The organism is Pseudoduganella albidiflava (assembly GCF_004322755.1).
In the GTDB taxonomy this organism is placed as follows: Bacteria; Pseudomonadota; Gammaproteobacteria; order Burkholderiales; family Burkholderiaceae_D; genus Rugamonas; species Rugamonas albidiflava.
This window is the reverse complement of sequence record NZ_CP036401.1, coordinates 4,302,674-4,760,830: the sequence shown is the minus strand read 5'-3', so window position 1 is coordinate 4,760,830 and position 458,157 is coordinate 4,302,674. Positions and strand designations below refer to the sequence as shown.

Annotated in this window: 402 protein-coding genes, 3 tRNA genes, 1 pseudogene and 2 riboswitches (1 of these 408 running past the window's edge); of the genes and pseudogenes, 240 read left to right on the top strand and 166 right to left on the bottom strand. The window is 66.0% G+C overall.

Going from position 1 to position 458,157, the window contains the following annotated elements; all coding sequences use genetic code 11:
- Window positions 1-202 precede the first annotated feature (202 nt).
- The 3 genes from EYF70_RS19700 to EYF70_RS19690 form a co-directional block, all read right to left on the bottom strand.
- The gene (locus EYF70_RS19700; RefSeq protein ID WP_229420466.1) at window positions 203-1,156 is read right to left on the bottom strand and encodes an IS1595 family transposase; all 954 of its coding nucleotides are present in this window, start codon (window positions 1,154-1,156) and stop codon (window positions 203-205) included.
- A gap of 136 nt (window positions 1,157-1,292) precedes the next feature.
- Window positions 1,293-1,517 carry a YMGG-like glycine zipper-containing protein gene (locus EYF70_RS19695; protein ID WP_174800456.1) on the bottom strand — a complete coding sequence of 75 codons (225 nt, stop codon included), beginning with the start codon at window positions 1,515-1,517 and terminating at the stop codon, window positions 1,293-1,295.
- A 61-nt stretch (window positions 1,518-1,578) separates the two neighbouring features.
- The gene (locus EYF70_RS19690; RefSeq protein WP_131146930.1) at window positions 1,579-1,890 is read right to left on the bottom strand and encodes a BON domain-containing protein; all 312 of its coding nucleotides are present in this window, start codon (window positions 1,888-1,890) and stop codon (window positions 1,579-1,581) included.
- Between the two features lie 347 nt (window positions 1,891-2,237).
- Between EYF70_RS19690 and EYF70_RS19685 the strand changes: the two genes are divergently transcribed.
- The 7 genes from EYF70_RS19685 to EYF70_RS19655 all read left to right on the top strand — a co-directional run bounded on the left by EYF70_RS19685 (window position 2,238) and on the right by EYF70_RS19655 (window position 6,781).
- Window positions 2,238-2,615, top strand: a complete 378-nt coding sequence (locus tag EYF70_RS19685; RefSeq protein ID WP_131146929.1) for a DUF4398 domain-containing protein — start codon at window positions 2,238-2,240, stop codon at window positions 2,613-2,615.
- Between the two features lie 12 nt (window positions 2,616-2,627).
- Complete coding sequence (locus EYF70_RS19680; protein ID WP_229420465.1) at window positions 2,628-3,533, top strand: OmpA family protein; 906 nt, start codon at window positions 2,628-2,630, stop codon at window positions 3,531-3,533.
- 19 nt (window positions 3,534-3,552) lie between these two features.
- A complete protein-coding gene (locus EYF70_RS19675) occupies window positions 3,553-4,089 on the top strand; it encodes a ferritin-like domain-containing protein (RefSeq protein ID WP_131146928.1) in 537 nt (178 codons plus the stop codon).
- A gap of 76 nt (window positions 4,090-4,165) precedes the next feature.
- Window positions 4,166-4,468: an ElaB/YgaM/YqjD family protein gene (locus EYF70_RS19670; RefSeq protein WP_131146927.1), complete on the top strand. Its 303-nt coding sequence runs from the start codon at window positions 4,166-4,168 to the stop codon at window positions 4,466-4,468.
- 22 nt (window positions 4,469-4,490) lie between these two features.
- Window positions 4,491-4,880 (top strand): phage holin family protein, encoded by a 390-nt coding sequence (locus tag EYF70_RS19665; protein WP_131146926.1) that lies wholly within the window; start codon window positions 4,491-4,493, stop codon window positions 4,878-4,880.
- A gap of 10 nt (window positions 4,881-4,890) precedes the next feature.
- Window positions 4,891-5,274, top strand: a complete 384-nt coding sequence (locus tag EYF70_RS19660) for a hypothetical protein (protein WP_131146925.1) — start codon at window positions 4,891-4,893, stop codon at window positions 5,272-5,274.
- A 346-nt stretch (window positions 5,275-5,620) separates the two neighbouring features.
- Entirely contained in the window at window positions 5,621-6,781 is a 1,161-nt protein-coding gene (locus tag EYF70_RS19655; RefSeq protein ID WP_131149211.1) for a patatin-like phospholipase family protein, read from the top strand.
- Window positions 6,782-6,913: 132 nt separating this feature from the next.
- Here the strand turns inward: EYF70_RS19655 and EYF70_RS19650 are convergent, their stop codons facing one another.
- From EYF70_RS19650 to EYF70_RS19640, 3 genes are all read right to left on the bottom strand, one after another.
- Window positions 6,914-7,282, bottom strand: coding sequence for a hypothetical protein (locus EYF70_RS19650; RefSeq protein WP_131146924.1), 369 nt, complete (start codon window positions 7,280-7,282; stop codon window positions 6,914-6,916).
- Window positions 7,283-7,332: 50 nt separating this feature from the next.
- Window positions 7,333-7,485 (bottom strand): DUF3309 domain-containing protein, encoded by a 153-nt coding sequence (locus EYF70_RS19645; protein ID WP_130185456.1) that lies wholly within the window; start codon window positions 7,483-7,485, stop codon window positions 7,333-7,335.
- Between the two features lie 142 nt (window positions 7,486-7,627).
- Window positions 7,628-8,071, bottom strand: a complete 444-nt coding sequence (locus EYF70_RS19640) for an outer membrane lipoprotein (RefSeq protein WP_131146923.1) — start codon at window positions 8,069-8,071, stop codon at window positions 7,628-7,630.
- A 297-nt stretch (window positions 8,072-8,368) separates the two neighbouring features.
- Here EYF70_RS19640 and EYF70_RS19635 point away from each other — a divergent pair, with 297 nt between their 5' ends.
- The 3 genes from EYF70_RS19635 to EYF70_RS19625 all read left to right on the top strand — a co-directional run bounded on the left by EYF70_RS19635 (window position 8,369) and on the right by EYF70_RS19625 (window position 10,587).
- Window positions 8,369-8,932: a hypothetical protein gene (locus EYF70_RS19635; protein WP_229420464.1), complete on the top strand. Its 564-nt coding sequence runs from the start codon at window positions 8,369-8,371 to the stop codon at window positions 8,930-8,932.
- A gap of 63 nt (window positions 8,933-8,995) precedes the next feature.
- Window positions 8,996-9,322 carry a BON domain-containing protein gene (locus EYF70_RS19630; RefSeq protein WP_131146922.1) on the top strand — a complete coding sequence of 109 codons (327 nt, stop codon included), beginning with the start codon at window positions 8,996-8,998 and terminating at the stop codon, window positions 9,320-9,322.
- Window positions 9,323-9,393: 71 nt separating this feature from the next.
- Complete coding sequence (locus tag EYF70_RS19625; protein ID WP_131146921.1) at window positions 9,394-10,587, top strand: AI-2E family transporter; 1,194 nt, start codon at window positions 9,394-9,396, stop codon at window positions 10,585-10,587.
- A gap of 438 nt (window positions 10,588-11,025) precedes the next feature.
- On the opposite strand, the gene EYF70_RS19620 is transcribed toward EYF70_RS19625, so the two are convergent.
- The 3 genes from EYF70_RS19620 to EYF70_RS19610 form a co-directional block, all read right to left on the bottom strand.
- Window positions 11,026-11,937, bottom strand: a complete 912-nt coding sequence (locus EYF70_RS19620) for a YihY/virulence factor BrkB family protein (RefSeq protein ID WP_131146920.1) — start codon at window positions 11,935-11,937, stop codon at window positions 11,026-11,028.
- 143 nt (window positions 11,938-12,080) lie between these two features.
- The gene (locus EYF70_RS19615) at window positions 12,081-13,115 is read right to left on the bottom strand and encodes an OmpA family protein (RefSeq protein ID WP_131146919.1); all 1,035 of its coding nucleotides are present in this window, start codon (window positions 13,113-13,115) and stop codon (window positions 12,081-12,083) included.
- 510 nt (window positions 13,116-13,625) lie between these two features.
- Entirely contained in the window at window positions 13,626-13,898 is a 273-nt protein-coding gene (locus EYF70_RS19610; RefSeq protein WP_131146918.1) for a hypothetical protein, read from the bottom strand.
- 355 nt (window positions 13,899-14,253) lie between these two features.
- Here EYF70_RS19610 and EYF70_RS19605 point away from each other — a divergent pair, with 355 nt between their 5' ends.
- The 5 genes from EYF70_RS19605 to EYF70_RS19585 all read left to right on the top strand — a co-directional run bounded on the left by EYF70_RS19605 (window position 14,254) and on the right by EYF70_RS19585 (window position 18,407).
- Window positions 14,254-14,826, top strand: coding sequence for a winged helix-turn-helix domain-containing protein (locus tag EYF70_RS19605; protein ID WP_165497856.1), 573 nt, complete (start codon window positions 14,254-14,256; stop codon window positions 14,824-14,826).
- 183 nt (window positions 14,827-15,009) lie between these two features.
- Entirely contained in the window at window positions 15,010-15,924 is a 915-nt protein-coding gene (locus tag EYF70_RS19600) for a M90 family metallopeptidase (protein WP_131146917.1), read from the top strand.
- Entirely contained in the window at window positions 15,924-17,297 is a 1,374-nt protein-coding gene (locus EYF70_RS19595; RefSeq protein ID WP_131146916.1) for an ATP-binding protein, read from the top strand. Before EYF70_RS19600 ends, EYF70_RS19595 begins: the two co-directional genes overlap by 1 nt.
- Before the next feature lie 140 nt (window positions 17,298-17,437).
- Window positions 17,438-17,989, top strand: a complete 552-nt coding sequence (locus EYF70_RS19590; RefSeq protein ID WP_131146915.1) for a glycine zipper domain-containing protein — start codon at window positions 17,438-17,440, stop codon at window positions 17,987-17,989.
- Between the two features lie 52 nt (window positions 17,990-18,041).
- Window positions 18,042-18,407 (top strand): hypothetical protein, encoded by a 366-nt coding sequence (locus tag EYF70_RS19585; RefSeq protein ID WP_131146914.1) that lies wholly within the window; start codon window positions 18,042-18,044, stop codon window positions 18,405-18,407.
- A gap of 88 nt (window positions 18,408-18,495) precedes the next feature.
- Here the strand turns inward: EYF70_RS19585 and EYF70_RS19580 are convergent, their stop codons facing one another.
- The 7 genes from EYF70_RS19580 to EYF70_RS19550 all read right to left on the bottom strand — a co-directional run bounded on the left by EYF70_RS19580 (window position 18,496) and on the right by EYF70_RS19550 (window position 24,832).
- Window positions 18,496-19,404, bottom strand: coding sequence for a universal stress protein (locus EYF70_RS19580; RefSeq protein ID WP_131146913.1), 909 nt, complete (start codon window positions 19,402-19,404; stop codon window positions 18,496-18,498).
- Window positions 19,405-19,469: 65 nt separating this feature from the next.
- On the bottom strand, window positions 19,470-19,895 hold the full coding sequence (locus tag EYF70_RS19575; protein WP_131146912.1) for a TraR/DksA family transcriptional regulator: 426 nt from the start codon (window positions 19,893-19,895) through the stop codon (window positions 19,470-19,472).
- Window positions 19,892-20,464 (bottom strand): hypothetical protein, encoded by a 573-nt coding sequence (locus EYF70_RS19570; RefSeq protein ID WP_229420463.1) that lies wholly within the window; start codon window positions 20,462-20,464, stop codon window positions 19,892-19,894. Before EYF70_RS19570 ends, EYF70_RS19575 begins: the two co-directional genes overlap by 4 nt.
- On the bottom strand, window positions 20,461-21,369 hold the full coding sequence (locus tag EYF70_RS19565; protein WP_174800416.1) for a hypothetical protein: 909 nt from the start codon (window positions 21,367-21,369) through the stop codon (window positions 20,461-20,463). The genes EYF70_RS19570 and EYF70_RS19565 overlap by 4 nt, the downstream gene beginning before the upstream one ends.
- 93 nt (window positions 21,370-21,462) lie before the next feature.
- Window positions 21,463-22,281, bottom strand: coding sequence for a hydroxypyruvate isomerase (gene hyi, locus EYF70_RS19560; protein ID WP_131146911.1), 819 nt, complete (start codon window positions 22,279-22,281; stop codon window positions 21,463-21,465).
- A gap of 141 nt (window positions 22,282-22,422) precedes the next feature.
- Complete coding sequence (locus EYF70_RS19555; RefSeq protein WP_131146910.1) at window positions 22,423-23,865, bottom strand: DEAD/DEAH box helicase; 1,443 nt, start codon at window positions 23,863-23,865, stop codon at window positions 22,423-22,425.
- 184 nt (window positions 23,866-24,049) lie between these two features.
- Window positions 24,050-24,832, bottom strand: a complete 783-nt coding sequence (locus tag EYF70_RS19550) for an inositol monophosphatase family protein (protein WP_131149207.1) — start codon at window positions 24,830-24,832, stop codon at window positions 24,050-24,052.
- A 235-nt stretch (window positions 24,833-25,067) separates the two neighbouring features.
- Here EYF70_RS19550 and EYF70_RS19545 point away from each other — a divergent pair, with 235 nt between their 5' ends.
- The 7 genes from EYF70_RS19545 (at window position 25,068) to EYF70_RS31395 (ending at window position 32,903) form a co-directional block, all read left to right on the top strand.
- Window positions 25,068-25,871: an RNA methyltransferase gene (locus tag EYF70_RS19545; RefSeq protein ID WP_131149206.1), complete on the top strand. Its 804-nt coding sequence runs from the start codon at window positions 25,068-25,070 to the stop codon at window positions 25,869-25,871.
- Window positions 25,872-26,114: 243 nt separating this feature from the next.
- Window positions 26,115-27,047 carry an esterase/lipase family protein gene (locus EYF70_RS19540; RefSeq protein WP_131146909.1) on the top strand — a complete coding sequence of 311 codons (933 nt, stop codon included), beginning with the start codon at window positions 26,115-26,117 and terminating at the stop codon, window positions 27,045-27,047.
- A 153-nt stretch (window positions 27,048-27,200) separates the two neighbouring features.
- A complete protein-coding gene (locus tag EYF70_RS19535; RefSeq protein WP_131146908.1) occupies window positions 27,201-30,854 on the top strand; it encodes an EAL domain-containing protein in 3,654 nt (1,217 codons plus the stop codon).
- Window positions 30,855-30,865: 11 nt separating this feature from the next.
- Window positions 30,866-31,132 (top strand): hypothetical protein, encoded by a 267-nt coding sequence (locus EYF70_RS19530; protein WP_131146907.1) that lies wholly within the window; start codon window positions 30,866-30,868, stop codon window positions 31,130-31,132.
- A gap of 98 nt (window positions 31,133-31,230) precedes the next feature.
- The gene (locus EYF70_RS19525) at window positions 31,231-31,899 is read left to right on the top strand and encodes a TetR/AcrR family transcriptional regulator (protein ID WP_131146906.1); all 669 of its coding nucleotides are present in this window, start codon (window positions 31,231-31,233) and stop codon (window positions 31,897-31,899) included.
- Entirely contained in the window at window positions 31,896-32,444 is a 549-nt protein-coding gene (locus EYF70_RS19520; protein WP_131146905.1) for an LOG family protein, read from the top strand. Before EYF70_RS19525 ends, EYF70_RS19520 begins: the two co-directional genes overlap by 4 nt.
- 15 nt (window positions 32,445-32,459) lie before the next feature.
- On the top strand, window positions 32,460-32,903 hold the full coding sequence (locus tag EYF70_RS31395; RefSeq protein ID WP_218943701.1) for a hypothetical protein: 444 nt from the start codon (window positions 32,460-32,462) through the stop codon (window positions 32,901-32,903).
- 110 nt (window positions 32,904-33,013) lie between these two features.
- Here the strand turns inward: EYF70_RS31395 and phaP are convergent, their stop codons facing one another.
- Window positions 33,014-33,580, bottom strand: a complete 567-nt coding sequence (phaP, locus tag EYF70_RS19510) for a phasin family protein (protein ID WP_131146904.1) — start codon at window positions 33,578-33,580, stop codon at window positions 33,014-33,016.
- Window positions 33,581-33,940: 360 nt separating this feature from the next.
- Between phaP and EYF70_RS19505 the strand changes: the two genes are divergently transcribed.
- Together EYF70_RS19505 and EYF70_RS19500 are read left to right on the top strand one after the other, a co-directional pair.
- Window positions 33,941-34,339 carry a VOC family protein gene (locus EYF70_RS19505; protein ID WP_131146903.1) on the top strand — a complete coding sequence of 133 codons (399 nt, stop codon included), beginning with the start codon at window positions 33,941-33,943 and terminating at the stop codon, window positions 34,337-34,339.
- Window positions 34,340-34,680: 341 nt separating this feature from the next.
- Entirely contained in the window at window positions 34,681-36,057 is a 1,377-nt protein-coding gene (locus EYF70_RS19500; protein ID WP_131146902.1) for a glycoside hydrolase family 27 protein, read from the top strand.
- A gap of 30 nt (window positions 36,058-36,087) precedes the next feature.
- Here EYF70_RS19500 and EYF70_RS19495 read toward each other — a convergent pair whose 3' ends face one another.
- Window positions 36,088-37,074, bottom strand: a complete 987-nt coding sequence (locus tag EYF70_RS19495; protein ID WP_131146901.1) for a tripartite tricarboxylate transporter substrate binding protein — start codon at window positions 37,072-37,074, stop codon at window positions 36,088-36,090.
- Between the two features lie 97 nt (window positions 37,075-37,171).
- Entirely contained in the window at window positions 37,172-38,233 is a 1,062-nt protein-coding gene (locus EYF70_RS19490; protein ID WP_131146900.1) for a porin, read from the bottom strand.
- A gap of 223 nt (window positions 38,234-38,456) precedes the next feature.
- Between EYF70_RS19490 and EYF70_RS19485 the strand changes: the two genes are divergently transcribed.
- From EYF70_RS19485 to EYF70_RS19455, 7 genes are all read left to right on the top strand, one after another.
- Window positions 38,457-39,146, top strand: coding sequence for a response regulator (locus EYF70_RS19485; protein ID WP_131146899.1), 690 nt, complete (start codon window positions 38,457-38,459; stop codon window positions 39,144-39,146).
- A 13-nt stretch (window positions 39,147-39,159) separates the two neighbouring features.
- Entirely contained in the window at window positions 39,160-40,614 is a 1,455-nt protein-coding gene (locus EYF70_RS19480) for a sensor histidine kinase (RefSeq protein ID WP_131146898.1), read from the top strand.
- Window positions 40,615-40,873: 259 nt separating this feature from the next.
- Window positions 40,874-42,349 (top strand): CitMHS family transporter, encoded by a 1,476-nt coding sequence (locus EYF70_RS19475; protein WP_131146897.1) that lies wholly within the window; start codon window positions 40,874-40,876, stop codon window positions 42,347-42,349.
- Window positions 42,350-42,593: 244 nt separating this feature from the next.
- Complete coding sequence (locus tag EYF70_RS19470; RefSeq protein ID WP_131146896.1) at window positions 42,594-43,604, top strand: zinc-binding alcohol dehydrogenase family protein; 1,011 nt, start codon at window positions 42,594-42,596, stop codon at window positions 43,602-43,604.
- 162 nt (window positions 43,605-43,766) lie between these two features.
- Window positions 43,767-44,681, top strand: a complete 915-nt coding sequence (locus EYF70_RS19465; protein WP_131146895.1) for a GntR family transcriptional regulator — start codon at window positions 43,767-43,769, stop codon at window positions 44,679-44,681.
- A 64-nt stretch (window positions 44,682-44,745) separates the two neighbouring features.
- Window positions 44,746-47,253 (top strand): glycoside hydrolase family 95 protein, encoded by a 2,508-nt coding sequence (locus EYF70_RS19460; RefSeq protein WP_229420462.1) that lies wholly within the window; start codon window positions 44,746-44,748, stop codon window positions 47,251-47,253.
- A 106-nt stretch (window positions 47,254-47,359) separates the two neighbouring features.
- Entirely contained in the window at window positions 47,360-49,471 is a 2,112-nt protein-coding gene (locus EYF70_RS19455) for a TonB-dependent siderophore receptor (RefSeq protein ID WP_131146894.1), read from the top strand.
- A gap of 60 nt (window positions 49,472-49,531) precedes the next feature.
- Here EYF70_RS19455 and EYF70_RS19450 read toward each other — a convergent pair whose 3' ends face one another.
- The 3 genes from EYF70_RS19450 to EYF70_RS19440 all read right to left on the bottom strand — a co-directional run bounded on the left by EYF70_RS19450 (window position 49,532) and on the right by EYF70_RS19440 (window position 52,078).
- Window positions 49,532-50,476, bottom strand: coding sequence for an alpha/beta hydrolase (locus tag EYF70_RS19450; RefSeq protein WP_131146893.1), 945 nt, complete (start codon window positions 50,474-50,476; stop codon window positions 49,532-49,534).
- Between the two features lie 157 nt (window positions 50,477-50,633).
- Window positions 50,634-51,572, bottom strand: a complete 939-nt coding sequence (locus EYF70_RS19445; protein ID WP_371861641.1) for a cupin-like domain-containing protein — start codon at window positions 51,570-51,572, stop codon at window positions 50,634-50,636.
- Window positions 51,569-52,078 carry a YgjP-like metallopeptidase domain-containing protein gene (locus EYF70_RS19440; RefSeq protein ID WP_131146891.1) on the bottom strand — a complete coding sequence of 170 codons (510 nt, stop codon included), beginning with the start codon at window positions 52,076-52,078 and terminating at the stop codon, window positions 51,569-51,571. The genes EYF70_RS19445 and EYF70_RS19440 overlap by 4 nt, the downstream gene beginning before the upstream one ends.
- A gap of 119 nt (window positions 52,079-52,197) precedes the next feature.
- On the opposite strand from EYF70_RS19440, the gene EYF70_RS19435 reads away from it, so the two are divergent.
- The 4 genes from EYF70_RS19435 to EYF70_RS19420 all read left to right on the top strand — a co-directional run bounded on the left by EYF70_RS19435 (window position 52,198) and on the right by EYF70_RS19420 (window position 55,426).
- Window positions 52,198-53,028: an endonuclease gene (locus tag EYF70_RS19435; RefSeq protein WP_229420461.1), complete on the top strand. Its 831-nt coding sequence runs from the start codon at window positions 52,198-52,200 to the stop codon at window positions 53,026-53,028.
- A gap of 216 nt (window positions 53,029-53,244) precedes the next feature.
- Window positions 53,245-53,916: a molybdate ABC transporter permease subunit gene (gene modB, locus EYF70_RS19430; protein ID WP_131146889.1), complete on the top strand. Its 672-nt coding sequence runs from the start codon at window positions 53,245-53,247 to the stop codon at window positions 53,914-53,916.
- Entirely contained in the window at window positions 53,913-54,611 is a 699-nt protein-coding gene (locus EYF70_RS19425) for an ATP-binding cassette domain-containing protein (RefSeq protein ID WP_131146888.1), read from the top strand. The genes modB and EYF70_RS19425 overlap by 4 nt, the downstream gene beginning before the upstream one ends.
- Window positions 54,608-55,426, top strand: coding sequence for a TOBE domain-containing protein (locus EYF70_RS19420; protein WP_131146887.1), 819 nt, complete (start codon window positions 54,608-54,610; stop codon window positions 55,424-55,426). The genes EYF70_RS19425 and EYF70_RS19420 overlap by 4 nt, the downstream gene beginning before the upstream one ends.
- A gap of 87 nt (window positions 55,427-55,513) precedes the next feature.
- Here EYF70_RS19420 and EYF70_RS19415 read toward each other — a convergent pair whose 3' ends face one another.
- The 3 genes from EYF70_RS19415 to EYF70_RS19405 all read right to left on the bottom strand — a co-directional run bounded on the left by EYF70_RS19415 (window position 55,514) and on the right by EYF70_RS19405 (window position 57,907).
- Window positions 55,514-56,017 carry a Dps family protein gene (locus tag EYF70_RS19415; RefSeq protein WP_131146886.1) on the bottom strand — a complete coding sequence of 168 codons (504 nt, stop codon included), beginning with the start codon at window positions 56,015-56,017 and terminating at the stop codon, window positions 55,514-55,516.
- A gap of 505 nt (window positions 56,018-56,522) precedes the next feature.
- A complete protein-coding gene (locus EYF70_RS19410; protein WP_229420460.1) occupies window positions 56,523-56,876 on the bottom strand; it encodes a KGG domain-containing protein in 354 nt (117 codons plus the stop codon).
- A 422-nt stretch (window positions 56,877-57,298) separates the two neighbouring features.
- Window positions 57,299-57,907, bottom strand: a complete 609-nt coding sequence (locus EYF70_RS19405) for a hemerythrin domain-containing protein (protein WP_229420459.1) — start codon at window positions 57,905-57,907, stop codon at window positions 57,299-57,301.
- Between the two features lie 260 nt (window positions 57,908-58,167).
- Here EYF70_RS19405 and purU point away from each other — a divergent pair, with 260 nt between their 5' ends.
- Window positions 58,168-59,034, top strand: coding sequence for a formyltetrahydrofolate deformylase (purU, locus tag EYF70_RS19400; protein ID WP_131146885.1), 867 nt, complete (start codon window positions 58,168-58,170; stop codon window positions 59,032-59,034).
- Between the two features lie 10 nt (window positions 59,035-59,044).
- Entirely contained in the window at window positions 59,045-59,587 is a 543-nt protein-coding gene (locus tag EYF70_RS19395) for a YaeQ family protein (RefSeq protein ID WP_131146884.1), read from the top strand.
- 6 nt (window positions 59,588-59,593) lie between these two features.
- Here EYF70_RS19395 and EYF70_RS19390 read toward each other — a convergent pair whose 3' ends face one another.
- The gene (locus tag EYF70_RS19390) at window positions 59,594-60,712 is read right to left on the bottom strand and encodes a serine hydrolase domain-containing protein (protein ID WP_131146883.1); all 1,119 of its coding nucleotides are present in this window, start codon (window positions 60,710-60,712) and stop codon (window positions 59,594-59,596) included.
- Window positions 60,713-60,802: 90 nt separating this feature from the next.
- On the opposite strand from EYF70_RS19390, the gene EYF70_RS19385 reads away from it, so the two are divergent.
- Genes EYF70_RS19385 through EYF70_RS19375 form a run of 3 tightly spaced genes read left to right on the top strand, consistent with a single transcriptional unit; the run spans window position 60,803 to window position 64,024 of the window.
- Window positions 60,803-61,249 carry a DUF2946 domain-containing protein gene (locus EYF70_RS19385; protein WP_131146882.1) on the top strand — a complete coding sequence of 149 codons (447 nt, stop codon included), beginning with the start codon at window positions 60,803-60,805 and terminating at the stop codon, window positions 61,247-61,249.
- Window positions 61,250-61,289: 40 nt separating this feature from the next.
- A complete protein-coding gene (locus EYF70_RS19380; protein WP_131146881.1) occupies window positions 61,290-61,754 on the top strand; it encodes a copper chaperone PCu(A)C in 465 nt (154 codons plus the stop codon).
- Window positions 61,755-61,762: 8 nt separating this feature from the next.
- Window positions 61,763-64,024, top strand: a complete 2,262-nt coding sequence (locus EYF70_RS19375) for a TonB-dependent receptor (protein ID WP_229420458.1) — start codon at window positions 61,763-61,765, stop codon at window positions 64,022-64,024.
- Window positions 64,025-64,124: 100 nt separating this feature from the next.
- On the opposite strand, the gene EYF70_RS19370 is transcribed toward EYF70_RS19375, so the two are convergent.
- The 5 genes from EYF70_RS19370 to EYF70_RS31690 form a co-directional block, all read right to left on the bottom strand.
- Window positions 64,125-64,898 (bottom strand): head GIN domain-containing protein, encoded by a 774-nt coding sequence (locus EYF70_RS19370; RefSeq protein ID WP_165497744.1) that lies wholly within the window; start codon window positions 64,896-64,898, stop codon window positions 64,125-64,127.
- A gap of 381 nt (window positions 64,899-65,279) precedes the next feature.
- Window positions 65,280-66,563, bottom strand: a complete 1,284-nt coding sequence (locus tag EYF70_RS19365) for a cytochrome c (RefSeq protein WP_131146879.1) — start codon at window positions 66,561-66,563, stop codon at window positions 65,280-65,282.
- Entirely contained in the window at window positions 66,560-67,303 is a 744-nt protein-coding gene (locus EYF70_RS19360; RefSeq protein ID WP_131146878.1) for a c-type cytochrome, read from the bottom strand. Before EYF70_RS19360 ends, EYF70_RS19365 begins: the two co-directional genes overlap by 4 nt.
- Before the next feature lie 70 nt (window positions 67,304-67,373).
- Complete coding sequence (locus EYF70_RS19355; protein WP_131146877.1) at window positions 67,374-68,039, bottom strand: 3'-5' exonuclease; 666 nt, start codon at window positions 68,037-68,039, stop codon at window positions 67,374-67,376.
- Complete coding sequence (locus EYF70_RS31690) at window positions 68,039-68,419, bottom strand: ProQ/FINO family protein (protein ID WP_229420933.1); 381 nt, start codon at window positions 68,417-68,419, stop codon at window positions 68,039-68,041. The genes EYF70_RS19355 and EYF70_RS31690 overlap by 1 nt, the downstream gene beginning before the upstream one ends.
- 840 nt (window positions 68,420-69,259) lie before the next feature.
- Here EYF70_RS31690 and rpoD point away from each other — a divergent pair.
- The 4 genes from rpoD (at window position 69,260) to EYF70_RS19330 (ending at window position 75,390) form a co-directional block, all read left to right on the top strand.
- Complete coding sequence (gene rpoD / locus EYF70_RS19345; protein WP_131146875.1) at window positions 69,260-71,728, top strand: RNA polymerase sigma factor RpoD; 2,469 nt, start codon at window positions 69,260-69,262, stop codon at window positions 71,726-71,728.
- Window positions 71,729-71,864: 136 nt separating this feature from the next.
- Window positions 71,865-74,000: a TonB-dependent siderophore receptor gene (locus tag EYF70_RS19340; protein WP_229420457.1), complete on the top strand. Its 2,136-nt coding sequence runs from the start codon at window positions 71,865-71,867 to the stop codon at window positions 73,998-74,000.
- A gap of 238 nt (window positions 74,001-74,238) precedes the next feature.
- Window positions 74,239-74,550, top strand: a complete 312-nt coding sequence (locus tag EYF70_RS19335; protein WP_131146873.1) for a hypothetical protein — start codon at window positions 74,239-74,241, stop codon at window positions 74,548-74,550.
- 144 nt (window positions 74,551-74,694) lie between these two features.
- On the top strand, window positions 74,695-75,390 hold the full coding sequence (locus EYF70_RS19330) for a YjjG family noncanonical pyrimidine nucleotidase (protein ID WP_131146872.1): 696 nt from the start codon (window positions 74,695-74,697) through the stop codon (window positions 75,388-75,390).
- Here EYF70_RS19330 and EYF70_RS19325 read toward each other — a convergent pair.
- From EYF70_RS19325 to EYF70_RS19310, 4 genes are all read right to left on the bottom strand, one after another.
- A complete protein-coding gene (locus tag EYF70_RS19325) occupies window positions 75,383-76,303 on the bottom strand; it encodes a prolipoprotein diacylglyceryl transferase (RefSeq protein WP_131146871.1) in 921 nt (306 codons plus the stop codon). The two genes, EYF70_RS19330 and EYF70_RS19325, sit on opposite strands and share 8 nt — an antisense overlap.
- Window positions 76,304-76,311: 8 nt before the next feature.
- A complete protein-coding gene (locus tag EYF70_RS19320) occupies window positions 76,312-77,421 on the bottom strand; it encodes a DUF3466 family protein (protein ID WP_165497743.1) in 1,110 nt (369 codons plus the stop codon).
- Window positions 77,422-77,482: 61 nt separating this feature from the next.
- Complete coding sequence (locus EYF70_RS19315) at window positions 77,483-78,487, bottom strand: SMP-30/gluconolactonase/LRE family protein (protein WP_131146869.1); 1,005 nt, start codon at window positions 78,485-78,487, stop codon at window positions 77,483-77,485.
- Window positions 78,488-78,692: 205 nt separating this feature from the next.
- Window positions 78,693-79,031 (bottom strand): zinc ribbon domain-containing protein YjdM, encoded by a 339-nt coding sequence (locus tag EYF70_RS19310; protein WP_131146868.1) that lies wholly within the window; start codon window positions 79,029-79,031, stop codon window positions 78,693-78,695.
- A 69-nt stretch (window positions 79,032-79,100) separates the two neighbouring features.
- On the opposite strand from EYF70_RS19310, the gene EYF70_RS19305 reads away from it, so the two are divergent.
- Together EYF70_RS19305 and EYF70_RS19300 are read left to right on the top strand one after the other, a co-directional pair.
- Window positions 79,101-79,796, top strand: a complete 696-nt coding sequence (locus EYF70_RS19305; RefSeq protein WP_165497742.1) for a GNAT family N-acetyltransferase — start codon at window positions 79,101-79,103, stop codon at window positions 79,794-79,796.
- Between the two features lie 65 nt (window positions 79,797-79,861).
- Entirely contained in the window at window positions 79,862-80,815 is a 954-nt protein-coding gene (locus EYF70_RS19300; RefSeq protein WP_131146866.1) for a hypothetical protein, read from the top strand.
- 2 nt (window positions 80,816-80,817) lie between these two features.
- On the opposite strand, the gene EYF70_RS19295 is transcribed toward EYF70_RS19300, so the two are convergent.
- Window positions 80,818-81,459 carry a GIN domain-containing protein gene (locus tag EYF70_RS19295; RefSeq protein ID WP_165497741.1) on the bottom strand — a complete coding sequence of 214 codons (642 nt, stop codon included), beginning with the start codon at window positions 81,457-81,459 and terminating at the stop codon, window positions 80,818-80,820.
- Between the two features lie 199 nt (window positions 81,460-81,658).
- On the opposite strand from EYF70_RS19295, the gene EYF70_RS19290 reads away from it, so the two are divergent.
- The 3 genes from EYF70_RS19290 (at window position 81,659) to EYF70_RS19280 (ending at window position 84,104) form a co-directional block, all read left to right on the top strand.
- Window positions 81,659-83,029 (top strand): S41 family peptidase, encoded by a 1,371-nt coding sequence (locus EYF70_RS19290; RefSeq protein WP_131146864.1) that lies wholly within the window; start codon window positions 81,659-81,661, stop codon window positions 83,027-83,029.
- A 100-nt stretch (window positions 83,030-83,129) separates the two neighbouring features.
- Window positions 83,130-83,594, top strand: a complete 465-nt coding sequence (locus EYF70_RS19285) for a hypothetical protein (protein WP_131146863.1) — start codon at window positions 83,130-83,132, stop codon at window positions 83,592-83,594.
- A gap of 150 nt (window positions 83,595-83,744) precedes the next feature.
- On the top strand, window positions 83,745-84,104 hold the full coding sequence (locus EYF70_RS19280) for a VOC family protein (protein ID WP_131146862.1): 360 nt from the start codon (window positions 83,745-83,747) through the stop codon (window positions 84,102-84,104).
- Window positions 84,105-84,472: 368 nt separating this feature from the next.
- Here the strand turns inward: EYF70_RS19280 and ppc are convergent, their stop codons facing one another.
- Window positions 84,473-87,379, bottom strand: a complete 2,907-nt coding sequence (gene ppc / locus EYF70_RS19275) for a phosphoenolpyruvate carboxylase (RefSeq protein WP_371861639.1) — start codon at window positions 87,377-87,379, stop codon at window positions 84,473-84,475.
- A gap of 332 nt (window positions 87,380-87,711) precedes the next feature.
- On the opposite strand from ppc, the gene hemC reads away from it, so the two are divergent.
- The 5 genes from hemC to ppa all read left to right on the top strand — a co-directional run bounded on the left by hemC (window position 87,712) and on the right by ppa (window position 92,574).
- Window positions 87,712-88,617 (top strand): hydroxymethylbilane synthase, encoded by a 906-nt coding sequence (gene hemC, locus EYF70_RS19270; protein WP_371861741.1) that lies wholly within the window; start codon window positions 87,712-87,714, stop codon window positions 88,615-88,617.
- A gap of 3 nt (window positions 88,618-88,620) precedes the next feature.
- On the top strand, window positions 88,621-89,403 hold the full coding sequence (locus tag EYF70_RS19265; protein ID WP_131146859.1) for a uroporphyrinogen-III synthase: 783 nt from the start codon (window positions 88,621-88,623) through the stop codon (window positions 89,401-89,403).
- Window positions 89,400-90,566, top strand: a complete 1,167-nt coding sequence (locus tag EYF70_RS19260; protein WP_131146858.1) for a uroporphyrinogen-III C-methyltransferase — start codon at window positions 89,400-89,402, stop codon at window positions 90,564-90,566. Before EYF70_RS19265 ends, EYF70_RS19260 begins: the two co-directional genes overlap by 4 nt.
- A gap of 31 nt (window positions 90,567-90,597) precedes the next feature.
- A complete protein-coding gene (locus EYF70_RS19255; protein WP_229420932.1) occupies window positions 90,598-91,764 on the top strand; it encodes a heme biosynthesis protein HemY in 1,167 nt (388 codons plus the stop codon).
- 270 nt (window positions 91,765-92,034) lie between these two features.
- Window positions 92,035-92,574 carry an inorganic diphosphatase gene (gene ppa / locus EYF70_RS19250; RefSeq protein WP_131146856.1) on the top strand — a complete coding sequence of 180 codons (540 nt, stop codon included), beginning with the start codon at window positions 92,035-92,037 and terminating at the stop codon, window positions 92,572-92,574.
- Between the two features lie 99 nt (window positions 92,575-92,673).
- Here the strand turns inward: ppa and EYF70_RS19245 are convergent, their stop codons facing one another.
- Complete coding sequence (locus tag EYF70_RS19245) at window positions 92,674-93,150, bottom strand: MerR family transcriptional regulator (protein ID WP_229420455.1); 477 nt, start codon at window positions 93,148-93,150, stop codon at window positions 92,674-92,676.
- A 93-nt stretch (window positions 93,151-93,243) separates the two neighbouring features.
- On the opposite strand from EYF70_RS19245, the gene EYF70_RS19240 reads away from it, so the two are divergent.
- The 3 genes from EYF70_RS19240 (at window position 93,244) to EYF70_RS19230 (ending at window position 96,264) form a co-directional block, all read left to right on the top strand.
- On the top strand, window positions 93,244-94,476 hold the full coding sequence (locus tag EYF70_RS19240) for an NADH:flavin oxidoreductase/NADH oxidase family protein (RefSeq protein ID WP_218943700.1): 1,233 nt from the start codon (window positions 93,244-93,246) through the stop codon (window positions 94,474-94,476).
- 124 nt (window positions 94,477-94,600) lie between these two features.
- On the top strand, window positions 94,601-94,828 hold the full coding sequence (locus tag EYF70_RS19235) for a hypothetical protein (protein WP_131146855.1): 228 nt from the start codon (window positions 94,601-94,603) through the stop codon (window positions 94,826-94,828).
- 74 nt (window positions 94,829-94,902) lie between these two features.
- The gene (locus EYF70_RS19230) at window positions 94,903-96,264 is read left to right on the top strand and encodes a sulfatase family protein (RefSeq protein WP_131149198.1); all 1,362 of its coding nucleotides are present in this window, start codon (window positions 94,903-94,905) and stop codon (window positions 96,262-96,264) included.
- A 150-nt stretch (window positions 96,265-96,414) separates the two neighbouring features.
- On the opposite strand, the gene EYF70_RS19225 is transcribed toward EYF70_RS19230, so the two are convergent.
- The 21 genes from EYF70_RS19225 to tssK all read right to left on the bottom strand — a co-directional run bounded on the left by EYF70_RS19225 (window position 96,415) and on the right by tssK (window position 120,137).
- Window positions 96,415-96,876 carry a hypothetical protein gene (locus tag EYF70_RS19225; protein ID WP_131146854.1) on the bottom strand — a complete coding sequence of 154 codons (462 nt, stop codon included), beginning with the start codon at window positions 96,874-96,876 and terminating at the stop codon, window positions 96,415-96,417.
- A gap of 187 nt (window positions 96,877-97,063) precedes the next feature.
- On the bottom strand, window positions 97,064-97,582 hold the full coding sequence (locus tag EYF70_RS19220; protein WP_131146853.1) for a hypothetical protein: 519 nt from the start codon (window positions 97,580-97,582) through the stop codon (window positions 97,064-97,066).
- 53 nt (window positions 97,583-97,635) lie between these two features.
- Complete coding sequence (locus EYF70_RS19215; protein WP_131146852.1) at window positions 97,636-98,175, bottom strand: hypothetical protein; 540 nt, start codon at window positions 98,173-98,175, stop codon at window positions 97,636-97,638.
- 78 nt (window positions 98,176-98,253) lie between these two features.
- Complete coding sequence (locus EYF70_RS19210) at window positions 98,254-98,469, bottom strand: hypothetical protein (RefSeq protein WP_131146851.1); 216 nt, start codon at window positions 98,467-98,469, stop codon at window positions 98,254-98,256.
- Window positions 98,462-100,825: a type VI secretion system Vgr family protein gene (locus tag EYF70_RS19205; protein WP_229420931.1), complete on the bottom strand. Its 2,364-nt coding sequence runs from the start codon at window positions 100,823-100,825 to the stop codon at window positions 98,462-98,464. Before EYF70_RS19205 ends, EYF70_RS19210 begins: the two co-directional genes overlap by 8 nt.
- A 309-nt stretch (window positions 100,826-101,134) precedes the next feature.
- A complete protein-coding gene (locus EYF70_RS19200; protein ID WP_131146849.1) occupies window positions 101,135-101,587 on the bottom strand; it encodes a hypothetical protein in 453 nt (150 codons plus the stop codon).
- The gene (locus EYF70_RS19195) at window positions 101,574-102,629 is read right to left on the bottom strand and encodes a hypothetical protein (protein ID WP_131146848.1); all 1,056 of its coding nucleotides are present in this window, start codon (window positions 102,627-102,629) and stop codon (window positions 101,574-101,576) included. The genes EYF70_RS19200 and EYF70_RS19195 overlap by 14 nt, the downstream gene beginning before the upstream one ends.
- Before the next feature lie 14 nt (window positions 102,630-102,643).
- Window positions 102,644-103,561, bottom strand: a complete 918-nt coding sequence (locus tag EYF70_RS19190) for a DUF4123 domain-containing protein (RefSeq protein WP_131146847.1) — start codon at window positions 103,559-103,561, stop codon at window positions 102,644-102,646.
- 21 nt (window positions 103,562-103,582) lie between these two features.
- A complete protein-coding gene (locus EYF70_RS19185) occupies window positions 103,583-106,096 on the bottom strand; it encodes a type VI secretion system Vgr family protein (RefSeq protein WP_131146846.1) in 2,514 nt (837 codons plus the stop codon).
- A gap of 114 nt (window positions 106,097-106,210) precedes the next feature.
- Complete coding sequence (locus tag EYF70_RS19180) at window positions 106,211-106,396, bottom strand: hypothetical protein (protein ID WP_174800415.1); 186 nt, start codon at window positions 106,394-106,396, stop codon at window positions 106,211-106,213.
- Between the two features lie 277 nt (window positions 106,397-106,673).
- Complete coding sequence (locus tag EYF70_RS19175) at window positions 106,674-107,312, bottom strand: GAD-like domain-containing protein (RefSeq protein ID WP_131146845.1); 639 nt, start codon at window positions 107,310-107,312, stop codon at window positions 106,674-106,676.
- 3 nt (window positions 107,313-107,315) lie between these two features.
- Window positions 107,316-108,323, bottom strand: a complete 1,008-nt coding sequence (locus tag EYF70_RS19170; protein WP_131146844.1) for a polymorphic toxin type 15 domain-containing protein — start codon at window positions 108,321-108,323, stop codon at window positions 107,316-107,318.
- 25 nt (window positions 108,324-108,348) lie between these two features.
- A complete protein-coding gene (locus EYF70_RS19165) occupies window positions 108,349-109,281 on the bottom strand; it encodes a DUF4123 domain-containing protein (protein ID WP_131146843.1) in 933 nt (310 codons plus the stop codon).
- 30 nt (window positions 109,282-109,311) lie between these two features.
- Entirely contained in the window at window positions 109,312-111,939 is a 2,628-nt protein-coding gene (locus EYF70_RS19160) for a type VI secretion system Vgr family protein (RefSeq protein WP_131146842.1), read from the bottom strand.
- Window positions 111,939-112,178 carry a hypothetical protein gene (locus EYF70_RS19155; protein WP_174800414.1) on the bottom strand — a complete coding sequence of 80 codons (240 nt, stop codon included), beginning with the start codon at window positions 112,176-112,178 and terminating at the stop codon, window positions 111,939-111,941. Before EYF70_RS19155 ends, EYF70_RS19160 begins: the two co-directional genes overlap by 1 nt.
- Window positions 112,179-112,656: 478 nt before the next feature.
- Entirely contained in the window at window positions 112,657-113,301 is a 645-nt protein-coding gene (locus tag EYF70_RS19150) for a GAD-like domain-containing protein (protein WP_131146841.1), read from the bottom strand.
- Window positions 113,298-114,404 (bottom strand): polymorphic toxin type 15 domain-containing protein, encoded by a 1,107-nt coding sequence (locus tag EYF70_RS19145; RefSeq protein WP_131146840.1) that lies wholly within the window; start codon window positions 114,402-114,404, stop codon window positions 113,298-113,300. Before EYF70_RS19145 ends, EYF70_RS19150 begins: the two co-directional genes overlap by 4 nt.
- A gap of 14 nt (window positions 114,405-114,418) precedes the next feature.
- Window positions 114,419-115,336: a DUF4123 domain-containing protein gene (locus tag EYF70_RS19140; RefSeq protein WP_131146839.1), complete on the bottom strand. Its 918-nt coding sequence runs from the start codon at window positions 115,334-115,336 to the stop codon at window positions 114,419-114,421.
- A 21-nt stretch (window positions 115,337-115,357) separates the two neighbouring features.
- Window positions 115,358-117,985 (bottom strand): type VI secretion system Vgr family protein, encoded by a 2,628-nt coding sequence (locus EYF70_RS19135; protein ID WP_131146838.1) that lies wholly within the window; start codon window positions 117,983-117,985, stop codon window positions 115,358-115,360.
- Window positions 117,985-118,752: a type IVB secretion system protein IcmH/DotU gene (icmH, locus tag EYF70_RS19130; RefSeq protein ID WP_131146837.1), complete on the bottom strand. Its 768-nt coding sequence runs from the start codon at window positions 118,750-118,752 to the stop codon at window positions 117,985-117,987. Before icmH ends, EYF70_RS19135 begins: the two co-directional genes overlap by 1 nt.
- Window positions 118,753-118,796: 44 nt before the next feature.
- Window positions 118,797-120,137, bottom strand: coding sequence for a type VI secretion system baseplate subunit TssK (gene tssK, locus EYF70_RS19125; protein WP_131146836.1), 1,341 nt, complete (start codon window positions 120,135-120,137; stop codon window positions 118,797-118,799).
- A gap of 236 nt (window positions 120,138-120,373) precedes the next feature.
- Here tssK and EYF70_RS19120 point away from each other — a divergent pair, with 236 nt between their 5' ends.
- The 8 genes from EYF70_RS19120 to tssH all read left to right on the top strand — a co-directional run bounded on the left by EYF70_RS19120 (window position 120,374) and on the right by tssH (window position 129,663).
- Window positions 120,374-120,964 carry a tetratricopeptide repeat protein gene (locus EYF70_RS19120; RefSeq protein WP_131146835.1) on the top strand — a complete coding sequence of 197 codons (591 nt, stop codon included), beginning with the start codon at window positions 120,374-120,376 and terminating at the stop codon, window positions 120,962-120,964.
- 33 nt (window positions 120,965-120,997) lie between these two features.
- Window positions 120,998-121,507: a type VI secretion system contractile sheath small subunit gene (gene tssB, locus EYF70_RS19115; protein WP_131146834.1), complete on the top strand. Its 510-nt coding sequence runs from the start codon at window positions 120,998-121,000 to the stop codon at window positions 121,505-121,507.
- Between the two features lie 2 nt (window positions 121,508-121,509).
- Window positions 121,510-122,991, top strand: coding sequence for a type VI secretion system contractile sheath large subunit (gene tssC, locus EYF70_RS19110; protein ID WP_131146833.1), 1,482 nt, complete (start codon window positions 121,510-121,512; stop codon window positions 122,989-122,991).
- A 30-nt stretch (window positions 122,992-123,021) separates the two neighbouring features.
- The gene (locus EYF70_RS19105; protein WP_131146832.1) at window positions 123,022-123,513 is read left to right on the top strand and encodes an Hcp family type VI secretion system effector; all 492 of its coding nucleotides are present in this window, start codon (window positions 123,022-123,024) and stop codon (window positions 123,511-123,513) included.
- A gap of 21 nt (window positions 123,514-123,534) precedes the next feature.
- Window positions 123,535-124,026 carry a type VI secretion system baseplate subunit TssE gene (tssE, locus tag EYF70_RS19100; protein WP_131146831.1) on the top strand — a complete coding sequence of 164 codons (492 nt, stop codon included), beginning with the start codon at window positions 123,535-123,537 and terminating at the stop codon, window positions 124,024-124,026.
- Between the two features lies 1 nt (window position 124,027).
- Window positions 124,028-125,872 (top strand): type VI secretion system baseplate subunit TssF, encoded by a 1,845-nt coding sequence (gene tssF, locus EYF70_RS19095; RefSeq protein ID WP_131146830.1) that lies wholly within the window; start codon window positions 124,028-124,030, stop codon window positions 125,870-125,872.
- The gene (gene tssG / locus EYF70_RS19090) at window positions 125,836-126,921 is read left to right on the top strand and encodes a type VI secretion system baseplate subunit TssG (RefSeq protein ID WP_131146829.1); all 1,086 of its coding nucleotides are present in this window, start codon (window positions 125,836-125,838) and stop codon (window positions 126,919-126,921) included. Before tssF ends, tssG begins: the two co-directional genes overlap by 37 nt.
- 81 nt (window positions 126,922-127,002) lie before the next feature.
- Complete coding sequence (gene tssH, locus EYF70_RS19085) at window positions 127,003-129,663, top strand: type VI secretion system ATPase TssH (protein WP_131146828.1); 2,661 nt, start codon at window positions 127,003-127,005, stop codon at window positions 129,661-129,663.
- A gap of 111 nt (window positions 129,664-129,774) precedes the next feature.
- On the opposite strand, the gene EYF70_RS19080 is transcribed toward tssH, so the two are convergent.
- The 11 genes from EYF70_RS19080 to EYF70_RS19030 all read right to left on the bottom strand — a co-directional run bounded on the left by EYF70_RS19080 (window position 129,775) and on the right by EYF70_RS19030 (window position 146,326).
- Window positions 129,775-131,211, bottom strand: a complete 1,437-nt coding sequence (locus tag EYF70_RS19080; protein WP_131146827.1) for a hypothetical protein — start codon at window positions 131,209-131,211, stop codon at window positions 129,775-129,777.
- 45 nt (window positions 131,212-131,256) lie between these two features.
- Window positions 131,257-132,213, bottom strand: coding sequence for a PoNe immunity protein domain-containing protein (locus EYF70_RS19075; protein ID WP_165497740.1), 957 nt, complete (start codon window positions 132,211-132,213; stop codon window positions 131,257-131,259).
- Window positions 132,214-132,262: 49 nt separating this feature from the next.
- Entirely contained in the window at window positions 132,263-133,771 is a 1,509-nt protein-coding gene (locus tag EYF70_RS19070) for a hypothetical protein (protein WP_131146825.1), read from the bottom strand.
- Entirely contained in the window at window positions 133,768-137,019 is a 3,252-nt protein-coding gene (locus EYF70_RS19065; protein ID WP_131146824.1) for a type VI secretion system Vgr family protein, read from the bottom strand. Before EYF70_RS19065 ends, EYF70_RS19070 begins: the two co-directional genes overlap by 4 nt.
- Window positions 137,020-137,136: 117 nt before the next feature.
- Window positions 137,137-138,147: a type VI secretion system protein TssA gene (tssA, locus tag EYF70_RS19060; protein ID WP_131146823.1), complete on the bottom strand. Its 1,011-nt coding sequence runs from the start codon at window positions 138,145-138,147 to the stop codon at window positions 137,137-137,139.
- 30 nt (window positions 138,148-138,177) lie between these two features.
- A complete protein-coding gene (locus EYF70_RS19055; protein ID WP_131146822.1) occupies window positions 138,178-138,957 on the bottom strand; it encodes an OmpA family protein in 780 nt (259 codons plus the stop codon).
- Window positions 138,957-139,946 carry a type VI secretion system-associated protein TagF gene (gene tagF / locus EYF70_RS19050; RefSeq protein WP_131146821.1) on the bottom strand — a complete coding sequence of 330 codons (990 nt, stop codon included), beginning with the start codon at window positions 139,944-139,946 and terminating at the stop codon, window positions 138,957-138,959. The genes EYF70_RS19055 and tagF overlap by 1 nt, the downstream gene beginning before the upstream one ends.
- Window positions 139,943-143,728: a type VI secretion system membrane subunit TssM gene (gene tssM / locus EYF70_RS19045; protein ID WP_131146820.1), complete on the bottom strand. Its 3,786-nt coding sequence runs from the start codon at window positions 143,726-143,728 to the stop codon at window positions 139,943-139,945. The genes tagF and tssM overlap by 4 nt, the downstream gene beginning before the upstream one ends.
- Before the next feature lie 71 nt (window positions 143,729-143,799).
- Window positions 143,800-145,179, bottom strand: coding sequence for a hypothetical protein (locus tag EYF70_RS19040; RefSeq protein ID WP_131146819.1), 1,380 nt, complete (start codon window positions 145,177-145,179; stop codon window positions 143,800-143,802).
- A 2-nt stretch (window positions 145,180-145,181) separates the two neighbouring features.
- On the bottom strand, window positions 145,182-145,451 hold the full coding sequence (locus EYF70_RS19035; protein ID WP_131146818.1) for a PAAR domain-containing protein: 270 nt from the start codon (window positions 145,449-145,451) through the stop codon (window positions 145,182-145,184).
- 35 nt (window positions 145,452-145,486) lie between these two features.
- Entirely contained in the window at window positions 145,487-146,326 is an 840-nt protein-coding gene (locus tag EYF70_RS19030; protein WP_131146817.1) for a M15 family metallopeptidase, read from the bottom strand.
- A 203-nt stretch (window positions 146,327-146,529) separates the two neighbouring features.
- Here EYF70_RS19030 and EYF70_RS19025 point away from each other — a divergent pair, with 203 nt between their 5' ends.
- From EYF70_RS19025 to EYF70_RS18930, 20 genes are all read left to right on the top strand, one after another.
- Window positions 146,530-147,498 (top strand): hypothetical protein, encoded by a 969-nt coding sequence (locus EYF70_RS19025; RefSeq protein WP_131146816.1) that lies wholly within the window; start codon window positions 146,530-146,532, stop codon window positions 147,496-147,498.
- A 2-nt stretch (window positions 147,499-147,500) separates the two neighbouring features.
- On the top strand, window positions 147,501-150,368 hold the full coding sequence (locus EYF70_RS19020; protein WP_131146815.1) for a type VI secretion system Vgr family protein: 2,868 nt from the start codon (window positions 147,501-147,503) through the stop codon (window positions 150,366-150,368).
- 2 nt (window positions 150,369-150,370) lie between these two features.
- Window positions 150,371-151,243 carry a DUF4123 domain-containing protein gene (locus EYF70_RS19015; RefSeq protein WP_131146814.1) on the top strand — a complete coding sequence of 291 codons (873 nt, stop codon included), beginning with the start codon at window positions 150,371-150,373 and terminating at the stop codon, window positions 151,241-151,243.
- 14 nt (window positions 151,244-151,257) lie between these two features.
- Window positions 151,258-151,719, top strand: coding sequence for a hypothetical protein (locus EYF70_RS19010; protein ID WP_131146813.1), 462 nt, complete (start codon window positions 151,258-151,260; stop codon window positions 151,717-151,719).
- On the top strand, window positions 151,719-153,734 hold the full coding sequence (locus tag EYF70_RS19005) for a T6SS phospholipase effector Tle1-like catalytic domain-containing protein (protein ID WP_131146812.1): 2,016 nt from the start codon (window positions 151,719-151,721) through the stop codon (window positions 153,732-153,734). The genes EYF70_RS19010 and EYF70_RS19005 overlap by 1 nt, the downstream gene beginning before the upstream one ends.
- A gap of 176 nt (window positions 153,735-153,910) precedes the next feature.
- Complete coding sequence (locus EYF70_RS19000; protein WP_131146811.1) at window positions 153,911-154,108, top strand: hypothetical protein; 198 nt, start codon at window positions 153,911-153,913, stop codon at window positions 154,106-154,108.
- Window positions 154,087-154,347: a contractile injection system protein, VgrG/Pvc8 family gene (locus EYF70_RS18995; RefSeq protein WP_165497739.1), complete on the top strand. Its 261-nt coding sequence runs from the start codon at window positions 154,087-154,089 to the stop codon at window positions 154,345-154,347. The genes EYF70_RS19000 and EYF70_RS18995 overlap by 22 nt, the downstream gene beginning before the upstream one ends.
- A gap of 57 nt (window positions 154,348-154,404) precedes the next feature.
- Window positions 154,405-154,854: an XAC2610-related protein gene (locus tag EYF70_RS18990; protein WP_131146809.1), complete on the top strand. Its 450-nt coding sequence runs from the start codon at window positions 154,405-154,407 to the stop codon at window positions 154,852-154,854.
- A 198-nt stretch (window positions 154,855-155,052) separates the two neighbouring features.
- The gene (locus tag EYF70_RS18985; protein ID WP_131146808.1) at window positions 155,053-155,742 is read left to right on the top strand and encodes a phage late control D family protein; all 690 of its coding nucleotides are present in this window, start codon (window positions 155,053-155,055) and stop codon (window positions 155,740-155,742) included.
- Window positions 155,743-155,865: 123 nt separating this feature from the next.
- Window positions 155,866-156,276 (top strand): DUF3304 domain-containing protein, encoded by a 411-nt coding sequence (locus EYF70_RS32010; RefSeq protein WP_371861740.1) that lies wholly within the window; start codon window positions 155,866-155,868, stop codon window positions 156,274-156,276.
- A gap of 209 nt (window positions 156,277-156,485) precedes the next feature.
- On the top strand, window positions 156,486-156,920 hold the full coding sequence (locus EYF70_RS18975; protein WP_165497738.1) for a DUF3304 domain-containing protein: 435 nt from the start codon (window positions 156,486-156,488) through the stop codon (window positions 156,918-156,920).
- Between the two features lie 54 nt (window positions 156,921-156,974).
- Window positions 156,975-157,670: a hypothetical protein gene (locus tag EYF70_RS18970; protein WP_131146805.1), complete on the top strand. Its 696-nt coding sequence runs from the start codon at window positions 156,975-156,977 to the stop codon at window positions 157,668-157,670.
- Window positions 157,671-157,805: 135 nt separating this feature from the next.
- A complete protein-coding gene (locus tag EYF70_RS18965) occupies window positions 157,806-159,359 on the top strand; it encodes a type VI secretion system Vgr family protein (protein WP_307722059.1) in 1,554 nt (517 codons plus the stop codon).
- 179 nt (window positions 159,360-159,538) lie between these two features.
- On the top strand, window positions 159,539-160,093 hold the full coding sequence (locus EYF70_RS18960) for a hypothetical protein (protein ID WP_131146804.1): 555 nt from the start codon (window positions 159,539-159,541) through the stop codon (window positions 160,091-160,093).
- 346 nt (window positions 160,094-160,439) lie between these two features.
- Window positions 160,440-160,895: a DUF3304 domain-containing protein gene (locus tag EYF70_RS18955; RefSeq protein WP_131146803.1), complete on the top strand. Its 456-nt coding sequence runs from the start codon at window positions 160,440-160,442 to the stop codon at window positions 160,893-160,895.
- A gap of 366 nt (window positions 160,896-161,261) precedes the next feature.
- The gene (locus tag EYF70_RS18950) at window positions 161,262-161,714 is read left to right on the top strand and encodes a hypothetical protein (protein ID WP_131146802.1); all 453 of its coding nucleotides are present in this window, start codon (window positions 161,262-161,264) and stop codon (window positions 161,712-161,714) included.
- 127 nt (window positions 161,715-161,841) lie between these two features.
- The gene (locus EYF70_RS18945) at window positions 161,842-162,264 is read left to right on the top strand and encodes an HD domain-containing protein (RefSeq protein ID WP_131146801.1); all 423 of its coding nucleotides are present in this window, start codon (window positions 161,842-161,844) and stop codon (window positions 162,262-162,264) included.
- Window positions 162,265-162,518: 254 nt separating this feature from the next.
- Entirely contained in the window at window positions 162,519-162,980 is a 462-nt protein-coding gene (locus tag EYF70_RS18940) for a hypothetical protein (protein WP_131146800.1), read from the top strand.
- 420 nt (window positions 162,981-163,400) lie between these two features.
- Entirely contained in the window at window positions 163,401-164,105 is a 705-nt protein-coding gene (locus EYF70_RS18935; RefSeq protein WP_131146799.1) for a hypothetical protein, read from the top strand.
- Window positions 164,102-164,710: a hypothetical protein gene (locus EYF70_RS18930; protein ID WP_131146798.1), complete on the top strand. Its 609-nt coding sequence runs from the start codon at window positions 164,102-164,104 to the stop codon at window positions 164,708-164,710. Before EYF70_RS18935 ends, EYF70_RS18930 begins: the two co-directional genes overlap by 4 nt.
- A gap of 58 nt (window positions 164,711-164,768) precedes the next feature.
- Here the strand turns inward: EYF70_RS18930 and EYF70_RS18925 are convergent, their stop codons facing one another.
- Complete coding sequence (locus EYF70_RS18925; RefSeq protein WP_131146797.1) at window positions 164,769-165,251, bottom strand: GNAT family N-acetyltransferase; 483 nt, start codon at window positions 165,249-165,251, stop codon at window positions 164,769-164,771.
- A gap of 182 nt (window positions 165,252-165,433) precedes the next feature.
- Here EYF70_RS18925 and EYF70_RS31390 point away from each other — a divergent pair, with 182 nt between their 5' ends.
- The 4 genes from EYF70_RS31390 (at window position 165,434) to EYF70_RS18905 (ending at window position 171,023) form a co-directional block, all read left to right on the top strand.
- Entirely contained in the window at window positions 165,434-165,892 is a 459-nt protein-coding gene (locus EYF70_RS31390; RefSeq protein WP_218943699.1) for a hypothetical protein, read from the top strand.
- Between the two features lie 9 nt (window positions 165,893-165,901).
- Window positions 165,902-167,038 (top strand): serine hydrolase domain-containing protein, encoded by a 1,137-nt coding sequence (locus EYF70_RS18915; protein ID WP_131146796.1) that lies wholly within the window; start codon window positions 165,902-165,904, stop codon window positions 167,036-167,038.
- 265 nt (window positions 167,039-167,303) lie between these two features.
- On the top strand, window positions 167,304-170,423 hold the full coding sequence (locus EYF70_RS18910; RefSeq protein WP_131146795.1) for a TonB-dependent receptor: 3,120 nt from the start codon (window positions 167,304-167,306) through the stop codon (window positions 170,421-170,423).
- Window positions 170,424-170,723: 300 nt separating this feature from the next.
- Window positions 170,724-171,023, top strand: a complete 300-nt coding sequence (locus EYF70_RS18905) for a hypothetical protein (RefSeq protein ID WP_131146794.1) — start codon at window positions 170,724-170,726, stop codon at window positions 171,021-171,023.
- Between the two features lie 79 nt (window positions 171,024-171,102).
- Here the strand turns inward: EYF70_RS18905 and EYF70_RS18900 are convergent, their stop codons facing one another.
- Entirely contained in the window at window positions 171,103-172,245 is a 1,143-nt protein-coding gene (locus EYF70_RS18900) for a GNAT family N-acetyltransferase (RefSeq protein WP_131146793.1), read from the bottom strand.
- Between the two features lie 180 nt (window positions 172,246-172,425).
- On the opposite strand from EYF70_RS18900, the gene EYF70_RS18895 reads away from it, so the two are divergent.
- On the top strand, window positions 172,426-174,477 hold the full coding sequence (locus EYF70_RS18895) for an NAD(+) synthase (RefSeq protein ID WP_131146792.1): 2,052 nt from the start codon (window positions 172,426-172,428) through the stop codon (window positions 174,475-174,477).
- 73 nt (window positions 174,478-174,550) lie between these two features.
- On the top strand, window positions 174,551-174,889 hold the full coding sequence (locus EYF70_RS18890) for a P-II family nitrogen regulator (protein WP_131146791.1): 339 nt from the start codon (window positions 174,551-174,553) through the stop codon (window positions 174,887-174,889).
- Between the two features lie 180 nt (window positions 174,890-175,069).
- On the opposite strand, the gene EYF70_RS18885 is transcribed toward EYF70_RS18890, so the two are convergent.
- From EYF70_RS18885 to trxB, 3 genes are all read right to left on the bottom strand, one after another.
- Window positions 175,070-175,696, bottom strand: a complete 627-nt coding sequence (locus EYF70_RS18885; protein ID WP_131146790.1) for a trimeric intracellular cation channel family protein — start codon at window positions 175,694-175,696, stop codon at window positions 175,070-175,072.
- Between the two features lie 129 nt (window positions 175,697-175,825).
- Window positions 175,826-176,533 carry a Smr/MutS family protein gene (locus tag EYF70_RS18880; RefSeq protein ID WP_131146789.1) on the bottom strand — a complete coding sequence of 236 codons (708 nt, stop codon included), beginning with the start codon at window positions 176,531-176,533 and terminating at the stop codon, window positions 175,826-175,828.
- Between the two features lie 14 nt (window positions 176,534-176,547).
- On the bottom strand, window positions 176,548-177,498 hold the full coding sequence (gene trxB, locus EYF70_RS18875) for a thioredoxin-disulfide reductase (protein ID WP_131146788.1): 951 nt from the start codon (window positions 177,496-177,498) through the stop codon (window positions 176,548-176,550).
- 364 nt (window positions 177,499-177,862) lie between these two features.
- Between trxB and EYF70_RS18870 the strand changes: the two genes are divergently transcribed.
- Genes EYF70_RS18870 through EYF70_RS18855 form a run of 4 tightly spaced genes read left to right on the top strand, consistent with a single transcriptional unit; the run spans window position 177,863 to window position 183,091 of the window.
- Window positions 177,863-180,274, top strand: a complete 2,412-nt coding sequence (locus EYF70_RS18870; protein WP_131146787.1) for a DNA translocase FtsK — start codon at window positions 177,863-177,865, stop codon at window positions 180,272-180,274.
- A gap of 9 nt (window positions 180,275-180,283) precedes the next feature.
- Window positions 180,284-180,919, top strand: coding sequence for an outer membrane lipoprotein chaperone LolA (gene lolA, locus EYF70_RS18865; protein WP_131146786.1), 636 nt, complete (start codon window positions 180,284-180,286; stop codon window positions 180,917-180,919).
- Between the two features lie 35 nt (window positions 180,920-180,954).
- Window positions 180,955-182,262 carry a replication-associated recombination protein A gene (locus EYF70_RS18860; protein WP_131146785.1) on the top strand — a complete coding sequence of 436 codons (1,308 nt, stop codon included), beginning with the start codon at window positions 180,955-180,957 and terminating at the stop codon, window positions 182,260-182,262.
- 16 nt (window positions 182,263-182,278) lie between these two features.
- Entirely contained in the window at window positions 182,279-183,091 is an 813-nt protein-coding gene (locus EYF70_RS18855; protein ID WP_229420454.1) for an alpha/beta fold hydrolase, read from the top strand.
- 30 nt (window positions 183,092-183,121) lie between these two features.
- Here EYF70_RS18855 and EYF70_RS18850 read toward each other — a convergent pair whose 3' ends face one another.
- Window positions 183,122-184,165: a PEP-CTERM sorting domain-containing protein gene (locus EYF70_RS18850; protein WP_165497737.1), complete on the bottom strand. Its 1,044-nt coding sequence runs from the start codon at window positions 184,163-184,165 to the stop codon at window positions 183,122-183,124.
- Window positions 184,166-184,429: 264 nt separating this feature from the next.
- On the opposite strand from EYF70_RS18850, the gene EYF70_RS18845 reads away from it, so the two are divergent.
- The 5 genes from EYF70_RS18845 to EYF70_RS18825 all read left to right on the top strand — a co-directional run bounded on the left by EYF70_RS18845 (window position 184,430) and on the right by EYF70_RS18825 (window position 189,887).
- Window positions 184,430-184,726 (top strand): YciI-like protein, encoded by a 297-nt coding sequence (locus tag EYF70_RS18845; RefSeq protein ID WP_131146783.1) that lies wholly within the window; start codon window positions 184,430-184,432, stop codon window positions 184,724-184,726.
- A 301-nt stretch (window positions 184,727-185,027) separates the two neighbouring features.
- Window positions 185,028-185,228, top strand: a complete 201-nt coding sequence (locus tag EYF70_RS18840; protein ID WP_131146782.1) for a hypothetical protein — start codon at window positions 185,028-185,030, stop codon at window positions 185,226-185,228.
- 101 nt (window positions 185,229-185,329) lie between these two features.
- Complete coding sequence (serS, locus tag EYF70_RS18835; protein WP_131146781.1) at window positions 185,330-186,625, top strand: serine--tRNA ligase; 1,296 nt, start codon at window positions 185,330-185,332, stop codon at window positions 186,623-186,625.
- Window positions 186,626-186,710: 85 nt separating this feature from the next.
- A tRNA-Ser gene (locus EYF70_RS18830) sits at window positions 186,711-186,800 on the top strand.
- 948 nt (window positions 186,801-187,748) lie between these two features.
- Entirely contained in the window at window positions 187,749-189,887 is a 2,139-nt protein-coding gene (locus tag EYF70_RS18825; RefSeq protein ID WP_165497736.1) for a TonB-dependent siderophore receptor, read from the top strand.
- Window positions 189,888-189,911: 24 nt separating this feature from the next.
- Here EYF70_RS18825 and EYF70_RS18820 read toward each other — a convergent pair whose 3' ends face one another.
- Window positions 189,912-190,421: a sigma-70 family RNA polymerase sigma factor gene (locus EYF70_RS18820; RefSeq protein ID WP_218943698.1), complete on the bottom strand. Its 510-nt coding sequence runs from the start codon at window positions 190,419-190,421 to the stop codon at window positions 189,912-189,914.
- Between the two features lie 312 nt (window positions 190,422-190,733).
- On the opposite strand from EYF70_RS18820, the gene EYF70_RS18815 reads away from it, so the two are divergent.
- A tRNA-Ser gene (locus tag EYF70_RS18815) sits at window positions 190,734-190,823 on the top strand.
- Window positions 190,824-191,850: 1,027 nt separating this feature from the next.
- On the opposite strand, the gene EYF70_RS18810 is transcribed toward EYF70_RS18815, so the two are convergent.
- Window positions 191,851-192,597, bottom strand: a complete 747-nt coding sequence (locus EYF70_RS18810; RefSeq protein ID WP_131146778.1) for a FadR/GntR family transcriptional regulator — start codon at window positions 192,595-192,597, stop codon at window positions 191,851-191,853.
- Window positions 192,598-192,757: 160 nt separating this feature from the next.
- On the opposite strand from EYF70_RS18810, the gene EYF70_RS18805 reads away from it, so the two are divergent.
- From EYF70_RS18805 to EYF70_RS18775, 7 genes are all read left to right on the top strand, one after another.
- Complete coding sequence (locus EYF70_RS18805; protein ID WP_165497735.1) at window positions 192,758-195,544, top strand: TonB-dependent receptor plug domain-containing protein; 2,787 nt, start codon at window positions 192,758-192,760, stop codon at window positions 195,542-195,544.
- 189 nt (window positions 195,545-195,733) lie between these two features.
- Window positions 195,734-196,888: a mandelate racemase family protein gene (locus tag EYF70_RS18800; protein WP_131146776.1), complete on the top strand. Its 1,155-nt coding sequence runs from the start codon at window positions 195,734-195,736 to the stop codon at window positions 196,886-196,888.
- Window positions 196,889-196,897: 9 nt separating this feature from the next.
- Window positions 196,898-198,532 (top strand): ABC transporter substrate-binding protein, encoded by a 1,635-nt coding sequence (locus EYF70_RS18795; protein WP_218943697.1) that lies wholly within the window; start codon window positions 196,898-196,900, stop codon window positions 198,530-198,532.
- A gap of 22 nt (window positions 198,533-198,554) precedes the next feature.
- Window positions 198,555-199,625 carry an ABC transporter permease gene (locus EYF70_RS18790; RefSeq protein ID WP_131146775.1) on the top strand — a complete coding sequence of 357 codons (1,071 nt, stop codon included), beginning with the start codon at window positions 198,555-198,557 and terminating at the stop codon, window positions 199,623-199,625.
- On the top strand, window positions 199,625-200,518 hold the full coding sequence (locus EYF70_RS18785) for an ABC transporter permease (protein WP_131146774.1): 894 nt from the start codon (window positions 199,625-199,627) through the stop codon (window positions 200,516-200,518). Before EYF70_RS18790 ends, EYF70_RS18785 begins: the two co-directional genes overlap by 1 nt.
- A gap of 11 nt (window positions 200,519-200,529) precedes the next feature.
- Window positions 200,530-201,369 (top strand): ABC transporter ATP-binding protein, encoded by an 840-nt coding sequence (locus tag EYF70_RS18780; protein WP_131146773.1) that lies wholly within the window; start codon window positions 200,530-200,532, stop codon window positions 201,367-201,369.
- Between the two features lie 21 nt (window positions 201,370-201,390).
- A complete protein-coding gene (locus EYF70_RS18775) occupies window positions 201,391-202,179 on the top strand; it encodes an ABC transporter ATP-binding protein (RefSeq protein WP_131146772.1) in 789 nt (262 codons plus the stop codon).
- A gap of 138 nt (window positions 202,180-202,317) precedes the next feature.
- Here the strand turns inward: EYF70_RS18775 and EYF70_RS18770 are convergent, their stop codons facing one another.
- The 13 genes from EYF70_RS18770 to EYF70_RS18715 all read right to left on the bottom strand — a co-directional run bounded on the left by EYF70_RS18770 (window position 202,318) and on the right by EYF70_RS18715 (window position 214,346).
- On the bottom strand, window positions 202,318-203,256 hold the full coding sequence (locus EYF70_RS18770; RefSeq protein ID WP_131146771.1) for a type II secretion system F family protein: 939 nt from the start codon (window positions 203,254-203,256) through the stop codon (window positions 202,318-202,320).
- Between the two features lie 16 nt (window positions 203,257-203,272).
- A complete protein-coding gene (locus tag EYF70_RS18765) occupies window positions 203,273-204,247 on the bottom strand; it encodes a type II secretion system F family protein (protein ID WP_131146770.1) in 975 nt (324 codons plus the stop codon).
- Window positions 204,244-205,602 carry a TadA family conjugal transfer-associated ATPase gene (locus EYF70_RS18760; RefSeq protein WP_131146769.1) on the bottom strand — a complete coding sequence of 453 codons (1,359 nt, stop codon included), beginning with the start codon at window positions 205,600-205,602 and terminating at the stop codon, window positions 204,244-204,246. Before EYF70_RS18760 ends, EYF70_RS18765 begins: the two co-directional genes overlap by 4 nt.
- 79 nt (window positions 205,603-205,681) lie before the next feature.
- Window positions 205,682-206,854 carry a CpaE/TadZ family protein gene (locus EYF70_RS18755; protein WP_131146768.1) on the bottom strand — a complete coding sequence of 391 codons (1,173 nt, stop codon included), beginning with the start codon at window positions 206,852-206,854 and terminating at the stop codon, window positions 205,682-205,684.
- A gap of 9 nt (window positions 206,855-206,863) precedes the next feature.
- Window positions 206,864-207,136: a hypothetical protein gene (locus tag EYF70_RS18750; protein WP_131146767.1), complete on the bottom strand. Its 273-nt coding sequence runs from the start codon at window positions 207,134-207,136 to the stop codon at window positions 206,864-206,866.
- Window positions 207,133-208,584: a type II and III secretion system protein family protein gene (locus EYF70_RS18745; protein WP_131146766.1), complete on the bottom strand. Its 1,452-nt coding sequence runs from the start codon at window positions 208,582-208,584 to the stop codon at window positions 207,133-207,135. The genes EYF70_RS18750 and EYF70_RS18745 overlap by 4 nt, the downstream gene beginning before the upstream one ends.
- 10 nt (window positions 208,585-208,594) lie before the next feature.
- Window positions 208,595-209,449, bottom strand: a complete 855-nt coding sequence (gene cpaB, locus EYF70_RS18740; RefSeq protein ID WP_131146765.1) for a Flp pilus assembly protein CpaB — start codon at window positions 209,447-209,449, stop codon at window positions 208,595-208,597.
- A complete protein-coding gene (locus tag EYF70_RS18735; RefSeq protein ID WP_131146764.1) occupies window positions 209,449-210,825 on the bottom strand; it encodes a DUF8689 domain-containing protein in 1,377 nt (458 codons plus the stop codon). The genes cpaB and EYF70_RS18735 overlap by 1 nt, the downstream gene beginning before the upstream one ends.
- Entirely contained in the window at window positions 210,822-211,388 is a 567-nt protein-coding gene (locus tag EYF70_RS18730) for an A24 family peptidase (RefSeq protein ID WP_131146763.1), read from the bottom strand. The genes EYF70_RS18735 and EYF70_RS18730 overlap by 4 nt, the downstream gene beginning before the upstream one ends.
- Window positions 211,389-211,476: 88 nt before the next feature.
- Entirely contained in the window at window positions 211,477-211,650 is a 174-nt protein-coding gene (locus EYF70_RS18725; RefSeq protein ID WP_131146762.1) for a Flp family type IVb pilin, read from the bottom strand.
- Between the two features lie 32 nt (window positions 211,651-211,682).
- Entirely contained in the window at window positions 211,683-211,817 is a 135-nt protein-coding gene (locus tag EYF70_RS31860; RefSeq protein WP_259772402.1) for a hypothetical protein, read from the bottom strand.
- Window positions 211,818-211,987: 170 nt separating this feature from the next.
- Window positions 211,988-212,641 (bottom strand): response regulator, encoded by a 654-nt coding sequence (locus EYF70_RS18720; RefSeq protein ID WP_131146761.1) that lies wholly within the window; start codon window positions 212,639-212,641, stop codon window positions 211,988-211,990.
- A gap of 31 nt (window positions 212,642-212,672) precedes the next feature.
- On the bottom strand, window positions 212,673-214,346 hold the full coding sequence (locus EYF70_RS18715) for a sensor histidine kinase (RefSeq protein ID WP_131146760.1): 1,674 nt from the start codon (window positions 214,344-214,346) through the stop codon (window positions 212,673-212,675).
- Window positions 214,347-214,535: 189 nt separating this feature from the next.
- Here EYF70_RS18715 and EYF70_RS18710 point away from each other — a divergent pair, with 189 nt between their 5' ends.
- From EYF70_RS18710 to EYF70_RS18625, 18 genes are all read left to right on the top strand, one after another.
- The gene (locus EYF70_RS18710) at window positions 214,536-214,946 is read left to right on the top strand and encodes a TadE/TadG family type IV pilus assembly protein (RefSeq protein WP_229420452.1); all 411 of its coding nucleotides are present in this window, start codon (window positions 214,536-214,538) and stop codon (window positions 214,944-214,946) included.
- Between the two features lie 8 nt (window positions 214,947-214,954).
- Window positions 214,955-215,548 carry a TadE/TadG family type IV pilus assembly protein gene (locus EYF70_RS18705; RefSeq protein ID WP_165497734.1) on the top strand — a complete coding sequence of 198 codons (594 nt, stop codon included), beginning with the start codon at window positions 214,955-214,957 and terminating at the stop codon, window positions 215,546-215,548.
- The gene (locus EYF70_RS18700; protein ID WP_131146757.1) at window positions 215,548-216,873 is read left to right on the top strand and encodes a VWA domain-containing protein; all 1,326 of its coding nucleotides are present in this window, start codon (window positions 215,548-215,550) and stop codon (window positions 216,871-216,873) included. Before EYF70_RS18705 ends, EYF70_RS18700 begins: the two co-directional genes overlap by 1 nt.
- Window positions 216,874-216,960: 87 nt before the next feature.
- A complete protein-coding gene (locus EYF70_RS18695; protein WP_131146756.1) occupies window positions 216,961-217,671 on the top strand; it encodes a hypothetical protein in 711 nt (236 codons plus the stop codon).
- 76 nt (window positions 217,672-217,747) lie between these two features.
- A riboswitch (cobalamin riboswitch) is annotated at window positions 217,748-217,958 on the top strand.
- A gap of 115 nt (window positions 217,959-218,073) precedes the next feature.
- Window positions 218,074-218,754, top strand: coding sequence for an energy-coupling factor ABC transporter permease (locus EYF70_RS18690; protein ID WP_131146755.1), 681 nt, complete (start codon window positions 218,074-218,076; stop codon window positions 218,752-218,754).
- Window positions 218,755-218,762: 8 nt separating this feature from the next.
- Window positions 218,763-219,077 (top strand): energy-coupling factor ABC transporter substrate-binding protein, encoded by a 315-nt coding sequence (locus EYF70_RS18685; protein ID WP_131146754.1) that lies wholly within the window; start codon window positions 218,763-218,765, stop codon window positions 219,075-219,077.
- On the top strand, window positions 219,067-219,813 hold the full coding sequence (locus EYF70_RS31680) for a CbiQ family ECF transporter T component (protein ID WP_131146753.1): 747 nt from the start codon (window positions 219,067-219,069) through the stop codon (window positions 219,811-219,813). Before EYF70_RS18685 ends, EYF70_RS31680 begins: the two co-directional genes overlap by 11 nt.
- Entirely contained in the window at window positions 219,810-220,679 is an 870-nt protein-coding gene (locus EYF70_RS18675) for an energy-coupling factor ABC transporter ATP-binding protein (RefSeq protein WP_165497733.1), read from the top strand. Before EYF70_RS31680 ends, EYF70_RS18675 begins: the two co-directional genes overlap by 4 nt.
- On the top strand, window positions 220,676-221,467 hold the full coding sequence (gene cobM, locus EYF70_RS18670; protein WP_131146752.1) for a precorrin-4 C(11)-methyltransferase: 792 nt from the start codon (window positions 220,676-220,678) through the stop codon (window positions 221,465-221,467). The genes EYF70_RS18675 and cobM overlap by 4 nt, the downstream gene beginning before the upstream one ends.
- 14 nt (window positions 221,468-221,481) lie before the next feature.
- The gene (locus EYF70_RS18665; protein ID WP_131149194.1) at window positions 221,482-222,558 is read left to right on the top strand and encodes a sirohydrochlorin chelatase; all 1,077 of its coding nucleotides are present in this window, start codon (window positions 221,482-221,484) and stop codon (window positions 222,556-222,558) included.
- Window positions 222,555-223,244, top strand: coding sequence for a precorrin-8X methylmutase (locus tag EYF70_RS18660; RefSeq protein ID WP_131146751.1), 690 nt, complete (start codon window positions 222,555-222,557; stop codon window positions 223,242-223,244). The genes EYF70_RS18665 and EYF70_RS18660 overlap by 4 nt, the downstream gene beginning before the upstream one ends.
- Window positions 223,241-224,437 (top strand): cobalt-precorrin-5B (C(1))-methyltransferase, encoded by a 1,197-nt coding sequence (locus tag EYF70_RS18655; RefSeq protein WP_131146750.1) that lies wholly within the window; start codon window positions 223,241-223,243, stop codon window positions 224,435-224,437. Before EYF70_RS18660 ends, EYF70_RS18655 begins: the two co-directional genes overlap by 4 nt.
- A gap of 17 nt (window positions 224,438-224,454) precedes the next feature.
- Window positions 224,455-225,795: a precorrin-6y C5,15-methyltransferase (decarboxylating) subunit CbiE gene (gene cbiE / locus EYF70_RS18650; RefSeq protein ID WP_131146749.1), complete on the top strand. Its 1,341-nt coding sequence runs from the start codon at window positions 224,455-224,457 to the stop codon at window positions 225,793-225,795.
- Complete coding sequence (cobI, locus tag EYF70_RS18645) at window positions 225,756-226,583, top strand: precorrin-2 C(20)-methyltransferase (RefSeq protein WP_131146748.1); 828 nt, start codon at window positions 225,756-225,758, stop codon at window positions 226,581-226,583. The genes cbiE and cobI overlap by 40 nt, the downstream gene beginning before the upstream one ends.
- Window positions 226,580-227,359, top strand: a complete 780-nt coding sequence (locus EYF70_RS31255; protein WP_131146747.1) for a cobalamin biosynthesis central domain-containing protein — start codon at window positions 226,580-226,582, stop codon at window positions 227,357-227,359. Before cobI ends, EYF70_RS31255 begins: the two co-directional genes overlap by 4 nt.
- Complete coding sequence (locus EYF70_RS31250; RefSeq protein ID WP_131146746.1) at window positions 227,356-227,772, top strand: cobalamin biosynthesis protein; 417 nt, start codon at window positions 227,356-227,358, stop codon at window positions 227,770-227,772. The genes EYF70_RS31255 and EYF70_RS31250 overlap by 4 nt, the downstream gene beginning before the upstream one ends.
- A 116-nt stretch (window positions 227,773-227,888) precedes the next feature.
- Complete coding sequence (gene cobJ / locus EYF70_RS18630; protein WP_131149193.1) at window positions 227,889-228,845, top strand: precorrin-3B C(17)-methyltransferase; 957 nt, start codon at window positions 227,889-227,891, stop codon at window positions 228,843-228,845.
- Window positions 228,842-229,189, top strand: coding sequence for a (2Fe-2S) ferredoxin domain-containing protein (locus EYF70_RS18625; protein WP_131146745.1), 348 nt, complete (start codon window positions 228,842-228,844; stop codon window positions 229,187-229,189). The genes cobJ and EYF70_RS18625 overlap by 4 nt, the downstream gene beginning before the upstream one ends.
- Window position 229,190: 1 nt before the next feature.
- Here the strand turns inward: EYF70_RS18625 and bluB are convergent, their stop codons facing one another.
- The gene (bluB, locus tag EYF70_RS18620; RefSeq protein ID WP_131146744.1) at window positions 229,191-229,859 is read right to left on the bottom strand and encodes a 5,6-dimethylbenzimidazole synthase; all 669 of its coding nucleotides are present in this window, start codon (window positions 229,857-229,859) and stop codon (window positions 229,191-229,193) included.
- A gap of 197 nt (window positions 229,860-230,056) precedes the next feature.
- Complete coding sequence (locus tag EYF70_RS18615) at window positions 230,057-232,081, bottom strand: AsmA family protein (protein WP_131146743.1); 2,025 nt, start codon at window positions 232,079-232,081, stop codon at window positions 230,057-230,059.
- 262 nt (window positions 232,082-232,343) lie between these two features.
- Here EYF70_RS18615 and EYF70_RS31935 point away from each other — a divergent pair, with 262 nt between their 5' ends.
- Window positions 232,344-234,062: a methyl-accepting chemotaxis protein gene (locus tag EYF70_RS31935; RefSeq protein ID WP_131146742.1), complete on the top strand. Its 1,719-nt coding sequence runs from the start codon at window positions 232,344-232,346 to the stop codon at window positions 234,060-234,062.
- 19 nt (window positions 234,063-234,081) lie between these two features.
- On the opposite strand, the gene EYF70_RS18605 is transcribed toward EYF70_RS31935, so the two are convergent.
- The gene (locus tag EYF70_RS18605; protein ID WP_131146741.1) at window positions 234,082-234,984 is read right to left on the bottom strand and encodes an alpha/beta fold hydrolase; all 903 of its coding nucleotides are present in this window, start codon (window positions 234,982-234,984) and stop codon (window positions 234,082-234,084) included.
- 126 nt (window positions 234,985-235,110) lie between these two features.
- Between EYF70_RS18605 and EYF70_RS18600 the strand changes: the two genes are divergently transcribed.
- From EYF70_RS18600 to EYF70_RS18580, 5 genes are all read left to right on the top strand, one after another.
- Window positions 235,111-235,716: a CGNR zinc finger domain-containing protein gene (locus tag EYF70_RS18600; RefSeq protein ID WP_131146740.1), complete on the top strand. Its 606-nt coding sequence runs from the start codon at window positions 235,111-235,113 to the stop codon at window positions 235,714-235,716.
- Window positions 235,713-236,552, top strand: coding sequence for a TlpA disulfide reductase family protein (locus EYF70_RS18595; RefSeq protein ID WP_131146739.1), 840 nt, complete (start codon window positions 235,713-235,715; stop codon window positions 236,550-236,552). Before EYF70_RS18600 ends, EYF70_RS18595 begins: the two co-directional genes overlap by 4 nt.
- A gap of 254 nt (window positions 236,553-236,806) precedes the next feature.
- Window positions 236,807-239,503 carry a bifunctional diguanylate cyclase/phosphodiesterase gene (locus EYF70_RS18590; protein WP_131146738.1) on the top strand — a complete coding sequence of 899 codons (2,697 nt, stop codon included), beginning with the start codon at window positions 236,807-236,809 and terminating at the stop codon, window positions 239,501-239,503.
- A 243-nt stretch (window positions 239,504-239,746) separates the two neighbouring features.
- Window positions 239,747-240,226, top strand: coding sequence for a carboxymuconolactone decarboxylase family protein (locus EYF70_RS18585; protein WP_131149192.1), 480 nt, complete (start codon window positions 239,747-239,749; stop codon window positions 240,224-240,226).
- A gap of 155 nt (window positions 240,227-240,381) precedes the next feature.
- Window positions 240,382-240,846 carry a MerR family transcriptional regulator gene (locus tag EYF70_RS18580; RefSeq protein WP_131146737.1) on the top strand — a complete coding sequence of 155 codons (465 nt, stop codon included), beginning with the start codon at window positions 240,382-240,384 and terminating at the stop codon, window positions 240,844-240,846.
- Window positions 240,847-241,082: 236 nt separating this feature from the next.
- Here EYF70_RS18580 and EYF70_RS18575 read toward each other — a convergent pair whose 3' ends face one another.
- Window positions 241,083-241,868 (bottom strand): nuclear transport factor 2 family protein, encoded by a 786-nt coding sequence (locus tag EYF70_RS18575; RefSeq protein WP_165497731.1) that lies wholly within the window; start codon window positions 241,866-241,868, stop codon window positions 241,083-241,085.
- Between the two features lie 424 nt (window positions 241,869-242,292).
- On the opposite strand from EYF70_RS18575, the gene EYF70_RS18570 reads away from it, so the two are divergent.
- The 3 genes from EYF70_RS18570 (at window position 242,293) to EYF70_RS18560 (ending at window position 248,325) form a co-directional block, all read left to right on the top strand.
- On the top strand, window positions 242,293-246,558 hold the full coding sequence (locus EYF70_RS18570; protein WP_131146735.1) for a beta strand repeat-containing protein: 4,266 nt from the start codon (window positions 242,293-242,295) through the stop codon (window positions 246,556-246,558).
- A gap of 155 nt (window positions 246,559-246,713) precedes the next feature.
- A complete protein-coding gene (locus EYF70_RS18565; RefSeq protein ID WP_131146734.1) occupies window positions 246,714-247,289 on the top strand; it encodes a TetR/AcrR family transcriptional regulator in 576 nt (191 codons plus the stop codon).
- Window positions 247,290-247,473: 184 nt separating this feature from the next.
- Window positions 247,474-248,325 carry an alpha/beta hydrolase gene (locus EYF70_RS18560; RefSeq protein WP_131146733.1) on the top strand — a complete coding sequence of 284 codons (852 nt, stop codon included), beginning with the start codon at window positions 247,474-247,476 and terminating at the stop codon, window positions 248,323-248,325.
- Window positions 248,326-248,360: 35 nt separating this feature from the next.
- On the opposite strand, the gene EYF70_RS18555 is transcribed toward EYF70_RS18560, so the two are convergent.
- Entirely contained in the window at window positions 248,361-249,518 is a 1,158-nt protein-coding gene (locus EYF70_RS18555; RefSeq protein WP_131149191.1) for an MFS transporter, read from the bottom strand.
- 417 nt (window positions 249,519-249,935) lie between these two features.
- Here EYF70_RS18555 and EYF70_RS18550 point away from each other — a divergent pair, with 417 nt between their 5' ends.
- Window positions 249,936-250,829 carry a LysR family transcriptional regulator gene (locus EYF70_RS18550; RefSeq protein WP_131146732.1) on the top strand — a complete coding sequence of 298 codons (894 nt, stop codon included), beginning with the start codon at window positions 249,936-249,938 and terminating at the stop codon, window positions 250,827-250,829.
- Window positions 250,830-250,911: 82 nt separating this feature from the next.
- On the opposite strand, the gene EYF70_RS18545 is transcribed toward EYF70_RS18550, so the two are convergent.
- Window positions 250,912-252,843 (bottom strand): TOL_0244 family TonB-dependent receptor, encoded by a 1,932-nt coding sequence (locus tag EYF70_RS18545; RefSeq protein WP_165497730.1) that lies wholly within the window; start codon window positions 252,841-252,843, stop codon window positions 250,912-250,914.
- Window positions 252,844-253,118: 275 nt separating this feature from the next.
- On the opposite strand from EYF70_RS18545, the gene EYF70_RS18540 reads away from it, so the two are divergent.
- From EYF70_RS18540 to EYF70_RS18515, 6 genes and pseudogenes are all read left to right on the top strand, one after another.
- Window positions 253,119-253,193: transfer RNA gene (locus EYF70_RS18540), tRNA-Val, on the top strand.
- Between the two features lie 371 nt (window positions 253,194-253,564).
- Entirely contained in the window at window positions 253,565-254,680 is a 1,116-nt protein-coding gene (locus EYF70_RS18535; RefSeq protein ID WP_131146730.1) for a PQQ-dependent sugar dehydrogenase, read from the top strand.
- 1,914 nt (window positions 254,681-256,594) lie between these two features.
- Window positions 256,595-256,714, top strand: a pseudogene (locus EYF70_RS31665) (transposase domain-containing protein); the annotation flags it as partial.
- Window positions 256,715-257,398: 684 nt separating this feature from the next.
- Entirely contained in the window at window positions 257,399-257,677 is a 279-nt protein-coding gene (locus tag EYF70_RS18525; RefSeq protein ID WP_131146729.1) for a hypothetical protein, read from the top strand.
- A 285-nt stretch (window positions 257,678-257,962) separates the two neighbouring features.
- Window positions 257,963-258,442, top strand: a complete 480-nt coding sequence (locus EYF70_RS18520; RefSeq protein WP_131146728.1) for a hypothetical protein — start codon at window positions 257,963-257,965, stop codon at window positions 258,440-258,442.
- Between the two features lie 437 nt (window positions 258,443-258,879).
- Entirely contained in the window at window positions 258,880-260,877 is a 1,998-nt protein-coding gene (locus EYF70_RS18515; RefSeq protein WP_229420928.1) for a metallophosphoesterase family protein, read from the top strand.
- A 237-nt stretch (window positions 260,878-261,114) separates the two neighbouring features.
- On the opposite strand, the gene EYF70_RS18510 is transcribed toward EYF70_RS18515, so the two are convergent.
- From EYF70_RS18510 to EYF70_RS18465, 11 genes are all read right to left on the bottom strand, one after another.
- Window positions 261,115-261,444 (bottom strand): ArsR/SmtB family transcription factor, encoded by a 330-nt coding sequence (locus EYF70_RS18510; RefSeq protein ID WP_131146726.1) that lies wholly within the window; start codon window positions 261,442-261,444, stop codon window positions 261,115-261,117.
- A 26-nt stretch (window positions 261,445-261,470) separates the two neighbouring features.
- Entirely contained in the window at window positions 261,471-261,950 is a 480-nt protein-coding gene (locus EYF70_RS18505; protein WP_131146725.1) for an SRPBCC domain-containing protein, read from the bottom strand.
- Window positions 261,951-262,385: 435 nt separating this feature from the next.
- Window positions 262,386-262,526 (bottom strand): hypothetical protein, encoded by a 141-nt coding sequence (locus EYF70_RS31140; protein WP_165497729.1) that lies wholly within the window; start codon window positions 262,524-262,526, stop codon window positions 262,386-262,388.
- A 134-nt stretch (window positions 262,527-262,660) separates the two neighbouring features.
- Window positions 262,661-263,590, bottom strand: a complete 930-nt coding sequence (locus EYF70_RS18500; RefSeq protein ID WP_131146724.1) for an ACP S-malonyltransferase — start codon at window positions 263,588-263,590, stop codon at window positions 262,661-262,663.
- 1 nt (window position 263,591) lies between these two features.
- On the bottom strand, window positions 263,592-264,560 hold the full coding sequence (gene mdcB / locus EYF70_RS18495; RefSeq protein WP_131146723.1) for a triphosphoribosyl-dephospho-CoA synthase MdcB: 969 nt from the start codon (window positions 264,558-264,560) through the stop codon (window positions 263,592-263,594).
- Window positions 264,548-265,228, bottom strand: a complete 681-nt coding sequence (gene mdcG / locus EYF70_RS18490) for a malonate decarboxylase holo-[acyl-carrier-protein] synthase (protein WP_131146722.1) — start codon at window positions 265,226-265,228, stop codon at window positions 264,548-264,550. The genes mdcB and mdcG overlap by 13 nt, the downstream gene beginning before the upstream one ends.
- Window positions 265,212-265,928 (bottom strand): biotin-independent malonate decarboxylase subunit gamma, encoded by a 717-nt coding sequence (gene mdcE, locus EYF70_RS18485; protein WP_131146721.1) that lies wholly within the window; start codon window positions 265,926-265,928, stop codon window positions 265,212-265,214. Before mdcE ends, mdcG begins: the two co-directional genes overlap by 17 nt.
- Window positions 265,925-266,824 (bottom strand): biotin-independent malonate decarboxylase subunit beta, encoded by a 900-nt coding sequence (locus EYF70_RS18480; protein ID WP_131146720.1) that lies wholly within the window; start codon window positions 266,822-266,824, stop codon window positions 265,925-265,927. The genes mdcE and EYF70_RS18480 overlap by 4 nt, the downstream gene beginning before the upstream one ends.
- A complete protein-coding gene (gene mdcC / locus EYF70_RS18475; protein ID WP_131146719.1) occupies window positions 266,821-267,135 on the bottom strand; it encodes a malonate decarboxylase acyl carrier protein in 315 nt (104 codons plus the stop codon). Before mdcC ends, EYF70_RS18480 begins: the two co-directional genes overlap by 4 nt.
- Window positions 267,136-267,145: 10 nt before the next feature.
- On the bottom strand, window positions 267,146-268,813 hold the full coding sequence (gene mdcA, locus EYF70_RS18470; RefSeq protein ID WP_131146718.1) for a malonate decarboxylase subunit alpha: 1,668 nt from the start codon (window positions 268,811-268,813) through the stop codon (window positions 267,146-267,148).
- Window positions 268,814-268,851: 38 nt separating this feature from the next.
- Window positions 268,852-270,279, bottom strand: coding sequence for an SLC13 family permease (locus EYF70_RS18465; protein ID WP_131146717.1), 1,428 nt, complete (start codon window positions 270,277-270,279; stop codon window positions 268,852-268,854).
- A gap of 294 nt (window positions 270,280-270,573) precedes the next feature.
- Between EYF70_RS18465 and EYF70_RS18460 the strand changes: the two genes are divergently transcribed.
- Window positions 270,574-273,051, top strand: coding sequence for an ATP-binding protein (locus tag EYF70_RS18460; RefSeq protein WP_131146716.1), 2,478 nt, complete (start codon window positions 270,574-270,576; stop codon window positions 273,049-273,051).
- Window positions 273,052-273,096: 45 nt separating this feature from the next.
- Here EYF70_RS18460 and EYF70_RS18455 read toward each other — a convergent pair whose 3' ends face one another.
- The 5 genes from EYF70_RS18455 to EYF70_RS18435 are packed head-to-tail and all read right to left on the bottom strand — an operon-like array spanning window position 273,097 to window position 279,594.
- Window positions 273,097-273,897 carry a rhamnogalacturonan acetylesterase gene (locus tag EYF70_RS18455; protein ID WP_131146715.1) on the bottom strand — a complete coding sequence of 267 codons (801 nt, stop codon included), beginning with the start codon at window positions 273,895-273,897 and terminating at the stop codon, window positions 273,097-273,099.
- Between the two features lies 1 nt (window position 273,898).
- A complete protein-coding gene (locus EYF70_RS18450) occupies window positions 273,899-275,752 on the bottom strand; it encodes a glycoside hydrolase family 28 protein (protein ID WP_131146714.1) in 1,854 nt (617 codons plus the stop codon).
- 36 nt (window positions 275,753-275,788) lie between these two features.
- Window positions 275,789-277,939, bottom strand: coding sequence for a glycoside hydrolase family 65 protein (locus tag EYF70_RS18445; protein ID WP_131146713.1), 2,151 nt, complete (start codon window positions 277,937-277,939; stop codon window positions 275,789-275,791).
- 6 nt (window positions 277,940-277,945) lie between these two features.
- Entirely contained in the window at window positions 277,946-279,340 is a 1,395-nt protein-coding gene (locus EYF70_RS18440; RefSeq protein WP_131146712.1) for a glycoside hydrolase family 28 protein, read from the bottom strand.
- The gene (locus tag EYF70_RS18435) at window positions 279,331-279,594 is read right to left on the bottom strand and encodes a hypothetical protein (protein WP_131146711.1); all 264 of its coding nucleotides are present in this window, start codon (window positions 279,592-279,594) and stop codon (window positions 279,331-279,333) included. The genes EYF70_RS18440 and EYF70_RS18435 overlap by 10 nt, the downstream gene beginning before the upstream one ends.
- 121 nt (window positions 279,595-279,715) lie before the next feature.
- On the opposite strand from EYF70_RS18435, the gene EYF70_RS18430 reads away from it, so the two are divergent.
- Both EYF70_RS18430 and EYF70_RS18425 read left to right on the top strand, forming a co-directional pair.
- A complete protein-coding gene (locus tag EYF70_RS18430; RefSeq protein ID WP_131146710.1) occupies window positions 279,716-280,645 on the top strand; it encodes a GntR family transcriptional regulator in 930 nt (309 codons plus the stop codon).
- A gap of 15 nt (window positions 280,646-280,660) precedes the next feature.
- On the top strand, window positions 280,661-282,880 hold the full coding sequence (locus EYF70_RS18425; RefSeq protein WP_131146709.1) for an alpha-galactosidase: 2,220 nt from the start codon (window positions 280,661-280,663) through the stop codon (window positions 282,878-282,880).
- Between the two features lie 22 nt (window positions 282,881-282,902).
- Here EYF70_RS18425 and fos read toward each other — a convergent pair whose 3' ends face one another.
- Window positions 282,903-283,313, bottom strand: coding sequence for a fosfomycin resistance glutathione transferase (fos, locus tag EYF70_RS18420; RefSeq protein ID WP_131146708.1), 411 nt, complete (start codon window positions 283,311-283,313; stop codon window positions 282,903-282,905).
- A 13-nt stretch (window positions 283,314-283,326) separates the two neighbouring features.
- Window positions 283,327-283,803 (bottom strand): YfbM family protein, encoded by a 477-nt coding sequence (locus EYF70_RS18415; RefSeq protein ID WP_131146707.1) that lies wholly within the window; start codon window positions 283,801-283,803, stop codon window positions 283,327-283,329.
- A gap of 357 nt (window positions 283,804-284,160) precedes the next feature.
- On the opposite strand from EYF70_RS18415, the gene EYF70_RS18410 reads away from it, so the two are divergent.
- On the top strand, window positions 284,161-284,646 hold the full coding sequence (locus EYF70_RS18410) for a hypothetical protein (RefSeq protein WP_131146706.1): 486 nt from the start codon (window positions 284,161-284,163) through the stop codon (window positions 284,644-284,646).
- 22 nt (window positions 284,647-284,668) lie between these two features.
- On the opposite strand, the gene EYF70_RS18405 is transcribed toward EYF70_RS18410, so the two are convergent.
- The 3 genes from EYF70_RS18405 to EYF70_RS18395 form a co-directional block, all read right to left on the bottom strand.
- The gene (locus EYF70_RS18405; RefSeq protein WP_131146705.1) at window positions 284,669-285,148 is read right to left on the bottom strand and encodes a VOC family protein; all 480 of its coding nucleotides are present in this window, start codon (window positions 285,146-285,148) and stop codon (window positions 284,669-284,671) included.
- 158 nt (window positions 285,149-285,306) lie between these two features.
- Window positions 285,307-285,717: a GFA family protein gene (locus EYF70_RS18400; protein WP_229420450.1), complete on the bottom strand. Its 411-nt coding sequence runs from the start codon at window positions 285,715-285,717 to the stop codon at window positions 285,307-285,309.
- Window positions 285,714-286,172, bottom strand: a complete 459-nt coding sequence (locus EYF70_RS18395; RefSeq protein WP_165497728.1) for a GNAT family N-acetyltransferase — start codon at window positions 286,170-286,172, stop codon at window positions 285,714-285,716. The genes EYF70_RS18400 and EYF70_RS18395 overlap by 4 nt, the downstream gene beginning before the upstream one ends.
- A 276-nt stretch (window positions 286,173-286,448) precedes the next feature.
- Here EYF70_RS18395 and EYF70_RS18390 point away from each other — a divergent pair, with 276 nt between their 5' ends.
- From EYF70_RS18390 to EYF70_RS18350, 10 genes are all read left to right on the top strand, one after another.
- Window positions 286,449-287,348: a universal stress protein gene (locus EYF70_RS18390; protein ID WP_131146703.1), complete on the top strand. Its 900-nt coding sequence runs from the start codon at window positions 286,449-286,451 to the stop codon at window positions 287,346-287,348.
- 45 nt (window positions 287,349-287,393) lie between these two features.
- Window positions 287,394-290,321, top strand: coding sequence for a monovalent cation/H+ antiporter subunit A (locus EYF70_RS18385; RefSeq protein WP_131146702.1), 2,928 nt, complete (start codon window positions 287,394-287,396; stop codon window positions 290,319-290,321).
- The gene (locus EYF70_RS18380) at window positions 290,321-290,665 is read left to right on the top strand and encodes a Na+/H+ antiporter subunit C (protein WP_131146701.1); all 345 of its coding nucleotides are present in this window, start codon (window positions 290,321-290,323) and stop codon (window positions 290,663-290,665) included. The genes EYF70_RS18385 and EYF70_RS18380 overlap by 1 nt, the downstream gene beginning before the upstream one ends.
- Window positions 290,662-292,323 (top strand): monovalent cation/H+ antiporter subunit D, encoded by a 1,662-nt coding sequence (locus EYF70_RS18375; protein ID WP_131146700.1) that lies wholly within the window; start codon window positions 290,662-290,664, stop codon window positions 292,321-292,323. The genes EYF70_RS18380 and EYF70_RS18375 overlap by 4 nt, the downstream gene beginning before the upstream one ends.
- The gene (locus tag EYF70_RS18370; protein ID WP_131146699.1) at window positions 292,320-292,838 is read left to right on the top strand and encodes a Na+/H+ antiporter subunit E; all 519 of its coding nucleotides are present in this window, start codon (window positions 292,320-292,322) and stop codon (window positions 292,836-292,838) included. Before EYF70_RS18375 ends, EYF70_RS18370 begins: the two co-directional genes overlap by 4 nt.
- Complete coding sequence (locus EYF70_RS18365; RefSeq protein ID WP_131146698.1) at window positions 292,822-293,100, top strand: K+/H+ antiporter subunit F; 279 nt, start codon at window positions 292,822-292,824, stop codon at window positions 293,098-293,100. Before EYF70_RS18370 ends, EYF70_RS18365 begins: the two co-directional genes overlap by 17 nt.
- Window positions 293,097-293,495: a monovalent cation/H(+) antiporter subunit G gene (gene mnhG, locus EYF70_RS18360; protein WP_131146697.1), complete on the top strand. Its 399-nt coding sequence runs from the start codon at window positions 293,097-293,099 to the stop codon at window positions 293,493-293,495. The genes EYF70_RS18365 and mnhG overlap by 4 nt, the downstream gene beginning before the upstream one ends.
- A gap of 273 nt (window positions 293,496-293,768) precedes the next feature.
- A complete protein-coding gene (locus EYF70_RS18355) occupies window positions 293,769-296,474 on the top strand; it encodes a TonB-dependent receptor (RefSeq protein ID WP_131146696.1) in 2,706 nt (901 codons plus the stop codon).
- Between the two features lie 54 nt (window positions 296,475-296,528).
- The gene (locus EYF70_RS31135; RefSeq protein WP_165497727.1) at window positions 296,529-296,669 is read left to right on the top strand and encodes a hypothetical protein; all 141 of its coding nucleotides are present in this window, start codon (window positions 296,529-296,531) and stop codon (window positions 296,667-296,669) included.
- A gap of 178 nt (window positions 296,670-296,847) precedes the next feature.
- Window positions 296,848-297,828, top strand: a complete 981-nt coding sequence (locus tag EYF70_RS18350) for an extracellular catalytic domain type 1 short-chain-length polyhydroxyalkanoate depolymerase (protein ID WP_229420449.1) — start codon at window positions 296,848-296,850, stop codon at window positions 297,826-297,828.
- Between the two features lie 11 nt (window positions 297,829-297,839).
- On the opposite strand, the gene EYF70_RS18345 is transcribed toward EYF70_RS18350, so the two are convergent.
- The 3 genes from EYF70_RS18345 to EYF70_RS18335 all read right to left on the bottom strand — a co-directional run bounded on the left by EYF70_RS18345 (window position 297,840) and on the right by EYF70_RS18335 (window position 301,513).
- A complete protein-coding gene (locus EYF70_RS18345) occupies window positions 297,840-299,294 on the bottom strand; it encodes a sensor histidine kinase (RefSeq protein WP_131146694.1) in 1,455 nt (484 codons plus the stop codon).
- Window positions 299,295-299,408: 114 nt separating this feature from the next.
- Window positions 299,409-300,851: a heavy metal sensor histidine kinase gene (locus EYF70_RS18340; RefSeq protein WP_229420448.1), complete on the bottom strand. Its 1,443-nt coding sequence runs from the start codon at window positions 300,849-300,851 to the stop codon at window positions 299,409-299,411.
- The gene (locus EYF70_RS18335) at window positions 300,821-301,513 is read right to left on the bottom strand and encodes a heavy metal response regulator transcription factor (protein WP_131146693.1); all 693 of its coding nucleotides are present in this window, start codon (window positions 301,511-301,513) and stop codon (window positions 300,821-300,823) included. Before EYF70_RS18335 ends, EYF70_RS18340 begins: the two co-directional genes overlap by 31 nt.
- A gap of 160 nt (window positions 301,514-301,673) precedes the next feature.
- On the opposite strand from EYF70_RS18335, the gene EYF70_RS18330 reads away from it, so the two are divergent.
- The 4 genes from EYF70_RS18330 to EYF70_RS18315 all read left to right on the top strand — a co-directional run bounded on the left by EYF70_RS18330 (window position 301,674) and on the right by EYF70_RS18315 (window position 304,039).
- Complete coding sequence (locus tag EYF70_RS18330) at window positions 301,674-302,177, top strand: GlcG/HbpS family heme-binding protein (protein ID WP_131146692.1); 504 nt, start codon at window positions 301,674-301,676, stop codon at window positions 302,175-302,177.
- A gap of 25 nt (window positions 302,178-302,202) precedes the next feature.
- Complete coding sequence (gene uraH / locus EYF70_RS18325; protein WP_131146691.1) at window positions 302,203-302,625, top strand: hydroxyisourate hydrolase; 423 nt, start codon at window positions 302,203-302,205, stop codon at window positions 302,623-302,625.
- Between the two features lie 79 nt (window positions 302,626-302,704).
- Complete coding sequence (locus tag EYF70_RS18320; protein WP_131146690.1) at window positions 302,705-303,457, top strand: DUF2243 domain-containing protein; 753 nt, start codon at window positions 302,705-302,707, stop codon at window positions 303,455-303,457.
- A 372-nt stretch (window positions 303,458-303,829) separates the two neighbouring features.
- On the top strand, window positions 303,830-304,039 hold the full coding sequence (locus EYF70_RS18315) for a cold-shock protein (RefSeq protein ID WP_130185255.1): 210 nt from the start codon (window positions 303,830-303,832) through the stop codon (window positions 304,037-304,039).
- A 173-nt stretch (window positions 304,040-304,212) separates the two neighbouring features.
- Here the strand turns inward: EYF70_RS18315 and EYF70_RS18310 are convergent, their stop codons facing one another.
- On the bottom strand, window positions 304,213-305,154 hold the full coding sequence (locus tag EYF70_RS18310) for an AraC family transcriptional regulator (protein ID WP_229420447.1): 942 nt from the start codon (window positions 305,152-305,154) through the stop codon (window positions 304,213-304,215).
- A gap of 121 nt (window positions 305,155-305,275) precedes the next feature.
- Between EYF70_RS18310 and EYF70_RS18305 the strand changes: the two genes are divergently transcribed.
- Window positions 305,276-306,013 carry an SDR family oxidoreductase gene (locus tag EYF70_RS18305; protein WP_131146689.1) on the top strand — a complete coding sequence of 246 codons (738 nt, stop codon included), beginning with the start codon at window positions 305,276-305,278 and terminating at the stop codon, window positions 306,011-306,013.
- Window positions 306,014-306,110: 97 nt separating this feature from the next.
- Window positions 306,111-307,829 (top strand): FAD-dependent oxidoreductase, encoded by a 1,719-nt coding sequence (locus tag EYF70_RS18300; protein ID WP_131146688.1) that lies wholly within the window; start codon window positions 306,111-306,113, stop codon window positions 307,827-307,829.
- Between the two features lie 148 nt (window positions 307,830-307,977).
- Here the strand turns inward: EYF70_RS18300 and EYF70_RS18295 are convergent, their stop codons facing one another.
- Window positions 307,978-310,383: a cellulase family glycosylhydrolase gene (locus EYF70_RS18295; RefSeq protein ID WP_131146687.1), complete on the bottom strand. Its 2,406-nt coding sequence runs from the start codon at window positions 310,381-310,383 to the stop codon at window positions 307,978-307,980.
- Window positions 310,384-311,117: 734 nt separating this feature from the next.
- On the bottom strand, window positions 311,118-313,439 hold the full coding sequence (locus tag EYF70_RS18290; RefSeq protein WP_131146686.1) for a TonB-dependent receptor: 2,322 nt from the start codon (window positions 313,437-313,439) through the stop codon (window positions 311,118-311,120).
- 279 nt (window positions 313,440-313,718) lie between these two features.
- On the opposite strand from EYF70_RS18290, the gene EYF70_RS18285 reads away from it, so the two are divergent.
- The 14 genes from EYF70_RS18285 to EYF70_RS18220 all read left to right on the top strand — a co-directional run bounded on the left by EYF70_RS18285 (window position 313,719) and on the right by EYF70_RS18220 (window position 333,839).
- Window positions 313,719-314,879 carry an MFS transporter gene (locus EYF70_RS18285; RefSeq protein WP_131146685.1) on the top strand — a complete coding sequence of 387 codons (1,161 nt, stop codon included), beginning with the start codon at window positions 313,719-313,721 and terminating at the stop codon, window positions 314,877-314,879.
- 27 nt (window positions 314,880-314,906) lie between these two features.
- Window positions 314,907-315,350 carry a GlcG/HbpS family heme-binding protein gene (locus EYF70_RS18280; protein ID WP_229420446.1) on the top strand — a complete coding sequence of 148 codons (444 nt, stop codon included), beginning with the start codon at window positions 314,907-314,909 and terminating at the stop codon, window positions 315,348-315,350.
- Window positions 315,347-316,417, top strand: a complete 1,071-nt coding sequence (locus EYF70_RS18275; protein ID WP_131146683.1) for an amidohydrolase family protein — start codon at window positions 315,347-315,349, stop codon at window positions 316,415-316,417. The genes EYF70_RS18280 and EYF70_RS18275 overlap by 4 nt, the downstream gene beginning before the upstream one ends.
- Window positions 316,414-317,328, top strand: a complete 915-nt coding sequence (locus tag EYF70_RS18270) for a VOC family protein (protein ID WP_131146682.1) — start codon at window positions 316,414-316,416, stop codon at window positions 317,326-317,328. Before EYF70_RS18275 ends, EYF70_RS18270 begins: the two co-directional genes overlap by 4 nt.
- 16 nt (window positions 317,329-317,344) lie before the next feature.
- Entirely contained in the window at window positions 317,345-318,229 is an 885-nt protein-coding gene (locus tag EYF70_RS18265) for a fumarylacetoacetate hydrolase family protein (protein ID WP_131146681.1), read from the top strand.
- A complete protein-coding gene (locus EYF70_RS18260) occupies window positions 318,226-319,809 on the top strand; it encodes a bifunctional 3-(3-hydroxy-phenyl)propionate/3-hydroxycinnamic acid hydroxylase (RefSeq protein WP_131146680.1) in 1,584 nt (527 codons plus the stop codon). Before EYF70_RS18265 ends, EYF70_RS18260 begins: the two co-directional genes overlap by 4 nt.
- A gap of 41 nt (window positions 319,810-319,850) precedes the next feature.
- Window positions 319,851-321,215, top strand: coding sequence for a family 1 glycosylhydrolase (locus EYF70_RS18255; RefSeq protein ID WP_131146679.1), 1,365 nt, complete (start codon window positions 319,851-319,853; stop codon window positions 321,213-321,215).
- 2 nt (window positions 321,216-321,217) lie between these two features.
- Complete coding sequence (locus EYF70_RS18250) at window positions 321,218-324,616, top strand: glycosyl hydrolase (protein ID WP_131146678.1); 3,399 nt, start codon at window positions 321,218-321,220, stop codon at window positions 324,614-324,616.
- Between the two features lie 117 nt (window positions 324,617-324,733).
- Window positions 324,734-325,984: an amidohydrolase family protein gene (locus EYF70_RS18245; RefSeq protein WP_131146677.1), complete on the top strand. Its 1,251-nt coding sequence runs from the start codon at window positions 324,734-324,736 to the stop codon at window positions 325,982-325,984.
- Window positions 325,985-325,986: 2 nt separating this feature from the next.
- Window positions 325,987-326,904, top strand: a complete 918-nt coding sequence (locus EYF70_RS18240; protein WP_229420445.1) for an alpha/beta hydrolase — start codon at window positions 325,987-325,989, stop codon at window positions 326,902-326,904.
- A 258-nt stretch (window positions 326,905-327,162) separates the two neighbouring features.
- A complete protein-coding gene (locus tag EYF70_RS18235) occupies window positions 327,163-328,152 on the top strand; it encodes a LysR substrate-binding domain-containing protein (RefSeq protein ID WP_131146676.1) in 990 nt (329 codons plus the stop codon).
- A 116-nt stretch (window positions 328,153-328,268) separates the two neighbouring features.
- The gene (locus EYF70_RS18230; protein WP_131146675.1) at window positions 328,269-329,585 is read left to right on the top strand and encodes an MFS transporter; all 1,317 of its coding nucleotides are present in this window, start codon (window positions 328,269-328,271) and stop codon (window positions 329,583-329,585) included.
- An 83-nt stretch (window positions 329,586-329,668) separates the two neighbouring features.
- Window positions 329,669-332,692: a sensor histidine kinase gene (locus tag EYF70_RS18225; protein WP_165497726.1), complete on the top strand. Its 3,024-nt coding sequence runs from the start codon at window positions 329,669-329,671 to the stop codon at window positions 332,690-332,692.
- 406 nt (window positions 332,693-333,098) lie between these two features.
- Window positions 333,099-333,839: a carbonic anhydrase gene (locus tag EYF70_RS18220; protein ID WP_229420444.1), complete on the top strand. Its 741-nt coding sequence runs from the start codon at window positions 333,099-333,101 to the stop codon at window positions 333,837-333,839.
- A 9-nt stretch (window positions 333,840-333,848) separates the two neighbouring features.
- On the opposite strand, the gene EYF70_RS18215 is transcribed toward EYF70_RS18220, so the two are convergent.
- Window positions 333,849-336,134, bottom strand: a complete 2,286-nt coding sequence (locus EYF70_RS18215) for a TonB-dependent siderophore receptor (RefSeq protein ID WP_165497725.1) — start codon at window positions 336,132-336,134, stop codon at window positions 333,849-333,851.
- Window positions 336,135-336,382: 248 nt separating this feature from the next.
- Between EYF70_RS18215 and cynS the strand changes: the two genes are divergently transcribed.
- On the top strand, window positions 336,383-336,826 hold the full coding sequence (gene cynS, locus EYF70_RS18210) for a cyanase (RefSeq protein ID WP_131146671.1): 444 nt from the start codon (window positions 336,383-336,385) through the stop codon (window positions 336,824-336,826).
- A gap of 335 nt (window positions 336,827-337,161) precedes the next feature.
- On the opposite strand, the gene EYF70_RS18205 is transcribed toward cynS, so the two are convergent.
- On the bottom strand, window positions 337,162-339,291 hold the full coding sequence (locus EYF70_RS18205) for a sensor domain-containing protein (RefSeq protein ID WP_131146670.1): 2,130 nt from the start codon (window positions 339,289-339,291) through the stop codon (window positions 337,162-337,164).
- Window positions 339,292-339,609: 318 nt separating this feature from the next.
- Here EYF70_RS18205 and EYF70_RS18200 point away from each other — a divergent pair, with 318 nt between their 5' ends.
- The 7 genes from EYF70_RS18200 to EYF70_RS18170 all read left to right on the top strand — a co-directional run bounded on the left by EYF70_RS18200 (window position 339,610) and on the right by EYF70_RS18170 (window position 349,053).
- On the top strand, window positions 339,610-340,350 hold the full coding sequence (locus EYF70_RS18200) for an ABC transporter ATP-binding protein (RefSeq protein ID WP_371861637.1): 741 nt from the start codon (window positions 339,610-339,612) through the stop codon (window positions 340,348-340,350).
- The gene (locus EYF70_RS18195; protein WP_131146668.1) at window positions 340,347-341,825 is read left to right on the top strand and encodes an ABC transporter permease; all 1,479 of its coding nucleotides are present in this window, start codon (window positions 340,347-340,349) and stop codon (window positions 341,823-341,825) included. The genes EYF70_RS18200 and EYF70_RS18195 overlap by 4 nt, the downstream gene beginning before the upstream one ends.
- Window positions 341,822-343,183, top strand: coding sequence for an ABC transporter permease (locus EYF70_RS18190; protein WP_131146667.1), 1,362 nt, complete (start codon window positions 341,822-341,824; stop codon window positions 343,181-343,183). Before EYF70_RS18195 ends, EYF70_RS18190 begins: the two co-directional genes overlap by 4 nt.
- A gap of 25 nt (window positions 343,184-343,208) precedes the next feature.
- Window positions 343,209-343,432: riboswitch (cobalamin riboswitch) on the top strand.
- A 76-nt stretch (window positions 343,433-343,508) separates the two neighbouring features.
- The gene (locus tag EYF70_RS18185) at window positions 343,509-347,903 is read left to right on the top strand and encodes a cobaltochelatase subunit CobN (protein WP_218943695.1); all 4,395 of its coding nucleotides are present in this window, start codon (window positions 343,509-343,511) and stop codon (window positions 347,901-347,903) included.
- Window positions 347,900-348,379: a MotA/TolQ/ExbB proton channel family protein gene (locus EYF70_RS18180; RefSeq protein WP_131146666.1), complete on the top strand. Its 480-nt coding sequence runs from the start codon at window positions 347,900-347,902 to the stop codon at window positions 348,377-348,379. Before EYF70_RS18185 ends, EYF70_RS18180 begins: the two co-directional genes overlap by 4 nt.
- Window positions 348,376-348,705: a DUF2149 domain-containing protein gene (locus EYF70_RS18175; protein ID WP_131146665.1), complete on the top strand. Its 330-nt coding sequence runs from the start codon at window positions 348,376-348,378 to the stop codon at window positions 348,703-348,705. Before EYF70_RS18180 ends, EYF70_RS18175 begins: the two co-directional genes overlap by 4 nt.
- A gap of 162 nt (window positions 348,706-348,867) precedes the next feature.
- The gene (locus tag EYF70_RS18170) at window positions 348,868-349,053 is read left to right on the top strand and encodes a hypothetical protein (protein WP_131146664.1); all 186 of its coding nucleotides are present in this window, start codon (window positions 348,868-348,870) and stop codon (window positions 349,051-349,053) included.
- A gap of 357 nt (window positions 349,054-349,410) precedes the next feature.
- On the opposite strand, the gene EYF70_RS18165 is transcribed toward EYF70_RS18170, so the two are convergent.
- Window positions 349,411-350,262, bottom strand: coding sequence for a prolyl hydroxylase family protein (locus EYF70_RS18165; RefSeq protein ID WP_131146663.1), 852 nt, complete (start codon window positions 350,260-350,262; stop codon window positions 349,411-349,413).
- Between the two features lie 193 nt (window positions 350,263-350,455).
- On the opposite strand from EYF70_RS18165, the gene EYF70_RS18160 reads away from it, so the two are divergent.
- Genes EYF70_RS18160 through EYF70_RS18150 form a run of 3 tightly spaced genes read left to right on the top strand, consistent with a single transcriptional unit; the run spans window position 350,456 to window position 354,964 of the window.
- Window positions 350,456-352,417, top strand: a complete 1,962-nt coding sequence (locus tag EYF70_RS18160) for a TOL_0244 family TonB-dependent receptor (protein WP_165497724.1) — start codon at window positions 350,456-350,458, stop codon at window positions 352,415-352,417.
- A 43-nt stretch (window positions 352,418-352,460) separates the two neighbouring features.
- Window positions 352,461-353,039, top strand: coding sequence for a TOL_0243 family YfiR-like periplasmic protein (locus EYF70_RS18155; RefSeq protein WP_165497723.1), 579 nt, complete (start codon window positions 352,461-352,463; stop codon window positions 353,037-353,039).
- Complete coding sequence (locus tag EYF70_RS18150) at window positions 353,039-354,964, top strand: sensor histidine kinase, YfiR-like protein-associated (RefSeq protein ID WP_131146660.1); 1,926 nt, start codon at window positions 353,039-353,041, stop codon at window positions 354,962-354,964. Before EYF70_RS18155 ends, EYF70_RS18150 begins: the two co-directional genes overlap by 1 nt.
- 16 nt (window positions 354,965-354,980) lie before the next feature.
- Here EYF70_RS18150 and EYF70_RS18145 read toward each other — a convergent pair whose 3' ends face one another.
- Complete coding sequence (locus tag EYF70_RS18145) at window positions 354,981-355,754, bottom strand: FAD-binding oxidoreductase (protein WP_218943694.1); 774 nt, start codon at window positions 355,752-355,754, stop codon at window positions 354,981-354,983.
- Window positions 355,751-356,359: a sulfite oxidase-like oxidoreductase gene (locus EYF70_RS18140; RefSeq protein ID WP_131146659.1), complete on the bottom strand. Its 609-nt coding sequence runs from the start codon at window positions 356,357-356,359 to the stop codon at window positions 355,751-355,753. Before EYF70_RS18140 ends, EYF70_RS18145 begins: the two co-directional genes overlap by 4 nt.
- Window positions 356,360-356,571: 212 nt before the next feature.
- On the opposite strand from EYF70_RS18140, the gene EYF70_RS18135 reads away from it, so the two are divergent.
- The gene (locus EYF70_RS18135; RefSeq protein ID WP_131146658.1) at window positions 356,572-356,772 is read left to right on the top strand and encodes a hypothetical protein; all 201 of its coding nucleotides are present in this window, start codon (window positions 356,572-356,574) and stop codon (window positions 356,770-356,772) included.
- A 53-nt stretch (window positions 356,773-356,825) separates the two neighbouring features.
- Here the strand turns inward: EYF70_RS18135 and EYF70_RS18130 are convergent, their stop codons facing one another.
- The gene (locus EYF70_RS18130; RefSeq protein WP_131146657.1) at window positions 356,826-357,008 is read right to left on the bottom strand and encodes a hypothetical protein; all 183 of its coding nucleotides are present in this window, start codon (window positions 357,006-357,008) and stop codon (window positions 356,826-356,828) included.
- Between the two features lie 212 nt (window positions 357,009-357,220).
- Here EYF70_RS18130 and EYF70_RS31855 point away from each other — a divergent pair, with 212 nt between their 5' ends.
- The 4 genes from EYF70_RS31855 (at window position 357,221) to EYF70_RS18115 (ending at window position 359,268) form a co-directional block, all read left to right on the top strand.
- Window positions 357,221-357,349 carry a hypothetical protein gene (locus tag EYF70_RS31855; RefSeq protein WP_259772400.1) on the top strand — a complete coding sequence of 43 codons (129 nt, stop codon included), beginning with the start codon at window positions 357,221-357,223 and terminating at the stop codon, window positions 357,347-357,349.
- A gap of 69 nt (window positions 357,350-357,418) precedes the next feature.
- Complete coding sequence (locus EYF70_RS18125) at window positions 357,419-357,778, top strand: hypothetical protein (protein ID WP_131146656.1); 360 nt, start codon at window positions 357,419-357,421, stop codon at window positions 357,776-357,778.
- Window positions 357,779-358,055: 277 nt separating this feature from the next.
- Window positions 358,056-358,661, top strand: coding sequence for a hypothetical protein (locus tag EYF70_RS18120; RefSeq protein ID WP_131146655.1), 606 nt, complete (start codon window positions 358,056-358,058; stop codon window positions 358,659-358,661).
- A gap of 10 nt (window positions 358,662-358,671) precedes the next feature.
- A complete protein-coding gene (locus EYF70_RS18115) occupies window positions 358,672-359,268 on the top strand; it encodes a hypothetical protein (protein ID WP_229420443.1) in 597 nt (198 codons plus the stop codon).
- 130 nt (window positions 359,269-359,398) lie between these two features.
- Here the strand turns inward: EYF70_RS18115 and EYF70_RS18110 are convergent, their stop codons facing one another.
- Together EYF70_RS18110 and EYF70_RS18105 are read right to left on the bottom strand one after the other, a co-directional pair.
- Window positions 359,399-360,841, bottom strand: coding sequence for a M16 family metallopeptidase (locus EYF70_RS18110; protein WP_131146654.1), 1,443 nt, complete (start codon window positions 360,839-360,841; stop codon window positions 359,399-359,401).
- A complete protein-coding gene (locus tag EYF70_RS18105) occupies window positions 360,838-362,175 on the bottom strand; it encodes a M16 family metallopeptidase (RefSeq protein ID WP_131146653.1) in 1,338 nt (445 codons plus the stop codon). The genes EYF70_RS18110 and EYF70_RS18105 overlap by 4 nt, the downstream gene beginning before the upstream one ends.
- 105 nt (window positions 362,176-362,280) lie before the next feature.
- Here EYF70_RS18105 and EYF70_RS18100 point away from each other — a divergent pair, with 105 nt between their 5' ends.
- The gene (locus EYF70_RS18100) at window positions 362,281-362,760 is read left to right on the top strand and encodes an acyl-CoA thioesterase (protein WP_131149183.1); all 480 of its coding nucleotides are present in this window, start codon (window positions 362,281-362,283) and stop codon (window positions 362,758-362,760) included.
- 181 nt (window positions 362,761-362,941) lie between these two features.
- Here EYF70_RS18100 and EYF70_RS18095 read toward each other — a convergent pair whose 3' ends face one another.
- The 3 genes from EYF70_RS18095 to EYF70_RS18085 form a co-directional block, all read right to left on the bottom strand.
- Window positions 362,942-363,175: a hypothetical protein gene (locus EYF70_RS18095; RefSeq protein WP_229420442.1), complete on the bottom strand. Its 234-nt coding sequence runs from the start codon at window positions 363,173-363,175 to the stop codon at window positions 362,942-362,944.
- A 44-nt stretch (window positions 363,176-363,219) separates the two neighbouring features.
- A complete protein-coding gene (locus EYF70_RS18090; protein WP_131146651.1) occupies window positions 363,220-366,096 on the bottom strand; it encodes a bifunctional diguanylate cyclase/phosphodiesterase in 2,877 nt (958 codons plus the stop codon).
- A gap of 172 nt (window positions 366,097-366,268) precedes the next feature.
- Entirely contained in the window at window positions 366,269-367,069 is an 801-nt protein-coding gene (locus tag EYF70_RS18085) for a methyltransferase domain-containing protein (protein WP_131146650.1), read from the bottom strand.
- 185 nt (window positions 367,070-367,254) lie between these two features.
- Between EYF70_RS18085 and EYF70_RS18080 the strand changes: the two genes are divergently transcribed.
- The 11 genes from EYF70_RS18080 (at window position 367,255) to EYF70_RS18030 (ending at window position 381,959) form a co-directional block, all read left to right on the top strand.
- The gene (locus tag EYF70_RS18080) at window positions 367,255-367,530 is read left to right on the top strand and encodes a hypothetical protein (protein WP_131146649.1); all 276 of its coding nucleotides are present in this window, start codon (window positions 367,255-367,257) and stop codon (window positions 367,528-367,530) included.
- Between the two features lies 1 nt (window position 367,531).
- Window positions 367,532-368,716 carry a GGDEF domain-containing protein gene (locus EYF70_RS18075; RefSeq protein WP_131146648.1) on the top strand — a complete coding sequence of 395 codons (1,185 nt, stop codon included), beginning with the start codon at window positions 367,532-367,534 and terminating at the stop codon, window positions 368,714-368,716.
- A 119-nt stretch (window positions 368,717-368,835) separates the two neighbouring features.
- Window positions 368,836-370,290 carry a Ppx/GppA phosphatase family protein gene (locus EYF70_RS18070; RefSeq protein WP_131146647.1) on the top strand — a complete coding sequence of 485 codons (1,455 nt, stop codon included), beginning with the start codon at window positions 368,836-368,838 and terminating at the stop codon, window positions 370,288-370,290.
- A gap of 186 nt (window positions 370,291-370,476) precedes the next feature.
- Complete coding sequence (locus EYF70_RS18065) at window positions 370,477-373,392, top strand: PAS domain-containing hybrid sensor histidine kinase/response regulator (protein WP_131146646.1); 2,916 nt, start codon at window positions 370,477-370,479, stop codon at window positions 373,390-373,392.
- Window positions 373,393-373,577: 185 nt separating this feature from the next.
- Complete coding sequence (locus tag EYF70_RS18060) at window positions 373,578-374,201, top strand: exopolysaccharide biosynthesis protein (protein WP_131146645.1); 624 nt, start codon at window positions 373,578-373,580, stop codon at window positions 374,199-374,201.
- Window positions 374,202-374,515: 314 nt separating this feature from the next.
- Window positions 374,516-375,262, top strand: coding sequence for a carbonic anhydrase (locus EYF70_RS18055; RefSeq protein WP_131146644.1), 747 nt, complete (start codon window positions 374,516-374,518; stop codon window positions 375,260-375,262).
- 187 nt (window positions 375,263-375,449) lie between these two features.
- Window positions 375,450-376,271 (top strand): transporter substrate-binding domain-containing protein, encoded by an 822-nt coding sequence (locus EYF70_RS18050; RefSeq protein WP_131146643.1) that lies wholly within the window; start codon window positions 375,450-375,452, stop codon window positions 376,269-376,271.
- Window positions 376,268-379,747 carry a response regulator gene (locus EYF70_RS18045; protein WP_131146642.1) on the top strand — a complete coding sequence of 1,160 codons (3,480 nt, stop codon included), beginning with the start codon at window positions 376,268-376,270 and terminating at the stop codon, window positions 379,745-379,747. Before EYF70_RS18050 ends, EYF70_RS18045 begins: the two co-directional genes overlap by 4 nt.
- Window positions 379,744-380,211: a response regulator gene (locus EYF70_RS18040; RefSeq protein ID WP_131146641.1), complete on the top strand. Its 468-nt coding sequence runs from the start codon at window positions 379,744-379,746 to the stop codon at window positions 380,209-380,211. The genes EYF70_RS18045 and EYF70_RS18040 overlap by 4 nt, the downstream gene beginning before the upstream one ends.
- 91 nt (window positions 380,212-380,302) lie before the next feature.
- Window positions 380,303-381,010, top strand: a complete 708-nt coding sequence (locus EYF70_RS18035) for a hypothetical protein (protein WP_229420441.1) — start codon at window positions 380,303-380,305, stop codon at window positions 381,008-381,010.
- Window positions 381,011-381,176: 166 nt separating this feature from the next.
- On the top strand, window positions 381,177-381,959 hold the full coding sequence (locus tag EYF70_RS18030) for a GNAT family N-acetyltransferase (RefSeq protein ID WP_131146640.1): 783 nt from the start codon (window positions 381,177-381,179) through the stop codon (window positions 381,957-381,959).
- Between the two features lie 313 nt (window positions 381,960-382,272).
- Here EYF70_RS18030 and EYF70_RS18025 read toward each other — a convergent pair whose 3' ends face one another.
- The 9 genes from EYF70_RS18025 to EYF70_RS17985 all read right to left on the bottom strand — a co-directional run bounded on the left by EYF70_RS18025 (window position 382,273) and on the right by EYF70_RS17985 (window position 391,891).
- Window positions 382,273-385,461 carry an efflux RND transporter permease subunit gene (locus tag EYF70_RS18025; RefSeq protein WP_131146639.1) on the bottom strand — a complete coding sequence of 1,063 codons (3,189 nt, stop codon included), beginning with the start codon at window positions 385,459-385,461 and terminating at the stop codon, window positions 382,273-382,275.
- Window positions 385,462-385,463: 2 nt separating this feature from the next.
- On the bottom strand, window positions 385,464-386,693 hold the full coding sequence (locus EYF70_RS18020) for an efflux RND transporter periplasmic adaptor subunit (RefSeq protein WP_131146638.1): 1,230 nt from the start codon (window positions 386,691-386,693) through the stop codon (window positions 385,464-385,466).
- Window positions 386,694-386,942: 249 nt separating this feature from the next.
- Window positions 386,943-387,230, bottom strand: coding sequence for a hypothetical protein (locus EYF70_RS18015; protein ID WP_131146637.1), 288 nt, complete (start codon window positions 387,228-387,230; stop codon window positions 386,943-386,945).
- 292 nt (window positions 387,231-387,522) lie between these two features.
- Window positions 387,523-388,197 carry an ABC transporter ATP-binding protein gene (locus EYF70_RS18010; RefSeq protein WP_131146636.1) on the bottom strand — a complete coding sequence of 225 codons (675 nt, stop codon included), beginning with the start codon at window positions 388,195-388,197 and terminating at the stop codon, window positions 387,523-387,525.
- A 65-nt stretch (window positions 388,198-388,262) separates the two neighbouring features.
- Window positions 388,263-389,057 carry a phosphonate ABC transporter, permease protein PhnE gene (gene phnE / locus EYF70_RS18005; protein WP_131146635.1) on the bottom strand — a complete coding sequence of 265 codons (795 nt, stop codon included), beginning with the start codon at window positions 389,055-389,057 and terminating at the stop codon, window positions 388,263-388,265.
- A gap of 7 nt (window positions 389,058-389,064) precedes the next feature.
- Complete coding sequence (locus EYF70_RS18000) at window positions 389,065-389,910, bottom strand: PhnE/PtxC family ABC transporter permease (protein WP_131146634.1); 846 nt, start codon at window positions 389,908-389,910, stop codon at window positions 389,065-389,067.
- A 30-nt stretch (window positions 389,911-389,940) separates the two neighbouring features.
- A complete protein-coding gene (locus tag EYF70_RS17995; RefSeq protein WP_131146633.1) occupies window positions 389,941-390,795 on the bottom strand; it encodes a phosphonate ABC transporter ATP-binding protein in 855 nt (284 codons plus the stop codon).
- Between the two features lie 19 nt (window positions 390,796-390,814).
- Window positions 390,815-391,675 carry a putative selenate ABC transporter substrate-binding protein gene (locus EYF70_RS17990; protein WP_131146632.1) on the bottom strand — a complete coding sequence of 287 codons (861 nt, stop codon included), beginning with the start codon at window positions 391,673-391,675 and terminating at the stop codon, window positions 390,815-390,817.
- An 18-nt stretch (window positions 391,676-391,693) separates the two neighbouring features.
- The gene (locus EYF70_RS17985; RefSeq protein ID WP_131146631.1) at window positions 391,694-391,891 is read right to left on the bottom strand and encodes a hypothetical protein; all 198 of its coding nucleotides are present in this window, start codon (window positions 391,889-391,891) and stop codon (window positions 391,694-391,696) included.
- On the opposite strand from EYF70_RS17985, the gene egtD reads away from it, so the two are divergent.
- Window positions 391,890-392,891: an L-histidine N(alpha)-methyltransferase gene (gene egtD, locus EYF70_RS17980; protein ID WP_131146630.1), complete on the top strand. Its 1,002-nt coding sequence runs from the start codon at window positions 391,890-391,892 to the stop codon at window positions 392,889-392,891. The genes EYF70_RS17985 and egtD overlap by 2 nt on opposite strands.
- 2 nt (window positions 392,892-392,893) lie before the next feature.
- Window positions 392,894-394,147 carry an ergothioneine biosynthesis protein EgtB gene (gene egtB / locus EYF70_RS17975; RefSeq protein ID WP_131146629.1) on the top strand — a complete coding sequence of 418 codons (1,254 nt, stop codon included), beginning with the start codon at window positions 392,894-392,896 and terminating at the stop codon, window positions 394,145-394,147.
- A gap of 164 nt (window positions 394,148-394,311) precedes the next feature.
- Here the strand turns inward: egtB and leuA are convergent, their stop codons facing one another.
- The 3 genes from leuA to senB all read right to left on the bottom strand — a co-directional run bounded on the left by leuA (window position 394,312) and on the right by senB (window position 398,685).
- Window positions 394,312-396,009: a 2-isopropylmalate synthase gene (gene leuA / locus EYF70_RS17970; RefSeq protein WP_131146628.1), complete on the bottom strand. Its 1,698-nt coding sequence runs from the start codon at window positions 396,007-396,009 to the stop codon at window positions 394,312-394,314.
- 667 nt (window positions 396,010-396,676) lie between these two features.
- On the bottom strand, window positions 396,677-397,726 hold the full coding sequence (gene selD / locus EYF70_RS17965; protein WP_131146627.1) for a selenide, water dikinase SelD: 1,050 nt from the start codon (window positions 397,724-397,726) through the stop codon (window positions 396,677-396,679).
- The gene (senB, locus tag EYF70_RS17960; protein ID WP_307722057.1) at window positions 397,723-398,685 is read right to left on the bottom strand and encodes a selenoneine biosynthesis selenosugar synthase SenB; all 963 of its coding nucleotides are present in this window, start codon (window positions 398,683-398,685) and stop codon (window positions 397,723-397,725) included. Before senB ends, selD begins: the two co-directional genes overlap by 4 nt.
- 49 nt (window positions 398,686-398,734) lie before the next feature.
- On the opposite strand from senB, the gene senA reads away from it, so the two are divergent.
- The gene (gene senA, locus EYF70_RS17955; protein ID WP_229420440.1) at window positions 398,735-399,937 is read left to right on the top strand and encodes a selenoneine synthase SenA; all 1,203 of its coding nucleotides are present in this window, start codon (window positions 398,735-398,737) and stop codon (window positions 399,935-399,937) included.
- A 154-nt stretch (window positions 399,938-400,091) separates the two neighbouring features.
- Here senA and gloA2 read toward each other — a convergent pair whose 3' ends face one another.
- Entirely contained in the window at window positions 400,092-400,475 is a 384-nt protein-coding gene (gene gloA2 / locus EYF70_RS17950; RefSeq protein WP_131146625.1) for an SMU1112c/YaeR family gloxylase I-like metalloprotein, read from the bottom strand.
- 508 nt (window positions 400,476-400,983) lie between these two features.
- On the opposite strand from gloA2, the gene mqo reads away from it, so the two are divergent.
- Window positions 400,984-402,588, top strand: coding sequence for a malate dehydrogenase (quinone) (gene mqo / locus EYF70_RS17945; RefSeq protein ID WP_131146624.1), 1,605 nt, complete (start codon window positions 400,984-400,986; stop codon window positions 402,586-402,588).
- Between the two features lie 188 nt (window positions 402,589-402,776).
- Here mqo and EYF70_RS17935 read toward each other — a convergent pair whose 3' ends face one another.
- The 5 genes from EYF70_RS17935 to EYF70_RS17915 all read right to left on the bottom strand — a co-directional run bounded on the left by EYF70_RS17935 (window position 402,777) and on the right by EYF70_RS17915 (window position 409,474).
- Window positions 402,777-404,837 carry a S9 family peptidase gene (locus tag EYF70_RS17935; RefSeq protein WP_131146622.1) on the bottom strand — a complete coding sequence of 687 codons (2,061 nt, stop codon included), beginning with the start codon at window positions 404,835-404,837 and terminating at the stop codon, window positions 402,777-402,779.
- 180 nt (window positions 404,838-405,017) lie between these two features.
- Window positions 405,018-406,124 carry a catalase family protein gene (locus EYF70_RS17930; RefSeq protein WP_131146621.1) on the bottom strand — a complete coding sequence of 369 codons (1,107 nt, stop codon included), beginning with the start codon at window positions 406,122-406,124 and terminating at the stop codon, window positions 405,018-405,020.
- Between the two features lie 340 nt (window positions 406,125-406,464).
- Window positions 406,465-407,784, bottom strand: coding sequence for a Glu/Leu/Phe/Val family dehydrogenase (locus EYF70_RS17925; protein ID WP_371861634.1), 1,320 nt, complete (start codon window positions 407,782-407,784; stop codon window positions 406,465-406,467).
- Between the two features lie 184 nt (window positions 407,785-407,968).
- On the bottom strand, window positions 407,969-408,928 hold the full coding sequence (locus tag EYF70_RS17920; RefSeq protein ID WP_131146620.1) for a LysR family transcriptional regulator: 960 nt from the start codon (window positions 408,926-408,928) through the stop codon (window positions 407,969-407,971).
- A gap of 78 nt (window positions 408,929-409,006) precedes the next feature.
- Complete coding sequence (locus EYF70_RS17915) at window positions 409,007-409,474, bottom strand: MarR family winged helix-turn-helix transcriptional regulator (RefSeq protein ID WP_131146619.1); 468 nt, start codon at window positions 409,472-409,474, stop codon at window positions 409,007-409,009.
- Between the two features lie 111 nt (window positions 409,475-409,585).
- Between EYF70_RS17915 and mepK the strand changes: the two genes are divergently transcribed.
- Window positions 409,586-410,122 carry a peptidoglycan L,D-endopeptidase MepK gene (gene mepK / locus EYF70_RS17910; RefSeq protein ID WP_131146618.1) on the top strand — a complete coding sequence of 179 codons (537 nt, stop codon included), beginning with the start codon at window positions 409,586-409,588 and terminating at the stop codon, window positions 410,120-410,122.
- A gap of 348 nt (window positions 410,123-410,470) precedes the next feature.
- Here mepK and EYF70_RS17905 read toward each other — a convergent pair whose 3' ends face one another.
- From EYF70_RS17905 to EYF70_RS17885, 5 genes are all read right to left on the bottom strand, one after another.
- Entirely contained in the window at window positions 410,471-411,196 is a 726-nt protein-coding gene (locus EYF70_RS17905; protein WP_131146617.1) for a M23 family metallopeptidase, read from the bottom strand.
- Between the two features lie 15 nt (window positions 411,197-411,211).
- Complete coding sequence (locus tag EYF70_RS17900; RefSeq protein WP_131146616.1) at window positions 411,212-412,210, bottom strand: L,D-transpeptidase family protein; 999 nt, start codon at window positions 412,208-412,210, stop codon at window positions 411,212-411,214.
- Between the two features lie 157 nt (window positions 412,211-412,367).
- The gene (locus tag EYF70_RS17895) at window positions 412,368-413,882 is read right to left on the bottom strand and encodes a DEAD/DEAH box helicase (protein WP_131146615.1); all 1,515 of its coding nucleotides are present in this window, start codon (window positions 413,880-413,882) and stop codon (window positions 412,368-412,370) included.
- 445 nt (window positions 413,883-414,327) lie between these two features.
- Window positions 414,328-415,119 carry an enoyl-ACP reductase FabI gene (fabI, locus tag EYF70_RS17890; RefSeq protein ID WP_131146614.1) on the bottom strand — a complete coding sequence of 264 codons (792 nt, stop codon included), beginning with the start codon at window positions 415,117-415,119 and terminating at the stop codon, window positions 414,328-414,330.
- A 274-nt stretch (window positions 415,120-415,393) separates the two neighbouring features.
- Window positions 415,394-416,740 (bottom strand): transglycosylase SLT domain-containing protein, encoded by a 1,347-nt coding sequence (locus tag EYF70_RS17885; protein WP_229420438.1) that lies wholly within the window; start codon window positions 416,738-416,740, stop codon window positions 415,394-415,396.
- 260 nt (window positions 416,741-417,000) lie between these two features.
- On the opposite strand from EYF70_RS17885, the gene EYF70_RS17880 reads away from it, so the two are divergent.
- A complete protein-coding gene (locus EYF70_RS17880; RefSeq protein WP_131146613.1) occupies window positions 417,001-417,588 on the top strand; it encodes a DUF1415 domain-containing protein in 588 nt (195 codons plus the stop codon).
- Window positions 417,585-417,779 carry a DUF1289 domain-containing protein gene (locus EYF70_RS17875; protein ID WP_131146612.1) on the top strand — a complete coding sequence of 65 codons (195 nt, stop codon included), beginning with the start codon at window positions 417,585-417,587 and terminating at the stop codon, window positions 417,777-417,779. Before EYF70_RS17880 ends, EYF70_RS17875 begins: the two co-directional genes overlap by 4 nt.
- Before the next feature lie 230 nt (window positions 417,780-418,009).
- Here EYF70_RS17875 and EYF70_RS17870 read toward each other — a convergent pair whose 3' ends face one another.
- The gene (locus EYF70_RS17870) at window positions 418,010-418,522 is read right to left on the bottom strand and encodes a DUF1993 domain-containing protein (RefSeq protein ID WP_131146611.1); all 513 of its coding nucleotides are present in this window, start codon (window positions 418,520-418,522) and stop codon (window positions 418,010-418,012) included.
- Between the two features lie 193 nt (window positions 418,523-418,715).
- On the opposite strand from EYF70_RS17870, the gene EYF70_RS17865 reads away from it, so the two are divergent.
- On the top strand, window positions 418,716-421,832 hold the full coding sequence (locus EYF70_RS17865; protein ID WP_131146610.1) for a bifunctional diguanylate cyclase/phosphodiesterase: 3,117 nt from the start codon (window positions 418,716-418,718) through the stop codon (window positions 421,830-421,832).
- On the opposite strand, the gene EYF70_RS17860 is transcribed toward EYF70_RS17865, so the two are convergent.
- Window positions 421,829-423,016: an MFS transporter gene (locus EYF70_RS17860; protein ID WP_131146609.1), complete on the bottom strand. Its 1,188-nt coding sequence runs from the start codon at window positions 423,014-423,016 to the stop codon at window positions 421,829-421,831. The genes EYF70_RS17865 and EYF70_RS17860 overlap by 4 nt on opposite strands.
- Before the next feature lie 82 nt (window positions 423,017-423,098).
- Between EYF70_RS17860 and EYF70_RS17855 the strand changes: the two genes are divergently transcribed.
- Entirely contained in the window at window positions 423,099-423,554 is a 456-nt protein-coding gene (locus EYF70_RS17855; protein ID WP_131146608.1) for a winged helix-turn-helix transcriptional regulator, read from the top strand.
- Window positions 423,555-423,739: 185 nt separating this feature from the next.
- Window positions 423,740-424,294: a PEP-CTERM sorting domain-containing protein gene (locus tag EYF70_RS17850; RefSeq protein ID WP_131146607.1), complete on the top strand. Its 555-nt coding sequence runs from the start codon at window positions 423,740-423,742 to the stop codon at window positions 424,292-424,294.
- Between the two features lie 87 nt (window positions 424,295-424,381).
- On the opposite strand, the gene EYF70_RS17845 is transcribed toward EYF70_RS17850, so the two are convergent.
- The gene (locus EYF70_RS17845) at window positions 424,382-424,804 is read right to left on the bottom strand and encodes a thioredoxin family protein (protein ID WP_131146606.1); all 423 of its coding nucleotides are present in this window, start codon (window positions 424,802-424,804) and stop codon (window positions 424,382-424,384) included.
- 84 nt (window positions 424,805-424,888) lie between these two features.
- Between EYF70_RS17845 and tsaB the strand changes: the two genes are divergently transcribed.
- From tsaB to EYF70_RS17825, 4 genes are read left to right on the top strand one after another with little or no spacing between them, the layout of a single operon-like run.
- On the top strand, window positions 424,889-425,635 hold the full coding sequence (gene tsaB / locus EYF70_RS17840) for a tRNA (adenosine(37)-N6)-threonylcarbamoyltransferase complex dimerization subunit type 1 TsaB (RefSeq protein WP_131146605.1): 747 nt from the start codon (window positions 424,889-424,891) through the stop codon (window positions 425,633-425,635).
- A complete protein-coding gene (rimI, locus tag EYF70_RS17835) occupies window positions 425,632-426,108 on the top strand; it encodes a ribosomal protein S18-alanine N-acetyltransferase (protein WP_131146604.1) in 477 nt (158 codons plus the stop codon). The genes tsaB and rimI overlap by 4 nt, the downstream gene beginning before the upstream one ends.
- Entirely contained in the window at window positions 426,105-427,187 is a 1,083-nt protein-coding gene (locus EYF70_RS17830; protein WP_131146603.1) for a uracil-DNA glycosylase, read from the top strand. Before rimI ends, EYF70_RS17830 begins: the two co-directional genes overlap by 4 nt.
- Entirely contained in the window at window positions 427,171-428,211 is a 1,041-nt protein-coding gene (locus EYF70_RS17825; protein WP_131146602.1) for a DUF1853 family protein, read from the top strand. The genes EYF70_RS17830 and EYF70_RS17825 overlap by 17 nt, the downstream gene beginning before the upstream one ends.
- 181 nt (window positions 428,212-428,392) lie before the next feature.
- On the opposite strand, the gene lplT is transcribed toward EYF70_RS17825, so the two are convergent.
- Window positions 428,393-429,640 (bottom strand): lysophospholipid transporter LplT, encoded by a 1,248-nt coding sequence (lplT, locus tag EYF70_RS17820; protein WP_131146601.1) that lies wholly within the window; start codon window positions 429,638-429,640, stop codon window positions 428,393-428,395.
- A gap of 223 nt (window positions 429,641-429,863) precedes the next feature.
- Here lplT and alr point away from each other — a divergent pair, with 223 nt between their 5' ends.
- The 4 genes from alr (at window position 429,864) to fliD (ending at window position 434,376) form a co-directional block, all read left to right on the top strand.
- The gene (gene alr / locus EYF70_RS17815) at window positions 429,864-430,952 is read left to right on the top strand and encodes an alanine racemase (protein ID WP_131146600.1); all 1,089 of its coding nucleotides are present in this window, start codon (window positions 429,864-429,866) and stop codon (window positions 430,950-430,952) included.
- Complete coding sequence (radA, locus tag EYF70_RS17810; protein WP_131146599.1) at window positions 430,952-432,325, top strand: DNA repair protein RadA; 1,374 nt, start codon at window positions 430,952-430,954, stop codon at window positions 432,323-432,325. The genes alr and radA overlap by 1 nt, the downstream gene beginning before the upstream one ends.
- Before the next feature lie 105 nt (window positions 432,326-432,430).
- The gene (locus EYF70_RS17805; protein WP_131146598.1) at window positions 432,431-432,751 is read left to right on the top strand and encodes a PilZ domain-containing protein; all 321 of its coding nucleotides are present in this window, start codon (window positions 432,431-432,433) and stop codon (window positions 432,749-432,751) included.
- Between the two features lie 188 nt (window positions 432,752-432,939).
- Window positions 432,940-434,376, top strand: a complete 1,437-nt coding sequence (fliD, locus tag EYF70_RS17800; protein WP_131146597.1) for a flagellar filament capping protein FliD — start codon at window positions 432,940-432,942, stop codon at window positions 434,374-434,376.
- A gap of 59 nt (window positions 434,377-434,435) precedes the next feature.
- Here fliD and EYF70_RS17795 read toward each other — a convergent pair whose 3' ends face one another.
- The 3 genes from EYF70_RS17795 to ppk1 all read right to left on the bottom strand — a co-directional run bounded on the left by EYF70_RS17795 (window position 434,436) and on the right by ppk1 (window position 438,379).
- Window positions 434,436-435,254: a PEP-CTERM sorting domain-containing protein gene (locus tag EYF70_RS17795; RefSeq protein WP_218943693.1), complete on the bottom strand. Its 819-nt coding sequence runs from the start codon at window positions 435,252-435,254 to the stop codon at window positions 434,436-434,438.
- 447 nt (window positions 435,255-435,701) lie between these two features.
- The gene (gene sixA / locus EYF70_RS17790; protein WP_131146596.1) at window positions 435,702-436,169 is read right to left on the bottom strand and encodes a phosphohistidine phosphatase SixA; all 468 of its coding nucleotides are present in this window, start codon (window positions 436,167-436,169) and stop codon (window positions 435,702-435,704) included.
- Between the two features lie 119 nt (window positions 436,170-436,288).
- A complete protein-coding gene (ppk1, locus tag EYF70_RS17785) occupies window positions 436,289-438,379 on the bottom strand; it encodes a polyphosphate kinase 1 (RefSeq protein WP_131146595.1) in 2,091 nt (696 codons plus the stop codon).
- A 330-nt stretch (window positions 438,380-438,709) separates the two neighbouring features.
- Here ppk1 and pstS point away from each other — a divergent pair, with 330 nt between their 5' ends.
- From pstS to EYF70_RS17700, 17 genes are all read left to right on the top strand, one after another.
- A complete protein-coding gene (gene pstS, locus EYF70_RS17780) occupies window positions 438,710-439,735 on the top strand; it encodes a phosphate ABC transporter substrate-binding protein PstS (RefSeq protein WP_371861633.1) in 1,026 nt (341 codons plus the stop codon).
- Window positions 439,736-439,896: 161 nt separating this feature from the next.
- Window positions 439,897-440,865: a phosphate ABC transporter permease subunit PstC gene (gene pstC / locus EYF70_RS17775; RefSeq protein ID WP_371861739.1), complete on the top strand. Its 969-nt coding sequence runs from the start codon at window positions 439,897-439,899 to the stop codon at window positions 440,863-440,865.
- A gap of 26 nt (window positions 440,866-440,891) precedes the next feature.
- Window positions 440,892-441,737 carry a phosphate ABC transporter permease PstA gene (pstA, locus tag EYF70_RS17770; protein WP_229420436.1) on the top strand — a complete coding sequence of 282 codons (846 nt, stop codon included), beginning with the start codon at window positions 440,892-440,894 and terminating at the stop codon, window positions 441,735-441,737.
- Window positions 441,738-441,779: 42 nt separating this feature from the next.
- The gene (gene pstB / locus EYF70_RS17765) at window positions 441,780-442,568 is read left to right on the top strand and encodes a phosphate ABC transporter ATP-binding protein PstB (RefSeq protein WP_131146591.1); all 789 of its coding nucleotides are present in this window, start codon (window positions 441,780-441,782) and stop codon (window positions 442,566-442,568) included.
- 31 nt (window positions 442,569-442,599) lie between these two features.
- On the top strand, window positions 442,600-443,307 hold the full coding sequence (gene phoU, locus EYF70_RS17760) for a phosphate signaling complex protein PhoU (protein ID WP_131146590.1): 708 nt from the start codon (window positions 442,600-442,602) through the stop codon (window positions 443,305-443,307).
- Window positions 443,308-443,314: 7 nt separating this feature from the next.
- Window positions 443,315-444,007 (top strand): response regulator, encoded by a 693-nt coding sequence (locus tag EYF70_RS17755; protein WP_131146589.1) that lies wholly within the window; start codon window positions 443,315-443,317, stop codon window positions 444,005-444,007.
- On the top strand, window positions 444,004-445,323 hold the full coding sequence (phoR, locus tag EYF70_RS17750; protein ID WP_131146588.1) for a phosphate regulon sensor histidine kinase PhoR: 1,320 nt from the start codon (window positions 444,004-444,006) through the stop codon (window positions 445,321-445,323). The genes EYF70_RS17755 and phoR overlap by 4 nt, the downstream gene beginning before the upstream one ends.
- A gap of 76 nt (window positions 445,324-445,399) precedes the next feature.
- Entirely contained in the window at window positions 445,400-446,419 is a 1,020-nt protein-coding gene (locus EYF70_RS17745) for a patatin-like phospholipase family protein (protein WP_131146587.1), read from the top strand.
- Between the two features lie 150 nt (window positions 446,420-446,569).
- Window positions 446,570-446,974, top strand: a complete 405-nt coding sequence (locus tag EYF70_RS17740) for a GlcG/HbpS family heme-binding protein (protein WP_131146586.1) — start codon at window positions 446,570-446,572, stop codon at window positions 446,972-446,974.
- Window positions 446,975-447,105: 131 nt separating this feature from the next.
- On the top strand, window positions 447,106-447,807 hold the full coding sequence (locus tag EYF70_RS17735) for a PEP-CTERM sorting domain-containing protein (protein ID WP_131146585.1): 702 nt from the start codon (window positions 447,106-447,108) through the stop codon (window positions 447,805-447,807).
- Window positions 447,808-447,887: 80 nt separating this feature from the next.
- Window positions 447,888-448,625: a PEP-CTERM sorting domain-containing protein gene (locus tag EYF70_RS31655; protein WP_229420435.1), complete on the top strand. Its 738-nt coding sequence runs from the start codon at window positions 447,888-447,890 to the stop codon at window positions 448,623-448,625.
- 143 nt (window positions 448,626-448,768) lie between these two features.
- Window positions 448,769-449,488 carry a PEPxxWA-CTERM sorting domain-containing protein gene (locus EYF70_RS31650; protein WP_229420434.1) on the top strand — a complete coding sequence of 240 codons (720 nt, stop codon included), beginning with the start codon at window positions 448,769-448,771 and terminating at the stop codon, window positions 449,486-449,488.
- Window positions 449,489-449,841: 353 nt separating this feature from the next.
- Window positions 449,842-451,041, top strand: coding sequence for a rhamnogalacturonan acetylesterase (locus EYF70_RS17720; protein WP_218943692.1), 1,200 nt, complete (start codon window positions 449,842-449,844; stop codon window positions 451,039-451,041).
- A gap of 317 nt (window positions 451,042-451,358) precedes the next feature.
- Window positions 451,359-452,522, top strand: coding sequence for a glutamine-hydrolyzing carbamoyl-phosphate synthase small subunit (gene carA, locus EYF70_RS17715; protein ID WP_131146584.1), 1,164 nt, complete (start codon window positions 451,359-451,361; stop codon window positions 452,520-452,522).
- A 2-nt stretch (window positions 452,523-452,524) separates the two neighbouring features.
- Window positions 452,525-455,755, top strand: coding sequence for a carbamoyl-phosphate synthase large subunit (carB, locus tag EYF70_RS17710; RefSeq protein ID WP_131146583.1), 3,231 nt, complete (start codon window positions 452,525-452,527; stop codon window positions 455,753-455,755).
- Window positions 455,756-455,982: 227 nt separating this feature from the next.
- Window positions 455,983-456,459: a transcription elongation factor GreA gene (gene greA, locus EYF70_RS17705; protein WP_130185134.1), complete on the top strand. Its 477-nt coding sequence runs from the start codon at window positions 455,983-455,985 to the stop codon at window positions 456,457-456,459.
- Entirely contained in the window at window positions 456,459-456,905 is a 447-nt protein-coding gene (locus tag EYF70_RS17700; RefSeq protein WP_131146582.1) for a DUF4149 domain-containing protein, read from the top strand. The genes greA and EYF70_RS17700 overlap by 1 nt, the downstream gene beginning before the upstream one ends.
- A 182-nt stretch (window positions 456,906-457,087) precedes the next feature.
- Here EYF70_RS17700 and yhbY read toward each other — a convergent pair whose 3' ends face one another.
- Window positions 457,088-457,552, bottom strand: a complete 465-nt coding sequence (gene yhbY / locus EYF70_RS17695; RefSeq protein WP_131146581.1) for a ribosome assembly RNA-binding protein YhbY — start codon at window positions 457,550-457,552, stop codon at window positions 457,088-457,090.
- A gap of 43 nt (window positions 457,553-457,595) precedes the next feature.
- On the opposite strand from yhbY, the gene EYF70_RS17690 reads away from it, so the two are divergent.
- Window positions 457,596-458,157, top strand: the 5' portion of a protein-coding gene (locus EYF70_RS17690; protein ID WP_131146580.1) for an RlmE family RNA methyltransferase. The gene runs 89 nt beyond the window's last position; only the first 562 of its 651 coding nucleotides appear in the window; it begins with the start codon at window positions 457,596-457,598; its stop codon lies beyond the right edge, outside the window.

Below are 458,157 nucleotides of genomic sequence, written 5' to 3'. Positions count from 1 at the left end.
GCGGACTCGAGCGATATTTTTGGTGCCGCGAGAATTGGATGGATTTGCGCTATCCATCGGCGGACAATGGGGAGGGGGTAGGAATAGTCTGAACACTTTCCGGCGCACAGCGCCCACAAAAAAGGCGCTGTTAGCGTTAAGTAGCCTTGCCGTTGGTCACGGAACTTTCTTGCATGCCGAACGCGACAAAGAGCCGACGATCCTAGGCTGGCACCACGGCAATGCGCAACCATTGCCGTGGTGTCGTCAACACGGCGCCATCGAGCAGACGCTGCCAGCCGGTGTAATTGGCCAGGTAGCGGCTGGCAACACCATTGAACCGGCGCAACCAGGTCTTGAAGCGGCTATGCCATGCATTGACACCCTGGATATGGATTGCGCCGTGCGCGCGGATGCCGGCGCGCACATTGATCGCTTCGTGCGTGATGCCGGCCTGCGTCGCGAATGCCTGGTACGCCTTGGCGGCATCGGTCACGAGCAGCACATCGGGCGCCAGCACGGGCATCAGGTGTTTCATCAGCTGGCCGGCACTGACCGGGCCGCGGCCCGTGACGAAGTCACAGGTTTGCCGGTTGCGGTCACGGGCAACGAGGATGCAGTCCAGCTCGCTGCTGATGCCGCGCCGGGTGGCCTTGCCGCCACGCTTTCGGGGCGGGCGGTTCAGATGCCGCGAGCCTTTTTGTGATTCGAGATGGTACGTCTCATCCGCCTCGACGATGCCGGACAACTGCGGGCGTGGTGCCCGGAGAACGGCGGCGATGAAACGGTGGCGCCATCGAAAGCTGGTGGACCTGGCTACCGCCACGCGGCTAGCCGCCAAACGCACGGGGATCGACTCGATCACGCACTGAAGATATTGCAGCCACTTGTCGCGCAGGCGCAGACGGGCAAGCGGTGTGCCGGTCAGGGCGTTGAAGCTGCGCCGGCACGCCACGCAGCGGTAGCGCTGCAAGCCACTGGCCTGTCCGCAACGGTGAGATTTCTCGCAGCCGCAGTGCGGACACAACGGCTTTCCGGCGGCTTCCTCGATCAGGCGAAGGCACTGGCCTGGTTGCTCGACGCTGGCCAGAAAGCCCTGCAGCAATGCGACCTGATCTTTTGAAAGCTGTTGCTGCATCAACGCTTCGATCAGTACTCCAACCTCCGCCGTGCCCATGTCGCCTCCTGATATACATGAAGTATCTCAACAGGAAGTCAGATCGTGATTCCGGCAGGAAGTTTCCCCAATTAGCGCGAACAGCGCCACAAAAAACGGAGCACGCGGCTCCGTTGTTGTCAGGGGTTCAGCGGGCTCAGCGGGTCGGCTTGCTGACCTGGTTGCCGATCACGCCGCCGACAGCGGCGCCGCCCACGGTGCCCAGCGCGGAGCCGCCGGACAGGGCGGAGCCTGCCACTGCCCCGACACCGGCGCCGATGGCGGTATTGCGGTCCTGGGCGGACATGTTGGCGCAGGCCGACAGGCCCAGTACGGACGCCACGAGGGTGGCGCGCATTGCGATTTGCTTGATGTTCATGATGCACTCCTTCATAAGTTGCCCAGCGGGTTTGCCGGAGCGGCCGGTCGTGCCGGCGTGGCCGTCACTTCACCTTCATGTCGTTCCTGACGACCTTCACGCCCGTGATGCTGCGTGCCGCCGCCACCGCCTTCTCCGCCTCTTCGGGGCTGGCGGCGAAGCCGGACAGGCGCACTTCACCGTCGTACGCTTCCACCATGATGTCGGCGGGATTCAGGCCGGGCTGGTTGGCCAGGCTGGAGCGCACGTTGGTGGTCAGCGTGCTGTCGCTCATCTCCACGCTGGCCGGCGGCGCTACGTCCACGGACGCGCACGCCACCAGCATCGCCAGCACCAGGCCGGACAGCACAGTAGTCGGGGAAGTCAGGTTGTTCATGGCTCGCTCCTCTTTTGGAAACGGGTGCCGCGGCAGCACCGATGGAACCAGCTTAAGAAAACGGTATAAACCGAACTGTTCGCGAACGCACGCAGTAACGCTTTGTTACGTTTGTGTTCCAGGGTTTAACGTTGCAAGCCAGCTGCCCAGCCAGCCCGGCCACGGAGGAGCGGGCCGTTTCGCCACGCCAGCGTGCGCCAGCGCACCCTGGCACCGCTGCCATGTCGCCGTTGCCGCAACGATATCGGCTTATGTGCGGCACCGTACCGAAGCCATGTTGTCCATTCGGCTATAACTTCACTACGTTCCGCAAACCCAGTCGGATTCACCCATTGAGGAGAAAAAGAATGAGCCCTCGTTATACCCTGCCGATGCTGTGCGCCGTCGCGGCCCTGCTGTCGGCATGCGCCACCGAAAAAGCCCCGGCCACCGCCGACGTTGCCGTGTCGCGCGCCGCCGTTGAAAACGCCGCCCAGGCGGGTGCCGCCGAACTGGCGCCTGCCGAACTGCTGGCTGCCCGCGAGAAGGTGCAGCAGGCCAGCCGCGCGCTGGCCGACAAGGACTACAAGCTGGCACGCGACCTGGCCCAGCAAGCCGAGGCGGATGCCAAGCTGGCCCAGAGCAAGGCCACGTCCGCCAAGGCCACCGATGCCGCCAACGCGGTGCAGGACAACGTTCGCGTGCTGCGCGAAGAACTCGACCGCGCCAACAGCGCCAACCAGTAAAGGAGGAGCACCATGAGCACAAGCCCAATGACGCGCAAGCTGACGCCCCTGCTGGTGTCGCTGGCCATCGCCCTGTCCGCCTGCAGCTCCACGCCGCTGACCACCAGCACGCTGGACCAGGCCCGCAGCGATTACGTGGCGGCGCAGAGCAACAGCGCCGTGTCGCAATACGCGGTGCGCGAGTTCAACGAAGCCACCGCGGCACTGAATGCCGCCAACAATGCCGCTTCCGAGCGCGAAAGCATCGAGAAGGTCGACCAGCTGGCCTATGTGGCCAAGCAGAAGATCGCCACCGCGCAGGAAGTGGCGCGTGCCCGCAAGGCCGAAGTGGACCTGAAGCAGTCGGCCCAGGAGCGCGAGCAGGTGCGCCTGCAGGCCCGCACCGCCGAGGCCGAAGCGGCCAGGCGCTCGGCCGAACAGGCACAGGCCGAAGCGGAAGCGGCGCGTGCCCGCGCCGAGCAGGCCAACGCCGCCACCCAGAGTGCCCAGGCACAGACCCAGGCCCTGGCGGCGCAACTGGCCGAACTGCAGGCCAAGCAAACCGAGCGCGGCACCATCATCACGCTGGGCGACGTGCTGTTCAATGTCGACCAGGCCGTGCTCACGTCCGGCGGCCAGGCCACCGTGCAGAAGCTCGCCACGGTGCTGCGCGAGAACACCGACCGTACCGTGCTGATCGAAGGTTTCACCGACAGCACCGGTTCCACCGCCCACAACCTGGAACTGTCGCAGCGCCGCGCCGAAGCGGTGCGCAGCGCGCTGTCGCAAGCGGGCATCGACCGTTCGCGCGTGGAAGTGCGCGGCTATGGCGAAGCCTACCCGGTGGCCGGCAATGAAACGGCGGGCGACCGCCAGCTGAACCGCCGTGTCGAGATCGTGCTGTCCGAACCGGGCAAGCCGATCCAGGCACGTCGCTGATTACACCGAAAGGAACACCATGTCCGAAACGACCCCCACCCAGGCCAGCGGTATCGATACCGCGGCCATCCGCGCCGCCGCACAGAACCTGTCGGACGGCGCGGTCACGGCAGGCTACAAGGGCGACCGCGAAGCCGTGCTGAAGATGCTGAACGACGCGCTCGCAACCGAGCTCGTCTGCATCAACCGCTACAAGCGGCATTACTACACCGTCAGCGGCAAGAACAATTCGGCGGTCAAGGCCGAGTTCCTCGAACACGCCGGCGAAGAAGAAAAGCATGCCGACTGGCTGGCCGAGCGCATCGTGCAGCTGAACGGCGCGCCCGACTACAACCCGGCCACGCTGCACGAACGCAGCCATGCCGAATATGACGATTCGCTCGAGGTGCAATCGATGGTCCGCGCCAACCTGATCGCCGAGCGCGTGGCCATCGAAGCTTACCGGCAGATGATCGAAAAGATCGGCGACACCGATCCCGTCACCACGCAGCTGCTGGTCAAGATCATGGCCGAGGAAGAAGAGCACGCGGATGACATGCGGGATCTGCTCGAGTGAGCATGTCGCGCGATTTGCTCGAATGAGCATGCCGTTGTAAAGTTGATACTCAACACTGTGAAAAGGAGCTTTAATCATGCTGGAAAATAACATCAGTACCGTCAACAACGACGTGAAAACCCTGGTCAAAGACGCGCAAGCCCTGTTCACTGCCGCCACCGCACTGACTGGCGAAAAGGCGGAAGAACTGCGCGGCCGCGGCATGCGCGCGCTGGATTCGGCGCTGGCCAAAGCCCAGGATGCACAGGTGAAGGCGGTTGAAACCGGCAAGCAGGTCGCCGCCAGCACCGATGTGTATGTGAAGGAAAACCCATGGCGTTCGATCGCCGTGGCGGCCGGCGTCGGCCTGCTGGTCGGTGTGATCCTGGGTCGTAAATAAACCCCCGGAACTGGGAGACGCCATGGAGCACTCCGAGCATACCGAACCGCGCGCTCCCGGCCTGATCGGTTCGTTGTCGGGATTGGTCAAGAACGCCTTGCGTCTTGTCCTGTCCCGCCTCGAACTGGCACTGGCGGAACTGTCGGAAGCCCGCGACCATCTCATCCGGCTGGCGGTGCTGTTCGCGCTGTCGATCCTGGCGGCATGGTTCGCGATCGCTTTCGGCACCGCGACACTGGTCTTCCTGCTGTGGGATGCGCTGGGCTGGAAGATCCTGCTGATCCTTGCCGTGGTCTTCGTGGTGATTGCCTACCTTCTCGTGAAGGCGGCGATGGCCAAGGTCCGCAACGGCTCGCTGGCGCTGCCGGCGACGATGGCGGAACTGAAGGCCGACCGCGACATGCTGTTGTGAAAGGAAAGCGATGAGCGACAACGAACAACGCAAGGCCGCGCTCGATGCCACCAAGGCACGGCTGATCAAGGAAGGTGAGCTGTACCGCATCGGCGTACTGGCCGGCAAGCACCACATGGCCCAAGCGCTGCACCCTGAGGTGCTGCTGCATGGCGCTGTCGACCTGGCGGTCGGCACGGTGCAAACGCGGCTCGCCGGCGTGATCGGCGGTACCGCGGCCGCGGCGGGCGCCGGTGGACTGCTCGCCAACTACAAGACGATCATGCCGATCGCCATGTCGGTGGGCTCGTTCATTTCGCGCAAGCGTCTTGTGAAGCCGGCGATCGGCGTCGGTGCCGTGCTGGCCGCGGTCGGCGCTTGGCTGTACAAACGCAAGCAGAGCGGCTCGCTGTAAAGCGCGCATGCGTCGCCCCGAACGCCGCGGACTTCCGCGGCGTTTTTTTTGCACCGTACGGCAGAGCTCGTGTCATGGTGCCTGGAAGGAGTGATCCCTTGCAAGGGATCACCGCATTGCAGGCGCGGTGCGGTGCACCACGAATTCCCTGCAATGCCCCCCTGACACGGCCTCATCGTTGGGACATGGCCGAGCTCGTGTCATGGTGCCTAGGCACGGGCCCAGCCGTTTCGATCCAGGCCCGGCGCGCGTGACGGTGGCGCGCTACAATCCCTGCCAGTGCTTTTCTTCAACGAGGAGGTGTGCCTTGAGCGATGCGGATTCCCATCCACTGAACCCGAATGGCATGCGCGTCGTGCTCGTGCTGCAGGGTGGCGGGGCGCTGGGTGCCTACCAGGCCGGGGTGTACCAGGCGCTGCACGAACACGGCCTGGCGCCGGACTGGGTCGTGGGCACCTCGATCGGCGCGATCAATGCCGCGCTCCTGGCCGGCAACCGGCAGGAAGACCGGCTGCAGCGCATCCGGGAATTCTGGGACCGCATGTCGCAGCGCGATCCCTACAATCCCCGGTGGATGACCGAGGCGCAGCGGCGCCAGAATATCCGGCTGTCGACGCTGCACGCGATGGTGTCCGGCATCCGCGGCTTCTTCCGGCCGCGGCCGTTCAGTCCGTTCGGGCTGGGCTTGCAGGTGCCCGCCGAGCAGGCCAGTTTCTATGACACCGAGGAGCTGGCGGCCACGCTGAACGAACTGGTCGATTTCGATGTGCTGAACAGCCCGGAGGGCATGCGCCTCACCGTCAATGCGCTGCGCGTCTCGACTGGCGGCCTGGTCAGCTTCGACAGCCTCGATCCGGGGCGCATCACCGCCGACCACATCCGCGCCAGCGGGGCACTGCCGCCCGGTTTCGCGGCGGTGCGCATCGATGGCGAGCTGTACTGGGATGGCGGCCTGTATTCGAATACGCCGCTGCAGACCGTGCTGGACGACACGCACCGGCCGGTCGATACGCTGTGCTTCATGGTCGACCTGTGGAGCGCGCAAGGGCCGGAGCCCGACACGTTCGAGGAAGTGCAGACGCGGCAGAAGGACGTGACCTTCGCCTCCCGCTCGCAGCGCCATCTCGACGACTACGTCAAGGTGCGCCGCCTGCAGCAAAAGCTGCGCGAGCTGTACGCTTCGATGCCGCCGGCGCAACGCACTGCGCAGCACGCGCGCGACCTCGCCAATCTCGGCTGCGACACGACGCTGCACGTGGTGCGCATTCCCTATGCCGGCCACGACTGGCACATGCCGCTGAAGGACATCAATTTCTCGCAAGGATCCGTGGAGTGGCGCTGGAGCCAGGGCTATGCCGATGCGCAGCGTGCCATCGGGGCGGCGGGCTGGCTCGCCTTCGTCTCGGAAGATACGCCGCTGGTGGTGCACGAGCTGCCGCCATTGCCGGATTCGCCGGCCGCGGGCGCGCAGCAGCTGCCGCTTGGTCCCGAGGAAGCGGCGCGCTGAGCGGCAGCCCCCGATCCACGGTCCGCAATCGACGTTCCGTAACCGGCAGCCTGCCGCCAGCAAACCGCAACCGCAACCGCAGTCAGCAGCCCCAGTCCGCAACCCGCAGTCCGCAACCCGCAGTCCGCAACCTTATTCCGACGGCCCGGCGGTGTCGTACACGCCGCCCATCTGGTTCGACTGCGCCACCAGTTCCTTCACATTGGCCATGTCGCGCTGGTAGGTTGCGCGGGCCTCCCGCATGCAGGCCTGGCGGTCGGCGCGGCCGGCTTTCTTGCAGTCGTTCATCGCCTCATTGAGCGCCGCGCCGATTTCCTTGCGCTTGGTGGCGATCTGCGCCTGCACCGAGCCGTCGGCCTTCATCCAGCGCGCCGGCTCGCCGCGGGCGAGTTCCCGTTCCTGGTGCTGCGCCATGGCCGGCGATGTGCTTTGCGCCCATGCCGTGCTGCCCAATCCGGCAAGGCCGGCGGCCAGCGCGGCACCGATGATGATCCGTTTCATGATGTACCCCCATCAAGTGAGCGGGGCGCCGCAGCGCCCCGTGTTTTCCTTTACAGCCTGCCTGTCAGCAGCATGATCAGCAGCACGACGACAATCAGGCCGGCGATGCCGCTGGGCGCGTAGCCCCAGTTCCTGCTGTGCGGCCAGGTCGGCAGTGCGCCGATCAGAACGAGTACCAGAATGATCAAGAGAATGGTGCCCATGGTTGCTCCTTTATGTGTTGGTGTGATTCCTGGGACTCTGTCGCAACGCGCCACGCGGGACGCGCGATGGGGAAGCGCCTGCCGATCACGGCGCGCTTCCGTTGGTCCGCAGCGGTGCCGGCAGCGTGCCGCCGTACCGTGGTCAGTAGCGGTAGACGCGGCCGTCGACCATCCGCACGCGGCTGCCCACGCGCAGGTCGTAAGCGTTGTCCTGGTTCACGGTGCGGTAGTCGCCGTTATCCAGGCGGATGCTGATCTGGTACATGTCGTGCGGGGCATTGCGGTTCGATTCGATCTGGTTGCCGACGACGGCCCCGCCGATCGCGCCGGCCGCCGTGGCCGCGGTGCGGCCGCCTCCCGATCCGATCTGGTTGCCCACGAGGGCCCCGACCAGGCCGCCCGCGACCGCCCCTGCACCACTGGTGGCGGGATCCACGCGTACGACCTGGATATTCTCGATCGTGCCGTAGGTGGATGCATCGGCCTGGGTCGAGTAGTTGGTGCTGGTCGGTTGATTACTGGCGCAACCCGCGGTCAGCAGAGTGACCGCGACCATCGCTGCGCTCAAGGCGTGAGTTGGTTTCATTTCGATCCTCCTTGATGATGTGGCGCCAGATTAGTCCCGCGACGCGGCCGGGGTCTGTGCGATGCCGCACCCTGTCCTGCCGAGCCGCAGCCGGCAGGGCAGGGCACTCAAGTTGTTGTAAAACTTGCACTGAATGTACGCCAGCGTACAGAAAGGCCGGCCCGGTTAGCGGACACTGTCGTCATGGAGAACAGGCATGGAGCGATCGGCATGAAGGCGGCACCTGTCGTAACAGAGCGCGCATTGAAGTGCCCGACAGAGCGCCCGGCAGACGGCGCTGCAGATGGCGCGGCAAACATGGCAGGACGAAGCGCGATGCGTGCGCTGCTGACGCACGCGGCCAGCATCGTATTGTTTGCATGCGCCACGGCGGCCAGTGCCGCCACGCCGGAAGCGAAAGCGCTGTTCGAGCAGGCCAGGGCGGCCGCGACCGCGGAATACAAGGCGGTGCGCGAGCGCTGCAACAGCCTGGCAGGCAATCCGAAGGATGTGTGCATCGCCGAGGCCAAGGCCGCGCGGGTACGCGCCGAAGCCGATGCCACGGCGCAGTTCCGCAACACGCTGCGGGCCTATACCAAGGCGCGCATCGACATCGCCAATGCCGACTTCGCGCTGGACCGCACCCGCTGCGCCGCGCTGGCGGGCAACGAACGCGATGTCTGCGTGGAACGGGCCAAGGCCAGCCGCACGGCGGCGCTGGCCGATGCGCGGGCGGACAAGAAAGTCATCGAGGCGCGCAGCGATGCGCGCGAGGACAAGAGAATCGCCGAGTACAAGGTGGCCGCGGAAAAATGCGACGCCTTGTCCGGCACGGCCAAAGACCAGTGTGTCGCGGCTGCGAAATCCCAGTTCGGCTATTGAGGTCGGCCGCTGGTCAGAAGCTCGTTTCCGGGCATTTTTACAACACGAAGAAGGAGTACTACCATGATCGCTAAAAAATTCGTCGCTCAAAAAATCGCCACTGCCGTCTTCACCGCCGCCACCGTGTTCACCGTTGTCGGCTGCGCCGGCTCGGCCACCAAGGAAGGCACCGGCGAATACATCGACGACGCCGTCATCACCACCAAGGTGAAGTCGTCGATCTTCAACGAGCCGACCCTGAAAGCCACCGAGATCAACGTGGAAACGTTCAAGGGCACCGTGCAGCTGTCCGGCTTCGTGGCCCAGCCGGGTGACATCACCAAGGCCGGCGAGATCGCCCGCGGCGTGAAGGGCGTGCAGTCGGTGAAGAACGACATCCGCGTCAAGTAACCGGGACGCGGCCGGACCGTCCAGTGGGCCCCCATTGAGGCACCCGGGCGGCACCGGTCGCGATGCATTGGATGGACCGTCCGCACATCGTTTCCCAGGAGCCGGCTGCACCGGCCGAGCAAGCACCGGAAGGCGGCGAGCACGCGTCCAAGCTGCAGTTACCCCTGCATGTGCATGCCAAGGGGCTGGCGCTGGGCATCATCGCCACCGTCGCCTTCCTGTATGCGCTGCAGTGGGGCAGGAACTTCCTGGTTCCCCTGTTGTTGGGAATCTTCATCGCATACACCCTCAATCCCCTCGTCAACTGGCTCGAACGCCTGCACGTCAAGCGCATCATCGGCGCCACGCTGGTGACCGGCGCGATCTTCGGCGGCTCCGTCGTCGTCATCGACAAGGTGCATGGCGAATTCCAGAACATCGTCGAGGAATTGCCGACCATTACCCATAAGCTTTCCCGCCTGCTCGCCTCCACCACGGGGTCCAGCACCAGCACCATCTCGCGCATCCAGGCCGTGGCCAACGAAATCGAGCAGGTCACCGCGGGCAGCAGCGCGCGGCGCGCCGCCAAGCGGCAGCAGGAGGCCACCGTGGCCGCCGCCACCGCCAATACCGGCGGGATCCGCGTGATGGACTGGGTGTGGGTCAGCGCACGCGGGCTGGTCGGTTTCCTCTCGCAGGCGACGATGGTGATCTTCCTGGTGTTCTTCCTGCTGCTGTCGGGCGACACGTTCAAGCGCAAGCTCGTCAAGCTGACCGGGCCTTCGCTGACGAAGAAGAAGATCACCGTGCACATCCTGGAAGACATCAACACGTCGATCCAGGCCTACATGTTCATGCTGCTGGTGACCAATGTGCTGCTGGCGCTGCTGATGTGGATCGCGCTGCGCGCCATCGGCCTGGAGAACGCCGGCGCCTGGGCCATCGTGGCCGGGCTGCTGCACATCATGCCGTACTTCGGGCCGCTGCTGATCACCAGCGCCACCGGCCTGGTCGCCTTCCTGCAATTCGAATCGCTGCAGATGGTGCTGCTCGTGACCGGCGCGTCGCTCGGCATCGCCACGCTGGTCGGCACCTTCGTCACCACCTGGATGACGGGCCGCATCGCCCGCATGAACGCCGCCGCCGTCTTCGTCAGCCTGCTGTTCTGGGGCTGGCTGTGGGGCGTGTGGGGGCTGCTGCTGGGCGTGCCCGTGATCGTGATCGTCAAGGTGGTCGCCGAGCGGGTGGAGGGGATGGAGATCGTCGCCGAACTGCTGGGCGAGTAGGGCGCACACGGCCTACTTGCTTGCCGGTGGCCAGTTCTCGCGGCCCGGCCGGCGCCAACGTAAAACCCGTGACAGGCTCCGATTCTTTCGGATTCCCCGGCAACACTCCAGAGATCCGCTTCGATAAGCCCACCCCAAGTGCGGATTCCGGGGTCAGGGAGAATGAAATGGAGTACTGGCCTGCAGGCCAGTACCGCTACGCCGGCAAGGAGCGATGCTCCTTGAAACCCCGGCTACGCCCCGGCGGGGTGAAGCAGGGGTTTCGCGAAGCATGCTTCGCGCCTGCGGAACGATGCTGGCATGCATGCCAGCATTCCTTCCTGACCCCAGCCCTTCGCTGTTGGGGTGAATGCATGCGCTTTCAATGTGCTGGATAACGCTCGAGTTAACGGCTTTCGAGCCTGTCACCGGTTTTGCCACCGCTCTTGCCGGTGAGTCCTACTTCGCCTTCACCTTCAGCTTGCCGTTTTCATCGCGCGGATGATGCTTCAGGCTGCCGATCTGCAGCGCGTACTGGCGGGCGAACTCGGCACCGAGGAAGAAGATCTGCGCCGAGTAATACACCCACAGCAGCAGCGCGATCGTGGAGCCGGCGGCACCGAAGCTGCTGGCCACGCCGCTGTTGCCGATATAGGCGCCGATGCCGAACTTGCCGATCATGAACATGATGGCGGTGCCGATCGCGCCGATGATCACGTCTTGCCAGGCCAGCTGGATGCGCGGCAGCAGCTTGTAGATCACGCCGAACATGGCGGCGATCACGAGGAAGCTGATGGTGTGGTTCAGCACGGTGATCAGCACCGTCGCGTCCGGCCAGTAGCGGTTCCAGAAACGCTGGAAGATTTCCAGCGCGGCGCTGACCACGAGCGACGTCAGCAGCAGGAAACCCAAAGCCAGCACCAGCCCGAACGACAGCAGCCGCGTGCGGATCGTGTCCCACACGGTATTGTCGGTCACCGGCGGCAGTTGCCAGACTTCGTCCAGGCTCGCCTTCAGCTCGGCGAACACGCTGGTGGCGCCGAACAGCAGCAAAGCGCCGGCGATCAGCGTGGCGATCTTGCCTTCTTCCTCGTTGTGCGCGCCGGCCAGGATCAGCTGGATCGCTTCCGCGCCCTGTGCGCCGACCATGCCGCGCAGTTGCGCGAACAGCTCGCCCTGGGCGGCTTCCTTGCCATAGAAAATGCCGGCGATCGCGATCACGAGCACCAGGATCGGAGCGAGCGAGAACAGCGTATAGAACGCCAGCGCCGCACCCTTGCTGCTGCCGCGGTGGTCGAACCATTCCATCAGCGCGCAATACAGCAGGTTGGGGACCTTCTTGGCGATATGGGGGAACTTTCTCCAGTTCATTATCTGCTCCGTTTAAAAAAAAAAAAAAAAGGGGCCGAAGCCCCTTTTTTGTACAGCGATCGTCGTGGACCGCAGCGGTGAGCTGGCCTGGCCAGTCATCGCTGCGGAAACCCGCCAGACAGCAGGTCGTTCCGTTACGCCGATCAGTTCACGCGACGTTCGATCGTGATCTGCTCGACTTCGACGCGGCGGTTCGGTTCCAGGCACTTGATCAGGTCCGAGCGCTTCTTGTCGTTGCACTGGACGATCGGCTGGGATTCGCCCTTGCCTTCGGTGGTCAGGCGGTCGGCGGCGATGCCCTTGCCGACCAGGTATTCCTTGGCGGCGGCGGCGCGTTTTTCCGACAGCGTCTGGTTGTACTTCTCGGAACCGATACGGTCGGTGTGGCCGGAGATCGTGATGCCCGTCAGGCTCGGGTTCTCGGTCAGCACGCGCGCGATGTCATCGAGCTTCGGCTGTTCGCCGCGCAGCTTGGCGCTGTCGAACTCGAACAGTTCGGTGGCCGACATCGTGACCTTCTCGAAGCGTGCCGGTGGTGGTGGCGGTGGCGGCGGAGCGACCGGTGCCGGTTCAGCAGCGGCTACTGGCGGCGGTGCCGGTGGTGCCGATGGCTGCGGCGACGGGCCCAGCGCGTAGTTGAAGCCCACGGTGGCGTAGACGTTGTTCGAACGGTCGTGACGGAAGTCGTCGCTGCCGATGAAGCCGTACACACTGCGCACATCCGCCTGGAACGACCAGCGGTCGTTGATGACGGACTGGAAGCCCAGGCCGGCCGACACGTACGGCGAGGTACGCTGCGGTTCGGCCAGGCTGCGGAACGGGTTTTCCTTGTCGCGCTGGGCACCGAGGCCGACCAGCACGAACGGGCGGAAGGTCTTGCGCGAGAACAGGTACAGGAAGTCGACACCCAGCGTTTCTTGCTGGTAGCGCGCGCCGTTCTCGCTGGAGCGGGCGTAGGTGTAACCCAACTGGATATCCCAGTTTTCCGACAGCGGCTTACCGAACTTCAGGCCGCCACCATAGCCGGTCTTGTCGGTCGCCCAGTCGGAGTCTGGTTTCATGGCGTTGACGCTGGGCTGGATGTACCAGTTCGGATTGATGACGGCATCCTGCGCCGAGGCGGCGAAGGAAGCGCACAGCAGGGCTGCGGCGATTGCGATCTTGTTGGATTTATTCACTGATAACTCCTGATGCGTTGGAAGAAATTTTTATCAACAGCAATATTGAGAGAAGTCGCTGTGGCTGTTCTTGGCCAGCTCTGCTTTCAATTGCAGCTTTTGCATTGCTGTTGCGTCAAGTTTATGGTGCTGGCAACCCCACCTTCGGTGCGGTACCGCACAATAAGCTTGCGTTATATCAAATGTGTGGCGATATTACAACGGGAACTGAAACATTGTCCTTCCATCCAACGGGAGGGAAGCCGAAAAAAACGCGCCATCTCGGCGCGTTTCATGGGCATGTCGTCTGCGATCTCGTTGTCGTGAGCAACCCATGTCGTGAGTAACTCATGTGTTGAGAACTCATGTCGTGAGCAACTCATGTCGTGAGCACCCCAGCCTGAACCCCGCTCGACACCTCCGGCTGGGGCAAAGCCCTTTGCTGGATCACGCCCTTGCTGCTGTCCCGTTGCGAAGGAATGCCTTCGCAAAACCAGGCTTCCCTGAGGAAGCCCGCTACCGGGAAGGCGCTTACTGGGTCGTGGTGCCGCCAGCTGGCGGCGTGGTGCCGGCCGGCGTGGTGCCGGTGCCTGCCGGAGCCGTGGTGTCGGCTGGCGGGGTGGTGGTATCGGCCGGTGGCGGCGTCATGGTGTCGGCCGGTGCGGCGGCCGGGGCTGCCGGCTCGGTTGCGGCCGGTGCCGTGGCAGGTGCCGTGGTGTCGGTCGCCGGCACGGTGTTTTCGGTCTTGTTGCAGGCCGACAGGCTCAGGGCGGTGATGGCCGCCAGCAGGATGGAGTATTTCATGGTGTGTCCTCTCTTTAAGGTTGGTCCGGGATGCACTTTAAACAACAAGAACCAGCCGTTCTGTTCGCGAGCGCACATTCAAGGCCGAACGTGGCGGTTTGAATACATCGCGAATTCCATGCAGATACGGCGCGAAGACATCGCGATGGCGCCAGCAGTGCGCCGAAGTGGCTTTAACTTTTGAACCATTTTATGTTCGTTGCCGCACAGACTTGTACAACGCATAACGGCAATCTGGAGCCCAATGAAGGAATGAATGCGCAGTGACCCCGCACCGCGCTAACCGGCTACCGTTATAAGGAGTGTTCAAATGCACGCAATCAGAGATTCTCACGACCTGTCGAACAGCGATGTGATGGCCTCCCAGCCCGCCGCGAAGCCGCGCCTGGCGCTGGTGGAGCGCCCGGGTCCGGGGACCGAGCGCAAGGCATTGTCGCTGGCGCCGATCGAGCGCGTACGGTCCACCTCGGCCACGCTGCGCCGTATCGAAAACATGCAGAAACTGATCGGCGAACTGCAGCAGCATGAAATGCTGGCCGACGAAATCGCATGGTTCCTCAAGTTTTCCCCGTCCGGCGCCCGCAAGTACATCCGCGACCTGCGCGAAGCGGGCGTGATCGAACTGGCCCGCTATATCGAGGGCACCGCCACCTACCTGGGCAAGGCCGTCTACCGGCTAACCCCGGATGCCGAGCGCGTGCAGGCCTTCCTGGCCGCGATCGCCCAGCCGAAACGCGAAGGCTCGCCGCCGCGCAAGGAACGCCCGAGCCTGCGCGAGCAGAGCATGGCCGGCAGCGGCCGCCACTTCCATATCCTGGCGGACGATACGCATTACGCGATCCGCGTGAACCGCGGCCCCGTGACGCGCGACCCGCTGGTGGCCGCCCTGTTCGGCGCCCCGCAATCGCTGCAGAAGGCCCAGCAGTAAGGACGGCCGGCGGCGCGGCGTCGCCAGCGCTCGCGCGGCGACCCGGCCGGCCTGCCGCGCGGAACCGGTTTCGGACCGCTTCCGTACAGGGCCGCGCAGCTTGTAATTTGTTCACTGCGCATTGATTGAATTGCCGGCAACGCTCCCCATCTGTGGCGACATATATCGTTATGGACGGCCACTATGGACGCATTGCTTGGTTTGACGGTCGTGGCGCTGGCAGTGGCCACGCCATTCCTGTATCCCCGCCTGACCTTGCGCCGGGCATTGGCCCGGCCACTGCCGCCAGCCGCGCTTGCGGCGCTGCGCCGCTACGTTCCCATCCATGATCGCCTCGCGCCGGAGCTGCAGGAACAACTGCACCGGCTCGTCAAGCAATTCCTCCACCAGAAAAAGTTCGTCGGCTGTGCCGGGCTCGACGTCACGGACGAGATGCGCGTGGCCATTGCCGGCCAGGCTTGCCTGCTCCTGCTGAACCGCGCCACCGGCGTCTATCCTTCGCTGCGCACGATCCTGCTGTACCCGGGCGCCTTTGCCGCGGCGCGGCAGGACGTGGGGCCGGGCGGTGTCGTCACGCATTTCCGCCAGACCATGCTGGGCGAGTCGTGGCAGGATGGCCGCGTGGTGCTGTCCTGGGACGATACGGAGCGTGGCGCGCTGGCCTGGGATGGCCATAACGTGGTGCTGCACGAATTCGCCCACCAGCTCGACAGCGAATCGGGTGCCACCAATGGCGCACCGTACCTGGGCAGTAGCGAAAACTACCGCAACTGGTCCGAGGTCCTGTCCCGCGATTATGCGCACCTGCGCCGCGCCGCCTGGATGGGCAGCCAGGACAGCGTGCTCGATCATTACGGCGCCACCAGTCCGGCCGAGTTCTTCGCCGTCGCCACCGAGACATTCTTCGGCAAGCCATGGCAGCTGGCGCAGCGCCACCCGGCGCTGTACGACGAGCTGGCGAAGTATTACCGTGTCGATCCGCGCGCGTGGCTGGACGAACCGCCGGCCGCGTTCGAGCCGGACCATCCGGCATCGCTGGGGCCAGCCGTGTCGCCGGCGCTGCCCGCCAACCGCTCGTTCGCCTGGGCCAGCTGGTAATGCACTTCGAAGAGTACGATGCCTCGCTTCCACCCGCCGCGCCTTCCGGCGCGGCTCGCTCCGATCCAGCGCCTGCCGGCCCGGCCAGCTCCGATCCCGCGCCAGCCGGCGCCGTGCCTTCCGATCCCGCGCTGTCCACCCGCCTGCAATACCTGATCGACAACACCCCGGCGCTGATCTACTCCACGGTGCCGAGCGGCGACTTCAAGATGACGTTCGTCAGCAATAACGCCTTCAACATGCTGGGCTACCGGCCTGCGGAAATGCTGGCGGACCCGAATTTCTGGTTCGACCATATCCATCCCGACGACAAGCCGCGCATCGTTGCCAGCCTGGCCGAAGTGTTCACCGAAGGGCAGCGGGTATACGAATACCGTTTCCGCACGGCGGACGGGCGCTACCTGTGGATGCACGATACCCTGCGGCTGATCCGCGACGCGGCTGGCCGGCCGCTGGAAGTGATCGGCGCGCTGACCGACATCACCGACCGCAAGGCAATGGAGGAGGCGCTGCTGGCGAAAGGCATCGAACAGCAGCAGCTGATCGGCAAGCTGCGCGAAGCCCATGAGCAGTTGCTGCAGGCCGAAAAGTTGGCCTCCATCGGGCAACTGGCGGCCGGCATCGCGCACGAGATCAATAACCCGATCGGCTTCGTCAATTCCAACATGAGTTCGCTGCAAGGCTACGTGGGCGCGCTGCTGCGGCTGGTCGACGAGTACCACGGCGCCATTGCCGGGTACCCTGAGCTGATCGGCCACATGGCGCCGCTGCGGCGGGATGCCGACCTGGACTTCCTGCGCGACGACGCCACGGCGCTCATCGGCGAATCCATCGACGGCTTGCGGCGCGTGAAGGAAATCGTGCAATCGCTGCGCGAGTTCTCGCACGTCGGTGAAACGGAATGGCAGTTCGCCGACCTGCACCGCGGGCTGGACAGCACGCTGAACATCGTTGCCAACGAATTGAAGTTCAAGGTCACCGTGGTCAAGGAATACGGCAACCTGCCCCTGGTGGAGTGCCGCGCGTCGCAATTGAACCAGGTCTTCATGAACCTGCTCGTCAATGCCGGCCAGGCGATCGCCGAACGGGGCGTGATCCGTATCCGTACCGGCGTGCAGGGCGACTGGGTATGGGTGGAAATCGCCGATACCGGCGCCGGCATCGCGCCGGAGCACCTGACCCGCATCTTCGAGCCATTCTTCACCACCAAACCGGTGGGCAGCGGCACCGGCCTGGGGCTGTCGCTGTCGTATGGCATCGTCAACCGGCATGGCGGGCGCATCGAGGTCCAGTCCCAGCCGGGCCAGGGCACCGCGTTCACCGTCTGGCTGCCACAGCGCCCGCCGCATCGGGAAGCTGGCGCCGCTGGCTGACGCATCGCTTCGCACTCCCTGATTCCGCTATCACGATGCCGGCCGGCGAACTTGCGCCAGGCTATGTGCGTCAACGTACGGAAACACACTGGAGCGCGCGGCAAGCTGAGTGCGTCCAATTCATGCAGGAGATAACAATCATGACAACCATCATCGCCGGTCATTTCCAGCTGCAGGAACAAATCGACGGCGCACGCCAGGCCCTGCTGGAAGCGGGCTACCCGGAAGACCGCATCAGCTCGTTTTATGTGAACCAGCCCGGCCAGCATGACATGCATGCCCTGGGCGGCGACCGCACGCTGTCGCCTGGCGCCAAGGATTCCCCGGAAGGCCTGGCGAAGGGGGCCGCCACCGGCGGCGCGATCGGCGCGGCCATCGGTGCCGCGACGGTGCCGCTGACCGGCCCCGCCGGCCCGGTGGTCGGCGGCCTGCTCGGCGCGCACGTGGGCTCGCTGTACAGCTTCTCGCACATGAAGGAGAAGGGCGAACCGGAGCAGGGCGGCGAAAACACCGTCGCACCGCGCAAGTCCGGCATGCTGGTCGCGGTCGCCTTGCCGGATGGCGACGAGGACCGCGTCGTGCAGCTGCTGCGCAGGCTGGGCGCCAACGACATCGAGCGCGCCGACGGCACCATCGCCGGTGGCGACTGGAAAGACTTCGATCCACTGTCGCTGCCGCGGCGTATCGCCTGATCGGCGATCGGGGCCGGCACCGTCGCGCCACGTTATTTCTGGAGGGGCGTGCATGACACACGCATGGGTAGAGCTCACGGGGCCTGACGGCCACAACGTGCAGGCACCGACCGAGGCGCAACTGGCTGCCGCGCTGTCGGAAATCTACGAGGGCGATGGCGCCGGGGCGGACGGCATTCCGCCCTCGGCGGTGCTGCGCTTCGGCTACGACGACGGGCTGATGTACCAGATGGAAGTGGTGCGCGGCGGTGCGGGCGGGGGCGCGATCCGTTTCGAGGAGTGGTCGGACCGCGATTGCGAGATCGCGCTGGCCAGTCCACGCCGCATGTCGGCCGGCAAGGAAGACGCGCTGCAGTTATGGAAATGGATGGCCCAGCGCCAGGTGGCGAAGATCCGCGACCAGGACTGGCAGGAATGAGGCGGAGCGTGCCGTGTGCACGCATTCGAAATGCCGCTTATTGCGCCTTGTATTGCGCCATCTTATTGCGCCACCTTATTGCGCGATCTCAATGCGCCATCAGCACCGGCACCGTCATGGCTTCCAGCACGGTGCGCGTGACGCCGCCCAGCAGGGTTTCGCGGAAGCGCGAGTGGCCATACGCGCCCAGCACGACGAGATCGCAGCCGGTTTCGCCGGCCAGCATCAGCAATGCCTCGCCGACATCGCCCGGACGCTTCAGCAAGCCCTGGCGGGCTGTCTGCCGCACCTGGGTATCGGCCGAAATGCCGTGGCGCGCCAGCCATGCCAGCACGTCGGCGCCCGGCGTGTCGCCGAATGCCGCCGGGCGCAGGTCGGCATCGATCATCGCCAGCGTTATCTTGTCGGCCCGCGCCAGCAGCGGCAGCGCCTCGCGCACGGCGCGCGCGGCTTCCTTGCTGGCATTCCAGGCGACCAGGATGTGGCGGCCGGGTGCCGGCGCGCCCGGGCTTGCCACGCCCGCCGGGGTAACGGAAATCGAACCGCGCGGGCGTGCCGTGAAGGGCACCACCATTACCGGGCAGCCGGATTCGGTGAGCACCTCGGCCGGGAACGCCGCCGGAGACCCGCTGCGCCCATCCGGCGGCGCCTGGCCGACGATGGCCAGGTCCGCATGCCGTGCCACCAGTGCCAGGCCGGCGCCGGGTTCGTCGTCGAGCACCCGTTCCTCGACACTGTGCACGCCCAGCGCGTGCAACTGCGGCGCGAAGCCGGCCAGCGCGCGGCGGGCGCGCTCGCGCAGCACGTCGAGATGCAGCGCGAGGTTGGGGTCTTCGTCGTCGACCATCTCGTTCTGGTAGAGGAAGCGGGAGACGCCGGTCAGCGCCACGCCGATCACGTGCGCGCCGTGCTGCAGCGCCAGGTCGGCCGCCATCAGCACCCGCGCCGCGGAGTGGGGTGCCTCGTCCACGTGTACCACGATCGTCTTGTAGCCCATGGGGGAATTATAGGACGGGTGGGCGGGGTGGCTGCGCACATCACGGCGCCGGCAGCCCCCCGTGCTCAACGCCGGTGCTGCTCCAGCCGGGTCTGGCAAGCGATGCAGAAGCGCGCCTCGGGGCGGGCTTCCAGCCGGGAATAGCCGATCGGCTCGCCGCAGTTTTCGCAATCGCCATAGTCGCCGGCCTCGCCGCCGCCGCCACCATGGCCGCCATCGCCATGCGGGCCGTCATCGTCGCCGTCGAATTTGGCCAGTGCGTGGCGGATCGACGACAGTTGCGCCAGCCGAAGTTCGTCCGCCTCCGCTTCCAGCTGGTTCAGCGTGCGGTTGCTGGCGCTGTCGGCGGGGGAGGTTTCCACTTCCTCGACAGCCTGGGCACGGTTGGACTCGCCCGCCGGCCGGGCCGCAAGCTGCCGCAGCAGCGCGAGCTTGCGCTGCTCGAGCGAGGCATGCAGCGCCGCGCGCTGGACCGGGGTCAGGGCATTCATGTCTCCATTGTATGCCCGTCCCCGGCGGGGAGGGAGGCCTTCTTGGCAGTGTCCGGTAATGCGGCGAGGTGTTCCTTCAGGTCTTCCAGCGCGGGCACCAGGGCTTCCGGCTTCAATGCCGCGATCGCGGCGGCCGCGTTCAGCAGCGCCGAGGCAATCCCGGCCAGTTCCTTCGCGCGGTCGATGCGCCGGATGTGCTCGCGGGCACGCGCCGCCAGGTCGAGCAGTTCGCGGGCGGGCAGGGCCAGCGCCCGGGCGGCGTATCCGGTCGCGTCCGCATACAGGGCGTTGGCTTGCTGGCGCAGGGCGATTTCCTGCTCGAACAGCGCCTGCGCCTCGCCGTGCGAGATCGCCTGGCCGGAGGTGGCGGCATTCTTGCGGATTGCCGCCATGATGCGCTTGTGCAGCACATGCGCGCTGTCGGACAGGCTGTCGGCCAGCGCTTCGATGTCCGCGGGGGACATGGAAACAGCCGCGCCGGCACCCTTGGTGTCGTCGGTGCGATTGGTGTCGCTGGTGCCGCCGGTGCCTTCGGCGCCTGTGGCGCCCGTGCTGGTGGTCTGGTTCATGGCGTGCCTCCTGCCTGGTTGGCGGCAACGCGTGCCGCCGGTTGCGGATCGGCCGGCGCCGGGGCCAGGCCACGGTACAGCGCTTCATGCCGGTCGCGGATCGCCTGCACGTGCTGCCGGGCCAGCGTGTGGCGCCGGCCCAGCAGCCGGTATTCATCAAGCTTGTCCTGCCGGTGGGCTTTCGCCAGGGCCGCCAGCAGCCGCTCCTGCGGACTGTCGGCAAACGGGATCTCCGTTTCCAGCATGCCGATCACGATGGCCTGCTCGTTGTCGTGGTTCTTGTCGTAATAGCGCAGCACGGTGCTCATCGCGTCGAGCGAGTCACGCAGTGGCTCGTAGCCGTCGCGCAGCATGTCCTGCACGGCCTGGTCCTGGGCGCGCCCGGTACCGATGCGCGCCAGCAGCCGCGCCAGGCCGGACACCGCATTCACGTGGCGGTCGGTCAGGCCCGTGTCGGGCCAGGCCTTGATGCCTTTCGCCACATCCTTGATCTGGTCGCCCGGGTCGAACTGGTCGCCGCCGGCCAGCTTGCCCAGCGTGCGCAGGTAGGCGACGACCGCCTCGTGGATCGCCACCAGGTCCGGGTAGGCGGCGCGGCGCTGGGCGTCGATGGCTTGCTCGCGGCGATCGGCGGCCGGGCTCAGGTAGGGTTGTTCACGCTGGTACGTATCGCGGTAACGCTGGCTCAATTCCGCATAACCGTTCAGCTTGGGCGCTTCGGCGGCAAAGGCACGCACTTCCTTCAGGCGCGCGTTGCCGGCGCACCCGGCCAGCAGGGCGGCCAGCAGCAACAGGATCGTCAGGCGAAGGATCGGGGAACGAAGGATCGGGGAGCGAAGGATCGAAAAGCGGGGGATGGAACGGCCGGCGGGCGGCAGGAACCGTGGCAGGAAGGAAGGGCGCATGATGTTCCCGTGTCGTGAGCGGAATTAACATCTTGCGCCTGCAAGAGCGTCACTGTTTGCGGCAACGCAAACAGCGGGAGCCGGGCGGGAAAGTCAGGCGGCGGGATTCAGGCAGGCAACGGCTGGCAGCGCCGCGGCGGACGCACCGCTGCGCCACTGCAAGCCGGCCACCGTGTCGCCGAGGGGCTGGTATTCGCAGCCGATCCAGCCGTCATAGCCCAGTTCGTCCAGCAGGGCGAACACGCCGTCGAAGTCGATCACGCCGGTGCCGGGCTCGTGGCGGCCCGGCGCATCGGCCAGTTGCACGTGGCGGATATGCGGCAAGGCGCGCCGCAGCATCGCCGGCACGTCTTCGCCCATGCTGTGCATGTGATAGATGTCGGATTGCAGGAATACGTTGCTGCTGTCGCAGGCGGCGATGATGTCCAGCGCCTGCTCGGTGCGCGACAGGAAATAGCCGGGCATGTCCACCGTGTTGATCGGTTCGATCAGCAGGCGGATACCGCGCGGGCCGCACAGGTTCGCGGCGTATTCGACATTGAACAGGTAGGTTTCGCGGGCGCGGCGCAAGTCCATGCCTGGCGGAATCACGCCGGCCAGGCAATGCAGCTGGGGCACACCGAGCAGCGTGGCGTATTCCAGCGCGCGGTGCACGCTGTTGCGGAAGTCCTTGTGGCGGCGGGGATCGCAGGCCAGGCCGCGATCGCCGGCCGCCCAGTTGCCTGCCGGCAGGTTGAGCAACACCATGCGCAAGCCGTTATCGTCGAGCCGGCGCCGGATCAGCGCCGGCTCGTGCTCGTAGGGGAACTGGCATTCGACGGCATCGAAACCGGCCGCGCGCGCGGCAGCAAACCGGTCCAGGAAAGGCAGTTCCGTGAACAGCACGGTCAGGTTGGCGGCAAATTTAGGCATGTGCGTTGGTCATGTGCGGCTAGTTATCTGAAAGCCACTATGGTATCAACCGCGGGCGGGGTTAGCAATTATGCACGGTTTCCCATCTGGCCACCAACACGGCAGCCAGCCAAGCCTGAATCTGCGCCAGGTGAGGCGGAATCAGCGCCCGCGGCCGCCGCTGCCGCCACGGTTGCCGCCACCGCTGCCACCGCCACCGCCGGAACGGGAGGGGGCGTTGCCGGCCGGGCGCTGGCCACCGCGGGGTGCGGCGCTGCGTACGCCCGGAGCCGCTGCCGGCCGGGCGCTACCGCTGTTGCCACCGCCGCTGCCGTTGCTCGCGCGCGACACGCCAGGCTTGCCTCGGCCGCCGCCGGGGTTGCCGCCGGCGCGCGGATTGCGGTGCGGGCCGTTGCCGCTGCGCAGCTGGATCGGCTGCGGGCGAGCGGTCGGGTCCGGCTCGAAGCCGGCGATCACTTCGCGGGGCAGGGTTTGCTTGATCAGCTTTTCGATGTCTTTCAACATGTCGTGCTCATCCACGCACACCAGCGACACGGCCTCGCCCTTGGCGCCGGCGCGGCCGGTGCGGCCGATGCGGTGCACATAGTCTTCCGGCACGTTCGGCAAGTCGTAGTTCACCACGTGCGGCAGCTGGTCGATATCGATGCCGCGCGCGGCGATGTCGGTGGCCACCAGCACCTGCAGCGTGTTGTCCTTGAACTCGGCCAGGGCGCGGGTGCGCGCCGACTGGCTCTTGTTGCCGTGGATCGCCATCGCCTTGATGCCATCCGCGCCCAGCTGGTCGACCAGCTTGTTGGCGCCGTGCTTGGTGCGGGTAAATACCAGCACCTGCGTCCATTTGTGCGTGCGGATCAGGTGCGACAGCATCGGGTGTTTCTTGTCGCGGTCGACCGGGTGGATCTTCTGCGCGATGATTTCCACCGTCGAATTGCGCCGCGCCACTTCGATCGTGGCCGGCTTGTCCAGCAGGCCATCGGCCAGCGCCTTGATCTCGTCGGAGAAGGTGGCCGAGAACAGCAGGTTCTGGCGCTTGGCCGGCAACGCGGCCAGCACCTTGCGGATATCGCGGATGAAGCCCATGTCCAGCATCCGGTCGGCTTCGTCCAGCACCAGGATCTCGACCTTGTCCAGGTTCACGGTGCCTTGCTGCATGTGGTCGAGCAGGCGGCCCGGCGTGGCGACGAGGATGTCGACGCCATGCTTGAGCTGCTTGATCTGCGGATTGATCGACACGCCGCCGAAGATCACGGCCGAGTTCAGTTTGGTGTATTTGCCGTACACGCGCACGCTTTCCTCGACCTGGGCGGCCAGTTCGCGGGTGGGCGTCAGGATCAGGGCGCGGATCGACCGGGTCGAGGTGTTGTTCGCCAGCTTGGCGCCGACCGCGTCGGTGGACAAGCGGTGCAGCAGGGGCAGCGTGAAGCCGGCGGTCTTGCCGGTACCGGTCTGGGCGCCGGCCAGCAGGTCGCCACCGTTCAGCACGGCGGGAATGGCTTGGGTCTGGATGGGCGTCGGCGCGGTATAACCCGTTTCGGTCACGGCACGGACGATCGCATCGGACAAGCCGAGTTGGGAGAAGGACATAGTTGCTCTGGAAGAATACAGCCCCATGCCAGTCGCAGGCAGGGAAAATGTTGAATGAGGCCGGACTGGTCGGCAATTTCTCTCAGGCAGTATATCAGTATTGAGGGAAACTGAATTTCGTAATAGAAATAAAAAAGGCCCCGAAGGGCCTTTTTTTGTATCAAAGCTACACGAAATGTTGATTTCAGGAAAATTCAGCAAGTAAACCGACCATCTGGCCAAACACGCGGGGGCTGCCGGCGATCACGTGGCCGGTCCGCATGTAGTCCGATTCGCCATTGAATTCGCCGGCGATACCGCCCGCCTCGGTCACCAGCAGCGTGCCGGCGGCGATATCCCATGGCTGCAGGCTCTTCTCGTAATAGCCGTCCAGGCGGCCGCTGGCCACGTAAGCCAGGTCCAGCGCGGCGGAGCCGGCCCGGCGCACGCCGTGGCAGCGCTCGGCCATGATGCCGTACATCTTCAGGTATTCTTCCAGCGCCTTCGGGCTGCCGTTCTTGTAGCCGGTGCCCAGTAGCGCGCCGGCGATGCGGTCCAGCTTGCGCACGCGGATACGCTTGTCGTTCAGGAACGCGCCGGCGCCTTTTTCAGCCGTGAACAGTTCGTTGCGCACCGGATCGTAGACGACGCCCAGCGTGATCACGCCGCGCTGCTGCAGCGCGATCGATACCGCGTACTGGGGAAAACCATGGATGAAGTTGGTGGTGCCGTCCAGTGGATCGATGATCCACACGAATTCGCTCTCGTCGTTCACATTGCCGGTGGTGCCCGATTCCTCGCCCAGGAAGGCGTGGGAAGGGTAGGCCTTCTGCAGCACCTCGATGACGGCCTCCTCGGCGGCGCGATCCACGTCGGTGACGAAATCGTTCGGATTCTTTTCGGCGAAGCTGACCCGGTCGAGGTCGAACGAAGCGCGGTTGATGACGGCGGCGGCGCGGCGCGCGGCCTTCACGGCCGTGTTGAGCATTGGATGCATGGCAATTCCGTAGAAAAATGACAGGCCGCCATGGCAGTCGGATGCCTGCGCGGCGGTGGCTGTGTGAACAGGAGCGAATTAAAAGAGCGGCGCAAAACGAAAGGCACAACAACGAAGCAGACCACGTTGCGCACATCGGCAAACATCGCGCCGATGGCGGCAAAACGCGGCGCAAACCCCGGGCGTTGTAAAATCTTCCGTTTCGCGAAAACCGCTATTCTAAATGATGCCGCAGGAAATAACACTGAGCACGCCGCCTTCGCAGCCTCCGCAGCCTCCGCAGTCTCTTTTCCAGCGGCTGAGGGTCGTGCTGGTGGAAACCAGCCGCCCCGGCAATATCGGTTCGGTCGCCCGGGCCATGAAGACGATGGGCTTTGCCGAGCTGGTGCTGGTCAATCCCCGTGTCGAGGGCGCCTTGCAGCACGAGGAAGCCGTGGCCTTCGCCAGCGGCGCGCAGGATGTGCTGGCCAGTGCCCGCATCGTCGCCACGATGGCCGAGGCGCTGGAGGGCATCAACTTCGCCGCCGCCGTGTCGGCCCGGCTGCGCGAGTTCTCGCCACCCGTGCACACGCCGCGCGAAGTGGCGGTGCAGGTGGCCGCGGCTGCCGAGCTGTACCCCGCGCTCATCCTGGGCAACGAGCGCTTCGGCCTGCCGAACGAGATCGTCGAACGCTGCAACGTATTGATCAATATCCCCGCCAATCCCGGGTATTCGTCGCTGAACCTGGCCCAGGCCGCGCAGGTGCTGCTGTACGAGTGCCGCATGGCGGCCCTGGACGGCGCGGTACCGGCCGCCTCGCCGGTCGGCTTTTGCGGCGACGCGGCCAGCCAGGCGCAGATCGAAGGCATGTACGCGCACCTCGAGCAGGCGCTGGTGGCGATCGGCTTCCTCGACGCGGGCAATCCCCGCAAGCTGATGCCGCGCCTGAAGCGGCTGTTCGCCCGCACCGGCCTGGAGACGGAAGAAGTCAACATCCTGCGCGGCATCGCCCGGCAGATGATGGCGCACGGGCGCAAGCCGGAGGAGTGAATTCCGCTGGCGCGGGAGACTCTGGTGTCGAACGCCGTTTTCCGTGAGAATGGTGCCTGATAACGGAGCCTGATAACGGTGCCTGATAACGGTGCTTGATACCGGTGCCTGACAACGGTGCTTGCTACCGGTTACCGGTTTCCGTCCGGGTACGCCGTCCCATTCACGGCTGGCGAATTGGCTGGCGAAATGGCTGGCGAATCGGCTAACGAATTGGCTGCAAAAAATGGCTGGGGAAATGAAATGGTAGTCCGCATCCTGCTGGCAATCATGGTGGTGCAGATCGCGGCGGCGCTGGCGATCTGGTATGCCGCCGCGCGCTATGTGCCGCTCGACCTGGCCTTGCTGCTGGCGCTGCTGTCGGTGGTGCTGGTACGCGGCGCGATCAGTGCCAACAATTTCCGCATGGCGCGCAAGTTTTCCAGCGACGTGCCGGCCGAGCACCAGCTCGACCTGGCGGCCCGGCTGTGCCTGTTCTGCGGCGAATTCCGCGCCTCGATGCTCACCTCGTCCTGGACCATGCTGCGCCACCGGCCCGCCCCCTTCTTCGCCCCCGAGGCCAGGGCGCTGCCCGTGCTGCTGGTGCACGGCTATGGCTGCAACGGCGGCTTCTGGGCGGCCCTGCGCGCCCGGCTGCGGTGCGAACGCATCAGCCACGATACCGTCGACCTCGAGCCTGTCACCGCGCCGCTGGACGATTACGTGGAACACGTCGAACGCGCCGTGCAGCGGCTGCTCGCCGCCACCGGCGCGCCGCGCGTGGTGATCGTCGGCCACAGCATGGGCGGGCTGGTGGCGCGCGCCTGGCTGCGCCGCCACGGCGCGGCGTACGTGGCGCGCATCGTCACTGTCGGCACGCCGCACCACGGCACCGGCCTGGCCGCGCTGGGCATCGGCGCCAACGCGCGGCAGATGCGCCAGGATGCCGAATGGCTGGCGCAGCTGGCCCAGGACGACGCGGCGCACCGCGCGCTGGTCACGTCGATCTGGTCGTGGCACGACAATATCGTGGCGCCGCAGACGTCCTGCCGCCTGGCGGGCGCGAAGAATATCGCCTTCGGCGGCATCGGCCACGTGGCGCTGGGCAGCGATCCGCGCGTGCTGTGTCGCATCCTCGATGAAATTCTCACCGCCGGCCCTTTGACGCGGCCGCTTTCCCCCGCTACAATCTGTTGACTTACGGCAATACTTACTTATGTCGGGACAATAACCGCCAAGGCGGGACGGGCACGCCTGCCGTGCATCGCGTCCGTACGGAATAAGGGATACTGACAGGACGGGGAGGGCTGCTGCCCGGCAACTACAATGTAAAACAAGAGGGAGGGACACGTGTCTGCACGCATCCTCATCATCGAAGACAATCCCACCAACATGGAGTTGATGGTGTACCTGCTGCGCGCCTTCGGCTACACGCCGCTCACCGCGAGCGACGGCGAAGAAGGCGTGGCGGCGGCGCGGCGCGAGCTGCCGGACCTGATCATCTGCGACGTGCACCTGCCCAAGCTCGACGGTTATGGCGTCGTCTCCACGCTGAAGGCCGATCCGGCCACCCGGCGCATTCCCGCACTGGCGGTCACCGCGCTGGCCATGGTGGGTGACCGCGAACGCCTGCTCGGTGCCGGGTTCGACGGCTACATCGGCAAGCCGATCGAGCCGGACAGTTTCGTCACGCAACTCGAATCTTTTTTGCCAGGGGAGATGTCGCCCCGTAAAACAGACGACATCGCAACGATCCTGATCGTCGACGATCATGTGCTGAACCGGCAGTTCCTGATGACCCTGCTGGGCTTTTCCGGCCACCGCCTGATGGAGGCGGCCAGCGGCATCGAAGCGCTCAGGCTGATGGAGCGCGACCGGCCCGACCTGATCATCTCCGACATCCTGATGCCGAACATGGATGGCTACGAATTCGTGGCCCGCGTGCGCGACAATCCGGAAACGGCCAACGTGCCGATCATCTTCTATACCGCCACCTACCGCGAACGCGAAGCGGTGGCCGTGGCACAGTCGTGCGGCGTGCGCTGGGTGCTGCCGAAGCCCTCCGATCCGGACGTGATCATGGCCACCGTGCAGGAAGCCCTGGGCGTGCCCGCCGGCCAGGCCGACGTGCCGGACTTCTCAGCCGGGCTGGCCGCCGGCCTGGGCGATTCGCCGGGCGATGACAGCAAGCTGGGCGGCATTGGCCACAAGATGGCCGAGTACCTGGACGAAGTGGAATCGTCGACCCAGGTGATTTCCGAACTGGCCCATCATGAAACGCCGGACGGCGAAACCGAGCGGCTGCGCTCGATGACGCAGCGGCTGTCGAACAGCCTGTCCAGCCTGCAGGCGGTGAGCCTGCGGCTGACGGCGCTGATCGAGCTGGGCATCGACCTGTCCGCCGAGCGCGAGCCGCAGGCGCTGGTCGATATCGGCTGCAAGGTCGCGCAAAACATCTGCGTGGCGAAATACGCCTGCATCGGCGTGCTCAATAGCGAGGGCGAGGGCGAAGGCGGCGGGCTGGGCTGGTTCAGCCACTGCGGTACCGCCGAGGGCGCCCAGGCGGTGTGCGCCACGCCGAAGGCCGGCATCCTCAACCGCATCCTGCAGGAACGCCAGCCGGTGCGCCAGCACGCGCTGCCGGGCGACCCGGCGCACCTGGGCCTGCCGGAAGGTCACCCGGCCGTGCATTCCTTCCTGGGTGTGCCGATCGCGTCCGGCACGCGCGTGCATGGCTGGCTGTACCTGGCGGACAAGCTGGGCGACGACGGCTTCTCCGAAGTCGATGAACGCATCGCCGTCACCGTCGCCGCGCAGATCGCCGTGTCGTATGAAAATCTGCAGCTGTACGAGGAAGTGCGCCGCAGCCACGCGCAGCTGCAGCAGGACATGGCGGCGCGCAACCGGCTCACCGAAGACCTGCGCCGCTTCCGCCTGGCGATGGATGCCACGGCGGACGCGATCTTCCTGGTCGACCGCGCCAATACCTGCTTCGTCGACGTCAACGTGACCGCGTGCCGCATGCTGGGTTTCGAGCGCGAGGATTTCCTGCTGGTGGGCCAGCGCGAGCGGGGCAGCGCGCCGATGCAGCTGATCGACCTGTACGACAAGCTGCTGGCCGGCGACCAGGGCGGCGCCATGGCCGAACTGATGCTGCACCGGCGCGACGGCTCGCTGATGTCGGTCGAGGTGCAGCGCCGCACGCTGCGCTCCGGGCAGAACTGGATCCTGGTGGCCGTGGCGCGCGACATCACGGAACGCAAGGAAGCCGAACGCCGCCTGCTGAAACTGGCCCATTTCGACACGCTGACGAACTTGCCGAACCGCAGCCAGCTGTATGAATCGCTGACCCATTCGCTGAAGCAGGCCGCCGAGCACCGCTGGGCGCTGGCCGTGCTGTTCCTCGACATGGACCGTTTCAAGAACATCAACGATACGCTGGGCCACACGATCGGCGACGAACTGCTGAAGCAGTTCTCCAGCCGCCTGGTCGACTGCCTGCGCGTGCGCGATACGATCGGCCGCTTCGGCGGCGACGAGTTCGCCGCCATCCTGATGCTGCCGGAAGGGGTGCAGGGCGCGCTGCCCGTGCTCGAGAAGCTGCGCGAAGCCATGCGCAAGCCGTTCGACCTGCAGGGGCATGAAGTCACCGTCACCGCCTCGATCGGCATTTCGGTCTACCCGGACGACGGGCAGGATGCCGATACGCTGATCAAGTATGCCGACACGGCGATGTACCGTGCCAAGGAAGCGGGGCGCGACGCCTACCGCTTCTTCACGGCCGAGATGAACGCCCAGTCGCTGGCCCGGCTGGACCTGGAAAACGCGCTGCGGCGCGCCATCGACAACCGCGAGTTCGTGCTGTATTTCCAGCCGAAGATCGACATCGGCACGGGCCGCATCAGCGGCGCCGAGGCGCTGCTTCGCTGGAACCGGCCCGGCCACGGCATGGTGTCGCCGGCCCTGTTCATCCCCTTGCTGGAAGAGACCGGCCTGATCGTGCGGGTGGGCGCCTGGGTGATCGATGAGGCGTGCCGCCAGATCGCGCACTGGATCAAGAGCGGCGCGGGCGCGGTGCAGATTTCCGTGAACGTGTCCGGTATCCAGTTCTTCGTCGGCGGGCTGGAGGAAGAAGTCCTGCGCGCGCTGCGCGAGCACGATATCCCGCCCGAGCTGCTCGAGCTGGAGCTGACGGAAAGCTCGCTGATGAGCAATGCCGAGGAAACCATCACGATGCTGCAGAACCTGAAGGAACTGGGCATCAAGATCTCGATCGACGACTTCGGCACCGGCTATTCGTCGCTGGCCTACCTGAAGCGCTTCCCGATCGACAAGCTGAAGATCGACATCGCCTTCGTGCGCGAAGTGACCTCGAACCCGGACGACGCGGCGATCGTGCTGGCCATCATCAACATGGCGCACAGCATGAAGCTGAAGGTGATCGCCGAAGGCGTGGAAAAGGACGCCCAGCTGGCCTACCTGCGCCGGCACGACTGCGACGAGATGCAGGGCTATTTCTTTTCGCGGCCAGTGCCGGCCGACGATTTCGAACTGATGCTGCGCGAGAAGCGCCACCTGGCCGCGCCGGCCGACGAAGTGCCCGACGATGGCAAGCCGACCCTGCTGATCGTCGACGACGACGCCTTCATGCTCGACGTGCTGTCGGACTTCCTGGCCCAGGACGGCTACCGGATCCTCACGGCGCAAACGGCGCTGGAAGGCTTCGACATCCTGGCGCGCCACAACGTGCAGGTGATCCTGTGCGACCAGTGCATGCCGACGATGAGCGGCACCGAGTTCATGCAGCGGGTCAAGAACCTGGCGCCCGATACCTTCCGCATCATGCTGTCGGCCTACGCGGACCTGACGCCCATCATGGCCGCCATCAACCAGGGCGCGATCGACCGCTTCTACACCAAGCCTTGGAAGGGCGCGGTATTGCGCGAAAACATCCGCGAGGGGTTCCGGCTGTACTCGCAGTCGAGGAGGGCCCAGGCGGCTTAGGAGAGCACATCATGGTGAAAAAACGCATCCAGGCAATCTGGCAGGCCGGCCTCGAAGACTTCGCGGCGCGCCGCGAACGCGCCGAAACCCTGCGCGCCGCCGTGCGGCATGAATCGGCCGCGTCGCCGAAGCGGCAGTTGCGCGACCGGGCGATGGAAGAGCAGGTGCAGCGCGCCGTGATCTCCGCCACCGCGCCGCTGCGGCAGGAAGTGGAGGCGCTGAAGCAGCAGGTCGATGGCTTGCGGGCCCAGGTGGGCAAGCTGAAGAAGGACCGCTAGCGCTCCGCTGGCCCGCCGCGGCCCGCGCGGCCGGGACAACTCCGCACGGCCGTGCCATCGGTGTTATGCTGGCGACCAAAACAACAGCACCTCCGGCCATGTTACAGAAAGCTCCCAGAAGAACACGCGAACGCATCCAGGAATTGTCGCTGCGCCTGTTCAACGAATTCGGCGAACCGAACATCACCACGACCGTGATCGCCGAAGAACTGAGCATCTCCCCGGGTAACCTGTACTACCACTTCCGCAACAAGGACGACATCGTCAACTCGATCTTCGTCCAGTTCGAGCAGGAAATCGAACGCATCCTCCACGTACCGGCCGGGCGCCGCTCGAACATCGAAGACGTGTGGCAGTACCTGCACCTGATGTTCGAGCTGATCTGGCGCTACCGCTTCTTCTACCGCGACCTGAACGACCTGCTGTCGCGCAACCGCAAGCTGGAACTGCACTTCAAGCAGATCCTGGCGCACAAGATCAAGGTGGCCAGGCAGCTGTGCGAAGACTTGCGCAGCGAAGGGGCGCTGGAAGCGAACGATGTGAAGATCGATGCGATGGCAACCAATATGGTGGTGGTGGCCACCTACTGGCTGTCGTATGAATACGTGCGCAATCCGCGCAAGTACACCGAGCAGCAGTCGATGGCCGATGCGCTGGCGCGCGGCTGCTACCAGGTGCTGATCCAGGTCGAACCCTACCTGCGCGGCGAAACGCTGGCGCGCTTCCAGAAACTGTCCGACGACTACCTCAAGAAACTGAACAAGTGAAATCTGTCTGTGTGTACTGTGGCGCCAATGCCGGCGCCAGCCCGCTGTATGCGGAACGCGCGCGTGCCCTGGCGGCCGCGCTGGTCGATGCCAACCTGGCGCTGGTCTATGGCGGCGGCAACGTGGGGCTGATGGGCGTGATCGCCGACGAAGTGCTGCGCCTGGGTGGCGAGGTGACGGGCGTGATCCCCACCGCGCTGGTCGAGCGCGAAGTGGGCCACACGGGGCTGACGCGGCAATTCATCGTCAAGGACATGCACGAGCGCAAGGCCATGATGGCCCAGCTGTCCGACGGCTTCATCGCCATGCCCGGCGGGCTGGGCACGCTGGAAGAACTGTTCGAGATGCTGACCTGGTCGCAGCTGGGCATCCACGACAAGCCGATCGCGCTGTTCAACGTCGATGGCTTCTACGACCGGCTGATCGATTTCGTCGCGCACGCGCGCGAAGAAGGCTTCATCCACCCGCGCAACGCGGAGCGGATGCTGGTCGAGGCCGAGCCGGCGGCGCTGGTGGCGCTGCTGAAGGGGCAGCGGGGCGGGTGATGCGCGCCGGCGTACATGCATGCCGCCCTTGCCGTAACGGATAGTGACGAAACGACCGCACAGGGAGCCGTGGTGCCGGTGGCAGGCTGCATCCATAGGAAAGTGCCCGGTCTGTTCGCGATGCCGGTGCCGGCTTGCCGCGTTGTAGAGAATATTCAGGATGGAGCGATACCGATGCGATGGAGCCGCACAGGATTGGGATTGTCCGGCATGTACGTTGCCGTGACCGCTGCGGCGGTCGCCGCGGCGCTATGGGCGGAGCCCGGGGATCCCAAGGGGAGTTATGTCTTGCTGCAACTGCCGATCGCCCTGCAATTGGCGGCATTGCCTGACAGCCTGTTGCAGCGGATGGGCGGCATGTCGTGGACGATGGCCTACCTTGCCATCTGGCCGCCGACCTTGCTGGCGCTGTATGCGCTCGGCCACTGGGCCGGCTATCCGTTCAGGCGGCGCCGGTAACGCGAGGCCGCCAGCCAGCAGGGCTGGTGTCCCGGTCGCAGTTCGTCGAATGCATTGAACGATTCCGCAACGCGGGACACCGTGAGTGCGCCGGCTGGCGCGGGCGCCGATTACTTGGCGGCGGCAGCCAGCGGGCTGTTCTTGACGGCCGAATTGAACTGGTTCACCGCGGCGGTCACGTTAGCTTCGATCGTGTCCGAAGCCTGCTTCGCCGAACGGGTGAGCTGTTCGTAGCCGGCGTCGGCGTTGCCCAGTGCGGACTTGAACAGGGCGACGGCGTTTTCGCTGCCGGCCGGCGCGTGCTTGCTGGCTTCGTTCACCAGCGAAATCACCTTGCGGCTGTTTTCCGTGATTTGCGCCTTGGCCGCTTTCGAGAACTCGGCAGCCGTTTCGGCAGCGATCGACGACACCTGGCGGCCGTAGGCCAGGGCTTTTTCAGCCGCCGGCTGGGCCTGCGCCGTGCTCAGCGAGAAGAACTCTTGCGGGTTGCTGGCCGACAGCAGCTGCTTGGCGGTGACGGAAGAACCCTCCAGCGATGCCTTGGCAGTGGCCATGTTCAGTGCCGCCAGTTTCTGGAAGCCTTCCAGCGCCGTGTTGGTCAGGGCCGAGAAGCTGGCGAACTGGTTGTCGAAGCTGGCCTTGGCGGCATTGGAAAATTGCTCGGGAATCGTGGACATGGTGTTCTCCAGTGTAATCACATTGATGAGAGGTCGTGATTGACCGCTCAAGCTAATCTATTGTGCAGCGCAACAAAGTTCAGTGTACAGGGATGAGGGGGGAAGTCAAGCGAAGTTTTGTGCAGTGCACAATGCAATGCGCCATCGAGCTGGGGTAATCGGCGACCAGGCCTGGACGGGACAGTGTCCGGGACAAGTGCTGGTCGATGCGCCAGCCGGGCAGCACACGCCGGGTCGGCGCAGCCCGGCTCTGCGAGTGACCCGGTATTTTCTTGATTACATTGTCGATTTAACCCATCATCGTTCGTCGTCAGAATGCCAGACCCGTTATTCCACCCACCTTTACCAAATGAGGATGTCATGAATAAACAGATCTTCGTCAACCTGCCGGTCAGCGACCTCGACAAATCCAAGGAGTTTTTCCAGGCGCTCGGTTACACGTTCAATGCGCAATTCACCAACGAGAGCGGTGCCTGCCTGGTGATCGCCGAGGGCAGCATCTATGCGATGCTGCTGACGCACGCGTTCTTCAAGACCTTCATCGACAAGCCCATTGCGCAGGCGAAGGAGGCGACCGGGGTGCTGATCTGCCTGAGCTGCGAAAGCCGGGAGGAAGTCGACGGAATCGTGGCCAAGGCGATCGCCGCCGGCGGCCGGGCGCCGCGTGCGCCGCAAGACCATGGCTTCATGTACAGCCACGCCTTCGAGGACCTGGATGGCCACGTGTGGGAACTCGTGTGGATGGCACAGCAGGAGTGAAGGGGCTGGACGAAGCCTGCACAGGTCGGGCATCCACTTGCCGGCATTCCCGCTAGCGTCGGCGCGCTGGCGGCCAGCCGATGGCGCCACAGCCAGGGGGCGCAAGATGCCGTTTTCGGTATCGGAGCCGGTCATTTCGTGATCGCAGAAGGGGCCGCCGCGCCGGATTGCCGAGTTATCATCATGGGCGCTCGATCCGGGGGAGAAGACCGTCCGACGATTCCGCAGCCGCTGGCTCGAGGATCGGCGGGCGCCGGATCGAAGACGACGACAACGCGGAACCTGCCCCTGGCGACATTTGAAGGCGGCGGTCCAATCGATCATCCAATTCCTGGCAGAGCATGAACCCACACCGCAGAAACCTTCTTACCGCTTCCATCCTCACCGGCCTGGCCAGCGTGGCCCCTGCAGTCACCCCCACCGTCGCCAGCGCGGCAACGGCCACCCCGGTGCGCAAGACCAGGGAGCTGGCGCCGACCCCGCCGATGGGCTGGAACAGCTGGAACTCGTTCGCCACCACGATCACCGAAGCGCAGGCGCTGGAAAATGCCCGCATCATGGCGGAAAAACTGCTGCCGTCCGGGTATGACGTGTTCACCGTCGACATCCAGTGGTACGAGCCGAACGCCAACAGCTATGAATACCGCAAGGGTGCGGAACTGGCGATGGATGCCAACGGCCGCCTGCTGCCGGCGCCGAACCGTTTCCCCAGCGCGGCCGGCGGTGGCGGCTTCAAGGCGCTGGCCGACCAGGTGCACAAGCTGGGCATGAAGTTCGGCATCCACGTGATGCGGGGCATTCCGCGCCAGGCCGTGCGCGCCAACACGCCGGTGCTGGGCACGCAGTATCGCGCGCAGGACATCGCCAACACGAATTCGATCTGCGCATGGAATCCCGACATGTACGGCGTGGACATGAGCAAGCCCGGTGCCCAGGCCTACTACGATTCGATCTTCGCGCTGTATGCGTCGTGGGGCGTGGACTTCATCAAGATGGACGACATGTCGCGCCCCTACGATGCCAACTGGCCGGAAATCGAGGCGGCGCGCAAGGCGATCCAGAAGACGGGCCGGCCGATCACCCTCAGCCTGTCGCCGGGCGAAACGGACCTGAAGTGGGCCCTGCACGTGCCGCACTATGCGCAGATGTGGCGCATCTCGGACGACTTCTGGGATGAATGGAAATTGCTGCACGAGCAGTTCACGCGGCTGGAAAACTGGAATCCGTACATGGCCGCCAACGCGTGGCCGGATGCCGACATGCTGCCGCTGGGCCGACTGGCGCTCGGCGAGCGCGATACCAAGTTCACGCCCGACGAGCAGCAGACGCTGATGACGCTGTGGTCGATCGCCCGCTCGCCGCTGATCATGGGCGGCGACCTGCGCCACCTGGATGAGCGCACGCTGGCGCTGCTGACCAACCCGGAAGTGCTGGCCGTGAACCAGCGCAGCACGGCGAACCGGCCACACCGGGCCGACGCCGGCACGCGCATCTGGAGCGCCCAGCCCGCCGGCCAGGGCAACGTCCATTATCTCGCCCTGTTCAATACCGGCGACAGCGCCACCGAACTGGTGTTCGACCTGTCGCGCCTGAACCTGGGCGGCCGGCAGGTGAAGTGCCGCGACCTGTGGGCGCGGCGCGACATGGCGCCCGTCACGGGCAGCGTCAGGCAGGCATTGGCGCCGCACGCTTCCGTGCTGCTGCAACTGAGCGCCTGAGCGCCCGGGTGGCTTAACGCTCGCGCACCATTAACGCTCGCGCACCAGCCCGAACTGCCTGGCCTGGCGGTTGTAGGTGTCGGCGGTGCGCCGGACGTAGGCGGTCAGCGCCTCGCCCGTCAGCGTGAACGGATACAGCCCGGCCTGCGTGCGCATCTGCGCGAAGCCGGGCGCCGTTTCGATGCCGGCGAAGGCCGCCACCCAGCGCCGGTAGTCGGCCTCGGGCACGTCGGGTCCCATCCACACGCCGCGGATCACTGGCCAGACCACGTCATAGCCCTGTTCGCGCGCCGTCGGCACGCCGGCCAGCAGGCCGGGCAGGCGCCGTTCGGCCAGCACGGCCAGCACCCGCACCTTGCCGGGGCCGGCATTGAGCAGCGCTTCGGAGGTGTCGCCCGACACGGCCTGCACATGGTTGGCCTGCATCGCCACGAACTGCTCGCCGCCGCCTTCCAGCGCCACGAAGCGCAGCTTGCGCGGGTCGATGCCGGCCAGGCGCGCCAGCAGCGCCATCTTGATCCAGTCCTGGCTGCCCACCGTGCCGGACATGCCGATCAGCACCTGGCGCGGATCGCGCTTCAAGGCGCCGACCAGGTCGCCCAGCGTGCGATACGGCGAATCGGCGCGCACGGCAACCATGCCGTAGTCGGCGCCGAACGCGGCGACCCAGCGGACGTCGTTGACATCGGCCTTGCCGAACTTGCCCAGGGCCAGGTTCAGGATGGACCCGCTGGAAAAGGTGACCAGCGTGTTCGGTTCCGCACGGCGCTGCGATACCAGCGTGTGCCACGCTACCGCGCCCACGCCGCCGGGCAGGTAGCTCAGCTTGAGCTGCGGCGCGGCCGGGGTTTGCTGCAAGGCTTGCCGGGCCAGCTTGCAGGTCAGGTCCATCGCGCCGCCCGGCTTGGAGGGGATCAGGCATTCCGCTTCGGGCGGCGCGGCCCGGGCGTGCTCCAGGCAGAGCAGGGCAAGCCACGGCAGCAGGCGCGCGGCGAGGAAGCGGGGCAGGTGTTTCATTCGGCCATGCTTCATGCGGCCCTGTTTCATGCATCCATGTTTCATGCGCCCATCATAGCGCGCCGCGCGGGCGCGCCCGGGATCAATTCAACGATGGTCAGAAGCGGTGCTGGATGCCGGCCGTGATGCCGCTCTGCGTGGTGCCGGTGCCCGCGTCGTCGCGCGACAGCCCGACCAGCTGGCCTTCGTCGGCCTTGGCATGCGCGGCCGACACGTACAGCGTGGTGCGCTTGGACAGCGCCAGCATGGCGCGCGCCACGAACATCGTCGGATCGGCATCCTGGCCGGCCGGCAGGTTGCGCGTGTCGATGTGGTAGACGGCGCCGGTCAGCGTCACGTCGTCGATCACGCGGGTGATGCCGCCCCAGTAGGTATTGCCGCGCAGGTCGGCGGTCGCGGCGGCGCCATGGCGCAGCTTGTAGGCGCGCATGCCGGCCGTGTAGCGCCAGTCGCCCGTCGTGTAATCGCTCGCCAGGTGGCAGACGTTGGTCCTGTCGCGCCGGATGGCCGGGGCGACCGTGGTCCCGTTGACCTGTTCGCAGGCCGCCATCAGGCCGAGTCCCTTGCCGAACCACGAACCGCCCAGCGCGATCTTGCGGCCTTCGTTCGCGTTGCCGGCCCGTTCGCCCAGCCCGATCGAGGCGCCATAGGTAAAGCCGCCGCTCTTGCCGGTGTATTTGACCATGTTGTCGAACGACGTCGTCATGCCGTACTTCGACGGCCCGGTGGCGCCGCCGGTGGTGGCCCACGAGTAATTGGGCGCGAAGCCCAGTGGATCGAACTTGATCACCAGGTCGTACGTGGTGGTGAACGAGCGGCCGATGACGAGCCGGCCATACTTGCCGTCCAGGCCCACGTAGGCCTGGCGCTTGAACAGCGCGCCATCGGCGGCACCGGTGTCCATCAGGATGCCGCCTTCCAGGTTGTACACGGCCTTCAGGCCTCCGCCCAGGTCTTCGCTGCCGCGGATGCCCCAGCGCGAGGTGTTCTTGCCGCCCGAGATCACGCGCGCCAGGCTGCCGCCGTCGTCGCCGGCATGGTTGACGTATTCGACGCCGACGTCGAGCAGGCCGTAGAGCTCCACGCTGCTCTGGGCGAAGGCCGAATGGTTCAGGGAAAACGCCGCCAGGATGGCGAGCGCGAGTGCTGGTTGCTTCATGGTGTCTCCTGATCTGTCATTGTTGTGTGCCGCTTGTCCACGGGGCGGGGCGGACGGCTTTGAGCGGACTATATGCGCAGCGAGCTTTCAATTCCCTTTCAGTGCACGCGCGCCGCGGCCGGTACCCGCATCACAGTGCAGTGCAGTCGTTCCGGTGTCCGGCACCAGGCACTTCCGCGGCCCGGCCTTTCCCGGCGGCGCCGTTTGCGCTTACACTGGCGCGATGAGAATCCTGTTAGTCGAAGACCACGTCGAGCTGGCCCACTGGGTGTCGAAGGCTTTGCGCGATGCCAACCTCACCGTCGAGTGCGCCGCCACCGGCGCGGACGCGGACACGCTGCTGCATACCCAGGACTACGCGCTGGTGATCCTCGACCTGACCCTGCCGCGGATGGACGGGATGGAAGTGCTGCGCCGCCTGCGCGCCCGCGGCGGCAGCCGCGGCGGCACGCCCGTGCTGATCCTGACGGCGCGGGGCGGGCTGGAAGACCGGGTGCAGGGCCTGAACGAAGGCGCCGACGATTACCTGGCCAAGCCGTTCGAGCTGGCCGAGCTGGAGGCGCGCGTGAAGGCGCTGCTGCGGCGCCGCAGCGGCAACGAGGCCCTGGTGCACCGCTGCGGCCAGCTGAGTTTCGATACCGTGTCGCGCATGTTTTCCTACTGCGGCGAACCGCTTGCGCTCACGCCGCGCGAGCATGCCGTGCTGGAGGCGCTGATCGCCCGGCCGGGCCGCGCCCTGTCGAAGGAGAAGCTGTTCCAGGAAGTCTTCGCGCTGGAAGACGACGTCAACCTCGACGCCATCGAGCTGTATGTCCACCGCATCCGCAAGAAACTGGAACGCCGCCCGGATGGCGGCGCGTCGATCGTCACGCTGCGCGGCATCGGCTACATCATGCAGGAACGCCCGGCCTGACGCCGGCGCCGCCATGTCTTGGTTCGCCGCACCGTCCGGCCGCAACGGCGCCGCCACGCCGCTGGGCAGCCTGCGCAACCAGCTGCTGCGCTGGCTGATCCTGCCCCTCGTGGCGCTGGTGGCGCTGAACGCCGTGTCGGTGTACCGCGACGCGCTGGAAACCGCCGACATCGCCTACGACCGCTCGCTGCTGTCCTCCACGCGCGCGCTGGCGGAACGGGTTTCCGTGCGCGACGGCAAGGTCGTCGCGAATGTGCCCTACGTGGCGCTGGACAGTTTCGAGACCGATACGCTGGGCCGCATCTACTACAAGGTGACCGGGCTGCACGGCGAAACCGTGTCGGGCTACGGCGACCTGCCGGCGGTGCCGGCCAGGGAACCCCGCTCGGACCTGTATCCGGCGCTGGTGCGCTTCTATCATGCCGACTACAACGGCGAGCCGGTGCGCATCGCGGCGCTGCTGCAGCCGGTCTACGACGACACGATGCGCGGCATCGCGCTGATCCAGGTGGGGGAGACGCTCGACGCGCGCCGCGCGCTGTCGCGGCGCATCCTGGTCAACACGCTGCTGCGCCAGGCCCTGCTGGTGCTGGCCGTGGCCACGCTGGTGTGGTTCGCCGTGCGCCTGGTGCTGCGCCCGCTGATGCGGCTGAAGAACGAGTTCGAGACGCGGCCGCTGTCGGACCTGTCGAACATCGACCAGGCCCTGGTGCACCGGGAAGTGCGGCCGCTGGTGGCGGCCATGAACGGCACCATGGCGCGCATGCAGGCCCTGGTCGCCAGCCAGCGCCGCTTCATCGCCGACGCATCGCACCAGCTGCGCACGCCGCTGGCGGTGCTCAAGACGCAGGCCGAGATCGCCCTGCGCGAAGACGACCCGGCGGCCATGCGCGCCATCGTGCGCTCGATCGCCGGCACCACCGATTCGGCCATCCACCTGGCCAACCGGCTGCTCACGCTGGCGCGCATCGAGCATGGCGGCGGCAGCACGCCCGCCGGGCCGGTCGCGCTGGCGGCCGTGGCGGCCCAGGTGGGGCTGGAGCTGGCCGTGCCGGCCGTGCAGAAAGGCATCGACCTGGCGCTGGAGGCGGAGGAGGGCGCCGATACCACGGTGCACGGCCAGGAACTGCTGCTGCATGAGCTGGTCGCCAACCTGGTCGACAACGCGATCCGCTACACGCCGGCGGGCGGCAGCGTGCTGCTGCGGGTTGCCCGGCGCGAAGCCGGCGTGCTGCTGGAAGTGGCCGACAGCGGGCCCGGCATCCCGGCCGGGGAACGCGACAAGGTGCTGATGCCGTTCTACCGCGCCCAGGCCACGCTGGAAGCCAATCCCGGCGGCACCGGCCTCGGGCTGGCCATCGTGCGCGACATCGCCGGCCTGCATGGCGCCACCCTGGCGCTCGGCAGCGGGGAAGGTGGCCGCGGCCTGAAGGTCAGCGTGGTGTTCGAGGCCGATCCAGGCCACTGAAAGCCAGTTGAAAGCAACGCAAGCTTATAGTCGTTATAAGCAAGCGCAATAACGCGTGGCACAACGCGCCGACAACGACTGGAGACACGATGAACAAACCACTTTCGCGCGCGCCGTCCTGGCGCCGCCGATCCCGACGATTCCGGCATTGCCCCTGAATCCTGGCCCACGCGGCGTCGTTGCCTGAACCCGGCAACATTCGCAGCGCTTCCCGACCCCACAGCAAGAACGCAGGTTTGCACCTGCAAGGAGATCCATAATGTTGACCACCCTGGCCTATTCGATGGTCGTAGTGTTCATGTTCCTGATCATGACCAAGCGCCTGCCGGCGCTGGTCGCGCTGATCATCGTGCCGATCGCGTTCGGCATCATCGGCGGCTTCGGCCCCGAACTCGGGCCGATGATGCTCGACGGGATCAAGAAGCTGGCGCCGACCGGCGTCATGCTGATGTTCGCCATCCTGTACTTCGGCATCATGATCGATGCCGGCCTGTTCGACCCGGTGGTGCGCCGCATCCTCAAGATCGTCGACGGCGATCCCATGAAGATCGTGGTCGGCACGGCGGCGCTGGCGATGTTCATCTCGCTCGACGGCGACGGCGCCACCACCTACATGATCACCGTGTCGGCCATGCTGCCGCTGTACAAGCGCATGGGCATGAGCCGGCTGGTGCTGGCCTGCGTGATCATGCTGGCGGGCGGCGTGTTCAATATCCTGCCGTGGGGCGGGCCGACCGCGCGGGCCGCGAGCGCGCTGGGCGTGGACGTCAGCGAGATCTTCGTGCCGATGATCCTGCCGATGGCCGTCACCGCGCTGTGGGTGCTGTTCGTGGCCTACATGCTCGGCATGAAGGAGCGCAAGCGCATCGGCTTCGCGGCATTGCCGGCCAGCGGCGCCGAGCGCAAGGCCGCGCCCGCGGCCGGTTTCCCGCAGCCTGCCCTGGCCGGCATGCCGCCGACCGCCGAGCTGAATGCGATCGCCGACCAGTGGGTTGCCCATGGCGGCAGCGCCGACGCGGCCGGCGCCCAGGCCGCCGCGGCTGGCAGCGGCCCATCCGCCCCGGCAGCGTCGTCGCCGGAGATCACGCTGTCCGGCGCGGGCATCGCACGGCCCAAGCTGATCTGGATTAACTTCCTGCTGACGGCGGCCCTGATGGTGCTGCTGATCATGGGCGCGCTGCCGCTGCCGGCACTGTTCATGATCTTCTTCGCCATCGCCATCATGGTCAACTACCCGGGCCTGCAGGAGCAGAAGGAACGCATCGCTTCCCATGCCAGCAACGCCGTGCCCGTGGTGTCGCTGATCTTTGCGGCCGGCATCTTCGTCGGCATCCTGCAAGGCACCAAGATGGTCGATGCCATCGCCAACAGCGTCATCGCCGGGGTGCCGGAATGGATGGGGCCTTACCTGGCCGTGGTCACGGGCATCCTCAGCATCCCGTTCACGTTCTTCATCTCGAACGACGCGTTCTACTTCGGCATCGTGCCGGTGCTGGCCAAGGCGGCCGAGGTGTACGGCATCACCGCCGCCGAGATCGGCCGCGCATCGATCGTCGGCCAGCCGGTCCACCTGCTGAGCCCGCTCGTGGCCTCCACCTATCTGCTGGTCGGCATGTCGGAAGTGGAATTCGGCGACCACCAGCGCTACACGCTGCTGTGGTCGATCTCGGCAACCCTGGTGATGCTGGTCGCGGCCATCCTGTTCGGCGTGATCCCGCTGATGGGCAATGCATGAGCTGACTCATCCAATGCCGCCTGGTTGCGCCAACCCCAAGCGCAAAATCCGGGGTCGGACCCGTCGGGTCCGACCCCAGCAGTTCGCTTTTGGGGTAGAGGCAGGCATCAGTAACATGCTAGAAAGTCTAAGGAACCGGCATTAGCGTCACACCCTTACCGCTCACCGGCATGAGCGGTAAGACAGTAGATTTGTATCGTATATATGCAGTACACTGGGGCCTTCGGTGCAACGAAAGGGCCCCATGAAAGCTGTCGTTTGCGAATCCCCCGGCGAGCTGCGGCTGGTCGACCGGCCCATGCCAAAGGCTGGCCCGGGTGAAGTGCTGCTGCGGGTCCGCCGCATCGGCCTGTGCGGCACGGACATGCACATCTTCCGCGGCACCCAGCCCTACCTGGACTATCCCCGCGTGATGGGTCACGAACTGTCCGGCGAGGTGGTCACGGCCCCGGATGACAGCGGCCTGCGGGCCGGCGACCAGGTCTACGTGATGCCTTACCTGTCGTGCGGCCACTGCGTGGCCTGCCGCAAGGGCAAGACCAACTGCTGCACCCATCTGCAGGTACTGGGCGTGCACCGCGATGGCGGCATGGCCGAATACCTGCCGCTGCCCGCGCAATTCGTTTTCAGGACCGGCGGGATCTCGCTGGACGACGCGGCGATGCTGGAATTCCTCGCCATCGGTGCCCATGCCGTGCGGCGTGGCGATGTCAAGCCCGGCCAGAACGTGCTGGTGGCGGGCGCCGGGCCGATCGGCATCGCGGTGGCCCTGTTCGCCGGGCTGCAGGGCGCCACGGTCAGCGTGCTCGATACGCGTGAAGACCGGCTGGCGTTCTGCCGCAAGGCGCTGGGCATCGAGCGCACGGTGACGGTGGGCGAACATGACAAGGCCGCGCTGGCGGCCATCACGGGCGGCGAATTCTTCGACGCCGTGTTCGACGCCACCGGCAATGTGCGGGCGATGGAGCGCGGGCTCGAATTCGTCGCGCATGGCGGCAGCTACGTGCTGGTATCGATCGTGCGCGACCGCATCTCCTTCGACGACCCGGAATTCCACAAGCGCGAGACCACCCTGCTGGGCAGCCGCAACGCCACCGCAGCCGATTTCCAGGCCGTGCTCGCGGCCATGCAGGCCGGCCGGGTGCCGACGGCGCTGATGAACACGCACCGCGCCACGCTGGCCGGCTTCGTCGACGTGCTGCCGCGGTGGATGGACCCGGCCGCCGGCGTCATCAAGGCCATCGTCGAAGTGTGATGGCGCCGGGAAGCCGATGCGCGCAGAAGTGGACATATAAGCGGGCAGACAAGCGGGCAAACAAGCGGGCAAACAAGTGCGCAGGTCAATGGCCGGCCAGGCGGGCAGGTAGAATGCCGGATCATTCATCTTGCGCCGCCAGCGCGGCCCGTTGCCCGCCCCATGTCCAAGCTGCCCACCACTTCGCGACGCTGCACCAACCTGCTGCTGCAGTACATCGACGACCATGTGGCGGTCGGCGAGCCGCTGCCCACCGAGGTGAGGATGACGGAGCTGGGGCAGGGCAGCCGCACGGCGATCCGCAGCACGCTGGCGTATTTCATCGAGCGTGGCCTGATCGCCGGCATGAAGGAGCGCCAGTTGCTGCGCAAGCCGCGCGAGGACGACTGGTTCGATGTGGCCGAACTGCACAGCGGCACGGAGCGGCTGCAGCAGGTGCTGATGGAACGCATCTACCAGCGCGACCTGCCGCCGGGCGCCGAGTTTTCCGAGGCGGAGCTGGCCCGCGCGTCCGGCGTCAGCACGATCGCCGTGCGCGAATTCCTGATCGGGTTTTCCCGCCACGGCCTGATCGAGAAGAAGCCGCGCGGCGGCTGGCGCCTGTGCGCCTTCGATCCATCGTTCGCGCACGAGCTGGGCGAAGTGCGCGAAATGTTCGAGCTGAAAGCCATCGAGCGGGTGGCCGCGCTGCCGGCCGGCGATCCGGCCTTCGAGCGCCTGGCCGAACTGCTGGCGCGGCACGAGGCGCTGGGCGCCGCGCCGGCGGCCAGCCATGCGGAATTCCCGCCGCTCGACCGGGAATTCCACACCTTCCTCATCGGCCTGCTGGACAACCGCTTCGCGAACAGCCTGAACGACGCGGTCTCGCTGGTCTTCCACTACCACTACCAATGGGACAAGCGCGACGAGCTGCCACGCAACCAGTACGCGGTGCAGGAGCACGTGGCGATCCTGCGCGCACTGGTGGCGCGCGACGTGCCGGCCGCGCTGGCGGCCATGCGCACGCACCTGCAGTCGTCGCGCAGCACGATGCTGCGTGCCCTGCGCAACCGCGAGAAGGCGTTGCGGGAAGCGTGATCGCGGGCGGTAACGCCATCCTGCCGCGCCGTTCCGGCATCCCGTCGACTTTCCAGGACAGCCAATGACCGACTTCCGCATCACCGCCCTCCGGATCATCGCCCTCCGTGTCACCGCCCTCGATGTCACCGTCCTCCGTATCGCCGCCACCCTGTGCGCGGCCGCAATGGTGGCCAATGCCGCCGCGGCGCCCGCCGATGGCCTGGTGCTCCACTATGACAAGCCCGCCGCGGCGTGGACCGAGGCGCTCCCGGTCGGCAATGGCCGGCTTGGCGCCATGGTGTTCGGCCGCCCGGGCGAGGAACTGCTGCAGCTGAACGAAGCCACGCTGTGGAGCGGCGGTCCGGTGGCCATGAACCTCAACCCGGGCGCCTTCGATGCGCTGGGCAAGGCACGCGCGGCGCTGGCCAGCGGCGACTACGCGGCCGGCAGCGACTGGGCACGCCGGATGCAGGGGCCGTACACGGAAAGTTACCTGCCGCTGGGCGACCTCGCGATCCGGCAGGATTACCGAGGCGAAGCCACCGGCTACCGCCGCGCGTTGGACATCCGCGACGGCATCACCACCACGTCGTTTACGGCCGGCGGCGTGCGTTACCAGCGCGAGGTGTTCGCTTCCGCGCCGGACCAGGTGATCGTCGTGCGGCTGACATCGGACCAGCCGCGCCGCCTGGACCTGGAGGTGGCGACGGCAAGCCCGTTGCGCGCGCGGACCGCGCCCAGCGGCACGGCGCTCGTCATGGCGGGCAAGGCGCCCGCCCACGTGGACCCGAACTACGTGAACGACAACGCCGAGCCGGTGGTGTGGGACGATCCCGCCGGTTGCCGGGGCATGCGCTTCGAACTGATCGTGCAGCCCGTCGTCAGGGATGGCACGGTCGAGGCCAGCGGCGGCCGTATCGCCATCCGCGGTGCCTCCGAAGTGGTGCTGCTGCTGTCGGCCGCCACCAGCTTCGCCGGCTTCGACCAGTGCCCGGACAGCGCCGGCCGGGACCAGCATGCGCTGGCCCTGGCGCACCTCGAACGTGCGGCGAAGCGCGACTACGCGGCGCTGCGCGCGGCGCACGTGGCCGACGTGCGCCGGCTGTTCGACCGCATGGCGTTGACGCTCAACCCGCATGAACCGGACCGCGGCGCGATTCCTACCGACCGCCGCCTCGCCGAGTTCACCGCCGGCCAGCCCGATGCGGCGCTGGAAGCGCTGTACGTGCAGTTCGGGCGCTACCTGCTGATCGCTTCGTCGCGCACGCGCGGCGCGCCGGCCAACCTGCAGGGCATCTGGAACAATGCGGTGCGACCGCCGTGGAGCAGCAACTACACCACCAACATCAACGTGCAGATGAATTACTGGCCGGTGGAAAGCGCCAACCTGCCGGAACTGTTCACGCCGATGGATGACCTGATCCGCAACCTGGCCGTCACCGGGACCGGCACGGCGGCCTCGTACTACCGCGCGCCCGGCTGGGCGGTGCACCACAATGCCGATATCTGGGCCGCCAGCAACCCGGTCGGCGATTTCGGCAAGGGCGACCCGAAGTGGGCCAACTGGTCGATGGGCAGCGCGTGGCTGAGCCGCCACCTGTGGGAGCATTACCAGTTCACGGGCGACCGGGCCTACCTGCGCGAGGCCTACCCGCTGATGAAGGAAGCGGCGCGTTTCACGCTGGCCTGGCTGCACCCGGATGCGGACGGCTACCTGGTCACGTCGCCCTCCACCTCGCCGGAAAACGATTTTTACTACGGCGGCGGCAGGCAGGGCACCGTCAGCGTGGGCTCGACGATGGACCTGGCGATCGCCCGCGACCTGTTCGAGAATGTCGGCGCGGCGGCGCAAGTGTTGGGCATCGATAGCGCGTTTCGCGACGAGATGCAGGCCGCCACCGCTCGCCTGCTGCCGTTCCGCATCGGCGCGCGCGGCCAGCTGCAGGAGTGGTACCGGGATTTCGAGGAAGTCGATCCGCACCACCGCCACGTGTCGCACCTCTACGCGCTGCATCCGGCGCGCACTATCTCGCCGCTGGCCACGCCCGACCTTGCCGCCGCCGCGCGCCGCTCGCTGGAATTGCGCGGCGACGACGGCACCGGCTGGGCGCTGGCCTGGAAAGTCAACTTCTGGGCGCGGCTGCTGGACGGCGACCGTGCCCACAAACTGTTCCGTAACCTGCTGCGGCTGACGAAACCGGGCGACAAGCACGGCGGCGCTTACGCCAACCTGTTCGACGCCCATCCGCCGTTCCAGATCGACGGCAACTTCGCCGGCACGGCCGGCGTGATCGAGATGCTGCTGCAAAGCCAGCACGGCGAACTGCACCTGCTGCCGGCGCTGCCCGCCGCCTGGCGCGACGGGGCGGTGAAGGGCATCGTCGGGCGCGGGAACTACGTCGTCGATATCGCCTGGCAGGGCGGCCGGCTGCGCAATGCGCGCATCGAAGCGCGGCAGGATGGCCAGTGCGTACTGCGCACCGCCGTACCGGTCACGGTGAACGGGGTGCGCAGCCAGCCCGCCGCGATGGGCCATACGGTGGCGTTCAAGGCGGAGAAGGGCAAGGTGTACGAAGTCCGGCCGCTGTGATGCCGGGCTTGCCATGGCCGTTGACATGGGGGGATGTGGAATCGATAATCGCAGTAATAATAATCGTTCTCGTTCGCGTTCTCATTCTCATTGGATCCATCTCTCTATGTCGACCGCCCCGCAACGCAGGCTGGCCAGCCTGCTCGTGCTCTCCGCCTTTGCCCCAACCGCCTGGACCCAGGAAACGGCTGCCGCCGATCCCGCGCAGGTCATCGTCAGCGGCACCAGCTACCGTACCACCGGCACCAAGTCGGACCTGAAGCCGATCGAAGCGCCGATGAGCTACGAGGTATATGGCAACGAACAGCTGACCGCGCGCCAGGCCGACAGCGTGAACGAGGCGCTGCGCTATGTGCCGGGTGTCACCCCCGAAAGCCGGCCCACCGTGACCATCTTCGACCAGTACACGATCCGCGGTTTCGAAAGCTACCGCAACTACTACGACGGGCTGCCGCTGCAGTACAACGGCTTGTGGAACCTGGCGCCCCAGGTCGACGTGTTCGCCACCGACAGTGTGGAAATCCTGAAGGGGCCGGCCTCGGTACTGTATGGCTCGGCGCCGCCGGGCGGCATGGTCAACCAGACGGCCAAGCTGCCGCGCTCGCGGCAGGAAACCGCCATCCGCGCGCGCGCGGGCACCAATGACCTGCGCGAACTGGGCGTGGACAGCACCGGCCCGCTGTCGAAGGATGTCGATTACCGCCTGGTGGCGCTGGTGCGCGAACGCGATGGCCAGCAAGCCACGACGAAGGAAGAGCGCCGCCTCGTCGCGCCCTCGGTCACGTGGCGCATCGGCCCGGCCACGCGCCTGCACGCCAACCTGTATTACCAGGACGACCCGGCACTGATTCCGTCGACCCCGCTGCCGGCGCTCGGCACGCTGCGCCAGGCGCCGTACGGCCTGCTCGCGCCGGACACCTTTGCCGGCGACGCCGGCTGGTCGGGCATGACGCGCGAAACGACGATGGCGGGCTGGAAGTTCGAGCATGCCTTCAACGACAGCGTGAAGTTCCTGCAGAACTTCCGCTACACGAAGGCACGGGGCTTGCAGCGCAACACCTACAACAACGGCCTGCTCGAGGATGACCGCACGCTGACCCGCTCGGCCTATTTCACCGACGAGCGCCAGCACGGCTACGTGGTCGACAACCAGCTGTCGTTCCGCCTGGGCACGGGCGCGCTGGTGCATCGCCTGCTGGCTGGCGCCGATTACCAGAAGCTGCGCTCGACCGTGGGGTATGGCGATACGCTCGGCACCGATACCCCATCGATCGATCTCGGCAACCCGGACCACTTCCTGTTCGACAGCGCCGCGCTGCCGTTCGATTTCTATACCGAACGGCACGCCATCCGCCAGTCGCAGCTGGGCCTGTACGTGCAGGATGAAATACGGGTCGGGGCGCTGACGCTGGTTGGCGGCCTGCGCCGCGACCGCTACCGCAGCGAGGACGCCAATGCGTCGAGCTATGCCGGCTCGCCGTCGGCCGCCACCACCGCCATCGCCCAGGAAAAGACCAGCGGCCGCGCCGCCGCCATCTACCGCTTTGGCAATGGCATGGCACCCTACCTGAATTACTCGACATCGTTCGAGCCCGCATCCGGCGTCGATTCGCTGACCGGCCAGGCGTTCAAGCCGACCACCGCGAAACAGATCGAGGCCGGCGTCAAGTACAAGTCGCCGGACAGCCGCACCGAGCTGACCGCCGCGTGGTTCGACATCCGCAAGCAGAATGTGGTCGTCAACACGCCCACCTTCAACCAGTACACGCAAAACGGCGAGGTGCGTTCGACAGGCATCGAGCTGTCGTGGAACCAGGCGCTGACCGAGCGCCTGGACTTCACGCTCGGCCTGACGCACCTGGACATGGAGGTGACGAAGAACGCCCTCGATCCCGCGCTGGTCGGCAAGACGCCGGTCTGGGTGGCCGACAAGGGCGCATCCCTGTGGCTCACCTACACCCCGCTCGATACGCTCGACCTGAGCGCCGGCATCCGCCATGTCGGCGCCAGCCAGATGGATGAAGCCAATACGGCGCAGGTGCCGTCGTACACGCTGTTCGACGCGGCCGCCATGTTCCGCCTGAACCGGACGTGGAGCATCGGCCTGACCGCCAGCAACCTGGGCGACAAGCGCTACGTGGGCGCCTGCCACAGTGCGCAGAACTGCTGGATGGGCGCCGAACGCAGCGTCGAGCTGACCGTTCACGCACGGTTCTGACGAAGCGCTGGCCGGCCTGGGGGGCCATCCACCGGCGGACCAGCGTCGCCGCTGTGCCGTTCAGCTCATCAGCGCGCGCGCCGCGGCGGCCAGGTGCGAGTCGCCGGCCGCCAGCACATCGAGGATCTCGAAGTGGTTCACGTCCGGCAGGACGAAGGTGCCGGCGAGCCGGCCGGCCATGCGCAGCGTGCCAGCCATCACGCTGCCCTGGCGCTTGAATTCCGGGCTGTCGCCGCTGCCCCACGCGACGATGACGGGGCAGGGCACGTCGCGCAGTTTGTGGACGGGACTGAACTCGGTGCGCTCCTGCGGCGTGAGCTTCAAGTGCCGGTTGCCCGCAGCCAGCACCACCGGCTCGAGATCGCACAGGCCGCTGAGTAGCAGGCCGCCTTTCAGCAGGTCCGGCGGCATGCCGAAACGGCGCCAGTCGGTGGTCAGCATCATCGCGGCCAGGTGTCCGCCGGCGGAATGCCCGCCCACGTAGAGGCGCGCGGGATCGATGCCGAACTGCGCCGCGTGCCTGCCGGTCCACGCGATCGCGCGGCGGCACTGGTCGACCATGCCGGACAGCGTATTGTCCGGAATGCTGGCGAATTCGGGAGCGACGAAGACCATGTCGTGCCCCGTGAAGGCGGGCGCCAGGAACGACACCGTTTCCTTCGAACCGAAGCGCCAGTTGCCGCCGTGGATGAAGATCATCGCCGCGCGGCCGGCCGCCGTGCCTGGCGGAGCAAAGATGTCCAGCTGTTCCCGCGATGCCGCCCCGTAGCCGGTTGTCCTGGGCGGCAGGCGTGCCCGCAGCCTGGCACTGGCTGCCGCCTGCCCGGCGAGCAGTTGCCGCATGTTCGGCGCCCACTTGGCATCCGAGTACGCGTCGTCCAGTTCCTGCCGGGTGTAGTGGAGATAGATCTTGTCTTGCGCGGTTTGCCCGGCCGCCGGCCCGCCGAGCCACAGGGGGCCGGCCGCCAGCGCGGCACTACCCGACAGGAACCTGCGTCGCTCCATGGTATCTCCTTGCCAGACCAGGGTTATCGCGGCAGCCGACCAGCTATCGCCGCCCCGATCGAGCGTAACGCATTTTTCACGCGGGGCGGGAGGCGAGGGGGATGCGCAGCCTGACTGTTGTGAAAAAACACCCGGCCGCGCCGGTGCCGCAAGCGTGTCAGGCCGAAGGCTGCTCGCCGCTGTTTGCGGCCAGCAGCGCGGCGCCGTCGCCCAGCGCCAGCGGCATGCCCCGCGCCCAGCGGTTCGACGACAGCGAGAATGTCAGCGCGCGCACCTGGTGGAACCAGCCGGCCGGCACGTACAGCATGTCGCCGGGGCCGACGATGCACTCGATCGTGGTGGCCTGCCGCGCCAGCGGGAACCTGTCGAAATCGGGGCATTCGGGATCGAACGGGGAGCCGAACAGGATGGCGTTGGCTTCGTTCGGGTACAGGAAGTCGTCGTGGTGCGGCGGCGCCAGCATGATCCGCTTGCTGCCCCAGACCTGCGCGAAGACATTGTCGTCGTAGTCGCAGTGCAGCGGCGTGACCGTGCCGGCGGGGCCCAGCCAGAAGCGCGGCGGACCCACCTTGTCGAAGTAGGCGGGCCAGTGGCACAGCCGGTTCAGTTCGCGCAGTTCCAGGTTGCCCAGGTAAGGGGGCAAACCCTCGGTGCCCGCAGCCACCAGGTCCAGGTACTCGAGCATCCCCATGTCGCGCATCGCCCGGTCGGCGGCGAAGGCCGTGCTGACATAGTCGCCGACGCGGGCGCGCACGGGCAGGTGGCTGTAGTGCTCGCGCAGCGACTGTACCGTCAGCGCGGCCAGCGGCCAGCGGTCGGCGACGCCCGTCATCAGGAAGGGCAGGCCCTGGGCGGCGCGGGCGCGGAACGCCGCCTTGTCGAGCGCCTCGATGCGCGGTACTTCGGCAATGGCCGGCAGGGTGCGCGCGGCCGCCTTGATGGCCTCGCGCATGGCCGCGATCGATGGCACGCCACGCACCTGGGCATCCCTGCGCTCGCGTGCCGCGCGGTGGGCGGCGCGGTCGGCGGCCGCCGCTTCGGATGCTTCACGGGTAGGCGGCAGGCGCGGCGCCTTGCGCACCGGGGTCTCGTTCACCACAGCTTCTGCCCCGAATGGTCCAGCTCCGTCAGGTACAGGCGCACGTCGAACTCGTACTGGTGGTAATGGGGCTCCATGTAGGAACAGAGCTTGTAGAACGCCTTGTCGTGCTGCTTTTCCTTCACGTGCGCCAGTTCGTGCACGGCGATCATGCGCAGGAACTCGATCGGGCAGTCGCGGAACATGGTGGCCACGCGGATTTCATGCTTGGCCTTCAGCTTGCCGCCCTGGATGCGCGAGATCGACGTATGCAGCCCGAGCGCGTGGTTGATCACATGGATCTTGCTGTCGAAGAGAACCTTGTCGATCGGCGCGGCGTTGCGCAGGAATTCGTCGCGCAAGTCCTGTACATAGTCGTACAGCGCCTTGTCGTTGCGTACCTCGTGGGCTTTCGGATAACGTTTCTTCAGTACGTCGCCGAGGCGGTTCTGGTTCAGCAGGGCTTGCACCTGGTGGCGCGTGTCGTCGGAGTAGGCGCCGAGATATTTCAGTGTGGCTGTCATGGCGGCGAGACTGTACCACAGCCCTACCTTACAGCCATATCTTACAGCGGCGTATTTCGATCTTGCCTGGCCATATTGCCCGGCCGTATCATGGCGGGATGCGCACCCATGTCAATTCAGTGGGACTGCTGATCCGCGCCGATCCCGCACTCCTGTTCAACTATCCGTCGCACATTCCTCGCGACTGCATCGATGTCCTGCCGCAGCAGCCGGGCATCTATATCTTCCGCGACGAAGCCGCCACGCCGATCTATATCGGCAAGAGCGTCAACCTGCGCCACCGCGTGCTGTCGCACCTGCGCACGCCCGAGGAAGCGCAGATGCTGGCGCGCACCCGCCACATCGACTTCGAACGCACCGGCGGCGAACTGGGCGCGCTGCTGCGCGAAGCGATGCTGATCCGCGAGCACCAGCCCGTGTTCAACGTCAAGCTGCGCCAGCAGCGCGACATGTGCTCGATCGCGCTGCGCGGCCACCGGCCGGAGATCGTCTTCGCGAAAGAGGTGGATTTCGGTGGCACCGACGGCCTGTATGGCCTGTTCGGCACCAGGAAGGCGGCGCAGGAAACGCTGAAGAACGTGGCGCAGGCGGCCAGCCTGTGCTCGGTGCTGACGGGACTGGAAAAGGGCAGCCCCGGCCGGCCCTGCTTCGCGCGGCAGATCGCGCGCTGCCGCGGCGGCTGCACCGGCGAGGAAAGCCTGGCCGATCACGGCGCGCGGCTGCAGGCGGCGCTGGGGCATATGCTGGTCCAGCGCTGGCCCTACGACGGGCCGATCGCGATCGTCGAGGAATCGGACGGCTTGCGGCAGCGGCAGCTGGTCGATAACTGGTGCTACCTCGGTACCGGCAAGCTGAAGAAGAAGCGCGGCGCCGCCCGCTTCGATGCGGCGGTCTATCACATCCTCCGGCGGCCGCTGCTGGAGGGCGGCCTGGCCATCGAAATGGCGTAGCGCCGCGGCCGCGCCGGCTGCGCCCTGCAGTCGGCTGATCGTACGCTGACATCAGGCTCGATCATCCGGCGCCATATGGCTGGCATATAGCATATGAAGTCAGCAGTATATCCAACGCTATATATTCAGCTATATTACGGTTTTCCGTTTTCCGTCCCCACGAGGTTCCATGCGCCAGCCAGCTTTGTTCCCGCCTTTCGCCAGCGCGCCGCCCTGATGGCCGATGCCTGGATCGCCCTCGGCCTGTCGCTGAAGGTGGCGCTGTGCGCCACGCTGATCGACCTGGTGTTCGGCGTGGCCATCGGCTGGGTGCTGGCACGGCGGCGTTTTCCCGGCCGCGAACTGCTCGATGCGCTGCTGACCTTGCCGATGGTGCTGCCGCCCACGGTGCTGGGCTATTACCTGCTGGTCGTGATCGGCCGCAATGGCCCGCTGGGCGGCTGGCTGCACGCCACGTTCGGCATCAACCTGATCTTTACCTGGCAGGCGGCCGTGATCGCCGCGGCCGTGGTCGCCTTCCCGCTGGTGCTGAAGGGTGCCCGCTCCGCCTTCGAGACGGTCGATCCCCAGCTGGAGCAGGCCGCCCGCGTGCTGGGCGTCTCGGGCGCCGGCGTGTTCCTGCGCGTGACGCTGCCGCTGGCCTGGCGCGGCGTGCTGGCCGGAACCCTGCTGGCATTCGCCCGTTCGATGGGCGAATTCGGTGCCACGCTGATGGTGGCGGGCAGCATTCCCGGCCAGACGCAGACCCTGTCGATCGCCGTCTACGAAGCCGTGCAGGCCGGCCAGGACGATACCGCCAACCTGCTGGTGCTGGTCACCTCGGTGGCCTGCGTGGCCGTGCTGGTGCTGGCCAGCCGGCTGGCGCCGCCGCGGAAGGCGCTGCCATGATCCGCGTGCACATCGATACCACGCTGCGTGCCGGCAACCGGACGTTCCGGCTCGACGCCCGTTTTACCTCGGACAGCCAGCGCGTGGTCATCTATGGCGCTTCCGGCGCGGGCAAGAGCCAGATGTTGAAGGCCGTGGCCGGGCTGGTCCGGCCCGATGCCGGCCATGTCGAGCTGGCGGGCCGCGTGCTGTTCGACAGCGCCAACGGCATCGACGTGCCGCCGCAGCGGCGCAATGTGGGGTACCTGTTCCAGGATTACGCGCTGTTTCCCCACCTGAACGTGCGGCAGAACATCGCGTTCGGCTTGCGCCGCGGCCTGTTCAATCCGCCCCGCAATGCCGACGGCGCGGCGATCGCCTACTGGCTGGAGGCATTCGGGCTCGCGCCGGTGGCGCTGCAGTTGCCGGACCAGTTGTCCGGCGGCCAGCGGCAGCGCGTGGCGCTGGCCAGGGCACTGATCGCCGAGCCGGCCGCGCTGCTGCTCGACGAGCCGTTCGCCGCGCTCGATCCGGCGCTGCGCATACGCATGCGCGCCGAACTCGATGCCCTGCAGCGCCGGCTGGACATTCCCATGCTGATGATCACGCACGACCCGGACGATGCCGTCGCGTTCGGCGGCCATGTCCTGACGATGGCCGATGGCGCCATCCTGCCGGAAGTCGCGGCAAACATCACGATGAAGGAAGCGCCATGACGGATTCGCTGACACCCGGCCCCCTGGAATTGCACGGCAAGCTTTGGCTGAGCGCCGGGGGGCGCCACCTGGGCGGGCCGGACCGCATCGCGCTGCTGGCCGCGATCGCCCGGCACGGCTCCATCACGCAGGCGGCCAAGGCGGTGGGCATGAGCTACAAGGGCGCATGGGATGCGGTGGACGCCATGAACAACCTGGCCGGCACGCCGCTGGTCGAGCGGCTGGCCGGCGGCAAGGGCGGCGGCGGCACGCGGCTGACGGAAAGGGGCGGGCAACTGGTGGCGCAGTTCCGGAGGCTGGAAGACGCGCATCGCCGCTTCATCGAACAGCTGGGCCGCAACCAGGATGCGGAGGGTTTGCCCGACATCGATCTCCTACAGGTGATGAACATGAAAACCAGCGCGCGCAACCAGTTCCTCGGTACCGTCGAAAAGGTGACGCGCGGCGCCGTCAACGATGAAGTCGTGCTGCGCATTGTCGGCGACCAGCGCATCGTGGCGGTGGTCACGCATGAAAGCGCGGCAAGCCTGGGCCTGGCGCCGGGCACGCAGGCCTTCGCGCTGGTGAAGGCGTCGTCGGTGATCGTCGCGGCCGGGCTGGAGGGCGCGAAACTGTCGGCGCGCAACCAGCTGGCCGGTACCGTGGCGCGCGTGGTGCCGGGCGCCGTGAATGCGGAGGTGACGATCGCGCTGCCGGGGGGCGGCACGATCGCGGCGACCGTGACGCGCGACAGCGCGGAAGGCCTGGAACTGGTTGCCGGCATGCCGGCGACCGCGCTGTTCAAGGCCTCCAGCGTGATCATCGGCGTGTTGTAGCGGCAGCCGGGGAGACGAACCAAGCCGAGGGGGCTCGGTCGACGGGAAGGGAAAAGCGCTGCCGGCCCGCGGGCCGGCGGCTTGCCATCAGGCGGTACGGGTCGATTCGAACAGGAACCAGATGCGCTGTTCCGCTTCGTCGATCCAGTTTTCCAGCAGGCTGGCCGTGGCGATATCCTGGTCTTCGTCGCACACGTCGTGGACTTCGCGCATGGATTTCACCAGCGCCTGGTTGTCGTTGCGCAGCTCGTCGAGCATGGCGATCGCGTCGACGAATGGCGCGTCGTTGTCCTTGATGCGCTGCAGTTCCGAAATATGCCTGATCGAGCGGATCGTGGTACCGCCCAGCTTGCGTACGCGCTCGGCGATCGGGTCCAGCATCGCGTAGATCGCGGTGGCCTGCTCGTCGAGCAGCAGGTGGTAGGAGCGGAAGTGCGGACCGCTCACGTGCCAGTGGAAGTTCTTGCATTTGATGTACAGCGCGAAGGTGTCCGCCAGCAGCGCGTTCAAGCCTTCAGCCACTTCCTTGCGGGCTTTGTTGCCGAGGTCGGTTGGCGTTTTCAGTGCGTCCTGTTGTGCCTGGTCGTTCATGTCTGCCTCTTCTGAATGTGGAAATTCATTGTATCGCAGACAATGAAATGGCGTGATGAACCGTGCGGGCAGGGTCCACCACTCCCGGAAGGGGGAGACGCCCCGCGCGCAGGCGGATTCCGCGCACGAACACCTGCGGCGCATGCGTGGACCGCGGCAAATATAAACGGGGCAATCGCGGGACATGCCGGGGCGGAGACTCGGGGGGGAGACGTGGAGGAAAAGACGTAGGGGGAGGGCATGCGGCGAAGCACGCTGGCCGCCAGCATGCTGGTAGAGATCATGCTGGCGGACGACTTGCCGGCAGACGAAGGGCTGGTGGAACATGCTGGTGGAGGTCATGCAGGTGGGAGGTCATGCAGGTGTACGTCATGCAGGTAGAGGACATGCCAATAGATGACTACCCGCGCAAGACGGTTGCGGCGGCGGGAGAGCGGCGGGCACCGGGAAGATCCCCGGGCCCGCCGTGATGTGGATGCGCCGGCGTGGCGCGGCCTTCGGACGGTCAGCGCTTTTCTTCCTTGGCCCCCTGGCGCGCCAGCCGGCTGGCCGACTGGCGGCTTTCACCGCCCTTGCGGCCGATTTCCGCCATGTGCTCGCGATCCCTGCTGACCGCCTCGCCGCCTTTCTGGCCGGCGCGGCGCGCTTCCTCGGAATCGAATTCGTGCGCCGTGCCTTTCTGGTGGGCGGCCTGCCCCCCCTTGCTGGCGATCATCCGCTGGGTTGCCTCGTCCATTGCGGCAAAACCCCGTTTGCTGGCACTTTTTCCGCCGCCCGGCACCTCCGACCGCTGGCTGTTCCCCTTGTCCGGTTCGGACCGCTGTTCCGTTCCCGCTTCGTTGCCGTTATGTGTAGCCATGTGTCACCTCTCTCTCTAAGAATCGAATCCAAGGATCGAATCGATCCAGTCGATCAATCAGTCGATCAAGCCACTCGAATCGCACCGGTCGAATCGCACCGGTCGAATCGCACCATTCGACTCATGCCGGTCGACCCGCATGAACCGGATGAATCGAAAGGATCAACGAGTCAAATGGATCAACGAGTCAAATGGATCAATGACCCGAAAGGCTCGAAGTATCGATAAGGCTCGAAGCATCGATATCGCTCGAAGTATCGATAAGGCTCGAAGTATCGATATGGCTCGAATTAACGATATGGCTCGAAGTATCGATCGATCGAATGAATCGAAACCGGGCCGCGGCCCGGACGCCGAAGCGGCAAGGTCGGCCGCTTCGTGTGGTTAGAGGAGGAGGTCGTCGCGTAAGTTCCGGCGTCAGGTCAGGAATCGGCCTTGCCGATGGCGGAGCGTTCGCCGACGGCTTCCCGGGTGCCGCTGCGCAACGGGCGCGCACCCATATCGTGTTCCAGCTGCTCCTTGCGGTCGGCCAGCTGTTCGCATAGCGCCGTGAGGTCCGCGCCACCCTGGCGCGCCTGCGGGAACATTTCCTGCTCCTCTTCCTGCACATGGTGTTCGATCGCCTTGCGCAGCATGGCCACGGTGCTGTCGAGGTCCGGATCGTCGCCGGACATGCCCTGGATATGGGCGATCAGCTCCTTCGCCTCGGCGTGTTCCTGGATGGCATCGCGCACCATGTCCTCGTCGCCGGTTTCGGCGCGCACGGCAGGGTAGAAGATTTCCTCTTCGATCATCGTGTGGATTTCCAGTTCCATGCAGATCTGCAAGGCCAGGTCGGCCTTCAGGCTGATGTCGCCGATGTTCTGCAGCCGCTCGTATTCGCGGAACAGTTGCTTGACCTTGTCATGGTCGGCGGTGAGCAGGGCGACGGCATCCTTGGACTGCGCGTCCTGGCTGCTGCGCGGCATGCCGATCGGCGGGTGGTTGCCGCTGCTCGGCATCGGGACGGGATCTTTGCTGTTGGTGGTCATGGGTGGCTCTCCTGTTGTGTGTTGAGATGCCGCGCAGGTTTTCGGTCCAACGCATTGTTGTCCATGCATCCCGGCCCGGTACATCCTGGCCCGATGCATTTTCGTCAACGCGCCGCGCGGCGGCTGCCTGTTACCTGCGTTCGAGTATAGGCCTGGCGCCATAATGCAGGCGCGCCCTTGCCATATTGGTATGCTCTGCCGTTCGTGCGACAATAGCGCTCTTCGCCGGCGCATCCGGCCGACTTTTAGCTCACCTGACCATGCATCCCGAATACATCCTCACGCTTTCCTGCCCGGACCAGCGCGGCATCGTCCACCGCGTCTCCGGCTTTCTTGCCGAGCACGGCTGCAACATCATCGATTCGGCGCAGTTCGGCGACCAGGAAACCTGCCGCTTTTTCATGCGCGTGCACTTCGCCGCCGAGGATGCCGCGGTAGCCGACAGCGTGCTGCGCGCCGACTTCGCCGAACTGGCCACCGCGCTGCGCCTGGAATGGATGCTGCACGACGCGCACCGCAAGCCGCGCGTGCTGCTGATGGTGTCGAAGATCGGCCATTGCCTGAACGACCTGCTGTTCCGCTACAAGAGCGGCCTGCTGCCCGTCGAGATCCCGGCCATCGTGTCGAACCACATGGATTTCTACCAGCTGGCGGCCAGCTACAACATCCCGTTCCACCACCTGCCGCTGGCCGCCGGGGCGCCGGAAAGCGCCAAGCTGGCGCAGGAAGCGCGCATCGTCGACCTGGTGGAATCGCACAATATCGACCTGGTGGTGCTGGCGCGCTACATGCAGATCCTGTCGCCGTCGCTGTGCGCGAAGCTCAAGGGCAAGGCGATCAACATCCACCATTCCTTCCTGCCCAGCTTCAAGGGCGCCCGGCCCTACGCGCAGGCGCACCAGCGCGGCGTGAAACTGATCGGCGCCACCGCCCACTTCGTCACGGGCGACCTGGATGAAGGCCCGATCATCGAGCAGGACGTGGAACGCGTGGACCATTCGATGGATGCGGAAACGCTGTCCGCCATCGGCCGCGACGTGGAATGCGTGGTGCTGGCACGCGCCGTGAAATGGTTCGTCGAGCACCGCGTGCTGCAGAACGAACACCGCACCGTGATCTTCAAATAAGACTGTACCAATGGCACTCAAGGCAACAATCTATAAGGCGGAACTGTCGATCGCCGACATGGACCGCAATTACTACGGCACCCACACGCTGACGCTGGCGCGCCACCCGTCGGAAACCGACGAACGCATGATGGTGCGCCTGCTGGCGTTCGCGATCCACGCCAACGAGGCGCTTAGCTTCACCAAGGGCATGTTCGACGTCGAGGAACCGGACCTGTGGCAGAAGGACCTGACCGACGCGATCGAACTGTGGATCGAGGTGGGCCAGCCGGAAGAGCGCCGCATCCTGAAAGGTGCCGGGCGCGCCGGGCACGTGATCGTGTACAGCTACAGCACGGCCAGCCCGATCTGGTGGAAGAACATCGCCAACAAGATCGAGCGCGCCAAGAACGTGTCGGTCGTCAACCTGCCGTCGGAGACCACGGCGGCACTGGAAAAGATGGCGCAGCGGAACATGCAGCTGCAATGCACGATCCAGGATGGCCAGATCTGGCTGACCGACGGTACCGATACGGTGCTGGTCGAGCGCGAGGTGTGGAAGGCCGAGCGGTAAGCTTCCCTAGGTAAAATCCTTGTACGCGGCGTTGCGCACGTCGCGCGGGAAGGCGCCCGCCATCCCTTCGAACGTGGTGTTGGTGAGCTGCACCACGACCAGGTCCGCGAGCGGATCGACAAACCAGTAATGGCCATACGCGCCGCCCCACTGCAGGGTGCCGGCCGACTGCGGCGAATGCGCTTCCTTCGGGTGGCCCAGCACCGCGCCCAGGTAGCCGAAGCCCCAGCCGGGGCCCTGCGTCATCGCGCCGGTGCCGGTGCGGTCCACTTCGGCGGCGCGCAGGATCGCCCGGTTCGAGGTCCTCAGGCTGAGCAGGAAGCGCATGACATCGTCCGCCGTGCCGGCCATGCCGGAACCGCCGGACGGATACGCCGCGGCATCGAAGATCCGCCCCGGCGTGAAGCGGGCGACACCCTCCATGAACGGCACCTCTTCTTCGCTTGCCATGCGAGTGGGCGGGGCGGGCCTGGCGTCCCGGTAGGGGACGGCCAGGCGGTCCGCGTCGACGACGTGGAACGCCGTGTCGCGCATGCGCAGCGGGCCCGTCACCTCGCGCTGCACGATCGCCGGCAAGGGCATGCCGGTGGCTTCCTGGAGCACGGCGCCCAGCACGTCCGTGGCCACCGAATAGCGCCAGCCCGTTCCAGGCGCATACGCCAGCGGACAGGAGGCGATGCGCGCCAGGTTTTCCGCCAGCGACAGGCCCGGCTGGTCCAGCCCATCGGAAACCCCCGCCCGGCGATACGGGCCGTCGGGCGCCTCCAGGAAACCATAGGACAGCCCGGCCGTGTGCGTGAGCAGGTGCTGCAGCGTGATAGCGGGTGCGGTGCCGTCCGGAAGGCGCGGGCGGAAGTCCGGCAGCCATTCCGTGACCGGCGCCGACAGGTCGATGGTTTCCTCGTCGGCCAGCTTCAGCGCGGCGGTGGCGACCAGCGGCTTGGTGATGGAAGCCAGGCGGAACAGGGCATCCTCGCGCAGCGCGATGCCCTGTTCGCGGTCCGCGCTGCCGGCCGCGCGGCGGTAGACGATCTCGCCGTCGCGCGCGGCCAGCACGACGGTGCCGACGATGCGCTGGCGCGCGATGGCGCCGTCGATCACTTTATCGAGGTGGGAAGCGGTCATGGTGGCCTTTCTGGACAGGGCGCCATCTTAATCGACAATGCCGAAAGCCGTGAACGCGCGCCGCTGCGGCGCGGGCTATAATCGGTGCCGATGAAAACCCCGTCCAACCGGCTGCTGCGAAGTGTGCAGGCATGGCTCGCGTGCTGCGCGATCCTGCTGAACGCGCTCGCGCCGGCGGTGTCGCATGCGCTGGCCGCCCAGCACGCGCAGCGGCAGGCGTGGGAAATCTGCCTGAACGATGGCACCACGCTGGCCGGCTTCGGCGAGCTGGACGAAGCCATGTTCGCCGCGCTGACGGATCGCGCCAACCCGGTGCCGCCCGCGTTCGCCGGCCATGGCATCGGCGATGCCATGCCGATGGCCGATTGCGGCTACTGCCTGCCGCACGCCGGCACGGTGGGCCTGCCGCCGCCCGCGAGCCTGGTCTTGCCAGCCGTCGCAGCCGGCGCGGAGCGCCCCTACCTGTACTACCATGCGCCGCGCCCGCTGCAAGCCTGGGCAAGCGCACAGCCCCGCGGGCCCCCTTTCGTCTCCTGAACCGTCGTTGCAAAGTCTTTCAACCCATTCAGGAGTCACCATGAAACACCTCGTTAGCGCCGCCTTGCTGGCGCTTGCTTCCCTGTCCGCCATTTCCGCCAACGCCCAGGTCACCGTCAAGGATGCGTGGGCGCGCGCCACCGTGCCTGCCGCGAAAGCCTCCGGCGCCTTCCTACAGATCGAATCGAAGACCGATGCCCGCCTGGTCGGCGTCAGCAGCCCGGTCGGGATGGCCGAGCTGCACCAGATGTCGATGCAGGACAACCGCATGTCGATGGCCCATGTCGAAGCCATCGACCTGCCGGCCGGCAAGGCCGTGCAGCTGGCTCCCGGCGGCTACCACGTGATGCTGATGGGCCTGAAGCGCCAGCTGAAGGAAGGCGAGACCGTGCCGCTGACCCTGGTCGTCGAGCAGAAGGGCGGCAAGCGCGACAGCGTCGAGGTGCAGGTGGCCGTGCGGCCGCTGACGTATGCCCCGCCGCAGCACACCCCGCCGCGCCACTAGGAGGCGCCATGATCCAACCCCCGAAACGACCGCTGGCAGCGATGCTGGCGGCGCTGGGCCTGTGCGCCCAGGCGCAGGGTGCCGGGCAGAGCGAGCTCGACGTGGTGACCATCCACGGCGGCAGGCCAACCTCGCTGCCCGCGCAGATTCCCACCACCATCGAAGGCATCGGCGCCGCGCAGATCGCCGAGCGCATCAATGCCTTCGACAGCGAGGATGCGCTGAAGTATTTCCCCAGCCTGAACGTGCGCAAGCGCTACATCGGCGACTACGACCACGCCGTGCTGGCCAGCCGCGCTTCCGGCACCGGCAACAGCGCCCGCTCGCTGGTGTATGCGGACGGCATCCTGCTGTCGAACCTGCTCGGCAACGGCGCCACCTACACGCCGCGCTGGGGCCTGGTCACGCCCGACGAGATCGAGCGCGTCGACGTGCTGTACGGCCCGTTCTCGGCCGCCTATCCCGGCAACTCGGTGGGCGCCGTGGTCGACTTCCAGACGCGCATGCCGGCGAAGCTGGAGGGCCACGTGCGGCTGGCCGGCTTCACCCAGCGCTTCGCCGAATACGGCATGCGCGACCGTTACAACGGCAAGCAGGGCAGCGCGGCGCTGGGCGACCGCCGTGGCGCACTGTCGTGGTGGCTGCACCTGTCGCGGCAGGACAGCGACGGCCAGCCGATGGGCTACGCCAACCGGCTGGTGGCGAACGGCGTTGCCGATGGCGGCGGCGTTCCCGTGACCGGCGCGGTGGCCGGGCGCAATCCGTCGAACCGCGACTGGCTGATCCTCGGCGCGAACAACCAGGTGCACACGGTGCAGGACCACGCGAAAGTCAAGCTGGCCTACGATCTTTCGCCGGTGCTGCGCGCCAGCTACACGCTGGGCTGGTGGCGCAACGACGCCGAACGGCGCAGCGATTCCTGGCTGCGCGACGCGGCCGGCAACCCGGTGCGCAGCGGCGACATCGCGGTCGACGGCCGCCGCTACACGCTGCTGGCTTCCGACTTCGCGGCGCAGCGGGGCGACCTGGCGCACCTGATGCACGGCCTGTCCTTGAAGCGCCATGCGCGCGGCACGTTCGATTGGGAAATCGCCGCCAGCAAGTACGACTACCGCAAGGACCTGGTACGGGTGCCTACGGTGGTGCTGGCCGACCAGGAAGGCACGGGGCAGGGCAACGTGACCGACATGGCGGGCAGCGGCTGGCATACGCTGGCGCTGAAGGGCACCTGGCGGCCGGATGCCGCCCACGTCGTCGATGTCGGCGTGCAGCGCGACAGCGCGCGGTTGCGCACGCGCGTGTTCGCGACGCCGGACTGGCTGGGCGGCACCGCCGGCCGCCACGTGTCGACCTTCAATGGCGCCACGCGACTGACCAGCCTCTACGCGCAGGACACGTGGCGCATCGACCCGCGCTGGAAAGCCACGCTGGGCGCCCGCTGGGAACGCTGGCAAGCCTATGGCGGCGAGGTGTCCAGCGCCGCCAGCGCGCTGCTGCGCTTCGGCGAACGGCGCGAGGAGGGCTGGTCGCCAAAGGCCGCGCTGGCGTGGCGCTTCACCGAGGCGTGGACGCTGAAGGCATCGACCGGCCGCGCGATCCGCAATCCCACCGCCGCCGAGCTGTTCCAGGGCTCCGTCGTCGATGGCCGCATCGTCAATACCGATCCCGACCTGCGCGCCGAACGGTCATGGACGGAAGAGCTGACGGCCGAGCGGCTGGCGGAGCAGGGCAGCCTGCGCGGGACGCTGTTCCATGAGCGCACGCGCGATGCGCTGTACTCGCAGCCGCTGACGCCCACCGTGTCGACGGTGCAGAACGTGGGCCGCATCCGCACCGCCGGCCTGGAACTGGCGCAGCAGGCCGACGGCGTGCTGTTCCAGGCGCTGTCGCTGCAGTCGAGCCTCACCTATGCCGACTCGCGGATCCGGGACAATGCCGCCTTGCCCGCCTCGGTGGGCAAGCGGCAGCCCCGCGTGCCGCGCTGGCGGGCCACGGCGCTGGCCACCTGGCGCGCCTCCGACCGGCTGTCGGCCAGTGCCGGCCTGCGCTACAGCGGCACGCAGTACGGCACGCTGGACAACTCCGACCCGAACGGTGCCGCCTACATGGGCGTGTCGCGCTATCTCGTGGCCGACCTGCGGCTGCGCTACCGCTTCGACCGGCACTGGTCCGGCGCGCTGGGCATCGACAACCTGGGCAACGAGAAGTACTGGGCGTTCCACCCGTACACGCAGCGCACGCTGGTGGCGGAAGTGAAGTTCGACCTGTGACCGCGGCCCCCGTCGATGAAGGGCGGTAAATGATGACAGCCCCGGCGGGTTGGACCTGCCGGGGCTGGCAAAGGGGTGAAGGCCTGGCGCCGCCGCTGGTCTAGCGGGCGGACGTGCCCAGGCGCTGGACGGTGCCGGAACCGGCCACCGCTTTCGTCAATTGAGCATCGCCGTAGTAGCCGACGTTGCCGGAACCGGTGACGTTGGCGGTGATGGCGTTGCGGGCCGACAGCAGCGACTGGCCGGAACCGCTGACGCTCACGGTGGCGTGCTGCACGTTCAGGCGGGTGGTATCGGCCTTGCCGGAGCCGGCGATCGAAATGTCGGCGCGCGCCGCCTGGCCGGCCGCTTCGACCTTGCCGCTGCCCGCCACGCCCACTTCCACCGATTTCGCGTCGATGCCGTCGATATCGAGCACGCCGGAGCCGGCCACTTCGAGCGTCAGCTTGTCGGCGCGCACGCGCTTCGCTTCCAGCCGGCCCGCACCGGCCACGCCGAGGCTGTCCACGGCGCGCGCCCGCACCACGATGCGCACGCGGCGGCCATCGATCTGCATGTTTTTCTTCACCGGGCGGATCGTCAGCACGCCTTCGCGCACCACGGTTTCCACCAGCGGCACGATGTTGTCGTCGCCTTCGATCGTCAGCGTATCGTCGCCACCGGTGACGACTTCCACGTGCGCGCCGGTATTGAGCTCGACGCCGCGGAAGGGGCCGGGCTGGCGTGCCTGCGACACGATCTTGCCGCTGCCCTGCACGCGTTCGGCGCCCAGCCACGCCAGCGACAATCCATCCGCCGCTGCCGGGAGGGCCGTCGCCAGCGTGGCGGCTGCGGCGATGGCGGTGGCGATCAGGGCAAGTTTGCTGGTGTTCATGGTGGCTTCTCCGGGATTGCTTTGTCGATGGGGGGATCGTACGCAAACCCGGCGCGCCGGTCGCCGCGCGTGCGATGGAATGCATGAGGAGGGGAATGGAATGCAGGGAAGCGATGACAGCCAAGAGCGATGGCGAAAGAATCGGTTGGTATCGCACGCGTACACCCAGGTGCAAAGGCTGGGGTCAGCGAGGAATACTGGCCTGCAGGCCAGCACCGTTGCGCAGGCGCGAAGCATGCTTCGCGAAACCCCTGCTTCACCCCGGCGGGTATCTGACCCCGGCAGTTCGCTGTTGGGGTGGATGCAAGCGTTAGTGGTATGCGGAGGTCGCCTGGAACTAACGCCTCTGTACCAGACACCAGTTCTTCATGCGCCGCCGCGTCAATCCAGCGGCACGGCCCGGTACCGGTTGACGTCCACGCTGGACACCGGCGGCGCGTTGTTGCCCCAGGCGCTGCGCAGGTACGACACCACCTGCGCCACCTCGGCATCGTCGAGCGCGTGGCTGAAGGGCGGCATGCCGTAGGGCCGCGGGTTGCCGCGCGTGCCGGGCGGGAAGCCGCCGTTCAGCACGATGCGGATCGCGTTGGTGGCGTCGGGCATGGTCAGCGTGCGGTTGCCGGCCAGCGGCGGGTAATGCGGTGGCGCTCCCGCGCCGGTGGCGCCGTGGCATTCGGCGCAGTGCTTGTCGTACAGCTTCGCGCCGGCTTGCAGCACGGCCGCCGCCTCGGGCGCCTTCGAGCGTTCGTAGGGCTGGTGACCATTGCCGGTGGCGGGCAGCGATTTCAGGTACACCGCCATGGCCCGCACGTCCGCCGCGGACAGGTGCTGCAGGCTTTCGCGGACCACTTCCGCCATCGGCCCGGCCACCGCGGCGCGCGGCGCCACGCCGGTGTGCAGCAATTGCGCGATCTCGTCGACCGGCCAGCCGCCCAGTCCCGCTTCCGCGTCGGACGCGAGCGACGGCGCATACCAGCCCAGCACCGGCAGCAGGCCGCCGGACAGTTCACCGCCGCTGCCGCCGAGCGCATTGCGGGCACTGTGGCATGCGCTGCAGTGGCCGGCACCTTCGACGAGGTAGGCGCCGCGGTTCCACTCGGCGGGCCGGTCCTTGCGTTCCTGGTAGACGCCCGGCCGGAAGTACAGCGCGCGCCAGGCCGCCAGCGCCGCCTGCGTGTTGTAGGGGAAGCGCAGCTGGTGCGGCTGGTTCCTGCGCGAGACGGCGGGGATGGTGCGGAAATAGGCATACAGCGCATCGGCATCGTCGCGCGTGATGGCCGTGTAGTTCGTGTACGGGAACGCCGGGTACAGCAGCCGGCCGTCGCGTGCGCGGCCATTGTGCAGGGCGTTCCAGAAGTCGTCGGCGGTCCAGCTGCCGATGCCGGTTTCGGCATCCTGGGTGATGTTCGGCGCGACGATGGCGCCGAACGGCGTTTGCAGCGCGCGGCCGCCGGCATACTGCTCGCCGCCGCGCACCGTGTGGCAGGCCATGCAGTCGGCCGCGCGGGCCAGGTAGGCGCCGCGCGCGATCTTCTCGCCGGCCGGCAGCGCGGCGAAGGCGGCGCTGGGCGGCGGGCCGGCATCGTGGCGCGGCCACAGCAGGCCGGCCGCCACGGTGAGCACCATCGCCGTGCCGGCCGCGATCCAGCGCGCGCGCCGGCTCATGGCGCGGCTCCGTGGTCCGGCACGCCGCCGCAGCGCATCGGCAGCGGGGTGTCGGGTGCCGCGGCGGGCCGCGCCGCCTGGTCCACCGGCTGGCTGGCCAGCCAGCCGGAAACGGCCGCCACGTCCGCCTCCGTGAGGCGGGCGGCGATGCCGGCCATGCAGTCCGGTGCCTGTGCGCGCCGCGCCTTGTTCTTCCACGCGCCGAACTGCGCATTGATGTAGTCGCGCGGCAGCCCAACGAGGCCCGGAATCGCCGGCGCCACGCCAGCCAGCTGCTGGCCGTGGCAGGCCACGCAGGCGGGAATCCGGCGCGCCGCATCGCCCTGGCGCACCAGCACGCGGCCCCGTTCCAGCATCTGCGCCGTGGCGGTAACGGGCGGCGCGGGCGGGTAGGGCGGATGCTGGCTGGCGAAGAACTGCGCGATCTCGCGCAGGTAGGGCTCGGGCAGGTTGCCGACCATGTACGTCATCATCGGGAACTGGCGCCGGCCGTCGCGGAAATTGAGCAGCTGGTTGTACAGGTAGCCTTCCGGCTTGCCGGCGATGCGGGGGAAGAACGCATCGTTGCGGCCCTGCGGCTGGTGGCACGCCAGGCAGGGCGCCAGGCGCTGCGCCAGCGTGTCCGGCGCAGCCGCCGGGGCGGACCATGCGCGGGAGGACAGCAGCAAGGGCAAGGCCAGCGCGGCGAGCAGGCGTGCGCTCATGGCAGGCGTGGGCAGCGGGTATCTGGAATTGGGCATGCCGTTCCTGGGCGGATGTCGACCGCCCAAGCATACCCCCGCGCGCGGCGGAAGAACAGGGGCGCGCGGTTCAGCCGCCGGCCGGGGTGTCCGGTGCGGGACGGCGCGGGCGCGGCGCCTTCGGCTGCGGCAGCGTGTTGCCGAGCGCGAGCCAGTGGCGGTACACGCGCAGCGCCACCTGGGCATCGTCGGCGGCGTACTGCAGCTGCTTGTCCGTCAGCCGGGGCGACGCCCAGTTGGTGGTGGAGATCTTCTTGGACTTCTGCAGCTTCAGCCCGAAATAGTGCGCCACCGCGCTCTTCGCGCCCAGGTCGTGTTTCTGGCCGGGCACGCGCAATGCCTTCGACAGGTCGGCCACGCGGGCCGGCTCGATCGCCAGCTTGGCGCGCAGCCGCTTGACGTCGTCGGCCAGGCCGAAGCCCACTTTCAGCGTGTGTGTCGATTCGAGGATGGCCTTCAGCACCGGCAACAGCGGCGCCACCTCCGGCCCGACCGGGAACAGCCAGGCCGCGTGCTCGTCGGCGAACTGCACCAGGTGCGGTCCGTCCGAGCTCTGGCCCTTGACGAAGGTGGGTTTCGATTCGGTGTCGAAGCCGATGGCATCGTGCGCCAGCAGCGCGGCCTGGGCGGCCTGGGCTTGCTCGACGGTGCGCACGACATGGATATCGGCCAGCGCGATGCCCTGGTAGGGCGGCAGGTCGGGCTCGCGCGGCGGTGCTTCGGTATGGAACGCCATCAGCCCTTGCGGGAGAATTTCGCGGTCAGCTGTTCCAGCTTTTCCTGGCGGCGCTTGGTTGCTTCCTCGGCGGCCTGTGCCTCGCGCTCGGCCTTCTTGCGTTCCGCTTCCTTGCGGAAGCGTTCGCCCAGCGTATCCTTGGCGTGCTTGCGGTGCACGTCCGTGACTTCGGCGCCGGTCGAGCCATCCAGGTTATAGCGGATGGTGGCCTTTTCCATCGCGCGCAGGTAGCGCTGCGAACCCGTGTGGATGCCCAGCGCGGCACGCATCAGCTTGCGGTCGATGCCCGGCACCTGCGCGAGGATCTGCTTGTCGATGCCGATCGCCAGCGGCAGGAAATCGCGGAATGGCGGGAACTGCTGCGAAAGCTGTTTCAACAGCGCACGGGCGCTCGGCGCCGCGCCGGTTGCCGCGGTGGGGGCCGTGTTCTGTCCCGCGCTTTGCGCCGCGCTCTTTTCCGCAGTGTCTTCCGCGCTCGGTTCCGCATTCTTTTCCGCGCTTTTTTCCGTGTTCTTTTCCGACTCTGCAGGCGCGGCAGCCGCCGTTTCGGTGGAAGCGGCGGCGTTGTTGGTGGATTCAGCGGATTCGGCAGATTCGTCGGCGGCGGACGTCTCGGGGGTAAGGCTGGTATTCATCGACTTCGTAGGTTGATCAGGAGGCGCCAGCATACCACGCCGCGCCCCGCGCGCGCGTTGCATTTTTCTTCATCATGCCGGCTTGTCCACACGTCTTTCGCGGCTAGCGGCGCGCCGATTCGCAGGAACCTTGCCGCAGCCGCGTGCCAGGCTGTGACAAAGCGTGTATAATGGCCGACGCACCAAAAGCAGGGCGGTGCAGATTCAGTCTGTTAAGGAGTTGTCCGCGGTCCCCTGAACAGGGCTTTCCGCATGCCGGCGTCCCGTTGTCCAGAATGCGTTGTCCAGGCAGGTTCACGATGAACATGCCGGGCCGGTTCAGGGACCACGACGGCGCGCCAGGGCCGAGCCCCCTCTTCTGTTCGCACTGAGTATTCACGGAATAACAACGGAATAACACGGAACTACCACGGAATCCCAAGAATGGAGTCCGCGAAGCGAACCGGCATGGTTCGCGTTGCGCGGGCTTTTTTCATTCCGGATGATCCCCACATACGTACCGGCACGGCCTTTGCGAAGGCCGCGCTGGATTGTTCAATTTTTTTCACTTGCGTCGTGCCCGGCCAGGCACTGAAGAGATATTTGATGACGACGAAAACGCCGAAGACCCTAACGCTGTCCACCAAGAAGCCGCGCGCCGAAGCTGCGCCGCTGACGGTGCCGAAGACCACCTTATCCTATGTGATCGACAATGCGCAAGAGGCCGCCGGTAAAGTGACCGTTGTGAAGAAGAAGACGTCCCGCCTGGCCGTGCTGCCGGGCGAAGAGGCGCTGGCCACCGATGCGTCCGTGGCCGAGTCCGCCGCAACCGCGGCACCGGCCGGCGACGAGCCGAAGAAGGCCGTGCGCAAGGCCGTGGCAGGTGCCGACGAAGCGCCGAAGGCGCCCGTGGTGCGCGTGCGCAAGGCCAAGCTGGAAGCGCCCGCGCCGTCGCCATCGGCACCGGCCGCCGTCAGCCAGGTGACCGATGCCGCCACGCTGGCCTCGATCGACACGTCCGGCTACCTGCTGCCTTCCGTGAAGGTGCCGGGCCGGCGCGGCCGCAAGCCGAGCGAATTCACGCCCGAGAACGATGAAGTGGCGGCACTGAACGCCGTCGAGCGCGCCGAACTGAAGGCCGCCTCGAAGGCGCGCGAGCGCAAGGCCAAGGGCCTGGACCCGTTCGGCGGCGAAGCCGGCATGTCCAACGAGGACCTGGAAAAGCGCCGCCAGCAGTTCAAGAACCTGATCAACATGGGCAAGGACCGCGGCTTCCTCACCTATGCCGAGATCAACGACCAGCTGCCCGAGAACATCGTCGATCCGGAAGCCATCGAAGGCATCATCGCGACATTCAACGACATGGGCATCGCCGTCTACGAGCGCGCCCCGGATGCCGAGGCGCTGCTGCTGTCCGACAACGTGCCGACCGCCACTTCCGACGACGAAGTGGAAGCTGCCGCCGCGACGGCGCTGTCCACCGTCGACTCCGACTTCGGCCGTACCACCGACCCGGTGCGCATGTACATGCGTGAAATGGGCGCCGTGGCGCTGCTGACGCGCGAAGGCGAGATCGAAATCGCCAAGCGTATCGAGGAAGGCCTGCGCGACATGATCCAGGCCATCTCCGCCTGCCCGACCACGATCAACGAGATCGTCGACCTGGCCGCGAAGATCGAGAACGATGAGCTGAAGGTCGATGACGTGGTCGACGGTTTCGTCGATCCCGACGAGAGCTCGGCACCGGCACCGGCGCGCGCGCCGGCCGCCGCCGCGTCCGACGACGAGGACGAGGACGAGGAAGAAGAGCTGGAAGAGGAAAGCGACGGCGACGCCAACGGCGGCGCGGCCGGCTTCTCCACCGAGCAGCTGGCGCAGCTGAAGGTCGATGCGCTGGAGCGCTTCGCCGTGATTTCCGCGCAGTTCGACAAGATGCGCAAGGCCACCTATGGCTCGGCGGTCTACCAGAAGGCGCAGGCCACCATTTCCGCCGAGCTGCTGGGCATCCGCTTCACGGCCAAGGTGGTGGAAAAGCTGTGCGATACGCTGCGCGGCCAGATGGAGCAGGTGCGCAGCATCGAACGCGCCGTGCTGGAGCTGTGCGTGAACCGCTGCGGCATGCCGCGCGCCCACTTCATCAAGGTCTTCCCGGGCAATGAAACAAACCTGGACTGGGTCGACGGCGAAGTCGACGCGCGCCATCCGTACAGCGCGGTGCTGGGCCGTAACGTGCCGGCCATCAAGGAGCTGCAGAACAAGATGATCGACCTGCAGGAACGCGTGGCGCTGCCGCTGGCCGACCTGCGCAAGATTAACAAGCAGATGGCGGCCGGCGAGAAGCGCGCCCGCCACGCCAAGCGTGAAATGACGGTGGCCAACCTGCGCCTGGTGATCTCGATCGCCAAGAAGTACATCAACCGGGGCCTGCAGTTCCTCGACCTGATCCAGGAAGGCAATATCGGCCTGCTCAAGGCGGTCGACAAGTTCGAATACCGCCGCGGCTACAAGTTCTCCACGTACGCCACGTGGTGGATCCGCCAGGCGATCACGCGTTCGATCGCGGACATGGCGCGCACCATCCGCGTGCCGGTGCACATGATCGAAACGATCAACAAGATGAACCGCATCAGCCGCCAGATCATGCAGGAAACCGGCAACGAGCCGGACATGGCGACGCTGGCCGCCAAGATGGAGATGCCGGAATCGAAGGTCCGCGAGATCATGAAGATCGCCAAGGAACCGATTTCGATGGAAACGCCGATGGGCGAGGATGGCGATTCGCAGCTGGGCGACTTCATCGAGGACAACACCACGCTGGCCCCGCTGGACGCCGCGCTGCATGCCTCGATGCGCAACGTGATCAAGGAAGTGCTCGATTCGCTGACCCCGCGCGAAGCCAAGGTACTGCGCATGCGCTACGGCGTGGAAATGTCGAACGACCACACGCTGGAAGAAGTGGGCAAGCAGTTCGACGTGACGCGCGAGCGTATCCGCCAGATCGAAGCGAAGGCCATGAGCAAGCTGCGCCAGCCGTCGCGCTCGGACAAGCTGAAGACGTTCCTCACGCAGAACTGATCCGTATCGTCGATTGCAAAGAAGGAAGCCACCCGGCTTCCTTTTTTTTCGCGTGCCTTCTCCTGCGGCAAATACGCATTGCTTGATAATAGTCAATCAATGATAATGAGAATTATTATCATTTGATTGGATGCCCATGTATTTCCCCGGTCGCCTTCGCCCTTCCGTCCAGGCGGTTTCCGTCGCCCTGCTGCCGCTGGCGGTCACCTGCCACGCCGCTGCCGCCGGTATGTCCGAGTCCGCCATGACGGAAACCCCGGTCCAGGCCGTGCTGCCGGTGGTCGAGGTGGTCGGCGCCAACCGGGAAGGGTTCGTCACGCAAACCGTATCGACGACCAGGTCCGATAAATCGCTGCACGAAACGCCGCAGTCGATCACGGTGCTGACCCGCGAACTGCTCGATGCACGGCAGGCCACCACGCTCGACGAAGCCATTGAAACCGTCGCCGGCGTTGCGTCGTCGACGCTGGGGCGGCGCGGCTGGGACGATTTCATCATCCGCGGCCAGAGCGCTGCCGACACGATGTACCTCGACGGCCTGCGCATCGGGCAAGCCAACTGGATCGCCCAGGAAGTGTTCGGCGCCGAGCGCATCGAAGTGGTGAAGGGGCCGGCCTCGGTGTACTTCGGCCAGGTAACGCCGGGCGGCACCGTCAACATCGTCAGCAAGCGCCCGCGCGCCGAAGCGTTCACGCAGCTCGGCATCACGGTGGGCAGCGACGGCTACCGGCAGGGCACGTTCGACATCGGCCGCCCCATTGCCTCGGCAAACGGCAAGGCGGCCGTGCGCATTGCCGGCATGGCGATGAACTCGGACGACCCGACCGACAACGTGTGGTTCAAGAACCGCTACCTGGCGCCATCCATCGCGCTGGACTTCGGCACGCGCACCGATTTCACCATCCTCGCATCGCTGAACCAGCGGCAGTACGTGCGGCAGCAGGGCCTGCCGGTGGCGGCCACGTCGCTGACGGGCAGGGACAGCCTGGTGCCGCAGGATTTCTTCACCGGCGATACCACGGTCGCACCATATGAAGCCGAACAGAAGGCCATCGGCTACGCGTTGACGCACCGTTTCGACAGCGGCTGGACGCTGAACCAGACCTACCGCCACACCGACATGGAACTGGCCGGCCAGCTGGCCAATACCAGCGGCGCGCTGACCGCTGCGGGCAATTTCAACCGCAACGTGCTGAGCCAGGATTTCAACGGCCGCTCCGACGCACTCGATACCAGCGTCTCGCGCACCATGCGCTGGGGCGGCCTGGCACACAACGTGATGGCCGGTTTCGACGCGCTGCACGACCGGCTGTACCGCGACAGCCGGCGCTGCGCGATCGCCGCCCAGAACATCTACACCCCCGTGCAAGGCAGGCCGGTCACGAACTGTAACGTCACCTCCATCGTCGATACCACTTTGGCGCAGCGCGGCGCGTACCTGCGCGACTACATCGACGTGACGGAAAAACTGGGCGTGAGCCTGTCGCTGCGCCATGACCGCGCGAAGCTGAAAACGGTCGACGTGCCGACCGGCGCCCGCACGGACGTGGACAGCTCCGCCAATACCGGCCATGCCGGCATCGTCTACAAGGCCACGCCGAACATTGCTCCCTACGCCAGCTATGCCACGTCGTTCCTGCCGCAGACCGGCATCACGGCGGACGGCGCGGCGATCGATCCCGAGGAAGGGCGGCAGGCCGAGGTGGGCGCGAAGTTCGTGTCCGACGACCGGCGCCTGAGCGCCAGCGTGGCTTACTACGACCTGAAGCGCCGCAACCTGGCGCAGGCGGACGACCTCAATCCGGGATTCCAGGTGGCCATCGGCGCGCAGCGCACCCGCGGCTACGAGGCGGAAATCGCGGCGGACCTGAAGAACGGCTGGCAACTGTCGGCGGCGTTGTCGATCCTGGATGCGGCGATCACGGAAGCTGCCGGGTCGCAGGCCGCCACGGTGGGGCAGAAGCTGTCCGGCGTGCCGCGCAAGACGGCGAACCTGCTGGCGAACTACCGCTTCAGCGGCGCGCTGCGCGGCTGGGGCGCCGGTGCCGGCGTGCGCCACGTCGGCGAAAAAACCTCCACCACCTCGGTATATGTCACGCCCGGCTATACCGTTGCCGACGCCAACCTGTCCTACGCGGGGCGCGGCTGGCGCGTGCAACTGAACGTAAAGAACCTGTTCGACAGGGAGTATTTCGCCGGTGCCGCCAATGCCAACTGGGTCCCTGTCGGCAATCCGCGCACAGCGATGCTGAAGACCGTCGTCGACTTCTGACGGCCACGCCCGCCGTGGATGGCCGCCGCCGCGGGACCATTCGTCGCGCGGAGAATGCCGAAATCTCTGGCTGAACGGGGCGCCGGCCTGTATGCTCTGCCTTGGGCAGCATCCAGTCGTGATGCTGCCGCTGCACCTGATCTCCCGTCTCGCTTTCCCGCGGCCCTGCCGGTTAGCTACCCGCCGCATGGCCGCATGAGGGCTTTTATCATGCTGGCTAACTGACTGGAGAACTCCCATGGAAGACATGGATAATTGCGACACCGAAATGGTCGTGGCTGTACTGGAAGCGCTGCGCGAAGAAATGGCGGCCGACCTCGATGACATGGAACGCCGCATCCGCGGCATGCCCGAAGCCAGCCAGATCGACCCGCCACCCGGCGGCGAACTCGATGAATTGCGCACGGCGCGGGTCGCCCTGCACAGTGGCCTGGCCAGTATTCGCGAAGTGCTGGGTTGGATCGAGTGGATCACCGAAAAGGACCCCGAAGGCGAAACCGCGGTCGCGGCGCAGCCACTGCCGACGGTGCTCGGCTATCCGATCCACTGATGACCGTACCAAGGGTCGAACCGTCCTGATGGTGAATCGCACCGATGGTCGAGCCGTACCGATGGTCGAGTCATGCCAATGGTCGAGTCATGCCAATGGTCGAGCCGTGCTAGGATGCCATTTTACAAGGCATCCTTCCGCACCATGAAACACCGGCTGTTCCTCTTCGACCTCGACGACACGCTGCTCGACTTCAAGGCTTCCGAACATCTCTCCTTCGCGCGCACGCTCGGCGCGCTGGGTTTCCACGCCCCGCTCGAAGGGCTGTTCACGCAGTACCAGGCCATCAACACGGCGCTGTGGCGGCAATTCGAGGCGGGTACCGTGGCCAAGGAATTTCTCAAGGTGGACCGCTTCCGCCAGACCTTCGCGGCGAACGGCCTCGACCTCGATCCGGAGGCAGCCAGCCAGCTGTTCGTGGAATCGCTGTCCGATACCGTGGTGCTGATCGACGGCGCGGCGCGCCTGTGCGAGGAACTGGCCGGGGTGGGCGAAGTGGGCATCGTCACCAACGGCGCCGAGCAAATCCAGCAGCTGCGCATCGTCAGCTCCGGGCTGGGCAAGCATATCTCGTTCGTCTGCACGTCCGAAGCATGCGGCTTCGCCAAGCCGGACGTGCGCTTCTTCGAGCACGCCGGCAAGCTGGCGCGGGCCTTTGCCCGACATGAAGCAATCATCGTCGGCGACCGGCTGGACGCCGACATCCTCGGCGCCAACCGCTATGGCATCGAAAGCTGCTGGTTCAATCCCGACGGCGCAGCCAACGATTCGCAAGCCGTGCCCACCTTCGAAGTGGCCAGCCTGCACGACGTGGTGCGGACCCTCACGCCGGTCAGCTAGCCTGCCTGCGCCTTGCCGCCGCGGTTCCGCGCCGCGACAGCAGCGCCACCCCGGCCGCGCCGCCAACGATCAGCAGCACCGCGACCGCTTCCGCCTGCGTGCAATGGAACACGCCGAAATCCAGCACCGGGTTGTGGCGGATCTGCTCGATCAGCAGCCGCTCGATGCCCGCGCAGACCAGGTACACCGCGAACAGCCAGCCCGCCTGGAAGCCATGCCGGCGCAGCGCCCACAGCAGGCCGAAACCGGCCATGCACATCGCCGCTTCGTACAGCGGCGTGGGATAGACGCCAGGCGCCGCAATGACCACGCCGACGATATTGTTGTCATAGGTCTGCGCCCACAGCCATGCGGGCAGCCAGTCCGGCTTCAGCGCCATGTCGGCGGCAATGCCCCAGTCGCCGTCGCCGGACAGCTGGCAGCCGATCCGGCCCAGCGCATAGCCCAGCATCAGCGCGGGCGCCGCGGCATCCAGCACCGTCAGCGCCGGCAGCTTCCAGCGCCGGACGCACACCAGGCCCGCCACCGTGCCGAAAATCAGGCCGCCGAAAATGCTCAGGCCCGAACGTGTGAAGATCATGGCGGCGGGATCGGCCAGGAACTGGTCGGTGTGTTCGAGGATGTGGAATACCCGGGCACCGACGATCCCGGCCAGCAGCGTCACCAGCGTCAGGTCGGAAACGATGTGCGCCGGGTCGACCGCGTGGTACGCCGGCCCGCCGTGCCCCTTCCTGCCGCGCACCTGGGCGAACCCCAGGATACCGGCGGCGTGCAGCCTGGCCAGCTCGCGGCGCAGGAATGCGCCGGCCACGAACATCGCCGCCACGACTGAAAGGCCGAACACGGGGATCGGCAGGGGAAGATCGGCGCCGGTCAGCGCCCTGACGATGTCGCCCAGGTAGGGATATGCCATGTAACTCCTCAATAAATGGAAGGTTTGCCCAGCACGCCATGACGCCAGTGCTGGTAGCCCTTCCGCACGCACCAGCCCACCATCAGCACCAGCAGCGCCAGCAGCACGTAGTCCGACGACTTCGTCTTGTACGACAGGTCGATGGTCGACGGCATCGCGAACGCCTGGTAGCGGTGCCCCGTGTAATGGGCGCCGACCACCGTGCCGTCGTCGGTGATCTTGGTGGTCTCGTACAGCCCGTTGCGGTTCGGATGGATGCGCATCCGGCCATCCTTGTAGACGAAGGTCAGCGGCGCGTTGTCGCGGAAGCGGATCGTGCCGGCCACGTCGCCGGCCGCGTTGATGCCGGTGGCATAGCTCTGGCCCTGCGCGATCATGGCGCCCAGGTCGATCATCTTCGTGCCATCGTGCAGGAACGCGTGCCACTGCCGGTCGGCCGTTTCCGACGCGCCCACCACCATCCCGGTGTCATTGATCGCCGTGGCGACGCTGACCCGGCCACCCAGGGTGCCGAGGTCGCGCATGCCGCCCGCCGGCGTCCACACGAAGGCGCGCCGGTAGCCGCTCTCCAGCTGTGCCGCGCCCACCACCGTGCCGCTGTTGTTGATACCCGTGGCGTAGCTGGTGAGCCCGCCGAGCGTGCCCAGGTCCTTCATCCGCGCGCCATCGTGCACGAAGGCGTGGAAGCTGCCATCCTCGATGTCGGCATAGCCGGCGATCTGGCCGGCCTGGTTGATCGCGATACCCAGGCTGCCTTCGCCGCCCAGCGTACCGAGGTCCTGCATGCCTTCCTGCCGGCCCGCGGTGGCCGGCTGCCAGCGGAAGGCGCGCCAGCGGTTGTTGCCGTTGCGCGCGCCGCCGGTGACCGTGCCGGCACTGTTGATGCCGGTCGCGTAGCTGTCGGTGCCGCCCAGCGTGCCCAGGTCGGTGACCTGGCCGCGGTGGTAGACCACCGCGCGGCGCTGGCCATCCTCGGTGCGGATTTCGCCGGCCGTCAGGCCGGCGGGGTTGATGTCGGCGGCCAGGCTCTGTTCCACGCGGCGCTCGCCAAAGCCCGCCTGGGCCATGGCTGCGCCGTGCATCACGAGTACCGCGAGCAGGAAGCTGATGTTACGCATGCAGATCTCCTTCCGGTTGGATTCACTACATACTTCTACCCGCTGCGGCCGCGGCGGACCTTCAATAAGGCTTGCCGGTGACGTCGAGCGCGATGCGCCACAGTGCGCGGTCGCCCGTGATGAAGAGGGTTCGGCCATCGGCACCACCGAAGGCCGCGTTGGTGACGTTGGCATCGACGCGGATGGTCGCCAGTTCCTTGCCCTGTGGCGAGAACACGCGCACGCGGCGCGCGCCATGCTCGGTCACGTACAGGTTGCCGTGGCAGTCGAGGGCCATGCCGTCGCCGCCGTCGATGCCCTGGATGAATGTGCGGCCCGCGCCAGGCACGCCATCGGCGATCGGATAGGCCTTCACTTCGCCGTCGCCCGCGTTCACGTACAGCAGGTCGCCGGCGGGGGACAGGGCGATGCCGTTCGGGTTGCGCCGCGTGCCATCGACCAGCGTCACCTTGCCGTCGGTGCCCACGCGGTAGATGCCGGTGACGGGTTGCCCGCCGGGCGCGGCGGCCTTCTGGTAATCCGGATCGGTGAAGTACAGCGTGCCGTCGGCGGCGATGGCGATGTCGTTGGGGGAATTGAACACCTTGCCGTCGAACCGTTCGGCGATGGCGCTGCGCGCCTTGCCCGGCACCGCGTAGCGCGACAGCGCCTTGTACTTGTGGGTGGCGGCGACCAGGTTGCCCTGCGCATCGACCGCCAGGCCATTGCTGCCGCTATCATCGAGGAAGGTACTGACGGTACCGTCGGCGGCCAGCTTGCGGATGCGCGAAGGGAAGTCGCCGGCATGGCTGAAGTCCGAGAAGTACAGCGCATCCCTGATCCACACGGGGCCTTCGTACAACTGGGGGCCGGTGTGGGTCGGCTGCACAGCTGCGACCCGCTGCGCGGCCAGTTCGCCGGAGGGCGCCTTGCCGCAGGCGGCGGCCAGGGCCGCGCCGCAGGGCAGTGCGGCCAGCGCGGTGGCCAGGGCGACGGTCCGGGCGACGAAGCGGAAGGTGGAGCGGAAGGTGGAGCCGGAGCCGAAATTGGAGCTCGACCCGGCGCAGCCAGGTGCGGTGAATGCCATACATTGCCTCGAGTGGGAACCTCGGCGATTGTAGGCAGGTATTATTCTTGTGGCAATCGTTTTCGCGTGGGCGCGCCAGCAGTGGCGCCCGCACTTTGTCTGCCCCAACCCAACAGCCAAGGGCTGGGGTCAGACCCGGCGGGTCTGACCCCTGAATTTGCACTTGGGGTGGGCTTATCGAAGCGGCATCGGGCACTGGCCCGCCTTACACCTTGCGCACGAACTCCGATTTAAGGCTCATCGCGCCGAAGCCGTCGATCTTGCAGTCGATATCGTGGTCGCTGTCGACCAGGCGGATATTCTTCACCTTGGTGCCCTGCTTGATCACGCCGCCGGAACCCTTCGGCTTCAGGTCCTTGATGACGGTGACGGTGTCGCCATCCTGCAGCACGTTGCCGGCCGCATCGCGGTACACGCGGGCAGCGTCGGCCGGTGCCGCCGCCGCGGGCGACCACTCATGCGCGCATTCGGGGCAGACGAGGTTGGCGCCGTCCTGGTAGGTGAATTCGGAACCGCATTGCGGGCAGGGAGGCAGGGCGCTCATCGTGGATTCTTCGCGAAAAAGCGGGCAGTATACTCCCTCGATCGCGACGGACATACGAGGGAGACGACGATGGAAAGGCTGGCCAATCCGGTCTGGGCCGCGCTGACGAGCGGCCAGCGCCACCTGGCGCGGGAGCTTGGCGCGATGCTGCGCTACGAGCCCGACGTGGCACCGTTCTGCGCGGTGCCGGAGCATGGCATGTTCGTGCCGGCCCGCGATCTCGTGCGGCTGGCCGAAGACGTGTACTTCGTCGGCGCGATCCCCGAGGTGCCGGACGGCTGGCGACTGGCGGAGCTGGGCGGCGTGCTGCAGATGGTCTACCGGGGCGGCCCGGTCACGCCGCCATCCGCCGGCGGCATCGTCGAACTCGATGCCCTCGATCCGGCCATGGAAGCGCTCACCGCGATCGCCTTTCCCGGCTACTTCCGCGCCCGCACCGGCACCATGGGCCGCTACTTCGGCATCCGCGACGCCGGCCGGCTGGTCGCGCTGTCCGGCGAGCGGATGGATTTCGGCACGCTGCGCGAAGTGAGCGCCGTCTGCACGCATCCCGGCCACACGGGGCGCGGCCATGCCAGGCTGCTGGTGCGGCACGTCATGCACGGCATGCTGGCGGAGGGCGTCACGCCGATGCTGCACGTGGGCGCGCGCAACGAGCGCGCCATCGCCCTCTATGAATCGCTCGGCTTCGAGCGCAACGGCGTACTGCGGCATGCGAAGCTGGTGGCGGCAGCGATGATATCCGATGCATCGCAGCAGGCCTGAGTAGCGCCGCTATAAGGCGGTGGTATGCTGGCAGCCCTTCCTGCCTACCTGCCTGTCAGCTGCCCATGAAAGTGTCGATCTTCCTCCTTGCCGGCCTGTTGTGCGCCGGGTCCGCCGCCGCCGACACCGCCGCACGTGCCCGGCTCGCCTCCTGCGATCCGGAAGTGGTGCGCGGTGGCTCGGACGAACTGCTGGGAGATCCCGAAACCCTGCGCCAGCCGATGCTGCTGTTCCATGCCGCGATGGCCGAGCGCATGGCCGGGCGCAAGGAGCGCGCGCTGTTCTTCCACCTGGCGGGCCGGCTGCGCGGCACGCGCCAGGCGCTGCTCGAAGGGGCCGATACCAGCGAGGCGCTGAACGCGATCAATGTTTCGGTCGGGCCAATGGCGCTGCCGTTGCTGCTCACCGACCCGGAGCTGGGGCGAGACGTGATGCGCCGCGTGATCGCATGGGACCGGGCCACGCCCGATCCATACCGCGACCGCGCGGCGCGGGCGACCGATGAGGTGAAGCGGAAGCTGGCGACATTCGAGGCCGACTTCGCCAGGCTGCCGGAACTGGCCGGCCAGGCGGTGGGGGATACGGGCCAGGCACGGCGGACCGAGGCGCAGATCGACCAGATGGTCGAATCCGATCGTGCGCGCCGCTGCGGGCCCGGCACGATCGATGGCGCGGCGCTGCCCGCGGCCGTGGCGCGCATCGAAGCGGAGGTGAAACGGTTCGTCGCCGCGCACGCATTCGTGCGCAAACGTGCCGGCGGGCCGGTCGCATCGTTGGCTGTCGCCGCGCGCGGCAGCCGGGGCAGGCACGCGCTGCCGGATCGTTTCACGCTGACCGTCGCGCCGCAGCGCGGCAAAGCCTTCTATGCCGAAGTCGACGTGGCCAGCACGGTCGGTGCCGACCGCAAGCTGGGTGAAGTGCGTCCTTCGCTGGCTTGCCTGACCGACCTGTGGCTTGGCCAGCGCGAGGCCGTGAAGGATGTCTGCGAAAGCGATCCGGCGGCAATCCGGCCGGAGTGAGCTCAGTCGCCGGCCGTGACGTTGCCGATACCGGACACCGACTTGTTCAACGACTTCGGCTTGCCGAAGTAGGTCAGGCTGCCCATGCCGCGCACCACGGCGTTCAGCGTCTGGCTGGCGTGTACCTTCACGTCGCCGATGCCTTCGAAGTTCACGTCGGCTCGCTCGGCCTTCAGGTGCTCGGTGGTCACCTCGCCCACGCCGCGCGCCTTCAGCCGCAGCCACTTCGCGCTGCCCTTGGCCTCCATGCGGCCGGCGCCCTCGAACTGCAGGTCGAGCCGCTCTTCCTTCACGTTGTCGATGACCACCTGCCCGGCCCCCTCGACGACGCATTTCACCAGCGACGGCACGGTGATCACGATCTTGTCGCCGTCCTTGACCGATGCATTGTTCTTTTCCGCGTAGTCGATCTTCAGTTCGTCCGCCTTCACGCTGGTGAGCACCTTGCCGATGAACTCGGGCCGGCCCACCACCTTCACCGACTGCGCCTGGCCGGCGCGGACCTCGATGTTGATCGGGCCCCGGATGGCGATGGCGCGGAAGGCGCCCAGCTGGCGCGCATCCTCGGCGCCGTGGGCCGGGGCGGCAAACAGAGTCGAGAGCAGCAGGGAGCAGGCGAGCGTACGGGACAGGGCAGGGCGCATGGCAGGAACCTTTTGTTGTGTTGTATGGTGATGCGATTCTAGTGCCGCGGCTGGCCGGATCGGTGGCGATTGCGACAAAACGCCGTTTTTCGGTGCCGAATTGCATGAAACGCGACAAATACCTTTACGTGAACTTACCTGCCTTGACGGCATTTCGCGGCGGCCCGCCGCACAATCGGCACTCCATGAAGGAGTAACGATGAAGCGATTGATCCTGGCGGCCGTCCTCGGCTACTGCGTGGCAACCCTGCCATGCCGCGCGGACGAACCCGTGCAGATACCAAAGGAAGAATTCGAGCAGATGCTCGACACTTACCGGCTCGTGCTGGAGGATTACGTCGATCCGGCCGACCGCAAGAAACTGTTCACGGAAGCGATCCGCGGCATGCTGTCGGCGCTGGACCCGCACTCGCGCTACCTGGACAAGGACGACCTGGAAGACCTGGAGCGCATCCATTCGGGCCAGTACGTGGGCATCGGCATCGGCGTGGAGATGCTCAACGGGCAGATCCTGGTCCGCGACGTTGCCGAAGACAGTCCGGCGGACCGGGCCGGCGTGCGGGCCGGCGATTCGGTCGTCGCGATCGATGGCGCGCCGCTGTTCGGCCTGCGCGACAGCCAGGTCGCCAGCCGCGTGCACGGCGAGCCGGGAACCACCGTGGAACTGACGCTGGCCCGGCGTGGCGACACACCGCTGCGCACCGTCACCGTGGCACGCGCCACACTGCGGGAACACACCGTCAGCGTGCAGCGCCTGGACGGCGATATCGCGCGCATCCGCATCAGCGAATTCGGCGGCGGTACCGTGGCCGAGCTGATCGCGGCGCTGCGGCAGCTGGACGGCCCGCAGCCCGTGAAAGGCATCGTGCTGGACTTGCGTAACAATCCGGGCGGCCTGCTGCCGGCGGCCGTCGGCGTGGCCGGCGCCTTCCTGCCGCAGGGCGCCGTGGTGTTCACGTCCACCGGGCGGCTCCCGGAAAGCAACAGCACGATCGCCGTATCGCCCCGCTTCTTCGGCAAGCCGGGCGCTGCGGATGCGTATGACCAGCTGCCGGCCTTCGCGCAGGCCATTCCGCTGGCGGTGCTCGTCAACGGTTCGTCCGCATCGGCGGCGGAACTGGTGGCGGGCGCGCTCCAGGACCATGGCCGCGGCAAGGTGATCGGCGCGCGCACCTACGGCAAGGGCTCGATCCAGACGGTGCTCCCGCTGACCGATGAATCGGCCATCAAGCTGACCATTGCGCGCTATTACACGCCCAACGGCCGCGAGGTGCAGGCGCAGGGCATCGTGCCGGACGTGCAGGTCGCGCCGGCAGCCGCGAAGGATGGCGACGACACGCTGCTGTTCCGCGAGGCCGACATGGCCAATCACCTGCCCGCCAGTTCGGCCTCGCCGGACGCCGCGCCAGCGGGCCGGCCGGTCGTGGAGGACAGCAAGTCCTTCGGGTCGGCCAGCGACCGCGCGCTGCAGGCCGCCATGGTGCAGCTGCATCCCGCGCCGCCGTCCGGCCAGGCGCTGGGATCGGCATGGCGTGGCATCTCCGCCATGTTCCGGCGCTCGCGCAGCTGACCGAGCGCCTGCCGCGGCGCCACGGTGGCGACACGGTCGCGCCGGTATCGCTACAGTTGAGCGGAACAGTCGCTATCCACTCAACAAGGAGCCCGTACCAATGAACATCCGCAGCCTGCTTCCCTCCATCCTGATCGGCGCCGTCGCCAGCGCCCGGTCGATGACGCCCATGGCCACCATCGCCACGGCACGCCTGGTCGGCCGCCACACGCCAGGCCACCTGGTGCTGCTGGATAATCCGTTATTCAAATATGGTGCGCTGGCGATGGGGGCCGGGGAGCTGGTCGGCGACAAGATGAAGTCCGCGCCCGACCGCACCGTGCCCCTTGGGCTGCTGGCAAGGGTCATGAGCGCGGGGATCGCCGGCGCGGCCCTGGCGCCGAAGGGGCAGGAAGCGCAGGGCGCCGTGGCCGCGGTGGCAACCGCCGTGCCGCTCGCCTACCTGACGCTGGCCGCCCGCAAGCAGGCGATCGCGGAAATCGGCCAGACCCGCAGCGGCTTGATCGAGGATGCGCTGATCGTCGCGGCCGGCGCCGCGATCGTGGCGCTGTCGGCACGCCAGTAAGCCGGCACGCCGCGTGCGCCGCCGCGCGTCCCGGCCGAAGCGGCAGGCAAAGCGAATCAGGGTTTGGCAGGCGCATGCCGCTCGCCTAGAATGAGAGCGTTCTTGGTATCGCGGGCAATCGTCCAACCGATTCAGGCCAGGAGGCGCACCATGAAAGCGCAAAAGATCTACACCGCATTGCTCACCGCGGACCTCGCCGCGGCCGAACGCTGGTACACCAAACTGCTGGGCCGCAAAGCCGATCACCGGCCCATGGTCACGCTGGTCCAGTGGGAACTGTTCGACGATGCGGGGCTGATGCTGTCGAGCAGCGGCGAAATCGCCGGCAAGGGTTTGCTGTTCCTGTATGTCGACGATCTCGCCGCCGAGCGCCAGCGGCTGCAAGGCCTGGGGCTGGCCCTCGGGGAAGACATTCCCGGCGACTATTCGACGCTGGCGCAGTTGCGCGATCCCGACGGTAACGTCGTCACACTGGCAACGCCGCCCGTCCGGCCGTTCCCGGCGGCGTGAGCGCGGCCGCGCGAGGCGGTGACATGCCGGGGCGTAGCCGCAAAAAGGGCGGTTAACTCCCTCGGAGCCCATCCAGGTACAAATTCCGGGTCAGACAATCGTGCCATGAAGTTAAGCGTTACCGGACATATTGAAAGCGCATGCATTCACCCCAACAGCGAAGGGCTGGGGTCAGACCCGGCGGGTCTGACCCCGGAATTTGCCCCTGGGGTGGGCTTGATTCAACGGCATCAGAGTCGGACAGGGCTGACGCAAGCCTTCGCTGCTGGGGTGAATGCATGCGCTGAATGCATGCGCTTCCACGTTCAGGTGCCCAAAACGAGAAAAAAAAGCGGGCCAGCGGCCCGCTCCCGGTGAGGCTGGACAACTCACCCCGTATTGCGCAAGCCCGCGGCCACGCCATTGATCGACAGGTGGATCCCCCGGTGCACGCGGGGATCGGTCTTGTCGGCCAGCGCGCGGCGCCGCTTGATCAGCTCCACCTGCAGGTGGTTCAGCGGATCGAGGTAGGGGAAGCGGTTCTGGATCGAGCGCGCCAGCAGCGGGTTGCCGGCCAGGCGTTCGGTCACGCCGGTCACGGTATCGAGCACGTCGAGCGTCTGGCGGTATTCGTCGCCGATGCGCTTGAAGATCCGCTCGCGCAGTTCCTTGTCCGGCACCAGTTCCGCATAGCGCGAAGCGATCGCCAGGTCGGTCTTGGCGAACACCATGTCCATGTTGGACAGCAGCGTGGCGAAGAACGGCCAGTGCGCCGCCATGTCGCGCAACTGGCCGATGCGCTCGTCGCGGTTGCCGTCGGCGATCCAGCCGGCCACGGCGCTGCCGAAGCCGTACCAGCCCGGCAGCAGCAGCCGGCACTGGCCCCACGAGAAGCCCCACGGAATCGCGCGCAGGTCTTCGATGCGCTTGGTCGACTTGCGCGAGGCGGGGCGCGAACCGATGTTCAGCTCCGCGATCTCGGCAATCGGCGTGGCGGCAAAGAAGTAGTCCGTGAAGCCCGGCGTTTCGTACACGAGGTTGCGATACGCCTTGTACGCGCGGTCCGACAGTTCCGCCATCACGGCCTCGAAGCCGGCCAGCTGCTCGCTGTGTTCGGGGTGCGCCGCCGGCATCAGGCTGGCCTCCAGCGTGGCCGCCACCAGGCGCTCCAGGTTGCGGCGGCCGATCTCCGCGTTCGAGAATTTCGACGCGATGATCTCGCCCTGTTCGGTCAGACGGATCTGGCCGTTGACGGTGCCTTTCGGCTGCGCCAGGATGGCTTCGTAGCTGGGGCCGCCGCCGCGGCCGACCGTGCCGCCGCGGCCGTGGAACAGGCGCAGCTTCACGCCGGCCTTGCCGAACACCTCGATCAGCGCGATCTCGGCCTTGTACAGTTCCCAGTTCGACGTGAGGAAGCCGCCATCCTTGTTCGAATCCGAATACCCCAGCATCACTTCCTGGATCTGGCCCCGTTTCGCGATCAGGTCCTTTACCAGCGGTAGCGCCATGACCGCCTCCATGATGCCGGCGGCGCGCTGCAGGTCGGGAATCGTCTCGAACAGGGGAATCACCATCAGGTCCGCCGTCGTGTCGCCCGCGGCGTTCGTGCGCAGCAATCCCGTTTCCTGTTGCAGCACCAGCACCTCCAGCAGGTCGGACACGGTTTCCGTGTGCGAGATGATGTAGTTGCTGATGGCCCGCTCGCCATAGCGGCGGCGGATTTCGCACGCGGCGCGGAAGATCGACAGCTCGGTCCGCGTCTCTTCCGAATAGTCGAGGTACGGCGAGTACAGCAGGCGCGGCTGGGCCAGCTCTTCCAGCAGCAGCTTGACCTTGGCGTCTTCGTCGAGCTCCGCATAGTTCGGCAGGGCGCCGGCGCGCGCGAACAGTTCGGTCAGCACGCGCTCGTGCACGTCGGAGCTCTGGCGCATGTCGAGCGATGCCAGGTGGAAGCCGAAGATGTCGGCGGCGCGTTTCAGCGTCGTCAGGCGCGGGCGCGCCAGCATGCCGCCGTGGTTGGCTTCCAGCGAATCGATCAGCACCTGAAGGTCGGCGGAAAACCCGGCCGCGTCATCGTAAGGCTCGGCATGGCCCACTTCCTTGCGCAGGATGTTGGTCGCGCCCAGCTTGCGGGCGGTGCTGGCCAGGCGGGCATAGATGCCGATCAGGGCGCGGCGGTAAGGCTCGTCCGCACGGTGGTCGGACTGGTCGGGCGACGCATCGGCCAGCGCCTGCAGTGCGGGGCTGCACGGCACCATCAGCGTGGAGATCGACAGGTCCGCGCCCAGCGCATGCGCCTCGTCGAGGTAGAAGTCGAGGATCGTCGTGGCCTGGCGGGCCAGCGCATGCTGCATCGTGTCGGCGTTCACGTTCGGGTTGCCGTCGCGGTCGCCGCCGATCCAGCTGCCCATCTGCAGGTAGGGCGCGTCGATGCGCGTAACTTCCCCCGGCGCTTCGCCGCTGCCGTACTGCTCGGCGATATCGGCTTCGATGTCGTCATACAGGCCCGGCACCTCGGTCAGGAAGGTGATGCGGTAGTACGACAGCGCGTTCTCGATCTCGTCCGCCACCGTCAGTTTCGTGTAGCGCAGCATGCGCGTCTGCCACAGGGTGGCGATGCGCACGCGCAGCATGTGCAGGTTGGCGGCGCGTTCGCGCGGCGTCAGCGGCAGGTCGCGTTCGGCCAGCAGGCGCGCGATGTCGTGCTCCGCATCGAGGATCGACTTGCGCTGCACCTCGGTCGGGTGGGCGGTCAGCACCGGCGCGATCAGCGCACCCTGGAAGAAGTCCTGCACGGTGGCCTGGTCGACGCCGGCCTCCTTCAGTTTGGCCAGCGCATAACGTGTGCTGCCGCGCCGCGGCTGCGAGTGCGCCAGCAGGTGGGCGCGGCGGCGGCGGATGTGGTGCTGGTCTTCGGCGATATTGGCCAGGTGCGAGAAATACGAGAAGGCGCGCACCACCGAGATGGTCTGCTCCTTGGTCAGGATCTTCAGCATGCCGTCCAGCTCTTTCGCGGCGCCGGCATCGGCCTCCCGGCGGAAGCGCACGGCGGTCTGGCGGATGGTTTCCACCACGGCGAAGACTTCCTCGCCTTCCTGTTCGCGCAGCACGTCGCCGAGCAGGCGGCCGAGCAGGCGGATATCCTCTTTCAGTGGGGCGTCCTTGTCGACGGCGCCCGCGTCGTTGCCTTGTCCATTGTTCGACTCGGCTGCTTGGGTCACACTTGCTTGGGTCACACTTGCTTGATTAACCATGGAATGATCGCTACGAAGTGGCAAAGTTGAGGTTCGGTGCATTGGGCTCGTGGCCGCGGCTGCAAGGAAAGCGCGTGCTAGAATTTGTGGTCCATTTTGTGGTCCATTTTGTGGACCCTTCACACGCGCGGCTTACTGATGCACGCCGGTCGGCAGGCAGCAGTGAAAATTATGGCGAAATGATTTACAACGAAATGCGGTTACGACGAAATGCGGTTGCAGCGAAACGCAGTCAAGCTGATTGCAGTTAAGCTAAGTACATCGAAAAGTACAGGAAAGAAGCGGCTTTGAATACCTCTGAAACAGTCCAGTCTGAAGTGAGTTTGCAGGTTCCATCCAGGCTGGTGATCGCTTCGCGCGAGAGCCGGCTGGCCATGTGGCAGGCCGAACACGTGCGCGCACGCTTGTCTTTATTATATCCCCAGTGTTCCGTCGAGATCCTCGGCATGACCACGCGCGGCGACCAGATCCTCGACCGCACGCTGTCGAAAGTGGGCGGCAAGGGCCTGTTCGTCAAGGAGCTGGAAGTGGCGATGGCCGAAGGCCGCGCCGACCTGGCCGTGCACTCGCTGAAGGATGTGCCGATGGAGCTGCCGGAAGGCTTTGCGCTGGCGGCCGTGCTCGAACGTGAAGACCCGCGCGATGCCTTCGTCTCGAACGATTATGCGTCGCTGGCCGACCTGCCGGCCGGCGCCGTCGTCGGCACCAGCAGCCTGCGCCGCCAGGCCCTGATCGCGGCGCGCTATCCGCACCTGGTGATCAAGCCGCTGCGCGGCAACCTCGATACGCGCCTGGGCAAGCTGGACCGTGGCGATTACGCGGCCATCATCCTGGCCGCCGCCGGCCTGAAGCGTCTGGGCCTGCCGCAGCGCATCCGCGCCGTGCTGGATCCGGAAGACAGCCTGCCGGCGGCCGGGCAGGGCGCGATGGCGATCGAGATCGCCGACCGCACCGACGGCGTCGACATGGTGGCGCTGCTGGCCCCGCTGAACCACGTGCCGACCGCGCAAGCCGTGACGGCCGAGCGCCGCGTATCGAAGGTGTTCGGCGGCAGCTGCCAGGTGCCGCTGGCCGCCCACGCCACCCTGGCCGGCAACCAGATGCACCTGCGCGCGATGGTCGCTACGCCGGACGGCACGCGCATCGCCAGCGCCGAGGTGCATGGCCCGGCCACCGACGCGGCCCAGCTGGGCGACCAGGTCGCCGAGAAGCTGCGCGAACAGGATGCCGTGGCGATCCTGGCCTCCTGCCTCGCCGAGGCGGACGGCGGCGGCACCTGACGGATGCCCGGCGCCGTCGTCATCACCCGTCCGCTCGCACAGGCCCTGCCGCTCGCCGGGCGCGTGGCGGCGCTGGGGCGGCGTGCCGAAATACTGCCGCTGCTCGACATCGCACCGTTGCCGGACACGGGCCCGCTGCGCGCCGTGCTGGCGAGGTTGCACGAATTCGCGCTGGTGGCATTCGTGTCGCCGAATGCGATCGACGCGGCGTTCGCCCACATACCGGCATGGCCGGCCGGCGTCACGCTGGCCGTGGTGGGCGAAGGGAGCCGCGCCGCGCTGGCGGCCCATGGCGTCACGGAGGCCAACGCCACCATCGTCAGCCCGCTCGACCCGGTCCACAGCGATTCCGAACACCTGCTGCAGGCGCTCGACCTTCCCGCGCTGCGCGGCAGGCAGGTGCTGATCGTGCGCGGCGAAGCGGGCCGCGAACTGATGGGCGACGGTTTCCGTGCCGCCGGTGCGCACGTGACGGCGATCCCCGCCTACCGCCGCAGCGTGCCGCAACTGACGCCGGAGTTCGCCGCGCGCCTGCGGGCACTGCTGGCCGAAGAGAACGACTGGATCGTTACCAGCTCGGAAGCACTGCGCGGCCTGTTCGTACTGCTGGAAGAACTGGCCTGTTCGGCCGGTGGCGATGATATTGTGGCAAAGATGCAACAACAGCACCTCATTGTCCCGCATGCCCGGATTGCCGAAACGGCGCGCCTGCTGGGTTTGTCCCGCCTGACGCTCACAGGATCCGGCGACGAGCGCCTGCTCGCCGCGTTACAATCACGGCCATGAACGAATTGCCTACCTTACCCGACCCGGCCGCACCGCAAGGCGGGGCCGCTTCGCAAGCTGGTTCCCTGGGCGGCGCGGCCGTTCCCACGGCCCCCGCCAGCCCGCCGCCCTCCGCTCCCGCCTCCGGCATGTCGAACCGCAACCTGACGATCGCCGTCGCCGTGCTGGCCGTGCTGCTGGCCGCGCAGGCGGTGAACACGCACACGCAGCTGCGCAAAGTGCGTTCCGAACTGGCGCTGCGGCTGCAGAAGGGCGATGCGCTCAACGCGGAGTCGAACCAGCTGGTGAAGACGGTGCAGGAAGCCACGCGCGACTTGCAGGTGAAGGTGGGCGTGCTGGAAAACCGCCAGCAGGAAGCGCAGGCCCAGCAACTGGCCCTGGAACAGCTGTACAACGACATGTCGCGCAACCGCGACGAGTGGGCGCTGGCCGAGATCGAGCAGGTGCTGTCCACGGCCAGCCAGCAGCTGCAACTGGCCGGCAACGTGCCGGGCGCGCTGATCGCGCTGCAGAACGCCGACCGCAGCCTGTCGCGCTCCGACACGCCGCAGTTCATCACGATCCGCCGCGCCATCGCGCGCGATACCGAAAAGCTGAAGGCGCTGCCGAGCGTGGATTCGGTGGGCCTGGCGGTGCGGCTCGATAACGTGATCGCCCAGGTCGACACGCTGCCGATGCTGGCCGATGCGACCACCGCGCCGGTAGCGACGGCGAAGCGGGGCAGGTCCGGCAAGGTGGAAAGCCCGGCGCCGCAGATGGAACCGGTGGTGCCGCAGGATACCTGGGTGACGCGCCTGCAGGCCGCCTGGAACGGCTGGAGCAGCGAGATGTGGACCGACGTGCGTCAGCTGGTCCGCGTGCGCACCGTGGATAATCCCGAATCGATGATGCTGGCGCCCGAGCACGCGTACTTCCTGCGCGAGAACCTCAAGCTGCGCCTGCTGAATGCCCGCATGGCGCTGTTGTCGCGCAACGAAGCGGCCTTCCGCACCGACCTGCTGGCGGCACAGGAAACCCTGGCCCGCCACTTCGACACACGGGCGCGCCAGACGCAAACGGTGCAGACCCTGCTGCGCCAGGTCCAGGGCAGCAACCTGTCGATCGAGATGCCCACGCTGTCGGACAGCCTGAACGCCGTGCGCAACTACAAGGCGAAGCCCTGACATGCGTGTATTCCTCTGGCTACTTGCGCTGATGGCGGCCGCCATCGGCATCGCCGTGACGGCCCGCTACAACCCCGGCAACGTGGTGCTGTTCTATCCGCCGTACCGGATGGACCTGTCGCTGAACTTCTTCGTTGTGCTGCAGGTACTGCTGTTCGTGCTGCTGTATGCGGTGGTGCGCGCCGTGCGCGCCACGGCGAAGATGCCCGCGCGCGTGGCCGAATACCGCCAGCGCAAGCGCGAGCGCGATGGCAACAAGGGCTTGCGCGATGCGCTGAAGGCGCTGTTCGAAGGCCGCTTCGGCCATGCCGAAAAGGCCGCGCTGCGTGCCGCCGACCTGCCGGAAAACGCCGGCGTGGCCGCGCTGATCGGCGCCCGCGCCGCGCATCGCATGCGCCAGAACGCCCGCCGCGACCAGTGGCTGGCCCGCGTGGCCGACGATCCCGCCATGAAGACGGCGCGCCTGATGACGATGACCGAACTGCTGGTCGACGACCACCAGCCGGAAGCGGCGCTGGCCGCCGTGCGCGAGCTGAACGCCAGCGGCACGCGCCACATCCACGCGCTGCAATGGTCGCTGAAGGCCGAGCAGCAGGCCAAGAACTGGCCCGAAGTGCTGCGCCTGGTCCGTTCGCTGGACAAGCACCGCGCGCTGCACCCGGCGCTGTCGGCCCGGCTGCGCGAGCTGGCCTATGAAGACCTGCTGTCGGACAAGGCGCACGATGCCGAGTCGATCATGCGCGTCTGGTCCACCATTCCCACGGTGGACCGCGTGAAACCGTTCGTGGCGTGCCGTGCATCCACCGCGCTGAACGCCCGCGGCCTGCACGATGAAGCGCGGCAGGTGGCCGAGGAAGCGCTGAAGGCCAACTGGGACGAGCGCGTGGTGCGCGCCTACCGCGACGCCGCCGCCCCCGCCGGCTCGGCCGCGCTGCTGGCCCAGATCGAGCACTGCGAAGCGTGGCTGCAGGAACGCCCCAACGACGCCGAACTGGCGCTCACGCTGGGCTCCCTGTGCCTGAAGCAGAAACTGTGGGGCAAGGCGCAGCGCTACCTGGAACAGGCCCTTTCCGACGCCACCGACCCCGCCATGGTGCGCGAAGCCCACCTGAAGCTCGCCCAGCTGCACGAAGCGCTGCAGCAGCCCGAGGAAGCCGCCAGCCACTACCGGCAGTGCGCGCTCGCCACCATCCTGTAACCGGGTCGTCGAACGCGCTTTCACCCCAAACGCAAGCCCTGGGGTCAGACCCAGCGGGGTGAGGCAGGGGTTTCGCGAAGCATGCTTCGCGCCTGCGGAACGGTGCTGGCATGTAGGCCAGCACTCCTCCTGACCCCGGCATCTGCCTGTGGGGTAAACGTTACCGCTTTCATGCACTCAATTGACACTTTTGCTGCGCCGCATCAGCTTGCATTTGGCTATAATTGCGCGGTTTAGCCAATTGACAAAGCTGTATTACCGAGGAAAAACATGAGTCTGAATAAAGTATCCGCCGGCCGCGACGTGCCGAACGACTTCAACGTGATCATCGAAATCCCGATGAACGCCGATCCGATCAAGTATGAGGTGGACAAGGAATCGGGCGCGATCTTCGTCGACCGCTTCATGGGCACCGCGATGCACTACCCGTGCAACTACGGCTATGTGCCGAACACGCTGTCCGCCGACGGCGACCCGGTCGACGTGCTGGTCATTACGCCATTCCCGCTGATCCCTGGCGTGGTGGTGCGCTGCCGCGCGATCGGCGTGCTGAAGATGACCGACGAAGCCGGCCAGGATGCTAAAGTGCTGGCCGTGCCGGTCGACAAGGTGCTGCCGATCTACAAGCACTGGCAAAAGCCGGAAGACCTGCAAGACCTGCGCCTGCAGCAGATCCAGCACTTCTTCGAGCACTACAAGGACCTGGAGCCGGGCAAGTGGGTCAAGGTCGACGGCTGGGCCGGTCCGGAAGAAGCCAAGCAGGAAATCCTGTCGGGCGTGGCCGCCTACCAGAACGGCGAATCGAAGTAATCGTTTCGCGCACCAATATGAAAGGCAGCTTCGGCTGCCTTTTTTGCTTTTGTAACGCCTGCAGCGACTTCGGTGAGCCGCTTCCCAGCCGTGCCGCGGTCACTCTGCCGGGGCAGCCTCCGGGGCGGCCACAGGCGCCACTTCGGTGTCGCAGCCCGGTCCCCGCCTGGCGAGTTCCATCTTGTTCAGGCATTGGCCCTGTGCCCACGCCTCCTGCAGGCGTTCCCTGGCGTCGAGCAGGGCCTGGCGCTGGGTGGCCAGCGTGGCCATCAGGCCGTCGATCTCGCCGAGCCGCGCGTCGAGACCCTGCAGCAGGCCATCCTGCAACGCCGCGCCCTGCAGGCCAAGCACGGTGCGGATGGCATCCAGCGAAAAGCCCAGCTTCTGCCCCACGTCGATCAGGTTCAACTGCTCCAGCGTCGATTCCTGGTACGTTCGGTAACCATTCGCGCCGCGGCTGGCCTTGGGCAGCAGGCCTTCCTGCTCGTAATAGCGGATCGTCGATGCCGCCATGCCGCTGCGGGCAGCCAGTTCCCCGATCTTCATGTTCGGTCCCGTGCTCGCGCTGGTGCCCATGTTCATGCTCCTGTTTGTATCCATTTACCGCTTGACCTTCAAGTTGACTTGAAGCTTAGGATACCTCATCTCTTCACCCATTCCGAGGTTTCCATGATGTTTACCCCGCTCGTGTTGCCGAACGGCTCCACTGTCCCAAATCGCCTGGCCAAGGCCGCCATCGAAGAAAACATGGCCGAGGCGGGCCAGCTGCCGGGCGCCGCGATCCATCGCCTCTACGAGCGCTGGGCCGAAGGGGGCGCCGGCCTGATCATCACCGGCAACGTGATGGTCGACGGCCGCGCGCTGACCGGTCCCGCCACGCTGGTGCTGGAAGCGCAGACGCCACTCGAACCGTTCCGGCGCTGGGCGCAGGCGATACGGGGGCATGGCGCGCAGGCGTGGATGCAGGTCAACCACCCGGGACGCCAGGTCATGGCGAACATGGGCGGCAGGGCGCTGGCGCCATCCGCCATCGCGCTGGACATGGGCAAGCACAGCAAGCTGTTCGCGCAACCCGTGGCCATGACGGCCGCCGATATCGGCGACGTGGTGGCCCGCTTCGCCGCCACGGCCCATGCCGCCGAAGCCGCCGGCTTCACGGGCGTGCAGATCCACGCCGCGCACGGCTACCTGATCTCGCAGTTCCTGTCGCCGCTGGCCAACCGGCGCACCGATGCGTGGGGCGGCAGCCTTGCCGGGCGCGCCAGACTGTTGCTGGACGTGGTGCGCGCCGTCCGTGCTCGTGTGTCACCCGGCTTCTGCGTGTCGGTCAAGCTCAATTCGGCCGACTTCCAGCGCGGCGGCTTTTCCGAAGCCGACGCCAGGGAAGTAGTGCTCATGCTGAACGACCTGGCGGTGGACCTGGTGGAACTGTCCGGCGGCAGCTACGAGAGCCCGGCGATGCAGGGCGTGACCGCCGATGGCCGCACGCTGGCGCGGGAAGCGTATTTCCTCGATTTCGCCCGCGAGCTGGCGGCGGTGGCACGCATGCCGGTGATGACCACCGGCGGAATCGCCCGCCGCGCCGTCGCCGAACAGGTGCTGGCCAGCGGTGTCGCCATGGCCGGTATCGCCACGGCGCTTGCCGCCATGCCGGACTTGCCACGGCAATGGCAAGCCGGCCACGATGCGGTGGCACACATGCCGGCCGTCAGGTGGAAAGACAAGACCCTGGCCGGCCTGGCGCGGCTGGCGCTGGTGCGCCGCCGTATCCGCCTGCTTGGCGCAGGTCGCAATGGCACGCTCCGCTACCAGCCCATGTGGACACTGCTCGTGGATCAACTGCGTTCGGCCTGGATGGCGAAGCGCTACCGCGCATGGCTGGCCGGCCAGCCCGTCCACTGAACACCGCATATCGGTATGCGGTGGGGGCGAATAACCTTATGCAAAGTTATTCGTGGTCGATAACATAACCCCTCCTTATGATGAGCTTACTTATCTATAGCCATCTCATCTAAAGGAGGTTTTCATGGCAGCAGCAGCCCGGCTGGCAATCCACCCGCTGACACGTTCGCTCATTCGTTCAACCAGCCGCGCCGCCGTGGCGCTGGCCGTGTGCGCCGCCAGTGCTGGCAGCGCCCTGGCCAACCCGGTCGTCGCCGCCGTCGCCGCCGCGCCTTCGGGCATCGCGCTGACTGTCGCCGCAAGCGAAACCCCCGCCGGTGCCGGCGCCGTTCGCGAGGAGGAGGCCAAGTGAGCAGCGACCGCCCATTCAACCCGAAACGCCGCGCCGTCGTCGGCGGACTGTCCGCCCTGGCGGCCTTGCCGGCCATCGCTCTCGGCCAGGCAGCGCGCGGCGGCCCGGGTGGCAAGCCGAATGCCAAGCCGAATATCATCTTCATCCTGGCCGACGACCTGGGCTGGGCCGACCTGTCCGTGTACGGCAACACCGAGTTCAGGACGCCGAACCTGGACAAGCTGGCCGCGCAGGGCCTGCGCCTGACGCAGCATTACTCGAACTCCGCGGTGTGCTCGGCCACGCGCTTCGGCCTGATCACGGGCCGCTACCAGTACCGGCTGCGCGGCGGCCTGGAAGAACCGCTTGCCGGCGCCTCGGACACGATCGGCCTGCCGCCGAACCACCCAACCTTGCCATCGCTGCTGAAGGCCGCCGGCTACCGCACCGCGCTGTTCGGCAAGTGGCACCTGGGTTCGCTGCCGAACTTCGGCCCCTTGAAGAGCGGCTACGAGACCTTCTACGGCAACTACGGCGGCGCGATCGACTACTTCACGCACAAGCCAGGCGTGGGCCCGAACGTGAAGGAAGACCTGTACGAAGGCGAGACGCCCGTTTCCGAAGTGGGCTACTACACCGACCTGCTGGGCGACCGCGCCTCCGCGTACATCAAGAAGCATTCGTCCGACAAGCCGTTCTTCCTGTCGCTGCACTACACCGCGCCGCACTGGCCGTGGGAAGGCCCGAAGGACGAGGAAGTATCGCAGCAGATCACGAACATCTTCCACTACGACGGCGGCGACCTGGCCACCTACGCGAAGATGGTGGTGGCACTGGATGCCTCGATCGGCCGCGTGCTGAAGACGCTGGAGCGCAAGGGCCTGGCCGACAACACGATCGTGATCTTCACCAGCGATAACGGCGGCGAGCGCTTCTCGAAAACCTGGCCGTTCTCCGGCCAGAAGACCGAACTGCTGGAAGGCGGCATCCGCGTGCCCGGCATCGTGCGCTGGCCCGACAAGATCCGGGCAGGGCAGGTCAGCGACCAAGTGGCGATCAGCATGGACTGGCTTCCGACCCTGCTGGCAGCCGCCGGCACCGAACCGGCCGCGTCACATCCGCCCGACGGCACGAACCTGCTGCCGGTGCTACTGGGCGAGGAAAAGCCGGCCGAGCGCACGCTGTTCTGGCGCTATAAGGCCAACGCCCAGCGCGCCGTGCGGGCGGGGGACTGGAAGTACCTGAAGTTGAACGGCAATGAATTCCTGTTCGACCTGTCGAACGACCCGCGCGAACGCGCCAACCTGGCCGGCAAGCACCCGGACAAACTGGCCGACCTGAAGGAGCAGTGGGAGCAATGGGATGCCGAGATGCTGCCGATCACGCCGGAGGTGAGCACGCATGGGGTGACCGGGAAGGTGCAGGCGGATAAGTATGCGCCGGAGGGGACGGATTGAGTCGGTCCCGCGGCTGTCTTCGATAGCGTTTGCCTGGCGGTATGGGGTGGGCGCTTCGTGTGCCTGCTCTGCGTGTGCGTTCACCTGCACCTTTGCACGGCCGCCGCTTGGAATCGAAGCACCTTGGGCGGTCGCCATGCGCTCTTCCGGCTATTCCTCTTCGATCAAATCATCGAGATCGAGCTCCCGCGGGTGGATTTGCCCCATGATGATCTGGCGGAGGAGGCCGTGCTTCTTTCGGAGCCATAGTGCACGCATCGCAAAGAGCGGGGAAAACTCGAGGTCCTTCATCGGTGCGTGTCCGATGATGACCGGCAAGTTGTAATACACGTTCTTGGGGTCATCCAGCGAAAGGTGCCAACGCCCGTTGTACTCGATCCTGACAATTTCGCCGATGAGCCGTCCAAAGGAAATGATCAGGCTCTCCCGATCATCCTCGCTGGCGTCCCTGGTCAGCTTGAAGAACAGAAGCTCTATTTTCTCCAGGCTATCCATCGTGTGGGTCAAGTGAAGGCCATGCTTTTCGGCTTCAGCCTCGATCGCCTCGATGCGGTCATCCATCTCGAAAATGAAATTGTCGAAAATTTCCAGGGCTTCATCGATGTTGAGCATATGTGCAGTTTTTCGTTGTTTTGTTCTGGATTCTTGAACGGGTTTTACACCATAAACCACTAGGTGGTCCATAGCGTAGCGCCACGTGGGCAGCGCGGCCTACTGTCGTGCTTCCGTCAACTAGAGACGCAGCTCCCCCCCTTTAATCGACGAAGTCAATCGGATCGACTTAGCTCGTCGTACTTTGCTAAGGCTTCGTCAACACGAGATGAACCAGTACATCGCAGTTGTGAGTGCAAGTGAATCCCTCGACAACCCTGCCAGATTTCCGCACTTTGGCAGAGTAATAATGGCAGTTGTCACTCTCCGTAACTGCGATTTTATTGGAGGCTTCGCGTCTGAGAACCGCCTTCCATCGTTGTGATAACCAGGGGCGTCCCGCATTAGGCATGATCACCCAGGCCTGACCGATTGGCAATTTCTTTCTCGACGCCCACGATGCTGCCACGTTGTCAAACTCTGCGATCAGAATCACGAAATCGGTAGGCCCAGGGACACCACCGGCCTCGGGTATTTCGAATATTTCCCACTTGCCAGAAGTGGATGGGATATCCAAGTCAATCTGCTTGCGGATTTCTTCAATGTTCGAAGAGAACTCGCCGGCAGATACGGGGCACCCTGCAAGGAAAAGCGGGAAAACAAACAAAAGCAGACGCCATCGAAAATGGTGGGGAAGTTTTGACGGTATCATTGTAAAATTCATCATGCGATGTTGGTTATTGGAAGGCCATGTATCTCTCTCGTCCCAGCCATGAAATTCTACTTCCCCAAGCCGCTATCGCTATTCTCCACATGTTCTACGGCATCTGCAGCCTTGATTCGGAGTTTTGCGGCGCTATGAAAAGGTACCAGTGGAAGGTTTCCATTTACTTGAATATCCGCCGCTGGTACGACTTCTGCAGTCAGGTCGACTTGTCCCGTGCTGAGCGCAAGGATGGTATGCTGAGATATGATCGCATCTAGAGCAATAGAATCACCAGGCTTGATGATCGTGAACTCTTCAAGTAGACGATGTGGCGCAAGGTTGGTTCTAAGTGGCCGTTCTTCCCCGCTTTTGTTGTCGATTAATTTAAGTGATGGGCCGCGCCGCGTCACAAATTGCAACGGGTAGCCGATATCTACCGTGCTTTCATTTTTTATGACAATATCTACTGTCAGATTTTCTCCGGAGAATACGCACGACGGGTTGTCCCGGCAGGTTGCTGTGACGCTTAGATATGTAGATCCCAAGTGGGCACCATTTTTTTTCTCAGGCGCGAGAATCCCAGAGGATACGAGGAAAATAATAGACCCAAGCATTGTAACTCCTCTCAATAATTCTTCGATTGGTTTCAGGTCGTCATATTCGCCGACTAGACTACCGTGTTGGTGGCGACCTTAGTTATCTCTCAAATTTAAATGAGTAAATTCGATTTCTGAAATTTGCGATAGCAAGACCAAGTGTGGCACTATTTTCTCTTTAGTTAAATTTCCGAGCTTAGCAGCCCCGCCTAACCATTCGAAGGGATTGGTGCTTGGATCCTCCTGCTTCTCTCGATCGTTTGTCAACCACGCAAGCGCATCACGCATCTGCGTGGTGTTGATCTCAGCCATTCATTAAATCCTCAAGAGGCGCTGTCGGTTTTTCCGGATCCGGCGCGCGCGGTTTATAGATCACTTTCTTTACACGCTTGCGTTCGACATTGTCGTGATGGGCCTTGCCATGTTCGTCAAGCTTGCCAGTCAGGACTGGACCTGCCTCGAAGTGAATTTCATACTCGGCTCCTGAAATGCCCACCGTACCATCCGACTCAAGGTAATGAAGAGCGATCCAGTTTTGCTCTGTCTGTAGTTCCCCTGGAAGCATGGCTAAGTTCGCAACTTGACGCCCAGCTTCGTCAAAAATATGCTTCCCACCCTTCACCGTGAAATTCCCCGGGCAGGCAAACGTGATATTCGAGCCGTCCAGTGTCACGGACGACTGCCCGGCCTGCAGCACGATCTTCTGCTTGGCCTTGATCTCGATGCAGTCGTTGACGGAAATGACGATCACTTCCTTGTCCGCCAGGATCTCCAGCTGGTCGGTATGCGCCTGCAATGACACCGGTCCGTTCCCGGCAAACGCCTGTACGCCGCCTTCGTACGTGTACAAGCCGGTCGCTTCGGCCGAGACGGAAGACACGGTATGCGCGGCCGCCAAGTGCAGGTCCGACTGGGTCGACCACTGCAACTGCTCGCCGGCGAACAGCACGGTCGATGCGGGTGAAGCCCAGTTGACGGTGGACGTCGAATCCATCACCACGAGCGGCGCCCCGAATTTTTCGACCGGAGCCGAACCATCCAGGTCCCGCGCACCTTGCTTGGCCTTCAGCGCCTCCTGGCCGTTGACGGCACCTTCGTGCTTGCCCTTTTCTTCCGGATCGATCAGCGCCAGCACGTCCTTCTGCGCCTGCACCGCGGCTTCGCTGGTCAGCGCCTGCTGCGCCTTGGCCGATTCGAGCACCGCCTCGTCGAGCCTTTGTGCCGCCTTCAGCGAGCCGACGGCTTCCAGCGTGTCCATCTGCGTCGAAGCGACGCTGGAACCCTGGCCCGGCCGTGATGCGGTGGTCAGCAGCACGCCTTCGCCGCCGCGTACGACAGCCCAGGCATCGGTGCGCAATTCAAACCCGCTGCCCCGATAGCTGCCGCGCTGCGCGGAGCCGGGCGACTGGGCGATCAGGTATCCGAGGTTGAGCTGCGAAGCGGCAAGCGAGGTGGCCAGGCGCATGCGCAGCTGGCCTTGCGTGTCGTCGAGCTGCCACTGGTTGTAGCCGCCACCGTCGAAGTTCTGGGTGTGGATGCCGGAAATCGTGCCGGCATGGTTTACGCCCGAATCGACGCCAGCGGAGAACGGCGGCGTATCGGCGCCCGTGTACAGCTGCGCGACGATGACAGGGCGGTCGATGTCGTTTTCGAGGAAATCGACTAATACCTCGGTGCCGATGCGCGGCGTGAACTGGGAACCCCAGTTCGGGCCGGCCAGCGCTTCGGCCACGCGCACCCAGGTACCCGAGCGTTCGTCGCCGGGGGCGCTGCCTTCTTCATCGATATCGTGCGGCATGCCGCCGGCATTGGCGGAGGCGCCACGCTGCCATGCGAACTGCACGCGCACCTGATGGTCGCGCACCGTGGTGGCCACTTCGTTGGCGACGCCGACGACGAGGGCGGTCTGCGGGCCCAGCGCCGTGTGGGCATGGGGCAGGGCGGTGGCCACAGGGACCAGCGGCACCGCTTCGCGCACGCAGCAGAAGCGGTTGCGGTAAGTGCCCGGTTCGACCTTTGCGTGCCGGTCGGCCAGTTGGGGCTCGAAGTTGTTGCGCGCCTCGTGCTCGACCCACAGCACCTTGAAGGCATTGTCGGCTTCGTAGCGCTCGTGCTGCGTGAGCGTAAACGCGTGGCCGGCAGCCAGGCGGCGCACCGCGCCTTCGCCCGTAAACAGCTTGTTTTCCAGTTCCAGCGCCTGCAGCATCAGCTGGCTGTGGCTATCGCCATCGTCGCTGGCGATGCGCTCGCCGCTGCCGTCGAAGACGGGCAGTGGCGGCACTGCGCCGGCGTCGAGCATCGATTGCTGTTCGGCGGCCGGTGCCATCACCTGTGCCGGATCCCAGCTGCTGATCGACACCGCATTGGCGCGCACTTGCCGGCGCGCGCCGAAGGCGTCGATAGCGTCGTCCGTGTCGCTGGCGCGCATGCCGTGAAAGCGGATCGCCGGATTGCCGGGCGTGGCCGGGGCGGCGGCCAGGCTGTCGAAGATCACCAGCTTGTGGCGCGCCTGGCCGTCGCCGGTCGCTTCGGCCTGGTCATGCTCGAAGCGCCACGACAGGCCTTCGGAAGCCATCAGGCGCACGAAGAAGTCGTAGTCGCTTTCGCGGTACTGGGTGCAGATCGGGCGCGTGGCCAGTTCCTGGGTGACGTCGAACTCGAAACGCAGTTGCGGATAGTCGGCGAACAGTTCGGTGACGATGTCCTGGGCGTTCTTGTCCTAGAAGATGTCGCTGGACTAATTCGTTATGTAAGCGCTTCCATCGGATACATGCGGGGATGCAAAGTACGAGCACAGGAACCGAAAACAAGTCGTGGTTATCAAATCGTTGGCCGACGTTGCGATGGCGTTGATTTGTCTCAAATGCTTCGTGGTCGCGAATGTCTCAATAAAAATAACTATTGTCATTTAGTCCGGGAATTGCTTCTCTCGGACGTGGAAAAACTGCGAACTTTCGCGTTGAATCACTCGTAAGCATTAGCGAAACGGTTTTAATTTTGCCCGTCGCTTATCCCACGCTCCTTGAGCAAACAGGGTTAAAGCTTTTTGGGAAATGTCGTCGTCGTGAAAACCCGTCATCGTAATGCCAATTTTAAGCAAAACAACAAACCCGAGGTAAATGTACGGATCCCCATCTTCTTGTATGAGCTTGTCCAAAACTACTTCGCTGTCATCTAAGAATATATTCAGGCCTCTGAATTCAACCCCTTCCATCTGGCGGCCAAATCCAATATGAGTTAAACCTTCGCTAAGATCTGCGGCGTAGCCCACATTCATGTTCGATCGGAATTCGACCCGCTGTTTGAGATGATTCAGTGTGGCACTATCGGCTACGCCGTAAATTTTCTCAACTTCTTGGGGGCTCATTCCGAAACGGAATCTTCCGGCTCCAATATAGGGAATAATTTCAAATGGCTCATTGTGCTTCATTTTTAGCTTCCGTTAGTAGTCCGTGCTTTTCGAGGCACTTGAAATACTCCAGCATCTCTAACATTGCCTCATTATACTTCCTGGCGTTGCCGATATTCTTCGCGACTCGTCTGACGTCTTGAATTTCCATTCGCATCACCTCCCGCCACTTGTTTTCTGACAGCAGCATTCCCAATTCTTCGCGGTATTCGATAGAGCCTGGCATCTGACCGTTACTGGATGTTTTGGCGTGGTCATCTGGATGCATTTGAATAGCCGGGCCGTCACTCTCACGCAATGGGCTTACATCCTTTGCCGGCATATGGTGCGAATCTTTGCCATCCTTCCGGGGTAGCGCCGTTCGCCCGTGGGCTCCTCCCCGATAAGGCCCCTTTCCGTTGCCCTGGCGTAGGTGCTTACACAGGCCCTCCGGATCGATTTTCTTACTGTTCTTTGCACTCTTCTCAGCAGTCGCCTTCTTGGCCTGCTTCGGTGCGGCGGCAGCTCTTTTAGGGGTCTGCTTCTTCGGCAGGGCTGCGTTTTCGGCGGTACCGCAATCTTCACAATCCTTATCTTTCCCGCCCTTCGCTGACGCTTTCTGCTCAGTAGTAGATGCTTTCGGGCTCGTCTTAGCTCCAATTTCGGGAGCGGAATCTACCTTCTTAGCCTCCTTAGCAATCTTAGCCTCTTTCGCGGCCGCCTCAGCAGCCTCGGCCTGCTTTTCCGCCTTCTTCAGATCCGCCAGTTTAGCGGTCATCTTCGTCAGCGTCTCGCGCAGCGCATTGATCTTCTTCGCCGCGCGCACCGCCTTGGCAGGCTTGGCCAGCGCGTCGCCTACGTAGGGCACCATGCTGGCCACGCTCATCCCTGCGCCAAACCAGTCGCCCTTGCGTACTGCGAGTCCAGCTCCGATCAGGTCCGAGGTTGGCGTGGGATCGACCATCCCCGCCACGTCAGCCGCACTGGCGGCCAGTTCCCATTTCAGTTCGGTGTCGGCCTTCGCGATTGCTTCGGTAGCTGCCGCGATCTGCTTGCGGATATCCGCCAGGTTCATCATCGTCATCGTTATCCCTTCGCTTAGGCCAGGGCCGATGGTTGATGTTCGAACAGCGCGTCATAGCGCTTGTTCTGAGCGATCTGGTCCCACACCGCTTCATCAAGATCGTCGATGACACGCTCCAGGCGTTCATCCGGCGGGATGGATTCGTCGCGCAAGCCGCGTCGCACCGAGGGATGGTCGTCGAACGAAGGAGAGACGGACATCATCAATCCTGCGAACAGAACCTGGTCATCGGCAGTGTGGATGCCATAGCTGGAGCAGCGGGCAACGGCCGCGATGGCGATTTCACGGACCATGGCGTGTTCCATTCCATCGAGCGACTCCGGGCAGGTTTCCACCCAATGCTGCACGATCCGGTCGTACAGCACCTCTTTGTCGTAATACATCAGCTGCTCGCGTTGTGCGTCGGTCAGCGGCATCGGCATCGCGACATACCGCGGCACGGGTGCCGCATCGGACGGCGCGGTGATCGTGTAGTACTGCCGGCGTCGTGGTTCCCATGCCGTCCATTCGCGCACGGGCGCGAAGAAGTGCCGCCGTTGCTCGGCGTCGAGGGCGGAGGGCAGTCCCAGCAGGATGCGCGGGTCCCAGAAACGCAGCACCACGAGGTCATCGTCGTTGATCACGCAGGGCATGCGGCTGGTGAGCATCGAGCCCAATACCGGCAGGCTGAGGTGGCTGTCGATCCAGGTGACGCTCGGCGTCCTGCGTTCGTACGGCAGCAGCCATTCGTGCAAGGCGCTGCGTGTATCGTCGGCCGGGACTTCGATGAGAATCGGCGAGGCCGACAACAGGTCTTCTTCAGGCGTGTCTTCGAACAGCGAATACCAGCGGACACTTGCGAACCGGCTGGTCAGTTCTCTGAAAGCGTCGTCATGGACGGCGCAATCGACGAGGGCGTAGCGCTGGATGGGGCCTTGGTCTTGATTGAGCATGGATAAAATCGTTGTCGCGCGTCAGCGCCGCAGGAAGCTGCTGCCCTTCGCGGCAGCATTCTTCAGGCATTCAATGCAAATGGTGGTTTTCGCGGAAGGCAGGGCGGGCAGGCTGGCAGCCTCGTTGCCGCCACTGTCGAAGATATGCTTCCCACCCTTCACCGTGAAATTCCCCGGGCAGGCAAACGTGATATTCGATCCCTCCAGCGTCACGGACGACTGCCCGGCCTGCAGCACGATCTTCTGCTTGGCCTTGATCTCGATGCAGTCGTTGACGGAAATGACGATCACTTCCTTGTCCGCCAAAATCTCCAGCTGGTCGGTGTGAGCCTGGAGCGACACCGGTCCGTTCCCGGCAAACGCCTGCACGCCGCCTTCATACGTATACAAGCCGGTCGCTTCGGCCGAGACGGAAGACACGGTGTGCGCGGCCGCCATGTGCAGGTCCGACTGGGTCGACCACTGCAACTGCTCGCCGGCGAACAGCACGGTCGATGCGGGTGAAGCCCAGTTGACGGTGGATGTCGAATCCATCACCACCAGCGGCGCCCCGAATTTTTCGACGGGTGCTGAGCCATCGAGCTCGCGCGTGCCGGCCTTCGCCTTCAACGCATCCTGCCCGTTGACGGCACCTTCGTACTTGCCTTTCTCTTCCGGATCGATCAGCGCCAGCACATCCTTCTGTGCCTGCACCGCGGCTTCGCTGGTCAGCGCCTGCTGCGCCTTGGCCGATTCGAGCACCGCCTCGTCGAGCCTTTGTGCCGCCTTCAGCGAGCCGACGGCTTCCAGCGTGTCCATCTGCGTCGAGGCGACGCCGGAACCCTGGCCCGGCCGTGATGCGGTGGTCAGCAGCACGCCTTCGCCGCCGCGCACCACGGCCCAGGCATCGGTGCGCAATTCAAAGCCGCTGCCCCGATAGCTGCCGCGCTGGGCGGACCCGGGCGACTGGGCGATCAGGTAGCCGAGGTTGAGCTGCGAAGCGGCCAGCGAGGTGGCCACGCGCATGCGCAGTTGGCCCTGCGTGTCGTCGAGCTGCCACTGGTTGTAGCCGCCGCCGTCGAAGTTCTGGGTGTGGATGCCGGAAATCGTGCCCGCATGGTTTACGCCCGAATCGACGCCGGCCGAAAACGGCGGCGTATCGGCGCCCGTGTACAGCTGCGCGACGATGACAGGGCGGTCGATGTCGTTTTCGAGGAAATCGACTAATACCTCGGTGCCGATGCGCGGCGTGAACTGCGAACCCCAGTTCGGGCCGGCCAGCGCTTCGGCCACGCGCACCCAGGTGCCCGAGCGTTCGTCGCCGGGAGCGCTGCCTTCTTCATCGATATCGTGCGGCATGCCACCGGCATTGGCGGAGGCGCCACGCTGCCATGCGAACTGCACGCGCACCTGATGATCGCGTACGGTGGTGGCCACTTCGTTGGCGACGCCGACGACGAGGGCGGTCTGCGGGCCCAGCGCCGTGTGGGCATGGGGCAGGGCGGTGGCCACAGGGACCAGCGGCACCGCTTCGCGCACGCAGCAGAAGCGGTTGCGGTAGGTACCCGGTTCGACCTTTGCGTGCCGGTCGGCCAGTTGGGGCTCGAAGTTGTTGCGCGCCTCGTGCTCGACCCACAGCACCTTGAAGGCATTGTCGCCTTCGTAGCGCTCGTGCTGGGTCAGTTGGAATGCGTGACCAGCGGCCAGGCGCCGCACCGCGCCTTCGCCCGTAAACAGCTTGTTTTCCAGTTCCAGCGCCTGCAGCATCAGCTGGCTGTGGCTATCGCCATCGTCGCTGGCGATGCGCTCGCCGCTGCCGTCGAATACCGGCAGTGGCGGCACTTCGCCGGCGTCGAGCATCGATTGCTGTTCGGCGGCCGGTGCCATTACCTGTGCCGGATCCCAGCTGCTGATCGATACCGCGTTGGCGCGCACTTGCCGGCGTGCGCCGAAGGCGTCGATGGCGTCGTCCGTGTCGCTGGCGCGCATGCCGTGGAAACGGATCGCCGGATTGCCGGGCGTGGCCGGGGCGGCGGCCAGGCTGTCGAAGATCACCAGCTTGTGGCGCGCCTGGCCGTCGCCGGTCGCTTCGGCCTGGTCATGCTCGAAGCGCCACGACAGGCCTTCGGAAGCCATCAGGCGCACGAAGAAGTCGTAGTCGCTTTCGCGGTACTGGGTGCAGATCGGGCGCGTGGCCAGTTCCTGGGTGACGTCGAACTCGAAGCGCAGTTGCGGATAGTCGGCGAACAGTTCGGTGACGATGTCCTGCGCGTTCTTGTCCTGGAAGATGTAGCTGTCGCGGCGCAGGCGCAGCAGGGCCAGCGCCGGTTCCAGGTGCAGGCGGTAGCGCGCCACGCCGCCATCGGCACCGAGCCAGTCGGCGCGGGTGCAGATGCCGTGCCAGGCGCGGCGCGAGTCGTCCGGCTGCAGCAGCGTGACGGTCAGCTCTTCGCCGATGAAGGCGTCGAGCGGCAGGTCGGTCGAGGTGCTGAGGGCGTCGACATCGAACGCATACAGCTCGTTGACGGCTTCGCGGCCGGCGAAGCGTTCGGCCATCAGCGATTCGGGCAGGCTGCGATCCTGCGCGCTGGCGAGCGTGATCAGCCGGGCATGCTGCGGCGAACCCAGTGCCGAAGCGCCACAGTGCCCAAATGATGGAATGCGGGTCCATCAGGGCAGGGTGATGGTCAGGTTGGCCGCGCGCGGCGCCATCTTGACGACATCGTTGTAGGCCGCCATCCGCTGTTCGATGTTCTTGCCGATCATGGTGCGCAGGCCGATGTATCCGAGCGCGCAGATCAGCATGAACATCGTCGCCAGCACCCACAGCGGGAAGTCGCTGCACAGCTTGTTCACGATCTGATCGGGCCGGTCGGCATGCGTGGCAAAGCCGGCGCGCTTGCCCTCAGCAGGATTGATTGTGCACTTGCCTGAGAGAGGAAAGGCTCAGCAGAGTGAAAGATCGGCGTGCGTTATTAACTCAGGCGCGGATCCTAAGCAAAAAGACCTGCTTAAAGAAATATTGACCGTACAAAGTAACGTTCATGGAGAAAACGTTATTTGTTAATAATTTGCTGAATTTTGAGAATCGAGTGCTCGGCCTTGCACACCTAACTGCTGAGCGGAGCGCCGATCACTTTCGCCGGACATTTAAATGACGGAATTCGATTTCTGAAAGTTGTGCTAAGAATACTAAGTGCGGCACGATTTTTTCTACTATCAGATTATCGAGCTTGGGAATACCCCCCAAGCCACAAGCTGGGGCGAAAGCATACATCTCGTCACCCTTGAGTGGGCCCAGTTTTCGTAATGCACGGGAAAATAAAGGTTTATCGTTGGCGTCATCGAAATCAAAATAATCTTTAGATTTCGAGAGAAAGAATGCAGATATATGGTTATCGGCCCGATCCGGAGAAAAGCTATTCTCAATTGTAGTGACGGACGCCATATGCGGATTGATAATAACGCTCATGCCGCTATTCCTGCCCCACAGAAACAGTTTTCCAAAAGCACTGCGAGCAACTACGGAATATTCATCTTGTTTCGCCAAGGAAGTTTGACCCAACCATGCGTCAAGGGCAGGAGCAAACTCTTCCGGGTTGGTGCTCCACAAAAGTCCGTCCGCATAGCCTGACCAACCCGCTGTTGTCCAAAAATCGATCAAAGCGTTTGGGAGACGTTTTTTTAGATTGTCAAGTTGGTCAGACGGTGGGGTTGCTCGGTCAACTTGCGGTGCAAAGATCTCTACAAATTCTGCAAAATGTTTGTTCATGGCTTAACAAATCGGTAATTTGACATTCATCTTAGTGGTGGATTGTACATCGAGTGGAATTTTTTGTGTTTCAACATCAATTGACTTAACACGGTTACGCCATTGGCTTCCAATTGATGAGTTAACACCACGGTCACCCATGCTTGTGACGACATCCTGCCCGCCTGCAATCATATCGGGTTCGTGCAATGCGGCAATATCTTTCATTAGTTCTTTCGCCTTTTTAATCGCAGCATCGCGCGCATTTGGAACATCAGCCTCAATGTACTCTTCGGTAAGATCACTAATTAGAGATCCCTCATAGTCTTTCCGTGCATCCTTCTGTGCCTTCCCTGTTCCGCTACGCTTATTTTTTTCAAAATATGCCCTTGCGTCATTATATTCCTTTACAGTCATCCGATTGAGAGCTTCCTCTTGTCGCTTAAGCTGTTCTGAAAATTCTTTGGCTTTCGACGGATCAAGTTTCTTAGGGCTAAAGCAAGGATCGACCTTAACCTTCTTCATCTTCTTCAGCGGCTTGCCAGTCTTGCCGCAATCCTCGCAATCCTTATCTTTCGAGTCTTTGGTTGCAGCCTTCTCGTCCTGCGCAGCATCCTTCTCACGATCCGCAGGCTTCTTGGCATCCTTGCCAATCTTAGCTTCTTTCGCTGCGGCCTCGGCTGCTTCTTCCTGCTTTTTCAGCACGTTGAGATCAGCGAGCTCCTTCTCGATGACCGCTTTTTTCTTCTTGAGTCCCAGCAAGCGCTTCGTAGCCCGAGCAGCCTTCACCGGCTTAGCTGCTGCGTCGCCAAGGTATGGGAGCGTGCTGGCTATGCTCAGCCCGGCGCCTAGGAAGTCGCCATTTCGCAAGGCAATTCCGGCACCGATCAGGTCGGACGTAGGCGTGGGATCGATCACACCTGCGGCATCTGCGGCAGTGCCTGCCATCTCCCATGCCAGTTCACTGTCGATATCGGCCAGCGCTTTGGTTGCCTGCGCAATCCTCGTGTTTAAATTGATACCGCCCGTCATACGTTCTCGCTTTGTTGAAGGGGCATCACGCCGGCAGCGCGTGTTCGAACAGCGCTTCGTAACGTTTATCTGCCCCGATCTGACGCCAGATCGCTGGCGGCAATTCGTCGATCATTTTGCTTAACCGCTCTTGCGGCGGGATTGTTTCGTCACGCAGGTAACTGAGCACCATCGGATGCGCATCGAACGAGGGGGATACGCGCATCATGAGGCCGGCGAACAAATGCTGGTCGTCGGCGTTGTGAATGCCGTAGCTATCGCAGCGCGCCACCGCCGCGATAGCGGCCTCGCGCACCATATCGGGTTCCATATCGCCGATCGCTTCAGGACTGTTTTCTTCCCAGTGCGTCACGATGCTGTCGTATAGCGCTTCCTTGTCGTAGTACATCAAGCGTTCGCGCTGGCGCTCGTCGAGCGTAATAGGCATCACGGAGAACGCCGAGATCTCGGCAGCTGTTGCCGGCTCGGCGTCGATGCCGTAATAAGCTTGCCGGCGGAACTCCCACGCGGTCCAGCTGACAACGGGGGCAAAGAAGAATTTTTTCTGGACTGGAGTCAGTGCGCTGGGGAGACCGAGCAACACCCGCGGATCGTAGAACCGCAACAAGACTTCTTCGCCGTCGTTGATGCGACAGGTCAATCGGCGGGTCAACATCGCGGCAAGCGCTTGCAGCCCGAATCGGCTCTTGATCCATGTGACGCTGGGAGAAAGGCGCTCTTTGCTGACAAGCCAAGAAACGAGTGCTTTGTTGTCCTGTGCCGGATCCAGGTCGATCAGCAATGGGGCAGCCGACAGCAGGTGAGCTTCTGGCGTGTTGGCGAACAGCGATTCCCACCGCACAGTGGGAAATTGCGCGACCAGTCCATCAAATGCGCCATCATGGGCAGCCAGGTCGATGAGGGCGAACGCGCGGTCGATCTGGGGATCGACATCGGATGCAGAAGGATGGCTAGTCATGAGTCGTCGATATCGTAAGCAGCGGGCGCGTCAGCGCCGCAGAAAACTGCTGCCCTTGGCGGCAGCATTCTTCAGGCATTCAATGCAAATGGTGGTCTTAGCGGAAGGCAGGGCGGCCAGGTTGGCAGCCTCGTTGCCGCCACTGTCGAAGATATGCTTCCCGCCCTTCACCGTGAAATTCCCCGGGCAGGCAAACGTGATGTTCGATCCCTCCAGCGTCACGGACGACTGCCCGGCCTGCAGCACGATCTTCTGCTTGGCCTTGATCTCGATGCAGTCGTTGACGGAAATGACGATCACTTCCTTGTCCGCCAAAATCTCCAGCTGGTCGGTATGCGCCTGCAATGACACCGGTCCGTTCCCGGCAAACGCCTGCACGCCACCCTCATAGGTGTACAAGCTGGTCGCTTCGGCCGAGACCGATGACACCGTATGCGCCGCTGCCATGTGCAGGTCCGACTGGGTCGACCACTGCAACTGCTCGCCGGCGAACAGCACGGTCGATGCGGGTGAAGCCCAGTTAATGCTGGACGTCGAATCCATCACCACCAGCGGCGCCCCGAATTTTTCGACGGGTGCTGAGCCATCGAGCTCGCGCGTGCCGGCCTTCGCCTTCAACGCATCCTGCCCGTTGACGGCACCTTCGTACTTGCCTTTTTCTTCCGGATCGATCAGCGCCAGCACATCCTTCTGTGCCTGCACCGCGGTCTCGCTGGTCAGCGCCTGCTGCGCCTTGGCCGATTCGAGCACCGCCTCGTCGAGCCTTTGCGCCGCCTTCAGCGAGCCGACGGCTTCCAGGGTGTCCATCTGTGTCGAGGCGACGCTGGAGCCCTGGCCCGGCCGTGATGCGGTGGTCAGCAGCACGCCTTCGCCGCCGCGTACGACGGCCCAGGCATCGGTGCGCAATTCAAAGCCGCTGCCGCGATAGCTGCCGCGCTGGGCCGAGCCGGGCGACTGGGCGATCAGGTAGCCGAGGTTGAGCTGCGAAGCGGCCAGCGAGGTGGCCAGGCGCATGCGCAGCTGGCCTTGCGTGTCGTCGAGCTGCCACTGGTTGTAGCCGCCACCGTCGAAGTTCTGGGTGTGGATGCCGGAAATCGTGCCCGCATGGTTTACGCCCGAGTCGACGCCGGCCGAAAATGGTGGCGTATCGGCGCCCGTGTACAGCTGCGCGACGATGACAGGGCGGTCGATGTCGTTTTCGAGGAAATCGACCAATACCTCGGTGCCGATGCGCGGCGTGAACTGGGAGCCCCAGTTCGGGCCGGCCAGCGCCTCGGCCACGCGCACCCAAGTGCCCGAGCGTTCGTCGCCGGGAGCGCTGCCTTCTTCATCGATATCGTGCGGCATGCCGCCGGCATTGGCGGAGGCGCCACGCTGCCATGCGAACTGCACGCGCACCTGGTGATCACGCACCGTGGTGGCCACTTCGTTGGCGACACCGACGACGAGTGCGGTCTGCGGGCCCAGCGCCGTGTGGGCATGGGGCAGGGCGGTGGCCACGGGAACCAGCGGCACGGCTTCGCGCACGCAGCAGAAGCGGTTGCGGTAGGTGCCCGGCTCGACCTTTGCGTGCCGGTCGGCCAGTTGGGGCTCGAAGTTGTTGCGCGCCTCGTGCTCGACCCACAGCACCTTGAAGGCATTGTCGCCTTCGTAGCGCTCGTGCTGGGTCAGTTGGAATGCGTGACCAGCGGCCAGGCGCCGCACCGCGCCTTCGCCCGTAAACAGCTTGTTCTCCAGTTCCAGCGCCTGCAGCATCAGCTGGCTGTGGCTATCGCCATCGTCGCTGGCGATGCGCTCGCCGCTGCCGTCGAATACCGGCAGTGGCGGCACTTCGCCGGCGTCGAGCATCGATTGCTGTTCGGCGGCCGGTGCCATTACCTGGGCCGGATCCCAGCTGCTGATCGACACCGCGTTGGCGCGCACTTGCCGGCGCGCGCCGAAGGCGTCGATGGCGTCGTCCGTGTCGGTGGCGCGCATGCCGTGGAAGCGGATCGCCGGATTGCCGGGCGTGGCCGGGGCGGCGGCCAGGCTGTCGAAGATCACCAGCTTGTGGCGCGCCTGGCCGTCGCCGGTCGCTTCGGCCTGGTCATGCTCGAAGCGCCACGACAAGCCTTCGGACGCCATCAGGCGCACGAAGAAGTCGTAGTCGCTTTCGCGGTATTGGGTGCAGATCGGGCGCGTGGCCAGTTCCTGCGTGACGTCGAACTCGAAGCGTAGTTGCGGATAGTCGGCGAACAGTTCGGTGACGATGTCCTGCGCGTTCTTGTCCTGGAAGATGTAGCTGTCGCGGCGCAGGCGCAGCAGGGCCAGCGCCGGTTCCAGGTGCAGGCGGTAGCGCGCCACGCCGCCGTCGGCACCGAGCCAGTCGGCGCGGGTGCAGATGCCGTGCCAGGCGCGGCGCGAGTCGTCCGGCTGCAGCAGCGTGACGGTCAGCTCTTCGCCGATGAAGGCGTCGAGCGGCAGGTCGGTCGAGGTGCTGAGGGCGTCGACATCGAACGCATACAGCTCGTTGACGGCTTCGCGGCCGGCGAAGCGTTCGGCCATCAGCGATTCGGGCAGGCTGCGATCCTGCGCGCTGGCGAGCGTGATCAGCCGGGCATGCTGCGATAACCCGGTACCGAAGCGCCCCAGCGCCGAAATAACGGACTGCAGGTCCATCAGGGCAGGGTGATGGTGAGGTTGGCCGCGCGCGGCGCCATCTTGACCACGTCATGGTGGGCAGCCATGCGCTGGTCGGTGTTCTTGCCCAGCATGGTGCGCAGGCCGATGTAGCCGAGGGCGCAGATCAGCATGAACACGGTGGCCAGCACCCACAGCGGGAAGTCGCTGCGCAGCTTGTTGACGATCTGGTCGGGGCGGTCAACATGCGGGGCGAAGCCGCCGCGCTTTCCCTTCATGTGGGCGATCCTGTAGCCCTAGGGAACCGCTGATTTATTCATGGTGGCGATCTTAGCCATGGAAAAAACGCGCCCACCTGCGCTGCAAATGCCTCGCCATACCCGGTATGGCGGGGCATTTGCGTCTTGCTGGACAGGTTTTTCGAGACTAATCTCATCCACCAGCAATAAATCAGCGCTTCCCTAGCGCACCGTGAAAGGCCAAGCTGATTGTAATTGAAGCAACGTAATAATTAATTCATCAAGTAATATCTGTCCGCGAACCCTGATTCGGTTAGTAAGATGATCACATGAAACGAAACAACTTAGATTGATCACTCCACTAATCGTCGCTAAATCCATAGCGCAAGAGCGTAATAATGGTTCGCGAAAGTAGGGAATTAGTTTGTCGCATATGACCCAAGGTCCTTAAATGTGTGCTGGGAACAAAGCATTTTCACAAGATCAGATATGTATCACATGGCTTAATATTAGTTTATTAGAAATCAAGTTGAGAGAATGGTAGGGTGGGGTCTGCTAATTCATGAAGTATAGTAAGGTGAGCGTCGATATTAACTTTCGAAAGATTTGTAATGCTCATATCTCCACCCAAGATTAAGGCAGGCTCGAATCCATAGATTTCATCTCGCGAAAGCGCTCCTAATTTCTTAAGTGCTCGTAAAAAAAGAGGCTGTTTTTTGATATCCTTGAGATCGCAATACTCTTTTTTGGTAAATCCAAAAAACATCCTAACTTCCTCGTCTGGATCAGAAATACTTCGCTTTAGATCTTTTGGAAGGGTGGAAATTGAATTGGCGTACGGGAGAATGGTCGCACTTGGTCCCGTCTTCTCGCCCCATAAAAAAAGCTTTCCAAATGCAGATCGAGCAATTACATGGAATTTGTCGGCTTTTTCCAATACTGTGCCTGCTAGCCACTCGTCTTTGATATTTTCATACTCTTTGGGGTCGACTATCCAAAAGAGCCCATCTGCAAAGGCGCCCCAGCCTTCTTCTTCCCAATAGGTAAGCAACTGATCAGGAAGGGTGCCGCGCCACTCGGCAATGGTTTCAGAAGTTGGATGTTGAATGAACGTCTTTTCGCCAAACTTTGAAATAAAATGACTGTAGTATTCGTCCCTCATCGCTTATTTTTTCCTCTGCAAACATGTAGACTGACATTCATAAGATCATTGCCTCGACCTGCGTTAATCGCTGCTTTTGCAGCCTCGTCCATCGCGGTGAGCCTGGATTTCTGATTCCAGCTACCTCCAATGGAGAAATTGACGTCGCTACGCCCCATTTTTTTTGTTTCAGGGTTTAGCCAGCCTCCTGCTACCATATCTGGATCATGTAGAGCCGCAAGCTTTTTCATCAATGCTTCAGCAATTGGCTTTGCTTGAGTTTCAGCTTCAGCCGGAGACATTTTTTTTGCTAGCGATTTTTCAAGGCTTGGTAGGATTCTTTCGAGAAGTTCGTCGTGGGTAATTTGCTGAAATGCTGCAGCTTTTGGATTGCGTTTTTTTGCAGCGTTGAATGCATCACGCGCGGCCATATATTGATCAGCTGAAAACGAGTTTATGCCGTCCTGTTGACGCTGAAGTTGCTTAGCCATGTTTTGAAGATACTTCTTCCTTTCATCAGGCGAAAGCTTATTAAACTTTCCCTTATCGTAAGGATGAAAGCAAGGAACATCGGTTTTTGGCAATTGCTTTGGCTTAGACTGTTTGCCGCCGGCACTACCATCGCCCGAACCGCAATCCTTACAGTCCTTATCCTTACTGCTCTTCGCAGAACCTTGCTGCTCGCCCGCAGCTTTCTTCCCTGAACTGGTACTAGCTCCCTCACCAGCCTCCTTCGCAATCTTAGCCTCTTTCGCCGCCGCCTCAGCAGCCTCGGCCTGCTTTTCCGCCTTCTTCAGATCCGCCAGGTTGGCGGTCATCTTCGTCAGCGTCTCGCGCAGCGCATTGATCTTCTTCGCCGCGCGCACCGCCTTGGCCGGCTTGGCCAGCGCATCGCCAACGTAAGGCACCATACTGGCGACGCTCATCCCTGCGCCAAACCAGTCGCCCTTGCGTATCGCCAGACCAGCGCCGATCAAGTCGGAAGTCGGGGTCGGATCGACCATCCCCGCCACGTCGGCCGCACTGGCGGCCAGTTCCCATTTCAGCTCGGTGTCGGCCTTCGCGATGGCTTCAGTCGCCGCCGCGATCTGCTTGCGGATATCTGCCAGGTTCATCATGGTCATCGTTATCCCTTCGCTCAGGCCAGGGCCGATGGTTGATGTTCAAAGAGCGCGTCGTAGCGCTTGTCCCGGGCGATCTGGTCCCAGACCGCGTCGGGCAAGTCGTCGACGAGCCGGTCGAGCCGTTCATCCGGTGGGACGGATTCGTCGCGCAAGCCGCGCCGGATCGCAGGATGGTCGTCGAACGAAGGAGAGACCGACATCATCAACCCGGCGAATAGGACTTGGTCATCGGCAGTGTGGATGCCATAGCTGGCGCAGCGGGCAACTGCCGCGATGGCGATCTCGCGGACCATGGCGTGCTCCATGCCGTCGAGCGACTCCGGGCAGGTTTCCACCCAGTGCTGCACGATCCGGTCGTACAGCACTTCCTTGTCGTAGTACATCAGCTGCTCTCGTTGCGCGTCGGTCAGCGGCATCGGCATCGCGACATAGCGGGACACGGGTGCCGCATCGGGCGGCGCGGTGATCGTGTAGTACTGCCGGCGTCGTGGTTCCCAGGCGGTCCATTCGCGCACCGGCGCGAAGAAGTGCCGCCGTTGTTCCGCGTCGAGGGCGGAGGGCAGTCCCAGCAGGATGCGCGGGTCCCAGAAACGCAGCACCACGAGGTCATCGTCGTTGATCACGCAGGGCATGCGGCTGGTGAGCATCGAGCCCAGTACCGGCAGGCTGAGGTGGCTGTCGATCCAGGTGACGCTCGGCGTCCTGCGTTCGTACGGCAGCAGCCATTCGTGCAAGGCGCTGCGTGTATCGTCGGTCGGGACTTCGATGAGAATCGGCGAGGCCGACAACAGGTCTTCTTCAGGCGTGTCTTCGAACAGCGAATACCAGCGGACACTTGCGAACCGGCTGGTCAGTTCCCTGAATGCGTGGTCATGGACGGCGCAGTCGATGAGGGCGTAGCGCTGGATGGGGCCTTGGTCTTGATTGAGCATGGATAAAATCGTTGTCGCGCGTCAGCGCCGCAGGAAACTGCTGCCCTTCGCGGCAGCATTCTTCAGGCATTCAATGCAGATGGTGGTTTTCGCGGAAGGCAAAGCGGCCAGGTTGGCGGCCTCGTTGCCGCCACTGTCGAAGATATGCTTCCCACCCTTCACCGTGAAATTCCCCGGGCAGGCAAACGTGATGTTCGACCCGTCCAAGGTGACGGAAGACTGTCCCGCCTGCAGCACGATCTTCTGCTTGGCCTTGATCTCGATGCAGTCGTTGACGGAAATGACGATCACTTCCTTGTCCGCCAAAATCTCCAGCTGGTCGGTATGGGCCTGCAATGACACCGGCCCGTTCCCGGCAAACGCCTGAACGCCACCTTCATACGTGTACAAGCCGGTCGCTTCGGCCGAGACGGAGGACACGGTGTGCGCCGCTGCCATGTGCAGGTCCGACTGAGTCGACCACTGCAACTGCTCGCCGGCGAACAGCACGGTCGATGCGGGAGAAGCCCAGTTGACGGTGGACGTCGAATCCATCACCACCAGCGGCGCTCCGAATTTTTCAACCGGAGCCGAACTATCAAGGTCCCGCGCACCTTGCTTGGCCTTCAGCGCATCCTGCCCGTTGACGGCGCCTTCATACTTGCCCTTTTCTTCCGGATCGATCAGCGCCAGCACATCCTTCTGTGCCTGCACCGCGGGTTCGCTGGTCAGCGCCTGCTGCGCCTTGGCCGATTCGAGCACCGCCTCGTCGAGCCTTTGCGCGGCTTTCAGCGAGCCGACGGCTTCCAGCGTGTCCATCTGCGTCGAGGCGACGCTGGAACCCTGGCCCGGCCGAGAGGCCGTGGTCAGCAGCACGCCTTCGCCGCCGCGTACGACGGCCCAGGCATCGGTGCGCAATTCAAAGCCGCTGCCGCGATAGCTGCCGCGCTGGGCGGACCCGGGCGACTGAGCGATCAGGTAGCCGAGGTTGAGCTGCGAAGCGGCCAGCGAGGTGGCCAGGCGCATGCGCAGCTGGCCTTGCGTATCGTCGAGCTGCCACTGGTTGTAGCCGCCACCGTCGAAGTTCTGGGTGTGGATGCCGGAAATCGTGCCGGCATGGTTCACGCCCGAGTCGACGCCTGCCGAAAATGGTGGCGTATCGGCGCCCGTGTACAGCTGCGCGACGATGACAGGGCGGTCGATGTCGTTTTCGAGGAAATCGACCAATACCTCGGTGCCGATGCGCGGCGTGAACTGGGAGCCCCAGTTCGGGCCGGCCAGCGCTTCGGCCACGCGCACCCAGGTGCCCGAGCGCTCGTCGCCGGGGGCGCTGCCTTCTTCATCGATATCGTGCGGCATCCCGCCAGCGTTGGAGCCGGTCCCTCGCTGCCATGCGAACTGCACGCGCACCTGGTGATCGCGTACGGTGGTGGCCACTTCGTTGGCGACACCGACGACGAGTGCGGTCTGCGGGCCCAGCGCCGTGTGGGCATGGGGCAGGGCGGTGGCGACGGGGACCAGCGGCACCGCTTCGCGCACGCAGCAGAAGCGGTTGCGGTAGGTGCCCGGCTCCACGTGCGACCGGCCATCCTTCAGTTGCGGTTCGAAGTTGTTGCGCGCTTCGTGCTCGACCCACAGCACCTTGAAGGCATTGTCGCCTTCGTAGCGCTCGTGCTGCGTGAGCGTAAACGCGTGGCCGGCAGCCAGGCGGCGCACCGCGCCTTCGCCCGTAAACAGCTTGTTCTCCAGTTCCAGCGCCTGCAGCATCAGCTGGCTGTGGCTATCGCCATCGTCGCTGGCGATGCGCTCGCCGCTGCCGTCGAATATCGGTAGTGGCGGCACTTCGCCGGCGTCGAGCATCGATTGCTGTTCGGCGGCGGGGGCCATCACCTGTGCCGGATCCCAGCTGGTGATCGAGACGGCGTTGGCGCGCACCTGGCGGCGGGCGCCGAACTGGTCGATCGCGTCGTCCGTGTCGCTGGCGCGCATGCCGTGGAAGCGGATCGCCGGGTTGCCGGGCGTGGCCGGCGCGGCGGCCAGGCTGTCGAAGATCACCAGTTTATGGCGGGCCTGGCCGTCGCCGGTCGCTTCGGCCTGGTCATGCTCGAAGCGCCACGACAGGCCTTCGGAGGCCATCAGCCGAACGAAGAAGTCGTAATCGCTTTCGCGGTACTGGGTGCAGATCGGGCGCGTGGCCAGTTCCTGCGTGACGTCGAACTCGAAGCGTAGTTGCGGATAGTCGGCGAACAGTTCGGTGACGATGTCCTGCGCGTTCTTGTCCTGGAAGATGTAGCTGTCGCGGCGCAGGCGCAGCAGGGCCAGCGCCGGTTCCAGGTGCAGGCGGTAGCGCGCCACGCCGCCGTCGGCACCGAGCCAGTCGGCGCGGGTGCAGATGCCGTGCCAGGCGCGGCGCGAGTCGTCCGGCTGCAGCAGCGTGACGGTCAGCTCTTCGCCGATGAAGGCATCGAGCGGCAGGTCGGTGGAGGTGCTGAGGGCGTCGACATCGAACGCATACAGCTCGTTGACCGCTTCGCGGCCGGCGAAGCGTTCGGCCATCAGCGATTCGGGCAGGCTGCGATCCTGCGCGCTGGCGAGCGTGATCAGCCGGGCATGCTGCGATAACCCGGTACCGAAGCGCCCCAGCGCCGAAATAACGGACTGCAGGTCCATCAGGGCAGGGTGATGGTCAGGTTGGCCGCGCGCGGCGCCATCTTGACGACATCGTTGTAGGCCGCCATCCGCTGTTCGGTGTTCTTGCCGATCATGGTGCGCAGGCCGATGTAGCCGAGCGCGCAGATCAGCATGAACATCGTCGCCAGCACCCACAGCGGGAAGTCGCTGCGCAGCTTGTTGACGATCTGGTCGGGCCGGTCGGCATGGGGAGCGAAGCCGCCGCGCTTGCCCTTCATGTGGGCGATCTCGTCGCCCAGGCGCGAGGTGAAGTAATTGAGCTTCTCGGAGCCTTCGAGCATGTAGCGGCCCTCGAAGCCCAGCAGCAGGCACATATGGAACACTTCCAGCGCCTGCAGGTGGGTGCTGCCGCGCACGCGCAGCGCCTCGAGGCGGTTGTAGAAGTTTTCGCCGGCCAGCTGCTCGCCGAACAGCATCAGCTGCAGCGGTTTCCTGCCCCAGCTGTCGCGGATCGAGAAGTTACTCTTCAGGATGATCTCGTCGACCGCCGCGCAGAACGCGTACTTGGCGGCGTCGATATCGTCGGCCGAGGCGCCGTGCTTCTTGGCGTTGCGGCCGAATTCATCGAGGAACTGCGTCATCCGGGTGGCAAAGTCGCTGTCGTTCTGCGGCGCGTTGCCGTTCTTGAGCATGAACAGCGCGTAGAAGCCGTCGTACATCAGGTCGAGCAGGGTCTGCGGCGCTGCGCTGGCATTGGCCGCGGCGGGCGCGGCATCCATCAGGGAAGGAGCTGTCATCGTATTCATCAAACGGGGAATCCTCGGGCGTTCCGGGCAAGTGTCAGGGGAAGTCAGGAAGTTACGGCGACCAGTTCGAGTTTCAGTTCATGCATGCCCATCGGCACGTAGATCGAAATCGACTGGGCCTTGAGCATGCGTTCGTACATTTGCCCCTTGGCCTCCAGCGTGAAGTAGACCGTGTCGGGCCGTACGGGGATCGCGGCGGGCACCTGCGGCGCGTGCTGCAGGCGCACGCCGGGCATGGCCGACAGCACGAACTTGTCCACGTCGTCCGGCGCGCCGACCTTGAAGCGCAGCGGCACCGTGTCGATCAGTTCGATGGCTGGCATCGCCGCCGAAACCGCCAGGTAGAACGCCGTCTTGTCGTCGATCTTGCCCGAATCGAGCTTGCCGAGGTGGAAGGAGGGCCGGGTTTCCTCGAGCGCGATGGCGAAGTAGCGCGACGAGATCACGGTGTCGATCAACTCGCGGATGATCAGGTGCAGCCGCGCGAAGCCGGGGCCCGGGTCCTGGTGCTGGTAAGCGGGCAGGTCGGCCAGGGTCCAGCTTTTCGAGAACGTCATCAGCGCACCGGCCAGCCCGAGCAGCTGCTCGAACAGGCGCTCGGGGTGCAACGCCGGATGGTGGAAGTAGTGCGTCAGCGATGCGTAGGCCGAGCTGGCGGTATGCAGCAGCCAGAACGACGACATGTCGCCCGAGCGGTACTCGATCACGTTGCGGCTCGGTTCGCGGTGGTGGCCGTACAGCGCGCTCACCTTGGCCTGCAGCGCGTCGAGCAGGCGGCGCAACTGTTGCGCCAGCACGGGCACGCTTTTCACCGACAGGGCCGGCGGCATGAACTCCGGATCGAGCTCGAAGCCGCCGGTGGCCAGGCGGCGCAGGCGCAGCAGCGGGAAGCTGGTGTACGAATCGCGCGGCTCGAATTCGGAGACCAGCCGCACCGATTTCTTCAGGTAGGCCAGCTGGGCTTGCGCCGCCTGGGTGTACAGGTCCGGCGTATCGCGGTTGTCCTGCACGTAGCGGGCGCTGTCGAGCACCTGGCCCGGCGGGCAGAAGTTGCCGCCGAAGGGCTTGAAGGCGGGCAGGGCGGCGTAGAACGTCACGTTCTGCTGGCTCTGCAGCATGCCCGACAGGTCGACACTGGGCGGCAGCGCATCGGCCGCCGGCGCGTCGACCAGCTCGCCGTCCTGGAAGCGCAGCGACAGCTCGAGCACGCGCAGCACATTGTTGGCCAGCGCATCGGTATCCACGCGCAGGTGATTCACGCCCCATGCGTACGGATGCACCGCGCTCAGGCTGTGGTGCAGCCGGTGCTCGTGATACTGGTCCTGCTGCTGGAAGTGCTGCGGGCGCAGGAACAGGCCCTCACCCCATAAAACTTTGCTCGTCATGCGATCGCTACCCGGTTAATTGCCTATTGACCAAATTCTGAAATTGGCGGAACAATAACACTTTTGTGGGGCTTTCAGGAATAGTGTGAGTATTCAAACGTGCGCGTGTACCAGAAAGTGAGAATGTGTGAGATTCAATTGAGTTCTACAGTCTTAACTTTTCTGTTATTGTGCCGCCTATTCCGAAGTATTGAATTAAATGCAATTACGACTTGTTACAACATCGGGGATTTTGAATGACCATCAGTAAGCATCTCTCGCGTGCCGGCGCCGCCGCCGCATTGGCCGCGGCGTTGTCCGCCTGCAGCACCACGCCCCCAGCCCTGCCACCGGTGCCGACCCTGCAGCAACTGATGTCGGATGCCAGCAAGGCCGCCGACAGCGGCAACAAGGAACAGGCTGTCACGCTGTGGAAGCAGAGTGCGGTCGCGTTCCCGTCCGAGAAAACGCCATGGATCCACATCGCCCAGACCCGCTACGAGGCTGGCCAGTACGGCGATGCCATCCAGGCTGCACTCGAAGTGCTGGTGCGCGATCCCAACGACCAGCTGGCCAACAGCATCATCGCCATCAGCGGCCTGCGCCTGTCGACGCGCGCGCTGAATGACCTGAGCCGGCAGAATGGCCTGTCGGGTTCGGTCAAGAGCGAATCGCAGGACCTCGCCAAGCTGCTGCGCGAAAGCCTGGGCGAGACCGTACTGGTGCCGCCGCCTCCACCACCGGCCGTGCGCGAACAGCGTCCGGCCCGCACGGCGAAGAAGGGCAAGACCGCCAAGCCGGCCAGCGGCGCGAGTGCCGGCGCCAATCCGTTCGACGCGCTGAAGTAAGCCTCAATACGACTCATCAACAAAGGAATTCTCATGTCTAAATCAGAAAGTGTGCAAAAGCGCCTGCAGAAAGTCCGGGCCCCTCGGGTGCAGATGACGTATGACGTTGAAATCGGCGATTCCATCGAAAGCAAGGAACTGCCATTCGTGATGGGCGTGGTCGGCGATTTCGGTGGCAATTCGGAAGTGGAACAGAAACGCCTCAAGGAACGCGCCTTCGTGAATGTCGACCGCGATAACTTCGACGAAGTTCTGAAGGGCGTGCAGCCGCGCGCGACTTATCAGGTTGAAAACACCCTGGCCGGCGATGACAGCACGTTCGCGGTGGACCTGAAATTCAATTCGCTGGACGACTTCCGCCCGGAAGCGGTGGTGCAGCAGGTCGAACCGCTGAGGAAGCTGCTTGAAGCGCGCACCAAGCTGGCCGACCTGCGCAACAAGCTGGCCGGTAACGACAAGCTGGAAGACCTGCTCAACGACGTGTTGAACAGCACCGAGAAACTGGCCGAGCTGGGCCAGCAAGCCAACACCAAGAAAGACTGACCATGTCCGCACAACTGAACACCGAGGGCGCCGCCGCCGCCCCCCAGGAGGTCGCGCTGCTCGACCAGATTGTCGAGGAAAGCCGTGTCGCCCGGTCGAGCACCGAGCATGAGCGCGCCAAGGACCTGATTACCGAGCTGGTCCACCAGGTCATGGAAGGCACCGTGGTCGTGTCGGACAACCTGGCCGCCACCATCGATGCCCGCGTGGCCGAGCTGGACGAGATGATCTCGCAGCAGCTTTCGGCCGTGATGCATGCGCCGCAGTTCCAGAAGCTGGAATCGAGCTGGACCGGCCTGAACTACCTGGTCAAGAACAGCGCCACGGGCCAGAACATCAAGATCAAGATGCTCAACGCGACCAAGAAGGAACTGGTCAAGGACTTCCAGAGCGCGATCGAGTTCGACCAGAGCACCATGTTCAAGAAGGTCTACGAAGAAGAATTCGGCACCTTCGGCGGCGCCCCGTTCGGCGCGCTGATCGGCGACTACGAGATCACCCGCCAGCCGGAAGACATGTACTTCATCGAGCAGATGTCGCACGTGGCCGCGGCCGCGCATGCACCGTTCATCAGCGCCGCCTCGCCGGAACTGTTCGGCCTGGACAGCCACAGTGAACTGGGCCGCCCGCGCGACCTGGCCAAGCTGTTCGACACGATGGAATACTACAAGTGGAAGGCATTCCGCGAGTCCGAGGATTCGCGCTATGTCGGCCTGACGCTGCCGCGCTTCCTGGGCCGCCTGCCGTACAACCCGGCCGATGGCGCCATCACCGAAGGCTTCAACTTCGTCGAGGACGTGGACGGCACCGATCACCAGAAATACCTGTGGTGCAATGCCGCCTATGCGTTCGCCAGCAAGCTGACCGGCGCGTTCGAGAACTATGGCTGGTGCGCGGCGATCCGCGGCGTGGAAGGCGGCGGCCTGGTCGAAGACCTGCCGACCCATACCTTCAAGACCGACGAAGGCGAAGTGGCGCTCAAGTGCCCGACCGAGATCGCCATCACCGACCGCCGCGAGAAGGAACTGTCGGACCTCGGCTTCATCTCGCTGGTCCATTGCAAGAATACCGACTACGCGGCCTTCTTCGGCGCGCAGTCGGCGCAGAAGGCCAAGAAGTACGCCTCCGACGCGGCCAACGCCAACGCGGTGCTGTCGTCGCAGCTGCAATACATCTTTGCCGTGTCGCGCATCGCCCACTACATGAAGGCGATGATGCGCGACAAGATCGGCAGCTTCGCCGCCGCTTCCAATGTCGAGGATTTCCTGAATCGCTGGCTGACCCAATACGTGCTGCTGGACGATAACGCCAGCCAGGAACAGAAGGCCCAGTTCCCGCTGCGCGAAGCCACGGTGCAGGTCTCCGAGGTGCCGGGCCGCCCGGGCGTGTACCGCGCCGTGTCGTTCCTGCGTCCGCACTTCCAGCTCGACGAGCTGTCCGTTTCACTCCGTCTGGTCGCGGAGCTTCCATCGACCAAAGCGTAATTTACAACCACCACCACTGAAAGGAACAACATGGCAATCGACGTATACCTGCAGATCGACGGTATCAAAGGCGAATCGGCTGACTCCAGCCACAAGGACTGGATCGAAGTGAAATCCGTGAACTGGGAAGTGCTGCAGCCGAAATCGGCAACGGCATCGACCGGCGGCGGCCACACTGCCGAGCGTACCGAGCACCGCGACATCGTGATCTCGAAGCTGGCCGACCTGGCAACCCCGCTGCTGCTGCAGAATTGCTCTTCGGGTAAAACGCTGCCAAAGGCAAAGTTCGAATTCCTGCGCGCTGACGGCCAGGGCGAACGCGTCAAGTACTTCGAGATCGAACTGGAAAACGTGCTGATCTCGAGCGTTGCTCCATCGGTCGAGCCAGGCGACATCCTGACCGAAGACGTGAAACTGAAGTACTCCAAGGTCAAGTGGAAGTACACCCAGCAGAAGGTCGGCGGCGGCACGGGTGGCAACACCTCGGGCGGCTGGGACCTGTCGACCAACAAGGTCGTCTAAGCGTCGCCCAGCGAGGTGCCAGTGCAAGGTTTCACGCCAGGCCTGTTTGACCGCCTGATGGATGCGCCCGTCAACGGCGCCTCGCATGCAACGGTAACGAGATTGTCGGTCGAGGACCTCAAGGAACTCGTGGCCCGCGATCTCGAAGCGTTGCTCAACACCCGCATAGCACTGCCGGATGAACTGCTCGAGCAGTTCCCGCAGTGCCGTCGTTCGCTGGTGACCTACGGCCTGCAGGATTTCGCGGGCCGTTCGCTGTCGAGCTTCGACGACCGGGCTTATATCTGCGCCTGCCTCGAGCAGGCCATCGCGCGCCATGAACCGCGCCTGCGCAATGTACGGGCCACGCTCGAACTGCGCGAGGACGCGGTCAATTGCCTCAATTTCGCCATCACCGCGCTCCTGGTCGTCAATCCGGCCCAGGAACCGGTCAATTTCGACGCCATCCTGCAACCCACCAGCCAGCATTACACGATCAGCAAGGCGCGCCGGCCAGGATCGGCAGGAGCATGAGTTGGAAGAGTTACTCCCGTATTACGAACGCGAGCTGGGATTCCTGCGCCGCTATTCGCGCGAATTCTCCGAGCGTTACCCGAAGATCGCCGGCCGCCTGCTGATCGGCGGCGAGGTCTGCGAAGATCCTCATATCGAACGCATGATCCAGGCGTTCGCGTTGCTCAATTCGCGCATTTCCAAGCGGCTTGACGACGATTATCCGCAGTTCACCGAAGCGCTGTTCGAGGTGCTGTACCCGCACTACCTGCGGCCTTTTCCATCGTGCTCGATCGTGCGCATGGACTACGCCAGCCACGCCGCGCAGTTGACGGGCGTGTCTGAGATCGCGCGCGGTACCCGCCTCACCACCCGCAAGGCCAAGGGCGCCGCGTGCACGTTCCGCACCGCCTATCCGGTGACGATCGCGCCGATCGCGCTGAGCCGCGCCGTGTTCGCGCCGATCATCGATGCGCCCGACATGGTGCGCCTGCCCGCGGGCGTCACGTCCGGCATCAGCATCACGCTGTCGTCCACCGCCAGCCAGGTGCCGCTCGGCCAGCTCAAGCTGGGCAAGCTGCGCGTCTTCCTCGATGGCGAGGCCTCGTTCTGCGCCGCGCTGCGCGATGCGCTGTTCATGCGCACGCAGGCGGCCTACGTGGAAGAGGGCCATAGCGGGCGCTGGATCCCGCTGGGCAGCGTGCCACTGGCGCCGGCCGGCTTCGGCGAAGACGATGCGCTGATCGATTTCTCGGCGCGCTCGCATACCGCCTACCGCCTGCTCACCGAATATTTCTGCTTCCCGGAGAAGTTCAACTTCGTCGACATCGACGTGGCCGCGCTGACGGCGCTGATCCCGTCGGGCACGCGCGAGCTGACCCTGCACCTGGCCCTGTCCGGCCTGCGGACCGATTCGGATACTTCGCGCATGCTGGGCAGCCTGTCGACCAACAACCTGCTGCTGGGCTGCACCCCGGTGGTCAACCTGTTCAAGAAACGCGGCGAACCGATCCGCCTGACCCACACCAAGGCCAGCTATCCGGTGCTGGCCGATGCACGCCGCGCTTTTGCCTACGATGTCCACGCGATCGACTCGGTCAAGCTGGTGCGCCAGACGCCGCAGGGCGAGTCGGTGATCGAATTCCGCCCGTTCTACTCGCTGCGGCACGGCCAGACGCCCGAGAAAAACGGGCACTACTGGGTGATGCGGCGCGACCAGGATGCGGCCGACAAGCACCCCGGTTACGGCACCGAGGTGTCGATCGTCGACATCGACTTCGATCCGGCCGCGATCGAGACCGATACACTGAGCCTGGAGCTGACCTGCACCAACGGCAATCTGCCGGCCACGCTGACCTACGGCCTGCCGGGCGGCGACCTGTTCATGGAGGGCGGTGCGCGGGTGTCCGCCATCGGTTTCCTGCGCAAGCCCACCCAGTCGCATCACTTCGCGCGCGGTGCCGGCGCCCACTGGCGCCTGATCTCGCACCTGTCGCTGAACCACCTGTCGCTGGCCGACGGTGGCGTGGAAGCCTTCCGCGAGATGCTGGCCATGTATGATCTGCCCCGTTCGCCGGCCTCGCAGCGCCAGATCGGCGGCATCGCGCAGGTGGCGCACAAGCCGGCCAACGCCTGGTTGCCCGGCAATCCGTTCGCCTGCCTGGTGCGCGGCATGGAAGTGCGCCTCACGGTGGACGAGGAAGCCTTCGTCGGCAGCGGCATCCACGCCTTCGCCCACGTGATCGAATGCTTCCTGGGCCTGTACGTGCATGCCAACAGCTTTACCCAACTCGTCATCGTGTCGTCCAAGACTGGAGAAGAATTATTGAAATGCAGCCCGCGCAGCGGCGATTTGAGCCTGCTGTAATCGAGCGCCTGTTCGCGCAGCCGCACCGCTTCGAGTACTTCCAGGCGGTGCGCATGTTCGAGCTCTGGCTCAAGCGCCATGGCCGGGTGCGCGAGGGGGCGGTCGCCAACTTCCTGCGCTTCTCGAACTCCACGTCGCTGGCGTTTCCGGCCAGCGAGCTGGAAGCCATCCAGGCCGAGCCACGCGACCTTGGCCTGGACCGGCATTCGCTGGGCGCCGCGTTGCGTGATGCCACCCTGCGCTACGTGCGCATCACGCCGGCCTTCATGGGCCTGCTGGGCGGCATGGGCGCGCTGCCGGCGCACTACACGGAACGCATCGCCGCGCACATGATCACCACGCGCGACGACGGCCCGCGCGCGTTCCTGGACACCTTCTCGAACCGCGCGCTGGCGCTGTTCTATGAAGCCTGGCGCAAGTACCGCCTGGAGCTGAAGTACCAGATCGACGGCAAGGACGGCTTCCTGCCGCTGCTGCTGTCGCTGGCGGGCGTTGGCCAGCCCTCGCTGCGGCGCCGTTTCGCCGATGGCGAGCATGGCGAACTGCTGGACGAATCGGTGGCCTATTTCGCCACCGCCATGCGCCACCGGCCCGCGTCGAGCGTGCAGATCGCCCGCGTGCTGTCCGAGTACTTCGGCGTGCCGGTCAAGACCGAGCAGTTCATCGGGCGCTGGTACGACATGCCAGCGGCGCAGCAAAGCCGGCTGGGCTTCGGCAACGCCGTGCTGGGCGCGAGCGCCATGGCCGGCGCGCGCGTGTGGCAGCGCGACCTGCGCCTGCGCCTGCTCATCGGCCCGCTCAAGCGCGCCCGCTTCGAAGCCTTCCTCCCCGGCGGCAAGGCGGCGCGCGCGCTGGCCAGCATGCTGTCGATGATGACCGGCGTCTCCCTCGAATACGAGGTGCAGCTGGTGCTGTGCGCAAAGGAAGTGGAGGGCGCCACGCTGTCGGAAACGCGCAGCGGCGGCCGGCTGGGCTGGGATACCTTCCTGGTCACCGGCGACAAGTCGCGCGACCGCGACGATGTGCGCTACGACGTCCATGCGCTGTAATGCACGGGCACTGGTTCACGCAGTTTGCTTTACGTAGTTAGTTTTCAACATCAACACCTGACATGACAAGGGACCACCCGCATGAGCCTGAACCTCAAGACGCTGATCGGTAAGCTGAACGACACCTGCCGCACGGCCGCCACCCGGGCCGCCGGCCTGTGCGTGTCGCTCGGCCAGTTCGAAGTCGACCTGGAACATCTGTTCCTGGCCCTGCTGGAGCAGCCAAAGAGCGACTTTGCCATCATCGCGCGCCAGAGCGGCATCAGTGCCGGCATGCTGGAAGCGGACCTGCAGGCCGAGGTGGCGCGCTTCAAGAACGGCAACGCGCGCACGCCGGTGTTTTCCGCGCGCCTGCCCAAGCTGTTCGAGCACGCCTGGCTGATCGCCTCGCTCGACATCCCGGACGGCCGCCCGGCCGAGATCCGCAGCGGCCACCTGCTGCAGGCGCTGCTGACGGACGCCGAGCTGTCGCAGCTGGCCTACCGGGGCTCGAAACTGTTCGACAAGTTCGACGTCGACCAGATCAAGCACAATCTCGACAAGATCGCCGCCGGCTCGCAGGAAGCCGCGCCGCCCCAGGCCCAGGCGGACGCCCGCGCGCAGGCGCACGGCAGCGACCCGGTCGGCGAGATGTCGGCCACCACGCCGTCGAAGACGCCGGCGCTGGACCAGTTCACCACCAACCTCACGCAGCGCGCGCGCGACGGCAAGGTCGATCCGGTGATCGGCCGCGACACGGAAATCCGCCAGGCCATCGACATCCTGATGCGCCGCCGCCAGAACAACCCGATCCTCACCGGCGAGGCCGGCGTGGGCAAGACCGCCGTGGTCGAAGGCCTGGCGCTGCGCATCGCCACCGGCGACGTGCCCGATGTGCTGAAAGGCGTCGAGATCCATACGCTGGACATGGGCCTGCTGCAGGCCGGCGCCTCGGTGAAGGGCGAGTTCGAAAACCGCCTGAAGAACGTCATCGACGAAGTGAAGAAGAGTCCGCACGCGATCATCCTGTTCATCGACGAGGCACACACCATGATCGGCGCCGGTGGCCAGGCCGGGCAGAACGATGCTGCCAACCTGCTCAAGCCGGCGCTGGCGCGCGGCGAGCTGCGCACCATCGCCGCCACCACCTGGGGCGAATACAAGAAGTACTTTGAAAAGGATGCGGCGCTGGCGCGGCGCTTCCAGGTCATCAAGGTGGAAGAGCCCAGCGAGGAACTGGCCTGCGCCATGTTGCGCGGCATGGCGCCGCTGATGGAAAAGCATTTCGGCGTGCGCGTGTACGACGAGGCGATCACGGAAGCGGTGCGGCTGTCGCATCGCTACATCAGCGGGCGCCAGCTGCCCGACAAGGCCATCAGCGTGCTCGATACCGCCTGCGCCAAGGTGGCGCTGGGGCAGAATGCCACACCGGCCCTGATCGAGAACCTGGCGCGCCGGCTGGAGCGCATCGATGCCGAAGCGGCCGCGCTGCAACGCGAACAGAGTTCGGGCAGCGGCCATGCCGCCCGGCTGGCCGAGCTGGAAGAAGCCCGCGCGGCCGCATCCGCCGAGCATGCCAGCCTGAGCGAGCGCTGGGAAAAGGAAAAGGCGCTGACCGAACGCATCATGCAGGGCCGCCGCACGCTGGAAGAAGCGGGCGAGGGCAATGCCAGCGCCGGCAACGACGTGCAGGCGCTGGTGGCGGAATTGCGCGCGCTGCAGGGTGAAACGCCGATGGTGCCGGTGCAGGTCGACGGCCATGTGGTCGCCGAGATCGTCGCCGGCTGGACCGGCATCCCGCTCGGCAAGATGGTCAAGGACGAGATCAAGACGGTGCTGAACCTGAAGGACCTGCTGGAAGAACGCGTGCTGGGCCAGCCGCACGCGATCGAAGCGGTGGCGCAGCGCGTGCGCACCGCCCGCGCCAACCTGGACGATCCGAACAAGCCGAAGGGCGTGTTCCTGTTCGTCGGCCCGTCGGGCATCGGCAAGACGGAAACCGCGCTGGCGCTGGCCGACGTGCTGTATGGCGGCGAACGCAAGCTGGTCACCATCAACATGAGCGAATACCAGGAAGCGCACAGCGTCTCCGGCCTGAAAGGCTCGCCGCCGGGCTACGTGGGCTACGGCGAAGGCGGCGTGCTGACCGAGGCGGTGCGCCGCAACCCGTACAGCGTGGTGCTGCTCGATGAAGTGGAGAAGGCCCACCCGGACGTGCTGGAGCTGTTCTTCCAGGTCTTCGACAAGGGCGTGATGGACGATGCCGAAGGCCGCGAGATCGACTTCCGCAACACCATCATCATCCTCACCTCGAACGTGGCGTCGAGCACGATGATGCAGGCTTGCCTGAACAAGAGCGAGGAAGAGATGCCGGCGCCGGACGCGCTGGAAGAACTGATCCGCCCGCACCTGATGAAGCAGTTCAAGCCGGCGTTCCTGGGCCGCCTGAAGGTGGTGCCGTACTACCCGCTGTCGGACGACGTGCTGGTCGAGATCATCGAGCTGAAGCTGAAGCGCATCGCCAAGCGCATCGCCGTCAACCACAAGGCCGAGTTCTCGTACGACGAGGCGCTGGTCGAAGCCGTGCTGGCACGCTGCACGGAAGTCGATTCCGGTGCCCGCAACGTGGACAACATCCTCAACGGCACGCTGCTGCCGGAAGTGGCGGAATCGGTGCTGGCGAAGATGGCCGAAGGGGCCAGCATTTCACGCATCGCCGTCACGGCCGACGAGCAGGGGCAGTTCGGCTACGTGATCGAGTAAGCCCGCGGCTTGTGCGCACTGGTGTCGAACATTTTTTTCGGGCGCTGTGTCCGGAAAAAGTGTGCGACACCGGTTTCCCCCGGCATTTGTATCAGCGCCGAGCCAGAACCATCAAGCACGCTCCCACTGCAGGGTCACCTTCTCCCTGCCGCCAGCCAACGCATCGAACTCCGGTAGCAGCGCCACCGACTCCCCCCGCACCGCCAGATACCGCCCCAGCCCACGTTGGTAGATCACGGTCGGCTGATCCAGCTTGATGTCTCCCTGTCCGATGACGAAAGTTTCGTCCGTCACCGCGTTCCAGAAGAGTGCGATATCGATCTTCCCGAACTGGTTTGACTTGTGGTTCAGGATCCACCAGTCGCCGTGCCCCTGGCGTACGCCGAGGTTACCGAAGGTGGAGTAGGGCGTGCCACGGGCCATGCCCGAATGGCCGAAGTGCTTCAGCAGGCAGGTATCGTGCGCCATCGTGGCAAAGTCCAGCCGGTGCATGCGCAGGTGCGACTTCGTGCCGGTGAAGAACACCACCGTTTCGCCACCCAGGGCGATCACGCCTTCGGCCAGATCGTAGAGAGGCTTCGGAAGCCGCAGGAAGTCCGCTGCCGTGATGGGCCCTTCCGCAATGGCAATGTGCGCGTCGCCGTCAACGATCACGCAGCGCGCCGCATCGCCGAACGGGAAGACGTGCAGCTCCTTGCGTGAGCCGTACCAGCATTCCGACGCGCCCGCTGAAAGGCCCAGGACTTCGTATGCCGGCTTGCCATGCGCATCCGTCTTGTCGCACACATGGATCGCCTGGCCGCACATCCATTTCACGCCATCGTCGTGGCCCGGAATACTGGCGCCATCGCAAAGCCAGGCCGGCGTCCAGGCCTGCAGGTCGTCGATCCGTGCCAGCTTGAATGCCGGTGCGCCGCCCCCTTTCGGTTCCATGCAGGTCCAGATGTCGCGTTCCCCATCCCGGTGCAGGTGCCGCCAGCGCCTGGCGAAATCGGCGTTCTCCGCGAAGCCCGGCAGCGGCAGTTTCACCGGCGGCCAGCGGGAGAAATCAAAGAAGGTGCCGTTGTCGGTGTGATCGGAATATGGCGAGCGCAGCAACGAAATGCCGCGATCGATGTCGATGTCTGGTTCTGCGGGGAGGTCGACGATTTCCACGGCGAGCGTTCGCCTTGCGTTCGCTGACCTGGCAGGTGCCGCGTTCGTCGGCTGGATGCGGCGCAGCTGGGGCATGAAATGCCGCGTTTCCTCTGGATCAGCCTGGAAGCCCTCGGTCCAGCTGACTTTGAAGGCTTCGACTCCTTCTGTCGGCAACACCGCCATGTGCACGGTGTCCTCGGCGCAATCGACCTGCCACAGCTCCAGCCCATCCGCGGAAATCAGGTTGGCGAGCGGCTGGAAACAGTGCTTGGCCAGGTCGTTGCTGAATGCGTCGGCCAGGGCCTCGAAAGAGTCCGAATAGAGGCAAGGGTAGTCGAACGCTTCGCGCACCATCAACAGGAAATAAGAGCCGGTGCTGCTGGCATCAAACGAAATGATAGGCAAAGGCATAGGCATTGATGAATAGATCACGGCGATTGGCGACGTGGCAGGGCTTCACTCAATGAAGCGCCAGACTGTCAAACCATAGACCGATCCCGTATGCGGCATCGCTTGTTGTTCGCTTAACGTGATTGTCCGTGGCGGCGTGTCCAGCGATTGCCAGTCGCCTCCCTTCGGACACCGGTCGCCAGCTTTAGCGCGCAGTTCTCCTTCCACGGGGCCGGGAAACCCTCTGGGCTCGTATGCTTCTGTACTCTGACGCGCAAAATCAACGAGATCAGCCGGGTAGAACTGCGCGTGCCGATATGGGGTGTCATCAATGTCAAGAGCAATCGTAATGGCTGCCGCTTCCCAGCTCCAGTAGCCCTGGAATACCGATCCTCGCTTATGACTGTCAAAATATGGCTCTCGCCGGCTTGCTTCGTACCAGTCCTCGAGATATTCAGCTACCAGTGCGCTGCGTTCGCTGGCAGGGGCAGTGAAAATCCTGATCGTGTTGTAGTACGGGAGATGGCGGGTACATTCATCTGGCAGATCAGTACGGTCTGCCAGATATCGGGAAAGTATACGCTCGAGCATGCCATCCCTGTTCGGATTATTGTAATCGATTATTTTTGGAATTTTGTAGAGAAGATTCTTCCATCCGAGCAAAATGCCAAACGCCACCAGCCGATTTGCGTAGGAAAAGGGCAGGTCTTTAAGTGGTATATGGGCAGAATGCGATGATTGACCGGTTTCTGTTTCGTTATGCAGGACAGAGTAATGTGCGTAGCGCTCCCAATCTGCAAGAACAGTCGGATAATATGATCGCAGTTCGCTCAGCTCGTGACCGGCACTATATGCTCGGGTCAAGAGTTCCAGACGTGACTGAGCACTTTGATGTGTGGCAGCACGGAAATTGGCGATGGGAATTTTGGCCAGTTCCTCAGGGTCCTTTTTTAACGAAGCTTCCAGAATTTCCAGTCCACGTGTCGTCAGGTCAAAATTGCTCGAATAGACCTTGTAGTCCATCAGTTTCTCTCGCCTCGACGAGAACTCTTCCAAAGATAATTTGTGCATACTAGGAGTGCAGGATATTGTCGGGTAAAGTTAGTGTGATCTGAATATTATGCGTGGCACCCTTGGATTGCTGGTGTATGCGCAGCTGGCGTCCAGTCACGAGGCAAATCCATCGATGGTATGGGGCCGGAGCATTTGGATTAGCCACCTGCGAGAATCGGTAGAGCGTGATCGCTTCTCTGAGCGCTTCTCCATCTTCGATCAATTCCTCCTTTTCGAGCCGGCTCTGGATCCAGTCATGGCTCATCTGAGTCGCGAGCCCGGTCGGTGTGCCATGCTTGTCGATGCCTGGCTTGTTGACGCCCTTGCGCACGATTTCTTCCGCTTCGGGTGACGTTCCGACGCCTACGTTCCGATTTGCCAGCTCGTCCCTGCCAGTGCTATCGAAAATATTCGGTTTCCCACTTGACGGAACAGGATTGGCTGCCTCGTCCGCTCTCAATGCGTTGAACTGTGCCGCAAGATCGGCTGGCAAGGCAGCAATCAATGTGAACGAGTCGAAGATGCTGGACTTGGTTTCACCAACGACGAATTTTTTTTCCGTGGCGGTAACGTTCTGCCATAGATGGTCCATGCCATTGTGCGGAGGACTGGTTTCTTCGGTAAGGCGACCATTATTGTTGATTTTTTTATAATTTCGGTGCTTTCTCCTCACACAATAGTCAGTGATATGTTCAGCCGGAATTCCAGTTGACCACTTTTGTTTTTTGGGCTCGGCCTTCTTCTTCGTACTGGTGGATGTCGAGTTCGGCGATGTACGCGGCAGTTTCTCATCTGCGGCGCGCTTGGCTGCGAGCCTTCGCTGCACTCGTTGTGCGGCGGCGCGCTGTTGTTGCAACGTGGGGGCGCGCTGTGGCGCCGCAGTGCGACGAACAGGCGGCGTAACTGCTGCGGTGTTGCGTGGTAGCTGATCTCCCATCATCCGCCGGTGCATCGACCTCAGTTCCGCAAAAGCCTGATCGATCATTTGCGGTCCCCGCCGCCGAACGGCCTGTAGTTCAGCAATCACTTGCGCAACTTCGCGCCGCCCAGCCACGACCTTCACGACCCAGCTGTCGATGCCGTCGATGAACGCATCTACGCTACGCAGGAACAGCGACTTCGACTGGGCCGCCAATGTTGCCCAGTTAATGTTACGCATGTAGCGCTCCACATTTCCCCGAAGCTTTGGCGATACAGCTTCCAGGACCCGCCCGAAGCTTTTCCCCTGCTTCATCAACTTGAAGCCGACCTTCAACGCATCGCCCAGAGCCGGGATGCACCCGATCAAATTGATGGCCAGGTTGACCCACGCACTGACGCTGGCAGGAGACTTGACGACGACGATGATCCCGATGACCAGGTCGCGGGCGTCCATGGCCTGTCCAACGCCAGGGACGACGCCAAGGATGCCAGTCACGATGATGTGCGAGGGCGAGGAGCCCGCGCCGCTTACCAGGTCCATTAGCCAGGTGCCGATACCGTTATTCGCTTGCCTGATGGCGCGTGTGGCGGGCGTGGCTGCACTCATGCCTGATCTCCCGGGCCGGTTTCATTGTCGTGGATGTCCCGGTAACTGCGTTCGTCTGCCTGGGCTGCGTTCGTTACCTCTTCATCATAGACATAGTCGTTCATATGGTAGTCATAGTCGAGTTCACTGGAGCCGTCACCTTCCGTTACGTCCACCCAGTCCGCGTCTATGTCCTCGATCTCGTCCGGGAAGAAATTCGACTTGTAGTACTCTGCTTCCTGGGCCAGGTATCGTTCCAGCAGCCGCTGCGCCTCCTCGTCGGACTTCGGCTTGCTGCCGGCCAGTGCGTTGGGCTTCTGTTTCTTGCGTGGCTGCGCATCGCGCTCGTCCTCGCCGAACGTGACCGACGCGCCGGTGGCCGGCACGTTCTCGAGCCGCGCGAAGCCATCCGCATCGAGCTTGCCGCTGCGGCTGGTGCCGTTATCGAACAGCACCTTGTATGGTGCCCCGACCATTGGCTGCAAGTCGTCCCAGCGATAGTTCAGTTCAAGGAAATTCTCGACCTGGCCCGGTTTCGGCAGCGCCGGCAACGATGGCGCTTCGCTCTTCGGTCCCGCCAGCTCCTTCATGCTTGCCTTGAACGACATCGTTCCCGGCCCATGCACTTCGATACTGCCGCCCGATAGCCTCAGGTAAGCGCCCTGTGCCGTCAGCAGCACGTGATCCTTCGCCGCCACGGTGACGCTGCTGGCCACGCTGGCGACGGTAACGGTCTTGTCCGCGGTCAGCCTTGTCGGGCCGGTCTGGCTCTGGCTGCTCACCTTGCCGCTGGCCGCGTGCAGCCGGATGCCGGTTTCCTGGTTCGGCTTCGTGGCCGCGCTGGCTTTGCCGTAGGTGAACAGGCCGATGCCCGCCTTGACCGCATGGGTGAGGTTGCGCTGCGCGGCGAGGTTGATGTCCTGGCCCGCGCCGACGCTCGACACGGTGCCGGCACCCACCACAGCGGAGGCCGGTGTAAGGGCAGCGATGCCCGCGGGGGACGATAGTTGCAGCTGCGCTTCGCCGTACTCGGCTGCCAAGCCGCCACCGCCCTGGTCGCCGCCGGTACCCGCCGTGGTGGCGCCCAGCGCTTCGCAAGTGGCGGCCAAGGCGGCGACCGCGGGCAGCTCTTCCGGCGTCCTCTCGTCCGGCAATTTCGCGTTGTGCTTTTGCGCCGTGTCCGCCAGCGCGGACAGCAGTTCCTGGCTGTTCGCCACCTGCGATAAAGCCGGGCCCGCCTCCATCGCGGACGTCCCGGCGCTGGCGCTGTCCGTGGCCAGCAGCATCCCCCGCGCGGCCCTTAGTGCCACGCTGTGCTCGGTCGTCAGTTCCGCGCCGAAACCGACAGCGTCGAGCCGTGCGTTGTCGGCCTGGTGGCGCAACTGGCCGAGGTTCAGTTCCGCCGTGCCCTGGTGAGGCTCGGCATGTCGCTGCAAGGCTACCCGTGGCTGGCCGGGGCTGTCGTCGAACACCAGCTGACTGTAGGCGCCCGCACCGCCGGCGCTGCTTTGCAATGCCTGGCTCTTGAGTCCGGACAGCACCGCGGCGTGGGCGTGGCCACCGCTTTCGCCCGGGAACCAGACCGCGGCATTGCCGGTCGCCGCACCGGCGCCTTGCGTCACCCGGTTGTCTTGCGCATCGGCCTCGCCCTTGCCGTTGTAGACCGCGCCGATGACGATCGGCCGGTCGATATTGCCGTCAATGAAATCGACCAGCACTTCCTGGCCAACGCGGGGCAGGGCATGGCTGCCCCAGTTGGCCCCGGCCACCGGTGCCAGCGGCGTTGCCACGCGCACCCAGGTGCCCGCCTGGTCGTCGGCAGGCGCACCCGAGTGGCCTTCCGGCGCCGGGTGGTCGAGCCGGCCATGGCTGGCGGTGCCGCGCTGCCAGTGGAATTGCACTTTTATGCGGTGGTCGCGGTCGGTATGGACCGGCGTGCCGGGCGGTCCGACCACCACCGCGGTTTGCTGGCCCCGCACGGTCGGGCGCGGATGCAACAGGCGGCCATGTCCATCCGTGTGGCTGCCGCGGTAGGGCACGCTGGCGCGGATGGCATCGAAGCTGTTGCGGTACACGGGCCTCTCGCTGATGCGCTTGCCCGTGGCGTGCAGGCTGTGCGCCAATGCGCGTGCGTTGAGGGCGGCAACCGGATCGCCGCCGAGGCGCTGGGTCAGCTGCGCCGTGATCTCGGCCTCGAGGTTGCTGTGCGCACGGTGGCGCACCCGCACGATCAGGAAATCGTCCCGGCCATCGTAGCGGCTGTGCTCCAGCAGGGTAAACGTGGTGCCGGGCGCAAAGCTGCGCACCGTACCGGCGCCCACGTGTACTTCCTTCTGCGCTTCCAGCGCCTGCAGTTGGCGCTCGGCAATGCGTTCGCCGTGTTCCTGCGTGGCATAGGCATAAGCGCCGGGAACATCGCTGCTGCGCAGTTCGATGCCGGTGGCAGCCGAAGCGGAAGCGGTGCGTACCGTACGTGTGCGGTAATCCCAGCTGCGCAGGTCGATGGCGTTGGACAACAGCCGCGTCTCGGTGCGCCACCGGTCGATGCTGTCCGCTGTCATCACGGCGCCGGGCTGCGTGAAGCGCACCGCCCCCTGAGCATTCGGCGCGAATGCGTCGTTGCTGTCGCCGATCACCAGCGTATGGCTGCCGAGCGAGGGGCTGCCGGCATCGCCACCATGTTCGAAAAAGGTGAACAGGCCTTCCTCGCTCATCAGCCGCTGCACGAACGCCCAGTCGCTTTCCTGGTATTGCGTGACCAGGCTGCGCACCGGGTATTGTTCCCGATCCGCGTCGATGCGCCAGGCGGGAACAAGCATGCCTTTGCCGTTCCAGGCGGCAAACACGGTATCGATAATGTCCAGCACCGATTTGTCCTGGAACACGCGGCTGTCGCGGCCCAGCGCCAGGAACGCCGTCCACGGTTCGATGACCAGCCGGTAGCGCGCCAGCCCGCCATTGGCGCCGCACAGTTCGGCGGCGGTCACGTGGCCGTGGAAGTGGCGCGTCGATTGCCCGGGTCCCGCCTGCAGCGCCAGCAATGCCGGCTGGCCGAGCAGGGATCTCAGGCTCAGCGCGGCGTCCGGCGACAGGGCCGACACCTGCAGCCGGAAACTGCTGTCGAGCCCTTCCTCGCCGTGCAGCGATTCGGCCAGCAGCACGTCCGTGCCCAGGGGAGTATGGAGGTGCAGCAACCGGCTCGACTGGCTCAGTCCGGTCAGCGCAGCCAGGACCGCTTGCGCAAAGGATGGATCGCTGGTTGGATGCATGCGAAGCGCGTCAGCGGGTGCTGACCTGAGGGTTAGGTTACGGTAAGTGTCGAGCCAACCCCGCCATTACACCCCAGAAGTATTTTTAAGACAACCCCGGTCCGGTTGAAATCACCGTCACTCCGACCCCGGCTGCACCCCCAGCAACTCCTCGATATGCGCCAGCGAGGCCGAGTCCTTGACCACGGAGCGCAGCCACGTGTGCAGGTCCTGCTCGCCGGCCTTGGCGGCCTTCTCGGCGTAGTACGAGACCGGGCTGTGCGGCTCGGTGCGCCGGAAAAAGTCGGCGATGGCGCGCAACTGGGCGATGGCCTGCGGGCGCGTGTTGATCGCACCGGGCGGGCCACTGTGCGCGGGCGCAGACATGGCCTGTTCGCCGCCGCCGATGACGATGCCGCTGTCCACGGCCTCCGGCGCGGCTTCCTCGGCGGGCGCCGGCACCAGGGACTGGATGTCGCGCAGCGCGTCGCGCGCTCCGACGAAGCCCGGCGCGTCATTGCCCAACCTCTGGTCGGCCACGCGTTCCAGCTCCAGCAGCGCCTCCACGCACGCCTGCGCATCGGCCGCGAAGGCGCGGCGGAAGGCCGGCGAGGTGGCGCGCTTGGCGGCATCCAGCTCGGCGATGCGGCGTTCGTCGCCGCCTTGCCGGCGCGCGCTTTCGAAGTCCACCGCGGACCACGCGCCGCCATTGCCATCCGTGAGCGGCATCTCACGCACCAGCGGCTTGATGCGGCCCAGCAGCCAGCCCAGCGTGCCGATGCGGCGTTCCTGGTCGCCATCTTCCGCTTCCGGATACAGTCCCTGGTCCCAGAAGCGCTCCAGCAGGCCGGCCATCACGCGCAGGCCTTCGGCCAGGCCGCGCAGGCGGTACTGCTTGGCGGCGGCTTCGGTCAGCCAGCCGGCAAGGCGCAAGTCCTTGCTCGACTTTTCCAGCAGCCCGGCGCAGCTGCGCACCACGAATTCCCAGTCCGCTTCCTTCAGGTCGGTCACCCATTCGCCCTGGTCGAGCGACGGGTCGTCGAAGGTACGGGCGTGGGCGATGGCGTCCAGCTCCGGGGAGAAGGACAGGTCGGTGCCGGCCGGCTGGTCCGGGCTGATCGGCTGCAGTAACTGCTCGGCTGAAAACATTGCTTGGTTCCTCATGCGTCGTGACCGCGCTTACTGCGCGATGCGGAATTCGATGCGGCGGTTGCGCGCGCGGCCTTCGGCCGTGTCGTTGCTGGCGATGGGGCGGTCGGCGCCCTGGCCGGAGGCGGTCAGCAGCTCGCCGTTGATGCCGTTGGCCGACAGGTAGGCCTTGACGGCTTCGGCGCGTGCCTGGCTCAGGCCCTGGTTGGTGGTGCGCAGGCCCTGGTTATCCGTGTGGCCGATGATCTCGATCTTGCGCTCCTTCAGCTTCTTCATCGCGGCCAGCATCTCGTCGAGGATCGCGCGCCCGGCCGGCGTCAGCGTCGCCTTGCCGCTCTCGAATTCCACGGTGCGGTTGGCCAGCGTGCTGTCGAGGATGCCCTGGTCGGCGCTGGACACGCGCAAGCCATTGTTGACGGTGTAAGTGGGATTCAGGCTGGTCGCCACGTCGCTGGCGATCTTCTGGCGCTGCGCCTCGTTGGCCACCTCGCCGCGCAGGCTGACGGTGGTGCCGTCGATCTTGAGCTGGCCGCGGCTGATCTGCTTCAGGTCCGGCGTGAGCAGCTTTTGCACATAGCCGTTCCAGTTGGCCGGGGTGGCGACCTGGCCGATGTCGATCTGGTCGACGACGCGGTCGGCACCGTAGATTTCGCGCAGGCGCGCCAGCACGGCGGCCTTGGTGGCTTCATCCGGCACGGTGCCGGCGACGGCGACCTGGCCGGGCTGCGGGGCGGCCGTCTGCGCGAGGGCCGGGCCGAAAGCAGCGCCCAGGGCGCAGGCGAGGAAGAGAGGGATCAGTCGTGACATCATCAGGTTCCAATAAAGGCCGTGCACAGCGAATCGAGCGCGGACTTGAGGGACAGGTCGGGCTGGGAAAGATAGGTGGACAGCTTTTTCACGGCGTAGTCGTCGTTCACCTGGTCTTCCACCCAGTCCAGTTCATCGAAGGCGATGTGGCGTTCCAGGCCGGCTTGCGGATCCATGATGGCCTGCAGCGTGTGCGCCGAAGCGCCGGAGAAGCCGAGCACCAGGGCCGGCCGGCCGTCCAGGCGGGCGATGAACAGCGCCAGCTCGAAATCGGCGCGCGCCAGGAACGGCGTGACCAGGTGCATCCAGAACGCCGCCACCAGGCTGCGGTACATGGGATCGGCCGGCAGCGGCAGCAGCAGGCTCTTTTCCAGCCGGCTGGAGCTGCTGGCCATCACCGGTTGCAGCAGCATGCCCAGCGCCAGCAGGATCTGCCGCACCGATCCGGCGTAGCCGCCACCGGCCAGCTGCGCCTGCAGCGAACCCACCGTCTGCAATTCGAGGAAGTCGGCGAACGCCGCGCCATAGGCGGCGGTGCGCAGGTCGAGCTCGATGGCCTGGCCGGCCGCGGCCTGCAGCGGGGCGCTGGGATCTTCCGCGCTGACCACGCTGTGGCTGAGCGCCGCCAGCCGGCTCCACAGCCGGTTCAGCACCAGCGGCGCATCGCTGACGAAGGCGGCCGGCTCGGGCACTTCCATGGTGCTCATCATCAGGAACGGGAAGCGCCGCTGCGACTGGTCGCTGCTGGCCACGATATGGCCGGCAATCGCATGGCGCCGGCGCGGGCCGATGATGGCGAAGTCCAGCGGTGCCACGGCATCGTAGCTGAGCTTCCAGCGCGCATCGGCGCTCATCAGGTCCATCGCCTTGGCCAGCCAGTCGTCGAGCAGCTTGATCAGGGCAGGGTTGTCGCTGCCCTTGACGAAGTCGCCCCGGGTGGGGATCTTGCCGAAGTAGCCGATGGTGGCGGCGGTGGTGGCTGTGCGGCTCATTGTGCTGCTCCTTCCACTGCGCCCGCCGCCGCCGAAACGACCGGGGCGGGGACGATGATGGTTTCCGGCAGGCGCAGGCGCTTGAAGCCCTGGCCCGGCTGCGGCGTGGCCGCCACTGGCGCCGGCTTGGTGGTGCCGATGATCTTCAGGTTGGCCGTCACCGTCACGCCCGCGTTGCTCCAGTTAAGCTCGAACACGCCATTGTCGCGGCGGTTGCGCGAAGCCGTTTCCACCATCTTGCGCAAGCCGTTCGGGCCCTGCTCGTTCAGCAGCACCACGCTGTTGCCCTGCGGCGTGATGGCGGTGATGCGCGCGCCCGGCGTGCCGCGTGCGTTCGGCCACACCATATGCACCCACGGTTGCGCCTGGCCGCGCCAGCGCAGCGCCTGGCCATCGATCTCGATGGTGAATTCGCTGGCCCCGATCGCGCGCAGCGCCTGCAGGTCGAACATGGTCTGCTCGACAGAGGCCGTCGCCGCGGCGGTGGCAACGCCACCCTCGGACAGCGGCGCGACCCAGGCAGGGAAGCTGGCCAGCACCGCCGGCGACAGGTTGATGCCCATGTTGGCCCAGGTGCGGGCGCTGAGCGCGTCGCCGCGCCGCACCACGAGCGGGCCAATGGTGGTGTCGAAGAACTTCGCGATGGAGCCTTGCGGGCCGAACACCTGGCCGATCTCGGCGTTGGTGGCTTCCTGCCGCGATTCGAGCGAGAACGGGTACTTGGCCACCAGGTTCTGGCGGAACGGCGTGAGGACCTGCGCCGCCCACACCTTGTCGATCTCGATCTCGGTCGGCTTGACGATCACGGCGAAGCTTTGCATCAGCGGGCGCACCAGCAGCGCGCGCACGGCCTGCTTCTGGGTGTCGCTCATGCCGGTCAGCATCTGCTCGTCGACGTACTTCAGCGCATCGGCCAGCTCGGAGCCGTTGCCATCGAGGGTCTGCTGCATCAGCTGCTTGGCGCCCGGGCCCGTGTCGCCCTGGTTCTTGATGGTGTTGAAGCGGCTGCGCAGCTTCGACAGGTGGCCCATGTAGCCGCCCATCAGCGAGGCGTTGTTGTCCTTGGCAACGACCATGCGCGCCACGCCGGCGAACTCGCGGCCCACCGGTCCCAGCGGCAGGTTGGCATTCTTCGCGGTGCCCGGTGCCGGGATGTTGATGTTCACGCGCGACGGCGTCTGGCGCAGGATCGTTTCGCGGAACCAGGCGGCGATGCCTTTCTGCGCCTGGGCGATGCCGGCATCGGCCAGCGTCGGGTTGTCCCACGACGTCTGTTCGTAGACCACGGTGACCAGCTTGCCGATCGGCGAAATCTGCGGATCGCCCAGCCGGTTCATGGCGGCGGCGGCGGCATCGAATCCGGACAGGTCGCGGATCGTCACGCCCTGCAGGAAGCGCTGCCATTCGCGCGCGTATTCGGTCTTGTACAGGTCCACCAGGCTTTTCTGGATCTGCTCCGGCGAGCCTTCCAGCGTCAGGTCGTCCTTGGCCGAGGTGCGCAGCACCCAGTCGGCGCTTTGCAGTTCGCGGTTGGCGGCATCGCGGAACGCGTCGCGCACGAAGCCTTCCCACGCTTCACGGGTGAAGGTGCCCGGAATGGCATAGCTGCCCAGCACCAGTTCCTTGTCCTGTTCGCCCACGATGCGGGCCACCGTCATCGTCGGGAAGCGGGTCGCGGCGCGCGCCTTCACGTCGGCATACACGCGTTCGCGTGCCGGCATGCCGCGCACCACGCGCTTCAGGCTTTCACGCGTCTGGTCGACCAGGGCCAGCTTCGGTTCCAGGCGCGGCCAGGACACATCCTGGATCTGCGCGAGGTGGAACGTGATGATGCGCTCGGCGCCGCGGATCATCTGCTCGCGCGACATGGCGCCGCGGTTGGCATCGAGCCAGCCGCGCCAGAAGCGCGTCAGCTGGTCGTTCAGGTGCGCGCCTTCGGCACGCGCCGGATCGGCCAGCATCAGGTAGGTTTTCAGCGCGTTATACGCATCCTCGCTGCTGGTCGGCGAGGAATCCTTGAATTGCTGGGCGGCTGCCTGCACCGTGGGGGCGGCGCCGGCGGCGGCAGTGCCAGCTGCCGCGCGGGCCTCCGGCTGCAGCTGGGCGGCGTTGCGGTTCACTTCCGCCAGGTAGCCTTCCAGCGCTTCGCCGACCGGCTTGAGCATTACCTCGCGCACGCCGCTGAAGTATTCCTCGCGCAGCTTGCGTTCCAGCTTGTCGCCCTGGTACAGGCCCAGGCTGAGCGACAGCGGACGGTTTTCCCGGTAGCTTTCCAGCTGCTCGATGCGGTCCTGCAGGATCTGCAGGGCTTCGAAGCGCGACTGCAGGTCGAGGCGCTTGTCCTGCACGCGCGCGGCCTGGGCCAGGTCGGCCTCGACATTGGCCACCAGCTGGCGGTTGTTCACGTACGACCAGCTCCAGCCACCCAGCGCCAGGCCGGCGATCGCGGTGGCGGCGAAGAAGGCCGCGTAGCGCATGCGCGTCTTGGCCGGGCTGGCGTACTGCGCGACCAGGTCCTTGTCGGCGAAGATCACCTTGCGGAACAGGTTGAGCAGGAAGTAGCCCTGCTGCTGGTGCGATTCCTCGTGGTGGTCGTTCTTCAGGCGGATATCGAAGCGCTGCGCCACGCGCTTCGACGAAGCCGACACCGGCGCGCCTTCCTGCAGCGCGCTGGTGAAGTAGAAGCCGCGGAACACGGGCTTGAACTGGAACGGGTTTTCCTCGAACAGGGTGGCGATGAAGGAGCGCAGCGGCGCCTTGATGGTGGAGAACTCGAGCGGGAACGTGAACACGCCTGGCGGCATGCGCTCGCGCCGCTGCAGCGACATGTTGGCCGCGCTCATGTCCTTCAGGCCTTCGTACAGCTCGTCGAAGCGGGCGTCGAACTGGTCCAGCACGTGCTGGCCGCCGGCGTTCTGGTGGTAGGGCAGGGTGGCGCCCCACACGCGATCGCGCTCGGTGCGCTCGGCGTCGTGGAAGAATTCGGAGAAGCCGGTGATCAGGTCGGCCTTGGTGAACACCACGTAGACCGGGGCGTGCACTTCCAGCTTCTCGGTCAGCTCCTGCACGCGCTGGCGCAGGTTCTTGGCCAGGTTGATCACGAATTCGGGCCGGTTGCCGGTCAGTTCGGCCACGCTGGCGGCGATGATGACGCCGTTGATGGGCGCCTTCTTGCGGTATTTCTTCAGCAGCGACAGGAAACCGAACCACTCGGCGCGGTCTTCGTCGGCCACCGAGTAGCGGCCGGCCGTGTCGATCAGGATGCCGTCGGTGGTGAAGAACCAGTCGCAGTTGCGGGTGCCGCCCACGCCCTGCACGATCTGCGAATCGGCGAACGGGAACTGCAGGCCGGAGCTGGCGATCGCCGTGCTCTTGCCCGCCGCCGGGTTGCCGATCACCATGTACCAGGGCAGTTCGTACAGCGCCGCGTCGCCCGACAGGTGGCCCAGCTTGGAACCCTTGATGGTGGCGATCGCATCGAGCATGCGCTGGCGGATCGCTTCCTGTTCCTGGCGCTGGGCGGCGTTGGCCTGCGGCGCGGCGACCACCGCCTGCTGCTCCAGCATTTCACCCAGTTCGGTGGCGGCATTGCGGTCGCGCCACCAGCGCCATGCCCACACGGCCGCGCCGATCGCGAGCGCCAGCACGAACAGCCCCACGGCCCACGCCGTGGGCAGGCCGAGGAGCCGGGTGGAGATCCACAGCAGCGCAGCCAGGGCGAGATAGCCGGTCGTGGCCAGGCTGGCGCGGGTGGTCAGGAATTGCCAGATAGTGTCAATCATCGTAAAACTCGTCAGGGTTCAGCAAATGGGGCTCGGCAACCAAGCTGGGTGGGTCGGTCAGGCAGTGCCGGTCAGGCTGGCTGGACCGGCGGGCGAACCAGCACGGCACTGCGGTAATGCGGGTCTTCGTTGCTCACGCAAAGCACCGGCGCCTGCCGCTCCAGTGCCTGCTGGTGCGCCAGGGCCAGCGCGGTCACGAAGGGTACGGCACCGGCATGCCCGCAGGCGCTGCCGGTGGCCAGCACGTCGGTGCCGGCATCGAGCTGGGCCAGCTCCTGGTTGGCCAGCTCCATCAGTTCCATCAAGCGGCTGGTGCGGTGGCCGGTATCGGCCAGCAGCACCGCCACCTTGGCCGGTGCGATGGCGGCCTGCGTGCAGGCTTGCGTGCCCAGGCTGCGCAGCAGCGCGGCATCCGGCTTGCGCGCGACATCGGCCGAATCGTCGCGCCGGGCCGCCACCGTGTGCAGGTGGACCGGCTCGCTGTCGAACAGGGCGGCCTGGGTCGCGTCGGCCAGCAGCAGGCCGGCCGCGCCTTCGCCAGGGATCAGCCCCTGCTGCCGGTTCGCGCCGAACAGCCGGCCCTCGGCCGCCAGCGCGTTCACGCTGGCTTCGCCGATCTGCGAATCGCAGGACAGCAGCATGGCCAGGGTAGGCGTGCCGGCCGCCTGTGCCGTCAGCTGGATCAGCCAGTTCGACACCGCCGCGCCGGGCGCCGGCTGCGCCGCGATGCTCGTGCTGATCCGGCTTGCCGGCCAGCCGCTTTCGGCGACCACGTGGCCGATCCAGGCGCCGGCGGCGCTGCGCTGCGCTTCGTTCCAGGCGCCCGTGAGCGCGAGAAGAATCTGCAAGGTCGGCAGCGGTGATTTGGGGTCGATCTCTTCAGGCAGTGCGTGCGGATGTGCGCCGGCCCGGTGCGCCAGGTCGGCGGCCACGCCGGTGACCATGCCGAGGGCGCGCCAGTGTTCGTCGCCGAACTGCGGGTCGGGCAGGGCCTGCGCGCCGAGCCACAGGGCGATCGCCTCGCGCAACTCCGGGCCGGCCGGATCCTCGACCCGCACGCTCATGACCGGATAGCCATCGTCGTCCAGCAATTCGGGATCGAGGTCGCTGCGCGCAAGCTGGTCCACGATGGCCTTGGCCAGTTCTTCCGCCGCGGCGCCGTGGGGCGTGGACAGGGCGGTCGCCAGCAATGCCAGCGACGGCCCGGCCACGGGTGGTGCCGGCGTTGCCGCGTCGGCGGTGCCGGCGGCGGCTTCCGGTGCCGCCGGCTTGCGCAGGTGCCGCACCAGCAACAACGCCGCCAGCAGTGCCAGCGGCGCGGCGAGCAGCACGCCGGCCAGCTCGGTATTCGACGGCGAACGGCCGGTGCCCTGCCACCAGGCGATGGCGCCACCCCAGCACAGGCCGAACACGACCAGCGCCGCCAGGCCGCCTTTCATCCAGGTGCCCATCGTCAGACCTGGTCGATGGTGTTCTGCTGTCCCGCGATCAGCGACGCGCCGCAAGCGGTCCTGTCGCCGTGGCGCGCTACCGCCTTGCCATCCACGATGCAGGTCTGGTCGCCGCTGACGATTGGCGGCGTGCCATGGCCGGGAATAGGGCAGACCGTCAGGTCGCCAACGCGCGCGATGCCGATGCCGCCAGTGTCGCTTACGCCCGATGCCCCGATGACCACGCCGCCATGCGTGGTCTTGTCACCCAGTCTGATCACAGGTCCCGCCATGTTCTACTCTCCTGTTTCCTTGTTCATTATGTGCTTCAACGTTTCATCACGCCGGGCACGCGCAGCTCCGTATGCCCCAGGTCCATCATTTTCCAGCGCCCGCCCCAGGTCAGGCCCAGCGATTCCGCTACTTCACCATACAGCTGGTAGCCACGCATCGCCCACGGATCCTTTTCCGAAATGACGATGCGGCCATTGCGCACGAAGGCGCAGTCGGCGGCCAGCCCGTACTGGTGCCAGCTCTGGAAGGCCGCCGCATTGGTGACGCTCGAGCCCATCGCCGCCAGCGCATCCTGCCGCTGCGGGCTGCGATAGCCTTCCAGGATCGCCATCTCGTAGCCATGCTGCTCCTTCATGATGCGAAACACGTGCAGCAGGCGTTGCTGGTAGGCCGCATTGAGCAGCGCCCAGTCGCGGCTTGCCGAAGCAATCATCGGCCGTTCCTTCTGCACTTCCGCGCTGGCGAACGCCAATGGCGGCAGGGCAGGCGGCGGCACCAGCTGTTCGCCTTCGAGCAGCGTCGCCACCTGCGTGTTCACCTCGCGCGACGATTCCTCGAAACCGCTCAGCTGCGCATGCTCGCCACTGGTCAACGCGATCAGCGGCGGCACACCCAGCAGCAGGGCACCGCCCAGGCACAACATGTAGTGGCGCCGGATGAATGCCCCGGCCTCGCGCAGCGAGGCACCGGACGAATTCCCGATCGCATCCAGCCGCCGGCTCTCCCGTTGCGCGGCCGCCCGCCAGCCGCGCTTGAGCCGGTTCCCCGTACCGGCGAGCGCCTGGAGCACCAGTGCGCGGCCGGAGGGGAACAGCAGCAGCCAGCTGACCAGGCAAGCGAGCAGAAAATACAGGGTGACAGCGACGAACAGCACGTTAGGCCCGTTTTCTACAGGGTAGCCGATGGTGTTGAAAAAATGATTGCCCCGAAGTATAACTTAATCTAATGATAATCGGTCGCTTATAATATTGTGCGGAACAGGGGACTGCGCGCACGCGCGGTTCCTGCTTGCATATTTTGCGCCAGGGGTTATATAAATCGCGTAAAGTTATGCATAAAATAATAAGGGAGTGTATTTTGCCGCAAAACGAAGAACCCGGCCGCACCAGCCGGCCCAGCCTTCTCCCCGAGCAGGCGCAGCAGGCCCCTGCGGGCGAAGACCAGAGCATCCTGAGCAAGCTGGATGGCCGCGCGAGCCCGTCCGGCTCGACGCATGCCCGACGCAAACAGGGCCGCGTGGCCGCCGGCATCGCCGCCGTGGTCGTGCTGGGTGGTGGCGCGCTGGCGTGGGCCATGCAGCAGGACAGTGCCGGCAACGCCGTGCAGGTTGCCACCGCTCCCGCCGCGCCCGTGCAGAAAGCCGTCCCCGCACCGGTACCCGAGACGAGCTCCGGGGCCTCGGCCGACGAGCCTGTGCAGGAAGCCGCCCCCGAGCAGGCGCCCGTTGCGGCCGATTCCGACGTCAGCGCAGCGACGATCCTCGACGAGGTGCCCGGTGCCGCAGTGGCCGGTACCGCCGCGGGCGTGGCTGTCGCGGCGACCGCTCTGGCGGCGCGCGCGCCTGCCGGGGACAACGGCAAGGATGAGCTGACGGCATTGCTGGAGAAGCCCGCGGCCACCAAGGAAGACACGGCCAAAGTGACGGACAAGGACGATGCGACGAAAGCGGCCGACAAGAACAATGCGGTGAAAGTAGTCGACAAGGCCGCCGCCAGCCGGCAGGCTGCCGCGAAGAAGGTCGCCATCGCCAGGGCCGAGCGCAAGGCCAGGGCCAAGGCCGCCCGGGAAAAGAAAACCGCCATCGCCGCGACGAAGAAGAAAACGCCGGCAAAGACGAAGCCGAAAGTCGACACCGACGCGGCGCTGCTAGCCGCGCTGCTGGCCCATTCGAAAGCTTCGCCGGCGCCGCGCGCCGCCAAGCCTGCCACCGACAGCAAGCGCTGTGCACCGCAAACGGCGGCCAAGTGCCCGCCGCAGCCGTGCGAGAGCGCCGCCAAGCCACGAAACGACTGCAAAGGCCCTGCCGTGGCCGAGATATCGGGTTGACCATGGCGGGCGAACTGATCGATGAAGTGCGGGCCGCACTGGCCCAGTTTTCCAGCGTCACGCGGCTGTATGCGCTCGACGTGGGCGACGGTAACCTGGAGCTGGGCGCCGGCGGCCTGCTGGTCGAGGCCTTCGTGGCCGACGACCTGGTGCAGGGCGTGGGGGCGCGCGATGTGATCGCCGTCTCCACCAGCGCGTTCGTCGAGCTGCCTTCGCTGCTGGGCCAGCCGGCCAGCCTGCAGGTCAGCCTGGCGGACGGCACGCGCACCACCTTCGCGGGCGAGGTCAGCGAATTCGCCCAGCTGGGCAGCGAAGGCGGCCTGGCGCGCTACCGCGTGCGTATCTCCCACTGGATCTGGCGCCTGGCGCACGCGCGCAACAGCCGCGTGTGGCAAGACATGAGCGTGACGGACATCGTCGACGCGGTATTCGGCGATCACGGCGCGGCCGCGCGCTGGCGCTGGAGCGACGAAGTCATGCCGTTCATGGAGGCAGCGACACCACGCAGCTACTGCTGCCAGTACCGCGAGACCGACCTGGCCTTCGTCGAGCGCCTGCTGGCCGAGGAAGGCCTGGCCTGGCGCTTCGAGCAGGGAGAAGACGGTCCATCGATGGTACTATTCGCCGACAGCAGCAGTACGAGCGGCGTGCCGGACGATCCGTCCAGCGCGGGCATGGGCATACGCTTCCACGGCGCCCACTCGCGCGAGCAGAGCGACACCGTGCAGGCACTGGCCTCGATGCGCAGCGTGGGCCCGTCCAGCAGCACGACGCTGAGCTACGACTACAAGTCGAAGAAGGCCGTGGCGGCGACGTCGCCATCGTGGCTGTCGAACGGCGCCAAACTGCCGCCGCTCGAATCGTTCGACACCCCCGGCCAGTACGCGCACGCGGATAGCGGCCAGGCGCAACGCTGGGCCGACCTGCAGATGCAGGCGCGCGAGGCGCGCAGCCAGCTGTGGCGGGGCCGCTCGACAGTGCGCACGTTACGCGCCGGCACGAAATTGACCGTCACCGGCGCACCGCTGCAGCGCCTGGGCGAAGCGGCCGGCTACACGATCCTGCGCGTGGTCAGCGTGGGCGTGAACAACCTGCCGTCGAAGGCGACCGAAGCGCTGGCCGAACTGTTCGGCCCCATCCCCGAGCTGTTGCAGGAAATGGCGCGTGACCTGCCATCCGACTTCGACCTGGCCATCGCGCAGGCCCGCAAGGCCGGCTACGCCAACTGCTTCGAAGCGGTGGCCAGCGACGTGATCTGGCGCCCCGTACTGCCGGGCAGCGACGGCCGCGCGCATCCGAAGCCGACCGCGCACGGCGCGCAGACCGCGATCGTCGTCGGCGCCGATGGCGGCGAGGCGCTGTCCGGCTCCGACGAACTGTATTGCGACGCGCTGGGCCGCGTGCGCATCCGCTACCACTGGCAGGACAGCGGCGACGCCACCTGCTGGGTGCGCGTGGCGCAGCGATTGGCCGGCGGCGGGATCGGCAGCCAGTTCCTGCCGCGCATCGGCCAGGAAGTGGTCGTGCAGTTCATGGAAAACGACATCGACCGGCCGATCATCGTGGGCGCGGTCTACAACGGCCAAGGTGAAGGTGGCGTTGCGCCGACGCCCGGTGGCGAAGCTGCTACCAGTACCGATGGCGCCGCGCTGTTCAAGCCGGCAAATGATCACGGTATTTCCGCGCAGGGCAACCTGGCGGGCGGCAATGCTCCGGTATGGCATGGCGCCTCGGGCGATGACGCGGGTCACCGCAACGCCACGGCACAGTGGGGCGTGCGTACCAAGGAATTCGGCGGCGCGGGCTACAACCAACTGGTGTTCGATGACACGGATTCCCAGGGGCGGGTGCAGTTGCGCACCACCTCCGCCGCCACCGAACTTAACTTGGGCCACCTGATCCACACCGCCGACAACTATCGTGGCTCGCTGCGCGGCCATGGTGCCGAGCTGCGCACCGATGCGTATGGCGCCGTGCGCGGTGGCGCTGGCTTGCTGGTGTCGAGCTACAAGCTTGCTCATGGCGCGGCGGCCCGTGATCCCGTAGGCGACAACGCAGCGGGTATCGCGCTGATGAAGCAGGCGGTCAAGCTGGGCGAGACGTTCAGTAAGGCGGCTGTAACGCATGAGACGGTGGGGCTGGCTTCTCATCTTGGGGCTGCGAAGGCTTCGTCCAGTGTGGTCGATGAGAAGGCTGCACCGCTGGCTGCTCTACTTACTGCGGTGTCAGGAATGGTTGCTACTGATGGTCTTGATGCCGCGCAGGGGGATGCCGCTTCCAGGAATATCAGTCCTGGCGATGGCAAGGTGCCGCATGCCACGGATGCTGTCATTGCCATTTCTGCCAAGGCTGGGTTGGCTGTCGTTGCCGGGCAGGCCATGCAATTGTCGAATGGCGAGACCGTCAACCTGATGAGTGGGCAGGATTCGCAGTTCGTGACGGGTGGGCAGATGCGCGTGCAGACCGGGCAGGCCATCGGCATGTTGGCTGGCGCTGTCAAGCCGGGTGCGGAAGGTGCCGGGCTGAAGGTGATTGCTGCCAAGGATGCGATTGATGTGCAGGCGCAGGCGGATGTTTTAAAGGTGCAGGCGCGGGATGAGGTGAATATTGCCAGTGCCAATGCTCATATTGACTGGGCGGCGGCCAAGAAGATCAGTTTGTCGACAGCGGATGGTGCCAATATCACCATTGACGGTGGGAACATTACCGTGCAGTGCCCCGGAAAGATCATGGTGCATGCGGCGAAGAAGAGTTTTATAGCGCCCGAAGATCGACCGTACAAGTTGCCGATCCTGCCTCAGTCCGTTTGTGTGGAGTGTCTGGCCAAGCGAGCCGCTCAGCGCACAGCGTTTATCAATAAAGGTGCGTGAAGATGCAGAAGCAGTACCCGGTTGAGTACTTCCAAAGTATTGCAGTCTCGAATCCTGAACTTCACTGGTTTGCAATAGCGGACAGTGCGCAGGACATAACTTTGCCCGAGGCGCTTAAACGGCCAAGTCGTTCTCTTTTTGATGCGGAACCGGGAAGTCCGCTGGCTAAGAAGTCGCCCCACCTGGTCGAGCTGAGTTCGCCAGTTGAGGGTGGACCGTGCTGGCGCTGGATCTCGCGGTATGACGGTGTTACACCGAGCATTACGATCCTTGCCAGTAAACTTTCGTTCAGTCCGTTATTTTCAAGACTGAAGGAGTGTGCCGAGGTGATATTGCCAGATGGCGAAACAATGTTCTTTGCATTTTGGGATCCGGCCGTACTAGGGACCCTCGTTGGGCAGGAGGATGACTTTACTCTGCATGTGCCTGGACCGGTACTGACCTTGGGTCAACAAGCGAACCTCTCCGAAATAATTACGACGTGGTGGTATTGGGATCGAGCAGGAATCTTCCATACCATAGCGCTTCCTCGGCAGTTACCGGAAGCGGCGCGTGCGCCGTTTCATCTTGATCAAGCGCAAGTGGATTCGCTGGTCGAGGCCAGCTTGCCCGATCATCTTCTGTATTTCGTTAGGCTCAATCAGCCGCACTTACTGGACGCTATTCCGGAGTTACAACAATATCGGATTGTTTGTGCCGCACTACAGTCGGCACGTTCGATTGGCCTGGAGCAGATGCGTGATCTGGTGAATTATGTTTGCTTGATGCTTTTCTACAAAGATGAGATGTTGCAAGACCAAGTCATCCTGGTTCTGCTCGACAGGGTGCGTAATAAAGAAATTAGCTTCGACGAAGCAATGCAGCTGTTTCCTTGAGTATGGGAGCTTGAATGAATGCAATGTCCGGAGCTGCCCTTCGTCGCGCAGCTATCATCACTGTCACTCTTTTGTCTTTTACACTATCCGCTTGTGGGGCACCAAAAATGACCGTCAATCTCGACCTCGTATATTTCAACTATCTTGATCGACCGATTTTCAACGCATTCATTGACGGAAAGGGCGGAGATAGTTCGGACCCGTATCCCGCGACCGGGGGCAGTACGATAACTGGTGTGACGTTGAATATGGGCGTGCAACAGGTTTCTTGGGTGTTGGGCGGTCCTAAGGGAGCGGCCCGCAACGGTGAAAAAGTCTTTGCCAGGAACTCGCCGTCTTTGTTCGAAGTGCCGACCGGCGCGCGATATCTTGGAATTCACATTTATCCAGATGAAACCGTCGAGTTGATTCCCACTCGCCAATATCCGCGCGCCACGGAAAAAGGCATTGCTTCCGCTAGGTCCGGAGATCGTTGATGACTACTGAAGGACCCCGTTCGATCGCTGCCGCAAACCGCGATGTAAACGACGAATCGCCTGGCCCATTTCAAGACTGCAGAGATGTAGTTCATATCGCCGTGTTCTTTGATGGAACTGGTAACAACCGGACGGCAGATGACGCTACTTCGAGTTGGAGTAATGTAGGCAGGATCTTTGACGCGGCCATTTCAGACCCCTCCAAGGCGATCTACCGTATTTATGTGTCCGGTGTGGGCACGAAGTTCAATGGCGATTCCCCCGGCTGGCTCGCGTCAGCAGGTGCAATGATCGAGGATAAGCTTGGCGGGCTTGGCTTTGGTGCTGGCGGCGACAGGCGAATGGAGTTCGGCGATGCGCAAGTCAATGACCGCCTTCGCGATGCACTCATTCTGAATGCTGAAAAGCAGGGAGGGGAGCTAGCTAAATATGCGAAGGACGCTAGTGAAAAAAGCTTTGACGAGGTAAATCGCACTCTGGGGCGCCATCGCTTGATAAAAATCATCAACATTTCTGTTTTTGGTTTTTCTCGTGGTGCCGCGCTGGCCAGGGCATTCGCAAACCGTATTGTCAAGAGCTGCACCCTCGATGGGAATGATCTGATCTATGCCGGGTATCCGATTCGAATGAATTTCCTGGGTATTTTTGACACGGTAGCTTCGTTCGGTGTTCCATCGCAGAACGCCCGCACACCGTTCACCGAACGTGAGCTCATTGTCTCGCCCCTTATCCAGCGTTGCGTACACTACGTTGCCGCACATGAGGTTCGATTTGCTTTCCCGGTGGATCTGATCCGAAAGGATGGGAAATTGGCTGGGGACTGGCTTGAAAAGGTCTATCCCGGCGTGCACTCGGACGTTGGCGGCGGCTATGGGCCTCAAGATCAGGGTATCGATAACAATTATTCCCGCATTCCAATGCGAGACATGATGGGTGAAGCCATCCTCGGCGGAGTACGCGTACGTGCTTACGGAGAGATCGCGCGGGTCAACGAGCCCTTGTTTGCCGAACGATTCGAATGCCGGGAAGAAACGGAAGCGAGCTACAGGAATTACATGACCGCCTTTGGTTCCCCCGCCGGCGACATCGAAGGCCACATCAAGCAACACATGAGACTTCTCTACACTGCCTACGGCACCATGCATCGGCTGGGAATGGAAACCGCGGGACAACGGCGGCTCAAAGAAGACAAATACAAATATATTGGGCCGAAAGGGATGGCCTGGGAGGTCACCAAATATCGCGCAGCTGCAAACGCAGGAAAAACAGTGCGTATCGGTGGAGCGGCTGTGAACAGTTATGCCCAGTTCGTCAAGCCCCAGGACTGGCAGCTTGAATGCTGGGATACAAAAGCACCTGACGGCGTTCTAAACTTTGTGGCCAGATATGTTCATGATTCAAAAGTCGATTTCATTGCAAACCTAGGCGATCCGTTTAGTTATTTCAAGGCTCGAGGTGTTCAAGAATCGACCATTAGCGTCTGGGCGGAAGCGGGCAGTTGGATCCGAAGCACCGCCGCAAGTATTGCTGACAGTATCGGCGGTGCAGTGGGCCGTGGTAAATCGGCGGTATCAGACGCGATCGACAAGTCGACCGATACAGCAAGGCAGAGTGCAGAAGCGATCGCGCAAGCCGCGCGCGAGAAAGCCGCGGCAGCGCGGCAGCGTGCACTTGAGGCCGCAGAGGCCGCACGGCAGGAAGTGGAGCGCGCTGAGCAATTCGGAGCTGAAGTGATCGATGAAGCGGCTCAAACCGCACGTGCTGCGGCGAATGCCGCACTGCAGCGTGCGGACCAGGCTGCGCTTTATGCCGAAACACTCGCCCGCGAAGCGGACGAAGCTGCTGAATCCCTGATTGATGGTGCAAAGCAAGGTGCGAACGCGGCTGCTAGAAAGACAGGCAAGGTACTGGACGAAACGCTGGATAGCGGCGAAAGACTCATCGATTCTGGAATTTCCTGGATCAAGAACGTTGTACCTAGCTCGACTGACAACGAGAAAGCGCGACGCCCATAACTTACATAATCGCGAGCAAGTGCGCTGCCTCACAAAGTACCAATGTCAAGTTGGCAAAACGTAAAAGTTGGGCCTGGGCGGACTAGTGGCCGAGATAGGCACGCTCTTTCTCTTCGGGCAGGCCGGGTATGGCCCGTCTATAGTGCTGTTCGCCGACCGCAGGAGGACCAGCGGCAATGCCGGACGATCCACCCTACGCAGCCATGGGCGTGCGCTTTAATGGCACCCACTCCCGCGACGAGAGCGACACCGTGCAGGTCCTGGCCTCTATGCGCAGCGTGGGCCAGTCCAGCAGCACGACGCTGAGCTACGTCTACAAGTCGAAAAAGGCCGTAACGGCCACTTCGCTATTGTGGCTGTCGAACGGCGCCTAGTTACCGCCGCTCAAGTCGTTCGACACACGGGCCAGTACGCGCACGCCGAAGGTGACCAGGCGCAATGCTGGGCCGACCTGCAGATGCAGGCGCGCGAGGCGCGCAGCCAGCTGTGGCGCGGCCGCTCGACAGTGCGCACGCTGCGCGCCGGCACGAAATTGACCGTCACCGGCGCACCGCTGCAGCGCCTGGGCGAAGCGGCCGGCTACACGATCCTGCGCGTGGCCAGCGTGGCGTGAACAACCTGCCATCGGAAACCGCCGATTATCATAAACTTCTCGCGTCATTAAGTTCGCATGACTATCCTTAAAATTCTTATCGTCACTGTCTTCGGATTAGCGCTTGGTCAGGCGAAAAGCGCTGATTCAACTGTTTTCTCACCCACGAGGAGCGTTTCAGTCAGTATTGCTATCGAAGGACCGAGGGTAGACTACGAAATAAGGAGGGCGGGTAGTGTTGTCTCCCATGAGTATGTTACGCAGACTGAAAATCCGCTAAAGCTGGTGTTGGCTGATTATAATTTTGATGGCTATAAGGACTTTTCCGTATTTCACATAGATGACGGCATGGGAACTTATACTGTTCACTATATCTTCGTATATTCTCCGAAAGCCAATACGTTCGTTGAGTTAATCCCTAAATGTGGCCATATGTTTGCCAACTTAGTGCGTAATAAGAAGGGGCATACCCTTTCGCATATGTATTACGTCGATAATGTTCCGACGACTTGCACGAGAAAATATTAGTCACACATAGCTCCTAGTAGGATAAGGACGGTTTGGCGGTGTACTGTTCCCCAGCAGCACTACGGGTCTGACCAAGGCTCTGGCGGTACGCACAGTTCGCTAATTACTGCTCAGACGTAGACCTGACCCGAAGGCAATGGTTTTTACTTGCGAAAAATATTATTTCGGTGCAGGAAGTGCAAAGCGTAGAGCGGTAATATCAAGAGGATATGGATACGATACTGCACTCGGAGCTGTTTAGCTAAAACGGCGACACCGCGCAGCTACTGCTGCCAGTACCGCGAGACCGACCTGGCCTTCGTCGAGCGCCTGCTGGCCGAGGCAGGCCTGGCCTGGCGCTTCGAGCAGGGCGAGGATGGCCCGTCGATGGTGCTGTTCGCCGACAGCAGCAGCACGAGCGGCGTGCCGGACGATCCGTCCAGCGCGGGCATGGGCATACGCTTCCACGGCGCCCACTCGCGCGAGCAGAGCGACACCGTGCAGGCACCGGCCTCGATGCGCAGCGTGGGCCCGTCCAGCAGCACGACGCTGAGCTACGACTACAAGTCGAAGAAGGCGGTGGCGGCCACGTCGCCATCGTGGCTGTCGAACGGCACCAAGCTGCCGCCGCTCGAATCCTTCGACACCCCGGGCCAGTATGCGCACGCCGATGGCGGCCAGGCGCAACGCTGGGCCGACCTGCAGATGCAGGCGCGCGAGGCACGCAGCCAGCTATGGCGCGGCCGATCGACAGTGGGCACGCTGCGCGCCGGCACGCGCCTGACCGTCACCGGCGCACCACTGCAGCGCCTGGGCGAAGCGGCCGGCTACACGATCCTGCGCGTGGTCAGCGTGGGCGTGAACAACCTGCTACCTTGCCCGATTTTCAGAGACTTTTGGGAAACGTAAGGGAGGGTGAGACTACTCATCCGAAATTGATGCCTTGCCACACACATTCTGGCAGGATGCTCCTGGTTGAACTTTTAAGAAACTATATCGAAGGTAGCGTTTGTGAAATTTTTTTTCATATCTATGATGGCACATTGTCTTAGCGCTTGTGCAATCGCAGAGTCGGCGCAGTTGAATACTTACAATGCGAGCATTGGTATTGTAAATCACACGAATAGATACATTTATGCTACGCGCGTTGGATCAGACGCAGGTGGGCACGCTGCACGCTATAGCGCGGGGATTGCAAATATGTGCTGTGTAACATTACCCTTGCAATGGCACTCGGGACTGAGCTTAATGGTGCAATGGGACATGCCTGAAGGTACTAGGCATATTTGGAAGAAAAAAGAAGTAATAGTGGAAAAATATGGAAAACCCGGTAGTGTATATTTACATTTTTTTCCCAATGACGAGGTCCGCATTGTCGTAACTGATTGGGTCGGAGGCTCATTGAAGCATCCGATTCAGCCTCCAGATGAGCCATCGAACTAACCCTAATCCCTTAATGCTATGATCGAAGCAACTCCGCAGGACGTTCCATTTCCCGTGCTTCGGTCACGATTCCAAACTTTACCAGAATTTCAAAAGCTGCTTCGTAATGTGAGGGCAGGGGCGGAGTATGGGGCCCAAATTGAGAATGTAACTGACGAATTTTGGGACAAAGCGAGCCTCTAATATTATTAAATTAGATGAAAGCTAATATGAAATATCTCACAGTCTTAGGTGGGGCCATGATTTTAAGTGCGTGTGCGGCCGCTAAGCAGGATCAAGCCGAGATGTATGGCGCAAGTATTGGAATTGTAAATCATACAGACAAGTACATCTATGCGACACAAGTTGGAAATAATGGCGGTGGACACGCCGGCCGTTACAGAGCAGGCGTTGGAAGTGTTTGTTGCGTGATGTTGCCAGTAACATGGCATGCCGGTTTGCGATTCAATGTGCACTGGGATGTGCCGGAGGGTACCAAGCATATCTGGAAGGAGAAGTTGGTTGATGTAGAGAGGTATGATGAGCCAGGTAGTCTCTATTTACACATCTTCCCCAATGATGAAGTCCGTATCGTCGTAACTAAATGGGCAGGTGGCTCGCAGAAACATCCTATTCAGCCGCCTGTAAAAACACCAGTTCAATGATTCTTACACTAAGTCTATGATCGAACCTACCGCTAGTAAAAACCCCTATCCTTTATGAAAGTGATTCGTTTCTTTATCGCCATGTGCTTGGGCGTAGTGTCACAGCATTCAACGGCTCTTGACAATGCAGCTCCTCCCTCAGTCAAGTTCGTCTTAGGTAAAGCAAAAAACCTAGGTGTAAGCCGCCCGACATCAAGTGTATCCGTTGAAACTCTTAAAATTATCACCATTGAAGGTTTGCAGCCTAAGATTATTGATAGGATTAATGCACACCTCTTGGAAAAAGAGAAAAATATGCCACGCGAGGTGAAGCTCTGTGGTTCTTATGCCGAAGGTCATCCTTGGGGTTTTCACCTTAAGTTTAAAAGAATTTTGGTTTCAGAGGATTATATAAGCATTGTTTTCGAAAGGTCTACTGTTTGCGCTGGCTCTCCTGATATCGAGAAGGTTCCCATGGTATTTTCAAGGTTAAACGGCGCATTAATTCCGGCGGAGAGTTTGATAAAGAGGTTTGTGTCTGCTGCGGTTACCAAGGCTAGTTATGAAGGTAAGGTAGAGCTTGACGAGGAATCGATAGAGCAAATGATCGCCGACAGTGAGGCGGAAGGCATCAGCAGTAACGAGGATTGTGAGTTTTATCTGAAGAATACGCCTTATTCGGTTTGGGTTGACGGTAAGAGATTAGTGCTTTCTCCCGAATTTACTCAAACCAATTCCAATTGTATGAAAGAGTATATAATTAAAAGGTGAATAATCGGAATTCTGCGCTGTGGTCTACTTATCACCGACGCAAACTTCGGCGCGTCAGTCATGTTGCGGTATGCTGGGAAGACGATTCACGCAAAATTAGCCGTTGAAAGATAATCGCCTGACCTGGTGCAGGGCGTGGGCGCGCGATGTAATCGCCGTTTCCACCAGCGCGTTTGTCGAGCTGCCTTCGCTGCTGGCCAGCCGGCCAGCCTGCAGGTCAGCCTGGCCGACGGCACGCGCGCCAGCTTCCCCCGCGAGATCAGCGAGTTCGCGCAGCTGGGCAGCGAAGGCGGCCTGGCGCGCTACCGCGTGCGTATCTCCCACTGGATCTGGCGCCTGGCGCACGCGCGCAACAGCCGCGTGTGGCAAGACATGAGCATGACGGACATCGTCGACGCGGTATTCGGCGATCACGGCGCGGCCGCGCGCTGGCGCTGGAGCGACGAAGTCATGCCGTTCATGGAGGCAGCGACACCACGCAGCTACTGCTGCCAGTACCGCGAGACCGACCTGGCCTTCGTCGAGCGCCTGCTGGCCGAGGAAGGCCTGGCCTGGCGCTTCGAGCAGGGAGAAGACGGTCCATCGATGGTACTATTCGCCGACAGCAGCAGTACGAGCGGCGTGCCGGACGATCCGTCCAGCGCGGGCATGGGCATACGCTTCCACGGCGCCCACTCGCGCGAGCAGAGCGACACCGTGCAGGCACTGGCCTCGATGCGCAGCGTGGGCCCGTCCAGCAGCACGACGCTGAGCTACGACTACAAGTCGAAGAAGGCCGTGGCGGCGACGTCGCCATCGTGGCTGTCGAACGGCGCCAAACTGCCGCCGCTCGAATCGTTCGACACCCCCGGCCAGTACGCGCACGCGGATAGCGGCCAGGCGCAACGCTGGGCCGACCTGCAGATGCAGGCGCGCGAGGCGCGCAGCCAGCTGTGGCGGGGCCGCTCGACAGTGCGCACGTTACGCGCCGGCACGAAATTGACCGTCACCGGCGCACCGCTGCAGCGCCTGGGCGAAGCGGCCGGCTACACGATCCTGCGCGTGGTCAGCGTGGGCGTGAACAACCTGCCGTCGAAGGCGACCGAAGCGCTGGCCGAACTGTTCGGCCCCATCCCCGAGCTGTTGCAGGAAATGGCGCGTGACCTGCCATCCGACTTCGACCTGGCCATCGCGCAGGCCCGCAAGGCCGGCTACGCCAACTGCTTCGAAGCGGTGGCCAGCGACGTGATCTGGCGCCCCGTACTGCCGGGCAGCGACGGCCGCGCGCATCCGAAGCCGACCGCGCACGGCGCGCAGACCGCGATCGTCGTCGGCGCCGATGGCGGCGAGGCGCTGTCCGGCTCCGACGAACTGTATTGCGACGCGCTGGGCCGCGTGCGCATCCGCTACCACTGGCAGGATAGCGGCGACGCCACCTGCTGGGTGCGCGTGGCGCAGCGATTGGCCGGCGGCGGGATCGGCAGCCAGTTCCTGCCGCGCATCGGCCAGGAAGTGGTCGTGCAGTTCATGGAAAACGACATCGACCGGCCGATCATCGTGGGCGCGGTGTACAACGGCCAGGGCGAGGGCGGCGTTGCGCTGACACCGGGCGGCGAAGCGGTTACCAGTACTGATGGCGCCGCGCTGTTCAAGCCGGCGATCGACCACGGTATTTCCGCGCAGGGCAACCTGGCGTTTGATGCATACTAGCGGCTTTAGAAAATTTCCAAAACTGGTAGCTAAGACTAATGTCAAAGATTATTCTGGCGGATGCGATGAGTTCGCTGATATTACTAATGGTTGCACGAAGGGTCCAGTGACGAGGCGAAAATCGGAAATGCAGATGTTAAGGCACAGCGTATATGATTCGACTCACTAAGGTAAGAGAGATGAGAAAGTTTTTCGTTTTATTGCTTGTAAGTAATTTTGCTCTCGGGGCAATAGCACAAGCTGCCTCGGCGAATAGCACTTGGAAATATGTCGGAGCTAAGGAATATTTTGGTGATACTAATCTTATCGAGCCCTTTCACGTTGGAAGTGTACAAATTATCGATGGGAAGCTTTCCGTATCACCTTCGTGCGCCACAACTGTAAAGGCCGAACCCTATGATTCCTCAAGGATTTTCCAAAGTTTGTTACGTCAGAAGATAAGCTTGGCTGAGGTCAGGAAATACTTTAAGGATCGGTTGCAGTTCGAGCTTGATAGCGTAACTACTGTATACACGGCGGATGTTTCTGATTGCTCCAGAATATTTGCGAAAATATTAATTCAGGGTGACCGCATGGTTGCTGTACATCAAGCGACTACTTTTTATATGTTTACACGTGAGGTTGCGCCAATACAGAATGTTGGGCGCCCAGGAAGTCATCCAACATTGAAGGTAACGCCTCTTCCATTAAACCTGGCCAATTATGTCAACTTATGTCAGCCAGCAATTCCATGAAGGCACGGGATCCCGCAAGTGTCTGCGGTTTGTGCACCTGCTTTTTATCCGTATGTAGCAGCTTGGAGCTTGGCTGTGAGGTATAATAAGAAGGAAATCGCCAGTTTCAAAGGATCAGATGATCCAGCGTATCTGGAACACCTAAAGTTTGATTATGCAGAAGGGCTGAAAAGTTCGGAAGAGGAACTTAAAGAAATAATGAAGAGGAAGCCTTGAAAACGATGTTTTGCTTCCTGCACAGCCGGCTTTGACTTCTGCCCAACATGCCGAAGTATTCTTCGGACCATATGTCTGGCGTGAGTTGTCTATCGGATGAGTTTTGGAGTTCTGCAGGCGGGAAAATTTTATGATTTTCTCGAAACGGAATGATATGATGAAATATATCGCTGTGTTCGTTTTCTTTTCGACGGTGTGTGCATGTGCGGACGCACAAAGTGATTCGACAGGCACCTATGGTGCACAAGTCGGAATAGTAAACCATACTGGACGGTACATTTATGCAACCATGGTCGGTGACAGTGGCGGGGGGCATTCTGATAAATACAATCCTGGGGTAGCAAATATCTGCTGTGTAACGTTACCAGATAAGTGGAATCCGAAACTGGAGTTCCTGGTGCGATGGGACATGCCGGAAGGTACCAAACACGTGTGGAGGGAGAAGCTTGTTAAAGTCCAGCAATATGATAAGCCCGGAAGTCTTTATCTGCACTTTTTCCAAGATGATGAAGTGCGAATTGTTGTAACAAATTGGGCCGGGAGCTCGCCGAAGCATCCTATTGCACCACCTCCTGAAGCAGAGTAAGTAATTTAGCCAAATTAGGATGATACTTGCTACAGCCAGCAAAATTCTTCTTGCCATGAGCAGTATGTGATCAACGTCGGCAAATAGGGGGATCATATGCGTGCGGCAATAGCGTGTTGCCTTACGCGAGCATATCGATCCACCATTGGCCTCTCATCCTGCTGCCTTGTAGGGACCCCTATCAAGCAGTGTATGTATAACCCCAGTAGAGTCGGCGGGCCGATTTTAGATACGGCTCTGCGGAAAGTTGATGCATACGGAAAAGCTGGAGAAAATGCGTTAGCAGACGTGTAAGCGTGGCACTGGGCCGTACGCTGCGCACATCACGCAGATTCTCTCGACAAGCAATAAATATACAGGAGCAGAATGATAAAGCATATTGTTCTCGCTGCCGCCATGTTTGGCGCCGCGGCCGCGCGAGCTGAAATACTGGCCGAAACGGAATGCTACGTCCGCGTAACGCCGAGTAATGACGGGAAAATCGTCCGTCTCATATTCCGCCGCTACGTGGACATGGAACTGAAGAAGGAGGTAGGCTCATTCGTACAGTACAACCATACGAAAGAGATCATCCCGCTAGTATTTTCAAGGCACTTGGATACAGACACCGACTCTCCAGATCTGGGAAATTATGAGGACACCAGAATAGAGATCTTGGGCAATAGAGTGGCCGGGGAGTACAAGTTTATTCAAACCGGCGCCGGTCATAGACAAGGACGATACGTACGCTATACCAGCGCGAAGAACCGAAAACCGGTCATCTTCCACCATACGGGCAGTGACGACGATACCTCGTGCAAGTTAACTACTAAGAATTGACCATTCAATCCTGTGAGGTTGGGTTGGAGCCAAACCGGAGCGTGGAATGCAAAGCGAAATGGTGATGAGATTATTCCTGCTCGACGAGCTTTGATCAAACCGATGTTTTAGAAAAAATGGGGTAAGCGTGTCTACTCTGCAGAAAGCGATTTCCATCGCAATAGAAGCGCATGCAGGACAGTTCGATAAGGCAGGTGCGCCTTACATATCGCACCCATTACGGGTCATGCAGCGATGCGTGACTGAAAGTGAACAGATTGCCGCCGTACTGCACGATGTAGTGGAAGACACGAACGTCACGATGTGTGACCTTCAGCGTCATGGCTTTTCCGATGAGATCATTGCCGCATTGCAATGCCTCACGAAAAAGCATGGGGAACAGTATGAGGAGTTCATTTCCAGGGTGATGACCAACCACCTGGCACGGCGTGTAAAAATGGCCGATCTGATCGATAATCTGGACTGCTCACGCTTGCGAACGGTAGATGAAAGTGATCTGGCGAGGATAAAGCGATATGTGGCGGCACTGAACCGTTTGCGCGATGAGTGATGCAGCTAGGTTTCCTGACGCCATTGCCGTCTTTGGAAAGCTTGGATCTCGCTGAGAGTTGTCACGTACCCCGAAGCAAGGGCATAGCAGAGGCGGGATAGCCTAGGATTCCCCGATTTTTTGCATTAAAGTCTCGCTGTGCTCATCTGTGAAACCGAGGTATGCCATTAGCGGCGTGACTCACTTCTTAACTAGAGCTGAGGACGGGTACCGACCGGTGCCGAGTATTTCGCATCTCTTCGTGAAAAGCGTCGATGAAAACTCTTCGATACATAATTTCTCGCATTGCTGCGATCCTCCTTGCCGCGTCTCCTGCTTACTTTCTACTTGGATGTAATTTTCCCCGAACGACAGTAACTCTCGATATCGTGTATTTCAATTACCTCGGCCGGCCACTATACAATGCGTCGATTGATGGCAAGGCTAGCCGCAGCCTCGATCCCTACCCGGAGACCGGGGGCAGCGCCATCTCCGGTGTTGCGCTTGCGACAGGCATCAAGAAGGTGACTTGGGTATTGGATGGGCCGGCTGGCGCGCCTGGAAATGGTGAGACGATTCATGCAAAGAACTCCGCTTTATTGGACGGCGGGCTGGAGGGCGCGCGCTACCTCGGCGTCCATATCTACCCGGACGCGACAGTGGAGCTGATACCGTCGCGTCATTATCCGAGGCCGACCGAGAAAGGCATCGCACTTGCCGGGCAATCGAAACAGTGATGGCGTACTTTCTCCGGCCGGGTTTCGCCCACGCCAGCGACTCTTTCAGGCTCCACGGGCAGATGTCTGCCGTGATACGCGGTGGCGCGGGGCGCTGCGCACTACTACCTTGCCCAGACGTTGAAAGAATCGACGTGTATATTCAATGAGACTTCGACGATGAAAGAGTGGAGATCGCAAGGCTGCCCCGTCTGCCGCCACCAATGGACTAGCGGAAAGCACCCGCCTGAGCTGGCCGTGAACCTGGCTTTACACGCCAGGCTTCATCGTTGTACAGCCTGCGCGGCCTATTGGGAACAAAATGAACGGTACGCCAATGTCGTCGACGAAACGTACGTGCGCGGGAACTACCCCGAATGCATACCCCCGCAGAAATGACACGGCACGATCCTGAAAGCCAGTCGGGAAGGAGAGCCGTCAATGGTTGATGCGGCCGACATGATACTGCGCGAACTCGCAGCGCATTCCACTGAAAAGGAAGGCTTCGCCAGGGATGATTTCGATGCCCTGACTGACCAGCAGCGGCATCTGCTGGTCGAGCCATTCTTTGCCGATCTGGCGGACGGCGATGCAGCAGCAGTGGCCCCCCTTCAATGGCTACTGGGCGAGCAGTATGTGTCCTGCCTTCGGTCACGCCTGGAAAACTTGCCGGTCGGTGCGCCAGGGCTCGTGTTCGTTCCCTACTGGCTGTACGAGGCCACCCGGGATGAATTGCACCTGGCAAAGATGATGGCGGAAATCATGCGCGCCGATCCGTCGTGGGCGCGCCGGCGTCATGCGGTCGGTGGCTATCTGCGGAGAGCGATAGGAAAAAGTCCCGTGTTCTGGGATTTCTGCCGGTACCTGATCCTCCACGATAGCGATCCTTCGATGAAGAAAACAGCGCTGGTCTGGCTGGCCCAGGAAAAAGAATACGGGCTGGTCGAGCTCACGCTGGATCACAGGCTGGCCAATTGCCTCGCGGGCATGACGGGGCCGGGCGGCCCAACGGTGGAGGCCATGAAAATCCTGGATGCCTTGCATTCCGACACGGGAGCCTTCGCCGCATCGATGGAACGAGCGAAAAACGATGCCGCCACGAGGCGCCATCCCGACTACTCCAAGCAAACACACGCCACACCATGAATGCGTACCAACGATTCCTCGGGTTCTTCGAGATGCACAATAAAGAGCGGCTGGATGGCCTGGATGACAGTTATTTTGCCGCGATGTCCTGTGATGAAAGAGCCAGGGCATTCGAGTTCTTGCTGGAGAAGGTCGAGGCGGGCGGTTCCGAGGAAAGCGTGCATGGCCTGTTTCGCGCGGATTCACTTCGGGCTATCGAACCCGTGAAAGCTTTACTCGAAAGCGGGCGGCTGCGTCCACGGGCGGAGATCGCCGCGGCGTGGAACCTTTGTCGCTTCGGGGCAGACGTACCGGTGCTCCCGGTCTTCATCAAAGGCATGTCCAGCGCCGATAGCGAGGCAAGGACGAACGCAGCGTATTACGTGCCCGTCGATCCGCTGACGGATGGCGTCAAGGCGGCATTCGAGAAGATGATTCGTACGGAAACGACGCAACTGGCGCGGATTCATGCCGTCAACGGGCTGTTGAGCGGGTGTGGCGTTACCAAGGAGTCGGTTGGCAAAAGCACCTATCTGGAAATCTACCGGGGCTTGCACAGCGCCGATATGCGGGCCAAGGAAGCGGCGTTCGAACGCCTGGATGCGATCCGCCAGACGATGAACTGAAGCCGCCAGGCTTCGCCAGCGCTGGTGGAGTCCGGACCTGCGGACTTTACCGTTACGACTATCCCGCGCGGCACCGTACGCGCATTTTCCTCCCGCCCACCGCCCTGAACGCGTGCCGTTCGTAAAACTGCAGCGCCCCGGCAAACTCCGGCAGCGGCGGCGTGCACAGCTCCATGCACGCCCAGCCACGCTGCGGCGCCAGTACCAGCGCGGCCTCCAGTAACGCCGATCCGGCCGATTGGCTGCGGTATTGCGGCAGCACGTAGCATTCCTGGATGATGCCGATCTTGCCTTCGGCATACAGCGCATGGCTCTCGGCGATCGTCACCACGCCTACCGCCTGCTCGCCGCTGTACGCAAGCAGCACGGTATAAATGCCTTCCTCGATCCAGCGCGCGCAGAGCCGCGCGGTCAGCGGTTCGTTGTGGTCGAAGTGACTCTGGTCGTTGGTACGGTCGCAGATTTCCTGCGTCAGCGCGGTGATCAGGGAAGCGACGATGGGCGCGTGCCCGGCGGTGGCGGTGGTGACATGAAGACTCAACGCGAAAGCTCCATTTCTGCGAGCCCGTGGCCGGCGATGGACCGGCCAGGCGGGCGATTGTTAGAATGGCACGATCATAGCGCATGGGCGCGTCATCGATCCATGCATGCCTGTTGCCGATGGGGCGCTGCGGGATCGCGTCGCCGATGTCTCGTTGAACGGAAAGCCAAGGGGAAAGTCAAGTGGGTTATCACGTCACCATCCTGCGCACCGAAGCAGGAGTCCGGCAGCCGATCACGGAGGACGAAGTGCGCAGTGCCATCGTGCCCATGGCGGGGCGGCTTGAAATCATCCCGGGTGCGAAGGAGTGGTGCCTGGGCCAGCCCGGGTTGGGCGACGACAGCGAGGCGCTATGGCTGGACGATGGCGAATTGTGGACGAAAAATCCCAGCGAGCCTTTCGTCGCTCTGATGATCGAGCTGGCGGGCTACCTTGGCGCGCGCGTGCGCGGTGACGAAGGCGAAACCTATCGTTCGCTCGACGATGTGTACATCCACCCCGACGACAAGGCCGATCCGCATGCGGCTGATGCGCCCGGGCCAGGCAACGTCCGCATCGCATGGGGAACGTGGTGGCGGCGCGGGGTGCTTGGCTTCGTCATCGTCGTGGCGGTGGTCCAGCTGTATCGCCATCTCGCGTAAGGCCCTCCCATGAACAGGATCCTCGGCTGCCTCGTGCTCGCGCTCACGGCCAGCATCGCCCGTGCCGCCCCGGCATTCCCGGATGCGGTGGATAAAGCCGTGCAGGCGGTCCTGCGCGCCACCGGCGCGCGCGGTCTGGCCGTTGCCGTCATCGAGCCGGGCAAGCCTCCCTTCATCCGCACCTGGGGCGAGCGCAACGCAGCCGGGGCGAAGCTCGAACCGCACACCATCATGTACGGCGCCTCGCTGACGAAGACGGTTTTCGCCTACCTCGTGGCGCAACTGGCCAGCGAAGGAAAGCTCGAGCTGGACCGGCCGCTGGCCGATTACCTGGCAAAGCCGCTGCCTGATTACGGTAATCTGCCGGCGTATGGCAAATGGGGCGACCTGCGCGGCGACGAACGTTGGCGTCGCGTCACGGCACGCATGGTGCTCACCCACTCGACCGGCTTTGCCAACTTCGCCTTCGTGGAACCGGACGGCAAGCTGCGCATCCACTTCGATCCGGGCAGCCGCTATGCGTATTCCGGCGAAGGCATCATGCTGCTGCAGTTCGCGCTGGAGCAGGGGCTCGAGCTGGACGTGGGCGCCGAACTGCAGCGCCGCGTGTTCGACCGCTTCGGCATGCGCGATACGAGCCTGCGGTGGCGGCCGGACTTCGCGCGCAACCTGGCCGATGGCTGGACCATCGACGGCAAGCCGGAACCGCATGATGAGCGCAGCCGCGTGCGCGCGGCGGGATCGATGGATACCACCATCATGGACATGGCGCGCTTCGCCGCCGCGCTGGTCGATGGCGAAGTCCTGGGCAAGGCCGCGCACGACGACATGCTGCGCCCGCAACTGCCGATTACCACGCGCTCGCAGTTCCCCACGCTGCAGGCGGAGGCGCCCCAGGCAGCGCGTATCGCCGGGCTGTCGGCGGGGCTCGGGCTGGTCACGTTCACGGGGCCGCAAGGGCCGGGCTTCTTCAAGGGGGGCCACAACGACTCCACCGGCAATATGCTGGTGTGCCTGCGCGTGCAGCGGCGCTGCGTGGTCATCCTGTCGAACGACGTGCGCGCCGAACCGGCGTTCAGCGCCATCGTGCGCGCCGCGCTCGGCGACACCGGCATGCCGTGGCACTGGGAGTATGGCAAGCGGTGAGAGGCATGCGCCGTCACGCAACGATCAACACCTTGATCGAAACGTCGTGCGGAACCGTAGTGGTAACGTGAACACATACCGTAAGTCAATCATGTCGGCAAGCTGATATTTCAGCTTGTTGCTGCCTGCCGACTCTTCATCCTGTATCACTCAACTCACTGACTGTTTGCCAATACACCGCTCAAATGCCGGTGCTGGTCTTCTAGAATCGAATCGAGAGGCAACTGCCTTTCATATTGATAATAAGATCCCGGAGACCAGAAACATGCCATCGAACCGCTCCACGCGTGACCGTATCCGCCCCACGGTGTGCGCCACCGCTGTCGCCACCGCCCTGTCCCTGCTGGCGTTTGAAACGGCCAGCGCCCAGCAGGCCCCCGCTGCCCAACAGGCTTCCAACGTCGTCGTCGTTTCCGGTACCCGGGCATCGGTGGCGTCGGCGATCGACCGCAAGAAAAACGCTTCCACGATCGTCGATTCGATCGTGGCCGAAGACATCGGCGAATTCCCCGACAAGAACGTGGGCGAGGCGCTGTCGCGCGTGACCGGCGTGCAGCTGTCGCGCGATTTCGGCGAGGGCTCGCAGGTGAACATCCGCGGCGTGGAAGCCAACCTGAATCGGGTGGAGATCAATGGCCTGTCCGTGCTGTCGACGAATGGCACCGCCGGCCGCGGCGCGGAGCTGCGCGAACTGCCGGCGGAACTGATCAAGTCGATCGACGTGGCCAAGGGCGTGACGGCCGACCAGACCGAAGGTGGCATCGGCGGTACGGTGAGCATCAAGACGAACATGCCGCTGGACTTCAAGACGCGCACGCTGGTGACCAAGCTGGAAGCGGAACACAGCACCAACCGCGGCGGCGTCGACCCGCGTGGCAGCATCCTGTTTGCCGACAAGTTCCTGAACGGCCGGCTGGGCGTGATGGCCAACGTGGTGTACGACAAGGTCATGACGCAGAACGACTATGCGCGCAACAGTAACTGGCGCTACTTCCGCGACTGGGATTTGTCGCCCGAGAAAACCAACACCAGCCTGAATCCGGCGGCGGCCGCCGTTGCCGACAAGGCCGGCTGCGCCGCGCTCACCGGCGCCAACAAGTCCGCCTGCGAAAGCCAGTGGAACGATTATTCGCCGGGCGTGCCGCGCTACGGTATCTGGACACGCGACCACAAGCGCTCCAGCGCGGAGCTGACGGCGCAGTACCGCATCAACAACGGCTTCGATGTCTGGGCGCGCTACAACAAGAACGACCAGAAGCAGATGCTGAACGACCGCAACTACACCACGGACTTCGGCTCGCTGCACCGCTTCTCCACCGGCGGCGTGGCGCCCACCTATGGCGCCGATGGCAACATCCTGGCGGGTTCGCCGACCGCCACGTGCGCCAACCCGGCCGCTGGCGTGACGCCGCCGGGCATGACCTTCGTGAACCACGTCATGACCGAGTTCTCTGCCGGCACGTGCCAGAACGTGCCGGGGCAGGGCGCCTCGTACAACTTCGATACGGCGGCGCGCGATTTCGCGCTGAACATCAATTCGAACTACAAGTCGGCCGGTTTCAACTGGAAGAACAGCCAGTGGTCGGTCGATGGCCTGGTGGCCAAGTCCGACTCGTTCTACGAGCTGCACACGAACCTGATCTCGATGGCCGGCAACATCCCTGGCCTGAAGGTCAAGCTGGACGACCAGGGCCTGCCGAAGTTCACCTTCCCGGCCGGCTATGATCCGAAGGACAGCAGCACCTATACCCGTATCCGCTCGCAGTACCAGCCGTCGTTCACGGAAAACACGGAAGACCAGGTCAAGCTCGACCTGAAATGGCGGCCTGATTTGCCGTTCCTGAAGTCGATCTGGTTCGGTGGCCAGGGCCGCCGCGCCACGGCCGAACAGTATCGCTGGACCGGCTACCTGGTTCCCAACAATCCCGACAGCACCGCGGACGACGTGTACGTGCGCAGCCCGGAAGTGCTGCACGAGATCATCCACGACCCGCGCAACACCAGCGGCGTGCTGCGCAACAATGGCGCCATCATCCCCGGCACGAACCTCACCGCCAACAACACCACGCGCTACGTGACGGCGGGCGAGATGGCTTCGCTGGTCGACGCGATCCGCACCAACACGCCGGGCAGTTTCCTGAACGGCTATAGCGGCCTGTCCGGCTACCCGGACGGCTGGATGGCGCCGAGCTTCGCCCAGTCGACGCAGTACTTCGACCTGTCGCGCTACAACCACGACCTGCTGACGCAGTCGATCGGCAACGACGGCAAGAGCTATCCGATGCCGCCGCAGTTCGCCGTCGAGGAGCGCATCCGCGCCTTCTACGTGCGGGCCGACTTCGCGCATGAGCTGTTCGGTATCGAGTGGGACGGCAACGTGGGCGTGCGCTATACGGGCACGCGCACCCGCGCCAAGGGCCTGCAATCGTCGCGCGCCTACCGGCTCGATTCGAACGGCGTGCGCGTCGAGGACATCAAGTCGAACCGGATCATCACGGTGGAAAACAAGTACAGCGATGTGCTGCCGAGCTTCAACCTGGCCGGCTGGCTGGTGCCGGACAAGCTGGTGGCCCGCATCGGCTGGGGCAAGGTGATGTCGCGCCCGCCGATCGACAAGCTGACGCCGAACTACAGCTGCATCGCCGGCAGCGGCCAGTCGATCTTCAGCGGCGATGGCGGCACCGACGACTGCACGGCCGGCAACGTGAACCTGGAGCCGTTCCGCGCCACCAACAAGGACGCCAGCGTGGAGTGGTATCCGTCGGTGGACAGCCAGCTGTCGCTGGCCTTCTTCCGCAAGGATATCAATACCTACATCCAGAACGACGTGACGCTGCCGAACGTGAACCTGTTCAACGACGGCGTGCTGTGGGACGTGAAGACGTCGATCAACAGCCGCGGCACCACCACGAAGGGTTGGGAGCTGGCGGGACGCACGGCGCTGACGATGCTGCCGGGCCTGTTCAGCGGCCTGGGGCTCGATGCCAACTACACCCGCATGAGCTTCAAGTACGCGCCCGGCAACGAGCTGTTCAACCCGCTGGACAACTCGGTGCTGCCATACCCCGGCCTGTCGCGCAACAGCTACAACGTGGGCGTGTGGTATGACCTGGGCAAGTGGAACGCGCGCCTGGCCTACAACTACCGCGATGGCTACTACACGGGCACGGTGGATGCGAACGCCCAGTTGCCAGTGTATGGCGAGAAGACCGGCTTCCTGGACGCCAAGCTGCAGTTCCGCGCCACCGACAACCTGACGCTGTCGGTCGAAGGCAAGAACCTGACGGACGAGGGCCAGTTCCTGAACGCCGGCTCGACGTCGCGGCGCAACGAGCTGGCCTGGTCGGGACGGCGCTATTTCGTGGGGGCGACGTACAAGTTCTGATGTTTCTGTGACGCGGTGATGGCATGCATGTCATCACCGCTTCCTGATACCGGCTTCCGGAGACCCAACACGGCACGTGATGCACTCGTAGCGTTGGCGCACTGGTGTCGGACACCGGTTCCTCCACGCACGGTCAGTATGCTGCCGAGACCGGTGTCCGACACCGCAGGTGTCCGACACCAGTAGCGCGAACGCACTCCCGAAATACCTGCACCAGCGGCAGGCACCAGCCATCTGGCCATCTGGCACCCTTCTTGCAACGCAAAGCTGCATCGCTGCGAACAGCACAGGAGGTTGACCATGGCTCACCATTTCAATGCACCGTTGCGTACGCTGCTGGCGCTGGCCTGGTGGTTCGGTGCCGCCAGCGCCATGGCCGCCAACCCGCTTGGTTTCGCCGTTGCCGCCGCCCCGTCGATGTTCGTGCTTGCCGTGGCGGAGGCGGCGCCCGACAGCGCCGATGGCAAGGCCGTGAAGGCGGTGGAGCCACGCCAGCCGCCGCCAGAGACGCCAGCGCCGGTTGCGCGGTCCAGCCGGCAAGCCGCCTCGCAGCCCGTGCCCGAAGAACGGGTAGACGACCGCAAGGTCTCGCTGCGCTGAGGCGCGGTGGGGCACCGCGCCGGTGCACCGGCGCCTCGCTACAGGGATGCTGCCCCGAATGCGGGCACCGGCGTGCTCCTCACAGCTTGAACGGATTGCGCTCGTTCAGCTCATCCATGTAGGCTTCGATCCCGCCGCTTTCCCGTTCCAGGAAGCGCTCGACGGCATCGGCGAAGGCCGGATGCGCGAGCCAGTGCGCCGACCAGGTGCGCGTGGGCAGGAAGCCGCGCGCCATCTTGTGCTCGCCCTGCGCGCCGCCCTCGAAGGTGGCGATGCCCTGTTCGATGCAGAATTCCAGCGGCTGGTAATAGGCGGTCTCGAAATGCAGGCAGGGCACGTGCTCCAGCGCGCCCCAGTAGCGGCCGTACAGCGTGTCTTCCGTGTGGATCAGCAGCGATGACGCGATCGGCCTGCCGTCCCGCTCCGCGATGACCAGCAGGATATTGTGCGGCATGGCCGCGCCGATGCGCTGGAAGAAGTCCAGGTTCAGGTAGGGCGACGAGTGGTGTTCCGCGTAGGTGTTGCGGTAGCAGCGGTGGAAGAAGCGCCAGTCGGCATCGGTCGCATCCACTCCGCGCACGCGGCGCATCGTCACGCCGGCCTCGCGCACCTTGCGCCGCTCGGCGCGGATGTTCTTGCGCTTCTTGTGCTCCAGCGAGGCCAGGAAGGCATCGAAGTCCGCATAGTGCTCGTTGAGCCAGTGGAATTGCACGCCGCTGCGCAGCAGGAAGCCGGCGTCGCGCAGCGTATCGGCCTGCGCCTGCGGCGGGTACAGCACGTGGGTAGACGATACGCCGGAGCCTTCCTGCTGCTCGCTCAGCAGCGCCACGAGCGCCGCCCTGGCTTCCTCGGTGCGCGCCATCAGCCGCGATCCCGTCACGGGCGTAAACGGAATCGCCGACAGCAGCTTCGGGTAGTACTCCACGCCGTTGCGGTGATACGCATCGGCCCAGGCCCAGTCGAACACATACTCGCCATACGAATGGGATTTCACGTACAGCGGCATCGCGGCGGCCAGTTCGTCGCCATCCCACAGCGCCAGGTATTGCGGCTGCCAGCCGGTTTTCTCGCTGGCGCTGCCCGATTCGTGCAGCGCATGGAGGAAGGCGTACGACAGGAAAGGGTTCGGCGCGCGGCCGGGGTCCTGTTGCGCGAGCAGTGCGTTCCAGGCGGCTTCGCCAGCCTGCGACAGGGAAGAAAGGACGGCGGTTCGAAAGCTCATCGGGGCATTGTACGGGAGTTCGGCGGGCGTTGCCGGCCGCGAGGACGGGTGCAAACCGGCGCACGCGGCATGCCGATTTCCGTGCCTGGCATGGCGGCCGGGGCAGGGGTGCGGGACCGCGGCGGCATTGCCGAGGGGTCAATGTTAAAATCTTCGGCATTCGACGCGAAGACAAGCCCCATGCCGCAATCCTTCCACAACCTGTACACCCATGATTTCGTCCGCGTAGCCGTGGCCGTGCCGCGCTGCCGCGTGGCCGATCCGCTCTACAACGCCCAGCAGACCATCGCGCTGGCCGAGCAGGTCGCCGCCAGGGGCGCCGTGCTGGCGGCGTTTCCCGAGCTGGGCCTGTCGGCCTATACGTGCGACGACCTGTTCCACCAGCGCGCGCTGCTCGACGCGGTGCAGGTCGCGCTGGGCAAGATCGTCGAGTCATCGATCCGGATCCCGGTGACGATGATCGTCGGCATGCCGCTGCGGGTCGACCACCGGCTGTTCAATTGCGCGGTGGTGGTGCACGGCGGCCGCATCCTCGGCGTGGTGCCGAAGATCTACCTGCCGAACTATAACGAGTTCTACGAGGTGCGGCAGTTCAGCTCCGCGGACGATGCGGTGGCCACGGAAGTCGAGCTGCTGGGCCAGCGCGTGCCGTTCGGCGCCGACCTGCTGTTCCAGGCCGCCAACCTGCCGCTGTTCCGCTTCCACGCCGAGATCTGCGAGGACGTGTGGGTGCCGATCCCGCCATCGTCCTACGCGGCGCTGGCCGGCGCCACGGTGCTGGTGAACCTGTCGGCCTCGAACATCGTGGTGGGCAAATCGGATTACCGCCACCAGCTCGTGGGCCAGCAGTCCGGCCGGTGCATGGCGGCCTACCTGTATTCGTCGGCGGGGCGGGGCGAGTCGAGCACCGACCTGTCGTGGGATGGCCAGGCGCTGATCTACGAGAATGGCGAGCTGCTGGCCGAGTCCGAGCGCTTCCAGGACGACTCGCACACGATCTTCGCGGACGTGGACCTGGAGCGGCTGTCGCGCGACCGCATGCGCACCAATACCTGGGGCGACTCGGTGCGGCGCCATGCGCAGCAGGTCGAGGCGTTCCGCGTCGTCAAGTTCGCCGTCGAGCTGCCGGTGCAGGATGCGCTGCCGCTGCAGCGCACGGTGGCGCGCTATCCGTACGTGCCCGCCAATCCGGCCGTGCGCGACAAGCGCTGCATGGAGGTCTACAGCATCCAGGTGCAGGCGCTGGTGCAGCGGATGGGCGCCATCGGCATGAAGAAAGTCGTGATCGGCGTTTCCGGCGGCCTCGATTCCACGCACGCGCTGCTGGTGTGCGCCAAGGCGATGGACCGGCTGAACCTGCCGCGCACGAATATCCTGGCGTACACGATGCCCGGCTTCGCCACCAGCACGCGCACGCTGGAGCAGGCGCGCAAGCTGATGGATTTCGTGGGCTGCACGGCGCACGAGATCGACATCCGGCCCAGCTGCATCCAGATGCTGAAGGATATCGGCCACCCGTACTCGGAGGGCAAGGAAGAATACGACGTCACGTTCGAGAACGTGCAGGCGGGCGAGCGCACCAACCACCTGTTCCGGCTGGCGAACCACCACAACGGCATCGTGATCGGTACCGGCGACCTGTCCGAGCTGGCGCTGGGCTGGTGCACGTATGGCGTGGGCGACCATATGTCGCACTACAACGTGAACGCCAGCGTGCCGAAGACGCTGATCTCGCACCTGGTGCGCTGGGTGGCCGAGAGCCGCCAGTTCGGCGAAGCGGATTCGCAGGTGCTGCTCGACGTGGTCAATACCGAGATCAGCCCGGAGCTGGTGCCCGGCAAGGCCAACGACGCTGCGCCGGCACAGAGCACGCAGAGCGTGATCGGCCCGTACGAACTGCAGGACTTCAACCTGTACTACACGCTGCGCTTCGGCTTCGCGCCGGCCAAGGTGGCATTCCTGGCGCTGCATGCGTGGAAGGACCGCTCGGCCGGCGCATGGCCGGAAGACGCCCACGTGGTGCGCAACCAGTATGCGCTGAAGGACATCAAGCACAACCTCGGCATCTTCCTGCGCCGCTTCTTCCAGAGCCAGTTCAAGCGCACCTGCGTGCCGAACGCGCCGAAAGTGGGCTCGGGCGGTTCGCTGTCGCCGCGGGGCGACTGGCGCGCGCCGAGCGATGCGGAATCGGTGGTGTGGCTGGAGAACCTGAAGACCGTGCCGGATGCGTGATGCCGGCTGCCTGATGCCCGTACCGGGAGCCGGGTCCGGCGCCTGACCCAACAATTTTTATAAGGAGAATGCCATGAAACAGATTACCGCCATTATCAAGCCCTTCAAGCTCGACGAAGTGCGCGAGGCGCTGGCCGAAGTGAACGTGACGGGCCTGACCGTCACCGAAGTCAAGGGCTTCGGCCGCCAGAAGGGCCATACCGAGCTGTATCGGGGCGCCGAGTACGTGGTCGACTTCCTGCCGAAGGTGAAGGTGGAAGTGGTGGTCGACGACGGCGTGGCCGAGCAGGTGGTCGATGCCGTCATCAAGGCTGCCCGCACCGGCAAGATCGGCGACGGCAAGATTTTCGTGCAGAACGTGGAGCAGGTGGTGCGTATCCGTACCGGCGAGACGGGGCCGGACGCTGTTTGATGTAGCTGCCGATAGGGGTGTGCATGCGTTCACCCCAACGGCAGAGTCCGGGGTCAGACCCGGCGGGTCTGACCCCAGCCCTTAGCTGTTGGGGTAAATGCATGCACTTTCAATATGCCGGGAAAAGCTTAGCTTAACGGCATTGGAGCCTGACCCCGGTTTTTGCATTCTGGCCGTCCCCTACGGTCGCCCCACCCGCAAGTCGAACTTCCACGTCACCAGCCGCAGCACGGTGATCGTCGCCGCGGACGACCACAGCGCGATATCCTCCGTCACGCCCACCTGCTGCAGCAGGATGTACAGCCAGCAGCCGAAGAATGCGCAGATCGCGTACGGCTTGCCATCCCTGAATACCATCGGCACCTCGTTGCAGACGATGTCGCGCAGCACGCCGCCGAAGATCCCCGTGATCACGCCCATCATCGCCGCGATGAAGACCGGCATGTCCGCTGCCAGCGCCTGCGACACGCCGGCCACGGCGAACAGGCCGAGCCCCATCGCGTCGGCCACCACGATCAGGCGCTCCGACACGATGTGCCGCAGGTGCTTCATGAACGGCGCCACGGCCAGGGCCAGCACGAACAGCAGGATCGTGTATTCCTGGTGCTGCACCCAGAACAGGGGTCTTTTGTCGAGGAGGATGTCGCGCAGCGTGCCGCCGCCGAACGCGGCGATGAAGGCCACGATGATGACCCCCACGATATCCATCCGCTTGCGCCGCGCCTCGACGAATCCGGAGAACGCCCCGACCAGGATCGCGATGACTTCGATGACGGTGACGAGGGAAACGTGAGGAACGATTTTCATGCGGGCAGGGGAAGTGATGGTGCCCACAGGTTAACAGAAACATTGCCAAAAAAATGGGGACGTACCCCATTTTTCAAGAAACATTTCCTGAAAAATGGGGTCCGTCCCCATTTTTGGAGAAACACTGACTTACCGTTCCGGCCGCAGCGCGGCCCGCAGCAGCACGATCAGCGCGCCTTCGCCGCCCTCGGCAGCCTGGGCCTGGCAAAAGGCGATCACGCCGTCGGTCTGCACCAGCCAGCTGTGCACCATGGACTTGAGGACGGGTTCGCCGCCGCGCGAGCCGAAGCCGCGGCCATGGATCACGCACACGCAGCGCTGGTTGCGCTGGACCGCCTTGTGCAGGAAGGAAGCCAGGGTTTCACGGGCGTCGTCCCGGCGCAGGCCGTGCAGGTCCAGTTCATCCTGCACCGGCCAGTAGTTCTTGCGCAGGCGCTTCATCACGTCGCTGCCCACGCCGGGAGCGAGGTAGTTCAGCGACGGTTCTTCTTCCATGTAGTGCTCGACGCCGAACAGGTCGGACAGCGATTCGCGCAGCACCGCCGCGTCGTCGTCCTTCTGCTCGGACGCCGTCAGCTTGCGCTTGGGCGGCGCGGGCGGCGTGATGACCGGTTTCGGCAACTGCGGCACGTAGCGGTTCGATTCGGGCAGCTTGTTGACGCCCTTCATCGTGGTGCGGAAGATGCTCGCCTCGGCTACGCGCTGCTTTTCGCGCTCGACGCGCTCGGCCTCGGCCTTCGCGCGTTCGGCTTCCTGCCTGGCGCGCTCCTCGCCCTTGCCCTTCAGCTGCTGGGCCAGGGCCTTCAGCTCGGCGAAATCCTTCAGGCTGCCTGCCATGGGCATTCTCCTTCTTACTCCTGCGCTTCCAGGTAGCGCTGCGCATCCAGCGCGGCCATGCAGCCGGTGCCGGCGCTGGTGATCGCCTGGCGGTAGACGTGGTCCTGCACGTCGCCTGCGGCGAACACGCCCGGGACGGACGTGGCGGTGGCCATGCCTTCGGTGCCGGCGCGCGTCTTCAGGTAGCCGTTGTGCATCTCCAGCTGGCCTTCGAAGATGCCCGTGTTGGGCTTGTGGCCGATGGCCACGAACAGGCCGTGCACGGTGATCTTCGACTGTTCGCCGTCGTTGGAGCGCAGCGTCAGGCCCGTCACGCCGCTGTCGTCGCCATTCACTTCATGCAGGTTGTTGTTCAGCTTCAGCTCGATCTTGCCTTCGGCGACCTTGGCCATCAGGCGGTCGACCAGGATCGGCTCGGCGCGGAATTTGTCACGGCGGTGAATCAGCGTGACCTTGCTGGCGATGTTCGACAGGTACAGCGCTTCCTCGACGGCGGTATTGCCGCCGCCGATCACGGCCACTTCCTGGCCGCGGTAGAAGAAGCCGTCGCAGGTGGCGCAGGCCGACACGCCGCGGCCCATGTACGCTTCTTCCGACGGCAGGCCCAGATACTGGGCGGAGGCGCCGGTGGCGATGATCAGCGCGTCGCAGGTATATTCGCCGGCATCGCCGATCAGGCGGAACGGTTTTTCATCCAGCTTGGTCGTATGGATATGGTCGAACACGATCTCGGTATTGAAACGCTCGGCGTGCTGCAGCAGGCGCTGCATCAGCTCCGGACCCTGCACGCCCAGCGGATCGCCGGGCCAGTTTTCCACGTCCGTCGTCGTCATCAATTGGCCGCCCTGTTCGACGCCGGTGATCAGCATCGGCTTCAGGTTGGCACGCGCGGCGTACACCGCGGCGCTGTAGCCGGCGGGACCGGAGCCAAGGATCAGGACGCGGGCGTGTTTGGTAGTGGTCATGGAAGCTTCTCTGCGAAATTAGGAAATAAGGCGATGCATGCAAGCCGGTCGATGTCAGCCGATCGATGTCAGCCAATCAATGTTAGCCGACCGATGTTAGCCAATGAATAAGCCGACTGTGGACACCAGTCCTGGATAAGGGTACCAACCGTATATGGAGGCCTTGCCGAATCGCACAAGTGGTCCGGTCCAGTCGCCCGGTCGACAAAAGCGAGATTATATGCGAACCCCCACTTTCTTGAATCGGGAGGCCTGAAGAGGCCGGGATGCCTTAAAATAAGCGCAATAGAAACAATTCCCCTGGCGCAACTTCTGACTTGACCGTCCTGCGCCCACTCACCGCACAGCATTCATCGAAGCAGCAATGAGCAAAACCACGCAACAGACGAGCAATTCCTACCGGCGTACGGCAACCGAAAGACAACCGTTGCCGAGCCGGCTGGTGCGCCTGCTTTCGGAGGCACGCTGGCTGGCGCTGGTGTTCGCCTGCCTGTATTTCGTCCTGATCCTGGCCAGCTACCACGAAGGCGATCCGGGCTGGTCGCATGCCAGCGTGGTGCCGGACGTGAAGAACCTGGGCGGCCGCGGCGGCGCCTGGCTGTCCGACCTGATGCTGTACATCTTCGGCTTCTCGGCCTGGTGGTTCTGCATCTACCTGGTGCGCTTCGTGTGGCGCGGCTATCGCCGGCTGACCAACAAGTTCGTGCTGGAGCAGGAAGAAGACGAAGAGCACAGCCATGAGGGCATCATCCGCCTGATCGGCTTCGTGCTGCTGCTGACGGGCAGCATGGGCCTGGAATACCTGCGCATGTATTCGCTGCCGGCCGACCTGCCGCGCGCGCCCGGCGGCGTGCTGGGCCAGCTGGTCGGCCATGCGGCGCATGTGGGGCTGGGCTTCACGGGGGCCACGCTGATCCTGCTGCTGTTGCTGGGCATGGGCATTTCGCTGTTCTTCCACGTCTCGTGGCTGACCGTGGCCGAGCGCATCGGCGCCGGCATCGAGACCGCGATCGAATGGATCATGCTGCGCTACGAGGATGCGCAAGACCGCCGGCAGGGTGCGGCGGCCACCATGAAGCGCGAGGAAGTCGTCGTCAAGGAACGCGTCAAGCACGAGGAAAAGCACCCGGAGATCCTGCCGCTGAAGGTGGAGCCGCAGATGGTGGTGGTGCCGAAGGCCGAGCCGGTGGAGAAGCCCGAGCGGGTCTCGAAGGAAAAGCAGCCGTCGCTGTTCACGGAGGCGGAACTGCCGCGCGAAAGGCCGGTGCTGTTCCAGAATATCGACAACACCGACCTGCCGCCGCTGGCGCTGCTGGACGAGCCGCCGCCCGCGCAGGAAACGGTGTCCATCGAAACGCTGGAATTCACCAGCCGCCTGATCGAGAAGAAGCTGTCCGACTTCGGCGTGGAAGCGAAGGTCGTCGCCGCCTACCCCGGCCCGGTGGTCACGCGCTACGAAATCGAACCCGCCACCGGCGTGAAGGGCAGCCAGATCGTCAATCTGGCGCGCGACCTGGCGCGCTCGCTGTCGCTGACGTCGATCCGCGTGGTCGAAACGATCCCGGGCAAGAACTACATGGCGCTCGAGCTGCCGAACCTGAAGCGCCAGATCGTGCGGCTGACCGAGATCCTCGGCTCGAAGGTCTACAACGACAGCGCCTCGGCGCTCACCGTCGCACTGGGCAAGGACATCGCCGGCAAGCCGGTGGTGGCCGACCTGGCGAAGATGCCGCACCTGCTGGTGGCCGGTACCACCGGCTCCGGTAAGTCGGTGGGTATCAATGCCACCATCCTGTCGCTGCTGTACAAGGCCGATCCGCACGATGTGCGGATGATCCTGATCGACCCGAAGATGCTGGAAATGTCCGTCTACGAAGGCATCCCGCACCTCCTCGCGCCGGTGGTCACGGACATGCGCCAGGCCGGCCATGCGCTGAACTGGGCTGTCAACGAGATGGAGCGCCGCTACAAGCTGATGTCGAAGCTGGGCGTGCGTAACCTGGCCGGCTACAACGCCAAGATCGCCGATGCGAAAAAGAAGGAACAGCACATCCCGAACCCGTTCTCGCTGACGCCGGATTCGCCGGAACCGCTGGAGAAGCTGCCGACCATCGTCATCATCATCGACGAGCTGGCCGACCTGATGATGGTGGTGGGTAAAAAGGTGGAAGAGCTGATCGCGCGGATCGCGCAAAAGGCGCGTGCCGCCGGCCTGCACTTGATCCTGGCCACGCAGCGCCCATCTGTGGACGTGATCACGGGCCTGATCAAGGCGAACATCCCGACGCGTATCGCGTTCCAGGTGTCGTCGAAGATCGACTCGCGCACGATCCTGGACCAGATGGGCGCCGAAACGCTGCTGGGCATGGGCGACATGCTGTACATGCCACCCGGGACAGGATTGCCGGTCCGCGTGCACGGCGCCTTCGTCTCCGACGAGGAAGTGCACCGCGTGGTGGCGCACCTGAAGGAACAGGGCGAACCGAACTACGTGGATGGCATCCTCGAAGGCGGCACGCTGGAAGGCGAGGGTGGCGGTGCCGATGGCGCCATGGCCGGCGAGGGCGGCGGCGAGGCCGACCCGATGTACGACCAGGCCGTGCAGGTGGTGCTGAAGAACCGCCGCGCTTCGATCTCGCTGGTGCAGCGCCACCTGCGCATCGGCTACAACCGCGCGGCGCGCCTGCTGGAACAGATGGAACAGAGCGGCGTGGTCTCGGCCATGCAATCGAACGGCAACCGGGATATCCTCGTGCCGGCCGCCTCCGCGGAATAAAGGACAAGAATGGCAAACCAGCATATCAATCGTTTCATCGCCGCCGCCCTGGCGGTGTCGTTCGCCGGTGCCGCGCAAGCCGCTGCACTGGACCAGTTCAAATCGTTCGTGGGTTCGACCAAATCGGCACGGGGCGAATTCACGCAGACCATGACGAAGAACGTCGACGGCGCGAAGAAGACCTCGGCGCCATCGACCGGCACCTTCGTGTTCGCCCGTCCGGGAAAGTTCATCTGGACCTACCAGAAGCCGTATGAACAGGTGCTGCAGGCCGACGGCGAGCAGCTGTTCATCTACGACCGGGACCTGAACCAGGTCACCGTGAAGAAGCTGGGCGATGCGCTGGGCTCTTCGCCGGCGGCCATCCTGTTCGGCTCCAACGACCTGGAAAAGAACTTCACGCTGAGCGAAGGCGGCACGCGCAACGGCCTGGAGTGGCTGAAGGCCGTGCCGAAAGCCAAGGACACCAGTTTCGAGCTGATCGCCATCGGCCTGAAGAACGGCCAGCCGGAAGCGATGGAGCTGACGGATAACTTCGGCCAGGTCTCGACGCTGGCGTTCCGCAAGTTCGAGAAGAATCCGGCCCTGGGTGGCACGGCGTTCAAGTTCGACGTGCCGAAGGGCGCCGACGTCGTCAAACAGTAACGTCGTCGAACAGTCACGTCGTCAAACAATAAAACATGGCCGATCTCTTTTCCACCGAACCCCGGCAGCCGCTGGCCGAGGCGCTGCGCCCGAAAACGCTGGACGAAGTGATCGGCCAGGGCCACCTGCTGGGCGAAGGCAAGCCGCTGCGCCTGGCGTTCCAGGCCGGCAAGCCGCATTCGATGATCCTGTGGGGGCCGCCGGGCGTGGGCAAGACCACGCTGGCGCGGCTCACCGCCAATGCCTTCGACTCGGCCTTCATCGCGCTCTCCGCGGTGTTCGCGGGCGTCAAGGACATCCGCGCCGCGATGGAACAGGCGCAGCAGAACCTGGACCAGTTCGGCCGCCACACGATCCTGTTCGTCGACGAGATCCACCGCTTCAACAAGGCGCAGCAGGATGCGCTGCTGCCGTTCGTCGAATCGGGCCTGGTGACGTTCATCGGCGCGACCACGGAAAACCCCAGCTTCGAGGTCAACTCGGCCTTGCTGTCGCGCGCCCAGGTCTACGTGCTGAAATCGCTGACCGATGCCGAGATGCGCCAGCTGCTGGAGAAGGCTCGCTCGACCGCGCTGCCGGGCCTGACCTTCGACGACGTGGCCATCGACACGCTGGTCGGCTTTGCCGATGGCGATGCGCGCCGCTTCCTGAACCTGCTCGAACAGGCCGACACGGCGGCCCGCTCGGCGCGCATCACGCATATCGACGCGAAGTTTGTCGAAAACGCGATGACCCTGAACGCACGCCGTTTCGACAAGGGCGGCGACAATTTCTACGACCAGATCTCGGCGCTGCACAAGTCCGTGCGCGGCTCGCATCCCGACGCGGCGCTGTACTGGTTCTGCCGCATGATCGACGGCGGCGCCGATCCGCGCTACCTGGCGCGCCGCATCATCCGCATGGCCTGGGAAGACATCGGCCTGGCCGATCCCCGCGCGCTGACGATCGTCAACGATGCCGCCGAGACCTACGAACGGCTGGGCTCACCCGAGGGCGAGCTGGCGCTGGGGCAGGCCGTGGTCTACCTGGCCATCGCCGCCAAGAGCAATGCCGGCTACAACGCCTTCAATGCCGCCATGGCCTTCGTGAAGAAGGACAAGTCGCGCGAGGTGCCTGTCCACCTGCGCAACGCGCCGACCAAGCTGATGAAGGAACTGGGCTACGGGCACGAGTACCGCTATGCCCACGACGAGCCGAATGCCTATGCGGCCGGCGAGACGTACCTGCCGGACGGGATTCCCGAGCCGCGCTGGTACAAGCCCGTACCGCGCGGCGTGGAGTCGAAGATCGCGGAAAAGCTCGCGTGGCTGCGCGAGCTGGACCGGCAGGCGGGCGAAGAATAACAACTGTGGAGGGCATGTGGCAGCGACACTCATCGGCAATACCCGGGTCTTCGTCGACGGCACCGGCCCCGACACCATCCTGATGCTCCACGGCTGGCCCGACACGGCCGCCATGTGGGAGCCGCAAGTAGCGGCACTGAGCCCATATTTCCGTTGCGTGCGCTTCACCTGGCCTGGTTTCGAAACCGGCGCGGCGCGCAAGGAATATTCGCTCGATGAGCTGCTCGGCCTGTGCGAGCGGGTGGTGCGCGAAACCAGCCCGGATCGCCCGGTGACGCTGCTCGTGCACGACTGGGGTTGCGTGTTCGGCTACCAGTTCGCCCAGCGCCACCCGGACCTTGTCGCGCGCGTGATCGGCGTGGACATCGGCGACGGTGGTTCGAAGGCGCACCTGGACGAGATCGGCCTGAAGGGCAAGCTCGGCATCGTGTCATACCAGCTGTGGCTGGCGGCGGCCTGGAAGATCGGCGGCGGCATCGGCGAATCGATGACGCGCTCGTTCGCGAAGAAGGCCGGCGTGCCGGTAGCGCCCGAGGCGCTCACGCCGGAAAAGAACTATCCGTACTACTCGACCTGGACCGGCAAGTACAAGAGCATGAAGCCGTTCCGGCCGGCGTGCCCGATGCTGTTCATCTACGGCACGCGCAAGCCGTTCATGTTCCACTCGACAGCGTGGGCGGCCGAGCTGAAGTCCAAGGCGGGTTGCCAGGTCGTGGCGATGGACACCGATCACTGGCCGATGCTGCGCCAGCCTGCGCAGTTCAACGACATCGTGATCGGCTGGCTGCGCGGGAATGCGCTTGCCGGTCTCGCGGCAGCCGCGTCCTGAAGCGCGGGCGGGAGTGCCTGGTTGACGCGGTCAGGCTGGCTGCCTGCCTGGCCGCCGGCCGGACTTCCAGCCTATGAATGCAAGGCCGGCGGCAAGCATGGTCCAGGTCGCCGGTTCTGGAACGGCGGCCAGCGGATCGAGGCGGATTGCATAGCAGCCGGTCGTCACGACGCAGCCGGTGCCGATGATCTGGCCGGCGTCGTTGATTCCCGAAAGCGCACTCCACCCCACCCACCAGCGCGGGTCGTCGACCAGCTGCTCGATGCTGTAGGCACTACCGTCGGGGAATCCCAGCATGCCGACCTGATTGGTGCGATGATCGAGCCCGGTCGCCAGTCCGGTGGCGTTCATGTCCGTGATTGCGCTCAGGCGATAGGACGTTTCGACCACGCCGTCGCGGAACACGATTGCCTCGGTATGTGCCACGGTACCCGAAAGACGCACGCCGTAGTATCCGCCATCTGGCGCGAATCCGGTCAGGGCCAGATCGGTGTCGATGACGGTCATCGCGCCGTTTTCATAAACGAAGTTCTTCCACGTGCCGGCGATATCCTGTGCCTTTCCCAGGACGCGCCCGTCCTCGTGGATCGCCGTTACCGCGCTGCCTTCACCGCCCAGCGTGCCGATAACGACCATGCCACCGGCTTCCGTATAGACGAAGCCGCGCTGGGACCGTTCTCCTGTGCCGAGGTGCCCGATCACGGTACCGGCATCATTGATACCGGTAGCTATGCTGCGGGCACCGCCGATTGCCCGCATGACGTTGTCTTTCCATATGAACGCCCGCAGCTGATTGCTCGCATCTTGGGAGCGTCCAACGACCGTATTGCTGCTGTTGATGTCATGCCCGTAAGTGGCGTGGCCACCCAGCGTGCCCAGCATCGTTTGCTGCACGCCGTCCGTTACGATGGGGCGGCTGTCGTTCCAGTTCGATTGCGACAGCAGGACCGTGCCATTGTTGCCGATGGCGGCGGTGTACCAGTCTGTAATGCTGAGGATGACGACTTTATATTTCGGCGTGCCGGCCGCCAGGGCGGAAGCGGACAACGTCAACAGTGCAAGTGCAGTGGCCAAGTTTCGCATTTCCATCTCCCGTTTGCCAGGCCGGCGACCCGGTCAAACCAGCTTAGTCCATCGCCAAGGGAAAGTCGCCCACGGCTTTGGCTTTTCTGTGCCGAGGTAACCGTTACCTGTACCATTCCGCCTGGACGGGCAAACCGGAGAGCGAAGCCGCGAATCGACGGTCGCTGGCCGATCGCCATGCCGATGCCCCGCACGTCCGCTGCACAACCGACCCGTGCCGTAAACGCCGGGTTTTCGACCACAAGGAACCTACTCATGCACTACCTGCTCACTTATGAACTGGCCGGCGACTACCTGCAGCGCCGCGGCGAGTTCCGCGATGAACACCTGAAGCTGGCGTGGGATGCCGTCGAGCGGGGCGAACTGTTGCTGGCCGGGGCGGCCGGCGAGCCGATCGACGTTGCCCAGCTCGTCTTTACCATCGACGCACCGGATATCGCCGAAGCGTTCGCGGCCGCCGATCCGTATGTGAAGCATGGCCTCGTCAAGCGCTGGACCGTGCGTAAATGGCACACCGTCGTGGGTGAACTGGCCAGCACGCCGGTCCGGTAACGCCCCTCATCGGGTGGTGAAATCGTTTGCCACCTGATTAATTCCCCAGCAGTAACCCCTTCCTGATTTTTCTCAGTTGCCTCCTTGCGTTCGCGCAATCGGCGGGGCACGTGGCGGCCTAAGCTGTGATCCTGGTCAAGCCAGGTCCGGCACGGTTTTCATGCATCTCATGCCGCGTTTTTCACGCTTCGTCGCACGTCGATGGAGACGCAGAACGCCTTTAGGTACAGTGCAAACATACCGGAACGTCCTGCGGCACGAACCGGAACCCGCCAAAAACCAACCACCATCGGAGCCCATCATGAACGCACTGAAACACATGGAAGCCATCTTCTTCACGGTCGCCGCCGTCGGCGTCAGCTTCGCCATCGCCACCAGCGAAACCCAGCCGCTCGTCGTGGCCGCCGACCGTCCGCTGTTCATCCATCCGGACGTGCAGATGCCGGTCGTGACAGTTGCCGCCAAGCGCCTGACCGCCGCCGAAAAAGCCGAGCTGATGTAACGCGGCCGGCCCGGCAGGGCCGCGCCGCGAGGGCGTAAAACTCCTGGGAAGCAGCGTCCTCTTGGTACAATTGCGGTTTCGACATTCGCTGCGATTGCCCCATGATTGACATCCAACTTCTCCGTAAAGACATCGACACCGTGGCCGCCCGCCTGGCGGCCCGCAAGTTCCAGCTGGACGTTGCCGGATTCACCGCCCTGGAGTCCGAGCGCAAGGCGATCCAGACGCGTACCGAGGAACTGCAAAGCAAGCGCAATTCGCTGTCCAAGCAGATCGGCATGTTGAAGGGCAAAGGGGAAGATACTTCCGCCGTGATGGCGGAAGTGGCCGGCATCGGCGACGAGTTGAAGAACAACGAAGCCGCGCTGGCCGTCCTGCAGCACAAACTCCAGGCCTTCCTGCACGCTGTGCCGAACGTGCCGCATGAATCGGTGCCCGTCGGTACCGACGAATCGGGCAACGTGGAAGTGCGCAAGGTCGGCACGCCGCGCAGCTTCGACTTCGAGGTGAAAGACCACGTGGACGTCGGCGCCGCGCTGGGCCTGGACTTCGACACCGCGACCAAGCTGACCGGTTCGCGCTTCTCCGTCATGAAGGGTGGCATCGCGCGCCTGCATCGCGCGCTGGCCCAGTTCATGCTCGACACGCATACCGACAAGCACGGCTACACCGAGTGCTACACGCCGTACATGGCCAATGCCGACTCGCTGCTCGGCACCGGCCAGTTGCCGAAATTCGAAGCCGACCTGTTCTCGGTGAAGAAGGGCGGCGCGGAAGGCGAGGGCGAAACCTTCTACCTGATCCCCACGTCGGAAGTGACGCTGACGAACACCGTGCGCGACGAGATCGTGCCGCTGGAGGCGCTGCCGCTGAAGATGACGGCGCACACGCCATGCTTCCGTTCGGAAGCGGGCAGCTACGGCCGCGACACGCGCGGCATGATCCGCCAGCACCAGTTCGACAAGGTCGAGATGGTGCAGATCGTCCACCCGGATGCTTCCTACCAGGTGCTGGACGAGATGGTGGGCCACGCCGAGACGATCCTGCAGGCGCTGGGCCTGCCGTACCGCGTGCTGTCGCTGTGCACCGGCGACATGGGCTTCAGCGCCGCCAAGACGTTCGACCTGGAAGTGTGGCTGCCTGCGCAGAACACGTACCGCGAGATCTCGTCGCTGTCGAACTGCGAAGCCTTCCAGGCCCGCCGCATGCAGGCCCGCTTCCGCAATGCGCAGGGCAAGCCGGAACTGGTGCACACGCTGAACGGCTCCGGCCTGGCCGTCGGCCGCACGCTGGTGGCCGTGCTGGAGAACTACCAGCAAGCCGATGGCAGCGTGGAAATCCCGCAAGTCCTGCGCGGCTACATGGGCGGCCTGACGCACCTGAAAGCCTCGCAGTAAAGCCTGACCTCGGCTTGTGAAAATAGCCCTTCCATTTTCTTTTTGGGGTGGCTATAATCTTGCCTTCTCGCAGCGATGCGGGAAAGGAGAGGTGGCAGAGTGGTCGAATGTACTTGACTCGAAATCAAGCGATGGGGCAACCCATCCGTGGGTTCGAATCCCACCCTCTCCGCCATGAATAAAGAAAAACGGCCACCCCTGCGGGTGGCCGTTTTTTTTTATTCGGACGGAGAGGGTGGGATTCGAAGACCCGCGCTTACCAGCGCGGGGCTCTCCGAATCGCCCATTTGCCGCTGCTTCGCAGCGGCTTCGCCGGCGCTTTGCGCTGGCGCTCGTTCCCTGACTTCTGCACCCTCTCCGCCATGAATAAAGTAAAACGGCCACCCCTGCGGGTGGCCGTTTTTTTTATTCGGACGGAGAGGGTGGGATTCGAAGACCCGCGCTTACCAGCGCGGGGCTCTCCGAATCGCCCATTCTTTGGCGCTCCGCGCCGCCTGCTCCATCAAAACGGCCACCGCTGCGGGTGGCCGTTTTTTTTTATTCGGACGGAGAGGGTGGGATTCGAAGACCCGCGCTTACCAGCGCTAGGCTCTCCGAATCGCCCATTTGCCGCTGCTTCGCAGCGGCTTCGCCGGCGCTCCGCGCTAGCGCTCGTTCCCCACTTCTGCATCTCTCCGCCATGAATAAACGAAAACAGCCTTCCCTGCGGAAGGCCGTTTTTTTTATTCGGACGGAGAGGGTGGGATTCGAAGACCCGCGCTTACCAGTGCCAGGCTCTCCGAATCGCCCCTCCATGCAGCCCCCACCAAACAAACCGCCTCCCCATTCGTCTAATGATCAGCTGCCTGCCTTCGCCTACCCGCGCGGCAGGCAAAGCGCCGTTCCGCCACCGCCCGATGACAAGGCTGGAGGCGAGGGCGCCACACCGGCCGACCAGAGCCGGAGCCATCCGAAGCGCCCGCCATCCGCCAGTAGCGCTCCCGCTCCCCATGCGAGCACGCCGGCCGCCCGTTGTGCGCCGGCCTTACCGTCCAGACCGCAGTTGTCCACCATGAAAAAACCAGATCACATCCGCTTCCCATCCCGGCCACGACATTGCGCGAGCCGCCTCGCTGGTCATGCCATGCTTGTTTGCGTATCGCTCTCGGCAAATGGCGCGAACGCGCAAGAGCCACCCGCCGCCGGCACTCACGAAACGGTCCTGCCCACCGTCTACGTCACCGGCGCCAGTCCTGGCGATGAGCCAGTGCAGGGCTATGTCGCCACGCGAAGCGGCACGGCAACCAAGACGGATACGCCCATCCATGAAACGCCGCAGGCGGTATCGGTGATCACGCGCGAGGAAATGAGCGTGCGGGGCGTCCGCGACATTGGCGAGGCGGTTGCCTACACGGCTGGCTCCTCGGTCGGGGCCACCGGGGAAACCGCGCTCTTCGGCGGCAACAGCGTTCGCGTACGCGGCTTCGGCGGCGGCGGCACCGCCGGCTATTCCTTCAACGAGTACCTGGACGGCATGAAGCTCCAGGGCACCGGCTACGACGGCGGCAACCTCGATCCTTATCTGCTGGAGCGGGTGGAGGTGGTGAAGGGTCCGGCATCCGTCCTGTTTGGCCAGACGCAGCCTGGCGGTATCGTCAACATGGTCAGCAAGCGCCCCGGTCCGGGCATGGTCAACGAAGTGCGCCTCGGCGCCGGCAGCCGTTCGCGCGCCGAGGGAGCCGTCGATGCCGGTGGCAGCCTGGGTGCGCAGCTTCACTTCCGCGTGACCGGGCTGGCGCTGCGGGAAGACCTGCAGCAGGATCCCAGCGGGCGCGAGCGCCGGATGCTGGCCCCCGCGCTGTCCTGGTCGAACGGCCGGACATCGCTGACCGCACTGGCGCACTGGCAGCGCGACGAGATCGACGCCACGCTGCTGAACATCGTTCCCGCCGCCGGGCTGTTCGGCAACCCGCATGGCCGGGTGCGCAGCGATATCCGCGTCGGCGAGCCGGGTTACGAGTACTGGGATCGCACGACGATGGCGATCGGCTACCTGTTCAGCCATGCCTGGAGCGACACGCTGGCCTTCCGCCAGAACCTCCGCTACAGCCGCAACGAGCTCGATTCACAATGGGTGTACCGGCGAGCGCTGGCTACCGATGCGCGCACCCTGAACCGCAGCGCCTTCGCGGCCTTCGAGGATGCCCGCACGGCGACCCTCGACAACCAGGTGGAGTGGCGCTTCGACACGGGCGCGGCGCGCCACACCCTGCTTGCCGGCGTGGATTACCAGCGGCGCACGAACGACGCCGTGCGCCACTTCGGCACCAATGGCGTGCCGGCGATCGACCTGTTTGCCCCGGTCCACCACCAGGCCATTCCCGTCCAGCCGGTCTACCAGAGCGAGGAGGTCACGGGGCGCCAGCTGGGTCTCTACCTGCAGGACCAGATCCGCTTCGGGGCGCTGTCCGTGCTGGTCGGCGGCCGTCGTGACGATGCCCGCAGCCGCTTGCTGAACCGCCTGGCGGGTGCATGGACGGAGCAGGACGATGATGCCTTCACTGGCCGGGTCGGCATCATCTACAACCTGGCCAGCGGCTTCGCGCCATATGCCAGCTATGCGGAATCGTTCGAACCGGTCAGCGGGCGCGCTTTCGATGGCACGCTGTTCGAGCCGATGGAAGGCCGGCAATACGAAGTCGGCGTGAAGTACCAGCCGCGTGGCGCGGGCTTGCTGGCGACGGTGGCGGCGTTCGACCTGACGCAGCGGAACATGACCACCGGCGACCCCGAACACACGGGCTTCAGCATCCAGACCGGCGAGGTGCGCACGCGCGGCATCGAACTGGAAGCGAAGACGCAACTCGGCCGCAACCTGGACCTGACCGCGGCCTATACCTGGCTGGATGACAAGGTCACGCGCAGTAACGGCAGCGACCTTGGCAAGCGGCGTGCGCAGATCCCCGCGCATGCCGCATCGGTGTGGGCATTCCATTCGGTGCGCAGCGGCGTGCTCGCCGGACTGGGCACCGGCCTGGGCGCGCGATACACGGGCAAGACGCAGGGCGATGCGGCCAACATGTTCACGGTGCCGGGCCTCGCGCTGTTCGACTTCGCGCTTCGCTACGACCTGCGCGCATTGGCCGGCCACGGCAACTGGGCGCTCGAACTCAATGTGAGCAACCTCGCCGACAAGGACTACGTTGCGTCCTGCTTCGCGACGCACAGCTGCTACATCGGCCTGGGGCGTTCGGTTCGCGGCGCATTGAAGTATCGCTGGTAAGGTGAGCGCTGCCGCGGTGCTGCCTCACGCGAGGCCGAGCGCCGTCCTGCAGGATGCGTGCGCATCGCGCACCAGGAAGTTGACGGTCGTGGCCGATATCCCCAGCCGCAAGCCGACATCGCGCTGGCTGAGTCCATCCAGGCGATGCAGCTCGAAGGCGTGCCGGGTCCGTTCAGGCAGCATGTCGAGCGCACCCGTCACGCGGCTCAAGTGCTGCCGCGCCGCGGCGATGCATTCGGGCGTGCCGGCCCCTGCGTGCTCGGCCGGCGTGTCGCCATCGGCCGCGAAGAGCCGCGCTTCCCTGGCCGTGAGCCGGCAGTGGTCGATCGCCAGGTTGCGCACGACCTGGCGCGCATATGCCAGCGGCTGCCGCGCCCCGCCGCCTGCCTTGCCGAGCGTCCTGATGAATGCTTCGTGGACGATATCGTCGGCCAGCTCCGGCGCTCCCAGGAACCTGGTGGCCTCCCGGAGCAGTTGAGCGCGATGCGCAACGAAGACAGCCGACAAGGCGCCAGCCTGCGGTTCGGGGTCCAAGCGTTTCTCCTCGAGCCTGGCTTCGCCCGTGGCGCGCAGGAGTGGCGCCGTTGGCGAGGGCACCGTTGGTTGGTGGCCGTGGCTGGAGCGGGTAGTGGAAGCAGGTGACGGCAGTGTAAACCGCCCTTGTTCAAATAACAATGAGAAGTATTCGCATTGATGGCTGCTGCTTTTGCAGCCGCAAGCACAGGCACTCTCTTTGATTTGACGCAACATCGATGCTGATATAGAATCATGCCTCTCGAGTTGCAGCAAGCCTTGTGTGGCTCAAGAATGTCGAACGCGGAGTCAGCGTTTTGCATGTACCACCCAGGAGAGGTGGCAGAGTGGTCGAATGTACTTGACTCGAAATCAAGCGATGGGGCAACCCATCCGTGGGTTCGAATCCCACCCTCTCCGCCATGAATAAACAAAAACGGCCTTCCCTGCGGAAGGCCGTTTTTGTTTATTCGGACGGAGAGGGTGGGATTCGAAGACGACGCGCCTGCAGGCGCTAGGCTCTCCGAATCGCCCATTCTTGGCGCTCCGCGCCCCCTGTGCAATAAAAACGGCCTTCCCTGCGGAAGGCCGTTTTTGTTTATTCGGACGGAGAGGGTGGGATTCGAAGGCGACGCGCCTGCAGGCGCTAGGCTCTCCGAATCGCCCATTTGTCGCTGCTACGCAGCGGCTTCGCCGGCGCTCCGCGCTGGCGCTCGTTCGCTCACTTCTGCATTTCTCCGCCATGAATAAACGAAAACGGCCTTCCCTGCGGAAGGCCGTTTTTGTTCATTCGGACGGAGAGGGTGGGATTCGAAGACGACGCGCCTGCAGGCGCTAGGCTCTCCGAATCGCCCATTCTTGGCGCTCCGCGCCCCCTGTGCAATAAAAACGGCCTTCCCTGCGGAAGGCCGTTTTTGTTTATTCGGACGGAGAGGGTGGGATTCGAAGACCCGCGCTTACCAGCGCGGGGCTCTCCGAATCGCCCATTTGTCGCTGCTACGCAGCGGCTTCGCCGGCGCTCCGCGCTGGCGCTCGTTCGCTCACTTCTGCATTTCTCCGCCATGAATAAACGAAAACGGCCACCCCTGCGGGTCGGTACCGTTGCGTTGCGCGTCATCCAGCACATTGCAAGCGCATGCATTCACCCCAGCAGCGAAAGGCCGGGGTCAGACCCGCCGGGGTGTAGCAGGGGTTTCGCGAAGCATGCTTCGCGCCTGCGCAACGGTGCTGGCATGCATGCCAGTATTCCTTCCTGACCCCGGAATTTGCCTCGGGGGTGAGCTTGCTTTGACGACGTCCACCCCTGCGGCGGCCGTTCCCACTTCTGACGAAATGGTATCCGCCTTAGCGCGTCGATATCCTGCAAAAACATCAGCAAAATAATCAGACGTCTGACAAGTGAAACTCTTCTGAGACTGGAATGACCCGGCCCAACGGCCGGGCCGCCACCCTACGTCCGCGCCGCGTGCGCCTCCAGCGCCCGCCGCAGCCGCTCGCGGCTGTTGTTCAGGTGGGTGTGCATGGCAGCGCGCGCCGATTCGGCATCCTGGCGCGCGATCGCGCCATAGATATCTTCGTGTTCGCGCCGCACGCGTTCGATGAACACGTCCGGCGTATCGCGCGGCAGGTCGCTGAGCAGGGCCCGCGCGCGCGGCAGCAATTCCTTGCTCAGGTGGCTCAGCACGTCGTACAGATACGTGTTGCCGGAGGCCTGGGCGATGGAAAGGTGGAACTCGGTATCGTTGGCGGCATTGTTCCTGCCTTCGTCGCATTGGGCCAGGAAGATGTCCAACGCTGCGCGGATGCGCGCCAGCTGCTGCTCGCTGCGGCGCCGCGCCGCCAGGCCGGCGGACTCGGTCTCCAGGCTGAGGCGCAGTTCCAGGATGGCCAGCACATCGTGCTGGCGCATCTCCGCCGGCACCTGCAGCCCCATCGGCTGCACGCTGCGATCGAGCACGAAGGTGCCCTTGCCCTGCCGCGTTTCCACCACGCCGGTCGCCTGCAGCTGCGACATGGCTTCCCTCACCACGGACCGGCTCACGCCCAGCGCCTGGATGATCTCCGCCTCCGAGGGCACTTTTTCCCCGGGAACGATCCTGCCGTCGCGGATCAGGTCGGTGACATAGCTGATGACGGCGTGGGCCAGGTTGCGGGGTTTCGCGTGGCGTGGCGGCAGGTGGTTATCCATGGGTGGCATCGGGTTCCAAACATGATTGCGTTTTTTGAATGCCGTAATTATACTTGGCCGTAAGATGTCAGATGACCGACAACCGAGTAGAGAACAAAACAAGGCGCACAGCGCCCGCAGGCAGCGCCTGCCGCATGACCAACCATCGTATAACTTTGGAGGAGACACCATGCATCACAGCCATCACCCGGTTCCGCGCCGGCTTGCCTTGAGCGCGATCGCGCTGGCGGTCGCGGCCCTTGCCGGCCAGGCCGCCGCGCAGGAAGCGGTACAGGAAGCCGCACAAGCCACGCAGGAGTCAGCGCAAGCCACGCAGCAAGCGACAGGAGCCACGGCGGCACAGCAAGCAGCGCCGGTAGCCACGGGCGAAGTCATCAAGGTCGAAGTCACGGGTTCCACGATCAAGCGCGTGGCTGGCGAAATGGCGCTGCCGGTCTCGTCCGTGAAGGCCGACGACATCGCCAGCGCGGCGCTGACCACCGTGGCCGACCTGGCGGTGTCGCTGCCGTCGAGCGCCACCAACGCGCCTTCGTCGGCCGGCGCGGGCACCAACATGAACATGCGCGGCATCGGCATCAACCGCACGCTGGTCCTGCTCAACGGCCGGCGCATGGTCAACGAGCCGCTCAGCAATGGCTTCGTCAACGTCGACCTGATTCCCATCAGCGCCCTGAACCGGGTCGAGGTCCTGCGCGATGGCGCGTCGTCCACCTACGGTACCGATGCCATGGGCGGCGTGGTCAACTTCCTGACCCGGCGCAGCTACAAGGGGCTGGAACTGACCGGGCAGGTGGTGCGGCCGGAAGCGTCGGGCGGCGGCCGCGAACACCGTGTCAGCGTGCTGGGCGGCATCGGCGACCTGGCGGCGGATGGCTGGAACGTGTATGCCACGGTGGACGTGCACAAGCGCAGCAAGCTGGAATCGGCCGACCGCCCGGAGCTGACCAACCCGGCACTGCTGGCCAGCCTGGGCATCGCGCCGAAGGCCGCCAGCGGCACCTATGCCTGGCCCGCCAACGTGTTCTCGCCCAGCACGGGCATTACCGGCAATCCGTACTATGCGAGCGGCTGCCTGCCTCCGTACTCGGTGCCGGCCACCCGCAACACATGCATCCAGGATGCCAATTACGTGCTGGCCCTGCCGGCCAACGCGCAGGCCCACTTCTTCGCCAAGGGCAGCATCAAGCTGCCGGGCGACCACCTGGTCACGGCCGAACTGCTGCATGCCAAGGAGCACATCGAAACCCAGAAGCCGCCCACCACCACGGTCGGCTTCAACGGCGCCGTGGCGCGCATCACGCCCGACAGCCCGTACTATCCGGGCGGCAGCGCCGGCGTGCCGGCCATGGCGGGGATCAACGGCTCGCCGCTGAACGTGTCGTGGAGCGTGGCCGAACTGGGCCCCGCCATCGCGAAGGACGAGCAGAAGATCACCCGCGTGGTGGTGACCGGCGAAGGCACCATCGGCCAGTGGGACTACCGGCTGGGCGGCATCTACGGCCGCGGCAAGCGCGATTCGTATTTCGTGCAGGGCTACCTGAACGGCGCCAGGCTGCAGGCCGGCGTGGCGAACGGCGTACTGAATCCGTTCGGCACGCAGAGCGCGGCCGGCCTGGAATACCTGAAGAGCATCTCGGCGGACGGCGGCCAGATCCGCCATACCACCAACCGCTACTACGGCACCGACCTCACGCTCACGCGCGAGCTGATGCAGCTGGGCGGCGGCGCCATGACGCTGGCGCTGGGTGCCGAATACCACCGGGACGCGAACGACGACCGCGCGCTCGATGGCGTGATCGACGTGCCGTACCAGAACCGCCTGCCCAGCTATGCCGAGGGCAGCCGCGATATCTCGGCGGTGTTCGCCGAACTCGACCTGCCGGTGACGGCGGACCTGAGCTTCAACGTGGCGGCGCGCCACGATCGCTATTCCGACTTCGGCGGCACCAGCAATCCCAAGGCCAGCTTCCGCTGGCAGCCCATGAAGCAGCTGATGTTCCGCGGCTCGGCCAGCACGGGCTTCCGCGCGCCGACGCTGTTCGACCGGTATGGCTACCGGCTGCCCGGCGCCACCTCGCTCTCCACCAGCAAGTGGGACGATCCGGTGCTGTGCCCGGGCACCATGGGCATGGCCGGCACCGGCACGGCGGTCCCCGGCGCCAACCCGCTGCTGGTCTGCAACACGGCCCTGCCGATCCAGCAGGGCAGCAATCCGGAAGTGCAGCCGGAAACCTCGCGCAACCTCACGCTGGGCGTGGTGATCGAGCCGGTGCGCAACCTGATGGTGATGCTGGACTACTACGACATCCACGTGAAGGACAGCATCGGCCAGCTGGCGCAGAACGCCATCTTCACCAACACCGCGAAGTACGCCGACCTGTTCGTGCGCAATCCGGACGGCTCGCTGGCCTACGTGAGGAACACGGTCGACAACCTGGGCGACCTGCGCACCGCCGGCATCGACGTGGGGCTGTCGTATGCGTTCCCGAAGGCTTCGTACGGGCAGTTCAAGGCCGCGCTGGACGGCACCTACGTGACCCGCTTTGAAAACCAGACCGAGAAGGATGGCCCGTGGATCTCCAACCTGGGCCGCTTCGGTTCCGTCGGCTCGGGCAATGTCAGTGCCAGCCCCACGTATACGTTCCGCTGGAAGCACACGCTGCGCCTGTCGTGGGAGCGTGGCGACTGGTTCAGCCAGCTGACCCAGTTCTACAACACCGGCTATCACGACCTGAACAACGTGCCGGCGCAGTTCCACCGCGATATCGAGCCCTATTCGGTGTGGAACATGACCGTCAACTACAAGGGGATCAAGCACGTCAAGGTATCGCTGGGCATCAGCAACCTGTTCGACGAGAATCCTCCCGTCACCAATTCGAATTCCACCGCGTACGCCAACAATATCGCCAGCCCGATCGGCCGTGCCTACAACGCGCGCCTGACGTACGAGTTCTGAATATATGAGTTCTGAATGTATGAGTTCTGAACGCAGGAGTTCTGAATGCAGGAGTTCCGAATGCAGGGGTTCCGGATGGTCGAGTGCTCAAAGCATGGGTGCCAGACGTACGAGTGCTCAAAGTACGGGTTCCAGACGTACGAGTCCTGAACAACGAATTCACAATACGAGTTCCCAGAAAGGCAGTCCATGAAAATCGAACGTGTACAAGGCACCATTTTCAACTATCCGAGCAGGCGCAGTGTCGACAGCGCCGGCCATGCGCATCCCGGTCCCGAGAAGAACGTGCAGATGGCCATGCTGACGATCACCGCCGACAATGGCGCCCGCGGCTACGCGTTCGGCCCGGTCGAGGTGGTCCGTCCCCATGTGCTGGAAGCCTATGTGCGCAAGGTGCTGGTCGGGCAGGACCCGTTCGACCGCGAGCGCCTGTGGCAGGACCTGGTGCACTGGCAGCGCGGCAGCGCGGGGCAGCTGACCGACCGCGCACTGGCGGTGGTGGAACAGGCACTGTGGGACCTGGCCGGCCGCGCGCTGGGCGTGCCGGTGTACAAGCTGCTGGGCGGCTACCGCGACAAGGTGCCGGCCTACGGCAGCACGATGTGCGGCGACGAACTGGAAGGCGGCCTGTCCACGCCCGAGGAATATGCCGCCTTCGCGGAAAAGCTGGTGGCGCGCGGCTACAAGGCGATCAAGGTGCATACCTGGATGCCACCGGTATCGTTCGCGCCCAGCCCGGCCATGGACATCAGGGCTTGCGCGGCGGTGCGCGAGGCGGTCGGCCCCGATATCGCGCTGATGCTGGACGGCTATCACTGGTACAGCCGCGGCGAAGCGCTGGCCATCGGCCGCGCCCTGGAAAAGCTCGATTACGCCTGGTTCGAGGAAATGATGAACGAGCAGAGCATCGCATCCTACGCCTGGCTGGCCAACCAGCTCGACATACCGATCGTCGGCCCGGAAACCATCTCCGGCAAGCATCACAGCCGCGCCGACTGGGTGCAGGCCGGCGCCTGCGACATCCTGCGCGCCGGCGTGCCGGGAGTAGGGGGCATCACGCCGACCATGAAGGTGGCGGCGCTGGCGGACGCCTTCGGCATGGACTGCGAAGTGCACGGCAACGGCGCGGCCAACCTGACGGTGGTGGCGGCGATCAAGAACTGCCGCTGGTACGAGCGCGGCCTGCTGCATCCCTTCCTCGACTACGATGTGCCGCCGGCCTACCTGCACCGCCTGCCCGATCCGATGGACGCCGACGGCTTCGTGCACCTGTCCCAGGAGCCGGGCCTGGGCGAGGACATCGACTTCGAGTACATCGCCGCCAACACCGTGCAATCCTACTAGGGCGCGCCCATGAGCTTTGCACGAAACTCCTACCTGCACAGGCGGCTGGCGGGGCTGCTTGCGCTGATGCTGGCGCTGATGCTGGCGCTCCTGTTCTCGCCGCCGGCGCGGGCCGCCACGCCGCGCGACCAGCTGGTGATCGGCATGAACATGAACAACCTGCTGTCGATCGATCCGGCCGGCGCCACCGGCAACGACGTGCTGGGCGTGGTGGCCAACCTGTACGACTACCTGGTCGAACTCGATCCGCGCGACCTTGCCAGGGTGAAGCCCGCGCTGGCCGAATCGTGGGCCTTCGGCGACGACCGCCGCAGCCTGACGCTGACGCTGCGCCAGGGGGTGCGCTTCCAGTCCGGCCGCCCGCTGACCGCGGAGGACGCGGCATGGTCGCTGCACCGGGTGCTGAAGCTCAATCTCGCCATGGCCTCGCCATGGAAGAGCTACGGCTTCAGCGCCGCCAATGCGCCGCGCATGATCCGCGCGCTCGATGCGCGCACGCTGCGCATCGACTTCCCCGAGCCGACCGATCCGAAGATGGTGCTGTACACGCTGGCCACCTCGGTCAGCGCGGCCATCCTGGACCGCCAGGCGGTGCTGGCGCACGAGCGCAACGGCGACCTGGGCGCCGCCTGGCTGCTCACGCACGCGGCGGGCTCGGGCCCGTTCTCGCTGGCGGAATGGCGCGCCAAGGACGCCATGCTGCTGGACCGTTTCAACGGCTACTGGCGCGGGCCGGCCAGGCTGCGCCGGGTGGTCATGCGCCATGTGCCGGAATCGCTGTCGCTGCGCTTCATGATCACGCGCGGCGATGTCGACCTGGCCGCCGGCATGGCCGGGCCGGATATCGAGGCGCTCAAGCACGACGCCAGCGTGGTGGTGCAGCCGGTGCTGCGCGGTACCTCGTACTACGTGGCGCTCAGCATGAAGAACCCCCGTTTCGCGGACCGCCGCGTGCGCCTGGCGCTGCGCAGCCTGATCGACTACGACGGCATCAACAAGGCCATCATGCCGAACTACGGCGTGGCGCACCAGCGGCCCGTGATGATCGGGCTGGCGGCGGCGTTGCCCGACCCCGGCTACCGGCTCGACGTGCCGCGCGCCCGCCGGCTGCTGGCCGAAGCGGGTTACCCGCAAGGCTTCCGCACCACCATCCGGGTGTTGTCCGATCCGCCGCTGATCAATATCGCCACGTCGCTGCAGGCCACGCTGGCGCTGGCCGGCATCGAGGCCGAAATCCTGTCCGGTACCGGCAACCAGGTATATGGCGCCATGCGCGACCGCAAGTTCGATATCGTGGTCGGCCGCGGCGGCGGCGGCGTGGAGCCGCATCCGCACGCCAACCTGCGCGCCCTGGTGTACAACCCGGACAACAGCGATGCCGCCCGGCTCACCAACTTCCAGGGCTGGCGCACCGGCTTCCACAGCCCGGCCATCAACCGGCTCATCGAGGAAGCCGTGCGCGAACCCGATGAAGCGCGGCAGAATGCGATGTACCGCGAAGTGCAGCAGCTGTACGACAGCGAAGTGGGGGCCATCCAGCCCATCGCGCAGATGCAGGAAACCGTCGTCTTGAGCAAGCGCGTGCACGGCTATGTCGGCCATCCATCCGCCACCACCCACCTGCGCGATGTCTACAAGGACTGAGCGCGGCCCGACAGGAGATAGCATGTCCACCCCATCGGCAACTTCTTTGGTCACCTCTTCGTCAAGTTCATTTGCAACCTTATGGGCCCGCGTCTACTCCCAGCGGGCGCGCTTGCTGAGTACCCTGGTCACGCTGTTCGGCCTGCTGGCGCTGACCTTCTTCGTCGGCCGCGTGATGCCGATCGACCCGGTGCTGTCCATCGTCGGCCCGGATGCCGACGCGTCGACCTACCAGCAGGTGGCGGTCCAGCTGGGCCTCGACCAGCCGCTGTGGGTGCAGTTCGGCCGCTACCTGAACGAACTGGCGCACGGCAACCTGGGCACCTCGCTGCTGACCGGGAACGCCGTCAGCGCCGATATCGCGCGCGTGTTCCCGGCCACCCTGGAACTGGCCACCTTCGCCATCGTGCTCGGCACGCTGGCCGGCGTGCCGCTGGGCGTGCTGGCCGCCAGCCACCGCGGCCGCTGGCAGGACAACGCGGTGCGCGTGCTGAGCCTGGCCGGCTATTCCACCCCGGTGTTCTGGTTCGGCATGATGGGGCTGCTGGTGTTCTACGCCTGGCTGGGCTGGGCCGGCGGTTCCGGGCGCATCGACCTCGAATTCGATGGCGTGCTGCCGCCCGTCACGGGGCTGATGCTGGTCGACAGCGCGCTGGCCGGCAACTGGCAGGCGTTCGGCAACAGCGTGCGCCACCTGATGCTGCCGGCCGGGATCCTGGGCCTGCATTCGATGGCGTACATCAGCCGCATGACGCGCAGCTTCATGCTGGCGCAGCTGTCGCAGGAATACATCCTGACGGCGCGCGTCAAGGGCTTGCCGGAATCGCGCGTCATCTGGGGCCATGCCTTCCGCAATATCCGGGTGCAGCTGCTGACCATCGTGGCGCTGGCCTACGGCGGCCTGCTCGAAGGCGCGGTGCTGATCGAAACCGTGTTCGCCTGGCCCGGCTTCGGCCAGTACCTGACCAACAGCATGCTGCTGGGCGACATGAGCGCGGTGATGGGATGCGTGCTGGTGGTCGGCATCATCTTCGTCGGCCTCAATCTCCTTTCCGACCTCCTGTACCAGGTCTTCGACCCGAGGATGCACTGATGACCACTTCCACCCTGATGCCTTCCGCCGCGCTGATGACCGCTCCCATGCCCGCCCGCCGCCAGGTCCTGCGCCGCGCCATGGCCCACCTGCTGCACAACCCGATGACGCTGGCCGGCGTGGTGGTCATCCTGCTGCTGGTGGCCGTGGCCTGCGGCGCGCCGTGGCTGGCCACCCACAACCCCCTGCTGCAGGACCTGTCGCAGGCATTGCAGCCACCGGGTGCCGCGCACTGGTTCGGCACCGACGAGTACGGGCGCGACTGCTTCAGCCGCCTGGTCTACGGCGCCCGCACCACGCTGTACATCGTGGGCCTGGTGACGGTGGTGGTCGGCCCGGTCGGCCTGGCCATCGGCACCGTATCCGGCTACTTCGGCGGCTGGGTCGATGCGCTGTTCATGCGCGTGACGGACATCTTCATCTCCTTCCCCAGCCTGGTGCTGGCGCTGGCCTTCGTGGCGGCGCTGGGCCCGGGCCTGGAGCATGCGGTGATCGCCATCGCCCTGACCGCGTGGCCACCGATCGCGCGGCTGGCGCGGGCCGAGACCCGCTCGCTGCGCAAGGCCGACTTCGTGGCGGCGGTGCAGCTGCAGGGCGCCTCGCCGCTGCGCATCCTGCTGCGCCATATCGCGCCGCTGTGCCTGTCGTCGGTGCTGGTGCGGCTGACCATGAACATGGCCAGCATCATCCTGACCGCCGCCGGCCTGGGCTTCCTGGGGCTCGGCGCGCAGCCGCCGTCGCCGGAATGGGGCGCCATGATCTCGGCCGGGCGGCGCTACATGATGGAGTGCTGGTGGCTGGTGGCCATGCCGGGTGCCGCGGTGATGCTGGTCAGCCTCGCCTTCAACCTGCTGGGCGATGGCCTGCGCGACATGTTCGATCCCCGCAGCTGAAAGGAAGGGCGATGACCGATACCAAACTGGAAGTGGAAGACCTGAGCGTGCGGTTCGCCACGCGCGACGGCCTGGTGGATGCCGTGCGCGGCGTGTCGTTCACACTGGGCAGGGAAAAGCTGGCCATCGTGGGCGAATCCGGCTCGGGCAAGTCGACCGTGGGCCGCACGCTGCTCAAGCTGCACCCGGCCAGCGCCCGCATCGACGCGCGCGTGCTGCGCTTCGGCGATACCGACCTGCTGCGCGCCGGCGAGAAGGCGATGCATGCGATCCGCGGGCGGCGCATGTCGATGATCATGCAGGATCCGAAGTACTCGCTCAATCCCGTGATGCGCGTGGGCGACCAGATCGCCGAGGCGGTGCTGGCCCACCAGCGCCTGCCGCGCGCACAGGTGCGCGAGATGGCCATCGCCATGCTGGAGAAGGTACGCATCCGCGAGCCGCAGCGGGTCTACGACCGCTATCCGCACGAGATCTCGGGCGGCATGGGGCAGCGCATCATGATCGCCATGATGCTGATTCCGAACCCGCAGGTGGTCATCGCCGACGAGCCGACGTCGGCGCTGGACGTATCGGTCCGCTCGCAGGTGCTGTCCGTGCTGGATGACCTGGTGGACGAACGGGGCCTGGGGCTGCTGTTCATCAGCCACGACCTGAACCTGGTGCGCAGCTTCTGCGACCGGGTGCTGGTGATGTACGCGGGGCGGGTGGTGGAATCGATCGCGGCGGCGGACCTGGACCGCGCGCAGCATCCCTACACGCGCAGCCTGCTGGCGGCCCTGCCGGACATCGACCATCGCCGCGCCGTGCTGCCCGTCCTGCAGCGCGATCCGGGCTGGCTCACTCACTAGAATTCAGCAGGAGACCGACGCATGATCACGGTAAAAAGTTTGCAATTGGGATTCGGTAACAGTAGCGGCAGCGGCGGCGGATACCAGCAGGTGCTGCACGACGTGGACTTCACGGTGGCCGAGGGCGAGGCGTTCGGGCTGGTCGGCGAATCGGGCTCCGGCAAGAGCACGGTGCTGCGCTGCCTGGCCGGCCTGTACAGCCACTGGCGCGGCGATATCGCGATCCGGGGCGAGGCGCTGGGCCGCAGGCTCACGCGCGAACGCTGCCGCCTGGTGCAGATGGTGTTCCAGGATCCCTACGGGTCGCTGCATCCGCGCCATACCGTCGGCGCGGCGCTGCTGGAACCCTTGACGATCCACCGGATGGACCGGCCGCACGAGCGTGTTGCACAGATGCTGGCCAAGGTGGGCCTGAACGAATCGTTCCGCCAGCGCTATCCGCACCAGCTGTCGGGCGGCCAGCGGCAGCGGGTGGCCATCGCGCGCGCCCTGATCCTCGAGCCGCGCATCCTGCTGCTGGACGAGCCGACTTCCGCGCTGGACGTGTCGGTGCAGGCGGAGATCCTCAACCTGCTGGCCGAGCTGCGCGCGCGCGAGGGGCTCACCTATATCCTCGTCACCCACGACCTGGGCGTGGTGGTGCACCTGTGCGACCGCCTGGCCGTGATGCAGCAGGGTCGCATCGTCGACACGCTGCCCACCAGCGAGCTCGGCAATGGCGGCGTGGCCTACACGCGCACCCTGGTCGAGGCCACCCGCAGCTACTCGCGCTCGCGGGAACGTCCGAAGGAGGTCGAGGCGGGCCGGTGACAGGCAATTTCGCTCACTCCCCGCTGTGCTCACACTTCGTCTCTGCAATGGGAGCGGTAGGGGATGTCAAGCCATCGTATCGTCCTGCCGGGGCCGGTGTCCGTGCTCGTCGCGCGCGAGCCGATGCCCTGAGCAGGGTCAGCCCGCCCCTCCGGACATCGGTGCGATCGCCTTCATGATCTGGATCATCGATGGCCCCAGCAGCACCACCAGCAGGCTGGGGAAGATGAAGAAGATCAGCGGGAACAGCAGCTTCGTGGCGATCTTCGCGGCGCGCTCTTCCACCAGCTGGCGGCGCCGGGTGCGCAGCTGCTCCGACTGGATGCGCAGCGCCACGCCGATGCTGGTGCCGAAACGGTCGGCCTGGATCAGCATCTTCACCAGCGCGTCCACGTCTTCCACGCCGGTGCGCAGCGCCAGGTTGCGCAAGGCCTTGTCCTTGGCGCTGCCGGCGCGCAGTTCCAGCGTGACCAGTTGCAGTTCTTCCGACAGCACGGCGCTTTTCAGGCCGATCTCCGCGCCCACGCGGGCCAGCGCGGCATCCATCGCCAGGCCCGCCTCCACGCACACCGTCATCAGGTCGAGCGCATCGGGAAACGACTCGAAGATCTCGCGCTGGCGATGGGCGATACGGCGCTTCAGCACGAGGTCCGGCGCGTAGTACCCGCAGGCGGCGGCGATCGCCAGGTACAGGAACGTGGTGCTGCCGGCACGCTGCGGATCGCTGCCCAGCAGCAGCCAGGTCGCCAGCGGCAAGCCGATCGCCAGCGCCGTCTTCCCGGCATGGAACAGGCCTGGCGTCGACGGTGCGCGCCAGCCGGCGTTGATGAAGCGCAGGCGCACGGGTGAGTTTTCCCACCCTTCGGCCGGCACCGACAGCCGGGCCAGCGGTTCGGCCAGGCGCGACAGGCGTTGCAGCCAGTCCCGGGCCGGCGGCGCAGCCAGGGTGTCGCGCTCGTCGAGGGTGGACAGGCGGTGTTTCACCGGATCGCGCGTAAGCACGAGCATCGCCAGCGCCGCGGCGCCGAAGATCAGCACGAAGACGGCGGCCAGGATGAGGATCTGTACGTGGTTCATGGATTGTGCGGCCCGGTCAGATGCGGATGCGGATGATCTTGCGGATGGCCAGCACGCCGGTGACCATCATGGCAGCGGCGATGCCCACCAGCTTGCGGCCGCCCGGGTCGGTGGCCAGCACCCCCATCGATTCCGGATTCGCCGCATACATCATGGCGCCGGCGCCGAACGGCAGCAGGCACAGGATCCAGGCCGACATGCGGCCTTCGGCCGACAGCACCTGCACCTGTCCCAGCAGGCGGTGGCGGTCGCGGATGATGGCGCTGATCGAGGACAGCAGTTCGGTCAGGTTGCCGCCCGTCTCGCGCTGGATCAGCACGGCCACGACGAAGTATTGCAAGTCCATGCTGGGCACGCGCTGGGCCAGGTTGTTCAGCGCATCGCCCATGCCGATGCCGAAGTTGACCTCGTCGAAGGCCGCCTTGAATTCCTCGCCGAGCGGTGCCGCCATCTCGTCGCCGACCAGCTTCAGCGCGGTGGGAAAGGCGTGGCCGGCGCGCATCGCGCGGCCCATCATGTCCAGCGCGTCGGGCAGCTGGTGCTCGAAACGCACCAGGCGGCGGTCGCGCGCGCGAGAGAGGTAGAGCAGCGGCAGGCTTGCCGCGGCCGCGCCGGCGAGCGGCCACGCCAGGGCCGGCAATGCCAGCCAGGCGGCCAGCAGCAGGCCGGCCGTGAATCCCGCGGCGCAGAACGCCAGCAGGCGGGCCGCCAGGTAGCGCACGCCGGCCTGCATCAGCATGCGGTCGAGCCGGCGAACGCCGGGCAGGTGGCGCAGCAGCGCATCGATGTCGGCGCTTTCGCTGAGCCGCCGTTCCTTGACGATGGTGACTTCCGACTGCCGCGTTTCACCGCCGATGATGCCGCGCAGGCGGCGCGCCACGCGCTCCGCTTCCGGATCGCGGTGTGCCGCCCAGCCCGTGTAGACACCCCATACCAGCAGCATCACGGCGGCGAACAGCAGCACCACGAACAGCGCGAACGTGGTGTTCATCGCGCCGGCTCCATGCGCGGCTCGAACACGCCCGGCGACAGCGCGACGCCGAAGGTGCGCAGCCGTTCGGCGAAGCGGGGCCGCACGCCGCTGGCGCTGAAGTGGCCCTGCACGGTGCCGTCGTCGGCCACGCCGGTCTGCTTGAACGAGAAGATCTCCTGCATCGTGATGACGTCGCCCTCCATCCCCGTCACCTCGGAGATCGACAGCACCTTGCGCTTGCCGTCGGTCAGCCGCGACACCTGGACCACCACGCCGACGGCGGAACTGATCTGCTGGCGCATCGCCCGCGGCGGCAGCGTGGCGGCCGCCATGCTGACCATGTTTTCCAGGCGCGTCAGCGCATCGCGCGGCGTGTTGGCGTGGATCGTCGCCATCGAGCCTTCGTGGCCCGTGTTCATCGCGCCCAGCATGTCCAGCGCCTCGGCGCCGCGCACCTCGCCCAGGATGATGCGGTCGGGCCGCATCCGCAGCGCGTTGCGCACCAGCGCGCGCTGCGTGACTTCGCCCTTGCCCTCGATGTTCGGCGGGCGGGTTTCCAGGCGCACCACGTGCGGCTGCTGCAGCTGCAGTTCGGCGGCGTCTTCCACCGTCACGATGCGCTCGGTCTGGTTGATGAAGCCGGAGATCACGTTCAGCATCGTGGTCTTGCCGCTGCCCGTGCCGCCCGAGATCAGGATGTTCACCTTGGCCTTGCCCAGCCCCTGCAGCACTTCGGCCATGTCGGCCGTCACGCTGCCGTACGACACCAGGTCGGCCAGGCGCAGCGGGTCGGCCGAGAAGCGCCGGATCGACATCACGGGGCCGTCGATCGCCAGCGGCGGGATGATGGCGTTGACGCGCGAACCGTCCGGCAGGCGCGCGTCGACCATCGGGCTCGACTCGTCGATCCGGCGGCCCACGCGCGAGACGATCTTGTCGATGATCTTCATCAGGTGCGCATCGTCGGTGAACGTCACGTCCGTCAGTTCCAGGCGGCCGCGCCGTTCCACGTACACCTGCTTGTGCGTGTTGACAAGGATGTCGGACACGGTGGGATCTTCCAGCAGCGGTTCCAGCGGGCCGAAGCCCAGCATCTCGTTCTGGATGTCGCGCGTGAGGGTCTTGCGCTCGGCATCGTTGATGACCACCATCTCTTCCTCGAGCAGGCGCTCGACCAGCAGGCGCAGTTCCTGGCGGATCTGGTCCGGCGTCAGGCGCTGCATGCTTTCCAGGTCGATCCGGTCGAGCAGGGCTTCGTGGATGCGGCTCTTCAGCTGGTGATAGGCGCGGTTGTCGATGGGGCCGCGCTGCGCGGTGGGGCGCGGCGCGCCGCTGCCGAGGCGTTCGCGCAAGGAGGAGGAGGGCATGTTCATCGCGTTCTTTCCGTCAATCGTCAATCCGTGATTCCGTCAATCCGTTGTTGGCCGGGGCGTGGTTCGGTCGGGGCGAGGTTCAGGCGGCGCGCCGGCTGAACAGGCGCGACATCAGGCCGGCGGCCTGCTTCGGCGCCGCGTCGCCCGTCAGGCCGCGGGCCATGTCGACCAGCGCTTCCGACAGCGGGCTGTCCGGCGCCAGGCGCGTGATGGGCACGCCCTGGTTGACCGATTTCGCCGCCGCGTCGTAATGGTTCGGCATGGTGCGCAGCACGCTCGTCTCGAACGCTTCCTCGAGATCCTTCAGGCGGATATCGCTGTTCTTGTCGTGCCGGTTGACGATCAGCTCGATCTTGTCCTTGCCGTAGTCCAGGTTGCGGAACACGGTGAGCAGCCGCTTGCCGTCGCGGATGTAGGGCAGGGTCATCTGCAGCACCGGGAAGATCGTGTCCGCATGGTCGAGCGCGCGGATGCTGACCGGGTCCAGGCTGCGCCCCACGTCGAGCACGATGAAGTCGTACTGGCGGCGCGCCAGCTTGACGATGGCGTCGATGTGCTCGGGCTTCACGTCGCTGGCGTGCGCCGGGTCGGACGGCGCGGCCAGCACGCTGTAGTTCGGCGTCACGCTGACCATGCTCGATGCCAGGAACGAGGGATCGAGGCGGTGGATCTGGCTGGCCACGTCGGACAGCGTGGCCAGCGGCTTGATGTCGGAAACGAACAGCGAAGCGTCGCCGAACTGCAGGTTCATGTCGATCAGTGCCACGCGCCTGGTGCCGCCGGCGGACAGCGCATAGGCCAGGTTGGTGGCCAGGAACGTGGAGCCGCTGCCGCCCTTGCAGGAAATGAAGGCCAGCACCTTGCCGTTGCTGCCGCCCTGGGTGCCCAGCTTCTCGGCGACGCGGTCGAGCGCCTGCTCGAGCGCCGCGGCGGCCGGGCTGGCCGGCAGCACTTCGCGCACGCCGGCGCGCATGGCGCGCAGCAGGAAATCCTGCGACAGGTCGCCCGAGAGCACGATGAAGGCCATGCGCGGGAACAGGTGGCCGAGGCGTTCGAGCTGGTCCAGCTCGCCTTCCTCGGCGCGCGGCTGGTCCACCACCAGCACGTCGGGCACGGCATCGTCGGCCAGCGTGGTCAGGCGCGCCGGCGTGCCGGCGATCATGTCCACTTCATCGGCGCCGGGGCGGTTGCGCAGCTGGCGGGCCACCTCGATCAGGTGGCGGTCGTCGCGCGACAGGACTGCGATCTTCATGGTGTCTCCTTACTTGTTGCCGATGCCGGAACCGACCATGGCGCTGTCGCCCTGCGGCGTCGGCGTCACGTAGGAACGCACGTAGTTGGCATAGCCAGCCACGGCGGTACCGGCATCGGTGCCGCTGGCAGGGCGCGGCTGGGGCGGCACGACCTGGCTGGCCATGATGGCGCGCACGCTGCCGCCGTTGGCCGACGTATCCCGGGCGGCGCAGCCGCCCAGCGTGGCGACAATGGCTACCGTCACGGCGGTGAGACGAAGGTGATTCGCTAAATGGTTCATGGCTGCTCTTTCGGAGTGGGACCTGCCTTGCCTTCGTGCTGGCCGCCGATCAGGAACTGCGCGCGGCTGGGCTGCACGTAGTCGTCCGTCGGCAGGCGTGGCGCCGCCGGCAGCGGCTTGGCCAGGTGCGGCGTGACGATGAACACCAGTTCGGTGCGGTCGTTCTGGAAATCGCTGCTGCGGAACAGCGTGCCCAGCACGGGAACCTCGCCCAGGAACGGGAAACGCTTGATGTTGCTGGTCACGTTGTTGCGGATCAGGCCACCGATCGCGAAGCTCTGGCCATCCTGCAGCTGCACGGTGGTGCTGGCGCGGCGCGTGGTGAACGCGGGCAGGATCGCCGTGGCGTTCGTGGTACCGCTGCTGATGCCGATGCCTTCGCGGTTGAGCTCCGACACTTCGGGTGCCACGCGCAGGTTGATGCGCCCGCCCGCCAGCACGGTCGGCGTGAACTTGACGGCCACGCCGTATTCCTTTTCTTCCAGCGTGATGGTGCTGCCGCCGATGCCGTTGTTCTGCGCGACGGGAATGAAGATCTTGCCGCCGGCCAGGAAGCTGGCTTCCTGCCCGCTGATCGCCATCACGGTGGGTTCGGCCAGGATCTTCACCAGGCCGTCGCGCTTCTGGCCGTCGATCACCAGCTGGGTGGTGGCGCTCTTCACGGCCCCCAGCACGTTGCCGGTTTCCGCCAGCAGGCTGGAGGCGATGCCGTAGGTCCAGTTGCCATTGGTCTTGGTGAAGCCCAGGTTGGCGCCCAGCTGGTCGACCAGCGACTTCGACACTTCGGCGATCTTCACTTCCAGCAGCACCTGCTGCGGTGCCGCCACCTGCAGCATGTTCAGCACCCTGGCGGCATTGCCGGCGGGCGCCGCGGCGGGCGCCGCGCTGGCGGCCGCGCTCACGCCGCTGGCGGGCGGAGTGCCCGAGCCGGCGCGTGCGCCGGCCGCGGATGCCTGCGCGCTTTCCTGGTACGCCGTGGCCAGTGCCACGACCTGGCTGGCCACGGCGGAATCGCTGACCATGCCGGAGAGCACCAGCGCATTGCCGGTGCTGTCGAGCTGGATGTCCTTCTCCGCCGGGAACAGCGTATCGAACTGCCTGCGCAGCGGCGAGGTATCGATCCCCACGACGAGGTCGAACACGGTGGAACGGCCGTCGCGGCCGGACACGATCAGGTTCGTGGTGCCCACGCTGCGCGCCACGATCACCACTTCGCTGGCGTTCGGCACGACCACGTTGGCGATCTCCGGCGCGCCCACGGTGACCTGGGCGGCAGGCTTGCAGAAGCGCTTGAGCGTCGACTTGCCGCGCACCAGTTGCAGCGTTTGCGCGTCGCCGCGGCCATGGAGGTCGATGCAGTCCGGCGCCGCGGCCAGGCTGGTGCCGGCCGCCAGCGCGAGGGCGCCGGCCAGCAGGGTCTTGTTGCGGAAGTTCGGGAGGTGTGTCATGACGGGCTTCTTACTGGATGGCTTGCGGGGCGGCGTCGAGGCCGCGGATCACGAGTACACCTTCGGTCCGGCGTACGGGAGCGGGGGCGGCGGCGCGCTGCGGTGCCTCGGCGCGCACGGGCGCGGGGGCCGGGGCGGCGGCGCGGGCCGCTTTCAGCGGCGGCAGGCCGAGCACGGATTCGCGCGTGGCGCCGCCCGTGTTGGCGGGCTGCGGGTCCACCTGGTTGCGCAGCACCAGCGACAGCGAACCGACGCTGCGCGCCAGGTCGAGTTTTTCCACCTGGTCCGGCGCCAGTTCCAGCGTCACGGCATTGACGACGCGCGGCTTGGTGTCGTCACGGTTCGATTCCTGCGCCACGGCCAGCACGAGGATGCGTTCCAGCACGATCTTCGAGATCGGCTGTTCGGCATTGCCGTTGTCGCCGGCCGAACCCTGCATGTTGACGAGGATGTCGACATAATTGCCGGGCAGCGCGAAGCCGGCCACGCCGACCACGTCGTTGACGCGCACCGTCATGGCGCGCTTGCCGGTGGCGACCACGGCGGACAGGCCGCCCGTGGTGCCGGGCGGCGCCAGCTTCGATTCCAGCACCGGTTCGCCCTTGGCGATATCGGTGCGGGTGACGCGCTCGGCCAGCAGCTTCGGATCGGTCACGGCGCCGGGCGGCACCGAGCCGGAAGGCCAGTCGACCAGCTGCACGCTGGCCGCTTCGAGCCGGGAACCCTGGCCGATGTCGGCGGCGGCCACCGCCACGCGCGTGCCGGCCGTGCCCTGTTCGCCCATCCACTTGGCGGCCACCAGCACCGCGGCCAGCGCCAGGAACAGCGCCACGCCGATGATCAGCAGTGGTCTGGAATTTCGCATCAGTCATTCTCCAATCGGTTGTCCTGCGTGCCACGGTCGCGGCGCTCGAGCTCCAGCGCGCAGCCCTGCTGGCTGCCCGCGGCAAAGTAGTTGTCCCACGCCCAGTCCAGGGTGTGGCGGCTCAGTTCCGGCGCGCGGTCCTCGTAGCGGGCCAGGTCGCGCAGCTGCCGCACCAGGTCGCGCGGGTAGCACGCCAGCAGCGGTACGCCGCGCTGCCGGTGGCATTCCAGCAGGTAGCCGAAGGTGTCGGCGAAGCGCTCGCCGTCGGCTTCGATGCCGGCCTGCGCGCAAGCCTGGCGGAACAGCAGGGCGTATTCGTCGCTGGACGCCGGCGGCACTTCGATCTTGTAGCCCAGCCGGCGCAGGAAGGCGCCATCGCTCAGGCGGTGCGGCACGAAGTTCGACGAGAACACCACGATCACGTCGAACGGCACCTGGAAGGTGTGGCCGGTGTGCAGCGTGAGGTAGTCGACGTTGCGGTCCATCGGCACGATCCACCGGTTCATCAGCGCTTCCGGCGAGCAGCGCTGGCGGCCCAGGTCGTCGATGATGAAGATGCCGTTGTTCGATTTCAGGTGCGGCGGCGCCTGGTACAGCCGGGTGTGCGCATCGAAGCGCAGGTCCAGCATGTCCAGCGTCAGTTCGCCGCCGGCCAGTGCCGCCGGGCGGCGCACGCCGCGCACCCAGCGCGCGTCGGGCGCCGTGCCGCGGTCGATGCCCGTGCTGGCGGCCACGGCGTCGGCCGCCGGCAGGTGCTGCACGCTGTCGAAGAACGGGATGGTTTCGCCGTCCACCATCAGCGCATACGGCACCGCGATGGTGCCGGTCAGCAGGTCGCGCAGGCGTTCGGCCAGGTAGGTCTTGCCGCTGCCGGCCTGCCCGTGCAGGAACAGGGCGCGCCCGGAATTCATGGCCGAGCCCAGTTGCGCCAGCACGCGCTGGTTGGCGACGATGCCGTCGAACGCGGCCGCCATGTGGGCACGCGTGACCTGCACGCCGGCCACGCTCTGCGCCTGCACCTGGGCCGTGTAGGCCGCCAGCGTCACGGGGGCCGGGCCGGCATAGGCATTGCGGCCCAGCGCCGCCGCGGCGCGCTGCCGGCCGCCTTCCGTCAGCAGGTAGGAGATGTCGGCATCGGTGCCGCTGTTGCCGGTACGTGCCACTTCGCACAGCTTTTCGGCGCGCAGGAAATGCATCAGCGGATCGATCACGCCGACACCCAGCTTCAGGTGCGAGCCCAGTTCGGGCAGGCGCAGCTGGCCGCGCTGGTGCAGCACTTTCGCCACCAGCTCGGCGAGGAACAGGAAGGGCAGGCCGGTTTCTTCCACCGTGCGGGGAGCGCGCGCCTCGGCCGGCGCCGGTGCCGGCGCGCTCACAGCGGCAGCTCCCCATGGAGGCGCAGCCACGCCAGGCACGCCACGGTGCCGCTGGCGATCGCCACGGCATACGGCAGGCGGCCGCTCGGCGCGGGCAGGTCCAGGCCATCCTTCATCCGCGACAGGCCGGCCTGCAGCACGGTCTGGTAAGTACTGTCCAGGACCCGGCGCAGGATACCCTGCCGCGCCGCCACGGCCAGCGCGAGCACGCCGCCGGCCAGCAGCGTGGCGATGCCCACCGCCGCGATGTCGCCGGCACCCATGAAGGCGCCGACCATCGCCAGCATCTTCGCGTCACCCGCGCCCATCAGGCCGAACGCGTACTTCGGCAGCAGGATGGCCAGGCCGATGGCGAGCCCGCCCAGCGCGGAGGCGATGCCCAGGCCGCCCATCGGCGTGCTGAACAGGCCGGCTCCGGCGGGCAGCAGCGCATGCAGCGCCAGTCCCAGCAGCGCGCCCGGGAATACGAGGGCGTTCGGAATGCGGCGCGCGCGCACGTCGTGCCAGACGGCGAGGGCGAGCAGGGCGAGCAGCAGCAGGAGCGGGAGCCAGGATGGGAGCATTGTCGGTCTGATTGTCTGGAAACAGCGCGGTACAAATAAAAATCCGGAACGGGCGACCCGTTCCGGATTTTTTACGGGCACACCGGAATCAGGCGGTGGCGGCCTGCAGCTTTGCGGCGATCGTCGAGAACACGCCGTCGATGCCGCCCTTCAGGGTGCCGAAAGCGGCGGCGATGATGCCGGCCACGACAGCGGCGATCAGTGCGTACTCGATGGCGGTGACGCCGTCTTCTTCCTGGATGAAGTTCTTGATGAATTGCATGGTGTGTCCTTTAATGAAGTGTTGGTCGGTGCCTATGCGCCAGTCCAGGCGGCCAAGACCGCGATCAGACCGACGACCGCAACGAGAACCGAAAGCACCACGTAGGGCATGGTGGAATCCTCGGTACGTTCGTAGTGCTGTTCCGGGAATTCTTCCTTGTCGTGCACGTTCGCTCCAGTTCGGTTGCCGTCGCGCCGCTCGAATCAGGCGCAGCGCATGAACAGCATCGTACCGGGCCACTTCCCGCCGCACATCCGTCAAAGCTCCCCTTTTGCATGGGACCTTGCGACGCCCCGGCATGGGACATATGTCCTACGCCCCGTGCCGCTGCGCGCCCTCAGCCCAGCCCGTGGCGGGTGGCGTACATGTACAGCTCGAGGCGGTTGGCCACGTTCAGCTTGCCGTAGATGGCCGTCAGGTGATTACGCAGCGTGCGCTCGGAGATGAAGGCGCGCTCGGCCAGCTCCTTGTTCAGCGCGCCGTTGCCCTGCACGATCATGCCGATCACCTCGCGTTCGCGCGAGGTCAGCGAGGCGATGCGCTGCGCTTCGGGATTGGCGGCCGGTGCCGGCGCCACCAGCTGGCCGAGCAGCGCCTGCATCAGCGGCTGGTCGAGCCACAGCTCGCCGCCATGCACCTTGCGCACCGCGGCCAGCACATCCTCGGTGGGCGACTCCTTGCTGACCACGCCGCGCGCGCCCAGCTTGACGGCACTGGCCAGCGTGGCGTGGTCGCGGTTGGCGGACAGGATCACCACGCGGGTCGCGCCATTGGCCACCAGCGCGGGCAGGATGTCGAGCGAACTGCTGCCCTTCAGGTCCAGGTCGAGCAGCACGATGTCGGGCGCGTGCAGCGCGCACAGCGCGACCGCTTCGGCCGCGTCGCTGGCGCTGGCCACCAGCGTGAACGCCGGTGCCTCGGCCTGGATCAGGCGCTCCAGGCCCCACAGCATGGTCTTGTGGTCATCGACCAGCATGATGCGGATCGTCATGATTCCCCCCGTTTTCTTGTTGGTTCGGATGTCACAGCGGCATGCGCACGCGGATCACGGTGTGGCCCGCGCCCGGCTCCACGGCAAGGCGGCCGCCCAGCGCGTAGACCCGTTCCGCCAGCGACACCGGCAGGAACGGCTGGCATGGCGTGGCGCCATCGGCCGGATTGGCGATATCGATCGCCAGGTGGCCGTCTTCGGCCGCCATGTGCACATGGGCGGTGCGCGCGCGGGTGTGCTTGCAGATATTGCTGATGCCTTCGCTGACGACCTGGAACACCTCGGCGGCCATGCGGTCGCTGATCAGCGGCGCGTGCTGCGCATCCAGTGTCACGTCCACGTCGAAGAACGAGCGCACCTTGGCCAGGTGCCGCCGCAGCGCGATCAGCAGCTCCGGCTCTTCCTGCCGGCCGTTGCGGAAGCGGTGCGCGAACTGCCGCATGTCGCCGATCACCTCGGTGCACATCGCCAGCAGATGGTCGAGTTCCGGGGTGACGGCGTTGTCGTCGCCGGCACCGTTGCGGATCGCGGAGACCGCGTTGCGCAGGCCGATGTACGGCTGGATCGTGCTGTCGTGCAAGTCGCGCGCGATGGTCTGGCGCTCGCGAAACGCGGCTTCCGATGCCAGCCGGTCCAGCAGGTCGATGGTTTCGATGACGGGAAAGGCCTGCTGCAGGATATGGTTCAGGAAGGTCGCATCGGCGCGGCGCAGCGCGTGCGGGGCCGTGACGAAGATGCGCCCGGAGCCCTTGCGCAGGGGCAGCGCGGCACTGATGAAGAACGCCGTATCGAGCAGGTCGGCGATGCCGGCACAGGCATCCGGCGCCAGGTCGCTCCAGCGCTCGCCGGCCGCCAGCTGTCCGGCGCGGGCCGGCGCGGCGCGGAACAGCACCGTGGCGGCGTCGCCCAGTGCCAGCAGCGGCTGCACGGCATCTTCTCGCATCGTGCTGCGGCTGACCGCGCGCCCGGCGCTGGGGTGGTGCACCGTGTTCAGCGTCCAGCGGCCCGTGGCGTCCTGCATCAGCAGCACGCAGGTGGTGCCGCCGTAGAAGCGCAGGATCTTCTCCATCAGCGAATCGAGCGTGTGCTGCACGCCGAAGCGGGGATTCGACAGGCGGCTCACGTCGCGCAGCAGCGACAGGCGGCGCCGCTGGTCGACGGCCAGGCCGCCCCAATAGGCGATCATGTAGCCCAGCGCCAGCACGAAGGTGGCGCGCAGCAGCAACAGCTGGATCGATGCCAGCCCCTGCGCGGCCACCACCGCGACCGTCACCATGAAGGCGGCGCCCAGCGTCAGGCGGGCGCCGTCGTCGAAGCCGCGCCGGAACGAGGCGGCCAGGATGGCGAAGAAGAAGAACGAGAAGAACGGGCTGGGCGCGCCGCCCGTGGCATACACCATCAGGCCGTACCAGCCGATGTCGACCCAGTAGATCATCGGGCCGTGCCAGAAGCCGGCCCGTACCCGCGCCACGCCCAGCAGGATCGCGCTGTGCACCACGTAGGCCAGGAAGAACAGCCAGGTCCAGCGGCCCGTCACGATCAGGTCGGCCTGCCCGATATACAGCGTCAGCAGTGCGGAGATGGCCAGCAGCACGCGCATGCCGAACACCATCCATGCTTCGGCATCGGGGGCGGCGGCGCTCCGGCGCGGTTCCTGCGATGCCTGTCCCTGCAAGGCCTGGTCCTGCAATGTCTGGTCGTACATGCTTTTAATTCACTCTTTGTTGTTCTGGCCCGACAGCGGCGTTGCTGATTACTTTCGATCCATATCGAAAGTAAACTTGCATTGTAGAATCGCAAGCTTACTGCATTCAACGCTTCCGATCCGCCAAAATCCCTCATGTCCATCAAAAGTCGTCAATCTGGCGCCACAGTCGTTGAAATGGCGATCGTCATGCCGGTCTTTCTTCTTGTCTTGCTGGCATTGGTCGAGTTCGGCATGATGTTTTTCGTCACGCTGACGATGCAGTACGCGGTACGCGAGGGCGCACGCTATGCGATCACGGGGCAGGCCGACCTCGACCCGAACAAGGCCAGCCAGCAGCGCCACGCGGCGGTGATCCAGAAGATCCGCGACAGCTCCTTCGGCATGTACGACAGGCTGGCGCCCGCCATCTCCGTCAATGGCACGTCGTACAAGCCGGCCGCCTACGGCAATGCGATGTTCGGCGGCGCCGGCAGCGTCATCGTGCTGAAGATCGATTGTTCGTGGACCGTGACGACGCCGTTCGTTTCCCGCGCCTTCACCGACGGCAAATACAAGTTCGCCGTGGCGGCGACCATGCGCAACGAGTTCTTCCAATGACCCGGCCCATGCGGTACGCCACCCGCCAGCGCGGCATCGCCGCCGTCGAATTCGCCCTGATCCTGCCGATCCTGCTGATGCTGTTGTTCGGCATGATCGACGCCGGCCGTGCGCTGCAGGCCAACATCATCATGGTCAATATCGGCCGGGAGGGCGCCAACATGGTCGCCCGCGGCAACACGCCGCTGGAAACGGGCAGCCAGGACATCATCTACATGCTGATGGCCAGTGCCCCGCCGCTGGACGTCAACAAGCGCGGCATGGTCTACATCACCCGGGTGATGGGCGTGACCAGCGGCGGCGTATCGCGCAGCGTGGTGCTCGACCAGTACCGCTGGGACGACGCGGCGCGCGGGCTGGGCTACCGCTTCAGCAAGTACGAACCGGCCAGCAAGGTGTATGGCTGCACCGCGTGGAACGCGGCCGCGTGCACCAGCATCAGCAGCAAGACCCGCCCGGCCACCACGATCATGAGCGGCAAGCTGGCCGATGGCGAGGTCGTGCACGTGGTGGAGACGTTCTACGACTTCGACATGCTGGTGGCCGACAAATTCAACGTGTCCGCCTTCGGGCCGGACCTGTACTCGATGACGATCTTCTGATGACTCCATTCCTCAACCGGCAACGCGGCGCCGTTGCCATCATGGTCGCGCTGTCGATGCTCGTGCTGCTTGCCGTGACGGGCCTCGTGGTCGACGCCGGCATGGCTTACCTCGTCAAGGCAAGGCTCAACGCCGCGGTGGACTCGGCGGCGCTGGCCGCGGCGCGCGCCGTGACGTCCGGGAATAACCAGACGGAACAGACGGCCAGCGCGCAGGCCGCGGCAAGGCAGTTCTTCGCGGCGAACATGCCCGCCAGCTACCTGATGTCGAAACCGGCCCTGCTGGGCACCACGGTGACGTTCAATGCCGGCACGGTCACCATCGACGTGAAGGCCCAGGCGCCGATGGCCGTGTCGCTGATGCAGACGCTGGACACCACGTCGCTGATGCCGACCGCCGCCGCGCAGACGGTGCGCAAGGACCTGGACATGGCGTTCGTGGTCGATACCTCGGGATCGCTGCAGCCTTCGGCCGCGACGGTCAGGACGTCGGCCAAAAGCTTCCTGAACAAATTCAATGTCACGCAGGACCGGGTCGCGCTGCTGCACTTCGCGTCGGGCGTGGAAGTGGACCAGCCGATCGCCACCTCCGGCCGGGGTTTCAAGCGCGATGCGATGCTGTCGTCGATTTCGGGCTACGCATTCTCGGGCGGCACCTCGTCGTTCGAAGGGATGCGGCGGGCGCGCGACGAGCTCAACGCGATCCCGACCCTGAGCCGCTCCAGCCTGCGCGTGATCGTCTTCTTCTCCGACGGCGCGCCCACGTCGTTCGGTGTCAATCTGCCGTTCGGCGCATGCGCCAGGCCCGGCGCGCTCGATGCGGTCGGGCAGGGCCTGCTCAGGCTGGACACCGAGTACGAGTTCGTCAGCACCGCCTGCAAGGTGGAAAGCGAAGCGTGGAAGACGATGAAGAAGCTGCCGAAGTTCTATAACGCGGTCGATCCCGCGGCAACCGAGTTCCCGATCGTGTCCACGCCGACGGCGACGCTGCCGCGCCCGGTGACCGAGGATATCGGCTCCGAGTCGATGTACAAGCAGAACGTCAGCCGCGCCGCGCGCAACCTTGCCGAAGCCATGGCCGCCAGGGCGCGCAAGGACGGCATCTTCGTCTTCACGCTGGGCATGGGCTCCTCGCTGAAGGAAAAGAACGCCGACAACGAAACCGGCGAATCCATCCTGAAATGCATGGCCAACGTGGCCGACGGCCCATCGCGCTGCTACGACGCCAGCAAGCCGGTCGGCATGTACTGCTATGCGGCCACGGATGCCGACCTGACGCCGTGCTTCTCGAAGCTGGCCTCGGCGATCCTGCGCATTTCCAAATAGATTCCGGCGGCTTCCGCTTGACGCTTGTGTGAATCCGGTCATGTTCGCTATGCTTCGGCTGGTTTTCCACCAGCCCGCGTGCCCGCCATGACCGTCCCCGCCTCCAGAACCGATCGCTGCTTCGTCATCATCAACCGCCTGGTCAGCCTGCTGCTCCTGCTCGCTCTGCTGGGCATGCTCGCAGGCGCTGCGGTGCTGGGCTACCTGTCGCTGGCGCGCGGCCCGGTGAAGGGGCCGGGGATGGTCAAGGCCGAGGAAAAAACCGCGGAAGCCGGCAAGCGCGTCGTCCTCGGTTTCGCGGCAGTGGAAAAGGTCCATGGCGCCGATATCGACATGGTCCGGCTCGTCGTGATGGACCGGGAGCGCGATTACTCGTACGAGCGCAGCGACGGAACACGCAATGTGCTGTTCATCCACGGTGCCGGCCAGCCATCGCACTGGCTGTTCAAGGAGCACGGGAACACGGTGACGGTCCTGCGGCAGTTGCAGGAAAGCGAGCACCGCGCTGGCTCGCCCGCGCTGGCGCTCTACATCGAATACACCACGCCCCGGCCAGCCGATGCGGTTCCGGACGGTAGAAGGCCGGTGTTGAACTTCGGACTGGCCAGGCCCGACGGTACCGGCATGACCGTCGTACTGAAGGACATCACGCGGGTATTGTCCCATCGCGTGACCGCCGAGCGGCGCGTCACCGTCCTGTTCCAGCGCGGTACCGCACTCTGGCAAGCCACCATCGCGCTGGATGATTTCACCATCGTCGGCGAGCGCGAAGTGGCCAGGCTGCCGACTTCGATCTGACGCCATGGCGCCCCCGGCCAATCACCGGGCCGGCATGGCGACGCAGCAAAATTGCTATGCCACGGCATTGCATTTCGGTTACCATGCGCGCTTGGGTGCGCTCTTCCCGTTCCGGGGAAAGCGTTAAACGGGAAACCGGTGAAGCCGCCACGCGCGGCCATTCCGGTGCAGCCCCCGCTGCTGTAAGCCTGACGGATTCCGCCTGTTAGCCACTGCGATCGCTCGCGGGAAGGCGCGGATGAAGAATGACGGCGAGCCAGAATACCGGCCCAAGCAAGTCAGCACCATTCCCCGGGGTGACGGGAAGCCGCTGTCGAAGCGGCCTGCCGTCCCGGCCCCGCCTCGACCGTCTTTTCATCCTCCCGCCGGTGCTCTTATGGACCATTCGACGGGAGGATTCGAATGCATATCATGGAAGGTTTCCTGCCGCCCGCGCACGCGCTGGGCTGGTCGGCCGTCTCCGCCTGTTTCCTGGCCGCGGGCCTGCGCGCGATGGCGCGCGACCTGCGCCAGCATCCCGAACGGCGCATGCTGTTCGGCGTCGCCGCGGCATTCGCGTTCCTGCTCTCGGCACTGAAGCTGCCATCCGTCACGGGCAGCTGTTCGCATCCCACCGGCGTGGGGCTCGGCGCATTGCTGTTCGGCCCCGCCGCGATGGTGCCGGTCGGCTTCGTGGTGCTCCTGTTCCAGGCCCTGCTGCTGGCCCATGGCGGCGTGACGACGCTGGGCGCCAACATCTTCTCGATGGCCGTCGTCGGCCCGTTCGTGGCTTACGGCGTGTTCCGCGCCGCCGCCGCGCTGGGCATGTCGCGTTCCGCCGCCGTGTTCGCCGCGGCGTGCCTGGGCGACCTGGCCACGTACGCCACCACCTCGCTGCAACTGGCCTGGGCGTTTCCCGATCCGGTGGGCGGCATGGCCGCTTCGCTGGCCAGGTTCGCCGGCATCTTCGCCCTGACCCAGGTGCCTATCGCCATCAGCGAAGGGTTGCTGACGGTGCTGGTGGTGAACGCCATCGCCCGTTTCCACGGCCATGAACAGCAGGCCGCGCCGGTGTTCGCGCACCGTGGCAGGGAGCGCACATGAGGCGACAGATGAGGTTGAAGATAAAGGCGCGCACCTGGCTGGCCTGGATCGCGATCGTGCTGCTGACGGTACTGCCCTTGTGGCTGGCCGGCGGGGCCGCGTTCGGCGGCGCCGATGACCTGGCGCGCGAAGCCATCGGCACCATCGCGCCGGGCTATGCGCCGTGGTTCTCTCCCGTGTTCGAGCCGGCCAGCGGCGAGATCGCCTCGCTGCTGTTCGCATTGCAGGCTGCACTGGGCGCGGGCGTGATCGGCTACTGGCTGGGCCTGTCGGTCGGGCGCGAGCGGGCCCGCGCGGCCGCGGGAAAATCCGATGCTGGTTGAAACAGCAGCTTACGCGAGCCGCTGGCGCGGCGTTGCGCCATCGGCCAAGGCATTGTTCGCGCTGGCGGGCATCGCTGCCGCATGGATCGCCTGCCGGCCCGCCACGCTGGCGGTCCTGGCGCTGCTGCCGATGCTCGCTGCGCTGCTCGGCGCACGCGTGCCGCTGCGCACCTGGCTGGCGGTGGCACGGGCACCGCTCGGTTTCCTGCTGCTGGCCTGCGCCACCTTGCCGGTCGGCCCCGGCGTGCATGGCAACTGGCAGTGGAATGGCGCGATGGTGCCGGTGGCGGTGCACGCGGGCTTGCGGGCGCTGGCCGTGCTGGCGGCGCTGCTGGGCTTCGTGCTGACCACGCCGCTGCCCGACCTGCTGTCGCTGCTGCGCCGCCTGCGCACGCCGGAGGTGCTGCTCGACCTGATGGCGCTGTGCTACCGCATGCTGTTCGTGCTGCGCCGCGCCTGGGACGACGGTGTGGAGGCGCAGCGCGCGCGCCTGGGCTATCCCGGCTGGCGCCATGGATGGGTACAAACATGGCGTTCGACCGGCCTGCTGGCCGGCCATGTCGCCCAGCAGGTCTGGCTGCGGGCGGCTGCGCTGCAGGTGGCCGCGGATGCCCGTTCCTATACCGGCACACTGCGTTTCCTGCCCGCCGCATTCCCCCGGGCGCGGCGCCAGAACGCGCTGGCGCTGCTGGCCGGTGCGCTGCTCGTCGCGCTGGCGCTGGGAGACCGCTGGTGACGGACCATCCCGTGCTCGAACTGGCCGGCGTGGATCACGTCTATCCGGATGGCGGCACCGGCCTGCGCGGCTGCACGCTGGCGCTCGGCCGCGGCCGCCGCCACGTGCTGCTGGGCGCGAACGGTGCCGGCAAGTCGACCGTGCTGCGGCACCTGAACGGCCTGCTGCGGCCGTGTGCCGGGGAACTGCGCTGCGACGGCCAGCCCGTCGGCTACAGCCGCGCCGCACTGGCCGGGCTGCGGCGCCGTGTAGGCCTGGTCTTCCAGGACCCCGAGCGCCAGCTGTTCGCCGCCCACGTCGGCGAAGACGTCTCGTTCGGTGCGCTCAACCTGGGCCTCGACGCCGCCACCGTGGCGGCCCGTGTCGATGCCGCGCTCGATGCCGTCGGCTTGCGCGACTACGCCGGCCGCGCCGTGCATCACCTGAGTTTCGGCCAGAAGAAGCGCGTGTGCATCGCCGGCGTGCTGGCGATGGAGCCGGAAGTGCTGCTGCTCGACGAACCGATGGCGGGGCTCGATGCGCCGATGCAGGCCAGCCTGGCCGCGCTGCTGGACCGGCTTGTCGCGCGCGGCGTAACGGTACTGCTCACCACCCACGACGTCGATTTCGCCTTCGCGTGGGCCGACGATATCCATTTGCTGGCCGCCGGCCGCTGCATCGCCTCCGCACCAGCGGGGCAGCTGGCCGCGCGTGCCGACCTGCTGCAGGCCGCCGGCCATCGCGTGCCGCTGGCCTTCGCGCTGCATGCGCAACTGGCGGCGCGCGGCGTGCTGCCGCCGGCCCCGGCGCCGCGCAGCCTGCCGGCGCTGCTGGAAGCGCTACGCGCGCTGCCGGCCACCTCGACCATCCTGGAGAACACCGCATGACCATTGAAAACCCCGGCAAAGTGTGGTTCGTCGGCGCCGGCCCGGGCGATCCGGAACTCGTCACCGTCAAGGGCCGCCGGCTGCTCGGCGAAGCGGGCGCCGTGCTGTTCGCCGGCTCGCTGGTCGACCGCGCCGTGACGCTGTACGCGCCGGCGGACTGCACGATCCGCGATTCGAAGGACATGACGCTCGAAGAGATGACGGCCTGGCTGGTCGAACAGGCGGCCCTGCACCGCACGGTGGTGCGCCTGCAGACGGGCGATCCGGGCCTGTACGGCGCGCTGATCGAACTGGCCCGCCCGCTGGGCGCGGCCGGTATCGAGTGGGCCGTCGTGCCTGGTGTGTCATCGGCGATGGCCTCGATGGCCGCCGCCGGCGAATCGCTGACGCTGCCCGAAGTCACGCAGACCGTGATCCTCACGCGCGTGGCGGGGCGCACGCCGATGCCGGAAGGCGAAGACCTGGCCAGCCTGGCCGCGCACCGCACCACGCTGTGCATCTTCCTGTCGATCACGCTGCTGCACAAGGTGGAAACGGCGCTGCGCGCGGCTGGCTGGCCGGAAGATTCGCCGGTGCTGGTGGTGCACAAGGCCAGCTGGCCCGGCGAGGAAAAGATCCTGCGCGGCACGCTGGCCGACATCAAGGCGCGCTGCCGCGAGGCCGGCGTGGCCAGCCAGGCCATGATCGTGGCCAGCCCCACGCTCGGCGCGCTGCACTGGGAAACGCTGGCCCGCTCGAAATTGTACGACCCGACCTTTACCCATCGTTATAGAAAGGCAAGCGCATGAACGGACCCATCATGATGCAGCCGGCGCCGCCCGCGGCGGCCGCGCCGCTGACCGCGCAGGTGTCCCCGCAGGTAAGCGAGATTATCCTCATCGTCGGACACGGCTCGCGCGAGGATTCCGGCAACCGCGAGATCCGCGAGTTCACCGAGCAGTGGCGTGCCCGCCAGCCTGGCTGGCGCATCGAACTGTGCTTCATCGAGTTCGCGCCGCCGGAACTGAACGCCGCGCTGCTGGCCGCTGGCCGCGCTGCGCGGCGGGTGCTGGTGGTGCCGCTGATCCTGAATGCCGCAGGGCACGTGAAGATGGAAATTCCCGAGGCGATCGAGGCGGCGCGTGCGGCCTGCCCGCAGGCGGAGATCCTGCTGGCGCCGCACCTGGGCGCCAGCGACCCGGTGCTTACCGTGCTGCGCCGCCGCCTGCGGGGCGCCATGGCCACGCTCGACATGCCCGATCCCACCACCACCGGCGTGGTGCTGCTGGGCCGCGGTTCCTCGGACCGCGGCGCCAATGGCGACATGGCGAAGATGGCGCGCTGGCTGCTGGAAGAGGGCGACCATGAGCTGGTCGACCTGGCCTTTACGGGCATCACGTGGCCGCGCCTGGAAAAGGTGGTGCAGCGCCAGGTGCTGCTGGGCATGCGGCAGGTCGTCGTGCTGCCTTATTACCTGTACACGGGCACGCTGATGCAGCGCATCCACCGCCAGGTCGAGCACCTGCGCGCGCAGTATCCGCAGGTGCGCTTCGCGTGTACCGAGCATTTCGGCTTCGAGGCGGAAATCTTCGCGCTGATGGAAGAGCGGGTGGAGAACCTGCGCGCCGGCGTGCCGGACAGCCGCCTGCCATGCGACGGATGCAGCTACCGCGAGATCGCCCATGACCTGGGACACGGGCATTCGCATGCGCATACGCACGCGCCCGGGCCCGACCATGGCCATGCCCACGGGGCCGGCGATGGCCACGATCATGGACACGCACACGGGCATGAGCATGGGCATGAGCATGGCCACGACCACGGTCATGGCCATGAGCATGAGCACGGCCACGAACATCACCACGGCCACGACCACGGCAAGGCAGGGGTGCCCGCATGAGCAGCGTGAACACCGTCACCGAGCAGCTGACCCGTGCCGGCCAGGTGATCGAGCATGACAGCTTCGCCATCATCGATGCCGAAACGGGCCCGCACGCTTACACGGCCGCGCAGTGGCCGATTGTGCGGCGCATGATCCACGCGAATGCCGACTTCGATTTCAACGGCCTCACGGACTTTCATCCCGACGCCGTGGAAGCGGGCATCCGCGCCATGCTGGGGGGCGCCACACCGGTCGTGGCCGACGTGGAGATGATCTGCTCGGGCCTGTCGCAGCCGCGCCTGGCGCACTTCGGCATGGCCACGCACCAGTTCATCAGCGATGGCGACGTGATCGAGCTGGCCAGGGCCGAGGACACCACGCGCGCCGTGCAGGCGATGCGCAAGGCCCACCGCCTGGGCTTGCTGGACGGCGCCATCGTCGGCATCGGCAACGCGCCCACCGCGTTGATCGAACTGGTACGGCTGATCCGCGAGGAAAGCGTGCGGCCGGCGCTGGTGGTGGGCATGCCGGTCGGCTTCGTGTCGGCCGCCGAGTCGAAGGACATGATGGCGCAGGTGGGCGACGTGCCGTGGATCGTGATCCGCGGCCGCAAGGGTGGCTCCACGCTGGTGGTGGCGGCGCTGCACGCGCTGCTGGCGCTGGCCGAGGAACGCCAGAAGAATCCCGCGGTGGCGCGCCCGTGAAGGAAAAGGCGGCAACCGAACGGGGGACCCGTACCGGCTTCACCACCGGTGCCTGTGCCGCCGCGGCCGCGCGCGCGGCGATGCTGGGCCTGGCCACCGGCCGCGTGCCGGAAGAGGTCGAGGCCTTGCTGCCGAACGGCAGCCGGGTGGTGTTCGCGGTGCACGACGGCCGCTGCGGCGATGGCCGCGCCCACGCGATGGTGATCAAGTTCGCCGGCGACGATCCGGATTGCACGGATGGCGCGCACCTGACGGTCGACCTGCGCCTGCTGCCGGGCCAGGCCGGTGCCGTGACATGGGTGGCCGGCGACGGTGTCGGCACGGTGACGATGAAGGGCCTGGGCCTGGAAGTGGGCGGGCCGGCCATCAATCCCGTGCCGCGCAAAAATATCGCCGACAACCTGCGCGAAGCGGCGCCCGGCCTGCTGGCCGAACACGGCATCGAGGTGACGATCAGCGTGCCCGACGGCCAGGTCATGGCGAAGAAGACCACCAATGCGCGCCTGGGCATCCTGGGCGGCATCAGCATCCTGGGCACCACCGGCATCGTCAAGCCGTATTCCACGGCGGCCTGGCGCGCCAGCGTGGTGCAGGGCGTGCAGGTGGCGTCCACCGCCGGCCATGGCATGGTGGCGCTGACGACGGGCGGGCGCACCGAAACGTTCGCGATGGCCACGCTGCGCGGCGAGCGGCCGGCGCTGCCGGCCGCCTGCTTCGTGCAGATGGGCGACTTCCTCCGCTATGCGCTCGACGAAGCCGTGGCGCAGGGCATCGGCCTCGTGGTGCTGGCCGTCATGGTGGGCAAGCTGACCAAGATCGCCCAGGGCGAAACGATCACCCACGCCAACCGCAGCGAAGTCGACACCGACCTGGTGGCGGAGATCGGCCGGCGCATCGGCGCCAGCGCGGAAGATTGCGCCGCCATGGCGGCCGCCGAAACGGCGCGCTTCGGCGCCGAGCTGATGGTCGAAAGGGGCCTGGGCGAGGCATTCCACCGCGCGCTCGCGCAGGCCGCCATCGATACGCTGACGGCGCCGGACCGCTATGGCCGCGCCTTTCAACTGCGCGTGCTGGTGTGCGACTTCACGGGCGAACTGGTGGCGGACGTATGGTCGGCCCCGGCATTGCCGCGCGAACGCCCCGCCAGCGCCGGCCGCACCGGCGTCGCCCACATCGCCGATACCGAAACCTGAACTCCGGGACCTCATTCATGGACAACCGCATCGACACCGACGACAAAGACCCCAACCCCTGCCGCGTGATCGGCGTGCTCGACGATGGCGTCGCCAGCCTGAACGCCACGGCGCTGGCGCACCTGCGCAGCGCCGACGTGGTGATCGGCGGCGCCCGCACGCTGGCGCTCTTGGCGCCCGAGCTGAAAGCCGGCACCGTGTGCCACGACCTGACCGGCCGCCTGAAGGACGTGCCGGCGTGGGTGCGTGCCGCGCGCGCCGACCACCTGCAGTGCGTGGTGCTCGCCACCGGCGACCCGCTGTGCCACGGCATCGCCCCGTACCTGGCGCAGCACCTGTGCGTGCAGGCGCTCGATATCCTGCCCAACCTGTCGACGCTGCAGCTGGCCTGCGCGCGCATCGGGCTGGCCTGGCACGATGCCGCCATCGTCTCGGTGCATGCGAAGGATGCCGGCGAGTGGCGGCGCGGGGCCACGCCGGAGCACGGCCTGTACGGGCTGGCGCAGGCGCTGCGCACCCATGCGCGGCTGCTGGTGCTGACGAGCCCCGACAACAGCCCGGACCGCATCGCCCGGCTGCTGCTGGCCGAGGGCCTGGGCGACGATTTCCTGATGGCGGTGGCGGAAAACCTGCTGCAGCCGGAAGAACGCGTACTGGCCGAGCTGCCGATGGCCGATGCGGCCGGCATGCGCTTCGCCCCGCTGAACGTGGTGCTGCTGTGGCGCGTGGCGCCGGCGCCGCGGCCGGTGCGCTTCGGCCTGCCGGACACGGCGTACGTCCAGCGCCAGCCGGAGAAGGGCCTGATCACCAAGCAGGAAGTACGCGCCGTCAGCCTGGCGCGCCTGCAGCTGCGCGCGGACAGCGTGGTGTGGGACATCGGCGCCGGCTCGGGCTCGGTGGGCCTGGAGGCGGCGCGCCTGTGCCCCCACGGCCACGTGTACGCCATCGAGAAGAACGAGGCCGACCATGCGATCGCCGCGCAGAACCACGCTGCCTTCGGCGTGGCCAACTACAGCCTGCACCACGGCAAGGCGCCGGAGGGGCTGGATGCCTGGCCCGACCCGGATGCCGTGTTCATCGGCGGATCGGGCGGCGAACTGGCCGGCCTGATCGGGGGTGTGATGACGCGGCTGCGCCCCGGCGGCACGCTGGTGATGAATTTCGTCACGCTGGAGAACCTGGCCACGGCCACCGCGGCACTGGCCGCCCTGGAAGAGGGCGGCGCAGGGAATGACTTCGCATGGGACGTGGTGCAGTTGCAGGCCGCGCGCAGCAAGCCGATCCTGCACATGCACCGCATGGCGGCCGAGAACCCGGTATGGATCGTGTGCGCGCAGCGGGCCGGGAGCGCGGCATGAGCGGAACGCTGTTCGGCATCTCGCTGGGCCCCGGCGATCCGGGCCTGATCACCCGCGCCGCGTGGGCCGCGTTGGAGCGGCGCGACGCGGTCTGGGTCTACCCGGCGCGCAGCGGCAAGACGCCCAGCTATGCGCTCGATATCGTGCACCGTGCCGGCCTGGCGCCGCCGGACGAGCACGCGCTGCTGCTGTTCCCGATGACGCACGATGGCGAGAAGCTGGCGCGCGCGTGGCTGCGCGCCGCCGAGACCGTGCTGCCCTGGCTGCGGGCCGGGCGCGACGTGCTGTTCCTGGTCGAAGGCGACGCCAGCACCTATGCCACGTTCGGCCACCTGGCGCGCACCGTGCGTGCGTTGGACCCGCGCGTACCGGTCGAGATCATCGCCGGCGTGAATGCCTTCACGGCCGCCTGCGCGCTGGCCGATGTGCCGTTCGCCGAGCAGGACGACACGGTGGCGATCGTGCCGGCCGCCTATGGCGTCAGCGCGGTGGACCGGCTGCTGCCGGACTTCGACACGCTGGTGCTGATGAAGGTGAAGCCGATCCTCGATGAACTGGTCGACTGGCTGGAGCGGCGCGAGCTGCTGGCCGGCGCCCATTTCATCGAACGGGTGGGCGCGCCGGACGAGCGGCGCTTCAGCGGCGACGCCATCCTGGACCTGCGCGGCACGAAGGTCAGCTACCTGTCGCTGCTGATCGTGAAACACCCGCACCGCATCCGCGGCGAACGCATCAAGGGCTGCCTGAGGAAGGACGGCCCGCCAGTCCCACACATGGAGAACGCATGACCGATTTTGCCAGTACCGAGAGCAATGCCAGCAACGACGTCGCACCTCGCCTTTGCCTGGTGGCGATCACCAAGCACGGCGCCGCGCAGGCCGCGCGCCTGGCCGCCGACCTGCCCGAAGCCGACATCTGCGCGGCAGCGAAGTTCGCCGGCGCCTTCGCCGGCCTGCCGAACCGCATCCACCCGTATGGCGGCGCGCTGCGCGACGAGATCGGCCCGCTGTTCGCCGGCTACGACCAGCTGGTGTTCTTTGTTTCGCTGGGCGCGGTGGTGCGGCTGATCGCGCCGCACCTGCGCAGCAAGGACGAGGACCCCGGCGTGATCGTGGTCGACGACGCTGGCCAGTATGTGATCCCGGTGCTGTCCGGCCACGTGGGCGGTGCCAACGAATGGAGCGAGCGCGTGGCCGCGCTGCTCGGCGCGGTGTCGGTGCTGACCACCGCTTCCGACGTCGGCCGCACGATCCCGGTCGATATCCTCGGCCGCCACCTGGGCTGGCGCGTGGAAGCGCCGAAGATCAATGTCACGCGGGTCTCCGCCCATGTCGTCAACGGCGAACCGGTCGCCTTCGTGCAGGAAGCGGGCAGCCCGCACTGGTGGACCCGGCCCACGCCGCTGCCGGACAACATCCACCGCTTCACCTCCTTTGCCGACGTGCCGCTGGAGCGCTACGCGGCGCTGCTGTGGGTGACCCATGCCGAAGTGCCGCCCGGCCAGTGGGAAGCGCTGCACGAGCGCCTCGTCGTGTACCGCCCGCCCGTGGACGGCGCGCCGTGAGCAGCACCGTGGAAACCTATGCCGTCGGCCTCGGTTGCGACCGCGGCGTGGCGTTGCAGACCGTGCGCGAAGCCGTCCAGGCCGCGCTGCTCGCGGCCGGCGCGGTGCCCGCGCAGGTGACGGCGGCGGCGTCGATCACGCTGAAGCGGGACGAGGCCGCGCTGCTGGCCATCGCCGGGGAATACGGCTGGCCGCTGCACTTCTATGCGGCCGCGGAATTGGCCGCCGTGCCGGTGCCGCATCCGTCGGCCACGGTACTGCGCCATACGGGCACGCCGTCGGTCAGCGAAGCGGCCGCGCTGCTGGCCGCCGGGGCGGGCACGCCGATGACGGCGCTGGTCGTCGAAAAACACAAACACCGGGGCGCCGATGGCCGGCATGCCACCGTCTCGATCGCCAGGAGAACACCATGAACGATGTATCCGCAGTATCCGCAGTATCCGCAGTATCCACACTATCCGGGTTGGCCGAATCGTCCGGCTCGTCCTTGTCGTCCGGAATACGGCCGCCGGCCGCCGCCGGCAAGATCATGCTGGTGGGGATCGGCCCCGGCAGCGTGGACCACATGACCGCACGGGCCCGCGCGGCCATCGCCGAAGCCGACGTGGTGATCGGCTACGTCACCTACATCAAGCTGGTCGCCGATCTCCTCGACGGCAAGGAAATCATCCGCAAGTCGATGACCGAGGAACTCGACCGCGCCGTCAGCGCGCTGGCGTCGGCACGTGCCGGCAAGAAGGTGGCACTGATCTCGTCGGGCGACGCCGGCGTGTACGGCATGGCCGGGCCCACCTACGAAGTGCTGTTCCAGTCGGGCTGGACGCCGGACGATCCCGTGCAGGTGGAGATCGTGCCCGGCGCGTCGGCGCTGAACAGCTGCGCCGCGCTGGTGGGCGCGCCGCTGACCCACGACTTCTGCGCCATCTCGCTGTCGGACCTGCTGACGCCATGGCCGACCATCGCGCGCCGCCTCGACGCGGTGGCCATGGCCGACTTCGTGGTGGCGCTGTACAACCCGAAGAGCGGCCGCCGCACGCGCCAGATCGTCGAGGCGCAGCGGCTGTTCCTGCGCCACCGCAGGGCCGATACGCCGGTGGCGATCGTCAAGAGCGCCTACCGGCGCCGCGAGAACATCGTGTTCACCACGCTCGACCGGATGGCCGACGCGGACATCGGCATGCTCAGCACCGTCCTGATCGGCAACAGCAACACGTTCGTGCGCGACGGCCTGATGGTCACGCCGCGCGGCTATGCCAACAAGTACGATATGGAAGAAGGTGGCGCAACCCGTGCCGGCGAAAAGGCAGGCCGGTCGCTGTCGACGGGTTTGCTGGGCTGGCTCGACCAGCTGCAGGCCGAGCATGCGGCGGGCGCCACCATCGAGGCGCTGGCCGCACGCCACCGTTTGCCGGCCGACTACATCGCCGCCACGCTGGCCGAGCCGTGGGAAGACGAAGCCGTGCCGGCCGGGGAGGGCGAAGCATGAGCGATGCCGGTGAAGTAGTAAAACCGAAGATCGGCAGCTACCGGCGCCACCTGCTGGTGTGCACGGGCCCGCGCTGCAGTGCGGACGGCGCGTCGCAGGCACTGTTCGACAGCCTGGGCGACCGGCTGAAGGAGGCCGGCCTGACCACCGGCGAGCTGCGCGTCAAGCGCAGCCGCGTCGGCTGCTTCGCCGCCTGCAAGGGCGGCCCGATCGTGTGCGTGCAGCCGGACGGCACGTGGTACTACAACGTCACGCCGGAGAACATGGACCGCATCATCGGCGAGCACCTGTGCAATGGGCGGCGCGTCGACGACCTGGTGTTCCACCAGGCGGGCGAAGATTGATTCAGGCCGCTGGCCGCTTCGCCGCCACGCCCCAGGCGTTTTCGTACAGGATCTCGCCCAGGTCGCGGCGGCTGTCCCAACGCTCGGCCTGGAGCATCGGTTCCGGATAGAACTCGTCGACATGGCCCACGCACAGCAGCGCGATGGGGCGGCTGCCGTCGGGCATCCCGCACAGCGCGCGCACGTGCTCCGGATCGAACAGCGATACCCAGCCGACGCCGATGCCCTCGGCGCGTGCGGCGAGCCAGAAGTTCTGGATCGCGCAGGAGGCCGATGCCAGGTCCATGTCCGGCATGGTGCGCCGGCCGAACACGTATCTTTCGCGGCCTTCCACGAGTCCCACCACGAGCAATTCTCCGCACGCCAGGATGCCTTCCACCTTCAGGCGCATGAATTCCCCGGAGCGCTCGCCCAGTGCCTCGGCGGTGAGCACGCGCTCGGCGTCCACGTGGGCATGCAGCCGGCGCCGCAACGCGGCATCGGTGATGCGCAGGAAGCGCCACGGCTGCATGTAGCCCACGCTCGGGGCGCTGTGCGCGGCGGCGATGAAGCGCGCCAGCTGCTCCGGGTCGATCGGGTCGGGGAGGAAATGGCGCATGTCGCGGCGTTCGCGGATGGCGCGGTAGACCGCGTCGATGGCGTCGCTGTCGTACTGGTGGGGGTTGGTCATCGGAAGAACATCGCAACTGGCGGAAATGGCGACTCTAGCATGTGGTCATCGCGGCGGGAAAGGGCGGTACGGCGCGAGTCCACCCCAGAAGCAAATTCCGGGGTCAGACCCGCCGGGTCTGACCCCAGCCCTTCGCTTTTGGGGTGAACGCATGCGCTTGCAACGTGCGAAGTCCGCGCGGATCGTTTCGCCCGGCCTCACTTCTTCCCAACCGATTTCGGCAGCTCGCGCACCTGCGGGGCTTTCTCCGCCTCGGCGATCGCCGCCTTGCAGTTCGTGTCCGGCACCTTCGACACGTTCACCAGCGGCAGCACGGCCGCCAGCGGCGATACGGCGCCCAGCGCGATGGCCGCGCCGGCCTTCAGCGCCAGCGGGCCCTTGTACGGCCCCACGTCCGGGTTGGCGAACGTGCCTTTCGCATACAGCGGCGTGCGCAGCGAGAAGATGCGGGTGCCCTTGGTTTTCGGGCGCACGTCGAGGTTCAGCTGTTCCTGGGCCAGGTCCACGTAGCCGCTCACGTCGACCACCGCTTCATCCGTGTCGAGCACGAAGCGCTGCACGTTGGCGCGGCCATTGCGCACCGCCGCCTCGGCGGCCAGGCAATTCATGTTGATCTGCTTGTCGCCGAACACCTTCACGAACACCGCGTTGGCCACGTTCAGGCCGGCCAGCTCCAGGATGAACTGGCTGACCGAGCCTTCCGTCACCACGGCGTTCAGTTCGCCGTTCGAGGTCGCCAGCATCGAAGCGACCGTGTTGCCCCTGCCGGCCAGCGCCGCGTCGCCGTTGATCTCGCCGAAGCTGCCGCGCATGGATTCCAGTTTCGGGAACAGCCGGTTGATCTTCAGGTGCCGCGCCGCCACGCGGGCCTGCGCATCGATGGCCTTGTCGCGCCCGTCGAGCGAGATGTTGGACGTGACCTTGCCGCCCGCCATGCCGAAACTGAGCGGCGTGAGCTTCAGGACCTTGTCCTTCATGTGCAGGTCGGCGACCAGGTTTTCCAGCGGGATGTCGTTGGTGCGCACGATGCGCTTGCCGGTGAATTTCACGTCCGCATCGAGCGCGCCCCACTTCGCGGTATTGAACTCATTGACGGGCAGGGCCTTGCCGGCCGGCGGCGCCTTCACCTTGCCGGCCTGTTTCGTGCCGGCGCCCGTGTCTGCGCCCACGGAAGGGCCCAGGTCCGCCAGCCGCAGTTGTTGCGACGTCAGCTCGCCGCGCAGCAGCGGGCGCGGCTTGCGCTGCGAGTAGGCCAGCGTGCCGGCGATATCGCTGGCGCCCACCTTGCCGGAAAACTTCTGGTACGTGAAGGTCCACGCATTGGCGTCGTTCTTCTCGCCCAGCAGCCGGCCGTGGGTTTCATAGGGCGGCGTCGACGGCAGCAGCACGCCAGTCAGCGGATACAGGTCGGCCATGCTGGGGCCGGCCAGTTTCAGTTGCAGGTCCAGGCCGGACAGCGATTTCGGATCGCTCAGCGTGCCTTTCACGGAAATCCGGTTGCCGCCGAGATCGGCGTTCGCCTCGACCGGGAAGGTGATGTCCGAACCCGTCAGCGTCAGCACCGCGCCGGCCTTGCCGCCGCCCGTCACCGGCGCCTTGTTGTAGCGGCCGCCCAGCGTGAAGGCCAGGCCATACGGCTGGGCCCCAGGCGCGGCGGGCGTGGTATTCCCGTTGATGGATTTCGCTTGCGCGTTCAGGTCGAGGCCGATCGCTTCATCCAGGTAGCGCAGCGTGCCGCTGGCGAAGGCCAGGCGCTGGATGTCGACTTCCCACTCGGACGGGCCGTTATCCTTCAGCGTCCAGGAATTGCTGCCATCCTTGCGGCGCTGCAGCGCCACGTTCGGCTCGGCCAGGCGCAGGTCGGTGATGACGAATTCCTTGCCCAGCAGCGGCAGGATGCGGAAGCCCATGTCCACCCTTTTTGCGCTGGCCATCTGCCTGCCCACCGTGCTCCACGCCGGGTTGCGCATGCGGATATCCTCGGCGCTCACATACGGCCGCGGCACATAGCGGCGCCAGCCCGTTTCGCTGTCGAGGCCGCGATGGAATTTCACGTCCAGGTTGCCCTGGATGGCGAATTCGCGCCCCGTGGTCTCGGACACCTTGCGGTTGATGTAGGGCTTGAGCATGTTCCAGTCGAACAAGGCGAACAGGATCAGCAATCCCACGATTGCCGCGAGAATGGCGCCGCCGATCTTGACGGCCCTGGAGTTTTTTTTCATGTCAGTCGCCACCTGGTTGAGCGGCGCCGCGGCGGCCGAAATCCGCTTTGTACGCCAGAAAACACAAGCCTACCGCCAGCCGCATGCCTTGTTTGTTAGACACACAACCAAGTGTGCATATTCGCCATGCCCGCTTGCCAACTGTGTGAGATGCAGCCTACAAACCGGGGTAAAAATACGCGAATTCTCACCAATTGCTGGACACGCTTTTGCAAGTAACGGTACTGTTGCCTTGCGTCACTTCCTATCTAGCGAGCCCGTCATGCGCCACTTATCCATCAAGCAAGCCTTCATAGCAACCTTCCTTCTGACCCTGTTGCTGGCGGCTGCGACGCTGTGGGCGCTGCTGCGCGTTTCCGACAAACAGGCCTCGGCCACGGCGGCCAGCCAGGCCCGCTACCAGTCCTACCTGCTGGCCGACGAACTGCGGCAAAGCTCCGACGACCTGACGCGCCTGGCGCGCACCTACGTGGTGTCCGGCGATGCGTCGTACGAGCGGCAATACATGGAGATCCTCGACATCCGCAACGGCAGCAAGCCGCGGCCGGAAAACTACGAGCGCATCTACTGGGACTTCGTGGCCGGCGGCCTGCCGGTTCCGCCGACGTCAGGGAAGACCGTCTCGCTGCAGGACCTGATGAAGCAGGCCGGCTTCACCGAGCAGGAGTTCGGCAAGCTGCGGCAAGCCCAGGCCAATTCCGATGGCCTGGTCAAGACCGAAGTGATCGCGATGAATGCCGTGAAGGGCCGCTTCGACGATGGCAAGGGCGGTTTCACGCGCGAAGGCGAGCCGGACATGGAGATGGCGCGCCGCATCATGCACGACACCACCTACCACCAGAACAAGGCGCGCATCATGCAGCCCCTGAATGAATTCCTGGCCATGCTCGATGCCCGCACGTCGGCATCGGTGGCCCAGGCGGAAAGCGAAACGCGCACCGCTTTCGCCATGGCGGTGGTGCTGCTGGCCCTGTCGGTGGGCGGCACCGTGCTGTGCCTGCTGCTGGTGTACCGCTATATCGCACGCAACCTGGCCAGCGCCACGGCCACCGCCGCGCGGATCGCGCAGGGCGACCTGACCGAGGAGATCCCCGTCGCGCACGACGATGAAGTGGGTATCCTGATGCGCGCCATCGCCACCATCAACGGCAACCTGGCCGGCATGATCGGCCAGATCCACGCCAGCACCGATGAAATGGCGGTGGCCACCGGCGAGATCGCGCGCGGCAATGCCGACCTGTCGGCCCGTACCGAATCGCAGGCCAGCTCGCTGCAGGAAACCGCCAGCTCGATGGAATCGCTGACCCACGCGGTGCAGCGCAACGCCAACGACGCCGGCGAGGCGAACCGGCTTGCCGCCAACGCCTCGGCCATTGCCGCACAAGGTGGCGAGGTGGTGTCGAAGGTGGTCGGCACGATGGGCGCGATCCGCGAAAGCTCCACGCGCATCGGCAACATCACCAGCGTGATCGACGGCATTGCCTTCCAGACCAATATCCTGGCGCTGAATGCGGCGGTGGAAGCGGCCCGCGCGGGCGAACAGGGCCGCGGTTTCGCCGTGGTGGCCTCCGAAGTGCGCAACCTGGCGCAGCGCAGCGCCGCGGCGGCGCGCGAGATCAAGGAACTGATCGGCGATTCGGCGGGCACGGTGGAGCAGGGCGCGCGCATGGTCGACGAGGCGGGCAAGACGATGGGGCAGGTGGTTGATGCGGTGCGCCAGCTGGAAAGCATCATGGCCGGCATCACCAGCGCCAGCGCCGAGCAGAGCACGGGCATCCAGGAAATCAGCCGCGCCGTCACGATGATGGACGATATCACCCAGCAGAACGCAGCCCTCGTCGAACAGGCCGCGGCCGCCGCCGAAAGCCTGCGCCAGCAGGCGGCCGGCCTGTCGCAGGCGGTCGGCAGCTTCCAGCTGCGCGAGATCCCTGCGGCGCGCCCGAGGGGAGCCGGTCAGCGCGACCTGCTGCTGGCGCACTGACCGGTTCGGCCCCGCTACCTCAGCGCGCGATACTGCGGTCCAGGAACGCCAGCATGGCCGCGCCGATCTCCGCGCCATGCGTCTCGATGGCGAAGTGGCCCGAATCGACGAAGCGCACCTCGGCTTTGCCGTTATCGCGCCGGAATGCTTCGGCGCCGGCCGGGAGGAAGAACGGATCGTTGCGGCCCCAGATCGCCAGCATGGGCGGCTGGTAGCGCCGCAGGAAGGCGTGCAGCTGCGGGTAGTGCGCGATGTTGCTGCCATAGTCGACCAGCAAGTCCATCTGCGCGTCGACGCCGATGCGCTCGATCGCCGCGTGGGCCAGTTGCCAGGTTTCCGGCGCGACCAGCGACACATCCTTCACTCCCTCCACGTACTGCCAGCGCAGCAGGTCCAGCGTGTTGAAAGCGCGCAGGGCTTCGCGGTTGGCCGGCGTCGGCTCGGCCCAGGCCCGGCGCATGGGCGCCCAGCCCTTGCTCAGTCCCTCCTCATAGCCATTGCCGTTCTGGCTCACGATCGCGGTGATCCGTTCCGGGTTGCTCACCGCCAGGCGCCAGCCGACCGGGGCGCCGTAGTCGAACACGTAGATGGCGTAGCGCTCCAGGCCCCTGGCGCGGGTGAACGCGTCGATCACCGCGGCCAGGTTGTCGAATGTCCAGGCAAATCCCTCCGGCACGCTGGTCTGCCCGAAGCCCGGCAGGTCCGGCGCGATCACGTGGTAGCGGCCGGCCAGTTGCGGGATCAGTGCGCGGAACATGTACGAGGAAGCGCCGAAGCCGTGCAACAGCAGCACGGCCGGGGCATCCGGCGCGCCGGCCTCGCGGTAGAACAGGTCGACACCGTCGACTTCCATGGTGCGGTAATGGACTTGCGTGGCGCCTGGCACGGTAGTGACTTCGTCATTGGCGGTCGGGGCATTCATGGTTTCTCCTTGTCGGGCAGGGCCGGGTGGGTTGAATAACCTGTATAATTCAATTTATTGGGTTACGTGAGACGGAGTGTGCTCCGCTTCTGATAACCTGTCAAATTAATTTTAAGAGGTTACTCGATGACGAATGCCGACACCGGCCGCACCGTTGATCCAGCCGGGCCGCCGCTGCTGGCCGATCACCTGGCACTGGACCTGCTCAATACCGAAGCCCGCGCCGATGGCGCAGCCGTCGAGTTCTGGCACACGGGCGACGACGTGCTGCGCTGGCTGGCGCGGCAGGGCATCGTTCCGGCGCCGGGCGCCCCGGTCGATCCGGCCGCGCTGCTGGCGCAGGCACGCGCGTTGCGCGCGCTGGCGCGCGAACTGGTCGGCCGGCACAAGGAAGGCAAGCCGGCCGATGCTGGCGCCTTGAACGCCTACCTGCACGCCTATCTCAGCGCGCCGCACCTGGCGCGGGACCGCGAAGGCCGGCTGGTACTGGGCCGCGTGCCGCGCGGCGACACCATCGCGGCGCTGCTGGGCCCCGTGGCCGAGGCGGTGGCGCAACTGCTGGCGGACGGCGACTTCGCCCTGGTCCGGCAATGCGAGCACCCGGACTGCGTGCTGTGGTTCTACGACCGCACCAAGGCGCACAAGCGCCGCTGGTGCAGCATGGCGCTGTGCGGCAACCGCCACAAGGCAGCCCAGTTCAGGAAGAAAGCCAGCCAGGGGGCCGCCGCATGAGTACAGCCACAAGCGTAACCACGAGCACGGACCTGGGCACACTCGCGCTGGGCCCGCTGGTGTTCTCCACCCACGTGCTGCTCGTATTGCTGGCCATCCTGCTGGCGACCGGCGTGGCGGGCTGGTTCCACCGCCGGCGCGGCGTGGATGCCGGCCCGCTGGTGTGGAAAATGATCATTGCCGGCTTTGTCTGCGCGCGGCTGGTGTTCGTGTTGAAGCACCGCGACATCTATGCCGCCGCGCCATGGACCGCGTTCGACATCCGCGATGGCGGCTTCGAACCGGCGCTCGGCCTGGTCGCCGCCTGCGTCATCGGCGCGGAGGTGGCAAGGCGCAGCGACGCCTTGCGGCGCCCGCTGCTGGCATCGGTGCTGGCCGGGCTGGCGCTGTGGGGCGGCGGCACGCTGGCGCTGCAGGCCATGGCGCCGGCACATGCGCCGCTGCCCGACGTCACGGTGCGCCAGCTCGACGGCACCGAGATCGCCCTGGCGCGCTTTGCCGGCAAGCCGCTGGTGGTGAACCTGTGGGCCACGTGGTGCCCGCCATGCCGGCGCGAAATGCCGGCGCTGCACGCCGCGCAGGCGGCCAATCCGGACATCGCCTTCGTGTTCGTCAACCAGCGCGAATCGGCCGACACGGTGCGGCGTTTCCTGGCGGGCCAGGGTCTGCGCTTGCAGAACGTGGTCACCGATCCGGCCGGGCGGCTGGCCACCGCCACCGGCTCGGCGGCCTATCCCACCACGCTGTTCTACGACGGTGCCGGGCGGCTGGTGCTGCGCCACGCCGGCGAGCTGTCGGCGGCCACGCTGCGCGACAAGCTGGAACGGATCCGCTGAGCTCTTCCATGGCCGCCGCCGGACCGGTGGCGCGGCCCGCTCCCGTGCGCTTGCGGCTTGCAAGCCGTGCGCGTATCCTTCACCCATCCACGGTCGAGGTTTTAGCCCCGACGGGACCGGGGCGCGCAAGCAAGGCACACGTGCCAACGTGGCAGATGTGGCAGATGTGGCAGATGTGGCAAAACCCGGCACAGGCGGAACAAGCGGCACAGGCGGCAAACGTGCATGGACAGTAGCTGCCACAGGGAGAATGGATGGACGGGTCAAAGAGCATTGCGCTCGCGTCGCGCGCCCTGCGCACGACACGGGCCGCGGCCCTGCCGATTTTCGCCTGGCCCTTCTTCGGGCTGGTCGTTGCCTGCACCTGCTGGATCTACCTCATCCAGGTGCTCGACGCGGAACGCCTGCAGTTCGAACGCGGTGCCTACGACGCGGCAAGCCGCGTCGCCGCCAGCCAGGCGGCCCAGCTGTCGCGCGACCTGACGATGATCGACCAGGTCCTGGTGCTGGTGGGCTCGCACTGGCAGGCCGTCGGCGGCAAGCCCGAGCAGGGAGCGCTCGATGAAGTGGTCGGGCCCGACAAGGCCATCCTCAACATTTCCGTGGTCAGTCCCGCAGGGGAGATGCTGTTCACCAACAGTCCGTCGGCCTGGTCGCAGGAAGAGCTGGCCAACCTCGTGCGCCAGCCGTTCTTCGTCGAGCAGAATCGCAATCCGGCGGACACGATGTACATCGGCCCGCCCCGCAGGATGGCGGGGCAGGACCGCCCCTTCACCCGCTTTTCGCGCAAGATCCTCGACGCCAGCGGCAGCCTGGCCGGCATGGTCGTTGTCGCGCTCGACAGCGATGCGCTGATTCCGGCGTACGACAGCAGCGTGCTTGGCAGGTACGGCTTCGTCACGTCGGTCGGGCTCGACGGCATGGCCAGGGCGTTCCGGGCCGGTGGCGGTGCCCGGCAGTTCGCGCCGTTTCCGCCATCGCTGCGCTTTGCGCTGGATACCCCGCAAGGCGAGATGCATGTGTCGGGCAGGGATTTCGGCGATAGCGTCAGCCGGTTCGTATCGTGGCGGCGGGTGGATGGCTTTCCGGTCGTGATGGTGGCGGCCGCCGACCAGTCCGATACGCTGGCGGCCCTGAACGAGCGCCGCAGCGCCTCGCTGCGCGTGGCCGCGGGCGCCAACCTCGTGCTGGCCGTGTTCGTGATCATCGCCACGATGATGTCGACCCGTTTCCACCGCGAGCGCCGCCAGCTCGAACTGTCCCAGGCCGCCTACCGCAAGGCAACGGAAGGCGGCACGGAAGGGTTCTTCATCTGCCAGCCGGTGCATGGCACGGGCAGCGTCATCAAGGATTACTGCGTGGTCGATTGCAACGAGCGTGGCGCCGGCTTCCTCGGCTCGTCCAGGCAGGCGGTGACTGGCGCGCACCTGGGCGGCCTGCGCGGCGGCCTGGCCACGGGACCGTTCAAGCAATTGCTCGACAAGGCTTTCCGGCTGGGTTCGGCGGACGACGATTTCCTGCTCGACGCAGGCAGCCGCCAGGAAGCGCAGCAGTTGCGCGTGGGCGTGGTCAGGTCGGATGGCGTGCTGGCCATTACCGTGCGCGACGTCACGCTGGAAAAGTCGCACCTGGCGGACCTGGAACGGCGCGGCAATGAGGACACGCTGACCGGCCTGCCGAACCGGGCCTGGATCCGCGCGCACCTGCCGGCCATGCTGGAGCGGGCCGACAAGGCCGGCGCCAAGGTGGCCGTGCTGTTCGTCGACCTCGATGGCTTCAAGCTCGTCAACGACACCTTCGGGCATGGCGCCGGCGACGAGGTGCTGCAGCACGTGGGCCGGCGCCTGAAGGTATCGGTGCGGCCGATGGACCACGTGGTGCGCCTCGGCGGCGACGAATTCGTCGTCGTGCTGGAACTGGCCGGCAGCCAGGCGGAGGCCGAGCAGGTGGCCGAACGCATCCTGCACGCGTTCCATGCGCCGTTCTCCACGTCGAAGGGTACCGCGTCGGTCGGCACGTCGATCGGCATCAGCCTGTACCCGGTGGATGCGAAGGACATGGAGACCCTGTACCAGCATGCCGACCTGGCGATGTACCAGGCGAAAACCTCGGGCAAGAACCGCTATCACCTGTTCAACCCGGCGTTCTACGAGGCGATGCGCCTGCGCACCCGGCGCGAGAAGGAATTGCGCGCCGCCATCGCGGAAAACCAGTTCGTCATGCATTACCAGGCGCGGGTGGACTGCAAGAGCGGCAAGGTGACGAGCCTGGAAGCGCTGGTGCGGTGGAACCACCCGGCCGAAGGCTTGCTGGGGCCGGACGAATTCATCGGCCTGGCCGAGGAAACCGGGCTGATCCTGAACCTGGGCGAACTGGTGATCGACCTGGTCTGCACCCAGATCGCCCAATGGGAACATGGCGTCTACGGCGGCGTGCCGGTGTCCATCAATGTGTCGAGCCGGCAGTTCAACGAACGCGACATCCGCGAAAGCATCGCCAGTGCGCTGGCCCGGCACGCCATCGATGCCTCGTCCGTCGAGATCGAGCTCACCGAGTCGTCGATGGTGGTCGACCCGGTGCGCACGGCCGACAACCTGCAAGCCATCCACGCGCTCGGCGTGAAACTGCTGGTCGACGATTTCGGCACCGGCTACTCGTCGCTGTCCATGCTGCACAACATGTCGTTCGACGTGCTGAAAGTCGACAAGTCGTTCACCAGCCGGCTGGGCGTGGATGAAAACGGCGAAGTGTTCTTCCGCGCCATCATCACGATGGCCCATTCGCTGGGCATGCGCGTGGTGGCCGAGGGCGTCGAGACGGCCGAGCAGGCGCGCATCCTCGAAGCGCTGCAGTGCGATGAACTGCAGGGGTTCTACCTGTTCCGGCCGGTGCCGGCGGAACAGCTGCCCGACAGCCTGGAATTGCAGGCGAACGCGGTACCGGCAACCTGAAGCCGGCAACCTGAAGTCACCGACCTGAAGTCACCGAGCTTAAGTCACCGAGCTTAAGTCACCGAGCTTAAGTCACCGAGCTTAAGTCACCGGACATGCCGCTTGACTTCGAGCGCGCTCGAAGTCTTAGCCTGTGGACGTGCGTGACCCCATGCACCCGCGCCCGGCGGCGCGGACAACCACGGCTTCGAGGGAAGGGCAACAACCATGGTGAACACGACGACAGCGATCTCGGCGGGATTGATGGTGGCAAGCGCACTGGCCGGAGCACCGGCCACGGCGGCGGAGAACGATGCGCGACGGGCGCGGGGCGAGGCGGCGCTGGCCAAGATCACCGGCGCGGAAGGGCGCACGGTGGTGGAAACGATCCGGCGCACGTCGCCGGAACTGGGCGACTGGATCGTCGATTTCGCCTATGGCGATGTGTTTTCGCGCCCCGGGGTGTCGCTGTGCACGCGGGAGCTGGCCACCGTGGCGGCCCTGACCGCGCTCGGCAATGCCCAGCCGCAGTTGAAGGTGCATGTCGAAGGCGCGCTGAACGTGGGTTGCAAGCCCGATGAGATCGTTGAAATCATCATGCAGATGGCCGTCTACGCGGGCTTTCCCAGTGCCTTGAACGGTATCGCCGCGGCCAGGGAAGTGTTCGAGAAGAAGGGCGTGCAGACATCCGCGATGAAGGCTGCGACGGACGCGGCGCAGCCGGCCGCTGCCCCGGGCCGCTGAAGCGCCGCGCCGACGCTTGGGCCGATGCATGGGCCGATACTTCTGGCGATGCTGGTGGCGATGCTCGTGCCAATGCTTGTGCCGATGCTTGTGCCCGAGCTCCACTGGTCATACAGTAGCGGGGCAGCAGCCCATCCACTTTCCCGTGAGCGCGCATGGAACCACACCTCTCCATCGATGAAGTTGCCCAACGCACCGGCCTGACCGCGCATACGCTGCGCTACTACGAACGCATCGGCCTGATCGCCCCCGTGCGCCGGGCCGGCGGCGGCCAGCGGCGCTACGCGGCGGCCGACCTGGCCTGGATCGAATTCCTGCTGCGGCTGCGCACCACGCGCATGCCGGTCAGCAAGATGCGTGCGTTCGCCAGGCTGCGCGCGGCCGGTGAATCGACCATCCCGGAGCGCCGCGCGATGCTGGAAGCGCACCTTGCCGAGGTGCTCGCGGACATCGACGCGATGCGCGGGGCGGCCGGGGTCTTGCGGGAAAAGATCGGTTTCTACCGGAATGCGGAGGAGGTGGCCGTGGAGCCGGCCTGCGGCGCCAGTGCCAGCGCCAGTGCCAGTGGCAGCGCCGGGCTCGCGGCCGATGCCGGCAGGGTGCTGGCGAAGAATGCCTGACAGTGCTTGGATAAGCCCACCCCAAGTGCAAATTCCGGGGTCAGACCCGCCGGGGTGAAGCAGGGGTTTCGCGAAGCATGCTTCGCGCCTGCGGAACGGTGCTGGCATGCAGGCCAGCACTCCCTCCTGACCCCAGCCCTTCGCTGTTGGGGTGAATGCATGCGCTCCAATCTGTCGGATAACGCTTAACTTAGCGGCACTACTGCCTTGCGGAGCCTGCGCCGGCGTTCGCTCCCTTACTTGCGCTTGGCTTCGCCGATCGGGCTGCCGTTCATGCGCACCACGAGCGCCGTGGCGTGGCCGCTGGCATCCGCCATGAACTCGACCTCGGCATTGTTTTCCTTGACGAGGAAAGTGTGCGGCTTGTCCAGCGGATGCAGCACCAGGTTCTTGCCTTCGTACGCCACGGTCAGGTCGTTGCCCGCGCGCGAGAACGCCAGTGGCGGCATGCCCTGGCCGGTGAACTCGCCGACATAGCGTTCGATCTGTGCCGCGGTCAGCGCGCTCTTGGCGGCCGCGGTGGCCGGCGCCGCGCCGAACGGCTGGTGGTCATAGCTGACCGCGCGCGACAGTTCCCATGTGCCCGGGCTCTTCTGCAGCCACACGTGCGAATAGCGTGCCTTGCCCTCCGTCGCTTCCGCGGCCGTGCCGCGCTTGATGTGGAAAGTGTGGGTGCCGCTGACCAGCGCGCCGTACACCTGGGCGCCCTGCTTGAGCAGGAAGACCTGGGACTCGCCGGCCTGGCGGCGCGTCTTCTCCTGCGGATTGCCGCAAATGTTGTTGCGCACGGCCGCGCCCAGGCTGTCCTTGCCCTTCAGCGCGCCACCCATGTCATGGTAGAACTCGACGTCGCCGGCCAGTCGGCTGGCGATCGTCGCGTGGTCGCAGGCGTTATAGGCTTGCCAGAACGCCGCTTCGGCCGCTTCCACCTGGGATTGGGGAGTGGCCTGGGCGGCGGCGAACAGGGGTGCCGCGGCCAGCAGGGAAAACATGAAGGTGCGCGCGGAAGTTTTATACGTCATTGAATTGTCTCCTGTTTTTTGGTCGTTCATCATACCTGCGAGACTGGACTTTTTGGCAACTCCCCGATGTAATTCTCAGCCCGCTGATTCAACCTGCTTATTCACCCTGAACCCCGTCAATTGTCTCGGATTGTCATGAAATGTGCCTAAACGTAATGGACGTTATTAATATCTTCTCGACAATTGACGATATAACATCACGTCGGATTTAATCCCTCCCTACTCGCCTGAGGTCGGCGAGGAAAACACTGCGGAGAATGAATACGCCCCCCTTCCTCGATTGCGCGAACCATTCGCGTGAATCGGTACAGGGCATGCGCATTCAGCGACGCCACCAGAGATCGATTAATCCTTATTGGCCCGGCCGCCGATCGGTACCGGCGCAGGCCGCATCCAGAACACATCATCAGGGAGATGAATAAACATGACCTCGAATATCACGCCCGGCGCAGCCGCATTGAATCCGGTACCGCTGCTGGCCAGCACGGACGGCAACGATTCGATTCCCGGCAGCATTGGCGCGGACAGCCTGTCCGGCCTGGGCGGCAATGACACCATCCGGGGCCAGATCGGCAACGATACGATACTGGGCGGTACCGGTGCGGACCTGCTGTATGGCGACGCCGACCACGACAGCATCGCCGGCGACAGCGGGAATGACCGCCTGAACGGCGGCACGGGCGACGATGTCATGACGGGCGGCACCGGCGACGACGACCTGTACGGCGAAGCTGGCGCGGACCGGCTCGATGGCGGCGCGGGCAAGGATTACCTGGCGGGCGCCGCGGGCGCGGACGTGTACCTGTTCGGCAAGGGCAGTGGCGTGGATACGGTCTACAACTACGACAGCGATGCCGTCGGCGTGAACGCCGACAAGGTGCTGCTCGGTGCCGGCATCGCCACCACCGGCGTGACACTGCTGCGCTCGTACGGCGACCTGGTGCTGAAGATCAACGGCACCGGCGACCAGCTGACGGTCCAGGGCTATTTCAGCGGCGACGGCGCCACCGCGTCGGCCGTCGAAACCATCCAGTTCGCCGATGGCACCACGTGGGACGTGGCGGCCGTGAAGAGCAGGGTGCTGGCCGCCACGGCCGGTGCCGACACGATCGTCGGCTTCGCCGGCGCCGACAGCGTGGCCGGCCTGGACGGCAGCGACAACATCCAGGGCCAGGGCGGCGACGACACCGTGGCCGGCGGCACCGGGGCCGATACGCTGTATGGCGACGATGGCAACGACACCCTTGGCGGCGATGCCGGCAACGACCGCGCCCAGGGTGGCGCCGGCGACGATGCCGTTGCCGGCGGCAGCGGCGACGATGAACTGTACGGCGAAGCGGGCGCGGACCGGCTCGATGGCGGGACCGGCAAGGATTACCTGGCCGGCGGCACGGGCGCCGATGTGTACGTGTTCGGCAAGGGCAGCGGCCAGGATACCGTCTACAACCACGACGGCGACGCGGTGGGCGCCAATGCCGACAAGGTGCTGCTCGGCACCGGCATCACCACGGCCGGCGTGAAGCTGCTGCGCTCGAATAGCGACCTGGTGCTGAAGCTCAACGGCACGAACGACCAGCTGACGATCCAGAACTATTTCACCACCGACGGCTCCACGGCGTCGGCGGTGGAAACGATCGAGTTCGCCGATGGCACCAGCTGGGACACGGCCATGGTGAAGAGCAAGGTGCTGGCCGGCACGGCCAGCCACGATGCGATCACCGGCTACGGCACGGCGGACAGCCTGTCCGGCCTGGACGGCAACGACGGCGTCCAGGGCAACGGCGGCAACGATACGGTCGCCGGCGGCAACGGTGCCGACACGGTGTACGGCGACGAAGGCAACGACAGCCTGGGCGGCGACGCCGGCAACGACCGTGGCTGGGGTGGCGGCGGCAACGACACGCTGGCCGGCGGCACCGGGGACGACGAGCTGTACGGTGACGCGGGTGGCGACCGCCTCGATGGCGGCGCGGGCAAGGATTACCTGGCCGGCGGCACGGGTGCCGACGTGTACCTGTTCGGCAAGGGCAGCGGCCAGGATACCGTCTACAACTACGACAGCGATGCGCTGGGCACGGATGCCGACAAGGTACTGCTCGGTACCGGCGTCACCCCGGCCGGCGTCACGCTGCTGCGTTCGTCCAGTGACCTGGTGCTCAAGCTCAACGGCACCGACGACCAGCTGACGATCCAGGGTTACTTCACCAGCGAAGGCACCACGGCGTCGGCGGTGGAAACGATCCAGTTCGCCGACGGCACTGCCTGGGATGTGGCGGCGGTCAAGGCACGGCTGACCACGCCGGCCGTCATCCCGTCGAAGACACTCTCCGGCACGGCGGCGGGGGACACCCTGACCGGCGGCGGCGGCAACGACTCGCTGTACAGCTACGCCGGCGGCGACCGCCTCGATGGCGGGGCGGGCAACGACCTCCTGGACGGTGGCGCGGGCAGCGATACCTACCTGTTCGGGGTGGGCTCGGGCAGGGATACGATCAGCTCGCACGACATCACGGCGGGCAAGGTCGACACGATCCAGCTGGGCACCGGCGTGTCGGCCGCGAACGTGACGGCCTCGCGTGACGGCTGGAGCCTGGTCTTGAAGATCAATGGCACGACCGACGAGCTGCGCGTCACCAATTACTTCCACGGCGACGGCGCGGGCGGTTACCAGGTCGAACGGATCAAGTTCGCCGATGGCACCAGCTGGGACGTGGCGACGGTGAAGGCCAGGGTACAGGTCGCGACAGCCGGGACGGAGGTGCTCTACGGCTATGCGGTGGCCGACGTGCTGGCGGGCCTGGGCGGCAACGACACGCTGTACGGCGCGGCCGGCAACGACAAGCTCGATGGCGGCGCGGACAACGACACGCTGTACGGCGAGGACGGCGACGACAGCCTGGCCGGCGGCGCCCACGACGACCGCCTGGACGGCGGCATCGGCAACGACACGCTGCAGGGCGGCACCGACCGCGACACGCTGTATGGCAACACCGGCAACGACCAGCTCGACGGCGGCGCTGGCGACGATGCGCTCGACGGCGGCACCGGCAACGACACCTACCTGTTCGGCTGGGGCGCGGGCCGCGATACGATCAGCGCCTACGACGCCACCGCGGGCAAGGTGGATGCGATCCAGCTGGGCACGGGCATCCTCGCGACCAACGTGACGCTCACCCGCGACAATTCGTCGCTGGTGCTGTCGCTGAACGGCACCGGCGACGAGCTGCGGGTCGCCAGCTACTTCAGCGCCGACGCCACGGGTGGCTACCAGGTCGAGCAGATCAGGTTCGCCGACGGCACCATCTGGAATATCGCGGCCGTGAAGGCGAAGGTGCAGGTGGCCACGGCCGGGAACGACGTGCGCCATGGTTACGCGACGGGCGACGTGCTGGCCGGCCTGGGTGGCGCCGACACGCTGTACGGGGCCGCCGGCAACGACAAGCTCGATGGCGGCGCGGACAACGACACGCTGTACGGCGAGGACGGCGACGACAGCCTGGTGGGCGGCGCCCACGACGACCGGCTCGACGGCGGCAACGGCAACGACACGCTGCAGGGCGGCACCGACCGCGACTCGCTGTACGGCTATGCCGGCAACGACCAGCTCGACGGTGGCGCGGGCGACGATGCGCTCGACGGTGGCACGGGCAACGATACCTACCTGTTCGGCTGGGGCGCCGGCAGGGACACGATCTCCTCCTACGACGGCACGGCGGGCAAGATCGACGCGATCCAGTTGGGCGCCGGCATCGCCACCACGAACGTGGCGCTCACGCGCGACGGCACGGCGCTGGTGCTGGCGCTGAACGGCACCGGCGAAGAGCTGCGCGTTGCCAGCTACTTCAGCGCGGACGCCACGGGTGGCTACCAGGTCGAGCAGATCAGGTTCGCCGACGGCACGATCTGGGACGTGGCGACCGTGAAGGCGAAAGTGCAGCTTGCCACGGCCGGGAACGACGTGCGCCACGGTTACGCGACGGACGATGTGCTGTCGGGCCTGGGCGGCGACGACATGCTGTACGGCGGCGCCGGGAACGACAAGCTCGACGGTGGAACGGACGTCGACACGCTGTACGGCGAAGAGGGCAACGACACCCTCGATGGCGGTGCCCATGCCGACTACCTCGCCGGCGGCAACGGCGACGACCTGTATCTCGTCGGCGACAGCGCCGACCGGGCAATCGAGTACACCGGCGGCGGCAGCGACACGGTGCAGAGTAGCGCCAGCTTCGTGCTGGAAGCGAACGTGGAAACCCTGCTGCTGGCCGGCAGCGCGGCAATCAACGGCACCGGCAGCGCGCAAGCCAACACGATCACGGGCAACGCCGCCGCCAACGTGATCACGGGCGGGGGCGGCGCCGACATGCTCAAGGGCGGCGGCGGCAACGATACGTTCGACTTCAATGCGCTGGCCGATTCGGGCATTACGGCCAGCACCTGGGACGTCATCGGCGACTTCGTGCGCGGTGCGGACAAGGTCGACCTGGCCACGCTCGACGCCAACACGGCGACCACCGGCAACGAAGCGTTCACCGGCTTCATCGCCAGCGCTGCCGCATTCACCCAGGCAGGGCAGCTGCGCTTCGCCGACGGTGTGCTCTACGGGAACACCAATGCCGACAGCGCGGCGGAGTTCGCGATCCGGCTGGTCGGCATCACGGAGTTCAATGCGGGCGACGTGGTGATGTAACAGACCCGGCACCCCGCCAGGCGAGCCGTTCCACGACGGCTCGCCTGGCGTCCGGTCGATGCCGGACATTATTGCCGCGCACGGTTGCCGCGCACCGTTGCCGCGACGCTTCATGCCCCGTATAATGAGTACACACTCATTCATCTAGCCGATCCGTGGCCCGACCCAAGAGCGAAGAAAAACGCCTTCAACTGCTGCACGCGGCCGCCGAAGCCGTGGCGCAGCGGGGCGTCGGCGCGCCGACGGCCATGATCTCGGCCATGGCCGGCGTGGCCGAAGGCACGCTGTTCCGATATTTCCCCACCAAGGAAGCACTGCTGAACGAGCTGTACCTGCATCTGTTCGGCCACATGTGCGCGGCCCTGGCGGAAGCGCTCGATCCCGCGCAGCCGCTGGTCCAGCGCGCCCGCCAGCAGTGGAACGCCTACATCGACTGGGGCCTGGCGCATCCGTCATGGATCAGGGCCATCAACCAGCTGGCCGTGACCGATATCCTGACGCCGCAGACGCGCGCGGCCGAACTGTCGCTGTTCCCGGACCTGGGCCTGGTGGAAGCCACCAGCATGAACAGCGGACTGTTCCAGGACCTGCATCCCGCCTTCGACGATGCCATCATCATCGCGATCGCCGATGCCACGCTGGACTTCGCCACGCGCGAACCGGCGCGCGCCGCCGAGTACAAGCTCAGCGGCTTCAACGCCTACGCGCGCATTTTCCTGCCGTCCTCTTGACCCTTTGCCATTTAAATGAGTGAGTAGTCACCAATATATATGGAATGAAGCTGTGCGGAAGTGGAAGCTGTACTGGAGTGGAAGCTGTACTGGAGTGGAAGCTGTACGGGAAGGAAACTGTACGGTATCAACGCGCCGCGGTGGAGTTGCCGCGGGGCTGGCATGGATACGAAGGGACTGAAACATGACTGAACGATCGGCCAGCGCCGGGGAAGCGCCGGTGCGCTGCGATTCCCGCGACATGGAAGCCGCCGGTGCCACCGGCCCGCTGCCGGCCCGCCTGCACATGGCCGGGCCGGCGGCGGGCAAGCGCGACACGCTGGTGGTGTTCTTCCACGGCGGCGGCTTCGTCGGCGGCTCGATCGACGAGGCCGACGAGTTCCTGCGCCAGCTTGTCATGGCCGATCCCCGGCAGGTGGCGCTGGCGGCCGGCTACACGCTGGCATGTGCCAGCCCGTTCCCGGCCGCGGTGGAAGACGCCCATGCGGTGTTGCTGTGGGCGAAGAAGAACAAGGCGAAGCTGGCCTGGAACGGCAAGCGGCTCATCGTGGCCGGCATCGAGGCCGGCGCCAACCTGGCCGCCGTGGTGTCGCTGGTGGCGCGCGACCGCGGCGGGCCGGCCCTGGCCGGGCAGGTACTGATCATGCCGATGCTCGACCCGGGGCTGTCGACATGCTCGATGCGCACCATGCCGGCCTGCCTAGACAAGGCCACCGTGGTCGACGACGTGGCGCGCACCTGCGCAGAAGGCTATCGAGCCTACCTGCCCAATGCCGCCGACCGCACACACCCCTACGCGTCGCCATTGCAATCGTCGCGCCTGAAGAACCTGCCGCCGGCGCTGATCCTGTCGGCCGACGACGACCCGCTGCGCGACGAGGCCGAACAGTACGGCGCCCGGCTGATCGGCGCGGGCATTCCCACGGCCGTGAAGCGCCTGCCACCTCTACCCCTCGAAGAACCCGGCGGGCGCAGCGACTGCGTCTGCACGTTCGCGCTGGCGGAGATCGCCGCGTTTATCGACCTGCAGCATTGAGGGTCTGATGGCGCCATGAAGGCTGCATCGGCCGGTCACGCGACCGCTCCGCTGCCGCCAGCCTGCCGCGCCTGGCTACGTGCCGTCAGCCACACCAGCACGGCGGCGCCCAGCAGCATGGCGGCGCTGGCCGTGAAGGCGCTCCGGTAGCCGCTGCCATCGAACAGCACGCCCCCGATGGTCGATCCGAGGGCGATCGACAACTGGATCACCGCCACCATCAAGCCGCCGCCAGCTTCCGCATCCCGCGGGAAAGTGCGCGGTATCCACGCCCACCAGCCCACTGGCGCCGCCGTAGCGATCAAGCCCCAGAAGCCCAGCAGTGCAACGACGATGCCCGCCTGGCTGCCAAAAGCGGCCAGGGCAATGGCCGCGGCCCCCATCAGCACGGGGATTGCCGCCAGCGTCGGGTAGAAGCCGCGTTGCAGCACGGTGCCGACGAACAGCGTGCCGAGGAATCCCGTGAGACCGATCACAAGCAGGATCAGCGACAGGTTGCCCGTATCGACCCGGGTCACGGTTTCGAGAAACGGCCGCACATAGGTGAACAGCGTGAATTGCCCCATGAAGAACAGGCCGACGGCCAGCATGCCCAGGCTGGCGACCGGATTGCGCAACAGCCTGAAGATCGCCAGCGGCCGTCGCGCACCTGCCGCCTGCGGCGCGGCCGGCATCGAAGGCAGGCTGACCCACTGCCAGGCCAGCGCGACGAGCGATACCGGCACCAGGCACAGGAAGGCGCCGCGCCAGCCGATGACCGAACCCAGGTAGGCGCCGAGGGGCGCCGCGACGACCGTGGCCAGTGCGTTGCCGCCATTGAAGATCGCCAATGCACGCGGAACCTGCTGGAGCGGCACCAAGCGCATGGCAGTGGCCGCCGACATGGCCCAGAAGCCGCCGACGGCGACGCCGATCAGTGCGCGGCCGGCCATGTAGACGGCGTAGCTGGGCGCCAGCGCGACGATGGCGCCGGACAGGCCCATGGCGCCCGTCAGCAGGAGCAGCAGCGTCTTGCGGTCCATGCTGCCGGCCAGCGCCGAAATGAACAGGCTCGTGACGACGGCAAAGGCGCCGGAGATGGCGATGCCCCGTCCCGCCATGCCCTGGCTGACATGCAGGGCCCCGGCGATCGGCGTCAGCAGGCTGACCGGCATGAACTCCGAGGCGATCAGCGCGAAGACGCACAGCGTCATGGCGAAGACGCCGCCCCAGGCGGCGGGACGATCGGTGGAGAGTAAGGCGGCTGGACCATGCATGCGGGATTCCCTTCGATATTCACGGGCGTTGTCACGCCGAACAGCGGGGAATGGTAAGGGTGAAGCAGGGCGCGCAACGGCCCCGGAATTGCTTGCCCATATGAACCAGGTTCATGAATACGGCGCTCCATTGCTTAGGCGGCGTCATAAAATACTGCCTGGCGGCAGTGCCGTTAAGTTAAGCGTTACCGACATATTGAGCGCATATGCATTCACCCCAACAGCGAAGGGCAGGGGTCAGACCCGCCGGGTCTGACCCCGGAATTTGCACTTGGGGTGGGCTTATCCAAGCCGCATCACTGCCTGGCGAATTTGCCCCCAGACCTGTTTTTCCCCACACCGGCCGGAGTGCGCATGGCACGCGACAATATCAATGACATCATCGTCTTCCTCGCCGTGGCCCGGGAACGCAGCTTTACGCGTGCCGCGGCCAGGCTCGGCATGACGCAGTCCGCACTCAGCCACATCATCCGCGGCCTGGAAGGGCGCCTGGGCGTACGCCTGCTGACCAGGACCACACGCAGCGTCTCGCCGACGGAGGCGGGAGAACGGCTGCTGCAGAACGTCGGCCCCCGCCTCGAAGAGATTGAGGCCGAGATCGCGGCCGTCAGCGACCTGGGCGACAAGCCCGCGGGCACGGTACGCATCACGGCGATCGATCACGTGGTCAGCAGCGTGCTGTGGCCCCGGATCGCGCCGATCCTGCCGCGCTACCCCGACCTGCATGTGGAGATCAGTTCTGACTACCGGCTGGTCGACATCGCCGCCGAGCGCTTCGACATCGGCGTGCGTTACGGCGACCAGGTCGAGAAGGACATGATCGCGGTCCGGCTGACCGGCGAGGTGCCGATGGCGATCGTCGGCTCGCCCGGCTATTTCGGCTGGCACCCGAAACCGGCCATGCCGGCGGACCTGATGAAGCACAACTGCGTCACCCTGCGGCTGGCGAGCAGCGGCGGCATCTACGCATGGGAACTGGAGAAGGACGGGCAAAAGCTGGAAATGCGCGTGCGGGGGCAAGTCGTCTGCAACAGTGCCGGCCATATGCTCGACGCGGCCTTGACGGGCTGCGGCCTGGCCTTCGTTCCCGCCGACATGGCCGGCCCGCACGTGAGCATGGGGCGGCTGGTGAGCGTGATGGAAGACTGGTGCCCGCGCTTCCCCGCGCTGCATGCCTACTACCCGAGCCGGCGGAATTCGTCCCGCGCGGTCACGCTCGTGATCGACGCGCTCCGGCTGAAGACCTGAGGCCGGACCCGCGTGCGTTCCGAAGCGTCCTCCTTGCCATGTCCATCAGCGGATGCATGACGGGAATTGATGGCCGCCACGCCTAGAAACGCAGCGTCAGCTTCAGCAGCACGCTGCGCCTGAACATGCTGCGCCCGGGATTGTCGCCGAACTCGGGGTGGGAGCGATGCAGCAGGTTGCGCCCGACCAGTGCTACGTCGAGATTCGGGCGCGGGCTCCACGTCCACTGCCCATCGAGCTCGTAATACGATGGCACGGCCGGATCCGGCAGCGCTCCCACATAGCGCAGCGTTAGGTCCAGCGCGCTGTCGTCGGTCAGGTCGTGCGAGGTGCGCAGCAGCCAATGGCGCTTCGGGTCGTTGGTCGTCAGGCCGCTGCTGGCGCTGGTGTCCTGGCTGCCCGGCAGCAGGGAGGTGTGCACGTTCTGCAACACCAGGCCGGCGTTGATCCGCCAGGCCGGCGTGGCCTGCCACTGGCCCCACATCTCGATGCCCCGCGTGGTGCCTTCCCGCAGGTTCTGGAACTGCAGCAGCGCCGGCGCGGTGGGGCTGGCTTGGGGCTCGAGCGTGCGCAACCTGTCGTAGCGGCTGTAGTACGCCGTGGCCGACCAGGACAGCGTGGCGGCGGGCTGTGCGCGGTAGCCCAGTTCGACGACCCTGGCCACTTCGGACTGGAAGTCGGGGCCGCCGCCGATCAGGTAGACCGCGCGCCCGCCGGCGTTCATCGGCGCGCTCGGCGAGTGCAGGTCGCGGTCGAAGCGCGATGGCGCGCGCACGGTGCGGGCCACGCTGCCCCAGACCAGCTGGTCCGCGCCCGGTGTCCACGCCAGGCGCAGGCTGGGCAGGTATTCGGCGCCCGTGTAGATGTTGTGCTCGACCTTTGCGCCGGCGGTCACTTTCAGCGCCGGCGAGACGGCGTATTCGTTTTGCACGAACAGGTTCGACCAGCGCAGGTTCAGGTCGCCGGGCAGGAAGCCCAGGCCGGGCGAGTTCGTTACCCTGTCCCAGCTCTGGCGGAAGCCGCCGCCCCATGTCAGCAGGTTGCGTTCGCCGAGGCGCACGTCGTGCTGGGCTTCCAGGTCCAGCGTGGACAGGCGCTCGACGAACGCCCCCGGCTGGTTCCGCTCGGTGTGGTCCAGGATGAGCTGCAGGCGCAGATTAGCGTCGGGCGACAGTTTGCGCGTCAGCCGGCCCAGCAGGTTGGCGCCGGAAGTCTGCACGGGCAAGGCGGCCAGCTGGCCCAGCTTGCCCTGGTAGGCGTCGCCGGACACGGTCAGCTCGCTGTCCCGCAGCTTCCAGTCGGCGCGAAAGCCGGCCTGGGTGCGGTGCATGCCGGTGTTGGTGTCAATTCCGGTGGCGGTCAGGGTATTGTCCAGCTGATGGTACTTCCCGTACACGCGGTAAGTGCCGCCGCCGGCCAGCGTGCCGCCGTAGCGCAGCGAGGCATTCTTGTCCTGCCCGCCGCCGGCCGCTGCGAACTGTCCGCCCTGGGTGTCGGCCGACGAGCGCGTGATGACATTGATGACGCCGTTGACGGCGTTGGCGCCCCAGATCGTCGCGCCGGGCCCGCTGATGACTTCGATGCGTTCGATGTCTTCCATCACCACGTCCTGGGCATCCCAGAACACACCGGAAAACAGCGGCGTGTAGATGCTGCGGCCGTCGATCATTACCAGCAGCTTGTTCTCGAACGGGGTATTGAAGCCGCGCGCGGTGACGGCCCAGTTGCGCGCATCGACCTGGGCCACCTGCAGGTTCGGCGCCAGGCGCAGCGCCTCGGGCAGGGACTGCGCGCCGCTGCGCCGGATGTCGCCGCCGCTGATGATGAAGATGGAAGCGGCCGTGTCGCTGAGCCGTTCCTCCTGCCGCGACACCGACGTCACGACGACATCGCTGAGCTGTTCGAGCGACATGTCGGCGAAGCGGTTGCCGAAGGACTCCATGGCGTGGGCCGGCGCCGCACCCACCATCACTGCGACGAGTCCTGCGCGTGAAAAGCTGGCTCTTCTGGTCATATCGTTCCTGCGGCTGCCGTCTTTTCCGCCGCCGTCGCCAGGGCGGTGACAGAGTGGAAAGGCACGGGCTGATGCGCGTGTCACGAAATTATAGAGCACCCGACACATTTTCCCCGTCAAATTTTTGCTTGTGCGCAACACTCGAGCGTGGGCGCGTGCCGGTGGATGGGCTTCGGGAACACTGGCAATGGCGTGTCGCCATCCCGTTCGCAGGCACAATGGCGAAAAGGGTCTTGACGGTACGCAAGGGTGTCACTACAATCATGCCTCTTTCAGGGAGGTTAGCTCAGGGGTAGAGCACTGCATTCACACTGCAGGGGTCGCAAGTTCGAAACTTGCACTTCCCACCAGGATTCTTTTGATCAGTCGGTTTGATCACTCAGTTTGACCACTCAGTTTGATCACTTAAGGCTTGCAACGTTTGGTTGCAGGCCTTTTTTGTTTGGCGCGGTGAAGCGCGAAAATAAGGCTGGTCGGCTGCCTGGGTGGCATCACTGCGCGCTGCCGCTCGCCTCAGGCGCGGCGCGAGCCGGCCGCGACCAGCGCAGCGTCCGCAATGGGCGTTTTGCTCTACACTTTCCACCGCCCCCGTGGATCAACAGCGCCGGCGCATATCTCGCGGCACGTGGGGAAGGGGGCGCACGGTCGTGAAGTACCCGCCCGGTGCGCATCGGCCTACCTTTCGCCCCTACAACCTGGCATCAATGGAGATCTGGACAACATGAAATCGAGCATGCTCGGCCTCGCCACCACTTTCTCGCTCACCCTGCTCGCGTTCGTCGCCGCGCCGGCCAGTGCATCCGCAGCCGGCCTGCCTTTCGAAGTCAAGCCTGTGGGCACCTTCAAGAACCCATGGGCCATGGCATTCCTGCCCGATGGGAAGATGCTGGTGACCCAAAAGGAAGGGACGATGATCCTCTTCGATCCCGCAACCGGTGCCAGGCGGACCGTGTCCGGCACACCCGCCGTCAGCAGCAGGGGCCAGGGTGCGCTCATGGACATCGTGCCCGCTCCCGATTTCGCGGCCAGCAAGCGACTCTACTTCAGCTACTCCGAGGCGGCCCCTGGTGCCGGCAGCCGGGTCGTGCTCGCCACCGCGACACTGGACCAGGCAGGCGGCACGCTCAAGGATACAAAGGCCATTTTCCGCGGCCACGATGCGTCGACCGGCGGGCACTACTCGGGCCGTATCGGCTTCTCGCCGGATGGCAAGCATCTCTTCTTCACCAGCGGCGACCGCCAGCTTTTCGATCCGGCGCAGGACCCCAGATCGACGCTCGGCAAGGTGCTGCGCCTGAACCTCGACGGCACGCCGGCCGCCGGCAATCCGCTCGCGGCCAAGGGCTTCCATGCAGCCGTCTGGTCGTATGGCCACCGCAACCTGCTGGGCATCGCCTTCGACAGGCAGGGGCGCCTGTGGGAAATGGAAATGGGCCCGCGCCATGGCGACGAGATCAACCTGATCAAGCCAGGCCTCAACTATGGCTGGCCGAAGGCATCGAATGGCAGCCACTATGACGGCCGGGACATCCCCGACCACGCGCCCGGCGACGGCTTCGAGGCCCCGAAAGTGTCCTGGGACCCGGCCATTTCACCGGGCGGCCTGGCTTACTACGATGCGGACCTGTTCCCGAAGTGGAAAAATTCCCTCTTCATCACCGGTCTGTCGGGCCAGTCGCTGGACCGCATCGCCCTCGACGGCGAGAACGCGAGCAAGGCGGACCATTGGGACATGGGCGAACGCATCCGCGCCGTGCGTACCGGGCCGGATGGCGCGCTATGGTTGCTGGAAGACGGTTCGCGGGGCCGGCTGCTGATGCTGACACCGAAGAAGTAGGGCAGGGGGAATTGTGTGGCGCGGGCATGCCACGACTCCAGCGTGGTTACAGCCAGATAATCGCCCGGGCACATCGTTGACTTCAGTACTCGGTAAAGGGGCCAATGGCCCCTTTTTTTCACGTTTCAAAGGTTATTGCCTGGAGCGCCTGATAGACAGGTTACTTGTCCTTAGAGCAACGACATCGTACACTGAGCCATTGCGACAGGCCGCTTTTGGGCCAGAAGCGGACTGTCGCGGACCGCCGGTCAGATTCGCCTTCTTTCTATAATTAGCCCATGCTTATAAAAGAATCTTCTCAAGTCGAGAAAGAGTTTCGATCTTTCCTTCGCGCCAAATCGCTCAAGCTTTCATCCCTAAATTTGCCGACTGCGTTCGACGCTATGGCAGAGTTTTGGACCGCCACTAGGTTCTGCAATGTACTTGCTGAGGATGGAGATGGGATCGCGTGCTATGAGGGCGTAACGGATCACGGGCGTGGAACTCGTCTCGAGATTGGCCTAGTCAGACTTCTCCGGCTTCCATTTGACCCTATTTTGGCGCCTTCGCCAGTTCATAGACTGCGCTTGCGCATTTGCTATAAATGGGACATGGACGTTATCAAACACGTAATTCCAGCCGGAACTTGGGCATTTGCTTGTTGGGACGCCAATGAGCTTAGCGCCTTCAAACAGGCGATTGTCAATACTGCGGGGTTTTCTACGATGCGCGGAAAAAAGCCAGCAGAGGTGACCGCTTTGCTTGAGACAGTGACATCGGTGTCGCACCAGCTCAAACCAGAGCCCGGAGCCCGGCAAATGTGGTGGGGCGTCATGTAGTTTCGCTATGCGATCGCTGGAACGGACAGGCGCCACCTATGGTGATAGTATGTGACTTTTCGGTTCGACTGCGTGCTTTCCTGTGACAAACGGCGAGTTCGGCCAGAAGTCGAACCGATCAGAATTAACACGAATAAAATCCCGGTCTGGATGCTGGGCTAAAGAACCTTGATTACAACAGCTAACAAAGACGACCAGCTTGCCTATTTCATCGTAGTTCATGGGATCGATTCTCAAACTTTCGAACGAATAGCCATTCGCTTCGAGTGTCGTCGTGGAGGTATGCGACCTACAGATAAAAGTAGGTATATTTCCCTTCCCATAACTCTTGATACAATGTGCAGCACTCTTACATGGATCAAAACGGAGTTAGCTGGTTCCTACTGTGAGCTGTATCTAATAGTGTCCGTCCATGCACGGTTATCTTGGAGCGAGGTCGTCGTCCCAGCAGAAATTGCGTTGCTAGCTGGTCAGCATGATGCAGCAATCAAGGTATTATTTTCGCATCCCTGAAATTGGTAACAGCCGTGCTGAGCGAACGCTGTTTTGGGGCAGGAGCGGCCTTGTGTAATACTCAGAAACTTTTCCGTGTACCAAAAGGCTTTTCTGTAGAAAACGGCCGTTTTCGGCCATAAGTGGTCCTTTGACCTTCGAGGCCAATGGATAGCCCTTCATCGACGCGCGCATACTGTTGCGATTCCTGTCGGCCGCCGTTTCAGCGGCCCCCCGCAAATTCATCATCGGAAGTTAGATTAGGTCCAGGAAGAGGCAACGAAACCGCTTGGCCGCCCCCAAGCTAGGCAATTCGAGTGATAACGTTCCGTCGCGATCCACGCCGAGCAATCAGCCAGTGCCGTCCGGTATGCTTGTGCTGGTGTCGCCTGTCGTGTTGCCGGTGTCCATCGCGCTTGCGGTCTGGATAGGAAGCGATCTGTATGCGATTGTTGTCGAAGGCGAGATTTGCAGGCCTCGGTACGGCTGTGAATCGTGGACATCCAACCCAGTGTCGCTGGCGTGCAGTGTCTAGCTGTTACGTTGCTCACGACGATCTTTGTGGGTTTGGCATATGGAGCGCTCAAAGCGCTGCTGGGACTGGCTGAACGGTATCGAGCCCGAAGCCTAGCTGCGCCATGTGCTAACGCATATCGCCGATCATCCTGTAAACCGTGTCGACTACTTCCTGCCCTGGAACTGTGCCGCCAAGCTGGCCAGCTGAACTTCGCTTCCCAGCGGTGTGGCAAGCATCATCTCCCTTTAACTCTCGGTGCTCAAGACGCTGCTGAGCAGACGCTTAACTTAAATCGCGTACCGCCGACGCTCACCTACACGACAATCGCTTACATTTTTTTCGCTAACTTAGCCTAAACTCTAAGACCCACAATGTTTGAGACGAGGAAAATCAAATGACTACCGAGGCGGAACTATTTGATGGGGTTGTCACTGGAGAAGCCATGCCGGTTGTGGTTTCGCAATATGGTTTCAAACGCATCGAGATCGATGGCAAGACATTTCTAGCTGCAATGTCACGCGCTGAGCTGCTTGAGTTGCTTACCAATTCACGCGGTAGCGCTGAGGAAGCGGAAAATATTGTGTCAAAGATGGACCGATTTCCGAGGTGCGTGACTACGAGCAGTCGACAATGTGCCGGGCTAGGCGGATGCACCCGATGCTCGAGAGGGTATGAAGCCGGCGCTGTGTGGTGCTGGTGCGAGGCCGACTAATTTGTGCTTAGCAATTAGGGAGCCAGGCCAGCGTCGATGCATTAGTCGCAAGCAACACAGATATGTCTCGTGACGATAGATCGGCTTGGCGCCCTTCCGGTAATTGCTTCGGGGAGGAAGCGGTCGTACACTGAACGGCGTCTCTCCAAGAGCAGACCGAGCTCGCATCAGACCATCCTGTGATCCACTCGATTACTCTGAATCTTCCTTATGACCTTTCCGGTGCTGACTGGGTTAAGGTCTCCGCGGTGTATCGATCCATGAATGGGTGGCTTGATGAGCATTCATCCTGGTTCGGCCCCTGGGGCAGCGAGCGCTTCATTGCGGCTTCCGCCGAGCCAAGCGGCCTGCTGGTTGAAGGAAATGTCGACCCACTGTTTTTCAGGGGATGGATGACCAAACTGTGCGCCAAGCTCACGGCGGCGCTTGGGAAAGAAGTCCACGATGCTGAGTTATAGACGTCCGACGTGCGGGCGAAGGCTCGAGCGATTGCTGGATCTTGAAAAACGCGTCCATCCTCGGCACCCACAGTGGGCTTCCCACAATTTCACGGTTGGTCTAAATCGGTCGAAAGAGATCGATAATCATCCAATTCGCTCTCGTTCACGCGTCTCGGCAGTGAATATGGTCTAAAAGTGAACGTCCGAAATCTAATTCGATCCATATCAAGCATTCCGAAGTCTAAAACAATCTTATTCCTGTCCCTCGGTCAAAGTATTAAACCCATTTAGAGAGGATTGATCATGGAATATGAGGCGAAACAACCGGTATATCTTCCCGTGCAGGATTTTCTGCAACTGGAATTACATCTCGCCGAGACCCGCCCAGGCGCCAAAGTGGATGCTTTCTTGGCTGAACTGGTCAGGCGCTGGCTGGCAACGGAAACCATTCGACAATCCTTGCGCGAGAATGGCCCGGCCTTGAGGGGCTTTCAATGGAAGACGTTGTTCCTGCCAGAGGGAACGATATTGCGCACCACTTATGGCCAAACCGCAGGGTTTGCCAAAGTTGGCGGCGACCACATTGTTTCGGATGACGGCGCGACACTGACGCCATCGCAGTTCGCAAATCGCCACGCCAGGGGGCGGAACGCCTGGCGCTTCATCTGGCTGCGCTTTCCCGGCGATGATGGCTGGGTTCGGGCCGACAACTGCCGGGCGCGTGAAGCAGACCTCCTGCTAAAACGGTCCAATGCGACAGCAAGCCGGTCTAAAACGATCTGAAATAACCATGCTGGGCAGTCTAATCCAGTCCATGCTTCGCACGAAAAAGGCGATTCTGGTCTAAAAAATCGAGCGCGGCACTGATTGAAGACCGTTTTAGACTGAAGGGGACGGTTTTAGTGCGATCTAGAGCGCCTGATAAAACCGGTAGCGGGTCCTCGGAGCACACCAACATCGCACACTGGCGCGTTGCGACCGGCCCGCGTCGGCGGGAAGCTTCTCCACGGCCTGCGCCGGGGCGGCATTGCTAATATTAGCTGACCGTCCGTCGTCTTGGCCCGCCACCGCCGCGGGCGCTGATCACCGAGCTGGCCGGCGGCGCTTCCGGCGCGATGGACTGCCCGGGCTTGCGTACGGATGAGCTGTGTGCACCTCCAAGTCCTCCGGCGCGTCTGCTACACTGGCCTGTTCATTCACCCAGACAGCGCACCAGATTGATCCAGATTCCTGCCCCTGACGGCCTCCCGCCCGTACTTGCCGGTCCCATCCTGCGCCGACTCGAACCGGGCCGCCTGGTGCTGTGGCTGGTCGGCAGCGTGCCGCTCGAGCTGACCCTGCTGCTGGCACCCAGGGGAGGCGCGTCGTGGCGCCTGCTCCTGGACGAAAGCCACTGCCGCGTGGTTCCTGTCGGCCGGCACGCCTTCGTGCACCTGATCGATGTGCCGCTGCCCGAGCCGCTCCCGCAAGACACGGTCATCGAGTATGACTTGCTCATCACGCAGGGTGACGGCGAAGAGGCCGGCATCGGGCAGTGGGCGCCGCACCTGCTGCATGAAGGGGCGGCGCGGCCGAACATGGTGCTGCGCAGCCGCAGCGACAATATCCTGTATGGCTCGTGCCGCAAGCCGCATTTTCCAGCGCCGGACGGCCTGGCGCGCGGCGATGCCTTGCTGGCCGAATGCATCGAACGCCCCGACGAGCGGCCCGCCATGCTCATCATGTGCGGCGACCAGGTGTATGCCGACGATGTGGCGGGCCCCACGCTGGTGGCGATCCATGCGCTGATCCGGCGCCTGGGCCTGTTCGCCGAATGCCTGGAAGGCGCCGTGGTCGCCGACAGCGAAGAGCTGTACCGCCATCCGGCCAGTTACTACCGGCGCGAGGAGTTGCTGCCTGCCGCCCACTCCAACGAGGCGCTGCGCGACCGCTTCTTTGGCGGCAAGGAAAAGCCGATCTTCACCACGGCCAATGCGCAAAACCACCTGATGACATTGGCCGAGATGATGGCCATGTACCTGCTGGTCTGGTCGCCCGTGCCATGGCAACTGGTGGCGGTTGCGCCGCCGCCCGCGCTGGAACCCAGGCATGCGGAGCGCTGGCGGCGCGAGTCGAAGGCGATGGAGGGCTTTTGCGGCAGCCTGCCTCGGGCCGCGCGGCTGCTCGCGCACGTGCAGACCCTGATGATCTTCGACGACCATGACGTCACCGATGACTGGAACCTGTCGGCCAAGTGGGAAGCTGCCGCCTACGGGCACCCGTTCTCGCGCCGCATCGTGGGCAACGCGCTGATCGCCTACATGCTGTGCCAGGGCTGGGGCAACCGCCCCGATGTGTTTAAGGCGGCGCTGGAGGACATGGCGGTGCTGGCCGCCACGGCGGCGCCGGACGATGGTGCTTGTGCTGACAATCGACTGGATGCGCCGGTCCAGGACGCGCTGATCGGGCGCCTGCTGGCTTTCCGCCAGTGGGATTTCGTCATACGGACCAAGCCCGCGATCATCGTGCTCGATACGCGCACCCGGCGCTGGCGTAACCGGCGCCGGCCCAGCCATCCGTCGGGCCTGATGGACTGGGAAGCGCTGACCGAGCTGCAGCACGAGTTGCTGGACGAATCGGCCGCCGTCATCGTCTCGGCGGCGCCCATGTTCGGGGTCAAGCTGATCGAGGTGGTGCAGAGGGTTGCCACCTTCATCGGCCAGGCCCTGATCGTCGACGCCGAGAACTGGATGGCGCACCGCGGAGCCGCCAGCAGCATGCTCAATATCTTCCGGCATTCGCGCACCCCGGGCAATTACGTGGTCCTGTCGGGCGACGTGCACTATTCCTTCGCCTACGATGTCGAGGTGCGCGAATCGGACCGCACGCCGCATATCTGGCAGATCACCAGCAGCGGCATCAAGAACGAATTCCCGCGTGGCCTGCTCAACTGGCTCGACCGCCTCAATCGCTGGCTGTATTCGCCGCGCTCGCCGCTGAACCTGTTCACCCAGCGCCGCGATCTCGCCATCACGCCGCGCCTGCCGGACGCGCGCCATCAAGGCGAGCGGGTCTGGAACGGCGCCGGCATCGGCCAGGTGTGGCTCGACGCTCAAGGGCGGCCGGTGCGCATCGTCCAGCACAACGCCGATGGCCGGCCGTCGACCCGGTTCCTGGCGCCGGGGCAGGAAGCCTCCGCCGCGGCGGCTGCCGAGCAGCGTCTGGGAAGTACCGACTGATCGTAATGCCGTTAAGTTAAGCGTTACCTGACATATTGAAAGCGCAGGCATTCACCCCCAACGGCGAAGGGCTGGGGTCAGACCCGGCGGGTCTGACCCCGGAATTTGCCCTAGGGGTCGGCTTAACTTAACGGCATTACTGACTGATCGTGTTGGCGGTCAAGGCCTGCAAGGCGCAGTCGCCCGACCGGCGCTATGGGGTGGCGGCGGCAAGCCGTGGCATGGTGAGCCGTCGCTTCATTTCCCTTCCGGGTTCTTCTGCAACAACGCATCCAGTGCATCGAAACGCTGTTCCCACATCCGGCGGTTGACCGCCACCCATTGTGCGAGGACGTCGAGTCCTTGTGCGTCGAGCTCGCACATCCGGACGCGGCCGACCTTGCGCGTCCGCAGCAAGCCGCAGGTTTGCAACACGTGCAGATGCTGGGAGATGGCGGTCAGCGTGACATCCAGCGCGGCGGCCAGGGCGCTGACCGATTGCGGCCCCTGGGCCACCCGCTTGACGATCGCGCGGCGGGTGGCGTCGCCCAGCGCGGCGAAAACCTGGTCCGCCGCGTCCGCCTGCATTGCGTGTACTCCGTTCATGCCGGGCCTTATTCGACCGCCAGGGCAGCGTGCAACTGGTCCAGCAACTGCTGCCAGCCGATCCGTCGCAGGTCCGGGCCGTCCGCACCGTCGCCATACATCGCCTGATGGGTGAAGACGAGGCGCGTGGCGTCGGGGCCGTCGCTGAAGAACTCGAAGGTGTGCAACGAAGCGGAGAAGCGCCGTTCGCCCATCGCCATCGTGGCGGCGGCAACGATGCGCTGTTGCGGCACGATATCGAGGATGTACCCGTCCGATGCCAGCGCCACGCCGGCGAAGGGCGTGCCGGGCTTGAAGCGGTAGCGCGCCAGTTCGCGTCCGCCCACTTCGAATTGCATGTCGTACTGCTCGATTTCATGCTGGGCGCCCTCGGCAAACCAGCGCTTCTTCTCGCGCGGATCGCTGAACGCCCGGAACACGCGCGCCGGCGGGGCGGCAAACGTACGCTCCAAGGTGAAAGTGTCGAACTGCGCTGCTTGAGCCATCATGCCCTCCGATAGTGAAGTTGAGACTTCAGTTTAGGAAGATTGAATGGTGAAGTCAAGACTTCACTAACAAAACCGACCCCTCCAATGGTCGAGCCCGTGTCAGGGGGTCAGGCACGCTGACACGGGCTCAGCCGGTGTTCGCTTGCGGCGCAGCGTGTCTCGGGACTAGGCACCGGTAATGTCGAGCCCGTGTCAGGGGGTCAGGCACGCTGACACGGGCCCAGCCGGTGGTCGCTGGAGGCGCCGCGTGGCGCGGGGCAGGCGCCGGTCATGTCGAGCACGTGTCAGGGGCAGGTATTGCGCGCCTGCCAAGAAACAAAAAAGCCCGCAACGTTGCGTCGCAGGCTTCTTGTTTTGCAAAGTGTTGCGATCGACGGAAAAGAAAAAGCCGCCATCGCGGCGGCCCTGGAACGGCGCTGGAAGAGCGTTGCCGGATCAGTTCCAGCCGCCGGCATTCAGGCGGTAGTCCAGCCGGGCTGGCTGGGCGATTTCGGCCTGCCTGCGCAGTGCCAGCATGGCGCGGCCATGGGCGGCGGAGAGCAGGGTGCGCACGGCGGTGGCGATGACGTTTTTCATGATGGACTCCCGGATAACGGTGCAATAAGCGATTGCTGTGGGGATCGCAACGCGACCCGATGCTACCGTTATATAGGCGACCTGCCCGGAATTCCAATTCTCAAATGCAATATCAGTTATAGCGGCGGTGAATGCTAGTCGAGCTGCCTCCCCAGCCAGCTACGTATTCCGTCCAGGGAACGAAATTCTGTGACGGAACGGCAGGCGATCGCGGGGTGGCGAGCTTGCAACATGCGCGACAGCGCGGCACCCGGGCCCAATTCCAGCGCGACGGTGGCGCCGGCTTCCGCGCAGGCGTCCATGCATTCCATCCAGCGGATCGGTTCGGCGATCTGCCGCGACAGGTCGTCCTTGGCGCGCGCGGCATCCCACACCGGCTCGGCCGATATGCCGGACAGGACCGGAAAGAGGGGAGCGCTCCACTGCTGGCGAGCCAGCAATGCGGCGAACGGTGTGACGGCGCCGGCCAGCAGCGGCGTATGCGACGCCACCTCGACCGGCAGCACGGTGGCGCGGCCGCCCGCCGCGACGGCGGCTTCGGCAAGGCTGTCGCGCTGCGCGGCGGGCCCGCCTGCGACCAGGCTGTCCTCGCCGGTCACGATGGCGGCATGAAAACCGAAGCGGTGCATCAGCGGGGCGGCCGTACCCTTGGGCATGGCGGAGAGCGCCACCATGGCCTGCGGCACGCCGTTCGCCACGCAGGCATCCATCAGCGCCGCGCGTTCGAGCGCCAACTTCACAGTGGCGGAAGGTGCCAGCGCGCCCGCGACGGCATGGGCCGACAGCTCGCCGATACTGTAGCCGGCCACCAGTGCCGGCTGCGGCAACGCATCGGCCAGCGCCGTCCACATGGCCAGCGTCGCGGCGACGATCGACGGCTGCGCGATGCGGTTGGCGAAACCCGCGGTACCCTCGATGGCCGCTCCCAGCGGCTCGGCCAGCACCGGATCAGCGAACCAGTCGTCGAGAAGGCGGCCGGCGGCCGGATCGGTGCGCGCCAGGTCGAACATGGCGGGATGCTGGGCGCCCTGGCCAGGGCACAGCACGACGAGCCGGGCCGCCATGTCAGGCGTGCCCTCCGCAGCCCGCCTGCCCGCCGCAAGCCGCCTGAGTCAAGCAAGCCGCCTCAGTCAAGCAGGCCGCCTCAGTCAAGCAGGCCGCCTGCACCAGGCAGACGGCGCCGAGCAGGTCGGCCGCGCCGCCGGGCGACAGGCGCGCGGCAACGAAGCTGCGGTGGCAGGCCAGCGCGCGTGCTTCCCAATCCGGCGCGGCAGTACCGCCATGGGCGACAAAGGCGCGGGCCTGGCGCCGCACGGCCAGTGCGCCGCCAGGGCCGCCGCGGTGATAGACGTTGGTGTCGCTGACATGCGCCATCAGCGCGAACAGCGCATCGATCCGTGCGCGCCGCGTGTCGCGGCCGGCGGCGAGCGCATGCCGCAATGCCGGCAAGCCGACCGCGAACACGGAAGGAAAGCCGCGAGCGCCTTCTTCGCGGGCGCCGCTGGCGGCATAGCGCAGCAGTGCCGCCGTGCCATGCGACGGCGTGGCCAGGTCGGCGCTGTGGGCGCCGAGCGCGGCCCCCCAATGTCGCAACAGCGCGGCCTGGATCGCCGCTGGCGCCAGCGCGATGCCGCTCGCCCGGCACCGCCCGATGGCGGCGCACAGCATGCCGAGGCAGAAGATGGCGCCGCGGTGGGTGTTGATGCCGCCGGTGGCGCGCAGCATGCGCGCCTCGGCCTCGATGCCCAGGCGTTTCAAATCATGGAAGGGCGCATCGGCCATGCCGGCTTCGGCGATGCGCAGGAAATAGCGGCGCAGCGCGAACAGGCTGCGCATGAAGGTGGCCGCCGTCATGTCCTCGTGGCTGCCGTTGTCGACCAGGGAGACCAGGCCGGGCTTGGGATACAGCGCCAGTTCCGCATACAGGCTGCGCACCGCCAGGCGCGCCACGCGCTGGCAAAACGCGCGGTCGGCTGCAAGGCGGAGGGCAGGCGGCCGCCGGACGGGCAGCAGCGCCGCGTTCAGTTCAGGCATCGCGCATCCTCCAGCGTGGCCAGCAGGTCGTCCGCCACGGCCAGGGCCACCCGCTCCAGGCTTTTCGCCAGCACGCGCGTGCCGGGCGTGGCACCGAGGGCCATGCGCAGCTCCTTCCATGCCACCGCGCGCCCATCCGGGAAGACCACTTCGCCATCGAGCGGCAGGCGCGCCGCGAGCCGGGCTACCAGCGCCAGGCCGGCCGCCAGTTGCGCGCGGTCCGCAGGACGCAGCAGCAGATCGATGTCCGACGCCGGCGTGACATAGCGCTGCCCAGTGAGCGCGGCCAGGGCCACCGAGCCGTACACGGCCAGGTCGAGCCCCGCGCCGCCAGCCTCGCGTGCCAGCGCCACCAGCGCCGCGCGCCAGCCGTCGGGCACCGCGCCGAGGGCGTCCACAAGGGGCAGGGCGGGCGCGCGGCGGACGATATCGGTCATGTCGACGCAAGCGCCGATGCGCACCTTGCGGCCATCGCCGGGCCGCGGAGGCAGGGCGAAGCCGATCGCCACCTGGCCCGGTGCCGCGTCGACTTCCGCGCGCCGCACCACGGCGGGCCAGCCGGCATTGCGCCACGCATCCAGCGCCATCAACACTTCTGGCGCCACGCCGGCGCGCACCTGCCGCCAGCCCCGCTCCGCCAGCCACACGAGATCATGCCGGGCGAACATGGCCACCCGTCCTGACTGCCTCGGCGACGGGCTGCGCCAGCAGGCGGCCGCCCCGGTCCTGGCCCAGCGCCATGCGGCCATCGGCCGGGTCGGCACTGGCCAGCGCCTCGGCCAGCCGGTTGGCCAGGTCGTCCGCCCAGATGGCGTGCAGGCCGCCCATGCGCAGGTAGTTTTCCGGCCCCGGCGCGAACACGGGATTGTCCCGCGCCAGCTCGGTCAGCCGCTCTTCCGGCACCTTGGTGATGCGCGCCATCGCCGGCAGGCCCATCACGCGGATGGTGGCCTGGGGCAGCGCGTAGCAGGCACTGGCGATCAGGCCGCTGGTGATGAAGCCGCCGGACAGGGCCTGGTCGTACACCAGCCCGATCACGGCATGGCCGCGGCGCCGCGCCAGGTCGACGCACTTGCCCAGGTGGGCCATGTAGCTGTTGATGCCCAACATCTCGTCGCGGTGGCGCAGGCGCTGGCCCTGCGTATCGACCAGGATCAGGATCGGCCGGCCGGGATGCCGCTGCACGGTCTGCAGGATCGCCTGGGCCTGGGCCAGGGCGATCTCGATGCCAATCGGCACGTGCTCGGTGGTGCCGATCACGGCCACGGTCTGGCCGTCGACCTGGCCGCTGCCGGACAGGAAGTTGTCGTGTTCGGCGATGTCGTGCCCGCCGGGGAACAGCTGGTTTGCCAAAGTTTGCCAGGTCATCGTGGTCCTCCCGCGCGGTGCGGTGCCGCCAGTTGCATGAAGGCGTCCGTGTCCAGCATCGGCACGGCGGCCGGATCGGGCACGCCCAGTTGCCGCCACACGTCGACCGGATCGGGCAGCCCGGCGGTGTCGCGCAGGCGGCGCGCCAGCAGGTCCTGTTCTTCCAGCAGGCCCTCCAGGCTCAGGCTGGCGCTGCCCGCGCGGATCTCCGCGATGGCCTGCAAGGCGGCGGCGCGGAAGGCGGCGGTGTCGTCCGGCACCAGCACCTGGCAGTCGCCCAGCAGGTAGCGGTGCTTGCCGCCGGTGGTGCGCCACACCAGCGCGCGGTCGCGCGAGTCGAACTCCTCGACACCGTTGGCGGTCTCGATCACTTCGGGGCCGGACATCGCCAGCCGGCCTTCTTCCGACATGATCACCGTGTTGGCGCAGCGCGCCGAGATGCCCATGCCGCCGAAGCAGCCGTTGGCGCCGCCCACCAGGGCCACCACGGGAATGTTCGCCGCGCGCGCATCGAGCATGGCGCGCATCACTTCGGACACCGCGATCAGGCCGGCATTGGCCTCGTGCAGCCGCACGCCGCCCGATTCGAGCAGCAGCAGTACCGCGTGGGCCTGTTCGTCGATGGCGCGGCGCAGCATGCCGACCAGCTTGGCGCCATGCACCTCGCCGACCGAACCGCCCATGAAGCCGCCTTCCTGCGCCGCGCCGAACACCACCTGGCCGCCCAGCAGGCCGCGCCCGACGATGACGCCGTCGTCGAACGACACGGGGGCGTCGAGCTGCGCCAGGTGCGGGCTGACGATGCGCGCCGACGGCGGCAGGAATTCCTCGAAGCTGCCGGGATCGAACAGGGCGGGGATGCGCTGGCGCGCGGTGAGTTCCAGGTAGCTGCTCATGGCGTGCCTCCCGCCAGCGATTGCGCCGCCTGGTCCAGCCGCAGGCTGACCACGGCCGGCGTGGCGCCCATGTCGTTGATGCAGATGCGCGCGTCGGCCAGGCTCCAGCGTGCGTGGAAGTCCGTCATCACGGCCTGCCATGTCGCGCCGAAGCCCACGGCGGCGGTGCGCACCTCGATTTCGCAGGCGCCGGCCAGCGCCGCCGGCTCGATCAGCACTTCGAGATTGCCCGAGCCGACCACGCCGACCAGCTGGGCCGTGCCGGCCAGCGGGCGGCTGCCCTGCTCGAACCTGAATTGAAGGGTTTCCATGCGTGTGTCCTTACCAGTTCCTGAAACGTTTCGGCGGATCGTACAGCCCGCCCGAGGCGCGCACCAGGTCTTTCATGTTCCTGGCCGCCAGCAGGTCGCGCGTGGCCAGGCGCTTGTCGATGCCCAGGTCTTCCGGGCGGCGGATGATGCCGCGGTCGCGCAGGTTTTCCACCATGCGCTTGTCGCGGCCCAGGCCCACCGGCGTGTAGCCGGCCACGCCGCGGATGGCCTGTTCGCGTTCCTCGTCGCCACGGCACAGCAGCAGGTTGGCGATGCCTTCCTCGGTCAGGATATGCGTGACGTCGTCGCCGTAGATCATCACGGGCGGGATCGCCATGCCGGCCTGCTCGGCCAGCTGCCAGGCGTCGAGCCGCTCGACGAAGGCCGGCGCCATGTGCTCGCGGAAGGTCTCGACCATCTGCACCACCAGCTTCTGCCCGCGCGGGATCATGTTGCGGCCGGCGCGGGCCTGTTCGCCCGCCTTCAGCCAGGCCGGGCTGGGGTGGCGCCGCCCGCGCGCGTCGGCGCCCATGTTCGGCGCGCCGCCGAAGCCGGCGATGCGGCCCAGCGTCGCCGTCGACGAGTTGCCCTGCAGGTCGATCTGCAGCGTGGAGCCGATGAACATGTCGCAGGCATAGTGGCCGGCCGCCTGCGAGAAGGCGCGGTTGCTGCGCATCGAGCCGTCCGGGCCCGTGAAGAACACGTCGGGCCGGGCGCGCAGGTAGTTTTCCATGCCCAGCTCGGAGCCGAACGAATGTACCGATTCGACGAAGCCCGCCTCGATGGCCGGGATCAGTGCCGGGTGCGGATTGAGCGCCCAGTGGCGGGCGATCTTGCCCTTCAGGCCCAGGCTGGCCGCATAGGTCGGCAGCAGCAGCTCGATGGCGGCGGTATCGAAGCCGATGCCGTGGTTCAGGCGCTCGACGCTGTATTCGGCATAGATGCCCTTGATGGCCATCATCGCCATCAGCACCTGGATCTCGGAAATCAGCGCCGGGTCGCGGGTAAACAGCGGCTCGATGTAGTAGGGCGTGGGCGACTGCACCACGTAGCCGACCCAGTCCGCGGGAATGTCCACGCGCGGCAGCTTGTCGACGATGCGGTTGACCTGGGCGATCACGATGCCGCTCTTGAAGGCGGTGGCCTCGGCGATGGCCGGCGTGTCCTCCGTGTTCGGCCCCGTGTACAGGTTGCCCTCGCGGTCGGCCATCTCGGCCGCCACCAGCGCCACGCGCGGCGTCAGGTCGACGAAGTAGCGCGCGAACAGTTCCAGGTAGGTATGGATGGCGCCGATATTGAGCTTGCCGGCCTGCGCCAGCCGGGCCAGGCGGCTGGCCTGCGGGCCGGAGAACGAGAAGTCCAGCCGCGCGCCGATGCCTTTCTCGAACACGTCGAGATGCTCGGGCAGCGACAGCACCGACAGCAGCATGTGCAGGTTGTTGACGCGCGCCGGATCGAGCCTGGCCAGTGCCTTGCCGAGGAAATCGGCCTGCTTCTGGTTATTGCCTTCCAGGCAGACCCGGTCGCCCGGTTCGAGCACCTGGTGCAGCAGCTCGGCGATATGCGATGCGGCGACGATCTTGCCGTCCAGCGCATCGCCCAGGGCTTCGCGGGCGCGCGCCAGGCGGGCATCGCGGTTGCGTTGCTGGGTAGTCCAGCGGCCTTCGGGTGAATTCATGGATTATCCCAGGTTAATGTGGCGGTCACGGGGGGCGGTCACAGCACCACGAACAGCAGCCAGACCACGACCGGCGCGACCAGCGTCACGATACCGCCATAGATCATCAGCTGGCGCAGGAATACGTCGCGGTCGATATGCTGGGCGCTGGCCAGCACCAGCGCGCCGTTGGTCGAGAACGGGCTGACGTCGACGATGGTGGAGGCCACCGCCATGGCGGCGATGAAGCCGATCGGGTCGACCCCGGTGCCGGCCTGCAGGAACGGCACGGCCAGCGGGATCAGGGAGCCCAGCACGGCGGTCGACGACGCGAACGCCGACACGATGGCGCCGACGAACAGCAGCAGCAGCGCCACCACCAGCGGCGAGGTCAGGCTGGCCACGCTGTCGCCCACCCAGCTGATGGTGCCCATCTTCTGCATCACGCCGACATAGGTGCTGACGCCCACGATCAGCATGATCTCCGGCCACGACACCTGGCCGATGGCGCGTTTCTGCACCTGCGGGGACATCAGCGAGATCACCAGGCCGATCGAGATGGCGACAAAGCCGATATCGAGCTTGTACAGCAGCGTCAGCACGGCCAGCGCGACCAGGCCGGCCACGGTGACGATCTGCTGGAAGGTCGCGCCTTCGTTCAGCGCCACGCCGGCGGCGGGGCCGGCACCGCTGCCCGCGCCACCCGGGGTGCCGATGGCGCCCACGGCCGCAGTCGAGCGCTCCCGCGTGAGCCGTTCCTCGCTGGCCGCCTCGTTTTCGGCGTCGCCGTAGATCTGCGGTCCCTGCGCCGCCACCGCGACGGTCGCGCCGAACGGCGGCATCGGATCGTTGCGCCCGGCGGCCGCCTTCGGCACCTGCTGGCGCATCAGCTTCATGCCGCCGAACACGAAGAACAGCAGCAGCGAGACGGCGAAGTTGACGCCCAGGCTGACGAAGGCGGTGGTCAGTTCCGAGATCGGCAGCCCGGCTTCGTTGACCACCTTGTTGGTGATGCCGCCGTAGATGCTGATCGGCGAGAAGCCGCCGCCCTGGGCGCCGTGGATCACCATCAGGCCCATCATCAGGGGATTGATGTGGTACTTGGCGGCGAAGCCCAGCGCGATCGGCGCGATGATGGCCACCGCCGCCGGGCTGACGGCGCCGACCGAGGTGAGCAGGGCGGTCACCGCGAACATCACCCAGGGAATGGCGGCGATGCGCCCGCCGACCGCGCGCACGGCCAGCCGCACCAGCCAGTCGATGGTGCCGTTGTTCTGGGCCTGGGCGAACAGGAACGTGATGCCGACGAGGGTAAGGAACAGTTCGGCCGGAAAACCGGCCATGATGCCCTTGGCCTGCATGCCGGCGACCAGCGTACCGACCAGGAAGGCACCGACGAAGGCGATGACGCCCATGTTGATGGGCAGCGCGGTGGCGACGACGAACATCAGCGCCAGCACGCAAATGGCAATCAGGTGAGTGGACACGGCATTACTCCTGGGATTGCGGTGCCGGCCGAGGCCGGACCGCGGGTGATATGTCTCCATGCATTCCCCGGCCGGGCAGGTCGTGGCGCGGGCATGCTCTTTTTTTGCTCTTTTATTTTGCTCTTTTAATATCGTGCAGCCAAGGTAACGTGGAAAGGCGCCCGGATCAATTACTGCCGCAGGCCGACGTTTACTCTGAGCGGAAATATCGGCGGTTCAGCCAGCCTGTTTTTCCGGCGCACGGCCAGCGTGGAAGAGACAGATTTCAGGCTGCAACCATGTCAGAATGCGCACATGGAAAATCCCCCTGCATTCCGCCCGTCGTTTGCCGGCGAGGGCGTGGTCCGCGCACTGCTGCGTGCCCGTGACTGGAGCAACTTTCCCTACGGGCAACCCGAGGCGTGGCCGAGGGAAATCCGCAGCACCATCGAGATGGTGCTGGACGCCGCCGCGCCGACAGCCTTCTACTGGGGACCGGACTGCCTGTACTTCTACAACGACGCCTATCTCCACGTGCTCGGCGACAAGCATCCTGCCGCGCTGGCCACGCCGTTCTGGGGCAGCTGGGAAGAACTGCGCGAGGGCTTCGCCCCCATCCTGGCCGAGGCGCTGGCCGGCAAGGCCTGCAATCTGACCGATATCCGCTTCACCGTGGTGCGCAACGGCGTGCCCGAGACGGCGTACTTCAGCTATGCGCTGTATCCGGTGTTCGGCGCGCGGGGCGAGGTCGCCGGCATCCTCAATCCCGCGGTCGACAGCACGGCCGCCATGGTGTCGAACCGCCGCCGCGAATTCCAGCTCCGGCTGGGCGACCTGATCCGGGAGCTGACGGATCCGGGCGACGTCGTCGCCGGTGCCAGCGCGCTGCTGGGTGAATACATGGGCGTCGATCGCGTGGTGTACCTGACCGTCGACGACGCGGGCGAGGCGGGCAGCATCGGGCGGGACTGGAGCAACGGCCACCTGCCGTCGATGGCCGGCGTCACGGTGCGCCTGGACGACTACGGCGCCTTCGCGGCGCAGGGCGCGCGGGCAGGCAGGCACCTGATCATCAGCGATGTCGTCGCCGACGAGCGCAGCGCGCCGTTCGCGCACGCCTACGCCGCCCTCGGCGTGCGCGCCGTGCTGGCGATCCCGCTGCTGAAGAATGGCCGGCTGCGCGTGATCCTCAGTGCCCACGACTCGGCGCCGCATGTCTGGACGAAGGCGCAGATCGGCATGGCCGAGGACATGCTGGAGCGCACCTGGTCCGCGGTGGAGAACGTCGGCGCGCAGGCCGAACTGCGCCGCGAGCGCGACCAGAGCGAGTACATCTTCGACAACATGGCCGAAGGCTTCGCCATGCTCGATACGGCGTGGCGCATCGTGCGCATGAACGGCGAAGGTTTGCGCCTGACGCACAAGACGGCGGCCGACGTCATCGGCCGCAGCCACTGGGAAGTGTGGCCCGGCCTGCTGGGAACGCCGCTGGAGGCGCTGTACCGGCAGGTGATGGACGATTGCCGGTCCGGCGTGATCGAGGTGCCGTGCGCCACGCCGCAGGGCGAGATCTGGATGGAAGTGCGCGCCTATCCCGCCCTGGACGGCGGCCTGGCAGTGTTTTTCCGCGACGTCACCGCGCGCAGGAAGTCGGACGAGAAGCTGCGCGAAACGGACCGCCGCAAGGACGAGTTCCTGGCCATGCTGGCCCATGAACTGCGCAATCCGCTGGCGCCCATCAGCGCCGCGGCCGAGCTCCTGCAACTGGGCAAGGTCGACGAGGCGCGGATGCGGCAGACCAGCCAGGTGATCGGCCGGCAGGTGCGGCACATGACCAGCCTGGTGGACGACCTGCTCGACGTGTCGCGCGTCACGCGCGGCCTGGTCGAACTGGACATGCAGCCGATCGACATCCACCGCATCGTCACCGACGCGATCGAACAGGTCACGCCGCTGATCCGCACGCGCCGCCATCACCTGGGACTGGAGCTGACGCCGGACATCCCGCTGGTTTCGGGCGACCGGAACCGGCTCGTGCAGGTCTTCGCGAACCTGCTCAACAATGCCGCCAAGTACACCCCGGAGGGCGGGCATATCGGCCTGCGCACCGAGGTGCGGCCCGATCACGTGCTGTTCCACATCACCGACACCGGCATCGGCATGGCGCCTTCGCTGGCGGCCCGCGCGTTCGACCTGTTCTCGCAGGCCGAGCGCTCGTCCGACCGCTCGCTGGGCGGTCTCGGGCTGGGGCTCGCGCTGGTGAAGAGCCTGGTGCACCTGCATCGCGGCACGGTCACCTGCAGCAGCCCGGGCCTGGGGCAGGGCAGCAGGTTTACCGTGTGCCTGCCGCGGCTGGCCGCGCAGGAAGAACAGGCCGCGGCACCGCCCCAGGAGGCGCCGCGGCCACGCAGCGGCGGCCCTGCGCTGCGCATCATGGTGGTCGACGACAATGCCGATGCGGCATCCGTCCTGGCCATGCTGCTCGAATCGGCCCGGCACGAAGTCATCGTCGAATACGATGCCAGCGAGGCGCTGGCGCTGAGCGCGGCGAGCGGCTGCGACGTGTTTCTGCTCGATATCGGCCTGCCGGGCATGGATGGCAACGAACTGGCCCGGCGGCTGCGGGCCCAGCCCGAGACGGCCCACGCCGTGCTGGTCGCCATCACCGGCTACGGGTTGCAGAGCGACCGCATCCAGACGGCCGCCGCCGGCTTCGACCATCACCTCGTCAAGCCGGTCGATATCGACGACCTGTTCGCGATCCTGGCGAATGTCGGGCAGCCCGGCGGCTGACCGGCCCGGCGATGGCGAGGGTCATGGCGATGGCGAGAGCTGTGGCTACTGCCGTTGCTTCGGCTGTGGCGCCGGGGCTATATCCGGTTGTGATGCCAGATAAGGCGCGATGGCGGGCACCGCCTGCGCCAGTTCCCCGGCAACCATCGCGCCGAACAGGGCGGCGCCCTTCGGCCCCAGGTGCGTCCAGTCGAACTTGCTCTTGCCCTGCTTGCCGTCCGGCGCGGGCGGTGGCGCCGGTTCCTCGGCCAGCGTGTCCGCTTCGGCCTGGCCCATCGCCTGCACGGCCGCGGCGCTGCGGGCATTCAGGTCGAGCACGGCCACGTTCTCCGCCGCGGCGGCCCGGCGGGTGGCCGCGCCCCACGGCGCCAGCGTATCGCGCAGGTACGGTCCCTTGAACGTGCGGCGGGTCAGCGGCGTGACGAGGACAGGCACGCCGCCCAGCGCCCGCACGTCGCGCGCATAGCGTGCCATGTTGGCGGGGAACTCGGTTACCAGGTCCGTCGCATGCCGCTTGCCCGGCTGGTCGTTGTGGCCGAACTGCACCAGCACATATTGAGCATGGAAGCGGCCCGTTTCGCGCAGCAATTCCTGCACCTTGTCCCAGCGGCCCTCGGTCCGGAAGCTCTTCGAGCTGCGGCCGTTCGCGCCCAGGTTCACGCAGGCTACCTCGGGCACGAAGCGGGCGCACAGCGCGTCGCCATAGCCGTTGCCGGGTGCCACGGTGGAGTCGCCCACCAGGATCACGCGGATCGGCGGCAGGGGAGCGGCGTGGACGGTGTGCACCACGGTGCCGAGGGCGGCACCGGCGGCGCATGCGGCCAGCAGGGACAGGCGGCGCCGCATGTCAGCCCGCCAGTTTCCGGTTGACGACCTGGCCGCCGATCTTCACGTTCGCCAGCACCACGTCTTTCGCGTTGTGCAGGAAGACCGGCTCCTTGCCGTTGCGCGGCGTGCCGAAGTCGCAATCGGTGATCGTCACGTTCGACACCGGCAGGATCGCCGTGCCGGCCGGCCCGTTATAGCTGGCGGCGACCGGCCCGAGGATCAGCACCGCCTGCCAGCACGAGTACGCGCCGTCGGCCATCCTGGCGTTCCCGGCGCGCAGGTTCGAGATGTGGATGTCCGACACCTGTGGCGGCCGGGTACGCACGGCGTCGTCGCCGGCGGCATAGTTGCAGTCGATGGTCACGATGGCGCCGCTGCCGGTGGCCAGGCCCCGGAAGGCGTTGGCGGCATCGGGCGGCGCGCTCTTGCGGGCGCGCGCGTCGACGCCGTTCGGCACGGTCACGTCGTGCACGTACAGGTGGCGCAGGAAGCCGCCGCGGTTCATGTTGGTCTTCAGGCGGATGGCGCTGCGCAGCGGGTCGGTGGCCCAGTAGGCGTTGCGGAACTCGATGCGCTGCGCGTACACGTGCTCGATGCCGGCGGCCATCTCGCTGCCCAGCGTCACGCCGCCATGGCCGCTGTTCATCACGCAATCCTGGATCACCACGTTGCGCGTGGGGCCCAGCTGCGTGTCGCGGTTCTTGCCGGACTTGATGGCGATGCAGTCGTCGCCCGTGTTGAACGTGCAGTGCTCGACCAGCACGGTATCGCAGGATTCGGGATCGAAGCCGTCGTTGTTCGGCCCCGTGCTTTCCATGTTCACGCTGGCGAAGCGCACATTGCGGCAGTTCACCGGGTGGTGCAGCCAGAACGGCGACGCCACCACGTGGTAGCGTTCCAGCAGCACGTCGGTGCAGCCGATCAGTTCGATCATGCAGGGGCGCAGGAAGTGGCCGATGCCGAAGATGCGCCTGGCCACCGGCACGCCCGCCTCGGACAGCGCCGGCAGGTAGCGCGTATCGCCATTCCAGCGTGGGTGCGTGCCCTGGATCAGCGCGCGCTGCGCGGCCGGCAAGTCCGGCACCACCTGTTCCAGCGGCAGGTTGCGCGGATTGACGCTGCCGGCATTGACCTTGCCTTCCTTGCGGTCGATCCAGTCCCACCACGGGCCGGCGCCCGCATCCACGTGCACGCCGGCCTGGCCATTGAGCACGCTGGTAGCGTCTTCGCCGGTCAGCGCGATATTGGACTGGTTGTACGCGTACACCAGCGGCGAATAATTCAGCACGTCGTTGCCCTGCCAGCGCGACAGCACCAGCTTGCCGGCCTTGCCGCAGTCGATGTCGCCGTATTTCGCGTAATCGGCCGGGTCGGCACTGAAATACACCTGCGCGCTGGCGGCCAGGTGCACGTGCACGTTCGACTTCAGCACGATCGGGCCCTTGCAGTACCAGTTGCCGGCCGGGACCAGCACGCGGCCGCCACCCGCGCGGCTCGCGGCGGCAATGGCGGCGGCGATGGCCGGATAGCAGTCGGGCGAACCGGGCGCCGGGGTCGCCACGTCCAGGATCTCGGTGCGCCACACGGATTTCGCCGGCACCGTGGCGCAGCTTTTCGCGCCGAACGCGGTGATGGGGAAATCCTCGTTGCGGAAGGCGAGGGGGCGCCGGCAGCGGTCGACGATCTCCTGGGCACGCTGCCATGGATCGGCCGCGGTGGCCGCGGTGGCCGCGGTGGCAATCTTCGCCAGGGGCGCGGCGCCGGTGGCAAGCAGGGCGCCGGCGGCGGAGGTGCCGCGCAAGAAGCGGCGGCGCCGCGTGCTGGTCACATTGGTCACATCGGTCGAATCGGTCGAATCGGTCAAATCGGTCATCTCATTCATCTCATTGAAGCATTGGCCGGTGCCCGTTCATGGCAGCGGCATGAACCCTTCGGCTTTGACGACCCAGCTGCCGTCGGCCGGGAATCCCGGCGTGGGCCGCGTGGCGCCATCCCAGCCGCCCGCCATCAGCGCCACGGCGGCCAGCAGCGAGCCGTTGCCGGGCAGGTAGACCGGCAGCCGCTTGTTCGGGTTGTGGCCGGCCCGCGTGTAGCCATTGTTCGGGCCATCCGATTTCAGTAGCACGCCAACCGCCAGCTCGGGCGCATCCAGGCGCGCCGCCGTCATCGCGATCATCGGGTAATCCCAGCCCCAGATCTTGGTTTGCCAGTCCCAGCTGGCCAGTACCGCGTCGAGCGTGTTGCGCATGACCTTGCGGTTCACGCCATCGCCCGGCAGCTGGCCCAGCGCCATCAGGAACGACGGGTGATCGTGGCGGCTGTCGACGTTGTCCCAGGTGTCCGGGTTCGATTCGATCGCCACGTACTTGCCATCCTTCTGCGGCAGTTTCGACAGTTTCGTCCTGCGCTGCTCCCAGCCGGCGTCGCGCGGCATGCCGAGGCGTTCGCGCCACTGCTGGGCGATTTCCAGGCCGCGCGCCCAGTAGCTCAGTTCATAGGTCGGGTTCATGCTGGTGGCCTGGTCGTAGATTTCCTGGGCGATCCACAATGGCGGGCCGAGTACGTAGCGCTGGCCCTTGTCGTCCCAGTGCAGCATCGACGCCATGCAGTCGGCCGTGTCGAACACCAGTTCGCGGTAGCGTTCCAGCGTTTCCCTCGTGGGGGCGGCGCGGTACAGCAGTTCGGCCAGGTGGATCGGGTGCGGCTGGTTCCAGATGATCAGTGGGTTGCCGCCCGGGCTTTCGCGCCCGCCCGGCCCCGTCATCTTCATCCAGCGCGCGCCTTTCAGTCCCCGCTCCGCCGCCACCGCGCGGGCCACCGGCAAGGTGCGCTGGAACCAGGTCAGCGTGCGCGCCGTGAATTCAGGGCGGCCCCACAGCGCGAAGTGGGCGGTATGCCACCACACCATTTCCGTGTGGTGCTTGCCATACCAGGTCGATGTCGTCAGCCCGCTCTCCGAGGCCGGCATCTCGTCGCCCAGCTGGATCGCGGCCAGGTATTGCGACAGCACCACCCGGCGTTCCAGCTCGGCCGCGCGGGGATCCTTGCTGCCCGCGAAATCGATGGCGGCGCCGCTGCGCCAGAATTTGTCCCAATGCGCGCCGCTGGCGGCGAACACGCTGGCCACGTCCTGCGCCGGGGCGATGCCATCCTTCGCGAACGAGACCGTCAGCTCCAGCGTCTCGCCGGATTGCGGAGCAATCTCGAACACGTGGGCGCCGGCCTTGGTGATCTTCAGGGGCGCGCCGCTGGCCACCGTCATCGCGTAGCGGGCGGTGTCGCGGGTGTGCTCGACCACCAGCTTGCGGCCGGACTGTTCCAGCACCTTGCTCTGGTGCCCGTCCGGCTGCGACCAGTCGAGCGGCGGGTTGTGGTGGGCGCCCGGCTGGTAGCCGTAGGGCAGGGCGATGCGCACGGCCACGCGGCCGCTGGCCAGCAGCGGCGAACGGATGCGCAGCGCCAGCGTGTCGCTGTCGGGGCTGACGGTGCTGCCGACGCTGACCGGCTGGCCCAGCATGCGCACGCGGCTGTCCAGCTGCCCCTTCCACATGTCCAGCCGCTGGTCGACGGAGGTGATGTCGGCAGGGACCAGAGCGCGCGCACCGGCACCGGTCATCACGAAGCCGATCTGCGGCAGCGGGTGGATGTGCGGGTTTTCCCGCAGCCACTGGCCGGCCGGGATCTTCGTGTTCATCGGGTAGCCCACGGTGCGGCCCCAGGCCGTGTACTCGCGATTCACGTCCGACAGCTTGTAGCCGTTCGGGTTGGCGTGTTCGTGCCACGACCAGCGCGCTCCCGTCTCGGTCGGCGTGCCTTCGCGGTGGTAGTGGTCCGGCAGGGTCTGCAGGCCGGTCACGTCGGCCGTGAAGGCGAAGCGGCCGTTGCCCACGCTGAGCGGGGACATGAAGTCGATCGCCGCAAGCTGCGGGTTGTGCCGCGCGACGACGGCCTGGCGGTCGATCGGTGCCGCCGGCGCGGCCATGGCGATGAAGGGCAGGCAGGAGACCAGGGGCACGCAGGCGGCAAAGGGCAGGCAGGCGAAGATAGGGCGTTTCGTCATCGCTGTTCAACCTTCCTTTTTCACCGGATCGCGGACCACGAAGGTGCCGGCCGGCAGGCCGTCCACGCGGCTGTCCTTGCCCACTTCCACCGGCGCTCCGGCCGGCAGGGTCAGCTTCGTGTTGGTGAAGCGCCAGTCCCGCGCCTGCCGGATGTAGCCGCCGCTCTTCGCTTCGATGTCGATGCCGTCGAACGCGAAGCGCTGCAGCGGCGCCTCGGCGATGCCGGCCACCTCGAACGCGCTCTTCGCACCGGTGGCTTTGATGTTCCAGATCTTCACGTCGCTGAAGCGCGCGATGCCCTTTTCCTTCGGCACCGGTGTCGCCATCACCTTCCAGTGCGGCGGCACGTCCTTCTCGCCGGGCGGAATGGCGGCGTAGCTGTAGTTCGGATTCCAGTTCATGTTGATGCGCATGACGATCGGCGTGCCCTTCATCGTGATGTCGTGCAGGCGCAGGTTCTCGCCGAAGCCGCCGCGCGTGTGGGCGGACTTGAACAGGATGCCGACCGGCGTGTTCTCGTCGAATGTCATGTTGTAGGCTTCGATATTGCGAAAGCCTCCCGAGGTTTCGCTGCCGAAGGTGATGCCGCCCTTCGAGGCGCGCACGATCACGTCGCGGATCACCACGTCCTCGGTCGGGCGGTTCACGCGCAGGCCATCGGCGTCGCGGCCCGCCTTCAGCACCACGGCATCGTCGTTGACGGAGATGTCTGCGTTCGCCACCAGCACCTTGCGCGACGAATCGATGTCGATGCCGTCCGTGGACGGCCCCTTGCCATCGTCGTTGTTGCGGATGGTGACGCCATCGACCGTCACGTCGGACGAATAGCACACGTGCACGGTCCAGAACCCGGCCCGGCGCATCAGCAAGCCGCCGCCCACTTTCACGTTCGATGCGTCGAACACCTGCACCAGGCGGGGGCGGCGGGCGTCGTAGTCGGATGCCCAGCGCAGGCCGCGCGGCTGGTACTCCTTGCGCAGCGCCCAGTAGTAGTCCCAGAACGGCTTGCCGTCGCCATCGATGGTGCCTTCGCCGACGATGGCCGCGTTGTCCTGCCGGTAGATGTTCACGAGCGCCGCGGGCCACGTCATCTCGATGCCGGCGATGCGGGTCGGCATCAGCGGATAGTCGGCGATGTTGCGCGATCCGAGCAGGGTCACGCCCTTGTCGAGTTTCAGCGTGACGCCGGACTTGACGAAGACGGCGCCGGTAAGATACGTCCCGGCCGGGAAGACCACCGTGCCGGCCTCCTTCGCGGCGGCGTCGATGGTCTTCTGGATGGCGGCGGTGTTCATCGTCACGCCATCGCCGTTGCCGCCGTAGTCGCGCACGTTGAAATCGGCCGCGCAGGCGCCGGCGGCGGCGAACAGCAGGGAGGTGGCGAGGATGGTCAGTCGCATTGGCGGTCCTTGTCGGCTTGGTTCGGCAGTACTTGATGAATGGCAGTACCTGATACATTGAAGTACATGATGAAGTACATGATGAAGTACATGATGAAGTACATGAGCTTGGCAGTACTTAATAAATAACGGACACAGTGTAGCGATGTTTCGGCGTGCTGCACGCCGCCGGCGCACTTGCTCAAGAAGGTGACCAGTTCGCCGGCCAGCCGGCGATCACCGGTCACCAGTCGGGTAACGAACCCGGTAACCACGCGGTAACCAACCCGGTAACCACGCGGTGACCGATCCGGTAACCATCCAGGCGACCGGCCGGGTTTCCGCCTCCGCCGCACATCCCGGGCTATAATTTATTGAATACCTCTTCGAGACCACATGGCCAGACCACCACTCGTCTTCAAGCGCAGCACCAACGTGCTGCTCCAGCATATCGCCGATCACGTGGCGATCGGCGAACCGCTGCCGACCGAGCAGCACATGGCCGAACTGGTCGAGGGCAGCCGCACCGCGGTGCGCAGCGTGCTGGCGCACCTGCATGCCCAGGGCCTGATCGGCGACCTGAAGGAACGCCGCCTGCTGCGCAAGCCGCGCCGCAAGGATTATTTCGATATCGCCGAATTGCAGCCCGGCTCGGACCGCATCCGCGAAGTGCTGATGGAGCGCATCTACCAGCGCGACATGCCGCCCGGCGCGGAATTCTCCGAGGCCGAACTGGCCCGCGCATCCGGCACCGGCACGATCAGCGTGCGCGAGTTCCTCATCGAGTTTTCCCGCTCGGGCCTGATCGAGAAGAAGCCGCGCGGCGGCTGGCGCCTGTGCGCGTTCGACCGCTCGTTCGCGATGGAGCTGGCCGACGTGCGGCAGATGTTCGAGTTCGCCGCCATCGACCAGTTCGCGCTGCTGCCGCCGGACGATCCCGCCTTCGCGCACCTGGCCGACCTGATCGCCCGCCACGAGCAGCTGGGCTCCGTGATGCCGGCCCGGCACAAGGATTTTCCCGCCCTCGACCGCGACTTCCACACCTTCCTCATCGGCCTGCTGCACAACCGCTTCGCGAAGAGCCTGTACGACGTGGTATCGCTGGTGTTCCACTATCACTACCAGTGGGACAAGGACGAGGAACTGGCCCGCAACCAGTACGCGGCGCACGAGCACCTGGACATCCTGCAGGCGCTGGCGCGGCGCGATTTCTCCGGCGCGCGCGAGGCCATGCGCATTCACCTGAATTCGTCCCGCAGCACCCTGCTGCAGGGCATCCGGGCCAGGGAACAAAAGGCCCAGCCAACACCCCCAAACCAACGATAGCGAGACAAGCCACCCATGAGCGACATCGACCAGCGCCGCCGTACCCTGTGCACGCAACTTCTCGGCGGCCTCGCCGGCATCGCCCTCGGCGGCCCGGCATGGGCCCGGCCTTCGGTCGATGAAGCCGGCAAGGTGTTCCGGCTCGATGGCGCCGGTGTGACGTACGCGTTCGGTGTCAACCAGGATGGCCAGTTGCAGGCGCTGTACTGGGGCAGCGCGCTGGCACCCGAGGACAAGCTGCCGGCGCCCGTGCCGGTGCCGGAAAACTCGTCCAACGAAATGCCGGTCAACCTCACGCCGTTCGAATATCCGGGCTTCGGCGGCGGGCTGACCGTGGAGCCGGCCCTGAAGGTGACGTTTCCCGACGGCGTGCGCGATCTCGTGCTGCGCCATGTCGACCACCGTGTCGACGGCGACCGCATCGTCATCCGGCTGAAGGACGTGAGCCGCGCGGTGCACGTCACGCTGACCTATGCGATGGATGCCGCCACCGGCATCCTGGCCCGCTCGGCCGTGGTGGAGAACCGCACCGCCAGCTGGATCCAGGTCGACCAGCTGGCGGCGGCCGCCATCAACCTGCCGTACAGCGACGATTACCGGGTCTCCTACCTCACCGGCCGCTGGGCGGGCGAGTTCGCGTTGCAGACGCGCCCGATCGTGCCCGGCTCGATCGTGATCGAAACCCGCAAGGGCGTGACGTCGCACCAGGCCAACCCGTGGATCGCCATCAGCCGCGGCGCGACGGAAGAGGAGGCCGGCCCGGTATGGTTCGGCGCGCTGGGCTGGAGCGGCTCGTGGCGCATCCATGTCGACATGGATGCGCTGGGCGGCCTGCGCACGACGGCCGGCTACAACCCGTTCGATTTCGCCTATCGCCTGAAGCCGGGCGAGAAGCTGGCATCGCCCGTGTTCCACGCCGGTTATTCCAGCGAAGGCTTCGGCGGCGCATCGCGCGTGTTCCACCGCTACCAGCGGGAGAAGATCCTGCCGGGCGCCCCGACCCCGCGCCTGCGGCCGGTTCTCTACAACTCCTGGGAAGCCACGCTGTTCGCCGTCGACGAGGCGGGGCAGACCGCGCTGGCGGAGAAGGCGGCCAGCATCGGCGTGGAACGCTTCGTGATGGACGACGGCTGGTTCGGCTCGCGCAGCAGCGACAAGGCCGGCCTGGGCGACTGGGTCGTCAACCGCAAGAAGTTCCCGAACGGCCTGCAGCCGCTGATCCGGCGCGTGCGGGATCTCGGCATGGAGTTCGGCCTCTGGGTGGAGCCGGAGATGGTCAACCCCGACAGCGACCTGTATCGCGCCCACCCGGACTGGGTGATCCACTTCCCCGGCCGGCCGCGCTCCGAAGCGCGCACCCAGCTGGTGCTGAACCTGGCGCGCAAGGACGTGTACGAGCACCTCCTGGCCATGCTGGACCGCCTGCTGAAGGAGCACGACATCGCCTTCCTGAAGTGGGACCACAACCGCGCATGGTCGGAACCGGGCTGGCCGGAAGTGGCGCCGGCCGAGCAGCAGCGGCTGTACGTGGCCTATGTCGACAATTTGTACAAGCTTCTGGGCGAGCTGCGCCGGCGCCACCCGAAGGTGGAAATCGAATCCTGCGCCAGCGGCGGCGGCCGTGTCGACCTGGGCATCATGGCGCTGACCGAGCAGGTGTGGACGTCCGATAACACCGATCCGTTCGACCGCCTGCTGATACAGGACGGTTTTACGCGCGCCTACACGCCGGCCATCATGATGGCCTGGGTGACCGATGCGCCGAACTTCGTCAACCGGCGCGTGACGTCGCTGGAATACCGCTTCCTGTCCGCCATGCAGGGCGGCCTGGGCATCGGCGCCAACCTGAATCACTGGAAGGACGAGGACTTCGCCAAGGCCCGGCAGCTCGTCGCCGAATACAAGACCATCCGCAAGGCCGTCCAGCAGGGCAAGCTGTACCGGCTGGTGTCGCCACAAGGCGGCTCGCGCCGCTCGGCCACGCTGTCGGTGGCGCAGGACGGCGGCCAGGCCGTGCTCTTCGCGTTCCTGCATTCGAGCGGCTTGCGCGAGGCACCGCCGCGCATTCAATTGCGCGGTCTCGATCCGAACAAGACCTATGCGCTGCGCGCGATTGCAGGCAAGGCCGTGGCGCAGACGCCGAAGCGGGCCAGCGGCGCCTATTGGATGGGGCACGGGCTGGCGGTGGACATGGCGGGGGACTTCCAGGCCGCGGCGTTCGTGCTGGAAGCCTAGCGCGCCGGTCGGGCTGGCGCGTTCAGTCGAACAGCGTCAACCCGTCATAGGGCGCCACGCGCAGCGATGCCAGGCGCGATGCCAGGCTGCCGGCGTGGATCTCCAGCTTGTGCCCGTCCGGGTCGAGGAAATACAGCGAATCGCCTTCGCTGCTGTTCTGCTGCCATGGCGTGACGCCGCGAGCTTCCAGCGCGGCGGCATGGGCCGCGAACCGCGCCTCGTCCACGGTGAAGGCGATATGGGTGTATTCGGCCAGCGGCCCGCTCCGGCATTGCCTGTCGAGCGTGAGGCACAGCCACAGTTCGCCGGCGGACAGGTAGGCGCCCCGCGCCCATTTCGCCCGCGGCCGGAAGCCCAGCGTCTCGGCATAGAAAGCGAACGACGTCTCCAGGTCGGAGACGGACAGCGTGATGTGGTTGAGCGCGGAAATCATGCCGTCCCGCCGTTCAGCCCAGCCAGGTGATGACGGCGTGGCCCCGGGCCGCCGCATCCCGGTAGAACGCGCGCAGGCTTTGCAGGTGCGTGGCGAGGTAGTCCATCGCTTCCTCGCCTTCATCCCAGATGTTGGGGTACACCTCGTCCATCGCGGCGGGGTCGAAGCGGGCGCGCAGTTCATCGTCCGTCACCCCGTCGAGCGCCGCCGCGATCGCCGCCACGTCCGCCGCGTCGGTGCCCATCGCCGGGCCATAGCCCAGATCTTCCTCGCTGATGGGGGCCTGCCCGAACACAACGTTGCCCAGGGGGCCGGCGGCGGGGCCGACCTGGCCCGTCAGCAGGAAATGGATGCCGTGCCAGGCTTTTTCGATGTCCAGCGCGTCGTCTTCATGCTGGGTGAACAGGACCTCGTCGATCTGCTCCGGATCGGCGCGCAGCGCCTCCAGTTCGGTTTGTGGCACGGCGAGAAAGTGGCCGATCATCGACATGAGAACTCCGTTGGGTAAGGTGAAAGGGGCCGCGACCCTGGCGCGGGCATTGTAATTGCCGGCCAGAGCGAACGAGTGGCGAGCATAGCAAAATGCACGCGGCAGAAATGCACGCATTGTCACGGCATGTCTCGGCAAATGCAACTAACCGAACGAGAGAAGGATGAAGGACTGGGACCGTGATCGCGGATGACGGCGCCGCCGAAGGCTTGCAGAAGCAGGCTTGCAGAAGCACTCCTGACTTGCCGAAGCACCGCAAGGCGGATGGCGACGCCAGCCTGGACGGGGCAGGAACCAATCGAACTGGTCGTTGTCTCACTCACTGCCGAGTAACCCTTGCCATGAGGAGAACCAACCGTGAACGACAAGAACGAAGTGCCGAATGAACTGCCCGCTGCAAACCGTACCAGGCTCCGGGGGTGGGGCGACGCCGAACAGCAGATGTGCGCGGGCATCGCCGCCCTCGGCCAGCTGGCCGGCGTCGACGTCGGCCAGGGGCGTGGCCCCGCGGATATGGACGCGTTGCTGGTCGAGGCGGCCTATCAGTGCTATTTCAACGATCCCGAATTCATGGACGGGCCGTGCTGCTTCGGCTTCGTGAAAAGCGCCACCGATATCGATATCCTGAAGCTGCAGGCCGATGCGGTGGTCCAGGGCCTGGTCGCGTACATCCGCAAGCGCGGCGACGAAGCGGCTGTCCGGGAGGCGGAAATCCAGGTGGCCATGATCGATGCAACGTTCGCATGGCTGAAGAAAGCCAGGCGGGAAGCAAAAAGCTGGCCGATGGATGGCAGTGCGCTCATCAGGCGGCGCCCGGTACCGGCCGCCACCCCCGATCGCTGACCGCCGCCGGCGGGCGCGGGCGTCAACCGCGCCGCGCCGCCTCGATCGTGGCGATGTCGATCTTGCGCATGCCCATCATCGCTTCGAAGGCGCGCTTGGCCGCGGCCCGGTCGGGATCGGTGAACGCCGCGACCAGCGCGCGCGGCGTGATCTGCCACGACAGGCCCCACCGGTCCTTGCACCAGCCGCACTGGCTTTCCTGGCCGCCGTTGCCGACGATCGCGTTCCACAGGCGGTCGGTTTCCTCCTGGTCGTCGGTGGCGATCTGGAAAGAGAACGCTTCGCTGTGCCTGAATTCCGGCCCGCCATTGAGGCCGATGCAGGGGATGCCGGCCACGGTGAACTCAACGGTCAGCACGTCGCCTTCCTGGCCCGCGGGGTAGTCGCCGGGCGCCCGGTGGACGGCGCCCATGGCGCTGTCGGGGAAGGTCTCCGCGTAAAACAGTGCGGCGTCCAGTGCCGTGCCATCGAACCAGAGACAGATGGTGTTCTTCGCAACCATGGCGTTCCTCCAATGGATAGGTGAGCGGACAGCTTAGTCCACGGCGGCTGCCCGGTCCAGCCCGCTGGCGCGATTTATTGGAGGCCGAATACGAGTGCCAAATACAAGCCGGCCAGATACAAGCGGGCCATACAAGCGGCCAAGTACAAGCATGCCGGTCACAGGTGTCCAATCTCCACCGGCGGCGTTTCCCAGTCATCGTTCTTGCCGTCGAGGTAGGTGATGGGCGCGTTGGCCAGTTCCTCGGCGGTGGCGTCGTCCAGGCATGTCACATTCACGCCGTAGAATTCGCCCCACCTGGGCGAACGGCCGATGACGAACGGCCGCACGCCGCAATGGCGGCAGAACAGGTGCTGGTCCCGCTTCGTCAGGAACCGGTATTCCGTGAGCTCGGCCGCGCCGGCCAGGAGCCTGAAAGCATCCGGCTGCACGATGGCCGGCCAGAAGCGCGCCTTCAGGCAGATCGAACAGTTGCAGCGCAGCGTGCCCCGGGCCAGGTCGATGTCGGCTTCGAAGCGCACCGCGCCGCAATGGCAGCTGCCGTGGTAGGTCTTCATCGAGCTTGTCATTGCCGGGCTCCGGGCAGGCCGTTACCGGTTGCCATCGTTACATAGTCGATGGCGGCGCCGCCATACTGCCGCGTCACGCTGCCGACGGCGACGAAGCCATGCCTTGCATAGAACCGCCGCGCGCCGGCATTGGATTTCGCCACGTTCAGGACGAGCCCTGGCGTACTGTCGAGGACACTGCGCAACAGGCTGGTACCGACGCCCGTTCCGCGCGCATCGCCCAGGACGAACAGCGCCCGCAACTGCGCGCCGTGGACAGCGGCGAAGCCGACCACCTCGCCGGCCTCGAACACGGACACGGTCGATTCGTGGAAAGCCGCGAGGAGGGCCGGGTCCCGGTCCAGTGGCGTGATCTCGACACTGCCCGCCTCGAATTGCAGTTCGGCGCGCCTGGCGTCCTCGTAGATGCGGCAGATTGCCGGAAAGTCGCCGCTGGCATAGCGTCGTACTGTCATGATGGTCCCCTCGATGTGCGGTCCGCCCTTGCGGAAGGCGGATTTGCCGGCGCTTGTCATTTTGCTGATGCAACAGCCGGGAAGCATAGCAAACCGCCACCCGCAAAAAATGCGTGCTTTGTCACAACAGGCGCCAGCGGCGCGCGCCCGCCGGCACGACCCCGCGGCCATCCGCCGTCGTACTGGATCGGCTCCGCCGGCCTAACGCGTGGTCATCGATCGCCAGGAAACGTTACAGTGTCGACACTTGTTACCTGTTGAGCGACAAGGAGTGATGTGAACGATCCAACCGACAATCCACCGCCGCGGCGCCTGCTGCTGGCCACCGACATGACCGCCCGCTGCGACCGCCCGCTGGACCGCGCGAAACAGCTGGCCCTCGAATGGCGCGCCGATCTCACCGTGCTGGTCGTGCAGGAAGGCCCCAGCACGCCCGAGGAAGTCTCGGCCTGGCTGGACGGCGGCAATACCGGCCATGCCTTCGCGCCGGCCGCGCGCGCCGAACTGGCCGAGGAATTCGCCGGCACGGGCCTGGTGCCGGCCCTGCAGGTGCTCGATGGCGACGTGACCGATGCCATCCTCGACGCCGCGGCCACGTTCACCGATGCGCTGGTCGTGATCGGCGCCTCGACGCATGCGCCCGTGCAGGAGATCATCCTGGGCTCGACCGCGGCGCGCCTGGCGCAGGAACTGGCCCATCCGCTGCTCGTGGTGCGGCAGCGCGCCCGCGGCAGCTATGGCCGCATCCTGGTCGCGAACGATTTTTCAGCCGCGTCGCGCCGGGCGCTCGATACCGCCATCCGCCTGTTCCCCGGCCGTCCGGTCACGCTGCTGCACGTGCTGGAAGAGGGGGCGGACGCGGCTCCGGTCATGCCTGCCGACGCCATGCGGGAAGTGCAGGAAAAAAGCGAGCGCTTCCTCGAACGCTGCCCGCTGGCCCTGGCCGAGCGCGCGCGCATTCGCATCGCGGCGGGCCACGGGCTGGTCACGGAAGCCCTCACGCGCCATGTCGTCGAAGAGGGGATCGGGCTGGTGGTGCTGGGCGTGCACCGGCAGTCGGCCGTGGCGCGGGTGTTCATCGGCAGCAAGAGCGAAGACCTGATGCAGCAGTTGCCGTGCGATGTGCTGCTGGTGCGCGCGCTGGATGGCCGCGAAGATGGCGGTGACGATGGCTGAGCGGACAGCCCTCTCCGGTAACGACCGCGTCGCCGGAGCCTGACGATGCTCCTGCTGCTGCTGTTCCTTCTGCCGTTCGCCGCGGCCCTGATGACCGCCTGCATGCCGGGCGGCTCGCGCGTCCGTCCCGCCGCCGTGGCGGGCATCGCCAGCCTGGTCGCGCTGGTGCTGGCGGCCAGCCAGTTCGGCCTCATCGCCGGCGGGGCCGTGCCTACGATCCGCTTTGCCTGGCTGCCCGCGTTCGGACTCGAGATCATCCTGCGCATGGATGGCCTGGCGTGGGTCTTCACGATGCTGGTGCTGGGCATCGGCCTGCTGGTGCTGCTGTATGCGCGCTACTACCTGTCGCGGCGCGATCCGGCCCACCGCTTCTATGCCTGCGTGATGGCGTTCATGGGGGCCATGCTGGGCGTGGTCCTGTCCGGCAACCTGATCCAGCTGGTGGTGTTCTGGGAATTGACGAGCGCTACCTCGTTCCTGCTGATCGGCTACTGGCAGGAGCGCAACGATGCAAGGCGCGGCGCGCGCATGGCGTTCACCGTCACCACCGCCGGCGGCCTGTGCCTGCTGGCGGGCGTGCTGCTGCTCGGGCACATCGCCGGCAGCTACGAGCTGGAGAAGGTGCTGGCCGCCGGCAACGCGATCCGCGCGCACGCCTGGTACGTACCCGCCCTGGTGCTGGTGGCGCTCGGCGCGCTGACGAAGAGCGCGCAATTCCCGTTCCACTTCTGGCTGCCGCACGCGATGGCCGCGCCCACGCCCGTCTCGAGCTACCTGCATTCGGCCACGATGGTCAAGGCGGGAATCTTCCTGCTGATCCGGCTGTGGCCCGCGCTGGCCGGCACGGAAGAGTGGACCTGGCTGCTCGGCACGGCCGGCGTGTGCACGCTGCTGCTGGGTTCCTGGTTCGCCATCTTCCAGTGGGACATGAAGGGCCTGCTGGCGTATTCGACGATCAGCCACCTGGGCCTGATCACGGTGCTGCTCAGCATCGGCACGCCGCTGTCGGTCGTGGCGGCCATCTTCCACACGATGAACCACGCCGTGTTCAAGGCCTCGCTGTTCATGGCGGTGGGCATCGTCGACCATGAAACCGGCTCGCGCGACATGCGCGTGCTGCGCGGCCTGCGGCGGGCGATGCCGCATACGGCGGCGCTGGCGGTGGTGGCCAGCGCCGCCATGGCCGGGGTGCCGCTGATGAACGGTTTCCTGTCCAAGGAAATGTTCTTTGCCGAGACGATGATCGTGGGCGGCAGCGACAACTGGTGGATGTCGGTTGCGGCCGTGCTGATGGGCTTGTTCAGCGTGGTGTATTCGCTGCGCTTCATCAGCGTGTTCTTCGGGCCGCTGGCGAAGGGCTTGCCCTCCGAGCCGCACGAGCCGGCGCGCTGGATGCGCGCACCGATCGAATTGCTGGTGCTGCTGTGTATCGCCGTGGGCGTGATGCCGGAGCGGGTGGTCGGCGACGTGCTGGGGGTGGCGGCGCGCTCCGTGCTGGGCCCCACGGTACCCGACTACGATCTCGCCATCTGGCACGGCGTCAACCTGCCGCTCCTGATGAGCTTTGTGGCGCTGACCGGCGGCGTGGCGGTGTACCTGCTGCTGCGCAAGCGTTTCGGCCTGGCCGAGCGCGACCGCGTGCCCGTGCTGCACCGCCTGAAGGGCGCGCAATTCTATGAAAACGTGATGTTCGGGCTGTCGCAGGGCGCCGCGCGGCTGGTGGCCGTGGCCGGCACGCGCCGCCTGCAGCCCCAGTTGCGCGTGCTGCTGGCCGCCTTCGTGGCCGTGCCGCTGCTGCTGGCCTGGCCCATGGCGGCCTTGCCGCTGCCAGCGCCCGGCATGGCCGACCCGCTGCTGGCGCTACTGTGGCTGATCGGTGCCGGCTGCGCGCTGGCCGCCGCCTGGCAAGCCAAGTACCACCGGCTGGCCGCGCTGGCGCTGGCCGGCGGCACCGGGCTGGTGACCTGCGTGACCTTCCTGTGGCTGTCGGCGCCCGACCTGGCGCTGACCCAGCTGATGGTGGAGACGGTGACCACGGTGCTGGTGCTGCTCGGCCTACGCTGGCTGCCACCGCGCCGCCAGCCCGCGCACCTGGCCGGGCGGGCTCCGGCGAAGACGCAGTTGCGGCGTGCGCGCGATGCGGCCATCGCCGTGTCGGGCGGGCTGGCGCTGGCCGCGGCCAGCTATGCGGTGCTGACCCGGCCGGGCGTGCCCAGCATCCGCGATTTCTTCGTGCTGCGCGCGCTGCCCGAGGGCGGCGGCGCCAACGTCGTCAACGTGCTGCTGGTCGACTTCCGCGGCTTCGACACGATGGGCGAGATCACCGTGCTGTCGGCGGTGGCGCTGACGGTCTACGCGCTGCTGCGCCGCTTCCGCCCGGCACCGGAAAGCATCGCCATCCCGATGCAGCAGGCCAGCGACGTCGACCCGGCGATCGGCCAGAAACCGGCGCAGCAGGCGCGCGACGGCTACCTGATGGTGCAGGCGGTGTACCTGCGCTTCCTGCTGCCCGTGATGGGCGTGATCGCCGTGTACTTCTTCATGCGCGGCCATAACCTGCCGGGCGGCGGCTTCGTGGCCGGCCTGATCTTCGCCGCCACGCTGATCGTGCAATACATGGTGGCCGGCACCGACTGGGTGGAATCGCGCCTGCGGCTGCGGCCGCACCGCTGGATCGGCTGGGGCCTGGCATGCGCCTGCGGCACCGGCCTGGGCGCCTGGCTGTTCGGCTACCCGTTCCTGACCAGCCATACCGCGCATGTCACGCTGCCGGTGCTGGGCGAACTGCACGTGCCGTCGGCCTTCCTGTTCGACCTGGGCGTGTTCCTGGTGGTGGTCGGCACCACGATGCTGATCCTGGTGGCGCTGGCCCACCAGTCGCTGCGTGCCCGCCGCCCGCAACCCGGGGCGGTGCGCGGCGCCGACCTTGCCGCCGCCGTCAGCGCCATCCCGCCACCGAAGGAGATCCAGTAATGGAAGCCGTACTCGCCCTCGGCATCGGCATCGTCTTCGGCGCCGGCATCTGGCTGGTGCTGCGCCCGCGCACCTTCCAGGTGTTGACCGGGCTGATGCTGATGTCGTATGCCGTCAACCTGTTCATCTTCGCGATGGGGCGCCTGGCCGTCGACCGGCCGCCGCTGACACCGGCGGGCACGATGGCGGATCCCGCGGCGCTGGCCGATCCGGTGCCGCAGGCGCTGGTGCTGACGGCGATCGTGATCGGCTTCGCCACCACGGCACTGTACCTGGTGGTGATGATCGGCGCGCGCGGCCTGGCCGGCACCGACCATGTCGATGGCGAGGAGCCCGAAGAATGAGCCTGGCCTGGACCCAGCACCTCGTCGTGGTGCCGATCGTGCTGCCGCTGCTGTGCGGCGCGGCGCTGGCGCCGCTCACGCAGGGCTGGCACCGCCTGAAGTTCGCCGCCGCCTACGCCAGCGCCCTGGCGCTGCTGGCCAATGCGCTGGCGCTGGCCGCGCTGGCCGACGGTGGCTGGCCCGGTGGCATCGGCGTCTACCTGGCCGCCAACTGGGCCGCGCCGTTCGGCATCGCCCTGGTGGCGGACCGGCTGTCGGCCGGCATGCTGGTGCTGACGGCCGTGCTGGCGCTGGCCGCGCTGCATTACGCGCAGCCGCGCTGGAGCCGCATCGGCGTGCATTTCCATACGCTGTTCCAGTTCCTGCTGATGGGCATCAACGGCGCTTTCCTGACGCACGACCTGTTCAACCTGTTCGTGTTCTTCGAGGTGATGCTGGCCGCGTCGTACGGGCTGGTGCTGCACGGGTATAACGTGGAACGCCTGCGTGCCAGCCTGCAGTACATCGCCGTCAACCTGGTGGCCGCGCTGTTCTTCCTGGTCGGCACCGCGCTGCTCTATGCAACCACCGGCACGCTGAACATGGCCGACATGGCGCAACGCATCGCCGCGCTGGCCGCCGGCGGGCAGTCCTCCACTCTCGTCCTGCTGCAAACCGGCGTCGCGGTGCTGGCGCTGGCCTTCCTCGTCAAGGCGGCCATGTGGCCACTGGGCTTCTGGCTGCCCACCACGTATGCGGCCGCCTCGCCGCCGGTGGCCGTGATGCTGGTGCTGATGACGAAGGTGGGGGCCTACGTGATCCTGCGTCTCTGGCTGCTCCTGTTCGGCGATGGCGCCGGCGCGGCGGCACGCTATGGCTACGAGGCGCTGGCGTGGGGCGGCATGGCGACGATCGTGTTCGGCGCGGCGGGCATGCTGGCCACGGACACGGCCGGCCGCCTGGCGGGCTACGCGGCCATCGTGTCGTCCGGCACGCTGTTGGCCGTGATCGGCTACGGGCAGCCATCGCTGGTCACCGCCGCGCTGTACTACTTCATCGCTTCCACCATCGCGATCGCCGCGTTCGTGCTGCTGATCGAGCTGGTCGACCGGATCCGCACGCCGGGCGCGGCGATGCTGGCGCTGACAGCGGAAGCCTTCGCCGTCGAAGACACGCCCGCCGAGCCGAAGGGCAGGGGCGTGCCGGCGGCGATGGCCTTCCTGTCGCTGGCGTTCGCGGCGTGCGCGCTGACCATCGCGGGCCTGCCACCGCTGTCCGGCTTCGTCGCCAAGTTCGGCATGTTCCACGCGCTGGTCAACCCGGGCCCGGACGCGCCGGCGATCGGCCCCGCCGGCTGGACGCTGATGGCGCTGGTGTTCGTTTCCGGCCTGGCCGCCATCGTCTCGCTGATGCGGTTCGGCGTGCGCACCTTCTGGGCCACCGAGGCGGTGGCACCGCCGGCGCTGCACGCGGCCGAAGTGGTGCCCGTGGCGGCGCTGCTGCTCGTCTCGGTGCTGCTGACGGTGCAGGCACGGCCCGTGTTCGATTACCTGGCGCGCGCCAGCGAGGACATCCACCGCCCGGCGCTGTACATCGATCGCGTGCTGGGCACGCGCCCTGTTCCGGCGCCTCTTCCCGCGAATGTTCCTGGCAGTGCTTCCGCAGGGGAGGCGCCATGACGCGCTGGCTGCCGCACCCCGTCGCGTCGCTGGCGCTGTGCGCCCTGTGGCTGCTGCTCAACCAGGCGCTCGACCCGGCGAACGTGCTGTTCGGCGCGGCGCTCGGCATCGCCGTGCCGCTGCTGACGCGCCGCCTGCAGCCGCTCGGCTATCCGCGGCTGCGCAGGCCGGCCGTGTTCCTGAAGCTGATGGCGATGGCCACGGTGGAGATCGTGCGCTCATGCTTCGGCGTCTGCCGGGTCATCCTGTTCAAGGATTACGCCCGCGTGAACTCGCAGTTCATCCGCGTGCCGCTGGCGATGCGCGACCCCTACGGACTGGCGATGCTGTCCTGCCTGATCAACATGACACCGGGCACCGTGTGGGTGGAAATCCTGCCGGAACGGTACGAACTGGCGCTGCACGTGTTCGACCTGCACGACGAAGCGTGGTGGATCGACACGATCAGGACCCGCTACGAGCGTCCGCTGATGCTGATTTTTGAAACGGAGAACGACCATGGAAACCCTGCTTGAAGTGGCGATCGCCTACGCCGTGGTGTGCGTGCTGATGGCGATGGCCTTGTGCGCGTTGCGGCTGCTGATCGGCCCCGCCGCGCACGACCGCGTGCTGGCGCTCGACACGCTGTGGATGTGCGGCATGCTGCTGGCGATCGTGCTGGGCATCCGCTTCGGCACGCAGGTGTATTTCGAGGTGGCGATCCTGGTCGCGCTGGTGGGCTTCGTGTCGACCATCGCCATGGCCAAGTTCCTGATGCGCGGGGAGATCATCGAATGAGCGGCATCGAACAGCTGCCCGGCTGGGCGGCGCTGCCGGTGGCGCTGCTGCTGGTGCTGGGTGCCACCATCATCCTCGTCGGGGCACTCGGCCTGCTGCGCCTGCGCACCTTCTACCAGCGCATGCACGGCCCCGCCATCACCGTCACGCTGGGCGCCGGCTGCGTGCTGCTGGCGTCGATGCTGTACTTCACGGTGGCGCAATCGCGGCTGGTGATCCACGAACTCATCATCGCCGTGTTCATCCTGCTGACGGCGCCCGTGGTCTCCATGACCATCATGCGCGCCGCCGTCTACCGCGACCTGCGCGCCAGGAAGGCCGACTCCGGCGTCACGGCGGGGCAGGTGTACACCCTTCCCGACAACGCCACCGAAGGCCCTGCCGAACCACGCTAGTGTTGCCTGGAACCGGGGTCAGACCCCGGTTTCAGGAAATATTTCCAAAAAACGGGGTCAGACCCCGGTTTCAGGAAATATGCGTGAAAACAGGGGCTTACCACTGCCGCGCTGGTTGTAAAACAACGGCGCTTGCATTGTTGAGATACCAATACCGGTATCGTACTTGAACAAAAAGCAATTGGATTCGCATCGGCGAGGCGTTCTAACATCGCCGCAGGCCACGCGTTGCCGTGGCGATAACGATAAGTAAAACATCAGGAGACAAGCACCATGAACCACCCGTGTCCGGGCCGCGCGAGCGACGCCCGCAGGAACCCCTTTGCCCTCAACATTGTCGCCGCAGCGCTGGCCGGCGCCGGACTGCTGGCCGCCGCGCCGGCGCTGGCGCAGGATGCGCAGGTCGCGGCCGAGAAGGAACTGGCGGAAGCGCAGAAAGCGCAACCCGTCAACGCCGTCATCGTCACCGGCGTGCGCAAGGCGGCGCAGAGCGCGCAGGCGATCAAGCGCAATTCCGATGAAGTGGTCGATTCGATCGTGGCCGAGGAGGCCGGCAAGTTCCCGGACAAGAACGTGGCCGAGATCCTCGGCCGGGTGACCGGCGTGCAGATCCGCCGCGAGTTCGGCGAAGCCAATGGCGTGATCGTGCGCGGCCTGCCGGGCCTGGCGACGCTGCTCAATGGCCGCGAGGTGTTCACCTCAAGCGGGCGCAACCTGTACCTGTCCGACATCCCCACCACGATGCTGCAGCGGATCGACGTGTACAAGACCCAGGGCGCCGAGATGGTGGAGGGCGGCACGGCCGGCGTGATCGACGTGCGCACCTCGCGCCCGTTCGACTTCAAGGGCTTCACGGCCAACCTGAATGGCCGCATCGAGCACCGCGACAAGTCCAACACCAACGATCCGCAGGTGTCGGGCATGCTGTCGAACCGCTGGAAGGGCGCGTTCGGCGAGGTGGGCGTGCTGGCCGGCCTGTCGTACCAGAAGGGCAATTACCACGATGAAGTAACGTGGAATTCGGCGCCCGAGCACCCGGTGGCCGGCAACCGCACCGTCACCGGCCCGTTCGACGTGGGCCACGTGAACTACCAGGGCGAGCGGATGCGCTACGCTGGCAACTGGGCGGTGCAATGGCGCCCCGTGCGCGAGGTGGAACTGTTCGCCGAAGGCTGGTCCACGCGCATCGACCACGATGCCGAGCGCCAGTTCTTCACCGGCCACCTGGGCTGGAATGCCCAGCCATGGACACCGAGCGGCGGCGTGGAGTGGGGTGCCGGGCAGTACACCAACCCCACCTATACGCTGTTCCCCGGCACCAGCCAGGTCGACAGCGTGACGGCCACCAGGCCCGCCGGCAACTACCACTTCTTCGCCGCCAGCGGCAGCCAGGCGCCGCGCGACGATTCGGAAGGCCACCAGGGCGCCATCGGTGCACGCTGGGATGTGACGCCGAAGCTGCGCGTGACCGCGGAACTGGCGCGCACCATCAGCCGCTGGAAGCAGGAAATGCCGATCATGGAACTGCTGGCCGACCCGCAGACCATCACGGCGCGCACCTACGTCAACGGCGGCGCGTGGTTCGATTATCCGGGTACCGACATGATGAACCCGAACAGCTACCGCCTGGGCGCGTTCACCGACAACTGGTCCGGCTCGCGCGGCCAGTCCACCGACTGGCGTGCCGACGCCACCTGGGACAATGGCGAGGACCACCTGTTCCGCGAGTTCTCCACCGGGGTGCGCGTGGCCTCGCGCAAGGCGTCGTACCAGCACGAGAGCAACAACTTCGTGCCGGCGCACGCCAATCTGCCAGCGGTATCGGCGCTGCCGGGCGGGGCGGTCTGCCCGTCGATGCAGCTGTCCGAGGACTACGGCATGAACCAGTGGCTGACCCTGTGCGGCGACTACATGCACGCCAACATCGACGCGGTCCGCAAGATGTATCTGCGCGACGGCATGACCGAACCGTGGCCGTACTCGCGCTACAGCAATATGGAAGACACCACGGCCTTCTACGCCAAGACCAAGTTCGGCTTCGCGGTAGGCGGTATCCCTGTGGAGGGCACGGCCGGCGTGCGCTATGTAAAAACCGAGCTGGACGTGAACGGCTTCTCCAATGTGCAGAACAATCCGGTACCGGCGCACCGCAATACCAGCGACAACGACATCCTGCCCAACCTGACCCTGAAGGCGCTGCTGACGCCGGACCTGATCGCCCGCTTCAATGCCGGCAAGGCGATCCAGCGCCCCAACTTCGGCGACTTCAATCCCGGCGAAACGCTGGGCACCGCGCCGAACGGCCAGGGCATCTACGAGGGCAATGGCGGCAACCCGGACCTGAAGCCGGTGGTCGGCAAGAACTACGACGTGGCGCTGGAATGGTATTTCGCGCCGACCGGCAGCCTCACCACCACGCTGTTCAAGCACGATTTCGAGAACTACATCGTGCGCCGCTTCGGCATGGAAACCATCGGCGGCCGTGAATACCGCATGGACCGTCCGCGCAACGTCAACGAGGGCCAGCTGAAGGGTATCGAGATCGGCTACCGGCAGTTCTACGACTTCCTGCCGGGCTGGCTGGGCGGCTTCGGGCTGGAGGCGAACTACACGTACATGAAGGGCCACCTGCTGGAAGGCAGCGTGCGCAATCCGTTCGTCGGCATGTCGAAGAATGCCTACAACCTCGTCGGCCTGTACGAGCGTGGCCCGTGGTCGGCGCGGCTGGCCTGGAACTACCGTAGCCAGTTCGTCGACGCCTACAACTACCGTGCCCTGGGCTTCGACCTGATCGTGGAACCGATCAAGACGGCGGACGCGTCGCTGTCGTACCGCTTCAACGACAACATGGGTGTGACGCTGGACGTGGAAAACATCACCGACCGCACCTACAACGACTACCACGGCATTGCCAGCAACCCGCGCGACGTGCGGCGCTATGACCGCGTGGTCGGGCTGTCGCTGCGCTGGCGGATGTAGCCCGGCCACGGCGCGGCCGGGCTGCAATCGTGCCCGGCGCCGCAGGGCTGCACGGTGGAAGGCTGTACCGAACTGCCGCTGATCCTGCCGGAGCACCCGGCGTTCGCGATCGGCGGCCGGACCGTGGAATTGCTCGATCCCACCGCCATCCTGGCGCGTCGCTGTGTCGCATTGGCGCACGCCGCGGAAAGGTAGCGCAACCGGGAAAACCGCGCTGGCGAGGCAACGTCCTACATCCGCACAGGCATTCAAGCCTGCCGTGTCAGCTGGTCAGCAGGTAAAGTATCAAAAAAAACATGCAGGAGACCCGATACCTCTACAGGAGTCTTCAATGATACAAGCCTTATGTGAACAGTGGACGCGGTTGGCGTTCATGCCCCTGAGCTTTCACGGTGCAACGAACGACCCGGCGGTCATGCCGGGCGACATCGGGGTGACTTCCAGTGCTGCTGCCAGTGCTGTCGCCACTACTGCTGCCAGGACGCCCCGCTTCCTCAACAGGACCTTCGACTCCAGCCAGGGATCGCTGGCCTACAAACTGTACATTCCCGCGTCGTTCACGGGCCACGATCCCACGCTGGTCGTGATGCTGCACGGCTGTGGCCAGAGCGCCGACGATTTCGCCAACGGTACCGACATGAACCGGCATGCCGAGGAGGCGGGCTGCCTGGTGATGTATCCCGAGCAGACCACGTTCGGCATGGTGGGCGGCTGCTGGAACTGGTTCGACAAGGCGCACCAGCAGCGTGGCCAGGGCGATGCCGCGCTGATTGCCGGCGCCACGCGGGAAGTGATGGAGGCCCATGGCGTACCGGCCGGCCGCGTATTCGTCGCCGGCCTGTCCGCGGGTGCCGCCATGGCCGTGGTGCTGGGGTCCGCCTACCCGGACATCTATGCGGCGGTGGGCTGCCATTCCGGCCTGCCGCTCGGCTGCGCCACCGATACCGCCACCGCGATGGAAGCGATGCGCAACGGCGCATCGATCGACCAGGCGGCCGTGCTGGCGCAACAGGCCGTGCCCGTCATCGTTTTCCATGGCGATAACGACCAGACCGTCCACAGCGCCAACGGGCACACGGTGGTCAGGCATACGCTGAGCGCTACCTGCGCCAACGATGCGCAGGGCACCGAGGTGGTCAAGGAAACGGGCATGCTGCACGGGCGCGACTTCACCCGCGAAGTCCACCGCGGTCCGGGTGGCGCGGTGCTTGCCGAGCACTGGGTGATCCACGGCGCGGGCCATGCCTGGTCGGGCGGCAGTGCGCGCGGCAGCTATGCCGACGAGAAGGGTCCGTCGGCCAGCGCCGAGATGCTGCGCTTCTTCCGCAACGTGGGATATGCGGCCGCGGCCTGACGGCCGCTACCTCATCCGTGTTGGCCTGTCCCCGCGGCGTCGTGTTCCTCCGGCGCGGCGCGCAGGCCGTCCGCGGTGCGCCGGACGAATGGCCGGCAATCGACCGGCACGTCGATCGTGAAGGTGGTGCCATCCTCGTCGGAACTGTCGACCGATACGCTGCCGCCATGCGCTTCGGCCACGTCGCGCACGAAGGGCAGGCCGATGCCCCAGCCCACGGTGCCCGGGCCGCCATAGCGGAACAGGTAGCCGAAAATGCGTTCGCGCCGCTCGGCGGGAATGGCCGGCCCGCTGTTGTGGACCGACAGCGACAGCCTGCCCCGGCCACTTGAAACGTCGATCCGGACCGCGCCGCCCGCGCCGTACTTGACGGCGTTGGCGACCAGGTTTTCCAGTGCCCGGCGCATGGTCGGCACGCACCAGTGGCCTTCGACGTTTTCGCCGGTGACGGTGAACGGGCCGCCACCCTGCTCGCCGAACTGGCGGGCGACATCCAGCGCCAGGTCGCGCATGTCGAACGGCGCCAGCGCGAGCGGCGGCAAGGCTTCGCGCATGACCGTCAGCGCCTCGAGCAGTTCACCCATCATCGATTCGAGCCGCCCGGCGTGGCGCAGGATCTTGTCGGCGGAGCGCCGGGCCACGTCCAGGTCGCCGGTCTGGGCGACGAGCTGCGCGCCGGTGGCGATCACTCCCAGCGGCGCGCGCATGTCGTGCGACAGCGCGGCCGCCACGCGCCGGCGCAGCGCCTCGTGCGTGGCGGCATATTCGCGCAGCGATTCGCAGGCGGCGATCTCGATGGACCGGCTGATGGTGGCCCATACGTCCGCCGGCCAGCGGATGCCGCGCGCCTGGGCGACATCGCGGATGGCATCCCGGAACAGCTGGTATTCGCGCAAGACTTCGTCCGGGCCGAAACAGGTCATGCGCGCACGCTCGCTGCCATGGGACATGGCGGCCGTGGTGTGCTGGGTGGCGGTTTCGCGGGCCTGGCCGGGGCTGATCGCCTCGGCGAGGTTGTCGTAGAGATTGGGCAGGTTGTCGGTCAGCGCCGGGCCGAGCAGCTCGGCGGCGCCCTTGATCTGGGCCCGGACCGAGGCTTCCCAATGGTCGAGCACGGCCTCGCGGATCGACAGCAGCTCGCGCGCTCCCTGATGGGCTGCCTGGTCTGCGTGGTCTGCCGCCTGGGCTGCCGTCACACGAGCCGCCTCATTGGCCACCTCGTTGGCCACCTCATCGGCTGCGCTTGTCACCGGATGTGCCGCCTCATGGGCCAGCTCATTCGCTGCCGCGTTCGCTATCTCATTGGCCACCTCATTGGCTACCTCATTGGCCACCTGATTGGCCACCTCAAGTGCCACCTGATGTGCCATCGCCTGCGCGTCCTGCTCCGTTCCCTGGTGTGCCTCCCTGTTCGCTCCATCGGACAAGCGCTTGCCATCGTAATCGTGGTCGGTAGCCAGATTCATCGCAGTTCCATGTTTGGCCGGTTCAGCCTCGATAGACCGGCAGGTCGTGTGCCGGCAGGTTGATGGTGAATATTAACCTGAAATCACCACCGCGCGGTGTCCGGCCACGGGCCGTCAGCGCTGGCCGTGGCCGCCGGCCGGAAAGTGCAGCGTGAACCGGACGCGATCCTCCCCGGCATGCACGGTTGCCGTCCCCCCGTGCAGCGCCATGATCGCGCGAACAATCGACAGGCCGAGGCCGGTGGAAGCGTCGCCATGGCCGCGTGCCGCGTCGGCCCGGTAAAAGCGCTCGAACAGGTGCGGCAGGTGTTCCGGCGCGATCGGCGTGCCGGTGTTTTCAACGCTCAGCGTGGTGCCGCCGGCTCCCGCTTCGGCGCGCAGCACGATCGTGCTGCCCGGGCTGGCATGCCGCACGGCGTTCGACAGCAGGTTGGCCAGCGCGCGCCGCAGCAGGGCGGGATCGGCCAGCACCACGCCGTCGCCCGCGCACGCCAGGTGCAGGCCTCGATCTTCCGCCATGCCTTCGTAGAAATCAGCCACCTTCGCCAGTTCGTCCAGCGCCCGCAGGGGCTGGCTGGCCGGCGCCACCTCGTCCTGCCCGGCGCGGGCCAGGAACAGCATGCTTTCGATCATGCGGGCGAGCCGCTCCAGTTCTTCGATGTTCGAGGCCAGCAGCCCTTCGTACTCGGCGGTGCTGCGCGGCCGGGCCAGCATGACCTGGCTCTGGCCGAGCAGGTTGGCGACCGGCGTGCGGAATTCATGCGCGAGGTCGGCGGAAAAGGCCGACAGGCGCGCATAGCCTTCCTGCAGCCGCGCCAGCATGGCATTGAGGGCGCCGACCAGCGGCTGCAGTTCCGATGGGGCATCGCCGGCCTCGAGCCGGTGGCCCAGCGTACCGGGCCGCACCAGCGCCGCGTGGCGGGCCACCACGCGCAGCGGCCGCAGCCCCCGGTGCAGCATCCACGCGGCGCACAGTGCCGCGGCCAGGGCGCTGATGGCGGCCGCGCCGGCGATGCGGTGGCGGAAGCGGGTGAGCATGGCGCTCCGGTCGGCGTAGGCACGGGCGACGATGACCGTGACCGTGGGCGTGGCGGTGCCGCTGCCCAGCCTGGCGGTGCCCGCCACCACGCGGCCCGGGGCGCCGGCGCGGCTGGTCCAGCTCGCGATAGCCCCGCGCCCGGGCGTGGCACCGGTGGCCGGAGGGATTGGATAACGCTCGTCGCCGGGGTTGATGTCGGCCAGCACGGTGCCGTCCGGCGCCACGAAGCGCACCAGCGAATTCTCCTGGCCGCTCATGGTGTCGCGGAACAGGTCGGGCTGGGTGCGCAGCAGGCCGGCTGCGCCCGGGCGGCCGAGCAGCAGCTGGATCTGCCGCAGCTTGCCCAGCAGCGCGAGATCGTCGCGCCGTTCGATTTCCGCCACGAAGGACAGGTACAGCCAGGTACCGAGTCCGGCCGCCGCCAGCGCGACGATCAGCACGAACATGGCGGTCACGCGCGCCGCCAGCGAACCGCGCAGGCCCGCCATCACGCGCCGGCCGCCGGTTCCACCTCGCACACATAGCCCATGCCGCGCCGGGTGTGGATCAGCTTTTGCGGGAAGGGATCGTCGATCTTGCGGCGCAGCCGGCGCACCGCCGCGTCGATCACGTTGGTATCGCTGTCGAAATTCATGTCCCACACCTGCGAGGCGATCAGGGAGCGCGACAGCACCTGGCCTTCGCGCCGCGCCAGCAGGTGCAGCAGGGCGAATTCCTGGGCCGTCAGCACGACCGGCGTGCCGTCGCGGCGCACGCGGCGGCGGATCACGTCGATCTCCAGGCCGCCGATGCGGATCAGTTCATCCTCCCGCACCGGACCGCGCCGCAGCAGCGTGCGCAGCCGCGCCACCAGTTCGACGAACGCGAACGGCTTGACGAGGTAGTCGTCGGCGCCCAGTTCCAGGCCGCGCACGCGGTCGTGCACTTCGTCGCGCGCGGTCAGGAACAGCACGGGGATCTGTTCGGTCGCCGGTGCGCCACGCAGCGCTGCCAGGACCTGCCAGCCATCCATGCCGGGGAGCATCACGTCGAGCACCACCAGGTCGATGCCGCCTTCGCGCGCGATGGCCAGGCCGTCGCGGCCATTGCGCGCGAGGCGGACGGCGAACCCGGATTCGGCCAGGCCGCGCTGCAGGTAGTCGCCGGTTTTCGGCTCGTCTTCGATCAGGAGGATGGTCATGGGCGCCGCGCAAAGCCCCATTGTATGCCTGCGCGGGCCGGCGCTGGATGACGAAATTGTCATCTGGCGGTCATGCGGCCGTGGCCGGGCGGCAGCCACAATGGCGCTTCAAGTCACGAAAGAACGGCAACGAAAGAACACCATGCAAGGAAAGAATGCCATGTCCCGTCTCACTGTCCGCCTGCTTGCCCTGCTGGCCACGCTGGCGGCGCTGCCCGCCGCCGGCCAGGTGCGCCAGCAGCCCGACCTGACGCTGCAGACCGCCAGCCGCCTGGTGGCCGGCGCCCTCGACGCGTGCCGGCGCCAGGACCGCGCGATCGTGGCCGCGGTGCTCGACCGCGGCGGCAACCTGCTGGCGCTGCAGCGCGCGGACACCGTGGGCCCGCACAACATCGAGGCGAGCCGGCGCAAGGCCTATACGGCGCTGTCGACCCGCACCGCGACGCTGACCCTGGCCCGCGCCGCGGCGGCCAATCCCGATGCGCGCAACCTGGCCGCGCTGCCCGAACTGCTGCTCCTCGGCGGCGGCGTGCCGGTGGCCGCGGCAGGGCAGGTGGTGGGCGCGATCGGCGTCGCGGGCGGCGGCGGGGCGGTCAACGACCATGCCTGCGCCGTGGCGGCGATCCGCGCCATGCCGGAACTCGACCAGCCGGCCACCGACTGACTTTTCACTCATCAAGGAAAACACCATGTATCCGATCAGGCACATCCTCGCCGCCGGCCTGTTTGCCGGCCTGCTGTCCACCGCCCCGGCCATGGCCGCGACGGCGCCCAACCCGCTCAGCGTCCACGTGCTCGACCTGCAGAGCGGCCAGCCCACCGCAGGCATCCGTGTCACGCTGGAGCAGCGTGCCGGCGAAGGCTGGCGCGCGCTCGCCGCCGGCGTCACCAATGCGCAAGGCCGCATTCCCGCCCTGTTCCCGGAAGAGCGCGCGATGCCCGCCGGCGACTACCGCATCGTGTTCGAGACGGGCGAGCACTATGCCCGCCTGAAGCAGGACACCTTCTTCCCCCGCATCCCGGTCGAGTTCCACGTGGGCGCGGCGGCACAGCACTACCACGTGCCATTGCTGCTCAGCCCATTCGGCTACTCCACCTATCGGGGGAATTGAGCGCCGCCATCTCTCCGGCTTTCCTATACTCGCCGCTCCATGTGATCGCTCGAAACCACACACATAACGGAGCTGGCCGATGCTGAAATCGCCCTGGATGAGATGGAGTTTCGTGCTCGGGATCGCCCTGGGCGGCTTCTTCGACGGAATCCTGCTGCACCAGGTCTTGCAGTGGCACCATTTCCTCAGCCTGGTGCCGGGCATGGACGACCTGCGGCTGCAGGTCATGTGGGACGGCTATTTCCACGTGCTGATGTACGTGATCGCGGTGGCCGGCCTGTGGGGCCTGTGGCAGGCCCGCCGGCGGGGCGTCCCGGCGCCCGGCGCGACGGCGCTGGCCGCCGCCGTGCTGCTGGGATTCGGCGTCTGGAACCTGATCGACGTGGGCCTGGCGCACTGGATCCTGCGCATCCACCGCATCCGCCTCGATACGCCCGACCCGCTGTTCTGGGACGTGCTGTGGCTGGCCGTGTTCGGCCTGGTGCCGCTGGCGCTGGGCTGGTGGCTGCGCGGCCGCCCGTCCGGGCCCGGCAGCGCCACCGCCGCGCTGCTGGTGTTCGCCACGGGCACCGCGCTGGCCGGCGGCTGGGCCTTGCGCGAGCCGCCGGGGCAGGATTTCACGGCCGTCGTCTTCGCGCCGGGCACCACGCCGGCGCAGGTCTTCGATGCGCTCGATGCCAGCGAAGCGCGCCTGGTGTGGAGCGACCGCCCGATGGGCGTGGTGCTGGTGGCCGTGCCGAAGGACAAGCGCTGGCGCTTCTACCGCCACGGCGCGGTGCTGGTGGGCGGCACGGGGCTGCCGGCCGGCTGCATCGGGTGGAGCAAGGTGTAGTGCGCACCTCCGGCGATATTTTCTGGGACTTTGCCGGCGATTTGGCCGGGAAATTCAGCCAGTAAATATGGCTGGGAAACAGGGGCGATAAGCCGGCCTGAAAATTCCGATGGAGAAAATATCCAAAGACAGTCGAACCGGGTCATTGAAAATAATCCGAAAATAAGCCAGAAATCACTGGGCATTCCCGGCAATGTGCTGTATCTTTCGTCTCGCACTACATCAAGTCGTTGTTATTGTTGGTTTTTCTCTCCCGCCTCGCCGTATGCCCCCAGGGTCATTTGGCGGTCCTGTTTGATTTCCTCCGTTATCCCTCTTGGTCGACCGTGCACCCGGGCGTCTTGCCCATGCAATATTTAAAGGACTGATTAAATGACTACTCAAACCGGCACCGTAAAATGGTTCAACGATTCCAAGGGCTTCGGCTTCATTACGCCTGACGCAGGCGGCGGCGATTTGTTCGCCCATTTCCAGGATATTCAATCGGAAGGTTTCAAGAGCCTTTCCGAAAACCAGCGCGTGTCGTTCGAACGCTCGACCGGCCCGAAAGGCGAAAAAGCCGGCAATATCCGCGCGATCTGACCGATCCCAGCGGCCAGGCTGCGCGCCGGCCCGCACCACGCAGATAGCGTGGGCGCCGCCAGGCGTGCAACCCGCACAGCAAAAGCCCACCCGCAGCATGCCTGCCGGTGGGCTTTTCGCATCCAGGCATTCAGGCATCCAAGCATCTACCGCATCTACCGCATCCGCCGCGCCTACTGCATCGTGACGGCGCCAGCCGGGCTGGCCGGCATCTGCATCAGCGCATTCTTCATTTCGGCCGCCTCCAGCGCCGGCGTGCGCCCGAAGAAGCGCTTGAACTCGCGGCTGAACTGCGAGCTGCTTTCATAGCCCACGCGGTGGCAGGCGGTGGCCGCGGTCAGGCCATCCTGCACCATCAGCAGCCGCGCCTTGTGCAGGCGTGTCGTCTTCAGGTACTGGATCGGCGTGGTTTGCGTGACCGCCTTGAAGTGCGCATGGAACGCCGCCACGCTCATGCCGGCCTCGCTGGCCAGCGTGCCGACGTCGATCGGGCGGTCGTAGTTCGCATGGATGCGCCGCAGCGCCTTGCCGATCTTGCCGAAGTGGCTTTGCTGGGTGAGCGCCGCATGGATCGCGCCGCCCTGCGGGCCCGTGAGCACCCGGTACACCAGTTCGCGCACGATGCCGGGGCCCAGGATGGCCGCATCGGCATCCGTCTGCAGCGCTTCGAGCAGGCGCAGCAGCGTGTCGCCCATCGCATCGTCGAGCGGTGTCGAGACGATGCCGGCCGGCTGCGCGGCGCGCTGCCGGTGCTTCTGCTCCAGGGCCAGCACCAGTTCGGCCGCCACCTTCAGGTCGATCGGCACGGACACCGCCAGCATCGGCTCGGCGGGGCTGGCTTCGGTCTCGGACTCGAACGGCAGCGGCACCGACAGCACCAGGTAGTGGTGCGCATCGTAGACATAGGCCGTGTCGCCGAGGAAGCCGCGCTTGCGGCCCTGGCAGACGACGACGATGCAGGGTTCGTACATGACCGGCGTGCGCGGGATTCTGCCATTGGCGCGCATGAATTTCAGGCCGGGCAGGGCCGACAGTGTGTAGCCCTCGTGCGGCGCCAGGCGCTCCAGCAGGCTGACGATGCGGCGTTGACGCGAGTCGTTCAAGGGTGCATTCACGGCGGATCCTGGGTCTGGAAAGGGATTGGAGAATCAGGCAACCGGCGAATATTAATGGATATTTTCCACGCCGGTGCGAACGCCCATACTGCTTCCATCGCAACCCAACACGGAGAACACCATGAACGCAGCAGAACGAAAAGTCGTCCTGATCACCGGTGCCAGCAGCGGCATCGGCGAAGCCACCGCCAGCCACCTCGCCGCGCGCGGCATGCACGTCATCCTGGGTGCGCGGCGCACCGACCGGCTGGAGGAACTGGCCGCCCGGATCGCCGCCGAGGGCGGATCGGCGGCCGTGCGCAAGCTCGATGTGACGAGTCTCGAAAGCATGCAGCAGTTCGTCGACTTCGCGCTGGACCGGCATGGCCGCGTCGATGTCATCGTCAACAACGCCGGCGTGATGCCGCTGTCGAAGCTGGAAGCGCTCAAGGTCGACGAATGGAACCGCATGATCGACGTGAACGTGCGCGGCGTGTTGCACGGCATCGCCGCCGCGCTGCCGGTGATGCAGCGCCAGAAGAGCGGGCAGATCATCAACCTGGCCTCGATCGGCGCCTACACCGTCAGCCCGACCGCCGCCGTGTACTGCGCCACCAAGTTCGCCGTCGCGGCGATTTCCGAAGGCTTGCGGCAGGAAGTGGGTGGCGACATCCGCGTCACCGTCGTCTCCCCCGGCGTGGTGGAATCGGAGCTGGCCGAGTCGATCTCGGACCCGGGCGGCCGCGAGGAAATGCGCGGCTTCCGCAAGATCGCCATCAAGCCGGACGCGATCGCCCGCACCATCCACTTCGCCATCGAACAGCCGGCCGACGTGGATGTCAGCGAGATCATCGTGCGGCCGACCGCCAGCCCGTACTGACGGGAGCACGGGGCACGGTGCGGCAACCGGCACGCAAAGCGCGGGTGCGGTCCGTCATCCGCTACACTCTCCGGTTCGAGCACAACGTGGATGCACCATGGCGAACCAGCAGACCCATTCCCCGCAATTCCTGCCCGAAGGCAGCCGCGACGAGCAGGTGCCGGCAGTCGCGGCCTCCATCGAACAGCGCCGGCACCAGATCTTCCCGGTGCTGGCCGAGCACGAGGTGCAGCGCCTGCTGCGCTTCGGTACCGTGCGCCACTATGCCGACGGCGTGCGCATCCTGGAGGCCGGTTTCACGCCATTCGGCATGGTGCTGGTGCTGGCCGGCCGCATGGCCTCGCACCGCTACGACGGCCTGGGCAACTCGGCGCTCGTCAAGGAGCACGGGCCGGGCGAGTTCACGGCCGAGGTGTCGCAGCTCGCCGGCCGGCCTTCGCTGGTGAACGTGACGGCGGTCGGCCCGGTCGAGGCACTGGTGATTCCCGCCGACCAGTTGCGCGCCCTGGTGATCGCCGAGGCCGAGCTGGGCGAACGCATCGTGCGCGCGCTGATCCTGCGCCGCGTAAACCTGATCGAATCCGGTTCCGGCGGCCCGGTCCTGGTGGGCCCGCCGGGCCACCCGAACGTGTTCCACCTGCAAAGCTTCCTGACGGCGAACGGCCATCCGCACACGGTGCTCGAACCGGACGGGGAAGAAGACGCCCGCGCGCTGTGCGAGCATTACCGCCCCACGGCAGACGACTGGCCGCTCGTCGTGTGCCCGGATGGCAGCGTGCTGATGAACCCCTCCTTCGCCGACATGGGCCGCTGCCTGGGCATGCTGCCTGAACTCCCGGCGGACAAGGTATGGGACGTGATCGTGGTCGGTGCCGGCCCGGCGGGCCTGGCCACCGCCGTCTACGCGGGCTCCGAAGGCCTGTCCGTGCTGGCGCTGGAGCAGCGCGCGTTCGGCGGCCAGGCCGCCGCCAGCGCGCGCATCGAGAACTACCTGGGCTTTCCCACCGGGATCTCCGGCGGCGCGCTGGCCGGCCGTGCCTACGTGCAGGCGATGAAGTTCGGCGTCGAGGTGGCCATCCCGATGGCGGCAAGGCATCTGGCCTGTGATGCATCGCCACTGGCGCTGGAACTGGCCGATGGCCGGCGCGTGCTGGGCCGCACGGTGGTGCTGTCCTGCGGTGCCCGCTACCGGCGGCCGTCGCTCGCCAACATCAAGCAGTTCGAAGGCCGCGGCATCTACTACTGGGCCTCGCGCATCGAGGCGAACCTGTGCGCCGGCGCGGAAGTGATCCTGGTCGGCGGCGGCAATTCGGCGGGGCAGGCGGCCGTGTTCCTGTCCGCCCATGCCGCCAGGGTCCACATGCTGGTGCGTGGCGACGGCCTGAAGGCCACCATGTCCACCTACCTGATCGAACGCATTCGCGCCACGCCGAACATCGAACTGCATCCGCACACGGAAATCGTGGCGCTGGAGGGTGACGACGAAGGCTTGCAGGCGGTGCGCTGGCGTAACCACCGCACACTGGGAGAAAGCGAGTGCAAGGTATGCCGGGTCTTCCTGTTCATCGGCGCCGAGCCGAACACGGACTGGCTGGGCGACTGCGGCGTGGAAGTCGACGCGCAGGGCTTCATCCGCACCGGCGACGCGGTCACGGCGCCTGCCACGGCGTCACGTTCGACGCTGGAAACCAGCGTGCCCGGCGTGTTCGCGATCGGCGACGTGCGCGCCGGTTCGACGAAACGGGTGGCGGCCGGCGTGGGGGAGGGCGCGCAGGTGGTGGCGCAGATCCATGCGTACCTGGCCATGGAACGCTGATTTCTTCGCGCCGGAAGCGCGGCGGTCGCGATTCGGGCTCTCTTCCACGCGCATCCATCGCGGCATGCGTTACACCCGGGCCAGGCCGGAATAACCAGGTGTGTCGTCCAGGAACCCGTCCCTGCCGGGACAGGTTCTTCATCGCCCTTTATCGGGCGTTCACCTTCAGCCAGTTCAGATTCCACTCCTTCCCGACGGACTTCAGGCGCAGTGTGTGCTCTCCCGCGGTCATGGCGAAGGGAACGCTCGTCTGCGTGCTCCAGGTTTGCCAGCCGCCCGTGCTGGGCACAGGCATGGCACCCACGGCTTTCACGCCATCCACCCAGACCTCGAAGCCGGTACTGCCGCTGGCGGTCGCGACACGGTAGTCGATGGTGAAGTTGCCGGCGGTCGCCACGCTGATCTTGTACTCGACGTAGTCGTCGGCGTCGAAGTGGCCGACGTTCTGGCCGCCGCCAGTGTCGCTGCAGGTCTCCGTCTGGACACCGCTCATGGCGGTGAAGTCTTCCGCCTGGAGCGTCGCCGGTACCGGTACGTGCTTGATGCTGGTGCTGGCAACATCACTGTGGAAGCTCTCGTCGGCGGCCGTGAGAGCGGTCACGGCGTAGTAGTACGTGGTGCCAGCTGCGGCAGTGGTGTCGGTATACGCGGGCGTCGCGAGCTTGTCGGCCACCTTCGCGTAGCTGCCTGCCACGCTGGTGCTTCGATAGACGTTGTAGCCGGCGACCCTGGCATCCGTGCTGGCGTCCCAGGCGAGCACATTGCCTCCCGCGCCTTCGGTCAGTTTCAGGCCGGCAGGCCGCGCCGGCAGCTTGAATACCTCGGGAGCCGTCGTGCCGGCCATCCATTTGACCAGGCCCGGGTGAGCTTCGTAGGGCTGCGTTGCGTAGCTCTTGAACAGCGTCTCGATCTCGGCCACGGTGGCGGTGGTGAAGTCCACTTTGCCATTCATGTCGACGACGTCCTTGCCTGCAACGGGTGGCTTGTCGAGCAGGTACATCTCGGCCCAGGTATTGGCGCTGCCGTTGTCCTTGAAGACGCCGCTCAAGGTGTACGTCCTGCCGCCTTGCAGCGTGATCGCCTGATAGACGCCACCATTGATCCCGCCGCTGACACCGGCGGGGCGGGTGACGCGCAACACGGCGCCGCTGCTTCCCGCCGGGGTCTTCCCGGCCGTCCTGTCATTGAAGTCCAGCGACAGGCTGCCATCGATCACCAGCGTGGTCCAACCGGCATTCGAGCGGAATTCGCCGTTCGTGATGACCTCCGCGCTGGAACCGGTGTCGACGATGCTGATCTTGTCGAAGCTCACATCCGGGTCGCTGCCGGCCAGCGCGCCGGTCTTGATGACGAAGTAGTAGGTCTTCGGGCCAGTGCCGCCCACCCTGATGGTGGCGGCCTTCTTCGCGCAGGCGTTTGCAAAGCTGGCGTTCCAGCCCGCGCAGTCCCAGGTGCTGGCCTTGGCGACCAGGCCGACGCCCGTGTCGAGGCTGGTATTGACCGCATTGGTCACCATTCCCCACGTGCCATTGCCCGTGCCCCCTGCCGCGCTGACCACCTTGTAGGACCACGAGGTGGATGCCCAGCCGTAGCTGGCATACGTGTCATAAGTTGCCCGGCCGATCTGCCCACCCAGGTCCACGCCCGCACCTTGCCAGGGCTGGAACTCGCCCATGAGCAGCGGGATCTTCAGGCCGCTCAATTGCTTGCTGTACGCGCACACGCCCGTTGCGCCGGTCGGCCCGCACAGCAGCCAGTCGCGGTGGACCATGTAGGGTGTGTCGCCCGGCCGGTCGCCGAACAGGCCGGGATAGGGGTGAAGCTCGAAGGCCACGTTGGTGAAGCCCTTGGCAGCCGGGTCGCCATAGGCGTCGATGCTGCCGTAGTGGCTGGGCAGCAGCACGATGTGCCTGGAATCGATGGCCCGGATGGTCTTGTACAGCTCCTCGATGCGCGTGACCATGGCGTCGGCCGTCGAGCCCCAGGGCTCGTTGAGCGGGTCGTAGGCTGCGACCACGGGTTCGTCCTTGTACCTGGTCGCGATCTGTTGCCACAGCCAGCGCGTCCGCTCCTGCGCATCCGCATCGGTCCAGTACTTGTTCTGCCCGGCGCATCCCGTGTGGTCGTTGGGTGTCTGCCCGCCGGGGGCGCCGTGCAGGTCGAGAATGACATACATGCCGCGCTTTTTCGCCTCGGCGATACTCCAGTCCAGGTATTTCCACGCGTCCGCGCGCAAGGTCTTCGGCTTCCTCTCGTCTTCGATGACGCTCCACAGGATGGGCAAGCGAACCACGTTGAAGCCGAAGACCTTCAGCTGGTCCCAGTCGCGCTCCGTCATCCAGCTGTCGCGGAACAGTTTGATCAGGCGTTCCTTCTCTTCATAGCCGAAGCGCTCCGTCAGCTTGGCCTCCAGCGTGCACTGGTCCGTCACGCCGTTGCCACCCTGGTCCATCATCCAGAACTCCTGCACCAGCCAGTTACCGAGGTTGGTGCCCTTCAGCAGGACCTGCCTGCCGTCGGCGTCCACCCATTTGGTGCCATCGGTCTTCAACATGGCCGGGCCCGGGGATGGCGCAGGTGACGGTGCCGGGGCTGGCGCCGGTGCCGGAGAAGGCGCCGATGTACTGCCACCACCGCAACCCGCCAATAGCGCGGTAGCCATTAAACCACCCACCAGTGTCCCTCGCGCGGCGCTGCCGAATGGTGCGACCCGGCTGCCAGTCAAGTGCTTCCTTCGCATTCCAGCCATGTTCTGTCTCCGTCTTATGGATTTTGGGAATCGTTTTTAATCACATTTGGAATCGTTTCCATTTAAGTATGTTTTATGTCGTGTTCCATGTCAACCGGGGGAATGCACGATGCCTGTCGCGGCGCCCGCAGCTATGGGGGAGGAGGGTCAACAGGAGCCTCGGACCAGGAGGTGAACGTGTATTCACCGGCGTCGGAGATCAGGGGGCGAGGTGCTTGCCTCGAATGACAAGGCGAGGCTTGCCAGGAATGCCGCTTAGTCAAGCATTAGCCGACACATTGAAAGCGCATGCATTCACCCCAACGGCGAAGGGCTGGGGTCAGGGAGGAGTGCTGGCATGCATGCCAGCACCGTTGCGCAGGCGCGAAGCATGCTTCGCGAAACCCCTGCTTCACCCCGGCGGTATCTGACCCCGGAATTTGCACTTTGGGTGGGTTTATCCGAGCGGCATTGTGGCTTGCCGGCCGATCTGGGGGGCGACGTGACGCGAGACTTGCGAGAACAACGGGGCCGGCATCGGCCGGCCCCGTCCAGCTACCTCAGAACCGGTAATCCACCGTCACCCCCACGCGCCGGAACGAGTTCTCGCCCAGGCCGTAAGCGAAGCCGGAGCCGGCGCCCTTGCCGGGCAGCGGATAGATGATGGCGTTCGGTACCCGCGTGTCGTTCAGGTTGCGCGCGTACAGTTGCGCGCTCCACTTGTTGTCCGGCGCGTTCAGCGACAGGCGCAGCGAGGAGATCGTGTGGCCGCGGAAGCTGCAGTTGTCGTCGATCGAATTGCAGTAGCGCACGCGGCTCTTGTACACCAGGTCGCCGCCCAGGCGCAGTTCGTATTCGCCCGGCAGGTCCCAGCTGTAGTCGGCCGATGCGGTGACCTTCTGCTTCGGCGAGTACAGCAGGCGCCTGCCGCCCACGTCCTGGCCATCGAAGATGAAGCCCGTCGGGTAGGCGGTGTCGAGGATCACGGCCATCGACAGGCCCAGTTGCAGCTGCGGCAGCGGGCGGGCACGCAGGTCGGCCTCGAAGCCCTTGCTGGTCACTTCCGGCACGTTCAACGGGATGCAGCTCAATGCGCCTACCGCGGTCAGCGTGCAGTTCTGTTCCTGGAAATCCTTGATCTTCGTGTGAAACAGGGCCAGGTCGACATCGAGGCGGCGGTCCAGCAGCGACAGCTTGGTGCCCAGTTCCACGCTGGTCGGCAGTTCCGGGTTCACCAGCTTGCCCGTGTAAGCGCCTGGCGTGGTGGCGGCGCTGACGGGCGACGAGTTGTCGACCTGCGGACCCTTGTAGCCGCGGCTCAGCGTCGCATACACATTGGCCTGCTTCGACAGCGTATGCTGCAAGCCCACCTTGCCCGAGACATTGGTCTCGCCCGTATCGCCGCTGGCGGTCTTGATCGTGGTCGGTACGCTGAACGCGGCGAAGTTCACCGTGCTGCCTTCGATGTAATTGGCGGATACGGCATCCTTCGTGTAGCGCAGGCCCGCGACCAGGCTGGTGGCCGGCGTGAAGCGCCAGGTGGCCTGGCCGAACACCGCCTTCGTCGTCATCCTGGCGTGTTCGGTCGTGTCGGTGACGATCGAGCGCGGCACGGCGGCGGGCAGGGCGGGGTTGGGCTGGATCGTCGTGATGGTCTGCTTGTCGATCTCCGAGTCCGCATAGAACAGGCCGGCCACGTACTCCAGCTGCCGGCCGCTCGGCGATGCGATGCGCAGCTCCTGGGAAAACTGCTTTGCTTCCTGCGCGGGCGTCAGGTTGCGGATCTTGTCGTAGCCGAGCGACATGTCGATGCCGCTCGAGTTCGGGCCCACGTTGCGCTCGCGCCACGCGGTGATGGAGGTCAGCGTCGACCCGTCGCCGAGGGTCCAGTCGACCTGGCCGGACAGGCCGCGCACCTTGCTGTGCGACAGCTCCAGGGCATCGCTGCAGATCTGGTTGTTGGTGCGCGAGACCGTCACGCCGCAGGCGGCGAATTCGGCCAGCGGCCGGTGGTTGCCGGCGGCGTTGACGTCATTCGCGATCGCCGGTGCGAAGAAGGTCGCGTAGTCGACGCGGGTGTTCGATGCCTCGCCGATCAGGTTGATGGACAGGTCACTGCTCGGGCGCAGCAGGTAGCGCAGGCGGATACCCGCGTTGTCGGCCACGCTGTCCTTGCCGTTGTGGACATTGTGGTACACGCCCTTGTTGCGTTCGACCAGGCCGGATACGCGCAGCGCCGAGATATCGTTGATCGGCAGGTTGACCGTCGAGCGCACGGCGGCGCCGTAGGTGCCCTTGTATTCCAGCTGCACGTTGCCGCCGGTGTCGCCGATCATCGGCGCCTGGGTCGACATATTGAGCACGCCCGCCGAGGCGTTCTTGCCGAACAGCGTGCCCTGCGGGCCGCGCAGCACTTCCACGCGCGCCAGGTCGAGCATCAGGCCGCTGGCCGTGGAACCCTGCGGCACGCCATCGACCACCACGCCCACCGAGCCCTCGGCCGACGTCGTCATCACGGCGGTGCCGATACCGCGGATCGAAGCGCTGCCGCCCGGGCCGCTGGTGGAATTCTGGTCGCCGAATTCCAGCGCGGCGGCAGTTTTCGCCAGGTCGCCGATGTCCTTCACGCCGGCGCGTTCCAGCTGCGCCGCGTTGACGACCGTGATCGCCAGCGGCACTTCCTTGATGTTCTGCGTGCGCTTCTGCGCCGTGACGACGACGGTCTCGATACCGGTATTGCGTTGCGGTGCCGCTGTGGCGGTGGTGGCGGTTTCGGCGGCAGGGGCCGCGGCTTCCTGTGCCAGGGCTGGCTGGATGGCCGCGAGGCTCATGGCGAGGATGGTGAGCTGGCCGATGGCCGGCTGGTAAGCATGGATGCGCATCTTGTCTCCTGGATGTATGCCGGATCTGTGCCGGCTAGATGTCTGCGACAGCTGGTGCTGTCCCGGCCGGGGCCGGTCGATCGGAACCGAGTATAGGTTCGGCATTTCGGCGTTCTGAAGCCGTAATTGCTGATACCAGCTATCGCCGGGCGAAGGTGATGGCTGGCGGCGCGAACGATCGCAAACGCTGATACGTCGTATCGAAACTCAGGCGTTCGGTTTCGCCGGGGCCGCTGCTATCGTTGTCTCCACAACATCCCATAACACTCGGAGACCACCATGCAGAACCCCGCTCAAGGGCGTGCGCCGGAGACCTGGCGCGGCCGCGGCATCCTCATGCTGTGCCATTTCACGGGCATGGTCGACCTGGTCGCGCTGCCGGTCTGGGTCGGCGCGCTGGTCCAGCACTATGGGTTCGGCCTCGAACAGGCCGGCATCACTGTCACGGCATTCCTGGCAGGTGCGGTTGCCGCCAGCCTCTTCACCGCGCCGCGCTTCGGCCGGCTGCCGCGCACCGCCTGCGTGGCCGGTGGCTACGGCATCGCGGCGCTGGCATTCGCCGGCGCGGCACTGACAACGGATTTCGGCACGCTGGCACTGCTGCACCTGGTAGCCGGCCTGGCCGCGGGGACCGCCCTGTCGGTCACGCACGGCACCATCGGCCGCAGCGCCAACCCGCACCGGCTGTTCGCGCTGGCCGGCACCGCGCTGGGCATCGGCGCCGTGGTGTTCTACGCGGCCGTGCCACCGGCGATCGCCGCGCATGGCGGCGCCACGCTGTTCAAGGTGCTGGCCGGCCTGATGGCCGTGACGGCGCTGGCCGCGCTGGCCTTCCCGCGGCACGCCAGGGCGGGGCACGATCAGGCCGCGCATGGCCGGCTGTCCCGCGCCGCCTGGTGCGCCATCTTCGGCGTCGCCGCGATGGCGCTGAACCAGGCGCTCACCTTTAGCATGCTGGACCGGATCGGCATCATGCGCGGCTTCGGCCAGGAAGCCGTCAACCAGCTGCTGGTGGTGGTCGGCCTGGTGAACCTGCTGCCGGCGGCCATTGCCGGCTTCCTCGACAAGCGCCTGAATCCGGTGCGCGTGGCACTGGTGGCGGCGCCGCTGCAGGCCGCGCTGGCCGTGACGGTCTCGCTGGCGGCCGGCTACCCGCTCTACGCGCTGGCGGCCTGCGTCTACCCGGCCGTGCTGATCTTCATGCACACCTTCCTGTTCGGCCTGATCGCCAGGCTCGATCCCAGCGGCCGCGCACTGGCGTCGACGCCGGCCATGATGATGACCGGTTCGGCGATCGGCCCGGCGCTGGCCGGCACGGTGGCCACCCATGCGGGATTCGGCGGGCTGGCCGCGCTGGCGATCGCGGTAGGCGCCTGCGCCACGCTGTGCTTCGCGCTGGTGGCGCGCCAGTCCGGCACGCCCGCCGCCGCCACTGCCTGAGCAATTTATTGTCATAGGAGTATGCAAGTGAACCAAACCCACTCTCCGGTCGAACCCCTGACCCTCGCCGAAGCCAACGGCATCCTGCACGCCGCGCTTGCCGCCGCGCGTGCCGCGAACATGCCGCCGGTCGCGGTGGTCGTGCTGGATGCGGCCGGCCACCTGGTGGCGCTGCAGCGCGAGGATGGTGCCAGCATGCTGCGCACCGACATCGCGCTCGGCAAGGCCTGGGCGGCGGCTGGCATGGGCGTGTCCGGCAGCGTGCTGCACGGCCGCGCACAAGGCAATCCCGCCTTCTTCAACGCGCTGGCCGCGACCGGCCACGGCAAGTTCATCCCGCAGGCGGGCTCGGTGCCCGCGGTCCGCGGCGGCGTCGTGATCGGCGCCGTCGGCGCCAGTGGCGGCAAGGGCGAGGACGACGAAGCGATCTGCGCCGCCGGCGTGCTGGCCGCGGGGCTGGCGACGGCATGAGCATGGCTTTTCACGGGTCCCCGGCCTGCACCTGCGGCATCGACGTGCATGCGCACTTCATCCCGCACGATTTCCCGCACTACCTGGGCAGTGCCGTGCCGGCCGACTGGCCATCGATGGCACCGGCCCATGCGTGCCACCGCCACGTGATGATCGCCGGGAAGGTGTACCGCACCGTGTCGGAAATGGCATGGAGCCCGAGCCGCCGCATCGCCGACATGGACGAGATGGGGCTGGCGCGCCAGGCCATCTCGCCGATGCCGGAGCTGCTGTCCTACTGGATGGCGCCGGCCGCAGCGGCACAGCTGCTGCGCTACGTGAACGACCAGATCGCCGCCGCCGTGGACTTGTCCGGCGGCCGGCTGGTCGGCATGGGCGCGGTGCCGCTGCAGGACATGGACCTGGCGCTGGCCGAACTGGAATACCTCACGGGGCAGCTGGGCTTTCGCGCCATCGAGATCGGCAGCAACATCAACGGCCGTCCGCCGGGCGCGCCCGAGTTCGCGCCATTCTTCGAAGCTTGTGAAGAAAAGGGCGTCGCCGTGTTCGTCCACGCGCTGAAGCCGGCCGGCGCCGACCGGCTGGTCGGCCCGTCGAACCTGCTGCAGGCGCTGGGCTACCCCACCGAAGTGGGGCTGGCGGCGGCCTCGGTGCTGACCTCGAACCTGGTGGAACGCCATCCCGGCCTGCGCATGGCGTTCAGCCACGGCGGCGGCACGCTGGCGATGCTGCTGCCGCGCCTGGAACAGGCCCGCAAGGTGTTTCCGGCGCTGGCCGAGGCCATGCCGGTCGGCCCGTCGGAACAGGCGCGGCGCCTGTTCTACGACACGCTGGTGTTCGATGCCCCGACCCTGGACGTGCTGTTGCAGCGCTTTGGCGCCGATGCGCTGATGATCGGCACCGACTATCCCTTTGCATTCCGGGATGCGCGGCCGGTGGCCGGCATCGAGGCCGCCGTCGCCGATCCATCGGTGCGCGCGCGGCTCGTCGCCGGCAACGCGGCGCGCTTCCTTGCCCTCGATGTTGCCCTCGACTTTGCCCCCGATTCCCAAGGAGTTACTGTATGAGCACTTCCCCAGCCGGCCAGCTGCGCAGCATCGCGATCGGCGTGACCGATCTCGATGCCGCCGAACGGTTCTACACCGGCACCTGGCACCTTGAAACCGTGGCCCGCACCGGCGATGCGGTCTACCTGCGCGGCACCGGCAGCTTCCACCACATCCTGTCGCTGCACCGCGGCGCGCAGCCGGACGTGCGCAACCTGACCTTCAGTGTCGCCGCCCCGGCGGACCTGGTCTCGATCGCCCAGCGCACCGAAAGCGCCGGCGGCAGGGTGATTTCCGGCCCCGCACCGGTGGACGAACCGGGCGGCGGCACGGCTGTCGTCATCGCCGATCCGCAGGGCCGCATCCTGCGCTTCGTGCATGGCGACGAACGCCATGCCGGGAAGGATGCACAGCGCGAGGTAAAAAAAGATGCCCCTGTCCGCATCACGCACGCGGTCTTCAACAGCGCCGACGTGGCCTTGGCCCAGAAATTCTTCGAAGACGCGCTGGGTTTCCGCCTGTCAGACCGCACCCGCATCATGGCTTTCATGCGCTGCAATGCGGACCACCACAGCATCGCGCTGGCCGATGCCGATTCGAACACGCTGAACCACATCGCCTTCGTCATGCCGGACCTCGACGCGGTAATGCGCGGCGCCGGCCGCATGAGCGACGCCGGCTGGCCGATCGAGTGGGGTGTCGGCCGCCATGGCCCCGGCAACAACGTGTTCGCGTACTTCGTCGGCCCGGACGATTTCGTCATCGAATACACGGCCGACGTGCTGCAGGTCGACGACAGCTACCAGGTCGGCGCGCCATCCGACTGGACCTGGCCGCCGGGCCGCTTCGACCAGTGGGGCGTGTCGAAGCCGCCGTCGGACCGCATCAAGCAGGCCCAGAAAAAAATCCGCTTCATCGAACACACTCAATAAGCAACTGGAGAAACCCATGAAATTCGTCTCTTACCGCAGCGGCACCGAAGCCCGCCTGGCCATCCTCGACGGCGACAGCGTCATCGACCTGAACCGCCTGGTCCCCGAGGTGCCGTCCGATGCCCGCAAGGCGCTGCAGTCCGGCATCGACCTGCGGGCCGCCGCGCGCCGCGCCATCGAAGTGGCGTCCGCCGCGGACCGCCAGCCGCTGGCCGGTATCACGCTGGCGCCGGTGGTACCGGAGCCGGGCAAGACCGTGTGCCTGGGCTTGAACTATTACGATCACGCCGCCGAGAGCGGCCGCGAAAAGCCCGTCTACCCGTGGTTCTTCCTGCGCTCGACCACGTCGCTGCTGGCGCATGGCGAAGCCGCCGAGCGGCCGCGGGTGTCGGAAAAGCTGGACTACGAGGCTGAACTGGCCGTCGTCATCGGCAAGCGCGGCCGCCATATCACGAAGGAAGAGGCGCTGGACTACGTGTTCGGCTACGCGGCCTTCAACGACATTTCCGTGCGCGATTACCAGAAGCGCACGCCGCAATGGACGATCGGCAAGAACTTCGACCGCACCGGCGCGTTCGGCCCGGTGCTGGTCACGGCGGACGAGCTGCCGCCGGGCGGCGCCGGCCTGCGCATCCAGTCGCGCCTGAACGGCACCGTGATGCAGGACGCGAACACGCGCGACATGATCTGGGACGTGGCCGAAACCATCGCGCTGCTGTCGGAATGCGTGACGCTGGAAGCGGGCGACGTGATCGCGATGGGCACGCCGGCCGGCGTGGGCCAGTCGCGCGTGCCGCCGGTGTGGATGAAGGATGGCGACACGATCGAAGTCGAGATCGAGGGCGTCGGCCTGCTGGTCAACACGATCCGGGACGAAGTGCAGGAAAAAGCGCAATCATGAACGCGCGTCCCGACTACGACGTCGCCATCGTCGGTTTCGGGCCGTCCGGCGCGGTGGCCGCCGCGCTGCTGGGCCAGGCCGGGCTGCGCACGCTGGTGATCGACCGCACGGACGAGGTGTATCCGAAGCCGCGCGCCATCGCGCTGGACCACGAGATCATGCGCATCTTCCAGAATCTCGGGCTGGCGGAGACCATTGCGCCGTTCTGCGAGCCGTTCACGCCGTCCGAGTACTACGGCGTCGACGGCCAGCTGATCAAGCGGCTGGCCACGGTGGAGCCGCCTTATCCGCTGGGCCACACGCCGTCGATGGTGTTCACGCAACCGCCGGTGGAAGCGGCACTGCGCGCGCACGTGCGGGCGCTGCCCAGTGTCGATGTGAAGCTGGGCCTGCGCTTCACCGGCCTGGAACAGGATGACGCCGGCGTCACGCTGTACCTGGAGGATGGCGGCGGCCAGCGCAGCACCGTGCGGGCCCGCTACGCGATCGGCTGCGACGGTGCCTCCAGCGCGGTGCGCGAGGCGCTCGGCATCGCACTGGAAGACCTGCAGTTCGACGAACCGTGGCTGGTGGTCGACGTGCAGGTCAACGAACGCGGGCTGGCGAAGCTGCCGTCCACCAGCGTGCAGTTCTGCGAACCCGGCCGGCCGTGCACCTACGTGATCGGACCGGGCAACCACCGCCGCTGGGAAATCTCGCTGCTGCCCGGCGAGGACCCGGCGTACATGGCGACGGAAGAGGGGGCCTGGAGCGTGCTGCGGCGCTGGATCGGTCCGGACGACGCCACGCTGTGGCGCCAGGCCAGCTACCGCTTCCATGCGCTGGTGGCGAAGGAGTGGCGCAAGGGCCGGGCGTTCATCGCCGGCGACGCGGCGCACCAGCAGCCGCCGTTCCTGGGGCAGGGCATGTGCCAGGGCGTGCGCGACGTGGCCAACCTGGCGTGGAAGCTGCGCGCCGTGCTGGGTGGCGAAGCTGGTGCGCATTTATCCGATTCCCTGCTGGACACGTATGCGGCCGAGCGCCGCGAGCACGTGCGCCAGCTGACCACGCGCATCAAGGATATCGGCGCGGTGATCTGCGAGCGCGATGCCGGCAAGGCCCGGGCCCGCGATGCGGCGCTGCTCGACGCGGCCAGCGGCCAGGTGAAGACCCAGGCGCGGCAGGACATCATCCCGCCGTTGTCCACCGGCTTCCTCGACATGAACGGCTGCGAAGGTGCCGGCAAGCTGTTCCCGCAGCCCCGCGTGCACGGCCCGGCCGGCCCGGCGCTGCTGGACGATATCGCCGGCGCCGGCTGGCGCATCGTCACCGATTTGCCAATCGACCGACTGCCGGCAGCTCTGCTGCGCGTGGCCGCCGGGCTGGGCATGCTGGTGTCGCTGCCGCCCGGCGAAGGCGGCTTTGCCAGCGGCCCGCACCGCATGCAGAGCGGCGAAGCCGATGGCGTGGTCGCCGGCTGGCTGGCGCGGCATGGCGTGCGCGCCGCCGTGGTGCGGCCGGATCACTACGTGTACGGCGTGGCGGCCGATGGCGGCAGCCTGCTCGCGCTGGTGGAAAACCTGCAGCAACGCTTGCCGTAGCTTCTTGCAATAACGCTATCACAACAACAATGGAGACAGGCATGACCGACCAGTTCAATCACGGCAATCCCCCGAACAATCCGCGCCGCCGCACCCTGCTGGGACTCGGCACCGCACTGGCCGGCGCCGCCATGCTGCCCGGCGCGGCCACTGCCGCTGCCGCCACGAAGGCAAAAGGCCCCTTCCCGAAAAACTTCCTGTGGGGCGCGGCGATCGCCGGCCACCAGGCCGAAGGCGACAACGTCAACAGCGATGCCTGGCTGCTGGAGAACGTGCAGCCGACCGAATTCAAGGAACCGTCCGGCGCCGGCGTCGACCACTACCGCCTGTTCGACCAGGATATCGGCATGCTGGCGCAGGCGGGCCTGAACACGTTCCGCTTTTCCATCGAGTGGGCGCGCGTGGAACCGGTGGAGGGCCTGTTCTCGGTCGCCGCGCTGGAGCATTACCGCGACGTGCTGGAAGCCTGCCGCAAGCGCGAGCTGCGCACCATGGTCAGTTTCAACCACTTCGTCAATCCGCGCTGGTTCGCCGCCCGTGGCGGCTGGGAAGCGGAAGGGGCCGCGGCCCTGTTCGCGCGCTACTGCGAAAAAGTCACGCAGCACCTGGGCCACCTGATCGACTACGCCACCACGTTCAACGAACCGAACCTGGCGCGGCTGCTGTTCGGCATTCCCGGCCCGCTGTCCGGCATGGCAGGCAACCCGCGCATGAAGGCCATGCTGGCCGAAGCGGCGCGCCAGACCGGTTCCGACAAGTTCTCCGCCTGGCTGTTCGGCGATTTCGACAGGATCCAGGCTGGCCAGCTGCAGGGCCATGCGGCGGCGTACCAGGCCGTGAAGGCGGTACGCCCGCAACTGCCGGTCGGCTTCTCGATCGCCATCGCCGACGACCAGGCGGTGGGCGACCCGGCCATGCGCGACCGCAAGCGCGCCATCGCCTACGAACCGTGGTTCAAGGCCATCGACGAACACGGCGACTTCTTCGGCGTGCAGACCTACACGCGCGAGCTGATCGGGCCGGAGGGCGTGCTGCCGCCGCCGAAGGACGCGGTGATGACGTCCGCCCACATGGAGTACTACCCGCAGGCGCTGGAAGCCACGCTGCGCTACACGGCGCAGCATGTGAAGAAGCCGCTCTACGTGACGGAGAACGGCACCTCCACCGACGACGACAGGCAGCGCGTGGCGTACATCCATACCGCGGTGGCCGGCGTGGCGAACTGCCTGAAGGATGGCATCGATGTGCGCGGCTATATCCACTGGTCGCTGATCGACAATTTCGAATGGATCTTCGGCTATGGCCCCCGTTTCGGCCTGATCGGCGTGGACCGCAAGACGATGCGGCGCACCGCCAAGCCGAGCCTTGCGGTACTCGGCAAGATCGCCAGGGCAAACGGAGTCTGACGATGGCGCCGCGACTGAAGACGATCCGACGGGCGGTGCTCGCCGCCTTGTTCGTGCCAGCCTTGCTGCCTGCCGTTGCGCCGTCCGCCTGGGGCGACGAGCTGGCGAAGGGCTTTGCCGATCCGCCCCAATCGGCCCGCCCGCGCGTGTGGTGGCACTGGCTGAACGGCAATGTCACGAAGGAGGGCATCCGCAAGGATATCGAGTGGATGTCGCGCTCGGGCCTGGGCGGCCTGCAGAACTTCGACGCCGAGATGATGACGCCGCCGCTGGTGGACAAGCGCCTGGTGTACATGGACGAGGGCTGGAAGGACGCGTTCCGCTTCGCCACGCAGCTGGCCGAAGAAAAGAACCTGGAATTCGGCATCGCCGCCTCGCCCGGCTGGAGCGAGACAGGCGGGCCATGGGTACCGGCGCAGGATGGCATGAAGAAGCTGGTGTGGTCGGAGACGGTGATTGAAGGAGGGCTTGAAGGCGGCAAGCCGGTGGAGGTGAAGCTGGCCCCCGCGCCGCGCACCAGCGGGCCGTTCCAGGACCTGTTCGTCCTGCCCGACATCATGGGTCACCGGCCGGACGCGAACAAGCTGGCGCAGGCCGGCGGGGACATCGCCGTCTATGCGTGGCCGGTCGAGGCGACATCCGGCGAGCTGCCCGCCATCCGCCTTGGCGAACGAACGCTGGACGCGCGCAGGCTGGCGGCGCCGCAGGACAGCGAGGTGGTCGAGATCGCGCCGCCTGCCGCCGGCGAAGCGATCGTCATCGCGCTCGACTATCCGGCACCGCGCACCGTGCGCTCGGCAACGATCTTCACGCCGGGGGCGGGAAATATCTTCGAAGGCCCTGCTTATCAGTCCGTGCTGGAAGCCAGCATGGACGGGCAGGCGTGGAAAAAAGTCGCTGACCTGCCGCTGTCGCTGGTACCGGCCACGGCGGGCTTCGCGCCGGTCACGGCGGCTCGCTTCCGCGTCGTCATCAAGGCGAGCCCGCCGGTTGTCAACCCGGGCTTCATGCCGGTGGCCGGCGCCGATACGGGACCCTTCGCGGCGATGGCCAAGCCGAAGAACCTGCGCCTTGGCCAGCTGGCCCTGTCGGCCGAGCCGAAAGTGCACCAGTTCGAGGCCAAGGCGGGCTTCACGACCGTGGCCGACTACCATGCGCTCGATGCCGCCGCCGATCCCGGCGAGGCGGGCATGGCGCCGTCGCGCATCGTCGACCTGACCGGCAAGCTGGCCGCCGACGGCACGCTGCGCTGGACGCCGCCGAAGGGGACCTGGAAGATCCTGCGGCTGGGCTGGTCGCTGACCGGCATCGAGAACCACCCCGCGACGCCGGAAGCCACCGGGCTGGAAGTGGACAAGTACGATGCCGGCGCGGTGCGCCGCTATTTGCAGACTTACCTGGGCAACTATGAAAGCGCGGTCGGCAAGGAACTGATCGGCAAGCGCGGCGTGCGCGCGCTGGTGACCGACAGCACCGAGGTGGGCGCGTCGAACTGGACACCGCGCATGCTCGAGCAGTTCAGCCGCCTGCGCGGCTATGACGCGCGGCCCTGGCTGCCGGCACTGGCGGGCCTCGTCATCGGCAACCGCGCCCGTACCGACGCCTTCCTGTACGACTGGCGCCGCACGCTGGCCGACCTGGCCGCCAGCGAGCACTATGGCACCGTGGCGGCCGTGGCCCGGGAACGGGGCATGAAGGTCTATGGCGAAGCGCTGGAAAGCGCCAGGGTGGCGCTGGGCGACGACATGGCGATGCGCCGCCACGCCGACATCCCGATGGCGGCGATGTGGACCTACCGGCCCGATCTCGGTCCCAACCCGAGCGCCATCGCCGACATGCGGGGCGCCGCCTCGGTATCGCACATCTATGGCCAGAACCTGGTCGCCGCCGAGTCCATGACCAGCGCCATGGCGCCGTGGGCTTTCGCCCCGGCCGACCTGCGCCCGATGATCGACACGGAATTCGCCAGCGGCGTCAACCTGCCGGTGATCCACACCTCGGTGCACCAGCCGCTCGGCGAGGACAGGAAGCCGGGCCTGTCGCTGGCGATCTTCGGCCAGTACTTCAACCGCAACGAGACCTGGGCCGGCATGGCGCGGCCGTGGGTCGACTACATGGCGCGCAGCGCGTACCTGCTGCAGCAGGGGCGCCACTACGCCGACGTGGCGTACTTCTATGGCGAAGAGGCGCCGCTGGTCACGCTGTACAAGAAGGGCCAGCCGGCCGATGCGCCGCGCCGCTACGCCTACGACTTCGTCAACGCCGATGCGCTGGCGCAGGCGCTGTCCGTCGACCGCGGCGACCTGTTGGCGAAGAGCGGCGCGCGCTATCGCGTGCTGTACCTCGGCGGCAGCAGCCGCAAGATGACGCTGGCCACGCTGCGGCGCCTGCACGCGCTGGCCACGCAGGGGGCGACGATCGTCGGCGCGGCGCCGGAGGGCTCGCCGGCGCTGGGCGACGATCCGAAGCAGTTCGCCGCGCTGGTCAAAAGCATGTGGAGCGCCAAGGGAAGCGGGAAGGACAGCGGCAGGGTCGCCGGCAGGGTCGGCAAGGGCCGCGTGGTCGACAGCGGCGACGTGGAAGCCGTCCTCGGCACGCTCGGCCAGGAGCCGGACTTGGACTACGCCGGCAGCGGCAACCCGCTGTCGTTCGTGCACCGCCGCCTGGCGGACGGCGACCTGTATTTCATCGTCAACCGCACGGCGGCGCCAGTCGACACGGAGGCGCTGTTCAACGTGCACGGCAAGGCGCCCGAGTTCTGGCATGCCGACAGCGGGCGAAGCGAACCGGCAGGCTACCGCACGCAGGGCCGCCGCACGGCGGTACCCCTGTCGCTGGGCGCCAGCGAGTCGGTCTTCGTGGTGTTCCGCAACGCCGCCGCCAGTGCCTCCGCCGCGCCGCCCGCCAGGCCGGCATGGACGCGGGCGGCGCTGCTGGACACGGGCTGGCAAGTCAGTTTCGACGGCCTGGGCGCGCCGCCGCCGATCGCCAGTGGCGCACCGGGTTCCCTGGCGGACAGCACCGACCCGCAGGTGAAGTACTTCTCGGGTATCAGCACGTGGCGGCGCGGCTTCACGCTGCCCGCCGGTGTGGAACCGGGCCGGTCCGTGAAGCTGGACCTGGGCCGGGTGGGCGACGTGGCGGAAGTGATCGTCAACGGCAAGCCGGCCGGCATCGCCTGGAAGCAGCCATATGCAGTCGACATCGGCCAGTTGGTGGTGGCGGGCGCCAATACGGTGGAGGTGAGGGTGGCCAACCTGTGGGTCAACCGGCTGATCGGCGATGCGCAGCCGGGCGCGCGCAAGGTGACGTTCACTGCCGCGCCGACGTACAAGCCCGATGCGCCGCTGCGCCCTGCGGGGCTGATCGGACCGGTCACGCTGCAGGTGCCGTCGAGGTAGCGAAGACCCGGCGGCACGGGCAGGCGCAGATAGCTGGTATCGCCAAACAAGGCTTTGGCGATATCCGCGGCGCCACTAAAGTTGGGGCATCCATTTCAGGAATACAGGGAGACACAAGTGGCTGGAATCATTTTCAACAACGTACGCATCTTCGACGGAGCCCAGCTGCGCGCGGGCATCGGCGCGGTGCGCGTGGAGGGCAACCGCATCAGCGAGGTGGCCGATGGCGGCCGCCTTATCGCGCCGCAGGCCGGCGACCGCATCATCGACGGGCAGGGCGGCACCCTGATGCCGGGCCTGGTCGAGGCGCATGCGCACCTGTCGTGGCCGAGCTCGGTGGAGCGCTTCGTGCCGGGCATGGCGCTGCCGCCGGAAGACCTGGTGCTGACGACGGCGCGCAACGCGCGCATCCTGCTGGACCACGGTTTCACCAGCGCCTATTCGGCCGGCTCGCTGAGCAAGTCGGTGGAAGTGGTGCTGAACACGTTCATCACGAGCGGCGGCATGCCGGGGCCGCGGCTGGTGGCGTCGTCGATCGAGCGCTCGCCGCCGACCATCGACGAACTGGACCCGGGCCAGGTGGCCGACCACGGCACCGGGCCGGAAGCGGTGCGCGAGTTCGTCAAGCAGTGCGCGTCGATCGGCGCCAAGTCGGTGAAGTTCCTGCTGTCCGGCGAGGATGCGCTGATGCCGGGCGCATCGCAGCAACTGCTGTACACGCAGGAGGAGGCCAGCGCCGCCGGCGAGCAGGCGCGCGAATCGGGCGTGTGGCTGGCCTGCCATGCGCAGGCCAACGAGGCGGTCAAGATGGGCCTGCGCGCCGGTTTCCGCGTGCTGTACCACTGCTCGTATGCGGACAGCGAAGCGCTCGACATGCTGGAAGCGAAGCGCGACGACATCTTCATCGCCCCGGCCGTCGGCATCATCCAGGCCACCCTGGATGCCACGCCGCCACCGCATTTCGACATGACGCACATGAAGGCCAGCGCGGCCGAAGTGCTGGCGCTGCAGAAGAAGCTGGTGCCGGAGCTGAAGCGGCGCGGCCTGAAGGTGCTGCCGGGCGGCGACTACGGCTTCCCGTTCAATCCGAACGGGCGCAACGCGCGCGACCTCGAACTGTTCGTCGAGCACTTCGGCTACAGCCCGGAAGAAGTGCTGACGGCGGCCACGCTGCTGGGCGGCGAATTGATGGGCATGGGCGATGAACTGGGCCAGGTGAAGCCGGGCTTCCTGGCCGACCTGCTGCTGGTCGATGGCGATCCGGTGGCCGACGTGACGGTGCTGCAGGACCGCAGGCGCCTGCGCGCCATCATGAAGGATGGCCGCTTCCACAAGGATCCGGCGCTGGCCGGGCTGGCGGGGGCGTAAGCATGGATGCGGGTATCCACCTGAACGTCGCCGCGCCGGACATGCGCAAGCTGGAAAAGGCGATCCGCGCCGCCGGGCCGGTGATCGATCCGGCGTTCGCGAAGAACCTGTATGCGCCGCTGCTGGCCAGCGCGCCGCGCGGCGGCGAAATCCTGCGCGACATCGCCTATGGCGGCGACGAGCGGCACCGGCTGGACGTCTACCTGCCGCTCGGCGCGAAGGACCCGGCGCCGGTGGTGGTCTTCCTGCATGGCGGCGGCTTCATCCGCGGCGACAAGGCCGACCGGGAAGCCGTGGGCCACTACTTCTCGCGGCACGGCGTGCTGGCGGTCCTGCCGAACTACCGGCTCGGCCCGCGCCACCGGTGGCCCGCCGGCGCCGAGGATGTATCGTCCGTGCTGGCATGGGCGAGGGCGAACGTGGCGGCGCATGGCGGCAATCCCGACCACATCGTGCTGGCCGGCGAATCGGCCGGCGCGGCGCACGTGGCGGCCGCCACGCTGGTGCGGCGGTTCCACCCTGCAGAAGGATTGAAGATCGCCGGCGCCTTCCTGGCGTCCGGCGTGTACAACGCTGAACTGGAACTGCTGGCGCGCGCGCAGCTGGGCATCGCCACGCCCGATCCGCGCAACGAAGCCTATTTCGGCACCGATTTCTCCGCGTACCGGGCCATGTCGACGGTGGCGCTGGTCGATGCGGCGCCGTTTCCGCTGGCGATCAGCTATGCGGAGCTCGACCCGATCCAGATGCAGGCGCAGGCCGGCGAGCTGTTCGCCGCACTGGTGACCCGGCACGGCTTCCAGCCCCGCATCTCGGTGGTGCGCAACCATAACCACCTGACGCAGGTCTACGCCATCAACAGCGGCGATGATGCGCTGGCCGGGCCGCTGCTGGATTTCGTGCGGGCGCCGGGGAAGTAGCTCTCCAGCGAGCCGGCGGCCAACAAGAAACCGGCGGCCGGCGAACACCGGTGTCAGACACCATTTTCCGGATGAGTCTCCCGGAAAACGGTATCTGACACCGGTTCTCTGCTGCCAACGCTGAAAGCAGGGCCGCCGCGTGCTACCTCTTCTTTACACCCGTAACAGCCCGCCTTTTCAGATGACAGCAACTACGAAACCCCCTACAGTGGAAGAAAAAAATATGCTGCCAAAGAATAATATCAAGGAGACAAAACCATGCGATTCAACCGGCTGGACCTGAACCTGCTGCTCGCGCTCGACGCGCTGCTGGAAGAACAGAACATCACGCGGGCCGCGGCGCGCGTCAACGTCAGCCAGTCCGCCATGAGCGGCATGCTGGCGCGCCTGCGCGAATTCTTCGAGGACGACCTGCTGGCCGCCGTGGGCCGCAACATGGAACTGACGGTGCTGGGCCGGCAGCTGGTGGGCCCGGTGCGCGACCTGATCCTGCACGTACATGCCACGGTGGGCATGCGCGTGACGTTCGACCCGGCGCGCGAAACGCGCTGCATGAAGATCATGGTGTCCGACTATGCCACCGAGGTGTTCCTCAACAAGGTGGTGGCGCGCGTGCTGCGCGATGCGCCGAACATGACGCTGGACCTGGTGCCGCTGGCCGACGACGCCGCCGAGAAGCTGCGGCGCGGCGAGAACGACTTCCTCATCATCCCGCGCCACTTTCTCGATCCCGAGCACCCGCAGCGCCTGCTGTTCGAGGACCACTACTGCGCCGTGATCTGGGAAGGCAATACGCAGGTGGGCGACACGCTCGATGCGGCCACCTACGAGCGGCTGCCGCACATCGCGCCGATGCTGGGGCGGCCCCGCTCGCCGACGATGGAGGAGCTGCTGCTGAAGGCGCAGAACGTGAACCGGCGCATCCGCGTGATCACCGCCGATTTCACCAGCATGGCCACCGCGCTGGTGGGCACCGACCTGGTGGCCACGATGCATGCGCGGCTGGCGCTGGCCTGCGCGCGGCGCCTGCCGATCCGCGTGCTGCCGCTGCCGTACGCGTTGCCGCCGATGGCCGAATGCGTGCAATGGCACCGCTTCCAGGAAAACGATCCTTGCCACATCTGGCTTCGCGGCATCATGCTGGAAGTGGGCCGCGGCATGCCGGCGAATGCCGAGCTGGCGATGGCGCCGCACAGCGCCAACGCGCTGGAGACGATGCCCCCGCTGCGGCTGCCGGCACTGGCCTGAGCCGGCGCCGCGAGCGGCGCCCGGGTGGGCTGGTTGGGGAGCCGCCGCCGCAATGGGCGCCATCCCCGCGGCCGGCCGGATAGAATCTTCCTGTCGTCATACTCCCGGGGAGATCCATGTCCGCTTCATCCGCCACCGTCGAACAGGGCATCCTGGCAGCAGGGGTCGGCAAGTTCCAGTACCGCCTGTTCGTGATCTTCGGGCTGGTGTGGATGGCCGACGCGATGCAGGTGCTGTCGATCGGCTTTTCCGCGCCGTCCATCGCGAAGACTTTCGGGATCGGCTTGCCGCAGGCGCTGCAGACGGGCACGTTCTTCTTCATCGGCATGCTGATCGGCGCCTTCGTGTTCGGCCGCCTGGCGGACCGGATCGGCCGCCGCCCGGTGCTGATGGCCGCCGTGGTCATCGATGCCGTCTGCGGCGTGGCCTCGGCGTTCGCGCCCGATTTCACATGGCTGCTGGCGCTGCGCTTCCTGACCGGCATCGGCGTGGGCGGCACGCTGCCGGTCGACTACACGATGATGGCGGAATTCCTGCCCAGCGACCGGCGCGGCCGCTGGCTGGTCTGGCTCGAATCGTTCTGGGCGGTCGGTACCATCCTGCTGGCGATCCTGGCGCTGTTCGCGGCGGGGTGGGGCGACGATGCCTGGCGCGTGATCTTCCTCGTCACGGGCATTCCCGCGCTGGTCGGCGTGGTGCTGCGCCTGTACATCCCCGAGTCGCCCATGTACCTGAACCGCAGCGGCCAGTCCGAGGCGGCGCGCAAGGTACTGGAACGGGTGGCCGCCGCCAACGGCCGCACCGGGCCGATCGCGCCGCTGCTGCCCGACAACGCGGGCCGCCACTCGCTGTTCGCGCTGTTTTCCGCCCAGCTGCGCCGGCGCAGCATCGCCCTGTTCGTGGCCTGGGGACTGATCTCGATCGCCTACTACGGCGTGTTCGTCTACCTGCCGGTCAAGCTGGGCGCCCAGGGCTTCGGCTTCATGCGCGGCCAGGAATTCCTGATCGTGCTGGCGCTGGTGCAGCTGCCCGGCTTCGCGCTGTCGGCCTATGGCGTGGAACGGTGGGGCCGCAAGCCCACGCTGGTGGGCTTCCTGGTGCTGTCCGCCGTGGGCTGCATGGGCTACAGCCTGGGCGGCTCGATGCCGGTGGTGGTGGGCGCCACGCTGCTGATGAGTTTTGCGCTGCTGGGTACCTGGGGCGCGCTGTATGCGTTCACGCCCGAGGTGTATCCGACCGACCTGCGCGCCAGCGGCATGGGCATGGCCGGCGCCGTGGCCCGCTTCGGCGGCCTGTTCGCGCCGGCCATCGTGGCGCCGGTGATGGCCACCCACTTCACGCTGGCGCTGGCGATGCTGGCGGCGTTCCTGCTGGCCGGCGCCGTGGCCATCCTGTGCGTGGACGCGGAGACGCGCAACCGCACGCTGGAGTAGAGATCGGGATATGACGGCCAGCACGAGTGCTGGCCGGTCTTTGCACTTGCCACTCTTATTGATGAGGTGGCAAGATGAAAGGGATGAAAGCCTATTCCCTTGCCAGACAATTCCTGTTGCCCGCGATGGTGTATTCAGCAATTTTCGCGGCAACGTCCGCGGCGATGTTCGCTGCCGCGTCGGCGCATGCCGCCGCCCCGATCGCGCTGCGCGACTACACCCGTACCACCTGGACGGCGCGCGACGGCGCCCCGACGGAGGTGCAGCAGATGGCGCAGACCAGCGATGGCATGCTGTGGCTGTCCACCTCGACCGCCCTGTACCGGTTCGACGGGGTCGTGTTCCATGCCTTCACCATGCCGCCCGGTGCCGAGGAAATGAAGGCCATCGTCGAACTGCGCGCACGTCCGAACGGCGAGCTGTGGATGGCCGACGAGGTAGGTGGCCTGTACATGATGCGGGCCGGCCGTGTCTACGACCGGTCGCCGCCGGGGCATGCCGCCACGGTACAGGCCATCGCGTTCGACCCGGACGGCAGCGTGTGGGCTGCCATGACTTCCAGTCTCCATCGCTTCGATGGCAGGACATGGCGGCGTTACGACGCGTTCGAAGGCGGGCCGAAAGACCAGGCCTGGAGCGTACTCGCGGACCAGTATGGACAGATCTGGACCAACAACAGCAAGGGCCTTTTCCTGCTCGACAGGGCCAGCGGAACGTTCCGGCACATCCTGGCCGCCACGACCGAGGGCAGCCTGATCACGTCGCCCGACGGCAAACTATGGCTGGCCGGGAAGAACGATCTTGTCGCGGTGCCGATGCCGCCCCAGCAGGTTCCCCTGCCGCCCCCGGAGTATGCCAACCGCGCATCGTCGCGTTCGCAGGCCCAGTTCGACCGGGACGGCAATCTGTGGTCGCTGCAGTGCGGTCCGGGCCTGTGCTACCTGCCCCGTGCGGCCGAGCATGCCGTGCGCGGGAAGATCGACCTGAAGGGCGCGGAGCACCTGTCCCAGCCGTGGCAGCTGTCTTCGCTGGCCGTCAACAGCGTGCTGGAAGATCGCGAAGGCAACGTCTGGCTGGCAACCCAGAATGGCCTCGACCGGTTTCGCGGCAACAAGGTGCTGGCGATGCCGATCCCGGGCGAACGCGGCGTTTTCAGCATGGCCAGCGATACCGAGGGCAATGTCTGGGTCGCCGAACCGGCTGCTTCGGTGGCATGGCGCCTGCGGCTGGATGGCCCGGCGGTCGCGGATCGCTCGGAACCGTTCCAGCTGGTTGCGAACGATCGCGACGGTGCCCTGCTGCTGGCGGGCCGCGGCGCGCTGGTGCGCCGCTACCGCGGCAAGGAAACCCGCCTGCCGCTGCCGCCTGGGCGCGATGGCAAGCCAAGCAGGGCGCCGCTGTACGGCATACTGGATGACGGCAAGGTGCTATGGATCGCATCCGCAGACATCGGGCTGATGGGTTACGTGGACGGAAAATGGAAAACCCGGGACGCGTTTCACTTCCCGCCGAAGGTTTTCGTCTCCGCCTACGGAGGCCGTCCGGGAACGCTCTGGCTGGGCTGTGGCGACGGCAGCGTTGTCTACTATGACGAAGGGAAGCTGACGACGTATGACGGCACCGCGGTGGGCATGTTCACCGCGGTGCTGCCAGGTCCGGAAATGGTCGTCGCCGGCATCAAGGGGCTCGCGGTCATGCGCGACGGACGCTTCCATCTGCTGCATGCCGACGTGCCGGAAGTGCTGCGGGGCGTATCGGGACTGGCTGTCGCGCCCAATGGCGATCGCTGGCTCAATGGCAGCCGCGGCATCGTCCAGGTGAGGGCGGCGGACTGGCGCGCGGCATTGACGCATCCGGAGCGGCCGCTGCGCTATCGCCTGATCGGCGCCCAGGATGGCTATCCCGGCAATGCCATGGTGACGAACCGGCTGCACAGCATTTTCACCTCGCCCGACGGGCAGATGTGGTTCATGGCGAGTGGCGGGATCGTCCGGCTCGATCCGGCCGCCGTACCCCGTAATGCCGTGCCGCCGGAGGTTCGCGTGGCCACCGTCACGGTCGGCAACTCGACCTATCCAGCGGAGGGCGCGGTGCGCCTGCCGCCCGGTTCGCCGAACTTCCAGGTATCGTTCGTCGCGCCGAGCCTCGTGCGCGCGGACGGCGTGCGGTTCCAGTATCGCCTGGCCGGCGTGGATGCCGACTGGCAGGACGGTGGATCGCGGCGCACTGCGCGCTACACCAACGTTCCCCCTGGCTCGTATCGCTTCGCTGTCCGGGCCATCAACGAGGATGCCGTGGCCGGGGCTGCCCAGGCGGACACGCTGATCGACGTGGCGCCGGCGCTGGCGCAGACATGGTGGTTTCGTGCCGCCATCGCGCTGCTGCTCGCTGGCGCACTCTACGCGCTGTACCGCTACCGCCTGCACCGGGCATTGGCACGCACGGCCGAGAAACTGCACGTGCGCATGGCCGAGCGCGAGCGCATCGCCCGTACCTTGCATGACACCTTCCTGCAAAGCGTGCAGGCGGTCATGCTGCGCGTGCAGGCCATGGCGATGGAGCTGCCCGCCGGCAGCGCGGCAAGGCGCAAGCTCGAGACCATACTCGACCAGGTTGACCGTACTCTCGACGAGGGCCGCGACCAGGTCCATGAATTGCGCTCCGGCCCCGATATCGTGCAGGCCGTGCGGATGGCCGGCGAAGCGCTGCAGGCGGCGCATGCCACGACGCGTTTCACGCTGGTCGTGGCAAATGAACAGCGTAAATTGCAGGCACAGACCGGCGAGGAAGCGACGGAAATCTGCCTGGAAGCGATACGCAATGCCTACCATCATGCCGGTGGCACGCAAGTGCAGGTACGGATCGCGTTTGGCGAGACGAGCCTTTGCATTTATGTTGCGGACAACGGCCGGGGAATGACCGAGCCTGGCATCCGCGAGCGTGTGGAAGAAGGCCACTGGGGCATGCTGGGCATGCGCGAGCGGGCAGCACGCATTGGCGCCAGCCTGGCCATCAGCAGCAAGCCCGGGGCCGGCACGACCGTCGAACTGACGGTTCCGCGGCGGCTCGCCTACCCGGATAGCGAGGTTGGCAACCTGCTGTCGTGACAGTGGCTGCCCGGCCGGCGAAAAAACCGGCCCACCGCGCGCATCGCCGGTTGCCGTGTGAGCTGACCTACCGTCCGGGCCATGGGAGATATCGCCGCCCTCCCGACACCTGCCGTATCTTCTCCCGTGACTCTGCCGCAGGTTCCCGCTACCGATAATTGTATACACAATATGTGTATGCAGTTTTCCTGCATGGTCGCGCGGACCGGCTGGCGCCTGCTTGCCGGAACCGCGCCATCCGCCGGCGGCCAGGCATCCCAAACGGGGCAGGGCAGCACAGCGCGATGATGGGTGGCCATCGCCACTTTCCCGGTATCGCCCGATATGTCCGCCATCCCTGGACACCCCATGCCCGAACCGGCAAGCAGGCATCATCCACTGAACGAGGACTCCGATGAAATCGAGAATGAAGCTGGCGATAGCGCCATGGGTGGCATTGGCCGTCACGGCAAGTGCGGCGGCCGCAGGCAGCAGTGTCCATTGGGAATACCAGGGAAAGGCCGGCGCCGCGCACTGGGGCGAGCTGGCGCCGGAATTCGCCGCCTGCCAGCAGGGCAAGGCGCAATCGCCGATCGATATCCGCACGTCCAGGACGGGCACGTCGGTGCCGATCGGCTTCGGCTACCGCGCCAGCAGCGCCGAGATCGTCAATAACGGGCATACGGTGCAGGTCGACCTGGCCGACGGCGGCGGCATCGAGGTGGCCGGCGCCACTTACCGGCTGGTGCAGTTCCACTTCCACACGCCGAGCGAGGAAGCCGTCAACAGCCGGCGCTATCCGCTGGTGGCGCACCTGGTGCACAAGAGCGATGCGGGCGAACTGGCCGTGGTGGCGGTCCTGTTCCGGCAAGGCCGGGAGAACGCCGCGCTGGCATCCGTGTTCGCCGGCATGCCGGCGACGGCGGGCGAGAAACACCCGGCCGGCACCGGGTTCGATCCCACCTCGCTGCTGCCCACGCGGCGCGGCTACTACGGCTACACGGGTTCGTTGACGACGCCGCCGTGCAGCGAAGGCGTGCGCTGGCACATCCTGAAGCAGCCGGTGGAAGTCTCGGCCGCGCAGCTCGCGGCGTTCCGCAAGCTGTACCGGATGAACGCCCGCCCCGTGCAGCCGCTGAACGGCCGCGTGGTGCTGGTCAACCCTTAGCGTAAAACGTCAGAACACGGCCCGCAGCGTCGCCGATGCGGTGCGCGGGTCGGCGTAGTGCAGGCCTTGATAGAACCCCACGCGGTTGTAGTACGTCTTGTCGAACAGGTTGTTCACGTTGACGCTGGCCGTGAAGTGGTCGTTGATGCGGTAGCTGGCCATCAGGCTGGCCAGCCAGATCGAGTCCTGCGAGATGCGTGACGGCGCCGTGATCGGCGCGCCCTTGGCGTTGTAGGAACCGGTCGGCTGCTGCGCGGTGCTCCACAGGCTGCTTTGCCAGTTCACGCCGCCGCCGACCGAATAGCGCCGCTCGGCGCCGAAGCGGTAGCTGGTGAACACCTTCAGCATATTGCGCGGCACCACGGTGCTGAGCGGGTTGCCGCGCGCATCGCGCGAGCGCGTGTGGCTGTAGCCGGCGGACAGGTTCCAGTCGCGCAGGACCTGGCCGGCGACTTCGGCCTCGAAGCCATCCACCTTGGTGCCCTTGCCGGTCGAGCGGTAGGCTTGCACGGCGCCGGGCAGCGAGTTCGGCGGCACGCTGTCGTCGATCTCGCCCACGTTGTCCTTCTCGCTGCGGAACACGGCCGCCGAGAAGTTCACACGCCGGTCGAACAGTTCGGCCTTGATGCCCGCTTCGATGTTGTTGCCGTCCACCGGATCGAGCAGGTCGTTGTTCCGGTCGCGCAGGTTCTGCGGCTGGAAGATGCTGGTGTACGCGGTGTAGACGGTCCACTGTTCGTCCAGGTCGTAGAGCAGGCCGACGTACGGCGTGTTCACGGAACCCAGCGTGTAGCCGGTGGTGCTGGCCACGGTGCCGTCGGCGTTGAAGTTGCGCGTGGTGGTCTGGTAGTCGCCGTGGCGGACACCGATCACCGCCTTCAGGTCGTCGGCCAGGTTCAGGCGCGTGGCCACGAACATCGCCTTCTGGTCGACGCTGCCGATGCTAGCGGGTACCGCTTCGACCGTGGTCGGGAACTGCGGCACGTCGCCGGTCCAGGTCTGCCAGTCCGGGATCTGGTCGTAGCCGGCGGGCATCGCGCCGAGCGTGACGCGCTGCGAGACCATCCCGCGGTCCGCCTTGCCCCAGCCGAACACCACGTCGTGGCGGCGGCCGAACAGGTTGAACTTGCCGTCCACGTTCACTTCCAGCACGTCCATCGTTTCGTCGACGGGGAAGCGGTTGTAGGCGACAGTGATGCCGCTGCCGTCGGCGCGCGGGTAGCCGCCATAGCCGAAGTACAGGCTGCCGTCCTGCACGCGGTCGGCCTTGGTCCAGCCGGCACGCAGGCGCCAGTCGGCGTTGATGCGGTGTTCCAGCGTGGCGAAGGTCTTCATCTCGTCCATGTTCCACGAGCTCCACGGCGTGGACAGGTTCAGGTCGGACGGCAGGTTGGCCAGCGAACCGTCGGCGTTCCAGTAAGGCACGGTGCCCCATGTGGAGCCGCGCGGATCGGATTTCTGCCGCTCGTAGCCCACCGCGACCGTGGTGGCCGGCCCCAGGTCCGCTTCGAGGATGCCGTACAGCGCGCCGAGGTCCTGCTCATACATGGGCCGGAACGACCCGGCCTTCTGCTTCGCGGTGACGAAGCGCCCGCGCAGCTTGCCGTCGAACGCCAGCGGCCCGCCGACATCGAGCTCGGCGCGGCGCAGGTCGTAGCTGCCGATGCGCAGCGCGCCGCTGGCCTGGAACTCGCGGGTCGGCCGCTTGCGCACCTGGTTGATGGTGGCCGAAGGATCGCCGGCGCCGGTGGTCAGCCCGGTGGCGCCGCGCACCACTTCGATGCGGTCGTACACCACGTTGTCGCCATTCGCCTTCAGCGAGCTGCCGAACAGGTTCAGCATGCCATCGACCTGGAAGTTGTTGACCGCGTAGCCGCGCGCGTTGTAGGTGATGCGTTCGGTGTCGTTGTAGTTCACGTAGATGCCCGTCACCTGCTGCATCGTTTCGGCCAGCGTCTGCAGGCCTTGCTCCTCCATGCGCTCGCGCGTGACGATCGACAGCGACTGCGGCGTTTCGCGCGGCGCCAGGTCCAGGCGCGTGCCGCTGGCGAGCGGGCCGGTCGTCGTGTAGGAGCCGCTGTGTTCGGTGGTGGCATCCTGCTTCGCCGTGACGGCGATTTCCGCCATCGTGGCCGGTGGCGCCTGGGTGGCTGCTGTTGTCGCTGCTGCCGTGGACTCCGGCGTGGCGGTCTGCGCCTGCGCATGCCAGGCGGGCAGGATGCCGAGGACGGCGGCGGCAGTGGCGCGCAGCGTCAGGTGGGCAAGGCGGCGGGTGGTGGCTGAAGGGTGGTTCATGTCGATATGTCTATTGGAAGTGGGTGACACGGGTGCATGTTTTTTGGCAACAACTGAAAATGATAACACGAATGATTCGCATTCATGATGTGACGCATGCCGTGCCGTCCCGTGGCGGAGCCTTCCACGCGTACCGCGCTGGAGCGGCGAACCCCCGGCATGCCTGTGGCACGTTTCGTGCTGGTAAGCAGGATGCGATGGCGCGCACCGCCATCGCATCCTGCTTACCCATCACTGAAAGGACCGCCATGCAACGAACCGACGTCACCGAAATGATCATGACCGCCAAGATCCGCAAGGACATCAAATGGTGCGACGTGGCGGCCCAGGTCGGGCTGTCGAAGGAATGGGTGACGGCCGGCTGCCTGGGCCAGATGACGTTCGACGCGCGCCAGGCGGCCATCGTCGGCGAGGTGTTCGGCCTGCCGGAAGAGGCGGTGCTGCTGCTGCAGCAGGTGCCGTACCGCGGCTCGCTGCCGACGGCCGTGCCGACCGATCCGCTGATCTACCGCTTCTATGAACTGGTCAGCGTCTACGGCACCACATTCAAGGCGCTGATCCACGAGGAATTCGGCGACGGCATCATGTCGGCGATCGACTTCCGCATGGACATGCAGCGCGAGCCGGATCCGGCCGGCGACCGGGTCAGCATCACGATGTCCGGCAAGTTCCTGCCTTACAAGACCTATTGACGGCAATGGCGCTTGGATAAGCCCACCCCAAGTGCAAATTCCAGGGTCAGAGAGGAATACTGGCTTGTAAGCCAGTATCGCTACGTCGGCAAGGAGCGATGCTCCTTGAAACCCCGACTACGCCCCGGCGGGGTGGAGCAGGGGGTTCGCGAAGCATGCTTCGCGCCTGCGGAACGGTGCTGGCATGCATGCCAGCACTCCTTCCTGACCCTAGCTCTTCGCCGTTGGGGTGAATGCATGCGCTTTCAATGGGTCTGGTAACGCCTAACTAAGCGCCGGTACCTACTGACGGGCCGTGCACCAGCGCGGTGCAGCCGCCCGCCCCTGGCGCAGCCTTACTGCGCGGTGGCCCGGGTGTCCAGTTCCTCGACCCGGTGCTCGGCGGCCACCGGCCGCCCGAACAGGTAGCCCTGGAAATGCGAGCAGCCTTCCACCTGCAGCTGCCGGAACTGTTCCTCCGTCTCGACCCCCTCGGCGGTGATCTCGATCAGCAGGCTGCTGGACAGGCCGGTGATGGCGCGGATGATGGCCATCGCCTCGCGGCTTTCGCCCATGTCGCGCACGAAGGACTTGTCGATCTTGATCTTGTCGAACGGGAAGGAGCGCAGGTAGCTCAGCGACGAATAGCCGGTGCCGAAATCATCCAGCGAGATGCGCACGCCCAGGTCCTTCAGGGCTTGCAGCGTGCGGATATTGCCTTCGGTATTGGCCAGCAGCACGGACTCGGTGATTTCCAGCTCCAGCCGCCGCGCCGGCAAGCCGGCATCCTCGAGCGCCAGCGCGACCGCCTTCACCAGTTCGCTGTTCTTGAACTGCACGGGCGACAGGTTCACCGCCACGGTCGCGCCATTGGTCCACGTCGCCGCTTCCTGGCAGGCCAGGTTCAGCGCCCGCGCGCCCAGTTCGTGGATCAAGCCCGTTTCCTCGGCAAGCGGGATGAATTCCATCGGCGGCACCTGGCCCTTCACCGGATGCTGCCAGCGGATCAGCGCCTCGTAGCCGGAAATGCGGCAGCCTTCCTTTTCGATGATCGGCTGGTAGTGCATCTGCAGCTCGCCCCGGTGCAGCGCGCGGCGCAGGTCGATTTCCATCTGGCGGCGCACGCGCGAGGCGGCCTCCAGGTCGGGGTGGAACAGTTCGTAGCGGTTGCGGCCATTGCGTTTGGCTTCGTACAGCGCCATGTCGCCGAAGCGCAGCAGCTGTTCGGCGCTGCTGCCTTCCTGCGACGACACCGCGATGCCGATCGACAGGCCGACGGTGAAACTGTGGCCGTCGATCGCGAACGGCGGCGCCACGGCATCGATCAGCCGCCGCGCCGCGTGCTGCGCCTCGTCGACCCGCCGCACGCGCGGCAGCACCACGGCGAATTCGTCGCCGCCCAGGCGCGCCAGCGTATCGTGTTCGCGCAGGCATTTCTTCAGGCGGCCGGCCAGCATCAGCAGGATCTTGTCGCCGAAGCCGTGCCCGAAGGCGTCGTTGATGTTCTTGAAGTTGTCCAGGTCCAGGCACAGGATCGCCGCGTGGGTACCGTCCTCGCTGCTGTCGCGGATCGCCGCTTCCAGGCGCTGGTGGAAGAAGGTGCGGTTGGGCAGGTTGGTGAGGCCGTCGTGCTGCGCCATGTGGTGAATCTGCGCATAGGCCGCCAGTTCGTCGGTCACGTCCTCGGTGATGACGAGCAGGTAGTCGCCGCCGCCATCGGGCCGGCTGCCCAGCGCCGTGCGGCTGCGCAGCGTGCGCGGGCCGAGCGGTGTCTGCACCAGGCTGTCGTCCGACGGCGCATGGCCGTTGGCCGGCATCGCGGCCAGGCGCTCGATGTATTCCGCCACCTCCGCGCCGAGGCAATCGCGCACCAGGCGGCCCTTGATGTCGGCGCCACCGGTGGCGAACAGGTGGCGCGCATGGCCGTTGGCCAGCAGGATCTCATGGCGGTTCGTGCCCGCGCCGTCGTCTCCCTTTGCACCGGTAGCCAGCGCCAGCACGCTGTCGGGCATGTTCGAGATCACCGAATCGAGGAAGTGCGACACCGTGGCCATCTGCTGGCTGTACTGCTCGGCCAGTTCCTTCGCTTCGACCAGTTTCAGCTGCTGCTGGTGCCGTTCGGTGATGTCGCGCGTGATCTTGGCGAAGCCGACCAGCTTGCCGTCGTCGTCATGGATGGCGTCGATCACCACGTTGGTCCAGAACCGCGTGCCATCCTTGCGCAGGCGCCAGCCTTCGGCCTCGAAGCGCGATTCGGCGCGGGCCGTGGCCAGCGCCTTCTGCGGCAGCCCCGCCGCGCGGTCCGCTTCGCTATAGAACACGGCGAAGTTGCGGCCCACGATCTCGTCCGCCCGGTAGCCCTTGGCGCGCTCGGCGCCGGCATTCCAGTTGACGACATTGCCGTCGGTATCGAGCAGGTAGATCGCGTAGTCGACCACGCTCTGCACCAGCAGGCGGTAGATCAGATCGGAAGATGGGGCAGTCATCGCGTTCACATGAAGGAGTACATGAGGAAGTACATGAGTGAGTACATGAATGAGTACATGAGGAAGAACGGGCGCGGCCGGCGGCGTGAACGGCACCGGACCGGGCCTGTCCAGTGCAGGCAGACTATACCTTAGTTAATGCTATCAGGAAACAACCAGTTGTCCTCGACAGTTGCAAAATTGCCTGAACAGATTGGCAGCGAGAATGATAATGCATTATCATCTTGAGCGATCATCGTGAATGATCATCGTGAATGATCAATGGGTCTTGTCGCCGATGCATCGTCGGTCCCCCTCCGCAATCGAAAGGAACATCGTTTGATTATCGCAAGCATCCACGGCGGCGGCCACGTGCTCGACGCCACGGCGGTCGTCGCAGGCTATGGCGGCAAAACCATCCTGCAGCGGCTCGACCTGCACATCCGCGCCGGCGAAATCTATGCGCTGCTCGGCGCCAACGGCGCCGGCAAGACCACGACACTGAGCCTGTTCCTGGGGTTCGTCACGCCGAACGCCGGGCGGGTGCGGGTGCACGGCATCGATCCGGTCACGCAACCGGATGAAGCGCGGCGCCACCTGGCCTACATCCCGGAGAACGTGGCGCTGTACGAACACCTCACCGCGCGCGAGAACGTGGCTTACCTGCTCGACCTGGCGGGGCAGGGCGGCGATCCCGGCGCGATCGACGCGGCGCTGGCGGCGGCCGGGCTGGCGGCGGCGGCGTACGACCGCCGCGTGGCGGGCTTTTCAAAGGGCATGCGGCAGAAGGTGGCGATCGCCCTGGCGCTGGCCCGGCGGGTGCCGGCGCTGCTGCTGGACGAGCCCACCTCGGGCCTGGACCCGCAGGCCACGGCCGAGTTCAACCGCCTGCTGGGCGTGCTGCGCGAACAGGGCGTGGCCGTGCTGATGGTGACGCACGACCTGCTCAGCGCCGCCGACGTGGCCGACCGCATCGGCTTCCTCGACGCCGGCTGCCTGCTCGAAGAAGTGGGCGCGGCCGGTGCCGACCGCTTCGACGTGCGCGCGCTGCACCGCCGCTACGGCGGCCAGGCGGCATGAGCGCCGTGCTGGGCGCCGCAACCGGAGCGGCCACGGTTGCGACCCGGAACGTCATCGCACGCATCGCACGCGAGGAATGGCGCGCATTGTTCCGCGACCGGGCCGCGGTGGCCGGCATCGCGCTGCTGACGGTCCTGATGCTGGTGGCGGCGCTGACCGCGCACGAGCACCGGCGCGCGGCCGATGCGGAGCGCGCCCGCTACCAGGCGCAGGCCAACCATGAATTCGAGGCCCAGCCGGACCGGCACCCGCATCGCATGGTGCATTACGGGCACTTCGTGTTCCGGCCCGTCAATCCGCTGGCCGCGTTCGATCCGGGTATCGACGGCTTCACCGGCAACACGCTGTTCCTCGAAGGGCACCGGCAGAACAGCGCCAATTTCGGCGACGTGCGGCAAACCTCGCTGCTGCTGCGCTTCGGGCAGCTGACGCCGGCGTTCGTGCTGCAGGTGCTGGCGCCGCTGCTGCTGGTGTTCTTCGGGCATGCGGCCGTAGCGCGCGAACGCGAGTCGGGCACCTTGCGCGTGCTGCTCGCGCAGGGCGTGCGCAGCCGGCAACTGGTGCTGGGCAAGCTGCTGGCGCTGGGCGGATTCGCCGGGCTGGCGCTGCTGCCCGCGCTGGCCGCGCTGGTCTGGTTCGCGCTGGACGGCCACGCGCCCTGGCCGCTGGCCGTGGCGCTGGCCGCCGGCTACACCGGCTGGCTGCTGCTGTGGGTCCTCGGCGTGGTGCTGGTGTCGATGTGCGTGGCGCGCGGGCGCGATGCGCTGCTGGTGCTGCTGACGGCATGGGCCGTGATCGTGATCCTGCTGCCGCGCTGGGTGCCCGACATGGCCAACCACGCGGTGGCGCTGCCGACCCGTTTCGAGGACGCCATCCACGTGCAGCGCGAATACCTGGCGCTGGGCGATTCGCACAACCCGAACGATCCGGCATTCGCCGCGTTCCGCGACAGGCTGCTGAAGCAATATGGCGTGACGCGCATCGAAGACCTGCCGGTCAACTTCAAGGGCCTGGTGGGCATGGAAGGCGAGCGCAAGTCCAGCGAGCTGTTCGACCGCTACGCCGCGGCCGCGTTCGACCGGCAGGAACGGCAGGGCGAGATCATCGATGCCTTCGGCTGGGCCAGCCCGGCGCTGGCGCTGCGGCGCCTGTCGATGGCGGCGGCCGGGACCGACCTGGCCAGCTACCGTTCGTTCCTGGAGCAGGGCGAGCGCTATCGCTACGCGCTGATCCAGGGCCTGAACCGCATCCAGGTGGAGCGGCTGGCCTATGCCGACGACATCGACCGGAACAAGGATAACCGCGTGTCGCGAGACCATTGGCGGGAGTTCCCGGAATTCCAGTATGAAGCGGCGCCGGTGGCCACCACGCTGCGGCGCGTGGCTCCGGCGGCCGGCGTGCTGGCCCTGTGGCTGGCCGCACTGGGCACGCTGGCCTGGGTGCTGGCGGGCCGGCTGGGGAGGATCGCGCGATGAACTGGCTTGCCCACGAAATGCGGCTGGTGCTGCGCTCGCGGCTGTCCGCCTGCGCCTTGCTGCTGCTGTTGCTGCTGTCCGCGCTGGCTGTCTGGTCGGGCATGCGGGAAGTCGAACGCCAGCGGCAGACCATCGCCCGCCTGGCACCGCTGCATGAACAGGACGTGGCCGCGCTGGCGGCGCGCTACCCGGACAGCAAGGATGCCGGCAATCCGGCCTACTACACGTTCTACAACACATGGGATCCGCCATCGGCCGCGGCGTTCCTGGCGCTGGGCCTGCGCGACGTGGCGCCATACGTGCTGCGCATCCGCGCGCTGGGATTGCAGGCCCAGCTCTACGAAGGCGAAACGTTCAACCCGGAAGTGGCGCTGCCGGGCCGCTTCGACTTCGCCTTCGTGCTGATCTACCTGGCGCCGCTGTTCGCGATCGCGCTGTTGCACGACCTGGTGTCGGGCGAGCGGCAGACGGGCCGGCTGCGGCTCCTGCTGGCGATGCCCGACGCGGGGCGGCTGTGGCGGCGCCGCGCGGGCTTGCGCTATGCGTTGCTGTTCCTGTGCCTGGCCGTGCCGGCGTGCGTGGGCGCGGCATTGTCCGGCACCGGCATCGTGGCGACCGGCATCGTGCTGGCGGTGACGGCGGCCTGCCTGGCCTTCTGGACCGGCCTGTCGCTGCTGGTCGCCACGCTGCACTGGCGCTCCGTGACCAACGCCACCGTGCTGATGGGAGCGTGGGCCGTGCTCACGCTGGTGCTGCCGGCACTGGCCAACGTGGCGCTGATCCGGGCGATCCCCGTGCACCAGGGCGTCGACCTGATGCTGGCCCAGCGGCAGGTCGTGCATGGCGCCTGGGAACTGCCGCGCGAGGAAACCATGCGCAAGTTCGTTGCCAGCCATCCGGAATGGAAGGATCACACCGCGGTACCGCGCAGGTTCCACTGGAAGTGGTACTTCGCCTTCCACCAGGTGGGCGACGAGAGCGTGGCCGGCGCGGCGCGCGACTATCGCGGCGGCCTGCTGGCGCGGCAGGCGTGGACGGGCCGGCTCGGCTGGCTGCTGCCGGGCGTGGGCGCGCAGGCCGTGCTGCACCGGCTGGCCGGCACGGACCTGCCGGCGCAACTGGCGTACCAGGACGCGATCGCGGCGTTCCACCGGCAGATCCGCACGTTCTACTATCCCTACCTGTTCAACGACCGCCCGTTCGGCACGGCCGATTTCGCCAGGCAGCCCGGGTTCGTGCCGCGCGTGCCGGACGGGATGCCCGGCCGGGATGGCCTGGCCGCCCTGCTTGCCCTGTTCGTGCTGGCGGGGGCCGTGCAGCTGGCGGGCCTGTGGCGGCTGGGCCGCTTGCGGATGTGACAAAGCGGCAGCCTTGCATGTAGAATCCGGCGCTTGAGCAAACGGTGCCTTCCTGCCAGCCGGCCGGAGGGTGAAACGGGAAGCCGGTGACGCGCGGGATGACCATCCTCCGCCAGTCCGGCGCAGCCCCCGCTGCTGTAAGCCTGACGAACCGGCGCCACCGCCACTGTGTCGAGACACGACACGGGAAGGCACGCACCGGCCAGAATGACGGCAAGCCAGAAGACCGGCCGTTTGCAATGATGTGCCGGATCCCGGGGTGTGGGCCGGCCTGTTGCGTATTCATGGCCGGCCCTCGCGGGCACGGCCGGACCGGTCGGATCAATTGAGCATTTCCCCACTCGTGCGCGCCCTGGCCGCGCTGCTGTGCATCCTGGCCTGCGCGCGCGGCCAGGCCGCCGTGCTGTTCGCCATCGTCACCGAGCGTGCCGCGCCCGTCGCGATCGAGGCGGCGCACCGCCACCTGGCCCTGCATCCGCAAGACCGCATCGACTTGCGCACCCCGGCGCAGTGGATGGCGCTGGGCGAGCGCGACATGGCGCGCCTGGTGGGCGGCGCCGATACCATCCTGGCCGTGTCGCTGTTCGGCGATCCGGCCCATCGCCTGAAGACCGCGCTGGCCCGCCATGCGAAACCGCGCACGGCGGTACTGGCCTTCAACGGCGAGGCCAGCCTCAGCCTGATGAGCCGCGACGGCCATGGCGCGCTGCGCGATTTTCCTCCCGATACACTGCGCGACCTGTCGGCGGAAAACCCGCCGCCCGCCGCGCTGCGGGCCGCACAGGCGCATCCCGCCGCGCCACACTGGCTGGCGGCGCGCCGCCTGTGGCAGGCCGGCGGTGTCGACAATACTGCCGCGCTGTTCGCCCACCGGCTGCACCCGGCCACGCCGCTGGCCAGCGCGCAAGCGGAACCGACGCTGCGCGTGCGCGTGGGCCGGCGCGAACTGGCCGACGCGGCAGCCTGGGGCCGCGGCGCGCAGCTGGGCTTGACGGCGCGGCCGGCCGTGGTGGTGCTGGACCTGTCGAACATGGATGCGGCCGTGCCGGCCGCCGTGTGCGCGCGCATCGAGGCCGGCGGCCAGCCGTGCGTGCAGGTGCTCACGCGCTGGGGCGGCGCTTCCCGCGAGGCGCTGGAACGTTTGCCCGAGCTGGTGGCCCCGGCGCGGCCGGCGGCGCTGGTGGTGCTGCAGGATTTCGTGGTCGGCGCGGCCGAGGGGCGCAAAGCCGTCGCCGAAGCGCTGAAGCGCCTCGATATTCCCGTGTTCAAGGGGATCCGGCTGTCCGACCGCACGGCGCTGCAGTGGCGCCTGTCGCCGGACGGCCTGCCGCCCGATTCGGTGCAGTACCGCGTGGCGCTGCCGGAATTGCAGGGCATCGGCCAGCCGATCGTGGTGGCCGCCCTGGGCCAGGCGCAACGCGACCGGCTGACCGGCATCGAGAACCGTCCGCCGGTCATGCTCGATGCCGAGGCGGCGCGGCTGGCGGCGCGCGTCAACCGCTGGCTGGCGCTGCGCGACAAGCCGAACCGCGACAAGCGCGTGGCGCTGATCTACTACAACCACCCGCCGGGCCGCCAGAATATCGGCGCCGACAACCTGGACGTGCCGGCCTCGCTGTTCGACATGCTCCATGCGCTGAAGGACGCCGGCTATACGATGGGCGAGCTGCCCGCGTCGCCCGAGGCGCTGCTCGACCGGATCATGGCGCAGGGCGTCAACCTGCCGGAAGACCGCGGCGCGCTGCGCGAGCTAGCCGGCACCGTGAACACCGTGAGCGCGGCGGACTATGCGGCATGGTTCGCCGCCCTGTCGCCGCGCGTGCAGCGCGAGATGACCAGCGGCCTGCTGGGCCGGCTGCATGCGGACGTACTGGACGCGGAGAAGGCCGGCGAATGGCTGCTGGGCCGCAAGCAGGTCGACGTGATCGTCAAGGAATTGCAGCATCTCGTGGAAGGCGCCGATCACCCGCGGCGGGAAGCGGCGATGCACGACCTGGAAGCGCTGGGCGAAGGGTACCGCGCCTGCCTCGACGTGCGGGCGGCGCGCCGCTGCGCCGGGCTGGATGCACTCAACCGCAAGGTCGCCGGCTATGGCATCGAGGGCCTGAAAGGGTGGGGCGCCGCGCCCGGCAGGATCATGGTCGACCAGGGCCGCATGCTGGTGCCGGGCCTGGTGTTCGGCAATGTGTTCATCGGCCCGCAGCCGCCGCGCGGCTGGGAAGTGGACGAGGAACTGCTGCATGCGAACACCAGCATCACGCCGCCGCACCAGTACCTCGGCTTCTATCACTGGGTGCGCGACCGTTTCAGGGCCGACGCCCTGGTGCACGTGGGGCGCCACTCCACCTACGAATTCCTGCCCGGGAAGGCGGTGGGCCTGGCCAGCGACGATTACCCGAGCCTGATCGCCGGCGACCTGCCGGGCATCTACCCGTACATCGTCGACGGGGTCGGCGAAGGCACGCAGGCCAAGCGGCGCGGGCTGGCCGTGATCGTCGACCACCTGACGCCGCCGCTGGCCAGCACGCCGCTGTACGACGATCTGCTGGCGCTGCGCCAGGTGGTGGAAAGCTACGAGGCGGCCAGCTCGGAATCGCTGAAGACGCAGGCGGCGCGGCTGATGCGCGAACGCGTGGTGGCGCTGAACCTGAAGGCGGAGCTGGAAGCGTCGATGGCGGACGTGCTGGCGGTGCGCGGCATCGGCTACGACGCGGCGGACGACGACCTGCTGGCCCACGAGATCGGCCACTATCTGACCAAGCTGCAGGAAAAATTCATGCCGCATGGCCTGCACATCTTCGGCCGGCCGTGGCGGCAGGCATCGATCGACCTGATGCTGGCCTCGATGCGGAAGGGCGGCATCGACGGGCAGGAAGTCCCCGCGGAAGTGGCCGCGAACCTGGTCGAGTCGCCGCGCCTGGAAATGCGGGCGCTGCTGGCCGGGCTGGATGGCCGCTACATCGAGCCGGGCAAGGGCAACGATCCGCTGCGCTCCCCGGAGGCGCTGCCGACAGGACGCAATTTCCATGCGGTGGATGGCGATATCCTGCCCACCAGGCTGGGCTACCAGCTGGGCGCGGACCTGGCCGGCAAGGCGATCGCCCGCGCCGGCAAGAACGTGGCAGCCGGCAGCGAAGGCATCATCCTGTGGGCGTCCGACGCGGTCCGCGACGAAGGCGTGATGGTGGCGTTCGCGCTGGCCATGATGGGCGCGGAACCGGTGTGGAATGCGCGGGGCATCGTCACCGACGTGCGCCTCAGGCCGGGCGCGCCGCGCCGCGATGCGCTGGTGACGACGTCCGGCCTGTTCCGCGACCTGTACCCGAACCTGATCCGGCTGATCGACCGCGCCGGGCGGCTGGCGCTGGCGGCATCGGCCGGCACGCTGGCGGCCGAGGACCCGTCGCTGCGGCCGGCGCTGGAAGCCGCGCTGGCACCGATGAACGGCGTGGCCTGGGGCGATGAGCCGGTGGCCGGCAACCGCGTGGCCGCCGAGTGGCTGGTGCGGCAGCGGGCGCTGGTGCGCGCCGGCCAGCCCGTGGCCGAGGCGGGCAGGGGCGCCGCGCAGCGCGTGTTCGGCGATGCGCCGGGCGCCTACGGCACCGGCGTGAATCGCCTGACCGAGCGTTCCGGCGCATGGCGCGAGCGCGACGAGATCGGTGCCGCCTACCGCAACCGGATGGGCCACGCGTATGGCCTCGACGGCAGCGGCGAAGCGGAGCATGCGGCGTTCAACGCGGCGCTGGACGGCATCGCCCGCACCTACCACGGCCGCGCCAGCAACCTGTATGGCCTGCTCGACAACAACGACGCGTTCGATTACCTGGGCGGCCTGTCGCTGGCGGTCGAGGGCCGCACCGGCCGCGTGCCCGAGGCGCTGATCCTGCAGCATGCGCAGCCGGGCCGCGCCGATGTCGAGCCCTTGGCGGCCGCGCTGCTGGGCGAGCTGCGCGGGCGCTTCCTGAACCCGGCCTGGCTCAAGCCGCTGATGGGGCATGGCTATGCGGGGGCGCGCACGATGGGCCAGGAATTCCTGGAAAACCTGTGGGGCTGGCAGGTGACGCGGCCCGACCTGGTGAAGGACTGGGCGTGGGACGAAGTGAAGTCGGTGTATTTCGACGACAGGCATGGCCTGGGCCTGCCGCAATTCCTCGGCCAGCGCCACAACGCACACGTCAAGGCGCACATGCTGGCGATCTTCATGGTCGCTGCCGAAAAGGGTTTCTGGAAAACCGATCCCGCCACGCTGCGGCGGATGGGCGGCGAACTGGCGCGGCTGGTGGCCGCCAACGGCCTGCCCGGCAGTGGCCACGCCGCGCCGGACCATCCGATGTGGGACTGGCTGGCGCCGCAGCTGGACGGCGCCGATGCGCGGGCGCTCGGCGTCACGCTGGCCAGGGCACGCGGCGACCTGCTGCCCGCCGCCAGCGAGGGCAATGGTCGAGCCTTTGTCCCGGCGCCTGCTGCCGGCACGCGGGCAGTCACCGGGGCACGGGCCGGGCAGCATGCGCCGCCGCCCACGCAGGCCGACGGCGCCGTCGCGGCCGCCGCCGGGCCCGCGCCGCGCGCCTATGAACTGCATGAACCCGCCGATGCCGCGGAGCCGCCCGGTATCACCGTGGTCCGGCTGCTGGCACTGCTGGCCGCCGTGCTGTCGCTGTTCGCGGCGGGCATGTGGCGCGGCCGCGCCGTACCTCAACCTTCAAGGAGCCCTACATGATCGATCCCCATTCCCTCGGCTGGCTGCATGACGCGGTCAGCTGGCTGCTGGTGCCGTCGCTGGCGGCGCTGCTGCTCGCGTGCGCCATCGCGGTGGTTGAAGCAGGCATCGCCGCCGGCGAACGTTTTCACGGTTTGCGGCGCCTGCGCGACAGCGGCAATGTGGCGCAAGTGCAGGCGATTGCCCGCCATCGCCTGGAGCGCGCCGACCTGCTGGCGCGGATTCCGCCGATGCTGGGCCTGATGGCCACCATCATTCCGCTGGGCCCCGGCCTGGCCGCGCTGGGCGCCGGCGATCCGGCGCAGCTGGCCAGCGCGGTCACCGTGGCGTTCGATGCCACCGTGCTGGGACTGGTGGCCGGCATCGGCGGCCTGGTGATCGGCAAGCTGCGCCGGCGCTGGTATGAGGAAACGCTGGAAGCGATGGAAGACGCGGTCGAGAAGGGTGCGGAGAAGGTCGCGGAGAAGGCGGCATGAGCGCCAAACCCGCACGCCGGCGCCTGCGCCTGTATTCCCATCTCGATGCGCGCTTCGATGGCGGCGACGAAGACCCGCGCGCCAGTCTCGTCAACCTGGTCGACGTGATGCTGGTCTTCGCCTGTGGCCTGATCGCCGCCATCGCCGGCAGCCAGGGGCAGTTCAAGGCGCCGCGGCCGGTGGAGAAAGGCCGGCAGATCGAACGGCCCGCGGCCGGCATCACGCAGGGCGGCAGCGGCTACGACCGGGTCGGCGAAGTGTACCGGGATCCGAAGACGGGCAAGCTGGTGCTGGTCGAGCCGGGCCGGCAAGCCGGCAAGCCGTGATGTTTCTACCACGGCCGGAAAAGTCCGGCTTCGCTTGGTGAAGCCGCGCACAGTTCGCGCATTCCGTGCACGGCATACTTGGAACCGCTGGGACATATCTATACAGGGCCGCCCGCCTTGCCGGGGCGGTACACATCCAATTGCTGATACCGGGGAGGCAACATGATCGGCGCAGAACTGTCGAGTTTGAAAACGGTGCAGTACAAGGGCTACGAAATCTGCATGGGTTCGGTCTACAAGGACGGCGAGCCGCTATTCCATTACTACGTGCCGCTGGGGATGAACGACGGCGGCGTCGAGCAGGGCAAGCGCATCATCGACCAGATCGGCCAGGAAGAGACCGAGTAACCGGCCGCGTTGGGACCGCATGACAACGCCCGGCGGCGCCGGCCGGCGCCGCCATCATTCAACCGGTTCAACACCGGTTCGACGTATCTGTCTGAACTGCTTCTACTCTGCCTGATCCTGCCTGATCCTGCCTGAACCTAATGCCGCTTCGATAAGCCCACCCCAAGTGCAAATTCCGGGGTCAGACCCGCCGGGGCGTAGCCGGGGTTTCAAGGAGCATCGCTCCTTGCCGGCGTAGCGGTACTGGCCTGCAGGCCAGTACTCCTTTTCTGACCCCAGCCCTTCGCTGTTGGGGTGAATGCATGCGCTTCCAACGTATCGGGTAACGCTTAACTTAGCGGTATTACTGCCTGAACCCTACTTGAACACGCCCTGCCGTACCCACTTGGTGGCCACCCATTTTTCACCGCGGGTGACCGGCGCGCCACCGTGCAGGCTCGCCTCGTCGAGCTGTCCCGCTTCGTTGACATATTCGAAATACACGGCCGAGCCCTTGCGCGGCACGATCGACAGGCCGAGCTTCGGGAAGATCGTGTCGCCCGATTCTTCCACGTCGTTCAGGTAGATGATCAGCGTGGCCACGCGCTGGCCGCCGCGGCGCAGCGTGGCGGCAAAGCCGGGATTGGCCGGGTCGAAATAGTCGTGGTGCGGCTTGTACTCGGCGCCCACGCCGTAGTGCAGCACGTGCAGCGCTTCGCCATGCGACACCGGCTGGTTCATGACCTCGGCGATGCGCCGGTTCAGGCGCCGCAGCAGCGGCTCGTCGGCATCGTCGAGGAAGGCGCCCAGGCTGGTGCGGTGGTCCTTGACCTGGTTCTCGCCCGTGGTGGGGCTCAGCGTGGCGGAAGGCTGCAGGCGGGCACGCGCCAGCGCCACCACGGCATCGCATTCCTCGGCCGAGAACACGTCGTCCAGCACGGCCACCACCGGCTGCTCGATGCGCATCGCCACGCGCACCATGCGGTCGCTGGTGGCGATCAGGTTGTTATGGTGGCGGATCGTCGGCGTGCCATAGCGGTACGGGCCCGCCGCGGCGGCCGCCGGCTGCGCGCGTTGCGCCTGGCGTTCCTGCACGGTCCGTTCCGCATAGCCGGCATCGTAGTTCGCGGCCACCATCGCGGCCACGATGTCTTGCGTGCGGCAACCCTTCTCCAGGCTGGCGTCGAGCCAGCGCTCCCATTCCTCGGACATGCGCGTGTACTTGTTCATGGCCACGAAGTATACCCAAACCGGCGCGCCTTCCGGGGCAGTGGTGCGAAATTCGCGGCTCCATGCGGCCGGTTGCGCAAATTGCAAGCCCGATGTGCTACTGTGCGCGAGGGGATGCGTCGGCGTGATTATAATTCTTGAAAACAACTCTACCTGCCTGGCGCGGCTTATGAGACCAAACAGATACGGTCCGATGACACGTGGTCCAACCATCCAGCGTCCAGCCATATTGCGTGGGCCGATCGCGGCCGCCTGCCTGGTCCTGGCGGCCGGATGCGCGGGGGCCGCGTCGCTGCAGGATGACATCGCCGAACTGTCGCTCGAACAGTTGAGCGACATCGTCATCACCTCCGTCTCGCGGCAGGAAGAACGGCTGGGCGACGCCGCCGCGTCGGTCTATATCATCTCCAACAACGAGATCCGCCGCAGCGGCGCGCGCACGCTGCCCGAGGCGCTGCGCCTGGCACCGAACCTGCAGGTGGCGCGGTCCGATGCGCGCAACTACGCGATCACGGCGCGCGGCTTCAACAGCCGCCAGTCGAACAAGCTGCTGGTGCTGGTCGACGGGCGCACGCTGTATACGCCGCTGTTCTCCGGTGTCTCCTGGGATGCCCAGGATGTGCTGCTGGAGGACGTGGAACGGATCGAGGTGATCAGCGGGCCCGGCGCCACGATCTGGGGCGCCAACGCCGTCAACGGCGTGATCAACGTGATCACCCGCTCGGCCAAGGATACCCAGGGCGGCCTGCTGGCCGGTGCCGCCGGCGCGGATGACCGCGATGCCAGTGTCCGCTACGGCGGCACGCTGCGCAACGGCGGGCATTATCGCGTCTATGCGCGTTACGCCGAAGCGGACGACGCGGTGCGCGACACCGGCGAAGCCGCCACCGGCTACCTGCGGCGCCAGGCCGGCTTCCGCGCCGACTGGGACCGCGCGCGCGGCGGCCTGATGCTGTCCGGCGATATCTACGAAGCCGACCTCGCGCAGCGCAGCGCGGGACCGGTGCTGCTGTCGGGAGCGAACGTGGTGGCGCGGCTGACGCGCCGGCTGGCGGACGATTCGAACGTGCGCCTGCAACTGGTGCTCGATCACACGGAACGCAACCATCCGAACACGATGTACGAACGGCTCGACACGATCGAACTCGATGCGCAGCACAGCGTGCGGCTGGCGGCAGGTTCGTCGATGCCGCACAATGTCACGTGGGGCGCCAGCTACCGCTATTCGCGCGACCGCATCGCCAACGGGCGCGCCCAGGCCTACCTGCCGAACGACCTGTCGATGCACTGGGGCAGCCTGTTCGTGCAGGATGAAGTGGCGCTGCGCGACGACCTGCGGCTGACCGGCGGCGTGAAGGTGGAGCACAACCACTATACGGGGGCGGAAGTGCTGCCCACCGTGCGGCTGGCGTGGGCACCGGACAGCCGCCAGCTGCTGTGGGGCAGCCTGGCGCGCACGGTGCGCGCGCCGTCGCGCGTCGACCGCGATTTCTACCGGCCGGTGACACCGGTGCTGGTGAACGGCGTGCCGCGCTATATCTTCGGCGGCGGCCCCGATTTCCAGTCGGAGACGGCGAAGACGGTGGAACTGGGCTATCGCATCCAGCCATCGCCGCGCTGGTCCTATTCGGCCACGGCGTTCATCGCCAAGTACGACCGGCTGCGCACCTCGGAACCGAACGAGGACGGGCCGGCGTACAGCGGCCTGGCGGAGTTTCGCAACATGGCCCATGGGCACACGCGCGGCATCGAGATGTGGATGAGCGGACAGCCGCTCGATGGCTGGCGCCTGAACGGCGGCCTGGTGGTGCAGCGCGTGCACACGGCGCTGTATCCGGGCAGCCGGGATACCGGCGCCAGGGAAGGCGTGGCCACGGCCGACCCGAGCCACTATTGGCAACTGCGCTCGTCGCACGACCTGCCGGCCGACATGCAGCTGGACTGGACATGGCGCCGGGTCGGCGCGCTGCGCCTCCCGGCCGTGCCGTCCTATCATGAACTGGACCTGCAATGGACATGGAAAGCAACGCGCAGGCTCGACGTGGCGTTGATCGGCCAGAACCTGCTGCACAAGTCCCACCCCGAGTTCGGAGCGGCGCCGAACCGCAGCGTGTTCGAGCGTACCGCCGTGCTCAGGCTTACTTACCGTTTCTGACATGACGTCATTTTCCACCGCATCCCGACGGCCGGTTCCGGCATTGCCCTGCTGGCCTGCCTGGCCGGGCTGGTGTTCCGCGCTGCTGGCGCTGGTACTGCTGTGCGTGGCATTGAGCGGCCCCGCCATCGGCCAGCCGGCGGCACCGGCCGCGCCGAACCTGGAACGCAGCGTGAAAGCCGCCTACCTGTTCAAGTTCCTCGGCTACGTGGAATTCCTGGCGCCGAAGGACAGCGGCGAGGAAGGCAGCCCGCTGGCCGTGGGCGTGCTGGGCGCCGACGACGTGGCGGCCGAACTGGCGCGCATCACGGCCGGGCGCACCGTCAACGGCCGCCCGATCGCCGTGCGCAGCCTGCGCGAAGGCGAACCGGTGGCGGGCCTGCGGATGGTGTTCGCCGGCTCGGCCAGCGACCTGCCGAAAGTGCTGCGCAGCGCCGCGCAGAACGGCGCGCTCGGCGTGGCCGACGACGAGAACGGGCTGCAGCAGGGCGCCGTGATCAACTTCCGCATCGTCGACGAACGGGTGCGCTTCGAGGTATCGCTGCCGGCCGCCGAACGCAGCAACCTGAAACTCAGTTCGCGCCTGCTGTCGGTGGCCTGGCACGTGCAGAAGGGGAACTAGTGCTGTCCCGCCTGCGTCCCGATACCGTGCGCGCGAAGCTGGTGGCGATGGCCCTGGCCACCACGTTCGCCGCGCTGGTCACCACCTCCGTCAGCATGCTGGTCTACGACCTGACGAGCTTCCAGCAGAACTGGATCGACGATCTCACCACCCAGGCGGAAATCGTGGCCACCGTGTCGGCACCGGCGGTGAGCTTCAACGATCCCGCCGCCGCGCGCCAGAACCTGGCGCTGCTGCGCGTGCGCCCGCAGATCCAGCAGGGCGCCATCTATGGTGTCAACGATGCCGTCTTCGCCGCCTACGCGCAGGCCGGTGCCGACGTGCCGCCGCTGCCGGCGCACCCGGGCCGGGCCGGCCATGCGATCGAGGGCGGCCGCATGGTGGTCTACCATCCGATCGTCGAGAACGGCGAGCGGGTCGGCACCGTGTACCTGAGCGCGCGCTACCGCCTGCTGGAACGGCTGGCCAGCTACGCGATGATCCTCGGCGTGGTGATGCTGGCCAGCCTGCTGCTGGCCGCCCTGGTGGCCAGCCGGCTGCAGCAGGCGATCACGCGGCCGCTGCGCGCCGTGACGGACGTGGCGCGCGAAGTCATGCAGCGGCGCGACTTCTCGCTGCGCGTGGCCTACGACGACGATCATCACGGCAAGCACGGCGGCGAGATCGGCACGCTGGTCGACGCCTTCAACGACATGCTCGCCGAGATCGGCCGGCGCGCCAACGCGCTGCAGGAAGCCAACCTGACGCTGGAGCGCGAGATGGCCGTGCGGCAGGGCGCCGAACGGGCGCTGTTGCTGGCCGACCGCCGCAAGGACGAGTTCCTGGCCACGCTGGCGCACGAGTTGCGCAACCCGCTGGCGCCGCTGCGCACCGGGCTCGACATCATGCGCCTGAACGGCGGCGACCCGGGCGCCAGCCTGCGCGCGCGCGGCGTGATGGAGCGCCAGCTGAAGCAGATGGTGCGCCTGGTCGACGACCTGCTGGACGTCTCGCGCATCAACACCGGCAAGCTGACGATCCGGCGCGAGAGCCTGGAATTGCACGCGGTGGTGACGAACGCGCTGGAGATCGCCCGCCCGTTCGTCGACGCGCAGGGCCATGAGCTGGCGGTCAGCCTGCCGCCCGAGCCGGTGTACCTGATGGGCGACACGACGCGCCTGGCGCAGGTGCTGTCGAACCTGCTGAACAATGCCGCCCGCTACACGCCGCGCGGCGGCCATATCACGCTGTCGGCGGACGTGGGCGGCGACGGCCGGCTGCACATCCGCGTGGCCGACGACGGCATCGGCATCGCGCCGGACATGCTGGGCGCGATCTTCGAGATGTTCGTGCAGGCCGACGCTTCGCTGGAGCGCACCAACCAGGGCCTGGGCGTGGGCCTGTCGCTGGCGCGCCGCCTGGTCGAGCTGCACGAGGGCACGCTGGAAGCGGCCAGCGGCGGGCCGGGGCAGGGCAGCACGTTCACCGTCACGCTGCCGGTGCTGGCCGACGTGCCGGCGCCCGTGGCGCGGCCCTCGCTGGGGCACGGCGATGGCCGCCAGTTCCGTATCCTGCTGGTCGACGACAACGAGGATTTCGTCAATGCGATCGGCGGCCTGCTGCGCACGATGGGGCATACGGTGCAGGTCTGCCACGACGGCCCGCAGGCGCTGGCCGCGGCCGAAGGCTTCGCGCCCGACTTCGCCTTCCTCGACATCGGCCTGCCGGGACTGAACGGCTACGACCTGGCCCGCGCGCTGCGCGCGATGCCCGTGCTGGGGCGCACCGTGATGGTGGCCGTCACCGGCTGGGGGCAGCAGAAGGACCGCGACCTTGCATTCGAGGCGGGCTTCGAGGAACACCTCGTGAAACCGGTCAGCGTCGAGCAGATCCTCGCCATCCTGGCCGGGCGCCGGGAAGGCGTGGCCGTGGCGGACCGGGGCTAGCCCACCCGGCGCCGGGCTAGCCGCCGTAGCGCTCGGTGCGGATCGTGCGCGGCGCGATGCCGGCGGCCACCAGCAGCTGGGCGGCCGTTTCCACGAAGCCGTTGGCGCCGCACACGTAGCAGGTTCCGGGAACATCGGCCAGGCGGGCGAGCGCTTCGGCGATCATCGCGCGGTCGATGCGGCGCGCGTGATCCGCCGCCGCGTTGGCGTCGCGGGTCACGGTGGTGAGGTAGCTGAAATTCCCGTGCGCGGTGGCGATTCCGCGCAATTCTTCGCGGTACGCCAGGCTGTCCCAAGATCGCGCCGAGTGCAGCAGCAGCGCCGGCACGGGCGCGCCGGCCTCCCGCCACGCGCGCGCGATCGATACCAGCGGCACCACGCCGGAACCGCCGGCCACCAGCACGATGGGCCCGGGTTGTTCCGCCGACCAGACGAAATGGCCGCCGAGCGGGCCGCGCACGCCGATCGTGTCGCCGGCTTGCGCCACCTCGTGGAACCAGGCGGAGACTTCGCCGTCATCGAGCATCTCGATGGCCAGCTCGAGGGCATCGGCGCCGGGGGCGGAAGCGATCGAATAGCTGCGGCGCGCCTGGTAGCCGTCCGGCGCGGTCAGCCGCACGTCGACATGCTGGCCGGCCGCGTGGCGCGCCAGCGGCGCCTGCAGGTAATAGCTGCGCATCCGCGCCGTGCGCGGTTCGATGCGGCTGATGACGGCCGTTTGCCAGGCGGCGGGGCCGGACCCGCCCGTTTCATTTGCGTCACTCCCTCCGCGCTCATTCATCGCCTTCATTCATCGTCCAGGTAGCGCTGCTCGCGCCAGGGATCGCCGCGCATGTGGTAGCCGCGCAATTCCCAGAAGCCGGCTTCATCCCGTTCGGTGAATTTCAGGCCCTTGATCCACTTGGCGCTTTTCCAGAAGTACAGGTGCGGCACCAGCAGCCGCGCCGGGCCGCCGTGTTCCGCCGCCAGCGGTGCGCCGTTGAAGTGCGTGGCGACCATGGCCCGGCCGTCCAGCAGGTCCGCGACGGGGACGTTGGTGTCGTATTCGTCCCAGGATTGCGCCAGCAGGAACGCGGTGGGCGCCGCGATGCCGGCCGCGGCGAGCAGGTCGTCGACCGTCACGCCTTCCCACACGGTGTCGAACTTGCTCCACGTGGTGACGCAGTGGATGTCGCCGCGCCACGTGGTGCGGGGCAGGGCCTGGAACTGCTCCCAGCTCCAGCTGGCCAGGGGGCGCGCGCCATGGCGCAGCGTGAAGCGCCAGGCCGCCAGGTCGATCGCCGGCGCGGGGCCAAGCGACAGGACGGGAAAGTCATCGGTCTCGTGCTGGCCGGGCGGCAGGCGCCGCGCCGCAGCGGCATCGGGCCGGCGGCCCGTGAATCCTCGTGTACTCATCGATCGACTCCCGGTCCGAGCATTGGTTGATGGTGGCGACGGCGTGGTTCGGCCGTCATGCAGACCGGCAGCCGGCCAGTTCGGCCGTAGTGTAGATCCTCCGGGCCGTCGCTGGCCTCTGCCATCCGGCATGGCTGGCCTGGCCCATCCGGGCGCCATGCCTGCGCCGGGAGTGCTATGCTTTTTAACAATATTTAATAAGGAGCATTGCCATGAGTGGAGACCTGGAGCGCCTGCCGGAAGAACTTGCACCGCTGTCAGCCCCGCTGTCAGCTCACATCACGCCGGATCCGGATACGCCTCCGCCCGAGCAGGACCCGCCGAACCAGCCGCCACCAACCGAGAAGCCGCCATCCGAGATCCCTCCGGTGGAAGAACCGAGTGCACCGCCGCCGCCGATCCGGATGGATTGAACGCGGGGCGGCCTGGTGCGGCCGGTGGCTTGTGATGTCGGTGGCTTGTTACATCAGCCGGCCTTCGGCGGCTCGGGCGTGCGTTGCGGGATCTGGCGGATCTGCTCGTCGGTTTCCTTCTCGCCCGGCGATTTCTCGCCACTGCCGATATCCGGCTCGTTCATCATGTGGCCGCCTTTTTCGGAATCATCCGCGGATTGCTTGTTTTGCTGGTCGTTCTTCTGCATGGCGCTCATGGCCTTCTCCTGTGAGTGGGAAATCGGGAATTGGACCCATCCTAGCAAGGCGGCGTTTGCTGCGGCGCCATATTGACGAGACGAACACACCTGTTGCTTGCTTCATACACGCTGTGCTTATTTGTGGTGGCTGTCACAAACGCGTCACTGAAGTGTTCCTATAATTGAGTCAGTAAATCGCTTAGTAATAAATGATTCATCTGGAGATTGTCATGGGTAACTCTTTACACAACAAAATTTATCTCGGCCGCCGCAGCCGCACGGACCGGATCCGCATGCTGCTGGCTGGCGTTGCCGCCGGTCTGGGCGTATTCCTGCTGGCGTTCAAGAGTTTCAAGTAAGCGTTGCTTGCAGGGGCCGTTCGGCCCGCGTACCATGACGGCCGCATCCGCCATCATGGAACAGGTTCAATGAAAGACGAAAAACTCACCACCGACGAATACAACGCGCTGGACGAAGTGCGCCGCGGTATCCAGGGCAGGCCCAGCGCCTGCGTGGCCCGCAACACGAAGCGCCTGTCCGGCCTGAAGATGTTGTCGTTCGCCCGCAATGGCCACTTGTCGCTGACCGACAAGGGCAAGGAAAAACTGTTCCTGCGCCGTTGCATCCTCGGCCTGCGCGCGCTGGCGGACGACGCTTCCGCCAAGGTCGACGACGAAGTGCTGGCTTTCCTCGGCAAGAAATCCCACATCACGCCGGCCGATAACGGCTTCGCCGTGACCGACAAGGGGCGCGAAACCCTGGCCGATATCGAGGCGCAGGGCTTGTAGGCAACGCATCACGACCGGCCTGCCGGTCATCCACTTCTCCCGGCCGGCGTCTGTCAGGGTGCCGGTTCCCCGTGTGCAGGCGCTGCGCTCCCGCGCCGTTCGTCCTAATCCAGTCAAGGCAACGTTCCTCGCAACGAGGCTGCCCAGTCTTGCCCCCGACGGTAGCCCAGGTTGAGCCGTATCAACGTTTATTCCCTCTTTCGTGAGTATTGGTGACTTTTCGCCATATTGCGCCCTGTTAAAATTTCATTTGGTTAATTTCTAGTACAGGGTATCAATGAAACCTTCCTCGTTGCTCACGCGTTTTTCCCTCGTCGCCATGCTGGCCGGCACTACCCTGCTGACCGGTTGCGCGACGCCTTATGTCGATACCATGACCAGGGAAGTCGCGGTTGCCGACTACACCAGGCCGGCCCAGAGCAAGCCAGTGACGGTGTCGTTCGAGTTCCAGACCAACGGCGCGCCCAATAGCCGGGCGACGGAGGCGCTGAAGGCCCAGGTCAGCGAGCAGGTGGCTGGCAGCGGACTGTTCGCCGACGCCGCCGGCGCACCCGACGCGGGCAGGCTGCAAGTCGTGCTGAACAACGTGGCGATCGCGGGCCAGAATCCCGCGGCCGCCGGTTTCGTCACGGGACTGACCTTCGGCGCCGTGGGCAGCACCGTGACCGATGGCTATATCTGCACCGTCACCTACCTGCCGCCCGGCCAGGCGCAGCCGGTACAGGTGTCCGCCCGCCATGCGATCCACACGACGCTGGGTGCATCCGGCGCGCCGGCAAACGCGGAAAAATCGCCGAGCATGGAAGCCGCCGTGCGCAAGATGACCCGCGACGTGGTGAGCACCGCGCTGCGCGACCTGTCCAATGCCCAGAACTTCAATTGAGGAGCCCACGATGAACCGTTTGATGCGTTCGATGCGTTTGCTGGCGATGGCCGGTGTCATGGTTGCCGCTAGCCAGCTGGTGGGTTGCGCCTCGGTCAAGATGGGCCAGCCGGCTGCGTCGGTGGACAATGCCGTCAAGCTGCGCGACGGCAGCGGCAAGGCGCCCGTCGCCGTTGGCGCCTTCGCGCTGGCAGCGGGCAAGCCAGCCTCGCTGGACCAGTCGGTTGGCGTGCGTGGCGGTAACACGCTGGCTTCGCCGATCGACAACTCGTTCGCGCAGTACCTGAAGGAGACGCTGCGCGTCGAACTGGAAGCGGCGCAGTTGCTGGACCCGGGTGCGCAGACCCGCATCACCGGCACCCTGGTCGATTCGATGCTGGATCCAGGCATGAGCACCGGCAAGGGGCGCCTGGAGGCGCGCTTCGTGGTGACGCACGCCGATACGGTGAAGTACGACCGCAGCCTGGCGGTGGAGTCGGAGTGGGAATCGTCGTTCGTGGGCGCCGTTGCCATTCCGGCCGCCGTGCAGAACTACCAGCTGATGTATCGCAACCTGGTCGGCCAGCTGTTCGACGATGCGGATTTCCGCAAGGCCCTTGCCAGGTGAGCGAAAGGTAAGCACTCAGGTAAGCGCTCAGGTGAGCACTCAGGTAAGCGCTCAAGCCCGGCAATGCCGGGCTTTTTTTTCGCCGGCGCCGGTACCACGCGGCCCGGTGCGGCGGAGGGGAGGGATCGCCTTACTTCGCGGCCGGCTTGAACCCGTCGGCGCTGATCTCCAGTTCCGTCACGTCGCCATACTTGGCGGCCACCTTGCGGATGTCGTCGGCCTTGCCGACCAGGACCATCTGCAGGTTGGTGCGCGGGAAGTGCTTGTCCACCAGCTGCTTGGCCTTCGCCGGCGTCAGGCCATCCACGTCGCGCATGAAGTTGTCGATCTGGGCGCGGTCGACGTCCAGCGCGTACATGTCGCCCAGCAGGCTGGCCAGCTGTTCGCCCGTTTCAAAGCGCGGCGGGAACTGGCCTTTCACATAGGCCTTGGCCGAATCGAGCGTGGCCTTGTCGATGCCGCCTTCCTTGCCTTGCGCCCACAGGCGCTGGTAGGTCTTCAGCGCCAGATCCAGCGCCGCCTCGGTCTTGGCCGACGCGGTAAAGCTCGACATGGTGAAGATGCCCGATTGCGCCAGCGGTGCGAACGCGCTGTTGGCGCCGTAGGTGAGGCCGGAGTTCACGCGCAGCTCGTCGTTCAGCCAGGACGTGAAGCGGCCACCCAGCACCGTGTTCAGCACCTGCAGCGGCACGTAGTCGGGATCGTTGCGGGCGATGCCGGGGCCGCCGATGACGAAGGTGGTCTCGATGGCGTCGGGCTTGTTGACGAGCCAGACGCGCGGCTTGTCCGCCAGCGGCTTGCCATAGTCGGCACGCTGCGGCGCCGGACCGTCGGCGCGCCACTGGCCGAACAGCGTTTCGATCTGCGTGCGCATGGCGGCCGGGTCGAAATCGCCGACCACGATCACGGCCGCGTTGTCCGGCCTGAAGTAGCGGCCGTGGAAGCCCCGCACATCGTCGCGCTTCAGCGCCGACAGGCTGTTCACCGTGCCGCCGGCCGGGCTGGCATAGGGTGCATCGCCGTACAGCATGCTGCGGTAATACGTGCCGGCCACCTGGCGCGGGCTTTCCTTGGCCTGTTTCAGGCCGCTGACCTTGCGGTTCTTCAGCTTGTCCAGTTCGGCCGCCTCGAAGCTGGGCTGCTGCACGATCTCCGCGAACAGCGGCAGCAGCGCCGCGGCGTCGGCCTTGGCGAAGTTGGCCTGCACGGTGGTCTGCTCGGTGGCGCTGCCGCCGGACAGCAGGGCGCCGCGGAAGTCGAACGCTTCGTCGATGGCGGCCTTGTCGTGCTTCGTGCTGCCCAGCAGGATCGCGTCGCCGGTCAGGTTGGCCAGGCCGGCCTGCGCGCCATCGTTGACGGCGCCGGCCTTGACGACGGCGCGCACCGAGATCAGCGGCACTTCGCGCCGCTCCATCAGCATCACGGTCAGCCCGTTCGGCAGCCTGGTCGTCTCGAAGCGGGGCAGCTTGAATGCGGCGGACTGCGCGGCGGACTGCGTAGCGGACTGCGGGGCCGCCGCGGCCAGGCCGGAGACGCCGAGCAGGGCGGTGGTGAACACCAGTTTCTTCATCATTCCTCCTTCGCGGCCAGCATGCCGATGGTGCGCTGCGATTTCTTCAGGTAGCGGGTCGCCACGGCCTGGATGTCGGCCGGCGTCAGCTTTTCATATTCGGCGGGCGCGTCGAACAGCTTGCGCCAGTCGCCGAAGAAGGTTTCGTAGTTGCCCAGCTGCTGGGCCTTGCCGCTGATGGTCTCCTGCGCGCGGTACAGGTTGACGAGCTTCTTGTTCTTCACGGCCTGCAGTTCCTGCGCGCTGATGCCGTGCTTGACCACGTTGTCGATCTCGTCGAGCAGCGCCTTTTCCACCTTCGCGCCCTCGACGCCGCTGGCGGCCACCGCGAACACGTACAGCAGGCCCGGGTCGAAGCCGTCGGTGGCATCGGCGCCGACCGAGGTGGCCAGCTGCTTTTCCACCAGCGCCTTGTAGAGGCGCGAAGTCTTGCCTTCGGTGAGCACGCTTTGCAGCACGCTCAGCGCGTAGTAATCCGGGCTGTCCGCGCGCGGCGCCTTCCACGCCACCATCAGGTTGGCCGACGTGGCCGACGGCTTGGCGACGAACAGGCGCCGCTCGCCTTTCTGCTCCGGTTCCACGGTCTTCACGGCGGGCGGCATGGCGCGCTTGGGGATCGCGCCGAAGTAGCGGGTGGCCAGCGCCTTCACCTGGTCGGCCTTCACGTCGCCGACGATCACGGCCACCGCGTTGTTGGGCGCGTAGTAGGTGCGGAAGTAGTCGACGAGATCCTGCTGCGTCCAGGCCTTGATGTCCGACTCGAAGCCGATCACCGGCCAGGAGTACGGGTGGGCGCTAAAGGCCACGCTGTTCAGGTCTTCCATCAGCATGCGGATGTTCGAGTTTTCCAGCCCGGTGCTGCGCTCGGACAGCACCACGCCGCGCTCGCTCTCGACCATCTTCGGGTCGATCGTCAGGTGCGCGATGCGGTCGCTTTCCAGCTTGAAGATGGTTTCCAGCGAGGTGGCCGGAAACCAGTCCTGGTACACGGTCACGTCGCTGCTGGTGTAGGCGTTGTTGCTGCCGCCACTGGCTTCCATCGTGCGGTCGAACATCTTCGGGCCGTAGTGCTTCGAACCGTTGAACATCATGTGTTCGAAGAAGTGCGACAGGCCGGTGGTGCCGGGCGCCTCGTTGCGCGAGCCCACCTTCCAGAAGGTGTACATGTTCGCGTTGGGGATCGTGCTGCTTTCCAGGACGATGAACTTCATGCCGTTCGCCAGCGTGAAGGTCCTCACCTGGTCGGCCGTGAACGCGGCGTGGGCCGGGCCGGCCAGTACTGAAGCGGCCGCCGTGACGGCGATGGCGGCGGCGAATTTCACGAGCTTGCCATGCATATGGTCGGCCCCTTCATTGTCGAAAATTGATGATGCGCAAGCATACGACATTGCCGTTAGAATGTGTAGGACCCTCATTCACTGGAAAGCACGATGGAAAGCGCAATGCACTGGTCGGCACACGAGCTGACGATGACCGTCCTGATGACACCCGACATGGCCAACTTCTCGGGCAATGTGCACGGTGGCACGATCCTGAAGTTCCTCGACAGCGTGGCCTACGCGTGCGCCAGCCGCTACTCGGGCAGCTATGTCGTGACGCTGTCGGTGGACCAGGTCATGTTCCTGCAGCCGATCCACGTGGGCGAGCTGGTGACGTTCCTGGCCTCGGTGAACTACACGGGCCGCACGTCGATGGAAGTGGGCATTCGCGTGGTGACGGAAAACATCCAGCAGCGGCTGGTGCGGCACGCCAACAGCTGCTATTTCACGATGGTGGCGGTGGACAAGGACAGGAAACCCGTGGCCGTGCCGCCGCTGGTGCCGGAAACGCCGGAACAGGTCGCGCGCTACGAGCAGGCCGAAGCGCGCAAGGCCGCGCGGCTGGCGCTGCATGGGGCCAAGAACAAGGCCAAGGGGCAGTAATCGCGGAACCGGCGACCACGTAGGGGCCGTTTTTGAATATTCCCACCCCAAGTGCAAATTCCGGGGGCAGACCCGGCGGGTCTGACCCCAGCAGTTCGCTCTTGGGGTGGTTGCAGCCGCTAACGGCGGGCCAGGGGCGCAAAGCAAGCCTGTCACCGTTTTTGGTCACACGTGCTGCGGGTCAGCGCTGCCGGCCGTACGAAGGCGGTTTGACGGCGCGGCGCCGCTTCGGGTAGACCAGGGTGCGCACCGCCACTTCGAGCGGCACGCGCATCGAGGCGAGGAACTGGGCGGACTTGCGGATGCCCACTTCGGGCAGCGCCGTCACGGCCTGGTCGACCAGGTCGCGCATCTTGTGGTTGGTGCGAGCATGTTGCGGCTTCAGCAGAAATTCTTTCTTGGCTCGAGCATTCATTATTGTCATCCCCGTTCTGACGCGTTTTCCGTACCGGCCGGCGATCATGCGGACAGGGGCAATGGCTCGGGCTCCTGCTCCGGCGCGCACGCGTGGCCGCTCCTGATCATCCGCTCGAATTCCTCGGCCGGCACCGGCCGGCTGAAATGATAGCCTTGCATTTCATCGCAGCCATGGGCGCGCAGGAAGTCGAGCTGAGCCGTTGATTCTACCCCTTCGGCGATGACCCGCAACTTGAGGTTGCGGGCCAGCGCGATGATCGACACGACGATCGCCGCCTCGTCGGCATCGCTGGCGATGTCGGCCACGAACGAGCGGTCGATCTTCAGCACGTCGATCGGGAAGGTGCGCAGGTACGAGAAGCTCGAGTAGCCGGTGCCGAAGTCGTCGATCGACAGCGCCACGCCCAGCGCCTTCAGCGCGTGCAGCAGGTCGACGGCCTGCGCCACGTCGTCCACGAACAGGCTTTCCGTCAGCTCCAGGTCCAGGCAGGCCGCCGGCAGGCCGGTGCCGTCCAGCACCGCGGCGATCGATGCCACCAGGTCCGGCTGCGCGAACTGGCGTGCCGACAGGTTGACGGCCACGCGCAGCGGCGCCAGCCCGTCCGCTTCGCGCATGGTGTTCCAGGCCCTGGCCTGCGCGCACGCGGTACGCAGCACCCAGGCGCCGATCGGCACGATCAGCCCGGTCTCCTCGGCCAGCCCGATGAAGCGCTGCGGCGGCACCACGCCCAGCTCCGGGTGCCGCCAGCGCAGCAGTGCTTCCATGCCGACGATGTGCCCGCTGGCCAGGTCGACCTGCGGCTGGTAGTGCAGCACGAACTCGCCGCGCTCCAGCGCGTTGCGCAGCGCGCCCTCGATGCGCAGCCGCTCGCGGGTTTCCTCGTTCATCGCGCCATGGTAGAACTGCCAGCGGTTGCGGCCCAGCTTCTTGGCCGCATACATGGCGATGTCGGCATGCTCGATCAGGTGCTCGGCCGGCGTGCCGTCCGCCGCGTAGGCGGCCACGCCGATGCTGCAGGTGACGCAGAATTCCTTGCCTTCCAGCGTCATCGGCTGGGCCAGGGCGGCCATGATGCGGTCGATCACGTCCGGCGCCAGCGCCTCGTCCGCATGCTCGGACAGGATCGCCACGAACTCGTCGCCGGACAGCCGTGCCACGGTGTCCGTTTCCCGCACCGAGGCGCGCAGGCGCCCGGCGATGGTGCGCAGCAGCTGGTCGCCGGCCTTGTGGCCCAGCGTGTCGTTGACGAACTTGAAGCGGTCCAGGTCGATCAGCAGCACCCACATGCGGCGCCCGCCGCGGTTGGCGTAGGCGATGGCTTGCGCCAGCCGGTCCTGCAGCAGGATACGGTTCGGCAGGCCGGTCAGCGCGTCGTGGTGGGCGATGTGCCGGATGCGCTGTTCGGTGAGCTTGCGTTCCGTGATGTCGCTGCCGGTGCCGCGGTAGCCGCGGAAATCGCCCTGCGCGTCGTAGACCGGTTCGCCGGTGGACTGGAACCAGCGTGTCAGGCCATCCTCGCCGGTGATCTCGTGTTCCAGGCCGGCGAACGGCAACCGGGCCTGCAGCAGCGCGTGGTGCTCGCGCCCCGTCTTCGATTCGAGGAAGTCGGGCCGGATCTGCCAGCGCGTGCGGCCGATGTAATCCTTGCGCTGCACGTGCGCCTTCTCGAAGAAGCCGTCCGTGATGTGGGTGAAGCAGAAATTGGCGTCCTGCTCCCAGTACCAGTCGGAAGACAGGGCAAGCAGGCGGCGGAAGCGGTGCTCGCTTTCCTGCAGCGCGCGCTCGGTGCGCTTGCGCGCGGCCACGTCGTCGTTCAGCCGCGCGTTGCTGCGCTGCAGGTCGGCGGTGCGCTCGTCGACCAGCCATTGCACGCGCCGCGAGCGCTGCTCCAGCGTGTGCACCAGGGCGGCCGCCAGCAGCGAGAACAGCAGGCCGCCCACCAGCGCGATCAGCGAGCCGGCGTGATCGGCCAGGAACGGGCGGGGCAGGGCATCCACGCGCACCTGCCAGCTCTGGCCCAGCAGGTCGAAGCGTTTCGCCACGTGCTGCGGGTGGTGGAACGCCAGCCAGGGCGGCGCCTCGAACCAGCGCCGGTCGTCGGCATCGGCTTCGGCGCCGGTCGTGTACACCAGGTCCGCGTCGTCGCCGGCGTACACCCGCAGCAGCAAGTTCGGGTCGTCCAGCAGGCCGCCATCCTGCAGGATCGTGTGGACCAGGTGCGGGGCGCGCACCAGGGCGGCCGTGTCGCCGATCCAGGCGGCGCGGCGCTGTTGCGGCGTGTCGGCCGGCATGCCGGGCCGGTACAGCGGCACCAGCAGCACGAAGCTGTCGCGCCGCGCCGGCTGCAGCACGCTGACGAGCGGGGTCGCGGCGGGCTTGCCGGTGTGTAGCATGCGCTCGGCCGTCGGCGGCGTGGCGGACAGTGGCCACACGTCCAGCCCGAGGCTGCCGTGGTGCGCCGGGAGGGGGGCGAACATTTCCGTGACGAGGTAGCGCTCGCGCACGGGCGCGGGGACCACGCGGCCGGCACGCAAGTCGGTGACCGTGAAGCCGGGATGGCCGGGCGCCATGCGCGCCTCGAAGGCCAGCCGCTCCTCGTGCGTCATCCAGTGCTGGTGGCTCAGCGACATGATGAAAGGGTGGCGTTGCAGCAGAGGCTTGGCAAAGTCGCCGAACTGCTGCTGCGTCACGTCGGGCATGGTGCGGAACAGCTGGTTGGCCACCGTGAGCGCTTCCACGGCGTCGTCCAGGCCGCGCCGGATCGCCGCCACGCGCAGGCTGGCGCGCTGCTGGAAGCTTTCCGTCAGCTTGCCGTATTCGAGCGCGGCGACGGCCAGGAACAGGGCGCCGGTCACGCACAGGCCGGCCGCGAGCGTGACTGCCGCCGCCAGCGATACCGGGGTAAACCTGCGTGCCATGGAACTCCTGTCGTTTCAACTCAACCGTCGGGCAAAACGAGCCCGGCTGTCAGTGTGTCACAAAACCCGGCAGTTGCCGACAGGAATGTAGTGAATAGGAACTATGTGTTGTCGCTTTGCACCACTGACTGCACCAGTTCGTTGCACCGGTTCCATGCATCTCTTCCATGCATCAGCGGGAGCCACGGCGGCGCAGGCGCGCGACCACCCAGTGCGCCAGCAGCCGGTTCAGCGGCGCCAGCCCGGGCCACAGCGCGCCGCACAATGCCACCCGCTGCACCAGCCGGTGCGCGCGGCTGGCGGGGCGGGGCCGCGCCGCCGCGGCCGGCCGCAGCGCGAACAGGATGTGGTTGTTGCCGGCAATGCCACGGAACTGGCAGACGTTGTCGCTGAAGGCCTGGCGCAGCCGGTGCTCCATCGCGCCGTAATGCGGGTCGTAGCTGAACATGTTGGCCACCAGCAGCCCGTCGGGTTTCAGCGCGCGGCGGCAATCGGCGTAGAAGCGCGCACTGCCCAGGGCGGGCGGCAGGCCGGCGGCATCGAACCCATCGACCAGCAGCACGTCCGCGCTGCCGGCCAGCAGGGGCATGTGGCGCGCCGCGTCGGCGTGGATCACGCGGAAGCGTGCGCTGTCCGGCGGCACGGCGAAATGCTCGCGCAGGGCGATCACGTCGGCCGACAGTTCCAGCACCGTGATGCGGGCCGCGGGCAGGTAGCGGTGGCAGAACTTGGCCAGCGAGCCGCCGCCCAGGCCCACCATCACGATGTGCGCCGGGCGCGGCTTGAACAGCACGAAGCACATCATGGCCCGCGCATAGGCCAGCACCAGGCGGTCCGGATCGGCCAGGTCCATCTGACTCTGCACTTCGCCCGGCACGAATTCCAGCGTCAGGCGGCCCTTGCGGCGGCTGAGGACAGGCGCGGCAGGCGCCACGGGCGCCCGGCCGGAGGCGGGATCGAAGGACTGGCTCATGGAAATGGCATCCGGACCTGCTGGCATGGTTGGTGTCGGGAACGCTTTCTGCTAAGCTCTCGGGCTCGCCGAAAGTGTAACCCTGGCGGCCGGGTTTGCATCACAATACGCGAAAACTACGCGAAAACGTTTTATCGGTACACCAGCGGGCCGCGGCGGCCCACGGCTCTCGATGGAGAATTCTGATGTTCCTGGATCACCCGACCATTACCGCGACCAACAGCTTCACGGAGCCCGACCGCATCGAGCGCCTGAACCGCGTCTACGGCTATGCGGCCGCGCTGGCCGATGCGGCCGGCCGGCAAAACTTCATCGAGAAATGCAGCCAGCTGCATGACCACAAGGGCACGCTGATCGTGTTCTGGCACGAGGCGCCCAGCGAGGAAGAGAAGCGGTTCTTCGCGCTGGCCTGGGCATCCAAAGTGGGCGACGGTACCGACAACGTCGAGCACGAGATCTGACGTGGACGTCAGGACCCTCGTTCTCACTCTCGCACTCGGCAACCTGGCGCTGTGCGCAGCGCTGTTCTTCCACGATACCGACAACCGCCAGCGCGGCGGGCTGGCCAGCTTCGCGCTGGCGCGGCAATTCCAGTCGGTGGCCTGGCTGCTCCTGTATTTCCGTGGCGTGATTCCCGAACCCCTGGCCGGCCCGATCGCCAACCTGCTGCTGTTTACCGGCGTGGCCTTCGATGCCGGCGCGCTGTGGGAGCGCGCCGGCTACCCGGGCTGGCGGCGCGCCGTGCTGCCGGCGCTGGGCGTGGCCGCGGCGGCCTGGCTGGCCTGCTACGTGGGCGGGGTGGATGCCGGCGTGCGGGTGGCGGCCGGGTCGGCCATCGTCGGCGCGTTCTACCTTGCCGGCGCCGCGGCCCTGGTGTCCGGCTGGCGCCAGGCCTCGATGCTGCGGCGCTTCATGGCGGTGGCCCTGGCCGTGCTGGGGCTGGCGATCGCCGGCCGCGGCCTGCTGGCCATGGCGATGGCGCTATCCCTGGTGCGGGGCTGGGCCGGTGTCGAGGCGGTGCACCTGCAGGGCGTGGGCTATGTGGCGTTCTACCTGGCGATGCTGATCGGCGGCGTCGGCTACCTGTTGCTGGCGCGCGAGACGCTGCAGGGCGAGCTGGCGCGCCTGGAAGTGGTGGATGCGCTGACGGACGTGCCGAACCGGCGCGGCTTCTACGGCGCGCTGGCGCCCTGGCTGGCGCTGGCGCGCCGCCCCGGCACGCCGACCGCGCTGCTGATCCTGAACCTGGACGGCTTCAAGCGCGTCAACGACCACTACGGCCATGCCGTGGGCGACAAGGTGCTGAAGGCCATGGTCGAGGCATGCCGGCGCCAGTTGCGCGACAGCGACATGATGGGCCGGCTGGGCGGCGCCGAGTTCGCGGTCCAGCTGCCGCGCACCACGCTGGCCGACGCCGTCCTCGTGGCCGAGCGCATCCGCGCCTCGATCGAGGCGAATCCCGTCAAGGCCGAGCGGGCCGTGATCTCGCTGACCGCCAGCCTGGGCGTGACGACGATGCGCGCCGACGATTCCACCGTCAGCCTGTTCAAGCGCGCCGACGAGGCGCTGCAGGCGGCCAAGCTGCGCGGCCGCAACCGCGTGGTGGCGGCGCCGCCGCCGGGGGAAGCCGAGGGTACCGGCACCTGACGCCCGCCCGGTTGCGGGGGCGGGGAGGGGGCACGGCACGCGATCCTGTCATCAGGCTGTCATGCGGGCGGTCTAATGTGATAGGATTTTCTATATAAACAATATAAATGGATTCCCCGATGTATGCAGCGGTCGATCTCGGATCGAACAGTTTCCGCCTGTCGATAGGCAAACACGATGGCGACACGATCCGCGTGCTGAAGAGCATGCGCGAACCGATCCGGCTGGCCGCCGGGCTCGATGCCGCCGGCAACCTCACCGAAGCGGCCCAGCAGCGCGCCATCGCCTGCCTGCAGAACTTCGCCATCACGCTGTCGGCCTACCAGCTCGACGCGGTGCGCGTAGTGGCCACCTCGACCATGCGCCAGGCGCAGAACATCGCCACCTTCCTGCCGCAGTGCGAGGCGGCGATCGGCTTTCCGATCGAGATCATTTCCGGCGAGGAAGAAGGCCGGCTGATCTACATGGGCGTGGCCAGCGCGCTGGCCCAGCCGGGCGAGCGGCGCCTGGTGGTCGACATCGGCGGCGGCTCGACCGAGCTGATCCTCGGGCGCGGCTTCGACATCGAGCGGGTCGAGTCGTTCAGCGTGGGCAGCGTGAAGCAGAGCCTGGCGTTCTTCGTCAACGGCTATGTCGACGCGCCGTCGTACGAGGCGGCGATCCTGTCGGCGCGCAGCCATTTCGAGGATGGCGCGCCGCCGTACATGCCGCAGTACTGGAAGCGCGCCTACGGTTCGTCCGGCACGATCCGGTCGATCGCCGAGGTGATCGAGAAGAACGGCCTGGGCAAGGGCATCACGCCGGACAGCCTGGATGCGCTGAAGAAGCGCTTCATCGCGCTGGGCCATGTCAACCGCATCGACCTGCCGGGCCTGCGCCCGGACCGGGCATCGACGGTGGTGGGCGGCCTGGCCATCCTGATCGGCGTGATGCACGAACTCGATATCGAGGAACTGACCCCCATCGAGGCCGGCCTGCGGATGGGCGTGATGTGGGACCTGACCATGCGCGAGATGCGGCGCGACCGCCGCGACCAGTCGGTGCGCGACTTCGCCCGCAAGTTCCATGTCGACGAGGCCCGCGCGGCCCGCGTGGCGGACGATGCGCAGGCGCTGCTGGACCAGCTCAAGCCATCCGGCGAGGCCACCGGCCGGCTGCTCTACTGGAGCGCCCTGCTGCATGAAACGGGGCAGGCCGTGTCGCAGACCGGCCACCACAAGCATGCCGCCTACCTGATCGAGAACGCCGACCTGCCGGGCTTCACCACCCGCGAGCAGCGCACCATGAGCCGGCTGGTGCTGGCGCAGAAGGGCAACCTGCGCAAGGTCGAGGAATTCCTGGCCGACGGCGACTTCGCCCGTGCCGTGGTGGCGCTGCGGCTGGCGATCGTCTTCATGCATGCCCGCATCGCCGTGGCCGACGCGCAGCCGAAGCTGCGGATGAAGAACCGCATCGAACTGGAATTGCCGCGTGCGCTCGTCAGCGGGCATCCGACCCTGTCGTTCTGGATCGAGAAGGAACAGGAGCACTGGGACGAGGTGGGCGTGGACCTGGGGCTGCGGACGGGAACCTGAAGACGGGAACCTGAAGACTGGAACCAGGGGAGCCGGAACCGCGAATGTCGTGCCGGGAGGGCCTGCCGGCCACGGCGGGGCCTACCGGGAAGCTGCTTCAGGGGAATTGTGGCATGCTCCCCGGGATGCCGCTTTCGTCCGGACATGCCGGGCCGGCGGCGCTGTCATGCGCCATAGGAACCGATCTTGCAAACCCCACCCGTCGCCCCGCCGGATTACCAGGCCCTGTTCGATGCCGCGCCCACGCCCTACCTGGTGGTCACGGCAACGCTGCATATCGCTGCCGTCAACCAGGCCTACCTGCAGGCGACCCGGACAGTGCGCGACGAGATCGTCGGCCGTTACCTGTTCGATGTCTTTCCGGACAATCCCGGCGATCCCGCCGCCAGCGGCGTGGCGAACCTGCAGGCCTCGCTGCGGCGGGTGCTGCAAAACGGCTGCGCCGACACGATGGCCGTGCAGAAATATGACATCCCGGTGGCGACGCCGGACGGCGTGCGTTTCGAGGAACGCTACTGGAGCCCCGTCAATACGCCCGTCTTCGATGCCGCCGGCGCGGTCAGCCACATCATCCACCGCGTGGAAGACGTGACCGCCTATGTGCGGGAAAGCGCCCGCAACGCCAGCATGGCCTCGACGATCGATGCCCAGGCGCTGGAGATCGGCCTGGCCAACCGGCGGCTGCGCGAGGCCAACGAGGAACTGGAACGGCGCGTGGCGGCGCGCACCGATGCGCAGCGGCAGACCGAGGAACGGCTGCGCGACAGCGAACTGCGCTTCCGCCTGATGGCCGATTCGATCCCGCAGATCGTCTGGATGGTCGACGGCGCCGGCCAGGGCATCTATTTCAACCGGCAGTGGCTGGCCTATACCGGCGTGCAGCCGGCGACCGCCGCGCCGGAACGCATTTCCGCGGAGTTCGTGCACCCGGACGACCATGCGGCCACCATGGAGGCCTGGCAGGATGCCATGCAGACGGGGCAGGGATTCCATGTCGAGCACAGGATCCGCTCCGCCGCCGGCGATTACCGCTGGTTCCTGGTGCGCGCCGAGCCTTACCGGGATCCCGGGTCGGGTGACGTGAGCCTGTGGTTCGGCACCTCCACCGATGTGCACGACCGGAAAATGGCCGAGGCGGCGCTGCGCAAAAGCGAGCAGCGCTACCGCTCGCTGTTCGATTCGATCGACGAAGGCTTTTGCATCATCCGGATTGTGTTCGACGAGCACGGCCAGCCTGTCGACTATGTCTTCTGCGATACCAATCCCAGCTCCCGGGAACAGACCGGCCTGGCCGACGCGGTCGGCAAGTCCATGCGCGAGCTGGCGCCGGACCACGAAGCCCACTGGTTCGACATCTATGGCCAGGTGGCCAGGACCGGCGTACCGCTGCGCTTCGAGAACCAGGCCAGGGCGCTCAACAGGTGGTTCGACGTGTTCGCCTTCAGGATCGAGGAAGACGACGACCCCAAGGTGGCGCTGCTGTTCAAGGACATTACCGGACAGAAGCGCATGACGGAAACGCTGCGCCGCAGCGAGTGCGCCGCGATCGAATCGGCCCGGCAGGCCGAAGCCGAGCGGCAGCGCCTGGACGCGCTGCTGCAGGCGGCGCCGGTGGGCATCGTGGTGAGCGATGCCAACGGGGCGATCCTGCTGGCCAACGCGGCCCACCGGCACCTGTGGGGAGAGCGGAATCCCGGCGCCGCGGGCGTCGAGCAGTTCGGCGCCTGGAAGGGCTGGTGGGCCGACCACTCCGGGCGCCATGGGCGGCCGCTGGCACCCCGCGAATGGACCACGGCCCGCATCCTGGATGGCGAGGAAAACCCGCGCGACCTGGTGGCCATCGAATCGTTCGACGTGCCGCCGGTCCGCCGCACGGTCCTGATCACGGGCGCGCCGGTCCGGGACAGCCAGGGCGCGATCGTCGGCGCGGTGGTGGCGCAGATGGACATCAGCGACCGCATCAAGGCCGAAGACGCGCTGCGGCAGGCGGACCGGCGCAAGGATGAATTCCTTGCCATGCTGGCCCACGAGCTGCGCAACCCGCTGGCGCCGATCGCGGCGGCGGCCGACCTGCTGGCGCTGGGCAAGGCCGACGAGGCGCGCAACCGCCTGACCAGCGGCATCATCGCGCGCCAGGTGCGGCACATGACCGGGCTGGTCGACGACCTGCTGGACGTATCGCGCGTGACGCGCGGCCTGGTGAAGCTGGACAAGAGCCGGCTCGACGCGAAGAAGGTCCTGGCGGACGCCGTCGAACAGGTGCGCCCGCTCATCGAGGCGCGCCGCCATGCGCTGACCGTGCGAGTGCCGCCGGAACCGGCGTTCGTCATGGGCGATGCCAAGCGGCTCGTGCAGGTGGTGTCCAACCTGCTCAACAACGCGGCGAAGTACACCCCGGAGGGCGGCGCCATCGCGCTCGGCATGACGGTGGACGGCGGCCGGATCGAGATCGCCGTGTCCGACAGCGGCATCGGCCTGACGCCGGAATTCCAGGCCCACGCGTTCGAGCTGTTCACGCAGGCGGCGCGCACCTCCGACCGCTCGCAAGGGGGACTGGGCATCGGCCTGGCGCTGGTGCGCAGCCTGGTGGAGCTGCATGGCGGGCGCATCGCCGTGCACAGCGACGGCATCGGCAAGGGCAGCCGTTTCGCCGTGCAACTGCCGCGCCTGGAAGAGGCCGCGCCCGGCGCCAATGCCGAGGCGCATCCGGCGGCGCCGCGCGGGGCGGGCAGGACGCTGAAGGTGATGGTGGTGGACGACAATGCCGATGCGGCGCAGATGCTGGGTGTCGTGGTCGAGGCCCTGGGACACCAGGCCATCGTGCTCCATCACGCGCACCGGGCCATCGAACGCTCCCGCGTCGAGCAGCCGGACATCTACCTGCTCGATATCGGCTTGCCCGACATGGATGGCTACCAACTGGCGCAACGGCTGCGCTCGCAGCCCGAGACGGCACGGGCCACCCTGATCGCCGTGACCGGCTATGGCCAGGAACAGGATCGGCTGGCGGCGCTGCGCGCCGGTTTCGACCAGCACTTCGCCAAGCCGATCGACAGCGCGAGGCTGGCGGCGGTGCTGGCGGAGTCGGCGACGGCCCCGTGAGGGGCATGCGCAGAAGGTGCGTACGGTGCACGCACTTTTAACTGCTTGACAATTTTTCGCTATACTATGGCGCCGCCCGCCGCGGCGGGCGCACGGTAATACGCGCGCATTGACGCTCATTCGCTAAAATCAGCGTACATCGGCGCATATCAGCGCATAACAGCAAACAAGCACGAAAGAATCCTATGCACGGTGAAAGCATTTCACAACGAATCCGCACGCTGGTCCGCTCGCTGCCGCGTACCGGCATCACGCTGAGCGAACTGGTCCACCGAGTCGGCAACGACGGCCTGCTGCTGCTGACCGCCCTGCTCACGCTGGTGTTCCTGATTCCCGTCTCGATTCCCGGGGTCAGCACGGTATTCGGCGGCGCGATCCTGCTGATCGGCCTGTCGCGCCTGTTCGGCCGCGACCTGTGGCTGCCCGCGCGCATGAAGGACAAGGTCATCGGCACCAAGAAACTGCGCCCGGTACTGCGCAAGGCGCTGCCGTGGCTGCAGAAGATCGAACGGGTCAGCCGCCCGAACCGGATCGGCTGGCTGGTGGCCGAGGGCACCGCGGACCGCATGAACAACGCCTCGATGATCCTGGGCGCCGTGCTGTTGATGATGCCGTTCGGGATGATCCCGTTCAGCAATACCTTGCCGGCCGTCGCGCTGCTGTTCTTCGCCATCGGCCTGCTGCAGCGCGACGGCGTGTGCGTGCTGCTGGGCTACCTGGCCAACCTGGCCACGATCGCCTATTTCGGCGTGCTCATCACCGGCGGCGGCCTGGCGGCGCGCGAAGCGTTCGATCGCCTGAGCGCCTGAGCGCCTGAGCGCCTGAAAGCCTGATCGACCGTCTCCGTCGCGGGTGCCTGCCCGCCACGGAGACGCCTGGCCTTTGCGCCCGCCGCGGCCATGCCTCCCGGGAGGGGTGCGCCGCGCGCCGGCCGGGGATACTGCCCGGGCGGCTGCAACGGAAGCCACCTCCCGCCAGGGCGGGCAGGGCGCCTTAAGGATTTCCTCATCTTGCCTTAACTAAATATTAGCGGTCTCTTCGCTAACGTTGCCGCTGCGCGAACTGCGTGGCCACCGGGTCCGCGCGTTCGCTGCACCATGCACCTTCAACGAACGGGATCATCATGAAAAAGACACTGGTAATGCTGGCGGCCGCACTGGCTGCCATGGGCGGCGCGCACGCGGCGGACAAGGCCGCGGCGCACTGGGAATACACGGGCAAGGCCGGTACCGCCCATTGGGGCGAACTGGAGCAGGATTTCTCCGCCTGCAAGCTGGGCAAGGCCCAGTCGCCGATCGACATCCGCCATGAAAAGGCCGGTGCGCCGGCACCGATCGGTTTCGACTACGCCGCCAGCGCGGCCGATATCGTCAACACCGGCCACACCGTGCAGGTCAACCTGGCGCAGGGCGGCGCGGTGCACCTGGCCAGCGGCGACTACCAGCTGGTGCAGGTCCACTTCCATACCCCGAGCGAGGAAAAGATCCACGGCAAGCGCTATCCGCTGGTGGCCCATATGGTGCACCGGAATGCTGCCGGCGAACTGGCGGTGGTGGCCGTGCTGTTCAGGCAGGGCAGGGAAAATGCCGCGCTCAAGCCGGTGTTCGCCGAGCTGCCCGCGCATGCGGGGGACAGGCACCCCATCGACGGCGCGTTCGACGCGGCCGCGCTGTTGCCGGCGCAGCATGCCTACTATGCCTACATGGGATCGCTGACGACGCCGCCATGCAGCGAAGGGGTGCACTGGCAGGTGCTGAAGCAGCCGGTGGAAGTGTCGAAGGCGCAGCTGGCCGCATTCCGCAAGCTGTACCGGATGAACGCGCGCCCCGTGCAGCCACTGAACGGCCGCACGGTCGAACTGACCGGCTGAGCACGGCGACACCGGATGGCCAGGGTGCCCGATGCCGCAAGCCGACGGCACCCGAAGCCGCAGACCGGGGGCGCCTGACCGGCACTGGCGGCAAGCGCCGGCGTCCGACCGGAAATATTGTCAAAGAGAATGTACCCCTGCCTTGTAGTTTTGCTTACACTATAGGCTTGTGAGCATGGAGGCGGGGATGGCGGTCGGGAGCGCGTGGCGCAGGAAGCTGTTGGTGAATGTGCTGGGCATCGGCGCCGGGCTGGCCGCCGTGTCCGCGTATGCCCTGCAGGCCGGCGCGCCGCCGGCCATCACGCTGTGCTACGAACGGGCCAACGTGCAGCCGTGGCGCACCGAGGATGGCCGCGGCCTGAACTTCGAGCTGCTCAAGCTGGTGGGCCAGCGAGAAGGGATCCGCTTCGATTTCCAGAGCATGCCGTGGAAGCGCTGCCTGGCCCAGCTGAAGGCCAACGCGGTCGATGGCGCATTCGCCGTCAGCTTCAAGACCGACCGCCGCGAGGTCGGCGAATATCCCGGCGGTGCCACGCCGGACGTGGCCAAGCGCATGCACATCGACCGCTACATCCTGATCCGCCGCAAGGGCAGCAGCGTGGAATGGGATGGCAAGGCGCTGCACAACGTGGATGGCGCCATCGGCGCCCAGCTGGGCTATTCCGTCACCGACCTGCTGCGCAGCCTGAACGTCACCGTCGACGAAGGCAGCCAGCGTTCCGATGAGCTGGTGCGCAAGCTGCTGGCCGGGCGGCTGGCCGCTGCGGCCGTGGGCGGCAGCGATGCGCGCACGCTGCTGACCGGGCCGTATGGCCCGCAGATCGAGGCGCTGCCGCTGCCACTGGTCGAGAAACCGTATTTCCTGCTGCTGTCGCACCGGCTGGTCGAACGCCAGCCGCAGCTGGCGCGGCGCATCTGGGACGCCGTGGAAGCCGTGCGCAACGGCGAGCAATACCGCAAGCTCGAGAAATCCGCAGTGCCGGCGGCCGGCAAGGACAAGCAGCCTTGATACGACCCGCGTCGAGCGCCTTGCGCAAGCTGCGCGACACCTGGCGGCGCGACATCGTGCTGCGCCTGGCCGTGTCGATCTTCCTGGCGGTGGCGCTGTCCACGGCCGCCTACACCACCTATGCCGTGCGCACGCTGCATGCCGAGGCCGAGCTGCAATTGCAGGAGCGCTCCGAGCGGCTAGTGACGGTGCTGTCGCAGGCGCTGGCGCGGCCGCTGTTCGATATCAACGGCGCGGCCATCACCAGCGTGGTCGATGCCATGCGCGCCACCCCGGAAGTGCTGACGCTGCGCGTGCTGGCGCCGAACGGCGCGGAGCTGGCCAGCTTCGGCACCGGCAAGTTCGATGCCGCCAGCGCGATCACCGTGCACCGCGACATCAGCTTCCAGGACGGCGCCCGCAACTACATGGTGGGGGCGATCGACCTGACGTATTCGCGGCGCGAAACCGACCAGGCCCTGCAGCGGCAACTGCTGAACGCGCTGATGGTCAACCTGCTGCTGGCGCTGACGATCGTGGGCTCCGTGTTCGTGGTGGCGCGCAAGACCGTGCGGCCGTTCGGCGATATCCAGAAGTCGCTGGAAAAGCTCGCCCAGGGCAAGACCGACATCCAGCTCTCCGGCATCGGCCGCGCCGACCAGGTGGGCCGCCTGTCGATCGCCGTGCGCAGCTTCCGCGACACGCTGACCCGGCTGCGCTACGCCGAGAGCGAACTGCGCGAGCTCAATGGCGACCTGGAACAGAAGATCGACACGCGCACCCAGGAACTGAAGCGCACCATCGCCGCCGCCCGCGACAGTGAACGGAAATTGCGCGCGATCGTCGACACGGCGCTCGATGCCGTCGTCAACATGGACCGCAACGGCCGCGTGGTGGGCTGGAACCGCCAGGCCGAAGTCATCTTCGGCTACGCGCGCGACGAAGCGCTGGGCCAGCAGCTCGACACGCTGATCATCCCGCCGCGCTACCGGGGCGAACACCGCAAGGGCATGGCGCGCTACCTGGACGGCGAAAGTCCCGGCGTGGTGCTGGACCGGCGCATCGAAGTCGAGGCGCTGCGCGCCGACGGCAGCGAGTTTCCCATCGAGCTGTCGATCACGCGGATCGACCTCGATGCCGACCAGTTCGAGTTCTGCGGCTTCCTGCGCGACATTTCCGAGCGCAGGGAACGCGAACAGAAGCTGGTGGCCGCCAACGTGCGGGCGGAAGCGGCCAACATCGCCAAGTCGGAATTCCTGGCCAACATGAGCCACGAGATCCGCACGCCGATGAGCGCCATCATCGGCATGGCCTACCTGGCCCTGCGCACCGACCTGAACACCAAGCAGCACGATTACGTGAGCAAGATCCACCGCGCCGCGCTGGCGCTGCTGGGCATCATCAACGATATCCTGGACTTTTCCAAGATCGAGGCGGGCCGCCTGGAAGTGGAGCAGATCCCGTTCTTCCTGGATGAAGTGCTGGCCAACGTGGCCAGCGTGACCAGCCAGCGGGCGGCGGAAAAGCAGCTGGAATACCTGTTCAACGTGCCGCCGGCGATCCCGCGCCACCTGGTGGGCGACCCGCTGCGGCTGGGGCAGGTGCTGATCAACCTCGTCAACAACGCCGTCAAGTTCACGCCGCAGGGCGAGCTGGAACTGTCCTGCACGCAGCTCCCGGCGCCCGCGCCGGGGCCGGATCATAACCGGGTGGCGCTGCGTTTCTCCGTGCGCGACACGGGCATCGGCATGCCGGAAGAGCAGATGGGAAAACTGTTCCGCGCCTTCAACCAGGCCGACGGTTCCACCTCGCGCCAGTTCGGCGGCACCGGGCTGGGACTGTCGATCTCCCAGCAGCTGGTGCGCCTGATGGGCGGCACGATCCGCGTGGCCAGCGAGCAGGGGCGCGGCTCGGTATTCTCGTTCGAGCTGGAATTCGGCCTGTCCGGCCAGCCGGAGCGCGCGCCCGTGGTGCCGGCCGCGCTGAACAATGCGCGCGTGCTGCTGGTGGACGACAGCCCGGTGGCGCTCGAGGTGCTGGGCGAGGCGGCGCGCGCGCTGCCGCTGCGCGTGCAGACGGCGACTTCCGGCGCCGAGGCGCTGGCCGGCGTGCTGGAGGCCGACGCCGCCGCCGATCCTTACGCGCTGGTGCTGACCGACTGGCAGATGCCCGGCATGGATGGCATCGAGCTGGCGCGCCGGGTGGCCGCCGCGCCACTGGAACAACGGCCGGGCATGGTGCTGCTGACGGCGTTCGGCCGCGAGGAAGTGCAGCGCGAGGCGGAAGACGCGGGCTTCATCGGCTACCTGTTCAAGCCGATCGGGCAATCGGTGCTGGTCGATACGCTGGTGTCGCTGTTCGCGCCGCCGCGCCGGCGCGGCCTGCCGATCGATGCCGGCCGGCCCGGCATGACGGGCCGCGTGCTGCTGGTGGAGGACAATCCCGTCAACCAGCAGATCGCCGCCGAGCTGATGGCGATCCAGGGCATCGCGGTGGAATTTGCCGGCAACGGCCGCGAGGCGCTGGACCGGCTGGCGCAGGTGGGCCCCGGCCACTACGACCTGATGCTGATGGACCTGGAGATGCCGCTGCTCGATGGCCACCAGACCACGCTGGAGCTGCGCCGCGACCGCCGCTTCGACGGCTTGCCCGTGATCGCGATGACGGCCCATGCGCTGGCCGACGTGCGCGAGCGCTGCCTGGCCGAGGGCATGCAGGATTACGTGACCAAGCCGATCGATCCGGACCTGCTGTATGCCACGCTGGCGCGCTGGCTGGGCCGGGCCATGCCGCCGGTGGCGCCGCGGCCGCCGCGCGCGCCGGGGCAGGACGGCCTGCCGCTGCTGCCGGGGATCGATACGGCGCGCGGCCTGCGCCACGTGGCCGGCAACGAGGCGCTGTACCTGCAATTGTTGGACCGCTTCCGCCATTCGCAGCGCGAGGCCGCCGGCGACGTGGCGACCAGCCTGCTGCGCTGCGAGCGCGACAGCGCCCGCCAGCGTGCCCACACGCTGCGCGGCGTGGCCGGCAACGTGGGTGCAAATGCCGTGGAGGCGGCGGCGCGCGCCATCGAGGAATTGCTCGACCGGGACGAGGCGCCGGCCGCCCCGCTGGTCGAGGAACTGACCACGGCGCTGCGCACCGCCGTCGACGGACTCGATGCCCATTTCGCCGCCGCGCCCGATGCCGGCGAGGCGAGCGGAGCGCAAGACCGGGCCGGCCTCGAGGATGGGGCGGCAACGAAAGACACGAACAACGCGGAAGATGGGGAAGCGACGGCATCCCCGGCCGGCGCCGGCGGCGCGGCCCTGGCCCATCTGCGCGAACTGCTGGGCGCCTACAGCGGCGACAGCAACGAGTACTTTGCCGGCGCGCGCACCGCGCTGGCCGCGGTGCTGCCGCCCGCGGCGCTGGAGCGCGTCGCCGCGCACATCGCCGGTTACGAATTCGACGCGGCGCGCGAGGTGCTCGATGCCGCTGCCGGGGAGACACCATGAATGCCGACCGTCCCACTATCCTCATCGTCGACGATACGCCGGACAACATCATGCTGCTGACGGCGCTGCTGAAGGACCGGTACCGGACCAAGGTGGCCACCAACGGCGCCACGGCCCTGCAGATCCTGGCGGCCGGCGGGGTCGACCTGGTGCTGCTGGATGTGATGATGCCGGACATGGATGGCCATGAAGCGTGCCGGCGCATCGTGCGGGACCCGCGCAGCGCCGATGTGCCGGTGATCCTGCTGACGGCGAAGAGCCAGCCGGAAGACGAGGCGCGCGGCCTGGCGGCGGGGGCGGTCGACTACATCACCCGGCCGGTCAGCCCGCCTATCCTGTTCGCGCGCGTCGCCACCCACCTGGCGCTGCGCGCGGCGCGCCGCGAACTGGCCAGCCGCAACGCGGAACTCGAGGCCCTGCTGGCCCGGCGCCCCGGGAGTGCCGACGGAAATGCAAGCGGGTAACTTGAGATTCCATAAGAAATGAAGGGGCAGGTGCTCTTTCCCTGAAAATAGTATATATTATTTATATAGTTCAACTTTTCCAGGAGCATCCATGAATGCCAAAACCGACGTGATCAAGACTTCCGCCGATACCGCCACCAAGCCCGCCGCGCCCGCGGCCGCCGACAAGCCGGCCACCCGGCCGGCGGCGCGCAAGAGCGCCGGCAAGGAAGGCGCCGTGAAGGAAGCAGCCGTCATCGAGTCGCAGCCTGCCGCGCCAGCCAGGGCGAAAGCGCCGAAAGCCGCACCAAAGGCGGACGCGGCGGTGACTGCCAAGCCGAAAGCCGCCAAGCCGGCCGCCACGCCGGATGCCAAGCCGGCCGCCAAGCCGGTAGCCAAGGCGGAAGCGGAAGTGCCCGCCAAGCCCGCCGCCAAGCCGGCCAAGGCCAAGGCTGCGCCAGCCCAGGCACCGGTGAAGGCTGCGAAGGCGGCACCGGCGGCGGCCGAAGCGAAACCGGCCAAGGCCACCAAGGCGGCCGCCAAGCCGGCCAAGGCAGCGAAGGCCGTGGCAAAGCCGGCCGAGAAGGCCGTGGCGCCGCGCAAGGAACGCCTGGTGCGCGACAGCTTCACGATGCCGGAAGCGGAATACGCGGTGCTCGGCGACGTGAAGAAGGCGTGCCTGAAAGCCGGCTTCGAGATCAAGAAAAGCGAACTGCTGCGCATCGGCGTGGCGCTGATCAGCCAGATCGACATGGCCACGCTGCAGAGCGTGCTCGCCTCGCTGCCGCAACTGAAGACGGGCCGCCCGAAGAAGGACTGAGGACCGGGGAAACCCGGCCGCGCCGGCCGTGCGCCGCGCACCGGCTTCCAGCCTGGAAGCTGATGCGCCGGCGCCACGGTCACCGAACCGACACGCCGCTGTCATGTTGTTGAAGTAATCCATCGCTACGCTGTGCTTCGTCTCCACTTCACCGAGAGGACGAAGCATGCAGCAGACGACCATCGCCACCGGCACGCGCGCCCCGCGCCCCCGCCTCATCACGAGCATCGCCGCCAGCCCCGAGGAATTGCGCGAAGCGCAGCGCCTGCGCTACCGCGTCTTCATCGAAGGCATGGACCTGGCGGCGCTGGCGCGGCCGGACGGCCTCGATTGCGACGAGTTCGACGAACACTGCGACCACCTGCTGGTGCGCGACGCCATCACGCAGGAAGTGGTGGGCACCTATCGCGTGCTGGCGCCGGCCGGCGCGCGCCGGCTGGGCCGGCTTTATTCCGAGGGCGAGTTCGACATGGGCCGCCTGAACCCGCTGCGCAGCCGCATCATCGAAGCCGGACGCGCCTGCATCCACCCCAGCTATCGCGGCGGCAGCGTCATCATGCTGCTGTGGGCGGCGCTGGCCGAGTACATGCACCGGCATGGCTGCGACTACCTGGCCGGCTGCGCCAGCATCAGCCTGGCCGACGGCGGCCATAACGCCGTCGCCGTGTTCCGCGAATTGCGCGAAACGCGCATGGGTCCCGCCGAATACCGCGTCACGCCGCACCTGCCATTCCCGCACAGCCGGATCGAACCCGCCGCCAGCGCGATCCTGCCGCCGCTGCTGAAAGGCTACATGCGTTCGGGCGCCTGGGTGTGCGGCGATCCGGCCTGGGACCCCGACTTCGACAGCGCCGACCTGTTCCTGCTGATGCCGCTGGCGAACCTGGACTCTCGGTATGCGAAGCACTACGGCGTGGATGGGACGGTGGAGATGGCGATCGCGGCGTGATGCTGGCGAGGCTTGATGTTGAGGTTGGCGGTGTTTTGATGCAGCTTGTATAAGCCACCCCAAGTGCAAGTGCCGGGGTCAGGGGGGAATACTGGCTCGCAGGCCAGTACCGCTACGTCGGCAAGGAGCGATGCTCCTTGAAACCCCGACTACGCCCCGGCGGGGTGAAGCAGGGGTTTCGCGAAGCATGCTTCGCGCCTGCGAAACGGCCCTGGCATGCATGCCAGGGCTTCTTCCTGACCCCGGCCCTTCGCCGTTGGGGTGAATGCATGCGCTTTCAATATGCGGTGTTCCGCCCCCGCGACCTCCAGCGTTACTTCACGACCCCGCCCAGCCCCGTATCCGCATGATGCCGCTTGTGCGGCGCGCTGCCGGAGATGCGCAGGGCAAAGGTGCGCAGCAGCACGTAGAACAGCGGCGTGAGGAACAGGCCGAAGAAGGTCACCCCCAGCATGCCGGCGAACACGGCGACGCCCATGGCGTGCCGCATCTCGGCGCCGGCGCCGCTGGAAAACACCAGCGGCAGCACGCCCATGATGAAGGCGATCGACGTCATCAGGATCGGCCGCAGCCGCAGCCGGCAGGCTTCCAGCGCGGCCTGCACCACGCTGCGGCCATGGTCTTCCAGTTCGCGGGCGAATTCCACGATCAGGATCGCGTTCTTCGACGCCAGCCCGACCAGCACGAACAGGGCGATCTGCGTGAACACATTGTTGTCGCCGCCGGTGAGCTTCACGCCGACCAGCGCGCACAGGATCGACATGGGCACGATCAGGATCACGGCCAGCGGCAGGGTCCAGCTTTCATACTGCGCGGCCAGCACGAGGAAGACCAGCAGCACGCACAGCGGGAAGACGAACACCATCGTGTTCCCGGACAGGATTTCCTGGTACGTCAGTTCGGTCCATTCATACGTGATCCCCTTGGGCAGCGTGTCGCGCGCCAGGGCCGTCATCGCTTCCTGGGCCTGGCCGGACGATACGCCCGGCGCCGGACCGCCGCTGATGTCGGCCGCCAGGTAGGCGTTGTAGCGGTTCACCATGTCCGGCCCGTACGTGTCGCTGAGGCGCATCAGCGACGACAGGGGAATCATCTCGCCCTTGTCGCTGCGCACCTTCAGCTGGGCGATCTGCTCGCGCTGCGAACGGAAAGGCGCATCGGCCTGCACCACCACCTGGTAGGTGCGGCCGAACTGGTTGAAGTCGTTCACGTACAGCGAGCCGAGGTTGATCTGCAAGGCCTGGTACACGGACTGCAGCGGCACGCCGAGCTGCTTGGCGCGCGTGCGGTCGACATCGGCGAACAGTTGCGGCACGTTGATCTGGTAGCTGGAAAACACGCCGGCCAGCTGCGGATTCTGCCACGCCTTGGCCTGCAGCGCCTGCACCGCGCCGTACAGCGCGTCGTAGCCGAGATTGCCGCGGTCCTCGACCATCATCTTGAAGCCGCCGATCGAGCCCAGGCCGTTCACGGGCGGCGGCGGGAATACCATGATGAAGGCATCCTCGATGGCCCCCAGCCGCTTGTTGACCTCGGCCGCGATGGCGTCGCCCGACAGGTCGCCCGACGTCCTCTGGTCGAACGGTTTCAGGCCGATGAACACGATGCCGGTGTTCGGCGCGTTGATGAAGCCGTTGATCGACAGGCCGGGAAAGGCCACCGAGTCCATCACGCCCGGCACATCCTTGGCGATGGCCGACATGCGGCGGATCACCGCGTCGGTGCGGTCCAGCGTGGCCGCGTCGGGCAATTGCGCGAAGCCGACCAGGTACTGCTTGTCCTGCTGCGGCACGAAGCCGGCCGGCACCGCGCGGAACACGAACACGGCGGCCACGGTCAGGACCAGGTAGACGCCGATGCCCAGGCTCTTGCGCGCCATCACGCCCTGCACGCCGCGGCCGTAGGAGGCGGAGGCGCGGCCGAAGAAGCGGTTGAACCAGCCGAAGAACGGCCCCAGTACCTTGTCCATGGCGCGCGTCAGGCGATCCTTCGGCGCATCGTGGGCGCGCAGCAGGGCCGCCGACAAGGCCGGCGCCAGCGTCAGCGAACACAGTGCCGAGATCACGGTGGAGATCGCGATGGTCAGCGCGAACTGGCGGTAGAACTGGCCGGTCAGCCCCGCCACGAAGGCGATCGGCACGAACACCGCGCACAGCACCAGCGCGATCGCGATGATCGGGCCCGACACTTCCTTCATCGCCTGGATCGTCGCATCGTGCGGTGTCAGCCCGGCGGCGATGTTGCGCTCGACGTTCTCCACCACCACGATGGCGTCGTCGACCACGATGCCGATGGCCAGCACGAGGCCGAACAGCGACAGCGTGTTGATCGAAAAGCCGAACATCAGCATCACGGCGAAGGTGCCCACGATCGACACCGGCACCGCCAGCAGCGGGATGATCGAAGCGCGCCACGTCTGCAGGAACACGATCACCACCAGCACCACCAGCGCCACCGCTTCGAGCAGCGTATGGATGACGGCGCGGATCGACTCGCGCACGAACTGCGTGGGATCGTAGACGACCTGCCATTCCACGTCCTCCGGGAAGTCCGCCTCCAGCCGTTTCAGCGTGGCGCGCACGTCCTCGGAAAGCTGCAGCGCATTCGCGCCGGGCGCCTCGAAGATGCCGATCGCGGCCGCCGACTTGTTGTTCAGCAGCGAGCGCAGCGAATACGAGTTCGAGCCCAGTTCGATGCGGGCCACGTCGCGCAGCAGCGTGACGGCGCCGTCCTCGCCGGTGCGCACGATGATGGCGCCGAATTCGTCGACCGTCTTCAGGCGCCCGGTGGTGTTGACGGTGAGCTGGAACTGCGAACCCTTGGTGGGCGAGGCGCCCACCACGCCGGCCGCCACCTGCACGTTCTGCTCGCGGATCGCGTCCGTCACGTCGGCCGCGGTCATGCTCCGCGCGGCCAGCTTCTGCGGGTCGATCCATACGCGCATCGCGTAGTCGCCGGCGCCGAACAGGATCACTTCGCCCATGCCGGGAATGCGCGACAGCTGGTCCTTCACGTTCAGCACCACGTAGTTGCGCAGGTAGACGTCGTCATAGCGGCCCTTCGGCGACACCAGGTGGGCCACCAGCGTCAGGTTGGGCGACGACTTGGCCGTCGTCACGCCGATCTGCCGCACTTCCTCGGGCAGGCGGGGCAGGGCGCGCTGCACGCGGTTCTGCACCTGGGTTTCGGCCTGCTCGACATTGGTGCCCACCTTGAATGTGACGGTCAGCGCCAGCGCGCCATCGGAAGTGCCCTTTGAATCCATGTACAGCATGTGCTCGACGCCGTTGATCTGCTCTTCCAGCGGCGCGGCCACCGTTTCGGCGATCACCTTCGGGTTCGCGCCGGGATACTGGGCGCGCACCACGACGGACGGCGGCACCACTTCCGGGTACTCGGAAATGGGCAGCGAGACGATGGACATGAGGCCGGCCACGAAGATCAGGATCGACAGCACGGCCGCGAAGATCGGCTTGTCGACGAAGAAGCGGGGAAAGTTCATGGTCAGCTCGCTTTCGCCTGTGCCGCCGTGTCGCTGCCCGCGCGCGCCGGCGCATCGGGATCGGTATCCATCGGTACCAGCTTGGCCTGCACCGGCGCGCCGGGCCGCACGCGCTGCAGGCCGCCCACCACGATCTGCTCGCCGGGCGCCAGGCCCTTGCGCACCACGCGCAAACCGTCCGCCGCGGGGCCCAGGACCACCGGCCGGTACTCGGCCTTGCCGTTCTTCACGACGTAGACGAATTTGCGGTCCTGGTCCGTGTTCACGGCGCGGTCGTGGATCAGCAGCGCCCGCGCGGCGCCGCCGCCCTCGCCGTGATTGCCGCCGGCGATCTGCACGCGCGCGAACAGCCCGGGCACCAGCGTGCCGTCCTCGTTGGCGAAGGTGGCGCGCATGCGCACGCTGCCGGTGGCCGGATCGAGGCGGTTGTCGACGAATTCCAGCTTCCCTTCGTGCGGAAAGCCGGTTTCATTGGCCAGGCCGATCCGCACGGCCACCGGCGCCTGCCGGCCCTGCCCGGTCCGCGAACGCACGCGCAGGTAGGTATCCTCGTCGCCGTCGAAGCTGGCGTAGATGCGGTCGGTGGAGACGACGGAGGTGAGCACGGCGCTCTGGTCGACCAGGTTGCCGACGGTGATCTCGGCCTTGCTGACCCGGCCGTCGATCGGCGCCGTCACGCGCGTGTAGGCCACGTTCAGGCGTGCCGTCTCGACCTCGGCCCGCGCCGAGCGGGCGGCCGCCTCCAGGTCCTTTTGCGAGGCGGCGCGCTCGTCGAATTCGCGGGCCGCGATGGCGCGGTCGGCCAGCAGCCGTTCGGCACGCGCCAGTTCCACCTTGGCCAGTTCGGCGCGGGCGCGGGCTGAGCTGGCGTTGGCCTCGGCCCGCCCGAGTTCGGCCTGGTAGGGCCGCGCGTCAATGGTAAACAGCGCCTGGCCTTTCTTCACCATGGTGCCGGGCGTGAATTGCACGGCGGTGATGTAGCCGGGCACGCGCGGGCGGATCTCGACCCGTTCGACCGCTTCGAGCCGGCCGGAAAATTCCTGTGTCTCGACGATGTCCCGTTCCACCACGACGGCGGCCGAAACCGGCGACGGCGGCGGGGCGGCGGCAGCGGCGGGCTGGCCGCCGGCCCGGTCGCAACCGATGAGCAGCAGGGGGATGGACAGGGTCAAAACCAGCGCGGCGGCCGCGCACTGTGGACGATGGAAACGCAGGCGTAACGGCTCGGTCATCGCTTTCCTCCAGAGGTGGCAGGCATGCCATGCACCAGTCTAGGGCGGACAGCAGAGGGCGGCTTCTCCCGAAGGTGAGAAGTCGGGCATGCAATGTATTCAGGAAGGGGGACGGGAAGCAGGGCCGGAGAAGCAAGCCGGAGAATCGAGCCAGTGAGTCGAGCCAGAGAACGGGATACGGCGGGGAGTTACTGCGGAAGGAAGAAGAAGGGCGCCGGGAAAGCGATGCCGGCGCCAGGCATTGCACCGTCAGTGCACGGACGCATTGGTGAGTTCTTTGAGTTCCCTGATGCTCAGTTCGGATTTCTCGTGCATGCGCAACAGGATCGTGGCACCAACGGCCAGCTTGCGATGCCGGATCTTGCTGATGATCGGCGGCTGCACCTCGAGCACCCGGCACAACTCGGCGTCGTTCTTGAGGTTCATCCGTTCGATCAGCGTATCCAGCAACTTGTTCGGCACGAAGCTGGAAGGTTCCAGCGCCCGCGCCCGGTTCATTGCTTCGATGAGTTCCATTTTCTTTTGCCTTACGCTCATTTGCTCCTCCCTCAGTATGAATTGCGTGAAAAGGCGTGGCGGCTTGTTGGAGGTCTAAATATATTAATAACCAAGCAAGTTATCTAAATCATACTACGGTTGCGAAAAAAAGCGCGCGTCCTATACAAAAAATATGACGTGTTAATGACCAAACGGCTTGACACTACCGGTTCACTAGGTAATGGCGTGCGCTTGAAAGTCAAGCGGGAAGTCAAGCGCTTGGTTCAGGCAAGCGAAACGTGCCCATGCCAGGCCGGAAGCGTGGCATGCAAGCCGTTCGGTGCCGCCGCGATCAGTTGCCTGGCGGACTCGCCGCGTCGTGCAGGCCGGCGCGCGTCAGGATCAGCGTGCGATCGGCCATGGCCGCGGCCGCTTCGGAGTGGGTGACCATGATCGTGCAGGCGCCGCTGGCGCGGATCTCGGTGCGCAGCACGGCCAGCACCGCATGCGCGGTGTCGGGGTCGAGGTTGCCGGTGGGCTCGTCGGCCAGCACCAGCGCCGGGCGGTGCACGAGCGCGCGGGCGATCGCCACCCGCTGCATTTCGCCACCGGACAATTCATGCGGATAACCATGCTCGCGGCCCGCCAGGCCGACGGCGGCCAGCATCTCGGCGGCGCGCCCTTGCGGCATGCCGTTGAGCAACAGCGGCAGCGCCACGTTCTGCAGCAAGGTCAGGTGGGGCAGGACGTGGAAGGCCTGGAAGATGAAGCCCATGCGCTGCCGGCGCAGGCGCGTGGCGGCGTCGTCGTCGAGCGAGGCCATGGCGATGCCGTCGACGAGGATCGGCGCCGCCGCGCCGGGATCGGGATGGTCGAGCCCGGCGATCAGGTTCAGCAATGTCGATTTGCCGACCCCCGAATCGCCCATGATCGCGACGAACTCGCCGGCCTGGAAGCGGTAGGACAGCTTCGACAGCACCGGGCGGTTGCCCCCGTACGATTTGCTCAGCTCGCGCAATTCCAGCATGTTGTCCCGTCATCGAGGAGGTTGAAAGCTTGTTTGGCCAATCAGTTGGTCACTTGCCCGGCCGATTACCTGGTCAGGATGCGGCGCAGCCAGAAGCTGGCGCCATCCACCAGCGCCACCAGCAGCAGCATCGCCAGGATCACCGTGGCGGCTTTCTGCATCTGGAACAGCGACAGGTGGTATTTCAGCATTTGGCCCAGGCCGCCCGCGCCGACCACACCGAGGATGGCGGCGGCACGGATATTGTTTTCCCAGCGGTACAGCGTGTAGGACAGCATTTGCGGCAGGGTCTGCGGCAGCGTGGCATAGAGGAACGCCGCCATCGGCGTGGCGCCGTTGGTCCGCAGGCTTTGCTCGGGCAGCGGGGTGGCGTTTTCCAGGGCGTCGGCGAACAGCCGGCCCAGCACGCCGGCCGTGTGCGCGCCCAGCGCCAGGGCGCCGGGGAACGGTCCCAGGCCCGCGGCGATGAGCAGTACCGAGGCCCACACCAGTTCGGGAATCGAGCGCAGCACGTTCAGCACCGCGCGCACCGCGCCCCGCAGCGGCCGGCCGAAGCGGCCGGCCGCGGGAATCGCCAGCAGCACCCCGGCCACCACGGCCAGCAGCGTGCCGACCGCGGACATCGCCAGCGTTTCGGCGGTGGCCACCGCCGTCTTCGCCAGGAAGCCGCTGCCCGTTTCGGGCGGCGCGAAGCCGGCGATGAATTCGGCCACGCTCGATACCGCCTCGGCCGTGAAGAAGGCGGCGAACTGCAGCGGCAGGCTGGCGAAGCTGGCGACCACCAGCGCGGCCAGCAGCAGCGCCATGACGGCGCCGGACCAGCGGCGCGGCGGACGGGAAGGCATGCGGGAAGTCGTCATGTGCGGTTCATCCGAGGCGGCTGCGCAGCTGTTTCGAGACCAGGTCGGCGCAGGCGACGAGCAGCACAAATACCAGCAGCATCGCCGATACTTCGCCGCCAGCCAGCATCTTCATCGATTCGTCCATGCGCTGGCCAAGGCCGCCGGCGCCGACGAAGCCCATCACGACCGAGCCGCGGATCGCGCATTCCCAGCGGTACACGGTATACGACACCAGTTCGGACGCCGATTCCGGCAAGGCGCCGTACAGCAGCGCCGCCATGCGCGAGCCGCCATTGGCCAGCAGCGTGTCGCTGGCATGGCGCTCGGACGATTCGAGGATCTCGGCATACACCTTGCCCAGCATGCCGCAATAGGTGAGGGCGATGGCCAGCACGCCGGCGGTGGGGCCGAGGCCGATGATGCGCACGAACAGCAGCGCCCACACCAGTTCCGGCACGCTGCGCAGCAGCACCAGCAGCCAGCGCACGGCTTGCCGCACGGCGCGCGATGCCGGCGCCATGCGGCCGGTGCCCAGGCGCGAAATCGACAGCCGCTCGGTGATCAGCAGCGTGGCGGGAATGGCGCCCAGCAGGGCCAGCGTGAGGCCGGCCGTGGCGATGGCCACCGTCTGCCAGGTTTCGCGCAGCAGCAGCCACAGGAATTCGGGCGAGTGCGCCGGCGGCAGGAAGTCGGCGAGGAAGCGCAGCGTGGCGGCCAGGCTGTCGCCTTCGAACAGGATGGCCGGCTTGAATTCGCTGGCCACCAGCATCGGCCACAGGACCAGCAGCGCGACGATGGTGTACGTGACACGGCCGCGCCACGCGGGATCGGGGTGGCGCTCGGCATAGGAAGCGGCGGGAATGCTCTGCATTGGATGGCGTACGGCGGCGGGAGGCCGGGGCTACAGGCAGGCGCCCACGGCGAGTTTCGCCGGCAGGTCGTCCGGGTGGGGCGTGTTGGCGGGCGGTTGTTCGTTCAGGTAAAGCTCGTCGATCATGGCCTGGGTGACCTGGTCGCGCGGCAGGTCGAACACGATGCGGCCTTCCTTCAGTGCCACGATGCGGGGGAAATGCGCCAGCGCCAGGTCCACCTGGTGCAGGCTGCACACGAGGGCGGCATTGCGCGCCGCCGCTTCCTGCTGCAGCGTGGCCAGGGTGAGTTGCGACAGGGCCGGGTCGAGCGCCGACAGGGGTTCGTCGACCAGCAAGGCCTGCGCCGACGACAGCAGCAGCCGCGCCAGGCCGCAACGCTGCCGCTCGCCGCCGGACAGGCGGTCGACGCGCGCGTACAGCTTGTCGCCCAGGTTGAAGCGGGACAGGGCGCGCCATGCCGCCTCGGGATCGGCCGGCCTGACCAGCGAGACCAGCGCCTGCCACAGGTTCCACTGCGGCAGCCGCGCCGCGAGGACGGCGGTGACCACGCGCTGGCGCGGCGGCAGCGGCGGCGTTTGCGGCGCCAGGAACAGCCGGGCGCGCAGCTGGTGCCGCTGGCGGTCGGACAGCAGCCATGGCTGGACGCCGAACGCCTCGAAGCTGCCGCTGTCCGGCATGTGAGCCACCGACAGCGTGGCCAGCAGCGTGGTCTTGCCAGCGCCGGAAGGGCCGATCAGCGCCAGCTGCTCGCCGGGCTGCACGGACAGCGTGATGTCCTGCAGCGCATGGGCGCGCGTGCCGCCCGCATGGCGGGCGGACAGCCTGTCGAGCCGATACACCGGCGTGCCGGCGGACACGGCGGGCCCCGCCGCGTTGCTTCCCATGGCCTTGCTTCCCACCAGCTTACTTCTTCAGCAGGCCGGCGTTCTTTGCCGCTGCTTCGATGGCCAGGTAGTTTTCCGCCTTGGTGGGAATGAATTTCGTGGCGCGCTGCAGTGCCAGGATTTCCTTGCCTTCCGGCGTGGCGGGATCGAGCGCCAGGAAGGCATCCGTGATCTTCTTCTTCAGGTCGGCCGGCATGTCGGCGCGCACGGTCCAGTTGTAGTCGTAGTAGCCGGGCGTGGTGTAGAACACGCGCACCTTGGCGGGATCGACCTTCTTCTCGCTCACCAGCTTTTCCCAGACCGAGATGTTCAGCGCGCCCGCGTCGACCTTGCCGCCCGCGACCGCGGCCACGGTGGCGTCATGCGCGCCGGAGAAGGCAATGCGCTTCAGGTCGCTGTCCGGATCGACCTGCGCGGCCAGCAGGAAGGAGCGGGGCATCAGGTGGCCGGAGGTCGACGATTCGGAGCCGAACGACAGCGTCTTGCCCTTCAGGTCCGCCAGTTTGGTGATGGCGGGCGAGGTGGTGATGAACACCGAACGGAATTTTTCATCTTCCACGCGCTGCACCAGGGGCACCACCTGGCCCTTGCTGCGGTCCTTGGCCTGCACGAACGTGAAGCCGCCGAACCAGACCATGTCGAGCTTGTTGTTGACCAGGCCTTCCACGGAGGCGGCGTAGTCCGTCACCGGCGTGAACTCGACCTTCAGGCCGGTTTTCTTGGCCAGGTACTCGCCCAGCGGCTTGAACTTGCGCTGCAGCTCGGTCGGCGCTTCGTCGGGAATGGCCGAGACGCGCAGCACCTGCTGGGCGTGCGCCGACAGGGAGAGCAGGGTGCCGAGGGCCAGTGCGCCGAGCGCACGTTTGAAGGTTGGTTTCATGATCAGGAAATAATTATGTTATTCAATGCGGCTGGCCAGGGACTGCCCGACCGGGACGCTCTGCTTTTTGTAATTGAGTATCATAGCAAAACTGCCCTTGCCGCCTCGACAGTCTGTAACTACCGGCCGCAACAAGCCGATCGCAACAAGCCGATAAGAACAGCCGAAAAGCATGACCGACAAGAACACTACCGAAAAGAACAGGAAGAGCGCCATGCCAATGACCAGAACCGCCGCCGCGCTGCGCGTGTTGCCGATCGACCCTTCCGGAGACCTCGACGGGCCGCATGGCGACCGCGCCACGATCGCCGAAATCCAGGCCGGGCTGCTTGCCCCGCAGGCGCGCACTTCGCCGAAGTACCTGTACGACAGCCTCGGATCGCGCCTGTTCGAAGCCATTTGCGAGTTACCCGAGTATTATCCCACACGAACTGAAGCGGCGATTTTCGCCGCGCATGGCGCCGACATCGCCCGCCGCATCGGCACCGGCAGCACGCTGATCGACCTGGGCGCGGGCAATTGCGCCAAGGCGGCCAGCCTGTTTCCCTTGCTGCAGCCGCAACAATACGTGCCGATCGATATCTCGCGCGATTTCCTCAACGAGGCGGTCGGCCGCCTGCAGCAGCGCTTCCCGTCGATCGCGATGACGGCGCTGGCGCTCGACCTGTCGGGCCCGTTCGCGCTGCCGGCGGCGGTCCGTGCCGAGCGCCGCGTGTTCTTCTATCCGGGTTCGTCGATCGGCAATTTCGCGCCGCACGAAGCCATCGCTTTCCTGCGCCGCGTGCGCGAGAATACCTGCGGCGATGGCGGCCTGCTGATCGGCGTGGACCTGGCCAAGGATGCCGCCGTGCTCGATGCCGCCTACGACGACGCGATCGGCGTGACGGCCGCTTTCAACCTGAACATGCTGCGCCACGTGAACCACCTGACCGGCGCCGATTTCGACGTGCGGCAGTGGCGGCACGTGGCCTTCTTCAACGCCGAGGAAAGCCGCATCGAAATGCACCTGGAGGCGCGCACCGCGCTCACCGTGCACTGGCCCGGCGGCGAGCGCCGTTTCGCACGCGGCGAGCGCATCCACACCGAGGACAGCTACAAGTACACGCCGGACAGCTTCGCCGCGTTGCTGGCGCAGGCCGGCTTCACGGCCGACGCGGTATGGACCGACGACGCCGGCTGGTTCGCCGTGATGCACGCGCGCGCCGCGGAGGCCTGACCATGCAGCTGAACGACCCGGCCGTGTGGACGGCCCGCTACCGCGCCGTGCGCGAACATTCGCTGGCGCTGGCGGCGCCGCTGTCCGACGAGGATTGCGGCGCCCAGTCGATGCCGGACGCCAGCCCGATCAAGTGGCACCTGGCGCACACCACCTGGTTCTTCGAGACCTTCATCCTCGAAGCGCTGGAGCCGGGTTTCCAGCCGTTCCACCCGGAGTTCCGCGTGCTGTTCAATTCCTACTACAACGGCGTGGGCCAGAAGCATCCGCGCCCGCAGCGCGGCTTGCTGACGCGCCCGCCGATGGCGCAGGTGCGCGCCTACCGGGCCGATGTCGACGCCCGCATCGCCGCGCTGATCGGCGGCGGCCTCGATGCCGCCGGCCGTTCGCGGCTCGCCGGGCTGCTGGTACTGGGCCTGCAGCACGAGCAGCAGCACCAGGAACTGATGCTGACGGATGTGAAGCACCTGCTGGCGCAGAACGGTTTGTACCCGGAATACCTGGCGCAGCCCTTGCCGGCCGCCGCGCCGGCGGGCAAGGCGGCCTGGCTGGCGTTCGACGGCGGCGTGACGGAGGTCGGCTACGATGGCGACGGCTTCTGCTTCGACAACGAACTGCCGCGCCACCGCCAGTTCGTGGAGCCGTTCGAGCTGGCCTCGCGGCTCGTGACGAACGGCGAGTACCTGGCCTTCATCGACGCCGGCGGTTACCGCGATGCGGGCCTGTGGCTGGCCGAGGGCTGGGACTGGGTGTGCGCCCAGGGCCTGGACAAGCCGCTGTACTGGCACCAGGACGACGAGGGCAGGTGGTGCGAATTCACGCTGATGGGGTTGCAGCCGCTGGACCCGGATCGGCCGCTGGCGCACATCTCGCTGTTCGAGGCGGATGCCTATGCGCACTGGGCCGGCGCGCGGCTGCCCACCGAGGCCGAGTGGGAACATGCGGCGCGGCAGTCCGGCGCGGCACCGGGGGCGCCGCCCGCGCTGCCGCATCCGGGCGGCGCGTCCGCCACGGGAACGTTGCGCGACATGTTCGACCATTGCTGGCAGTGGACCAGCAGCAGCTACGCGCCATACCCCGGCTTCAGGCCGGCCGAGGGCGCGATCGGCGAGTACAACGGCAAGTTCATGGTGAACCAGTATGTGCTGCGGGGCTCGTCGTGCGCCACGCCGGCCGGGCATGCGCGGGCCAGCTACCGGAATTTCTTCCCTGCGGGGGCGAGGTGGCAGTTTACGGGGATCCGGCTGGCCAGGTGACTTGTATGCGTACCCCACAACCAGAAGCAGGGGTCAGACCCGCCGGGGTGAAGCAGGGGTTTCGCGAAGCATGCATCGCGCCTGCGTAACGGTCCTGGCATGCATGCCAGGACTCCCTCCTGACCCCAGGGTTACGCCGTTGGGGTAACGGCCCGGTCAGCTGATCAAGCCGCGGCGTCGCTCGCCGCCGCCGGCACTTCTTCCTTCTGCCGCAACTGGCGGTTCACCGCCGACAGCACGGCCTTGAACGACGCCGTGACGATATTGCTGTCGATGCCGGCACCGAACAGGGTGGGGCCGTTGTCGAGGCGCAGTTCGACATAGCAGGCCGCCTTGGCGTTGGCGCCGTGGCCGATCGCGTGCTCGTGGTAGTCCATCAGCTTGATGTCCAGGCCCAGCGCGTCGACGAACGCGTCGATCGGGCCGTTGCCGCCACCCTGCAGGGCCAGCGAGCTGCCGCGGTGCAGCAGGCCGATGTCGATCTGCACCGATTCATCGGCGCTGCTGTCTTCCACCATCTTGTGCGACACGTAGGCATACGGCGAGGTTTGCGCCAGGTACTCGCGTTCGAAGATCTCGTGGATGCCGTCGGAGGTGATTTCCAGGCCGGTCTGGTCGGCCACGGCCTGCACGGCGCGCGAGAATTCGATCTGCAGGCGGCGCGGCAGCACCAGGCCGTAATCCTGTTCCAGCAGGTAGCTCATGCCGCCCTTGCCGGACTGGCTGTTCACGCGGATCACCGCGTCGTAGCTGCGGCCCAGGTCTTGCGGGTCGATCGGCAGGTAGGGGATTTCCCATTCCGCGCCCGGCTGCTGTTTTGCAAAACCTTTCTTGATCGCGTCCTGGTGCGAACCGGAGAACGCGGTAAACACCAGGTCGCCCACGTACGGGTGGCGCGGGTGGACCGGCAGCTGGTTGCATTCCTCGACGACCTTGCGCACCGAATCGATGTCCGAGAAGTCCAGGCCCGGGTGCACGCCCTGGGTGTACAGGTTCAGTGCCAGAGTGACCAGGTCGACGTTGCCGGTGCGTTCGCCGTTGCCGAACAGGCAGCCTTCGACGCGCTCGGCGCCGGCCAGCACGGCCAGTTCGGCGGAAGCGACGGCGGTGCCGCGGTCATTGTGCGGGTGGACGCTGATGATGACGGCGTCGCGGCGTTCGATGTTCCGGCACATCCATTCGATCTGGTCGGCATACACGTTCGGCATGCTGCATTCGACCGTGGTCGGCAGGTTGACGATCATCTTCTTTTCCGGCGTCGGCTGCCAGATGGCGGTCACCGCGTCGACGATCTGCTTGGAGAAGTCCAGTTCGGTCGTCGAGAACGACTCCGGCGTGTATTCGAACGTCCAGTTGGTTTCCGGGTGGTTGGCCAGCAATTCCTTCACCAGCGTGGTGCCGGTGGTGGCGATGTTCACGATCTCTTCGCGGGACATGTTGAACACGACCTTGCGGAACACCGGCGCCACCGAGTTATACAGGTGGATGATGGCGTTCTTCGCGCCGGCCGCGGCCTGCACGGTGCGGCGGATCAGTTCGTCGCGCGACTGGGTCAGCACGATGATGGTCACGTCGTCCGGGATGCGGTTCTCGTCGATCAGCTTGCGCACGAAGTCGAAGTCCGTCTGCGATGCCGAAGGGAAGCCCACTTCGATTTCCTTCAGGCCCGTCTTGATCAGCAGGTCGAAGAAGCGCAGCTTCTTTTCCACGCTCATCGGCTCGATCAGCGCCTGGTTCCCGTCGCGCAGGTCGGTGCTCATCCAGATCGGCGGGGTGGCGATGGTCTTGTTCGGCCAGGTGCGGTCGGCCAGTTGGACGGGCGGGAAGGCGCGGTATTTCGCGGCAGGGTTCTGCAACATCATGGTGTACTCCTGGGTTCTCGAATTTTGTCGGGCGGACCGGCGCTGTCGGTAGCGTTAGATCGGTGGCTTGTTAGATCAGTCGCTTGTTACCGCGGTCGCATGTTACGTCGGTCGCGAGCATGTGGCGGAGGGCTGCCTGGTGGGCCACGGGGCGCTAGACCAGGCAACCGGTCGCTAGCGATAGCGAGGCCGATAGCGGCGGCGTCAGCGACTGCGCGCGTGCGACGAATGCGGCGGTAGGGCAATGGATGGCGGGCATCGGTGCATCTTTCCTGGCTGTGAAACTTTGCGGCTTATGGCCGGCTTGGGGGGTACAGCGGTTGTGCAGCGCGCACAGGGGGTGAAACGATCAGGCGCGTGCTAGTAGGCGCGTTGCCAGCGGTAGGCTGGCAAGCGATAGCAGGAAAGCGGATAGTTGCGGATGCGTGAACATGGCATCAATGTAAGAGAACATGTTTGCTATTGTCAAGACAATTCGCCCGCGAATGTGGTATCGGGACCAGCCGGAAGCATGGAGGATCTGGTGTCGGACATTTTTTCCGGGCGTATTATCCGGGAAAAGTGTGCGACACCGGTTTTCACGCGGATTATCGGCAAGATCGAGAGAAAACCGGTGTCCGACACCTTTTCGGGCCGGTAGCCCGAAAAGGTGTCGGACACCAACGCTTCAGGCGGCGACTTGCACGCGCGGATCGCCGGCGGCCATTTCGCCGATGACGGCGGCGGCTTCGAAGCCGTTGTCGCGGAAGATGGCCAGCACGGCGTCGACGGCCGACGGATCGCACGACACCAGCAGCCCGCCCGAGGTTTGCGGGTCGGTCAGCAGCGTGTGCTGCGCCGGCGTGACGTTCGGCGACAGGGTCACGTCCTTGCCGTAGCCTTCCCAGTTGCGGTCGGAGGCGCCGGTGAAGTAGCCGTCGTGCGCCAGCTGCTCGACGCCCGGCAGCAGAGGAATCTGCGACATCGCCAGCTTCGCGGTCAGCCCGGCGCCGCGCGCCAGTTCCAGCAGGTGGCCCAGCAGGCCGAAGCCGGTGACGTCGGTCAGCGCATGCACGCCGGGCAGTTCGGACAGCGCCTTGCCCGGCTTGTTCAGCTTCGTGGTGTTGGCGATCATGGCCGCGTAGCCTTCCTCGCCCAGCACGTTCTTCTTCAGCGCGGCCGACAGAACGCCCACGCCCAGCGGCTTGCCCAGCACCAGCACGTCGCCAGCCTTCGCATCGGCATTGCGCTTGATCTTCGACGGGTGCACCAGGCCCAGCACCACCAGGCCGTAGATCGGCTCCACGGAATCGATCGTGTGGCCGCCGGCAATGGGGATGCCCGCTTCGGCGCAGATCGATTCGCCGCCCTTGATGATGCGGCCGATGGTTTCCACCGGCAGCTTGTTGATCGGCATGCCGACCAGCGCCAGCGCCATGATCGGCGTGCCGCCCATTGCATACACGTCTGAAATCGCGTTGGTGGCGGCGATGCGGCCGAAGTCGAACGGATCGTCGACGATCGGCATGAAGAAGTCGGTGGTGGCGATCAGCGCCTGTTCGTCATTGAGCTTGTACACAGCCGCGTCGTCGGCCGTTTCGATACCCACCAGCAGTTCCTTCGGCACGGGGAAGCCGCTGGAATTCTTGAGGATCTCGGACAGCACGCCGGGCGCGATCTTGCAGCCGCAGCCGCCGCCGTGCGAGAACGAGGTAAGTTTGATCGGTTCGGTAGTCATGTTCTTTTGCCAATTGAAGGTATTGAGTGAAACAGATTATCCACCAGGCGCAGCAATGCTGCCCGCTCCGCTTCGGGCGCGAACAGCGGGGCGCGGGCGGCGCACTGGGCACGCAGCGTGGCGATGAAGGCGTCGTCCTGCACGCTGCGGTCGATGAGGCGGGCCAGGGCGGCCGCGTCGCCGACCGGGAAGAATCCCGCGTAATCGTCGCCCAGCATGCCGCGGTTGCCGCTGATGTCGCTGGCCAGCACGGGCACGCCGCTGGTGATGGCCTCGACGATCACGTTGGCGCCGCCTTCCATCGTCGAGCAGACGGCCAGCGCGTGGCTGCGCCGGATGGCGTCGCGGGCGTACTCGCGCGGCGCGCCGCCCTGCCACGCGTAGTGCTCCACGGTGTCGTTCGTGCGTTCGGCCAGCCGTTCGAGGTCCGCGTCGAGCGCCGCGCCGATCTGCTGCAGGAAGACGCCGGGCGCCGTCACCAGCGCGGCGGCGCGCATGAACGTGGCCGGATCCTTCACCTCGCGCAGGTGGCCGACCATCGTGACGTCCTTGCGGCCGGGCACCCCCGGCAGCGTCGGCAGCGCGTCGGCGGATTGGTAGATCACGTGGGTGTTCGGCCGGACGATGTCGGGCAGTTCGCCGATCGCCGCCGGCTGCAGCACCACGAGCGCATCGGCCAGCAACACCGCGCATTCCGCGTCGGAGTCGCGATGGATGTCGTGGTACACGTCCGTCCCGGTCAGCACCAGGATGGCGGGGCGGTCGTCGTGGTACTCGCGGAACTCGCCCAGCGACCGGGCGGAGCGGCGCGCATGAAGCGCGACCAGCAAGTCCGGCGCGGGCCACCGCGCCGACCAGCGCTCCTGCACCACCACGTCGTAGTCGTCGCGCAGGAAACGGGCCCAGCGGTCGGCCGTGTGCCAGTTGCCGTTGTTGTCGCGCGCCGTGCCGGGGCTCACGATACAGATCGTCCGTTTGCTTGAAGCTGCCATTGGTTACAATCCCTCAATGAATTCCATTACCGCCTCTTTTCGCACCGCGCGTACGCAGCAGCTGGCCGAGGCCTTGCAGGATGCGCGGCATTATACGCTGGCCCTGTTCGACTGCTTCGCCGCCGCCGGCATGGACGTGCCGCGCAACGTGCCGCAGATCCGCATCGTCAATCCGCCGTTGTGGGAGCTGGGCCACACCGCCTGGTTCGCCGAATGGTTCATCCTGCGCGAGGCGCTGTCGAGCCATCCGGCCGACGCGCAGTTCGCCTCGCTGCTGACCAAGGGCGACGACTGGTTCGATTCCGCCAACGTGCCGCACCGCAGCCGCTGGACGCTGGACCTGCCGAGCACTGGCGGCGTGAAGACGTATTGCCACGAAGTGCTGGACCGGGTGCTCGACAAATTGTCGCGCGAGCCGAACACCGACGAGGCGCTGTACGCGTATCGCCTGGCGCTGGCCCACGAGGACATGCACGGCGAAGCCTACCTGTACACACTGCAGACGCTCGGCCTGCAGGCGCCCGCGCACCTGGCGCATGGCGAGCCCGCGCCGGCGGGCGGCGCGGGTATCCGCTTCCCGGGCGGCACCCTGCAACTGGGCTGCGCGGCCGATACCGCCGGTTTCGTGTTCGACAACGAGAAGTTCGCCCATCCGGTCTATGTGGCGCCGTTCAACATGGATGCGGGACTGGTGACGAACGCGCAGTACATGGATTTCATCGCCGACGGCGGCTACGACAACCGGCAGTTCTGGAGCACGGGCGGCGCCGCGTGGCTGATGCGGCAGGAGCGTTCCGCGCCCCGCTATTGGGAACGCGAGGGAGGCGGCTGGCGCACCGTGCGCTTCGGCCGCGCGGCCACGCTGAACCCGGACGAACCGGTGCGGCACGTCAGCCTGTACGAGGCGCAGGCCTACTGCGCCTGGGCCGGCCGGCGGCTGCCGACCGAGGCGGAATGGGAGTACGCGGCGCTGCATGGCCACCCCGCGTTCCGGTGGGGGCAGTTGTGGGAATGGACCGCGTCGCCGTTCGAGCCTTATCCCGGCTTCAGCGCGGACCGCTACCGCGAGTATTCCGAACCCTGGTTCGCCACGCACCAGGTGCTGCGCGGCGCATCGTTCGCGACGCCATCGCGCTTCGGCGCGGCGAAATTCCGCAACTTCTTCATGCCGGAGCGGGACGATATCTTCTGCGGCTTCAGGACCTGCGGCCGGGACTAGGTTTATCCACGGGCAGCGTTAATCCTCGCGAAGCTTCAATCCCCGGAAGGCTTTAATCCTCGGGAAGCTTCAATCGTCGGGAAGCATCAATCTTCGGGAAGCTTCAATCTTCGGGAAGCTTCAAACTTCGGGAAGCTTCAATCTTCGCCAAGCTTCAATCTTCATAGAGTTCGAGCGGCAAGCCGTCCGGATCGGCGAAGAACGTGAAGCGCCGTCCGGTATGCTCGTCGACCCGTATCGGTTCGACAACGACGCCTTGCTCTTCCAGGCGCGCCTTGCAGGCCCCGATATCGTCGACCGCGAAGGCCAGGTGGCGCAGGCCGCGCGCCTCGGGATACGAAGGCCGCGGTGGCGCATCCGGAAACGAGAACAACTCGATCTGCGCGCCGTCCGGCAGTTGCAGGTCGAGCTTGTACGACCGCCGCCCCGCGCGGTAGTTCTCGGCGATGACGCGCAAGCCCAGCACCTCCGTGTAGAAGCGCTTCGAGCGCTCGTAGTCGGAGCAGATGATGGCGGCGTGATGGATTCGTTTGAGCATCTGTAGTAACGCAATCGATGGATGAGTCGTGCAGGACCGGCTGCGATGGCATGCACGGCATTATATGCGGGCGAATTATGCGAGGAAAATCCGATGCGTGTATCGGGCGGCCGGGCCGCATGGCCGAACGGGTCTTATAGAGGACCTAAGTATTATCCCGAATAGGTGACATTCTCCCTCCCGGCCTAAGATTCGTTCGCCCCAACCGGGCCTTGTCTCTTCAATGGACGCCGGAACGATCACGTGCCTTCCGCATGCCGGAACCGGCACGCCGTCGTTTGCCGCGTGATCCTGTCACGCCAGATTGATCCAGCTCCTGTATCGCTCAGTGGCGCTGCTTCTGTTGCGCGTCGCGTGCCCCGACCTTCGTGGCCGCACGCTCCTTACGGAATTTTTTTGTCCGGCCCGCCCGGCCTGCCGGAAATATTTCGCAAGGAACCATTGAAGATTTTTTTCAATCGGATGATGGCGGTGGCAGCATCGCGATCATCGTTCAGGTAATGCCATCATGCGTAAGTCCGTTGTCAGCAAGACGCTTGTCGTCCTGTTTTCCTGTTTCATCCTTTCCTCCTGCACCAAGTCGCCGCCGCCATCCGCCGATAAACCGGTAGACGTGGTGCTGGTCGGCGCCGGTGTCATGAGCGCCACGCTGGGCACCATGCTCCACGAGCTGCAGCCCGGCCTGACCATGCAGATGTTCGAGCGCCTCGATTCGGTCTCGGCCGAAAGCTCCGACGCGATGAACAACGCCGGCACCGGCCACTCCGGTTTCGCCGAATTGAACTACACGCCGGAAATGCCGGACGGCAGCGTCGAAACGAAGAAGGCCGTCGACATCAACGAACAGTTCGAGGTCTCCAAGCAGTTCTGGGCCTACCAGGTGCAGAAGGGCTACCTGGGCGACCCGCGCACCTTCATCAACAACGTGCCGCACATGTCGTTCGTGTGGGGCGATGAAAACATCGCCTTCCTGAAGAAGCGCTACGCCGCCCTGCAAAAGGAAAACCTGTTCAAGGGCATGGTCTATACCGAAGACCAGGAACAGCTGCGCCAGTGGATTCCGCTGGTGATGAATGGCCGCGACAAGAACCAGAAGGTGGCCGCGACGCGTATGGAAATCGGCACGGACGTGAACTACGGCACGCTGACGCGCAGCATGGTGAAGCACCTGACGGAGAAGGGCGGCATGACGCTGTCGCTGCGCCACCAGGTGGAGGACATCAAGCGCGGCACCGACGGCAACTGGAACGTCACCGTCAAGAACCTGGCAGACAACACGCTGAAGACGGTGCGCGCGAAGTTCGTGTTCATCGGCGCCGGCGGCGGTTCGCTGCCGCTGCTGGAAAAGAGCGGCATTCCGGAAGCGAAGGGCTTCGGCGGCGTGCCCGTCGGCGGCCAGTGGCTGGTCACGAACAATCCGGAACTGATCAAGCAGCACAATGCGAAAGTGTACGGCAAGGCTTCCGTCGGCTCGCCGCCGATGTCGGTGCCGCACCTGGATACCCGCATCATCGATGGCAAGCAGGCGCTGCTGTTCGGCCCGTTCGCCACGTTCTCGACGAAGTTCCTGAAGAACGGTTCGTGGATCGACCTGCCGGCCTCCATCGGCGGCGACAACGTCAAGCCGATGTTCGAAGCCGGCTACGACAACATCCCGCTGACGAAATACCTCGTGCAGCAGGTGATGCAGTCGCCGGAAGACCGCCTGGCGACGCTGCGTGACTACCTGCCGGAAGCAAAGCTGGAAGACTGGACGCTGGTCAATGCCGGCCAGCGCGTGCAGATCGTCAAGGACGACCCGAAGAAGGGCGGCCTGCTGCAGTTCGGCACCGAGGTCGTCAGCTCCGCCGATGGCACGATGAGCGCGCTGCTGGGCGCATCGCCGGGTGCCTCGACGGCCGCGCCGATCATGCTGAAAGTACTCGAGAAGTCGTCGTTCAAGGGCCAGCTGGCCACGCCGGAATGGCAGGCCAGGATGAAGGAGATGGTGCCGTCGTATGGCCGCAAGCTCAATCCCGACGCGGCCTACGCCAACCAGATCCGCCAGCAGAGCAGCGCGGTGCTGGGCCTGAAGGCGATCACGCTGGACGTGCCGGCCGCCGTGCAGCAATAACGCAGTAACGCAGTAACGCAGTAACGCAGTAACGCAGTAACGCAGTAACGCAGTAACGCAGTAACGCAGTAACGCAGTAACGCAGATGCCGGCCCGGGCGCGACCGCGGGCGCGGGCATGAAAAAAATCCCCCTCAATGCCAGGCATGGAGGGGGATTTTTTATCCGTGCAGCGATTCCGACCCGGCTTTACTTCTTCAGGTGCTCATCCAGCCAGCCGAACACCGTGTGGTGCCACTGTATCGAGTTGGCCGGCTTCAGCACCCAGTGGTTCTCGTCCGGGAATACCAGCAGCTTCGACTTGATGCCCTGCCGCTGCAGCGCGGTGAAGGTGGCCAGCGCCTGTGCGGTGGGGATGCGGAAGTCCAGGTCGCCCTGGATCACCAGCATCGGCGTCTTCCATTTCGTTACATGGTGCACCGGGTTGAACTTTTCATAGCCTTCCGGGTTCGCGTACGGCGTGCCGCCGTTTTCCCATTCGGTGAACCACAGTTCCTCGGTCGAGTAGCCCATGCCGCGCTGGTCGAACACGCCGTCGTGGTTGACGATGCACTTGAAGCCGTCGCTCCAGTTGCCTTCGATCCAGTTCATCATGTAGCCGCCGTACGAAGCACCCAGCGCGCAGGCATTCGACGTGTCGAGCCACGGGTATTTCTGGCCGGCCGCGGCCAGGCCCTTCTTCAGGTCTTCCAGCGGCTTGCCACCCCAGTCGCCGCTGATCGAATCCGTGAAGGCCTGGCCGTAGCCGGTGGAGCCGTGGAAGTCGATGAACACGGTGGCGTAGCCGGCGCCGGCATACACCTGCGGGTTCCAGCGGTAGCTCCACGAGTTGCCGAAGCTGCCCTGCGGGCCGCCGTGCACGAGGAAGGCCACCGGATACTTCTTGCCCGGTTCGGCATTCCACGGTTTCATCACGTAGCCATGCACGGTGTCGCCGTTGGCGCCGGCAAACGAGAACTGCTCGTACTCGCCCATCTTCACGTCCGCCAGGCGTTCGCGGTTTACCTGGGTCAGCTGGGTGGCCTTCGTGCCGGCCAGCCGGTACAGCTGGGCGCCATCGCGCAGGCTGTTCTGCGTCATGACGACGGTATCGCGCTTCGCGTCGAATTCGGCGACATAGCCCTTGTCCGTCAGCGCGCTGGCCTTGCCGCTGGCGACGTCGAGCGAGAACAGGCGGTGGTTGCCGATGTCGTCGGCATTGGCCAGCAGCGCCTTGCCGTCCGGGCGCCAGCGGTAGTCGGCGATCGAACGGTCCCAGCTTTCAGCCAGCACGCGCTTCTTGCCGGTGGCGACGTCCTGCAGGATCATGTGGAAACGGTCGGCTTCGAAGCCGGGGCGTTTCATGGCCAGGTACGCCAGCGTCTTGCCGTCAGGGGAGAACTGCGGCTTGGTGTCCCAGGCGGGATTGTCGGCCGTCAGGTTGCGCGGCGCGGCGCCGCCGGCGGCCGGCACGTCGTACAGGTCGAAGTTGGTCGACCAGGCTTCGCTCTTGCCCGCCACGCGCACCGAGAAGACGATGCGCTGGCCGTCCGGGCTGAACGTGTATTCGCCGCGGTCGCCGAACGGCTTGCTGGTAATGTCGCCATCCAGGGCACCGGACAGGCTGACGGCGCTGGAGGAGGGGGAGGAACCAAGCGGCACCGAGTACAGTACGTTGCGCTTGCCGTCGGCCCAGGTATCCCAGTGGCGCACGAACAGCTGGTCATACAGCTTGCCGGTGGCCTTGCCGGCAGCCCGCTCGTCGTTGCGTTTCTTGGTACAGGCCAGGTCGGCACAGTCGCGGAACACGGCCATCGTCACCGCCAGGCGGTCGCCCTTCGGCGAGACGTGGAAGCTGTCGACGTCGAGCGGCAGGTCGGTCACCCTGGCCGCTTCGCCGCCGCCGGCCGGCAGGCGCCACACCTGCACCGAGCCGGAACGGCTGGACAGGAAGTATACGGCGTCGCCGCTGGCCGACCATTCCGGGTCCAGGCTGCTGGTCTCGTGCGACGTGAGCTGTTGCGGTACAGGCTTGGCGGCACGCAGGTCGATCATCCACAGCTGGGTGGTGCCGCGGTTCTTTTCCAGGTTCGTGCTGCGCACGGTATAGACGACGCGCGAGGCGTCGGGCGACAGCACGGGGCTGCCGACGCGCTCCATGCTCGCGAGGTCTTCGATGGTCAGGCCGCGTGGCGCCGCCATCGCACTGGGGGCGGCCACGAGGGCGCCCGTCGCGAGGGCCGCGCCGGTTACCAGCAGGCGTAGGGTCATCCGGTATTCTCCGATCTTCAAAAAGGGAGGCCGGCACGCGCCGGCCAAGGCGCGCATGATAGCAAAGTGGATTCGCGGCGGGAGGATCAGGTGGTGGCGTCAGTACTGGTGTCGGACATCTTTTCCGGGCGACTCTGCCGTAAAAGGTGTCGGACACCAGCGCATCGGCGGCGGCTTGCTTCAGTGCCCCGCGAGATCGAACGGCAGGCCGTCCAGCGACACAGGTTCGACGATCGCCGCGCCGCGCCGCCGGCCGCGCAGCTTCGACGACATCTCGTAGGCCGCCTTGCGCACGCGGTTGACGGAACCCAGCGGCCGGTGCGCGGCGAGGCCGTGCCATGGCGAGAAACTCATGCCCTCGTCGATCGCCGTGGACAAGGCCTCGCTCCAGCCGATCTGGGGCGGTGCGACGACCCTTGCCACGGTCACGTAGGGGCTCAGCGCTTCCGGCCATTCGGCCGACGCATCCTCGATCGGCATCTCTTCGATATTGGTGCACAGCTGCACGCGCAAGTCCCATTCGCCGCCCTGCTGGGCGAAGTAGTCGACCACGGCCTGGCGCAGCACGTCCGGATCGGCGCCGTAGTCGACCGGCTCGCCGTGCAGCCGGGTCAGCCCCACGGCGGTCGGCACCAGCGCCACCTTGGCCATGTAGGGCCCGAACAGGATCGGTACCTGGCTGTAGTAGCTGTCGCCGAGCGGGTGCGTGGCCGGATGGCCGCCCATGCCTTTCACGGCCGCGCTGTCGGTGCCGGTCTTCTCGATGGCCCGCTCGACCTGCCGGAGAGCGGCCGACAGCATCTTCTTCAGTGCCGGGGCCTTGTCGGTGGTGGCGGCCAGCATCGACAGCCCGGCGAGGAAGGCCTTCGGGCCGGCGTTGAGGAAGGTGGTGGCGTTGACGAGCACGAAGTCTTGCGTGGCATCGTTTTCACTGCCGGGCAGGCGGGGGCCTTGCGCGCCGATCACCTTCAGCGCCATGCCGCGCGGCGTGGACACGCTGTCCGCCAGCACGTCGCCCGGCGTGGTGGACAGCCGCATCACGACGGGAAGATTCGCTGGCGCGGCGAACAGCCCCTGCGCCAGCACGGATGGCAGACCGGGCAGCACGCGCAGCTCGGCGCGCAGCAAGCCGTGGCTCTTGGCATGCACGCTGCGCAGCGGCTGGCCGGTGTCGCGGAAGGTCGTGTCGGCGATCGCGTGCAGTACGTCGAGCAGGTCGGCCTGCGTGTCGGCTTCGTCGGCTTCCAGCACTTCGTAGCGGGAGTCGTACTCGATGGGTGGGCGCATGGCGGGTCTCCGTTGTGGTCCTGGATACCATGCGATTCTGGCGCGGCGGCGGGCCGGCTGTCTGTGGGCCAGCAAACAAATACGGGCCTGTCGAAACGAAAAAGCGCCGCCTCGCGGCAGCGCTCTCCGGGGTTTCCCCATGTCTCCCCCGCATCTCTGTCGGATTGGTCGGGACCCTTTACTACAGCAGGCTTTACTACAGCAATCTTTACTACGGCGGGCTTTACTACGGCATGCTTATTACGGCAAGCTTATTACGGCAAGCTTTACTGCGGCATGCTTTACCACGGCATGCCTGGCCAAGGCGAGCCTTGCTCCGGCACGCCTTGCTGCGTCGACCTTACGGGTACAGCCCGCGCACTTCGCGCGCCTGCAGCACCCTGGTGCACGCCAGGATGAAGGTGGCCGTGCGCAGCGTGACTTTCTTCTCCTGCGCCACTTCCCACACCGCGCTGAATGCCTCCTGCATGATGCGGGTCAGGCGCGCATTGATCTCGTCCTCGCTCCAGAAGAAGCTGGAGAAGTCCTGCACCCACTCGAAGTAGGAGACGGTCACGCCACCCGCGTTGGCCAGCACGTCCGGCACGATCAGGACGTCGCGCTCGGTGAGGATGTCATCCGCTTCCGGCGTGGTCGGGCCATTGGCGCCCTCGAGGATGATCTTGGTGCGGATGCGCGGCGCGTTCGCCGCCGTGATCTGCTGTTCCAGCGCCGCCGGAATCAGGATGTCGGAGGCCACGTCCCAGAACGCATCGCGGTCCAGGAAGGCATCGGCGCCGGGGAAGCCGTTCACGCCGCCCGTCTCGGCCACGTGGCGATGCAGTCCCGCGACGTCCAGGCCGCCTTCGTTGACGATGGTGCCGGTATGGTCCTGCACGGCGACGATCTTCGCGCCGGCCTCCGCGAACATCGTGGCGGCCACGCCACCCACGTTGCCGAAGCCTTGCACGGCAACCCGCGCCCCGGCAATCGCCACACCGCGCTGGCGTGCCGCTTCGCGGCCGACGACGAACACGCCGCGCCCGGTGGCTTCGCGCCGGCCCAGGGAGCCGCCCAGCGAGATCGGCTTGCCGGTCACCACGCCGGTCGACAGGTTACCTTCGATCATGGCGTAGGAGTCCATCATCCATGCCATCACCTGTTCGTTGGTGTTCACGTCCGGCGCGGGGATGTCCTTGGTCGGGCCGATGATCAGGCTGATCTCGCTCGTGTAGCGGCGCGTCAGGCGCTGCAGTTCGCCTTTCGACAGCGTCTTTGGATCGACGCGGATGCCGCCCTTGGCACCGCCGTACGGCACGTTGACCGCGGCGTTCTTCACCGTCATCCACGCCGAGAGGGCCATCACTTCGGACAGGGTCACGTCCTGGTGGAAGCGCACGCCGCCCTTGCCCGGACCGCGCGACATATTGTGCTGCACGCGGTAGCCCTCGAAGTGGGCGATGCTGCCGTCATCGCGCTCGATCGGCACGTCCACGGTGAGGATGCGCTTCGGGCGCTTCAGCGTTTCGACCCAGCGCGACAGCGCGCCCAGGTGCGGCGTGACGCGGTCGATCTGCTGCAGGTACTGGCCCCATGGGCCGAGATCGTCGGCATTGAGGTAGGAAGGCAGTGCGTGCGTTGCCGGGGAATTCGTCACGGGATGCTGTACGGCGTTCGTCATTGTTTGACTCCTGTCTCGCTTGTTGTGCGCTCTTCGTGCGCAGTTTCTTGGTCGGCAGCGGGTACTGCCAGCGAGGCGAATCATAGGATGCGGCGCCATTTCCGTGCCAATGCCGCTTGCGCATCCGGCTATGCAAAAAATGCATAACGCGGTTTTTTGCGCTCGGCGGCCGCGCCCCTCGGCGTCAGCGCTCGGACGCCGCCAGGCGCCGTTTCGCCTTTGCCGGCTGCAGCCGTTCTTCGAGGAAGTCCCACAGTTCGGCCACCAGCGGCTTGCCAGGGCGCGCCGGCGACGGGCGTTCGCGGTACAGCCGGATCTCCATCTCGATCTCCCAGCTGCCGGCGGCATCGGCGGGGGCCAGCAGCTTCTGCTTCACTTCGCGCGTGACGGCCGATTCGGGCAGGAATGCGATGCCGCGCCCTTCCAGCGCCATCATCTTCAGGCCTTCCGCCATATCGGTCTCGTAGCGTTTGTCGAGGTGCAGCGCGGGCCGGGCATCGGCCAGGATCAGGTCGACCATCCGGCCCAGGTAGGCGTTGGTGGTGTACGACAGGAAGGGCAGCGGCGCGGCCTTGCGGCCGGGCAGGGTGAACATCGGCTGCCTGGTCCGGTCGCAGCGGGCATAGGCGCGCAGCGCTTCGCGGCCCATCACCAGCATGTCGTAGCGGCCCGGATCGAGCTGCACCGGCTGGCGCGGATGGTGGTAGCACAGCAGCAGGTCGCAGCCGCCTTCGACCAGCTGCAGCACGGCGTCGTGCACGTTCAATGCCATCAGCCGGCTGTGGATGGGACCAAAATCCTCTTCGAGCTGCGTGATCCACTTCGGCACGAACGTCAGCGACAGCGTGTGCGGCACGGCGAGGTCGATCGTCGTCTGCGCGGTCACCCGCTTGTGGCGCAGCAGCTCGCGCACGCCGTTGATCTGGCCCAGCATTTCCAGTGCCTGCTCGTAGAACACGTGACCTGCCGGCGTGAGCCGGGTAGGGAACGTGGTGCGGTCGATCAGGTCGGTGCCGAGCCAGTTCTCCAGCGACTGGATACGGCGCGAGAAGGCCGGCTGCGTGACGTGGCGCAGCTGTGCCGACCGGCTGAAGTTATTGGTCTCGACCAGCGAGATGAAGTCTTCCAGCCATTTGGTTTCCATCGTGCCTGCCCGGGTTGCGTTGATGCGCGCATTGTAGCGGTGTCGGGCCGGCGTGGTGGGGCGCGCCAGCCCGCCGGTTCATGCGCCCGGCCCCAGGATGTTGCCGAGCACGGCCGTGAGGGTATCCAGCTGGTCCTGCGGGGCATGCCTGAGCAGTTCCGCGCAGGTCTCGCGGGCGGTCAGCAGCGCGTTGTCGAGCAGGTTGTGGCCGGCGGGCGTGATGGCCGCGAAGCCCACCCGCGCGTCGCGCTCGTCCGCCATGCGCGCCACCAGGCCGGTTTTTTCCATCGGCAGCAGGGTGCGGGTGACGCCGGACGCCGTCAGGCCCTGCCGCTCGGCGAGATCGACGCGGCGCAGCCGGCCGCCCGGCGCTTTCGACAGGTGATGCAGCAGCATGAAGTCGCCGAAAGACAGGCCATGATGGCCGCCCAGGACCGCGTCCAGGCGGCGCACGACTGTGGCTTGCACGCGTGCCAGGCGCAGGCAGAAGTCGAGGGCGGCGGCGGCACGGTCGTCGTCGCGGCGAGTGTCGGGATGTGTATTCATTCCAGTATCCTTGAGTTAAGCTTGAAATGTACTTGAGTACTCAAGTATATGCCAAAGAGTTGCAGCGCGCCATAAAAAACAGCAGGAAGCGAACAGGAGTATCATTCACCCATGAACCAACGCAGATCATTCCTCAAGAAATCGGTGGCCGTCGCGTCCGCATTGAGCATGCCCGCGCTGGCCCGGGCCGCTGTCGCTGCGCCGCACGAACGCATCCTGCGCTTCCATAACACGCACACGGGCGAATCGCTCAAGAGCGTGTTCTGGGCCGAGGGGCAGTTCATTCCGGATGCGCTACAGGACATCAACAAGCTGCTGCGCGACCACCGCAGCAACACGATCGCCACGATCGATCCGGCACTGCTGTTGCTGGTCGAAAAGGTTTCTGCGCAATTCGGCAGCAACAATGTGGTGCACATCATTTCCGGCTACCGCTCGCCGGAAACCAACCGCAAGCTGGCCGCCGCCAGCGGCGGCGTCGCCAGGCACAGCATGCACCTGGAAGGCAAGGCGATCGACTTGCGCATTCCCGGCAAGGATCTGAAGCAGGTGCACAAGGCCGCGCTGGCGCTCAAGTCCGGCGGCGTGGGCTATTACCACGACTCGCAGTTCGTGCACATGGATACGGGGCGGGTGCGGCACTGGTAGTCGAAGGCGCGGCCTGTCGGTCATCCCTTTAAGTTACGCGTTACGCAATACATCGAAAGCGCTTGCATTCACCCCAAAAGCAAAGGGCCGGGGTCAGACCCGCCGGGGTGACGCAGGGGATTCGCGAAGCATGCTTCGCGCCTGCGGAACGGTGCTGGCATGCATGCCAGCATTCCTTTCTGACCCCGGAATTTGCACTTGGGGTAGGCTTACCTAATCAGCAATACGGTCTGCCATCGCTTTTGCCAAGGTTATCGCCGACACCGGTTCCGGCGCATCGTGCGCGTCTCTTCCGATGGTTGTACCTGCTCTTCCGCTGTAGACAAGATGCCCGGCACGGGCATTTTTCTATTTCGCGGTGCCCGCCAGGTATGGATAGGGGTTGATTGGCGTGCCTTCCCACCACTTCTTGTCCGCTTTCAGCTCGAAGATCGCGAAGTGCAGGTGGGGCGCGTTCGGATCCGAATTGCCCGTCACGCCCACGTAGCCGATCATCTGGCCGCGCCGGATGGTGTTGCCTTCCTTGAGTTCCGGCGCATAGCTGTCCAGGTGGGCGTAGTAGTACGCGTATTTTTCCGACGGATCGAACTGGTACACGGTCAGGCCGCCCGGCTTGCTGGTGAACAGCTTGACGATCTTGCCGTCCGCCACCGCGAGTACCGGCGTGCCTTTCGGCGCGGGGATGTCGAGCGCCTGGTGTTGCCGCTCGGTGCCGCGCGGCTGGTTGAACGTGTCGGTGACCTCGCGCGGGCTGACGCCGGCCACGGGCAATAGCAGCGGCCCGATCGACGGCTTCACGTCGATGTCGAAACTGGTGGTTGCCGGGTCGACCGGAGCGGGCGGCTGCACTTCCGGTAAATCCTTGGCCGGCAACGGTACCCCCGCTGGCGGCGTTGCCGGCGTGCCGGCGGCTGGCGCCGGTGCAGGCGCCGCGGCCGGCGGCCCCGCAGGCGCCGGAGCGGGCGCTGGCGCGGGCTCCGTGGCAATGGTCGGCGGCACATCGCGCCCCAGCCACAACACCGCTCCCACCACGCCGAGTACAGCGCCCAACAGCAAGGTCAGCAGCCATTTCATGATGTGCCTCCGTGTTTAGTCTTGCAGGATGACCTCGAAGCCGGCCGACACGACATTGGCCACCTTGGCGGCGTCCCAGTTCGTGAGGCGGATACAGCCGTGCGATTCGGTCTTGCCGATCTTCGACGGCACCGGTGTGCCGTGGATGCCGTAGTGTTCCTTCGACAGGTCGATCCACACCACGCCCACCGGGTTGTTCGGGCCGGGCTTGATCAGCGCCTTGCCTTCGCCGGGCTTGGCATCCCAGAACAGTTTCGGGTTGTAGCGGTAGTCGGGATTGCGGCCGACGCCATTGATCTTCCACGTGCCGACGGGCAGGGGATCGTGCTCGCTGCCCGTACTGGCCGGGAACTGGGCGATGACCTTGCCACTGACATCGAGCAGCGACAGCGTGCGGTCCGATTCGTCGACCACCAGCCTGGCGGCGGCGGGCAGCGGACCGGTCGCGCCCGTATTCGGCACGAGGATCGTTTCACCCGGCCGCAGGAAGTTCTTGCCGGGATTCATTTGCTTGAGCAATTCCGGGCTGGCATGGAAGCGTTCGCCCAGGGCTTCCTCGATCGTTTCATAGTGCAGCGACGCCAGCTTGGCCTTGTCGGCCATCGATTCCGGTACGGGACCGAAGGGGCCCTGCACGTCGACATCCGTGATCGTGTACGTGCCGAGGATCGGCTGGCGGTCGTCCAGCGCATTCCAGGTAGCCTGGTCCATCGTGCCGGTGACCTGCAGGCCGCGCGCCTTCTGGAAGCCGGCGATGGCCTGGCGCATGTTGCTGCCGACCTTGCCGTCGATCTCGCCGGGCGAGAAGTGCGCGCGGTCCAGCAGGACTTGCGCGCGCAGGTCGGCGGGGACCTGGTCCGGCGTAATGGGGGACTGGGCCGCCTGCTGGCCCGCAGGCGGGGGCGCGGACTGGCCCGGCTGGGCTGGCTGCGCAGCCTGGGCGGGCGACGCCGGCTGGGCTGGCGGCACATTTTGGGCATGCGCCAGCGGCGCAGCGAGGAGCAGGGTGAGCATGAGATTTTTCATGGCTCCAGTGTGCCGCGCCGCCGGACGTCGTTCTGTACGGTAGCGTACGCGTGCGCGGGGCAACGCGGCAGTAACGTGTGGCTGGGTCAAAAAAAAGCCGCCGGGCGAACCCGGCGGCTTTCATGTTACTTGACTACGCTGGCGATCAGCGCTCGCCCCACGGACGGCGCGGTGCGTCGGAACGCGGTGCGCTGTCGCGACGGAAACCGCCGCCTTCCTTGCGGGCCGGCGCGCCTTCGCGGCGGAAACCGCCTTCAGGACGGGGTGCGCCGTCGGCACGGAACGGCGTGCCTTCGCTGCGGTAGTGGCTGCTGTCGCGGGCGAAACCGCCTTCACGCGGTGCGCCATCGCGCGGGTACGCCGGCTTCGAGAAGCTGCGCTGGCCCGGCTTGCCGCCACGGCCTTCGCCCGGCTTCCAGCCCGGACGCGCGGCGGAACGCGGTGCCGCGGCCTTCTTCGGCTCGAAACCTTCCACCACGTTCACCGGGATCGACTGCTTGGTGAAGCGTTCGATGCGGCGCACGTTCATGTTTTCCGAGTGGTTCACCAGCGAGATCGCCAGGCCATTGCGGCCGGCGCGGCCGGTGCGGCCGATGCGGTGCACGTAGTCTTCGGCGAACTTCGGCAGGTCGTAGTTGAACACGTGCGTGATCGTCGGCACGTCGATGCCGCGCGCGGCCACGTCGGTGGCGACCAGCACCTTCACGGTGCCGCGGCGCATGCTGTCCAGCGTGCGGTTACGGGCGCCCTGGTGCATGTCGCCATGCAGTGCGGCGGCCGAGAAACCGGCGATGTTCAGGCGGTCGGCGATCGTGTCGGCATCGCGCTTGGTGGCCGTGAACACCACGGCCTGGTCCAGCGTCTCGTCGCGCAGCAGGTGATCGAGCAGGCGGTTCTTGTGCGACAGGTCGTCCACGAAGTGCACGCGCTGCGTGATGTTTTCATGCTTGTTGGCAGCCTGCTTGATCTCGATGGTCATCGGATCCTTGGTGATGCGGCGTGCCATGTTGCCGACCGTGCCTTCCAGCGTGGCCGAGAACAGCATGGTCTGGCGCGTGGCCGGCGTGGCGGCGACGATCTTTTCGATGTCGTCGATGAAGCCCATGTCCAGCATGCGGTCGGCTTCGTCCAGGACCAGGATTTCCAGCTGGGAAAAGTCGATCTTGCCCGATTCCATGTGGTCGATCAGGCGGCCCGGCGTTGCCACGATGATTTCAGGATTGCGCGACAGCAGTTGCATCTGCTTCGGGTAAGGCATGCCGCCCAGGATCGCCACGGCTTTCAGGCGACGCAGGTTGACGGCGTACTTGTCGGTATTGGTGGTGACCTGCAAGGCCAGCTCGCGGGTCGGCGTCAGCACCAGCATCTTCGGCTGGGCTGCCTTGAAACGTGGACGCTCGCCGCGCGCTTGCGCAGCCTGCTTTTCCTGGTTCGGGGTGCGGCCGGTCGCTTCCGCCGGGGCCAGTTCGGCCAGGCGGTGCAGCGAAGGCAGCATGAAGGCCGCGGTCTTGCCGGAACCCGTTTGCGAGGAGACCAGCAGATCCTTGCCGGCCATCGCGGCGGGCAGAGCTTGCTCCTGGACCGGGGTCGGCGTGGTGTAGCCGGAATCGGTCAGGGCTTTGAGGATCGATGCGTGGAGTCCAAGTGCTTCAAAAGTCATGTATATCTTTCGTAAAATTGCGCGTTCCTGCACAAACGCAGAACGCAACATAGCTACGCCAACCGAACGAAATGACTCTATACGACATGAATAGAAATTTCGGCACAAAAGCTTTGCGCCGGGACGGTGTCATGCTGCGCGATTACGCAGCGACACGCTGAGGCGGGGGGCTTTTTATAAGCGTCATCCGGACGATGCACTGGCTGCATTTGACATGCGGCACGGACAGGGAAACCGGGATACGCGAAGGCTTGCGAAGCTGATTAAGGAGCTAAATAAGAGCTAAATGATTCTCGTGTTCTTCTTCTTTGTGCGCATTCTGTTGCAACGCACAAAGAACATCATACCCGATTTCTTTCATTCCTGCACGAATATCTAAATCGTGCGGACGGGTCGGGCAGATGCCGGCGCCCGCGTTGCGGGGGCGCCGTTCAGGACTTGCGGATTACTGGTAATCGCTGGCGTTCAGGCCCATCACGTGCGAGAAGCCGCCGTCGACATAGACGATGTCGCCGGTGATGCCGGACGACAGGTCCGACAGCAGGAAGGCGGCCGTGTTGCCCACTTCCTCGATCGTCACGTTGCGGCGCAGCGGGGCGTGGCTGGCGGCAAAGCCCAGCAGCTTCGAGAAATCCTTGATGCCGGACGCGGCCAGCGTCTTGATCGGGCCGGCCGAGATGCCGTTCGAGCGGATGCCCTTCTGGCCCAGGTTCTCGGCCAGGTAGCGCACCGAGGCTTCCAGCGATGCCTTCGCCAGGCCCATCGTGTTGTAGTACGGGATCGCGCGCATGGCGCCCAGGTAGGACAGCGTCAGCACCGACGAGCCTTCCTTCAGCAGCGGCAGGGCGGCTTTCACCATGGCCGGGAAGCTGTAGGCGGAGATGTCATGGGCAATGCGGAAGTTCTCGCGCGAAAAGCCGTCGAGGAATTCGCCGGCGATCGCCTCGCGCGGCGCGAAGCCGATCGCGTGCACGAAGCCATCCAGGCTTTCCCAGCTCTGGCCCAGGTCGCGGAACAATGCCTCGATCTGCTCATCGCTGGCGACGTCGCAATCGAACACCAGTTTGCTGCCGAACTCGGCGGCGAAGTCGGTGATGCGGTCCTTGAAGCGTTCGCCGACATAGGTGAAGGCCAGCTCGGCGCCTTCGCGGTGGCAGGCCTGCGCGATGCCGTAGGCGATCGAGCGGTTGGACAGCAAGCCGGTGATGAGGATTTTTTTGCCTTGCAAGAAAGCCATGATTACTCCAATTGCCTGTTGCGCGCAGCCGGCGCAAGCATGGGTTGTTATTCTAGTTGGTGACGGACCAATCGATGACGGGTACGCATTACCGCAAGATCGAGATTGTATGGCTTGGGGGCGGCGGCTGCAAGCTTGGCGGAATGCTACGGCGCGCGCGGCCGCGGCGTGGTTCGGCGTGAATTCGCCGCGAAAACGGCAAAGGCTGCGGGGACATGGGTCGCGCAGCCTCGGTGGGGGTGAAGGGCGGCCCGGCCGGCCGCGCTCCTGGTGATCAGTTGCGGCGTTTCTTGCCGGCCTGCTCGCGCGAGACGCGTGCCTTCACCAGCTTGATGCGCGACTTGGACTTGTTGCCCGATGCCTTCGCCTTGCGGTAATTGCTGCGCTTGGCCATCGCTTCCTCGGCCACGTTGACGGTGGCGTTGTCGGCGATCTCGACCGGGATGTCGAGGTGCGCGCTGGTGGAGATCTTCGGTACCAGGATCGTCGAGCCGGCCGTCAGCACGCCGCGCGACGGCAGGTTGTTGGCCTTGCGGATCACGTCCGGCGTGGTGCGGAATTTCGATGCCAGCGAAGCGATGCTTTCACGCGCGCTGCTGACGCGGTGCGTGGTCCAGGTGGACAGCGCCTGGCCCCACTGCGCCAGGTTCAGGTGGAACTTTTCCGCGTTTTCCTTCGGCAGCAGGATCTGGGTCTGCTCGCCGCCGGTGATCACCGGGCGCTTGAACTGGGGATTGAGGGCCTTGAACTCGTCCACCGACAATTCGGCCAGCTGGGCGGCGATGGCCAGGTCGATATCGCTGGTCTTGTCGACGGCGGTGAAGTACGGCTCGTTGCGGATCAGGGGCAGCGACAGGCCGAAGCGGGCCGGGTTGGCCACGATATTCTTCACGGCCTGCAGCTTGGGCACGTAATTGCGGGTTTCCGCCGGCATCAGGTGGGACAGGCTGTCGAAGTCGATCGGCTTGCCGGCCGCGCGGTTTTTCGCGATGGCCTTCTGCACCGAGCCTTCGCCCCAGTTGTATGCCGCCAGCGCCAGTTGCCAGTCGCCGAACATGTCGTACAGCTTTTGCAGGTAGGTCAGCGCGGCATCGGTGGAGGCCAGCACCGAGCGGCGGTCATCCTTGAAGGCGTTCTGCTTCAGGTTGAAGTCGCGGCCGGTGCCGGGCATGAACTGCCACATGCCGCCGGCGTTCGCGCTCGACACGGCCACCGGGTTGAAGGCCGATTCGATGAACGGCAGCAAGGCCAGTTCGGTCGGCATGTTGCGCTTCTCCAGTTCCGTCACCACGTGGAACAGGTACAGCGATGCGCGCGCGGACGTGCGGGCCATGTGGTCCGGGCGTTCGGCGTACCAGCTGGCGTGCTTCGACACCAGGGAGTTGTTCAGGTCGGGGATTGAAAAGCCGGTGCGGATGCGGTTCCACACATCCGTTTCCCGGAACGGGTCTTCGGAAGGGGCTTTGACGGTATGGGAAGGAGTAGCGAGGTTCGGTGCAGGGGCCTTGGCGGCGGCGGTCAGGGGCATCAGCGGGAGACTGTCGGCGGCGTCGGCTGCCTGGGTCATCGCCGGTGCCGCGGCAAGGATCGCTGCCAGCAGGGGAATGTACTTAATTCGCATAGTGCTCCATTGTGTTGTCGTCAGGTTAACCAGGGCAAGCCCAGGGGCGGGACGGACTACCAATTTAAAGGCCGAGTTTAAGGAGGTTGTCAGGTCGCCGTCAAGCAATATGTCGGCGCCGTTACAAAAAACTTGAGCTACGGCATCGAGAAAAATAATGGCAAGATCCCTGTGGATCACATCAAAATGGAAGCAAATGGCGTAAACGTCATCCGGTGCGTACAATGTCGGACCGGTATTTCACACCCAGGAAGTTTATTATGAGCAATGCCAGCAGCAATGGCGGCAGCCAGCCCGCCGTGGACCACGCGAGCGCCATCGCGGCAACCGAGCAGTGGCTGGAAAAAGCCGTGATCGGGCTGAACCTGTGCCCCTTCGCCAAGGCCGTCCACGTCAAGAAGCAGATCCGCTACGTGGTGTCCGATGCCACCACGCCCGAGGAGCTGCTGGAAACCCTGATGGATGAGCTGCAAACGCTGTCCGACACGCCTGCCGAGCAAGTCGACACCACGCTGATCATCCATCCCCATGTATTGAATAACTTCGAAGACTACAACGAGTTCCTCGACGTGGCCGATGCCGCGCTCGAAGACATGGGCCTGGTCGGCGAGTTGCAGGTGGCGAGCTTCCACCCCGACTACCAGTTTGCCGACACGGACCGGAACGACATCGGCAATTACACGAACCGTTCGCCATACCCCACGCTGCACCTGCTGCGCGAAGACAGCGTGGAGCGCGCCGTCGAAGCCTTCCCCGAAGCGGAAGCCATTTTCGAAAAGAATATCGAGACGATGGAAAACCTGGGCCATGAAGGCTGGGACAAGCTGTTCCCCCGGGAAAAGCAATGACGGACGAGAAACTTCCCGAGCGCCCGGATACGCCGTGCGTGGCCGTGTGCTCGACCACCTTCGACGATGTATGCCGCGGCTGCGGACGCACGTATATCGAGGTGGCGCACTGGGTATCGATGTCGGCCGAGCAAAAGGAACTGGTGTGGCAGCGCATCCTCGCGCAGGGCTATCCGCGGCGGAATGGCTGACATCGCGCGGATGAAGACTGGTGACGGGGCGAATGCCATTATGTTAAGCGTTACCGCGCACATTGATTGCGCATACAGTTACCCCAACTGCGAAGAGCCGGGGTCAGACCCGCCGGGTCTGACCCCAGAATTTGCACTTGGGGCTTATATGTGCGGCATTGGTAACAGGCAGCTTGGCAAACCGAACATTGCAAATCAAATGGTGCCTGTCACCGTTTTTCGGCCGCGCGCTATTGCGGGATCGTGCCGATGAAATCCTTCTTGCCGATCTCGATGCCGTTGTGCCGCAGGATGTCGTAGGCGGTGGTGGCGTGGAAGAAGAAGTGCGGCAGGGCGTAGTGCATCAGGTAAGCCTGGCCGGTGAAGTGGCGCGTCTTTTCGCCGCTGCCGGTGGTGATGGCGCGCTCGGCACTCACTTCGATCTCGTGGCGCGGCAGGCTGTCCAGGAAGGTCAGCGTTTTCTTGATGCGCAGCTTCAGGTCGGCAAAACTCTTTTCCGTGTCTTCATAGGACGGCACTTCCTGGCCGGCCAGCCGGGCGCCGGCGCCCTTGGCGAAATCGGCGGCGATCTGGATTTGCCGGGTGAATGGCAGCATGTCCGGGAACAGCCGGTACTGCAGCAGGGCGTTCGGGTCGATGCGCGTGGCTTCGACATGCCGGTCGGCCTTGTCGAGGATGTCGAGCAGGCTGTTCAGGATCTGCTGAAACACCGGCACCGAGGCGGAATACATTGAAAAACTCATGGCAACTCCTGTCGTTAATCCCGTTTTGGAGTGGGCATCATAACAAGTTCGCCAACGTTGCAACGTTTGCGTTGTCAGCACGCTTCGTTACTGAACGGCATTCGTGACTTGCTTATCGCTTTGCAGCATAATTGCACCACGATAATTATGCACTGTGCAAGATGCTCCTGATTTTCCAGCCAGACCTGTCTGCATGACCAAGCCGCCGACCAGCGGCTTGCGTGCCTGGCTCGGCGCGCTCTACGGCCAATCGCTCTACGGTTCCCTGCTGCTCGTCGTCCTGGGCGGGCTGATCGTGCCGGCCATCGTCGGCAGCTACCTGATGGTGGGGGTGCGCGAACAGCAGTCGGCGCGCACCGCGCTGGATGAAGCGCTGCAGCGCAATGCGGATATCCTGGCGCTGGGCATGCAGGAAGCGCTGTGGAACATGAACGCCGAATCGGCGCAGTCGCTGGTGCAGTCGGTGATGCGCGACCGCTCCGTGGTGCAGGTGCAGGTCACCGGCCAGGCCGAAACCCAGTTCATCCACGAGAAATCGCCGGCGCGGCCGCTGGGCAACGTGGTGCGCGCCGAGCGCGACGTGACGGTGCGCGGCGAACGGATCGGCCACGTGATGGTGGAGATGGACGATGCGCGCAGCCGCCAGGAACTGCAGGACAAGCGCCGCTCCTACATCTTCGTGCTGGCCGCGCAGCTCACCGTGTCGCTGCTGCTGATCGTGCTGTTCCTGAACAAGCGGGTGATCGCGCCGTTGCGCCGCCTGATGCGCGTTTCCGACCGCCTGGCGCAGGGCGACTTCGATACCCCGCTGGAAGTGCGCGGCAACGACGAACTGGGCCGCCTCGGCGCACGGCTGGAGCAGACCCGCGAAGCGCTGCGCCGGCTGTTCGAGGATGTCCGCCAGCGCGAGGAACGCTTCCGCACCATCGTGACGCAGGTGCCGGGCGCCGTGTTCCGCTACCGGCCGGACGGGCCGATCGAATTCGTCAGCGACGCCATCGAATCGATCTCCGGCTATACCGCCGCCCAGCTGATGCGCGGCACTACGCATTCCTGGGTCAACCTGATCACGCCGGAAGACCGCCGCATGCAGCGCCGCGCGCTGAAGAGCGCGATCGAGGAAGGGCGCGCGTATGAGACCGAGTACCGCATCGTCGACGCCAGCGGCGTCGAGCGCTGGGTGCTGGAAACCGGCCAGCCGCAGGTGTCGCCCGACGGCGGCGCGCCGTGGGTCGATGGCATCCTGTCCGATATCAGCGAGCGCAAGCACAACGAGATGCGCATCGAAGCGCTGCTCGCCGAGCAGGGCGCGATCCTGGACAACGTGATGTTCGGCGTGATGTTCGTACGCCACCGCACCATCCTGTCGGTGAACCGCCGTTGCGAGGAACTGTTCGGCTACGAGCCGGGCGACATGGTGGGCAAGTCGACCGCCATCGTGTTCCCCACCGCCTTCGATTTCGAAGCGGCCGGCGCGCGCCAGTACCCCACGCTGGGCCAGGGCGAGTACTTCAGCGAGGAGCGCAGCTACCGCCGGCGCGACGGCACGCTGTTCTGGTGCATGGTCAGCGGCTGCGCGATCGACCAGAACCGCCCGAACGACGGCAGCATCTGGGTATATGCCGATATCACGGCGCGCAAGGAGGCCGAAGAGAAGCTGCGCCTGTCGGCCACCGTGCTCGAACATATCGCCGATGGCGTGATGGTGATCGACCGCGATGGCCGCATCGTCGCCGTCAATCCCGCGTTCACGCAGGTCACCGGCTTTACCGAGGCCGAGGCGCTGGGCCGCGACCTGAGCCTGACCCGGTCGGCGCGCCACGACGCGGCATTCCACCAGCAGCTGTGGGCGGAACTGGTCGACACCGGCTGCTGGCAGGGCGAGCTGTGGGCGCTGCGCAAGGGTGGAGAGCAATTCCTGCAATCGCTGACCATCACCGCGGTGCGCGACGCGCAGGGCGTGACCACGCATTACGCGGGCGTGTTCAGCGATATCACGCTGGTCAAGGAAAACGAGGAAAAGCTCGACCACCTGGCCCACCACGATTCGCTGACCGAACTGCCGAACCGGCTGCTGTTCAACGACCGGCTGCAGCACGCCCTCGACCGGGCGCAACGCTCGGCCGAGCAGCTGGCGCTGCTGTTCATCGACCTGGACCGCTTCAAGAACGTCAACGACACGCTGGGCCACCACATCGGCGACGAATTGCTCAAGCAGGTGGCCGCGGCGCTGTCGGACCGCCTGCGCGACGGCGACACGCTGGCGCGACTGGGCGGCGATGAATTCGTGGTGCTGCTCGAAGGGATCGCCGGCGAGTACGCCGTCACCCTGGTGGCGGAAAAGCTGGTGGCGATGTTCGAGCAGCCGTTCCTGGTGGCGGGCCATGAGCTGTTCGTCACGTGCAGCATCGGCATCAGCCTGTATCCGCACGACGGCACCGACCGGAATGTGCTGATCAGGAATGCCGACGTGGCGATGTACCAGGCCAAGGCGCGCGGCCGCAACGGCTACCGCTTCTATGCGCCGTCGATGACGGGCGAGGGCGTCGAGCGCCTGCGCCTGGAAACCTGGCTGCGCCGCTCGCTGGAAAAGGACGAGATGTTCCTGAACTACCAGCCGCAGGTGGAAATCGACACCGGCCGGCTGATCGGCGTGGAAGCACTGGTGCGCTGGAACCATCCGGAACTGGGCCTGGTGCCGCCGGTGCGCTTCATTCCCCTCGCCGAGGATTCCGGCTTCATCAGCCAGCTGGGCGAGTGGGTGCTGGCGCAGGCCTGCCGGCAGATGGTGCGCTGGGAAGCGGCCGGCCTGGTGGTGCCGAAGATCGCCGTCAACCTGTCGGTGCGCCAGTTCGAGCGGGGCACGATCGTGCGCACCGTCGGCGACATCCTGCGTGAAACGGGCCTGGCGCCGCACCGGCTGCAGCTGGAAGTGACGGAGTCGCTGATCATGAACACGGGCGACGCGCTGCAGTACATCAATGGCCTGCACGCGCTCGGCGTGAGCCTGGCGATCGACGACTTCGGCACCGGCTATTCGTCGCTGGCGTACCTGAAGCAGATGCCCGTGCAGACGCTGAAGATCGACCGCTCGTTCATCAAGGATATCCACGAGGATGCCAACGACGAGGCGATCGCGATCGCCATCATCCAGCTCGGCAAGAGCATGAACCTGTCGGTGATCGCCGAAGGCGTCGAGACGGACGAGCAGGCCGCCTTCCTGCTGCGCCACGGCTGCAAGCAGGCGCAGGGTTATTTCTACAGCCGCCCGGTGATGCCGGACGACCTGCTGCACCGCTGGCTGCCCTAGCGAACCGCAGATTCATTCATGGCGGCAGGCTCCCGCGCGGCGGCAAGCCAGAACAGCAGCGCCGCGACACTGACGCCGGCGCCGAGCAGGCACACCAGCCGCCAGCCGCCGGCCGCATGCGCGGCGGTGGCGGCCAGCGCGCCGGCGCCGCTGCCGGCCGCATAGAACAGCATGTAGCAGCCGATCATCCGGCTGGGCGCCACGCCGGTGCGCAGGATCAGGCTCTGGTTGGTCACGTGCAGCGCCTGCACCGCCAGGTCGAGCGCGACGATGCCGGCAGCCAGCGCCACCAGCGATGCGGGCGTGAAGGCCAGCGGCAGCCATGCCGCGCACAGCAGCAAGAGCGCCGCTCCGGTGGTGCGGTCGCCGTGGCCGCGATCGGCCAGGCGGCCCGCGCGCATCGCGCCCAGCGCACCGATCAATCCCACCAGCCCGAACGCGCCGATCGCGGTGTGGGGCAGCGCGTGGGGCGGGCCGGCCAGTTCCAGTGCCAGGGCGCTCCAGAAAATGTTGAACACCGCGAACATCAGCAGGGCGATGATGCCGCGCTGGCGCAGGACCCGGTCGCTGCGCAACAGCGCCGCCATCGAGCCGATCAGCTGCCGGTATGGCAATGGCCGGGATGGCGGCGGCACGGCCGGCAGCGCGCGCCACAGCACGGCGGCCAGCAGCACCGTCGCCGCGGAGGATACCGCATACACGGTGCGCCAGCCCGCCAGGTCGGCGATCGCGCCGGCCACCACGCGCGCGCCCAGCAGCCCGAGTACCACGCCACCCTGTACGGCACCGACGACGCGGCCACGCTCCGCGTCCGCCGCGCTGGCCGCCACGCAGGCGATCAGGCCCTGCGTCATGGCCGTGCCCAGCAAGCCCGCCAGCAGCATCGCCGCCAGCAACGGCCCGGTGCGCTGCGCCGCCCAGATACCGGCCAGCGCGAGGGCCAGCGCGCCGAGTTGCGCCATCAGCAGGCGGCGCCGGTCGAAGCGGTCGCCCAGCGGCACGAGGAACAGCAGCGCGAGCACGCTGCCGGCCTGCGTGGCCGTGACGATGGCGCCGGCCGCCGCGCGGTCGAGCGCCAGGTCGGCGGCGATCAGGTCGAGCAGCGGTTGCGCGTAGTAGACATTGGCGACGCACAGGGCGGCCGACGCCGCGAGCAGCGCCAGGCGGGCGGTGGAAAAAGACATGGCATCTCCAAAGTAGTTGCAAAACAAAACTGGTTGAAGCGTACGCGTTGTAGTTTTAAAATGCAACCACTGGAGGGGTGGAATGGCGAGGAAGCACAATGAGCGGGCGGAGCCGTGCCCGGTGGCACGCGGCGTGGACCTGGTCGGCGACCGGTGGGCATTGCTGATCGTGCGGGACGCGTTCGACGGCGTGCGCCGCTTCGGCGATTTCCAGCGCGGCCTCGGCGTGGCGCGCAATATCCTGGCCGACCGGCTGCGCACGCTGGTGGAGGAAGGTATCCTCGCCAGCCAGCCGGCATCGGATGGTTCGGCATACCAGGAATATGTGCTGACCGCGAAGGGCCAGGACCTGTTTCCCGTGATCGTCGCACTGCGCCGGTGGGGCGAGCGCCACCTGTTCGCGCCCGGCGAGCCCCATTCCGTGCTGGTGCGTCGCGATACCGGCGCGCCGGTGGGGGAGCTGGCACTGCGCACGGCGGACGGCGTGGCATTGTCGGCGACCGAGACGTATGTCAGGAAAGTGGCGCCCGGGGCGTGAAGCCGGCGGAACACGCCTGCTCATGCGCGGCGCTTGCCTAGACAGCGCGTGCGGCAAGGCAGCGTGTGTCGAATTTCTTTACATCGGCCTCGCGTTTCAGCGATAGGTCTTTGAAATCAATCAACCTGAAATGCTGGCATGCGTGTTGCTCGTTCTTTCCCTTGTCCAATCTCAAGGGGGATCCCATGCAAGTCTTCGCCATACTGTCCCGCGCCGCCCGGCTGCTGGCATTCGCTGCCCTGATCGGCACCTGGGCCGGCACTGCCCAGGCGTCCGTGATCTGGACACTGAACAATTTCAACTTTACGGATGGTGCCACGGCCTCGGGGACGTTCACCTGGGAGGAGACCACAAACCGGGTCACCGCCTGGAACATCGCCACGACGACGGGCCTGTTCTTCGGGAATTCCTACACCAGCGACGATCCCGAAGGACTGACGACGGTCGACACGAATTTTCAGATGATCACCTTCTGGACAGGCAACTGGAACCTGCGCCTGGGCCTTGCCAGCCTGGATGCGCTCGACACGCCGGCGGCGCACCAGGAACTGTTTTCGCAGGAACCGCTCTTTACCGGACAGCACGGCTACCTCGAGTGCGCGAACTGTGCGCCTTACCGCTTCGGCGAGGCGGGCGCCTGGCTGTCGGCCGCCGTGGTGCAGGTTCCCGAACCGTCCGCGCTGGCGTTGAGCGCCCTGGCGCTGTGCATCATGGTGGCGGTGCGTCGCAGGAGGTCATGACGGAAAGCGGCAGTGCCTCGGCCGGAGCCGGCCGCGGGTGCCGGCTGGTGCCCGGCAGGCAATGCGTCGCGCCCGGGAGGCACTGCGTCAGCCGGTGCCCATCAGCTGGCGCAGGTTGCAGGTCTTCTGCCACTGGCGGCGCTCGGCGGTGCTGCCGGCCTGGCGGTCCAGTTCCGCGTCGCTGGTGGCGGCGATCGTGTCGATCAGCCGGCTGGCCACGTTCGGGTCGGGCAGCATCGTGCCGAAAAACGCCACCGTTTCATGGTGCTGGATCAGCAGGGTAGGGAAGTTTTCCACATCGAGGTCGCCCACCAGGTCGGCGTGGTCTTCGATGTCGACCCACAGGAAATATTTTCCGGGATGGCGCGCGGCCAGTTCCTCGAAGGCGGCGCGGTAGCTGGAGCAGGTGCCGCACCAGGCGGCGCACAGGCAGGCCACGACCAGGCGGTCCTGCGCCAGCGCGGCGGCCACCTCGGCGCGGTTGTCGGCGTATAGGGTTGTGCTGTGCATGGCCGCATTGTACAGCGTCGGCCGGGCGGCTGCCGTGCCTGCGATGGCTGGGCCGCCGCCGCCGCGCAAGGTAAAATACTGCCCATGTCCAAGTCTTCCCCTACCATCCTTGCCCTTGAAACATCCTCCGAACTGGCTTCCTGCGCGCTGCTGCACGGCGGCCGCCTGAGCTCGCGCAGCTCGGACGGCGTGCGCACGCACTCGGCCTCGCTGCTGCCCATGGTGCAGGAATTATTGGCCGAGGCAGGCATCGCCCTGGCCGATTGCGACGCGATCGCCTATGGCGCCGGGCCCGGTTCGTTTACCGGTGTGCGCACCGCCTGCGGCATTGCCCAGGGCCTCGGCTTCGGCGCCGGCCTGCCGGTGGTGCCGGTGGTGACGCTCGACGCCATGGCGCTGGCCTGCCACGAGCGCCACGGCGCCGCCGAAGTGCTGGCGGTGCTCGATGCGCGGATGAACGAGGTGTACTGGGCGCAATACCGGTTCGGCGACGCGCTGCCTGGCGCCGCGGGCACGCGGTTGCCTGTGCCTGTCGTGCCGGCCACGTTGTCGGCCCCGGCGGGCGTGGCGCCGCACGGTGCGCCGCTTGCCTGCGGCAATGGTTTCACGGCATATCCGGAAGCCTTCGCCGGCCGGCCGTTCGCCGCCGGTGCCGATACGGCCGTGCTGCCGCACGCGGAACAGGTGGCCCGCCTGGGTGCCGCGGCCTTCGTGGCCGGGCAGGGCATGCCGGCCGCCGAAGCGCAGCCGCTTTACCTGCGCAACAAGGTGGCGTACACGAAGGCCGAGCGCGCGGTCATGAACGAGGCGCCGGGCGGGGTGAAGGCATGACGCGGCAGCCCACCTGGGACCTGGCACGGCTGGTCTACGAACCGATGCGGCAGGCCGACCTCGACGAGGTGGTGGCGCTCGAGCACGACGTGTACCCGCATCCGTGGACGCGCACCAATTTCGCCGATTCGCTGAAGAACGGCTACCACGCGTGGGTGCTGCGCGACCCGCTGCGCGAACTGATCGGCTACTTCCTCGTGATGGCCGTCGTCGACGAGGCGCACCTGCTGAACGTGGCGGTGGCCGCGCGCTGGCAGGGCAAGGGCCTGGGGCGCTTCCTGCTGAACCAGTCCGCCGCCTGCGCGCGCGGCCTCGGCATGGAATCGATGCTGCTGGAGGTGCGCCCGTCGAACGTGCGCGCGCTCGACATCTACCGCCGTTACGGCTTCGCCGAGATCGGCCGCAGGAAGGGATATTACCCGGCCGCCGACGGCAAGCGCGAGGATGCCATCGTGATGCGGATCGTGCTATGAGCCTGACACAGCGCAGCAGCGCATTCCTGCAGGAGATGGGCGTCGGGCCGCGCTGGCTGTTGCGCGACCGCGTGCATGGGGTTGCCGAAGCAGTGGCCGAAGCCGTGGCCGAAGCGGCGCCGGTGCCGGCCATCGAGGAACAGCCGGCAGCCGTCGAAGCGCCGGTCGCTGCCATCCCGTTCGCTCATGAACCGGCCGCGCCCGCGCCGGTGGTCCCTGAAACGGTGGCCCGTGCGGATACCACGCCTGCCGCCGTCGCGCCGGCCGTACCGGATTCGCCGCCGCCGCGCCCGGCCGCGCCGCCCGCCGCAACGAGCGACGACGATACCGCCTGGTTCGACAACGCGCCGGCACCGCCGCCGAAAGCGCCCACGCTGAAGCAGCCGGCGCCGCCGCGCGCGAAGGCCGAGGCGCCGCAAAGCGGAGAAGACACCTCGTGGTTCGATGCCGTGCCGGCCGTACCGGTACAGCGTGCGCCCCAGCGCGGCGCCGCCACCGACGAGGAAATCGCCGCGATGGACTGGCCGGAACTGCAGGCCGCCGTGCGCGGTTGCACGCGCTGCCGGCTGTGCGAGACGCGCCGCGCAGCCGTGCCGGGCCATGGCGACGAACGCGCGCGCTGGCTCGTGCTGGGCCTCGCACCCACGCCCGCCGACGAGAAGGCGGAGCAGCCGTTCGCCGGGCCGCCTGGCCAGCTGCTGCACAACATGCTGCGCGCGGTGGACCTGTCGGTGGCGCGGGGCGCCTATGCGACCACGCTGGTGAAATGCCGCCCGGTGGCGGATGATGGCGCCGACCGCCTTCCCGCGGCCGACGAACTGGCCGCCTGCCGCCCGTACCTGCAGCGCGAGCTGGCGCTGACGGGCGCGGGCCTGGCGCTCACCCTGGGTGGCGTGACGGCCAAGGGCCTGCTCGGCATGGCCGCGCGCGGCAAGGTGCTGCGCTACGACCACCCGGGTGGCGAACTGCCTGTCGTCGCCACGTTCCATCCGGCCGACCTGCTGAAGAAGCCGGAAGACAAGGCCAGGGCGTGGGCCGACCTGTGCCTGGCGCGTTCCGCCCATGCCGGCCGCCGCTGAGTCCGCCAAAGGAGCGACGTACCAGGCGCGCTTCGAGCGCCGCTGGCGGCACCTGACGCGCCCGCACGTGCGGGCGCTGGCGTGGCTGCTCGACGCCCCCGACCTGCTGGACGCGAACGCGCCGTACTGGCACGGCCGCATCGCCGCGCCCGGGCCGGTCGCGCCGGAAGTCGAGGCCTGGCTGGCGGCCCTCGAAGCCGACCCCGCGCCGCTCGAGGCGGCGCTGGGCGGCCGCTTCTATTCCCGCCTTGGCCTGTATGCCGAAAAGCTGATGGCCTTTTATTTTGCGCAGCGGGGCACGCTGGCCGCGCACGGCCTGCAGGTGCGCACCAACCATCACGGCATCAAGGGCAACGGCGGCAAGGAAACGGTGGGCGAGTTCGATTTCCTGCTCGACGAAGCTGGCGGCGGCCTGCGCCACATCGAGTTCGCCACCAAGTTCTACCTGCTGGACAGCGACGTGGCCACCACCGACTTCGACCTGCTGGTGGGCCCGAACCTGGGCGACACGCTGGGACGCAAGATGCGCAAGATCTTCGACCAGCAGCTCGCGCTGGCGCAGCATCCGGCCGCGCAGCAGGTGCTGCCGCGGCCGGTGACGGCGGCCCAGGCGCTCGTCAAGGGCTGGCTGTTCTATCCACCCGGAGCGGTGGATGGCGAGGTACCCGTCATCCCCGGCATCACGGCCGATCATTGCCGGGGACGCTGGCTCACGCTGGCCGGCCTTGCCGGCGAAGCGGGGCATGCGCAGGAACGCTTCGTGGTGATGCCGCGCCTGCAGTGGCTGGCGCCGCTGAAGGCGCGCGTCGGCGATGCGCTGCCGGCGGTGCCTGCACCCTTGGCGCGAGGCGAGCTGGCGGTGCTGCTGGCGACGAAGTTCGAGGCGGACGCGTCACCGGTAATGGTGGCAACGATCCGCGAGGAGGATGGCTGGCTGCTGGAGGAGTCGCGCGCGTTCGTGGTGCGCGACGACTGGCCGGCGCGGGCCGCGATCAGGCGGCAGACGGGGCAGAAACCCGGGTAGAAGCCGGGGTAGAAGCGGGGGGCTTAGGGTACAGGTGCCGGGCATCTTCTTTCGGCCGCTTCATCCGGGGAAAATGCCCGGGGCCCGTCATTTCCAGGATGCGCGCGAAAACCGGTGTCCGACAATTTTTCCGCAGGCGGAAAAAATGTCCGACACCAGGCCGGTTGCGGCATGGCCGCGGTCAGTGTTTGTGCTCGCCGATCAGCGCCAGCGAATCGTGCTCGCGCTGGTTGGCCACGTGCAGCCGCTTGATGGCGATCATGGTCCCCGACAGGAACAGGCCGAACAGCACGATGATCGTGTTCAGTGCCAGGTCCATGCGCAGCATCAGCGAATACATGGCCAGCATGGTCAGGATCGACAGGTTCTCGTTGAAGTTCTGCACGGCGATCGAGTGCCCGGCACTCATCAGCACGTGGCCGCGGTGCTGCAGCAGGGCGTTCATGGGCACCACGAAGAAGCCGGCCAGGCCGCCCACCAGGATCAGCAGCGGGTAAGCCAGCCACGGCGTGTGGATGAAGGCCATCGTCATCACGATGAAGCCCATGGCGATGCCGAGCGGGATCACGGAGAGCGACTGGCGCAGCGAAATCATCCTGGCCGACATGATCGCGCCCACCGTCACGCCCAGTCCCACCAGGCCGACCATCGTGGTGGCCTTTTCATAACTCATGCCCATCGACTGCTTGGCCCATTCCAGCACGATGAACTGCAAGGTGGCACCGGTGCCCCAGAACAGCGTGGTCACCGCCAGCGAAATCTGGCCCAGCTTGTCGCGCCACAGGATCATGCAGCAGTTGGCGAAGTCCTCGATCAGGCGCACCGGATTGCGTTCCTGGTGCGGGTACACGCAGCCGGTCAGCGGAATGCGCAGGTTGAACAGCGCGGCGCAGATATACAGGATGCCGACGATCATCAGCGCGCCATAGGCGGGATTGTTCATGCCGATGTCCCAGCCCACCATGATCGACTCGGCGCGGTCGCTGACCAGGGCACCGCCCATCACGGTGCCGAGGATGATCGAGGAAATCGTCAGGCCTTCGATCCAGCCATTGGCGGCCACCAGCTTTTCCGGCGGCAGCAGCTCGGTCAGGATGCCGTACTTGGCGGGCGAATAGATGGCGGCGCCGATGCCCACGATCGCATAGGCGGCCAGCGGATGCACTTCATAGAACAGCAATGCGCAGCCGAAGATCTTGACCAGGTTCGCGATGAACATGACCCGGCCTTTCGGCAATGCGTCGGCGAAGGCGCCCACGAATGCGGCCAGCAGCACATAGAACAGCACGAAGAGGAACTTCAGCAGCGGCGTGATCCATGCCGGCGACTTCATCGTGATCAGCAGGTCGATCGCGACGAACAGCAACGCATTGTCCGCCAGCGACGAAAAGAACTGCGCCGCCATGATGGTGTAGAAACCACGATTCATTGTGGAAGGGCCTTAAAACCGATATCGGCTTGCTTTATACCATGAAAGATATGCTTTCCAAAGAAAACGGCAGGGCAATCTGAATGGTCGTTCGATTACCGGGAAGCCGCCTGCGCATTGGGCTGGCGCGGCCGCCGGGCACGCCGGTCTTAAGCTCCGCCTAAGGGAGGGTGTGCGGTAAAATGCCCGCTTCACTTTCTGACGCGAATGCGCCCACTCCGCCATGCCAAGGCCGATCGTTGCCACCATCCACGTCGCTGCGATGCAGCATAACCTGGCCCGCGCCCGTGCCTGCGCGCCCGCCGCGAAGGCTTGGGCCGTGGTCAAGGCGAATGCCTACGGCCATGGCCTGCAGCGCGCGCTGCGCGGCTTCGCCGATGCCGACGGCATGGCGCTGATCGAGTTCGATAACGCGGTGCGCCTGCGCGAGATGGGCTGGAGCAAGCCGGTGCTGCTGCTCGAAGGCTGGTTCGACGCGGCCGACCTGCATGCGATGGCGGAGCATGGCTTGAACGGCACGGCCCATTGCATGGAGCAGATCGCGCTGCTGGAACGCACGCCGCTGGCCCGGCCGGTCGACGTGCACCTGAAAATGAACACCGGCATGAACCGCCTGGGTTTCCAGCCCGGCGAGTTCGCCGCCGCGCATGCGCGGCTGCGCGCCATCCCGCACGTGGGCCGCATCACGCTGATGACGCACTTCGCCAACGCCGATGAAGCGGCGCACGAGTGCCTGCCGATCCGCGAGCAGATCCGCCGTTTCGAGGCGGGGGCGGCGGGGCTGGATGCGCCGCGCAGCCTGGCCAATTCGGCCGGCGTGCTGCGCATGCCGGAGTTGCGCGAGGAACTGGTCAGCGACTGGATCCGTCCCGGCATCATGCTGTATGGCGGCACGCCGGGTGGCGGCAGCGCGGCGGACTACGGCTTGCGGCCGGCGATGACGCTGGCAAGTGAACTGATCGGCATCCAGCACATCGCGGCGGGCGATTTCGTCGGCTACGGCAGCCGCTTCGAAGCGGACCGCGACATGCGCATCGGCACCGTGGCGTGCGGCTATGCCGACGGCTATCCGCGCCATGCGCCGACCGGCACGCCGGTGCTGGTGGATGGCTTCCGGACCCGTACGGTGGGCCGCGTGTCGATGGACATGATGGCGGTCGACCTGACCGGCATCGACCAGGCGCGCGTGGGCAGCCGCGTGGTGCTGTGGGGCGAGGACCTGCCGATCGACGATGTCGCCGCGTCGGCCGGCACGATCGGCTATGAACTGATGTGCGCCGTGGCGCCGCGCGTGCAGGTGAAGGAAGACTGATGGCCAAGGCAAAGACCCAATACGTGTGCAGCGAATGCGGCGGCACGAGCAGCAAGTGGACCGGCCAGTGCCCGGCCTGCCGGCAATGGAACACGATGGTGGAATCGGTGATCGAGACCGGCGGCGTGAACCGCATGTCGCAATCGCACCAGGCCCTGGCGCAGACCGCGCCGGTGCTGTCGCTCAGCGAGATCGAAGCGCTCGACGTGCCGCGCTTCGGCACCGGCATCGAGGAATTCGACCGCGTGCTGGGCGGCGGCCTGGTGGCCGGCGGCGTGGTGCTGATCGGCGGCGACCCGGGCATCGGCAAGTCGACGCTGCTGCTGCAGGCCCTGGCCAACCTGTCGCGCGTGAAAAGCGTGCTGTATGTCTCCGGCGAGGAATCGGGCGCGCAGATCGCGCTGCGCGCCAAGCGGCTGGCCATCGATGCCAAGGAATTCAAGCTGCAGGCCGAGATCCAGCTGGAGAAGATCCTGCAAACGCTGGACAGCGTGAAGCCCCAGGTGGCCGTGATCGATTCGATCCAGACCCTGTATTCGGATGCGCTGACCTCCGCGCCCGGCTCGGTGGCGCAGGTGCGCGAGTGCGCGGCGCAGCTCACGCGCGTGGCCAAGCAGACCGGCGTGACGATCATCCTGGTCGGCCACGTCACCAAGGAAGGCGCGCTGGCCGGCCCGCGCGTGCTCGAACACATCGTCGATTCGGTGCTGTACTTCGAGGGCGATACCCACTCCAGCTTCCGGCTGGTGCGGGCCATCAAGAACCGCTTCGGCGCCGTCAACGAGCTGGGTGTGTTCGCGATGACGGAGAAGGGCCTGAAAGGCGTGTCGAATCCTTCCGCGCTGTTCCTGTCCCAGCATGACAACCAGGTGCCCGGTTCATGCGTGATGGTGACGCAGGAAGGCACGCGGCCGCTGCTGGTGGAAATCCAGGCGCTGGTCGATGCGAGCCACCTGCCCAATGCGCGCCGGCTGTCCGTGGGCCTGGAACAGAACCGGCTGGCCATGCTGCTGGCGGTGCTGCACCGGCACGCCGGCATTGCAGCCTTCGACCAGGACGTGTTCATCAACGCGGTCGGCGGCGTGAAGATCACCGAACCGGCGGCCGACCTGGCCGTGCTGCTGGCGATCAATTCGTCGATGCGCAACAAGGCGCTGCCGCGCGGCTTCGTGGTGTTCGGCGAAGTGGGCTTGGCCGGCGAGATCCGCCCGGCGCCGCGCGGCCAGGAGCGGCTGCGCGAGGCGGCCAAGCTGGGCTTCTCGATCGCCATGATCCCCAAGGCCAACGCGCCGAAGCAGCCGATCGAGGGCATGACCATCATCGGCGTGGACCGTATCGACGATGCGTTCAACCGGCTGCGCGAACTGCAATGAAGCCGGAGAGAAGGGCGCAATGACACCAATGCAAGATTGGTGCTTGCGCAGTAGAATATGCGGCCGGCCTTGCCGGCCGCCGTCATTTTCAACGAGGAAGAGTAATTGTTAGTCGATCAAAGGCAGGGCGTGCGCAAGATCCTGCGCGTGAGGGCAATGGTGATCATCGATGGCGCCGCGCCGGTTCCCGCGCGCACCTTCGATCTCAGCCTGGGCGGCATGTCCGTGACATCGGGCAGCAAGGTCGAACCGGGCCAGACGGGGCAGGTGGTGTTCGAGATGCTCGTCGATGGCAAGCCGCAGATCATCACGTGCCGCGCCAGGGTCAGCCACTGCATTTTCTCGGGCAACGAGTTCAAGGTGGGCTTCGTGTTCCTGCCGCTGAACGCGGATGCCACGGCCGCGATCACGAAGTTCATGCGCTGATTCGATCCGGTGATTCCGCTACCTTGATGCGATGCGGATGAGTCGTGCCCGTGGCGTGATGGCATTCGGAGCCCCGATTCCCTTCTTGCAGGCTTAACCGGAAGACAACGGGGCATGTCCCGTTCTGTTCGTCTCTTTTGATTCCCGGGTCCGATGGGATCATAATAGTCCGACATCGGAGGTCACCCATGGTTACAAACGCCAGCGCCATCCTCGCCGCCCAGTACGGCACCAACCCGTTCGCGACGGTATTCGGTACCAACCCCGGTACCAGCTCCAGCATCAACTCCGGCACGCTCACCGGCATGACCGGCGGCAGCGCGACGCTGTCGCCGACGGTCGCGGCCCGCGTGCAGCAGGCGCTGGCGGGCCAGCGCGGCAATATCGACTTGCTCAATGCCAACCTGACGAGCACGCAGACCCGCCTGTCCGGACTGGGCCAGCTGCAGAGCGCCCTCGATACCTTCGAGGCGCTGGCCGAGAGCCTGGCGGGTGCCGGGCTGTCGACCGCCGCCTCCACCTCCAGCCGCGGCGTCCTGACGGCCGTCACCAGCGCTGCCGCCAAACCGGGCCGGTATGACGTCGATGTCAGCCAGCTGGCCCAGGGCCAGGTGCTCAACAGCGGCACGCAGCCGACGGCGGGGTCGACGATCGGCAGCGGCATGGCCGCCACCGTCAAGCTCGAATGGGGCACGCTGGGCGAGGAGGGCTTCCAGGCCAGCGCCGGTTCCGCGCGCACGATCACGATCGACAGCAATAACAATACGCTGGATGGCATTGCCGCCGCGCTGAAGGAAGCCGGCGTGAACGCCACCGTGGTGCGTTCCAATGGCGGCTATGCGCTGCAGGTGAACGGCAAGGAAGGCGCCACGCAGACGCTGTCGATCAGCGTCAGCGGCGATGCCGCGCTGGCGGCCGCGATCGGCTTCGATCCCGAACGGCCCCAGGCGGGCGGCATGACGCAGGCGCAGGCCGCGCAGGATGCGATCGTGACCATCTCGGGCAAGGAGTACCGGCGCAGCACCAACACGATCGACGACGCCATCGAAGGCGTGACGATCACGCTGACCGGGAAGGGCGAAACGCGGCTGGCGATTACCCAGGACAGCAGCCAGATCGCGAAGAACGTGGCCGCGTTCGTGGAAGGCTACAACAAGATGTCGGACACGCTGGCCGTACTGCAGGATGGCGCGCTGAGCGGCGACCAGGCACTGTCCCGCGTGTCCTCGCAACTGGGCGCGCTGATGCGGATCGGCGGCGCCGGCGCATCGTCGCAGGCGCTCGCCGATATCGGCCTGTCGCGCGATGCGGACGGCAAGCTGGTGCTGGACGAGATCAAGCTGAAAGCCGCCATCGCCGACGATCCGGAAGCCGTTGCCCGGCTGTTCACCGACGAGGGCACCGGCCTGGCCGACCGCATCGACCAGCGCCTGGGCGCGCTGACGGCCGAGAATGGCCTGATCCGCCGCGCCCAGGACCGCACCACGCGCGACCTCGACCTGCTGACCGACCGGCGCGAGCGGCTGGCGCAGTCGCTGACCGCCCAGGCGCAGGCGCTGGCGCAGATGTACACGATCCAGGAACAGATGGGCGGGACGGGGACGCTGCTCGATCTGCTGGGGTAAGGGCCGGCGGCCGCAGCCCGTGAGCTCGGCCGCTGCGAGTCCCGCAAGTGGCGGGGGCTTTATTGCTGGTGCAAGCCGCGGCCCTGGCTGTTTTTTCTGCGCGATCGTGCCCACAACCCTGCCAGGCCGACGCCGAGCATTGCATACGTGGACGGTTCCGGTACTTGCGGGATGGGAACGTTCCTTATCTCGGTTTGCACATAGGCGAGCGAGTTAAAGACGAGGTCCTTGGCCGAGTCGCCATTGTTCGTGAAGACGAACGACAGGTAGCGTTCCTCGGATAGCGTGCCAGGTCCCTCGATCGTGAACTCCATCTCGCCGCAGCCTGGGGAACCCCACGCGTCGGCAGCGCAACTCGGATCGAAGTACAAGGATGTTGTCGACTCGACATCGTCGTCCACGCTGTCAAAGGCAACGACGGCGTTCACGGTAAGGCGGGTACGGAACGTGACTTGCGAATGTGCGCCGAGCTGGAATGACGCGAAACGCCAGTATGTGCTCTCGAGCTTCGATCTATACGATGGCGTGGTCTCGAATTGTGGGGTGGTCGCGATATGGAAGGCAAATTCACTGCCATTGCCGCCTTCGACATTCGTCGTCCCGATGGCATGGGTTGCCGACGTGCCTGCGCAGTCAGTGCATTGTTCCCCGACACTCTGCGTATCTTCATCTGGTGGCTGTACGCCAATGCCCGAAGTCAGCCAATAAATTTCGGAGCCCGGCGTGAGCGAAGGCGCGATACCGTCCGACGGTTTCAGGTCGACCAGCTCGGACGTCCAGGCCGTCATGGTCATATCGACGACGACCGTTGCATTCGCCATGCCGGCGACGCCAGCCAACGCCATGGCGCCCAGCCACTTCATCCGTCCACGCATCATGTTCCCCTGTCTTGTTATAAAGACATCAGCGTAGCATGAACGTGTGAAACATGATGAGCGATGTGTTCTGCGCGCAACTCTTGCATCATGCAAGCCGGATCGCATCGAGGCAGCGTCCAGAAAACCAAAGGCCCCGGCCGCAGACCGTATCGCTACGGGCTGCCGCGGGGCCTTGATGCCTGCTAGTGCAGCGTGCGCTATTCGTCGTGATAGCGGTCGGTCAGTTTGCCGTTGCCACCCCGGCTTTCCGAAATGATTTCATAGGCGATCAGCCCCACGGTGGCTACGAAGATGCCGATCGTCAGTAGAGTGAGCATGATAAACCAGCCATCCTTTCGGAAGGCTGCTCCTTGATAAAGCACTACAAACGCAGAATGAGACCAACCCGGGTACTACATTTGTAATCTAGCAGACGGTTCGTGCTTTGCAAGGTGCCTGTTGGTCACCTTATTTGTTGACCATGTCGGCCGCCATCACCGCCTTCAGGTAGAGGCTCGCCGGGTCTTCCGGGTCGCGCTGCACGAACCACCAGGCGGCCGCTTTCTTCATCTCGAAGTCCAGAACTTCGCCCGTCAGCAGCAGCGCGGCGACCTGGCCCAGCGTGGGCTGGTGGCCGATGATCACCACGGTTTCCCTGGCGGCCGGCCAGTTGGCCGCCTGCAGGATCGCTTCCGGCGCCGCGCCCGGCACCAGTTCGGCATGGGTCTTGTACTTGCGGCCCAGGCCTTCGGCCGTCTGTACCGTGCGCACGGCGGGGCTGGCGAGGATGCGGCAGTTTTCCGGCAGCTGGGAATCGAGCCACTTGCCCATGCGCCGGGCCTGCTTCACGCCTTTCGGCGTCAGCGCGCGTTCCAGGTCCGGCAAGCCTTCGTGGCCCGGCTCGGCCTCGGCGTGGCGCCACAAGATCAGGTCCATCGTTTCTCCATCATTCACGAACGTTCACGAATCATATCAATCGTCACCATCATTCGTCATGTATCCCTCGTCACCCATCATTCGTCATGCATCTCGCTTGACTCGCCACTTTTCACGCATCATTCGGCCGTGGTGCCGAGGGTCTTCATCAGGTATTGCTGGGCGCCGAAGGGCTGCTGCTTGCCGCGCGGCTTGCGGCGCTGGTAGTGGCCGTCCGATTCCAGCTCCCACGCATTCGTGTTGTCCTTCAGGTAGGGGTTCAGCCCCTCGGCCATCACGCGCCGCTTCAGCGCGCGGTCGAGCACGGGGAAGGCCACTTCGATGCGGCGGAACAGGTTGCGGCTCATCCAGTCGGCACTGGCAAGATACACGTCGTGCGCGAGGTCGTTGCGGAAGTAATAGATGCGGCTGTGCTCGAGGAAGCGGCCGATGATCGAGCGCACCTTGATGTTTTCCGACAGTCCCGGCACGCCCGGGCGCAAGGTGCACGCGCCGCGCACGATCAGGTCGATCTTCACGCCGTCCTGCGAGGCGGCGTACAGCGCGCGGATCACCGATTCGTCCACCATCGCGTTGACTTTCACGATGATGCGGCCCGGCTTGCCGGACTTGGCGATCTTGGCTTCGTTGCGGATCGCCTTGATGATCTCGCTCTGCAGGGCGAACGGCGCCAGCCACAAGTGGTCCAGCTTGTGCGGCTTGGCCAGGCTGGTCAGGTGCATGAACACTTCGTTGACGTCGCGGCCCAGGTTCGGCTCGCAGGTCAGCAGGCCGAAGTCCGTATAGAACTTGGTCGTGGTCGGGTGGTAATTGCCGGTGCCGAGGTGGGCGTAGTAGCGCAGTTCGGCGTTGTCGGCGGCGCCTTCGCGGCGGATCACCAGCGCGATCTTGGCGTGGGTCTTCAGGCCGACCACGCCGTAGACGACCTGCGCGCCGGCCTGTTCCAGCTTGTCGGCCCAGTTGATGTTGGCTTCCTCGTCGAAGCGCGCCATCAGCTCCACGATCACCGTGACTTCCTTGCCCAGCCGGGCCGCCAGGATCAGCGCCTCCATCAGGTCGGAATTCATCCCGGTGCGGTACACGGTCTGCTTGATCGCCACCACGCAGGGATCGGTCGCGGCCTGCCGGATGAAGTCGATGACGGTCTGGAACGACTGGAACGGGTGGTGCAGCAAAATATCCTGCTTGCGCAGCGTGGCAAAGATGTCGCCGCCGGTCGGATGCAGGCCCGGCACGAATGGCGTGAAACGCAGCTCGGGCATTTTCGTGTGCTCGATCATCTCGTTCAGGCGCACCATGTTGACCGGCCCATCCACCTGGTACAGGCGCGAGCGGTCCAGGTCGAACTGGTCGAGCAGGAACTGGGACAGCTCCGGCGGGCAGTTCTTGGCCACCTCCAGGCGCACCGAACGGCCGAACTGGCGGCCCTGCAATTCGCCCTTCAGCGCCTGGCGCAGGTTCTTTACTTCATCCTCGTCGACCCACAGGTCGGAATCGCGGGTGACGCGGAATTGCGAATAGGCCATCACTTCGCGGCCGGCGAACAATTCGGAAATATGCGCGTGGATAATCGACGACAGCAGGCAGAAGCAGGTGCCCGGCTTGTCCGACAGCTCGTCCGGCAGCTTGATCACGCGCGGCAGCACGCGCGGTGCCTTGATGATGGCGATCGCCGTGCCGCGGCCGAAGGCATCCTTGCCGGACAGCGCGACGATGAAGTTCAGGCTCTTGTTGATGACCTGCGGGAACGGATGGGCCGGGTCGAGGCCGATCGGCGTCAGCAGCGGGCGTACTTCGCGCTCGAAATAATCCTTGATCCAGGCGCGCTGGGCCTCGTTGCGCTCGTTGTTGCGCAGCAGGTGCACGCCGTGTTCCTTCAGCAGCGGCAGGATCTGGCTGTTCAAGATGTCATATTGCCGCGCCACCAGCGCGTGGCACTCGGCCGATACGCGGTTCAGGTTGGCGGTGAGGGCAGGGTGCTCGGACAGCTTGCCGTCGACGGTAGCGGCGGCCAGCAGGCTGGCCACGCGCACTTCGAAGAATTCATCCAGGTTGCTGGAAGTGATGCACAGGTAACGCAGCCGCTCCAGCACGGGAATGGATGCATCCTCGGCTTGCGCCATGACACGGCGGTTGAAGGCCAACTGGGAAAGCTCACGGTCGAGGAACTGCGTATGACGCGTGACTTCCGCGCGGATCTCGGGTTTCATCGTCTTATCGTTTTTTCTATTCATTAGTACAAGATTCTAGCGCTCCCCATGGCAGCGCTGGCGCTCATGACAGTGTAGATAGGAAATATGACAACAACATGACATCCAAAAGTGGCTTGCAAACAATTATGACACGGATTAAAACCTATAACTTTCAACGACTTGCGCTGCTCGTGACCGGACTTATGCCGGTATATGACATGCGATTCCGTCAAATATTTCAATCCGCGTCATTCATGTCATAAAGAGGTCATATTCGGCCACTACACTGCGCACCATTCAATACCCCAACCCCGAAAGAGGAACTTTGATATGCGTATGAAACAGTTGATGGCCTCCCTCATCGTAGGCGCTTCCGCAGCAGTGGCCTTCACTACCGCCGCCGCAGCGGACATGACCGGCGCCGGTGCTACCTTCCCGTATCCGATCTATGCCAAGTGGGCCGAGCAGTACAAGGCATCCACCGGCAACGGCCTGAACTATGCTTCCGTCGGTTCCGGTGCAGGTATCAAGCAAATCAAGGCGAAAACCGTGGACTTCGGCGCGTCCGACATGCCACTGAAGGCGGAAGACCTGGATGAAGCCGGCCTGATGCAGTTCCCCGCCATCATGGGAGGCGTGGTGACCGTGGTGAACCTGCCAGGGATCGCCCCGGGCCAGCTGAAGCTGACCGGCCAGGTCGTCGGCGACATCTTCCTGGGCAAGATCACCAAGTGGAACGATCCGGCCATCGCCACGCTGAACGCGGGCGTGAAGCTGCCTGACGACGACATCACCGTCGTGCACCGTGCCGACAGCTCGGGCACCTCGTTCCTGTTCACGGACTTCCTGTCCAAGACCAACCCGGAATTCAAGTCGAAAGTGGGCGCCAACAGCGCCGTGAAATGGCCGACCGGCGTGGGCGGCAAGGGCAACGAAGGCGTGGCCGCCAACGTGCAGCGCATCAAGGGCGCGATCGGCTATGTCGAGTGGGCGTACGCGAAGAAGAGCAAGATGCAGCACACCCAGCTGCGCAACAAGGATGGCGTGTTCCTGCAGCCGGACGACGAGAACTTCAAGGCCGCCGCCGCCAATGCCGAGTGGACCAAGACCCCGGGCTTCGGCGTGGTGCTGACCGACCAGGCCGGCAAGCAGTCGTGGCCGATCACGGGCGTGTCGTTCATCCTGATGTACAAGCAGCAGGCTGACGCGGCCAAGGGCAAGGAAGTCGTCAAGTTCTTCGACTGGGCCTTCACCAACGGCGACAAGGCCGCCGTGGAACTGGACTACGTGCCGCTGCCGGACACCGTGGTCAAGCAAGTCCAGGCCGCCTGGAAGCAGAACCTGAAGGACGCTTCCGGCAAGGCCCTGTACTGATCGAATCATCCCGCTCCCTCGGTTGACCCCGAGGGGGTTAACCGGGGGAGCTCGGCTGGTAACCCAGCGGGATCTCCCGGCTAGCCATTTTGAGAAAAACATCTAAAACTATGTCCATGAGTGCTGAAATGACTTCCGTCCCCGCGACGGAGACGCAGGCGATGTCCACCGTATCGCAAGCGGCAATGCAATCCGTGATGCGCCGCCAGCGGATCCAGGACTGGATCTTCCACAAGGTAACGATGACGTTTGCCTTGTCGGTGCTGTTCGTGCTGATCGGTATCATCATCTCGCTGGCCATGGGTGCCTGGCCGGCGCTGAAGGAATTCGGTCCCGGTTTCGTCACCCGTGTCGAGTGGGACCCGATCAATGACCAGTATGGCGCGCTGATCGCCATCGTGGGTACGCTGGCCACCGCCGGCATCGCACTCCTGATCGCCTTTCCCGTCAGCTTCGGCATCGCGCTGTTCCTGACCGAGATCTGCCCCGTGTGGCTGAAGCGCCCGCTCGGTACCGCGATCGAACTGCTGGCTGGCGTGCCGTCGATCATCTACGGCATGTGGGGCCTGTTCGTGTTCGTGCCGCTGTTCGGCGACTACGTCCAGCCGTTCCTCAAGGCCACGCTGGGCCAGCTGCCGTTCATCGGCGTGCTGTTCTCCGGCCCGACGATGGGCATCGGCATCCTGACCGCCGCGCTGATCCTGGCCATCATGATCATCCCCTTCATCTCCTCCGTGATGCGCGATGTGTTCGAGATCGTGCCGGCGGTGCTGAAGGAATCCGCTTACGGCCTGGGCTGCACCCGCTGGGAAGTGGTGCGCAAGATCGTGCTGCCGTACACCAAGACCGGCGTGGTCGGTGGCGTGATGCTCGGCCTGGGCCGCGCGCTCGGTGAAACCATGGCCGTGACCTTCGTGATCGGTAACGCCAACAAGCTGTCCGCGTCGCTGTTCGCGCCGGGTAACTCGATCGCTTCCACGCTGGCCAACGAATTCGGCGAAGCCGCCACGACGCTGCACGTGTCGTCGCTGTTCGCACTGGCGCTGATCCTGTTCGTGATCACGTTCATCGTCCTGACCGCCGCCAAGCTGATGCTGGCCGGAATGTCCCGTAAAGAAGGTGTCAAATAATGTCGACCGCCGCAGTCAAAGCCCCCATGAATCCTGTCTACCGTCGTCGCCTGTGGACGCACCGCATCGGCATCGCCATGTCGGTTGCCGCCATGTCGGTCGGCGTCATCGTGCTGCTGTGGATCCTTGCCACGCTGCTGATCAACGGACTCGCCGCGCTGACGCCGGCGCTGTTTACCGAGACCACCCCCGCGCCCGGCAGTGAAGGAGGCGGCCTGATGAACGCCATCGTCGGCAGCCTGCTGATGGTGGGCCTGTCGACGCTGGTATCGACGCCGATCGGCATCCTGGCCGGCATTTACCTGGCCGAGTATGGCGAGGAAAACAAGGTGGCTGCCGTAACCCGTTTCGTCACCGACATCATGCTGTCGGCACCGTCGATCGTGATCGGCCTGTTCGTCTACGCACTGTATGTGGCCAACGTGAACCACTTCTCCGGTTATGCGGGTTCGCTGGCGCTGACGCTGATCGCCGTGCCGGTCGTCGTGCGCACCACCGACAACATGCTGCGCCTGGTGCCGAACAGCCTGCTCGAAGCCGCCTTCGCCCTTGGTGCGCCGCGCTGGAAAGTGGCCACCCTGGTGCGCCTGCGCGCCGTGAAGGCGGGCGTGGTCACAGGCGTGCTGCTGGCCGTGGCTCGCGTCACTGGCGAGACGGCGCCGCTGCTGTTCACCGCGCTGTCGAACCAGTTCTTCAATGCCGACATGAACAAGCCGATGGCCAACCTGCCATATGTGATCTACCAGTTCGCCATGAGCCCGTATGACAACTGGCGTGACCTCGCCTGGGCCGGTGCACTGCTGGTCACCTTCAGCGTGCTGGCACTGAACATCCTGTCGCGCACGGTCTTCTCGCAAAAGATCCCGAACTGATCGCCGACGCACAACCACCACATTACAGACAAGAGAACGCACATGAACGCTCAAGCGACCGCATCCGCGAAGGCAGCATCGAAGATCATCGAGATCAAGAACCTCAATTTCTTCTATGGCAAGACGCGCAGCCTGCACAACGTCAACCTCGATATCCATGAACGCCAGGTGACGGCCTTCATCGGCCCGTCCGGCTGCGGCAAGTCGACCCTGCTGCGTACGCTGAACCGCATGTACGACCTGTACCCCGGCCAGCGCGCCGAAGGCACGATCGCCTACCGCGGCACCAACATCCTCGAAGGCAGCCAGGACGTGAACATGCTGCGCGCCAAGGTCGGCATGGTGTTCCAGAAGCCGACGCCGTTCCCGATGTCGATCTACGACAACATCGCCTTCGGCGTGCGCCTGTACGAAAACCTGTCGAAGGGTGAAATGGACGAGCGCGTGGAATGGGCGCTGAAGAAGGCGGCCCTGTGGACCGAAGTGAAGGACAAGCTGGGCAAGAGCGGCCTGTCGCTGTCCGGCGGCCAGCAGCAGCGCCTGTGCATCGCCCGCGGCGTGGCGGTCAAGCCGGACGTGCTGCTGCTCGACGAGCCCACCTCCGCGCTGGACCCGATTTCCACCTCGAAAGTGGAAGAACTGATCAGCGAGCTGAAGCAGGATTACACGATCGCCATCGTGACCCACAACATGCAGCAGGCCGCCCGCTGCTCCGACTACACCGCCTACATGTACCTGGGCGAGCTGGTCGAGTTCGGCGAAACGGACCAGATCTTCATGAACCCGGCCCGCAAGGAAACCCAGGACTACATCACCGGTCGCTTCGGCTAACGTATCGCTCAAAATCTTAAGGTAATAAATCATGATTGGTGAACATTCCTCGAAGGCCTACGACCACGACCTGGAAGCGATCCGCTCGAAGGTGCTGCTGATGGGCGGCATGGTCGAGACGCAATTCCTCGATGCGATGACGTGCTTCCGCATCGGCAACCAGGAACGCGCCGAGCGCGTGATCCGCGAAGACGACGCCGTGAACCAGCTGGAAGTGCAGCTGGACGACCAGTGCAGCCACCTGATCGTGCGCCGCCAGCCGGCCGCCAACGACTTGCGCACCATCATGGCCACCATCAAGGTGATCACGGACCTGGAGCGCATCGGCGACGAAGCCACCAAGATCGCGCGCACGGCGAAGAGCCTGCACAGCCGCGGTGCCGTGACCGTCAATCACTATGAAATGGTGCGCAATATCGCCACCGCCACCAGCGACATGCTGCACGACGCGCTGGACGCGTTTGCCCGCAACGACCATAGCCAGGCCGTGCAGCTGATCGCGCAGGATGCCGTGATCGATCACGAGTTCCGCACGATCATGCGCAACCTGATTACGTTCATGATGGAAGATCCGCGTACAATTTCGGCTGCGCTCGACACGATGTGGGTGGCCAAGGCCATCGAGCGCATCGGCGACCATGCAAAGAACATCGCCGAATACGTGATCTACGTGGTGGAAGGTGTCGACATCCGCCATAGCCGCTCGCCACTGGTGAGCGAAGGAACCAGGGAAGACTGAACGACAGATGGCAGCGGATAAAACCACAGTATTGATTGTTGAAGACGAACCGGCGATTGTCGAACTGGTCACGTTCTCGCTGCGCGAGTCCGGCTGGAACGTGAGCTCGGTGCAGAGTACCCAGGAAGCATGGGATTTCATCCATGAACGCAAGCCGCAGCTGATCCTGCTCGACTGGATGCTGCCCGACCAGACCGGCCTGCGCCTGCTGGCCCGCATCCGCGGCGACCGGCATTTCGCCGACATTCCCATCATCATGCTCACGGCAAAGAGCATGGAGGAAGACAAGCTGGCCGGCCTGAACAATGGCGCCGACGACTACATCACCAAGCCATTCTCGCCGCGCGAACTGCTGGCCCGCTCGCGCGCGCTGCTGCGCCGCAAGAGCCCGGAACATGCCGACAGCGCCATGCGCGCCGGCCCGATCACGCTGGACCCGATCAGCTGCACCGTGTCGCTGGGGCAGGCCAAGATCGATATCGGTCATGCCGAATACAAGCTGCTGAAGTTCTTCCTGGCGCATCCGGAGCGCGTGTTCTCGCGCAGCCAGCTGCTCGACAAGGTGTGGGGCGACCACGTGGTGATCGAGGAACGCACGGTCGACGTGCACGTGCTGCGCCTGCGCAAGGCGCTGAAGGAAGCGGAGCACCTGATCAAGACGGTGCGCAGCGTCGGCTACATGCTGTCCGAGAAGACATGAATCCCAAGTTCGTGTTCTGGGTACCGGTGGCCATCCAGATGAGCGCCGGTGCCTTCGGCATCGGCCTGTTGTGGTGGTGGTTCGGCATGCTGCCGGCGCTGCTGACGGCGCTGGCCGCCCTGGGCACGATGGTGCTGGTGCAGCTGCATTACCTGTACCAGCTGTCCGGCTGGCTCGATGAACCGAACAGTGCCAAGCTGCCCGATGGCTGGGGCGAATGGACGCCCGTGTTTTCCCGCCTGTACCGGCTGCGCCGCGACGACGAGAAAAACCAGGCCGAGCTGACCGAGTGGCTGGCCCGCTTCCGCCAGGCCATGCACCTGCTGCCCGATGGCGTGGTGATCATGGACGACGTGCTGTTCCTGGAATGGTGCAATCCGGCCGCCGAAGAACACCTGGGCCTGCGGCATGACCGCGACAAGGGCATGCGCGTGACGAACCTGGTGCGCAGCCCGGACTTCATGGATTACCTGATCCTGGGCCGCTACGACCAGCCGCTGGTGCTGTCGTTCCGCGGGCGCAAGCTGATCACGCATATCATTCCATTCGAGAACCGCCGGCAGATCCTCGTCACGCACGATGTCACGGAAACCGAGCGCACCGACATGATGCGCCGCGACTTCGTGGCCAATGCCTCGCACGAACTGCGTACGCCGCTGACGGTGGTGCTGGGCTTCCTGGAAATCGCCGCCGCCGAGCAGCTCGACGAGGGCACCCGCCAGGCCCACCTGAAGCTGATGATGGACCAGGCCTACCGGATGCAGCACCTGATCGAGGACATGCTGACGCTGTCGCGCCTGGAATCGATCGACCACCCGGTGCGCGCGGAGCGCGTCGATATCGGCAACCTGCTGGACAAGGTGCGCCGCGATGCGCTGGCGCTGTCCGCCGGCAAGCACGAGATCGTGCTCGAAGTGAACGGCGGCGACGTGATGGGCAGCACGGATGAGCTGTACAGCGCGTTCGGCAACCTGGCCGCCAACGCGGTGCGCTACACGCCGGCCGGCGGCACCGTGTCGCTGAAATGGGAAGACACGGCCGCCGGGGTGCGCTTCACGGTGCGCGACACGGGCATCGGCATCAGCCCGGAGCACATCTCCCGGCTCACCGAGCGTTTCTACCGGGTCGACAAGAGCCGCTCGCGGGAGACCCAGGGCACCGGCCTGGGCCTGGCGATCGTCAAGCACGTGCTGCTGCGCCATAACGCCACGCTGTCGATCACCTCGGAGCCGGGCAAGGGCAGTACCTTCACCGTGAACCTGCCGAAATCGCTGTCGGCGGCGCCGCAGCCGGCCGCCGCCCTCGCACTGAACTGATACAATCTGCCGTTTTGCCGCGCACCCGCGGGCGCTTCTCGCGTTCGCCGGGGCGGCGCCAACCAGATTGACAGCGATGTTCCTGAAACGATTGACCGCGTATGCGCTGCCCGCGGCCCTCCTGGCCGCCGCCTTGACCGGTTGCGGCAGCGCTCCCGTCAGCACCCCGACCGGCGGCGCGGCGGTGCCACCGCCAGCGAGCGCCGTTGCCGCACAGCCGGGCGTCATCCCGCCCGCGCTCGGCGATCCCACGCCCACCCTCAACCATCCCGCCGCGCCGCCACTGCGCAAGGTGAAGATCGGCCTGGCACTGGGCGGCGGCGCCGCGCGCGGCTTCGCGCACATCGGCGTGATCAAGGCGCTGGAAGCGAACGGCATCCTGGCCGATGTCGTCGTCGGCACGAGTGCCGGCAGCGTGGTCGGCGCCCTGTATGCCGCGGGAAACAACGCCGGCGCGCTGCAGAAGATGGCGTACGCCATGGACGAGGCGGCCATCTCGGACTGGGCGCTGCCCCTGTTCGGCACCAAGTCCGGCGTGCTGAAAGGCGTGGCGCTGCAAAGCTACATCAACAAGGCCGTCAACCAGCGCCCGATCGAAAAGCTGAAGCTGCCGTTCGGCGCCGTCGCGTCCGACCTGAAGACGGGCCAGCCGATCCTGTTCACACGAGGCAATACCGGGCAAGCCGTGCGCGCCAGCTCGGCCGTGCCGGGCGTCTTCCAGCCGGTGACCATCGGTACCCGCACCTATGTCGATGGCGGCCTGGTGGCCCCGGTGCCGGTGCGCTTCACGAAGGAAATGGGCGCCGAGTTCATCATCGCCGTCAACATCAGCACGCAGACGGAAGCGCAGGCGGCCGTGTCGTCGCTCGAAGTGATCATGCAGACCTTCTCGATCATGGGCCAGCGCATCAACCAGTACGAATTGCGCGATGCCGACGTGGTGATCCAGCCGCCGCTGGGCAATATGGCCGGCAACGACTTCGCCAGCCGCGCGCGGGCGATGCAGGCCGGTGAAAAGGCCACGCTGGCGCTGATGCCGCAGATCAAGCAGAAATTGAAGGCCCGGCGGGAAACGCCCGCCGTGGCCGTGAAGTGAAGTGAAGTGAAGGACAGGCAGTTCCAAGCCGTTCCAGGCAGCAAACCAAGCAGCAGACCAAGCAGCAGATCAAGCAATAGACCAAGCAGCAAACCAAGCAGCAGATCAAGCAGCAGATCAAGCAGCAAATTCATCAACCGAAGGAAAACCATGCAAAGCAAGCCTTACCTGACTCTCGCCGATGTGAAGAAAATCGCCGCCGCCGCCGAAGCGGAAGCCCTGGCGAACAACTGGGCGGTGTCGATCGCGATCGTCGACGACGGCGGCCACCTGCTGTGGCAGCAGCGCCTGGACGGCGCCGCGCCCCTGACGGCGCACATCGCGCCGGCCAAGGCCAAGACGTCGGCACTGGGCCGCCGCGAAACCAAGGTCTACGAAGACGTCATCAACAACGGCCGCTACGCCTTCCTGACGGCACCGGAAGTGGAAGGCTTGCTGGAAGGCGGCGTCAACATCGTCGTCGACGGCCATTCGATCGGCGCCGTCGGTGTCTCCGGCGTGAAGTCCGACCAGGATGCGCAGATCGCCAAGGCCGGCATCGCCGCGCTGGGCTGATATCCAGCCAACCTCCGCCTGGACTCTCGCGCGCCGGCTGCTAAGCTGTAAGCCGGCACAGCCGAAGCGGCGGCGCCCGCCGCCATGCCAGGATGTTCACGCAGTCTGACGCTTCTCCAGCGGAGGTTTCCATGAAACGTGCAATGGCCGGGCTCGCGCTCGGCATGCTGTTGTGTTCTCCCGTGATTGCCGCGACCAGCATCGATACGCCGGCATTCACCATCACCTACATCGACGGTCCACAGCCGGAAGACTGGAGCATCACCCAGGTCAGCCTGTTCCCGGATACCTACAGCTTTTCACTCGATACGCTGAACCAGCACCTGGACCGTGCCGAGGCCCAGGACTTCACCGGCGCCGGCGCGTTCGCCGAACGATCGTCGTGGAGCGCGCTGCGGCTCGACATCGATGCCGGCTACCGCGTGTCGCGCGTGATGCTCACCGGTATCGCCTTCGGCGAGCTCTCGCCGGGGCAGTTGCCGGATTTTCCTCCCGGGTTCGTCCACAATGAAGCCAGTCTCTTCCTGACCGTCCCCTCGGCACCCACGGAGAGTTCGCTGAACGGCGACTTCCAGGCGGAAAACATCATCGAGCTGTCCACCATCCCCCTGAACCTGACAGGCACGGTCGAGCTGGGCATTTCCGGAAATCTGCTGGTGCAGGCATGGGGTGTCGAAGGCGGCGGAGCGTTTGCCGATTCGCTTGCCGCGGCGTCGCTGCGCGACCTGGTGCTCCATGTCGAGGTGTCGGCAATCCCCGAACCGGCCACGTACGCCATGCTGCTGGGCGGCCTGGGCCTGCTCGCGGTGGCTGGCCGTTACAAGAAACAATAGATTTAAAGACAATCCATGACACGGCCGCATGGATGAGCCCACTAGACTCTTTGGACCTTCAACAACCATAGAGGCTAGTCATGCGACCTTTGTTCCGCACCTTGTGCACCACCTTCCTGCTGGGCGCCGTGGGCGCTTTCGCACCCGTTCACGCCGCGGTGCCCGTGATCGACACGGCAGGGTTTTCACTCAGTGGCGTGGACGAGCTGCCGTACCTCGGCATCGACCTGGTTTCCGACTTGCCCGGCTACGCCACGTTCTCGTTGTGGGGCGTGGGGCAGGCCGCCCACGCCAGCGCCGACTCGCGAGGTTTCCCGGAAATCACCACCATCAATCATTGGCAGAGCGGGTATGGCATTACCGTGAAGGACGGCTACCGGATCACCGGCATCACGCTGACGGGGGAATTCTATGCAGCACAGCGGCCTGCCCAGTATTCGACCCCCGGCGCGGCAAACAGCGACACGGGCATGGTCGTCACGGTCGAGCGCCCCGGCGAACTGCCCGCTACCGAGGCCCAGTACACCGAAGGGCTCGACGGCCGGAAAGCCTTCCGGTACGACCTGGCGCCCGCCGGGCTGACGGGCGACATGACGCTGTCGCTGCAGGGCTATACGATCGCCTGGGCCCAGAGTGCCTGGTACCAGGAGGACCCGGCGGCGGGCTTCTGGCTGGGATCGTATGCCGACGCCGGCATCGCCAACCTGCGGATGATGGTCGCGGTGTCGCCCGTGCCCGAACCGCAGGCTTGCCTGATGCTGCTGGGCGGACTCGGCGTCGTGGCGGCGGTCGCGCGGCGGCGCAGGCGTCTGGTGTAAGTGGCCGCCAAGGCCCATGCCACCCCCAATGCCGTCGGAACTCAAGAATTACAATTTTGTACAGGTTTTAAGATAATTTTCCGCAAAATATTGCGAACTTGTTAATTAAACTGCGTGGCTTCATCGACACCACTGGAGAAGCCATGCAGTTCCTCTCTCGCGCCCTGTGCGCCGCCATCCTCTTGCAGTCCGCAGCCGCCTACGCGAGCATCTATCCCATCTACGAGGGCAAGGCCTTCACGCTCGACCGTTCGGATTTCGAGCCGGAGGTGCCGGTCTCGCTGGAGTCGGAAACCGCGACATCGGTCACGTTTTCGCTGTGGGGCATCGAAGAGAACCTGAGCACGTCGACCGACTCGTCGTACAAGCCCTGGTCCAACGACTACCGGAACACCCAGAACGCCTTTGAATTCGCGGTAAACGAAGGTTACCGGATCACCAGCATCGAGGTGACCGGCACCTTCGCGGGTGAGCTGTACCCGGCGCAATGGACGATGCCGGGCGATGCCAACAACACGATGAGCTTCGGCCTGCATGTCGGCCTGGAGCCCGATTTCGCCACCGAATACGACGTCCACGGGACGAAAACATTCAAGGTGTCCAGCGGTCCCACGTCGCTGGACGGCGAGTTCGGGATGATGCTGCACGGTTCCGCCGAATCGTCCGCGGCCAGCGTCTGGTATCTCGACGAACTGACGGGGGAGCAGTACTGGCTTGGATCGCAGGCGGCGGCCCGCATTACCGGACTGTCGATGACCGTCAACGTATCGCCGGTACCGGAACCGGGCACCTGGGCGATGCTGCTGGGCGGCCTGGCCGTGACGGGCCTGGCGGTGCGCCGCCGGCGCGGCACCGGCAAGTGAAGACAGCCCCGGGCGGTCCGCATGGGCCGCCCATCGGCGGACAGGCAGGACCGCCGTTTCCGTCACATCGCATTCCCAGCCATGACTCCTCCAGCCGCGCCCGGCGAAGCACTGCCGCGGCAGCCACGCTTGCCGCGTGCGCGGCCCGCCCCCGCGCCGAACGATCAATCGCGCGATTATCCTCGTTCACGGGCCGCCGCCCCGTTGACCCGTCCGCCCCGGCAGTGTCCAATCCATTGCGTGCGTGACAACGATTCCCTGTCGAATCCGGCCGATGGATCCGGCGGCGCGTCTCCTCCCGCACGGCGCCGACACCGCTGCCAAATGCCGGGTCATGACAACAGGAGACATGCATGCAGGTTTCAATTTACCGTTCTTTCCAGTGCCAGGCTTCGCCAGCCCTGGCCCGTGTCCTTGCCGCCGCGCTGCTGGCAACCAGCATGGGCGCGAGCCTGGCGGACCCGGGCTCCAACGGGCAACGTCCTTACCGTTTCGATTTTGGCGATGGGCCTGCCGAGCCCAGCTATATCGGCGTGCGCGCCGGGGATGCCTACACGCCGGAGAGGCGCTACGGTTTCAACACGCCGGAACACATGGCCAACGTGGCTGCCGGCGGCACCGGCGTGGGCAGCGACGCGGTGCGCTTCCTGGAGTTTGGTACCAAGAGCGCCAATACCTTCAACGTGGACCTGGAACCGGGCCTGTACAGGGTATCCGTCACCCTCGGCAATACCGCGCGGGCCAGCGTGGCGGCGGAGGGCGTGTACCAGGTGATGAACATGACGGGCAACGGCGCCACGGACGCCTTCGAGATCCCTGTCACGGATGGGCAACTGAACCTGCTCGTCACCGAAGGCAAGGCCGGCACGGCGTTCACCCTGAGTGCGCTCGAGATCAAGCGGATTTCACGTCATCCGGTGCTGAGCCCCACCATCTGGGTCGGCGGCGACTCCACGGTCGCCAGCTATTATCCCCTGGCGACCAGCGTGCAGGGCGGCTGGGGGCAGCTGCTGCCGGACCATGTCAATCCGCATGCCTTCCAGGTCCGCAATATCGCCACGGGCGGCCAGATCGCGCGGGGCTTCCGCGATGGCGGCCAGCTGGAAACGATCCTGCAGTACAGCAAGGAAGGTGACCTGTTCCTGCTGGAAATGGGGATCAACGACACCAACCCCAAGAACGAGACCACCGAGGCGCAATTCAAGGAAATCATGCGCGACATGGTCCGCCAGGTCGCCGCGACGGGGGCCCGGCCGGTACTGGTCACGCCGCAAGGCCGCGCGACGGATTTCAATGCCGATGGCGTGCACAGCTCGGTGAACCGCTGGTATCGCCACGCCACGCTGGCGGTGGCCGCCGAGGAGGGCGTGCCGGTGGTGGACCTGAATGTGCTCGCGTCGGCCTATTTCACGCGGATCGGCCCCGCCGCAACGCTGGCGCTGTACATGGCGGGCGACACCCTTCACCCGAACCGTGCCGGCGCGGCGGAGCTGGCACGGCTGGTGGCGGATGACCTGGAGCGGCAAGGGATCGTGCCGGCGGCGGCGCGATAGGTGACAGGGCACGTGCGTGGGTGACAGGGCGGCTGCGTGGGTGACCCCGCGGCGGGCGGCGCGGACCGGGGCGCGGGAGCGCCATGGCGGCGCCGCCCACAGGCAGGACGGCCTAGAATGATGCCGCCGAATGCCCGCACGGCATTGCCGAATGGACTCCTTTGAGTTATAATTCAAAGGTTTAGCCAATACTTATCTACCGTAGCGCCTACCACATCATCCCATTCTCATCTGACCCGCAGCCAGGCCTAGCCCGGCTCATTTTTTATGCGGGTCGCTGACGTGGCGCGGCTACGGTAACTTTACAGGAGTTGCCCTTGCCGCCATTTTTTTCTGGCCCCGCCGTTCCAGCCATCCTGGCCCTCGCCGACGGTACCATCTTCAAAGGTTATTCGATCGGCGCCGCCGGTCATACGACGGGTGAAGTCGTCTTCAACACGTCCATCACCGGATACCAGGAAATCCTGACCGACCCCAGCTATTCGCGCCAGATCGTCACGCTGACCTACCCGCACATCGGCAACTACGGCATCAATGCCGAAGACGTCGAAGCGGCGAAAGTGCATGCCGCCGGCCTGATCATCCGCGACCTGCCGCTGCTGGCGTCGAACTTCCGCTCCACGCAGTCGCTGGGCGACTACCTGAAGGCCGAGAACGTGGTTGCCATCGCCGGCATCGATACCCGCAAGCTGACGCGCCTGCTGCGCGAAAAAGGCGCGCAGGCCGGCGCCATCCTGACGGGCACGCTGGGCAACGAACCTTCCGTGGCGCAGGCCGTCGAACTGGCCCGCTCGTTCCCGGGCCTGGCCGGCATGGACCTGGCCAAGGTCGTCACCACGCAGGCCGCCTATGAATTCACCGAGACGGAATGGACGCTGGGCGAAGGCTACGGCAAGGTCGAGAACCCGCGCTTCCACGTAGTGGCGTTCGACTACGGCGTGAAGCGCAACATCCTGCGCATGCTGGCCCAGCGCGGCTGCAAGGTGACCGTGCTGCCGGCGCAATCGACCGCGGCCGACGCGCTGGCGCTGAACCCGGACGGCATCTTCCTGGCCAACGGCCCGGGCGACCCGGAACCGTGCGACTACGCGATCCGCGCGACGCGCGAACTGATGGAAAAGAAGATCCCCACGTTCGGCATCTGCCTGGGCCACCAGATCATGGCACTGGCTTCCGGCGCGAAGACGCTGAAGATGAAGTTCGGCCACCACGGCGCCAACCACCCGGTGCAGGACCTGGATTCGAAGCAGGTGCTGATCACGTCGCAGAACCACGGTTTCGCCGTGGATGCCGCGACCCTGCCCGACAACTGCCGCGTCACCCACGTGTCGCTGTTCGACGGTTCGCTGCAGGGCTTCGCCCGCACCGACACCCCCGCGTTCTGCTTCCAGGGCCACCCCGAAGCATCGCCTGGCCCGACCGACGTATCGTATCTGTTTGACCGCTTCATCTCGATGATGGAAGCAGCGGAGAAGAAATAAAAATGCCAAAACGTTCTGACATCAAAAGCATCCTGATTATCGGCTCCGGCCCGATCGTGATCGGCCAGGCCTGCGAATTCGACTACTCCGGCGCGCAAGCCTGCAAGGCGCTGCGCGAAGAGGGTTACAAAGTCATCCTGGTGAACAGCAACCCGGCGACGATCATGACCGACCCCGAAATGGCGGACGTCACGTACATCGAGCCGATCACCTGGCAAGTGGTGGAGCGCATCCTGGCGAAGGAACGCCCGGACGCGATCCTGCCGACCATGGGCGGCCAGACCGCGCTGAACTGCGCGCTCGACCTGCACAACAACGGCGTGCTGGCCAAGTACAACGTGGAGCTGATTGGCGCCACGCCGGAAGCGATCGACAAGGCAGAGGACCGTTCCAAGTTCAAGGACGCGATGACCAAGATCGGCCTGGGTTCGGCCCGTTCCGGCATCGCCCACTCGATGGACGAAGCCTGGAAAGTGCAGCGCGAGATGGGCTTCCCGACCATCATCCGGCCATCGTTCACGATGGGCGGCAGCGGCGGCGGCATCGCCTATAACGAGGAAGAGTTCGAGCAGATCTGCAAGCGCGGCCTGGAAGCATCGCCCACCAGCGAGCTGCTGATCGAAGAGTCGCTGCTGGGCTGGAAAGAGTACGAGATGGAAGTGGTGCGCGACAAGGCGGACAACTGCATCATCATCTGCTCGATCGAGAACCTGGACCCGATGGGCGTGCACACCGGCGACTCGATCACCGTGGCGCCGGCGCAGACGCTGACCGACAAGGAATACCAGATCATGCGCAACGCCTCGCTGGCGGTGCTGCGCGAGATCGGCGTGGACACGGGCGGCTCGAACGTGCAGTTCTCGATCAATCCGAAGGACGGCCGCATGATCGTCATCGAGATGAATCCGCGCGTATCGCGTTCTTCCGCGCTGGCCTCGAAGGCGACCGGCTTCCCGATCGCCAAGGTGGCCGCGAAACTGGCGGTGGGCTTCACGCTCGACGAGCTGCGCAACGAGATCACCGGCGGCGCGACCCCGGCGTCGTTCGAGCCGTCGATCGACTATGTCGTGACGAAGATCCCGCGCTTTGCGTTTGAAAAATTCCCGACCGCCGACGACCATCTCACCACGCAGATGAAATCGGTGGGCGAGGTGATGGCGATGGGCCGCACGTTCCAGGAATCGTTCCAGAAGGCCCTGCGCGGCCTGGAAGTGGGCGTCGATGGCCTGAACCAGAAGACGGTGGACCGCGAGAAGCTGGAAGAGGAACTGGGCGAGCCGGGTCCGGAACGCATCTGGTACGTGGGCGACGCGTTCGCCCAGGGCTTCACGATGGAAGAAGTGCACAACCTGACCAAGATCGATCCGTGGTTCCTCGTGCAGATCAAGGAAATCGTCGACCTGGAACTGTGGCTGGACACGCAGAAACTGGAGAACCTGGACAAGAACACGCTGTACCGCCTGAAGCAGAAGGGCTTCTCGGACCGCCGCCTGGCCTACCTGCTGCAGACCACCGATACCGCCGTGCGCGAACAGCGACGCGCGCTGGGCATCCGCCCGGTGTACAAGCGCGTGGACACCTGCGCCGCCGAATTCGCCACCAACACCGCGTACATGTACTCCACGTACGACGAGGAATGCGAATCGAACCCGACCGACAAGAAGAAGATCATGGTGCTGGGCGGCGGCCCGAACCGGATCGGCCAGGGGATCGAGTTCGACTACTGCTGCGTGCACGCCGCGCTGGCGATGCGCGAGGATGGCTACGAGACCATCATGGTCAACTGCAACCCGGAAACCGTGTCGACCGACTACGACACGTCGGACCGCCTGTACTTCGAATCGCTGACGCTGGAAGACGTGCTGGAAATCGTCGACCTGGAAAAGCCGGTCGGCGTGATCGTGCAGTACGGTGGCCAGACGCCGCTGAAGCTGGCCCTCGACCTGGAAAGGAACGGCGTGCCGATCGTCGGCACCTCGCCGGACATGATCGACGCGGCCGAAGACCGCGAGCGCTTCCAGAAGCTGCTGCAGGACCTGGAACTGCGCCAGCCGCCGAACCGCACCGCGCGCACGGAAGAAGAAGCCCTCAAGCTGGCGCAGGAAATCGGCTACCCGCTGGTGGTGCGTCCTTCCTACGTGCTGGGCGGCCGCGCGATGGAAATCGTGCACGAGCAGCGCGACCTGGAGCGCTACATGCGCGAAGCGGTGAAGGTGTCGAACGATTCGCCGGTGCTGCTGGACCGCTTCCTGAACGACGCGATCGAGTGCGACGTGGATTGCATCTCCGATGGCGAGACCACCTTCATCGGTGGCGTGATGGAACACATCGAGCAGGCCGGCGTCCACTCGGGCGACTCGGCATGCTCGCTGCCGCCATACTCGCTGTCGCAGGAAACCATCGATGAACTGAAGCGGCAGACCGCGCTGATGGCCAAGGGCCTGAACGTGGTCGGCCTGATGAACGTGCAGTTCGCGATCCAGAAGCAGGAGATCGATGGCGTCGAGAAGGATGTCGTGTTCGTGCTGGAAGTGAACCCGCGCGCCTCGCGCACGGTGCCGTTCGTGTCGAAGGCGACCGGCCTGCAGCTGGCGAAGATCGCCGCGCGCTGCATGGTGGGCCAGACCCTGTCGTCGCAAGGCATCACGACCGAAGTCGTGCCGCCGTACTACAGCGTCAAGGAAGCCGTGTTCCCGTTCGTGAAATTCCCGGGCGTGGACACCATCCTCGGCCCGGAAATGAAGTCGACCGGCGAAGTGATGGGTGTGGGCCAGACGTTCGCGGAAGCGTTCGTGAAATCCCAGCTGGGCGCCGGCGTGAAGCTGCCGAAGTCCGGCAAGGTGTTCCTGTCGGTGAAGGCATCGGACAAGCCGCGCGCCGTGAAAGTGGCACGCGACCTGGTCGAGGCTGGCTTCTCGCTGGTGGCCACCAAGGGCACCGCGGCGGTGATCTCGGCGGCGGGCATTCCCGTCACGCCGGTCAACAAGGTGGTCGAGGGCCGTCCGCACGTGGTCGACATGATCAAGAACCACGAGATCGCGCTGGTCATCAACACGGTCGAGGAAAAGCGCAGCGCCATCGTCGATTCGCGGGCGATCCGCACGTCGGCACTGCAGTCGCGCGTGACGACGTACACGACGATCGCGGGCGCCGAGGCCGCGGTGGCCGGTATCCGCCACCTGGACGAGTTGCAGGTGTACGATTTACAAGGGCTGCATAAAACCTTAAACTAAGCCCTGACCGCGGGCCTTTGATGGCCCGCCGCATGGAAGTTAGGCTGAAGGCTGGGGTTGCAAACTCAGGTTAAACTCAGGGCAAACTCAGGTTAAACTCAGGTTATAAAGCCAGGTTTGAACCCGCGTTGCAAGCCTTCGCAGTAATGTAAATCACACGTAAACCTACAGAGCCCGCGCTCCCTGGCGCGGGCTCTGTGCTTTTTCAATTACCCAAGAGACGAGACATGAATTCTGTTCCACTCACCAAGTACGGCGCCGAGCTCCTGAAGGAAGAACTGCACCAGTTGAAGACCAAGGAACGCCGTATCGTCATCGACGCGATCGCCGAGGCGCGTTCGCATGGCGACCTGTCCGAAAACGCCGAATACGATGCCGCCAAGGAGCGCCAGGCATTCGTCGAAGGCCGCATCGCCGAGCTCGAAGGCAAGCTGTCGAGCGCCCAGATCATCGACCCGGCCACCCTCGATGCGGAAGGCCGCGTGGTATTCGGCGCCACCGTCGACCTGGAAGACCTGGAATCGGGCCAGAAGGTCAGCTACCAGATCGTCGGCACCGATGAAGCCGACATCAAGGTCAACAAGGTATCGGTGACGTCGCCGATCGCCCGCGCGCTGATCGGCAAGTCGGCCGGCGACGTGGTCGAGGTGCAGGCCCCGAGCGGCCCGCGCGAATACGAAATCCTCGAAGTCCACTACGTGTGATGCTGCTGGCCAGGGTACGGCTGCTGGTCGCGGTGGCGTGGGCCGGCAGCCTGTGGACGGTCGGCTACCTCGTCGCGCCGACGCTGTTCGCGACGCTGTCGGACCGCGCGCTGGCGGGCACGCTGGCCGGCGCGATGTTCCATGCCGAGGCGATGCTGTCGCTCGCTTGCGCGCTGGCGCTGCTGGTGCTGCTGAAGTTCGCGACGCCGGACTGGACGCCGGCGCGCCGCCGCACCATGCTGGCGCTGGTGGCCGCGATGGCGCTGTGCACCGTGGTGAGCCACTTCGGCCTGCAGCCGATGATGGCGGAACTGCGCGCCGCGGCCGGCCCCGGCGGCGTGATGGAATCGGCCGCCCGGTCGCGCTTCGGCATGCTGCATGGCATTTCCAGCGTGATCTACCTGGTGCAGAGCTTCCTGGCGGGCTGGCTTATCCTGAAGCAATAGTTTCCAGAAAAATGGGGACGTACCCCATTTTTCAAGAAACAATGCTAATAAAACATGGTCTGGCTTCCATCGTCAGGCTCCCGCTGAAAATAGGCACGGCCCCCGTTTTCCAGGCACTGTTTGCTCACGACTTCAGGCAATAAAAAAGCGGGCATTGCCCGCTTTGGTGGTGGTCAGGCTGCTCAGCCGACGTTTTTCTTGGTGCTGGTCTGGCGCTTCTTGGCACGCTTGATGGTGCCGCCTTCGGTGACGCGCTCGTTGCCCTTCAGCATGACCTTGCTGACGGAGGGCTTCTTGGTGCCGCTGGCACTGGGCTTGACGATGGTGACCATGCGCATGCCCTTGCCGGTTTTCGCGGTACGGGTCTTCTCGGCTTCCTTCTTTGGACGGTACAGCACGAGCAGTTTGCCGATGTGCTGGACCGGAGCGGCTTCCAGCTGTTCGCAGATGGTTTCGTACATTTCGATGCGGGCTTCGCGGTCGTCGCCAAAGACACGGACCTTGATCAGGCCGTGGGAATCCAGTCCCAGCTCGATTTCCTTCATCACGGCCTCGGACAGGCCGGCTTCCCCAATGAGGACGATGGGCTTGAGCGCGTGGGCTTCTGCGCGCAGGGCGCTGCGCTCAACAGGGGTCAGATTCAACATAATGGTTTATAGGTAGTTCTCTTAAAGGCAGTATTCTACGCGAATGGCAAAGAACAAATTAAACAAAAACTGGTTGCACGACCATATTAACGACCCGTACGTGAAGGCGGCCCAGAAGGATGGCTACCGTGCGCGCGCCGCCTACAAGCTCAAGGAGATCGACGAGGACGAGAAGCTGGTCAAGCCGGGCCAGGTGATCGTCGACCTGGGCTGCACGCCCGGCAGCTGGGGCCAGTACGTGCGGCGCAAGCTGGCCGGCAAGGAGGGCGGCGGCATCAACGGCACCATCATCGGCCTCGATATCCTGCCGATGGAACCGATTGCCGACATGCATTTCATCCAGGGTGATTTCCGCGAGCAGGACAGTGTCGACCAGCTGGCCGACCTGCTGCAGGGCCGCAAGGTCGACCTGGTATTGTCGGACATGGCACCCAACCTGTCCGGCATCGCCTCGGCGGATGCGGCGAGGATGGAAGACCTGATCGACCTGGCGATCGAGTTTTCGCAATTGCACCTGAAACCGGGCGGGGCATTGCTGGTGAAATGTTTCAAGGACATGGGTTTTTCGCAGATCGTCGAAAAATTCCGCCACGAGTTCAAGACCG

Excerpts from the sequence above, each read along its gene's own strand:
- EYF70_RS19700 (WP_229420466.1), bottom strand. The coding sequence starts at position 1,156 with ATGGGCACGGCGGAGGTTGGAGTACTGATCGAAGCGTTGATGCAGCAA.
- EYF70_RS19690 (WP_131146930.1), bottom strand. The coding sequence starts at position 1,890 with ATGAACAACCTGACTTCCCCGACTACTGTGCTGTCCGGCCTGGTGCTG.
- EYF70_RS19685 (WP_131146929.1), top strand. The coding sequence starts at position 2,238 with ATGAGCCCTCGTTATACCCTGCCGATGCTGTGCGCCGTCGCGGCCCTG.
- EYF70_RS19680 (WP_229420465.1), top strand. The coding sequence starts at position 2,628 with ATGAGCACAAGCCCAATGACGCGCAAGCTGACGCCCCTGCTGGTGTCG.
- EYF70_RS19675 (WP_131146928.1), top strand. The coding sequence starts at position 3,553 with ATGTCCGAAACGACCCCCACCCAGGCCAGCGGTATCGATACCGCGGCC.
- EYF70_RS19670 (WP_131146927.1), top strand. The coding sequence starts at position 4,166 with ATGCTGGAAAATAACATCAGTACCGTCAACAACGACGTGAAAACCCTG.
- EYF70_RS19665 (WP_131146926.1), top strand. The coding sequence starts at position 4,491 with ATGGAGCACTCCGAGCATACCGAACCGCGCGCTCCCGGCCTGATCGGT.
- EYF70_RS19660 (WP_131146925.1), top strand. The coding sequence starts at position 4,891 with ATGAGCGACAACGAACAACGCAAGGCCGCGCTCGATGCCACCAAGGCA.
- EYF70_RS19655 (WP_131149211.1), top strand. The coding sequence starts at position 5,621 with ATGCGCGTCGTGCTCGTGCTGCAGGGTGGCGGGGCGCTGGGTGCCTAC.
- EYF70_RS19650 (WP_131146924.1), bottom strand. The coding sequence starts at position 7,282 with ATGAAACGGATCATCATCGGTGCCGCGCTGGCCGCCGGCCTTGCCGGA.
- EYF70_RS19645 (WP_130185456.1), bottom strand. The coding sequence starts at position 7,485 with ATGGGCACCATTCTCTTGATCATTCTGGTACTCGTTCTGATCGGCGCA.
- EYF70_RS19640 (WP_131146923.1), bottom strand. The coding sequence starts at position 8,071 with ATGAAACCAACTCACGCCTTGAGCGCAGCGATGGTCGCGGTCACTCTG.
- EYF70_RS19635 (WP_229420464.1), top strand. The coding sequence starts at position 8,369 with ATGGCAGGACGAAGCGCGATGCGTGCGCTGCTGACGCACGCGGCCAGC.
- EYF70_RS19630 (WP_131146922.1), top strand. The coding sequence starts at position 8,996 with ATGATCGCTAAAAAATTCGTCGCTCAAAAAATCGCCACTGCCGTCTTC.
- EYF70_RS19625 (WP_131146921.1), top strand. The coding sequence starts at position 9,394 with ATGGACCGTCCGCACATCGTTTCCCAGGAGCCGGCTGCACCGGCCGAG.
- EYF70_RS19620 (WP_131146920.1), bottom strand. The coding sequence starts at position 11,937 with ATGAACTGGAGAAAGTTCCCCCATATCGCCAAGAAGGTCCCCAACCTG.
- EYF70_RS19610 (WP_131146918.1), bottom strand. The coding sequence starts at position 13,898 with ATGAAATACTCCATCCTGCTGGCGGCCATCACCGCCCTGAGCCTGTCG.
- EYF70_RS19605 (WP_165497856.1), top strand. The coding sequence starts at position 14,254 with ATGGCCTCCCAGCCCGCCGCGAAGCCGCGCCTGGCGCTGGTGGAGCGC.
- EYF70_RS19600 (WP_131146917.1), top strand. The coding sequence starts at position 15,010 with ATGGACGCATTGCTTGGTTTGACGGTCGTGGCGCTGGCAGTGGCCACG.
- EYF70_RS19595 (WP_131146916.1), top strand. The coding sequence starts at position 15,924 with ATGCACTTCGAAGAGTACGATGCCTCGCTTCCACCCGCCGCGCCTTCC.
- EYF70_RS19590 (WP_131146915.1), top strand. The coding sequence starts at position 17,438 with ATGACAACCATCATCGCCGGTCATTTCCAGCTGCAGGAACAAATCGAC.
- EYF70_RS19585 (WP_131146914.1), top strand. The coding sequence starts at position 18,042 with ATGACACACGCATGGGTAGAGCTCACGGGGCCTGACGGCCACAACGTG.
- EYF70_RS19580 (WP_131146913.1), bottom strand. The coding sequence starts at position 19,404 with ATGGGCTACAAGACGATCGTGGTACACGTGGACGAGGCACCCCACTCC.
- EYF70_RS19575 (WP_131146912.1), bottom strand. The coding sequence starts at position 19,895 with ATGAATGCCCTGACCCCGGTCCAGCGCGCGGCGCTGCATGCCTCGCTC.
- EYF70_RS19570 (WP_229420463.1), bottom strand. The coding sequence starts at position 20,464 with ATGAACCAGACCACCAGCACGGGCGCCACAGGCGCCGAAGGCACCGGC.
- EYF70_RS19565 (WP_174800416.1), bottom strand. The coding sequence starts at position 21,369 with ATGCGCCCTTCCTTCCTGCCACGGTTCCTGCCGCCCGCCGGCCGTTCC.
- hyi (WP_131146911.1), bottom strand. The coding sequence starts at position 22,281 with ATGCCTAAATTTGCCGCCAACCTGACCGTGCTGTTCACGGAACTGCCT.
- EYF70_RS19555 (WP_131146910.1), bottom strand. The coding sequence starts at position 23,865 with ATGTCCTTCTCCCAACTCGGCTTGTCCGATGCGATCGTCCGTGCCGTG.
- EYF70_RS19550 (WP_131149207.1), bottom strand. The coding sequence starts at position 24,832 with ATGCTCAACACGGCCGTGAAGGCCGCGCGCCGCGCCGCCGCCGTCATC.
- EYF70_RS19545 (WP_131149206.1), top strand. The coding sequence starts at position 25,068 with ATGCCGCAGGAAATAACACTGAGCACGCCGCCTTCGCAGCCTCCGCAG.
- EYF70_RS19540 (WP_131146909.1), top strand. The coding sequence starts at position 26,115 with ATGGTAGTCCGCATCCTGCTGGCAATCATGGTGGTGCAGATCGCGGCG.
- EYF70_RS19530 (WP_131146907.1), top strand. The coding sequence starts at position 30,866 with ATGGTGAAAAAACGCATCCAGGCAATCTGGCAGGCCGGCCTCGAAGAC.
- EYF70_RS19525 (WP_131146906.1), top strand. The coding sequence starts at position 31,231 with ATGTTACAGAAAGCTCCCAGAAGAACACGCGAACGCATCCAGGAATTG.
- EYF70_RS31395 (WP_218943701.1), top strand. The coding sequence starts at position 32,460 with ATGCATGCCGCCCTTGCCGTAACGGATAGTGACGAAACGACCGCACAG.
- phaP (WP_131146904.1), bottom strand. The coding sequence starts at position 33,580 with ATGTCCACGATTCCCGAGCAATTTTCCAATGCCGCCAAGGCCAGCTTC.
- EYF70_RS19505 (WP_131146903.1), top strand. The coding sequence starts at position 33,941 with ATGAATAAACAGATCTTCGTCAACCTGCCGGTCAGCGACCTCGACAAA.
- EYF70_RS19500 (WP_131146902.1), top strand. The coding sequence starts at position 34,681 with ATGAACCCACACCGCAGAAACCTTCTTACCGCTTCCATCCTCACCGGC.
- EYF70_RS19495 (WP_131146901.1), bottom strand. The coding sequence starts at position 37,074 with ATGAAACACCTGCCCCGCTTCCTCGCCGCGCGCCTGCTGCCGTGGCTT.
- EYF70_RS19490 (WP_131146900.1), bottom strand. The coding sequence starts at position 38,233 with ATGAAGCAACCAGCACTCGCGCTCGCCATCCTGGCGGCGTTTTCCCTG.
- EYF70_RS19485 (WP_131146899.1), top strand. The coding sequence starts at position 38,457 with ATGAGAATCCTGTTAGTCGAAGACCACGTCGAGCTGGCCCACTGGGTG.
- EYF70_RS19480 (WP_131146898.1), top strand. The coding sequence starts at position 39,160 with ATGTCTTGGTTCGCCGCACCGTCCGGCCGCAACGGCGCCGCCACGCCG.
- EYF70_RS19475 (WP_131146897.1), top strand. The coding sequence starts at position 40,874 with ATGTTGACCACCCTGGCCTATTCGATGGTCGTAGTGTTCATGTTCCTG.
- EYF70_RS19470 (WP_131146896.1), top strand. The coding sequence starts at position 42,594 with ATGAAAGCTGTCGTTTGCGAATCCCCCGGCGAGCTGCGGCTGGTCGAC.
- EYF70_RS19465 (WP_131146895.1), top strand. The coding sequence starts at position 43,767 with ATGTCCAAGCTGCCCACCACTTCGCGACGCTGCACCAACCTGCTGCTG.
- EYF70_RS19460 (WP_229420462.1), top strand. The coding sequence starts at position 44,746 with ATGACCGACTTCCGCATCACCGCCCTCCGGATCATCGCCCTCCGTGTC.
- EYF70_RS19455 (WP_131146894.1), top strand. The coding sequence starts at position 47,360 with ATGTCGACCGCCCCGCAACGCAGGCTGGCCAGCCTGCTCGTGCTCTCC.
- EYF70_RS19450 (WP_131146893.1), bottom strand. The coding sequence starts at position 50,476 with ATGGAGCGACGCAGGTTCCTGTCGGGTAGTGCCGCGCTGGCGGCCGGC.
- EYF70_RS19440 (WP_131146891.1), bottom strand. The coding sequence starts at position 52,078 with ATGACAGCCACACTGAAATATCTCGGCGCCTACTCCGACGACACGCGC.
- modB (WP_131146889.1), top strand. The coding sequence starts at position 53,245 with ATGGCCGATGCCTGGATCGCCCTCGGCCTGTCGCTGAAGGTGGCGCTG.
- EYF70_RS19425 (WP_131146888.1), top strand. The coding sequence starts at position 53,913 with ATGATCCGCGTGCACATCGATACCACGCTGCGTGCCGGCAACCGGACG.
- EYF70_RS19420 (WP_131146887.1), top strand. The coding sequence starts at position 54,608 with ATGACGGATTCGCTGACACCCGGCCCCCTGGAATTGCACGGCAAGCTT.
- EYF70_RS19415 (WP_131146886.1), bottom strand. The coding sequence starts at position 56,017 with ATGAACGACCAGGCACAACAGGACGCACTGAAAACGCCAACCGACCTC.
- EYF70_RS19410 (WP_229420460.1), bottom strand. The coding sequence starts at position 56,876 with ATGGCTACACATAACGGCAACGAAGCGGGAACGGAACAGCGGTCCGAA.
- EYF70_RS19405 (WP_229420459.1), bottom strand. The coding sequence starts at position 57,907 with ATGACCACCAACAGCAAAGATCCCGTCCCGATGCCGAGCAGCGGCAAC.
- purU (WP_131146885.1), top strand. The coding sequence starts at position 58,168 with ATGCATCCCGAATACATCCTCACGCTTTCCTGCCCGGACCAGCGCGGC.
- EYF70_RS19395 (WP_131146884.1), top strand. The coding sequence starts at position 59,045 with ATGGCACTCAAGGCAACAATCTATAAGGCGGAACTGTCGATCGCCGAC.
- EYF70_RS19390 (WP_131146883.1), bottom strand. The coding sequence starts at position 60,712 with ATGACCGCTTCCCACCTCGATAAAGTGATCGACGGCGCCATCGCGCGC.
- EYF70_RS19385 (WP_131146882.1), top strand. The coding sequence starts at position 60,803 with ATGAAAACCCCGTCCAACCGGCTGCTGCGAAGTGTGCAGGCATGGCTC.
- EYF70_RS19380 (WP_131146881.1), top strand. The coding sequence starts at position 61,290 with ATGAAACACCTCGTTAGCGCCGCCTTGCTGGCGCTTGCTTCCCTGTCC.
- EYF70_RS19375 (WP_229420458.1), top strand. The coding sequence starts at position 61,763 with ATGATCCAACCCCCGAAACGACCGCTGGCAGCGATGCTGGCGGCGCTG.
- EYF70_RS19370 (WP_165497744.1), bottom strand. The coding sequence starts at position 64,898 with ATGAACACCAGCAAACTTGCCCTGATCGCCACCGCCATCGCCGCAGCC.
- EYF70_RS19365 (WP_131146879.1), bottom strand. The coding sequence starts at position 66,563 with ATGAGCCGGCGCGCGCGCTGGATCGCGGCCGGCACGGCGATGGTGCTC.
- EYF70_RS19360 (WP_131146878.1), bottom strand. The coding sequence starts at position 67,303 with ATGCCCAATTCCAGATACCCGCTGCCCACGCCTGCCATGAGCGCACGC.
- EYF70_RS19355 (WP_131146877.1), bottom strand. The coding sequence starts at position 68,039 with ATGGCGTTCCATACCGAAGCACCGCCGCGCGAGCCCGACCTGCCGCCC.
- rpoD (WP_131146875.1), top strand. The coding sequence starts at position 69,260 with ATGACGACGAAAACGCCGAAGACCCTAACGCTGTCCACCAAGAAGCCG.
- EYF70_RS19340 (WP_229420457.1), top strand. The coding sequence starts at position 71,865 with ATGTATTTCCCCGGTCGCCTTCGCCCTTCCGTCCAGGCGGTTTCCGTC.
- EYF70_RS19335 (WP_131146873.1), top strand. The coding sequence starts at position 74,239 with ATGGAAGACATGGATAATTGCGACACCGAAATGGTCGTGGCTGTACTG.
- EYF70_RS19330 (WP_131146872.1), top strand. The coding sequence starts at position 74,695 with ATGAAACACCGGCTGTTCCTCTTCGACCTCGACGACACGCTGCTCGAC.
- EYF70_RS19325 (WP_131146871.1), bottom strand. The coding sequence starts at position 76,303 with ATGGCATATCCCTACCTGGGCGACATCGTCAGGGCGCTGACCGGCGCC.
- EYF70_RS19320 (WP_165497743.1), bottom strand. The coding sequence starts at position 77,421 with ATGCGTAACATCAGCTTCCTGCTCGCGGTACTCGTGATGCACGGCGCA.
- EYF70_RS19315 (WP_131146869.1), bottom strand. The coding sequence starts at position 78,487 with ATGGCATTCACCGCACCTGGCTGCGCCGGGTCGAGCTCCAATTTCGGC.
- EYF70_RS19310 (WP_131146868.1), bottom strand. The coding sequence starts at position 79,031 with ATGAGCGCCCTGCCTCCCTGCCCGCAATGCGGTTCCGAATTCACCTAC.
- EYF70_RS19305 (WP_165497742.1), top strand. The coding sequence starts at position 79,101 with ATGGAAAGGCTGGCCAATCCGGTCTGGGCCGCGCTGACGAGCGGCCAG.
- EYF70_RS19300 (WP_131146866.1), top strand. The coding sequence starts at position 79,862 with ATGAAAGTGTCGATCTTCCTCCTTGCCGGCCTGTTGTGCGCCGGGTCC.
- EYF70_RS19295 (WP_165497741.1), bottom strand. The coding sequence starts at position 81,459 with ATGCGCCCTGCCCTGTCCCGTACGCTCGCCTGCTCCCTGCTGCTCTCG.
- EYF70_RS19290 (WP_131146864.1), top strand. The coding sequence starts at position 81,659 with ATGAAGCGATTGATCCTGGCGGCCGTCCTCGGCTACTGCGTGGCAACC.
- EYF70_RS19285 (WP_131146863.1), top strand. The coding sequence starts at position 83,130 with ATGAACATCCGCAGCCTGCTTCCCTCCATCCTGATCGGCGCCGTCGCC.
- EYF70_RS19280 (WP_131146862.1), top strand. The coding sequence starts at position 83,745 with ATGAAAGCGCAAAAGATCTACACCGCATTGCTCACCGCGGACCTCGCC.
- ppc (WP_371861639.1), bottom strand. The coding sequence starts at position 87,379 with ATGCACCGAACCTCAACTTTGCCACTTCGTAGCGATCATTCCATGGTT.
- hemC (WP_371861741.1), top strand. The coding sequence starts at position 87,712 with ATGTGGCAGGCCGAACACGTGCGCGCACGCTTGTCTTTATTATATCCC.
- EYF70_RS19265 (WP_131146859.1), top strand. The coding sequence starts at position 88,621 with ATGCCCGGCGCCGTCGTCATCACCCGTCCGCTCGCACAGGCCCTGCCG.
- EYF70_RS19260 (WP_131146858.1), top strand. The coding sequence starts at position 89,400 with ATGAACGAATTGCCTACCTTACCCGACCCGGCCGCACCGCAAGGCGGG.
- EYF70_RS19255 (WP_229420932.1), top strand. The coding sequence starts at position 90,598 with ATGGCGGCCGCCATCGGCATCGCCGTGACGGCCCGCTACAACCCCGGC.
- ppa (WP_131146856.1), top strand. The coding sequence starts at position 92,035 with ATGAGTCTGAATAAAGTATCCGCCGGCCGCGACGTGCCGAACGACTTC.
- EYF70_RS19245 (WP_229420455.1), bottom strand. The coding sequence starts at position 93,150 with ATGGGCACCAGCGCGAGCACGGGACCGAACATGAAGATCGGGGAACTG.
- EYF70_RS19240 (WP_218943700.1), top strand. The coding sequence starts at position 93,244 with ATGATGTTTACCCCGCTCGTGTTGCCGAACGGCTCCACTGTCCCAAAT.
- EYF70_RS19235 (WP_131146855.1), top strand. The coding sequence starts at position 94,601 with ATGGCAGCAGCAGCCCGGCTGGCAATCCACCCGCTGACACGTTCGCTC.
- EYF70_RS19225 (WP_131146854.1), bottom strand. The coding sequence starts at position 96,876 with ATGCTCAACATCGATGAAGCCCTGGAAATTTTCGACAATTTCATTTTC.
- EYF70_RS19220 (WP_131146853.1), bottom strand. The coding sequence starts at position 97,582 with ATGATGAATTTTACAATGATACCGTCAAAACTTCCCCACCATTTTCGA.
- EYF70_RS19215 (WP_131146852.1), bottom strand. The coding sequence starts at position 98,175 with ATGCTTGGGTCTATTATTTTCCTCGTATCCTCTGGGATTCTCGCGCCT.
- EYF70_RS19210 (WP_131146851.1), bottom strand. The coding sequence starts at position 98,469 with ATGGCTGAGATCAACACCACGCAGATGCGTGATGCGCTTGCGTGGTTG.
- EYF70_RS19200 (WP_131146849.1), bottom strand. The coding sequence starts at position 101,587 with ATGAAGCACAATGAGCCATTTGAAATTATTCCCTATATTGGAGCCGGA.
- EYF70_RS19195 (WP_131146848.1), bottom strand. The coding sequence starts at position 102,629 with ATGACGATGATGAACCTGGCGGATATCCGCAAGCAGATCGCGGCAGCT.
- EYF70_RS19190 (WP_131146847.1), bottom strand. The coding sequence starts at position 103,561 with ATGCTCAATCAAGACCAAGGCCCCATCCAGCGCTACGCCCTCGTCGAT.
- EYF70_RS19185 (WP_131146846.1), bottom strand. The coding sequence starts at position 106,096 with ATGGCCGAACGCTTCGCCGGCCGCGAAGCCGTCAACGAGCTGTATGCG.
- EYF70_RS19175 (WP_131146845.1), bottom strand. The coding sequence starts at position 107,312 with ATGAACAAACATTTTGCAGAATTTGTAGAGATCTTTGCACCGCAAGTT.
- EYF70_RS19170 (WP_131146844.1), bottom strand. The coding sequence starts at position 108,323 with ATGACGGGCGGTATCAATTTAAACACGAGGATTGCGCAGGCAACCAAA.
- EYF70_RS19165 (WP_131146843.1), bottom strand. The coding sequence starts at position 109,281 with ATGACTAGCCATCCTTCTGCATCCGATGTCGATCCCCAGATCGACCGC.
- EYF70_RS19160 (WP_131146842.1), bottom strand. The coding sequence starts at position 111,939 with ATGGACCTGCAGTCCGTTATTTCGGCGCTGGGGCGCTTCGGTACCGGG.
- EYF70_RS19155 (WP_174800414.1), bottom strand. The coding sequence starts at position 112,178 with ATGAAGGGAAAGCGCGGCGGCTTCGCCCCGCATGTTGACCGCCCCGAC.
- EYF70_RS19150 (WP_131146841.1), bottom strand. The coding sequence starts at position 113,301 with ATGAGGGACGAATACTACAGTCATTTTATTTCAAAGTTTGGCGAAAAG.
- EYF70_RS19145 (WP_131146840.1), bottom strand. The coding sequence starts at position 114,404 with ATGACCATGATGAACCTGGCAGATATCCGCAAGCAGATCGCGGCGGCG.
- EYF70_RS19140 (WP_131146839.1), bottom strand. The coding sequence starts at position 115,336 with ATGCTCAATCAAGACCAAGGCCCCATCCAGCGCTACGCCCTCATCGAC.
- EYF70_RS19135 (WP_131146838.1), bottom strand. The coding sequence starts at position 117,985 with ATGGACCTGCAGTCCGTTATTTCGGCGCTGGGGCGCTTCGGTACCGGG.
- icmH (WP_131146837.1), bottom strand. The coding sequence starts at position 118,752 with ATGAATACGATGACAGCTCCTTCCCTGATGGATGCCGCGCCCGCCGCG.
- tssK (WP_131146836.1), bottom strand. The coding sequence starts at position 120,137 with ATGACGAGCAAAGTTTTATGGGGTGAGGGCCTGTTCCTGCGCCCGCAG.
- EYF70_RS19120 (WP_131146835.1), top strand. The coding sequence starts at position 120,374 with ATGACCATCAGTAAGCATCTCTCGCGTGCCGGCGCCGCCGCCGCATTG.
- tssB (WP_131146834.1), top strand. The coding sequence starts at position 120,998 with ATGTCTAAATCAGAAAGTGTGCAAAAGCGCCTGCAGAAAGTCCGGGCC.
- tssC (WP_131146833.1), top strand. The coding sequence starts at position 121,510 with ATGTCCGCACAACTGAACACCGAGGGCGCCGCCGCCGCCCCCCAGGAG.
- EYF70_RS19105 (WP_131146832.1), top strand. The coding sequence starts at position 123,022 with ATGGCAATCGACGTATACCTGCAGATCGACGGTATCAAAGGCGAATCG.
- tssG (WP_131146829.1), top strand. The coding sequence starts at position 125,836 with ATGCAGCCCGCGCAGCGGCGATTTGAGCCTGCTGTAATCGAGCGCCTG.
- tssH (WP_131146828.1), top strand. The coding sequence starts at position 127,003 with ATGAGCCTGAACCTCAAGACGCTGATCGGTAAGCTGAACGACACCTGC.
- EYF70_RS19080 (WP_131146827.1), bottom strand. The coding sequence starts at position 131,211 with ATGCCTTTGCCTATCATTTCGTTTGATGCCAGCAGCACCGGCTCTTAT.
- EYF70_RS19075 (WP_165497740.1), bottom strand. The coding sequence starts at position 132,213 with ATGGACTACAAGGTCTATTCGAGCAATTTTGACCTGACGACACGTGGA.
- EYF70_RS19070 (WP_131146825.1), bottom strand. The coding sequence starts at position 133,771 with ATGAGTGCAGCCACGCCCGCCACACGCGCCATCAGGCAAGCGAATAAC.
- EYF70_RS19065 (WP_131146824.1), bottom strand. The coding sequence starts at position 137,019 with ATGCATCCAACCAGCGATCCATCCTTTGCGCAAGCGGTCCTGGCTGCG.
- tssA (WP_131146823.1), bottom strand. The coding sequence starts at position 138,147 with ATGTTTTCAGCCGAGCAGTTACTGCAGCCGATCAGCCCGGACCAGCCG.
- EYF70_RS19055 (WP_131146822.1), bottom strand. The coding sequence starts at position 138,957 with ATGATGTCACGACTGATCCCTCTCTTCCTCGCCTGCGCCCTGGGCGCT.
- tagF (WP_131146821.1), bottom strand. The coding sequence starts at position 139,946 with ATGAGCCGCACAGCCACCACCGCCGCCACCATCGGCTACTTCGGCAAG.
- tssM (WP_131146820.1), bottom strand. The coding sequence starts at position 143,728 with ATGATTGACACTATCTGGCAATTCCTGACCACCCGCGCCAGCCTGGCC.
- EYF70_RS19040 (WP_131146819.1), bottom strand. The coding sequence starts at position 145,179 with ATGGGCACCTGGATGAAAGGCGGCCTGGCGGCGCTGGTCGTGTTCGGC.
- EYF70_RS19035 (WP_131146818.1), bottom strand. The coding sequence starts at position 145,451 with ATGGCGGGACCTGTGATCAGACTGGGTGACAAGACCACGCATGGCGGC.
- EYF70_RS19020 (WP_131146815.1), top strand. The coding sequence starts at position 147,501 with ATGGCGGGCGAACTGATCGATGAAGTGCGGGCCGCACTGGCCCAGTTT.
- EYF70_RS19015 (WP_131146814.1), top strand. The coding sequence starts at position 150,371 with ATGCAGAAGCAGTACCCGGTTGAGTACTTCCAAAGTATTGCAGTCTCG.
- EYF70_RS19010 (WP_131146813.1), top strand. The coding sequence starts at position 151,258 with ATGAATGCAATGTCCGGAGCTGCCCTTCGTCGCGCAGCTATCATCACT.
- EYF70_RS19005 (WP_131146812.1), top strand. The coding sequence starts at position 151,719 with ATGACTACTGAAGGACCCCGTTCGATCGCTGCCGCAAACCGCGATGTA.
- EYF70_RS19000 (WP_131146811.1), top strand. The coding sequence starts at position 153,911 with ATGCCGGACGATCCACCCTACGCAGCCATGGGCGTGCGCTTTAATGGC.
- EYF70_RS18990 (WP_131146809.1), top strand. The coding sequence starts at position 154,405 with ATGACTATCCTTAAAATTCTTATCGTCACTGTCTTCGGATTAGCGCTT.
- EYF70_RS32010 (WP_371861740.1), top strand. The coding sequence starts at position 155,866 with ATGATGGCACATTGTCTTAGCGCTTGTGCAATCGCAGAGTCGGCGCAG.
- EYF70_RS18975 (WP_165497738.1), top strand. The coding sequence starts at position 156,486 with ATGAAATATCTCACAGTCTTAGGTGGGGCCATGATTTTAAGTGCGTGT.
- EYF70_RS18970 (WP_131146805.1), top strand. The coding sequence starts at position 156,975 with ATGAAAGTGATTCGTTTCTTTATCGCCATGTGCTTGGGCGTAGTGTCA.
- EYF70_RS18960 (WP_131146804.1), top strand. The coding sequence starts at position 159,539 with ATGAGAAAGTTTTTCGTTTTATTGCTTGTAAGTAATTTTGCTCTCGGG.
- EYF70_RS18955 (WP_131146803.1), top strand. The coding sequence starts at position 160,440 with ATGATTTTCTCGAAACGGAATGATATGATGAAATATATCGCTGTGTTC.
- EYF70_RS18950 (WP_131146802.1), top strand. The coding sequence starts at position 161,262 with ATGATAAAGCATATTGTTCTCGCTGCCGCCATGTTTGGCGCCGCGGCC.
- EYF70_RS18940 (WP_131146800.1), top strand. The coding sequence starts at position 162,519 with ATGAAAACTCTTCGATACATAATTTCTCGCATTGCTGCGATCCTCCTT.
- EYF70_RS18935 (WP_131146799.1), top strand. The coding sequence starts at position 163,401 with ATGGTTGATGCGGCCGACATGATACTGCGCGAACTCGCAGCGCATTCC.
- EYF70_RS18930 (WP_131146798.1), top strand. The coding sequence starts at position 164,102 with ATGAATGCGTACCAACGATTCCTCGGGTTCTTCGAGATGCACAATAAA.
- EYF70_RS18915 (WP_131146796.1), top strand. The coding sequence starts at position 165,902 with ATGAACAGGATCCTCGGCTGCCTCGTGCTCGCGCTCACGGCCAGCATC.
- EYF70_RS18910 (WP_131146795.1), top strand. The coding sequence starts at position 167,304 with ATGCCATCGAACCGCTCCACGCGTGACCGTATCCGCCCCACGGTGTGC.
- EYF70_RS18905 (WP_131146794.1), top strand. The coding sequence starts at position 170,724 with ATGGCTCACCATTTCAATGCACCGTTGCGTACGCTGCTGGCGCTGGCC.
- EYF70_RS18900 (WP_131146793.1), bottom strand. The coding sequence starts at position 172,245 with ATGAGCTTTCGAACCGCCGTCCTTTCTTCCCTGTCGCAGGCTGGCGAA.
- EYF70_RS18895 (WP_131146792.1), top strand. The coding sequence starts at position 172,426 with ATGCCGCAATCCTTCCACAACCTGTACACCCATGATTTCGTCCGCGTA.
- EYF70_RS18890 (WP_131146791.1), top strand. The coding sequence starts at position 174,551 with ATGAAACAGATTACCGCCATTATCAAGCCCTTCAAGCTCGACGAAGTG.
- EYF70_RS18885 (WP_131146790.1), bottom strand. The coding sequence starts at position 175,696 with ATGAAAATCGTTCCTCACGTTTCCCTCGTCACCGTCATCGAAGTCATC.
- EYF70_RS18880 (WP_131146789.1), bottom strand. The coding sequence starts at position 176,533 with ATGGCAGGCAGCCTGAAGGATTTCGCCGAGCTGAAGGCCCTGGCCCAG.
- trxB (WP_131146788.1), bottom strand. The coding sequence starts at position 177,498 with ATGACCACTACCAAACACGCCCGCGTCCTGATCCTTGGCTCCGGTCCC.
- EYF70_RS18870 (WP_131146787.1), top strand. The coding sequence starts at position 177,863 with ATGAGCAAAACCACGCAACAGACGAGCAATTCCTACCGGCGTACGGCA.
- lolA (WP_131146786.1), top strand. The coding sequence starts at position 180,284 with ATGGCAAACCAGCATATCAATCGTTTCATCGCCGCCGCCCTGGCGGTG.
- EYF70_RS18860 (WP_131146785.1), top strand. The coding sequence starts at position 180,955 with ATGGCCGATCTCTTTTCCACCGAACCCCGGCAGCCGCTGGCCGAGGCG.
- EYF70_RS18845 (WP_131146783.1), top strand. The coding sequence starts at position 184,430 with ATGCACTACCTGCTCACTTATGAACTGGCCGGCGACTACCTGCAGCGC.
- EYF70_RS18840 (WP_131146782.1), top strand. The coding sequence starts at position 185,028 with ATGAACGCACTGAAACACATGGAAGCCATCTTCTTCACGGTCGCCGCC.
- serS (WP_131146781.1), top strand. The coding sequence starts at position 185,330 with ATGATTGACATCCAACTTCTCCGTAAAGACATCGACACCGTGGCCGCC.
- EYF70_RS18825 (WP_165497736.1), top strand. The coding sequence starts at position 187,749 with ATGCTTGTTTGCGTATCGCTCTCGGCAAATGGCGCGAACGCGCAAGAG.
- EYF70_RS18810 (WP_131146778.1), bottom strand. The coding sequence starts at position 192,597 with ATGCCACCCATGGATAACCACCTGCCGCCACGCCACGCGAAACCCCGC.
- EYF70_RS18805 (WP_165497735.1), top strand. The coding sequence starts at position 192,758 with ATGCATCACAGCCATCACCCGGTTCCGCGCCGGCTTGCCTTGAGCGCG.
- EYF70_RS18800 (WP_131146776.1), top strand. The coding sequence starts at position 195,734 with ATGAAAATCGAACGTGTACAAGGCACCATTTTCAACTATCCGAGCAGG.
- EYF70_RS18795 (WP_218943697.1), top strand. The coding sequence starts at position 196,898 with ATGAGCTTTGCACGAAACTCCTACCTGCACAGGCGGCTGGCGGGGCTG.
- EYF70_RS18790 (WP_131146775.1), top strand. The coding sequence starts at position 198,555 with ATGTCCACCCCATCGGCAACTTCTTTGGTCACCTCTTCGTCAAGTTCA.
- EYF70_RS18785 (WP_131146774.1), top strand. The coding sequence starts at position 199,625 with ATGACCACTTCCACCCTGATGCCTTCCGCCGCGCTGATGACCGCTCCC.
- EYF70_RS18780 (WP_131146773.1), top strand. The coding sequence starts at position 200,530 with ATGACCGATACCAAACTGGAAGTGGAAGACCTGAGCGTGCGGTTCGCC.
- EYF70_RS18775 (WP_131146772.1), top strand. The coding sequence starts at position 201,391 with ATGATCACGGTAAAAAGTTTGCAATTGGGATTCGGTAACAGTAGCGGC.
- EYF70_RS18770 (WP_131146771.1), bottom strand. The coding sequence starts at position 203,256 with ATGAACCACGTACAGATCCTCATCCTGGCCGCCGTCTTCGTGCTGATC.
- EYF70_RS18765 (WP_131146770.1), bottom strand. The coding sequence starts at position 204,247 with ATGAACACCACGTTCGCGCTGTTCGTGGTGCTGCTGTTCGCCGCCGTG.
- EYF70_RS18760 (WP_131146769.1), bottom strand. The coding sequence starts at position 205,602 with ATGAACATGCCCTCCTCCTCCTTGCGCGAACGCCTCGGCAGCGGCGCG.
- EYF70_RS18755 (WP_131146768.1), bottom strand. The coding sequence starts at position 206,854 with ATGAAGATCGCAGTCCTGTCGCGCGACGACCGCCACCTGATCGAGGTG.
- EYF70_RS18750 (WP_131146767.1), bottom strand. The coding sequence starts at position 207,136 with ATGAACCATTTAGCGAATCACCTTCGTCTCACCGCCGTGACGGTAGCC.
- EYF70_RS18745 (WP_131146766.1), bottom strand. The coding sequence starts at position 208,584 with ATGACACACCTCCCGAACTTCCGCAACAAGACCCTGCTGGCCGGCGCC.
- cpaB (WP_131146765.1), bottom strand. The coding sequence starts at position 209,449 with ATGCGAAATTCCAGACCACTGCTGATCATCGGCGTGGCGCTGTTCCTG.
- EYF70_RS18730 (WP_131146763.1), bottom strand. The coding sequence starts at position 211,388 with ATGCTCCCATCCTGGCTCCCGCTCCTGCTGCTGCTCGCCCTGCTCGCC.
- EYF70_RS18725 (WP_131146762.1), bottom strand. The coding sequence starts at position 211,650 with ATGCAATTCATCAAGAACTTCATCCAGGAAGAAGACGGCGTCACCGCC.
- EYF70_RS18720 (WP_131146761.1), bottom strand. The coding sequence starts at position 212,641 with ATGACGATCCGCATCATGCTGGTCGATGACCACAAGACCATGCTGTGG.
- EYF70_RS18715 (WP_131146760.1), bottom strand. The coding sequence starts at position 214,346 with ATGTACGACCAGACATTGCAGGACCAGGCCTTGCAGGGACAGGCATCG.
- EYF70_RS18710 (WP_229420452.1), top strand. The coding sequence starts at position 214,536 with ATGCCGGTCTTTCTTCTTGTCTTGCTGGCATTGGTCGAGTTCGGCATG.
- EYF70_RS18705 (WP_165497734.1), top strand. The coding sequence starts at position 214,955 with ATGCGGTACGCCACCCGCCAGCGCGGCATCGCCGCCGTCGAATTCGCC.
- EYF70_RS18700 (WP_131146757.1), top strand. The coding sequence starts at position 215,548 with ATGACTCCATTCCTCAACCGGCAACGCGGCGCCGTTGCCATCATGGTC.
- EYF70_RS18695 (WP_131146756.1), top strand. The coding sequence starts at position 216,961 with ATGACCGTCCCCGCCTCCAGAACCGATCGCTGCTTCGTCATCATCAAC.
- EYF70_RS18690 (WP_131146755.1), top strand. The coding sequence starts at position 218,074 with ATGCATATCATGGAAGGTTTCCTGCCGCCCGCGCACGCGCTGGGCTGG.
- EYF70_RS18685 (WP_131146754.1), top strand. The coding sequence starts at position 218,763 with ATGAGGTTGAAGATAAAGGCGCGCACCTGGCTGGCCTGGATCGCGATC.
- EYF70_RS31680 (WP_131146753.1), top strand. The coding sequence starts at position 219,067 with ATGCTGGTTGAAACAGCAGCTTACGCGAGCCGCTGGCGCGGCGTTGCG.
- cobM (WP_131146752.1), top strand. The coding sequence starts at position 220,676 with ATGACCATTGAAAACCCCGGCAAAGTGTGGTTCGTCGGCGCCGGCCCG.
- EYF70_RS18665 (WP_131149194.1), top strand. The coding sequence starts at position 221,482 with ATGCAGCCGGCGCCGCCCGCGGCGGCCGCGCCGCTGACCGCGCAGGTG.
- EYF70_RS18660 (WP_131146751.1), top strand. The coding sequence starts at position 222,555 with ATGAGCAGCGTGAACACCGTCACCGAGCAGCTGACCCGTGCCGGCCAG.
- cbiE (WP_131146749.1), top strand. The coding sequence starts at position 224,455 with ATGGACAACCGCATCGACACCGACGACAAAGACCCCAACCCCTGCCGC.
- cobI (WP_131146748.1), top strand. The coding sequence starts at position 225,756 with ATGGATCGTGTGCGCGCAGCGGGCCGGGAGCGCGGCATGAGCGGAACG.
- EYF70_RS31255 (WP_131146747.1), top strand. The coding sequence starts at position 226,580 with ATGACCGATTTTGCCAGTACCGAGAGCAATGCCAGCAACGACGTCGCA.
- cobJ (WP_131149193.1), top strand. The coding sequence starts at position 227,889 with ATGCTGGTGGGGATCGGCCCCGGCAGCGTGGACCACATGACCGCACGG.
- EYF70_RS18625 (WP_131146745.1), top strand. The coding sequence starts at position 228,842 with ATGAGCGATGCCGGTGAAGTAGTAAAACCGAAGATCGGCAGCTACCGG.
- bluB (WP_131146744.1), bottom strand. The coding sequence starts at position 229,859 with ATGACCAACCCCCACCAGTACGACAGCGACGCCATCGACGCGGTCTAC.
- EYF70_RS18615 (WP_131146743.1), bottom strand. The coding sequence starts at position 232,081 with ATGAAAAAAAACTCCAGGGCCGTCAAGATCGGCGGCGCCATTCTCGCG.
- EYF70_RS31935 (WP_131146742.1), top strand. The coding sequence starts at position 232,344 with ATGCGCCACTTATCCATCAAGCAAGCCTTCATAGCAACCTTCCTTCTG.
- EYF70_RS18605 (WP_131146741.1), bottom strand. The coding sequence starts at position 234,984 with ATGAATGCCCCGACCGCCAATGACGAAGTCACTACCGTGCCAGGCGCC.
- EYF70_RS18600 (WP_131146740.1), top strand. The coding sequence starts at position 235,111 with ATGACGAATGCCGACACCGGCCGCACCGTTGATCCAGCCGGGCCGCCG.
- EYF70_RS18595 (WP_131146739.1), top strand. The coding sequence starts at position 235,713 with ATGAGTACAGCCACAAGCGTAACCACGAGCACGGACCTGGGCACACTC.
- EYF70_RS18590 (WP_131146738.1), top strand. The coding sequence starts at position 236,807 with ATGGACGGGTCAAAGAGCATTGCGCTCGCGTCGCGCGCCCTGCGCACG.
- EYF70_RS18585 (WP_131149192.1), top strand. The coding sequence starts at position 239,747 with ATGGTGGCAAGCGCACTGGCCGGAGCACCGGCCACGGCGGCGGAGAAC.
- EYF70_RS18580 (WP_131146737.1), top strand. The coding sequence starts at position 240,382 with ATGGAACCACACCTCTCCATCGATGAAGTTGCCCAACGCACCGGCCTG.
- EYF70_RS18575 (WP_165497731.1), bottom strand. The coding sequence starts at position 241,868 with ATGACGTATAAAACTTCCGCGCGCACCTTCATGTTTTCCCTGCTGGCC.
- EYF70_RS18570 (WP_131146735.1), top strand. The coding sequence starts at position 242,293 with ATGACCTCGAATATCACGCCCGGCGCAGCCGCATTGAATCCGGTACCG.
- EYF70_RS18560 (WP_131146733.1), top strand. The coding sequence starts at position 247,474 with ATGACTGAACGATCGGCCAGCGCCGGGGAAGCGCCGGTGCGCTGCGAT.
- EYF70_RS18555 (WP_131149191.1), bottom strand. The coding sequence starts at position 249,518 with ATGACGCTGTGCGTCTTCGCGCTGATCGCCTCGGAGTTCATGCCGGTC.
- EYF70_RS18550 (WP_131146732.1), top strand. The coding sequence starts at position 249,936 with ATGGCACGCGACAATATCAATGACATCATCGTCTTCCTCGCCGTGGCC.
- EYF70_RS18545 (WP_165497730.1), bottom strand. The coding sequence starts at position 252,843 with ATGACCAGAAGAGCCAGCTTTTCACGCGCAGGACTCGTCGCAGTGATG.
- EYF70_RS18535 (WP_131146730.1), top strand. The coding sequence starts at position 253,565 with ATGAAATCGAGCATGCTCGGCCTCGCCACCACTTTCTCGCTCACCCTG.
- EYF70_RS18520 (WP_131146728.1), top strand. The coding sequence starts at position 257,963 with ATGGAATATGAGGCGAAACAACCGGTATATCTTCCCGTGCAGGATTTT.
- EYF70_RS18510 (WP_131146726.1), bottom strand. The coding sequence starts at position 261,444 with ATGCAGGCGGACGCGGCGGACCAGGTTTTCGCCGCGCTGGGCGACGCC.
- EYF70_RS18505 (WP_131146725.1), bottom strand. The coding sequence starts at position 261,950 with ATGATGGCTCAAGCAGCGCAGTTCGACACTTTCACCTTGGAGCGTACG.
- EYF70_RS31140 (WP_165497729.1), bottom strand. The coding sequence starts at position 262,526 with ATGAAAAACGTCATCGCCACCGCCGTGCGCACCCTGCTCTCCGCCGCC.
- EYF70_RS18500 (WP_131146724.1), bottom strand. The coding sequence starts at position 263,590 with ATGGCGGCCCGGCTCGTCGTGCTGTGCCCTGGCCAGGGCGCCCAGCAT.
- mdcB (WP_131146723.1), bottom strand. The coding sequence starts at position 264,560 with ATGCCTGAACTGAACGCGGCGCTGCTGCCCGTCCGGCGGCCGCCTGCC.
- mdcG (WP_131146722.1), bottom strand. The coding sequence starts at position 265,228 with ATGTTCGCCCGGCATGATCTCGTGTGGCTGGCGGAGCGGGGCTGGCGG.
- mdcE (WP_131146721.1), bottom strand. The coding sequence starts at position 265,928 with ATGACCTGGCAAACTTTGGCAAACCAGCTGTTCCCCGGCGGGCACGAC.
- EYF70_RS18480 (WP_131146720.1), bottom strand. The coding sequence starts at position 266,824 with ATGAGCAGCTACCTGGAACTCACCGCGCGCCAGCGCATCCCCGCCCTG.
- mdcC (WP_131146719.1), bottom strand. The coding sequence starts at position 267,135 with ATGGAAACCCTTCAATTCAGGTTCGAGCAGGGCAGCCGCCCGCTGGCC.
- mdcA (WP_131146718.1), bottom strand. The coding sequence starts at position 268,813 with ATGAATTCACCCGAAGGCCGCTGGACTACCCAGCAACGCAACCGCGAT.
- EYF70_RS18460 (WP_131146716.1), top strand. The coding sequence starts at position 270,574 with ATGGAAAATCCCCCTGCATTCCGCCCGTCGTTTGCCGGCGAGGGCGTG.
- EYF70_RS18455 (WP_131146715.1), bottom strand. The coding sequence starts at position 273,897 with ATGCGGCGCCGCCTGTCCCTGCTGGCCGCATGCGCCGCCGGTGCCGCC.
- EYF70_RS18450 (WP_131146714.1), bottom strand. The coding sequence starts at position 275,752 with ATGACCGATTTGACCGATTCGACCGATTCGACCGATGTGACCAATGTG.
- EYF70_RS18445 (WP_131146713.1), bottom strand. The coding sequence starts at position 277,939 with ATGACGAAACGCCCTATCTTCGCCTGCCTGCCCTTTGCCGCCTGCGTG.
- EYF70_RS18440 (WP_131146712.1), bottom strand. The coding sequence starts at position 279,340 with ATGCGACTGACCATCCTCGCCACCTCCCTGCTGTTCGCCGCCGCCGGC.
- EYF70_RS18430 (WP_131146710.1), top strand. The coding sequence starts at position 279,716 with ATGGCCAGACCACCACTCGTCTTCAAGCGCAGCACCAACGTGCTGCTC.
- EYF70_RS18425 (WP_131146709.1), top strand. The coding sequence starts at position 280,661 with ATGAGCGACATCGACCAGCGCCGCCGTACCCTGTGCACGCAACTTCTC.
- fos (WP_131146708.1), bottom strand. The coding sequence starts at position 283,313 with ATGATTTCCGCGCTCAACCACATCACGCTGTCCGTCTCCGACCTGGAG.
- EYF70_RS18415 (WP_131146707.1), bottom strand. The coding sequence starts at position 283,803 with ATGTCGATGATCGGCCACTTTCTCGCCGTGCCACAAACCGAACTGGAG.
- EYF70_RS18405 (WP_131146705.1), bottom strand. The coding sequence starts at position 285,148 with ATGGTTGCGAAGAACACCATCTGTCTCTGGTTCGATGGCACGGCACTG.
- EYF70_RS18400 (WP_229420450.1), bottom strand. The coding sequence starts at position 285,717 with ATGACAAGCTCGATGAAGACCTACCACGGCAGCTGCCATTGCGGCGCG.
- EYF70_RS18395 (WP_165497728.1), bottom strand. The coding sequence starts at position 286,172 with ATGACAGTACGACGCTATGCCAGCGGCGACTTTCCGGCAATCTGCCGC.
- EYF70_RS18385 (WP_131146702.1), top strand. The coding sequence starts at position 287,394 with ATGCTCCTGCTGCTGCTGTTCCTTCTGCCGTTCGCCGCGGCCCTGATG.
- EYF70_RS18380 (WP_131146701.1), top strand. The coding sequence starts at position 290,321 with ATGGAAGCCGTACTCGCCCTCGGCATCGGCATCGTCTTCGGCGCCGGC.
- EYF70_RS18375 (WP_131146700.1), top strand. The coding sequence starts at position 290,662 with ATGAGCCTGGCCTGGACCCAGCACCTCGTCGTGGTGCCGATCGTGCTG.
- EYF70_RS18370 (WP_131146699.1), top strand. The coding sequence starts at position 292,320 with ATGACGCGCTGGCTGCCGCACCCCGTCGCGTCGCTGGCGCTGTGCGCC.
- EYF70_RS18365 (WP_131146698.1), top strand. The coding sequence starts at position 292,822 with ATGGAAACCCTGCTTGAAGTGGCGATCGCCTACGCCGTGGTGTGCGTG.
- mnhG (WP_131146697.1), top strand. The coding sequence starts at position 293,097 with ATGAGCGGCATCGAACAGCTGCCCGGCTGGGCGGCGCTGCCGGTGGCG.
- EYF70_RS18355 (WP_131146696.1), top strand. The coding sequence starts at position 293,769 with ATGAACCACCCGTGTCCGGGCCGCGCGAGCGACGCCCGCAGGAACCCC.
- EYF70_RS18350 (WP_229420449.1), top strand. The coding sequence starts at position 296,848 with ATGCCCCTGAGCTTTCACGGTGCAACGAACGACCCGGCGGTCATGCCG.
- EYF70_RS18345 (WP_131146694.1), bottom strand. The coding sequence starts at position 299,294 with ATGAATCTGGCTACCGACCACGATTACGATGGCAAGCGCTTGTCCGAT.
- EYF70_RS18335 (WP_131146693.1), bottom strand. The coding sequence starts at position 301,513 with ATGACCATCCTCCTGATCGAAGACGAGCCGAAAACCGGCGACTACCTG.
- EYF70_RS18330 (WP_131146692.1), top strand. The coding sequence starts at position 301,674 with ATGTCCCGTCTCACTGTCCGCCTGCTTGCCCTGCTGGCCACGCTGGCG.
- uraH (WP_131146691.1), top strand. The coding sequence starts at position 302,203 with ATGTATCCGATCAGGCACATCCTCGCCGCCGGCCTGTTTGCCGGCCTG.
- EYF70_RS18320 (WP_131146690.1), top strand. The coding sequence starts at position 302,705 with ATGCTGAAATCGCCCTGGATGAGATGGAGTTTCGTGCTCGGGATCGCC.
- EYF70_RS18315 (WP_130185255.1), top strand. The coding sequence starts at position 303,830 with ATGACTACTCAAACCGGCACCGTAAAATGGTTCAACGATTCCAAGGGC.
- EYF70_RS18305 (WP_131146689.1), top strand. The coding sequence starts at position 305,276 with ATGAACGCAGCAGAACGAAAAGTCGTCCTGATCACCGGTGCCAGCAGC.
- EYF70_RS18300 (WP_131146688.1), top strand. The coding sequence starts at position 306,111 with ATGGCGAACCAGCAGACCCATTCCCCGCAATTCCTGCCCGAAGGCAGC.
- EYF70_RS18295 (WP_131146687.1), bottom strand. The coding sequence starts at position 310,383 with ATGTTGAAGACCGATGGCACCAAATGGGTGGACGCCGACGGCAGGCAG.
- EYF70_RS18290 (WP_131146686.1), bottom strand. The coding sequence starts at position 313,439 with ATGCGCATCCATGCTTACCAGCCGGCCATCGGCCAGCTCACCATCCTC.
- EYF70_RS18285 (WP_131146685.1), top strand. The coding sequence starts at position 313,719 with ATGCAGAACCCCGCTCAAGGGCGTGCGCCGGAGACCTGGCGCGGCCGC.
- EYF70_RS18275 (WP_131146683.1), top strand. The coding sequence starts at position 315,347 with ATGAGCATGGCTTTTCACGGGTCCCCGGCCTGCACCTGCGGCATCGAC.
- EYF70_RS18270 (WP_131146682.1), top strand. The coding sequence starts at position 316,414 with ATGAGCACTTCCCCAGCCGGCCAGCTGCGCAGCATCGCGATCGGCGTG.
- EYF70_RS18265 (WP_131146681.1), top strand. The coding sequence starts at position 317,345 with ATGAAATTCGTCTCTTACCGCAGCGGCACCGAAGCCCGCCTGGCCATC.
- EYF70_RS18260 (WP_131146680.1), top strand. The coding sequence starts at position 318,226 with ATGAACGCGCGTCCCGACTACGACGTCGCCATCGTCGGTTTCGGGCCG.
- EYF70_RS18255 (WP_131146679.1), top strand. The coding sequence starts at position 319,851 with ATGACCGACCAGTTCAATCACGGCAATCCCCCGAACAATCCGCGCCGC.
- EYF70_RS18250 (WP_131146678.1), top strand. The coding sequence starts at position 321,218 with ATGGCGCCGCGACTGAAGACGATCCGACGGGCGGTGCTCGCCGCCTTG.
- EYF70_RS18240 (WP_229420445.1), top strand. The coding sequence starts at position 325,987 with ATGGATGCGGGTATCCACCTGAACGTCGCCGCGCCGGACATGCGCAAG.
- EYF70_RS18235 (WP_131146676.1), top strand. The coding sequence starts at position 327,163 with ATGCGATTCAACCGGCTGGACCTGAACCTGCTGCTCGCGCTCGACGCG.
- EYF70_RS18230 (WP_131146675.1), top strand. The coding sequence starts at position 328,269 with ATGTCCGCTTCATCCGCCACCGTCGAACAGGGCATCCTGGCAGCAGGG.
- EYF70_RS18225 (WP_165497726.1), top strand. The coding sequence starts at position 329,669 with ATGAAAGCCTATTCCCTTGCCAGACAATTCCTGTTGCCCGCGATGGTG.
- EYF70_RS18220 (WP_229420444.1), top strand. The coding sequence starts at position 333,099 with ATGAAGCTGGCGATAGCGCCATGGGTGGCATTGGCCGTCACGGCAAGT.
- EYF70_RS18215 (WP_165497725.1), bottom strand. The coding sequence starts at position 336,134 with ATGAACCACCCTTCAGCCACCACCCGCCGCCTTGCCCACCTGACGCTG.
- cynS (WP_131146671.1), top strand. The coding sequence starts at position 336,383 with ATGCAACGAACCGACGTCACCGAAATGATCATGACCGCCAAGATCCGC.
- EYF70_RS18205 (WP_131146670.1), bottom strand. The coding sequence starts at position 339,291 with ATGACTGCCCCATCTTCCGATCTGATCTACCGCCTGCTGGTGCAGAGC.
- EYF70_RS18195 (WP_131146668.1), top strand. The coding sequence starts at position 340,347 with ATGAGCGCCGTGCTGGGCGCCGCAACCGGAGCGGCCACGGTTGCGACC.
- EYF70_RS18190 (WP_131146667.1), top strand. The coding sequence starts at position 341,822 with ATGAACTGGCTTGCCCACGAAATGCGGCTGGTGCTGCGCTCGCGGCTG.
- EYF70_RS18180 (WP_131146666.1), top strand. The coding sequence starts at position 347,900 with ATGATCGATCCCCATTCCCTCGGCTGGCTGCATGACGCGGTCAGCTGG.
- EYF70_RS18175 (WP_131146665.1), top strand. The coding sequence starts at position 348,376 with ATGAGCGCCAAACCCGCACGCCGGCGCCTGCGCCTGTATTCCCATCTC.
- EYF70_RS18170 (WP_131146664.1), top strand. The coding sequence starts at position 348,868 with ATGATCGGCGCAGAACTGTCGAGTTTGAAAACGGTGCAGTACAAGGGC.
- EYF70_RS18165 (WP_131146663.1), bottom strand. The coding sequence starts at position 350,262 with ATGAACAAGTACACGCGCATGTCCGAGGAATGGGAGCGCTGGCTCGAC.
- EYF70_RS18160 (WP_165497724.1), top strand. The coding sequence starts at position 350,456 with ATGACACGTGGTCCAACCATCCAGCGTCCAGCCATATTGCGTGGGCCG.
- EYF70_RS18145 (WP_218943694.1), bottom strand. The coding sequence starts at position 355,754 with ATGAAGGCGATGAATGAGCGCGGAGGGAGTGACGCAAATGAAACGGGC.
- EYF70_RS18140 (WP_131146659.1), bottom strand. The coding sequence starts at position 356,359 with ATGAGTACACGAGGATTCACGGGCCGCCGGCCCGATGCCGCTGCGGCG.
- EYF70_RS18135 (WP_131146658.1), top strand. The coding sequence starts at position 356,572 with ATGAGTGGAGACCTGGAGCGCCTGCCGGAAGAACTTGCACCGCTGTCA.
- EYF70_RS18130 (WP_131146657.1), bottom strand. The coding sequence starts at position 357,008 with ATGAGCGCCATGCAGAAGAACGACCAGCAAAACAAGCAATCCGCGGAT.
- EYF70_RS31855 (WP_259772400.1), top strand. The coding sequence starts at position 357,221 with ATGGGTAACTCTTTACACAACAAAATTTATCTCGGCCGCCGCAGCCGC.
- EYF70_RS18125 (WP_131146656.1), top strand. The coding sequence starts at position 357,419 with ATGAAAGACGAAAAACTCACCACCGACGAATACAACGCGCTGGACGAA.
- EYF70_RS18120 (WP_131146655.1), top strand. The coding sequence starts at position 358,056 with ATGAAACCTTCCTCGTTGCTCACGCGTTTTTCCCTCGTCGCCATGCTG.
- EYF70_RS18115 (WP_229420443.1), top strand. The coding sequence starts at position 358,672 with ATGAACCGTTTGATGCGTTCGATGCGTTTGCTGGCGATGGCCGGTGTC.
- EYF70_RS18110 (WP_131146654.1), bottom strand. The coding sequence starts at position 360,841 with ATGATGAAGAAACTGGTGTTCACCACCGCCCTGCTCGGCGTCTCCGGC.
- EYF70_RS18105 (WP_131146653.1), bottom strand. The coding sequence starts at position 362,175 with ATGCATGGCAAGCTCGTGAAATTCGCCGCCGCCATCGCCGTCACGGCG.
- EYF70_RS18100 (WP_131149183.1), top strand. The coding sequence starts at position 362,281 with ATGCACTGGTCGGCACACGAGCTGACGATGACCGTCCTGATGACACCC.
- EYF70_RS18095 (WP_229420442.1), bottom strand. The coding sequence starts at position 363,175 with ATGAATGCTCGAGCCAAGAAAGAATTTCTGCTGAAGCCGCAACATGCT.
- EYF70_RS18090 (WP_131146651.1), bottom strand. The coding sequence starts at position 366,096 with ATGGCACGCAGGTTTACCCCGGTATCGCTGGCGGCGGCAGTCACGCTC.
- EYF70_RS18085 (WP_131146650.1), bottom strand. The coding sequence starts at position 367,069 with ATGAGCCAGTCCTTCGATCCCGCCTCCGGCCGGGCGCCCGTGGCGCCT.
- EYF70_RS18080 (WP_131146649.1), top strand. The coding sequence starts at position 367,255 with ATGTTCCTGGATCACCCGACCATTACCGCGACCAACAGCTTCACGGAG.
- EYF70_RS18070 (WP_131146647.1), top strand. The coding sequence starts at position 368,836 with ATGTATGCAGCGGTCGATCTCGGATCGAACAGTTTCCGCCTGTCGATA.
- EYF70_RS18060 (WP_131146645.1), top strand. The coding sequence starts at position 373,578 with ATGCACGGTGAAAGCATTTCACAACGAATCCGCACGCTGGTCCGCTCG.
- EYF70_RS18055 (WP_131146644.1), top strand. The coding sequence starts at position 374,516 with ATGAAAAAGACACTGGTAATGCTGGCGGCCGCACTGGCTGCCATGGGC.
- EYF70_RS18050 (WP_131146643.1), top strand. The coding sequence starts at position 375,450 with ATGGCGGTCGGGAGCGCGTGGCGCAGGAAGCTGTTGGTGAATGTGCTG.
- EYF70_RS18040 (WP_131146641.1), top strand. The coding sequence starts at position 379,744 with ATGAATGCCGACCGTCCCACTATCCTCATCGTCGACGATACGCCGGAC.
- EYF70_RS18035 (WP_229420441.1), top strand. The coding sequence starts at position 380,303 with ATGAATGCCAAAACCGACGTGATCAAGACTTCCGCCGATACCGCCACC.
- EYF70_RS18030 (WP_131146640.1), top strand. The coding sequence starts at position 381,177 with ATGCAGCAGACGACCATCGCCACCGGCACGCGCGCCCCGCGCCCCCGC.
- EYF70_RS18025 (WP_131146639.1), bottom strand. The coding sequence starts at position 385,461 with ATGAACTTTCCCCGCTTCTTCGTCGACAAGCCGATCTTCGCGGCCGTG.
- EYF70_RS18020 (WP_131146638.1), bottom strand. The coding sequence starts at position 386,693 with ATGACCGAGCCGTTACGCCTGCGTTTCCATCGTCCACAGTGCGCGGCC.
- EYF70_RS18015 (WP_131146637.1), bottom strand. The coding sequence starts at position 387,230 with ATGAGCGTAAGGCAAAAGAAAATGGAACTCATCGAAGCAATGAACCGG.
- EYF70_RS18010 (WP_131146636.1), bottom strand. The coding sequence starts at position 388,197 with ATGCTGGAATTGCGCGAGCTGAGCAAATCGTACGGGGGCAACCGCCCG.
- phnE (WP_131146635.1), bottom strand. The coding sequence starts at position 389,057 with ATGACGACTTCCCGCATGCCTTCCCGTCCGCCGCGCCGCTGGTCCGGC.
- EYF70_RS18000 (WP_131146634.1), bottom strand. The coding sequence starts at position 389,910 with ATGCAGAGCATTCCCGCCGCTTCCTATGCCGAGCGCCACCCCGATCCC.
- EYF70_RS17995 (WP_131146633.1), bottom strand. The coding sequence starts at position 390,795 with ATGGGAAGCAACGCGGCGGGGCCCGCCGTGTCCGCCGGCACGCCGGTG.
- EYF70_RS17990 (WP_131146632.1), bottom strand. The coding sequence starts at position 391,675 with ATGAAACCAACCTTCAAACGTGCGCTCGGCGCACTGGCCCTCGGCACC.
- egtD (WP_131146630.1), top strand. The coding sequence starts at position 391,890 with ATGCCAATGACCAGAACCGCCGCCGCGCTGCGCGTGTTGCCGATCGAC.
- EYF70_RS17985 (WP_131146631.1), bottom strand. The coding sequence starts at position 391,891 with ATGGCGCTCTTCCTGTTCTTTTCGGTAGTGTTCTTGTCGGTCATGCTT.
- egtB (WP_131146629.1), top strand. The coding sequence starts at position 392,894 with ATGCAGCTGAACGACCCGGCCGTGTGGACGGCCCGCTACCGCGCCGTG.
- leuA (WP_131146628.1), bottom strand. The coding sequence starts at position 396,009 with ATGATGTTGCAGAACCCTGCCGCGAAATACCGCGCCTTCCCGCCCGTC.
- selD (WP_131146627.1), bottom strand. The coding sequence starts at position 397,726 with ATGACTACCGAACCGATCAAACTTACCTCGTTCTCGCACGGCGGCGGC.
- senA (WP_229420440.1), top strand. The coding sequence starts at position 398,735 with ATGAATTCCATTACCGCCTCTTTTCGCACCGCGCGTACGCAGCAGCTG.
- gloA2 (WP_131146625.1), bottom strand. The coding sequence starts at position 400,475 with ATGCTCAAACGAATCCATCACGCCGCCATCATCTGCTCCGACTACGAG.
- mqo (WP_131146624.1), top strand. The coding sequence starts at position 400,984 with ATGCGTAAGTCCGTTGTCAGCAAGACGCTTGTCGTCCTGTTTTCCTGT.
- EYF70_RS17935 (WP_131146622.1), bottom strand. The coding sequence starts at position 404,837 with ATGACCCTACGCCTGCTGGTAACCGGCGCGGCCCTCGCGACGGGCGCC.
- EYF70_RS17930 (WP_131146621.1), bottom strand. The coding sequence starts at position 406,124 with ATGCGCCCACCCATCGAGTACGACTCCCGCTACGAAGTGCTGGAAGCC.
- EYF70_RS17925 (WP_371861634.1), bottom strand. The coding sequence starts at position 407,784 with ATGACGAACGCCGTACAGCATCCCGTGACGAATTCCCCGGCAACGCAC.
- EYF70_RS17920 (WP_131146620.1), bottom strand. The coding sequence starts at position 408,928 with ATGGAAACCAAATGGCTGGAAGACTTCATCTCGCTGGTCGAGACCAAT.
- EYF70_RS17915 (WP_131146619.1), bottom strand. The coding sequence starts at position 409,474 with ATGAATACACATCCCGACACTCGCCGCGACGACGACCGTGCCGCCGCC.
- mepK (WP_131146618.1), top strand. The coding sequence starts at position 409,586 with ATGAACCAACGCAGATCATTCCTCAAGAAATCGGTGGCCGTCGCGTCC.
- EYF70_RS17905 (WP_131146617.1), bottom strand. The coding sequence starts at position 411,196 with ATGAAATGGCTGCTGACCTTGCTGTTGGGCGCTGTACTCGGCGTGGTG.
- EYF70_RS17900 (WP_131146616.1), bottom strand. The coding sequence starts at position 412,210 with ATGCTCACCCTGCTCCTCGCTGCGCCGCTGGCGCATGCCCAAAATGTG.
- EYF70_RS17895 (WP_131146615.1), bottom strand. The coding sequence starts at position 413,882 with ATGACTTTTGAAGCACTTGGACTCCACGCATCGATCCTCAAAGCCCTG.
- fabI (WP_131146614.1), bottom strand. The coding sequence starts at position 415,119 with ATGGCTTTCTTGCAAGGCAAAAAAATCCTCATCACCGGCTTGCTGTCC.
- EYF70_RS17885 (WP_229420438.1), bottom strand. The coding sequence starts at position 416,740 with ATGCGAATTAAGTACATTCCCCTGCTGGCAGCGATCCTTGCCGCGGCA.
- EYF70_RS17880 (WP_131146613.1), top strand. The coding sequence starts at position 417,001 with ATGAGCAATGCCAGCAGCAATGGCGGCAGCCAGCCCGCCGTGGACCAC.
- EYF70_RS17875 (WP_131146612.1), top strand. The coding sequence starts at position 417,585 with ATGACGGACGAGAAACTTCCCGAGCGCCCGGATACGCCGTGCGTGGCC.
- EYF70_RS17870 (WP_131146611.1), bottom strand. The coding sequence starts at position 418,522 with ATGAGTTTTTCAATGTATTCCGCCTCGGTGCCGGTGTTTCAGCAGATC.
- EYF70_RS17865 (WP_131146610.1), top strand. The coding sequence starts at position 418,716 with ATGACCAAGCCGCCGACCAGCGGCTTGCGTGCCTGGCTCGGCGCGCTC.
- EYF70_RS17860 (WP_131146609.1), bottom strand. The coding sequence starts at position 423,016 with ATGTCTTTTTCCACCGCCCGCCTGGCGCTGCTCGCGGCGTCGGCCGCC.
- EYF70_RS17855 (WP_131146608.1), top strand. The coding sequence starts at position 423,099 with ATGGCGAGGAAGCACAATGAGCGGGCGGAGCCGTGCCCGGTGGCACGC.
- EYF70_RS17850 (WP_131146607.1), top strand. The coding sequence starts at position 423,740 with ATGCAAGTCTTCGCCATACTGTCCCGCGCCGCCCGGCTGCTGGCATTC.
- EYF70_RS17845 (WP_131146606.1), bottom strand. The coding sequence starts at position 424,804 with ATGCACAGCACAACCCTATACGCCGACAACCGCGCCGAGGTGGCCGCC.
- tsaB (WP_131146605.1), top strand. The coding sequence starts at position 424,889 with ATGTCCAAGTCTTCCCCTACCATCCTTGCCCTTGAAACATCCTCCGAA.
- rimI (WP_131146604.1), top strand. The coding sequence starts at position 425,632 with ATGACGCGGCAGCCCACCTGGGACCTGGCACGGCTGGTCTACGAACCG.
- EYF70_RS17830 (WP_131146603.1), top strand. The coding sequence starts at position 426,105 with ATGAGCCTGACACAGCGCAGCAGCGCATTCCTGCAGGAGATGGGCGTC.
- EYF70_RS17825 (WP_131146602.1), top strand. The coding sequence starts at position 427,171 with ATGCCGGCCGCCGCTGAGTCCGCCAAAGGAGCGACGTACCAGGCGCGC.
- lplT (WP_131146601.1), bottom strand. The coding sequence starts at position 429,640 with ATGAATCGTGGTTTCTACACCATCATGGCGGCGCAGTTCTTTTCGTCG.
- alr (WP_131146600.1), top strand. The coding sequence starts at position 429,864 with ATGCCAAGGCCGATCGTTGCCACCATCCACGTCGCTGCGATGCAGCAT.
- radA (WP_131146599.1), top strand. The coding sequence starts at position 430,952 with ATGGCCAAGGCAAAGACCCAATACGTGTGCAGCGAATGCGGCGGCACG.
- fliD (WP_131146597.1), top strand. The coding sequence starts at position 432,940 with ATGGTTACAAACGCCAGCGCCATCCTCGCCGCCCAGTACGGCACCAAC.
- EYF70_RS17795 (WP_218943693.1), bottom strand. The coding sequence starts at position 435,254 with ATGATGCGTGGACGGATGAAGTGGCTGGGCGCCATGGCGTTGGCTGGC.
- sixA (WP_131146596.1), bottom strand. The coding sequence starts at position 436,169 with ATGGACCTGATCTTGTGGCGCCACGCCGAGGCCGAGCCGGGCCACGAA.
- ppk1 (WP_131146595.1), bottom strand. The coding sequence starts at position 438,379 with ATGAAACCCGAGATCCGCGCGGAAGTCACGCGTCATACGCAGTTCCTC.
- pstS (WP_371861633.1), top strand. The coding sequence starts at position 438,710 with ATGGCCTCCCTCATCGTAGGCGCTTCCGCAGCAGTGGCCTTCACTACC.
- pstC (WP_371861739.1), top strand. The coding sequence starts at position 439,897 with ATGTCCACCGTATCGCAAGCGGCAATGCAATCCGTGATGCGCCGCCAG.
- pstA (WP_229420436.1), top strand. The coding sequence starts at position 440,892 with ATGAATCCTGTCTACCGTCGTCGCCTGTGGACGCACCGCATCGGCATC.
- pstB (WP_131146591.1), top strand. The coding sequence starts at position 441,780 with ATGAACGCTCAAGCGACCGCATCCGCGAAGGCAGCATCGAAGATCATC.
- phoU (WP_131146590.1), top strand. The coding sequence starts at position 442,600 with ATGATTGGTGAACATTCCTCGAAGGCCTACGACCACGACCTGGAAGCG.
- EYF70_RS17755 (WP_131146589.1), top strand. The coding sequence starts at position 443,315 with ATGGCAGCGGATAAAACCACAGTATTGATTGTTGAAGACGAACCGGCG.
- phoR (WP_131146588.1), top strand. The coding sequence starts at position 444,004 with ATGAATCCCAAGTTCGTGTTCTGGGTACCGGTGGCCATCCAGATGAGC.
- EYF70_RS17745 (WP_131146587.1), top strand. The coding sequence starts at position 445,400 with ATGTTCCTGAAACGATTGACCGCGTATGCGCTGCCCGCGGCCCTCCTG.
- EYF70_RS17740 (WP_131146586.1), top strand. The coding sequence starts at position 446,570 with ATGCAAAGCAAGCCTTACCTGACTCTCGCCGATGTGAAGAAAATCGCC.
- EYF70_RS17735 (WP_131146585.1), top strand. The coding sequence starts at position 447,106 with ATGAAACGTGCAATGGCCGGGCTCGCGCTCGGCATGCTGTTGTGTTCT.
- EYF70_RS31655 (WP_229420435.1), top strand. The coding sequence starts at position 447,888 with ATGCGACCTTTGTTCCGCACCTTGTGCACCACCTTCCTGCTGGGCGCC.
- EYF70_RS31650 (WP_229420434.1), top strand. The coding sequence starts at position 448,769 with ATGCAGTTCCTCTCTCGCGCCCTGTGCGCCGCCATCCTCTTGCAGTCC.
- EYF70_RS17720 (WP_218943692.1), top strand. The coding sequence starts at position 449,842 with ATGCAGGTTTCAATTTACCGTTCTTTCCAGTGCCAGGCTTCGCCAGCC.
- carB (WP_131146583.1), top strand. The coding sequence starts at position 452,525 with ATGCCAAAACGTTCTGACATCAAAAGCATCCTGATTATCGGCTCCGGC.
- greA (WP_130185134.1), top strand. The coding sequence starts at position 455,983 with ATGAATTCTGTTCCACTCACCAAGTACGGCGCCGAGCTCCTGAAGGAA.
- EYF70_RS17700 (WP_131146582.1), top strand. The coding sequence starts at position 456,459 with ATGCTGCTGGCCAGGGTACGGCTGCTGGTCGCGGTGGCGTGGGCCGGC.
- yhbY (WP_131146581.1), bottom strand. The coding sequence starts at position 457,552 with ATGTTGAATCTGACCCCTGTTGAGCGCAGCGCCCTGCGCGCAGAAGCC.